Raw genomic sequence first — 455279 nt, forward strand, 5'->3', positions numbered from 1 at the left:
TAGCCATGAGCAGGTTGAAGGTAAGGTAACACTTACTGGAGGACCGAACCCATAACTGTTGCAATAGTTCGGGATGACTTGTGGCTAGGGGTGAAAGGCCAATCAAACTCGGAAATAGCTGGTTCTCCGCGAAATCTATTTAGGTAGAGCGTCGACCGAATACCCCAGGGGGTAGAGCACTGGATGGGCTAGGGGTCCTCACCGGATTACCAAACCTAACCAAACTCCGAATACCTGGGAGTAATAGTCGGCAGACACACGGCGGGTGCTAACGTCCGTCGTGAAAAGGGAAACAACCCTGACCTACAGCTAAGGTCCCCAAGTTATGGCTAAGTGGGAAAGGATGTGAGGATCCCAAAACAACCAGGATGTTGGCTTAGAAGCAGCCATCATTTAAAGAAAGCGTAACAGCTCACTGGTCTAAATAAGGGTCTTTGCGCCGAAAATGTAACGGGGCTAAAGCCATACACCGAAGCTTAGGGTTTGCAGCAATGCAAGCGGTAGCGGAGCGTTCTGTAAGCTGATGAAGCCATACCCGTGAGGGGTGGTGGAGGTATCAGAAGTGCGAATGCTGACATGAGTAACGTAAGGGGAGTGAGAGACTCCCCCGCCGAAAGTCCAAGGGTTCCTGCTTAAAGCTAATCTGAGCAGGGTTAGCCGGCCCCTAAGTCGAGGCAGAAATGCGTAGACGATGGGAACCACGTTAATATTCGTGGGCCTGGAGGAAGTGACGGATCATTGAGGTAGTCCAATCTTATCGGATTGAAAGGGCTGCTGCGTGGTTCCAGGAAATAGCTCCTCCTTATAGACCGTACCCGAAACCGACACTGGTGGACTGGTAGAGTATACCAAGGCGCTTGAGAGAACTATGCTGAAGGAACTCGGCAAATTGCACGCGTAACTTCGGAAGAAGCGTGACCCTTTCATGCGCAAGCATGGGAGGGTGGCACAGACCAGGGGGTAGCGACTGTTTATCAAAAACACAGGGCTCTGCGAAGTCGCAAGACGACGTATAGGGTCTGACGCCTGCCCGGTGCTGGAAGGTTAAGAGGAGGGGTGCAAGCTCTGAATCGAAGCCCCAGTAAACGGCGGCCGTAACTATAACGGTCCTAAGGTAGCGAAATTCCTTGTCGGGTAAGTTCCGACCTGCACGAATGGCGTAACGACTTCCCCGCTGTCTCCAGCATAGACTCAGTGAAATTGAATTCCCCGTGAAGATGCGGGGTTCCTGCGGTTAGACGGAAAGACCCCGTGCACCTTTACTATAGCTTTACATTGGCATTCGTAGTGGCATGTGTAGGATAGGTGGTAGGCTTTGAAACCTGGGCGCCAGCTCAGGTGGAGCCACCCTTGAAATACCACCCTTATCACTATGGATGTCTAACCGCGGCCCGTTATCCGGGTCCGGGACAATGTATGGTGGGTAGTTTGACTGGGGCGGTCGCCTCCTAAAGAGTAACGGAGGCGCGCGATGGTGGGCTCAGAACGGTCGGAAATCGTTCGCTGAGTGCAATGGCATAAGCCTGCCTGACTGCGAGACTGACAAGTCGAGCAGAGACGAAAGTCGGTCATAGTGATCCGGTGGTCCCGCGTGGAAGGGCCATCGCTCAACGGATAAAAGGTACGCCGGGGATAACAGGCTGATGACCCCCAAGAGTCCATATCGACGGGGTTGTTTGGCACCTCGATGTCGACTCATCGCATCCTGGGGCTGGAGCAGGTCCCAAGGGTATGGCTGTTCGCCATTTAAAGCGGTACGTGAGTTGGGTTCAGAACGTCGTGAGACAGTTCGGTCCCTATCTGCCGTGGGTGTAGGAATATTGAAAGGATCTGTCCCTAGTACGAGAGGACCGGGATGGACGGATCTCTGGTGGACCTGTTGTGGCGCCAGCCGCATAGCAGGGTAGCTATATCCGGACGGGATAACCGCTGAAGGCATCTAAGCGGGAAACCCACCTTAAAACGAGTATTCCCTGAGAACCGTGGAAGACGACCACGTTGATAGGCCGGGTGTGGAAGAGCGGCAACGCTTGAAGCTTACCGGTACTAATAGTTCGATCGGCTTGATCGTTCTCATTCCTAATGCCCATTTCTGGTGACAATCCTTGGATTGCGCCGAGATGGATGGCACAGAAAACAGCTTCTCGAGCAACGTGCGTTTTGCCGACCTGGTGGTTATGGCGGAGCGGCTGCACCCGATCCCATTCCGAACTCGGCCGTGAAACGCTCCAGCGCTGATGGTACTTCGTCTCAAGACGCGGGAGAGTAGGTCGCTGCCAGGTCTGCCAAGCGCACGTTGTTTAATCTTCTCCTTACGAACAGGCCCGCCAACGGGACTCCGGGCCGCGAAAGCGGCCCTTTCATTTGGCGGAAGCTTGAATCCGGTGAGCCAAGGCTTACCTTTAGGGTTGACGCGGGGTGGAGCAGCCCGGTAGCTCGTCAGGCTCATAACCTGAAGGTCACAGGTTCAAATCCTGTCCCCGCAACCAAATTCGAAAACGGCCCGCCTTGTGCGGGCCGTTTTCGTTTTGCTGGCCGATTGGTTCGATCCCCGTCAGGCCTCGCACGAAGCAGGCACAGCGAGACACCAAGGAAGGTCCCGCCCCCGCAACCAAATTCCTTGCATGCGAGCATCAAAAACCCCGGTAGCCTTACGGCGCCGGGTTTCTTTGTTTTGGGGCGTGCTGCCAAACACCGAAGCTCGCGCGCCGCGACGGAGTTCCACGTCCTGCCGGCACCTAACTGTGCTGCATGGATGCAGCTCTAACCGGCATCCCGGTTGGTCAAGGCGATGTGGCAGCAGCCGGAACCGTGACCCGGCGTCCAGGTGACGTTGTCGAAGCGCACTCCGGTGGCCTCGAACAGGCCGCGGTCGAAGGCGCCGGCGATGCGGCAGAGCGTGGCGAGCTTCTCGTCGCCGACGCCGGCTTCGACCCAGGCGTCCTTCAGCGGACAGCGCTTGACCTTGAAGGCGATGCGGCCTTGGCTGCGTTCGACGTCGGTCGGATACATGCGGCCGCCATCCGGGCTGACGGCGAGGAACGCCTCGCCGATCGCCGGTGCATCGTTCGGGCCGAAATCGGCGAAGGCCGCCGCCGCAACCTCCTTGCCGCGTTGTTCGATGATACGGATCATGATCGCCTCGGCTTTTTCCGCGCCCAACTCCGCGGTTAGCTCGTCGAGGAATAGACGATAGAGATCGGCGCGGTTGCGGAAGGCGGAATCGAGTTCGCGCGACAGTGTTTCGGCTCGGGCTTCGGCGTCGGTCATGATACGTCCCGTTCGATCCTTGACAGTCTTGGCGCTGCCGCCACCAGCGCCTTGCCGATCGCGGATTGCGGCGCGTCGATTACGCTGCGCGCATCGCCGCTCTCGGCAATGCGCCCGGCTTCCAGAATAGTGACCCGGTGAGCGATGGCACGGACGACACCGAGATCGTGCGAAATGAACAGATAGGCGATGCGTTCCTCGCGTTGAAGGTCAAGCAGCAGCTGCAGGATCTGCGCGCGCACCGAAACATCGAGCGCCGACACGGCCTCGTCGAGCACGACCAGCGACGGTTTCGTGGCGATGGCGCGGGCGATTGCAACGCGCTGGCGTTGGCCGCCGGAAATTTCGTGAATGGCGCGGCCGGCGAGACCGGGGCTGAGGCCGACGCGTTCCAGCAGAGCTGCAATATGGCGCGGGCGCTCGGGGCCAGAGGCAATGTGATGGATGCGCAAGGGGTCGTCGAGCACACGGGCGACTGTGGCGCGTGGGTTCAAGGCGGCGAGCGGATCCTGAAACACCATCTGAAGACGGGCGCGCCGGCCGCGCAAGGCAGCGCCGTTCAGCGATAGGAAATCGCTGCCTTCAAATTCAATACGGCCGGTATCGACTTCGATGAGCCGGAGCACTAGACGAGCTATCGTCGACTTGCCGCTGCCGGAAGGTCCGGCCAGCGCCAGCGTCTCGCCGGGGTCGATGTGGAAGGAAACGTCGTCGACCGCGGCGATGATCTTGCCGCTGCGACTGTATCGTTTGGTCAGGCCGGAAACGGCGAGCAGCGGGTCGGTCATGTTCGCAACAGCGGCTCGGCGTCGAGGCCGAGATGAGCGTCAAGCAGCACACGAGTGTATGCGTGACGCGGCGCATTGACGATTTGGGCTGTCGAACCGAGCTCGAGCAGCTCGCCATGCCGGAACACCGCGATGCGCTCTGCAAGCTCAGCGGCCAGCGCAATGTCGTGGCTGATGAACAGCAGCGTCATACCGTCCTCGGCCACCAGTCGCCGGATCAGCCCGACGATCTCGGCCTGCACGATCGTATCCAGCGCGCTGGTCGCCTCGTCGGCGATCAGCAATCTCGGACCGGCCGCGATCGCCGCGGCGATGGCGACACGCTGCTTCTGGCCGCCCGAGAGCTGGTGTGGAAAGGCGCAGAGGGCAGCGTCCGGATCGGGCAGGCGGACGCGCTCGAGCAGGGTTTTTGCCTTGGCATAGGCGTCTCGCCAACTGAGGCCGAGATGAGTGCACGCGACTTCCGCGATCTGCTTGCCGATTGGCATCACCGGGTCGAGACTGGCGGATGGGTCCTGGAAAACGAAGCCGATATCGCGGCCGCCGATGGGGGTGTGGCTTGTCGCAATGACGAATGGTCGGCGCTCTGTCGCGCCCCCCTCTGTCCTGCCGGACATCTCCCCCTCAAGGGGGGAGATTGCGCTTTCATCTCTGCCTTCGCCAATCACCGAAGCTGGCGGAAAGGAACCGGCTGCGAAACTACCGATCTCCCCCCTTGAGGGGGAGATGTCCGGCAGGACAGAGTGGGGTGCCTTGGCACCAAACATTGGCGGCGGACGCAAGAGCCAATCGATGCGGCCTTCGATCCTGGCGGTGGCCGGCAGCAGGCCGGCAATGGCCAGCGCCAGCGTGCTCTTGCCCGAACCGCTTTCACCGATGATGGCAAAGCGCTCGCCGGCGGTGATGTCGAAGCCGACATTCTTCAGCGCCGCTACCTCGGCGCCGTCGCGGCGATAGGTCACCGTCAGATTGCGGATCGAAGCAAGCGCCGTCACGACAGGCTCCTCCTCATCGCCGTGGTCTCGACGACGCCTTCGCCGGCGAGATAGACGCCGAGCACGGTGAGCACGAGCGCTACGCCCGGAATGATCGACAGGAAGGGCGCGGTGCGCAGCACGGCGCGGCCTTCGGCGATCATGCCGCCCCAGGTAACCCGGTTGGGATCGCCGAGGCCGAGAAAGGACAATGCCGCTTCGGTGAGAATCGCCGCGGCGACGATCACCGACGACAAAGCCATTACCGGCGGCAGCGCATTGGGGAGCACCTCGCGAAAGGCGATCTCCAGCGGATGCATGCCGATGACGCGGGCGCCGGCAACAAAATCGCGCTCGCGGATCGACAGCACTTCGGCCCGCGCCACGCGTGCCGGTCCGATCCAGGCGCCCAGCGCGATCGCAGCGACGACGACGCCGAGCGACGGCCCGACGATGCTGACGAAAGCCAAAGCCAGCAGAAAGGCTGGGACGGTCTGGAACGCGTCGGTGATGCGCATCAGCATCTCGTCGACAAGGCCGCCAGCAAAGCCGGCCACGGTGCCGATCACGGCGCCGATGGCAAGGGCGGCGGCTGCTGCTGCCAGCCCGACCGCCAGCGAGGTACGGGCGCCATGGAAGAGCTCGGCTAGCACGTCGCGGCCGAGCCGGTCGGTGCCGAGCGGCAGCGACCAATCCTGGAAGAGCGGCAGCAATGCCGGTCCGGCAATCGCCTGCGGATCGCCGGGAAAGAACAAAGGTGCAGCAAGCGCCATGGCAAACAGCGCCGCCAGGATGACCGCGCCGGCGACAGCCTCCGGCGTGCGCAGGAAGCGGGCAAGTGGACTCATGCGCTGGCCTCACTGGCCCCGACGCGCGGATCGAGGAAGACGTAGGCGATGTCGACGAGAAGGTTGATAATGACGACCAGGACAGCGCTGGTGAGAATAATGCCGAGCAGTAGTGGGGTATCCCGCGCGGCCACCGCTTCCTGCGCCAGCCGGCCGAGGCCGGGCACGGAAAAGACGCTCTCGATCACGACGCTGCCGCCCAGCATCTGCGCGGATTGCAGGCCGAGCATGGTGACCAGCGGCAACAGTGCGTTGCGGGCGACATGGGCGAGCACGATGCGGCGGCGGGAAAGTCCCCTGGCGCGGGCGGCCAGCACAAAGTCCTGTCGCCACACCTCGGCCATGCCGGCGCGCATCATGCGCAGATAGAGCGCGAGATAAATGAAGCCGAGCGCCGAAACCGGCAGGACGAGATGGCGGGCGATATCGGCGGCACGACCGAGGCCGGTCTTGGCCGAGGCGATACTCTCGATGCCGCCGATCGGAAACCAGCGCAGGTCGACGGCGAAGACAATGATCAGCACAAGCCCGAGCCAGAAGCCCGGCACGGCATAGAGCGCCAGCGAACCGATGGAGAGGAAGCGATCGCGGAAGCTGCCGGGACTGGCGCCGGCATAGATGCCGAGCGCCGAGCCGAGGCCGAAGGAGAGCGCGGTGGCGCTGCCCATCAACAGCAGCGTGTTGGGCAGGCGCTCGAGGATGACATCGCGGATCGGCCGCGAAAAGGTGACCGATTGGCCGAGATCGAGATGCAGCAGCGCCCAAAGGTAATTGGCGAGCCGTGTCAGCTCCGACTGGTCGAGCCCCCAGCGGTGACGCAACAGCTCGATCATGCCGACGTCGCCTCCGGTCGAGACGATGTAGGCATCGACCGCGTCGCCGGGAGCGGCTTCGAGCAACAGGAACGTGCCGATGACGACAATCAGCAGCACGAAGATGCTGCCGACGAGACGGCGGCGAAGGAGGATGACGGCGCGGGTCATGGCGCAACGCCGATAGGAGAGCCAAGTCTTCGGTGCCGCCCTCTACGGCGCCCCCCTCTGTCCTGCCGGACATCTCCCCCACAAGGAGGGAGATTGGCAGTTTCGGCGTTGCCGGCCGTCTTGCAACGCTGGAGATTGGCGAAAGCGACAATGACAGCCGATCTTCCCCTTCGTGGGGGAGATGCCAAGTGGTGGCAAAGAGGGCAGGACAGAGGGGGGCGCGAAAAAGCTCTCATCGCTGAAGCTGAGCACCCACACAAACGGCGCGCAAGTCTGGAGAGACTTTCTTACCCCTCCAGCCAAGTGTCCGCCCAGTTCGATACCGCCCAGCGCGGGTTGTTGGCGATGTTGTTGACCGTATCACGGGCGACGCTGATGAAACTCCATTCGGCGACGTTGATCAGCGGCAGGTCGGCGGCAACTTTCCTCTCGAACTCCTTGTAGAGTTCGGTGCGGGCGGCGGTGTCGAGCGTCTCCGATGCCTTGGCGATCAGGGCATCGAGTTCGGCGTTCTTGTAGCCGCCCTGGTTGGAGAAGGGCACGCCGTCGGGAATGCCGCTCTGCACCAGGATGGTGGTCGAGATCGCCGGATCGCCGCGGAACACCGGCGGCCCGACCGCGAGGTCGAAGGCGTGGTCGGTGTAGACCGCCTTGATATGCGCGGCCGAGTCGTTGTTGACCAGCTGGGCGTCGATGCCGATGGCGGCGAGCGCCTGGCGCAGATAGTCGCCGAACTGCTTGGTTTCGTTGAAGTAAGGCGCCGGCAGCAATCTCAGTGAAAAGCGCTTGCCGTCATCGCCCCGGCTGTAGCCGGCCTCGTCAAGCAAGGCGTTGGCCTTGGCGACGTCGAAGGCGTAGGTCGGCACGTCGGCGGTGTAGAATTGCGGGTCGTTTTTCGGCACCGGGCCAGTGGCGGTGGCGGCATAGCCAAGGAATACCGTCTTGACGACGAAATCCTTGTCGATGGCGTGAGCGATCGCCTGGCGTACTTTCAGGTCGGCCAGCTCCTTGCGGCGATGATTGATCTCGACGACGAGCTGGTAGGTCAGCCCTTCATAACCCTTGGTGATCACCTTGAGACCGGGCACTTTGGAGATGCGGTCGAGATCGGCCAGGGGCACGGCGGAGAAGGCGGCGAGCTGGATCTCTTCGGCTTCCAGGGCGCTGGCCGCCGACGTGCGGTCCGGCAGCACCTGATAGATGATCTCGTCGAGATAGGGCTCGTCCTTGCCCCAATAGTCGGTGTTCTTCTCCAGCCGGTAATATTCGCCGGGCTTGTGTTCGGCAAATTTGAACGGTCCGGTGCCGACAGGGGCGTTGTTGGCCGGGTTATCCTCGATCTTTCCGGTCTCGTAGATGTGCTTGGGCACCACGCTGCTCAGCGCCGGCAAGGCGTTGCGGATCAGCTGGAACGGTGTCGGCTTGGCGAATTTGAACACGGCGGTGGTTTCGTCCGGCGTGTCGACCGCCTCCAGATCCTTGAACACGGTGCGGCCGAGATTCTGCAGCGGCTTCCAGACCTGCAGCGCCGAGAAGGCGACATCGGCTGAGGTGAATGGCTTCCCATCATGCCATTTGACGCCCTCGCGCAGTTTGAACGTAACCGACAGGCCGTCGGCGGCACCTTCCCAGCTGAGCGCCAGGCGCGGATCGAGCCCGTCCTTGCCGCCGAAGGAGGCCTCGGCCAAGGTTTCCACGATCTTGCTCGAGATGAAGAAGACGCCGTTCGAGGCGACAATCGCCGGATTGAGATTGCGCGGCTCGGAATCGGCGGCGACAACCAGTCGTCCGCCCTTTCTCGGCGTCTGCGCCGAGCCGATCGTCGGCATGGCGGTGGAGGCCAACAGCAATGCCGAACCGGCCAGCATTGTACGTCTGGAAATGGTGAACTCTGGCATGATCGAACTCCGTCCTCTCCGCGGACCCGGCCGGGTCCGCCGTACCCCTCGGACGCTCGTAAGCATCCTGCAAAGCTGATTATGGGCCTTGTGCGGGGTTTCGCCAAAGACGGAATTGGCGCATCTCTACGTGGCTTTGAAATTTCCGTCCGCTGGACCAGTTGTACAGAAAACGGTTCGACGCGCGGTTCTAGCAGGACCAGACTGGAGTAAAGTGCAGCAGGTGGAGCAGCTTTTGGGGCTGGTTCGCCCGTTCTGGCTGGACCAGATCGGGCAAAATGATGCAGATTTAAGCATAGCCGAGGTTCAGAGCCGGAAAAGCCGGTGCCGGCGAGCGGCCGGCTAAGGGATTTCAGGGAGAGAGACATGAACATTGCCCCGGGCAAGAATGCCGTCGGCAGCGTGCCGTTCGACCAGGCCAGGGTGGACGGGCTGATGGAGGAGGCCGGCATCGACGTGCTGCTCGCCACCTCCAAGCACAACACGCAATATCTGCTTGGCGGCTACAAGTTCATCTTCTTCGCCGCCATGGATGCAATCGGCCACAGCCGTTATCTGCCTGTCGTCGTCTATGAGAAAGGTGGGCCGGAGCATGCCGCCTATATCGGCAACCGCATGGAAGGCGGCGAGCACCAGAATCATCCGTTCTGGACGCCGACACTGCATGCCGCCTGCTGGGGTACGCTCGATGCCGCCAATCTGGCGGTCGAGCATTTGCGAAAGATCGGCAAGGGCAATGCCCGCATCGGCATCGAGCCCGCCTTCCTGCCGTCCGACGCCTATATGCTGATCCGCAACGCGCTGCCGGATGCCAAGCTGATCGATGCGACTGATATGCTGGAGCGCATGCGGGCAATCAAAACCGAGGCGGAGCTGGAAAAGCTGCGCATCGCTTCGGAGCTGATCACCGATTCCATGCTGGCGACCATCGGCTGGGCACGCGAAGGCACGACCAAGAGCGAGATCATCGAACAGCTCAGGCGCGAGGAGACCAATCGCGGCGCGCATTTCGAATATTGCCTGTTGACGCTAGGCTCCAGCCACAACCGCGCCGCCTCGCCGCAGGCGTGGAGGAAGGGCGAGGTGATGTCGATCGATTCCGGCGGCAACTACCACGGCTATATCGGCGATCTTTGCCGCATGGGCGTGCTGGGCGACCCTGACGCCGAACTCGAGGATCTGCTGGCCGAGATCGAGGCAGTGCAGCAGGCGGCCTTCTCCAAGGTCAAGGCGGGCACGCTGGGCGGTGACATGATTTCTCGTGCCGAAGGCGTTCTGAAGAAATCCAAGGTTGCGGCCTATACTGATTTCTTCGCGCATGGCATGGGGCTGATCACGCATGAAGCGCCGTTCCTGATGACCAACCATCCGGTGACCTATGAAGGCACCTATGCCGCAAAGCCGCTGGAGAAGAACATGGTGCTTTCGGTCGAGACGACCATGCTCCACCCGACGCGCGGCTTCATCAAGCTGGAGGACACGGTGGCGGTGACCGATGCCGGTTACGTCATGTTCGGCGATCGGGGCCGGGGCTGGAACAGGGGCGGGGGCGGCTTAGGCGCTGGTTACCTAGCCCGTTCTTGAGATTACCTCGTCCGAGCAAATAATTGGTCACGCCAGCGAGCATTTGCCGATATGGAACGCGAACTGCCCAAGCAGGTCTTTATCGACGGGTGCGAGCAGATCTCCATGGAGTTCGAACCGATTGGGTTCCGCTTTGCGAAAAGCGGTCCTCATGCGAGTCGTCGGGCCGGCGACTGGGTATTCAAAATCTCCTTTCAATCAAACTATCTGAACGTCGGCGGCGAGTACGTCGAACTCGTCGTGCATGCGTCGGTCTACAGCAAGGCAATAAAGGAGTGGGACGAGCGAAGCGCTTGGCCCGCCAGTGCCAGCGATTGGGTCGCCGGTGGACAGCTTGGCAATTTGCGAACCCCGCATCATTGGCGGACATGGAACATCGCAAACCCGCATACCCGCCAGGCTGAAATCGCGAACATCGTTGCCAACATCCAAACGACTGTCCTGCCGCTCTTCGAACGTTTCGACGTTCCGCGCAAACTAGCCGAACAGGTCGCATGTTCTGAAGTTCCGGGCTTCATGTTCCCTGAAAATGCTGTTCGATTTGTACTCTGGCAGCTTGGTCCAGAGGCAGCGGAAAACTGTTTGTCCTATTGGGTGGCGCGCTTACCTTCGCCGGATGCTTTCCGATCAGAGCGCGATGTCCCCACTTTGCCGGATAGGCTCGCTCTGGGGAGCGATACTAACAACCTAGCAAGGGTCGCTCGTGCGATGAAGATTGGCCTCAGCCTCTGACATTATCTGCCCGGCGGGATCAACCTGAAATCCGGCAACTCCCGCAACGCCAGTTCCGGCCCGGTCGGCGAATAGACGACGAAAAGCTGCATCGGCCCGTCGCCGGTATTGAGCGTCGAGTGGAAGCGGCTTTCCGGCACATAGATGGTGCAGCCGGGGCCGACTTTCTCGACGACCGGGTTGCCTTTCTCGTCTTCGACCATCTGCTCGCCATTGCCTGAGATGACAAAGATGATCTCCTCCGCACCCGGATGGTTATGACGCGTATGGCCTTTGCCTGACGGTAGGTCGACGACACCACCGGAAAATCGCTTTGCGCCGTTCACTTCGGGAGCGACCGTCAGCGACAGCCTGCCCCAGTCGAAGCCGAAGGCGCTGACGTCTTTTGGATATACGAATACCTTGCTGTTGTCGGTCATCGTCCCACCCTTCTTTTTGCTGGTCTCTACGCAGCGCCGAACGTAACGGCCTTGAAATCCGCCGTCTGCCTGGCGATCGAGGCTTCCGCCGGCAGCCGCTCCATCGAACTGGCGCCATAGAACCCGTGTAGGCCCTTGCAGCGCTCGAGAATATATCTGGCGTCGTCCGGCATCGAGATCGGCCCGCCATGGCAAAGCAGGATCATATCCTCGCGCACTGAGCGTGCCGCTTTGGCGATGGCGTCGATCTCGCTCACACAGTCGTCCAGCGATTTAGCCGATGTCGCGCCAATCGAGCCGCCGGTGGTCACCCCCATATGGGCGACGACGATGTCGGCGCCAGCTGTTGTCATGGCGCGCGCCTCGTCTGGGTTGAAGACATAGGGCGTGGTCAACAGGTCGAGTTTGTGAGCCTCGGCGATCATGTCGACCTCGAGCCCGAAGCCCATGCCGGTTTCTTCAAAACTCTGCCGCATCTGGCCGTCGAACAGGCCGATGGTCGGAAAGTTCTGCACACCGGAAAAGCCCATCGTCTTCAACTCGGCCAAAAGCAGCGGCATGATGACGAAGGGATCGGTGCCGTTGACGCCGGCCAGCACCGGCGTCTTCTTCACTACCGGCAGCACTTCGTAGGCCATTTCCTTGACGATCTCGTTGGCGTTGCCATAGGCGAGCAGGCCGGCGGCCGAGCCGCGCCCGGCCATGCGGTAGCGGCCGGAATTGTAGATGATGATCAGGTCGATGCCGCCGGCTTCCTCTGCCTTGGCCGACAGGCCGGTGCCGGCACCGCCGCCGACGATCGGCACGCCGTCCGCGATCATCTTGCGGAATTTCTCCAGGATTTTCTTGCGCGGTATGGCGGCCATGTCTTGGTGTCTCACTGTCTGGCGATGTCGAGGAAGGCCGTTGTGGCAGCCCAGGCGAATTCGGGGTCGTTGATATGAAGCGGCAGGCGCAGCACGCGCCGCGTTTTGGCGGGTTTGATGGTACGCTCGATCGCCTCGAACAAAGCGGCATCGGCTTCAGGGTCGAAGAAGGCGCCGCCTTCAATGTCGAGCGCCGACACGCCTTTCTCCGGAATGAGGAAACGAACCGGACCCTGGCAGAGGCTCAGCCTTGTGCCGATCCATTCGCCGATCGTTCTGCTTTCGTCGGCAGTGGTGCGCATCAGTGTGACGTTTGGATTGTGCTCATAGAACAGCCGGCCGCGATAGCGTTCCGGAATTGTCGGCGGCGCCCAGAAATTGACCATGTCGAGCGCGCCGACCGAGCCGACATAAGGCAGCCCGGTGCGGGCGATGGCGCCAAAGCGATCTTCGGTCGCCGGCAGCACGCCGCCAAGCACCAAGTCGCAGACTTCGGTCGTTGTGATGTCGATGACGCCTGACAACAGGCCGCTGTCGGCCAATTTTTCCATGGTGCGGCCGCCGGTGCCGGTGGCATGAAAGACCATGCAGTCATAAGTCGAACGAAGCTCATCGGCGATCGCGGTCACGCATGGCGTGGTGACGCCGAACATGGTGAGGCCGAGCGACGGTTTGCCCTCGGGCGGCGGCGCCGGCTTTGTCGCCATGCCTGATATCGCCTGGGCGGCATTGTGCAGCACGACACGCGAAAGCCGGTTGAGGCCGGCCATGTCGGTCACCGACGGCATCATGACGATGTCGGAGACGTCGACGTAAGGCGCGGTGTCACCCGAGGCCAACGTCGAAACCATGATCTTGGGCAGACCGAGCGGCAGCGTGCGCATGCCTGCGGTGATGATCGAGGTGCCGCCACCGCCGCCAATGCCGATAATCCCGGCAATATCGCTGCGCGACTGGACAAACCGGGCAAAGGCGGCAGCCATCGCCGCCACCGCGGTGCCGCGATCGTCGACGCCGAGCACGGCATTGCGACCCTCGGAATGGTGGCTGGCGACCTCGTCTGCCGAAACATCGACCGGCACGGTCGCGCCGCGTGTTCCGATGTCGACACGGGCAATCGAAGCGCCGGTAGCCGCGACCGCATCGGCCAGAAATGCGAGTTCCTCGCCCTTGGTGTCGGCGGTGCCCACCACATAGATGCGCTTCATCGCGTTTCCCCGGTCTTGGGCGTGCTCGGCGCTGCCGCCCCTTTTTGCCCGGCCGTTCGACGGCGCGAAGGGCCATTGCAATTTTTTGAGACACGCGTATCGTATTGACATGAATGTCTCACGTCAACAAGCGGCAATGGACGACGATGCCAGCCAAGGGCCGAACCCCCAGGTAGAGCGCGGGGCCCGCGCGCGCACCAGGCGTCTCATGCTGGAGACGGCGACAAAGCTGATGCAGGCGGGCGCCACGCCCTCCGTCAGCGAGGTGGCGGAGGCAGCGGAGGTCTCGCGCGCCACCGCCTATCGGTATTTTCCGAGCCAGGCGGCGTTGGTGCAGGCGGTGGTCGATGAGGGGCTTGGGCCGATCCTTACGTGGAAATCGAGCTCTGCCGATCCCGAGCGCCGGGTCGCCGAGCTGTTCGAGACCGCCATGCCGCGCATCGAGGTCTTCGAAGCGACGTTCAAGGCGGCGCTGAAACTGTCGCTCGACCAGTGGGCGCAGCGACAGGCAGGCACGCTTGACGGCGAACCTGCCTTCACGCGCGGCCATCGCGTCGATCTTTTGAAAGATGCGATCGCGCCACTCAAAGGCCGGTTGCCGCCGCGCGAATTCAAGCGGCTCGCGCAGGCGCTGTCATTGATCTTCGGTGTTGAGGTGCTGATCGTTTTAAAGGATATATGGGGATTGGATAGCCGCAGTACGATGTCGGTTGCGCAATGGGCGGCCGGCGCACTGGTGCGTGCGGCGGTGACGGAATCGATGGCTGAAGGTGACGAGATCGCGCCGACGAGGGCCGTTAGATGAGGCCAATCTGGTTCGACCAGATTTTCAACCTGACCATTTGTGCTACTAGCGATGCAGCGGCCTAAGCAAGGCACTTATGTATCAAGGAGTAGGAAAATTCAGGGAAAACAGACAGATATCGCAGAAACCAACTTGTCTGCGTGTCCGCCACCGTCCAAGAAAGAGCTTGACGTTCGTCTGAAATTGGTAATACCAGATCAGGACAAATAAAGCGGATCAAAGGGTGAAGGCTAAGATCCGTTTCGGTCGAACGAGGAGGCTCAAAAACCGGAACGGTGCCGTCACGGGAGGACTACCAGGGCCGGCCTCGCCGCCGGCTCGCATGACGCGGTAGAATGCGCACAAGGGAGGAAATCATTATGCGCAAGACAATGACCAGCTTGCTTGCTGGTATCGGCCTAGTGCTCACCTGCGGAACGTCCGTCTACGCGCAGGAAAAGGAACTTACAATCTTCTGGGCGGAATGGGATCCGGCCAATTACCTGCAGGAACTCGGCAACGAGTACGAGAAGGAAACCGGCGTCAAGATCACGGTGGAAACCACACCGTGGCCCGACTTCCAGACCAAGGCCTTCACCGAGTTCAACGCCCATGGCGACGCCTACGATATGGTCGTCGGCGACTCGCAATGGCTCGGTGCCGGCTCGACCGGTGGCCACTATGTCGACCTGACCGAGTTCTTCAACAAGCACAAGGTCGGTGAAGTGATGGCACCGGCCACGGTGAAATACTATGCCGAATATCCGGGCGGCAGCAGCAAGTACTGGGCCATTCCGCTCGAAGGCGACGCCGTCGGCTGGTCCTATCGCAAGGACTGGTTCGAAGACCCCAAGGAAAAGGAAGCCTTCAAGGCCAAGTATGGCTACGATCTCGACGTGCCGAAGGATTTCAAGGCGCTACGCGACATCGCCGAATTCTTCTACCGGCCGGACCAGAAAAAATACGGCATCGCCATCTACACCGACAATTCCTATGACGCGATGGCGATGGGCTTCGAAAACGCGCTGTTCTCCTTCGGCGGCGAGCTGGGTGACTATAAGACCTACAAGGTCGATGGCTTCATCAACTCCGACAAGGCGATCGCGGCGCTCGACGCCTACAAGGAACTCTACAAGTTCACGCCTCCGGGCTGGGCCAAGTCGTTCTTCGTCGAGGACAACCAGGCGATCACTGAAAACCTGGCCGCGATGAGCATGAACTACTTCGCGTTCTTCCCCTCGTTGATCAACGAGGCGTCGAACCCGAACGCCAAGAACACCGGCTTCTTCGCCAATCCAGCCGGACCTGGCGGCGACCAGTTCGCCGCACTCGGCGGTCAGGGCATCTCCATCGTTTCCTACTCGCAGAAGCAGGAAGAGGCGACGAAGTTCCTGGAATGGTTCATCAAGGACGAGACCCAGAAGAAATGGGCAGCGCTCGGCGGCTACACCTGCAGTGCCGCCGTGCTCAAGTCGCCCGAATTCCAGAACGCCACGCCCTACAACAAGGCGTTCTACGAGACCATGTTCAAGGTCAAGGACTTCTGGGCGGTTCCGGAATACGCGGAACTGCTGCAGCAGCTTAACCAGCGCATCTATCCTTACATGATCGGCGGCGAAGGCACCGCCAAGGAGACGCTGGACGCACTGGCAGCCGACTGGAACGCGACCTTCAAGAAATACGGCCGCGGCCAATAAGTATGAAGTTTCACGGAGGGGGCGTTCGTGCCTCCTCCGTTTCTTTTTCTGATTTTTGAACCGGGAGCAGAGTCTTGGCGACCACGATGATCACCACGCTGGACAGGTCCTCGCGGGCCGCCGCTCGCGGTCTAAGCGACATTTCGATCCGCAATCTCTTCATCATCCCGACGATCCTGTTTCTGATCGTCTTCAACATCTTCCCGCTGATCTATTCGCTGGGCTATTCGTTCACCGATTTCCGCGCCTCGACCAGCGCGGCGGCGAATTTCGTCGGGCTGCAAAACTATCGCGACCTGCTCAGCGATCCCTATGTCTGGTCCAACTTCGCCATCACCGCAAAATACGTCATCATCTCGGTCGCCGGCCAGCTGCTCGTCGGCTTCGGCGTGGCCATGCTGCTCAATCGCGACATTCCGCTCAAGGGCCTGCTGACGACGCTCCTGTTGTTGCCGATGATGCTGTCGATGGCCGTCGTCGGCCTGTTCTGGAAGCTGCTCTACGATCCGTCCTTCGGCATCATCAATTATGCGCTGGGCCTCGGCACCTTCGAATGGCTGTCGAATCCGAAAATGGCGCTCTATGCGGTCGCGCTGACCGACATCTGGATGTGGTCGCCCTTCGTCATGCTGTTGTCGCTGGCCGGCCTGTCGGCCGTGCCCAAGCATCTCTACGAGGCAGCCGCGATCGACAGGGCCGGGCCGTTCTACACCTTCTTCCGCATAACGCTGCCGCTGGTTGCACCGATCCTGATGATCGCGGTCATCTTCCGCACCATGGAGGCGTTCAAGACCTTCGACCTCGCCTATATCCTGACCAGCCAGCCGACGGCCGAGCTGATCTCGATCCGGCTCTACAAGATGGCGTTCCAGGAATGGCAGACCGGGCGTTCCTGCGCGCTCGCCTACATCGTGCTGATCATGGTCCTGGCGATCACCAACATCTATGTCAAATACCTCAACAAGGTGAAGGAGCGCTGAGATGGCCGCAGTCCGCACTTCTTCCGAAATCACCTTCAACCGGGTCGCCATCGTCGCTGTCCTGCTGGTGACGATCATCTTCCTGGCGCCGATCTACTGGATCGCCTCGACGGCGTTCAAGCCGCGCAACCTCGCCACCACCATTCCGCCGACGGTGGTTTTCCAGCCGGAGATATCGCCCTTCGTCAAGTTGTTCACCAAGCGTTCGCAGCTGCGCAGCCCGCCGTCGCCGGAGGAGTACGCGGCTGCGCCGTGGTGGGAGCGCGTCGTCTTCAATGGGGGTGAAAAGATCGTGCGCGACGGCAAGGGCCAGGTGCAGTGGTCGGGCTATCCGAGCCGTTTCATGAACTCACTGATCGTTGCCATAACCTCGACCGTCCTGGCCGTCGGCATGGGCACCTTCACCGCCTATGGGTTCTCGCGCTTCAAGGTAAAAGGCGAGGCGGACCTACTGTTCTTCATCCTGTCGACACGCATGCTGCCGCCGGTGGTCGTCGCCATTCCGATGTTCCTGATGTACCGGGCGGTCGGCCTCAACGATTCCCATATCGGCCTGATCATCCTTTACACCGCCTTCAACCTGTCCTTCTCGGTGTGGCTGATGAAGGGCTTCATGGACGAGATCCCCAAGGAGTATGAGGAGGCGGCCCTCGTCGACGGCTATACGCGCATGGAGGCCTTCTTCAAGATCGTGCTGCCCGAGGCCGCCACCGGCATCGCCGCCACCGCCGTGTTCTGCTTTATCACGGCGTGGAACGAATATGCCTTCGCACTGATCATGACCAGCCGCCGTGCCCAGACAGCACCGCCCTTCATCCCCAGCCAGATCGGTTCCGGCCTGCCGGACTGGACGGTGATTGCCGCCGGAACCTTCCTGTTCCTGCTGCCGGTCGCGATCTTCACCTTCCTGCTCCGCAACCACCTGTTGCGCGGCATGTCGTTTGGAGCGATCCGCAAATGAGCTTTCGCGACATCAACCAGAAATATCTCGAACCGGGCAGCCAGGTGCTGATGGTGCTCGGTATCATCGCGCTCTGCCAGCCGTGGAACATGCTGCTGCACAGCTATGGCGTGACCATTATCCTGATCGGCCTGATCGGCTTCAACATCACCTCCAAGATCGCGCCGGAGGAGAAGGCCGGCACCGGGCAAGGGGCAAATCCGGGGGCACAGCATTGACCCAGATCGAGCTTCGAGGCGTCCAGAAATATTTCGGCGCCGTCCAGGTCATCAAGGACCTCAACCTGAAGATCAACGACAACGAGTTCATCGTGCTGCTCGGCCAGTCGGGCTGCGGGAAGACGACGACGCTCAGGGCGATTGCCGGGCTGGAGACGATCGACGGCGGCGACATCCTCATCGACGGCAAGCCGGTCCAGCACCTCAAGGCCGCCGATCGCGATATCGCCATGGTCTTCCAGTCGTTCTCGCTCTATCCGCATATGAGCGTCTATGAGAACATCGCCTTTCCGCTCAGGGCGACGCGCAAGAGCAAGGCCGAGATCGACAGCGAGGTGCGCTCGGTCGCCAAGACGCTGCAGATCAGCGATCTCCTCGCCAAGAAACCGTCGGCGCTGTCGGGCGGCGACATGCAGCGCGTGGCGATCGGCCGAGCCTTGGTGCGGCGGCCGAAGGCGATGCTGATGGACGAGCCGATCGGGGCGCTCGATGCCAAGCTGCGCGAGGAGATGCGGGCCGAGATCAAGCGGCTGCACATCAAGCAGGGCTCGACCAGCATCTACGTCACCCACGACCAGATCGAGGCGATGAGCCTCGCCGACCGCATCGTCATCATGCATGAAGGTGTGCTGCAGCAGGTCGGCTCGCCGGACGAGGTCTATTCGCACCCGGCGAATCTTTTCGTCGCGCAATTTGTAGGCAGCCCGGTGATGAACGTCGCCGACACTTCGGTGACCGAGAAAGCCTCATCGGCCTCGGTCACGGTCGGCGATGCGGCCGCCGGTTTCGAATTCCCGCGCGCCTTGCTGTCGAAGCTCAACGGCCATGCCGGCAGCCAACTCGCGCTCGGCATCCGGCCGGAAGGCGTCCTCGTCCGCCGCGAAGCCGCCGAGGGGTTCCTGCCGGTGGAGACGCAGATCGTCGAGCCGCTCGGGTCCTTCGACATCGTCGACCTCAAGGTCGGCTCCAAGATGCTGCGTGCGCGCACCAAGAGCGGCTTCATCGGCGGCCCCGGCGAAAGAGTCTTCGTCAGAATCGATCCCAGCCAGGCGCATTTCTTCGACACGGCGAGCGGCAAATCGCTGGGAGTGAGACTCTGATGGCCCACATCCAGCTCAAGAACATCTCGAAGAAGTTCGGCAACCATACTGCTTTGACAGGGCTCGATCTCGACATCGCCGATGGCGAGTTCTTCGTTCTGCTTGGCGAGACCGGCGCCGGCAAGACGACGACGCTGCGCATGATTGCCGGCCTGGAAAAACCGAGCGAAGGCCAGGTCTTCATCGACGGCGTCGATGTCGCCGACTGGGGCGCGGCCGAGCGTGACGTGGCGCTGGTGCTGCAGCAATATTCGCTGTACCCGCGCTATACGGTGCGCCAGAACCTCGAATTTCCGCTGAAGCCGAAGATCCGCCGGCTGCCCGATGCCGAGATCAAGGATCGTGTCGACCGCGCGGCCAGGACGCTGAGGATCGAGCATCTGCTCGACCGCAAGACCGACAGGCTTTCAGGCGGCGAGATGCAGCGCGTCTCGATCGGTCGCGCCATCGTGCGCAAGCCGCGGGTATTCCTGATGGACGAGCCGTTGTCGGCGCTCGACGCCAAATTGCGCGAGGCGCTGCGCACCGAATTGAAGAACCTGCAGATGCAGCTTGGCGCCACCTTCCTGTTCGTGACGCATGATCAGATCGAGGCGATGTCGATGGGTGACAAGGTCGGCGTGCTCAACCATGGCCGCATCGTCCAGACCGGCACGCCGTACGAGATCTATAACAATCCGCGCGACACCTACGTGGCAAGCTTCGTCGGCTCGCCGCCGATGAATCTCATCGACGGCAAGCTCGTCAACGGACGTGCGGTGATGGCGCCGCTCAATTTCGAATTGCCGTTTGCAGGGGGTGCCAAGACTTCGGGGGGTGCCAAGACTTCGTGGGGGCTAAAGACGGGCGCGGCGACCGACGGTCGCCCGCTCGTCTTCGGTATTCGTCCCGAGGACGTCTATCTCGAGACCGGCGCGCCGGTCGAGGCGCGGGTCCATGACGTCGAGAACCATGGCGTCGAGAAGATCCTGACGCTGCGGGTCGGCGACGCCATGCTGCGCGCCACCGTGCCTGCCAGGACCGACGTCCAGATAGAGCAGCCGGTGCGCTTTGCCTGGAACCCGGACAAGGTGGTGCTGTTCGACAAGGGCAGCGGAATAAGCCTGCGTCACGCCGGCTAAGTACAAGCGTCTTTACTGCGCTAGAGCGGGATGCGTTCAAAGTGAACCGTGCATCCCGCTCTATCCATGTGTTTTAGCCGCATTTGTGCGACGCCACGTGATTCCACTTGGCTGCGAAATGCTCGAGTCTTCCCGTCATCCCCCGTACGGGGGATGCGGATGCTCCGATTTGTCGAATAGGCTGATCCTTTGGTCCCAAACGGGCTTTGCAAGCCCAATTTGGAGGCCCAAAATGGAGGGTTGGCTATGGGAAATCTGTTCCGCAGTTTTGCGACGATCCTGCTCGTCGCCGGTATGGGATTGTCGGCGGCGCATCTGGGCGAGGCGCAGGCAGCCAAGAAAGTTGTCGCCGGCGCGAAGGTCGACGCCAAGAAGATCAAGGACCTCAACGGCACGGTCAATCTGTCCACCAGCGACTGCAAGCTGTTGTTGAGCGGCACCGTCGTGGAAGTCTCGGATGGCAGGTGCGGGGCCTCCGGCAAATATTGCAAGAGCAGCGCCGGCTCGGCCTGCATTACCGAGCAATAAGCCGGCCAACGTTTAGCCGGCCTGGCGGATCTCCGCCTGTTCCTCGGCCCGGAAATGGCTGGGCGGCGATCCGATGACCCGTTTGAAGGCGCGGCTGAAGGAGGCGTCGGATTCGTAGCCGAGACGAGCCGCGACGACGGAAATCTTGAGCCGGTCGCGGACCAGCCATTGCCTCGCCTGGTGCATCCGCACCTGCGTGACGTACTTTGCCGGTGTTTCGCCGACAATGGTTGCGAAGCGCTCGGCGAAACCTGATCGCGAGGCACCCATCATCTTCGCCAGAGCCTCCACCGTCCAGTCGCGGTTCGGTTCCAGATGGATCGCGGCCAGCACCCGGCCGATCTCGCGGTCCCTGACCGCCGCAATCCAACCGGAAGAGTCGCCGCAGCCGCGCTCGACCCATGAGCGGATGACGGTCGCGGCGAGCACATCGGCCAGCCGCGCCAGGATGCCGCCAGAGCCGACGCGCTCCATCGTCACCTCGCGGGCCATCGCTTCCAGCAAATGCGGGATACCTGGCTCATAGGCCTCCAACTCATGTGCGCGCATCACGTCCGGCATCATGCCGAGCAAGGGGTGCAAGCCATCGAGATTGAAATACATGCTGCCGAAAAACAGCAAGGTCCCCGGACGGCAGCCGGGCATGCCGTCATTCGACATGCAATAGACACCCTTGCAGATTTCCTCGACCTCATAGCCGTGGATCGGCGCCGCCTCGATACCCGGCTCGCTCGCCAGCGTGTGGGCTGAGCCGCGCGGCAACAATACCGCGTCGCCCGCCTTGAGCTCGACCCATTCACCGGACGGCTGCAGCAACCAGCAGCCTTTGCGGCCGATGAAATGAAACCGTGCCGCCGCCTGAGCCGGAAAATGGATGCCCCAGGGTTCCTTCATCTCGCAACGGCCGTAATCGACGCCTTCGAGACGCAATCCCCGCAATATGTCTGTCAGCGGATCGCCGGTGATTGGAATTTTGGACGAACGGTCAAACATAATGGTGTTTCTAGCATGGAAACTCCAGCTAGTCACTCCCTATGTTGCTTGCATTGCAGCCAAATGCTGCGCTGCAACAGACCGGAGATCCCTCATGACCGAACCCGCGACAGGCGTCATGGACGCCGTTCTCGACCCATCGGAAACCGGCGAACGATCCGAGCCCGCATGGGGGGCGGTGGTCTCCCTGGCGCTCGGAGTCTTTGGCCTGGTGACCGCGGAATTTCTGCCTGCCAGCCTGCTGACGCCGCTTGCGCAGGATCTCGGCATCACCGAAGGCGCCGCCGGGCAGGCGGTAACGGCCACCGCCGTCATTGGCGCGATTGCGGCGCCGACCATGGCTATTGTCACCAAGCGGCTGGACCGCAGGCTGGTCATGTGGGCACTGACGGTGCTGCTTGTGCTGTCAAATCTGGTGGCCGCGTTTGCGTCCTCGCTTCCCGTTCTTCTGATTGCCCGCATCATGCTCGGGATCAGTCTTGGCGGCTTCTGGTCGATGTCGGCAGCCATGGCGATGCGGCTCGTTCCGATGCGGCTGATGCCGCGCGCCATGTCGATCATTCTCACCGGCGTTTCGGTGGCGACGGTCTGCGCGGCTCCGGTCGGCGCCTATGTCGGCGACATCTGGGGCTGGCGGACGGCGTTCATGATCGCCGCCGTGGTCGGTGCGCTGGCGCTGCTGGTGCAGGTGGCTACCATTCCGAAGCTGCCGCCTGCAGGTACGGCAGGTTTTCGCACGCTGCTGGAGGTGATGAAGCGGCCGATGATCAGGGTGGCACTGCTGGTGGTGCTGCTGGTCGCCTCGGGACATTTTGCCGGCTTCACCTATGTCCGCCCGTTTCTCGAGAAGGTCCCCGCGCTGGACATCGAGACGATCTCGCTTGTGCTGCTCGCCTACGGCATTGGTGGCTTCTTCGGCAATTTTGCCGGCGGCTTCATTGCCGAACGCAGCCTCAAGGCAGCCGTCAGCCTGGCGCCCCTGCTGATCGCGTTTTCGGCGCTCCTGCTGCTGGTGGTCGGAGGTTCACCCGTCGTGGCTGCAATAGCAGTGGCCAGCTGGGGCTTTGCCTTCGGCGCCGTCCCAGTCGGGCTGCAGACCTGGCTGGTGCGGGCCGCCCCCGATCAGGCGGAAAGCGCCGGTGGGCTCATGGTTATGACGTTCCAGGTCGCCATCGCGTTGGGCGCCGTCTTCGGCGGCCTGCTGGTCGACAATACCGGCGTTGCCACCGCCTTCGCCTATTGCGCGGCGGCGACGTTGCTTGCGGCACTGGCGGCGTTCTTCCTTGGCCCCAAGCCGATCGACGACCCCAAGGCCTAAACGGAACGGCCGTCGAAGTCGAAGACCGGCACGGCGGCGACGTCCAACGCCTCGATGCAATTAATATTGATATAGGCACTTCGCCCGCTCCCTTCGCCGACATCCTCGGCGAAGGGGTGAATGCCGCAGCTGCGGCAGAAGCGGTGGGCGATGACATGGTTGCCGAAGCTGTAGCGGCCGAGATCATCGCCCCAGGCAAGCACCCGCATGCTCTCATGCGGAACTGCCCATAGCAGTGCACCCTTGCGCGAGCAGATCGAGCAATTGCACCGAACGGCTCCGGTCAGCTCGCCTTCGACCTCGAACGCGACCTTGCCGCAGTGGCAGCTGCCTTGGTAGAGCATCGGGCCTTCCTCCTTCGGTTCGACAGGTGCAAATCCGACCGTGCCGGGCTATGTCTCCTGCGGCCAGTTTCTGGCTACTACGTTAAGACGTTGCAAGCGCGCGGAGTCCGACACCGAAAAATGCAATCAGCCCGCGATCACCTCGAAGCAATTCTTTCGCCTCTTGCCGCTCGCGTCGACGATGAGAGGGTTTTCGTAAAGCTCTACCCGGAAGCCGCACGGGCGGCGGCGGACGCCACCGATGCGCGGCGAAAAGCCGGCGTCACGCTCGGGCCGCTCGATGGGGCGATCGTCTCGATCAAGGATCTGTTCGATGTCGCCGGCGAGCCGACCACGGCGGGCTCTCTGCTGCTCGCCAACGCAGCGCCGGCGCTGCGGGATGCCATTGTCGTGCAACAGTTGCGCCAGGCCGGTGCAATCATCCTCGGCAAGACCAACATGACCGAGTTCGCCTTTACTGCGATCGGCGTCAATCCACATTATGGCACGCCCGGCAATGCTAGCGATGCCAGCCGTATTCCGGGCGGCTCCTCCTCAGGCGCCGGCGTTTCGGTGGGCGAAGGCACCAGCGAAATCTCCATCGGTTCCGATACCGGTGGTTCGGTGCGCATTCCGGCATCGCTGAATGGCGTCGTCGGTTTCAAGCCGACTGCGCGGCGCGTGCCGCTTGCGGGTGCGTTTCCGCTGTCAGCCACGCTGGACTCGATCGGTCCGCTGGCCCGCACCGTCGCCGAATGTGCGGCGGCCGATGCAGTGATGTCGGGCGAAAACCTGGCGGCACTGTTGCCGCTGCCGCTGGACGGCCTGCGCATCGGTATTGCGCGCGGCGTGCTGTTCGATGATACGCAGGAAGAGGTCGCGACGACGTTCGACCGGTGTCTGCGCAAGATAGAGCTTAGCGGCGCACGGCTTGTGGAGCTGTCGATCGACGACCTGCTTGCCGATCTGCGCGTGGCAACCCAACGCGCGTCGATCGCGGCGATGGAAGGGGCGGAGATCCATGCCGACTGGCTGGCGACGGGAGCGACGAGGCCGGTCGACCCGCGGGTAAGCGGGCCATTGGCGCGCGCCGCCGCCATTCCGGCCACGGTCTATATCAGGGCAATGCGCCGCCGCACGGCGCTGGCCGCCGCGATGGATGACCGGCTGGCGTCGGTCGACGTGCTGGCCCTGCCGACCACACCGGTGACGGCGCCGACGATCGTGTCGATGACCAGCGACGAGGCTCTGTGCAACAGGACGGAAGGCCTTCTGCTGCGCAACACGCAGGTCGCCAACCAGTTCGATCTATCAGCCATCTCGCTTCCGATGCCGGGAATGACGCGTCCGGCCGGCCTGATGCTGGTGGCGCGCAATGGCCATGACCACCACCTGCTGCGCATCGCAGCGGGCGTGGAGGGGCTGCTTGCAAATTGATCGGATAGCGCGTGTCAGCGCGACGAGCAGTGGCCGCGTTCGCTGTCCTTGGCGGCGCGTTCGATGCTGGTGGCGACCAGCCAAGGCAGGGTGTACCGCTTGCCGTTGAAGGTCCGGGTGCGGTTCTCGATCGAGCCGACAACAACGACCTTGCCGGCATAGAGCTTGTCTGAAAGATCGAGCGCCTTGTCTTGCTGCGGCAGGCGATCGATGTCGATTGAAACGCCTTTGATGAGCTTCCCAGCAGCGAGGTCGAGCGCGCTGTTCGATGGACAGGGTGCCGCCACGCAGCGTATGCCGTTGTCGCAGAACACGTAGCTACCCTGTCCGTTGGCGAAGGCTTGCGCCGTCGCCACGCAGAAGCCGGTGGTCAGCAGGAATTTTGTGACGCTTGCCATGCCGGCACCATCGCCGGCGAATTCGGGAAAATTGGGGCGCTTTCAGAAATCGGCAGGGAACCGCCGCCGGTAGTGCTCGACCACTTCGGGGTTGCGCAGATTGACCGGCAATCTGTTGGCCAGCACCAGCAAGGCTTCGCCAGCCGCGCCGACGCCCATGCGCATCATCGACTGCTCGGTAATCCCAGCCATGTGCGGGGTGACGATGACGTTGTCGAAGCCAAAATAAGGATGGTTGGGCGGTAGCGGTTGTGTAGCAAAAACATCGAGCGCAGCGCCGCCGATGCGGCCCTTCTGCAAGGCCTCGATCAGCGCGTCGTCATCGATCACCGGCCCGCGCGAAACATTGATCAGCAGCGCATCCGGCTTCATCCGCTCAATGCGCTCGCGGCTGATCAGCCCCCGTGTTTCGGGCGTCAGCGGGCAGCACAGAACGATGATGTCGCTCTGCTCGATGAGTGCATCGATCGACAGGAAGCCGACCCTGTCCGGCGCCGGCCGCATGCTGCGCGTCGTCGCCACCACATTCAGATCGAACCCATGGGCGGCGATGTGGCCAACCGCCTGACCGATCGCGCCGAGGCCGACAATGCCGATCGTCTTGCCCGCTAGCTCGCTGGCCACCACCGTGTGTTCGCGGCCCGCCAGCCAGCCCTTCGCACGCAAGTCGCGGTCCAACACACGGAAGCGCCTAAGCAGCGCCAGCGCCGCGAACATCACATATTCGGCGACAGATCGCGCGTTCACCCTCGGCACGTTCGCCACCAGCACGCCGGCCGCATTGGCCGCTTCCATCGGTACCATGTCCAGCCCGGCGCCGTGGCGGATCGCGGCCCTGAGCTTCTTCGCGCCTTCGAAAAGCGCCGCAGGCAAGGGAGCGCGAACGATGATGACATCGGCGTTCCTCGCCTCGGCGGCCAGCGTGGCCGCATCGAGGGCGGAAGCAACGACGAGTTCGCCGGCCCCGGTCAGCATGGAAGCGGCACGAGGGTGCAGTCTGTGTGTTGACAGGATCTTGAGCATTTCAGGCCTTTTCGAGCGCAGGGCTTTCCGGTTCCGCCCCACGCCCCTCGATCAGCCCCTTCCAGTAGCTTTCCGCGCCTTGCAGGTGGGCGCTCATCAGCGCCTGGGCGAGATTGCCATCGCGGCGCAGCAGCGCCTCGTAGATCTGGATATGCTCGGCATGGGAGCGCACGCTGCGTTCGGGATCGTTGAAATAGATCGGCAGGCGCAGTTCACCCATCATGTAGTAGACGCTGCAGATATTGTGGAAGACGCTGTTCTTGGTCGCCCGCACGATCTCGAGGTGGAACTCGCGGTCTTCCCGGGCAAGCCCTTCACCGGCGGCGATGCGATCCTCGGAGGCCTTCAGGATCTCGCGCAGCCGCTCGAAATTCTCCTCGGTGGCGCGTGAACAGGCAAGTTCGGCGGCCTTGATCTCGTGGATCTTGCGCAACTCGACCGTCTCGTAGATCTGGACGGGATCGAGCGGCAGGCCGGCGCGGGCGAACAGCGCCATCGCCTCGACGCTCGCCTGCTTCGTATCGATGTAGATGCCGGATTTCGCCCGTCGCTCGACGATGCGCATGGCCTCGAGAATGGCCAGCGCCTCGCGGATCTGGCCGCGGCTGACGCTGAAATGCTCTGCCAGTTCGCGCTCCGACGGCGTGCGGCCCGTCTCCTTGTCCGAATGGGAGAACAGATAGGCGGCGAGTTCCGCGAGAAGGTTCTTTTCTTTCATGTCAGCCGTGTTGCGCGTGCGCCTCCAGGAACCGCTCCGAAATGGTGAATCCCAGCCCGGGTCTATCAGGGATCGCTACCATACCGTCCTTTGCTTCGACAGTCTCTTCGATCAGATCGTGGATCATCGGGTTGGCGCCGAGCGAATATTCGACGGTGAAGCTCGCCGGCGAAGCAGCGCAGACATGCAGCCCGGCAAAGAAGCAGGGCGCGCCGGCCCAAAGATGCGGCGCAAAGCGCAGATTGAAGGCGCTGGCGATGGTGCCGATCTTCATCGCCTCGCTGATGCCACCGCAAAAGGCCGGATCCGGCTGGAAGATATCGGCGGATTTTAGCACGGCGAGGTCGCGGAAGGCATAGCGCGTCGCCTCGCTTTCGCCGGTGGCGATCGGGATCGAACCGCAGGCGCGCACCTCGGCCATGCCGGGCTTGTCGTCGGCGATCACCGGCTCCTCGAACCAGGCGAGATCGAGGTCGCCGGCGAGATGGATAAAGCGCTTGGCTTCGGCCACCGTGTAGGTGCCGTGCGCGTCGACCATCAGGTCGATATCGGGACCGAGCGCCTGTCTGGCGGCACGGACGCGAGCGGCCGAGATATGTGGGGCGCCGTCCATGGCGCCGACGCGCATCTTCAGCGCCTTGAAACCGCCCTTGGCGATGTAGGACTGCAGCTGGTCGCCGATGGCTTCCGCAGTGGCCCAGCCGCCGGAAGCATAGGCCGGCATGCGGTCCAGCTTGCGGCCGCCGAGCAGCCGCCAGACCGGAACGCCGAGCGATTTGCCAAGAATGTCCCACAATGCGATGTCGACGGCGCTGATAGCCGCGATGCTCATGCCGCGTCGCGCCAATTGCGGCATGGCGTGGCCGGCGCGAGCGGCGCTGTCGTGGCGCGTGCCATTATAGAGCATCTCCCAGATGACGCCGATGTCAGCCGGGTCGCGGCCGACCAGCTGCGGGCCGACCTCGTAGTTCAGCAAATGGACAAGGGCGCCGTAACTGCCGGCGCTGCCGGCGGCATTCTTGCCTTCGCCCCAGCCGACCAGCCCGTCGTCGGTTTCGATGCGCAGGATGGCGGCGTCGAACGTCGCCACCTGACCGAAGTCGCTGCGGTGCTGCTTCGCGGCTTCGATCGGTATGCGGACCCACCAGGCTTGGACCGTCTTGATGCGCATGTTCATCCTCGGCCCGGCCGCGGTGAGGCGGAAGGGCTCTTTCCAAACGGCTCGGCTACTTGATCAGCGGCAGCAGCGTTTCCGCGTTGATGCGCATCTGGTCGGTGTAGAATTTCTCCGTGAGCACGCTGGAGCCGTGGTCCTGAATGAATTTCAGCTGCTCCGGCGAGATGTCGACGGGGTTGCGTTCGACCATGTCGGGATAGGGGGCAGCCGGCGTGCGGTCGACGGGGGCGACGAATTCATTGGTCAGCGCGCCGTCATAGCCGATCTCCTTCAGCGTGCCGACGATCTTCGGCCAGTCGATCTGCCCGAGGCCGGCGGCGAAGCGGTTGTTGTCGGCGACATGGAAGTCGTACAGGCGCTTGCCGACCTGCCGGATGGCGTCGTAGACGTTAAATTCTTCCATGTGGATGTGGTAGGCGTCGAGGCAGACGCCGCATTCGGGACTGACCGCATCGGCCAGCGCCAGTGCCTGGGCGCCGCGGTTGAACAGATAGGTCTCGAAGCGGTTGAGCGGCTCGACCGCGATCTTGACGCCGACCTTCTTGGCGTGGGTAAAGCATTCCCGGGTGGCGTCGACCACCCATTTCCACTCCTCTTCCTCGGTGCCGTCCGGCACCACCTTGCCGACGGTGGCCGGAACCAGCGTGATGATCTCGCCATCAAGTTCGCTGACCATGGTCAGCACGTCCTTGACATACTGCACCGAGCGCTCGCGCTGGCCCTGGTCCTTGGCGGCGAGATTGCGCTCGCCCAGCATCAGCGTCACCGCTCCCCAGCAGCGAATGCCGTACTCGTTCAACAGTGCGCGCGTCTCCTTGGGCTTGTACTGTTCGGGTTCGCCGGAGATCTCGATCGACTCGTAGCCGAATTTCTTGATGCGCTTGAGCGTCGTTTCCAGCGGCTCCGCCCGCATCCAATTGTGCGTCGAAAGATGCATGGTCTATCCTTCCCAGAATCGCCTGTACCAGTTCGCCTGCGGCGCACTCTGCCGAAGCGTGCCGCATGATTCCTCCCCAAGGCGTCCCAGCATTTTTTGCAAACTGGTTCGACCAATTGGGCTTGAAGGGAGGTCTACAGTAATTTCATCTGGACGGCAAGAACTGCTGCCATCAAGCGTTGGCTCCTGTCTATGCTATTGATTATACTTAAACATGTGGCTTAACTCGGCATGGTTGCAGGACCGTCGCAGCGCGTCAAATGGCTTGACCAGATTTCGGCATTTGGTAATACCAGAATAGCAGCGCTGAGCGCGCTGTGCAAAGAGACCAAAGACGCTGGCCCTGTTTTCAATCGGCGCTATGCTTGGTCGTGAAACATAGGGAGATGCCGATGCCGACGACGATGAAGGGGCCTGGTCTGTTCCTGGCGCAGTTTGCGGGCGACGCCGCGCCGTTCAATTCGCTGGCCTCGATCACCAAATGGGCGGCTGGTCTGGGCTACAAGGGCGTGCAGATTCCGACATGGGACGCTCGACTGTTCGATCTCGAGAAGGCAGCCTCCTCCAAGGCCTATTGCGACGAGGTGAAGGGCATGTGCGCCGATGCCGGCGTCGAAATCACCGAACTGTCGACGCATCTGCAGGGGCAACTGGTGGCGGTGCATCCCGCCTATGACGCGCAGTTCGACGGCTTTGCGCCGGCTGCGGTGCACAACAATCCAAAAGCCAGGCAGCAATGGGCGGTCGAACAGATGAAGTTCGCCGCCAAGGCGTCGAAGAATCTCGGGCTCAAGGCGTCGGTGTCGTTTTGCGGCGCGTTGGCCTTCCCATACCTCTACCCATGGCCGCAGCGGCCGGCGGGACTGATCGAGGAAGCATTTGCCGAGCTGGGCAAGCGCTGGAAGCCGATCCTCGACGTCTATGACGAGAACGGCGTCGATGTCGGCTACGAAATCCATCCGGGCGAGGACGTGTTCGACGGCGCGACATTCGAGATGTTCCTCGATGCGGTCGGCGGCCATAAGCGCTGCAACATCAACTACGACCCGTCGCACTTCCTGCTGCAGCAGCTCGATTATCTCGAATTCATCGACATCTACCACGAGCGGATCAAGGCGTTCCACGTCAAGGATGCCGAGTTCAATCCGACCGGGCGGCAAGGCGTCTATTCCGGTTACCAGAGCTGGACCAGCCGTGCCGGACGTTTCCGCTCGCTCGGCGACGGGCAGGTGGATTTCGGCGGCATCTTCTCCAAGCTCACCCAATACAATTACGATTCATGGGCGGTGCTGGAATGGGAATGCTGCCTCAAGCACCCGGAGGATGGTGCTGCCGAAGGCGCCCCCTTCATCCAGCACCACATCATCAGGGTGACGGAAAAAGCATTCGACGATTTCGCCGGCGGCACGACCGATAAAAAGGTGCTGCGCGGCATGATGGGGATCTAGCACAGATATCCCTCCCGAGGGGAGGGTGGCCCGGGGGGCCGGGTGGGGTCGGTCCATGCCGAGCTTCATGCCCGGCGACCCCACCCCGCGCTACGCGTCGACCCTCCCCTCAAGGGGGAGGGGTATCTCAGATAACGAGGGAGAAAATCGTGGTTGGCGCATCGAAGACGGAAACGGGAGGCGGTCCGATCCGCTACGGCATGGTTGGCGGCGGACAAGGCGCCTTTATCGGCGCGGTGCACCGCATCGCGGCGCGCATTGATAACGAGTTCGTGCTGGTTGCCGGCGCCTTGTCGTCGAATCCGGAGCGCGCCAAGGCCTCGGCGGCCGAGCTTGGGCTCGATCCGGCACGCAGCTACGGCTCCTATGCCGAGATGGCCAAGGCCGAGGCCAAGCGGCCGGACGGCATCGAGGTGGTGGCCATCGTCACGCCGAACAATGTGCACGTGCCGGCCGCCAAGGCTTTTCTCGAGGCCGGCATCCACGTCATCTGCGACAAGCCGCTGGCGACGACGCTGGCCGAGGCAAAGAGGCTGGCGGCGCTGGTCGAAAAGACCGGCAAGGTGTTTGTGCTGACGCATAACTACACCGCCTATCCGATGGTGCGGCAGGCACGCGAGATGGTGGCCAAAGGACAGCTCGGCGATATCCGCATCGTGCAGTCGGAATATCCGCAGGACTGGCTGACCGAAGATCTGGCCGCCACCGGCCAGAAGCAGGCTGCGTGGCGCTCAGACCCCAAGCAGGCCGGTGCCGGCGGTGCGCTGGGCGACATTGGCACGCACGCCTACAACCTCGCCCGTTTCGTCTCCGGGCTGGAGCTCGATTCGTTGTCGGCCGATCTCGATGCCTTCGTACCGGGGCGGCTGCTCGACGACAACATCAATGTGCTGCTGCGCTTCAAGCCGGTCGGCGGGTCGCACCCCGCCAAGGGCATGATCTGGGCAAGCCAGGTGGCGCCCGGCCACGAGAACGGCCTGAAATTGCGCATCTACGGTTCGAAGGGCGGGCTCGAATGGGTGCAGGCCGATCCGAACTATCTCTGGTACACGCCGTTCGGCCAGCCGAAGCAGTTGATCACCCGAAACGGCTCGGGAGCGTTGCCCGTCGCCGGGCGCGTCAGCCGCGTTCCGCCAGGCCATCCGGAAGGCTATCTCGAAGGTTTCGCCAACATCTACCAGGAAGCCGCGCGGGCCATTCGTGCGGCGCGCCGGAAGGGCGGCAAGCCGGCTAAGGATGTCGTTTTCCCAACTGTGCAAGACGGCGTCGAAGGCATGGCCTTCATCGAGGCCTGCGTGAAATCGGCGAAGAAGAATGGAGCGTGGACGAATCTTTAATCACTGCGTCCGGTTAACGGGAAGTCCCCCTCACCCGGATTGCCAGCCGAATTGCAGGGGCAATTCGGGGCATTCCGATCTCTCCCCCAGGGGAGAGGAGATCGCCTGCGTTGGCGTCTGCATCTTCTCCCCAGCGGGGAGAAGGTGGCCGCGAAGTGGCCGGATGAGGAGGCTTGTGGCGAAGTCGCCGGAGGAGCAAGCCCGGCCGTCAAAGGGGAGGGGCGTCGATGAAAATCGGCATGTGCATGTTGTTGTGGACGACCAGTGTCACGAAAAAACACGAGCCGTTGTTGAGGGATATCAAGGCGACCGGCTTCGACGGCGTCGAGATACCGGTCTTCTCCGGCACGCCGGACGACTACAAGAAGCTCGGTGAGCTGCTCGACCGCATCGGGCTGCAACGTACCGCCGTCTCGGCGATGGGCGATCCGGCGATGAACCTGATCTCGGCCGACGCCTCGACGCGCAAGGCCGGTATCGACTACATGAAATCGGCGATCGACTGCGCTCAGGCGCTTGGCGCGAACACGTTGAGCGGCCCGCTGCATTCCACACTCGGAGCCTTCTCCGGCAGCGGGCCGACGGCGGCCGAGAAAAAACGTTCGATCGCTTCGCAGCGCGCCATCGGTGACCATGCCGGCAACAAGGGTGTCACCATCGGGCTGGAGGCGCTCAACCGCTTCGAATGCTATCTGCTCAACACGATGGACGATTTGTCGGCGCATATCGACGCGATCGACCGGCCGCACATCAAGGCGATGTACGACACGTTCCATGCCAACATCGAAGAGGCCGACCCGATCGGCGCCTATACGCGCAACCGCAAGAACATCGTCCATATCCATATTTCGGAGAACGATCGCGGCGTGCCGGGCCGCGGCCACGTCCCCTGGAAGGAGACTTTCTCCGCCATTCGCAAGAGCGGCTACGACGATTGGCTGACGATCGAGGCGTTCGGGCGTTCGCTGAAGGATTTAGCCGCGGCCACCAAGGTGTGGCGCGACTTTTCCGAAGGCCCGGAAGCCGTCTACCGCGACGGCTACAGGCATATCAGGAATGGATGGAGGAAGGCGCCCTAACCGCACGCCTGCGCAACGCCCCCGTCAGCCCTGGCCGGCCTGGATCCGGTTGTAGTCGTGGATCGTCCTGCTCAAGCGGCGGCGCAGGAAATTGGAAATGTTGTCGAAGATGAAAACGACGAGCAGGACCAAGAGCACCATGTAGAAGACATTGGCCCAGTTGGAATTGGTGCGCATCGCCTCCCAGAGCTTCAGGCCGATGCCACCGGCACCGACGGCGCCGATGATCGTCGCGCCCCTGGTGTTGGATTCCCACTGATAGAGCGTCTGGCTGATGAAGACCGGGATCACTTCCGGCAGCACGCCATAGCGCTGCACCAGCAAGCCGTTGGCGCCGGTCGACTGGATGCCCTCGCGTGGCTTGTCGTCGATGTTCTCGAGCCCTTCCGAATAGACTTTGCCGAGCGTGCCGATCTCGGTGAAGAAAATCGCGGCGCTGCCGGCAAGCGGGCCCGGGCCGAAGGCGCGGGTGAAGAACAGCGCCCAGATCAGCATGTCGACCGAACGCATGAAATCGAAGAACCGCTTTAGCACCTGGCTAAGCAGGCCGCTCGGGGTGATGTTGCGGGCGGCGAAGAAGGCGAGCGGGAAGGCAACGATGCCGCCGAGCAAGGTGCCGAGAAACGCCATGACGATGGTCTGGAACAGCTTCGTCCAGACGTCGCCATGCTGCCATTGGGCGTTGTTCCAGATATTGTCGGCGGCCAGCGCAATGTTTGATGTGCCCGGCTTGAGCTGGGGTCCGGACATCAGCAACGAGACCACCTCGCCGGGTGACTTGCCGAAGAAGGGCGAGCGTGTGTCGAAGACGAAATTCGCCCAGCCGAGGAAGCGCTTGCGGACCTTGACGCGATCGACGGTTATGCGGACCTCGCCGGCAAAGCCCATCCTGGCGATGATTTCGTCGTCATGCGCGGTGATCCAGTCCGGCACCGGGCCGGATACTACCGGCTTGCCGCTGGCCAAGGACACCGGCACCGCCTGGCCATTGGCGACAAGCGTCGCCTCGGTCTTGTCGAAGGTGACCGATTTGGCCCGGCCGTCGATCAGGATGGTGTAGGAGCCGTTGGCGTTTGTGATGACCCAATCGGGATGCGGGTCTTCGCCGAGCGCCGAAAAACGCGGGTATCTGGGTGTGATCTGAGGCTGGTCGAGACGGAATTCCGGCTGCAGATCGTAGCTGATCCATTGCGTCAGGAAGAGCGGCAGGCGCTCCCAGTGCGATTCCCTCAGCACTTGCGGCAGGCTGAAGAACCACAAGGCATAGACGAGGTAGAGCAGGATGCCGGTGAACAGGACCAGCGGGCCGAAGCGTTTGTACAAGGGCCGCCGGAACACTTGGGGAAAGCGCTCCTCGATCGACCGCATCTCATCGGCGGTCATTGCGGCCATGGGCAGTCTTCTTGTTGATTTGCCACGATCTTTTCCAAAAACCGGAATCCACATTTTGGGATCATGGTCAGGCACCCATCATGAATGCCTGCTCGCCGACGAGCTTGCGGCGTAGCCAGGCGGAAAACTGGTCGACGAGGAAGATCGTCGTGAACAGCAGCAGCACCAGTGCCAGCGTCTTGGCGCCGAAGCCGCGCGAGATGGAGAGCTTCAGTTCCTCGCCGATGCCGCCACCGCCGACCGCGCCGATAATGGTCGAGATACGCACATTGATCTCGATCCTGAGCAGCGTGTAGGACATGAAATTGGGCAGCACTTGCGGCAGGCCGGCAAAGCGCACGCGCTCGAACCAGTTGGCGCCGACCGCGCGCAGGCCTTCTTCGGCGCGCATGTCGATGTTTTCGTTGATCTCGTAGAAGAGCTTGCCGAGGGCGCCGATGGAATGCAGGCCGATGGCGATGATGGCTGCGACCGGGCCGGTCGAGAGGATGGCTGCGAACAGGCCGGCAATGACGCTCTCGGGGAAGGCGCGAAGCAGTTCCATGAAGCGCTTGAGGACGAGCCTGAGCACCGGACTGGGCGTCAAGTTGCGCGCGGCGATGAAGGAAAAGGGCACCGCAAAGACAAAGCCGATGAAAGTGGAAACCAGCGCCACGTTAAGCGTGGTGAGCATCAGCTCGAAATATTCGGGTAGATAAAAGCCGCCCCAGAGATAGACGCGGCCAAGCGGGAAGTTGAACTCTTGGCTGCCCTTGTCGTGCGGCGATGCGATGTCGAACAGCGCCCGCCAGACGTCGTTCCAGTCCTTGGGAACAAGCCAACTAAGGAAATCCAGTATGTGCGGCAGCCGATCGAAGAAATGTCCGGCATTGGCCTCGTCGGCAAACCACATGGCTGTGCACATGGCGACAAGCAGTGAGCCGATGCCGAGCGCCGTGTAGAACCGGCGCAAGGACGTCTGGCGTCGCCAGGCGTCTGCTGCCTGCCGGACCGCGTCTGAACGAATTGTAGCGGCGAAGGTCATACGGGGTCGCGAGCGGACACGCAAAAAGGGCGGCGCTGGAGGACGCCGCCCTTTCCGCAATTGTCGTCAGCCGCCGATCGCGGCTTTGCGGGCTTCGACGATGACGCTGTAGAAGTCCGGCTTCACCGGAACATAGCCGGTGAAATCGCCGCCTTCGATGGCCTCGAAGCAAGGCTTGTCCTTGGCCGGCAGGCTGGTGAAGAAGTTGGCGAGCTTGGCGCTCATACCGCCGCCGAGCGCGGTGCGCACGACCAGCGGGCCGTTCGGGATCAAGCCGGAGCGCCAGACTTCGACGAAATCGTTGGGGTCCACGGCGCCCTTGGCGACTTCCTTGTGGAAGGTGCCGGAGGTGTAGCCGTTCTTGAAGTCGCCGATGCCCGAGGAATCGTCAACCGCAACATCGACCTTGCCGTCGCGAACCGCGAGAAGGTTGTTCTCGTGGCCGCCATTGAACTGGGTCGAGGCGAAGAAGGTTTCGTTCGAAGCGCCGGTGTCCTTCGGGATCTGGGTCAGCGGGATCAGGTAGCCGGAGGTCGAATCCGGGTCGGCATAGCCGAGCTTCTTGCTCTTGGCCGACTTGATGTCGGTGATGCCGGACGACTTCAGCGCAAGGCCGATCGAATAATAGCCGGTCGCGCCGTCGGTCTGCTGGGTGGTGAGGATCGGGGTCACGGCGTTCGGATCCTTGAGGTAGACGCTGGCATAGCCCGACGCGCCAAGCTCTGCGAAATCGAGCGTGCCGCCGAGCAGGCCCTGGATAACGCCGTCATAGTCGGCGGCCGGGAACAGCGAGACCTTCTCGAAGCCGAATTCGGACTTCAGGTGATCGGCGAGGCACTGAAAGTTGCGCAGCCGGTCCGCTTCGTTTTCACCGCCAAGGATGCCGATGCGGAATTCCTTGATATCCTGGGCGTGAGCGGCGCTTGCCGCGATGGCGAGCAATGAAACGGCGCCAAAAACCATCTTCCTGAACATTATCTCTCTCCTGTTGGTCCCGGCCTCGCGCCGGTAGCGTTCGAATTTTTTGACAGGTGCCTTTGACGCGGGCGGGCGATCAGGCCGTTCTCAATATCCCGGGAATGCGGGCTCGAGCGGTCCGGCGGATGCAGCGATTTTCTGTTTGATGGCGACACTGGTGGAGGTGATGGCCTCGGAGATTTCGCCGCCATTGCTGTCGGCGCCGTAGACCATGCGCACGGCCTCGCGGTTGAGGGCTTCGGGCGGGCCGTCGAAGACGACCTTGCCGGCGGCCATGCCGATGATGCGGTTGCAGTAGGTGCGGGCCGTATCCAGCGTATGCAGATTTGTGATGACGGTGATGCCCTCGCGCAAATTGATGTCCTGCAGCGAATCCATCACCACCTTGGCGTTGAGCGGATCGAGCGAGGCAATCGGCTCATCCGCCAGCAACACCTTCGGCTGCTGCATCATGGCGCGCGCAATCGCAACGCGCTGCTGCTGGCCGCCGGAAAGGGTGCCGGCCGGCTGCAGGGCGGTGCGGGCGATGTCGAGGCGCTCGAGGGCTGCAACCGCCTCGGCGCATTCACCGCGGGAGAACATGCCAAATAGGTTGGACAGCGTCGAGCGGTGGTTGAGCCGGCCGAGCAGCACATTGGTCAGCACATCGAGGCGCGGCACGAGATTGAACTGCTGGAAGATCATGGCGCAGTCGCGCTGCCATCGCCGGAGCGGCGAGCCGCGCAACCCGGAGACCTCGACGCCGTTGAACAGGATGGATCCCTGGCTGGGATCGATGAGGCGGTTAATCATGCGCAGCAACGTCGATTTGCCGGCGCCGGAGCGGCCAATGATGCCGACCATCTGGCCTTGCGGAATCGCGATGTGAACATTGCTGACGGCGGTGTTCTTGCCGAACCGGCGGGTGACGCCGCGGATTTCGAGCGTAGCTGACATGGTGCAGGCTCCAGTCCAATCGCAATTGAAGGTCTGTTTACCCTGGCTAGCGCAGCCGCATGAACCTGCGGTGTCGGAACGATGTCAGTTTTGTTACTGCCCACAGCCTGGAGCGGGGCGGGATCAACTCGGCGCGAGAAGCTCGAATGGTGAATGGTGATAAGAACGGCTTCCCTGAGCCTCGAAACCTGTCCGCTGCCCCCATTCACATTCACCATTCACCATTTCACGACCCTCAGCCGCCATATTTCTCCAGAAACGCCTCCGCCGACAATTCCCGAAAATCGTCGAGCGCGGCGCGCAGCCTTGCGTGGTCCCAGTCCCACCAGGCGAGCGCCTGGTAGCGCTCCGCGGTGCGGCGGTCGAAGCGTTCGCGGATCGGCTTGGCCGGTACGCCGGCGACGATGGTGTAGGGCGCGACGTCCTTCGACACCACCGCACCGGCACCGACCGCCGCGCCATCGCCGACGGTGACGCCCGGCAGGATGGTCGAGCCGTGGCCGAGCCAGGTGTCGTGGCCGATGGTGACGCGTTTGGCGCGGCGCTTGGCGAAGAATTCGCTCTCGTGCTCGGCGTCGTCCCAATAATCCGAGGCGCGATAGGTGAAATGGTGCAGCGTCGGCCGCCAGGTCGGATGGTTGGTAGCGTTGATGCGCACGCTTGCGGCGATGTTGGCGAATTTGCCGATCGTTGCGCACCAGACGCCGCAGTCCTGCATCATGTAGGAATAGTCGCCGAGCGTGCTTTCGGCAACCCGGCAGCGCTCGGCGATCTCGGTCCAGCGGCCAAGCGTCGAGTTCTCGACTTCCGCCGTCTCGTGGATCAGCGGCGCCTCCGACAGTTTCCTGGTCATGCGGCGATTTTCCCGGCGGCGAAGGCGGTCACGTCGATGACGCGATCGGCGACCGCCTCACGCACGTCGTGATCGTGGAAGATGCCGAGCAAAGCGACCCCCGCTGCCTTCTTGGCGGCGATCAGGGAAATCACCACATCGCGGTTCCTGGCGTCGAGCGAAGCGGTCGGCTCGTCGAGCAGCAGGATCGGGTGCTCGGTGATGAAGCCGCGCGCGATGTTGACGCGCTGCTGTTCACCGCCGGAGAACGTCGCCGGCGGCAGCGCCCAGAGCTTCTCCGGCAGGTTGAGCTGCGCCAGCAAGGCGCGTGCCTTGCCGTGCGCGACCTCGCGCTCCTCGCCGCGCTCGACCAGCGGTTCGGCCACGACATCGAGCGCAGAGACACGCGGCACGGTGCGCAGGAACTGGCTGACATAGCCGATGGTAAGCCGGCGCACGGCAAGCACGGTGCGCGGGCTGGCCGAGGCGAGATCGATGAGCCCGCCCTCGTGCTGGACGATGATCTGGCCTTCATCGGCGGCATAATTTCCGTAGAGCATTTTCAGGATCGAGCTCTTGCCGGCGCCGGACGGGCCGCCGAGCACGGCGCATTCGCCGGCCCTGATCGCGAACGAGACACCGGCGACCACCGGCAGTTTGATGCCGTCGCGCAGATGCATGGTGAAGCTCTTCGCGACATCGGAGACAACGAGCGGGGTTGCCATCAGAGGGTTCTCCAATCGTCATTCGTCTGCGGGCCAACACCCCCCTCTGGCCTGCCCTCTTTGCCAAAACTTGCCATCTCCCCCTCAAGGGGGGAGATTGGCAGTCGCATTCGGTTTCGCCATTCTCCTGTGTCGCAGAACGGGCGGGCCATAAAAGCTGCTGATCTCCCCCCTTGAGGGGGAGATGGCCGGCAGGCCAGAGGGGGGTACGCCGGAGCAATCATCGTCACACCTGCAGAATCGAGGAGACAAGCAACTGGGTATAAGGCGCGCGCGGATCGTCGAGGACGCGGTCGGTGAGGCCGCTTTCGACGACGCGGCCGTCCTTCATCACCATCATGCGCTGCGACAACAGCCGCGCCACGGCGAGATCGTGGGTGACGACGATGGCGGCCAGGCCGAGATCGGTGACCAGGCCGCGCAACAGATCGAGCAGGCGCGCCTGCACCGAGACGTCGAGGCCGCCGGTCGGCTCGTCCATGAACACCAGCCGCGGCCCGGTGACGAGGTTGCGGGCGATCTGCAGGCGCTGGCGCATGCCTCCGGAAAAGGCGCGCGGCTCGTCGTCGATGCGGTCTTCGTCGATCTCGACACGAGACAACCAGTCGAGCGCCGTTGCGCGGATCCTGCCATAGTGACGGTCGCCGACCGCCATCAGCCGCTCGCCGACATTGGCGCCGGCCGACACCGTCATGCGCAACCCGTCGGCCGGGTTCTGATGGACAAAACCCCAATCGGTGCGCATCAGGAAGCGGCGCTCGGCCTCGCTCATGCGGTAGAGTTCGCGAAACTGGCCGTCGCGCATCCGGTAGCTGGCGGTGCCGGAGCTGGGCAGCAGTCGAGTTGACAGGCAGTTGAGCAAAGTCGTCTTGCCGGAACCGGATTCGCCGACCACCGCCAGCACTTCGCCCGGCCACAGGTCAAAAGTGACGTTCTCGCAGCCGACGCGCGAGCCGTAGAATTTGGACAGCGCCGAAACGCGCAGCAGCGGTTCGTCGGTCATTGCTTCTCCTTACCCTCCCCCTCGTGGGGAGGGTCGGCGCGTAGCGCCGGGGTGGGGGGTGAGGCGGTGGCAGTACCCCCACCCGCGCCTTCGGCGCGACCTCCCCACAAGGGGGAGGTAGGGGCGTTGCGCCGCTTCTCGCAATAATCGGTATCGGAGCAGACGAACATGTGGCCGCCATGGTCGTCGAGGATGACCTCGTCGAGATAGACGTTCTCGGCCGCGCACAGCGCGCAGGGCTGGTCGAAGGTCTGCACCTCGAACGGATGGTCCTCGAAATCGAGGCTGACCACATCGGTGAACGGCGGCAGCGCATAGATGCGCTTTTCGCGGCCGGCGCCGAACAATTGCAGAGCCGGCGAACGGTGCATCTTCGGATTGTCGAATTTCGGCGTCGGCGAGGGATCCATCACATAGCGGCCCTCGACCTTGACCGGATAGGCATAGGTGGTGGCGATGCGGCCGTGCCTGGCGATGTCCTCGTAGAGCTTGACATGCATGAGGCCGTATTCCTCCAGCGCATGCATTTTGCGCGTTTCCGTTTCGCGCGGCTCGAGGAAGCGCAGCGGCTCGGGGATCGGCACCTGGTAGACCAGCACCTGGCCAGCACTGAGCGGATATTCAGGTATGCGGTGGCGGGTCTGGATGATGGTCGCCTTGGCCGTCTCGGTGGTGACCGCGACATTGGCCACTTTCTTGAAGAAGGCGCGGATCGAAACCGCATTGGTGGTGTCGTCGGCGCCCTGGTCGATGACCTTCAGCACATCGTCCGGGCCGATGATCGAAGCGGTGACCTGGACGCCGCCGGTGCCCCAACCATAGGGCATCGGCATTTCGCGCGAGGCGAACGGCACCTGATAGCCAGGAATGGCGATGCCCTTGAGGATCGCCCGACGGATCATCCGCTTGGTCTGTTCGTCAAGATAGGCGAAGTTGTAGGTGGCGATGTCGGTCATGGCGATCGCTTCCGCTCTGTGCTACCGAATTGAGTTCCAAGACACGGAAAAGGGGCTGGGCTCCGATGACCCCGACCGGATGGATGCGCCTCGGGATCCTGTTGCTGGTGTTCGTCGGGGTGGTTGCCTTTGTGCTTCGAAGAATGGTTCTTCCTGAGCCGAGGGAAGGCGCGCAAGGCGAGACCATTGGCGGCAGTAGCGGTTACGGCGGATCCGGAGGCCATTCCCCAGACGGGGGAGGTCACGGTGGTGGAGCTAACTGAAGTCATTCCGCTGCCTGCCTCTTCTCTTCGCCCCTGCCGGAATTTTCGCGGGCGTCGTGCTCGGTGCGCATGCGGCGCACGAGGTCGAGCTCGGCCTGGAAGTCGACATAATGCGGCAGCTTCAGATGCTCGACGAAGCCGGTCGCCTGGACATTGTCGGAATGCGAGATGACGAACTCCTCGTCCTGGGCGGCGGCGATGACATCCTCACCCAACTCCGAGGCGCGCAGCGCGCGGTCGCATAGTGCCATGGCCATCGCCTTGCGCTCGCTCTGGCCGAAGACGAGGCCGTAGCCGCGGGTGAATTGCGGCGGCGCCTTGGCCGAGCCCTTGAACTGGTTGACCATCTGGCATTCGGTGACGCGGATGCTGCCGAGCGGCACGGCAAAGGGCAGTTCCGGCACGTCCAGTTCCAGTTCGACCTCGCCGATGCGAACCTCGCCGACGAAGGGATGGTTGCGCGCGTAGCCGCGCTGGGTGGAATAGCCGAGCGCCAGCAGAAACCCCTCGTCGCCGCGCGACAGCGCCTGCAGGCGGATGTCGCGCGCCATCGGGAATTCGAGCGGCTCGCGGGTGATGTCGCCGGGGACATGATCCCCAGGCATGTCGCCGTCGGGCTCGATCAGGCCTTCGCGGGCGAGGATGGCCGAGACGCGCGGCATGGCTTCCGCCTCGCCTGCACGCTGCTCCGGCTCGGCGACATCGCCGCCGGCGGCAAGTTCGGGATCGAGCAGCCGGTGGGTGTAGTCGAAAGTCGGGCCGAGCAACTGGCCGCCGGGCAGGTCCTTGTAGGTCGCCGACACCCGCCGCTCGACCAGCATCGTGCCGGTGTCGATCGCCCTGGTGTAGCCGAAACGCGGCAGCGTGGTGCGATAGGCGCGAACCAGGAAGATCGCCTCGATAATGTCGCCGCGCGCCTGGACGATCGCCAATGCCGCCAGTTCCCTGTCGTAGAGCGAACCTTCGCTCATCACCCGGTCGACGCCGAGCGCCAGCTGCTCGACGATCTGGTCTAGACGAAGTGCCGGCACCGAACGGTCGCCGCGCCGGCGGTCGGCGAGCAATTTGTGAGCATTGCGAATGGCCGTCTCGCCACCCTTTACCGCCACATACATGCTACACCTCCATGATCTTGATGCGCGTCGTGCGCGGCAGGCAGGCAATTGCGTCGAACGTGGCGAGAATGATATCGACGCCACGCGGAAAACGCTGGTTGTTCTGCTTCCATTGCTCGACGAAATGGCGCGGCATTTGCGCCGGCGCGATCGTCGCCGTCTTCTCGATGCCCGGGCCTTCGAGCACCAGCGCAGCGCCGGAGATGAGATCGCCGACCTCGAGGATCAGCGTCGTGGAGCGATCGGGATAATCCTGGGTGCCTTGCGAAAACCCGTCGAGCGCCATCATCTCGGCCGGCGTGGCGATCAGCGCGAAATGCGCGTCGGCCGGGGTGTTGGCCAGCGGCGCGCCGGTATGGAAGCCAAGCCAGGATTTCACCGCCGACACCTGCAAAGCCGGGTCGAGCCAGAGCGGCGTGTCGTTGTCGCACAGCGCCAGCGCAACGGCGCCGGCGGTGGCCGACAGCGGCGCCGGTGGGTGGGCAAGGGCCGGCAAGGGCTGGACGCTGCCCGGCCGCGCCATCGCGTCCATCACGGCACGGAATACGGTCTGGGCATTGAATACCGGATCGGCGAAGCCGCCTTCAATGGATTGAGTGGCGATATCCATCAGTCTTCTCCGCGCACCATGGTGAAGAAATCGACCTTGGTCGCCGCCGTCTCGGCGCGGCGCTGTTCACGCGCCTTGGCCAGTGCCGCCTGCAAGGGCGCAACGATCCTGGTCTCGACCTCGTTGCGGTGGGCAGGATCCTGCCAGAGCGCGTCGGCGATTGCAGCCAGCCTTGCCTTCTGCTTGTCGCGGCCAAGCGCGTAGCAGTGGCCGACATGGCCGGACGCAAGCCGCACCGTGGCACGGGTGACCGTCGCCTCGCCGACATTGAAGGGCGCGCCGCCGCCGCCGATGCGGCCGCGTACCGTAACCAGGCCGGTTTCGGGGCCACGCAGAAGTTCCGCTTCGCAAGGCAGGCCGGCTTCGTCCCAGAGGCGGACGATGTCGTCGCCGGCCGATTGCGCCAGCGTCGCCATCACGGCCTTGCGCTCGGCCTGCTCTCGCGCTTCCCGTCCTCGCATGGCCGGTGCTCCTCGTCTGCGTTCATTTGTCTATTGATATAGACAACTATACAAATTATATCCATTATCTAGCGCGTGTCCATGACGGGCACGTGACACGGGCCAAAAGATCGGCGCGAGGAATTGGGGCGGGAGATGATCGGACAAGCCAACAGCATCGAGCGGCGCAGCGGTGTCGCGCTGTGGCGGCAGATCGCCGATCAGATCCTGCATTCGATTGCCGTCGGCGATTTTCCCGAAAATGCGGCGCTGCCGCCGGAGATCGCGTTGGCCGGACGCTATGGCGTCAACCGCCACACGGTGCGCAGCGCTATCGCAGCGCTGGTGCAGGAGGGCGTGCTCAGGGCGGAGCAAGGGCGCGGCACCTTCGTGCTGTCGCGCAAGCGGCTGTCTTATCCGATCGGCGCCCGCACCCGCTTTTCCGAGGGATTGCAAGGACAGGCGTCCGAGCGGCATATCACCTTGCTCGCGTCATCGATCGAGCCGGCCAACCGTCGTGTCGCAGAGGGCTTAGGCCTTGCGACGGGGGCCGATGTGATACGCCTGGAAACGCGCGGCGAAGCCGATGGAATGCCGGTGTCTCGTGCGGCCGGCTGGTTCGATGCCAGGCGCTTTGCCGGCATCGATGCCGCCATGGCGGAAACCGGTTCGATCACCGCATCGCTGGCACGTTTCGGCATCGACGACTATCTCAGGCAATCGACTGTGCTGTCGGCGCGCCATGCCGATGCCGCCGACCTTGCGGACCTCGAGCTGCAGCCCGGCGCCATCGTGCTGGTGACGGTCGCCGTCAACGTCACGCCCGACGGTCAGCCGATACAGTTTTCGGAGTCGCGCTTCCCGGCCGAGCGGATCGAGCTCAAATTGTCGGCGCTCTGAGATGCGGCAGCCCTGGCATCATCCGACTTGAATGACGGCCTTGATCAGGCCGGACTTCTCATGCGCCCAGCGGGCGAGGTCGTGCGGCGTCTCGCCAAGCGTGGTGCGGTGGGTGACCAGCTTTGTCAGCGGCAGCGCGCCGTTGCGGATCGAGGCGGCGACATGGTCGAAATCGGCACGCAGGGCGTTGCGGCTGCCGATCAGCATCATCTCGCGCTTGTGGAATTCGGGATCGGAAAAGGCGATGTCGTCCTTGACGACGCTAACCAGGACCAGCGCCCCGCCGTGCGCGACATGGGCGAAGGCCGACTGCACCGACCGGGTGTTGCCGGTGGCATCGAAAACCACGTCGAAGCCGTCGCCGCCGGTTGCTTCCCGCACCAGGTCGGCAGCAGCGCCCCGCGAGCCGTCGAGGGTCGCGAAGCCGAGTTCGCTTTCGGCGAAACCCAGCCTCTCCGCACTCATGTCGAGCAGCGTCACGTCGAGCCCGGCGATGCGGGCGAACAGCGCCGTGCCGAGCCCGATCGGGCCGGCACCAATGACCAGTGTGCGCGCACCTGGATCAGCGAGCGAGCGCCGCACGGCATGGGCGCCGATCGCCAGGAATTCGACGGCGGCGGCATCGGCCAGCGACAGGCCGTTTGCCGGATAAAGATTTTGCGCCGGCACCAGGATCTGCTCGCACATGGCGCCGTCGCGGTGGACGCCGAGCACCTCGATCCTGACGCAGCAATTCGGCTTGCCTTGCCGGCAGGCGATGCATTTGCCGCAGGCGAGATAGGGATTGACGATCACCGCTTCGCCGACGGCGAGATCGACGTCCTCACTAACCTCGATCACGGTGCCGGAAACCTCGTGGCCCATGATGCGGGGATAGGCGAGGAACGGGTGCTTGCCTTCGAAGATGTGATAGTCGGTGCCGCAGATGCCGACATGGCTGACGGCGACCAGCGCCCAGCCGGCGGGGGGCGCGCCAGGCGCCGGACGGTCTTCGAGGACAAGTTCGCCGGGCGAGCGGCAGACGACGGCTTTCATGCTTCAATCCAGTCGGTTCATGGCACCGCCGGCCCTGCTGTCGCGAGGCCGGCGGTTATTGGGAGGCAGTCTATTTGCCGCGGCGGCGCAGCCCGTCGAAATAGACGATGACGATGATCAGCACGCCGGTGATGATGCGCTGCCAGAAGGCGTTGACGTTGAGCAGATTGGCGCCGTTGTTGATGGTAGCAAGGATGAAGGCGCCGAGCAGCGGTCCGTGCACGGAGCCGACAGCGCCGAACAGCGAGGTGCCGCCGATCACCGAGGAGGCGATCGCCTGCAATTCCCAGCCCTCGGCCTGCGTCGGATTGCCGATGCCGATGCGCGAGGCAAGCAGCACGCCGACGAAGGCCGCACACAGGCCCGACAGCGTGTAGGCCATGTAGATGGTGCGCTGGACGTTGACGCCTGACAGGCGCGACGCCTCGGCGTTGGAGCCGACCGAGAACAGATAGCGGCCCCAGCGGCTGTGGTGCAGGAAGATGTAGGCTGGGATGCCGACCAGGATCACCATCCAGAACAGATTGGGGACGCCGGCGAAGGAACTGCGCGAGAACGTCTGGAAGGCGTCGTTGTTGATCGAGATCGAGTTGCCATTGGTCATCAACAGACCGATGCCGCGCAGCGAGGTCAGCGTTGCCAGGGTGATGATGAAGGGCGGCAGGCCCATCTTGACGATGCCGAACCCATGGAACATGCCGATGGCGACGCCGACCAGCAAGGTGATCAGGATGGCGAGGAAAACCGGTGTGCCGGCGTTGATCAGCATCGCGACGATGACGGTGGCGAAGCCGACCACGGCGCCGACGGAAAGGTCGATGCCGCCGGTGATGATGACGAAGGTCTGGCCGACCGCCAGGATGGCGATCATCGACCCTTGCCGTAACAGGTTGGAGATGTTGTTGGCGGAGGCGAAGCTCGGCGTCGCCACCGACAGGATGATCCATAAAAGAACCAGCAGCGCCAGCAGTGTCAGCCCGAACAGGGCGTTGTAGTTGCGTTTCGGCCTTTCGGCAGCGATCGCCTCGGTGCTCATATCTTCCCTCCCGGTCTTTCTTGTTTCTCGGCCAGCGCCTGGGTGAGGATCTCCTCGTGATCAGCGGTACGAAACCCATGCGTGGCCACCAGCTTGCCGCGCCGGAACACGTGCAGCGTGTCGGCGAGCTCATAGACCTCGGGCAGGTAGGACGAGATCAGGATGATGCCGGCTCCCTTGGACAACAGCGCGCCGAACAGGCGGTAGATCTCGGCCTTGGTGCCGACATCGACGCCGACAGTCGGCTCATCGAAGATGAATAGCTTGGCGCCGTGGGCGAGCCATTTGCCGATGACGATCTTCTGCTGGTTGCCGCCGGACAGGCTGGAGGCCAGCGCGCCGCGCGTCGGCGTCTTGATGCGCAGGTCGGCGATCTGGCGATCGGCTTGCGCCTTTTCCTGCGCGCGGGAGATCAGCAGATTGCTCGAGATGCGCTTGTAGATCGGCAGATTGAGGTTGAGTCCGACCGGCAGGTTGAGGCAGAGGCCCTGGTCGCGGCGGCTTTCCGGGGCCAGCGCCATGCCGAGCCTGATCGCGTCATGTTCGGAATTGACCTTGACCTCCTTGCCCTCCCACAGGATCTGGCCGGCCGATTTGCGGTGCCGGCCATAGAGCGTGGTGACGAACTCGCTGCGCCCGGCGCCGATCAGGCCATAGAGGCCGACGATCTCGCCGGCACGGACGGACATCGAGACATTTTCGAAACCCTTGCCGGACAGGTTCCTGGTTTCGACGATGGTCGCGCCGGGGGTGAAATGCTCCTTGTGGTAGACCTGCTCGATCGAGCGGTTGATCATCATCTTGACCAGCTCGGCGTCATTGGTCTCGGCAATGTTCCTGGTGCCGACCAGCGTGCCGTCGCGCAGCACCGAGACGCGGTCGGCGAGATCGAACACTTCTTCCATGCGATGGCTGATGTAGATGATGGTGACGCCTTCGCCCTTCAGCCGGCGGATCAGCGTGAACAGCTGGTCGGCCTCCTTGCGGGTAAGATAGGCGGTCGGCTCGTCGAAGATCAGGAATTTGGTGCCGCGCACGGTGGCGCGGGCGGCGGCGATCAACTGCTGCTGGCCGATGGTCAGGTCACCCAGCATGACATGCGCCGGCAGGTCGAAGCCGAGATCGTCGATGATCTTCTGCGCCTGCCTGATCATCGCCCGCTGCTGCAGGATGCCGAAGCGGGAATCCTCTTCGCCGAGGAACATGTTGGCGGCGACGGTGAGATGGCGGCACAGGACGACTTCCTGATGCACGGCATTGATGCCGAGCGCCATCGCCTCATGCGGCGTTGCCAATGCGGCAGGCTTGCCCTCCCAGATGACGTCGCCGGAGGTGCGCGGCATGACGCCGGTAAGAAGCTTGATCAGGGTGGATTTGCCGGCGCCGTTCTCGCCAACGATGGCGTGGATCTCGCCGGCCTTGAAGGCGAGATCGACCGGCTTCAGCGCATGGGTGCCGGGATAGCGCTTTTCCAGCCCGCGGAGTTCGAGGATGGTCCTGCCCGGTTCCAGCGTTGGGGCCGGATGGAGTTCCTGCGCCGTCGACATCATGACAATCCTCCCAGATTGGCCCCCAAAGATTGGCCTCGCGATTGGCACGAGTGGGATGTTTCCGGGGCGAAAGGCCCCGGAAACAGTTCACTTGCGGCTATGCTCAGTCGAGCTTCGGGTTGAGCAGCGCGTCGATCTTCGGATCCTTCATGTTGGCCTTGGTAACCAAATTGGCGCCGGTATCGACATTGGCCTCGACCTTCTCGCCCTTCGAGGCGGCGAGCGCCGTCTTGATGCCGTCATAGCCCATCCGGTACGGATCCTGAACGACGAGAGCCGAAATGACGCCGTCATTGAGGAACTTGATCAGCTTCTCGTCGCTGTCGAAACCGACCAGCCCGACCTTGCCGGCAAGACTGTTCTCGGCGATCGCCTGACCGACGCCCTGCGCCATGATCAGGTTGGAGGCGAAGATGCCCTTGAGGTTGGGGTTGGCGGTGATCAGGTCGGTGGCGATGTTGAGGCCGGTGGTGGCCTGGCCGTCGGCGTATTTGTCGGCGACCAGCTTGAGGCCCGGATATTTGGCAGCGAGCTGTTCCTTAAAACCCTGGGCGCGCTGTTCGAGCGAGCCGGCGCCCGGAAGAGCGGTGATCAGGGCGACGTCGCCCTCGACCTTGCCGCCATTGGCTTCGCCGATGGCTGCGGCAAGGCCGTCAGCGGCAACGCGGCCGCCCTGGATGTTGTCGGTGGTCAGGAACGAGGTGAAGGCCTTGGAGTCGGCGCCGGAGTCGATACCGATGATCTTGACCTTGGTGGCGGCCTCGTCGATCGGCTTGCCGAGCGCCTTGGCTTCGGTCGGCGCAATGACGACGGCCGCCGGGTTGCCGGCGACGGCATTTTCAAGGATCGAAATCTGGCCGTTGACGTCGGTCTCGGCCTGGGCGCCGAGCTCCGGCACGTTGACGCCGAGATCCTTGCCGGCCTTGCGGGCGCCGGCCAGAACGATCTGCCAGTAGAAGGACGTGGTGTCCTTGACGATGATCGGAATGGTCGCGTCGGCCGCGGATGCCGGGGCCGAGTGCATCACGCCGGCAAGCATCGAGGCGGCTGCGAGTGCCACGAAGGCGCGGCGATTGAGAATGCTGGTCACGAATTTCATTAGGAGTCCTCCCTAAGTCGCCCGGTGAATGTTACGGAAGCTCCATTCGGATGGCGCGGCCCAAACGGAACTTTATCAATAAAAAACATTTACCGCATTTTGATAGTGCATCACCTCGGTCGGCGCAAGCGATGTTTGATGGCCGCTCGAATGGCTGGGCGGGAAAGCTTGCTCCCTCGGAACTCCGCTGCCAATCTCCTCCAATATGTCGCATGGAATATTAATTCCATCATCCAGTCAATATGGAATGTTCATTCTTTTTCGGGAGCGTTGGAACTGTGACGCCTGGCGATCACGTCCGGTGTTCGCGACTATTGCGCATGTCCGGCTTAGAGCGTCGCTCCGAGATGCCAAGGCACGAACTCGTTGTCGCCGTAGCCGAACTCTTCGCTCTTGGTCTTGCGGCCCGAAGCCGTCTCCACGATCAGTTCGAAGATCTCGCGGCCCATGCCGGCGATGGTCTTTTCGCCCGAGGCGATGACGCCGCAATTCACGTCCATGTCCTCTTCCATCGTGTGATACATGGTCGAGTTGCTGGCGACCTTAATCGACGGCGTCGGCCGGCAGCCGAAGCAGGAGCCGCGGCCTGTGGTGAAGACGATGACGTTGGCGCCGCCCGCCACCTGGCCGGTGGCCGAGACCGGGTCGTAGCCGGGCGTGTCCATGAACACCAGCCCGTGCCCGGTGACTTTTTCGGCATAGCCGAAGACGCCGTTGAGCGGCGTCTGGCCGCCCTTGGCGACCGCGCCGAGCGACTTTTCCAGGATGGTGGTCAGGCCGCCGCGCTTGTTGCCCGGCGAGGGGTTGTTGTCGATGGAAGCGCCATGTTTGGCGACATGGTCTTCCCACCATTTCACGTAACCGTCGAGCTTGGCGGCGATCTCGGGGGTGGCGGCGCGATAGGCGAGCAGGTGCTCGGCGCCGTAGATCTCCGTTGTCTCGGAGAGGATGCCGACACCGCCGACGCCGGCCAAAATGTCGACCGCGGCACCCAGCGCCGGATTGGCGGTAATGCCGGACATACCGTCGGAGCCGCCGCATTGCAGGCCGACGACGATCTCGCTGACCGGGATCGGCTCACGCTGAAGCTTGCCGACCTCCTCGGCGATCTCGGCCAGCACGACCAACGCCTTCTCGACCGATTTGCGCGAGCCGCCGGCTTCCTGGATGTTGAAATGACGTTTTCCCGCGGCAACGCCCTTCTGGCCGTAGAGGGTGAGCTGGTTGACCTCGCAGCCGAGCCCGACCATCAGCACACCACCAAAATTCGGATGACGGGCGTAGCCGGCCAGCGTGCGATGCAGCACCATCATGCCGTCGCCGGTGGCGCTCATGCCGCAGCCCTGGCCGTGGACGATCGGGACGAAGCCGTCGATGCCGGGATATTGCGGCAGAAGCGTGCGGTTCGCCGCGTCAGCGATGGCGTGGCAGACGGTGGCCGAGCAATTGACGCTGGCGAGAATGCCGATGAAGTTGCGCGTGCCGGCGCGGCCGTCGGCGCGGCGGTAGCCCATGAAGGTGCGGGCGCGGTCGGCCTCAGTCGCATGCACTGCCTCGCTCGGCGGCACCACCGGCAAACGCCCGCTTTCGAAGACCAGATTGTGCGAATGGACATGCTCGCCGGGCGCGATGTCTTGCGTGGCGCGGCCGATCGCCTGGGCGTATTTGACCACGGCCTCGCCGGCCGCAATCGGCTTGATCGCCACTTTGTGGCCCGGCTCGATCACTGCGGCGGCGACGGCGCCGCCCGGCAGCACGGTGCCGATCTCGATGCGGCCATTGGCGACCGCGACATTGTCGGCGGGAGACAGAAGAATGCTGTTTGCGGCGTTCACGGGAGCTTCCTGGGTGTGTTCCTGGGTGCGCGAGCGGATTGACACGCGGCTCTTAACATATAATGTCTTTTATCGTGAAAAAACATTTTTGCGTCAATTGTTTTTTCGCCAGAGCGCGACGCGTCTTTTGGATGCGAGAAGTAGGCTCTACAACCAAAACTAGCGTTGCGCATGATGTTTTCCGAAAAGGTACCGGTTTCATGCGCGAGAAACGCTTCACACTGGCCGCAAACGCAGATGCGCCACGGGGCAGGGGATGTCGAAGAGCAACAACGTTTACAAGGACGCCTATAATCGCGGTCTGAGGCTGCTCGACGAAACCAGGAGCCTGCCTTCGGAGCCGGAGCTGGGTACGCTGCTCGGCGTCAGCCGCACGACGGTCCGCACTATCCTTGCGCGCATGGAAGAAACCGGGCTGATCGACTGGAACAAGCGCAGCAAGACGGTCCTGCGCGAACCGCGACCGGACGATTTCTTCCCCGAGGAAGAAACCGACACGCTGGCCGAGATCATCGAGCGCTCCTTCATGCGGCGGCTGCTTGCCAGCGGTGCCGAAGCCGGCATGCAGATCAACGAGCTCGAACTGGCGCGCGAAATCGGCGTCGGCACCACCAGCGTGCGCGAATTCCTGATCCGCTTCTCGCGCTTTGGGCTGATCGAGAAGCGCCGCAACAGCCACTGGGTGCTGAAAGGCTTTACCCGCGCCTTCGCGCTGGAGCTGACCGAAATCCGCGAGATGTTCGAACTGCGCTCGGCCGCAGCCTTTGCCGCTCTGCCCGAGGACAGCCCGGTGTGGGCCGACCTCGACCGCCTGGAAGACGAGCATCACCGGCTGGAGCGCGAGATCGCCGTGCGCTTCAACGAATTCTCCGAGCTTGACGAGCGCTTTCACCGGCTGATCCATCGGGCGTCGCACAACCGCTTCATCGTCGATTTCTACGACGTCATCGCCATGATCTTCCACTACCACTACCAGTGGAACAAGGCGCAGGAGCGCGAGCGCAACGAAGTCGCGGTCCAGGAGCATCTCGCCTATATCGCCGCGCTCAAATCGCGCGATCTCGCCAAGGTCGACGCCGCCTGCCGCAAGCACCTGAAATCGGCCCGCCACACGCTGCTGACGTCCATTCCCGAGGGCAGGCAGCCGCAACGCGCGTGATTGTGTTGCGTTGCCGCAGCAACGTTTTGGCGATTTTCCGGCCGCCGGCTCCGTGCTAGAGAGCTGACGTTGCTGCGTGAAGAGGCTGGTTCTTGACCATACGCCGGAGACGATGGAGCATGCCGGTCGCGTTCGCCGCGGCGTGGCTTTTCGTGCTCCAGTCGATGTTCGGCGCGTTTGCTTCCGGCGGCGAGCCGAACGCCTCGCAATTCGATGCTTTCGGCAACACGATCTGCACCCATGACGGTGCGGCGCAACTCCCCGCCGGCGATCCGCATCAGCAGCACATGCCGGCTTGCTGCATGCTTGGCTGCAATCTCGTTTCGGCGGTCTATGCGCCGCTGGATGCAGCCGGGAGCCTGGCTCGCAGCCTTTCCGTCGAAACCATCGCCTTTATCCTGCCGGCCTTCCGGCATCGCGATTTCGCCCGCGCCCGCACTCCGTCCAATCCGCGCGCACCACCGGCGACGGCCTGATCCGTTCTGGTTCGCGCCGCGCAACGCTTTGCCGGCGCGTTTATCGACATCATTCGCGACCGGCCATCGGCGCGATCCCCTAAAGCCCACGGAGCAATCATGTCTCACTCTTTTCGCGCTGCCGCATCCAGCCGCAGGCGCTTCTCACTGGGTAGTTTCGAGCAGCGTCTCGGCGTCGCCCTCTGCGTTCTTGCCCTCCTGTTCGCCAGCGCCCAGACGGTGTTGGCGCACGAGTTCAAGCTTGGCGATCTCGAGATCGGGCACCCCTGGTCGCGGGCCACGCCAGCCGGCGCCAAGGTGGCCGGCGGCTACTTCACCATCACCAACACAGGCAGTGCGGCGGATCGCCTGCTGTCGATCACCTCCGACATTTCGGCCAAGGCCGAACTGCACGAGATGGGCGTCAGCAATGGCGTGATGACGATGCGGCCGGTCACCGGCGGCCTCGAAATCCCGGCTGGCGGCAAGGTCGCATTGGCGCCCAACGGTTATCATTTGATGTTCATGGATTTGAAGCGGCAGCCCAAGGAGGGCGAAACGTTCTCCGCCACGCTGACTTTCGAAAAAGCCGGGCCCGTGCAGATTGAATTCGCCGTGCAAGGCATCGGCAGCCCGGCGCCCCAGGACGACGACTGACTTGGCCGCTTCGAGAGGTACCATCATGAAGAAATCTCTTTTGCCCGGCTGCGTGCTTCTTGTCCTCGGGACCAGCGCGGCCTTTGCCCACATCACGCTCGAAACGCCGGAGGCGGCGGTGGGCTCGACCTACAAGGCGGTTCTTCGGGTGCCGCATGGCTGCGAGGGCAAGGCGACGACCGCGCTGCGCGTGCAGATCCCGGAAGGGGTGCTTTCGGTCAAACCGATGCCGAAGCCGGGTTGGACACTGCAGGTCAAGAACGGCAAATACGAAAAGTCCTACCAGCTCTACGGCCAGGCAGTGACCAGCGGCGTCAAGGAGATCGACTGGAGCGCCGGCAGCCTGCCGGACGAGTTCTACGACGAATTCGTCTTTCGCGCGACGCTGGCGTCCGACCTGCCGGCAGGCCAGACGCTGCATTTCCCGGTGGTGCAGGAATGTGACGGGGTTGCCGATCGCTGGATCGAAATTCCGGCGGCCGGGCAGGCTGAGGACGCGCTGGAATTTCCGGCGCCCGGCCTCAAGCTGCTGCCGAAGAAGTGATCCTTACGCGGCGCGCTCTATCCGAAAAAGCGCGCCGCTGTCTTTGTGGCGGTGACATGAGCGCGGCATCCATCCTGCGAACGGCCTGCACAACCGGCCGGCTTGCCATCGGCCTGCTGGCTGCGATTGTGCTGCTTGCCACCATTGTCGCGCCAAACGCAGCCTTCGCCCATGCGGCGCTGATCAAGGCCGAGCCGGCTGACGGTGCGGTGCTGGCGCAGAGCCCGTCGCAGATGTCGCTGACCTTCAGCGAGCCGGTTTCGCCGCTGGTGCTGACGCTGGTGCGGCCCGACGGCACGTCGATCCCGCTGACCTCCTTCCGGCTCAGCGGCCAGACCGTCGAGATCGACAATCCGCAGGCGCTGACGTCGGGCACGCATGTGCTGAGCTGGCGGGTAATCTCCGCCGACGGGCATCCGGTCGGCGGCTCGGTGCTGTTCTCGGTCGGTGCGCCGAGTGCTGCGCCGGCCGCCTCCGAAGCTGTCGACCGGGAGCTTCGAACGGCGATCTGGATCGGCAAGGTTTTTCTATACATCGGCCTGTTTTTCGGCGTCGGCGGTGCCTTTGCGCAGGCCTGGCTGGCGCAAGGCGGTCGATCCGGCCAGAACATGATCGTCGCTGCGATCCTGTGCGGGCTGGCCGCCGCACTCTTGTCGCTCGGCTTCCAGGGGCTGGATGCACTCGGCGCGCCGCTTACCCGGCTGGCGCAACCGGTCATCTGGCAGACCGGGCTTGGCACCAGCTTCGGCTGGACGGTGCTGATCGGGCTGATGGCGCTCGGCCTTGGCCTGTTATCGCTGGTCGTGCCGCCCGCCGACGCAAAGCCGCTGGCCTTGGCCGGACTGGTTGGCGTTGGCGCAGCACTTGCCGCCAGCGGGCATGCCAGTGCCGCCGAGCCGCAATGGCTGACCCGGCCGATGGTGTTTCTGCACGCCACTGGTATCGCGATTTGGTCCGGAGCGCTGACGCCGCTCGGTCTAGCCTTGAAACGGCAGCCGGCCGAAGCCGGGCCGTTGCTGCGCCGGTTTTCGCAAGCGATCCTGCCCGTCGTGGTCGGGCTTGCGGCAGCCGGCATCGTGCTCGCCGTCATCCAGGTGAAAACGCCGTCGGCGCTGGTCCATACCGCTTATGGCCGGCTGCTGCTGCTCAAGCTGGTGCTGCTCGTCTTTCTGTTCACGCTCGCCGCCGTCAACCGCTTCAAGCTTACGGTCCCCGCCGAGGCGGGAAAGACGGTAGTCCAGAGGCGACTGGCCCGCTCGATCGGCATCGAGGTGCTGATCGTGGTCGCGATCTTCGGCATCGCCGCCGGTTGGCGCTTCACGCCGCCACCGCGCGCGCTGGCGATCGCCGCCGCACAGCCGGCATCGGTGCATATCCACACGCTGCAAGCGATGGCCGATCTCAGCATTGTGCCCGGCCATACCGGGCCTGTTGCCGCTTCGATCTTCATCATGACCGGCGATTTCGGCCCGCTCGACGCCAAGCAGGTGACGCTGGTCCTGTCAAAGCCCGATTCCGGTGTCGAGCCGATAAAACGCCCGGCGACGAAGCTTGGCGACGGCACCTGGCGCGTCGACGATCTCGTCATTCCAGTCGCCGGCCGGTGGACGGCGCGGCTCGATATCCTGGTCTCGGATTTCGAGATGGTGAAGATAGAGGCGCCGATCGACATCAGGCCCTGAGGACAAGCTGGCGGTCTGCAACACAATTCGGCGAGGCGGTTGACGCGGCCTTGAAGGCCCGTCAATCATCGTCATCAAGAATGGGCGTCCAACCCAATCGCGGGCTCAAACCAACAAGATCCGAAAGCAGGGAAGAAACGATGGAAAAAGCCGAAATAGGCCTGATCGGCCTTGGCACGATGGGCTCCAACCTGGCGCTCAATATCGCCGAGAAGGGGCACCGCATCGCAGTCTTCAACCGCACCGCGGCGCGCACCGATGCCTTTGTCGAAAATGCCGGCGCGCTTCGGGATAGGGTGGTGCCCTGCTACAGCCTCGAAGAACTGGCCGCCGCGATCCGGCCGCCGCGGCCGATCATCATCATGGTGCTGGCCGGCAAGCCGGTCGACGAGCAGATCGCGGCATTGCGCGGCGTGCTGTCGGCCAACGACATCGTCATCGACGCCGGCAATGCCAATTTCCGCGATACGATGCGGCGCTTCTCCGAGCTTACCGATTCGGGCCTGACCTTCATCGGCATGGGCGTGTCCGGCGGCGAGGAGGGCGCACGCCACGGTCCCTCTATCATGGTCGGCGGCACCGAAGAGTCCTGGAAGCGCGTCGAAAAGGTGCTGACCGCGATCTCGGCCAAGTTCAAGGGCGAGCCTTGCGCGGCGTGGCTTGGCACCGACGGCGCCGGCCATTTCGTCAAGACCATCCACAACGGCATCGAATATGCCGACATGCAGATGATCGCCGAGATCTACGGCATCTTGCGCGACGGGCTCGGCATGGGGCCGAAAGAGATCGCTGAGGTGTTTTCCCAGTGGAACACGGGCAGGCTCAATTCGTACCTGATCGAGATCACCGCCAAGGTGCTGGCCGCCGACGATCCCAAGACCGGCAAACCGGTGGTCGACATCATCCTCGACCGCGCCGGCCAGAAAGGCACCGGCAAATGGTCGGTGATCGAGGCGCAGCAGCTAGGCATCCCGGCCACCGCGATCGAGGCGGCTGTGGCGGCACGCGTACTGTCGTCGATCAAGGACGAGCGGCTTGCCGCCGAAAAGGTCTATGCCGGCGGCGTGAGCAAGATTTCCGGAGACAGGGACGCCCTGCTCGCCGATCTCGAGCTGGCTCTGTTTGCTGGCAAGATCGCCGCCTACGCGCAAGGATTCGCGGTGATGAGCGGCGCGTCGAAGGAATTCAACTGGAACCTGCCGATGCCGGTCATCGCCAAGATATGGCGGGCCGGCTGCATTATCCGCTCGCAATTGCTGGATACGATGGCGGAGGCCTTCGGCGGCGGCGGTGCAGCCACCAACCTGTTGATGGCGCCGGCTTTCGTCTCATTGATGCAGGAGGCACATCCGTCGCTTCGCCGTGTCGTCGCAAGGGCGGCCGAAGCCGGCTCGCCGGTGCCGGCCCTGTCATCTGCACTTGCCTATTTCGACAGTTACCGGCAGGGCCGGGGCACCTCGAACCTGATCCAGGCGCAGCGCGATTTCTTCGGCGCGCACGGCTTCGAGCGCATCGATGGGCAGGGCGCTTTCCATGGGCCCTGGGGGAGCGGAGCGGGCGGCTAGCGCCGCGACTTGGACCTAGAGTCCAATTTTGCGGTTGTCAGAAGGCAGATATCTCCAGCCACCAACTGGGTGTCGGTTCGCGCCAGGAACCTGCTATGCCGGTAGAGACGATTGACGGCCTCATCGGTATCGGCGGAGCCGCGAATCTGTGGTAAGCCGCCGCTCAACCAACCAAAGGACGACACCTGTGAGCGAACCGACCGTGGCCCAGGCGACCGAAAGTATCTATGCATCGCTCCGGGCGGACAATGCCGACATCGACGCACATATCGCGACCCTTAAAGCGGCGCTGACACGAGAAGGGATAAAACAGGCGGTGTTCGATCCGACCAAGTTGGCGCAGAACAACCGCTCGGGGCGCAAGTTGATGCAGGCCTATTTTCGGCAGCGCGGCGTGAGCGTGAGGTTTTCGGACTAGTAGAGCCGCGCGCGGGTGATCTCAAGCGTGCCGTTTCTCGGGCCGGTCCGGCGGTTCGCCATCTGGACGTCGGGACTGCGCCTCATGGCGGCCGTTAAGTATGTCCCTATAGCCTCCCCATAAGCGGACATCCAAACGCACCGCTGAAGCGGCATCTAGGAGCCAAAGGCATGGAGTTGCCAGCTCGTCGCCACATTGGCTGCTGCTCAAAACTTCGAGAATGCTCGGTATTTCTTACCACGTGGAGAAACGAGAGGCGACTAGCCAATTGTTATCGGATCCGAGGATCGGGCCTGCACTCCCTTGAATGCCTCGGTTTGTTCAAGTCCAGCGCTTCTCCGATCGCCAAGGTCGATCAACGCGTCGAGAATCCGCAGCAGCCCCTGAGCCTGATCGGGCCGCAGTGGGAAATTGGCGTCGGCGAGCCGTTGCACCGCCGCTGCCGTTCGCGCCGGAAGGCTGGTCCCCACCCAGTTCCCCTTTGCGTTGTCCAATTTTGCGAGTGCCGCGCTGACCTGTTCGATGAAATGGTCGAGCGGGTACGCGGTCCCGGCGCGCTGACATAGTAGCAGAAACTTCGACATGACGAAGGTTGACCATCCCGTGGCCATCACCAAGCTAGTGACCGTCGGCATGAGCAGACCGATCTCGGACCAATCGCCATTTACGAAGCGGGCGGCTCCGGTAGCCCGTTCGACATTGACCATTAGGAGGGCCTCGATGAGCTTCTGCATATCGTGACCGGAGACTTCTCCTGCACGGTATCCGCCCGGCCGAAACGTGCTGTCGGCGATTACGTGATCGACGCAGAGCCGCAGCAACTCAAAAGTACCGGCGGGTATCGTTGCAGCGTCCAGAACGTGGCGCGTGACCAACCTGTCAGTGAATGCGGCGATAACATCAAGTTCGTCGTCATCGTGGTTCTGCAAGAAGGGCGCAAGAAGCTCCTTCACGAGGGCAAGATCGAAGAATGGTGCTGCACGCACCAATACATCGCCCAGCGCATCGTTCCAGCCAAGCAGATCGGTGGTACGGTCGCGCCGCCTTCCCGTGCTTCCCGGCGGGTTCATGCGCAGCACCGTCCAGTTGACGAGGCTTCGAATCAACGCAAGCACGAGCGGCTTTATCTCATCTGAAGCACACCACTTCTCGATCGGAAAATTCTCGAGGTGTTTCTTGGCCCGTTGCGGATCAAACAGCGGATCAGGTTCGGTCCATCTGCCGTCATTGTCAGCATCATCGTCGTCGTCCGAAGCTGACGCCAACTTTACCCAAGCGGGCGGCAACGGAGCAAAAGGTTCAAACTTCTTTGACTTGAGTCCCCTGAGGGCTCGATCAATCACCGTTTTCACTGCCTTTTTTGCCGCACGGCTGTCCCGCTCGCCGTCCTGACTTATCGCCGGTCGGTAGAAGCGCGCCCTTTCCAGCGCAAGTTGAGCCGCGACCCACGACACATGGGCATCGGGGTCGGCAAGTAGCGCTGTCAAGGTGAAGTCTGCAGCCTCCTCGTGCGGGTGAGCCACCATCCAGACCAATCGTCGCGCAGGCTCGAGATCAGACGGATTGGTGCGCCGCAGGTGAAGCAATGCGAAGATCAATTGCAGCACAGGATGCCAAGCGATTTTCGAGCCGTAGAAAAATCCCGCAGGCTCCTTCATCCCCTCGATCCGCGCCAGTACATTCATCGCCCATTTGTAGTCGTCGGACGCGGCGTCGCCGAAACAGATGACACATGCAGCGACGGCCGCGACCACGCTTTGGGCCGTATGGGCTTCGACATCCAAGCGCTCCGCAAAGAGCGTCGGGTGGTCCAGCGGGCGAGCAAGCGCGACCGCATCGGCCAACGTCTTGTCGGGAGCGAGCGCGAAAGCGCGCAATGATTTCATCGCCCACGCCAGGATGCTATTTTGCTGCAAATACACGCCCGCTGCCTCGCCGCGCTGAATAGTCTCGGGGGAAAGCGGGGCATGATAGGCAACTATGATCTGTTCATCGGGCGTGCGATATCCTTGATAATTTTCGACGATGGCAAGCTCCGCATATTCTTCCGCCTGCTTGGTGAGAGCCGCCTTCGCTGCCGGATTTGAGCGCTGCTCCTCCAGCTCGTAGGGGAGATCAGTCAAAAAATCGGCCAATGCCTGCCTAAACCGTTCGGTGAGCGCATCGTCGCCATTCACCGCGAACTGCATGGCGAGCTGCTTCACGTCGCGGAACCGGCTCAGCCGCTTATCCAGGTAGTCCTGGGCGACCTTCTTGTCGCCGGTTAGCTGATTAATCAGTCCCAGTCCAAACAGGTCGATGTTTCGCGTCGGTTCTTGGCGCACACGCGCAGTATCGAAAGGCCAAAGACGTTGGCATGCCACTAGAGCAAGAGTGACTTCGGATATATGAAGCGTCTCCAACGCCAAGCGAAGCGCTAGGCCCAGGGCGGCGATCGCCTCGTTGCCCTGCACGATTAGCTGGATCATCTCGTCAACGGGTCGGCCGCTTTCGATTTGATGGAAGGCCCAATAGCTCATGGCCAGAAAGGCGCATTCAAGCGGCTGCGCACCGAGCTGGCCAAGCTGCCAATTATAAGCGGTCCAATCGCCCCAAAACTGCTGCTCGCCCCATGGAAAGACAATTGTCACCGGAATCGGGGTGACCATGTTGATGACGGGTGATGTTTGCGATCTGTCGCCAGCCGGTCGTTGCGTGGTTGGAGAGATCCCGAACCAGTTCGAGTGCAACTTCCGGCTTCTTGGCGAAGAGGCTGGCGAAGGGCTCATGCGCCGCTGAGACCGGATAGTAGAAGTTGTGATGTCGGTCGATCCCGATTTCCTCACGACCATAGCCATCATAGCTGTGCGGGATATGGAAGTACGGATGTTCTAACGCCTGCCTTTCATTGTCAGTGCGCTCGCTTTCCGGCTTGTTCCGGATTCGTTTTATCCGCTCGACCCTTTCCCGCTGTTCGCGCTTCTCGCGGTCAATGTGATCCTGCGGCAGCTCCTGCTGCAGCTCTGCCTTGGTGACGGCCGCCAATCGTTCGGGCGACACCTCCGCCATCATCCAGGCAAGCGCCATAAAATCCGAATACTCCTCGCCGCGCATTCGCTCGTTGGTCAACGCCCGGTCGAAAAGCGCTTTGGCGTATTCAGGAAACGCGCGCGCGGCCCGAAGGACGACGATCCGCAGCGCCGTGGCAAACTGCTTTTGCGCGTCGCGGCCAAGCTCGTCCCACGGGCCGCGCTCGAATACCAGTCTGTCCGAATAAGCAGCTTTCTCAAATTCGATCAGCCAGTCGGCGCAGGTGGCGACGATCGCTTTCGACCGCGCCGTACGGAAATCCGAAAGGGCGTTCTGCCAAACGGAGAATACTTCGACAACCCTGGGGAGGAGCCTGACGGGTAGTTTAGCTGCGAGCGGCAGGAGCCAGTCAAGAAAACGCCCCCAGCTTGTGAAGTCAGAGGGCCAACTCAGGAGCTCGGCAAGACCCACCTGATCGAGCCCTGATTGACCCGGCGAGGCTTGGGCAAGGACAATCGGGCTCGGAATTGTGTGTTGGGCTTGGAACCAGACCAAGAGCTTTTCGAGCAACGCATAGTCGTTGGCCGTCACAAGTTCAGCGAATTCCTTCTGTCTATTGACGAATGCGCTTGTAAACGGTGGTGCGGTTAGCCATTCCCGACGCCATTGGGGCCGAAGCGTCGATCCATCGAGGGCGGCGTAGCTGGCCGACCACTTGCCCGGCTCGGCGATAGAATGCTGGGCCAAAAGGCCGACAACGCGGCCGAGTAGCGGGGGCTCGCCAGCCTTCGCCAGCCCTTCGATCCACGTGTCGCCAAGGTCGATGAGAAGGCGGAAGAACGTCCACTCAAAGAATATGTCGTGCGTAAACGAATATGAGGCGTCGCCATTGTTTCCACGCACAAGCAGGTCGCTCTTCATCGCCGCGATGTGCTCGAACGTGGGTGGTGCCAGCGAGCGGGCCGCGACGTTCTTCCCAAGGTTGGCGACTCCTTTTTCCGCGATATCGAGCAGCGCGCGTTGCCGCTGCGGCACGACCTCCACCGGGGCATCGTGTCCTGCTCGGGCCCACCAAGCGTTGATGAGATCGACCTCTGTCTGGGGTTCGGTCGTCCCATCGCTAAAGTTGCGGGCAAGCACCGCAGCGAAGAACGGACGCCGCGCAATCGCCTTCACTGACGGCGTGCCCATCAAAAGGTGACGAAGACCAGGTTTTTCCTTCGCCAGGGCCTCAGCTTCGTCGTCGTTGAACGGCTCGACCTGAAAGTCACCAATCTGAGTGCCGCTATAGAAGCTTGCTGGAAACCAAGCGCGATATGTTTCAAGACCTTGGTCGCGTGATGTGGCCAGAACCCGCCAGTTGCTGAGGCCAGGGTTAGATTCGATCACATTAAGTATGTCGAGAATGATCCGCTTTTGGTCGGGGTTGATGCGATCAATTCCATCAATGTAGAGCGTAGCCGTGCCGGTTGCGCTGATCTCTGCGAGGAGGTCATCAAGCTTTCGATGTCTGAGGCCCAGCGCTGCCGCAAACTCCACCCAGCTCTTCCCGGTCAGCCGGTCCGACTTCAGGAATAGGATCGGCCCGCGCTGCCCGGCCTCTGTGGCTACCCGTTTGAGCATGACAGATTTGCCGCACCCCGGGAGGCCGCTGATGTTCACGACACGGCTGACGCCAAGGCGCTCACATACGTCTTGTTGAAGAGCAGCCCGGTCAACCTCGAATCCGTCGATGGTCTCGGCAATTTCGTTGAGACCATCAGTGGAGAACTGAACAAGGGTGTCGATGTCGTCGCGGAAGCTCGGCGAAACCTTGAGCCGGACGACCCCGCGAAGTTGCGCGAGCAGGGTAGCGCGGGTCCATTTACGGGCTGTGCCGGCGCCATCGCGAACAATGCGGCAGAGGCGATCAAAAAGCAGAACCTCCTGCCCATCCTCGTTGCTCGCAACAAGCTCTTGAAGACGGTTTGTGATCTCCGCCCAAACGATGCCGGTCTCGTCGAGGCCGTTAAGTCGAGCGGCAACAAACTGTCGGTAGAAATTCCATTCGTCCTCGGCGCTGCTCGCCCTGACTAGCGGGGCCAGTTCGTCCCGAAGAGCACGTTCGGCGGCTGCGGCTGCGCCATCTTCCGCAAAGCGCCGATCAAAATCCGCAGGGGTGGGGCTACTTACGGCCCAACGGATGAGGCGGTTGAGCGACCGATGTCCTGCCTCAGCTACATTCTCAACGACGTAACCGCAAACGTCGCGATCGGCGTGAAAATTTGGAGTCTGCCGGGTCTCTCGCGCCCGGTTGAGGACGTCGCGGAAATCCTTGTTGGTAGCGGCCCCGCTCACCGTGATCGTTGACTTCACTTGAAGACCCAGGCTTCTTGGGCCGTCAGTATCTCGAAACTCGACAATAAGGTCATCCATCGGCTGGCCGTGGCCCGCCTGCTGGACTGCAACGCTGCTTACACTGCCGTGCTGAAGCATCGCCTTCTCACCGCGGAGAAGAGCCGCCAAATAATAGGCGACCACCTTGTCTTCGTAGGTGAAGCCAGCGCCACCGGTCAGTTCGGTGGATGTTGCCTGCTTTTTCTCCAGCGCTCCCTGCTGAGGAGCCTGTTTGTTCTTTGCCGATTTAGTCAAATCTGCCTCTAATCAAATCGTCAGCACTCGTCCGAGCCTGAAATGCGAGGGCCACACCCAACGAGCGCAATCCAAATTGGAGTAGAGTCTAGCCTGGCGCGAACAATGAAGGAACGGGTCTCGTGCTAGTGGTGCTTCTGCGACGCATAAAAAAGCTGGCTGAATGTCGCCGACTCCGGCCTCAGGCCCAACAACGGGGTCCGTTTGAGGCCAACCCTGGACACTGCCTCATGGGTTCGGTGTTCGCTTTTTCATGCCGCGAATACTAACAGCGGGCAGTCCGCTAATGGAAAGTCGCCGCCCCTGAGCGGTCCTTCCGCTACCGGCCCCAAGGCTGCCAGTCAGCAGCGCGCATTTTGCATTCAAGTGGAATCACTTGGCGCCGCAGAAATGCGGCTAAGACAAATAGATGGAGCCCAGTTCAATCTGAACATATCCCGCTCACGCCGGGCGGCGATAGGCCTGCACTTCGCCCGGCTCGCTCAGGCTCTGCAGGGTGCCGGGGGCGGCGCCGCCGATCCAGCCCAGCACCGAGCGGGCGAGTTCGGCGCCGGCCAGTCGGAAGTTCTCGTTGACGACCAGCAATTCGCTGCGAAACAGGTGCAGAAGCTCCGACGATTGTTTGGACACCACATCGACATCGCGGCCAAGCTTGAGGCCGGCGTCTTCGATGCCGGCGACGATGGCGAGCGTCGCGGCGGCGGCGCTGCTGATGAAACCGTCCGGGCGGCTTTCGCGGCGCATCAGCTGCGCGGTCCGCATTCTGATCTGCTCGATCGAATGATCGATCGAAACGGTGTTGAACGGAATCTCGCTGGCGCCGACCTCGCTCAGCGCATCGGCAAAGCCTGCGAGCGTGTGGCCGTGATAGGTCAGTTCGACCGGCGGCGCCAACAGAGCCAGGCGGCGGCGGCCGAGGCCGGCCAGATGGCGCACTGCCTCGGCTGCGAAAGCATAATTGTCGAAATCATGGTAGGGATGGATCAGCCCCATATCGGTGCGGCCATGCGTGGCAAAGGGGATGCCGCGCTCCAGCATATAGCGGGCCCTCGGATCGTTCGGCTGCGTGCGCGAAATGATGACGCCGTCGGCTGAGCCGGTTTCCACGAGGTAGCGGATCGGGTCGAGCGGATCCTGCGAGCGCGAGTAGGGTGTCACGATCAAGTGATAGGGCGTATCGGCAATGACTTCGGAAACGCCGTAGATGATATCCGAGACAAAGCTCATGATCTCGTGCTCGGTGTTGAGCACCAGGCTGATGACATTGGTCTTGCCGGTGCGCAGGCGGACGCCGGCACGGTTGGGCCGATAACCGATCTGCTTGGCGACAAGCTGGACGCGCCGCCTGGTCTCGGCGCCGATCTCGGGCGCGTCCTTCAGCGCGCGCGACACGGTGGTGACGCCCAGCCCGGTCATGAAGGCAAGCGTCTTCAGTGTCGGCCGGCCCCGGCCCGACGCTTCGTCGGCCTTCTCTTTTTGATGCCTGTTCATTCATCCCGCCCCGTCAGGCGCATAGCAGTTGCCGGGCAGGCCGGCAATCGGCGGGCCGCGGGTACGCCGCGGGCCTTCACCGAATGAGACCGCTATATACTGAAACGTTACAGATTGTCACTGCCGTGGCGATATCACTGGTGACAGGCGCAAAACGAGCGGCACTCCGGTCGGCGCAAAAAACAGCGACAGAAGGGCCTTTTCCGGTTTTCTGGCGTCGCAGCATCAACTTTTTGCAGTGCAACCTCTCCTGTTGCGGTGCGGTAGGTCGGCGGGCCAGGCGATTTTATTCGCGCTTCGAAAAAATTTGATGCCGGATTTGCCTGAGGGGTTGCGCGTCCGAAGCAATTGCCGTATCGAAAATCTGTAACGTTTCAGATTCTGGGAGGAACGAAATGCGATACCAACTCATGACTGCTGCGCTGGCTGCGACGGTCGCGCTGCAATTTGCCGGCCCGGCGGCCGCGACGGATCTGGAAGTCACCCATTGGTGGACCTCCGGCGGCGAGGCGGCAGCGGTCGCCGAACTCGCCAAGGCTTTCGACGCAACCGGCAATCACTGGGTTGACGGCGCCATCGCCGGCTCCGGCGGCACGGCGCGGCCGATCATGATCAGCCGCATCACCGGCGGCGACCCGATGGGCGCGACCCAGTTCAATCACGGCCGGCAGGCGGAAGAATTGGTGCAGGCCGGGCTGATGCGCGACCTCACCGATCTCGCCACCAAGGAAAAGTGGACGGAAATCGTGCAGCCGAAGAGCCTGCTCGACGGCTGTACCCTCGACGGCAAGATCTATTGCGTGCCCGTCAATATCCACTCCTGGCAGTGGCTGTGGCTGTCGAATGCGGCCTTCGAAAAAGCCGGCGTGCCGGTGCCGAAGAACTGGAATGAATATGTCGCTGCGGCGCCCGCGCTTGAAAAGGCAGGCATCCAGCCGCTCGCGGTCGGCGGCCAGCCCTGGCAGGCCTCCGGCGCTTTCGACGTGCTGCTTGCGGCGGTCGGCGGCACCGACGCCTTCCTCAAGGTCTACAAGGACAAGGACGCGGAATTCGCCGCCGGGCCCGAGGTCGCCAAGGTCTTCAAGGCCGCGGACGACGCCCGCAAGATGGCCAAGAACACCAATGTGCAGGACTGGAACCAGGCCACCAATCTGGTCATCACCGGCAAGGCAGGCGGCCAGATCATGGGTGACTGGGCGCAGGGCGAGTTCCAGGTTGCCGGCCAGACCGCCGGCAAGGACTATACTTGCCTTCCGGGCCTCGGTCTCAACGAGGTCATCGCCACCGGCGGCGACGCTTTCTACTTCCCGCTGCTGAAGGACCCCGAAAAATCGAAGGCGCAAGAAGTGCTGGCCCACACGCTGCTCGATCCCAAGACGCAGGTCGCCTTCAATCTCAAGAAAGGTTCGCTGCCGGTGCGCGGCGACGTCGACCTCAAGGCGGCGAACGACTGCATGAAGAAGGGGCTCGAAATTCTCGCCAAGGGCAATGTCATGCCCTGGACCGACCAGCTGCTTTCGCAGGATACGCAGAAGCAGAAGGAGGACCTTTTCTCCGAGTTCTTCGCCAAGCAGGACATGACCGTGGAAGATGCGCAGAAGCGCTTCGCCGCCATTGTCGGTTCGGCCGATTGAGCGATCGACCGACCGCCTCACTCCCGCCCCTGCAAACGCAGGGTCGGGAGCTCGGGTCAAGGCCTCTTGACCCTCCGGCCCTTACCCGATCCAGCGCGGCTGTGCAGATGAGCAAGAGCGAACGCCCTAGCCAACTCTTTCGCAACCTCAATGCGAAGATCGCCTCGATCCCAATGATCCTCACCGCGCTGGTGATCTTTGTCGGCGGCAGCGCGTGGACGGTGCTTTATTCCTTCACCAGTTCGAAGCTCCTGCCACGGCTGAATTTCGTCGGGCTCGACCAGTACTACCGGCTGTGGTCGGTGCCGCGCTGGCTGGTCTCGATCGAGAACCTGCTGATCTACGGCGTGCTGTCGCTGCTGTTCTCGCTGGTCATCGGCTTCCTGCTTGCCGCCCTGCTCGACCAGAAGATCCGGTTCGAAGACACGTTCCGGACCATTTTCCTCTATCCCTTCGCCCTCTCCTTCATCGTCACCGGTCTCGTCTGGCAGTGGTTGCTCAACCCCGAGTTCGGGATCCAGGGAGTGGTGCGCAGCCTCGGCTGGGAGAGCTTCAGCTTCAATCCGCTCTATGATTCCAGCATCGTCATCTACGGCATATTGATCGCCGCTCTCTGGCAGGGCACCGGGCTCATCATGTGCCTGATGCTGGCCGGCCTGCGCGGGATCGACGAGGATATCTGGAAGGCAGCGCGGGTCGACGGGATACCGACCTGGAAGACCTATCTGTTCATCATCATACCGATGATGCGGCCGGTCTTCATCACCACGCTCGTCATCATCGCTGCCGGTATAGTCAAGATCTATGACCTGGTTGTCGCCCAGACCAGCGGCGGGCCCGGCATCGCCTCCGAAGTCCCGGCCAAATATGTCTATGACTACATGTTCTTCGCCCAGAACCTCGGTCAGGGGTTCGCCGCCTCGACCATGATGCTGCTGTCGGTGATCATCGTCATCGTGCCGTGGGCCTATCTTGAGTTTGGAGGCAAGAAGCGTGTCTGACCAAGCCGTTCCATTGCCCGCCATTGCCGGCGCCGGCGGGCTCGAAGCCTACGGGCCGAGCGGGCCGAAGCCGCGGCATATGTTCTCGCGCCGCAACATCTTCCTCTACGGCACGCTCATCGTGGTGGCGCTCTACTATCTTTTGCCGCTCTATGTGATGGTGGTGACGTCGCTCAAAGGCATGCCCGAGATACGCCTCGGCAACATCTTCTCGCCGCCGATGGAGATCACCTTCGAGCCATGGGTCAAGGCCTGGTCGAGCGCCTGCACCGGGCTCAACTGCGACGGGCTGTCGCGTGGCTTCTGGAATTCGGTGCGCATCACCATCCCGTCGGTGATCCTGTCGATCGCGCTCGCCTCGGTGAACGGCTATGCGCTTGCCAACTGGCGCTTCAAAGGTGCCGACACCTTCTTCATCATTCTGATCGTCGGCGCCTTCATCCCCTATCAGGTGATGATCTATCCGATCGTCATCATCCTGCGCGAAGTCGGCCTTTACGGCAGCCTCAGCGGCCTGGTGATCGTCCATTCCATCTTCGGCATGCCGATCCTCACACTGTTGTTCCGCAACTACTTTACCTCCATGCCGGAGGAGCTGTTCCGGGCAGCGCGTGTCGACGGCGCCGGCTTCTGGGGCATTTATTTCCGCATCATGCTGCCGATGTCGCTGCCGATCTTCGTCGTCGCCATCATCCTGCAGGTGACCGGCATCTGGAACGACTTCCTGTTCGGCGTCGTCTACACCCGCCCCGACACCTATCCGATGACGGTGCAGCTCAACAACATCGTCAACTCGGTGCAAGGCGTGAAGGAATACAACGTCAACATGGCAGCCACCATCCTGACCGGCCTGGTGCCGCTGATCGTCTATTTCCTGTCCGGAAAATTGTTTGTGCGCGGCATCGCCGCCGGCGCGGTGAAAGGATGATGGCGATGAACGCAAACGGCAGCATTGCGGCAAACGGCACCAGCGTCTCGATCCAGAACCTGTCGCTGAATTTCGGTGCGGTATCGGTGCTGCAGACGCTCAACCTCGATGTTGCCGAAGGCGAATTCATCGTGCTGCTCGGCCCGTCCGGCTGCGGCAAGTCGACCTTGCTCAACTGCATTGCCGGGCTGCTCGACGTTTCCGAAGGCCGCATCTTCATCAAGGGCAAGAACGTCACCTGGGAAGAGCCCAAGGATCGCGGCATCGGCATGGTGTTCCAGTCCTACGCGCTCTATCCGCAGATGACGGTGGAGAAGAACCTGTCGTTCGGGCTGCGCGTTGCCGGCCTCGCCAAGGACGAGATCGCCAAGCGCATCGCCCGGGCCGCCGAGATCCTGCAGATCGAACCCCTTTTGCATCGCAAGCCGGCGGCGCTGTCCGGCGGCCAGCGCCAGCGCGTGGCGATCGGGCGCGCACTTGTGCGTGACGTCGATGTCTTTCTGTTCGACGAACCGCTCTCCAACCTCGACGCCAAGCTGCGCGCGGAATTGCGCGTCGAAATCAAGCTGCTGCATCGCAAGCTCGAGAACACCATGATCTACGTCACCCACGACCAGATCGAGGCGATGACGCTGGCCGACCGTATCGCCGTGATGAAGGGCGGCGTCATCCAGCAGCTCGATGCGCCGCAGACCATCTATAACCGGCCGGTCAACCGGTTTGTCGCCGGCTTCCTCGGCTCGCCGGCAATGAACTTCCTCGACGGCAGACTGGAGCAAGCGGCAGGCGACTGGCACTTCGTCGCCGAGGATGTGCGGATACCGCTTGCCACCTATGCTTTCGAGAAGGACCCGGTGCCAGGGCCGGCCGTGTTCGGCATCCGCCCCGAGCACGTGGCGTTCAACAGCGGCACGGGATGGCCGTTCGCAGCCACGGCAAATGTCGAGGTCGTCGAGCCCATGGGTTCCGACACGCTGGTCTGGCTGAAGCTCGCCGGCCAGAATTTCACGGTGCGGGTGACAGCCGAGCGCACGCCAAACAACGCCGAGGCGGTCGGCATCGGTTTTGACCCGATGCGCGCCTCGCTTTTCGACGCCGCCACAGGTAACCGCCTCTAGAGCATGATTTAGCCTCCCAAGACTCTTCCACTCCCCAAGACTCATCCCCCCAAAACTAACCATCCACAAGAAAACGGACAGAGACGATGAACTGGTCATTCCAACTTTACAGCGCCCGCAATTTCCAGCCCTGGGAGGGCGTGCTCAAGATGCTGGGGGAGCTTGGTTACAGCCAAGTCGAAGGGTTCGGCGGCGTCTATGACGATCCCAAGGCGTTCCGTGCCGAGCTCGACAAGAACGGGCTCGCCATGCCGACCGGGCATTTCTCGATCGACGCGCTCGAGAAGGATTTCGACGGCGTGCGCAGGACGGCCGACGCGCTCGGCATCACGCTGCTCATCTGCCCGTTCCTGAACGCCGAGTTCAGGCCGGCCGACACAGCCGGCTGGCGCGGCTTCGGCGAACGCCTGGCCAAGGTCGGCGAGACGGCCAGGAAAGCCGGCTATGGCTTTGCCTGGCACAACCATGATTTCGAGTTCAAGGCGCTTGCCGACGGCTCGGTGCCGCAGGACCATATCCTGTCCTCCGCGCCCGACATCGGCTGGGAGATGGACGTCGCCTGGGTGGTGCGCGGCGGCGTCGATCCGCTGCCCTGGATCGAGAAGCACGGCAAGCGCATCGTCGCCGTCCATGTCAAGGACTTGGCCAAGCCGGGCGAGGGCCTCGACGAGGACGGCTGGTCGGATGTCGGCCACGGCACCATCGACTGGCCCGGCCTGATCAAGGCGCTGCGCGCCAAAAGCGCCGCAAAATACTACGTCATGGAACAGGACAATCCCAACGATATCGAGCGCTTCGCCCGCCGCTCGATCGCAGCCGCCAAGACCTATTAGGAGCACACCAGCATGGCAACAAAACTTGGCATCGGCGTCATCGGCTGCGGCAACATCTCGAAGGCGTATTTCTCGCTGGCGCCGCTGTTTCGCGGCATCGAGATGCGCGCCTGCGCCGACATCAACATGGAAGCGGCGAAAGCGCGGGCAAAAGAGTTCAAGCTGCGCGCCGAGACCGTCGAGGGGCTGCTCAAGGCCGACGATATCGACATCATCGTCAACCTGACCATTCCGGCGGTGCATTACGAGGTGTCGAAGCAGATCCTCGATGCCGGCAAGCACGTTTATTCGGAGAAGCCCTTCGTGCTGTCGGTCAAGGAAGGGCTCGACCTGAAGAAACGGGCGGAAAACAAGGGGCTGCGCATCGGCTCGGCCCCCGACACCTTCCTCGGCGGCGCGCACCAGCTTGTCCGCGACCTGATCGACACCGGCAGGCTCGGCAGGATCACCAGCGGCACCTGTCATGTGATGAGCCATGGTATGGAGCACTGGCACCCCAATCCGGACTTCTTCTTCCAGCCGGGCGCCGGGCCGGTGCTCGACATCGGACCCTATTACATTACCAACCTGATCCAGCTGATCGGGCCGGTGAAGCGGGTCGCCGCCTTCGCTTCGATCCCGATGACGGAACGCATCATCAGCTCGAAGCCGCGCGCCGGCGAAAAGATCCCGGTCTCCACGCCGACGACGATCCACGGCGTGCTGGAATTCGAGAACGGCGCCATGGTGACGCTCAACACCAGCTGGGATGTCTGGAGCCATGGCCACGCGCCGATGGAACTCTATGGCGAGGCGGGCACGGTGTTCGTGCCGGATCCGAACTTCTTCGGCGGCGAAGTGCGCTACACCGAAGCCGCCAAACCGGTGAAGAAGCTGCCGAAATGGCCGCATCCGTTCGGCGTGCCCAACGAGATGCATTCGCAAGGCATGATGGCCAACTACCGCACCGCCGGTTTGGCCGACATGGCGATCGCGATCAGGGAAGGCCGGCCGCACCGCTGCTCGATGGACCTGGCGCTGCATGCCGTCGACGTCATGACCGGCCTGTTGCGTTCGGGCGAGACCGGAAAGTTCGTCGCCATGCAGACCAGCTGCGAGCGGCCCGCGGCACTCGGCGTCAAGGCGGCGAAGGAGCTGCTGGCGAAGAAGAAAACCAAGTAGGCGGCGCACCTCCCAAGCACCGCAAAAAGCCTCTCCCCGTTTGCGCGGGGAGAGGCTAAGGGTGGCAAGCTCGACTGCCCCACTGTCGCGGCGGCAGCCGTCGGGCTCGTTTCGATTTGAGGATTTCCCATGCCGTATGTCCCCGCCGAAAACCGCTACGACAGGATGGTCTACAATCGCTGCGGGCGGTCCGGCCTGAAGCTGCCGGCGATCTCGCTTGGGCTGTGGCACAATTTCGGCGACGACACGCCGCATAGAACCAAGCAGGCGATCGCGCGCAAGGCGTTCGATCTCGGCATCACGCATTTCGACCTCGCCAACAATTACGGCCCGCCGCCCGGCTCGGCGGAGCAGGCGTTCGGTGAGATCCTGCGGACGGACTTTACCGGTTATCGCGACGAGCTGATCATCTCGACCAAGGCCGGCTACGAAATGTGGGCAGGACCTTATGGCGAATGGGGCAGCCGCAAATATGTCCTGGCCAGCCTCGACCAGAGCCTGAAGCGGATGGGGCTCGACTATGTCGACATCTTCTATTCCCACCGCTTCGACCCCGACACCCCGCTGGAAGAGACGATGGGCGCGCTCGATCACGCGGTGCGCTCGGGCAAGGCGCTCTATGCCGGCATTTCCTCCTATAATTCCCAGCGCACCCGCGAGGCCGCCGACATATTGAAGCAGCTCGGCACGCCTTGTGTGATCCATCAGCCGAGCTATTCGATGCTCAACCGCTGGGTCGAGGATGATGGCCTGCTCGATACGCTGGAGGGGCTTGGTGTCGGCTCGATCGTGTTCTCGCCGCTGGCGCAAGGCATGCTGACCGACAAATATCTCGGCGGCATCCCCGATGGCAGCCGCGCCAGCCAGGGCAAGTCGCTGCGCCCGGCATTCATCAACGACAAGTCGATCGCCAATATCGAGGCGCTGAACGTCATCGCCCGTCGCCGCGGCCAGACGCTGGCGCAGATGGCGCTGGCCTGGGTGCTGCGCAGGGGCAGGGTGACGTCGGCGCTGATCGGCGCCAGCCGGCCGGAACAGGTCGAGGATTGCGTCGGCGCGCTTGAGGCGCTCGACTTCAGCGATGCAGAGCTCGCCGAGATCGACAGCTTTGCCCGCGAGTCGGACATCAATCTCTGGGCGGCATCGGCCGAGCGCAAGGGTCCGCCAAGGAAGTAGGCGACTTCGGCATCTGGTCGCCGAATGAAGGCTTAGATACGCATTCCAAGGAAGGTCGTTACGATCGATTCGGGGTTAGGCCATGAATCAGGAAATCCGGCTTTTTGGCGCCATTGCGGTCCGCCCCGCCGTCGTTGCGCTCATACCTCGGTTCGAAGCGGCCACGGGATTCACAGTTGCGGTCAAGTGGGAGCTCAATCCGACCGTAAAGAAGCAGATTGAGGCTGGGGAAGCTTTTGACCTCGTCATCACCAATCCGAACCTGGTTCAGGATCTGGCTGCCTTGGGAAAGGTCAAGGCGGGGAGCCAGGTAGCGTTCGGCCGGATAGCAATGGGGGTGGCGGCCAAGGCTGGCAGTCGACCGCTCGACATCGGGTCCGTGGAAGCATTCGAACAGGCGTTGAAGAGCGCCAGATCGATCGCCTACGCCAGTGAAGGAACCAGCGGTGGCTACTTCTCCGGTTTGCTGGAACGTTTGGGGATAGCGGATGAGGTGAAGCCCAAGCTGGTGGCCATACCAGGAGGGCAGACAGCGCCGGCCGTGGGACGTGGGGAAGCCGAGTTGGGGGTCGTTCCCGTGACTTCGATTCTCGCGGCCGCTCCCGAGGTCATGCTTGTCGGTCGGTTTCCGGAAGAACTCCAGAGTTACGTTGACTTCGCCATTGGCATCAGCGCCGATTCAACGGACGCAGAAGCTGCCAAGCAGCTGTCGGAATTTCTGATGTCGGCAGCCGTTGATGACATCCTGGCGGCAAAGGGTGTCGAGCGCCGCTAAAAGCGTGCTTGATAAGCAGCGCTGGGAATCCCCTTCTCAAACACGCTCTAACCTTCGGCTGCCTTGAGGTTCCGCGCGGCTTCCTCGAGCGTCGCTCTGTCGTTGCCAAGCCTGTCGATCAGCTCTTGCGCCTGATCACCGGTTATCCCGGTGCGCATCGCCAGTGCCTCGACCGTCAGAACGTCGGAACTGGCGATCGTTCCAGTGGGACCGTGCTCGGCCGCGCCATCATCTGCGGGCACCGTTGTCGCGTCGTCGAGGTCAAGCTCATGTTTCGCCTGCTGCCAATGACGCTCATGTGCGCCGTGCGGGCGGCCCTCGCGCACCCAGATTTCATAGGCTCGCTGCCGAATTTTTTCATGCCGATCGTCGTCCATGGCGGTTCCTCCCTTGTGGCGTTTTCACCAACGCGGGGAGCGCCGGAACGATCCGATGTTGATGCCGAATTCGCAGACATGCCGGACAAAAGCCGGTTTCTCACCGAACAAACACCGGACATACGCGTTTTGCGGAGGAACCTGCACAGTGGGCCGGCCGTTGAGCCGAGCCTGAGCAAAGGAGATTACAATGGCCGACGAACCGAACGAATCCGCAGCACCGAAGATGACTCAACGTGAAGCTCAGGAAGCCCTGGAGAAGCAGGTCGCGCAGCTGAGGCGCGAGATCAACAAGATCAACCGAACCTTGGCCGAACGCGCGGAAGAGGCGATTGAGGACGCCGGCGATTGGTATGGCAACGCTGCTGAGCGCGCCTCGCGGACGGCACAAGCCCTGCGCAACAGGGCGCAGACAGTGTCCGGGGTTGTCCAGGAGAATCCCGGCACAATATCGTCCGCCTTCATACTCGGAGCGGCCGTAGGGGCGCTACTGGGCCTCGCCTTGGCCGCCACAGACCAGCGCCGCGATCGCTGGTTCTAGTCCCAACCTAAGGTTGCGGGCCGAAACGGCGGGATTGCTCCCGCCGTCATTCAGCAAATGACACCGGTCAGGGCGTGGCGGGCTTCTGCGCCGTGCCGAGGGCTTTGGGCGCTGCCGGCGCTGCCGTCTTCATCTTCTCTTCGATCCAGCCGGTGTAATTGGCCAGCCGCGTGTAGATGCCGTAGGCGTTCTTGTGGCCGCAGGCGGTGCTGCCGTCGGCCGGACCTTCGCCCCAGCTGACGACGCCGACCTGCACCGGGCCATCGGCGCCGGTCATGAATAGCGGTCCGCCGCTGTCGCCGTTGCAGGCGTCGTGCTCGCCGCTTGCGGTGCCGGCGCAGATCATGTTGCCGGTCAGCGGATCGGCCATGTCAGCTGCAATCGCGTTGGCGGCCGCCTCGATGCCCCTTTCCGAGTAACGCATGCGGCGGGCGAGCTCGCCGAGCGCTGCCTTCAAATCATGCGCATAAATCGCCTTGATGCCGCTGTTGCAGGTTGCGTTCGGCTGGAGGTCCAGGTCGGCGACCATCAGCGCGGTGGGAAACGCTCCGTCCTGCATCTTGCCCCAACCGGTGACCGTCGTCTTACCGGTGTCCGGTGTCGGCTCACGGGCAATTTTGATGGTCGGAGCATCGGCCGGCTCGGCCAGCCGGATCAAGCCGAGATCGTTGTCCAGCGTCTGCTCGCTATAGCCCTCGTTGACGATGATCTCCGCCGCCTTGTAGCGCTTGCCCTCGCTGAGATCGGTGGCGCCGGTGAGCACGGTGACCATATCAGGCGAAATCGGCTCGCCGTCGTCATTGAGGCAGTGCGCCGCCGTCAGCACCCATTGCGGCGCGATCAGGCTGCCGCCGCAGAACTGCGCATTCGCCTGCGAGGCCGGGCTTTTGTCCAGTCTGTTGGTGGTCAACAATGCCACCTGGAACGGGTAAGCGCCCTTCTCGGCCTCTTTGCCGCCGTAGACGCGATCGGCGCCGTCGGGGTTCTCCGCCTTGGCCTTGGCCCTGGCCTCGGCCACGCGTTTCATCGGCGAGATCGCCGCCTCCGGCCGCGCGGCCGCGTCCGTGGCATGAACGGAATTGACGGCCGGCAAGGCCGCCGCGATGCCGAGCAGTGCGGCGGCGGCAATCGGTCTGAACCTATGGATGATCTTCACCTCGAACCCCCTGAGACGATGTTCCCGACAGGTCAGTCGCCGACGCATGATCCACTGAAATGGAACCGGCCGGTGAGATCATGCTCCACGGCGAAGCATGATCCGTCACAAAGCCGAGCACCATTTCTGCTAGTCGTGCTGTCGAGCCAAACCCGCCCAAAATCCTATAGCCCCCCACGGGCTATGTGGAAGCAATTTGTCGTTGCCAATGTTGGATTATTTTAGGCAGTATACCGTTGCAGGCATTTTTGGCGGGGACCTAAACTGGCTGCACTGAATAATGGCCCGGTAAAGGCACCGGTAACCAATTTCATTTTTCTGCGCCACCACGATCTCGACAATATTTCTGTATCTTGATCCAGTCCTTGCTGACTTTTGGGAGAGTCTCACCATGACAAAACTGACACAGTGCATTATTGCGTCCGCGTTGCTTTCCACCGCAATGTGGGCGGTTCCTGCCTTGGCAGCCGATCCAGGTTCCGCCAATGCCGGCAACGGCGAAAGCATGCGGGATGTGACATCGGGCGATTACAAGCCTGGCCGGGCGAAACCGATCGCCCCGCCGAAACTGACCGAGGACGAGGCCAACCGCGCCGCGCCGCTCACCGACGAAGCAACGGCCGTCAAATCCTATGGCATCGTCGGCCGCTCCGCCGATGGCAAGGACATCAAGATCGATCCGAACGAGACGCTGAAGGACCTTGTCATCAAGGAAATGAACGCGCCCGCCGAGGGACAGAAGTCCGAGAATTCCGGGCTGAGCGGAGGCGAAGAGGCCGGCCGCCAGGTGTTCGGGACGGACGACCGGGAGCAGATCAAGAATACCAAAACCTACCCGTTCACCGCGATCGGCTACCTCGAAGGCAAATCGAAGAGCGGCAGCTATGGCAGCTGCTCGGCGACGCTGATCGGCCCGCGCACGGTGCTCACCGCGGCGCACTGCCTCTACAGCCACGAAGACAAGGCCTGGCTGGACGATATCCTGTTCGTGCCGGCTCTCAACGGCAAGACTGCCGACGACGCACCGTTCGGCGCCTTCACCTATGAAAGCGCCTATATCGTCCAGGGCTTCATCGACAATTACCAGGGCTTTTACGGCTCGGTCGTGCCATGGGATCTCGGCATCGTCACCTTGAAGCAGGATGTCGGCACCAACCTCGGCTGGCTGGGCTATGCCAATTATGTGGATCTCGGCGATTTCACCGCCAACATCGTCGGCTATCCCGGCGACAAGCCGATGGGCACGATGTGGAAGGCGACCTGCGAAGTGCTCGCCGAACACATCGCCACCGAGTATTTCCAGTACGACTGCGACACGTATCCAGGATCGAGCGGCAGCTCGGTCTATGCCTACGACAATGGCTCCAAGCAGCGCGTCATCACCGGCGTGAACGTGGCCGAGAGCCCGGATGCCAATACCGCCGTGCGCCTGAACGCCATCAACGTCCAGTGGATCAACAGCCTGTACAAATAGGCTTGCAGAATTTCGGCCGCGATCGTCGCGGAAAACCTGCCGGCGGCGGAGCATTTCCGTCGCCGGCTTCGCATTTTTCGGGGATTATCTGGACTGGGCCGAGGGTGGCGCCTGGCGGACATAGTTCTCGATCGGCTGGGCGAAAGTCGGTGAACCGGCCTTGCGCTCCTTGTCGATATAGCCGGCAAAATAGCTCCAGAAGGAAGCGGCATAGTCGCGGAAATAGGAGTCGGCGACCTCACGCGAGCACAGCCTGCCTTCGACGCAGAAGGAAAGGCGGTTGAGGAAATAGACGATGCGGTCGAAATTGTCGCTGAACTCGGCAAGCGGCATGTCGCCGCCGGTTGCGCTCATCGCTTCGATGCCGATGCGCTGTCTGAACACCTGTTCCTCGGTCGGCGTCGGATTGGCACTGAGCAGATTGCCGTATTTGGCGTTGAGCGCCGCCAGGCGTTGCTTGAGGGCCCGTTGCGCCTGCTGGTAATCCTTGCTTTCCCAGAGCTCGACCAGCGACATCGTTTGCTCGACGCGCTTCTGCTCCTGGTTCGCCAGGAACTGGTAGACCGAAAAGATCAAGGTGAAGATGATCGCCAGGCGCACCAGCAATCCGGACCAGGCATAGACGAGCATGCGCCAGTCGCGATCGGTGAACGGGTTCGCCTCCTTCTTGACCTCGTGATTGCTCACCCACGGCAGGCCTTCGACGGTTTCCGGCAGCGACACCGGCTTCTTTTGCGGTACCGGCGCCGTCACTGCCTGCTGCGTTGCGTTGCCCCCCGCTTTCGTCATCCGCAGCTGTCCAGTTCTATGGTGGCGGACGGGTCGAGCACGATGCCCGGCGCCTCCAGCTTCTTCTTCAGGCAATCCAGCTGCGTGCGCGAAACGATGAACTGCACGTCAGGCGCCACCTGCGCCTTGCTCGGCGACGGCAATGGTTCGACCACGCCGCGCGAGGCGCAGCTGCTGAGATCGACGACAACGGCGGTGTTGCCGGTTTTGGCGATCCGGTCGTACTGGTCGAGAAAGCAGCTCGCCAGTTCGGAGTTGATGACGACCTCCTTGGCGCAGAGGCCGCAAGCCTCGTCCGCCGAAGCATTGGCGGCCAGCAACAGCCCGGCGACAAGGCCGGCGGTTGTTGCGCGCCACGAAAATACGATCCTGTTCACGAACGCCCTCATCCGTTCCGTTCGGCCGCCGGCAGCGGCGGTCGAAGAATGTTCATTATCAGCCGATTAGGCAAGAGGCCCGGCCGGGCACCTGACCCCGCCTCAGGCGCGCGGCACCGTCTCCATCGGGAAGATCATCACGGCGCCCTTCGATCCCTTGTCGTCGGTGAGCCGCATGGCCGAACGCGTCGCCGGCGCCATGCTGATATCGGCCAGCATGTCGGCGAAGCTTGGCTGTCCCAGTCCGCGCGTTACCGAGACAACCCCCTCTTGCGCCAGGAAGCTCAGATCCTGCTTCTCGCTCTGCGGCGGCGCCTCGGTCAAGACGGCGATCATCCGCTCCATGCCGAAGCTGGTGTCGGTGAATTTGAACAGGCCTTCCTCGAGCACGGCGCCTTCGGTCAGGCGCTCGGCAAGAAAATGCTGGATGGAATAGTCGGAGCCGACGTAGAGCACGTTGATGTCGACCAGGTTGGTCGAACCGTTCCTGGCCAGTACGTGGACCTGATCGTCGGGCGAAACACGCGGCACCGTCGACGGTTCGATCGGCTGCAGCGTGTCGCTGTCAAAACGCTTGATCCGGAACTCGACGCTGACCTCTTCCGGCCGATAATCGGAAGCGGCGGCCAGCCTCGACAGGCCGATGGCGCGGAAGATTTTCGTCAGATTCCCTGCGGCGGCCTCGATCAACTTTTCGCGGCCGTCCGGATGAATGACGATCAACGGCGGCTTGTTGCCGTCCTTGAGCGTCATGTCGCCCGAAGCCGGCAGGAACCACAGCGCCGGCGCGTCGGTGGCATCTTCTGCGGCGCCGGCAATGGCGTTCTCGCGCAGCACTGCGAGACGCAGATCTGCGCTCCTGCCCGGCTCGACCAGCGCGATGTGGAACCCTGAGCTCTCCCTGGCCGCCAGTTCGTCGAGAACCGAGTTCGCCAGCGCGGCCTCTTTCTCGAGGCCTTTGGCCGCTGCCGGCCGCGCGACCACGAGCTTGTAGTCGACGGCGAGCTCGGCCAGCCGCGCATAGGCATTGGCGGGGATGTCGGCCAGCTTGAGCGCCGGCTTGCCGCCGAACTCGACCGGCTTGACCCGGCTTTCCAGGTTTTTCGCCGACTGCACCTGGAGATAGCCAAGCGCCTCGGACAGCGGCGACAGCGCCGACGGCAATATTGCGAGCCTGCTGCCCGGGGTGAGGCGATGCAGCAGTCCGGCGCCGATCGTGGCTTTGTCGTTCTCGATGACGATCGGCCATTGCATGACCGCGTCGGTCTTGTCGGTGCCGAAGACGCGGGCGTCGAGTTCCCCTTCGAACAGCGGCGTCGGCCGGGTGCGGCCGTCCGCCGAATATTGCTGCAGCACGGCCTGGCCGAGCTGGCGGTAGGTGATGTTGGGGTTCTCGGCCAGTTTCGACAGGATGGTGAAGGTGAACAGCCCGAAACGCGGTGCATCGGCCGTGCCCTTGGGCAGCGGCATCTCGGGCGTCGTCTCCACCGTCTGCGCCGCGTAGAAGGCGACCAATTTGCCCTTGGTGGTCGGCTCGGCGCCGGTCGGCGTCAGCTTGAAGGCCGGCTTGCGCTGCCCGTCCTCGTCAAAGCCGCGCGGCGCGGCCGACGCAATCTCGTCATAGGCTTTCACCGCAGCCGCCCTGGCAGCGTCGTCGCCGCCGACCAGATCGGCGAACTCGACCTTGCGTTCCAACTCGTCGTCGACCTCGGCGGCGCGCGTCGCAGTGCCGGAATGGCAGCAGTCGAACACGGCCCAGATAAAGGCGCCCTTGTCGCGAATAGCGTCGAGCGCGGTGCCGATCTCGTTGTCGACCAGCGCATTGGGCACGCCCTTTTCGCGGTTCACCCATTTGTCGATGTCGGACGGCAAGAAAATCTCGTCGAGGCCGTCCGTCTCGTCGCCCTTGTTCGCTGCCGGCTGCTGCGCGCCGTGACCGGACAAATGCAGGTAGACGAAATCGTCGCGCTGGACCTTGGCGGCAAGATCGGCCAACGCCGCCTTGATCGCCGCATGTGTCGGCGGTCCGTTGGCGCCTTCGACATCCTTGGCGAGCAGCGTGACGTTTTCGGCCAGGAATTTTACCGGCGCGGGCGTGTTCCCCAGGAGGTAATCGCGCACCAAGCCGGCATCGTTTTTCGGTCCGATCAGCCAGTTTTTCTTCGGCAGGTTCGGGTAATCGGTGCAGGCAACAAGCAGCGCATGGTAGGTGCGCGCCGCTGCGAATGCCCGAAACGGCACCAGGCCGGCAGCGGCCAGCGCGGACGTGCCGGCAAGCAGCGTCCGCCGCGTCACTTTGATCATGATTGCTTCCCCAAGCCCGATCGAATTTCCAAGCACGGCCAGCCTGGCCGAGGATTTTGTCAGTATTTTGAATATGGCGCCGCCGGCCAGCCGACCACCGGCTGCGAATAGAAACAGTAGCAAAAATGGCAGTTCGTCGCTATCTCAGTGGAAGAGGTCCGACTGCTTGCGAAATGGCAGCGATCGGCACGGAGCGGCTTGGAACAGGATCATGGCGGCAAGGGATGTACTGACGAAGAACCAGCTTTGCGTTCTCGAGAAGCTCGAGGCCGCCAGCGGCCCGCTCAGCGCCTATACGTTGCTCGACCAACTGCGCGAGCGCGGTTTTCGCGCGCCGCTGCAGGTCTACCGGGCGCTCGACACGCTGGTGAAATCCGGCTTCGTGCACAGGCTCGAAAGCCTCAATTCCTTCGTCGCCTGTGCCGAGCCGCACGACCACAGCCATTCGATGACGGCGTTTGCCATCTGCGACACCTGCGGCCAGGTGACTGAGTTCTCCGACCACGATGTCGGACACCGGCTCGACGAATGGGTACGCTCGACCGGCTTCGCCGCCAAGAAGGCGGTGATCGAATTCCGCGGGACTTGTGCGAAGTGTTTGGCCGAGGCGGCTTGAAGCCCTGTTAGGCCGCGACATAGCGGTGGCGACCCTTTTGATGTCGGCGGGACAGCGCCCCCCTCTGTCCTGCCGGACATCTCCCCCACACGGGGGGAGATCGGCCATTATCCCCGTTTTCGCCGATCTCCAACGGTGCAAGATGGTATGCAGCGCCGAAGCTGCCAATCTCCCCCCTCGTGGGGGAGATGTCCGGCAGGACAGAGGGGGGCGCGAAAGATCGCTACAGATCGCAATTGGTCGGCCGCGGACGTCCGCACGCTAATGCGCCTCTTCCCAGTTGTTGGCGGCGCGGGCGTCGACGTGCAGCGGCACCGACATCGACACCGCCGGCATGGCGGCGTTCTCCATGACGTGGCACACGACCGGGATCGTCGCCTCGACCTCGGCTTCGACGGTCTCGAAAACCAGCTCGTCATGCACCTGCAGCAGCATGCGGGCAGAAAGCCTGGCTTTTTCCAGCGCCTCGTCCATACGGATCATGGCGCGGCGGATGATGTCGGCGGCGGTGCCCTGCAGGCGTGCGTTGATCGAGGCGCGCTCGTTGAACGCCCGGACCGAAGGATTTGACGATCTGATTTCCGGATAGTGGATGCGGCGGCCGAAAATGGTCTCGACGAAGCCGTGCTCGCGGGCATAGGCCTTGGTCGCATCGATATAGTCGCGGATGCCGGGGAAGCGCTCGAAATATTTCTTGATGTAGTCGCCGGCTTCCTCGCGCGCGATCGACAGCTGGTTGGCGAGGCCAAAGGCCGAAATGCCGTAGATGATGCCGAAATTGATCGCCTTGGCACGGCGGCGCACTTCCGAAGGCATGCCCTCGACCGGCACGTTGAACATTTCAGACGCGGTGATGGCGTGGATGTCGGCGCCATCGGCGAAGGCCTGCTTGAGCTGCGGGATTTCGGCGACGTGGGCCAGCACGCGCAATTCGATCTGGCTGTAGTCGGCGGAAACCAGCTTGTTGCCCTTGTCGGCGATGAAGGCCGTCCTGATCTTTCGCCCCTCCACGGTGCGTACCGGAATGTTCTGCAGATTGGGATCCGAGGACGACAGCCGTCCGGTCGTCGTCGCGGCAAGCGCGTAGGAGGTGTGGACGCGCTTGGTGTCGGGATGGATGAAGCCGGGCAGCGCATCGGTATAGGTCGATTTCAGCTTGGTCAGCTGGCGCCAGTCGACGATCTTACGCGGCAATTCGTGGCCTTCGGCGGCGAGGTCTTCGAGAAGCTGCGCCGAGGTCGACCACTGGCCGGTCTTGGTTTTAGAACCGCCGGGCAGACCCATCCTGCCGAACAGGATGTCGCCGAGCTGTTTTGGCGAGCCGATGTTGATGCGTTCGCCGACCAGCTGGTAGATCTCGTCCTCGAGCCGTGCGGCACCCTGTGCCAGTTCTCCGGAGAGCCGCGACAGGATCTGCCGGTCGACGGAGATGCCGCGCTGCTCCATCCGTGCCAGGACCGGCACCAACGGCCGTTCAAGCCGTTCATAGACCGAGACCAGGCCCTTGGCGGCAAGCCGTGGCTTCAGCACCTGCCAGAGCCTGAGCGCGACGTCGGCGTGCTCGGCCCCGTAAGCCGTCGCCTTGCCGAGGTCGGCCTGATCGAGGCCGACGAAGCTTCTTCCCGAACCGGCCAGTTCCTTCAGCGGAATGGTCGCGTGGCCGAGCCATTTATCGGCCAGCGCCTCCAGGCCATGGCCACCATGAGTGCCGGCCTCAAGCACGTAGGAGATCAGCATGGTGTCGTCATAGGGGCCGATCTCGATGTCGTGACGGCTCATGACGACAAGGCGGTATTTCATGTCGTGCACGATCTTGAGGACGGATTTGTCCTCGAGCAGCGGCTTGAGCAACGCCAGCGCGTCGCGGACCGGGATCTGGTTTTCGACCGCGCCGCCGCCGAGCAGGTCGCCATTGCCGTTTTTATGGGCGAGCGGCACATAGGCGGCATGGCCGGGCGCGACGGCCATGGCAAGGCCGATCAGTTCGGCCCGCATCGGATCGGGCGAGGAGGCTTTAACGTCGAAGGCGACGATGCCTCTCTCCATCGCCTCGGCGATCCAGACCTTCAGCGTCGCGGCGTCGCGGATGCAGGCGTAGGCGCTGGTGTCGATCTTGCGGGCGGTGGCAGCCTCCAGGCGAAGCGCCGAAAGCAGGGATGGGGTGTCGCCTTGCTTGGCTGCTGCCGGGGCTTCGAGTGCCGCTTCGTCCGACGGCGGTGCGCTCTCGGCGGCCGCGGGCAGGCCAAAACCCATATCCGGGCCATGCGCGGTATCGGCACGCTCTATGGTGACGGGGGTGGCTGGAACGTCGCCCGCGTCGGTTCCCGTCGCTTCGGCCACGCGGCGGGTCAGCGTCGAGAATTCCATGGTCTTGAGAAAGCCGATCAGCCTTGGGCCGTCCGGCGCGTGCAACACGAACTCGTCGAGCCCCCCGGTCAGCGGCACGTCGTTCTTCAGCGTCACCAGGTCACGCGAGATGCGCGCCTTGTCGGCATTGGCGATGATCGATTCGCGCCGCTTGTCCTGCTTGATCTCGCCGGCGCGGGCGAGCAGCGTGTCGAGGTCGCCGAACTGTTCGAGCAATTGCGCTGCCGTCTTCGGCCCGATGCCGGGCACGCCCGGCACATTGTCGACCGAATCGCCGGTCAGCGCCTGCAGGTCGATCATTTTTTGTGGCGGCACACCCCATTTCTCGATCACCTCGGGAACGCCGATCTGGCGGTCCTTCATCGGGTCGTACATGGCAACCGTTGGGCCGACCAGTTGCATCAGATCCTTGTCGGAAGAGATGATGGTGGTGTCGGCGCCGGCTTCGCAGGCAAGCCGGCAATAGGTGGCGATCAAATCGTCGGCCTCGTAGCCTTCCGTCTCAAGGCATGGCAGGTTGAAGGCCCTGGTCGCCTGGCGGATCAGGCCGAATTGCGGGATCAAATCTTCCGGCGGCGCCGAGCGGTTGGCCTTGTATTCGGGGTAGAGGTCGTTGCGGAAGGTCTTCGACGAATAGTCGAAAATCACGGCGAAATGCGTCGGCACGATGCCGACATCGGTGTTGCGGGCGTCCTGCGTCAGCTTCCAGACCATGTTGCAGAAGCCGAGCACGGCACTGGTCGGCAGCCCGTCGGACTTGCGGGACAGCGGCGGGAGCGCGTGATAGGCACGGAAGATGTAACCGGAGCCGTCGACAAGGAAGAGATGATCGCCTTTTTTCATGGCACGAGGGATAGCGCGGCGCAGCGCCGCGGTCCATGCCAAAGGCGGCTTCCGCCAAGGGTTCCGGCAACACCCTGACAAATGGCGTGCGAGCTTGGCCTGCCATGGCGGCCTGGCCGGAGCTTTGTTCGCTCACGCCTATGTTACAAAAGTGTAATTTTTGTGCCCTTGAATCGCCACGTTCGCAGACACAGATAAACGCCATCGGCAGTTTTCGCCGAAGTCCGGAGCAAGGCCCGTCCCCCGCCTATCCCGGACACTTGCGGCAGCCTATCCCCCCTCTCCGGGCTGCCGCATCGTTTCGAGTAAGGCCGCCGTGGTTCCCCCTCCACCACGGCGGCATTTTTTTGCCTTTCGACAAGATCCTGCCTTGTGGCCTAACGGTCGCGGGCTTTCCGTTTCGCCGTATGGGCTCTAGATTCGCCGCCAGAATCGAAAGGCCCCGCCAGATGTCAGCAGTTTCCCCCGTCCTCGACCGCCTCGACAAGAACTTCGACCAGAGCCTCGAACGTCTGTTCGGCCTGCTCGGCATCAAGTCGATCTCCACCGATCCGGACTACGCCGCCGACTGCCGCAAGGCAGCCGAATGGCTGGTCGCCGAGCTCAAGCTGATCGGCTTCGACGCCAGCGTGCGCGACACGCCGGGGCATCCGATGGTGGTCGCGCATCACGATGGGCCGGCGGGCGCGCCGCATCTGCTGTTTTACGGCCATTACGACGTCCAGCCGGTCGATCCGATCGAGCTGTGGGAAAGCGACCCGTTCGCGCCGGCGGTCAAGGAGATCGAGCCCGGCCACAAGGTGATCACCGGCCGCGGCGCGGCCGACGACAAGGGCCAGCTGATGACCTTCGTCGAGGCCTGCCGCGCGTGGAAGCAGGTGCATGGCGGATTGCCGTGCCGAATCACAATCCTGTTCGAGGGCGAGGAGGAGTCCGGATCGCCGTCGCTGAAACCGTTTCTCGAGGCGAACGCGGATGAGCTCAGGGCCGATTTCGCGCTGGTCTGCGACACCGGCATGTGGGACCGCGATACGCCGTCGATCTGCGTCTCGCTGCGCGGACTGGTCGGCGAGGAGATCACGGTGACGGCCGCCGACCGCGACCTGCATTCCGGGCTCTATGGCGGTGCGGCCGCCAATCCGATCCGCATCCTGGCAAAGATCCTGGCCGACATCCACGATGCGGATGGCCACGTCACCATCCCGGGTTTTTATGACGGCGTCGAGGAAACGCCGTCGCAGATATTGCAGTCGTGGCTGTCGCTCGGCGAGACGGCCGAGACCTTCCTCGGCCCGATCGGCCTGTCGATTCCGTCCGGCGAAAAGGGCCGCTCGCTGCTCGAGCTGACCTGGGCGCGACCGACGGCCGAGTTCAACGGCATTATCGGCGGCTATACCGGCAAGGGCTTCAAGACGGTGATCGCCGCGCAAGCCTCGGCGAAAGTCTCCTTCCGCCTCGTCCACAAACAGGATCCGGAAAAAATCCGCGCCGCCTTCCAGGCATTCGTCAGGGAGCGCGTTCCGGCCGACTGCTCGGTCGAATTCCACCCGCATGGCGGCTCGCCGGCAATCCAGCTTTCCTACGACTCGCCCTTCCTGGCCAAGGCCAAGCAGGCGCTGTCCGACGAATGGCCGAAGCCAGCGGTGGTGACCGGCAGCGGCGGCTCGATCCCGGTGGTCGGCGATTTCCAGACCTATCTCGGCATGGAATCGCTGCTGGTCGGTTTCGGTCTCGACGACGACCGCATCCACTCGCCGAACGAGAAGTACGAGATGAGCTCCTTCCATAAGGGCCAGCGCTCCTGGGCGCGCATTCTCGAGGCGCTGACACGCTGAAATTGCGCCAGACTCAAGTTTTTGTTGATTTTTCGCCGGATCGCGGCAAGGACGGGCACGGTCCGTCGCGCATCGCTGCACGGGGCCGCGACCGGAGAAGACGATGAGCGACATACGTTTCCACAAAAACGATCTGCCCGGCCTGCTGCATTACGATGTCGGGGCGGTCGCCATCGACACCGAGACGCTGGGGCTGAACCCGCATCGCGACCGGCTCTGCGTCGTGCAGATCTCGCCGGGCGACGGCTCGGCCGACGTCATCCAGATCGCGCCCGGCCAGAAGAAGGCGCCGAACCTCGTCAGCCTGCTCAAGAACCGCAGCATCACCAAGCTGTTCCATTACGGCCGCTTCGATCTGGCCGTGCTCTACAATGCCTTCGGCGTCATGCCGGAGCCGGTGTTCTGCACCAAGATCGCGTCGCGGCTGACGCGCACCTACACCGACCGGCACGGGCTCAAGGACATCTGCTTCGAGCTTCTCGGCGTTGGCCTGTCGAAGGCGCAGCAATCATCCGACTGGGCCGCCGAGACGCTGTCGCCCGAGCAGCTCGAATATGCCGCCTCCGACGTGCTCTATTTGCACCGGCTGCGCGACGTGCTCAGCGCGCGTCTGGCGCGCGACAACCGGACCAGGGAGGCCGATGCCTGCTTCCGCTTCCTGCCGACGCGTGCGAAACTCGACCTGATGGGCTGGGATGAAGAGGACATCTTCGCCCACAGCTGATGGCCTTCTGGCACTTTAACGCCGTCGGCCGGGAGGAATTGAAATGGCTGCCCGAAAATCAATCGAAACGGCACCGAGGGACGGCTCCAAGGTCACCGTCTACTGGCAGGACAGCGACGGCGTGATGAACGAGAGCATCGCGCAATACCGTTCGCTCGACCGGCTGAAGGCGGCCGGCGGCGACTGGGACGAAAGCGACGCCGGCTGGTGGGCCTATACGGACGGCCATACGCAAAGGAAGATCGAGCCGATCAGCTGGCGGCCGGCCTCCGACGATGCGGATGCCGACGACTGAGGGTTGTCGCAACCGCCGAACTGAAGTGATTATTCTTAGGCAAAGCAAATTTTGTTCTTGCTTTGTGCCTGCAGCTATGCTACTAATTTCGCTATGGTGCTCATTGGCTCCAACGACCCGCCCGCCGAGGCGGGTTTTTCATTTCCGGCTTTGGCGCTGTCGCGGGCCGCAGCCGTTCGGCAAGCGACTGAATACAGTTTATTTCGATTTTTCCCGACTTAACCCGCCTTTAAACCGCCGCATCTAGTCTTCAACCCCAACGCCATAGGCATGGGGAAGACAGCACAGCGCATGGCGAACCGGAAAGACAGCCGCATCGAGCCCAGCTTCGAGGCATCGCCGGGGGCGAGATCCTCGGCCGGTTTTTCGGTAAGCGAGGAGGACCGCGTCGTGCCGAGCAACCGAAAAGCCGCTGCAAAGCGCAAATCGTCCAAGGTCAAGCCGCCGCGCGGCGGGCGCGGCAAAAGCCGGCGCGGCGTGTTCGGCGTGCTTGCCCGGCTGTTCTACTGGTGCTTCGTGCTGGCCATCTGGGGCGGCATCGCCACTGCCGGCATCGTCGTCTATTACGGCGCGAAAATGCCGGCGGCCACCACCTGGGCCATTCCCGACCGCGCCCCCAACATCAAGATCGTCTCGGTCGACGGCCAGCTGCTTGGCAATCGCGGCATGAGCGGCGGCGAGGCCGTCGGCCTGCACGAAATGTCGCCCTATATTCCCGAGGCCGTCATCGCCATCGAAGACCGCCGTTTCTATTCGCATTTCGGCATCGACCCGATCGGCCTTTCCCGGGCCATGGTGACCAATGTGCTGGGCGGGCATTTTTCGCAGGGCGGCTCGACGCTGACCCAGCAGCTGGCCAAGAACCTGTTCCTGACGCCGGACCGCACGCTGGAACGCAAGGTGCAGGAAGTGCTTTTGGCGCTGTGGCTGGAGCACAAGCATACGAAGGACCAGATCCTCGAAATGTACCTCAACCGGGTTTATTTCGGCTCTGGCGCCTATGGTGTCGAAGCGGCCTCGCGCCGCTATTTCGGCAAGAGCGCGCGTGACGTCACGCTGTCGGAGGCCGCCCTTCTCGCCGGCCTGCTCAAGGCGCCGTCGCGGCTGTCGCCGGCGCGCGACCCGAAGGCGGCCGAGCAGCGCTCGCAGCTGGTGCTCGCTGCCATGCGCGACGAGGGCAAGATCAGCGCCAAGGAGCAGACCACGGCGATGAGCGCGCCGGCGACACGCGCGCCGTCCTACTGGACCGGCTCGGAAAACTACGTCGCCGATACGATCATGGAAGAACTGCCCGACCTGATCGGCGACGTGCGCCGCGATATCGTCGTCGACACGACTGTCGACCTGACGCTGCAGAAACTCGCCGAGCAATCGATCCGCCGGCTGATCGACCAGAGCGGCAAGAAGCTCAATGTCAGCCAGGGCGCGCTGGTGTCGATCGACAATTCCGGCGCGGTGCGCGCGATGGTCGGCGGTTACGACTATTCGACCAGCCAGTTCGACCGCGCCTCGGAAGCGCGCCGGCAGCCGGGCTCGGCGTTCAAGCCGTTCGTCTACATGGCGGCGCTGGAATCCGGCCGCACACCCGACAGCGTGCGCAACGACGCGCCGATCAAGATCGGCAACTGGACGCCCGACAATTACGGCGGCAAATATTTCGGCAAGGTGACGCTGGCGACGGCGCTGGCAAAATCGCTGAACTCGGTGGCCGCGCAGCTGACCATGGAAGTCGGGCCGAATGCGGTGGTCGAGGCGGCGCACCGCATGGGCATCCAGTCCGAGCTGACGGCCAACACTTCGATTGCGCTCGGCACCTCGGAAGTGACGCCGCTGGAACTGACCTCGGCCTATGTTCCCTTTGCCAATGGCGGTTACAAGCCGGACATCCATTTCATCCGCCGCGTCACGACGAGCGACGGCAAGGTGCTCTACGAGAACAATGGCGGCGGCGCGCCGCGCGTCGTCAAGCCCGATGTCGTCGGCATGATGAACTCGATGATGACCGGCACGGTCGAGATCGGCACCGCCAGGAAGGCGGCGTTCGCCTGGCCGGCAGCCGGCAAGACCGGTACCAGCCAGAACTCGCGCGACGCGTGGTTCATCGGCTATACCGCCAATCTCACCACCGGCGTCTGGTTCGGCAATGACGACGGCAGCGCGATGAAGAAGGTCACCGGCGGCGCACTGCCGGCGCAGGCCTGGCATGAGTTCATGGTCGCCGCGCATGAGGGCGTGCCGGTGCGGCCGCTGCCCGGAACCTGGAAGTCGACGCCGCCCGACACCATCGTCCCGGACGACATACCGTCCGACACGCCGCCGCCGGCGCCGGTCGCTTCCGTTGGCCAATCGGCGCCGCCTGTGGCAGCCACCCAGTCGGCTTCGCGACCCGTGCGTCCTGCCGAGACGGTCGATGCCGGCGGCCTGGCCATGCCGGGGGTCGACAGCGCCACCGGATCGATCAAGCACCCGGTGCCGCCCGGCAATGTCGGCGGCCCGGTCAAGAAGCGGCAGACGTCGATCCTGGACATCCTGACAGGCGGCTGAACAACAGGCCCCCTCGCCACCGCTGCCGCGTTCCGCTACATCTCCCGTTTGGAGACCGCGAATGGCAGAGACCGACACCAGAAAAACCATCGTGCTGACCGGCGCCAGCCGCGGCATCGGCCATGCCACGGTCAAGCGCTTTTCACGCGAAGGCTGGCGCGTCATCACCTGCTCGCGCCAGGCCTTTGCCGACGACTGCCCGTGGCCGGCCGGACCGGAAGACCACATCAAGGTCGATCTCGCCGACCAGGAGGATGTCGGCATCGCCATCTCGGAAATCCGCCACCGGCTCGAGGCGCATGGCGGGCAGTTGCATGCGCTGGTCAACAATGCCGGCATCTCGCCCAAGCTCAAGGACGGCAACAGCCGCATGAACTCGATCGACACGCCGATGCATGTCTGGCGCGACGTCTTCCAGGTGAATTTCTTTGCGCCGATCATGCTGGCGCGCGGACTGTTCAAGGAATTGGCATCGGCCAAGGGCTCGATCGTCAACGTCACCTCGATCGCCGGCACCCGGGTGCACCCCTTCGCCGGCACCGCCTATGCGACGTCGAAGGCGGCACTCGGCTCGCTGACCCGCGAGATGGCGCATGATTTCGGCCCCCACGGCATTCGCGTCAATGCGATTGCGCCGGGCGAGATCGACACCGCGATCCTGTCGCCGGGCACGGAAAAGATCGTCGAGACGATTCCGCTGAGACGGCTGGGCACCACGGCGGAAGTTGCCGATATCATCTTCTTCCTGTGCTCGCAGCAGGCGTCCTACGTGACCGGCTCGGAAATCCACATCAACGGCGGCCAGCACGTGTAGAAGGCTTTCCAGGCGAGCTATCCAACGTGCGGTTCCGTTCCCAGTGGCGACCTGCGATTCGGTAGATCGGTCGCGGTATGCTTGATTTCAAACCAGTTCGGCAGTCACTTTACTAAAAAGCTGTGTTCGCATCGCTCCGAAGTTGCCCTCTGCCGAGTTCATAAATGTCTGAATGCGCATTGTTGTGCCGCGGTAGGAAAAACTGGCGGAATGGTTGAACTCACCATTGCCTTCAATCCGTTCGAAGAGGCAAACCCCATCGCCTAGCTGCGGAGTTACACCTACGCCCTTGGCTACCACCATGCCATGCTGGACGATGGCATCCTGATCGGTGCCAAGCTTCGGTTCATGCCGAAGGTCGGCGAGTTGCCTGGCGAAGTCGTCATTAGTACTTTTGAGGGTTTCCAGCCTTTCCCTGTAGTGAAATCGCCCTGCGGCAAATCCCAGGGCGAGCGCTGCCGTCATCAACCCGATAAAGAACTGCGGATTCGCCGTGACGATCGCCCAATGGTCAAATATCGCTTTCACGATTTCCTGCACGGCTTATCCTCCTGATAACCGCAACCGCCCCCGTTGTGGTACGTGGGTGGCCAGTTCATCCTATTGAGGAAGGCCACAGAACCGCGAGATTCGGCTTTCGCTCGAGTTCACATACTCGGCTAGGGGCGGGACAATCACAAGGCGGGCAAAGTAGGATGGGTGAGGAAGCGGTGGGCCATGAGAAAGATCTTCAGCTGGGTCGGGTTTGGATTTGTCCTGACCGGGATCTATTTTGTAGCAGTGGTCTGGGTGATCTGGAGCTCAGGGCCTGAAAGCTACATAAAAATTAAAACCGACTTGCAGTTGAATGAGTTCGCGGATGCTTTGGCTGGCATGTTCGCTCCCCTGGCGTTTCTTTGGCTATTTATCGCAACAATGGTTCAATCTCAGGAGCTTGCCCTTCAGCGCGACGAGCTTCGCCTAACGAGACTTGAGTTCCAGCAAAATCGTCAGGTCGCCAAACAACAGGCGGCCGAGGCGCACAACCAAGCGAAATTCATTGGGGAACAAACCACGATTCTACAGAGGGCTGAAACAGACAAGCTGGTCGAGGTCCAATTGGAAGGTTTTCTGCGTCGGTGCTTCGAGATTGCAAGTCGTTCCCTAGCGGTCCAATCCGGTGAAGGATATCGGCCGTTCCATTTTCAATCCGAACCGAAAAATGGCCTGCGAACCGCCGCTTATACAGTTACCAAGGCAGCCTCCGGCATCCGGGAAGTGATGGGGAATCACCCAGGTAGTCGTCTGATTGCCAGCAAGCGTGATTTAACGGAGCTTCAAGACCGACTGCTAGAGATGCGTGAGTATTTGGCGGTTTCATCTTTTAGACTGCAAGCCAAGTTCCGCAACGAAGGGTTTGAGGATCTCGTCGACCAGATGCAGTTTCTTGCTCAGATGTGCTCTACGTCCGCACATGAGGAACCCGAACCGTCGACTGAGTTTTGATCGTCTGGCTAGTCACTCCCTGGCAGTTTCATCGTTGAGGTCATCGTCAACCCAATGTGCAGGCAATCTTGCCGGGGCGCTAATCCAGCCTAACCACTGCAAAACCCGCACAACTGCTACGATCACCTTGGCGTCACCGGGAAATCTAGTCATCAGGTTTTCGCGCAAAATGGGCCGCGATGATCCACAATTAAACGCGCACACGGTGCATGTCATTCCTCGGATGGCCGGCGGCGGAAAACCGAATCTCCACCGGGACGGCACGCGGTCATTCTCAGGCCGGCCAGATGAATTGGGTCAGACCGCCCCCGTCACCACTTCGACGATCCCACGGGCGATCTCGCGTTCGCCCATGATGACGGTGTCGGCACCAAGGTTTTTGAGGTGCTCGACCTCGGCATCGGAATGGGCGCGGGCGATGATTTCGATTGTCCGATTGGCGGCGCGGGCGCGCAGCACGACCTGCCCGGCCTCGAAGGCGTTGGGAATGGCCAGGATCAGCCGCTTTGCGCCCTCGGGATTGGATGCGGCGAACACGTCGCCACTCGCCGCGTTGCCGGTCACGGTTTCGACTCCTTCGGCCTTGAGCTTCGCCAACGTCTTGTCGGCATCCTCGATGACGAGGAAGGGCAGGGCGGCCTGCTTCAGCGCCGTGCCGACGAGACTGCCGACGCGGCCGTAGCCGATCAGGATGGTGTGGCCGGTCAGCCTGGTCCTGGGCGGTGGGCCATCCTCGTTAGCAGGCGCCGCGACCGAAGCCACCTGGCCGGGCTCGGTCGCCGGGCCGATCGGCCTTGCTTCGCCGGGCGGCGCCGTCCTGCCGGCGCGTGCTTCCAGCCAGGGTTTCATCCGGTCGACGGCAAGAAACATCAGCGGATTGAGGACGATCGACAGGATGGCGCCGGCGAGGATGAGGTCGCGGCCTTGTTCGGGCAGCAGTTTCAGCCCGACGCCGATTTCAGCCAGGATGAACGAGAATTCGCCGATCTGGGCTAGGCTTGCCGAAATCATCAATGCGGTTGCGACCGGATAGCGGAAGACGACGACGATGACGAAGGCTGCCAGCGACTTGCCGACAACGATGATGACCAGCGTCGCCAGGATCGGCCAGCCATTGCTGATCACGCTGAACGGGTCGAACAGCATGCCGACCGAAACGAAGAACAGCACGGAAAAGGCGTCGCGCAGCGGCAGCGATTCCTCGGCCGCCCGGTGGCTGAGCTCGGATTCGCTCATGATCATGCCGGCGAAGAAAGCGCCGAGAGCCAGCGACACGCCGAACAGCTTGCCCGCGCCGAAGGCGACGCCAAGCGCAATCGCAAGCACCGCCAACCGGAACAGTTCGCGCGATCCGGTATGGGCGACGTAGTGCAGGATCCAGGGGATAAGCCGGCGGCCGACCACCAGCATGACCAAGACAAAGGCCGCGACCTTGGCCAGTGTGATGGCGACGACGCCCCAGACGCCGTAGCTCGCCGGCAGCGACAGCAGACCGCTGGAGTGCACCTCCACCTGCTCTTGGCCGCCGAGCACGCCGGCCAATGCCGGCAAAAACACCAGCGCCAGCACCATCGCCAGATCCTCGACGATCAGCCAGCCGACGGCGATGCGGCCGCGCTCGGTCTCGATCAGCCGCCGCTCCTGCAGAGCGCGCAACAGCACCACGGTCGAGGCCACGGAAAGCGCCAGGCCGAAGACCAGTCCCGCGCCCATCGACCAGCCGAGCATCCAGGCAAGGCCGGCGCCGAGGGCTGTCGCGAAGCCGATCTGCACAATGGCGCCGGGCACGGCGATGGCGCGGACCGACAACAGGTCCTTCAGCGAGAAATGCAGGCCGACGCCGAACATCAGCAGGATGACGCCGATCTCGGCAAGTTCATTGGCGAGGCCGGCATCGGCGACGAAACCCGGCGTGTTCGGTCCAACCAGAACGCCGGCGATGAGATAGCCTACCAGCGGCGGCACGCGAAAACGGTTGGCAAGTGCGCCGAAGACGAAAGCCAGCCCCAGACCGGCGACGATGGTGGCGATAAGGGGCGTGTCATGCGGCATTGTCTATGGAGCGCCTTCAGGAATCGCGATGTCGGACATGCGCCGTCCAAAAGCCGCCGCCGTGGCAGTATGGAGGCTGCGACAGTCGCGAGACAACCCGCAATCCCATTAAATCGATGGCAAGGCGGCAAAAGACGGAGAGCCGGCAAGCGTTGCCACCCGGCGCGGCCTGCTCCAAGCAGGGCGCTTGCTACGGAAACGAAAGTTGCGCGCCGCCGATGCCGATCAGGTCGCCTGCAGCAGGCTCTCGATATCGGGTATGCTGTGGTTGGTCAGCGTCTTTGGAATTTCGGCCGTTATCTTGTCGGTGACCTCCTTGTGCAGCTTCCTGCGCATGTCGCCCAGCACCGGCGGCGGCGCGATCAGCACGATCTCCTTGAAGCTGCCGCGATGCGCGAGCTTGTAGAGCCTGTCGGCAATCTCTTCGGCAAAACGCTCCTTGCCGAGACGGTGCCAGTCGGTGTCCTCGACCGCACTGCGGTGGACGGAAGGGCCGTCGCTGTAGCGGCCGGGGCGGTCCGTGCCTTGTTCTCGGGTTGCAGGATTTTCCTGCTCCATCTCGTGCACGACCTGAAGGTCGGGATATTGGACGTCTCCACGGTTCTCGAGAAACAGCGCCTTTTCGCCATCTGCCACCACGATCCACAGTCCGCGTTTCAGTCTGACGTTGCTCATGGGGCGCTCCTTTTTTGATTTTTCAAGCCCATCGCCAAGCCTTTGCCGTAGGGGCATGACCGGGCTTGGGCCATAAGGCAAACGCGTGCCGAGGCGGGAATGTTCCGGTACTCGGACCCGGTATTCCGACAAGGGCCGGCGAGAGCGCCGGGCTGCCTTTGATGGCTCGGTCGGCATCCGGCGGCTTAATCTACTAAATTGATAGAATTTAGAAAAATCTGTTTTGTGGTTAGCTCCTCCGGCCGCTGAAAAGGCAGCGGATCAAGGGCTGCAACAGCAGCTTCAATCTGCTCCGCATTTGAATGTGGAATATTTTTCTCTTGGCCTTCATGCTTGCAGAAAAGAGATTGCCTGCTACGAAGCGATGCGCGAGTGGGTGCCTTCTGGTTTTTCGCGCCCCCGCGTAGAACTGACAAACGGTTCCAGGATTCCGCTCGTCATGCCGCAAGCCACGCCCAAGCTCAATGCCTTTCCCGTCTTCATGCGGGTCGAGGGCGAAGCCATGGCCATCGTCGGCGGCGGCGAGGAGGCGCTGGCCAAGGCGCGGCTGCTCGCGCAGTCGAGCGCTGTGCTGCGCATCGTCAGCGATGAAACAAGCCCGGAGCTGCTGGCCTTTATCGCCGAGACGGGGGCCGCCCACATCGCCGACGGCTATGATGCAGCACATCTCAATGGTGCGGTGATGGTGTTTGCCGCCAGCGGCGACGAGGCCCTCGATCGCCGCGTTGCCGGGGATGCGCGCCGGCTGGGCATTCCGGTCAATGCCGTCGACCGGCCGGAGCTATGCGATTTCTTCACGCCGGCACTGGTCAACCGCGCGCCGGTCGCCATTGCCATCGGCACGGAAGGTGCCGGCCCGGTGCTGGCGCAGATGCTGCGCAGCCGCATCGACCGCATGCTGTCGCCCTCGCTCGGTCCGCTCGCAACTCTCGCCGCATCGTTTCGCGACACCGCCGAAAGACTGCTGCCGAAGGGCAATGCCCGCCGCCGCTTCTGGAGCGATTTCTTTGGCGGTGCACCGGCCCGCGCTGTCGAGGCCGGCGAGCTTTCGCAGGCGCATGATGCGGCCGTCGGCCTGCTGCTTTCGAAAGAACCGGCATCGGGCCATATCGCGCTTGTCGGCGCCGGTCCGGGCGCCGAGGACCTTTTGACGCTGCGCGCCCATCGCCTGCTGATGGAAGCCGACGTGATTGTCCATGACGCGCTGGTGCCGGAGGCGATCGTCGCCATGGGCCGCCGCGATGCCGAGCGCCTGCCGGTCGGCAAGCGCAAGGGCTGCCATTCCAAGAGCCAGGCCGAGATCAATGCGCTGCTGGTCGAGCTTGGCCACGCCGGCAAGCGCGTCGTGCGGCTGAAGTCCGGCGACCCGCTGGTGTTCGGCCGGGCCGGCGAGGAGATGGCGGCACTTCGCGATGCCGGCGTCGCCTACGAAGTAGTTCCGGGCGTCACCGCGGCCTTCGCCGCCGCCGCCGATTTCGAACTGCCGCTGACGCTGCGCGGCGTGTCGTCGTCGATGGTGTTCACCACCGGCCATGACCTCAAGGGAAATTCGCTGCCAGATTGGGCAAAGCTCGCTATTTCCGGCGCGACGGTCGCCGTCTATATGGGCCGCTCGGTCGCTGCAGAGGTCGCCGGCCGGCTGATCGAAGCCGGCCTGTCGCCGGATACGGCCGTCGCCGTGGTCGAGAATGCCAGCCTTGCCAACCGCCGCCGTTTCCACGGCACGCTCGCCGACCTGCCATCGCTGGAGGCGCGTGCCGACCTCAGCGGCCCGGTGATGACCATCATCGGCGACGCCGTCGCCGGCGCCAATTTCGAACGGTCCGAGCCACTGGCGGCACACAGGCAGGAAAGCGTGGCCCGTGCTGCCGCGCAAGGAGTGAACCAATGAAAGTCCTGACCGCGAACCGCCTCGCCGACGGCATAGCCGTCTGGTACGCCAATGGCGGCTGGGCCGAGACCATCGACCATGCCGACATCGCCCATGACAAGGCGGCCGAGGACCGGCTGGAGGCGATCGGCGCCAAGGCCTCCGCCAACAACGAAGTGGTCGACGTCAACCTGATAGACGTGACCGTGGCCAACGGCACGGTCGAAGCGGTCCGGCTGCGTGAAAAGATCCGTGCCGCCGGCCCGACCACCCGCAACGATTTGGGCAAGCAGGCCCGTCCGCAAGCCGCACGCGCGGCATAGATGACCCAAGCATGATCCCGATCATGCTCGAACGAAGAAAATAACGGGCGGACGCGCCCGGAAAGACCTGAATATGTACCGTTACGATGAGTTCGACCACGATTTCGTCAAGGCCCGCGTCGCCGAGTTCAGCGACCAGGTCGCGCGGCGCCTTGCCGGCGAGATCACCGAGGACCAGTTCCGGCCGCTGCGGCTGATGAACGGAGTCTATCTGCAGCTGCATGCCTATATGCTGCGCATCGCGGTGCCCTATGGCACGCTGAACAGCAAGCAGCTGCGCATGCTTGGCCACATCGCCCGCAAATACGACAAGGGTTACGGCCATTTCACGACGCGCCAGAATATCCAGTTCAACTGGCCGGCGCTGTCGGACATCCCGGCGATCCTGGCCGATCTGGCAAGCGTCGAGATGCACGCTATCCAGACCAGCGGCAATTGCATCCGCAACGTCACCGCCGACCACTTCGCCGGCGCCGCCGCTGACGAGATAGCCGATCCGCGCCCCTATGCCGAAATCCTGCGGCAATGGTCCTCGGTGCATCCGGAGTTCTCGTTCCTGCCGCGAAAATTCAAGATCGCGGTGACCGGCGCCGAGCGCGACCGCGCCGCCATCCAGACGCACGACATCGGCCTGCACCTGAAGAAGAACGCTGCCGGCGAGCTCGGTTTCGCCGTCTATGTCGGCGGCGGCCAGGGCCGCACGCCGATGGTGGCCAAGAAGATCCGCGATTTCCTGCCCGAAGCGGATCTGTTGTCCTACTGCACGGCGATCCTGCGCGTTTACAACCTCTACGGCCGGCGCGACAACAAGTTCAAGGCGCGCATCAAGATCCTGGTCCATGAGACCGGCGTCGAGGAGATCACCCGCCAGGTCGAGGCCGAATGGCAGGAGTTGAAGGACGCCGAGCTGAGGCTGCCGGAAGAAGACATCCGCGCCATCGATGCCTATTTCGCGCCGCCTCCGCTTGTCGACCGGCCGGAAGGCGACGAGGCGGTCAAGCTTGCCCGCCTCGACTCGAAGCGCTTTTCCGAATGGCTGGACCAGAATGTGGTCACCCATCGCCATCCCGACTACGCGGCGGTGACCATCTCGCTCAAGGGCATTGGCGAGACGCCGGGCGATGCCTCCGACAGCCAGATGGAAGCGGTCGCCGACATTGCCGAAAAATATTCATTCGACGAGCTGCGCGTCAGTCACGAGCAGAACCTGATCCTGCCGCATGTGGCGCGGGCCGATCTCAAGGCGGTCTATGACGCGCTTGTCGATATCGGGCTGGCGACGGCCAATTCCAACCTGATCAGCGACATCATCTCCTGCCCCGGCCTCGACTATTGCGCGCTGGCAACGGCGCGTTCCATTCCCGTGGCGCAGGAAATCTCGCGGCGCTTTGCTTCGCTGGAGCGCCAGCGCGACATCGGCGAATTGAAGCTGAAGATTTCCGGCTGCATCAATGCCTGCGGCCATCACCATGTCGGCCATATAGGCATCCTCGGCGTCGAGAAGAAAGGCGCCGAGCTCTACCAGGTGACGCTCGGCGGCTCGGCCGACGAGAACACCTCGGTCGGCGAGATCATCGGCCGCGGCTTCAGTTCGGAAGAGATCACCGATGCCATCGAGCAGATCGTCGAGACCTATCTCGGGCTTCGGCTGGACAGAAACGAAAGATTCATCGACGCCTACCGCCGAGTCGGTCCCGCGCCGTTCAAGGAGGCGCTCTATGCTGGCGAAGCCAAGGCCGCTTGACCGTATTGTCGACGTCGAGGCCGGCATCGCCGCCCAAGCGGCGGGTCTCGACGCGCTCTACGGCCATCTGAAGCCGCTGGAGATCATCGAGCGGTCGACCCGGGAGTTCTTTCACGGCGAAATCGCCGCCGTCTCGTCCTTCGGCGCGGATTCGGCGGTGCTGCTGCACATGATCGCCGAGATCGACCGCACGCTGCCGGTGATCTTTCTCGACACCGGCAAGCATTTCGAGGAGACGCTCGGCTATCGTGACGCGCTGGCCGCCGATTTCGGGCTGAGCGATATCCGGGTGATCAGGCCCGACGATGCGGCGCTGGCAAGGATCGACCCGACCGGCAATCTGAACGAGACCGACACCGACGCCTGCTGCGACGTCCGCAAGGTCGAGCCGCTGGCGCGCGGCGTCGAGCCGTTCCGCGCCTGGTTCACCGGCCGCAAGCGCTTCCAGGCGGCGACCCGGGCAGCGCTGCCAGTGTTCGAGGCGGTCGGCTCGCGCATCCGCATCAATCCGCTGGCGCACTGGACGACATCGGACCAGGCCGGCTACATGCGCGCACATGCGCTGCGTGAAAACCCGCTGGTCGCCTATGGCTATCTGTCGATCGGCTGCTTCCCATGCACGCAGCCGGTGCAGCCGGGCGACGACGCGCGCAGCGGCCGCTGGGCCGGGCACGCCAAGACCGAATGCGGCATCCACTTGTCGGGGCTGGAAAGGTCGCTGACCGACGCCTCGCTTTAGGATATGTTGATATTCAGCCGGCCTGCAAACGGCGGCTTCCTGCGCTTCCGGCGCTCACGTACCCAAAGTACGCTCCGCTCCGGTTCTCGGAAGCCACCCAGTTTGGTCGCTTCGCGCCCGCCGTCGGCTTCGGCTTGGCCTGACCTGAATCTCGACACACCCCGGGGTGTTTTGAATTTGAGAATATTGTGGACTTGGGAATTTTCTTGATGAGCGACTTGATAGCCGAAAACGCAATGCGGCTGTGGACACCGGATGGGTTCCGCGAGGACGAGTGGGTTCATGCCGAAAGCGCCGAGGCGCTGGTCGGCAATGGCCGTTTCATCCTGCCGTTGCAGGCGTTTCTCGGCCTCGATCCGGAGGTGCGGCGGTCGACGAAGGAGCGCATCGGTGTGCTGCTGCAGCCCGGCGATCAGCTCGAAAAGATCGCAGGCCTGCTCGATCAGCTGTCGCTGGTGGCGCTGGCGTTTCCGGCGTTCAACGACGGCCGCTCGTTCTCCAAGGGCGAATTGCTGCGCAGCCGTTATCATTTTGCAGGCGCTATGCGCGCCACCGGGCAGGTGCTGATTGATCAGCTGCCGCATATGCTGCGCCTCGGCTTCGATGAATTCGAGATATCGCACCCGGTGCTGCTGAAGCGGCTCGAGCAAGGCCGCACAGGCGGACTGCCGCTGTTCTATCAGCCGGCGGTGAAGCCGGAGGCCAAAGGCCCGAAATATTCCTGGCGGCGGGTGCGCGCCGGCTGATCCGCTCCAGAGGGCCAGAAGCCTTCTGGTCGGACCACATTCCCGATTCAGCCTTTTATTTTGCGCCTCTCCGCCTTAGGATAGGCCCATTATTTCGCGATCCGAATAAATGTGGCCACAAGGGGGGAACCGGGTATGGCTGGCAAGAAGATATTGATGCTCGTTGGCGAGTTCAGCGAGGAGTACGAGATTTTCGTCTTTGAACAGGCCATGCATGCGGTGGGCCACACCGTCCATGTCGTTTGCCCCGACAAGAAGGCCGGCGATATCCTGAAGACCTCGCTGCACGACTTCGAGGGCCACCAGACCTATACGGAAAAGCTCGGCCACGACTACATCCTCAACAAGACGTTTTCCGAGGTCAATCCGGCCGACTACGATGCCGTCTACGCGGCGGGCGGGCGCGGCCCGGAATATATCCGCATCGACAAGCGCGTGCAGGCGCTGGTGCGGCATTTCCATGAGACGGGAAAACCGATCTTCACCATCTGCCACGGCGTGCAGATCCTGATCGCGGTCGACGGCGTGGTGCGCGGCCGCGAAGTCGCGGCGCTGCAATATTGCGAGCCGGAAGTCACGCTGGCCGGCGGCATCTATATCGATGTTGCGCCGACCGGCGCCCATGTCGACGGCAATCTGGTGTCGGCCAAGGGCTGGCCGGGCCTTGCCGCGTTCATGCGCGAATGCCTGAAAGTGCTGGGCACCGAGATCCGCCAGGGCGAGATCCTGATGCGCGACCAGCGCCAGGCAGCTTAAGCTCGGAATGTGGAGCCCCGCCGCACCCCTAACGCATGTCGCGCAAAAGTGTTCAGCGGTTTTGCGATAACGGCATGCATAAACAAGAACCTAAAGCGCGTCGCATGAGGCCGGTCGAGCGCGACGCGCTTTAGGTGCGGCGGTGCGTCTACACGGCCATCCGCGCTTCGCGGAACGATACCAGCTTGCTGCGGCTCTCGTCCCACAGCGCCAGCTTGACGCAGCGCAAGCTGTCGAGGAGTGTGACGCGGCCGATCTCACGCAGCTCCGGATAGTCCCTCAGCACTTCCGGAAGCCGGTAGCATGGCACCTTGGCCGAGAGGTGGTGCACGTGGTGGACGCCGATATTGCCGGTGATCCAGTTCAGCACCGGCGGCAGGTCGTAATAGGACGAACCGTGCAGGGCAGCGTGCTGGAATTCCCACTCGGAGTCCTTTGTCCACTCCGTCTCTTCGAACTGATGCTGGACATAGAACAGCCAGATGCCGGCCGATCCGGCGAGGATGACGATCGGCAAATGCACGACCAGAAACGCGCCGGGGCCAACGAACCAGATGAGCAGAGCGGCTATGACCGTGATGGCTAGGTTGGTGGACATCGACGACACCCAAGGGGTGAGGCCGCCCCGCATCATGCCCAAGGGCAGTCTCTGCTCGAAAATGAAAATCCAGATCGGGCCAAGGCCGAACATCACCAGCGGATGGCGATAGAGGCGATAGGCGAGCCGGCCCCGCCACGACAGTTGCCGGTATTCGGCGACGGTCAGTGTCTTGATGTCGCCGGTGCCGCGCTCGTCGAGATTGCCGGCGCTGGCGTGATGGGTTGCGTGGGCGCGGCGCCAGCAATCGTAGGGCGTCAGCGTCAGCACGCCAAGGACGCGGCCGATCCAGTCGTCGGCATAGCGATTGGCAAAAAAGGAGCCGTGGCCGCAATCGTGCTGGATCATGAAGATCCGCACCAGAAAGCCGGCGGCCGGAAGGATGAGGACCAGACCCCACCAATGGCCATAGGCATAAGCGGCCGAGGACAATGCCCACAGCGTGGCGAAAGGAATGAGGGTGATGGCGAGTTCGACGGCGCTGCGACGCCTGTCGGGCTTTTTATAGCGCGACAGGATTTTCAACCAGGCGCGCTTGCTGTTTGCCACAGCTTCGGGGGAAATCATGTTCATCATGAAACATAGGCGGAGCGGCGCGCTGCCGCAAGGCGGAGATCACGCAAAGTTACTGCGGGTAAATGTCGCGCGATGGCGAGGAATTGCGGCCGCAATCGCAGGTCGCGTTGCTTGCGATGGTGTCTACCGACGGCGCCCGCCTGCGACCACCTTGGCTTCGACGCCGTCCAGGCGGTCGAGCAATTCCTTCAGACGGTCGGGAATATCGGACTCCGTGCGGAAGGCCGGCAAGGTGCGCAGAAAGCGCTTGGTCGCCTCGGTGCCGAGCTGGCGCCGGATATCGGCGGCGAGCCCGTCGCGTTTTTCGCCATTCCTGCGGGGCATCATCCAAAATCCTGTGTCGGCTTCGAAACTCTTCCAAGGGAGGAATGGTTCCCGCATTGTAGTATGCTGGCAAGCAAAGCCGTCGGGTACGGTAAAGTTTGAATTAAAATCGAAAGGTCTGCGCCGTCCGCCATCAAGCCGCGGCAGCGACTGCAGTAGCGCTTGCCCCTTGATTTTTGGCCGCTAAACCTCGATATCGGGCGCAAATCCACACCATTCGAAAATGACGGGAAACGGCGATGAGCGACCAGGCAAAAGACGAACGCGCGCCCGATGAAGCCGAGAAGACCGAGGCTGCCGCGGAGCCAAGGGAAGGCGGCGTCGACGGCGACTATGAAGCGCTTGTGCGGCTTCTGAAGGAAAACGAAGAGCTGAAGGATCGCGCGCTGCGCGTCGCGGCCGACATGGAGAACTTGCGTCGCCGCACCGCCCGCGACGTCCACGATGCGCGCGCCTATGCGGTTGCCAATTTTGCCCGCGACATGCTTTCGGTGTCAGACAATCTGCGCCGTGCGCTGGATGCCATCCCGGAGGAGGCCAAGGCTTCGGGCGATGCCGGCTTCAAGGCGCTGATCGACGGCGTCGAGATCACCGAGCGCGCCATGCTGTCGGCGCTGGAACGCCACGGCGTGAAGAAGCTCGAGCCCGAGGGCGAGAAATTCGATCCGAATTTTCACCAGGCGATGTTCGAGGTGCCCAATCCCGACGTACCGGCCAACACGGTCGTGCAGGTCGTGCAGCCCGGCTATTCGATCGGCGAGCGTGTTCTGCGGCCGGCCATGGTCGGCGTCGCCAAGGGCGGCCCCAAGCATGTCGCAAGCGAAGCGCCGGTGGAGCCGGGGCCGGTCAACGAGCAGGCTGAGAAAGATGCGTGAATGGTGAATGGTGAATAGTGAATGGTTAGTAGTGAATGGTGAGTAGCCAATTGCTGCTCCAGCAGTCAGTGCTAGGTTCTATTCACTATTCACTATTCACTCACTATTCACTCACTATTCACTACTCAGGCCGCAAACCGCTGCGCTTCTCCGCCATAATAATTGACGTAGCGGGCGCCGATCTCCTTGACCGGCATCACCACGAACACGTCGACCGTCGAGAATTCACGGTCGATGACGCAACCGTCGCCAATGCGCGCGCCGACGCGCAGATAGCCCTTGACCAGCGGCGGCATCGCGGCGATCGCCGCCTTGGTATTGACGGCCTCGATCGGCATCAGATCCATGGAACAATAGCGCCCGGCGACGGCGCGCACGTCCCAGGATGAATTCGTCCGGCAGTGGTGGGCAAGATAGGTCAGCGCCTCCGCATGTGCCGCCGGCACGGTGCCGTGGAACGACGCGCAGCCGGTCATCACGCCGATCCCGTAATGGTTGATGTAGGCCCAGATGCCTTGCCACAGCGCCTCGATGGTGCGCTTCGAGCGGTATTCCGGCAGAACGCAGGAGCGGCCGAGCTCGAGGAAGCGCTGGCCGGGATGCCGCGCGATCAGCTTGGTCAGCTCGAATTCACCTTCGGAATAGAAGCCGCCGGCGGCCGCGGCAATCTCCTGCCGCAGCAGGCGGTAGGTGCCGACGATGCGGCGATGCTCGGGGCCGGAAAGCGAAGTATCGAAGACCAGCAGATGATCGCAGAGGGGATCGAAGCGATCGGCATCGCGGCGGTCCTGCATCTGGAACAGGTCCTTCCTGGCACCAAGCTCGTCGTAGAACACCCGGTAGCGCACTTCCTGCGCGGCAGCGATCTCGGCCTCGTTGCGGGCGAGCCGCACTTCGAGATTGCCGATGCGGCCGAGCGATGCGCCTTTTATGACGGCATCGGCGTTCCGGCCGACGAGCAAAGGCCCGCTGGCGTTCGGCCGAGCATCACATTCCGGCATGACTGTATGCACGAGTGATTCTCCTTCGAGCCATCCCTCTTGGCACGGGGATACGGTGTAGGTGCAACAGGATTGTGACAGTACCGTGATACGGCTCTGCGGGCAATACTTCGTCGGCTGGGTAATCTATCAACCGTCTATGTTGTGCCTCAGGCGGCCGCTTGCCCTTCGACCGCATGAACCAGGGCATCGGGGTCGAGCGGCTTGGTGACGAAGCCGCTGGCACCGTGAGCGAGCACGGCGTGGCGGGTCTTTTCCTGGCTGTCGGCCGACAGCACCATGATCGGCACCGGCGGCACCGCGGTCTCCTCCTCATGGCGGCGGATGGCGGCGATGGCGTCCAGGCCGTCCATGACAGGCATATGCAAGTCCATCAGCACCACGTCGTAACGGTGCTTGTGGCCGGTGCTGATGACCGCCTCGACGGCGGCCTTGCCGTTGCCGACCACTTTCACGCGATGCCCGGCCTTCAGCAGCGTGGCGCGGGCCAGCATGGCGTTGATGTCGTTGTCCTCGGCGATCAGCACCGACAGGCCCTGCTGGCGGGCGCCAATGGCGTGCCCCGCCTGCGCGCCGCGCCTTTGCAGTTGCGGCTCGGCGATGACCGGTGCATGGCTGGTCAAGAGCACGCGCAGCAGTGTCTCGCCGCGCACCGGCCTCGCCAGGAAGGTGGCGTAACCGTTGGCACGGAACTCGCCAAGCATGCCGCGGTCGGTCGGCGCGATCAGCGTCACTGCCTCGCAATCGGCAAATCCGCTCTGGCGCAGGCGCCTGAGCAACCTGCCGTCGCTTTGCTCCATGGCAGCATCGATCAGAAGCACGTCACAGCCCTCGGCGAAAGCGGTGGCCTGGGCGGCGGCGGTGGCCAGATCGACCGTGCCGCCATTGGCGCGAATGGTGCGGGCGAGGGCTCCGGCCTCGACCAGGTTCTTCGACACGATCACCGCATGCCGGCCCGACAGCGCGTCCTGGCGGATCTGCGGCGCCTCGACGGCGGAAATAGCGGGAATATCGAAGACGAATTCGGACCCCTGGCCAAGCCGGCTCGACACAGAGATAGTGCCGCCCATGGCGGTCACCAGGCGCTTGGAAATGGCGAGACCGAGGCCGGCACCGCCATGCGCACGGGTCGAGGTGCCGTCAGCCTGTTCGAAGTCCTCGAAGATGCGCTCCATGTCCTCCTCGCGCAGACCGGGGCCGGTATCAGCGATGGTGAAGCGGATGCGGTCGGTGGTTTCGGTGCGGACGCGGGCGATGCTTGCCAGGACGCCGCCGCTGTCGGTGAACTTGACGGCGTTGCCGATGAGATTGAGCAGCACCTGCCTGACCCTGCCGGGGTCGGCGGTGATCAGCTGCGGCACGTCGGGTTCGACATGGCAGCCGAGGCCGATATCCTTGGCAAAAGCCCGCGCCGCCAAGAGTTCGATGACGTTGTCGGCGATCTCACGCACCGACATCGGCTGCGGTTCGGGATCGAAGCGGCCGGCCTCGATCTTCGAGTAATCGAGCAGGTCCTCGATCAGCGCCAGCAGCGCGCTGGCCGAGGTCGAGATGGCGCCGACATAGGTCCGCTGCTCGGGCGAAAGGCTGGTGTCGGCGAGAAGCCGGGCCATGCCCATGATGCCGTTCATCGGCGTGCGGATCTCGTGGCTGACGGTGGCGAGGAAGCGCGATTTGGCCTGGCTCGCATATTCGGCCCGCTCGCGGGCGGTGATCAGCGAGGATTCGGCGCGCTTGCGAGCGGTGATGTCGCGGGCGATGGCGCGATGCGAAACGGCGCCGCTGTCCTTGTCGCGCACCGACAGCTCGATCCAAGAGAACCAGCGTGGGCCGTCCGGCGTGCGAATGGCGACGTCGGTGGAACTCAGGCATTCATGGTCGGAAAACGCGGCGTCGGGGACGATGCCGACATCGATGCCTAGTTCGGCCAGGGTCTTGCCGGCAAGGTCGCGCTGGTCGGTTTCGACAAGGTCGGCGAAAACCTTGTTGGCGTAGACAATGTGGCCGTCGCGGTCACGATGGACGACGAGATCGCCGAGTGCATCGATCAGCCCGCGAAAGCGCTCCTCGCTCTCCTGCATCTCCCACATGCGGTCGGCCAGCGTCTCGATTTCGGCGCGGCTGCGGGCGGTCGTGGCATCGAGCACGGCCACCGCGCGGCGCTCGGTGCGCCTGTTGCGCAGATGCACGGCGAGCCCGGCGATGGCTGTCGCCAAAAGGCCGATGGTGATGAAGATCGGCGCCCCGGTCAGATGCGAAAAGCCTGCCAGCACGACGATGGCGACGAGCGTCAGGAAGGGCAGGCCTTCGCGGTTGGAGGCCGGCAGTTCCGGCGCCAGCGGTGGCGCGGCGACAAGCTGCCGTCCTGGCGCCGCGGGGGCCGTCCCGTCGGCCCGTTCGGCTGGTTCCGCCTCTCTGATGCCGGGTTCCGCAATCATACGGAACTCCTGCCAGACAGAGCTTATCGAAGGTTGTGGTTGATCGCTCGAATTTTAGCGGTCGCGCTCTTTTTTATCCCTTGGGGGCTCACATATCCACCACCACGCGGCCGCGGATCTTACCCTCGACGATGTCATGCGCGGCGCCGATGATGCCGTCGAAGCCGATGCTCGTCGACAGGCTGGCAAGCTTTGCGTGGTCGAGATCGGCGCCGATGCGGCGCCAGGCCTCGAGGCGGACCGCCTTCGGCGCCATCACCGAATCGATGCCGAGCAGCGAGACGCCGCGCAGGATGAAGGGGGCGACGCTTGCCGGCAGGTCCATGCCGCCGGCGAGGCCGCAAGCGGCGACGGCGCCGCCATAGGAGGTCATCGACAGAACGTTGGCCAGCGTGTGACTGCCGACCGCATCGACGCCGCCGGCCCAGCGTTCCTCGGCGAGCGGTTTTGCCGGCTGGGTGAGCTCGTCGCGTGAAATCACTTCCGCAGCGCCGAGGTCGATCAGATAGGGGCTTTCGGCAGCGCGGCCGGTCGAGGCGATGACGTGATAGCCGAGGCTGGACAGGATCGAGACCGCGACCGAGCCGACGCCACCGGCAGCGCCGGTCACCACCACCGGGCCGCGATCGGGCACGATGCCGTGGCGCTCCAGCGCGATGACGCAAAGCATGGCGGTGTAGCCGGCGGTGCCGACCGCCATCGCATCATGCGGGCTCATGCCGTCCGGCAACGGCACCAGCCAGTCGCCCTTGACGCGGGCGCGTCCGGCATAGGCGCCGAAATGCGTCTCGCCGACGCCCCAGCCGTTCAATATGACCTTGTCACCCTTGCGCCAGCCAGAATTGGAAGACGAGATGACGGTGCCGGCGAAATCGATGCCCGGCACCAGCGGCCAGCGGCGGATCACCGGCGCCTTGCCGGTAATTGCAAGACCGTCCTTGTAGTTCACCGTCGTCGCCTCGACCGCGACGGTGACGTCGCCCTCCATCAGGTCTGCCTCGGTAAGCTCGGTCACCGCGACTGACTGGTTTTTCTCGGCGTCACGCGAAACGAGGATGGCTTTGAAGGTTTCGGGCATTTTTTCTCCTCGGGCTTGCAGATCAGAATGTGCGGCGCCAGGCGAGTGAGGTCAATCGCTCGACGCTCCGCGCCGCCAGCCAATGAGTTCGTCGAAGACGACCAGCACCGCACCAACCGAAATGAAGGCGTCGGCGAGGTTGAAGACGGCGAAGGACCAGACCGGCGTATGGAACAGGACATAGTCGATGACATGACCGTAGATTGCGCGATCGATCAGGTTGCCGAGCGCGCCGCCGACGATCAGCGCGAAGCCGATGCGGGCAAGCAGGTGGCCGGGCGGCGTGCGGGCCGCAAGATAGAGCACGAAAGCGACCACCAGAACCGCGACGACCACCAGGCCGGTGTCGCCGAAGGACGAAAACAGCGAGAACGCGATGCCGGTGTTGTAGGTGCGGTACAGCGCCAGGAACGGAAGCAGGTCGAGCCGTTCCTGAAAGGCAAGACCGGTTTCGACTAGGTATTTCACCCACTGGTCGAGCGCTATCGCGGCGACGACCAGAAGAGCATACGGCCTCCAGGACTTCATGGTTTGCAGTTTCACGGTTTGAGATGTCACGATCGGGCATCCTCCGGGCCGAGCTTCAGCGCGCCGCGCCGGATCTCGAACAGCATGACGCCGGTGGCCACCGCAAGGTTGAGCGAATCGGCGCGGCCGGCCTGCGGTATCCGCAGCAGTTTGTCGCAGCTTGCGGCAAGCTCGTCAGGCAGGCCTTGCTGCTCGTTACCCATCATCAAAAGCACCGGGCCTTTTGAAAAATCGACCGAGCGGTAGTCGACCGCGCCCTTCAGATGGGTGCCGGCGACGAGGCCGGGAAAGCTCGTTCGCCAGGCGAGAAAAGCTTCGGGCGACGCCTTGGCGACCGGCACGGCGAAAATCGAGCCCATGGTGGCGCGCACCGTTTCGACCGAAAAGGGATCGGTGGTCTCGCCGACCAAGATGACGCCCCTGGCCCCGACAGCGTCGACCGTGCGGATGACGGTGCCGAGATTGCCGGGGTCGCGGACGCGGTCGAGCGCCACCCAGACGTCGCCGTCACGGGCGCGGATGTCCTTCAACGGCAGGAATTTCTGCGAGAACACGCCGACGACCATTTGCGGATTGTCGCGGCGGGTGATGGCGACCAGCACTTTTTCCGAAACTTCAAGGACGGTGCCGCCGGCGGCGACCGTGCGCGCCGCGATCTTTTCAACCGCCGTATTGCCACGTCCGGCCTTGGCGAAGACCAATGTCCTGATCGACCAGCCGAGATCGAGCGCGTCGATGACCAGCTTCAGGCCTTCGGCCATGAAGGCATTCTGCTGGTCACGGAATTTCTTCAGCGCGAGCGCCTTGATGTCCTTGACCAGCGGGTTGGCGAGGCTGGTGACTTCCTTCACCTGCCCTGGCGCGCCCGCGTGCCGTTCGTACGCACTCATTCAGGCCACCCAGCGTGAGAACAGCGAGGTCGAAAGCGCCCGACCGGCAGATTTCTCGCGGATGATCAATTCACCCGACTCGACCGTGCCGCCCATGCCGGCGAAGGTGTCGCGCATCAGGGCATGGATGGCGAAAAAAGAGGCGCGGATCGAATAGGCGGTCAGTACCACGGCGAGCGGCTTCGGCGTCAGGATCGCGCGGCAGATATCGGTCAGCGCCGGCAGGTCCTCGAACAGCTGCCAGACCTCGCCTTTCGGTCCGCGGCCATAGGCGGGCGGGTCGAACAGGATGATGTCATAGCGGCTGCCGCGGCGCTCCTCGCGTTCGGCGAATTTCACGGCATCGTCGACGATCCAGCGGATCGGCTTTTGCGATAAGCCCGCCATTTCTTGGTTTTCGCGCGCCCAGCCGATCGCCTTCTTGGAAGCATCGACGTGGGTGACCTCGGCGCCGGCACGCGCCGCCACCAAGGAGGCAAGGCCGGTGTAACCGAACAGGTTCAACACCTTCACCGGCCGTTTTGCCGCCGCGATCAGTCCGGCCATGTGGTCCCAGTGCGAGGCCTGCTCGGGAAAGACGCCGACATGGCGAAACGAAGTGAAGCGGCCGAGATAATCTATGCCGTCATGCTTCATCGGCCAGGTCTCGCCGAGCGGCGTCTTGGGGAAGCGCCAGCGACCGATGCCTTCCTCGTCGGTATCGCCGGTGAAAATGGCGTCGGCACGCTCCCAGTCCCTGGCCGGCAAAGCCTTTTGCCAGATCGCCTGGCCCTCCGGCCGAACGATGCGGTAGGGGCCGTATTGCTCGAGTTTTTCTCCGGCGCCGCTGTCGAGCAGCGCGTAGTCCTGATTGGGGCCGACCTCGAGGATCAGCGGCAGATGTTCGGCAGGCAGCGCGCCATCGCGGCGGGATAGAGGGCGCGGCGCGGCTTTCGGCTCGGACCGGTCCTGCAGTTTAGGCTCCGAACCGGCGGTCAGGCCGGCGTCGCGCCGCCGCGGCTGCTCCGCCCCGCCCTTCGCGGGCGGGCGGCTGTCGCGGCGTTTGTCGCGAAAAGGTTTCAAGAAGGCGCATCTCCGGAAGGCGGCTCGCCGCTTCTGCCACAGCACATTGACCGGCGCAACAAAAGGGCTGCCGACGTGTGCAACCGGATCAGCCGCGCCTGATCGAAAGCAGGCCGACTGCGAGCGCTATGAAACCAACGGCCTTGAAGCCGGTGACGACCATATGGCCGGTTTCCCAGCTGCTCCGGACACTTTCGAAATTGTCCGGGATCGGTCCAGGCACCCAGGTGGCCAGGACATCGTTTGCCGGTTTGACCAGGGTAAACCACGCCACGAGGGCCATCAGATAAAGCACGGTGGCGGCCAAAATCCACCAGAATGCCGGGCGGTCGCTGCGCAGCATCCAGGCGAGAAGCCCCGGACAGGCGATCGCGGCCACGTCCAGCGGTGCGCCGACAATCGCGAAGAATTGGAACTGAGCGTTGAAGACAGTGGTTTCACGCCAGAGCGAAGGCGGCCATCTGGTCAGCCGCGGCACCGATTCCAGCACATGGGCGAAGGATGGTCCGAGGCTGAGCGCAGCGACGATGGCGGTCAAAACCGACCAGAACAACAGGAACCCGCGTATATCCATAATGGCCGGACAACGGCGTCAGGGCGCAGACGTTCCCGTCCGCCACCATGTCGCTTGCCGCCGAAAGTGCTGGGGCTCTATCGTGATTGAAACCAGGTCATGATTCATGTCCCGTGCTGAACGCCTGCTCGACCTGATCCAGATCCTGCGCCGGCATCGCCGGCCGATCAGCGGCCGCAGCCTTGCGGGCGAAATGGGTGTGTCGATCCGCACGCTCTATCGCGATATCGCCACGCTGCAGGGGCAGGGCGCGCCGATCGAGGGCGAGGCGGGGTTGGGTTACGTGCTCAGGCCCGGTTTCATGCTGCCGCCCTTGATGTTCACCGATGAGGAGATCGAGGCGATCGTGCTCGGTTCGCGCTGGGTGGCCAAGCAGCCGGACTGGCGGCTTGCGAACGCCGCCACCGACGCGCTGGCCAAGATCGCCGCGGTGCTGCCGGACGATTTGCGCGAAGAGCTCGATGCCTCGACGCTGCTGGTCGGGTCGCGCACCGAGGTCACCGAAGGCATCGATCTCGGTGTGGTGCGGCAGGCCATCCGCGAGGAGCGCAAGCTGAGCTTTGTCTATCGCGACGCCGGCGGCGCTGCCTCCGAGCGCACCGTCTGGCCATTCGCACTCGGCTTCTTCGACAAGGTGCGCGTCGTCGCGGCCTGGTGCGAGATGCGCCAGGATTTCAGGCACTTTCGCGCCGACCGGATATCCGGCCTCAATGCCACCGAGATGCGCTATCCGCGCCGCCGTCAGGTGCTGCTCAAAGAATGGCGGGCGACGCTCGACACGCCAAGCTAAGGCTGCTGCTCAGTTAAGACTGCTGCCAGAATCTGGCAGTGGCATACGCTATGCTCCTCCAGTCGAAACCATCTGGAGAGCAATTCATGACACCGCCCAATTTCGTCATCCTCTATGTCGACAAGCCTGAGCAAAGCGGCGCCTTCTACAGCGCGCTGCTTGGGCGGCAACCGGTCGAGACCTCGCCGACCTTCGTGCTGTTCGTGCTCGACAACGACTTCAAGCTCGGCCTCTGGTCGCGTCACACCGTGGAACCGGCCGCCGCGGCAGCAGGCGGTGGCGCCGAGATCGTCTTTGCGCTGGACACGCCGGGTGCCGTCGACGCCACCCATGCCGAGTGGGCCGGCCGCGGGCTGAAAATTCTGCAGACGCCGACCGACATGGATTTCGGCCGCACCTTCGTCGCGCTTGATCCCGACAGCCACCGGCTGCGGGTTTATTGGCAAAGGCAGTAAGGCAGTAAGGCAGTAGGGCAGTAGGGGAGTACGTGACAGGAAATATAGCTGGCGCGGCGCCACACGATCAGTGCGGTTTCCTACTGCCCTACTGCCCTACTGCCCTACTGCCCTACGCTTGCGCGATACACGGCAATGCCGGCGGCGAGGTCCTCGAGGGCTGCGCCGACCGACTTGAACAGCGTGATCTCGTCGTCGTTCTGCCGGCCTTTTTTCTGGCCGCGCGTGAGTTCATAAAGGTCGGCGACGATGGCTTCCGGCTTCAACACGCCGGAGGCCAGCGGCTGGACGATGTCACCTGCCTCCTTGGTGGCGCCGGCGCGGGTGTCGACATAGACCCGGGCGCGTGCAATCGCGTCGTCGTCGCTTTCGCGCATCGCCGGCGTGAAGCCGCCAACCAGATCGACATGGGCGCCGGGATTCAAGAGTGCGCCCTTGATCAGTGGCATGGTGGTGATGGTCGCCGACGATACGATATCGGCCTTTCCGAGTTCGGCGTCGAGATCGCCTGCGGCTTCGGCTGCAAAACCCTCGGCACGCAATTTTGCAACGACCTTTTCGGCATTGGCCGGCGTACGGTTCCAGATGCGGATGTTCTTGATCGGACGTACCGCCGAATGCGCCTTTGCAAGGAACGGCGACAGCGCGCCGGCGCCCACTATCAGCAGCCGCGATGCGTCCGCGCGGGCCAGATAGGAGGCGGCCAGCGCCGACGCACAGGCCGTGCGCCACTGTGTCAGCCGCTGGCCATCGATCAAGGCCTGAGGCTCGCCGGTGGCGCCGTCGAGCAACAGGTAAAGCCCCATCACCGCGGGCTTGCCGACGGCATTGTTGTCGGGCGACACGGTGACGATCTTGACGCCGATATGGCCATCGGCCGAGGTGCCGGCTGCGTTGAAGTCGGTCCAGGCCGGCATCAAAAGCAGCGTCGAGGCGGCGCCATCGGGCCGCTCGACCGTGTGATGGTGCCTGACCGGCTGCACGGCGCCATCGCGAAAAGCGGCGCGCAACGTCTCGACCAGCCCGGAAAAGGTCAGCGCGCGGTCGACCTCGGCGGCGGAAATGGTCAGCATGAAAGGCTCCGTGGAGAACTAGGCCGGTTGTGCTTCAGGCCCGAGCCGCGGCTCAGTTCGTCGGCTTCGGCAAGGCTGGGCTCTGCGACGCGGTGGGCGCGCGGCTGACCGCCTGGCGCAGGTTCTCTGCCTCGGCGCCGCGCTGGCGCGCCAGCTTACGGTAGCGGCCCTGCTTGATCCAGGTCGCCAGGCTGCCGACGATCATGCCGATGGCCAGCGCCAAGAACAGGAAAATGAAGAGCGGCACGGTCAGCGTCAGCGCCGGATTGCCGGGATTGAACGGATCGAGTGTGAAGGCGACCGGTTCGCGGTTGGCTACGGCCAGCGCAATCAGGATGACGGCCAGCGGCACGAAAACCACGATGAGAATGAAGCGATTGAACATGTTTTTCCGTTCGGAAGCAAAGGCGGGAGCGGTGGCGGGCGCCGCGCCTATTTGCCTCCGTTCAGCCTTTCACGCAATTCCTTGCCGGTCTTGAAGAACGGTACCCATTTCTCCTCGACCTCTACGGATTCGCCGGTGCGCGGGTTGCGGCCGGTACGGGCAGGGCGGTTTTTCACCGAAAACGCGCCGAAGCCGCGCAACTCGACCCGGTTGCCCTCGGCAAGCGCGTCGGTGATTTCATCGAAGATGGCGCTGACAATGTTTTCGACGTCGCGCAGGAAAAGATGCGGATTACGCGTGGCGATGATCTGCACAAGTTCGGATTTGATCATGAAAAGGCTCCCCGTAAAAGCAGTGCCGCCGAAATTATCAGAATGATTTTATTTGGTTTTTCACTCGTCCCAAGCGGTTCCTCAAGGGTGCCAGACGGAAACGAGACCGTCAAGAAACAAGCGGTCCGCTCCAATTTCGTGAAGGACGTCGCCGCCATGGCCGGGCAGGCCAAGCGCAGCACCGACGGTCTGCGCCATCGCCTTGGAGAACAGGAAACCACCACGTTTTTCCGTGTCCTTCCATTCCACCACCTTGAGCTTGGCATCGACACCCTTGCCTGCAAGCCAGTCGATTGCTTCGGCCTCGCCGCCGACCGCGTCGATCAATCTGTTGGTGACCGCCTGCCGGCCGGTGAAGATCGACCCGTCTGCGAGCGCCAGCGCCTCCGGCTTGGTCATGTTGCGGCGCTCGGCGACGATGCCGACGAACCAGTCGTAGCTGTCGAGGATGAGCTTGCGGACCATGGCGCGCTCATCGTCATTGGTCGGCTTGAAGGGAGAAGGCGAGGCCTTCAAGGGCGAGGATTTCACCTCCTCCAGCTTGACGCCGAGCTTGTCCATGAGGCCGCTGACGTCCGGGTACTGGATCAGCACGCCGATCGAGCCGACGATCGAGGATTTGCGTGCGACAATATGGTCGGCCGCAGTGGCGATCATGTAGCCCGCCGAAGCCGCGAGCGTGCCGACCTCGGCCACCACCGGCTTGTCGGCAGCGAGCTTGCGCACTGCCTCGTAGATCGATTCGCCACCGACGGTGGTGCCGCCGGGTGAATCGATCGACAGGATCACAGCCTTGACGCGCGGCGACTGACGGATGGCCTCCAGCCGCTTGATCAGTTCTTCGTCTTCGGTGATGGTACCTTCGATCTTGACCTTGGCGATGTGGTCGACAGCCGCGCCGGTGAAGTCGTCACCATAGATCCACGCCGAAAAGGCGATCAGCCCGGCTGCGGCGACGATAATCGCCGCGACACGCCAGAATGTCAGCTTGCGGCGCAAGCGGCGGCGGTCGATCAGGTCGTCGGCTCTCAATGCCATGGTCAGCCTCGTAGTCGGTGGGAGCAGATGCTTTTAAAGCAACCATTCGCGCCCGGCTACCGTTTCCTGACGGCCTTGCGCCAAAGGCCGTCTTAGGCATTCGCGGCAAGCCTCAACCTGTCACGTTCTACAGGCTCTAACACTGTGCGCCCATATCTGGTATGAGGTACAGGCTGCGCTGGGGCCATTTTCATTGTACAGGGGCGGCTGTCACATTTTTGCGGTTTTCCTCGGCTTGTGCTTGCTTGAGGGCGCCGGCACCCCACCTATAGGGCGGCCTGGCGGGCAGGGGTTTAGAAGAAGCAGTCATGTTAGCGGGACCAATCGAACCGACCAACACCGAGACGGAGTTGGCTCCCAAGGCCGCAGGCCGGGCGCGGGTCGACGCGTTTGACGTTGCGCAGCGTCATTCGCGCCGGGTCCGTATCCTCAAGCTGGCCGTGCCGCTGGTCGCTGCCGTGATTGCGGTCGCGTTTCCGGTCTATTCCTATCTCATGGTTCCCGCTGCAATCGAGGTGCAGGCCGACGGCGGCGCCTTTGCCGATGGCAAGCTGGTGATGGCCAACCCCAAGCTAAACGGCTTCACCAAACAGAACCTGCCCTATTCGATGACAGCCCTGCGCGCCATACAGGATGTCAGCAAACAAGGCATCATCGATCTGGAAGGCATCAAGGCCAAGCTGCCGATTGCGGCCGACAACACGGCCGCCATCGATGCCACGCACGGCACCTATGATCGCGACGGCAACACGCTCAGCCTGACCAGCGATGTGACCGTGTCGACCACGGACGGTGTGGTGGCAAAATTCAAATCAGTCTATCTCGACATGGGCGAAGGCACTATGAAGACAAGCGAGCCCGTCGATGTCAGCCGCGGCGGGTCGCGGATCAGGGCGGATTCGATGTCGGTCCAGGACAATGGCAAGGTCCTGGTTTTCGAGAACAAGGTGCGCGTCGACATCGATCCCGCCAGTTTGAAGGCGGCAGAGGCAAAGAGCGGAGAGACCAATGCGGTTCAGTAGTTCGGCACGGCGCCTCGCCGCGATTTCGGCGTTGCTAACCTTGGGGCTGACCTTGGGGACGGCGCCGTCGCTGGCGCAGTCCAAGGCCACCAGCCAAATGTCCGGCCTCAGGCTGTCGGGCGACAAGCCGATCCAGATCGAAAGCGACAAGCTCGAGGTGCGCCAAGCGGAAAGCGTTGCCGTTTTCACCGGCAACGTCAACGTCGTCCAGGGTCCAACCGTGCTCAAGGCCGGCAAAATGACGGTCTATTACGTCAGGGATGCAGGCGCCGCCAAAAGCGCCCAGCCGGCGGGTGCCGCGGCAATGACCGGATCCGCCAACATCGACCATCTCGAGGTCGACGATAAGGTCTACATCAAATCGGACAATCAGGTTGCCACCGGCGACCGCGGCACCTTCGACATGAAGACCGAAGTGCTGGTGCTTTCGGGCAGCAAGGTCGTGCTCTCGCAAGGCGACAACGTGCTTGTCGGCTGCAAGCTCACCGTGCAGATGAAGAGCGGCCTTGCCCAGGTCGACGCCTGCGGCGGCCGCGTCATGATGTCGATCACGCCGCCGGCGAAGTCTGGAGCAGCGAAACCCTGATGACCGGCATATCGTCGCTGCTGGCGCGTCTTCCAGGGCGCGCCGCCAGCCAACTTGCGGCACCGGCCAGGGTCACCGTCGAAGCGGCAAAGTTCAAGGGAACCTTGATCGCCAAGGGGCTGACCAAAAGCTACAAGGGCCGCAAAGTCGTCAGCGGCGTGACGCTAGGCGTGCGCGCCGGCGAGGCGGTTGGGCTGCTCGGCCCCAACGGCGCCGGCAAGACGACCTGTTTCTACATGGTGACCGGCCTGGTTCCGGTCGACGAAGGCACCATCGAAATCGATGGCTTCGACGTCACGTCGATGCCGATGTATCGCCGCGCCCGTCTCGGCATCGGCTATCTGCCGCAGGAAGCGTCGATTTTTCGCGGCCTGAACGTCGAGCAAAACATCCGGGCCGTGCTCGAAGTGGTCGAAAAGAGCCGCAAGGAGCGTGAGCGCCTGCTCGACGAATTGCTCGAGGAATTTCATATCAGCCATCTGCGCAAGGCTCCGTCGCTGTCGCTCTCCGGCGGTGAGCGGCGACGCCTCGAAATTGCCCGCGCCTTGGCAACCCGCCCCGCCTACATGTTGCTCGACGAACCTTTCGCCGGCATCGATCCGATCGCCGTCGCCGACATCCAGCAGCTCGTGCGCCACTTGACGGCACGTGGCATCGGCGTTCTGATCACCGACCACAATGTCCGCGAGACACTTGGCCTGATCGACCGCGCCTACATCATCCATGCCGGCCAGGTGCTGACCCATGGTCGAGCCGACGAAGTGGTCGCAAATGCCGATGTGCGGCGGCTTTATCTCGGCGAGGGATTTACGCTCTAAGTGCGAAATTCCGGCTCGAGCGGGATTTCCGGCGTAGTCCAGCAGCTTTTTCTTCAATTTTCTGCCTGAAAACGCGCCGACAGGCGAGTTTTACCGCTCCTCGCCTTGACAAGCAAAAGCCGGGCCAGTTTCTATGCTGGCCTGGAAAATTCCTTCCAGCAGTGCGGGTGCGTAGACGGAGCGTTTGAAACCGAACCATGGCGTTGGCGGCAAAACTACAGCTACGACAGTCGCAGTCGCTGGTGATGACGCCGCAGCTGATGCAGTCGATCCGCCTGCTGCAGTTCACCCATCTCGAGCTGGAACGCTTCATCGACGACGAGATCGAACGCAATCCCCTGCTGGAACGCGCCGAACCGCAGGAGGACGCCGCCAGCGACCAGGCGCAGAAGGGCGACGCCGCATCGGAACCGGCTGCCGACGGCGACTGGTTCGAGGCGGAAACGGCGTGGAGCGCCGAGGCGATCTCGGAAAAGCTCGATACGTCGCTGGAAAACCTGTTTCCTGACGATCCTGGTACGAGCGAGCGGCTCGGGCCCGACCTGACGGCACAATGGAAATCGGCGTCCGGCAACGGTTCCACCTCTTCCTCCGACGGCTTCGACGTCGCGGATATGGCGGCGGCGGCCATCACGCTGCGCGACCATGTCGGCGAGCAGGTGGCGCTCGCCTTTGCCGATCCGGCGGCGCGCCTGATCGCCGGCGAGCTTGCCGACGGCCTCGACGAGGCCGGCTACATGCGTGCCGACATGGCCGAGATCGCCGCCCGCCTCGGCACGGACGCTACGGCGGTGGCAACGGTCCTGGCGGTCTGCCAGACATTTGAGCCCGCCGGCATATTCGCCCGCGACCTCGCCGAATGCCTGTTGCTGCAGCTGGCCGTGCGCGACCGGCTCGATCCGGCGATGAAGGTGCTGATCGCCAATCTCGAACTCCTGGCACGGCGCGATTTCCAGACGCTGAAGCGGATTTGCGGCGTCGACGAGGAGGATCTGCTCGACATGCTGGCCGAGATCCGGGCGCTCGACCCGCGGCCTGGAATGGCGTTTTCGCGCGGTGCCAGCGATGCGATCGTGGCCGACGTCGAGGTGCGTGCAGCCAATGACGGCAGCTGGACGGTCGAGCTCAATGCCGAGACGCTGCCGCGCGTGCTGGTCGATCACATCTATTTCGCCCAGGTCACGCCACATGCGAAAAACCAGGCGGAAAAGGATTTCCTTGCCGAATGCCTGCAGAACGCCAACTGGCTCACGCGCAGCCTCGACCAGCGGGCGAAGACCATTCTCAAGGTGGCCTCTGAGATCGTGCGCCAGCAGGACGCTTTTCTCGTCCACGGCGTGCGGCACCTGAAGCCGCTCAACCTGCGCACGGTGGCGGACGCCATCGGCATGCACGAATCAACGGTCAGCCGGGTCACGGCAAACAAATACATGCTGACGCCGCGCGGTGTGTTCGAGCTGCGCTATTTCTTCACCGCCTCGATCGCTTCGTCAGGTGGCGGCGATGCGCATTCGTCGGAAGCGGTGCGCGACCGCATAAAGCAGCTGATCGACGAGGAGAAAGCCATCGATGTGCTTTCCGACGATGCCATCGTGGACATGCTGCGGGAAAGCGGCGTCGACATCGCCAGGCGCACGGTGGCCAAATACCGGGAAGGCATGAACATACCCTCTTCGGTGCAGCGGCGGCGCGAAAAACGCGCTTTGGCCAGCGCCGGCCGTTGATCTCCGGCGGAATTTCCACAGCTTTCGCCCTTCATTGACAAGCGGCGACGAAGTGGCTAGAAGCCCGCCCGCATGAGACGGGCTGGCGAGTGGATTTGAGTTGGCCGATGCCCGCACGAGAGATGGTCCGTCACGACGTAGGCCACGGGACGGCCAAGAAGGCGGCTTGTGATCAACCGGAAAGTTCGGATCTAAAATCGGCGCAAGTGACGCCGCAAAAGCTTGTGCGCGCGGACCACGAGTATAAACTCGGGACAGTTTGAAGCCTGAGCAAGGAAGGTCAGTTTTCAGATGACACTGCGCATATCGGGAAAACACATGGATATCGGCGATGCGTTCCGTACGCGCATCAACGACCGTGTCGGGGAAGTGATCGGGAAATATTTCGATCGGGGCTTTTCAGGGCAAATCGTAGTCGTCAAATCGGGGTCGCGCTACACGGCCGATTGCATGATCCGGCTGGACTCCGGTGCTTCGCTGCAGGCGACCGGCGATGCCCAGGATCCAACGCTTGCCTTCGATACTGCGGCAGACCGTCTGGAAACGCGCCTCAGGCGCTACAAGCGCCGGCTGAAGTCGCACAATTCAGGCAATAGCAACGGCGAGCTCACCGACGTCGCCTATACGGTGATGGCGCCGCTTGCCGACGACGAGGAGGACATACCGGAGAATTTCGCGCCGGCCATCGTCGCCGAATCGACTATGACGCTGCGGACCATGTCGGTGGCGTCAGCGGTGATCGAACTCGACACCAAGGACAGCCCGGTCCTGGTCTTCCGCAATGCCGGAAATGACCATCTCAACATCGTCTATCGCCGGCCGGACGGGAATATCGGCTGGATCGACCCGTCCACGGCCAAGGTCGCGCAGGGGTAAAGACCAGCCGCACGCGAGCGTGGGGACTGGCGACGGCAGGCGAACAAGGGATTTCAAGCATGGATCTGAGCGATCTCGTCAGCGTTCCGGCAATCATGCCGGCGTTGAAGGCGAACTCCAAAAAGCAGCTGCTGCAATTGCTGTCCGAAAGGGCGGCGGCAATTTCCGGCATTCCGGAGCGAGAGGTGTTCGACACCATCCTGCAACGCGAGCGGCTCGGCTCCACCGGCGTCGGCAACGGCATCGCCATTCCGCACGGCAAGCTGGCTGGGGTGAAGCGGATCGCCGGCGTTTTTGCCCGGCTGGAGACACCGGTGGACTTCGAGGCCCTCGATGATCAGCCGGTCGACCTGGTGTTTCTGCTTTTGGCTCCCGAAGGTGCCGGCGCCGACCACCTCAAGGCGCTGTCGCGCATCGCGCGGGTGCTGCGCGACGCCGACACGGTTGCCAAGATCAGGGGCACGCGCGACGCCGTGGCCATCCATGCGCTGCTGTCGGACACGCAGGCCTCGCACGCCGCTTGAGGTTTTGATTAAATCCTTTGAAGGGCCGCCGTGAGCGGCCCTGTCCGTTTCCAGCCAGATCGCTGCGCCGTATTTGTCAGTCGATGGCGCCAATGTTGGTGGATAGCGACGTTAGTGGATAGCGACCGGGGTCAGATCGTTTTCCAGCGCGCCAGCCAGTGCCCGGTCGCGAGCGTCCGAAAGCAGGATCGGCTGGCCATTAGCGGCAAACAGGGCCCACAGTTCCAGACCCGGCGCGATTTCGCCGAGGCCCGGGAAACGGCCGCGCAGATCGTCGCTCGACACTTTCCTGAGATAGGCGACCGAACCTTCGCCGAGATGGGCGAATTCGCCGCTGGTCATGATGATATTCTCGTTAGTTCTGGTCATTTCAAGCCTCCTTGCCGCGAGACGCCGCTCAAGGCCATCCCGCATGAGAGCTATCGGCAAAAATCAGTCTTTCACCGATATGTTTATTTTTCGTACCAGCCGTTCGGATTCCGGCCGATCGAGATCGATCGACAGAAGGCCGTTCTTCAATTCCGCCGCAATCACCCGCATGCCGTCGGCCAGCACGAAACAGCGCTGGAACTGGCGCGCGGCGATGCCGCGGTGGAGAAATTCGCGCTCGGTGTCGTCGTTCTGACGGCCGCGCACGACCAACTGGTTCTCCTCCGTTGTGACATCGAGATCGCTTTCCGCGAAACCGGCGACGGCGAGCGTGATACGCAGCCTTTCGGTTTTGCCGTCGGCACCGCTGAGGCGCTCGATGTTGTAGGGAGGATAGCTGTCACCGGACTTTGCCAAGCGCTCCAGCGTCTTTTCCATGGAATCGAAACCGAGGAGAAGCGGGCTGGAAAAAGGCGTCATTCGGCTCATGTTACAGTGTCCTCTCAAGAGCGACATAAAGTGGAAAAACCCGGATGGCATTTTTCCCGATGGTCTTGATATGGTCCGCGGCCCGGCAGACTTCAAGCCGTCACACGTCCCGCCCAAAAAGACTTGCCAAAACAAGGAATTGAAATGCCCCAATCCAGCAGGATCATCATCGACACTGACCCCGGCCAGGACGATGCCGTCGCCATATTGCTGGCGCTCGGCAGCGCCGAGCTGGAGATCGTCGGCATCACCGCGGTGGCCGGCAACGTGCCGTTGAAACTTACCGAAAAAAACGCCCGCAAGATCTGCGAGCTGGCCGGCCGGCCGGACGTCAAGGTCTATGCAGGCGCCATCCGGCCGCTGGCGCGCGAACTGGTCACCGCCGAGGAAGTGCATGGCAAGACCGGCCTCAACGGGCCGCAACTGCCCGAACCAAAGATGAAACTGCAGGAAGAGTATGCGGTCGATTTCATAGTCGAGACACTGATGAGGGAGGAGAGCGGCACGATCACGCTTTGCGCGCTCGGGCCGCTCACCAACATTGCGCTGGCGCTGATCCGCGAGCCGAAAATCGCGCCGCGCATCAAGGAAATCGTGCTGATGGGCGGCGGCTTCTTCGAGGGCGGCAACGTCACGCCGACCGCCGAGTTCAACATCTATGTCGATCCGCATGCCGCCGATGTCGTGTTCAAATCCGGCATTCCGATCGTGATGATGCCGCTGGACGTCACCCACAAGGCGCTGACCACCGCCAAGCGCACGAAGGCCTTCCGCAAGCTCGGCACCAGGGTCGGCACGGCCACCGCGGACATGCTGGAATTCTTCGAACGTTTCGACGAGGAGAAATACGGTACCGACGGCGGCCCGCTGCACGATCCTTGCGTGATCGCGTATCTGCTGAAGCCGAAGCTGTTCAAGGGTCGCAATTGCAATGTCAGCGTGGAAACCGCCTCGGAGCTCACCATGGGCATGACGGTGATCGACTGGTGGGGGGTGACCAAGCGGCCGAAGAACGCCATGGTGATGCGCGACATCGACCATGATGCGTTTTTCGCGCTGTTGCTGGAAAGGCTGGGGCGGCTTTAGGGCTGCTCAGTAGTTGAGCAGGCGGTAGGTGGTGGTACCGTCCTGGCGTTGCTGTTCTTCGATCGATACTTCCGATCCGATCATGTGGGGTGTTTCCACCTCACCATCGACAAATATCCGAGCGTTGCCGTCATGGAGGCGGACTTCATATCTATAATAAAGTCCATGTCCGACGGAACCTTTCGGATTTAGAGGCATCGTCGCAACATCTTCGACGGTGCCTCCTACGAGTTGTGTGCCAGTGATCGGACTGTTCTGCCTAGTTACAATCGGCACAGCGATCGCGAGAGCGAGCGCGCACAAGATTGTGATGCCAACAACTCTGTCGCGAAACTCTTCCCGAAGCAAAAGAATGCGGGTTCTAAGAGAAATATTTGTCGGCCCCATACCTTAGAGTTGAGTAGCATAGGGGCTTTGTTCAAGAGCGATTCCCCGAAAAAGCCATGTCACTCGCTTCACCTTTGAAAACAGCTTATCGATCGATCGTCGTTCAATTTGCAAACCGGTAAAAGACGAAGCCATTGTCGCGCGTGACGCGCTCGATGCCGACGCGCGAGCCGATCAGATGCGGGAGGTCGTCGTAAACGAGGACCGTCGAACCGTTCTCAAGGACCAGCAGATATTGGATATTGCGCCCTTTACCCTGTCCACTTTTGATCGTTGCATCGACCGGGTCGAGCGACCGGATCGGACTTGCGTCATTCGCCCATTTGTTCAGAGCCGACGGAACCATCGCCGCGAACAAACCAATGAGCAGGATGACGCCAAACGCGTTCCTTTTCAAATCCGCGTAAGTCCACGGCATAGACATGAATCCCCAACTGTTGATCCATGTGGTGGCCTGAAGGCCGACTTTCAATCGGCCTTCCTATTCCAGGATGTGCTGTTGGCGTCGCCGGGCTCGCGGCCGTTACTTCGCCTTGGAAAAGGCCAGCCACAGGCCGCCGCCGACCAGGAAGCTGCCGCTGATCCTCGACAAGAGCTTGACGCGGCCGGCCGACAGCAGGCGTCCGGCGCGGCTGGCGGCCAGCGCGTAGGTCGAATCCGAGACTGCGGCGAAGATCATCGCGGTGAGACCCATGACGCCGATCTGTAGTGCGTAATTGCCTTCGGGAGCGATGAACTGCGGAAAGAAGGCGCCGAAGAACACCAGCGTCTTTGGATTGCTGATCGCCACCAGCAGGCCCTGCAGGAAGAAGCCGCCACGCGGCCTTTTTGCCGTTCCGTCGGCGTTAAGCTTGCCTTTCGAGCGGAACATCTGCACGCCCATCCAGATCAGGTAGGCGGCGCCGATCAGCCGGACCCACTCGAACCAGTGGCCCATGCCTGCGATCAGCGAGGTCAGCCCGATGCCGACGATGGCGATCATGATGGCCAGCCCGGCCTGGGTGCCGGCGACATTGGCGAGCCCGGCGCGCGAGCCGTGGCGGATGCTGTTGGCAATGATCAGCGTCACCGTCGGCCCCGGCACCAGGATGATGACGATGCAGGCGACGACATAGGTGGCGTAGAGTTCCAGCGACATTTTTTCCCTCCACAGATGCCGCTCGTGCGGCGCGCTGTCGCGATCAATGCATGGCGATGAGTTGCGTGCAAGTCGGCGAGGCGCCGACAATACGGAGCTGATTTCAGCAGGCGCCGGCCTGCCATGGCAGCGTGGCCTCATAGGCGGCAGCCGCCCTCAGCACGGAGAGGTCACCGCGCGGCCGCCCGATCAATTGCATGCCCATTGGCCGGCCCCTGGCGTCGAAGCCCGCCGGTACGTTGACCGCCGGGCAGCCGCCCAGCGTGGCGAGCGCTGAGACCTGCATCCAGCGGTGATAGCTGTCCATGGCACGCCCGGCCACTTCCCTTGGCCAGTGGGTGACGACATCGAAGGGAAAGACCTGTGCGGCTGGCAGCGCAATCAGGTCGAAACGCTCGAAGAGCGACAGCAGCATTCGATGCCAGGACGAGCGCCTCACCGTGGCGGCGTGGATCTGCGGCGCGGTGAGGCGCAGTGCATGTTCCACCTCCCAAACGGCCTCCGGCTTCAGCAGACTTCGTTTCAGGAGATCGTCGTAATGCGCCTTGAGTGCACAACCGCTGCTCGCCTGGCGAAGCGTTACAAAGGCTTGCCACAGCGCTTCGAAGTCGAATTCCGGCATCAGCGGCTCGGCCTCGAAGGATACATCCGCGAACCGGCCGAGTGCTGCCTCGCAAAGCTGTAGAATGCCTGCTTCAACCGGCAGATGGCCGTTAAGATCGCCGAGCCAGGCGATGCGCCCGCCGGCCGCCGGTGCTTCCAGCCCTTCGAGGAACGAGCCTGGTTTATCATGCGACAGCGGCGCGCGAGGATGATAGCCGGCCTGAACGTCGAGCAGCAACGCCATGTCACGCACGTTACGCCCCATCGGCCCTTCGACGCCCATTTGCGCAAGAAACACATCAAGGTCAGGGCCGGCCGGCACCAATCCCTGCGATGGACGGAAGCCATAGACATTGTTGTAGGCAGCGGGATTGCGCAGGGAACCGCCAAAATCGCTGCCATCGGCAACGGGAACCATGTCGAGCGCCAGCGCGACCGCCGCACCGCCGCTCGAGCCGCCGGCGGTCAGCGCCGGGTCAAATGCGTTGAGCGTCTGTCCGAACACGGTGTTGTAGGTGTTGGAGCCGAGCCCGAATTCGGGAACGTTGGTCTTGCCGATGATGATCGCGCCGGCCTTGCGGACGCGCTCGACGAAGAAGTCGTCTTCCTCAGGCACAAAATCGGCGAAGATCGGCGAGCCGAAGGTGGTTCTCAGGCCGTTTGTCAGCGCAAGATCCTTAATCGCGATCGGCAGGCCGAACAGCGATCCGGTATCTCCTCCTCGCGCCAGATGGGCGTCAGCGCTGTCGGCCTCGCGCAGGATGTCGGCACGCTCACGCAATGAAACGATAGCGTTGACCAGCGGGTTCACCGCCTCGATCCTGTCGAGGAATGCCGCGACCACTTCGCGCACCGAAAGCTGCCGGCGCCTGATCTTCCCGGCAAGCGCCACGGCAGACAGGCGGCAGATGTCGCCGGCGGGCGGCACCGCATGCTTGGTCGTCGGGCGCATGGCTGTCATCCGGCTTCAGCCTGTAGATTTCTGCAGGGCGGCATCGACGTCCCTGGCCAGCGGGATGGCCGGCTGTGCACCGGCTTTCAGGCAGGCCAGCGAACCGGCTGCGGCAGCGCGGGCAAGCGCCTGGTCGAGCGGCAGGCCGGCTGCCAGCCCGGCTGCAAAATAGCCGCAGAACGTGTCGCCGGCACCGACCGTGTCGAGCGGGGTGATCTTCAGCGCCGGAACCATCAGGAGATCGTCCGGCGTTGCCGCCAGAACGCCGTCCGAGCCAAGCGTGACGACGATGGTGCGGCCGGTTCTCGCGGCATAGTCGCGCATCCGTGCCGGGCGGTCGCGGCCATTCAACGACAGCGCCTCGCCATAGAGGTCGAACTCGGTTTCGTTGGCGACGAGATAGTCGGCCTTGCCGAGGAAGCCGGCCGCGTCGCCATGGAAAGGTGCGGTGTTGAGCACTGTGATCGCGCCGGCTGTCCTTGCCGCGTCGAGTGCTGCCTCGACGGTCTGCAGCGGGATCTCCAGTTGCAGCAGCACGACGTCGCCGTTTTTCAGGAAGGCCTTGGAAAGGTCACCCGGCACGACCGAATCATTGGCGCCCGGCACAACGGCGATCACGTTCTCGCCGTCGGCGCCGACCATGATCAACGCGGTACCGGTCGAGGCAAAGGTCTCGCCGACGCCGGACAGGTCGATCTTGCCGTCGCGCAGCAGCGCCAGAGCGTCGCTGGCGAAGCTGTCCTTGCCGACCGCGCCGACCATGCGCACTTTGGCGCCGGGGGGGGCGGCGGCCAGCGCCTGGTTGGCGCCCTTGCCGCCGGGGGCAGTAGCGAAACCGGAGCCGCGCACGGTCTCGCCGGGACCGGGCAAGCGGTCGACACTTGCGATGAGATCGAGATTGATGGAGCCGATGACGACGATCAAGAAATGCCTCCCGCTAGCGCATACCACTCTAATTGCGCGGGAAGCTACTCCGTAAGATCGCTGCTTGTCACCCTAGCGGTCCTTGCATCGCTCGTGTCGTTTCCATTCGTTGGCTATTCAAGAGACCTGTCCCGCCTCCCAGCCGAGGATGGCGCGTTTTCGGGTCAGGCCCCAATGGTAGCCGGTGAGTGCGCCGGACTTGCCGAGAGCCCGGTGGCACGGCACGACGAAGGACATCGGATTGGCACCGACCGCGGCACCGACAGCCCGGCTGGCGCTCGGTGCGCCGATGCGCGCGGCGATCGAGGAATAGGTGCAGGCCTGGCCCATCGGAATACGCAGCAAGGCCTCCCAGACACGGACCTGGAAGTCTGTGCCGATCATGACGACGCGCAGCGGCTGGTCGGCGCGCCACAGCGACGGATCGAAGATGCGCGCGGCATAGGGCGCCGTCGCCGCCATGTCCTCGACATAGGTCGCATTCGGCCAGCGGCTGGACATGTCGGCAAAGGCCGCACGCTCGCCGCCGGGATCGTTGAAGGCGAGGCCGGCAAGGCCGCGGTCCGTCACCATGATCAGCGCGATGCCGAAAGGTGAGATATGATAGCCGTAGCGGATGGTGAGCCCTGCGCCGCGGGTCTTGTAATCGCCCGGCGACATCGCTTCGTGGGTGACGAACAGATCGTGCAGCCGGCCTGGGCCGGACATGCCGAGTTCGAACGAGGTTTCAAGCAGCGGCATGCCGGCATCGAGCAGCTTGCGCGCATGATCGAGGGTGACGGCCTGCAGAAAAGCCTTGGGCGACAGGCCGGCCCAGCGGGTGAACAGCTTCTGCAGCCCGGTCGGCGTCTCGCCGACCTCCTCGGCCAGCACTTCCAACGAAGGCTGGTCGCGATAGTCGAGGCTGATCTTTTCGATGGCACGACGGACGATTTCGTAGTCTCCACCTTCAGGCGTGATGTCTTTCTGAAGGATTGCTGTCGTTTTGAGAGGCATTTGGGCGTTCATGGCAGTATCTCCTTGAGTGCGAATATCGTCCTTCGCGGCGCCGATCACCACCCGAAACTTGCTTTCCCGCAGCATGTACCCAGATAGAGTCGGCTTTGAATGGGAAGGACGGTCGTGGCTGGTGAAAAAGTAAACTTGACCGGGGCAAAGGAGACTTTGCTTTTGACACTTTACGGCAAGGCGCTGGAGAGCCGGCTGCCCAATTCGCTGCTCAGGGACTACTTTGCCGACGAGGCGGTGCGCAACATCGATTATGATTTCTCACGGCTCAAGGTCGACAACAATCTCGGCATCGGTCTAGCAATCAGGGCAAAGACGCTGGACGTCTGCGTTCAGGACTTTCTCGCCCGAAATCCTGACGCCATCGTACTGCATCTCGGGTGTGGGCTCGATACGCGCATATTCCGTATCGACCCGCCAGCCGGCGTGGACTGGTTCGACGTCGACTATCCCGAAGTCATCGATCTCAGGCGCAAGCTCTATCCAGTGCGGGATCACTACCATCTGATCGCTTCGTCGGTCACCGAACCTGGATGGCTGAACAAAGTACCTCGGGATCGCCCGGCCATAGTCGTGGCGGAAGGCCTGACTCCCTACCTGGGTGCCGAGGAGGGGCAGCAACTGTTTTCTCGTTTGGTGGGACATCTTTCGAGCGGCGAACTGGTTTTCGATGCCTATAGTCGCCTGGGACTGAAGATCATTCGCCTCAATTCCTCCTTCCGCGCCACCGGCGCCGAGGTCCACTGGAGCATCGAGAACCCGCATGAATTGGAGCGAGCCGTTCCGAAGCTGCGGTTCGTCGAGGACATCCCTGCCTATAAGCCGGAACATGCCGCTCGCATGCGCTGGTTCGCGAAACTGTTCGTTCGCCTTTGGAAATACATTCCAGCATTGCGCAAGATCGGCAGGCTGTTGCGCTATCGGTTCTGAAACGCTGGCTCAGCGCGCCTTGGCGGCTGCCAGAGCGCGCGAAAATGCGGTGGCAAAACTTTCGCGGTCGGCAGGGTTGAGGAAGCCGCCGATCGAGACGGTTTTTCCTTGCGCCTCGACCGCCATTCTGGTGATGCCGATCTCGGCGTGGCGGGCGATCGAAAAGCGCCCCCAGAACGGATTGAAGCGGTGTGCTTCCGATTTGCCTGACGGGGCAGTCTTGCGGATGTCGAGGCTGGTGCGCGACACCGATACCTCCTCGCGAGCCCGGGCGGCACGATAATTGGCGCGGAAGGCGATGTAGACGGCGATCACGTCGAGGCCGAAGAAGCCGAACACCGGCCAGGCGCCGCGCGACAGAAAAAAAGCTCCGGTCACCAGCCAGCCGAACAGCAGGGCGCCCATCAGGATGGCAAAGCCGGTCTTGCCCAGCGACCGGTGCGGTGTCAGCAGCGCCTGGAAAAATGGCTCGTCGGCCTGAAATGAGGCGTTTGTGTCGCTCATTGGGGAATATTATAGGAAGGCAATGACAAGCCCCAAGCCCAAAAACTCTTCTGCGCTAAAAAAAGACCTGTTGCCCGGCCGCCGCGACGGCTCGAACGTCAAGCCGCGTCCGCGGCCGGCGAGATCGCGGGCGCTTTACAGCGCGGCCGAGGTGCATGAGATTTTCCGGCGCTTTTCCGTTCAGCGGCCGGAACCGAGGGGCGAGCTCGAACATATCAACGCCTTCACGCTGTTGGTGGCGGTGGTGCTTTCGGCTCAGGCGACGGACGCCGGCGTCAACAAGGCGACGCGGGCGCTGTTCAAAATCGCCGACACGCCGCAAAAGATGCTGGCGCTAGGCGAGGCCAAGCTCGGCGACCATATCCGCACCATCGGGCTATGGCGCAACAAGGCCAAGAACGTCATCGCGCTGTCGGAGGCGCTGATCCGCGACCATGGCGGCGAGGTGCCTGAGGATCGCGATCAACTGGTCGAGCTGCCGGGTGTCGGCCGCAAGACCGCCAACGTCGTGCTCAACGTGGCATTCGGCCAGCATACGATGGCGGTCGACACGCACATCTTCCGCATCGGTAACAGGCTCGGCCTGGCGCCGGGCAAGACGCCGGAACAGGTCGAGCAAGGTTTCCTGAAGATCATTCCGGATGAATATATGCGGCACGCGCATCATTGGCTGATCCTGCACGGCCGCTATGTCTGCAAGGCGCGCAAGCCGGATTGCCCGGCCTGCGTCATCGCCGATATCTGCAAGGCCAAGGAAAAGACGACCAGCGTGCCTGCACCGCTGGTCGAGATCGCGCCGCTCGGGCCAGTAGAAGCGGCTACTGAGTCAGTGCCCGGCAAGTGACTCTGAAGTTCCTCGTATGTGGCGCCGTCCACATTCAGGAACTCTCCTCGACGAACACCTCCTCGCGCTTCTTCCTGACCGCGGGGAGAAACACAATGACGAGCACGGCAAGCGCGATGAGGAGCAGGCTGGCGCTGATCGGCCGCGTCACGAAGGTGCTCGGATCGCCGCGCGAGAGGATCATGGCGCGGCGTAGGTTTTCCTCGAGCAGCGGGCCGAGCACGAAGCCGAGCAGCAGCGGCGCAGGTTCGCAGCGCAGCTTGGTCAGGAGGTAGCCAAGCAAGCCGAAGAAGGCGACGGCATAGAGGTCGTAGACGTTGGTGTTGACGCTGTAAACGCCGATCGAGCAGAACGCCATGATGATCGGGAAGAGCACATAGTAGGGGATGGTAAGAAGTTTCACCCAAAGCCCGATCAGCGGCAGGTTCAAGATGATCAGCATCAGATTGCCGATCCACATCGAGGTGATGATACCCCAAAACAGTGCAGGCTGTTCGATGGCGACATTGGGGCCGGGCACGATGCCCTGGATGATCATCGCGCCGATCATCAGCGCCATTACCGGGTTGGCCGGAATGCCGAGCGTCAGCATCGGGATGAAGGAGGTTTGGGCGCCGGCATTGTTGGCCGATTCCGGTCCGGCGACGCCTTCGATGGCGCCCTTGCCGAATTCCCCGGGATTTTTCGAGACACGTTTTTCGACGGTGTAGGAGGCAAAGGCGGCAAGGATCGCGCCGCCTCCCGGCAGGATGCCGAGCGCCGAACCGATGATCGTTCCGCGCACGATGGGAGCCGCCATGCGCCGAAAATCTTCGCGGGTCGGCATAAGGCCGGAGATCTTTCGGATCAGCACGGAACGCTCATGCTCGTTTTCGAGGTTGCGCAGTATCTCGGCGACGCCGAAGACACCGACCGCCACTGCGACGAAATTCAGCCCGTCGGCATATTCGCGGATGCCGAGCGTGAAGCGGGGCGTACCAGTGTAAATATCGGTGCCGACAAGTCCCAGCAGCAGGCCGAGCACGACCATGGCCAGTGCCTTGACGATCGAGCCGTGGGCGAGCGCGACGGACGAGACCAGGCCGACGATCATCAGCGAAAAATACTCGGGCGCGCCGAATCTCAGCGCTATCGCAGTCAGCGGTGGGGCGAAGATGGCGACGAGGAAGGTCGACACCGTGCCGGCAAAGAACGAGCCTATCGCCGCGGTCGCCAGGGCTGCTCCGGCGCGGCCGTTCCTGGCCATCTGATAGCCATCGATTGCGGTGACGGCCGACGAGGATTCGCCGGGCATGTTGATGAGAATGGCGGTGGTCGAGCCGCCATACTGCGCGCCGTAATAGATACCGGCGAGCATGATGAGAGAGGAAACCGGGTCGCCGATCTGGAAGGTGATCGGCAACAGCATGGCGATGGTTGCGGTGGCACCGATGCCGGGCAGGACGCCAATCAGCGTGCCGAGAAGGACGCCGATCAGGCAGAAACCGAGGTTTGCCAAAGATGTGGCTGTCGAAAAGCCGAGTGCGAGGTTGTTGAGGAGTTCCATTTCATTTCCTCACAACGACAGTGGCAACCACGGGCCGAAACGCCGAAACGGCAGGCCGAGTGCGTAGCTGAAGACGACGAATGCGAACAGCGTCAGGCCGGCTGACAGCACGAGTGCAGTCAGCGGCTTCATACGGCCGCTACCGAAAGATGCGATCAGCGCAGTCAGGAAGATCGACGGGATGAAGCCGAGGCCGCGCACCGTCAGGCCGAAGAAGATCGGAGCAGGCAGGATGAACAGCATGCCGCGCCACGCAATGTAACCGATCGGCTCGCTCTCGAAACGCACCGCTTGGACGAGGATGGCGGCGCCAAGCAAGATCAGCACAATTGCCAGCACCAGCGGGAAATAGCCCGGCCCCATGCGAAAGGCGGTGCCGATTTCGAGGCCCAGCGACTGCAGCGCGAAAAAGGCGCCAATAAAGATCAACAGCGCGGCGCATATGCCGTTGGTTCTGTCGATTGCGAAAGGTTTCATGGCGTCCTCCCGGCCCGCCTCACGGGCGTGCCGATGCCGGTGTAAAAACGGGGCGCTGGCGGCGCCCCGTTAAAAACCTTTAGTCGGCGTACTGGCCGGCCGCTTCGATGATCGGCTTCCAGCGCGCAATCTCACTTTCCAGCTTGGCCTTGAGCGCGGCCGGCGTGGCATCGGCCTCGGGCGACGGCTTGGTGCCGAGTTCGGCAAATCGGGCGACGACGTTCTGGTCCTTCAGCGCCACCTGCAGAGATTTCGACAGGCGTTCGGTGATCTCGGCCGGCGTGCCCTTGGGTGCATAGATGCCGTGCCAGATGCCGACCTGCACCTGGGGAAGACCGGCCTCTATCGTCGTCGGCACGTCCGGCAGCACGTCTAGCCGTTGCGGCGAGGTTACGGCATAAGCCTTGATCGTGCCGCCCTGGATCTGCTTGGTGGTATTGGTCGTCTGGTCGCACATGATGTCGACCTGGCCGCCGAGAAGATCGGTCATGGCCGGGCCGGTGCCCTTATAGGGTACGGTGACCAGCGGCGTGCCGATGGCGCTCATAAACAGCATGCCGCACAGATGCGAGGCGGCACCGATCCCGGCATTGGCAACGGTGATGCTGTCCTTGTTGGCCTTGGCGTAGTCGACCAGCCCCTTCAGATCGGTCGGCTTGAGGTCCTTGCGGCCGACGATGGTCATCGGCACCTCGGTGACGAGGCCGACATATTCGAATGCGTTCAGCGTGTCGTAGGCGAGCTTTCTGTAGAGCGTAGCACTTGTCGCCATGCCGATGTGATGGAGGAGCAGCGTGTAGCCGTCAGGCTCGGCATTTGCGACGCGGCCCGCGCCCAGTGTGCCGCCGGCGCCGCCGACATTCTCGACGATGACCTGCTGGCCGAGGTCCTTCGACATGGCTTCCGCGACAAGACGCGTGACGGTGTCAGTAGGGCCGCCGGCCGAAAACGGCACGACAATGGTGATGGTGCGTTCGGGGTAGGTCTGCGCGCCAGCGGCCGGTGGGTAAAGCATGGCGGCCGCAGCGACAGCCAGCGCGGCGACGAATTTTCTCATCGTGATTCCTCCCAGGATACGAATTACCAACCGCTGCGCGGAGTTCCTCTCAAAACCGAATGTAGATGGAGCAATAACTAGCGCAACCCGACAAATGACAATCGGCCTCGAATGGCAAACTGCACGTTTGTCCGCACAAATGAGTGGAAAGGTTGGGCCGCGCGATGCCCTTCCTCCGACCTATCTTAATAACCGTAGCCGCGCCCCATCGCCGCCGCGAACACCGGGATCAAGAGGAAGATGAAGGCCGCGGTGCGGACATAGGTGCGAACGGACGCTAGCTCCGCCGCAGGCACCTGGAAGCCGGGACTGGCGCTCGCCTGCCTGTTCCAGGACAGGAATCGGACGGTCGGGATGATCGACAGCAGACCGACAATTGCGAAAGCGGCCATCTTTGCCCAGAACACCCAGTTGTGGACGTAGAATTCCCAGCCTTTCAGACCATAGACGACGCGGCCGATGCCGACGACGATGATCAGCATGGCGATGATGCCGTAGTGGCGGTCGATGCCGACGAGCCGCTTCAGCGTCGCGGCGGACAAGTCGCTGCGGATCAGGACGAATTCGGCGCCGATGATGCCTGCCAGCGAAAACACCAGCAGATGATGGAAGATGGCAAGCACAAGGTCGGTCGTGTCCATGCTGTTTTCCCTCTGTCGGACGGCAGCGCCGAACCCAACGCGCCTGAACCAGTACTGGAGAAAAACTAACACCGCCTGGCAGGATTCACATCAGCCTGGAAGATGATCTACACAGCCTTGGCTCTTGTTTTTCGCAACGGATTTGGATTTCCCGTCTCGGGCGTGTCGCTGTCCCCACTTTTGGAAGACCTGCATTAGGCACCGGCAACACAACCGAGACATGACCATGGCCAGTCCGCATACAATTGTCGCCCCAGTGATTGAGACCTCTCGCACGGTCCTGCGGCCGCACCGGCTTGACGATTTCGACGCCTATGTCGCGATGTGGGCCGATCCCGTCGTCACCCGCTTTATCGGCGGCAAGCCGCGCACGCGGGAGGAAAGCTGGATGCGCTTCCTGCGGCATGCCGGCCTGTGGTCGCTTCTGGGCTACGGCTTCTGGGCGATCGAGGAAAAGGCCACCGGCCGCTTCATCGGCGAGGCGGGCTTTCACGATCTGAAACGCGACATGACGCCGTCGATTGAGGGCATTCCGGAGACCGGCTGGGCTCTGGTTTCGGGCGCGCATGGCCACGGGTTGGCCAGCGAAGTCGTCGCACGGGTGCTTGCCTGGGGCGACGAGACGTTCGGCGCCGCGAAGACCGTCTGCATCATCGATCCGGAAAACACCGGATCGCTGAACGTCGCGGCAAAATGTGGTTATGGCGAAGTGCTGCGAACCGTCTACCAAGGCAAACCGACCATCCTGCTGGAGCGGCAGCCCTGACGGACGCTGTCTGGCCTCTGCCTGCCGCGTCGTCCGGCGTCGAGTTCGCCTGCCTGAAGATCGCACAGGCCGATTGTGCCGCATGCGGCGTGTTCTGTCTTTGACAGGAAGACGCAAACTCTGCATGAATTTTATCGAGCGGGTCTGAAGTCAGGCCACGTTTCTGGCAGGCACCGGAGGAGGTGTCGCGATTTGGAGGAATCCCATGCTGAACAGACGCCGATTCTTGATGAGCACCGCGGCAGCAGGTGCTGCCGGACTCGCGGCATCGCATTTTATCCCCGCCTTCGCGCAGGACGCGCCGCAGCTGCAGATTTTCGTGCCAGCGGCGCCAGGCGGCGGCTGGGACCAGACGGCGCGCGCCATGGACCAGGTGCTGCGCAGCGAAAAACTGATTTCCGGCTCGCAGATCACCAATGTCGGCGGCGCCGGCGGTACTGTCGGCCTGCCGCAATTCGTCAACCAGTGGAAGGGCAAGGGCAATGCGCTGATGGTGGCTGGCATGGTCATGGTCGGCGCGATCATCGCCAACAAGGCGGCTAACAACCTTACCGAGGTCACGCCAATCGCCCGCCTTACTGGCGAGTTCGAGGCGCTTGTGGTGCCGGCCGCCTCGCCATTCAAGACTGCGGCCGACTTTGTTGCCGCCCTCAAAGCCGACCCGACGCAGGTTCCGGTCGCCGGCGGTTCGGCTGGCGGCTCGGACCACATCTTGTTCGGCCTCATCGCCAAGACCGTCGGTGTTCCGGCCACCAATCTCTCCTATGTGCCGTTTGCCGGCGGCGGCGAGGCGCTCTCGGCGCTGCTCGGCAACCAGGTCGCGGCCGGCATCTCCGGCTATGGCGAGTTCGCCGAACAGGTCAAGGCGGGTGCGCTGCGGCTGCTGGCCATCTCCGCGGACAAACGCCAGGAGGGAATCGATGCGCCGACGATGAAGGAAGCCGGCATCGATGTCGAGCTGTTCAACTGGCGCGGCGTCTTCGCACCGCCCGGCGTCTCGGACGCCGACAAGGCAGCAATGATCAAGCTGATCGAGACCATGGCCAAGAGCGACGCCTGGGCCACCGAATGCAAGAACCGCAACTGGACGCAGATCCTGCTCACCGGTGACGATTATGCGAAATTCGTCGCCGAAGACACGGCCCGCATCGGGACGATCCTCAAGGACCTCGGTCTAGCGTGATGCTCTCGGCAAGGGGTGGCAGCCTGCGCCAACCCTTGCCGACTTTCGCCAGCCGCATGGACATACGCGGCGCCGGAGGTGAAACTACGCCGAGATCGGCCGAGTGAGACCGGTCCAAGGAGAACCGGCCCCAAGGGACCGACATTGGGAGGACGATGATGAGCACCAGCGACCAGCCGGCGCCGCCGCGCCTTGCAGTACCCGAACTGCTGATCGGCGTCGGGCTCCTCGCCTGTGCCGGTGCGGTTGCCTGGCAGACGCTGGCAATCCCGGTGTCGCCGCTCTATTCCAAGGTCGGTCCGACCGTCTTTCCCTACATCACCATGACCGGGATGGTGATCCTGTCGCTGCTGCTCATCATTGCCGCCTTGCGGGGCGGCTGGCAGCCGGAGGACGAAAAGGAGACGCCGACCGACTGGAAGGCGATGGGCATCGCCGCCCTCGGACTGATCGCCAACCTGGTGCTGATCCAGCCGCTCGGCTTTACCGCGGCATCTGTCATCATGTTCGTTCTCATCTGCCACGGTTTCGGCAGCCGGCGTCCGCTGCGTGACGTGCTGCTCGGGCTGATCCTGGCGCTGGCCGCCTATTTCGGCTTTGCCAGGGCGCTTGGCGTCAATATCGGTGCCGGCTTCATCGAAAACCAGCTGAACGCGACCGTCGATTCGATCGTTGCCATGCTGAGGGGCTGACGCCATGGAAACGCTTGGCCATCTCGCGCACGGATTTTCGGTCGCCTTCTCGCCGATCAATCTCATATGGTGCCTGGTCGGCACCACGCTGGGGACTGCCATCGGCGTGCTGCCCGGCCTCGGGCCGGCACTGACCATCGCGCTGCTGTTGCCGATCACCTATCAGGTGGCGCCGGAGGCATCCTTCATCCTGTTTGCCGGCATCTACTACGGCGCCATGTATGGCGGCTCGACGACATCGATCCTGCTCAACACGCCTGGCGAAAGCGCCACCATCGTCACCGCGCTGGAAGGCAACCGGATGGCCCGCTCCGGCCGTGGCGGTGCGGCCCTGGCGACCTCGGCGATCGGCTCCTTCGTCGCCGGCACGCTGGGCACGATCGGCGTTGCCTTCCTGGCGCCGATCGTCGTCAAATTCGCGCTGGCCTTCGGCCCGGCCGAATATTTCTCGCTGATGGTGCTGGCCTTCATCACGGTTTCGGCAGTGCTCGGCTCGTCGTCGGTGCGCGGCCTGACCAGCCTGTTCGTCGGCTTCGTCGTCGGCATGATAGGCGTCGACCTGCAGACGGGGCAGCCGCGCTTCACCTTCGGCACGAGCGAATTGCTCGACGGCGTCGACGTCATCGTCGTCGCCGTTGGCCTGTTCGCCGTTGGCGAGACGCTTTACATGGCCTCGCGCCGTTATGCCGGTAAGGACGATATCGTGCCGTTGAAAGGGTCGCTCTATATGACCGCGGCCGAATGGTCGCGCTCGTGGAGGCCATGGCTGCGCGGCGCCCTGATCGGCTTCCCGATAGGCGCCATGCCGGCCGGCGGCGCCGAAATCCCGACCTTCCTGTCCTATGCGATCGAGAAGAAACTCTCCAGACACAAGGAGGAGTTCGGCACCGTCGGCGCCATCGAGGGCGTTGCCGGGCCGGAGGCCGCCAACAATGCATCCGCGGCCGGCGTGCTGGTGCCGATGCTGACGCTCGGCCTGCCGACCTCGGCGACGGCCGCGATCATGCTGTCGGCGTTCCAGAGCTACGGTATCAATCCGGGGCCGCTGCTGCTGACGACACAGGCCGACCTGGTGTGGGGGCTGATCGCCAGCCTGTTCATCGCCAATTTCATCCTCGTCGTCCTCAACCTGCCGCTGATCGGGCTCTGGGTGCGATTGCTGAAGATCCCGGCCCCGCAACTCTATGCCGGCATCCTGGTGTTCGCCACGGTTGGCACTTACGGCATCTCGCAATCGCCGATCGACCTCGTCATCCTCTATCTGCTCGGTGCCGCCGGCTTTCTGATGCGGCGTTTCGATTTCCCGACCGCGCCCGTCATCATCGGCATGATTCTCGGGCCGCTTGCCGAAACGCAGTTCCGCCGCGCGATGACCATCTCCAACGGCGATTGGACGGTGTTCTACAAGCATCCGCTGTCGCTGACGCTGCTGACGCTGGCCTTCATCGGGCTGGTTGGACCGCATATCTGGGCCTACATCGAGCACAGACGCATGCGTGGACCGGAGCACGTGCCGGGCGATGCCTGAGCTGTTCGTGACGTCATGACAGACCTGCTTTCCGGCATCCGCATCCTTGACCTGACCAATGTGCTGGCCGGCCCCTATTGCGCCTACCAGCTGGCGTTGCTCGGGGCCGACGTCATCAAGGTCGAGACGCCGCAAGGCGGTGATCTGGCGCGCCAGCTCGGCGCCTCGCCGGAGCTCAACCGGGCGGGCATGGGCGCTTCGTTCCTGGCGCAGAATGCCGGCAAACGCTCGGTGGCGCTCGATCTCAAGCAGGAGGCCGGCCGCGAACGCTTCCTCGATCTGGTCGCTTCGGCCGACGCGCTGGTCGAGAATTTCCGCCCCGGCGTAATGGACCGGCTGGGGCTTGGCCATGCCAGGCTGAAGGAGGTCCGGCCAAGCCTTGTCTATTGTGCGATATCGGGCTTCGGCCAGACCGGGCCGATGCGCGACAATCCAGCCTACGACCAGATCATCCAGGGTCTTTCCGGGATTATGAGCATCACCGGTACACCGGAAACGGCGCCGCTGCGTGTCGGCTATCCGGTTGCCGATACGCTTGGCGGGCTGGTCGGGGCGTTCGCCATTACCGCCGCATTGGTCAAGCAGAAGACGACAGGCGAGGGCGCGTTCCTGGACGTGTCGATGCTCGAATGCACGCTTTCTGCGCTCGGCTGGCCGGTGTCGAACTATCTGACGGCGGACGTCGAGCCGCAGCCGATGGGCAATGAAAACATGACGGCCGCACCGTCTGGCGCGTTTCGCACCGGCGACGGCTTGCTCAACATCGCAGCCAACAAGCAGGAGCAGTTCATCGCGCTGTGCCGATTGATCGGCCGGCCGGAGCTGGCCTCGGATGTCCGCTTTGCCGAGCGAGAAACGCGCAAGCAGAACCGCATTGCATTGAAAGCGCTGATCGAGGATGCCTTGGCGAGCGGCTCGGCCGCCGCCTGGGAGGAGACGTTCAATCGCGCCGGCGTGCCGGCAGGCCGGGTGCTGACAATCCCGCAGATACTGCAGGAGCAACAGGTGATCGAGCGCGGCATGACGGCGCGCTTCCAGGCTGTGTCCGGAATGGACAAGCCGCTGACCGTGGTGCGCGGCGGCTTCATGGTCGATGGCAAGGCACCTTTGCCGAGCAGGCCGCCGCCGGGGCTGGGCGAGCATATGGACGAGGTTTTTGCCGACCTGCCGCCACGCGCCAGGAAAAGAGCGAAGGCATGAGCGGAACGCAAAACAAGACTGGTCGCGCGCGCGGCGAGGAATGGTGGCAGACCGGCATCATCGAGATGCGCCCCGGCGTCATCCGGCTGCGCGGCTATGAAATCCAGGATCTGATCGGTCGCGTCAGCTTTCCGGCAATGATCTGGCTCATGCTGCGCGGCGAAACGCCAAGCGAGGAGCAGGCGGCGCTGCTTGGCATCGCGCTGGGTGCTGCCGTCGACCATGGGCCGCAGGCGCCGTCGATCGCCATCGCCCGTATGGCGATCACCTGCGGCGTCGGCATCAACAGCGCCATGGCATCAGCCGTCAACGTGCTTGGCGATGTGCATGGCGGCGCCGGCGAACAGGCGCTTTCCTTCTACGGAGACATCGCTGCCGAACTGGACGCCGGCATGCCGCTTGCGGACGCCGTGTCGGCGCGGCTCGATCGTTTCCTTGCCGGGGAAAACGGTTATGTGCCCGGGCTCGGCCATCGTTTCCATCCGGTCGACCCGCGGGCGCCCCGCCTCATCGAGCTAACCCGCGACTTTGCCGCGCGCGGCATCGTCAGCGGGCGCTTCGCCGATATCGCCGAGGCGATCGAGGCCGAGGTGGCGCGGCGCAAGGGCAAAAAAATCCCGCTCAATATCGACGGCGCCACGGCCGTCATCTACGGCGAGCTCGGCTTTCCGCCGCCGCTGACGCGCGGCCTTTTCGTGCTGTCGCGCTCGGTCGGCATCCTCGCACATGCGTGGGAACAGTCGCAGGAAAGCGACCGCAACAAGGGGCCGCTGCCGCGCGAATGGCTGTGGGCCTATACCGGCACGCCGGCGCGGCCTCTGCCCGAGGAAGACGATGGCAGTCAGTGAGGCATCGGTTCAAGAGACGGCGGCGGCGGGCGCTGGAACCAATTCCATCCCGACACAGTCGGGGCAGGCCTCCATCTTCTATTGAGCGGGATCTTTTCCGAACGCCGGACCCTGCTTTTTGGGATTATGCTCCAGCTCGGCAATCCTGATGTTCCTCACCAGCGTCGAAAGATCCGGCTCGTCGATGAGCAACGCCGCGTCGGCTGGTGCCAGCCACGCACGCTGACGCCTCTTGGATTCCTGCCAGTCGGCAAGTTCCTCGGTTACCTCCAGCAAATAGACGACGACGTCGACACGGACGAAGCGGTTCGCCAGCCGCTTCCAGTAGCAATAGGTGCCGGCCGGCTGTTTCAGTGTCTTGCCGAGAACGCCGGCTTCTTCCTGTGCTTCGATGGTGGCCGCCTTGCGGCCGCTCTTGCCCTTCATCGGCCAGCCCTTCGGCACAATAAAGCGCCTTGTCGTTCGCGATGTGACCAGCATCACCTCGACTTCGCCATGCTCGTTCAGCCGAAACGGAATCGCCGCGACCTGGCGAATCCGGTCGCCCTCCCTTGCCTTGCGTACGACCTTCTTCTTGCTGGCTGCCATTCGATAATCCAGTCGAGGCGGTGCCCAAACGGCAAGGGCAGCGTTGCAAAGTCGGCCGCTTTCAATGGGGCGCAAGCGGAGCGGTTTCCACAATATATAAGTCGGCTAAATAAATGGAAAGGGCCGGTCGTCAGCGGCAGGTGCTGACAAAGCCGCTCCCCGACGGCAGCAACTGGCAAGTTGGCCTCATCTGCGGCACCTCCTGCCGTTGCGGTGTTGGGATTTGGCGATCCTGGGCACGGTACTGCTGTTGCTGCTGCTGGTATTGCTGCCGCCGCAGCCTGTTCTCCAACATCTGCAACTGGTCTTGCTGGATCAACACGTTGCGGTCGGCGGGACTGACGACCTGTGCCGATGCAGCAGGATTTACGCCCGACAGCATCGCCGCGGTCAGCATTGCCGACCCTAAAAACGTCAATAGACGAAGCCGTGACATCCATTCATTCCCGCACAAAACCGATCTTTCCTTAATATAGGGCTTTTGTCCGACGACACCATGGCCGCCGCTGATTTGAAGCGGATTGGAAGAGGCATTTCGGCTTCGGATGCTCCTCGCGTCAATCGACTTCGCGCAGCCGGTATCCGACGCCGGTCTCGGTCGTGATATAGCGGGGCTGGTCGGGCGTCTTCTCAATCTTTAGCCTGAGTTGCCGGACATAGACTCTGAGATATTGAACGTCGGTGGAATCGCCCCAGACCTGCTTCAGCAGGAACTGGTGGGTGAGAACCTTGCCGGCGTGCTGCACCAAGGTGCGAAGAATGTCGTATTCCTTCGGCGAGAGCTTTATCTCCTTGTCCTCGACCTTGACGACGCGCTTCACCAGATCGACGGAGAGGTCGCCGGTTTGGAACACCGGTCTCTCACCCTGCTGCTGAAACTTGTGGCGAAGCGCTACGCGGATGCGTGCGACAAGCTCGTTCATACCGAACGGCTTGGTGACATAGTCGTCGGCGCCGAGTTCGAGGGCGGACACGATGCCGGCCTCATCAGTGCGGCTGGAAAGAATAACCACGGGAATGTCCAGGCCATCATCCCGCCATTTGCGCAGCAAATCATGGCCGCTCATGCCGGGGAGGCCGAGATCGAGCAGGACAAGGTCCGGCTTTTCCGTCTCGATGAGTTCAATCGCCGCCCTGGCGTTCGGCGCCTCGCTGATCGCGTAGCCTTGGCTGCCAAGCCCGACGCGAAGCAGTTTCCGGATCGGCGGTTCATCGTCGACCACCAATATCCTGACGTCCAGGCTCGTCATGCCAGATCGTCCATATTTTGATGGCCCGCATCGGGTTCGCCGAGGTTGGGCAGTTCCGCCGGCACCAGTTGCATCCTGATGGTGAAAACCGCCCCCGAGCGGTCGGACCTGTTTGCCGCCGAGAGCGTCCCGCCCATCGCTTCGATGAAGCCGCGGCAAATCGACAGGCCGAGCCCCGTGCCGGCACGCACCTGGTCACCCTTGCGCACACGGTAGAAAGTGTCGAAAACGCGCTCTAGATCCGCTGGCGGAATGCCTGGTCCCTCATCCATGATCTGCAGGATGACGAAGCCGTTGTCGGCCCAGGCTTGCAGGCGGATCGTCGAACCTGGCGGCGCGTATTTTGCAGCATTGTCGAGGAGGTTGAACAGCACCTGTTCGAACAGAACGGGGTCGACCCGCAACATCGGCAGATCCGATGGAATGTCGATCTCGGTCTTATGCTCGCCGACGATTTTGCGGGCCCGATACAGAGCTGAACCGACAATGTCGCCGAGATAGTGAAACGCATAGTTCGGCTCCATCGTGCCGGATTCGATCTTGGTCATATCGAGCAGATTGGCAATGAAGCGGTTAAGCCTCTCCGCTTCATCGAGCACGGTCGACAGCAGTTCCGTCCGGTCCTGCTCGGGAAGTGCGGCCTCGAAGTCCCTGAGTGTTCCGGCCGCGCCCATGATGGCGGCAAGTGGCGTCTTCAAATCGTGGGAAATGGAGGTGAGCAAGGCCGAGCGCAGACGGTCTGCCTCGGCCGCGAGCTTGGCCCGGTCAACATCGGCGACGAGCTGGATGCGCTCGATGGCGACCGCCGCCTGGTCGGCGAGCGCATCGAGCAGACGCTGCTGCTCGGGTGTCAGCAGCGGACCTTGCTTGTCGTTGTCGAGGCCGACAACGCCCACCGCCGTGCGTCCGGTCCGCAAGGGCAGATAGAGGCGCTTTGCTCCGGGCAGCGTGTCGGCGCCGCGCCCGGCGGCGCGGTTATGCTCCCAGGCCCAGCGGGCTGCTGCGATGTCGGCCTCGGCCAGCGTGTCGTCGGGTGGGTAGCCGGCTTTGACCGCAATTGTGCCGTTCTCCGGCAGAAGCAGCACCACGCGCAGCTTCAGCATCGAGGCGATCTGGAAGGCAGTCGCCCAGAGAACGTCATCAAGCGTCCCAGCGCCGGCGAGCTTCTTTGAGAAGAGATAAATATCTTCTGTGGCGCGTGCCCGCGAGCGCGCAGCGACCGCCTGACGCTGCACGCGCGCTGTTAGATTGCTGGCAATGACCGCAACAACCAGGAAGACAGCCAGCGCAACGATGCTCTCCGGATCCTCGATCGTCAGCGTGTAGCGTGGTTCCAGGAAGAAATAGTTGAAGGCAATGGCGCTGATGAGGCAGGCATACAAAGCCGGCCAGAGACCGCCGGTCACCGCCGACGTCAGGACCCCAATGAGAAAGATGATCGCCAGATTGCGGACGTCGAGAAACTGGTCGAGAAGAACGGCGAAGGCGAGCGAGCCAACAACATAGGCCGTGGCCCTGAGATAGGGCCAGATCTCGAACTGCCACTGCTCGTCCGCCGCCTTGACGGTCCTCGACGTCGCCTCGGCGTTGCGTTCGTTTCCCGAAATGACATGGACGCTGATGTCGCCGGCATTGCGGATGAGATCGTAAGTGAGCGAGCCTTCGATCAATTCCCGCCAGCGCGATCGGGTCGGCCTGCCGATCACGATATGGGTGAAGTTGTTCGCCGTCGCATGCCGAACGATGTCTTGCGCGACGTTCTGACCCGGAATGGTCGTCACCTCGGCACCGAGCTGCTCGGCAAGGCGCAGCTGCGTCGCCAGCCGATCCTTGTCCTCCTCGGGCATGGCCGCTGAATGAGGGGTATCGACATGAAGCGCCGTCCAAGGGGCGCGGAGCCGGTCGGCCAACCTCCGCGCATAGCGTACACGGGCCGCCCCGCCCGGACGCGCATCGACGCAGACGAGAACCCTTTCCCCCGCCGCCCAAGGCCCGGGTATCGCGTGGGCCTGCATGTGGGTCAGCAACTGCTCGTCGACCCGCTGGGCAGTGCGGCGGAGCGCCAATTCCCGGAGCGCCGTCAGATTGCCCGGCGAGAAATAGTTCTCGATGGCGCGCTGGGCGGTGCTGGGGATGTAGACCTTGCCTTCCTCAAGCCGCTTGATCAGATCGTCGGGGGTGAGGTCGATGATCTCGATGTCGTCGGCCTGGTCGATTATGGAGTCGGGGACAGTTTCCCGCACCCTGACGCGGGTGATCTGCGCCACGACATCGTTCAGGCTCTCGACGTGCTGGATATTCAGCGTCGTGTAGACATCGATGCCGTGCGTCAGGATTTCCTGGACGTCGAGATAGCGCTTGGGGTGACGGCTGCCGGCGACGTTGGTGTGGGCGAGTTCGTCGACCAGAACTAGGGCCGGGTGCCGGGCGAGGATGGCGTCGAGATTCATCTCCTCAAGGATCCGCCCCTTGTAATCGATCTCAAGGCGAGGAATGACCTCGTAGCCTTCGACCAGCGTCTGGGTTTCCTTGCGGCCGTGCGTCTCGACGATGCCGATCACCACGTCGACCCCGTCGGCCAGCCTGGCGCGGCCCGACATCAGCATCTCGTAGGTCTTGCCGACACCGGGGGCGGCGCCGAGAAATATCCTCAGGCGACCGCGCTCCTCCCGCTCGGCATGCTCGAGCAGCGCGTCGGGAGAGGGCCTGGTTTCGGCGGTGCGGCTGTCGTCTGGCATAAGGGTCAATCATGAACGGCGCCGGCTTCGGTGTCGATCCCGGCGCCGGTCCTTCACTGTTTCATCGCATCGTCCAGCGCAAGGTTGAGGGCCAGCACATTGACCACCGCCTCGCCGATGAATCCCAATTCGCGATCTTCGACATGGCTGTCGACAAGCGATTTGATCCTGGATTCATCGACGCCCCTGGCCTTGGCCACCCTGGCAACCTGAAAATAGGCCGCATCGGGGCTGATATGCGGATCGAGGCCGCTGCCGGACGTGGTGACCAGATTCATCGGTACCGGCTGGCTCGGGTTTTCGGCTCTCAGCTTTTCGGCGTCGCTCTTGATCCTGTCGATGAGCTTCGGGTTGGTCGGGCCGAGATTCGAGCCGCCCGAGGCGGCGGCATTGTAGCCGTCGCCGGCAGCCGACGGGCGGCCATGGAAGTAGCGGTCGCTTTCGAAAGCCTGGCCGATCAGCTCGGAACCGACGAGCTTGCCGTCCTTCTCGATCAGGCTGCCATTGGCCTGGCGCGAAAACAGCGCCTGGGCAATGCCGGTCATGCCGATCGGATAGACCAAACCCGTCAGAATGGTGAAGAAGACGATCATGACGATCGCGGGCCTGATTTGATTGAGCATCGACGTGGTTCCTTAGGCGAGACCGAGAGCGGTGATGGCCATGTCGATCATCTTGATGCCGACGAAGGGCACTACGACGCCGCCAAGGCCATAGACAATGAGATTGCGGCTGAGCAGCGCACCGGCGCCGACCGCGCGGTATTTGACGCCCCTCAGCGACAGCGGGATCAGCGCAATGATGATCAGCGCGTTGAAGATGATGGCCGAGAGGATAGCGCTCTGCGGCGTCGCCAGATGCATGACATTGAGCGCTTGCAGCGGCCCGGCGGTCTGGCCCGGGGCGATGTAGAAGACGGCGAATATTGCCGGGATGATGGCAAAATACTTGGCCACGTCGTTGGCGATGGAGAAGGTGGTCAGCGAGCCACGCGTCATCAGGAGCGCCTTGCCGATTTCGACGATCTCGATCAGCTTGGTCGGATCGCTGTCGAGATCGACCATGTTGCCGGCCTCGCGCGCCGCGACCGTGCCGGTGTTCATGGCAACGCCGACATCGGCCTGCGCAAGGGCCGGCGCATCGTTGGTGCCATCGCCGCACATCGCGACCAGTTTGCCTTTGGCCTGCTCGTCGCGGATCAGCTTCAACTTGTCCTCGGGCGTCGCCTGGGCAAGGAAGTCGTCGACGCCGGCTTCCGCCGCGATCGCCGCCGCGGTCATCGGATTATCGCCGGTGATCATCACCGTGCGGATGCCTATGCGGCGCAATTCGGCAAAGCGTTCTGCGATGCCGCCCTTGACGATGTCCTTCAGATGGACGACGCCGAGCAGGCGCCCGTCGCGCTCTACCGCGAGTGGAGTGCCACCCGATTTGGCGATCTCGTCGGCGATCGCCTGAAGGTCGCGGACGGTGTCGCTGCCGGGGCGCGTACTGCCTGTGGCAACGGTCGAGAGGTTGACGTGGGCAAGTACCGCATCGACTGCGCCCTTGCGGACCGAGGAGCCTTCCAGATCGACACCGCTCATGCGGGTTTGCGCGGTGAAGGGCACGAAAGTCGCATGCAGACTTGCCATGTCGCGGGCGCGGATGGCGTATTTTTCCTTCGCCAGGACGACGATCGAGCGGCCTTCCGGCGTTTCGTCGGCAAGCGAGGCAAGCTGAGCCGCGTCGGCCAGTTCCTGTTCGGTGACGCCCTTGACCGGACGAAATGCCGTCGCCTGACGGTTGCCCAGCGTGATGGTTCCGGTCTTGTCGAGCAGCAGCGTGTCGACATCGCCGGCCGCCTCGACGGCGCGGCCCGACATGGCGAGCACGTTGAAGCGCACCAGGCGGTCCATGCCGGCAATGCCGATAGCCGACAGCAGGGCGCCAATTGTGGTCGGAATCAGGGTAACGAACAGGGCGACCAGCACGGTCACCGAGATATAGCCGCCCGAATACGAGGCGAAGCTCGGGATCGTCGCCGTCGCCAGCACGAAGATCAGCGTCATGCCGACGAGCAGGATGTTGAGCGCGATCTCGTTGGGTGTCTTCTGGCGCTCGGCGCCCTCGACCAGCGAGATCATGCGGTCGAGGAACGTATGACCGGCAGCCGCAGTGATGCGCACGCGGATCCAGTCGGACAAGACCTGCGTGCCGCCAGTCACCGCCGAACGATCGCCTCCGGATTCGCGGATGACCGGTGCGGATTCGCCGGTGATGGCCGCCTCGTTGACCGATGCTACGCCTTCGACCACCTCGCCGTCCGAGGGGATGATGTCGCCGGCTTCGACAAGCACGATGTCGCCGACCTTCAGGCTGGTGCCGGGCACCAGTTTGAACTTGCGGCGGTCGCCGCCGTTCAACAGCTTGGCCTGCGTCTCGGTGCGCGCCCGACGCAGCGAGTCAGCTTGCGCCTTGCCGCGGCCTTCGGCCACCGCTTCGGCGAAATTGGCGAAGAGCACGGTGAACCACAGCCAGATGATGATCTGCAGCGTGAAGCCAAGATCGCCGCCGCTGGTAACGAGATCCTTGACGAACAGCACGGTGGTGAGCGCCGAGACGACGGCGACGACAAACATTACCGGGTTTCGCATCAAGGTGCGCGGGTTCAGTTTTCTGAAGGAATCGCCGATAGCGGGCCACAGAATGCGGGTATCCATGATGCTCACGGATTTCGACGGGCTCATTTGGTAGCTCCAGTGTCGATGTTGTTGACCGGTCGATCGTGTGCCGAACGAAGGTGCGGCGGCCCGTAAGCCAGCAGCCAGATCATGATCAAGGCTGCCGCAATAGCGAGGAATGTGGACAGCGTCGGGAAAGGAGGAGGCGTTTTCTCCCCCTCCGGCTCGGGGCGATGCCGGACCTTTCGAGGCATGATCTCGAACCAGGGCATCGTCGTTTCAGAATGTCTGACCGTGAATCATCGCCAGGTGCTCGACGATCGGTCCGACCGCCAGGGCCGGGAAGAAGGTCAGGCCGCCGACGATCAGGATGACACCGGCCAGCAGCCCGACGAACAGCGGACCGTCGGTCGGGAAGGTGCCGGCGGAGGCAGGGACGGTCTTCTTCGCAACCAGCGAGCCAGCAATCGCCAACGCCGGAATAATGACCAGGAACCGGCCCATCAGCATGCCGATGCCGAGCGTTACGTTGTACCAGGGCGTGTTGCCGCTGAGGCCGCCAAAGGCGGAGCCATTGTTCGCCGCGGCCGAGGTGTAGGCATAGAGAACCTCGGAGAAGCCGTGCGGGCCGGCATTGGCGATGGAAGCAACGCCGGTCGGCAGCACCACCGCGATAGCGGTGAAGATCAGCATTGCAAGCGGCAGGCAGAGCACGGCCAGCATAGCCATCTTGACCTCCTTGGCCTCGATCTTCTTGCCGAGATATTCGGGCGTGCGTCCGACCATCAGCCCGGCGACGAAAACGGCAATGACGATGAACATCAGGATACCGTAGAAGCCGGCGCCGACGCCGCCGACAATGACCTCGCCGAGCTGCATGTTGATGATGGGGATCATGCCGCCGAGTGCGGTGAAGCTGTCATGCATGGCGTTGACCGCGCCGCAGGATGCGGCCGTGGTGATGACGGCAAACAGTGCCGACAGGGCGATGCCGAAGCGGCTCTCCTTGCCCTCCATGTTGCCGCCGTCGACGCCCAGCGCATGGACGAGCGGATTGCCGGCGGCTTCCGCCCAGTAGCAGACGGCAACGCCGGCGATGAACAGCACGCCCATAGCCGACAGAATTGCCCAGCCCTGGCGCTGGTTGCCTACCATGCGGCCGAAGACATTGGTCAACGCCGCGCCGAGGGCGAAGATCGTCACCATCTGGATCAGGTTGGAGATTGCATCGGGATTTTCGAAGGGATGCGCTGCATTGGCGTTGAAGAAACCGCCGCCATTGGTGCCGAGCATCTTGACGGCAACCTGGGAAGCGACCGGCCCGACCGCGATAGTCTGTTGCGCGCCTTCGAGCGTCGTCGCGTTGACGTAGGCAGCGAGCGTCTGCGGCATGCCGAGATAGACATAGACCAGAGTCAACACGATGCAAAAGGGCAAAAGCAGGTAGAGCGTGCCGCGGGTCATATCGACCCAGAAATTGCCGATCGATTTGCCTGAGGCCCTGGCAAAGCCGCGGATCAGTGCGACCGCAATGGCGATCCCGGTCGCCGCCGACAGAAAATTCTGCACGGTCAAGCCGGCCATCTGCACGAGATAGGACATCGTGCTTTCGCCGCCGTAGTTCTGCCAGTTGGTGTTGGTCATGAAGCTGGCGGCGGTGTTGAAGGCCAGCCCAGGTTCGACGGCGGTCATGCCGGCCGGATTGTAGGGCAGGCCGCCTTGCAGCCGTTGCAGCGAATAGAGCACCAGGAAGCCGGCCAGGTTAAAGAACAGCAGGGCCGCCGCATAGGAGGTCCAGTGCTGCTCCTCGCGCTCGCTGGTCCCTGATATGCGGTAGAGCCCGCGCTCGAGCGGGGCCAGAATTGACGACAGGAATGTGCGCTCGCCGCTGAAAACGCGATGCATGTAGCCGCCGAGCGGCTTGGCCAGCAGAACGACGATCCCGCAATAGACGAGGATCTGCAGCCATCCGTTGATTGTCATGGGGTTGGCTCCTTGCCAGCGGAGATCAGAAGCGTTCCGGGCGAACGAGGGCGTATGTCAGGTAGGCGAGAAGAAACAAGGTCACGGCGCCGCCGAGGATATAGTCTAAAAGCATGTTGCGATCCCCTAAACTTACAGCTTGTCGCAAGCTTTGATGTAGCCGAAGCATAGAGCAAAGAACGCGATTCCAATCGCGACAACAACTATGTCCACCGCGCGTTTTCCTTATGTTGTATTTGTTTGTTTACTTTAACAAACTATCCAAACCCGTCGCCGCATCATATCGGCGGCTGGATACACCGCTCCTGTGAATATGGATCAAAGTGCCATAAAGGTTCGAGACGGGACGCGGAGCAAAGAAATCAAAATCCCATAAGGATTTCGCCGCCTCGGCGCTGGCCGAAGCTTCAGGGGGGGAAGTGCGCACCGGCGCGCGAAGCTGCCGGGGCTCAGTCCGCGCGGGTGTAGATCACCGCGTAATCGTCCGCATACGCCCGCTTCCAGCCCAGTTCGTCGAAGAACGGAATGCGGCTGTCGTCGGCGGTCAACAATGCCCAGCCTATCGTATATTTGTCGAGTTGGGCTTTCAGGATCGGCTTGCCCCGGCTGTGCCCCGTCTGCTCATCCGTTTCCGTAAAGCCATTCAGGAAGAGCTGATCCGCGCGGCCGTCGATAAACGTCCTGATGCCGTGGAAAATCAGCGTGCCGCCGAAATCGTAGGAGTTCAGCAGATTGCCCGACAGATTATGGGTTTGGGCAAAGGCCAGTGCGTCCCTCGCCGAGGTCTTCTGGCTCGGCGCGACCGGATAGGTCGTGAAGGCGGCAGCCGCCAAAACCAGCAAAACGGCAAGTCCAGCACAAATCCTGGAAAATTGCCGTGCGAAAAATTGTTCAAGTCCGTCACGCTTTTCCGCCGCCCATTTCTCGGCTGAAAGCGCTGGATATTGTTGCGCGACCTCGACGGCAAGGACCACCGGCACGAGAAGAAAGAACAGGTACATGAACCGTATGTGGGTGAGATAGACGTGCAACGTGAAGACAAGGAACAGCGCCTTGGCCCAGCCAATGCGCAATCTCGACACGAGCAGCCCGAAAAACGCCACCAGCAGGGCCACCTCCTGGAGGGTGTGCCGCGAGGCGTCGAAGGGTTGCCACTCCGCAATGTAAGGCACCGCCTCATTGCCATAGGCCACGGTGAATGTGGCGAGTATGGCCTTGACGCCATAGGGATTGAGCAGGCTGACCAGCGGGCAAAGCAGCCCGAAAACGATCCACTTGGCCAGCAGCCAGGGGTTCGACAAGCGTGTGCGCGTGACGAGATCGAGGCCGGCGAAGGCGGCGATGACGAAACCGAAGGTGAAGGTGGCATGGAGATTGGCCCACAGGCAAAGCAGCGCCAGCAGCCATAAGGGCGGTGCTTTCTCGTTGCGTGCGGCCTGGAAAAGACCGGCGGTCCAGACGACGATGATGGGCAAGGTAAAGATGTGCGGCCGGGCGACATAGACTGGCCCGATCAAGAGCGCGAGAACCAGCGTCAGTCCTATCGCCAGCGTCGGCTTCAACCACGCGCTGAGATACCACGACGTCAAAAAGACCGTCAGCGCGATTATTGCAGTCGCCAGCAGCACCACGCCGTTCCAGCCGCCGGCTTCAAAGGCAATTGCAAGGAGAACCTGGCTAAGCCATTCCTTGGCGATCCATGGCTGGCCGGCAAAAGTATAGGAATAGATGTCGACGGTGGGGAATGTGCGGCTTGCCAGCATATCCATGCCGATCTTGATGTGCCACCAGCTATCAGGATCCTGCAGGAGGGAGGTGGCAAAGGCGAGGAGCGCCGCCGCCATCACGACCGCCGCCAGCAGGCAAAACATCGGCCTCACATGCCGTATGTCGTCTATCGACGGCCTCGCCTCACCAGATATCCCGCGCATATGGCATCCCTGAGCCGCGATAGCGGAAGGGATAGGCCGAATTTGTTAGAAAACCGATAAGCTGCAGGATTGCGGCCACAACCCTGTGCCGCGCGTCCAACCGGCTCGGCGGCTCAGCCCTCGGCCTTGAAGTTCTTGGCTTCCTTCTCGACCTTCGGGCTGTCCTTGCCGTGCTTGCGCATCAGATCCTTCGCCTGCTTCGGCGAAACGTCGGTGGTTTCGGCCAGGCGCAGAGCCTCCTTTTCGTCCGGATCGCGCGTCTTGCGGTCGGCCATTGCGGTTTTCTTGTCAGCCATTACGACGCTCTTATGCTTTCGGCGATTTCGTTCAGCACCTTGCGGTCGGTGCCGTGGCGCTTGATCAGCGTGCGTGCCTGATCCGGGGTGATGCCCGCTTCCTCGGCGAAGTGACGTACCTCGTAGTCTTCGCCGCCCGCCATTCGTGAGCGGTCGCGACTGTCGGTCTTGGTTTTGTCGTCGGCCATGGCAGCTCTCCTCATCTCGACGAGAGCATAACGGGCAAGATTTCAGCGAGTTCCTTCGAGCGTGTCGCCCAGTTGCCTGCCCTCGGGCATGACCGGGCATGCGCGGCGGTTTGCTCAAAGCAGGGGCTTGGCGTCAGGCCGGCCTTCGCGCACAAACAGGCTGGCCTCTTTGGCGGCGCTGCCAACCGCCCGCCACTGCTCCTGGGCGCAGCCTGGTATTCGTTCCGGATTGCTAATGGGAGCGATGGTCGAACACGACGCCCATGGTCCTACCAACGGCCGTCATGACGATAAGCTCGACCAGATCGTCGTCACTGTTGCCGCAGGCCGGGGCCGTCCTGCGAACGATGTCCAGCATCGCCCTCGTCGATATGGTGTCGCCGGCACCGAACCGTGAAAGCGCAGATGAAACAAGCTCTTGGGCCGTCAAGTCGGCGACGGTCACCCGCTGCACCACGTTCATTGGCTTCCTCCCACCATGAACCCTCTCCCGGGAGAATGATACGCCGAACGTCGCGTTTCGCCAGCGAAATGGTGGTCCTACCAGCGCGTGGGCAGCGACCGAAATCGTCGGTTTTGCGGGAGGCAATCCGGGCGCGAGGCGGCAGCGCTTTTGTGCCATGCGACTTCGCCATAGACCCAATCCCGGCGGCCGGGATCGGTCTCAATTTTATTTACTGGCAGTCTGATGCTTGGCAGTGTGGTCTGCTCGGTTGCGGCCGAAGCCAGCGCAGCAAGAACCACGGTGCGGGCAGGACCGGGACGGTTCGTCGTTTCACGGAAACGCCGAACCGGTCTGTCTTTTTGTTTGACGCAATTCCGGACGGAAAACCGTTCACACGTTTTCCTGGAATTGCTTGTCTTGTGACTCTAGGCGGCCAGGTCGCTCGGAAGCTTGCCGCCATTCTCGGCCAGCTTTTTCATCAGTGCGTCATGCAGCCACAGATTCATCGTTACAGTGTCGTTCATATCGCCGGTGTAGTTCAGCTCGTGGGCAAGCTCCTTGCGGGCGCCGAGGCTGCTGTCGATATTCAGAGCCTTCATCAGGTCGACGATCGAATTCTTCCAGTTGAGTTTCTGCCCCTTCGCGGCCACCGCCTTGTCGAGAATGGCAGCGATGTCCGGGGCAGAGGACGGCGCGGCCGGCGCGGCCGGAGCCGGGGTTGCAGCCGGGGCGGATCGGGTAGGCGCCGTCGGCTGGGTGGCCGTGCTCGAAGCAGGCGCGGGAGACGGTTGCGCCGGCGGCGCTTCGGCCGCAACCGCGCTTCCGAAAATCGCACCTTTGATACTGTCGAAAATGCCCATTGCTATCTCCTGTGTTGCCTTGACGGTCGGTGAGGCGACCGGTGCCGAATGCCGCATTGAGCGCCCTGGTTGTACGGGACCACGAACATGGCTGAAGGGCAACTCCGAACTGGCCGAAAGGTAAAGGCTTGGTTGCGCTGAAAAATCGGCCGATACGGCAACAGTTCGGGCCGTACACAGCTCGAGAGACCGTCAAGTGCAATGGATGACGGCCGGAATTGAGGGCTCTCGGCACGCATCGGGCTAAATTAGAAGTTGCAAATAGATATGCGGATGCCGAGCGGTTCCATACCAGTAAAATCAGTGTCGGTGGCTAATGGAGGCATTGGAGCGGTACGAGGAGGGAGACGCTCTTGATGATGAAAGTAGAAAGATCGTCTAGGTTTCGTATTCGCATCGTTGAGAGGAGCGAACCATGATCCTAGTTGTCGGAGCTGAGATGACCGTGCGCGCGGCATGCAAGCGGCTTGGCATCGTTACGCGCGTGCGTCACGGGCGGACAGTCTGATGGCGCCGGTCAAGGTCGACCCCGCCAAGGTGCGCGAGTTCAGGGATGCCGAAAGCTTCCATGCCTGGCTTGGCGAGCATCACGACAGCGAGGACGAAGTCTGGATCAAGATCCATAAGCTCGATTCGGGACTGCCGTCGATCACTCCGAAGCAAGCCATCGACGTGGCGTTGTGCTGGGGCTGGATCGATGCGGTGCGCAAGGCCTTGGACGGCAAAAGCTACCTGCAGCGCTACACCCCGCGCGGCAAGAAGAGCACCTGGAGCCAGATCAATGTCGACAATGTCGCCCGGCTGATCGAGGAGGGCCGGATGACCGAGCACGGGCTGAGGCAGGTCGATGCGGCCAAGGCCGACGGCCGCTGGGCGCGCGCCTACAAGAGCGGCAAGGAGATGAAGATCCCCGACGACCTCCAGGCGGCAATAGACACCGAGCCCAGGGCGAAAGAGATGCTGGCAAAGCTCAGCGGGCAAAACCGCTTCGCGCTAGCCTTCCGCACCCACAACATGAAAACCGAAGCCGGACGCAAGAAGAAGATCGCGGCGTTCGTGGAGATGCTGAAGCGCGGCGAGACCATCTATCCGCAGGGCAGAAAGTGACATCTGACGAGGCGTGCCGGCGCTGCGTCTTGTACTTGTCCCTACCGGCGAGCCCCGAACGCGGCCGGATCGCTGCTCAAGCCCACCTTCGATCCTGGCGATGTCGCAGACGATTGTTTTCGGCGAGCGTCGCCTGCCATTCCGACACCATCTCTCATTCGTTTAATCGATGCACGAACAAAGCTCCGTCCCCACAGTCGCAATAAGTATATTAGCAGGCGCTGTTATGAGGTTTTTGCCCATTCAGGAGCCGACTGGCACGTGGGCCGTGCTTGATGCGACCGTGGATGTGCCTGCGGATTTCGCTGGCAGTTGCCTTATCGGCTTGCCGCGGGAGCGGGCGGAGTGGCTCGCAGCAAGAGCCAATCGAGATGCTGCAAAAGGCACTTCGATTTGCCGGTTGTCAGTTGCCGGGCCAACACAAGCCGCGGTTCTTAGACTTAGACCGATAGGAGAGACTTCGATGATGCACGAACAGGTAATGGAAGCTGCGTTGGCAGCCAGGAACCAGGAAGTGGATATTTGTGGTGTCTTCGACATCACCAACAAAACCGATGCGCCAATTGGCTCTCGCCGATTGGGCGAGGCTATCCACTTTGTCGCCAATGCACCTATCGTTGGCTATGATGTTCACGCCGCCGTCATCAGATATGGCCCACTCGGAACCCCCAGCCTCAGAGCAACAGATTGCGAACAGCTGTGGGAGAAGTTTGGCGAGGCCCTGCTGCAACACTGACGGGCAGACCTTTGGCGCGTATGGGCACCACCATCGCGCAGGACAGTTCGCTAGCGAGAACGACATCGAAGCCTGGCCGGTGATGTTGCAATTAAATTAGCGTAAGCGCATATTTTTTGCCGGCTGGACTCGCAACCGGCTAGGCCCGGCGACCGGTCGCCAACGGGCTGTCAGGCCGGCAACACATGCTTCCGCAGGCCCGACGGTCCCTTGGCAAGATCGCCGGAACCACAGCATGATGCGGCGGCAAAACGGGTTTGGGAGAAATAGCATGCCTAAAGTTTCGGAGCTCTTTTTCAAGACAGCCATCGTCTTTCTTATTCTGGGAATTGCAGCTGGCCTGCAGATGGCAATTTCAGGCGATCACGGCGCGTTTCCGGCTCACGCGCACATCAACCTGCTGGGGTGGGTCACCAGTGCGATATTCGGCGGCTATTATGCGCTGAATCCGGCGAAGGCTGCCCGCAGGAGCGCCATGATCCACTACGGCGTCTACAATCTCGGCTTGGTCGTGATGCTGCCGGCGCTTTACCTGATGCTGCAGGGAAACCCGGCGCTCGAGCCGATCGTCGCCACCGGCTCAATGATTGTCGCTGTCGCCGTGCTGATCTTTGCCTTCGTGGTTTTCTCCGCCGAAACAGAGCGCTCGGTCTCGGGAATACAAGCGGTCCCGCGCTAGACGGGGCGGCGATGGCGCCGAGTCGACCAAGCCCGTGCTTCTGGTGAAGCGCGGGCCGATTGGTTGTAGGCTGATCTGAGGTAAGGGTGCGGCGAAGATGAAAGCCGCTCCGTAGCCTTCGCGCGCCCTCTGCCTGCCCCAAGATACCTGCACCGCAGCGGCAGTAGCCGTCCAGCGTCCCTTTAGGCTGGCGAACCGGTGAGATTTATCTGGCGGAGAGAGCGGCAGCCAGTCGGCTGTTCGTCTGCGGCCAATGACGTCCAATAACGCTTTGAAATCAAGTCGTTAATTTTTCAGTTCGTCCAACGACATTCATTGCCGTCCAACAAAATCGCCGATACAATGTGGGTGAAAATGTGGGGTGGGGTGAGTTGGGCGGACGATGCAAAAATCGGGAAAGCACCCGGACAAGGCGCTAAGCGCGATCGAGGTGCGGCAGGCTAAGACTCCGGGACGATATGCCGATGGCAATGGCCTTTACCCCGTCGTGGACCCGTCGGGAGCGAAGCGTTGGCTCCTCCGGATCATCGTCCAAGGCAGGCGTAGAGACATCGGATTGGGCGGCACGTCGATCATCTCGCTCGCCGATGCACGAGAAACCGCGCTAGCTTACCGCAAGAAGAGCCCAAATTTCGTGCGCGCAAACCGGATTCGATGACAAAATTTGCAGGCCGCGAACGCAAAATTCTACCCGCGCGAAGCACTATCAGAGGCAAAAATCAGCATGCAGAACAGCCAAAAATCGCTGCGCGGGCCCAAAGTGTCCCCTCTATTTGATCGTCAATCGACCGGTTAAATGCAACAATAGAAACAGCGCAAAGGACACAGTAACGGCAGCGAGAACTGCGATGCACGCCTTTCTTTCGGTCGGCTTGGCGTATCGCATCAGTATCAAGAGACCAAAAATGGAAGCCAGCGGAATCAGGTATTGCCTGACTAATTCGGGCTCCGCAATCCAAGCTCCGGGTACATCGTAGCGGAACATGTGCCAGATCAGTGAAGCAGTCAGTGCCGCATGCATCAATGCCAGCAGCCCAAGTACAGCGATGGCAATCCACTTCAGTATCGTCACCATCTTTCGCTCCCCACAGGATCGGGCGACAGGTCAACACGCCCACCAAAATCAAAGCCTCTCCACACACCCGCCAACGTCGCCGTCGTCCCCGTAGTGACAGGACCATCCGGCCCCAGACTCACATAGTTGGAGGGGCGCTCAACTTCGCTCCACAATGAAGCGCTCTTGCTAGAGATAGCGTCCAGAGAAAGCCTGTGACAGCCATTTTAATCCACACAATTATGTGGGGCAAAAAGTGGGTCAAATACTGCGAGCCATGAAATTTATTAGGTATTTCAGCAATTTGGCGAGGCAACTGGCGGAGAGAGCGGGATTCGAACCCGCGTTACGGTCTCCCGTAAACACACTTTCCAGGCGTGCGCCTTCAACCACTCGGCCACCTCTCCATCCTTTAGCATTTTCGCCGCGGCCGGTTTCGCCGCGCGGGTTGGGGAGATGCCTCTCCTGTGGGATTCCGGCCGGAATTCCGGCCGTGGGCGCCGTCAACCAGCGGATACCCTTTCCCCGCACCCGAGCCGTCAAAGCAACAGGCGCGGGGCTCATCTAGTCGATCCGGTGCCGAATGCCAAGACATAACGGCAGTCTATTCGCTTTGCCGGATACGGATGCTCAGCCCATGCCGCTGGGGCACCCGTTCGGAGCCTATCGAAACGATCGGCGGAGGTTGTGCTTGCCGTCCGGCGCACCACCGGTTCCGGCGAACCGGCGGTCGCGGGTTCAACTTCACGTGTCGCGATTGCGGATAAAGCGCGCAGGTCCTATTTAACAGTCCGACACGACATTCTGATAAACTCCTGGGGAGGAAGGGTCCGGATGTTCCGCTTCGTCTTTCGTCTCGCTGCAATGGTCGCGCTTTCGGTTTCGGTCATCATGGCCGTGCTCGATGCGACCCGCTCGGTGGCGGCTTCGGCGCTGGTGATGACCCCGCTCAACACCAGCTGGCTCGCTGTCTCGCCGGATACGCGCAGCGCCTTCGAAAGCTTCGTCCGCGATAAGATCAACCCGCTGCTGTGGGACGGTGCCATCGCCTGGGTGCTCAGCCAGCCCGGCTTTGCCGTGTTCGCGGTCCTGGCGTTCATTCTTTTTGCCATCGGTTACAGGCGGCAGCGCCCCAGCGGGCGGTTCGCCGCAACCTGACATTTCCAGCCTGACCCGGTGTTCCGTACCGGGGAGGCTCAACCAAGAAGAAAAGGAACCCACACATGTTTCTCAGCGACATGCTGAACAAGAAGCTCAACCTGCCGAAACCCTCCGAGGCGTTGCCCGGCCGCGACCGGCCGATCCCGACCGCATCGAAGCACTTTGTCTCGAACAGGCCGCTCAAGGGTCCTTATCCCGAAGGGATGGAAACGGCGATGTTCGGCCTGGGCTGCTTCTGGGGCGCCGAGCGCCTGTTCTGGCAAGTCAAGGGCGTCTGGGTCACGGCGGCCGGCTATGCCGGCGGCGTCACGCCCAACCCGACCTATCAGGAAACCTGCACGGGGCTCACCGGCCATGCCGAAGTCGTACTCGTCGTCTACGACCCCAAGATCGTGTCTTATGCCGAGCTCTTGAAGCTGTTCTGGGAAAGCCACGACCCGACACAAGGCATGCGCCAGGGCAATGATGTCGGCACCACTTACCGCTCGGCGATCTATACGCTCAACGACGCTCAACACCAGGCTGCGATCGCCTCGCGCGACGCCTACGAGGGTTCGCTGCGCGGCGCCGGACGCGGCAAGATCACCACGGAGATCGCGCCGGCGCCGGAATTCTACTTCGCCGAGGAAGACCACCAGCAATATCTGGCGAAGAACCCCTACGGCTATTGCGGCCTGCAGGGAACCGGCGTCTCCTGCGCCATTCCGGCCGCCGTCTCCGCCTGATTTTATGCTCCTGACGCAAGGAATATGCTGTGGCGCCGCGATGCGGCGCCATGCTTTTCCAAAGGGTCAAAATTCCACGTGAATTTTGTTTCGGGCCGTGCCAGATTGACCCGAAGCGGGAGGAAGACACTCCTGCCTGACGCCGCATGCCTGCCGGAGAACCGGGCCGGCATGCGGTGCATAATGGACAAATAACCGACAGGGGTGTGGATCACATGAAACGTATCGTTCTCGGCCTCATGGCCGCAGCTGCAATGGTTCTTCCGGCCTTCGCCGCGGACATTCAACCCGCGATCCTCTATGATCTCGGCGGCAAGTTCGACAAGTCGTTCAACGAGGCGTCGTTCCACGGCGCTGAAAAGTTCAAGACCGAGACCGGCATCCCCTATGTGGAATTCGAGGTCAGCAACGCCACCCAGCGCGAGCAGGCGCTGCGCCGTTTCGCCGAGGACGGTCGCAACCCCATCGTCATGGCGGGCTTCTCGTGGGCTGACGCGCTTGACAAGATCGCCACCGAGTTCCCCGACACCAAATTCGCCATCATCGACATGGTCGTTGACAAGCCCAATGTCCGCTCGCTGGTCTATAAGGAGCAGGAAGGCTCCTACCTCGTCGGCGTGATGGCGGCGATGGCTTCCAAGACCAAGAAGGTCGGCTTCGTCGGCGGCATGGACATTCCGCTGATCCGCAGGTTCGGCTGCGGCTATGTCGGCGGCGCAAAGGCGGCCGGCGCCACCGACGTCATCCAGAACATGACCGGCGATACGCCCGCAGCCTGGAACGATCCGGCCAAGGGCGGCGAGATCGCCAAGACGCAGATCGACCAGGGCGCCGACGTGGTCTACGCGGCGGCAGGCGGCACCGGTGTCGGCGTGCTGCAGGCAGCGGCCGACGCCGGCAAGCTCGGCATCGGCGTCGATTCCAACCAGAACGGCCTGCAGCCCGGCAAGGTGCTGACCTCCATGGTCAAGCGCGTCGACGTTGCCGTCTACAACACCTTCATGGATGCCAAGGACGGCAAGTTCACGGCCGGCGTCAACGATCTCGGCCTCAAGGAAGGCGGCGTCGACTACGCAATGGACGACAACAACAAGGCGCTTGTCGACGATGCGATGAAGGCGGCGGTCGAAAAGGCCAAGGCCGACATCATAGCCGGCACCATCAAGGTGCACGACTATATGTCGGACAATGCCTGCCCGTATTGATCGATTGCCGTTATTGATCGACTGGCACCGCTGAACTGACGAGCCGCCGGGTGAAAGCCCGGCGGTTTTGTCTTATCGGCCCGCTCACCAGTGTGGCGGCTTGGTCACCGGCACGTCGGGCGCGGCCTGTTCCTCCAGCGCCAGGAAGCGCTCGGCCAGCGCGTCGAGCTTGCGCTGCATGCGCTCGATCACCTTCCACTGCTCGGCGATCTGGCCGGACAGTTCCTCGATGGTCTTCTCCTGCTCGGCGGCGCGGATTTCCAGCGTCGTCAGCCGGTCCTCGGGCATGGTCATTTGAAATCCTCGATCAGGCGATTGTGCAGGCTGCGGCCACGTTGGAAATTGACAAGCATGGCGGGATTTGTCGAGAGTGAACCCTGCTCCGGCCAATTGGTACGGACCCAATTGGCACAGACTGGGCGTCATGCTAGGCGTTTGACCAAGCGGTAAAAAAATAACAGTGGGAACAGGCTGCATGGCGCAAGCCGCAATCGAGCTGATCGGCATCGACAAGAGCTTTGGCGCCGTGCGCGCCAACCGCGACATCAATCTGGAGATTATGCGCGGCACTATCCATGGCATCGTCGGCGAAAACGGCGCCGGCAAGTCGACGCTGATGTCGATCCTCTATGGTTTCTACCAGGCCGATTCCGGCGAAATCCGTGTCGGTGGGCAGCCGGCATCGATCAAGACACCGAATGATGCGATCGCGCTCGGCATCGGCATGGTGCATCAGCATTTCATGCTGGTCGACAATTTCTCGGTGCTGGAAAACGTCATTCTCGGCGCCGAAAGCGATGCGCTGCTGAAGAAGAGCATCGCCAAGGCGCGTTCCGAGCTGGAGCGGCTCGAGCGCGAATACGGGCTCGAAGTTGATCCGGACGCCATCATCGAGGAGTTGCCGGTCGGCCTGCAGCAACGCGTCGAAATCCTCAAGGCGCTCTATCGCGGCGCCGAGATCCTGATCCTCGACGAGCCGACAGGCGTGCTGACGCCGGCCGAGGCCGACCACCTGTTCCGCATCCTCAGGCAGTTGAAGGAGCAGGGCAAGACGATCGTGCTGATCACCCATAAGCTGCGCGAGATCATGGCGATCACCGACACGGTCTCGGTGATGCGCCAGGGCACCATGGTGGCGACACGCGAAACCAGGAAGACCACGGTCGAGGAGCTGGCCGAACTGATGGTCGGCCGGCGCGTGCTGCTGCGCGTCGAAAAGGGCGAGGCGAAGGCCGGCGGCGTCAAGCTCGCGGTCAAGAACCTGACGGTGAAGGATTCTCGCGGCGTCACCATGGTCGACGACGTCTCCTTCGACGTCCATGCCGGGGAGATCGTCGGCATTGCCGGCGTCGCCGGCAACGGGCAGTCCGAACTGCTCGAGGCGATTTCCGGCATCAGGCATGCCGTTTCGGGCTCCGTCATGCTCGACGGAAAGCCGATCGACCTCACCGGCGCCGCCGATCCCGGTGAACTGCGCGAGCGCGGCCTCGCCCATGTGCCGGAGGACCGCCATCATGTCGGGCTGGTGCTGGCCTTCGAGGAGAACGAGAATTCGATCCTCGGCTACCAGGACGACGAGCGCTATCTGAAGGGGCCGTTCCTTGACATCGACGCCATCCGTAACGATGCCCGGGACAAGATCGTCAAATATGACATCCGCCCGGCGGACTGCCGCCTCAAGACCGCCAATTTCTCCGGCGGCAACCAGCAGAAGATCGTGCTTGCGCGGGAAATGGAACAAGATCCCGGCGTGTTGATCGTCGGCCAGCCGACACGCGGCGTCGATGTCGGCGCCATCGAATTCATCCACAAGCGCCTCATCGCCATGCGCGACCAGGGCAAGGCGGTGCTGGTGGTTTCGGTCGAGCTCGACGAGATCCGCTCGCTGTCCGACCGCATCCTGGTGATGTTTGCCGGCCGCATCGTCGGGGAACGCGGCCCCGACGCGACCGAGGGCGAGCTCGGCCTGCTGATGGCCGGCGTCGAGCAGCGCGAGGCGGCGGAATGAGCACTCCCTATGCCAAGCTGCCGGCCTGGGCCGACTACGTCCTGATCCCGCTGATCAACCTGTTCGTCGCCTTCGTCGTTGCCGGCTTCGTCGTCATATTGGTTGGCGAGAACCCACTGCGCGCAGCCGTCGTCCTGGTCGAGGGTGCCTTCGGCCGCGGCCAAGGCATCGCGTTCACGCTTTTCTATGCCACCACCTTCATCTTCAGCGGGCTTTCGGTGGCGGTTGCGGCGCATTGCGGCCTGTTCAACATCGGTGGCGAGGGCCAGGGCTATATCGCCGGTCTCGGCATTGGCATTGTTTGCCTGGCCTTCGACAGCGTGCTGCCTTGGTGGCTGACCTTCCCGATCGCCATTATCGCCGCCGCGGCGATGGGCGCGCTGTGGGCGCTGATCCCGGCCTATCTGCAGGCCAAGCGCGGCTCGCACATCGTCATCACCACCATCATGTTCAATTTCATCGCCGCCAGCGTCATGGTCCGTGCGCTGGTCGGGTACTTGAAGCCCCCCGCCTCGATGGCACCGCAGACGCGCACCTTCCTCGAAGGCGCGCAACTGCCGAAGCTCAACTGGGTCATCGAGTTGTTCGGCGCCAAAATCCGTTCGGCGCCATTCAACGTCAGTTCCCTGCTGGCGCTAGCCATGGCCTTCCTGGTGTGGGTGCTGATCTGGCGCACCAAGCTCGGCTACGAGATGCGCACCTATGGCCACAGCCCGAAAGCGGCGCGCTATGCCGGCATTTCGGAGATCCGCATCATCATTATCGCGATGATGATCTCGGGCGCGCTAGCCGGCATGATGGCGCTCAACCCGACGATGGGCGACCAGCACAATGTCGCACTCGAATTCGTTTCGGGCGCCGGTTTCGTCGGCATCGCGGTGGCGCTGATGGGCCGCCTGCATCCGGTCGGCATCGTCATGGCGGCAATATTGTTCGGCATGCTCTACCAGGGCGGCGCCGAACTCGCCTTCGAGATGCCGGCGATCAGCCGCGACATGATCGTCATCATCCAGGGCCTGGTCATCCTGTTCGCCGGTGCGCTCGAGCATATGTTCCGGCCCTATGTCCAGGCGCTGTTCGCCTCGCTCAGCCCGAGATCGGTCGGCATGGAAGCGGTCAAGGGGAAGGGCGCCTGAGATGGATTTCTTCAACGCCATCGTGCAGGTCCTGGACTCGACCATCCGCCTGTCGGTGCCCTTGCTGCTCGCCTGCCTCGCCGGCCTCTATTCGGAGCGCGCCGGCGTCTTCGACATCGGGCTCGAGGGCAAGATGCTGGTCGGCGCCTTCGCCGGTGCGGCCGCCGCCTCGGTCTTCCACTCGGCCTATCTCGGCCTCGGCATGGCCATCCTCATTTCGGTTGCCTTCGCGCTGATCCACGGCTTTGCCTCGATCACCCATCGCGGCAACCAGATCGTCTCGGGTGTCGCGATCAATTTCATTGCCGCCGGATCGACGATCATGCTCGGCCAAGCCTGGTTCCAGCAAGGCGGGCGCACGCCGGCGCTGGCCGCCGGCGAGCGGTTCGAGGCAATCACCTGGCCGGGCGCGGAGGCGTTCAGGAGCGTGCCGATCCTCGGGCCGATCTATTCGGAACTCATCTCCGGCCATTCCGTGCTGGTCTATCTCGCCTTCCTGGCCGTGCCGTTCACCTGGTGGGTGCTGTTTCGCACCCGCTTCGGCTTGCGCCTGCGCGCCGTCGGCGAGAACCCCGCCGCCGTCGACACCGCCGGCATATCAGTCGCCTGGCTGCGCTACCGGGCGCTGATCTGCACCGGCGTGCTCACCGGCATTGCCGGCGCCTATCTGTCGATGGTGCAGAATGGCGGCTTCGTGAAGGACATGACCGCCGGCAAGGGCTACATCGCGCTGGCCGCGCTGATCTTCGCTAAATGGAAACCGGTCAACGCCATGTTCGCCTGCCTGCTGTTCGGCTTCCTCGACGCGGCGTCGATCCGCCTGCAAGGCACGCCACTGCCAATGATCGGCAAGGTGCCGGTGCAATTCATGCAGGCGCTGCCCTATGTGCTGACCGTCATCCTGCTTGCCGGCTTCATCGGCAAGGCAATCCCGCCGCGCGCCGGCGGCGTGCCGTATGTCAAGGAACGCTGATCTATCATGGCTCATGATCTGTTCGAAGCGGCGAAAGCCGCCATGGCCAAGGCCTATGCGCCCTATTCGAAATTTCCGGTCGGCGCGGCGTTGCGCACCGAGGACGGCCGTGTCTTCACCGGCGCCAATGTCGAGATCGCGTCCTATCCGGAGGGCTGGTGCGCCGAAACCACCGCGCTCGGCCACTACGTCATGGGCGGCGGCGGCAAGATCACGGAAATCGCCGTGATCGCCGAACGCGTGGCAAAATGCTCGCCCTGCGGCGGCTGCCGGCAGCGGCTGGCGGAATTCTGCCGGCCGGAGACGAAATTCTATCTCTGCGATGATAGCGGCGTGGTTGAGACCGTGACCATGGGCGAGTTGCTGCCATACGGGTTTGAAGGCGATGTGCTGAAATGAAGGAAGCGCTCGATCACCTCGTCGAAAGGCTGGACGGGCTGGCGCCGACCACCGCCTTGGTGCTGGGGTCAGGGCTTGGCGGGCTTGTCGACCAGGTCGAGGATGCGGTGCGCATCTCCTACGCCGACTTGCCGGGGTTTCCCCGAAGCGGCGTCAGCGGCCATGCCGGCGAGGTGGTGGCGGGGCTCTTTGCCGGCACGCCGGTGCTGATGCTGTCCGGCCGGGCGCATTATTACGAGCACGGCAACGCGGCGGCGATGCGGCCGGCACTCGAGGTGCTCGCCGGCCTCGGCATCTCCAGGCTGATCCTCACCAACGCCGCCGGTTCGGTCGATCCCGGGATGGGCCCGGGCTCGGTGATGCTGATCACCGACCACATCAATTTCTCGGGCTCCAACCCGCTGATCGGCGAACCGAGCGACCGCCGTTTCGTCGGCCTGACCGAAGCCTACGACGCCGGTCTCCGCTCCGCCATCGAGCAGGCGGCGAAGGCCATCGGGGCCACGCTGCACAAGGGCGTCTATATGTGGTTCTCCGGCCCATGCTTCGAGACGCCCGCCGAGATCCGCATGGCGCGCGTCATGGGCGCCAACGCAGTCGGCATGTCGACGGTGCCGGAGGTCATTCTCGCCCGCTTCCTTGGGCTGCGCGTCGCCGCGTGTTCGGTCGTGACCAACCTTGCCGCCGGCATGACCGGAGCCGAGCTGTCGCACCAGGAGACCAAGGACATGGCGCCGGTCGGCGGCGCGCGGCTGGCGACCATTCTGCAGCGTGTTTTTCAGGACGGGCTTCCGGAGCACAGGGTCGACGCCTGATGCTTCCCCAGGAAATCATCCGCCGCAAGCGCGACGGCCAGAAGCTCTCGGCTGAGGAGACAGCGTTCTTCATCGAGGGTCTGACCGCCGGCACAGTCACCGACGCGCAGGTCGGCGCCTTTGCCATGGCGGTGTTCTTCAACGGCATGAGCCGCGACGAGGCGGTGGCGCTGACTATGGCGATGCGCGATTCCGGCGATGTGCTCGACTGGTCGGATCTGCCCGGCCCTGTCACCGACAAGCATTCGACGGGCGGCGTCGGCGACAATGTCTCCTTGATGCTGGCGCCGATCGTCGCTGCCTGCGGCGCCTATGTGCCGATGATTTCCGGCAGGGGTCTGGGCCATACCGGGGGCACACTGGACAAGATGGATGCGATCCCCGGCTATATCAGCCAGCCGGATGTTGCGCGGTTCCGCAAGACCGTGCTCGAAACCGGCTGTGCCGTCATCGGCCAGACCGCCGATCTGGCACCCGCCGACGCCAGGCTCTACGCGATCCGCGATGTGACAGGAACGGTGGAATCGGTGCCGCTGATCACCGCCTCGATCCTGTCGAAGAAGCTGGCGGCCGGCCTTGGTTCGCTGGTGCTCGATGTCAAGGTCGGCAACGGCGCCTTCATGGAGAAATCGCGCGACGCAACCGCACTGGCCAACAGCCTGGTCGACGTCGCCAATGGCGCCGGCCTTAAGGCCTCGGCGCTGGTCACCGGCATGAACGAGCCGCTGGCGTCCGCCGCCGGCAATACGGTCGAGGTGCGCAACGCCGTCGATTTTCTCACCGGCCGCTTTCGCGACCGGCGGCTGGAGGACGTGACGCTGGCGCTGGCCGCCGAGATGCTGCAATCGGCAGGCCTGGTGTCGTCCAACCAGGACGGCCTGCGCCGCGCCGCCGAAACGCTGGCCGGCGGCCGCGCCGCTGCCGTCTTCGCGCGCATGGTGGCGGCACTGGGTGGTCCCGTCGACTTTGTCGACAATCCGGAAAAATATTTGCCGAAAGCGGCAACGGAATTCGCGGTCAAGGCGAGCGCGAACGGCTTTGTCACCGGCATCGCGACCCGCGAGATCGGGCTTGCCGTGGTCGGGCTTGGCGGCGGGCGGACGCGGCCCGACGACAGGATCGATCACGCCGTCGGCATCACCAGGCTGTTGCCGGTCGGCGCTGAAGTGCGGGCCGGCGAAGCGCTGGCGCTGGTCCATGCCCGCAATAGCGGGGATGCCGAAGCGGCCGCGGCCGCCGTGCTTTCGGCCTATACCATCGGCACTTCCAAACCGGCCACGGAGAAAACCGTCATCCGGCGGATCCTGCCGCGCGGGTAGAGCCATTCCGATGGTATCGGATGGGCTCTATCTTTCTTTGGACCACGATCTTGTCCGAAAACCGGTCCCCACTTTTCGCTGGCGCGGACCTGCGGTTCGGGATCACGTTTTACTGAACCAGCAGCAGCTTGCCGTCTTCGACCTGGTATTTTTCGAGTCGCTGCAGAAAGCTCATGCCGATCAGGTTGGTGTGCAGCGCCCTGTCGTCGAGCACGACGGCCTCGACGCCCTCGACGGTGATCTTGCCGATCTGCAGGCGATCAATCGTCACCACGGCGGCCTTGATCGCACCATTGGCGGTGTTGACCTGATGGCTGAAGTCCGTCGAATTGAGCGAGATGCCGATCCTGCGCGCAGTCGAGGTGTTGATGGCGACGAGCGTGGCACCGGTATCGATCATGCCGTCGATCTGGCGGCCGTTCAACTTGAAGACCGACATGAAATGCCCGCGCGAGTCCGCGGTGACCACGACCTTGCGGCCGAGCGGCTGCGGCGTTGTGGGCCTGTCCGGGACGGCGGCGAGATTCAGGTCGGTTTGTGTGTCGGCCGGCCTGGCTCCGATGGCGGATTTCAACAGCCGCTCGATTACCTGTGAATTGGACTGATAGACGATCGGCAGCGATGCCGACGTTCCGGCAAACACGCCAAGGATGAGGAGCTTGCGCAGCATGGACCGGCCTTTGTGGTTGCCGATCCTTAGTCCGACATGGTGATTGCCGCTTTAACGAGTGCGGAAACCAGCCGTTTGCGTAAACAATCGGTAAACGGATCTATTTGGTGCCGTACATGCGGTCGCCGGCATCGCCGAGACCCGGCATGATATAGCCCTTTTCGTTGAGCTGGCGGTCGATGGAAGCGGTGAAGACCGGAACATCGGGATGCGCCTGGGTAAACCGCTCGAGGCCCTCTGGTGCCGCCAGCAGGCAGAGGAAGCGGATGTTGGTGGCACCGCGGCCTTTCAGCTTGTCGATCGCCGCGATCGCCGAATTGGCGGTCGCCAGCATCGGGTCGACGACGATCACCAGCCGGTCGGCGAGGTCGCCCGGCGCCTTGAAGAAATACTCGACCGCTTCCAGCGTCTCATGGTCGCGATAGAGGCCGATATGGGCGACACGCGCCGCCGGCACCAGATCGAGCAGGCCTTCGAGCAAGCCGTTGCCGGCGCGCAGCACCGAGGCGAAGACCAGTTTCTTGCCCTCCAGCGTCGGCGCCTCCATCGTCTCGATCGGCGTCTCGATGGTCGTCGTCGTCAGTTCCAGGTTGCGGGTGACCTCGTAGCCGAGCAGCAGCGAGATCTCGCGCAGCAGCCGCCGGAAGCCGGCCGTCGAGGTTTCCTTCTTGCGCATGATGGTCAGCTTGTGCTGGACAAGCGGATGGTCGACGACGGTGACGCCCTTCATGGTGTTCTCCAACTGCGCAAATGAATGGTGAATGGTGAATAGTGAATAGTGAACTGGTTTGCGAGTCCTTGGTTGCGCGGAAAAACTCGCGGTTGACGAACCGAAGCGCCGGGTGAACCATTCACCATTCACCATTCACCATTCACCTGCCCTTGGCGCCGAGCCTGCCCAGCAGCACCGCCCTGGTCTTCCTGTCGACGAAGGCTGCCTCGATGGCCGTCCTGGTGACGGCGGTGAGCGCCTTGTCGTCCATCGCAAAATGCTCGGCAGCGATGTCGTATTCGCGTTTCAGCGAGGTCCAGAAATAGGGTGGGTCATCGGAGTTGAGCGTCACCTTGCAGCCCGCTGCCCGCAAGGCGGGGAAGGGATGGTCGGCGAAGCTGTCGAAGATTTTCAGGGCGATGTTGGAGCCAGGGCAGCATTCGAGCACGACGCCTTCGTCGGCGATGCGCCGCACAAGCTCGGGGTTCTCGATGGCGCGCACGCCATGGCCGATGCGAGACGGGCGGATGTGGTCGAGTGCCGCCTCGACGCTCTCCCAGCCCATCAATTCGCCGGCATGGACGGTGATGCCGAGGCCGGCCTCGCGGGCGATCTCGAAGGCCCTGACATAATCTTCCAGGTCGCCTATCCGCTCGTCGCCGGCGACGCCGAAACCGGTGACCAGCGGATGCCCGCAGCGCGCGGCGAAACGCGCCGCTCGCTCGATCGATTCGACACCGAAATTGCGCACGCCGGTGACGATCATGCGGCCTTCGATGCCGGTCTTCGCCTTGGCGCGGGCCATGCCTTCGCCGAGCGCGTCGGTATAGGCCTTCGGCGACAGCCCGGCCTTGCTGGCATGGTCGGGCGAGGTGAAAACCTCGGAATAGATGGCGCCGTCGCGGGCGAGGCTGGTCAGGTAATGATCGGCCAGCCGCGCATAGTCTTCTTCGGTGCGGAACAGGTCCGACGAGAAGTCGTAGGCGGCGAGGAAAGAGGTGAAGTCGTGCCAGACGAAGGAGCCGTCCTGGATGTAGGGCGAGGCATCCTTGCCGTATTTCTCAGCCTGGCGGAGGACGAGTTCAGGCGCCGCTGCCCCTTCGATGTGGCAGTGCAGTTCTGCTTTCAAAGGCATTCAATTATCCCGTCAGGCTTTTTCTTATGACGCAAGTTCCTGTCGGAAAACCGTGTGACACTTTTCCGGAACCTGCTTCGAAGCGCGGCCGAACACCGCGCCTTAAACAATAGCGCCCGCACCATCGATCGGCTATGGTCCCGCCGATTTTATGGCGGATCAAAACGATGTCGGTTGAAAGAACCACTGCTGCGGGCGGCATGGAAACCTCCTATGGTTTCAGGCGGGTAGGACCAGGCGACAAGCAGTCCCTGGTCAATGATGTTTTCCACAAGGTGGCAAACCGCTACGACCTGATGAACGACCTGATGTCGGCCGGCTTGCATCGGTTGTGGAAGGACGCCATGGTCGCCTGGCTCAATCCACCGAAGCGGCCGGGCTGGAGCGTTCTCGACGTAGCCGGCGGCACCGGCGACGTCGCCTTCCGCATCGTCGAGGCGAGCGGCAGGCATGCCCATGCGACGGTGCTCGACATCAACGGCTCGATGCTCGCCGTCGGCCGCGACCGGGCCGAGAAAAAGGGCCTGTCGGCAAATACCGATTTCGTCGGGGCCAATGCCGAGGAACTGCCTTTTGCCAACGCTACTTTCGATGCCTACACCATTGCTTTCGGCATCCGCAACGTGCCGCGCATCGATGTGGCGCTTGCCGAAGCCTATCGCGTGCTGAAGCCTGGCGGGCGCTTTCTCTGCCTTGAATTTTCCGAGGTCGAGATGCCGCTGCTCGACAAGGTCTATGAGGCATGGTCGTTCAACGCCATTCCGCGGATCGGCAAGGCGGTGACCGGCGATGGCGAGCCCTATTCCTATTTAGTCGAATCGATCCGCAAATTTCCCAATCAGGTGAATTTCGCAGCGATGATCTCCCGCGCCGGCTTCGACCGCGCCTCGTTTCGCAATTATTCCGGTGGCATCGCCGCGCTCCACTCGGGCTGGAAGCTTTGAGGCTGGCCCGTATCTTTCGTAATCAATGTGCTCTTCGCCGGTCCAGGAGATCGGCGGGGCAAAGCCAGCCATGAGCAGCATCGGCGCTGGTTTCAGGCTCGTGCGGGCCGGCTGGGTACTGGTCCGCGAAGGCGTCATCGCGGCTTTGCCCGGCGACGAGCTCTTCGGCCTGCCGAAATTCGGCTGGCGCATGGCCCGGCTATTCACCCGCCGTCGCGCGCTTGCCTACGAGCGCGGCGACCGGCTGGCCAAGGCGGTCGTGCGGCTCGGCCCATCCTACGTCAAGCTCGGCCAGTTCCTGGCGACACGGCCGGACGTCGTCGGCAACGACATAGCGCTCGATCTCGCCATGCTGCAGGACAAGATGCAGACGTTTGCGAAGGCCGAGGCCGTTGCAGCGATAGAAGCCTCGCTCGGACGCAAGATCGACGAGCTCTATGTCAGTTTCGGCGAGGCCGTCGCCGCCGCCTCGATCGCCCAGGTTCATACCGCCGAAGCCCTGCAGGACGGCGTCATTACCCGGGTAGCAGTAAAGGTCATCCGGCCGGGCGTGCGCCGCCGCTTCTTTCGCGATCTCGAGAGCTATTTCCTCGCCGCCCGGCTGCAGGAAAAATACATCCCGTCGTCGCGCCGGCTGCGGCCGGTCGAGGTGACGGAGACACTGGCCCAGACGACCAAAATCGAAATGGACCTGAGGCTGGAGGCGGCGGCTTTTTCGGAGCTCGGCGAGAATACCAAGGACGATCCCGGCTTCCGTGTGCCGTCGGTCGACTGGGAGCGCACCGGTCGCGACGTGCTGACCATGGAATGGGTCGACGGCATCAAGATGAACGATATTGCCGGCCTAGCCGCCGCCGGCCACGACCTGAAGGCGATTGCCGCCAACCTCGTTCAGTCGTTTCTGCGCCATACGCTGCGTGACGGTTTCTTCCACGCCGACATGCACCCGGGCAACCTGTTTATCGAAGCCGACGGCACCATCGTCGCCGTCGATCTCGGCATTGCCGGCCGGCTCGGCAGGAAGGAGCGCCGGTTCCTCGCCGAAATCCTCTACGGCTTCATCACGCGCGATTACCAGCGCGTCGCCGAAGTTCATTTCGAGGCCGGCTACGTGCCGCGCCAGCACAATGTCGCGGCTTTCGCCCAGGCGATCCGGGCGATCGGCGAACCGATCCACGGCCAGCCGGCCGAGACCATCTCGATGGCCAAGCTGTTGACGCTGCTGTTCGAGGTGACCGACCTCTTCGACATGGCGACGCGGTCCGAACTGGTGCTGCTGCAGAAGACCATGGTCGTTGTCGAAGGCGTCGCCCGCACCCTCGACCCGGCCTTCAACATGTGGAAGACGTCGGAGCCGGTGGTCAGCGGCTGGATTGCCCGCAATCTCGGCCCGCGCGCCCTGCTGGCCGATGCGCGCGACGGTGCCAACGCGCTGCTGGCGCTGGCCCGTCAGGCACCGGACCTCGCCGCCCGTACCGAGCGGCTGTCGCGTGAGATCGACCTGATGGCCGAAAACGGCCTGCGCTTCGACGAGGGGACGGCGGACGCGATCGGCAAAGCCGAGGCGCGCCACACCCGCTCCGGCCGGCTGGCGCTGTGGGTGATCGCGCTGACGCTGGTGTATATCGCCTGGCGTATATTCTAGCGCTTGTTGCAAAGTGATTGCATTGCTATCATTGCACTCAGCAATTCCGGGCAAGGTGCAATCAGATGGCCAGCATCACGATCCGCAACCTTGATGACGAGGTCAAGGACCTGCTGCGCCGACTGGCGGCGGAGAATGGCCGGTCGATGGAAGACCAAGCGCGGGTGATGATCCGCGCAGCGGTCGAAGGTCAGTTCGGTTCGGCCGGTCGCATCGACCAGATCGAGAAAACACTGCGCGAACTGACGAGTTCGCAGAGTCCAGCAACGCCGGTGGTCGCCGTCTCCAGCCCGCGAGGCATCCTCTCCGGCAAGCGCATCCTGCTGATCATCGGCGGCGGCATCGCCGCCTACAAGGCGCTCGACCTGATCCGCCGGCTGCGCGAGCGCGGTGCTTCGGTGCGCGTGGTGATGACCGCGGCGGCGCAGGAGTTCGTCACTACGCTGTCGGCCGGGGCGCTGTCGGCCGACCACGTCTTCACCGAATTGTTCGATCGGCAGGACGAGCACGACATCGGCCACATCCGGCTGTCGCGCGAAGCCGACCTTTTGGTCGTGGCGCCGGCCACCGCCGACCTGATGGCAAAGCTCGCCAATGGCCACGCCAACGACCTTGCCTCGACCGTGCTCATCGCCACCGACAAGCGAGTTTTGATGGCGCCGGCGATGAACCCGAAAATGTGGGCGCATCCGGCGGTCCGCCGCAACCGCTCGATGCTGGGCAAGGACGGCGTCGCATTCGTCGGCCCGGCGAAGGGCGAGATGGCCGAGAGCAACGAGGTGGGCGAGGGCCGCATGGCCGAGCCGCTGAAGATCGTCACCGCGATCGAGGCGCTGCTCGACAGCCGGCCAAAGCCGCTGGCAGGCAGGAGGATCATCGTCACTTCCGGACCGACGCATGAACCGATCGACCCGGTGCGCTACATCGCCAACCGCTCGTCGGGCAAGCAGGGCCACGCCATCGCGGCGGCGCTGGCCAGGCTCGGCGCCGACGTGCGTCTCGTCTCCGGCCCGGTCGGCATTGCCGATCCGGCCGGCGTCGCCACGCTGCACGTCGAAACCGCCGTCGAGATGAAGGACGCGGTCGAGCAGTTGCTGCCGGCCGACGCGGCGGTGTTCGTCGCGGCTGTCGCCGACTGGCGCACTCAAAGTTCGGCCGGGGAAAAGATCAAGAAGATGGCGGGCGAGGGGCCGCCCTCGCTGCAGATGGTGGAAAATCCCGATATTCTTGCCGGTGTCGGGCACCACAAAAAGCGGCCGATGCTGGTGGTCGGTTTCGCCGCGGAGACGCAGGATCTGGTCAGGAATGCCGAGGCCAAGCTCGCAAAAAAGGGCGCCGATCTTATCGTCGCCAATGATGTCTCGCATGAAGATGGTTCCCCGGGCGTGATGGGCGGCGACCGCAACAAGGTGCGAATCGTCTCGAAGGCCGGCGTCGAGGAATGGCCGGAGATGAGCAAGGACGAGGTGGCGACGCGGCTCGCGGCACTAATCGCCGACCGGCTGAAGACGGTCGTTGTCTAGTCAATCTCCCCCACGGAGATTGACAGCTTCGCCGGCTTCGTGTCGGTCGTCCCCGAAATCCGCAGGGCGGCGAGGCATCCCAGGATGCCGAGCGGTATGAAGGCGAGGAACAGCCAGGCGGCGACGTTCGCCGCGGCCTCGCGGTTCAGGCCTTCGGAAAAGCCGCTGGCGTTGGCGACGATGCCGGTCAGTGCCGCACCCACGGCATAACCGATGCGCTGCATGGTCGGCACAGCGGCCGAGGCGATCGTCTGCTCGCCTTCCTTGGCCGATGCCACGATCACACGCGTGACGAACGGGCCAGGCGATGCCGAAACCGCCGCCTTGCAGCAAGGCACAAAGCAGGATCAACGGGATAGAGCCGGCCGGCACCGTATAGGCGAAACCGGCGACGCCCGTGGCGATCATCAGCGCCCCGCCGACGATGATCAGCCGCTCTCGCTCTGGCGGCGCATTGGCGACGAGGATCGACAGGATCGACCAGGCGATCGATTCGGCGGCGATGATGTAGCCGGTGGTCAGGATCGGAATGCCTTGCAGGCTGGTCAGAAGCAGCGGCCCGTAGACCGCGAACGAGCAGGTCGCCACCGAAAACGCCGCGACCATGGTCATGCCCGCGCCGACCGGCGAGCGCCATGAGAACAGCCGCGACGGGAACAGGCGCGAGCGCGGCTTCAGTGCGTCGATATAGATAAACAGCGCCAGGCCGATCAGGCCGAGGGTGAGCAGCAGCGACGAGCGCAGCAGGGCGATGTCGACGCCGGCAGTGGCAATCAGCACGACGCTGCCGGCGAGGCAGCCAAGTGCCGCAAAGGGGAAGGGCGGCGCCGAGCCGCCCTTCGCCTGCGGCCTCGTTGCTTCAGGCGTATCGAGCACGAGGAAGCTTGCCAGCGCCATGGCCGTGCCGCCGAGGGTGAAGACGCCGAAGGCCCAGCGCCAGGACGAGAATTCGGTCATGACCGCGCCGAGCACCGGCCCGCTGAAGGCGGCGACACCCCAGATCGCCGACATGACGCCGAAAAGCTGCGGCCAGATCGCGCGGGCAAACAGCCGCTCGACCGAGACGAAGGCCAGCGACACCAGCGCGCCGCCACCGAGCCCTTCGATCAGGCGGAACAGCGGCATCGAAGGCGCGGTGGCGCAGACCAGCGCGCCGACGGCATAGAGCATTGCGGCGACCATCATGTTGGTACGCAGCGCGACATAGCTCACCAGCCGTCCGGCGGCCGCACCGGCAACGATGGCGCCGAACTCGTAGATCGCCAGCGACCAGCCGACCAGTTGCACGCCGGCGAGGTCGCCGACCATGGCCGGCATGACCGTTGCTACCATGGTTTCGTTGGTGGCGTGCAGCAGGATGCCGAGGCCGATAAAGCAGAAGCGCGCCAGGTCGCCGCTCGCCCACAGCGCGCGCCAATCGACCCCGTTTGTGCTTGTTTTGGTCATCCAGCCCCCCGAGCTTCCCTAGACGCTGGTCTAAAATATTGGAGCGCTCTTCGTCTCCAAATGGGCACGCGGCGCTTCGGGGACGGCTTGTAAAACCTCAACCGCAGTTGAGTTCAAGCGGTTTCCGGTGTGCTGAGATGATGATGTAGGCCGGAAGCCAGGGTGATCGTGCATCTCGGCTCCACGATCAACCCGCTCTGCGGCGCAACTGATACTGGCTGACGCCGATTGCGATGTTCACGCCGTTCTACCAATCGATTTAGCAGCACCTCAACCGACGCATATCCCAGATACTGGTTGCCAGCTTCCGCAAATATGGTTAATATATTAGCAAGAAGAAATATTCCCGCTTACAGTCGTACTGGAGCACGACAATGGGCGCTGCCGATTTGCGCAGGCCAAGTATTGCGGCGATTCTGTGCGCCGCAGAGGGCCCTTCATCCGAAAGAGTCTTGTCACCCGAAAGAGTCTTGGGAGGCCCGGCGGCTTAAAGCCGTTGCTGGCGGCCTCATAACTTCCGCATCCCCCACAGCATAATCGATCGAACCGAATCGAGGGCTTTGTTGCGCCCTCATGCTGCCGACCAGTGCCAGAGATGGCCTGCGCAGCACCCTCTAGCTCTGGCAAAATCGGAGGAAAACATGATTATTGGATGTAGATGTAGTGGTTTAAAGGTGGCCGCGGCTGCGGCTTTCATGGGTGGGGCACTGTTGCTTGGAACAGGCGGAGCGCTAGCGCAGACCTGTCCCGGCGTATCGCAGACACAGTGCACGGACTTCTGCGGCACCGCTGGCGTGGCCTCCTGTACAAAGACGGGGTCGGTTCCGGACTGCGTGTGCAATGAGACCACGAAGGATGTGAATGGCAATGCGTTCGGCACGGCAACGCAGGATACGGCTGAAGGCCAAGGCAACATTGGCAACAAGACCGAGACGGCCTGCGAGGGTAATCCCGGCCACTGCAAGTAGTAATATCCGAAATTTTCGAATAAACATCTATGTATTTGGCTGTTGACGGGTTTATTCTATAGGTTCGTAGAATTCCTCTGCGGCACTGCCAAGTGCAGATTAAAGAGCTGGAAGGGACTACCTTTCCCTTCCGGCTCAGAGGTGGTCAGAACATGATGCGCAGCGTTTTGTTCGTTACGGTAATCCTCGGCGCGGCGGTAACGCCCGGGAGTTCCATGGGACCGACACCATCGGTGACTTCCGGCCAGGTTTTGTCGGCCTTCAATCAGCTCTCAGCTCTCCTCGAGCCGTCCTCCATCCGGCCCGATACCCCCGCCTATCGCTCGCAAGCCGTGGAGCGCGGCGATATCGTCACAACGGTGCAGGCGGCTGGCACGCTGAACGCGCTAGTTATGGTGGAAGTCGGTTCTCAGCTCTCGGGTCGGGTGAAGGAACTCTATGTCGACTTCAACTCCAAGGTCACCAAAGGCCAGGTGATAGCCCGGGTTGAGCCGGAGATTTACGAAGCGAGAGTAGCGCAAGCCCTTGCCGAACGGGAGATGGCGCAAACGCAGGTTTCGGTACATCGGGCGCAGATCGAGCGGGCCAGGGCAGAGATGGAGACCGCCGAGGCCAGATATGATTCTGCAGCCGCACAGACTACACGCGCCGAAATCGCGCTCGATGGTGCGGCGCAGGAAGTGAACCGCAAACGTTCCCTGGCTAAGCAGAAGATCATCGCGGTGGGAGAATGGGAGCGGGAGAATACCGCGCACAATTCTGCCAAGGCGCAGGCGACTGCCGCCCAGGCCGAGGAACTGTCGCAATCGGCAGTCGTTCGAGCCGCCAAGGCGACCCTCAACATGGCAGAAGCGGAGCTCGCCAACACGCTTGCCCAGGTGAAGCAGAAGGAAGCGGTGCTTCAGCAGGCCCAAATTGATCTTGACCGCACCTATGTACGCGCGCCGGTCACCGGCACAGTGGTCAATCGCGCCGTCAGTGGCGGTCAGACCCTGGCGGCTAGCCTGCAGACCCCGATACTGTTCACCATAGCTCAAGACCTGACTGAGATGCAGGTGGAAGCTTCCGTGGTGGAAGCCGACATTAGCCGTTTTGCGCTCGGGCAGCCGGTTACTTTCACTGCCGATGCCTATCCCGACCGAATTTTCACCGGCACGGTAAAACAGATACGCAAGGCACCGCAGGTCGTTCAAAACGTCGTCACATACATAGTGGTGGTCGGTACGCAAAATTCCGATGAGCTGCTGTTGCCCGGCATGACCGCCAATCTGAGCGTGGTAATGGCCAAGCGACAGGGGGTCTTGAAAGTGCCCAATGCGGCCCTGCGTTTTCGGCCGCCGAGTGATACCGGGGACGAGGCGCGATCAACCGCGCCGGCCATTGCCAAAACGGGCGTAGAGGCGGGAAGCCCGGGCGAGGTATTTGTATTTGGGCCAGACCGCGAGCCGAAGCTTGTCTCGCTCCGGCTTGGAATCACCGACGGTCGTGCAACAGAGGTGCTGGCAGGCGACCTGACTGAGGGGCAGCAGGTCATTACGGGGCTTGCTACTGCTCCGCGTCGGGACGATGACGCGTCTTCCGTCCTGGTCAAGTTCCGGTTGTGGTGAGGTATTCATGGCTCTGATTGACGTCGACCGGCTGCGCCATTGCTACCGTGTTGGCGGAGAGCCGGTGTGGGCGCTCGAAGGGGTGAGCATGACGATTCAACGAGGCGAATTCGTCGCGGTGATCGGATCTTCAGGATCGGGCAAGTCTACCTTCATGAACATACTGGGCTGCCTCGACAGTCCGAGTGAAGGCCGTTATCGGCTGAACGGGGTAAACGTCGGTGGACTCCATCACGATGAACTCGCTGCGATCCGCAATAGGAACATCGGTTTCGTGTTTCAGTCGTTCAATCTGCTGCCGCGGGCCAGCGCACTAGAAAATGTGGAACTGCCGCTTGTCTATCGCCGCATGTGGGCTGGTGAGCGGCGGCGCGCAGCGCTGGCGATGCTGGCCAAGGTAGGGCTCGCCGATCGGGCCAGACATACTCCTGCCGAACTCTCGGGCGGACAACAGCAGCGCGTTGCCATTGCCCGCGCCCTGGTGACGGAGCCTTTACTTTTACTGGCCGATGAACCCACTGGTGCGCTCGACAGCCAGACAGGGCTGGAGATCATGGCAATTTTCCGCCGACTCAATGGAGAGGGCCTGACCATTGTGCTGGTCACCCATGAGGCTGAGATAGCTGCCCATACGGATCGCATTGTAGCCTTTCGAGACGGCCGCGTTCTGTCAGACACCCCTGTCATACAGCAGGTCCGACCTTTGGATGACACTCGCCGTCTAGCGCTGGCGTACAACAATGTCCGGTAGCACAAGAACCGCCCTGCGATCATTACGCTCCCATCATATGCGCAGCGCGCTCACCATGTTGGGCATCATCATCGGTGTGGCCGCTGTCGTGGTGATGATCGCGATCGGGGTTGGTGCGCGCGAACGGATCACTGCGCAGATCCGCAGCCTCGGCGCCAACCTCATCAGCGTCAGTCCGGGCAGTGCGAAGATGGGCAGCGTCCGCCTTGGGGCCGGTGGCGCGCCGCGGCTGAGTGAAGAGGACGCGGCGGCGATCGGAATGGAAATCCCCGGCGTCGTGGTGGCGGCGCCACTCCTCTACGCCCGCGAGCAGTTCACGATCGGCTCCGCCAATTGGCAAGGCGTGCTTCGCGGCGTGACGCCGGAATATTTCTCAGCGCGCGAGTGGAGGGTTGTTGCCGGGCAGGAGATGACCCCGGAGGACAACAACCGCGTCGCCAACGTGGTGCTCCTCGGAACGACGATGCGGGAGAAGTTGTTCGGAAAAGCCGATCCGCTGGGCGCCGCGATCCGCATCCGCGACGTGCCGTTCACGGTGATCGGACTGCTGGAGCGGAAGGGCCAGAGCGTGTGGGGCGATGATCAGGACGATGTGGCACTTGTGCCGCTGAGGACGGCGCGACGTCAGTTCATTGGCACGAGCCGTGCCAATCCGACCTTCGTACACAACATCACCGTCAAGTTCGCCGATTGGACCTCGGCCGAGGGCACGATGGCAGCGATCCGCCAACTCCTGTGGCAGCGTCACCGGTTGCGGACAGGTCAGGAAGACAGCTTCATGGTGAGCAACCTCGCCGAAGCTGCGAATGCCGAAGGTTCGACCACACGCGTGGTGTCGCTGCTGCTTTCGGCGGTGGCCTCAATTTCGCTGGTCGTGGGCGGGATCGGCATCATGAACATCATGCTGGCGACGGTGACGGAGCGGGTCCGCGAGATCGGACTGCGGCTTGCGGTGGGCGCGCGACGGCGAGATATCCTTGCCCAGTTTCTCGTTGAGGCAGCAACGCTTGCCCTGCTCGGGGGTATTCTAGGTGCTGGTATTGGGATTGTTGCTGCAATCGCCGTTGGGTCTATCGCTCAATGGCCGGTGATCATCGATCTAAGCGCCGTCCTGCTGGCTATCGGCTTTGCCGCGGCTGTAGGCGTCTTTTTCGGCTACTATCCCGCCCGCAAGGCCGCAAGCCTACAGCCGATCGAAGCGCTGCGCGCAGAATGAGTTTGGCGCCACCGCGCGATCATCGGTCAATTTCGAAGCCGCAAGGCGCCCAATCAAAAGGCTGCCACGCGCCGGCGACTACGCGGCGCGGAACCGTCCTATCCCGGCGCATGATGAAAGGCCACGGGCCGTATTTGCCACAGGCCGCTATTTGAACGAATGGATCAGGTCCAGCGAAGTGACGGCGACCGCCAGGTTGACGCCGGTCTGTGCCTGGACACTGAGCGGCTGCAGCGAAAAGGCGCTGTCGAGGCCGCCGACCAGGAGATTGGCGCCGCCACCGGTGACCACGCTGGCCTCGGCGTTCACGCCATAATAGCTGCCGGCAAGGTCGCCTTCATCGTGGTTGCGGGTCGCCGCCAGGACCGCCCATACCAGCTGGCCCTGATGCGTCCGGCCGACATCGACGCCGAGCTTGGAAATCACCCCGGTATAGACTTCGGAGGGGCCGCCACGATGCGGACGAAAGACACAGGAAACACCCTTGTTGGAGGTGACGAGATAGGCCGTGCCGCCGTCGATGGTGCAGTCGAGCACGCCGAGCTGGAGTTTGCTGGCGCTGGCGGGAGCGGCAACGACGGTCGTGGCGAGAACAGCGGCACAAGCGAGTTTCTTGATCATGGCAGGGTCCTTTCGAAATTGCCTTGTACAAACGGCTGAGCACGCCGAGCGTTCCGCCGAAAACTTGGCGCCAGCAAGGCGAAGCTAAACGCAGGGTTGTCGGAGTGCGGAAACGGAGGCCCGATTAACCGGCCGCTCAGCCGGCACTGGTGCGGGCCAGGCCGTCCTTGGCCGGCTGGTAGGTCGGATTGAGGTGCACGGCCTCGCGGTAGGATTTCGCGGCCCTGACCTTGTCGCCGCGCCGCTCGTAGATCAACGCCTGGTTGGACCAGGCCTCGGCATTCTTGCCGTCGAGCTTGATCGCCATGTTGAAGTCGGCGAAGGCATTGTCCTCGTCGTTCATGGCAAGGTAGGAGAGGCCGCGTCCATTGTAGGGCTCGGAGGCGTCCGGCGCCAACGAAATGGCGGTCGAGAAATCCTCGATGGCAAAGGCGTGCTGGCCCTGGCTCTGGTAGATCAGGCCGCGATTGTGATAGGCGCGCGCATCGGTCGTGTCGAGCTGGATGGCTTTCTGGAAATCGTTGAAGGCTTCCTGGACCCGGCCCGCCCTGCGGTAGAGATTGCCGCGGCCGATATAGGCGGCGTCATAGTTGGAATTGATCTGGATCGAGCGATTGTAGTCGGCGAGCGCGCTCGCCTGATCGCCGAGGAAGCGCTGGATGAGCGCACGGTTCGAATAGGCCTGGTAAAAATTCGGATTGAGCTGGATGGCGGTGTTGAAGTCCTTCAGCGCCGCCTGGTACTGGCCGCCGCGGCCATAGGCCGAGCCGCGCACATTGTAGGCTTCCGGATCCTGGGGGTTGCGCTGGATCACCGCCGACAGCGAGGAGATGTTCTCGCTCGAGCCTTGCGCCTTGTCGATGTTGTTGAACTCGCCGGTCGGAACGCTCTGGCAGCTGGCAAGCGCCATCCCGGAAAGCAGGGCTGCCGTCAGGGCGAGGCCGCGCCACGCGGTTCTGCGCTCTACGGTGATTGCGTCCATGTCTGCCCTGTCCTTACTGCGCCGTCTGGTCCGTTCCCCCTCCGAACCGCCATCTCTCCCAACCGGTCCTCTCGGACCGGGTCGAACTCACAACAAAAAGGTGGCGGCGATTCCGCATCGCGCCACCTTGGATATCCTTGGAAAAGGACGAAAAATTGACGTCAGAACCGCGGCGGACGCGGAGCACCGGCACCGGCAGCACCGGCCGCGACCGGACGCGGGGTCATCGGCAGCAGGCCTTCGCGCTGGGCGCGCTTGCGGGCCAGCTTGCGGGCACGGCGCACGGCTTCCGCCTTTTCACGGGCGCGCTTCTCGGAGGGCTTTTCGTAATGTCCGCGCATCTTCATTTCGCGGAAGATGCCTTCGCGCTGCATCTTTTTCTTGAGCGCGCGAAGCGCCTGATCAACATTGTTGTCGCGGACGAGTACCTGCACGTGCAATCCTGTCTTTCGGGTTTGAAATCAACAGGCAAGCGGCTACAGCCGCAAGCCTCCGCGGCGCGTTACACCACGAATTGGGGCGGCTGATAGCAGAATCAAGGGGCTCTGTCCACAGCCGATTGAGAGGCGGTGCCGATCCCGAAACGAACAACCCGCCTCAGGGCCGTCCTTGGTGTGAATCAGCACCATATGGAAATTAGTAGCATAGCTGCCGGCACAAAGCAAGAACAAAATTCGCCTTGGGCCAGATAGGCGCCGCTACGCCGTGGCCAGGTGGAGCTGCTCGAAACCCTCGAAGAACTCGCCGTAGTCGCAGGTTATTTCCTCGCCGGCGGCGATGTCTCGAGTCGCGGTGGCCCCGCCATATTGCGAAAAGTCGGTGTTCGGCTTGTCGGCGTGGTTCATGAAGCGGCCATTGTCGACCTCATAGACCATGAAGCCCGGCCGGTCCGGACTGGGATAGGCATATCTGTCGAGCAATTCCTTGAGGTGCGGCGGCGCCGTCTCGTGTCTTTCCATCGGGATCAGCCGGTCGAAGTCCGGATCGAGCCGCCAGATCTGCGCCCCTTTCCGGATCGGCTCGGCGGCGAACACGCCGACGCCTTCGATTGCGCTTGCAGCGATATAGGTCCTGATCAGCAGCATGTTTCCAACCCGTTTTCGAGGAGAAGACGGAATCGTCAAATCGCCGGGAAAAGCAAGACCGGTTTTTCCGGTATTGCGGCTGGCGGGCCGACGCCGACCGCGAAAACGCTTCACGTGCGGGTGATCGAGACACCGCCGTCGGCGAACAGTGCCGTGCCGGTGGTGAAGCTCGATGCATCGGAAGCCAGGTAAAGCGCCGAGCGGGCGATCTCCTCTGGCTCGGCGACGCGCTTCAAGGCATGCAGGTTTTCGACGAAGGCTCGCGATTCCGGTGTCTTGAACGTTGCCGAAGGCGTGTCGGTGCCGCCGGGCAGCAGCGCGTTGACCCGAACGCCCTTGGCGCCATATTCGGCGGCTAGAACCTGCGTCAGTCCGATCAACCCGGCCTTGCTGGCGGCATAGCTGGTCATGCCGGGCATGCCGACGGTGTGGCCGACGAAAGTGCAGGTGAAGATCAGCGATCCGCCGCCGCGTTCGACCATCGCCGGCACCTGATATTTCGCGCCAAGGAATGCGCTGGTCAGGTTGGTATCCAACGTTTCTCGCCAGCCCTCCAGCGAGAGGTCGGAAATCGGACCCATCTCGCCGACCGAACCGGCATTGTTGAAGGCGATATCCAGCCCGCCGAAGTTCTCGACCGCCACCTCGACAAGGGCTTTTGCATGGGCTTCGTCGCGAACATCGCCGGCAAGCGCAACGGCCGTACCGCCGGCGTCCGCGATTTCGGCTACGAGCGCATCGAGTTCGGCCTGGCGGCGGGCCGCGACGACCACCCTGGCGCCTTGCTCGGCAAAGAGCTTTGCCGTGGCGCGGCCGATGCCGGAACTGGCGCCGGTGACGATGGCGACTTTGTTGGCAAGTGTGAACATTTTCTGCATTCTTTTTTCGCGCCGGCTCCGGCCGGCAATTGGATGCTTGGTCGCAAATCGGGGCGGTGCGGACCACCCGATACTTGCGCAGGCATCTGCGAAGATTTCTTGACGCCGGAGGGGCAGAGGGCTACCAAGTCACCATTCAACCTTGCGGGTGGACGCGCCACCCATTCCAATGACCCCCCAAGACATAATGATCAAGTTGTTGGCCCCCGGCTTCGAGGGCGACAGCGAGTTGACGATCGCCCTTCAATCGGAATTTGGCAAAGGCTTTCCCCTTGAAAACCTCCGGCCGCTGCTGACGTCCGGCAACCTTCATACACAGGCCGCTGCCGCGTACTTGGTGGCCGAAGCCAATTCCAAAATGAGTTACAAGATGAATTGCGTCGTCGCGGAGATCGCCGATCTGCTCGACAGTGAATCTTCGGGTATCCGGTTCGACGCGATCGAGGCGCTTCTGGGATGCACGACGCCGGCCGATGGAGCCGTTCTCGGTCGCCTCATGCTGCGGCTGGATGACGAACATGCCGGTGTGCGGTGGAGGGTCGTCCAGTTCATCTGCCTTGCGGAGCGCTGGCAGCTAAGGCTTGCGGTGGAAAATGCCGCTACCCTGCGTCCGGACTCGGCTTTCAAGACACTGGTCAATGCTTATGGTCAATATAACATGCCGAGCGCCAAGGACCTGCCACGGTTGCTCGCGCATCCGGATGCCGTGTTGAGGCGCTTTGCTGCGGCAGTGGCTATTAGGCCGCGCCAGGTGATCGTCGAGCGCTTCGTGGCCATGGTGGAGCAGTCAGACGATGCGGAAATTCGTAAAATCGCCGCCGATTGCCGTGAGGGTTATTTGCGGCCGATCTATGCAATCGGGCCGTGCATCCTGAAGCGTGCTCCGGCTGACCCCTCAAAAGGCGAAGCTCAGAAGAGCGACCAGTGAAAGCACGGCGCAAAACGGCAAGCGCCGTCGCAAACAGGGGCAAGGCGACTATCGCCTAAGCAGCCAGCCGAGCCGATCGAGCGAAAATGCGTAGCTGACAGCGATCAGCAGGGCGACGGCAATGCCGGCTGTCGTGTAACCGGCCAGGTGGAATCCGGCAGCGCCGCCGAACAGGATGACGAGTTCGAGCACCAGCCGCAAACCGCCCGGCACCGGAACCGGCGCCCGCCCCGAGCGGCTCGGATCGTTCGGCACCGCGAAGATTCCCCAGAGCGCGGCGGCAACGAACGGCAATGCCACGGCAAGGATCCAGCGCCACATGCCCGCTGAGAGGCTCCAGCCCGCCATGCCGAGGCCGAGCAAAGCGGCGAGCTCCAGCAAGAAGCGCAATGTCAGATTCCACCAGACGTTACCCACCGCCATAATCCTCCGATCGTCAGGCGACGGATAGCGGTGGAAGGCAATTGCATCAACCTGCCCGGATGCGGCTTTTTCACCACGGCGCAAAACGGCAAGCGCCGTCGCAAACAGTGCAAGGCTGGCAGCACGGTTTCGCTAGTGATACAAGCTCGCGCGCCGGGGTTGGCTGATCTGCCCGGCCGCCATTTGCGAGGCCTGCAACGTTGAAGAAATACTCGGTATTCGCCATCGCCCGCGAGGCCATGCGCGGCCATAAGGGTTGGGAGGAACAGTGGTCCTCGCCGGAGCCGAAGAAGGAGTACGACGTCATCATCGTCGGCGCCGGCGGCCACGGCCTGGCCACCGCCTATTATCTCGCCACCGTGCACGGCATCACCAATGTTGCGGTATTGGAAAAAGGCTGGCTCGGCGGCGGCAATACCGGGCGCAACACCACCATCATCCGCTCGAACTATCTCTACGACGAGAGCGCCGGCATCTACGACCATGCGCTGAAGCTGTGGGACGGGCTCAGCCAGGAGCTCAACTACAACGTCATGTATTCGCCGCGCGGCGTCATGATGCTCGCCCACAACATCCACGACATCCAGGTGCTGAAACGCCACGTCCATGCCAACCGGCTGAACGGCATCGACAATGAATGGCTGACGCCGGAGCAGGCCAAGGAATTCTGCCCGCCGCTCAACATTTCGCCCGGTGCGCGCTATCCGGTGATGGGCGCCTCCCTGCAGCGCCGCGGCGGCACGGCGCGTCACGATGCGGTTGCCTGGGGCTATGCGCGCGGCGCCTCGGCGCGCGGCGTCCACATCATCCAGAATTGCGAGGTCACCGGCGTCAAACGGGCGCCGAACGGCGCGGTCACCGGTGTCGAGACGACGCGCGGCTTCATCGGTGCCAGGAAGGTCGGCGTGGTTGCCGCCGGGCACTCATCGGTGATCATGAACATGGCTGGCGTGCGCATGCCGCTGGAAAGCTATCCGCTGCAGGCGCTGGTGTCGGAGCCGGTCAAGCCGGTGGTGCCTTGCGTGGTGATGTCGAACACCGTGCATGCCTATATCTCGCAATCCGACAAGGGCGAACTGGTCATCGGCGCCGGCACCGACCAGTATGTCTCCTATTCGCAGACCGGCGGGCTGCACATTTTGCAGCATACGCTGGACGCCATCTGCGAGATGTTCCCGATCTTCACGCGCATGAAGATGCTGCGCTCATGGGGCGGCATCGTCGATGTGACGCCGGACCGTTCGCCGATCCTGGCCAAGACGCCGGTGCCCGGCCTCTATGTCAATTGCGGCTGGGGCACAGGCGGCTTCAAGGCGACGCCGGGTTCGGGCCATGTCTTTGCCCACACGATCGCCAGGGACGATCCGCACCCGATCAACGCGCCCTTCACCATCGAGCGCTTCCGCACCGGCCGCCTCATCGACGAGGCGGCGGCGGCAGCGGTGGCGCACTGATGATGACCGAGATGGCCGTCGCTATGCCGCTGATGCTCGCCGGCGAGCAAGGCCTGTTCCATATCCCCACGCCAGAGGAGGTGCGCCTGCAGCCCATCAGCCGCGCCGGCAATGAAGCGGATTGGCCGTTTTCCGTCGACGAGGGTGTACTCGCCTGCGCCTGGAGCGCCGGTCAGAGAGTGGTCACCTTTATGGAGAACCGGCCAGCCGATCTCGAGGAAGGCGAAAAATTCGAGCGGCGCTACGTCATCGTGACGACCGAACCGATGACGCTTTCGGTCGGCAATATGGCGTATCGCGACCTTTTCCGCCCGGTAGCCAGCATCGAGGAGCGCATCCGGCTGGTGGCGCCCTTCGTGACGATGGGCCAGAGGCTTTGCGACCAACCTGCCGGCGCTCGCGTCGGCCACGGCGAACTGTAGGACCAACCATGCTTCTCATCCGCTGCCCCTATTGCGAGGAAGAGCGTCCGGAGCTCGAATTCCGCAACGCCGGCGAGGCGCATATCGCGCGATCCCCAAACATCGCCGGCGAGAGCGACGACGATTTTGAAAAGTTCTTTTTCATCCGCTCCAATCCCAAGGGGATCATCTATGAGCGCTGGCGGCACATGCATGGCTGTGCGCGGTTCTTCAATGCCGTGCGCGACACCGTCAGCGACAGGTTCCTGATGACTTACAAGGCCGGTGAACCGAAGCCCACCAAGCTGCCGGGAGCCGCCAAATGAGCGCCACGTTCCGCATTGCCGGCGCCGGGCGGCTCAAACAGGCAAAGATAGCTGGCTTCAGCTTCGACGGCCGCCCCTATACCGGCATCGAGGGCGATACGTTGGCCTCGGCGCTGCTTGCAAACGGCGTCCATCTCGTCGGCCGCTCGTTCAAGTACCACCGGCCGCGCGGTTTTCTGTCGGCCGGCGCCGAAGAGCCGAACGCGCTGGTCGAGATCAAGCGCGACGCGGCACGCAAGACGCCGAACGTTCGTGCCACGGTGCAGGAACTCTATGACGGATTGACCGCACAGTCGCAGAACTGCTGGCCGTCGCTCGCTTTCGACATCGGTGCCGTCAGCAGTATTGCCTCGCCGATGCTTTCGGCCGGCTTCTACTACAAGACCTTCATGTGGCCGAAGGCCGCGTGGAAAAACCTCTACGAGCCCAAGATCCGCGCCGCCGCCGGTCTCGGCGTCGCTCCTGACCAGCCGGATCCCGACCACTATTCGGCGCGCTTCGCCCATTGCGAGGTGCTGGTGCTTGGCGGCGGTGCCGCGGGCATCGCCGCGGCATTGGCCGCGGCCGAGACCGGCGCGCGCGTCATCCTTGCCGACGAGCAGGCGGAATTCGGCGGCAGCCTGCGCTTCGAGAGCGGCGCGAAGATCGAAGGCCAGGACGGCTTTTCCTGGGCGCAATCGGCTCTCGCCAAGTTGAGCGCGATGGACAATGTCCGCGTGCTGCCGCGTACCACGGCCTTCGGCTATTACGCGCAGAATTTCGTCGGGCTGGTCGAGCGCGTCAGCGACCATCTGCAGAACCCCGGCCGCGACCTGCCGCGCGAGCGACTGTGGCAGGTTCGCGCCAAACGCGTGGTGCTGGCGACCGGCGCCATCGAGCGCCACATGGTGTTTGCCGATAACGACCGGCCGGGCATCATGCTGGCGTCGGCGGCGCGCACCTATCTCAACCATCACGGCGTCGCCGTCGGCAGGAATATCGGCGTCTATACGGCGAACGATTCCGCCTATGCGGCGGCGATCGACCTGAAAAAGGCCGGCATCAACGTGGCGGCGATCGTCGACCTGCGCGACAACCCGACCGGGCCGGCGATCGACGAGGCGAGGGCGCTCGGCATCGAGGTCAATTTCGGCCGCGCGGTGATCCGCGCCAGCGGCAAATTGCGGGTGTCGTCGATGACTGTGCAGCCGAAGAATGGCGGCGGCGAGCGCACCATCCCGGTTGACGCGATTCTGATGTCGGCCGGCTGGACGCCATCGGTGCATCTGTTCTCGCAATCGCGCGGCAAGGTCGCCTTCAATGACGAGAGCAAGCGCTTCGTGCCCGGAATTTATGCGCAGGACTGCGTCTCGGTCGGCGCCTGCAACGGTACCGACGGGCTGTCGGCGACGATCGACGAGGCCTATGCAGCGGGCGCCAAGGCGGCCAAGGACGCCGGCAGCAGGCCGGCCAAGGGCACCAAGCCGAAGGTCGACGCCGGCGAGAGCTGGTCGCGCGGCATGCTGGGTGCAGCACCCGGTGCCGGATCGGATACGACGGTCAAGGCCTTTGTCGACTTCCAGAACGACGTCACCGCCAAGGACATCCGCCAGGCAGTGCATGAGGGCATGCGCTCGATCGAGCACGTCAAGCGCTTCACCACCAACGGCATGGCGACCGACCAGGGCAAGACCTCCAACATGCACGGCCTGGCGATTGCCGCCGAGACGTTGGGCAAGCCGATCCCGCAGGTCGGGCTGACGACGTTCCGCGCGCCCTATACGCCGGTGACATTCGGCTCGATCGTCGGGCACGCGCGGGGTCCGCTGTTCGACCCGACCCGCAAGACCGCGATCCATCCCTGGGCCGAGCGCCAGGGCGCTGTATTCGAGGATGTCGGCCAATGGAAGCGCGCCTGGTATTTCCCGAAGCCGGGCGAGGACATACATGCCGCCGTCGACCGCGAATGCGTCACGGTGCGCAAGACAGCCGGCCTGTTTGACGCCTCGACGCTGGGCAAGATCGAGGTGGTCGGGCCGGATGCGGCCAAATTCATGGAACTGCTCTACACCAATCCATGGGAGAAGCTCGAGCCCGGCCGCTGCCGTTACGGCATCATGCTGCGCGAGGACGGCTTCATCTATGACGACGGTGTCGTCGGCAGGCTTGCACCCGACCGTTTCCATGTGACGACGACGACCGGCGGCGCGCCGCGCGTCATGAACCATATGGAAGACTATCTCCAGACCGAGTTCCCGCATCTCAACGTCTGGCTGACCTCGATCACCGAGCAATGGGCGGTGATTGCCGTGCAGGGACCGAAGTCTCGCGACATCATTGCGCCGCTGGTCGAGGGCATCGACATGTCGGATGAGGCGCTGCCGCATATGTCGGTGCGCGAAGGCCGGATCTGCGGCGTGCCGACCAGGCTGTTTCGCATGTCGTTCAGCGGTGAGCGCGGCTTCGAGATCAACGTGCCGGCCGATTACGGCGAGGCAGTCTGGGAAGCGCTATGGGCCGAGGGCCAGAAGCATGGCGCCTGTGCTTACGGCACCGAGTCCATGCATGTGCTGCGCGCTGAAAAGGGCTACATCATCGTCGGCCAGGATACCGACGGCACGGTGACGCCGAACGACGCCGGGCTCGACTGGGCGGTCGGCAAGAAGAAGACCGACTTCGTCGGCATTCGCGGCATGGCGCGGCCGGATCTGGTCGCCAAGGGCCGCAAGCAGCTTGTCGGCCTGAAGACCAGGGATCCCAAGGTGGTGCTGGAGGAGGGCGCGCAGATCGTCGCGGACCCGAAGCAGGCAATCCCGATGAAGATGATTGGCCATGTCACCTCGAGCTATTGGTCGCAAAATTGCGGCCGCTCGATCGCGCTGGGGCTGGTCGCCGGCGGCCGCGATCGCACGGGCGAGACGCTCTATGTGCCGATGCCGAACGGCGTGATCGAGGTGGAGGTCACCGGCATGGTGTTCTTCGACGAGAAGGGGGAGCGCCTCAATGGCTAAGGCCGCTTTGAAAACCGACGCCGCCGGACCCTCAGTCGAACGCCGTCCGGCTCTCGCCGGCCAGTCGCTTTCCGCCGCCGGCGTTACACTTGCCGTGCTGCCGCCGGCCGAGCGCATATCGCTGCGCGCGCCGGAAGCCTCGATTGCGGCACTTTCGAAAGCGCTCGGCGTCGTCCTGCCGCAAAGGCCGAAAACCTCGGCGGCAAAGGCCGGACGCACGGCCTTGTGGCTCGGGCCGGACGAATGGCTGGTCATCGACGAGAGCGGAAAAGATCCGCTCGCCGACTGCGCCAGCATTTCCGTACTGCATTCGGCGGTCGGCATCTCGCACCGCAACGTCGCCATATCGGTTATCGGTCCGGCTGCCGCGGCGACGATCAATGCCGGCTGCCCGCAGGATCTGTCGCTCGACGCCTTTCCGGTCGGGGCGGCGTCGCGCACCATTCTCGGCAAGGTCGAAATCGTGCTGTTGCGCACGGCGGCCGACGCGTTCCGCGTCGAATGCTGGCGTTCCTTTTCCGATTATGTCTTTACTTTTCTATTGGAGGCAGCGCGCGACGCGGCAGCATAGGCATGTTCGCCGCGCCCGACCGTTCTGCGACAGCGAGCCGAGGGAGAATGCAAATGCCGCCGAACTCCGCGCCGAAGTCGCCGGTCAAGACGCCGGCCGTGCGCTCTTTCGAAGACGAGCAGCGCACGGGGACGGATATCGAAGAGGAACTCGAGGAAGGCCTCGAGGATACATTCCCGGCCAGCGATCCGGTGTCGATCACCGGAACGGCCATTCCCGGCGCACCGGCAAGACCCGGCAAGCCCAAAAGCGTGGTGGGACAGAAGCGCAAGAAGTGATCTGCGCGGGGTGACAAAAAGCAGGGCTGAGGCCGGCACGATGGGCGGCCGGAAATTGCTGCCGCCCTTTCGTTTCCTCACCGCGTATTGTCGCCCGATCGGCTCAGAAGCTGCTTGGCACGATCCACGGGTCGATGCCGATGCCGAGCCTCGGGCCCTTGCTGCCGACCTTGTGGGCCGCGGCATCGGCCTTTTCAAGCGATCCGGTCGGCGCGCAATCAAGCTTCGCACCGGTCTTGGTATCGATGCAGGTCACTTCTTGCTTGCCTGACTGATTGCTGCCGGCAAATGCGGCGCCAGAGAGTGCCAGCAGGGCGGCGAGCGTGAGGATTGCCTTCTTCATCGTCGGTCTCCGGTTCAGCTATTGAATTTCTCGTACATGTACGGCATTGCGTACAGATACGCCCTGGACTCCCGATATTCAAGCAAAATCGTACGCGTACGGAGAATTGCCGAACGCTCGGCGCCGCAGCGCAGATCGTTCGGAGAAGATCCTGCAGATCGGGAGGAGCGCCGCTCTTCAGCAGTTGACCGGCGGCGTGAGCGGCGCAATCTCGTGCGCGGCGATGGCTTCGAGCATGATGTCGCCGATCCGTGTGATGAACGTCGTCTGGTCGCCGAACGGGTAGAACGGGAAGGTGATCAGCAGCGAGATGGCGCCGTGGCCGACCGCCCACAGCATGGTGGCGATGGCGCGTGGATCGCCTTTGAGCCTGCCGGCGGCAACGCAGGCTTCGACCCTCGCGATCAGCACTTTCATCGCCGGGTTGCCGCTCTCCATTTCGGCGAAGGTCTTTCCGGCTGGCGGCCTGACTTTTTCTGTCATGAAGACGGTGCGGTATTCGTTGGGATTTTCCAGCCCAAAGGCGGCGTATTCGACAAGCACCGCCTTGAGCGCCTCGATCGGGTCGTCGGCCGTATGATTTGCGATGCGCCTGGCCAAGGTCTCGAAGGCATCCTCGGCCAGCGCGAACAGGATGTCCTGCTTGTCGGCGAAATAGGAATAGACCGACATCGGCGCATAGCCAACGCGCTTGGCGAGCTTGCGGATGGTGAGGCCGTCATAGCCTTCTTCCTGGACAAGCTTGTGTGCGGCGTCGACAAGTTCGGAACGCAGTTCGGCCTTTTGTTTTTCGCGGCGCTCCTGGACGCTTAGCTGCAACTTTCTACTGCCTTATGACTGATGGCTGGATGCAGCATATATACGCTGTACGGCGTCGGGCAAGGGTGGCACGAAGCAGAAGCTTGACTGTCGCATGGCTGGCGATCGCGCTCGGCTTCGCCATGGAAGCTCTCATTCTGACCGTCAGATTTGCGGCAGGTGCCTACCCCGCGACGACGCAGGTTCTGATCGAACTGGCGCAAGGCGTGACCTGGTCGTTCTTCGTCTGCGCCGGCGTCAGCCTCGGCACGGCGCTCACCAAGGTGCGAGCCCGATCGAATACGGGCTGCTCGGCTGGACACTTGCGTCGCTGGCATCGAAGGAAGAACCGCGTCCGCTCCATTTCGCGCTGGCAGGCGCCCTGATAGGCGCGGTATTCGGCGGCGGCATCACGGTGCTGACCATCGAAACGGCCGCGGCAAATGATGCTGCTCTCGCAATGCCACAGGCGATCGCAACCGGCCTCAACGAGATCGTGTTCCCAATCGGTTGTTCACTGGTCGTCTACATTGCGCTGCAGGTCAGCCGTCACATGAAGTACGTCGCGGCCGAAGCCAAATAGATTTGGCACAGATAGATTTGGGCTTCTCCGCCTGACGAGAGTCAGACCGCTTCCGGCTGGCGTTCGATCAGCGTCAGCGTCAGCCAGCGCGCGGTCAGCGCCGGTTTTTTCGAGCCCTCGATCTCGATCGTCACGTCGTGCGCCGTCTGCACCCACCCCGACGGCCTGACCTTGACGTCGGCCAGCACGAAACGGGTGCGGATGCGCGAGCCGGTCTTCACCGGCGCCAGGAAGCGCAGCGAATCGAAGCCGTGATTGACGCCCATCTTGCTGTTTTCCAGCGGCGGCATGGTTTCGAAGGTCATCGCCGACAACAGCGAAAGCGACAGGAAGCCATGCGCGATGGTGCCGCCGAACGGCGTTTCGCGGCTGGCGCGTTCCGGATCGCAATGGATGAACTGATGGTCGTCGGTGGCATCGGCGAACTGGTCGATCATGCGCTGGGTGACGACCCGCCATGGCGACACGCCGACTTCCTTGCCGACGTTGGCCAGAAGCACATCGAGACTGATCGGTTCCACGCTGATGTCCTCCATCTTCACCCCCGGCATTTCACTCGCCGGATGGCGTGCGTCTCATTCCTTGAACAATGTCAGCCCGTGTTGCACCGACTGCCCGCCATCGATCGGCAGGATGGCGCCGGTGACATAGCTGCCGGCCCGGCTGCACAAATAGAGCGTTGCGTCGGCAATGTCATCCGGTGCGCCGATGCGGCCGATCGGAACGTGGTTGCCGATATGTCTTGCCTGGTCCTCGGTGCCGGTGGCGAAGGCGGTCATCCGGCTCTGGAAAGGGCCAGGCGCAAAGGCGTTGACGGTGATGCGGCGGGCGGCGAACTCGATTGCCAGGATGCGCGTCAGGTGGTGAACCGCGGCCTTCGAGGCCGAGTAGGAGTAGGCATCTTCGGCCAAAGGCTGCGTGCCCATCACCGATCCGAGGTTGATCACCCGGGCCGGGTCGGCATCGCTGGCGGCGGCCTCGAGCAGAGGCAGCAATTCGCGCGTCAGGTGGAAGACCGAGGTGACGTTGACGCCGAACACCTTGGCCCAGGCATGGTAGGGAAAGCTTTCCAGCGGCGCGCCCCAGGAGATGCCGGCATTGTTGACCAGAATATGCAGCCGCTCGGTCCGCGCCCTGACCTCGGCCACAAGCGCCGCAATGCCGGCCTCGCTGGAGACGTCGCCGGCAAAACCTTCCGCCCGGCCGGATGCGCCAAGGCCGTTCAACTCGCCCGCTACCCTGACGCAATCCTCGCTCTTGCGCGAGGCGATCATCACCGAGGCGCCGGCCATGACCAGAGCGGTCGCCGCCATGCGGCCGATGCCGGTCGCGGCGCCGGTGACCAGCGCCGTCTTGCCGGCGACTGAGAACAGCTCGTCCAGATAGCTCATCGTACCCTCCGTGCAGTTCACCGCGCTTTGGTTCAAGGAAGCGGCTTCACGTCGACAAGGCTAGCCGAACTTCGATCATGCTTGCCATGGGTAAAGTAGCTGGGGTGGGGCACGCTTAGCGGCTGAATGGTTAAGCCCGAAATGCAAGGTGGTCATTCGGCCGTGACATGGGTCGGATGAATGATGCGGCCGTGCCCGTTAGCGAGCACCTTGGTAAGCTGTTCATTTCGCGCGTGAACCAGTCGTCGTTACTCCTCCGCCCCAGCCGCAGGCGGGTCTTGAGGAGTTGGGAGGTGGCCGAGCAGTGGGGCGGGACTGACATTCGTATTCGTGGACGGGGACTATGCTTTCGGGGGGAAAGCCATGGGTAAGAAACAACGCACCGTCCTGCTGGCAGCGGTTTTTGCGACTGTCTTTGGCGTCTTTTTGCTGATCCTGATCCTGCAGATGATCAGTTTTTTAGAGGACTAGACCGAAGCGAAACGCGTCCCTTTCCGGAGGGGCTCTACCGCAGGCTTTCCAGCTCGCGGATGCGTTTGGCGCCGTCGGCCTCGAGCTGCCTTGTGACGGCGCCGATCAGCGCTTCGGCAACGACGAAAAGGGCGGCGGATGAGTCCCAGGCCGAAGGCACGGCGGTGCGCCCGGCGATGACGTGGCGGGCGAAGCGGGCGATCGGCGACAGCCACTGGTCGGTAAACAGCACGATCTGCACGCCACGCTGGTTGGCCGTCTCGGCAAAGCGGACCAGGCTGTCCTGGTAGCGCCTGATGTCGAAGATCACCAGCACGTCGCGCTTACCCATGTCGATCAGTCGGTCGCGCCAGACGCTTTCCTGCCCGCCGAGGTGAAAAACGTTGGGCTGGATGATGGCGAGGTGGGCGGCCATGTAGCGCGCCAGCGGGTCGGTGAAGCGGCCACCGATCAGGAATGTCTTGCCGCGCCGGTCGGCAAGCTTGGCGACGATGTCGGCAAGCTGTTTGTCCGAGAGATGCCGGAAGGTCTCGCGCATGTTGTCGAGGGTCGCCTCCAGCATCGGCGACACGGCGCTGCTGCCCGGCGATGGCGGATTGAGCGTGCGCGAGGCCGGCGACTGCAATTGCGCCGCCAGCTCGTCTTGCAGCGTCGACTGGAATTCCGGATAGTTCTGGAAGCCGAGCCGGGCGACGAAACGCAGGATCGTGGGCGATGATACGCCGGCCGTAGCCGAGAATTCGGCGACCGTCTTCAGCCCGATCAGCGGATAGCTGGCGATCAGCGCTTGCGCTGCGCGCCGCTCGCCTGCCGGCATGGTGCCGATGCGGTCGGAGATCAGTTCGGCAATGCTGGAAACCATGTTTTTCCCCACCCTGGCCGTGCCGTTAGCGCATTATCGAAATCGCGTTTGACAAAGCCGGCCAAACTGTATGAAATCATCCGCAGGGACGCAATGAGGCAAAATACGTAACATACGATACAGCGCTCCCCGGGGACAGCAGACAATGGAGACAGCACGGCCCGCCAGCCTTGCATCGCCTGAAACCGTAAGGGTGACGAACCCCGGCGGATCGAGCCCCTTCGTGCTGACCTGCGACCACGCCTCAAATTTCCTGCCACCGGAATTCGGAACGCTCGGCCTTGCCGCCGAGGATCTTTCCCGCCACATCGCCTGGGATCCCGGCGCCTTGCCGGTGGCGCGCCGCATGGCCGAGGCGCTCGATGCGACGCTGGTCGAGACCTGCATCTCGCGGCTCGTCATCGACTGCAACCGCCCGCTCGACGCGCCGGACCTGATAGTGACGGTCAGCGCCAGCGAAAAAACCGTGGTCCCGGCCAACCAGGGACTTTCGGCCGACCAGCGGGAGGCGCGCATCGCGCTGGCGTGGCGACCGTTTCACGAGCGGATCGCAACGATCGTAGACGAGCGCCCGGCGGCCGGGCGGGAGACCAGGCTGGTCTCGATCCATTCCTTCACGCCGCTCTACAAAGGCAAAAGCCGGCCCTGGCACATCGGCATCATCCATGACGAGGACCGCCGGCTGGCGGCGCCGCTGATCGCGGCGCTGAAGCGGCTCGCCGGCGTCACCGTCGGCGTCAACGAACCCTATTCGCCGGCCGACCGGGTCTATTTCACGCTGGAACGCCATGCGCGCTCGCGCGGGCTGCCTTGCGCGATGATCGAAATCCGCAACGACGAGATCTCCGGCGCGGCCGGGCAGCGGAAATGGGCGGATCTGCTCACCGGCATTTTTCTCAATCTGGAGCCCGAGGCGGCCAATGGCCCCAGACCAAGCGCAGTCGGAAAGTCAGTTCAATCGGCCAGCTAAGAAACCAAAAGGGGACTTCAAAATGGTAGCACCGGGTTACAGTGAAGTTGATAAGAAGGAGGACCTGAAAGTTCTCCATGGAATGGGCTATGCTCAGGAACTTTCTCGAAGCATGAGCCGCTTCTCGAATTTCGCGATCTCGTTCTCGATCATCTGCATTCTCTCAGGCGGCATCAATTCCTTCGCGCAAGCGACATCGTCCATTGGTGGCGCGGGCGCTGGTATCGGCTGGATCGTCGGCTGCATGGTTTCGGGACTTTTCGCGCTCGCCATGGCCCAGATCGCCTCTGCATTTCCGACCGCGGGCGGCCTCTATCACTGGGCATCTATTCTGGGGAACCGTTTCACTGGCTGGCTGACCGCATGGCTCAACCTGCTCGGCCTGATCACCGTGCTCGGTGCGATCAACATCGGCACGGCTTTCTTTTTCGTCGGCACTTTCGGCGCAGCCTTCGGCATGACCGGCACGCCTGGTGAGATCGTCGGGTTTGTCGCCTTCATCACGGTGTTGCAGGCGCTGCTCAATCATTTCGGCATCAGGTTGACGGCTATGCTGACGGACGCCTCCGGCTTCCTGATCCTGGCAACGACAGCCGTGCTGATCGTCGCTTGCCTGGTGTTTGCGCCAGCGATCGACATCACGCGGCTGTGGACGTTCACGAACTATTCGGGCGATGCGGGGGGCGGTGTTTTCCCGCAGTCCGATTCCATGACGTATCTCTTCCTGCTCTGCCTGCTGCTGCCGGTTTACACCATCACTGGCTATGACGCGTCGGCGCATACTTCGGAAGAAACGTTGAGGGCGGCCCACTCGGTTCCGCGGGCAATCGTTTCGTCCGTACTCTGGTCGTCGCTGATCGGCTGGGTGATGCTGTGCGCGATCGTACTGGCGATTCCGGATCTGGCGGCCGGCGCCAAGCAGGGCTGGGGCGTGTTCTTCGCCACGATGGACGCAATCTTGCCGGCGTGGCTGAAGACACTGCTCTATCTGGGCATTCTGATCGCGCAGTTCCTCTGCGGTCTGGCAACGGTCACCTCTGCCTCGCGCATGCTTTTCGCCTTTTCGCGTGACGGCGGCATGCCGGTCGGCTCGGCCTCGCTAGCCAAGGTCAGCCCGACCTGGCGCACGCCGGTCAATGCGATTTGGACGGCTGCTGTGCTCGAGGTCATCTATGTCTTTCTTGCCCAGTTCATCTCGGTCGGCGGCACGAACATCTATACCATCGTCGTCAATTCGACATTGGTGTTCCTGTTTCTGTCCTTCATTATTCCGATCGTGCTCGGCATGATGGCTTTCGGAACGGAGAAATGGCCGAACCCCGGCCCATGGAATCTCGGCGCCGGCCTGTTCAAGCTGTTTTGCATCCTGTCGGTCATCGGCATGGCGATCATCTTCTACATCGCCATCCAGCCGCCGAACGACAAAGTGCTCTATATCACCCTGGGCTTCATTGTGCTGACCGCGGTGCTTTGGTTCGGTTTCGAGAACCGCCGCTTCCAGGGTCCGCCCATCGGCGACCAGATCGCAAAGCGCCAGGCGGCGATCAAGGCAGCCGAGATAGCCGTCGGCGAAGCCGGCGCCTGACGCTCTCTGATGACCATGGCCGGCATCGTGCCGGCCATGGATTTCCGTTTCCTTTTCAAAGTGACAAGCCCGAAACGACAAGCGCTGGAGTGCCAAAGGAATGGCCGGAAATTTCTCCTTCGATCAGTTGAAGCAAGCGGTCTCCAGCGGCGAGGTCGACACGGTGCTGGCCTGCATCGTCGATATGCAGGGGCGGCTCGCGGGAAAGCGGTTCCTGGCCCGGTATTTCGTCGATTCCGCGCATGACGAGACGCATGGCTGCAACTATCTCTTGGCCGCAGACATCGATATGGAACCGGTGCCCGGCTACAAGGCGGCGAGCTGGTCGAAGGGTTATGGCGATTTCGTCATGAAGCCGGACCTTGCGACGCTGCGGCGCGTTCCGTGGCTGGAGAAGACGGCGCTGGTGATCTGCGACGTGCTCGACCACCATACCCATGACGACCTGGCGCATTCGCCGCGCGCCATGCTGAAGAAGCAGGTCAAGCGGCTGCAGGATCGCGGCTATATCGGCTATTTCGCTTCCGAGCTCGAATTCTATCTGTTCAGCGAAACCTACGATTCCGCCCGCAAGAAGCACTGGCAGGGCCTCGAGACGGCATCGCCCTACATCGGCGACTACCAGATCGGCATCACCACCAAGGAAGAAGGCGTCATGCGCCGGCTGCGCAACGAGATGGAGGCGGCCGGCATCCCGATCGAGAATTCGAAGGGCGAGTGGGGGCCAGGCCAGGAAGAGATCAATGTCCGCTACGCCGAGGCGCTCGACATGGCCGACCGCCACGTCATCCTGAAGAACGGCGCCAAGGAAATCGCCGAGTCCGAAGGCAAGGCGATCTCGTTCATGGCCAAGTACAATTACGGGCTCGCCGGCAATTCCAGCCACATCCATAATTCGCTGTGGAGCGCCGACGGCAAGACGCCGTTGTTCTACGACAAAAATGCCGAGTGGACGCTGTCGACACTCGGCCAGCAATGGGCGGCCGGCCAGCTCAAATATGCCAAGGAATTCACCTGGTTCCTGGCGCCCTACATCAATTCCTACAAGCGCTTCCAGGCCGGCACCTTTGCGCCGACCAAGATCATGTGGAGCGAGGACAACCGCACCGCCGGGTTCCGTCTTTGCGGCGAGGGCACCAAGGGCATCCGCATGGAATGCCGCATCGGCGGCGCCGATTTGAACCCCTATCTGGCTTTCGCCGCGCTGATCGCGGCCGGGCTTGCCGGTATCGATGAAAAGCTTGAACTGCAGAAGCCCTTCGTCGGTGATGCCTACCAGGCCTCGCAGCTGCCTGAAATTCCAAAGACATTGCGCGACGCCACCGCGACGCTGGCGGAATCGAAAATGCTGAGGCAAGCGCTCGGCGACGATGTGCTGGAACATTACGTCCACACGGCACACTGGGAACAGTTCGAGTACGACCGCCGGATTACGGACTGGGAACTGCACAGGGGGTTCGAGCGGTATTGACGGCGTTGCGCTTTACGCAATATTGTTGCGGTTATCGCACCAGCAACACGCAGGAGGCAGCGTTTGCCCAAAGGTAGAGCCCATGTCGACAAAGCGTGGTTCATGAGTCGAATGAACGAGCGCAAGCTCACGGTACGCAGCATGGCCGGCCGCATGAACATACACTACAGCGCCTTGTCGCGGACACTGAACGGTGAACGGCGTATGCAGGTCGACGAGATACGCAAGATCGCTGAAATTCTCGACCGGCAGGAAAGCGAGATATTGGTGCACCTCGGAAGTTCCAATGATGCGGCGAGGCCACCGGAGCCTGATCGCCGGTCTGGTTTCGAGGAGGGGCAAGTGGATTTCGTGGATGACATGAACGGCAACAAGGAAGAGTACATCGTGCCGCCTCGGGGTGCCGATCCGTTGTTTGGATGCATGGCCGGGACGCTCACCCTGCTTCCGGACGTCGACTATACCGCGCCCGCCGATCCGGATTGGGGCAATGTCTATGACGAGTGAGGGGGTTCTGCTCGACACATGCTTCATGCTGTGGCTGTCAACGGAGCAGCCGGTCACGAGGGCTGCGGTCGAGAAGGTGACCAGCGCACGCAAAAATGGCAGCGTGATCGCCGTTTCCGTGATGTCCGCCTGGGAAATCGGCATGCTTGTAGCCAAGGGCCGGTTGCCATTCATCAAGTCACCGCTCGCATGGTTCGAACGGTTCGTGCAGACCGGGGCAGCGAGCGTCGAGGGGATCGACAGTGAGCTTTTGGTCGAGTCTTCGTTCCTGCCCGGCGTCGTTCACAACGATCCAACGGATCGGATCATCATAGCCACGGCGCGCTCGAAAAACCTCGAGATCATCACCCGCGATCGCGCAATCCTTGCCTATGGCGCGGCCGGCTTCGTCAAAACAGTGCCTTGTTGATTTGGAGACCTCTTTGGAAACCGTGAAGATAAAATCCCCCGTCGACGGTTCGATCTATGCCGAACGGCCTCTTGCCACCGACCAGGCGATCGGTGCCGCGGTCGAACGTGCCAAGGCGGCGCAGGAGAAGTGGGCTGAGACGCCGGTCGTCGAGCGCGGCAAATACATGCTTGCCATGCTGGAAGCGCTGGTCGCCATGACCGACGAGATCGTGCCGGAGATCGCCTGGCAGATGGGCCGGCCGGTGCGCTATGGCGGCGAGTTCGGCGGCGTCAGGGAACGCGTCAGCTACATGGTCGAGATCGCCGAGGCGGCCCTGAAGCCGGTCATGGCCTCCAATCCGAAGGACGGCTTTCGCCGCTATGTGAAGAAGGTGCCACTCGGCGTGGTCATGGTGATCGCGCCGTGGAACTATCCCTATCTCACCGCCGTCAACACCATCGTCCCGGCGCTGATGGCGGGCAGCGCCGTCATCCTCAAGCATGCGGCACAGACATTGTTGGTCGGCGAACGGTTTCAGCAGGCGTTTGATAAGGCCGGCCTGCCCAAGGGCCTGTTCCAGAACCTCGTCCTGAACCACGCGCAGACTGAAAGGCTGCTCGGCTCCGGCAAGATCGACCATGTCAACTTCACCGGCTCGGTCGCCGGCGGCCGCGCCATCGAAAAGGCGGCGGCGGGCACCTTCATGACGCTCGGCCTCGAACTCGGCGGCAAGGATCCGGCCTATGTGCTGCCGGACGCAAAGATGGACCATGCCGTTGCCAATCTGGTCGACGGCGCCTTCTACAATTCCGGCCAGTGCTGCTGCGGCATCGAGCGCGTCTATGTCCACGAGAAGGTCTACGATGAATTCGTCGAGGGCTTCATTGCCGAGACCAGGAACTACGTCGTCGGCAATCCGCTCGACCAGGCGACCACCATGGGGCCGATGGCGCAGGCGCGCTTCGCCGACCTGATCCGCGAGCAGAAGGCCGAGGCGTTGCGCAAGGGCGCCAGGGCACACATCAATATGAAGGTGGCCAACGACAGGCCAGGTTCCCCCTATCTGGCGCCGGAAGTGCTGACCCAGGTCGACCACCAGATGAGCGTCATGCGCGAGGAAAGCTTTGGCCCGATCGTCGGCATCATGAAGGTGCGCAACGACGAGGAAGCGATCGCGCTGATGAACGACAGCCCCTATGGGCTGACGGCCTCGATCTGGACGCGCGACACCGGCCATGCGGCGGCGATCGGCGATCGCGTCGAGACCGGCACCGTGTTCATGAACCGCTGCGACTATCTCGACCCGGCGCTGGTCTGGACCGGCGTCAAGGACACCGGCAAGGGCGCGGCACTGTCGGCCATCGGCTACGACAATCTGACCAGGCCGAAATCATACCATCTGCGCGAGGTGATCTAAGGTGGCGATCGACAAGCATGCGATCGCTGTTGAGGGGGAGTAATGGCGGATACACAACAATCGGCGCTGCCAGATCGTGAGGGTCCCGAGGGTATCGGCGGATGGCTTGTCCTGCCGATGCTCGGGTTGATGCTCACGCCGATACTGGGGTTGGTACAACTTCACAATTCCGACTATCTCGGCATGTTACAGAACTGGCAGGCCTACAGTTTGTCTCAAGGTGTGCTGATTCTTGCCGAATTGGTGATATCCGGCATACTAAACCTTACGGCCCGGGCCCTGTTATTGTTCTTCATGTTCAAGCGCTGGCAGATATTCCCCGGCTGGTACATGATTTGGGCATTCGCGATGCCGGTATATGCCGTTCTCGATCCATGGGCTGTGCATCTGGCTTTTCCCACCGTCGTTCCAGAATTGGCCGATGCGTACGACGCAGACACCGTGGGCGGAATTTCGCGCTCGATATGGGCCGCAGTCATCTGGGTTCCGTACATGATGCGGTCGGAACGTGTGGCCAACACCTTTGTGAACTAATGACATCCAAGAGCACGAAAGCAGTCAAGAAGGTCGAAATGACAAAACTCGTTTCCAAATGGAATTACCCGACGACCGTCCGCTTCGGCGCCGGACGCATCAAGGAGCTGCCGGAGGTGCTGGCGGCGACCGGCATCAAGCGGCCGCTGTTCGTCACCGATCCGGGACTGGCCAGGCTGCCGGTGGTGGCCTCGACGCTGAAGATCCTCGACGACGCCAAGGTGCCGTATGGCGTGTTTTCCGAGGTCAAGCCGAACCCGGTGGATTCCAACCTGACCGCCGGCATTGCCGTGTTCAAGAAGGGCAAGCATGACGGCGTCATTGCCTTTGGCGGCGGCTCGGCGCTCGATCTCGGCAAGCTCATCGCCTTCCAGGCCGGGCAGACACGGCCGGTCTGGGATTTCGAGGATGTCGGCGACTGGTGGACACGCGCCGATGCCGATGCGATCGCGCCGATCATCGCCGTGCCGACCACGGCCGGCACCGGCTCGGAAGTCGGCCGCGCCGGCGTCATCACCAATGAAGCGACCCATACCAAGAAGGTCATCTTCCATCCAAAGCTTTTGCCGGCGATCGTCATTGCCGATCCGGAGCTGTCGGTCGGCATGCCGGGCTTCATCACCGCCGGCACCGGCATGGATGCGCTTGCCCATTGCCTCGAAGCCTATTGCGCGCCGGGCTATCACCCGATGGCCGACGGCATCGCCGTGGAAGGCATAAGGCTGGTCTTCGAAAACCTGCCGAAAGCCTATGGCAACGGCAAGGATCTGGTCGCCCGCGCCAACATGATGAGCGCCGCTGCCATGGGAGCGGCCGCCTTCCAGAAAGGGCTTGGAGCGATTCATTCGCTGTCGCATCCGATAGGCGCGCTCTACGACACCCACCATGGCATGACCAACGCCGTGTTCATGCCCTACGTGCTGGCCTTCAACCGAGAGGCGATCGAGCCGCGCATAGCCCGGCTCGCCGCCTATTGCGGCATCAAGGGCGGCTTCGACGGTTTTGCGAAGGCGATCATCAAGCTGCGCAAGGAGCTCAAGGTGCCGCATGCACTGCCCAGCCTGATCAAGGGGCTCGACATGGACAAGAAGCGCAAGGGCCTGATCGCCGACATGGCGGTGGTCGATCCGACCGCCGGCGGCAACCCGGTCAAGCTGACCAAAAAGGCGGCGCTGACGCTGCTCGAAAACGCCATCGCCGGCACCGTCTGAGACAATTTTCGCATCGGAAATCGACTTGGGAAAAGAGGCAAAGGAAAGGGGGAAAGATGAAAGGCAAGATCGAAACTAGTTAGCCGGAAAAAGAATCGCGAAGCGATTGCTACAGCCGGTTAAAAAGAGTTTACTTTTTCATACTGCGGGGCATCGCTTTCACAAAGCTTTCATCTGGCTGTCACACGAAAAAGATACCGCATCGCAGGCGTCCAACGGCGTCAGTTCAACGGAGAGAACACATGTTCAAATTCACGGGAAAACTGCTTTCCCTTTCGGCCGTCGCCCTGATGGCGACCTCTGCCATCTCGTCGGCCCAGTCCATGGATGAACTGGTCGCCGCAGCCAAGGCTGAAGGCCAGCTCACCACCATCGCGCTGCCGCATGACTGGTGCGGCTACGGCGCGGTCATCGACGGCTTCAAGGCAAAATATCCGGGGATCACCGTCAACGAGCTCAACCCCGATGCCGGCTCCGGCGACGAGGTCGAGGCGATCAAGGCCAACAAAGACAACAAGGGCCCGCAGGCGCCCGACGTTATCGACGTCGGCCTGTCCTTCGGCCCGACCGCCAAGGCCGACGGCCTGCTGATGCCCTACAAAGTGTCGACCTGGGACTCGATCCCCGACAGCGCCAAGGATGCCGAAGGCGCCTGGTACGGCGATTATTACGGTGTTCTGTCATTTATGGTCAATAAGGATCTGATCAAGGAATCACCTACCGACTGGGCGGACCTCCTGAAGCCGGAATTCGCCAATTCGGTCGCGTTGGCCGGTGACCCACGCGTGTCGAACCAAGCCATCCAGGCTGTCTACGCTGCCGGCCTTTCCGGTGGCGCGGCCGCTGGTGAAGCCGCCGGCACGGCTGGCCTCGACTTCTTCAAGAAGCTCAACGCTGCCGGCAATTTCGTCCCGGTCGTGGGCAAGCCAGCAACGCTCGCCCAGGGCCAGACCCCGATCCTAATCAACTGGGATTACAATGCGCTCGCTGGCCGCGACACGCTGAAGGGCAACCCACCCGTCGACGTGATCGTGCCGAAGACCGGCGTCGTCGCCGGTGTCTACGTGCAGGCAATCAGCGCCTATGCGCCGCATCCAAATGCAGCCAAGCTGTGGATGGAATACCTCTACTCGGACGAAGGCCAGATCGGCTGGCTGAAGGGCTATTGCCACCCGATCCGCTTCAATGACCTCGCCAAGAACGGCAAGCTTCCGGCCGACGTGATGGCCAAGCTGCCGCCGGCCGAGTCCTATGCGGCGGCGGTGTTCCCGTCGCTCGACGAGCAGGGCAAGGCGAAGGAAGCCATCAGCAAGAACTGGGACGCCACTGTCGGCGCCAACGTCAAGTAAGACTTGAATCCACCGGGCGGTCGCGAGGCCGCCCGGCTCTCTAGCAGACGGTAGCCGGCCATGGCCGATCTCTCGCTTTCAAATCAGGCATCTGCCACCAAGCCGGCGCCACCGAAGGAGGCGACCGCCTTCCGTTTGCCGACGCAATGGATAGGAGTGGCGCCGTTCTTCATCTTCGCCCTGATGTTCCTGATCCTGCCCACGCTCTATCTCGTCGTGGGGGCTTTCCAAGGCAGCGAAGGCCAGTTCACGCTAGACAACATCTTGCAGCTGGTCAGCGATCCTTCGATCAGCAATTCCTACTGGTCTTCGATCAAGATCAGTTTCTGGTCGGCCATCATCGGGGCGTTTGCTGGGCTCGCAATAGCGATCGCGATAGTGCGCGGCGGACTTCCAAGCTGGACGCGCTCCGCGACCCTGACCTTTTCGGGCGTCGCCTCGAATTTCGCCGGCTTGCCGCTCGCCTTCGCATTCTTGGCTACGCTCGGCCGTGTCGGCATCGTCACAACGCTTCTGCGTGACGTCCTCAATATCAACATCTATGCGATGGGCTTCAACTTCCTCACCACATCGGGGTTGATTGCGGTCTATCTGTTCTTCCAGATACCTCTGATGGTGGTCATCATCGTGCCGGCCATTGACGGCTTGAAGAAGGAATGGGGAGAGGCCGCCGCCACACTCGGCGCCACTCAGTCGCAGTATTGGCGCATGGTGGTCATCCCTGTGATATGGCCGAGCTTCCTCGGCACGGTCATCTTGTTGTTCGCCAACGCTTTCGGCGCCATCGCGACTGCTTATGCGTTCGCCGGTCCGACGCTTAATATCGTTCCCATTAAGCTCTACTCGCAGATGAATGGCGACGTGTTGCACAACCCACAACTCGCTTATGCCATAGCCTTCGGCATGATCGTTATCACCGGCCTTGCGAATGTCTTCTACATTTGGTTTCGGACTCGCTCCGAAAGGTGGCTCAAATGAAGTCGGGTAAGTTCTGGGCCTGGGTCTTATTCATTGTCGGGGCCGCCTATTTCTTCATTCCGCTGATTGCGACGGTGGAATTCTCGCTGCGCATGCGGCGCGGCGTTCATTCATTCGACGCCTATCAGGTCGTGCTGGGCGACGCGCGCTTCCAGTCAACCTTCCTGTTTTCGGTCATCGCGGCCGTCTGCACCATCATTCTCGGCGTGCTGATCGTGGTGCCGGCGGCGTACTGGATCCGGTTGCGTCTGCCGCAGTTGCGGCCAATCGTCGAATTCATCACCCTATTGCCGCTGGTCATTCCGGCCATCGTCATCGTTTTCGGCTATATCAGGATGTACGGTTCGAATTCGCCATTGCCGTTCCTGGGTAGCAATTGGGGTGCGAACGCGTTGCTGGTCATTGGCTATACGACGCTGGCTCTGCCTTATATGTATCGGGCCGTTGACACCGGCCTGCGCACCATCGATGTGCGCACGCTGACCGAAGCCGCGCAAATTCTGGGCGCCGGCTGGGGCACGATCATTGGCCGCGTGATCCTGCCCAACGTGCTGATCGCAGTGCTGTCCGGTGCCTTCCTGACTTTCGCCATCGTCATTGGTGAATTCACCATGGCCAGCCTGCTCAGCCGCCCGGCTTTCGGCCCTTATCTGCAGAACATCGGTGCCAACCGCGCCTATGAACCCGCCGCCCTTGCGGTGATCGCCTTCGCCATTACCTGGGGCTGCATGTCGCTGATCCAGATCCTGTCGCGCTTCGCGCCGCGATCGGCGAACAGCCCGAACTGATCGACAAGCCGAAAGAAAAAGCCATGGCCGAGCCATTCCTCTCAATCCAGCAGGTGCGAAAATCCTTCGGCGCCGCCACGGTGGTGCAGGATTTCAATCTCGACGTCGAGCCGGGCGAATTCGTCTCGTTCCTTGGCCCGTCGGGCTGCGGCAAGACGACGGTGCTGCGCATGGTCGCCGGCTTCGAGGAGCCAAGCGCCGGCAAGGTCGTCGTGGCTGGCAAGGACATCACCCGGCTGAAACCCAATCAGCGCAATATCGGCATGGTGTTCCAGGCCTATGCGCTGTTTCCGAACCTCACGGTGGCACAGAATATCGGGTTCGGGCTGAAGGTCGCCGGTATGCCAAAGGCCGATGCCGACAGGCGCATTGCCGAAATGCTCGACATCATCAAGCTGCCGCAGATGGGCGACCGCTATCCCTATCAGCTCTCCGGCGGTCAGCAGCAGCGCATCGCGCTGGCGCGGGCGATTGCGCCCAAGCCGAAACTGCTGCTGCTCGACGAGCCGCTGTCGGCGCTCGACGCCAAGGTGCGCGTGTCGCTGCGCGAGGAAATCCGTTCGATCCAGAAGAAGCTCGGCATCACCACCATCTTCGTCACCCACGACCAGGAAGAGGCGCTGTCGATCTCCGACCGCATCGCCGTCATGTATGGCGGCAAGGCCGAGCAGGTCGGCACGCCGTTCGAGATCTACAACCGGCCGGCAACCAAATTCGTCGCCAATTTCGTCGGCACGCTGAACGTGCTCGAAGGCACGGTCACCGACGCCGCTTCGGGCAAGGTGCGCGTCAACTCGCAAGAGGTCTCGCTCAAGGGCAAGCTCAACGGCTCGAAGTCCGGCGACACGCTGTCGCTGGCGCTGCGGCCCGAGGCGATCTCGCTCGGCCGACACCCCGGCCGCGATTCCAGCCTTTCGGGCGAAATCGCCGAGGTGCATTTCCTCGGCTCGGTCATCCGGGTTCGCGTCGGCATCGGCGGCAGCACGGTCTCGCTCGACACGTTCAACAGTCCGGCCACACCGCCGCCGGCCGTCGGCGAAAAGGCCGAGATTTCGTTCTCGTCGGGCGACATGCTGGTGCTGCATTAGGAGAAGAGTGAATGGTGAATAGTGAATAGTGAATAGTGAATAGTAAGAATGCGCTTTACGCGCCGAAATTCCTCTGCAAGCAACCATTCACCATTCACCATTCACCATTCACCATTCACCAGCAGCCAAAGCCGTCGCCGTTTTTGCAGTGCCAATCGCCCGGCTTCACCGCTACGATAAGGCATGGCGCTTTTTGAACTCACCCTTGTCCTGCTTCTCATCGCGGTCGCCCTGACCGCGCTGTCGCGGCGTCTGCAGATTCCCTATCCGTCATTGCTGGCGCTGGCCGGCGCCGGCATCGCCTTCCTGCCGTTTGCCCCGACCATCGAGATCGACCCAGAGCTGGCGCTCGCTCTGTTCATCGCGCCGGTTCTGCTCGACGCGGCCTATGACACGTCGCTGCGCGATCTCAACCGCTACAAGGTTTCGCTCATCCTGCTGGCGCTTGGCGCCGTCATCTTCACCACCGTGACGGTCGCGCTGGTCGGCTGGACGATGGCAGGCCTGCCCATTGCCGCGGCCATAGCGCTCGGCGCGATCGTAGCGCCGCCCGATGCGGTGGCGGCGGCGGCCGTGCTCGGACAGTTCAAGGTGCCGCACCGCATCACCGCCATCCTGGAAGGCGAGAGCCTGCTCAACGACGCCACGGCGCTGCTGATCTACAGGATGTCGGTTTCCGCAGCCGCCGGCTCCATCCTGTTGAGCAGTGCCGTTCCAATGATCCTGCTGTCGACGGTCGGCAGCCTTGCCGCAGGCTATGTGCTCGGCCGGTTGTCTCTCGCCATACTCGGCCGCATCGACGACCCGGCGAGCGGCACCGTGGTGCAATTCGCCTCAACCTTCGGCGTCTGGATCCTGGCCGACAGGATAGGGCTTTCTGCCATCATCACGATCGTCGTCTATGCCATGACGATCGCACGTACATCGCCGCGCCGCATGCCGGCAAGGAATCGTGTCAGCTCCTACTCGGTCTGGGAGACGGCGGTGTTCGTGCTCAACGTGCTGGCCTTCGTTCTGATGGGCCTGCAAGCGCGGTCGATCGTCGGTCGACTTGCCGAGCAAGGGCAAAGCGAGGCGTTCGTCTTTGCCCTGGCTGTGCTGGCCGTCGTCATCGTATCACGGCTCGTCTGGGTGCTGGGCTGCGGCGCGATCCTCAGAGCGCTGGCACGTCTGGGCGACGAGGACAGGCGGAAGGACGCACCGACATTCCGCGGCGGCGTGCTCATCGGCTGGTGCGGCATGCGCGGCCTGGTGACGCTTGCGGCAGCCTTCGCCTTGCCGGCCGACTTTCCCGGCCGTGATCCGATCGTGCTCGCCGCTTTCACGGTCGTGCTCGGCACATTGGTGCTGCAAGGCGTCAGCCTGAAACCGTTGCTGCTTCTGCTCAATCTCGACCTCGACCGGACGGTCGACCGGGAGGTGGCGCAGGCGCGCGTCGCCATCATGCAGGCGGCGCTGGACGTGCTCAGCGGCAAGACATCGAGCGCGGCCGGGGCGGTGCGAGAGCAATATGCCGCCCAGCGCGCCATCGCCGAAAACCCGGAGGATGCCCAGGCGGCGACCGAGTATGACAGATTGCGTCTTTACGCCATCAAGAGCCAGCGGGATGCGCTGGAGCGTTTGCGCATCGACGGAACGATCGGCGACGAAGCCTACCACCGCCTTGAGGAAGAAATCGACTGGTCGGAACTGGCAGCATCCCCGCCCGGTCGGTTCCAGCCGCTGACCACTTAGCATCTGGCCCAAGCTCCCTCCGCCCGGCTGCACATTGCAAGGCTGTCAGCGAACGGCTACTGCCAGCAGGAAACTGAGCCGGATAAGCAATGAAGCTGGTCAGCTATAACATCCAGTACGGCTTCGGCAGCGATGGCCGCTACGACCTGGCGCGTTGTGCCAAGGTCGTGGCCGGCGCCGACATCGTCGCCTTGCAGGAGGTGGAACGGCACTGGTTGCGCAGCAACGAGGACGACCAGCCGGAACTTCTTTCGCAATTGCTGCCCGACTATCATTGGGTCTACGGGCCGGCCTTCGACATGGATGCCAGCCACCGGCGTGAAGGCCGCATCGTCAACCGGCGGCGGCAATTCGGCACCATGGTTCTGTCTAAGCTTCCGATCGTCTGGTCGCGGCTGCATACGCTGCCGCTCAGGCGCACGCTGCGGCCGCTCAACACCCGCAATGCCGCACTCGAATGCATGATCCGCACCCCTGCCGGTCCGGTGCGGGTGCTGTCGTTGCATCTGGCGCATATCGCGGCCGAGGAGCGGCTGGAGCAGATCGACTATTTGCTGGCCGAGCATCGCCGCGCGCCGTCCGAGGGCGGCCCATGGAGCGGCGCCGACGACGAGCCGGCGCGCAACTGGAGCAATGGCGAACAGGAGCCAGAAAACCCCGTAGCGGCGATCTGGTTGGGCGACTTCAACATGGAGCCGGATAGCGCCGAGTACCGGCGCATTGTCGGCAGCGCGCCCTATCATCGCGGTGCCGCCTATCTCGACGGTTTTGTCGATGCCGCCGCCGTCGCAATGGAACCGACAGCGGATTTCCACACCCATGTGAAGACTATCGATGGCAGGCTGGCAAAGCGCCGGCTCGACCATTGCTTCGTCGGCGGCATGTTTGCCGGGCGCGTGCGCTCGGTCAGCGCCGATATCGACCAAATCGCTTCCGACCATTTTCCGCTCTGGGTCGATATCGACCTGGAGACGCCGATCGTCATCGGGACGGGCGGCGGATGAACCGCCGATGAGCCTGTTTGTCTTTTTCGCGGTGCTCGCCGCCGCTTCCATGCATGCGATCTGGAACGCGCTGGTCAAGGTCCATCTCGACCGTTTCCTGTCGATCACACTGATGACGCTCGGCATGGGTGCCGCTGCGCTGGTGACGTTGCCTTTCGTCGAGGTGCCGAAGCCGGAAGTGTGGCCATACATCCTCGCCTCGGTTGTCTTCCACATGGGCTACAGGACGTTCCTGATCGGCGCCTACAAGGCCGGCGATTTCGCCCAGACCTATCCGCTGGCGCGCGGCACCGCGCCATTGCTGGCCGCTTTGGGGGGCGTTGTGGTGGTTGCCGAGATGCCGGCGCCGCTCGCCATTCTCGGCATCCTCTTGTTGTCGGCGGGCACGCTGGTGCTGTCGTTTCGCGGCGGCGCGCATCTGGAGAAATTGAACCTGCGCGCCGTCGGCTTCGCGCTGGGCACATCGATCTTCATCGCCAGCTACACGCTGTCGGACGGCAGCGGCGCGCGGCTGGCCGCCACCGCGTCGAGTTATGCCGCCTGGCTGTTCGTCTGCGATGCGCTGTGGGCGCTGGTGCTATGCGTCGTCTTTCGCGGCCCACAGGCGCTGCCGGTGCTGGCGCGCGACTGGAAGGCCGGAATCTACACCGGCGTGCTCAGCGGCGGCGCCTACTGGATCGTGATGTGGGCGATGACCAAGGCGCCGATCGCCTCGGTGGCGTCGCTGCGCGAAACATCGATCCTGTTCGCCATGATGATCTCGGTGTTCGCGCTCGGCGAGAAGATGACGGCATGGCGAGGTGCCGCGGTGCTTAGCATCGTTGCCGGCGTCGTTGCGCTGAGAATGGGATAGTCACGCGATCTCCAGGTCAAACACCATCAGCCCGTCGGTGCCTTCGAGCGCCGCGACCAGTTTTGCGCCGGCTCGCTGATGCGCTTCATGCTCCAGATAGGCATCGCGTGCCGCAGCGTCGCGAAAGTCGATGGTGAAGCCGTGCGTGAAGCCGCGGGCGAAGGGTTCCGGGCTGGTATTGGCGCTGAATTCGACCCTGCCCATGCCGTCGATCACCGCCCGCAACGCTTCGAGATCGGCATGGATTGCCGCGCGCTCGGCGTCGGCGACATCGTTGCGAAATCTGACGAAGACACAGTGCCTGATCATTCTTTGTCCCTCATGCCGCTTGGTTGGTGGAAAACACCGCCGGCGGCAGCGGCTCGCGGCCAAGGATCAGATCGGCGCCTTTTTCGCCAACCATGATCGTCGGGGCATTGGTGTTGGAGGAGGGGATGCGCGGCATCACCGAGGCGTCGCAGACGCGCAGGCCCTCGATACCGCGCAGCCTGAGATCTGGCGTCACCACGCTCATTGCATCGTAGCCCATGCGGCAGGTGCCGACCGGGTGGTGGTCGGTCTTGGAACTGAGGCAGGCGTAGTCGAACAGCTCGTCGCCGCTCTGCAGGTCGGGTCCCGGCAATATCTCGCGCAGCACATAGGGCTGCAGCGCCTTCTGCCGCATGATCTCGCGCGCCAGCCTCAGCCCCTTGATCGACATGTCGCGGTCATAGGGATCGGACCAATAGTTCGGATCGATCAGCGGGCGGTCGGCCGGGTCGGCACTGTTCAGCCGCACGGTGCCGCGCGAGCGCGGGCGCAGGAAGGCCGAGTTCAATGTCACGCCCGGATTGTTCAGCTTCTCGACGCCGGCCTCGATGCCGGAGCCGAGGCCGAGATGCAACTGGATGTCGGGAGAGGCGGCGGTTGGATCGGCGTACCAGAAGCCGCCAGTCTCAAACAGGCTGGAAGCCACCGGGCCTTTCTTCAGGAGCAGATACTGCAGGCCGGCCCAAGCCGTCCAGTGCAGCTTGGCGTAGTTGTCGTAGGTGTGATCGCCGGTGCATTCGGCGATGACGAACAGGTCGAGATGATCCTGCAGGTTGGAGCCGACGCCGGGCAAATCGTGCACCGGTGTCACGCCGATCGTCTTCAGATGGTCGGCCGGGCCGATGCCCGACTGCATCAGAAGCTTCGGCGAGCCGATGGCGCCGGACGAGACGATCACCTCGCGCTCGGCGCGCAGGATCGTTGGCTGGCCGCCCGGCCTGTCGACGATCTCGACGCCCACGGCGCGGCCCTTGTCGACGACGATGCGTGTCACCAGAACGCCGGTCCTGATGGTGAGATTCTTGCGCTCGCGGATCGGCCTGAGATAGGCGACCGAGGCGGAGGAGCGCTTCGCGTCCTTCTGCGTCAGCTGATAGTAACCGACGCCCTCCTGGGCTACCCCGTTGAAGTCGGGATTGAAGGGGATGCCCATCTCTTGTCCGGCACGGAAATAGGCCTCGCAGATCGGCAATGGTGCAATCGGGTTCGACACGCCGAGCGGGCCCTGGTCGCCGTGAAAATCGTTGGCGTAACGCTGGTTGTTCTCGGCGCGCTTGAAGTAGGGCAACACATCGCGATAGCCCCAGCCGGCAAGGCCTTCTTCCTTCTCCCAGGCGTCGTAGTCGCGGGCGTTGCCGCGCGTGTAGATCTGGGCATTGATCGAAGAGCCGCCACCGATCACCTTGGCCTGCGTGTATCGGAAGACACGGTCCTGCATGTGCTTTTGCGGCACCGTCGACCAGCCCCAGGCGGCGATGCCCTTGGTCATCTTGGCAAAACCGGCCGGCATGTGGATCAGCGGATGCCAGTCCTTGCCGCCGGCTTCGAGCAGCAGCACCTGATGCGACGGACCTTCGCTCAGCCGGTTGGCGAGTACGCAGCCGGCCGGGCCGGCGCCGACGATTATGTAGTCCGTCATGGCGTCACCTGTTCATAGCCTCGGCACCGACAGCGCGCCATCGACATTGATGACCGAGCCGGTCGAAAAGCCGAACTTGCCACCGGCGAGTGCTGCCACGGCGGCACCGATATCTTCGCTCTCGCCCCAGCGCATCGCCGGCACCAGCCCGCCGTCGATCAGCCCGTCATATTTGGCGGTCACACCCGCGGTCATGTCGGTGCGGATGATGCCTGGCCGCACCTCGAACACGGCGATGTTTTCGGTGGCAAGCCGCAGCGCCAGGTTCTTCACCCACATCGAAAGCCCAGCCTTGGAGATGCAGTAATCGGAACGTTCCGGCGAGGCCATGGCGGCGCTGACCGAGGTGATGGTGATGATCGATCTCGCACCATCGCTTGGCAGGCCGAGCATCGCTTTGGCGACGGCCTGGCTGAGGAATACGGTGCCGCGCAGATTGATGCCGAGCACCCGGTCGAAATTTTCGGGCTTGAGCTCGAGCAGATCGCCGCGCAGGACGGCACCGATGCCGGCATTGTTGACCAGGCAGTCGATGCGACCGAAGGCGCTTGTCGCGGCATCGATCAGCGCTGCATGGCCGTCGAGGTCGGCGATGTCGCTGCTGGCATAGGCGAACTTCGCGCCGCGCCCTGTGATGTCGGCGGCGAGCCCGTCGGCGGCTTCGTCGGCAAGGTCTGAGAGGAGGATGTCGAAGCCTGCGTCGGCCAGCGCCTCGGCGCAAGCAAGGCCGATCCCGCGCGCGCCGCCGGTGACGATCGCTGCCGGGCGGCTCATGTTGCAAGCTCCGTCTTGCGGATATGATCGGCGACGCGCAGCGCCTGTGCGGCGATCGACAGCGCCGGATTGACGGCGGCCGAATTCGGCAGGAAGCCGGCATCGACGACGAACAAATTGCTGTGGTCGAAGGAGCGGCAGAACGGGTCGAGCGGCGAGGTCGCTGGATCGTTGCCCATCTTCACCGTGCCGCATTGGTGCGAGGGCGTGCGCTTGTCGAACGGCCGCGACAGGACGATCGGATAGCCGCAGGCGCGGAAATTCTCGCGCATCACCTTGGTCAGTCCGTCGAGCGACTGCATGTTGGAGCGCCGCCACTGCATGACGATGTCCTTGCCGTCGACCATGATGCGGCTCTCGGGATCGGGCAGGTCCTCGCACATCAGATACCAGTCGACGGCGTGGCCGGCCATGAAATCAAGCGCGAATTTGGGCGCGCGCCTGACATTGGCCTTGAGGATGTTGCCGTCGATCTTGCCGAGGAGCTGGACATTGCCGAGCGGCTTGCCGCCCTTGCCGTCGGACAGATAATAATCGTTCAGCATCAGCGTCTTCTGGTAGACGGATTTGTTCCGGCGGCGTGGATCGATCGCCAGCATGGCGCTCGAATTGTGATTCATGAAGTTGCGGCCGACCTGGTCGGAGCGGTTGGCCAGGCCTTTGCCACCGCCTCTGCCCTGAGGGGTGGGCGAGCGCAGCAGGATGGCGGCGGAATTGACTGCGCCGGCCGATAGGATGACCAGCTTCGGCGCGACTTTCTTCAGCGTACCGTTCTGTCGATAATGGACGGCGATGATCGTCCTCGCATCCGGCGATGCCTCGAGATATTCGACATGGGCGCCGGTCTCGAGCTTGATCTTCTGGTCGGCAAGGGCGGCGGCCAGCGGTCCCGTTTGGGCGTCGACCTTGCCGACGCCGGTGTTGGGAAAAGCGTCCCACGGCGTGCTGCCGTCTTTCAGCCAGGCTTCGATGTCGACGCCGAGCGGCAGCGATGCCGGGTGCAGGCCCAGGCTCTTCAACTCGGCGCGGGCACGCGCGATTGGCGGCTCGTCGGGCACCGGCCCGAAAGGGTAGGGCATCGAGTGGAACGGCTCGGTCGGGTCTTCGCCGAGTGCACCGCGCACGCGGAAAAGCTGCTCGGCCCTGGAATACCAGGGTTCGAATTCCTCATAGGAAAACGGCCAGGCCGGCGAGATGCCGCCATAGTGCTCCATCTCCGAAAAGTCTTCCCTGCGGTAGCGGATCAGCACCGCGCCGTAGAATTTCGAATTGCCGCCGACATAGTAGTAATTGCCCGGGTTGAAAGGCGCTCCGCCGGCCTCGAGCCACATCTCCTTCGGCCTATAGTGGCCATCGACGAAGATTGCGCGGGTGTCGCGTGTGTGCGGCGTTGCTGGCAGTGGTTCGCCGCGCTCCAGCATCAGGATCGAGGCGCCACCGCCGGCAAGGCCAGAGGCGATCGTGGCGCCACCTATGCCGGAGCCGATGATGACGATGTCGGGATTTGTCATGGCGGTCAGACGATGCGTTTCTCGGTCGCCGGATCGAAGAACACCGCCTTGGTCAGGTTGAAGGCGAGCGGCGTGACCGTGCCGGGCTGGATTTTGGCATCGGCGCGCAGCCGCGCCACCACCGCCTTGCCGCCGAGATTGGTGACCGCGAACGTATCCGAGCCGGCCGGCTCGATGACCTCGATGTGACAGTCGGCGCGGGCGATGTTCGAGGCGTTGCGTTCGGCACCCTCGGGATCGGTCAGTGCTTCCGGGCGGACGCCGAAGATGATCGGTTTTCCCTGGAATGCCGACAGGCCGGCCGGCGCATTGCCCAGCGGCAGCGAGATCGGCTGGCGCGCCTCGCGCTCCATGACGACGGAGAAGCTGCTGCCGTTGCTGCCGATCGTCGCCGGGATCAGGTTCATCGCCGGCGAGCCCATGAAGTCGGCAACAAACAGGTTGACCGGATTGTTATAGATTTCGGCTGGCGTGCCGAACTGCTGCACCTCGCCGTCGCGCATCACCGCGATCTTGGTGGCCAGCGTCATCGCCTCGATCTGGTCGTGGGTGACGTAGACGATGGTGGTGCCGGTGGTGGCGTGCAGGCGCTTGATCTCGATGCGCATGTCGACACGCAGCTTGGCATCGAGATTGGACAAAGGCTCGTCGAACAGGAACAGCTTTGGATCGCGCACCAGCGCCCGGCCCATGGCGACGCGCTGGCGCTGGCCGCCGGAGAGCTGGCTTGGCTTGCGCTTCAGCAAATGGCCGATCTGCAAGACCTTCGCCACCTTGTCGATCGCCTTCTGGCGCTCGCCGGCCGGCACGCCGCGCATCTCCATGCCGAAGGCGATATTGCCGGCAACCGTCATGTTCGGATAGAGCGCGTAGCTCTGGAAGACCATGGCGATGTCGCGCTTGGAGGGGTGGAGATCGTTGATCGTGCGTCCGTCGACGCGGATTTCCCCTTCGGTTATGGTTTCCAGGCCGGCAATAGTGTTGAGCAGCGTGGACTTGCCGCAACCGGAAGGCCCGACCAGCACGAGGAAGCCGCCCTTTTCCAGGTCGAGGTCGATGCCTTTTAGGATCTCGACCGCTCCGAAACGCTTCTTCAGCCCGTCAATTTCCAGAAAAGCCATGCGATTATCCTTTGACGGCGCCGGCCATCAGGCCGCGCACGAAATAGCGGCCGGCGAGCACGTAGACGAGGAGCGTCGGCAGCGCGGCGATCATCGCCGCCGCCATGTTGACGTTGTATTCGACGACGCCGGTCGAGGTGTTGACGACATTGTTCAGCGCCACCGTCATCGGCATCACGTCGCCTGAGCCGGCATAGGCGGAAGCGAAGAGGAAGTCGTTCCAGATGTTGGTGAACTGGTAGATCACCGTCACCACGATGATCGGCAGCGAGTTGGGCAGCATGATGCGCCGGAAGATCTGGAAGAAGCTGGCGCCGTCGATCTGCGCCGCCTTCACCAGCTCGTTCGGAAACGCTTCGTAATAATTGCGGAAGAACAGGGTGGTGAAGCCGATGCCGTAGACGACGTGAACGAACACCAGGTTCACGGTCGGATTGCCGAAGCCGAAGGTGAGGCCGGTCGCGTTCTGCAGCTTGACGCCGAACCGGCCGAGGCTGCCGAGGATCGTTGCCATCGGCAAGAGGACGGACTGGAACGGAATGAAGCAGGCAAACAGCATCAGCCCGAACACCAGCGTCGCCCCGCGAAAGCGCCATTTCGTCAGCACATAGCCGTTGAGCGCGCCGAGCAGGGTCGAGATGATGACGGCCGGAACCACCATCTTGATCGAGTTCCAGAAATAACCCTTCATGCCGACGCAGGTGAGACCCGAGCAAACCTCGCTCCACGCCCTTATCCAAGGTGCGAAGGTCGGCTCCTGCGGCAGCGCCAGCATGTTGCCGTTCTGGATTTCGTCCATGGTCTTGAACGAGGTCACCAGCATGACGAACAGCGGCATCAGATAGAACAGCGCGAACAGCGCCAGCAGCCCGTAGATGACAATACGGTTGACCGTCCTGGCGCTGATACCGCCAGTGCTCTGGCGAGCAGGAGTGGCCACGGCGCTCATCGCGGCTTCTCCCGAAGCTCGGAATAGAGATAGGGAACGATGATCGCGGTGATGGTCATCAGCATGATCACGGCGCTGGCCGAGCCGACGGCCATCTCGTTGCGCTTGAAGGTGTACTCATACATGAAGTTGGACGGCAGCCAGGCCGAACCGCCCGGCCCGCCGCTGGTCAGCGCGACCACCAGATCGTAGGATTTGATGGCGAGATGCGCGAGGACGATCAAGGCGGACAGGAAGATCGGCCGCAGCAGCGGGATGACGATGCGACGGTAGAGCTGGAAGGTGGTGGCGCCGTCGATCTGCGCCGCCTTCAGGATCTCGCCGTCGATGCCGCGCAGGCCGGCCAGGAACATCGCCATGATGAAGCCCGACGCCTGCCAGACGCCGGCGATGACCACTGTGTAGATGACGAAATCCTTGTTCTTGATCCAGTCGAAATGGAAGCTCGTCCAGCCCCATTGGTGCAGCGTCTGCTCGAGGCCGAGGCCGGGGTCCAGAAACCATTTCCAGGCAACGCCGGTGACGATGAACGACAGTGCCATCGGGTAGAGGTAGATCGGCCGCAGCACACCTTCGCCGCGGATCTTCTGGTCGAGCAGGATCGCCAGGAACAGGCCGAGCGCCAGGCAGATGGAAATATAGAGGAAGCCGAAAATCCCCATATTGGTGATCGACGTGTACCAGGAGGACGGCGGATCGCTTTCGAAAGTCCAGCGCCATAGCCGCTGATAGGCGCGTGGCCCGGTGATCGCATAGGAGGGAAAGGTCTTGGAATTGGTGAAGGACAGATAGATCGTCCACAGGATGAAGCCGTAGACGAAGACGATAGTGGCGGCGAAGCTCGGCGCCAGCACGAGCTTCGGCAGCGCGTCCTGAAGGCGCGAGCGCACCGTGGCGCCCGGACGGGCATCGTGCTCCGGCGTCAGCGTGATACTGGTTTCAGCAACTGTGCTCATCTGTCCATTCCGTATGGCGGGTCCGGAATTCTGCTGTCTCGGGCTCTGCGGCACGAAAAGCGTGCCGGTCGGCGCAACCGCAAAACCTCGCCGCAGGGGATCTCCCCGGCTTGCGCCGGGGAGATCATTCACATGGGCGGGTGCCTTACTTGGCGTCTTCGATCGCGCTGACCAGTTGGGTCACGGCCTCGTCCGAGGTCTTGATCTGGCCGTGCACGAATTTCGAGACGACATCCTTGTAGGCGTTGGCAACCGCGGGAGGCGCGCCATAGCCCTGCGCCAGCGAACCGAACAGCGTGCCGCCTTCATTGGCGGCCTTCAGGTCGGCCATGCCCTTCTTGCCGCAAGCGTCGAAATCGGTGTCCGGCACGTCGGTGCGGGCCGGAACAGAGCCCTTGACGACGTTGAAGGCCGACTGGAAGCTCTTCGACAGCGTGGCGGTGGCCAGGGCGATCTGGGCGGCCTTGCGGTCCTCCGGAACGTTGAACATGCCGAACATGTCGGAGTTGTAGACGACGCTGCCGTCGGTGCCCGGGAAGCGGTAGCACAGGAAGTCGGTGCCCGGGACCTTCTTGGCGGCGTTGAATTCGCCCTTGGCCCAGTCACCCATCACCTGCACCAGCGCATCGCCCTTGATGACCATGGCGGTGGCGAGGTTCCAGTCCCGGCCCGAGAAGTTCGGGTCGACATAGGTGACGAGCTTGGCGAGATTGTCGAACGACTTCTTCATCGTGTCGGACTTCAGCGACTCCTCGTCGAGGTCGTTGAAGGCCTTCTTGTAGAACTCAGGCCCGCCGGTCGACAGCACGACTGAGTCGAACATTGTCGCTTCCTGCCAGTTCTGGCCGCCCAGCGCGAGCGGGATGACGCCCGCCGCCTTGGCTTTGTCCAGCAACGCAATGAAGTCGTCGAAGGTCTTGGGCTCGGTGCCGCCGATCTTGTCCATCACCGCCTTGTTGATCCATAGCCAGTTGACCGAGTGGACGTTGACCGGAGCCGCGACCCACTTGCCATCATAGACGGAGAATTTCTGCAGGGCCGCGGGAACGGACTTGTCCCAGCCTTCCTTTATCGCCGTCTCGGTCAGGTCGCCCATAACGCCGGCTGCGGCGTAATCGAGCACGGTATAGCCAAGCATCTGCGAGGCGGTCGGGTAGTTGCCCGCTGCCACCATCGCCTTCAGCGCGGTCATGGCAGCGTCGCCGCCGCCGCCGGCCACCGGCACGTCCTTCCAGGCAAAGCCTTCCTTGGCCAGATCCTGCTTGAGCACGTTCAGAGCGGCAGCTTCGCCGCCCGACGTCCACCAATGCAGCATCTGGACTTCCTTGACGTCCTCGGCATGGGCCGCGAACGCAACGCCCGATGCGAGAGCCGTCCCGATAAGCAGTTTGCGCAACATGTACTTCCTCCCTTGTTGAACTTACACGACCGGCGGATGCCCACCGGGTTCTTCCCAACTCAGCCGACCCACCATCCGGTGCGCTGGCCGCGATGAAACTGGATTGTCTTTTCCTCGGTATAATCCTCGACGGCGCGCTTGCCGAGTTCGCGTCCGAGACCGGACTGCTTGTAGCCGCCGAAAGGCAGCTCGGGGTAACCCTCCATGAACGTGTTCACCCAAACGGTTCCCGAACGCACATTCCGCGCCACCGACATGCAGGTATCGATGCTGGCGCTCCACACGCCCGCCGACAGACCATAGGGCGTGTTGTTGGCGATGTGCAACGCCCTTTCAATCGATTCAAAAGTCAGCACCGAGAGCACCGGACCGAACACTTCCTCGCGTGCAATGGCCATGTCTTCGGTGACATCGCGAACGATGGTCGGATCAAGATACTGGCCGGCGCTCGAAGCAAGCTGATTGCCGCCGCTACAGATCCGGCCGCCGCCGTTTTCCGCTGCCGTCACGTAGCCGGTGACCTTGGCCATATGGTCGGCGGAGATCATCGCGCCGACCTTGGTGCGGTCGTCGAGCGGGTCGCCGACAACCACCTTGGCGGTGAGGGCTTTGACGGCGCCGAGGAACTCGTCGGCGATCGCCTCATGGACGATCAGCCGGCTGCCGGCATTGCAGCATTCGCCGGCATTGAAGAAGCCGCCGAACACCGCCGCGTCGGCGGCGGCCTCGAGGTCGGCATCGGGAAAGACGATCTGGCCGTTCTTGCCGCCGAGCTCCATCGCGACTTTCTTCAGCGAGTTGGCGGCAGACGCCATGGTCATCTTGCCGACGCGGGTGGAGCCGGTGAACGACACCATCTCGACCAGCGGATGGCTGACCATCGGTGCGCCGACATCGGCGCCCAACCCGGCAAGGATGTTGACGACGCCGTCCGGCAAGCCGGCCTGCATCAGTATCTCGCCGAGCACGAAAGTCGAGGCCGAGGTCATCTCGCTCGGCTTGACCACCGCCGTGCAGCCGGCGGCGAGCGCGAAGGGTAGTTTCTGGCTGACGATAAGGAACGGGAAATTCCACGGCGTGATGATGGAAACGACGCCGATCGGTTCGCGCAGCACGACGCCGAGCATGGCGTCGCCGAGATTGGCGTAGCTTTCGCCGTGAAGCGTGCGGGCAAGTGCCGCGGCATAGCGCCAGATATCGACGGCGCCGCCGATCTCGCCGCGCGCCTGCGCAATCGGCTTGCCGGATTCCAGTGCGTCGAGCCGGGCAATCTCGTCCAGCCGCGCCTCGATCAGGTCAGCAGCTTTGAGCAGGATCGCGGCGCGTTCGGCTGCCTTCATGCGCGGCCACGGGCCGGTCTCGAAGGCCTTGTGCGCGGCCTGAACCGCCGCCTCTACGTCCGCCGCGCCGGCCTGTGCATAGCGCGAGACGGTGAAGCCGTGGCCGGGGCTGCTGCGCTCCAGCGTGCGGCCGTCCTGGGCGTCGATGAACCTGCCGCCGATCAGCAGCCGGTACCTTTTCGGCGCTGCGGCTGCCTCGGCGGGCATGGCGATGTTGAGGGGTGCGTTCATGTGATTTCCAGGTTCCTAAGATCTTGAGAACGCCGGCTTCTGCTTGGTCTTGAAAGCCTCGACGCCGGTCCTGAGATCGCTTGTCAGCGCGATGAAGCCGCTGGCCAGCGCTTCGGTCGCGGCAGCACTCTCTTCGCCCTCGGCGATTGTAATCATCAGCTTGGCGGCTTCGGTCGCGAGCGGGCCGCGCTCGGCGATCTTGCCGGCCCAGGCCTTGGCTTCGGCGAACGCCTTACCGGTCTCGACCACCCGGTCGACAATCCCCAGAGCAAGAGCCTCGGTAGCCAGAAACACTTCGCCGCCGAGCGCCATCCGCCGCACTGCCTGCGCACCGAAGCGGCGCACGGCGCGCTGGGTGCCGGACCAGCCGGGAACGACGCCGATCGAGGTTTCGGGGAACCCCAACTTCACCTGCGTTTCCGCCACGCGAAAGTCGCAAGCCGCCGCCAGTTCCAGCCCGCCGCCCAGCGCATGGCCGGCAAGAACGGCGATCGTCGGCTGCCGCAGCCGCGCCAGCCGGTCGAAGACGCGGTGGCCGTAGCGCACCCATTGCACCTGGAAATCGGCAGCGCTCATTTCTGCCCAAGCCTCGACGTCGCCGCCGGCGCAAAAGCCCTTGCCTTCGCCGCAGACCAGCACGACGCGGACGCCGGTTGCTGTCTCGGCCTCGTCGAGTGCCGCTTCCAGCGCCCGCAGCATCGGAATATCGAGCGCGTTGAATTTCTCCGGCCGGCGCAGCGTGACAATGCCGATGGCGCCGTCGGTTTCAAAGGTTACCAGACGCTCAGCCATGTGCGGCTCCAAGCGACACGCCGCCATTGAGCGATAGGCCGATCGGCCGGTCCCGGTAGAGCGCATCCGGCGTCACTTTCAGGTCGTTGGCGACGGCGAGCGGGATCTCGGCCTGCGCCAGCACATCGCGCTCGAGGTCGATGCCCGGCGCCAACTCGGTCACCATCAGCCCCGCAGGCGTCAGCTTCATCACGCAGCGCTCGGTGACATAGGTGATATCCTGTCCCTGCGCGACGGCACGCTTGCCCGAGAAGGAGATATGCTCGACCTCGCCGACGACTTTCTTGACCTTGCCCTCCTGGTCGATGCGGATGCCGCCACCGGCAAGCGACAGCTTGGCGCCGGCATTGAAGAAACCGGAAAAGACGATCTTCTTCGCCCGCGCGGTGATGTCGACGAAGCCGCCGGCGCCGGCGGTGACATGCGGCCGCGCCGAAAGCTTCGAAACATTGACCGAGCCGTGCCGGTCGATCTGCAGGAAGGACAGCAGGGAGGCGTCGAAGCCGCCGGCCTGGAAATAGATGAACTGGTGCGGCGAAGGCATGAAGGCGTCGGCGTTCGACGAGCAGCCGAACTTGAAATCGAGCAGCGGCACGCCGCCGACCGCGCCCTGTTCGATGACCCAGGTGACCTTGCCGTGCTGGCCTTCCTCGAGCAGGATGCGCGGCACATTGGCCGAGATGCCGAAGCCGATATTGACCGCCATGCCGTCGGCAAGCTCCATGGCGACGCGGCGCGCAATGACCTTCTGGACGTTCATCTCGGCGTTGCGAAAGCTCGACAGCGGCCGGAAGATCTCGCCGGAGATGGCCGGATCGTAAGGCGTCAGCGTCGTCTGCAACTGGTCGGGCGCCACCACGATATGGTCGACCAGCACGCCGGGCACGCGCACATCGTGCGGCTTCAGCGTGCCGTTCGCGACGACGCGCTTGACCTGCGCGATGACGATGCCGCCATTGTTGCGGGCGGCCAGCGCCTGTTCGAGGCCGCCGAGATAGGCACCCTCATGCTCATAGGTAAGGTTGCCGCGCTCGTCCGCCGTGGTGGCGCGGATGATCGCGACCTGCGGTACGATCGAGCGGAAATAGAGCCATTCCTCGCCGTCGAACTGCTGCACCGAAACGATCGGCTCGCTGGCGGCAGCATTCATGGCGCAACCCTGATGGCGCGGGTCGGCAAAGGTATCGAGCCCGACCTTGGTCAGCACGCCGGGGCGCTTGGCCGCGGCCTCGCGATGCATGTCGAACAGGATGCCGGACGGCACGTTATAGGCGGCGACCGAATTGTCGCCGATCATCTTCCAGATCTGCGGCGGTTCCGACGATGACGGCCCGGACGGATAGGAGCCGCACAAAGTGCGCTTCAACAGGCCGGGCTTGGCTAGATGGTCGATGCCCTTGATGCCGTACATGTCACCGGCGGCGATCGGATGCAGCGTCGTGATGTCCCTGGGATGGCCTTCCGCGTCGAAGCGCTCGCCGACGGCAGCCAGCACCGCATCCGGACAGCCGAGGCCGCTCGACGATGACACGGAAACGACCATGCCATCCCTGATCAGGCCGGCAGCTTCAGCCGCTGAAACGAGCTTGCTCACGCGGCGCTCCCGAGCTTCGGGTCGATGGCAACGGCGTTTCCGGACCTGGCCGATTGCAATGCCGCCTCGGCTGATGTCAGCGACCAGACGCCGTCCTCGCCGGTGGCGGACGGCTGGCCGTCGCCACGGATCGCTGCGTGGAATTCGCGCAGCGAACGGGCATAGAGGTCTTCGCGGTCGAAGCTCAATTCCTCCTCGCCCTGTGCCGTGCGAAGCAAGACCGAGCCGACCGGCTTCTGCGTCATCACATTTTTGGCGATCAGCGAGCCTTCGCTGCCATGCACCTCGAAGCCGGTGCCGGCGAATTTTGTCGTGAAGCCCTCATGCGATTGGGCGATGACGCCCGATGCGAAGCGCCAGAGGCACATGGCGCCGTCTTCCAGTCCGCCGGCGGCCATGCCGGCCGACTGCGTGAATGCCGAGATCTCGACGGGATCGTCGCCGAGCACGAAGCGCAGCGTGTCGGCATCGTGGACGGTGATGTCGAGCACCACGCCGCCGCCGGCGTCCGGCCTGGTGATGCGCCAGCCCTGCAGGTTTTCCGGCAGATAGACGGAGTGGAAGACGCGCGCGGCGATCAGCCTGCCGATGCGGCCGGCAGCGATCGCTTCGCGCATCGCCCGATGCGAGCCGGCATTGCGCAGATGGTGATTGGTGCCGAGCACGACGCCGGCGGCCCTGGCCGCCGCGACCATCTTGCGCGCGTCGGCGCTGGTCAGCGCCAGCGGCTTTTCGCACAGCACATGCTTTCCCGCCTCGATGGCGGCGAGTGCCTGTTCGAGATGCAATTCGTTAGTGGTCGAGATGTAGACGGCGTCGATATCGGATTTGAGCAGGGCGTCGAGCGTCGAGACCGCCGCCGGAATGCGGTTTTCACTGGCGTAAGTGGCGGCGCGCTCCGGGCTGGAGCTCATCACCGCGGCGATCTCGCCGTCCTTCTGCGCGCGGATGGCGCCGATCATGAACTGTCTTGCGATCGTGCTGGCGCCGATCAGCCCCCAACTGACGGTCATGCCGCGTCTCCCATTCCTGCACAGCCATGCTCGTTGCGATCGGGGCCGCAGCTTTCCCTGACCACGAGGTTGACGGCGCCGATATGATCCTCGGCGCGCGTGGTGCGCGATTGGATCATCTTCAGCACGACATGGGCGGCGCGCTCGCCGAGGCCGGCGGTGTTCACCGCGACGCTGGTCAGCGCCGGCATATAGTGCTCGGCCTCGGCGACGTCGTCGAAGCCGACGACGGCAAAGTCCGCGCCGGGTTCCAGGCCGCGCTTGCGCAGCGCCAGCAAGACGCCGAAGGCGACCGCATCGTTGAAGCAAAGGGCCGCGGTCGGCGGCGCGGCCATGGCAAGTGCGGTTTCCAGGCAGGCAATACCGCCCTTGCGGCTGGTTTCGCCCTCGAAGACCAGCCTGTCGGCCGGTTCGATGCCGAGCGCTTCACAGGCCTCGCGAAAGCCGCCCAGGCGCTCGTGATAGACGACAAGGTCGGACGAGCCGCCGAAGAAGGCCAGCCGGCGATGGCCCTTGCCGATCAGATGGGCGGTGGCGAGATAGGCGCCGCGATGATTGTCGGGCGTGATCACCGGGATACGGCTTTCGGGAAGCCGGCGCATGACGAAGACGACCGGAACGCCTGCGGTCTCAAGGCGACGGAACGCGCCAGGCGTGGTGCCGCGCGCCGGCGACACGACGAGCCCGGCGACACCCTGCTCCATCAACGATTTCAGAACCTCTTCCTGGCGCACCGGGTTTTCAGCCGTATTGGCGATGAAAGGCACGACGCCGGCCGACTGGAAGACGCGCTCCATGCCGACCGCGAGCTCGGCGAAAAACGGATTGGTGAGATCGTTGATGACCATGCCGATGACGTTGGAATGGGCCTTGCGCAGATTGGCGGCGCCGCGGTTGTAGACATAGCCGACGTCCTCGATCGCCTTGCGCACCTTGAGCGCGGTTTCGGGCCGGATCAGCCCGCTGCCTTGCAGCACCAGCGATACCGTCGATTTGGACACGCCCGCCTCACGGGCTATGTCGAGTATCGTTGCCTTGGCCCGGCTGGCCATCCAGATCTGTCCTCCCGGTGGTTTCTTGTGCGATTTTATTGGAACGATCTAATCCCTGGGGCGCATTTGAGTCAATCGCGTTTTTGCGAACCCGGGAAAAATGCGGCTCGGTGGCGCAATCCTCCGGCAAGCAGGCTTTCGGCTGCTGCGATGCAGCAATTTTTGCTGCACGAGGCAGGGCGGCAAAATATCTTGATTTGTTGGAACGTTCCAGTTAATAGGCGTTGGTAAGGGAGAGAGCCATGGACATCACCTTGCCCGGGGAAGGCGCCGGCCGTGTCCGCTACCGGCTTGTCGGCCAGCCGGTGCAGCCTGTGGCCGGCGCTCGCTTCTCGCGCATCGCCTACGCCGCCGCCCATGTCGTTGCCGATCCCCGCGCCATGACCGATCCGTGGTCGAGGCCCGCGGTCGACTGGGACAAGACGATGGCGTTTCGCCATCACCTCTGGCGGCTTGGCTTCCGTGTCGCCGAAGCGATGGACACCTCTCAGCGCGGCATGGGTTTCGACTGGGCGAATGCCAAGGAATTGATCCGCCGCTCGATCGCCGAGGCGCGCAGCGTCGAAGGCGCCGATCTTGCGTCGGGCGCCGGCACCGACCATCTGGCGCCGGGGGGCGCCAGCAGGCTAGACGATGTCATCGCGGCCTATGAAGAACAGCTCGGCTTCATCGAAGGGCTTGGCGGCAAGGCGATCATGATGGCCAGCCGGGCGCTTGCGGCGGTCGCCAAAGGCCCCGACGACTATATCGGCGTCTACGACCGCATCCTGTCCCAGGCCTCCGGCAAGGTCATCCTGCACTGGCTGGGCGACATGTTCGACCCGGCGCTGAAAGGCTACTGGGGCAGCAGCGACTTCGAAACTGCGCTGGAGACGGTGGTCGCGATCATCGAACGCCATGCCGGCAAGGTCGAAGGCATAAAGATATCGCTGCTCGATGTCGGCAAGGAGATTGCGCTCAGGGACCGGCTGCCCGAGGGCGTGCTGATGTTCACCGGCGACGATTTCAATTACCCCGAGCTGATCGCCGGCGACGGCGACAGACATTCGCACGCGCTGCTCGGCATTTTCGATGCGATCGCGCCGGTCGCCAATGCAGCGCTGGCAAAGCTGGCCGACGGCGACCGCGCCGGCTATGACGCGCTGATGGCGCCGACAGTGCCGCTGTCGCGCAAAATCTTCGAGGTGCCGACCGAATATTACAAGGCCGGCATCGTCTTCATGGCATGGCTGAACGGCCACCAGGAGCATTTTTCGATGATCGGCGGCATGCAATCGGCGCGCGGCATCCGTCACTATTCCGATGTCTTTCGCCTTGCCGACCAGGCAGGGTTGCTGGCCGACCCCGAGCTTGCCATTGCCAGAATGACAAGCCTCTGCGCGGTAGCGGGCGTCTGATCGCGAGCGCTACAGCATCCGATCAAAGGTTGCTTCGGGTGGCTTTGCGATTTGCCTTGTCTGGGCAAATCTGTATGCGGTATGCGTCCGGCAACAGAGAAGCCGATCCGGCGCTCCGCCGGCCAACTGGCAAAAAGCTGCCGTTCTGCATTGGGGTAAGCTGATGACCTTCGACCTTCAGGGCAAGCGCGTTTTCGTGGCCGGACATCGCGGCATGGTCGGCTCGGCCATCCTGCGCCGATTGGCCGACGAGGATTGCGAGGTTATGACCGCCTCGCGCGCCGAGCTCGATCTTCTCGACCAGGCCGGCGTGCGGCGCTGGATGGCCGACCGCAAGCCGGATGCAGTGGTGATGGCGGCGGCCAAGGTCGGCGGTATCCTGGCCAACAACAGGCTTCCCGTCGATTTCCTGCAGGACAATCTCGTCATGCAGAACAATGTCATCGACAGCGCCTTCCGCAACGAGGTGCAGAAGCTGCTGTTTCTCGGTTCATCCTGCATCTATCCCAAATTCGCGGCGCAGCCGATCTCCGAGGACGCCTTGCTGACCGGGCCGCTCGAGCCCACCAACGAATGGTATGCGATCGCCAAGATCGCCGGGCTGAAACTGTGCCAGGCCTATCGGCGCCAGTACGGCGTCGACTACATCTCGGCGATGCCGACCAATCTCTACGGTCCGGGCGACAATTTCGACCTCAATTCCAGCCATGTCGTGCCCGCTCTGATGCGCAAGGCGCACGAGGCCAGGCGCGCCGGCCGCAAGAGCCTGGAGGTGTGGGGATCGGGCACGCCGATGCGTGAATTCCTGCATGTCGACGACGCCGCCGACGCGCTGGTCTGGCTGCTGAAGAATTATTCGGGCGACAGCCACATCAATGTCGGCTCTGGGGAAGACATCACCATTGCCGACCTTGCCCGCACCATCGTGTCGGTCGCCGGCGCCGATGCCGCGATAACGTTCGATGCGACGAAGCCGGACGGCACGCCGCGCAAGCTGATGGACGTGTCGCGTCTGTTCGCCACCGGCTGGCGCCCGCGCTATTCGCTGCGCAGCGGATTGGAACAGACCTATGCGTGGTTTCTGGAGCACGTCGAGAGCGGCGATCTCCGCCTCGGCGCCGCCTGAGGCCGGTATAGGCCGGGAACGTCAGTCGACGAAAAATACCGACGGCCAATTGAGGGATTGTCTGGATGGTGGGCGTGACAGGGATTGAACCTGTGACCCCTGCAATGTCAATGCAGTGCTCTCCCGCTGAGCTACACGCCCATCCGAAGCCGCGCATACACCATTTTTGGTTCTGCACGTCAATAGCGGGAAAGGGGAAAGAATGGCTGGCTTGCGGCGTCGGTCAAGACGCGACAAAAAGCGCGTCAGGCGGCCTGCAGCATCTTTTCGACTTCGTTGACGAGGTCGCGCAGGTGGAACGGCTTCGATAGCACCTTGGCGTCTTTCGGCGCCTTGGAATCAGGGTTCAGCGCGACGGCGGCGAAGCCGGTGATGAACATCACCTTGAGGTCGGGATCGATCTCCGTGGCGCGACGGGCGAGCTCGATGCCATCCATCTCGGGCATGACGATGTCGGTCAAAAGCAGCGAAAAAGGTTCCTCGCGCAGCCGCTCATAGGCACTGGCGCCATTGTCGAAATCGCTGACCTGATAACCGGCGCGCTCCAGCGCCTTGACGAGGAACCGGCGCATGTCGTCGTCGTCTTCCGCCAGCAGAATGCGTGCCATCTTGTCCCGTCCGAATCACCCAACCGACAATGCCGTGCGGCAAGCCCGTTAACCATGCTGTATATGAGGAGGCGACGGTAAACATCAAGTGAACGTTGGGCGCACAATCCTGTTTTGGCTTGCGCTTCGGCGGCTGGACATGCGGGCGGCGAGGTGGCACTTTCCTATCATGATGCATTGGTATTCCCGGGTTCGTTCAAATTGAAAACGGCAGCCGAGGATTTTTCGGTCGTTCCTCCCTTCGAAATCCGATCGGGCGCCGAACAGCGCGTTCCCTTCCTCTTCAACTCGCCGCATAGCGGCCGCTACTATCCGGACCGGTTCATGGCTATGGCCAAGCTGGACCGCAACGCCATCCGCCGCTCAGAGGACTGCTATGTCGAGGAATTGTTCGGCGGCGCCGTCGCGCTCGGGGCGCCGATGCTGGCGGCAAACTTCCCGCGCGCCTATCTCGACGTCAACCGGGAGCCGTGGGAACTCGACCCGCGCATGTTCGCCGAACCGGTGCCGTCATTCTGCAACATCCGCTCGGCGCGGGTGGCCGGCGGGCTCGGCACCGTGCCCAAGCTGGTCGGCGAGGGGCTCGACATCTATTCCGGCCGCTTGCCGCTGGCGGAAGCCGTGGCGCGCATCGAAGCGGTCTACAAGCCCTATCACGAGACGCTGAAACGGCTTTTGACCAGAACCCATGCGCGCTTCGGCTACGCCGTGCTGATTGACTGCCACTCGATGCCGGCAAGCATAAGGGTCGGCGACAGCGGATTGCGGCCGGACTTCATCGTCGGCGACCGCTTTGGCATTTCCGCCGCGGCGGCGTTGACCGAGACGGCGATCGGCCTGCTCACCGGCATGGGCTACAGCGTCGCCCACAACAAGCCCTATGCCGGAGGCTTCATTACCGAGCACTATGGCCGCCCCGTGCGCCATCTGCATGCGCTGCAGATCGAGGTCAATCGCGGGCTCTACATGAATGAGCGGACGTTCCAGAGATCGGCTGGTTTCGACGCCCTGGCCGACGATCTGGCGCGGTTTTCGGCCGAACTGATGGCGATGCCCGATCACAATTTCATGGATCTGCCGCTGGCCGCCGAATAGCCGCGGAATCGCGGTACTCGCCGCTCATGCGGCAGCGTAAAAAAAGACCGCATCGTTTGCACGACACGGTCGAAGTCTAGGGAGGAAACGCCCAAGGAGGGCATGGACAGGAACCCCTGTCCGAGAACAAACGTATTGTGCGCTGCACAAATGTCAAGGCACGTTCCGGCTTTTTTAATTCACTGTGAAGTGGAAATTGCATTTCCATGACGGCGGCGTTGCATTCGAGCAACAGTTGGCACCATGCGAAAGGCTCCGAACGCCTTTGTTTCGGCATAAATCCGTAGGCAAACGGGCATCTCCAAACATGCTGGAGCGGGAGAATCAGTTGGACATCAGCATCGAGTTCATGCGGCGCATTGCGCGTGCCGCCGCAGCCGAGACCTTGCCGCGCTTCCGCAACCAGGGCGCGGTCACCAACAAGGAGCGCGGCAGCTTCGACCCGGTCACCGAGGCCGACCGCGAGGCCGAGCGCGCCATCCGGGCGCTGATATCAGCGCAGTACCCCGATCACGGCATTCTCGGCGAGGAACATGGCGGCGAAAACATCTCCAGCCGGCATGTCTGGGTGATCGATCCGATCGATGGCACGCGCGCCTTTATTTCCGGCCTGCCGGTATGGGGCACGCTGGTCGGGCTGACGGTCGACGGCGATGCCGTCGCCGGCATGATGTCGCAGCCCTTCACCGGCGAGCTGTTCTACGCCAATGCCTCGGGCTCGCATTATGAAGGTCCCGGTGGCCCGCGAAAACTCGCGACGCGCAAGACGACGAATCTCGCCGAGGCGACGCTGTTCACCACCACGCCGGCGCTGTTCAAGGGAGACGCGCGCCTGCGCTACGACCTGTTCGAGCAACAGGTCCAACTCGCCCGCTACGGCACCGACTGCTATGCCTTCGCCATGGTGGCGGCGGGCAGCGTCGATATCGTCGCCGATCCCGGATTGAAGCCCTACGACATCGTCGCGCTGATCCCGATCATCGAGAAGGCGGGCGGCGTCATCACCACTTTCGAAGGCGGACCGGCGGAAAAGGGCGGCGACATTCTGGCAGCGGCGACACCGGAGCTGCACGCGGCAGCAATGGCGGCGCTGCGCGGCTGAGATTGGCCATTGCTGCCCAGGCAAGATCGTTGCCATACCTCCTGACAGGATGATGTCAGTTGGCATGCGCTATGGAACGCTGTCAGCCGGGGAGGACCATAGATGCCGACGCAGCCAGCAGCCAGCCATTCCGATGCTCCGGCGGACGGGCGGAGCGATTTCGATTTCTTTTTCGGGCGCTGGACCGTCGGCCATCGAAGATTGCAGAAGCGGCTGCAGGGCGACGGCAACTGGGATGTGTTTGGCGGCACGTGCGAGGTGCGGCCGATCCTTGGCGGCCTCGGCAATGTCGACGACAATTGGATTGAATTGCCCGGCGGGCCCTATCGCGCCGCCACCTTGCGGACCTTCGACCCTGCGGCGAGGCAATGGTCGATCTGGTGGATCGACGGCCGCAATCCGTCGACCATCGATGTTCCGATGCGCGGCACTTTCGTGGCGGGCGTCGGCACGTTCCTGTGCGAAGACGTCTTCGACGGCCAGCCGATCCAGGTCCGCTTCCTGTGGTCGCGGATCACGGACGGGTCGGCGCGCTGGGAGCAGGCCTTTTCGCCGGACGGCGGCAAGGCATGGGAGACCAACTGGATCATGGATTTCGCCCGCACGAGCTGAAGCCGGACAAGGTATGTGGCTCAGACGTCACCGGTTCCGGGGATGAAGGCATCGAATGCGGCTAGCAACTGCTCGCGATAGAGATCGGCTTCCTGCAGGATCTCATGGCGGGCGCCGTCGATCATCACTAGCGAGCCGACGCGCAGACGTCTCGCATAGGCCTCGACTGCCCTGGTCGAGACGACCTGGTCGGCGCCGGCGGCGATCATCAGCAAGGGCACGTGGATCTTGGCCATGAAATCCGGGTCGCTGACGATCAAGGACGCCTCCGTCGCCGCCTTCAGCCAGCGGATCGTCGGTCCGCCGAGCGCCAGCTGCGGATAGGTTTCGTAGATCAGCGTATTCAGCCGATAGCGTTCCGGGTCGCTGGTCAGCTTGTTTATGGCGAAGGGCACCGATTCCTTGGGCCGCGGCCCCCATGCGGCATAGAGTCGGCCAAGGCCGAGAAGGCAGAACAGCGAACAGATGCGGCGGACGGTTTTTACCGAAACCGGCAGGTCCGGCACGGTGAAGAACGGTGCGATCAGCACCATGCGGCGCACGCGGTTCGCCATCGAGGGCGCGGCGAGCAGCGCAATCACCGCGCCGGCCGAGTGGGCCAGTATGTAGTAGGGTCCTCGGCAATCGGGCAGCACGATCTCCTCGAAGAACTGCTCCAGATCGCCGGTGTAGTCGAAGAAGCTCCGGACGAAGCCGCGCTGTCGGTCGCCGATCAGCCGGTCGGAAGCGCCCTGGCCGCGCCAGTCGAGGGTTGCCACGCCAAAGCCCCGGTCGGTAAGGTTGCGAATGGTCTCGAAATACTTCTCGATGCACTCGTTGCGGCCGGTCAGGACAACGACGGTGCCCTTCATCGGGCGGGCAACCGCGGCAAACAGCCCATAGCGGATCTTCTTGCCGTCGCGCGTGGTGAAGAAGCCGCCGGCCGTGTTTTCCGGCAGCGGATTGCCCGGAGTTTCGTGGAAGAGAGGGGGCTGGTGGAGAAGATCGGTCATACGGTGTTTGGTTGGTGTCGGTGCCGGCGTGGGCGCAAGTCAGGCATAAACGCCCATGCGCCAAAAGCAAAAGGAATTCGGGACGCCGGGGAGGTCGACCCAGGCAGCGAACAAGTAAGGCCGGAAGCAGCCTTGGCGTGCTTCCGGCCTCTGTCGACCGGGAGGAAGGGACGTTACACCCGGTTCGGCCTCGTCGTGTCGCCTTTTCCGGCGACCTGTTCGTGATCTCGAGAACAGTTTTAGTGCCGCCTGGCTGAACGCTCGCCGAAGCCACGGTTCATCTGCCGTTCATCGGCATCGGGACGTGGGCCGGGACCGGTTCCGTTCGGACGCGGGAAAATCTTGAAATGCCGTCGCCGGCTTCCCAAATTTGTCATGCGGTCGCCAATGTCGGGGCCACTGGTCCATCCGGAACGCCGTCACGGGTTTCGCACCGGCCATACGCAACCTTGTTGCTCAACAGGAGAACACACCATGCGTCACGTTGATTTTTCCCCGCTCTACCGTTCGACCGTCGGTTTTGACCGGCTGTTCACCATGCTCGATTCGCTTGCGCAGCCGGAAGGCCAGACGTACCCGCCTTACAACATCGAGCGCACGGGCGAGGATGCCTATCGCATCTCGATGGCTGTGGCCGGCTTCTCGGAAGATGAGATTTCGATCGAAGCTCACCGCAATGTGCTGACCGTCAAGGGTGAGCGCAAGGAGGAAGGCAATGGCGAAGGCTCCGAACTGCTCTATCGCGGTATCGCCAGCCGAGCCTTCGAGCGCCGCTTCCAGCTTGCCGATCACGTCGAGGTTGTCGGCGCCGCGCTGAAGAACGGCCTGCTCTTCGTCGACCTCAAGCGCAACATCCCCGAAGAGCTGAAGCCGCGCAAGATCGCGATCACCTCGGCTCCGGCCAAGGCCAAGCAGATCGAGGCCAAGACTGCCGCCTAAGCCAGGCAGCTAAACTCCGGGACGCCAACTCCCCGGGAAGAAAGGGCGGTGCAGCAATGCGCCGCTCTTTTTGCTGGTGGGCAAGGCTTGCTATCCGGCGAGCAGGTAGCCGAAACGGTCGACCTCGTCGGGCGTGGTCGCGAAGCTGGTGACAAAGCGATAGAGCGCTTCGTCTTCGCCAATGTAGCTGTCGTAGCCGAGCGGCCTGTGCCAGTCGTGGAAGGCCGCCCCTGCCGCTTGCATTCTTTCGGCCTCGGCCTTTTTCATGACTGCGAAGACCTCGTTCGCCTGCGGCAGCCAGGCCAGCCGGGCCGAAGGGGAATCTTCTATCGCCGCGGCAAGCCGTGCCGCCATCGCATTGGCGTGCCGTGCTGTGTCGAGCCATAGCCCACCCCTGAAATAAGCATCGAATTGCGCGGCGATGAAGCGCGATTTCGAGAACAGCTGGGCCGCGCGCTTGCGCAAAAAGGCCAATTCCTTGGCTCGCTCGAGGTCGAACAGCACGATCGCCTCGGCGCACCAACAGCCATTCTTGGTGCCGCCAAAGGAGAGGATGTCGACACCGTGCTTCCAGGTCATTTCGGCCGGCGTCGTTTCCAGCGCGACGAGCGCATTGGCAAAGCGGGCCCCATCCATGTGCAGCGGCAGTCCATGCTGCTTTGCGATCGCCGAAATCCTGGCGATTTCGTTCAGCGTGTAGACGGTGCCGACTTCGGTCGACTGGGTGATCGAAACGGCAACCGGCCGCCCGGAATGGACGTTTTCGGGTGCGAAACGGTCCACCGCCCGTTCCAGATTGCCGGCATCGATCCTGCCGAGTGCGCCTTCGACTGTATAAAGCCGCGAACCGCCGGTGAAATATTCCGGTGCACCGCATTCGTCCTCGATGACGTGCGATTCGCGATGGCAGAAGGAAATGCCGCCTGGCTTGTTATAGGTAGTCAGCGACAGCGAATTGGCAGCGGTGCCGGTGGCGACGAAAAACACCGCGACCTCGCATTCGAAGATTTCATTGAAGCGCTGGTAAACGGCCTTGTCGAGGGCACCGTCGCCATAGGCGGTGGAGAAGCCGTCGGCATGGCCCGACAGGCCGGCAGCGATACGGGGATGGGCGCCTGCCCAATTGTCGGAAGCGAAAATCATGCGTCTGCCTATGCTGGGGAAATCGATGCGAGCTTGGCCGCTTTCGCATGTCGGCCGCAAGTGGCAGATGCCGAAAATCCGCTAAAGCCAGCGAAACGCATGAGCGTAGATGCGGCGACTGAAGGCTACGCTGACACGGCGTTCCGCGCAATTTTCTGTCGCGAAAGCCTCAAGAATTTTGTGAATCGGTCTTGTGTGCATCCAAAATTTCTGTCATAAAAATTTAGGACAGTAGTGCTGTCTTATTTTGTCGCACAAAACTGGCCGCATTGGCATATGATTGCGCCTCTGCGGCATTGCCGCGAGCGACAGCTAGACAGCCTGGCTCCGGCCTGTACGAATACCATATGCGAACCATGCGGAAAGCCGCACGGTCGGCAAGAACTTCGCAAGACGTGCCGCAAGATTGAAAGGGGAGCCACGCGCTTCCCGACGGAAACCAGCGCCCGAAGGGGACGGAACGGAGGACAGGACGATGACGGACATGACGCCATCTGCGACGAAGGCCGCGCAGACGAAAGCGGCAGCCGTCAAAAATCCGTCCCTGACCAATATTGGGCGAACCAGCACCGGCTATGCCGCGCACGGCCTCTATGATCCGCGCAACGAGCATGATGCCTGCGGCGTTGGCTTCATCGTCAACATGAAGGGCGGCAAGTCGCATCAAATCGTCGAGGACGGCCTTGCCGTGCTCGAAAACCTGACGCATCGCGGCGCCGTCGGCGCGGATCCGCTGATGGGCGACGGCGCCGGCGTGCTGGTGCAGCTGCCGGACCGCTTCTTCCGCGAGGAGATGGCCAAGCAAGGGGTCGAACTGCCGAAGCCCGGCCACTATGCCGTCGGCCATGTGTTCATGCCGCGCGACCCGGAGCTGCAGGCGCATATCGAAGGCATCATCGCCGAGGTGGCGCAACTCGAGGGCCAGCCGCTGCTCGGCTTTCGCGACGTGCCGGTCGATAATTCGTCGCTGTCCAAGGCGCCCGACATCGCCGCTTCCGAGCCGGTGCACCGACAGGTATTCCTGGGCCGCGGCGCCGAGATCGAGAACGACGACGATTACGAGCGGCGGCTCTACATCCTGCGCAAGGTCATTTCCGGCCGTATCCACGAAGAGACCAAAGGCGTCGACAACGGCTTCTATGTCGTCTCGATGTCGTCGCGGACCATCGTCTACAAGGGCATGTTCCTGGCCTATCAGGTCGGCGCCTACTACAAGGACCTCACCGACCCGCGTTTCGAGACGGCGCTGATCCTGGTCCACCAGCGCTTCTCGACCAACACGTTCCCGTCGTGGAAGCTGGCGCATCCCTACCGCATGGTCGCCCACAATGGCGAGATCAATACGCTGCGCGGCAACGTCAACTGGATGGCGGCGCGGCAGGCCTCGGTCGATTCCGAACTGTTCGGCAACGACATCTCGAAGCTGTGGCCGATCTCCTATGAAGGGCAGTCCGACACCGCCTGCTTCGACAATGCACTCGAATTCCTGACGCAGGGCGGCTATTCGCTCGCCCACGCCATGATGATGCTGATCCCGGAAGCCTGGGCCGGCAACAAGCTGATGGGTCAGGACCGCAAGGCCTTCTACGAGTATCACGCAGCCCTGATGGAGCCGTGGGACGGGCCAGCGGCGGTTGCCTTCACCGACGGCCGCCAGATCGGTGCCACGCTCGACCGCAACGGGCTGCGGCCGGCGCGCTACATCGTCACCGACGACGACCGCGTCATCATGGCCTCGGAAGCCGGCGTGCTGCCGGTGCCGGAGGAAAGGATCGTCAAGAAGTGGCGGCTGCAGCCCGGCCGCATGCTGCTGATCGACCTGGACAAGGGCCGCATCGTTTCCGACGAGGAGATCAAGTCGGAGATCGCGACCAGGCACCCCTACAAGAGCTGGCTCGCCAACACACAGCTCATCCTCGAGGATCTGAACCCGGTCGAGCCGCGCGCCCTGCGCAGGGATGTCTCACTGCTCGACCGCCAGCAGGCGTTTGGCTACACCCAGGAGGACACCAAGCTGTTGATGTCGCCGATGGCGACCACCGGCCAGGAAGCGGTCGGCTCGATGGGTACCGACACGCCGATTTCGGCAATGTCGGACAGATCAAAGCTGCTCTACACCTATTTCAAGCAGAATTTCGCACAGGTCACCAATCCGCCGATCGACCCGATCCGCGAGGAGCTGGTGATGAGCCTGGTGTCCTTCATCGGGCCGCGGCCCAACATCTTCGATCTTGTCGGCAATTCGCGCCGCAAGCGGCTCGAAGTGCGCCAACCGATCCTGACCAATGGCGATCTGGAGAAGCTGCGCTCCGTCGGCCACACCGAAGACCGTTTCGACACCAAGACGATCGACATCACTTACGGTTCGAATGAAGGCGCGGCCGGCATGCAGGGCGCCATCGACCGGCTATGCGAGCGCGCCGAGGCGGCGGTCGCCGGCGGCTACAATATCATCATCCTGTCGGACCGTCAGCTCGGCCCGGACCGCATCGCCATTCCGGCACTGCTGGCGACTGCGGCCGTGCACCATCATTTGATCCGCAAGGGATTGCGCACGTCGGTTGGGCTCGTCGTGGAATCCGGCGAGCCGCGCGAGGTGCATCATTTCTGCTGTCTCGCCGGCTACGGCGCCGAGGCGATCAATCCCTATCTCGCTTTCGACACGCTGCTCGACATGCACAAGCGTGGCGAATTGCCGGCGGAGGTCGATGCCTACGAAGTCGTCTCCCGTTACATCAAGTCGATCGGCAAGGGCATCCTGAAGGTGATGTCCAAGATGGGCATCTCCACTTACCAGTCCTATTGCGGCGCGCAGATATTCGACGCCATCGGGCTCAAGTCGGACTTCGTGCAGAAGTACTTCACCGGCACGGCGACGCTGATCGAAGGCGTCGGGCTGGACGAGATCGCCGCCGAAACGGTCAGCCGCCACACCGACGGCTTCGGCAACGACCCGGTGCTGCGCAACAGCCTCGAGGTCGGCGGCGAATACATGTTCCGCATGCGCGGCGAGGCCCATATCTGGTCGCCCGACGCAGTGGCGACCTTGCAGCACGCCGTGCGCCAAGGCTCGTGGGAGACGTTCAAGGACTATTCCGCCCAGATCGACAGCGAGACGGCGCAGGCGCAGACCATTCGCGGCCTGTTCAAGATCAAGCTTGCGCAAGAGACCGGGCGTAAGAAGGTCAAGCTCGACGAGGTGATGCCGGCGGCCGATATCGTCAAGCGCTTCTCGACCGGGGCGATGTCCTTCGGCTCGATCTCCAGGGAAGCGCACACGACACTGGCGCGCGCCATGAACGCCATCGGCGGCAAGTCGAACACCGGCGAGGGCGGCGAAGAGGCCGACCGCTATCTGCCACTGCCGGGCGGCGGCAAGAACCCCGAACGCTCGGCAATCAAGCAGGTCGCTTCGGGACGCTTTGGCGTCACGGCGGAGTATCTGGTCAATTCCGACATGATGCAGATCAAGGTCGCGCAAGGGGCGAAGCCCGGCGAGGGCGGCCAGCTGCCGGGCCACAAGGTCGATGCGACCATCGCCAAGGTCAGGCATTCGACGCCGGGCGTCGGCCTGATCTCGCCGCCGCCGCATCATGACATCTATTCGATCGAGGATCTGGCGCAGCTCATCTACGACCTGAAGAACGTCAATCCGGCGGCCGACGTATCGGTCAAGTTGGTCTCGGAAGTCGGCGTCGGCACGGTTGCGGCCGGCGTCGCCAAGGCGCGTGCCGACCACATCACCATATCAGGCTATGACGGCGGCACCGGTGCCTCGCCGCTGACCTCGCTCAAGCATGCCGGCAGCCCATGGGAGATGGGCCTTGCCGAGACGCACCAGACGCTGGTGCTCAACGGCCTCAGGTCGCGCGTCGCGCTGCAGGTCGATGGCGGCCTGCGCACCGGGCGTGACGTCATTATCGGCGCACTGCTCGGCGCCGACGAGTTCGGCTTTTCGACCGCGCCGTTGATCGCGGCCGGCTGCATCATGATGCGCAAGTGCCATCTCAACACCTGCCCCGTCGGCGTCGCGACACAGGACCCGGTGCTGCGCAAGCGCTTCAAGGGCACGCCCGAGCACGTCATCAACTTCTTCTTCTATGTGGCGGAAGAGGTGCGGGCGCTGCTTGCCGAGATGGGCTACACCCATCTCGACCAGATCATCGGCGACACCGACCTTCTGGAAAAGCGCGAGCTGATCCAGCACTGGAAGGCACGCGGGCTCGACTTCAGCAAGATGTTCTACAAGCCCGATGCGCCGCACGAGGCGGTGCACTGGACCGAGCGGCAGAAGCATCCGATCGACGACGTGCTCGACCGCAAGCTGATCGAACTCGCAAAGCCGGCGCTCGAAGCCAGGCAGCCGGTCAGTATCGAACTGCCGATTCGCAACGTCGACCGTTCGACCGGCGCCATGCTGTCGGGCGAGGTGGCAAAGCGCTTCAAGCACAAGGGCCTGCGCGAGGACACGATCTCGGTCAAGCTCACCGGCACGGCCGGCCAGTCCTTTGGCGCCTTCCTGGCGCGCGGTGTCTCGTTCGAACTGGTGGGCGCTGCCAACGACTATGTCGGCAAGGGCCTGTCGGGTGGCCGCATTGTCATCCGCCCGCCGGAGAACACGAAAATCGTTGCTGCCGAGTCCATTATTGTCGGCAATACCGTGCTCTACGGCGCAACCGAGGGCGAGGCCTATTTCTGCGGCGTTGCCGGCGAGCGTTTTGCCGTGCGCAATTCGGGTGTCGCCGCCGTCGTTGAAGGCGTCGGCGACCATGGTTGCGAATACATGACCGGCGGTATCGTCGTCGTCATCGGCCAGACCGGCCGCAACTTCGCCGCCGGCATGTCGGGGGGCGTCGCCTATGTGCTCGACGAGGCGGGTGATTTCGCCGAACGCTGCAACATGGCGATGGTCGAGCTGGAGCCGGTTCCGGAAGAGGACGACCTGATGGAAAAGCTGCTCCACCATGGCGGCGATCTCGACCATAAGGGCCGTGTCGACGTATCCGGCGATATGACCAGCCATGACGAGGAGCGGCTCTACCAGCTGATCTCCAACCACGTCCACTACACCGGCTCGGTACGAGGTCGCGAAATCCTCGACGACTGGGCGACTTTCCGGCCGAAATTCCGGAAGATCATGCCGGTCGAATACCGCCGCGCGCTGATCGAGATGGAGCGGATGCGCATGAACGTGGCGGCGGAATAGATTTGGAAATTGCCGGGAGGCCGTGCGTCCCGGCAACCCTCTTCATCAACAATCCTGACCTCGGACTGAAGGTTGCCACAGCTGCCTTATGAGGTTAACGGGTGCGTCGCCAGGCGTGCCTTCCGGACAGTAGGGACTGGACTATGGGCAAGGTAACAGGGTTTCTCGAGATCGACCGGCAGGTGCACAAGTACCAGCCGGCTTCCGACCGCATCCGGCATTTCCGCGAGTTCACGCTGCCGATGTCGGACAAGGAGGTCGAGAAACAGGCCGCGCGGTGCATGGATTGCGGCATTCCGTATTGCCATGGACCGACCGGCTGCCCGATCCACAACCAGATCCCGGACTGGAACGACCTCGTCTACAATGGCGACTGGGAAAACGCGATCCGCAACCTGCATTCGACCAACAATTTTCCGGAATTTACCGGCCGCATCTGCCCCGCACCTTGCGAGGAAGCCTGCACGCTGAACCTCGAGGATATTCCGGTCGCCATCAAGACGATCGAGCAGGCGATTGCCGACAAAGCCTATGAAACCGGCCATATCCGGCCCTATCCGCCGGAACGGAAGACCGGCAAGCGCGTCGCGATCATCGGCTCGGGGCCGGCAGGCATGGCGGCTGCCCAGCAACTCGGCCGCGCAGGCCATGACGTTCACGTCTATGAGCGCGAGAGCCGGCCGGGCGGGCTGATGCGCTACGGCATCCCCGATTTCAAGATCGAGAAGCATTATATCGACCGGCGCATCGAGCAGATGCAGGGCGAAGGTGTCAGCTTCCATTGCGGCGTCAATGTCGGCGTCGACAAGCCGGTCGCCGAACTGCTCGCCGAATATGATGCCGTGCTCTATTGCGGCGGTTCCGAAACGCCGCGCCCGGCCAACATCCCGGGCGACGATCTCGACGGCGTGCACGACGCCATGCCCTATCTGGTGCAGCAGAACAAGCGTATCGGCGGCGAGCCGATCCAGTCGGTCGCATGGCCGTCGCGCCCGATCGTCGCCGGCGGCCAGCATGTCGTCGTCGTCGGCGGCGGCGACACTGCCTCAGACTGCGTCGGCACCGCCTTCCGCCAGGGCGCGGTGCGCGTCACCCAGCTCGACATCCGGCCGCAGCCGCCGGAAAAGGAAGACAAGCTGTCGGTCTGGCCCTACTGGGCGACCAAGATGCGCACGTCATCGTCGCAGGCCGAAGGCGCCGAGCGCGAATTCCAGGTGGCGACGCTTGAATTCATCGGCGAGGACGGCCAGCTGACCGGGGTCAAATGCTGCGAGGTCGACGAAAAGCGCAAGCCAATCGCCGGCACCGAATTCGTCATCCGCGCCGATCTCGCGTTCATCGCCATCGGCTTTGCCGGGCCAGCCGCTCGCGGGCCGGTCTCGGAACTCGACGGGCAGATGAAGATCGTCACCGACAGCCGCCGTTCGAAGAATGTCGAGGCCAATGACCGGGACTACAGGACCAGCGTCGAAAGGCTCTATGCGGCGGGCGACGTGCGGCGCGGCCAGTCGCTGGTCGTCTGGGCGATCCGCGAGGGCCGCCAGGCGGCGCGCGCCATCGACGAGGCGCTGATGGGATCGAGCGTGCTGCCGCGCTGAGCCCGTTCCGAAGAGGTTCTGTTTACTGGCGGATCGCCGTCGTCGTATCGGATGCGGCCGCCGTCGCAGGCTGTGTCTTGGGTGGCCACGAGAAATCGTCGGCACGGCCCGGTGAGGCGTCGGGCGCCTTGCCCTCGATGACAAGCCTTTCGCCCGGCAAATGCTTGTCCGCTTTTGCCGGCGGGGCGGCGCCGAGAAGTTCCGAGCCGCCGTCCAGCGCCGGATCGCTGAGCAGCATCGGCACGGTGCGATCGACAGCTATCGGTGCGGCAGCAGGTGACGGCGCCTCGACGGGAGCGCCGGCCGGGGCAGACGCTGTCACCACGCTTCCCGGCGCGGCCAGCCCAAGGATCTTCATCAGCGGCTTTTCGGTATAGAAGGCGAGCTTGCGCTTGCCGGCCTTCGACATGTTGATGCCGTCGTCGGAGCGCAGGCGCACCGATTGGCCGTTGATGTCCGGTCCGCTGGTGATGAAGGCGCCGTTCTCGTCGACGAACCCGTCCCAGACGTCGACGAATTCGCCGCCGTGGCTTTCGGCGGACGAGCGGAAGATGTCGTTGAAGGCCAGCATGTCGGAGGTCATTTTCGAGACCCGGAAGGCCGGCATGCCAACCCACAGATACGGCACCTTGGTTGCTGCGATGGCCTTGCCGAACGCTTCGGTCCGGCGCTCGTATTCCTTGGTCCAGTTTTCGGATCGCGGCTGCTCGCGCACATCGCCGACGCGCATCTGCTGCCGGTCGTTGGATCCGAGCATGACGACGACGGCTGCCGGTTTTTCGGCAGCGATCAGCGACTTGACCTGGTCTGGCCAGTTGTAGACATCGTCACGCACGAAGCCGGACGATCCGTTGGCACGGACGACGATCCTGACGCCGGTGTTCTCGGCAAAGGCGGCGTCGAGCCCCTCAGCCAGCCCAGACGCCATGAAATCGCCGACCACCAGAACGACGCGTGCATCCGGCGCCTTCTCGGCCACCGGGGTTGTCGGCTCGGCCGGCGGCGGCCGGCGAACTGACCGGGGCTTTCTCAGCTTGGGCCTGGGCTTTGTTCTCTGGAATTCTCTCTGGAATTCGGGCGGCGGCTGCTCAAACCGCTCGCTTCTGCGCGGAAACAACAGGTCGCGCAGCGACCAGCCACGACTTTCCGGCTCCTGCGCCATGGCCGAGGTATGAAAGGCACTGGCGGCGCCGACTGCCAGAACGGCGATCGCCAGAACCAGGATCGGCACGCGACGAACGATTAACCGGATGCGCGCAGCCGAAACCAATCACCCTCTCCATCCCGCAACCGGCTCTAGTTCTGCCTGAGCCATTTGAGCACTTCCTTGCTCGGATACCCGTCCTGGGTCAAGCCGGCCTTTGCCTGGAAGGCCATGATGGCGGTTTTCGATCCGTCACCGATCTTGCCGTCGAACTTGCCGTCGTAATAGCCGTGCTCGGAAAGTCGCTTCTGAAGCTCCTGCCTTTCCTCGAAGGAGAGCTTGGTAAACGGTCGCTTCCAGTCCTGCACAAGCCCGCCATAGCCGGCAATTTCGTCGGCAAGAAGGCCCACGGCGAGCGCATATTTGTCGGCATTGTTGTAACGCTTGATGACCGAGAAATTCTTGATCATCAGGAAAGCCGGCCCGCCGCGGCCGCCGGGCAGCTTCAACGTCGCCTTGTCCGCACCGTTCTTGAACGGCTTGCCGTTGGCACGGCTGACCCCCAGCGCCTGCCATTGCGACAGCGACTTCGAGCCTCCGGGCAGCTTCTTGCCGTCCGGAAGGCTGACCTCATAACCCCAGGTCTTGCCTGCTTGCCAGCCGTTCTTCCTCAGCAAATTGGCGGCTGTCGCCAGTGCGTCGGGAATCGAATTCCAGATGTCGCGCTTGCCGTTGCCGTCCATATCGACCGCATAGGACTGGTAGCTGGTGGGGATGAACTGGGTATGGCCCATCGCGCCGGCCCATGAGCCGCTGAGATGGCTTTCGTCGATGTCGCCGGTCTGCAGGATCTTCAGCGCCGCGATCAGCTGGGTGCGGGCAAATTTCGCTCGCTTCGGGTCGGCATAACCAAGCGTCGCCAGCGAGCGCACCACATTGCGCATGATATCATCGCGCTTGAGGGTTTCGCCGTAGTTCGATTCCATAGACCAGATGGCCAGCAGGATGTAGCGGTCGACGCCGTATCTTGCCTCGATCCTGTCCAGCCAAGGCTTCCATTTCCTTGCCATCTGCTGGCCGACGGCGACCGACTGGTCATGGACGCGGTTGTCGAAATAATCCCAAGCGGGTGCGGTGAATTCGGGTTGAGTACGGGCCTTTTCCAGCACCACCGGGTCAGCATCGTTGATGCCCTTGAATGCCTGGTCGTAGACGGAGCCGGAAACGCCGCTCGCCACGGCGGTAGCACGGAAGCTGGCGACCCATTGGCGGAAGCCGGCATCGGCAAAAGCCGGCCCGCTGGGCATGAGCAAGGCAAACGAGAGGCTGGCGGCCGTCAGGACGCTGGTGAAGCGCCTTGCGGCGTTGCGAACGGACATCTTTTCCTCCTTCTTCATCTCAGGAAGACTATTCATCGCCGAACCCGGTTAGCATTTGGTTTACCATAGGTGTCGTCCGGGGTGAAAAGATGCGTCAATGCTTTACCAGCTGAGATTTCTGACCCGCCGTTCAGTAATCCTCGATTTCGGCATGAAAATGTCTCGAATCGGGATTGCCGAACAGTCATGCAAATGGATAATTGGCACATGAAGAGAGTTCGCAAGGCAGTGTTCCCGGTTGCCGGTCTCGGCACGCGCTTTCTCCCCGCCACCAAGGCCATTCCCAAGGAAATGCTGACGGTCGTCGACAGGCCGGTCATCCAGTATGTGGTCGATGAGGCGCGCGAAGCCGGGATCGAGCATTTCATCTTTGTGACCGGCCGCAACAAGGCGGTCATCGAGGATCACTTCGATGTCCAGTTCGAGCTCTACGACACGCTTGTGCAGCGCGGCAAGGACGACCAGCTCGCCCGCCTGCAGCGGCTGCAGCCGGCGCCGGGGCAGACCAGCTTCACCCGCCAGCAGGTACCGCTCGGCCTTGGTCACGCCGTCTGGTGCGCGCGCGAGCTCGTCGGCGACGAGCCCTTTGCGCTGCTGTTGCCCGACATGATCATGCAGTCGGAAAAAAGCTGCATGAAGGACATGGTCGAGCTTTACGCCGAGACCGGCAACAACATCGTCGCCGTGCAGGAATGCGATCCGGCCGAGGCGCACAAATACGGCATTGTCGGCCGCGGCGAGGACGCGCATCACGGTTTCCGCATCACCGGCATGGTGGAAAAGCCGAAGACCGGCACGGCGCCGTCGAACCTCTACATCAACGGGCGCTATATCCTGCAGCCGGAGATATTCAAGATACTCGAAGGTCAGGAAAAAGGCGCCGGCAACGAGATCCAGCTCACCGATGCAATGCTGAAGCTGCAGAAGCAACAGTCCTTCTACGGCTACCACTACCGCGGGCGGACGTTCGACTGCGGCTCGCCCGAAGGCTTCGTCGAGGCCAACGTTGCCTTCGCACTGTGGCGCAGAGACATGAATGCCAGCATGGCCGGTGTCATTCGCACGCTTCTCGACGAACTCGCGCCGTCAGAACGCCGCGGCGTAGCCTTGTAGTTTCAACACCGGTTGCCGCGCTGATCGGCTAAAGCGCGCCGCGTTCGACCGGCCTCATGCGACGCGCTTTAGGTTCTTGTTTTACGCAAGTCGTTATCGCAAAACCGCTGCACACTTTTGCGCGACATGCATTTAGCGCTGCAACTTCAAGCCGACGAAGATACTGTTGGCCGTGTAGTCGCGCCCAACCAGGTTGCTGGTCAGTTTTTCAGTCCTGGCGCGGGTGGTGAGCCCGGTGTAGCGGTTCAGCCACCACGTCAGCCCAGCCTCGGCGCTCAGCGTCAAATCATGATCGTCGGAGCCGGTATAGTCGCGCCATTCAAGGCCGAGAGCGGCATTTCCGGTCAGGTTGGCGCGGATCTGCCGCTCGCCGGTGAGGCTGCCGGAATAGAGCATGTCGCCGCTTTCGCCCGCATTCGTCGTGTTCTCGGCGGTCGTCTGTGCGGTGAGCCCGATCGTGGTGCCGCGTTCCGGCGACCATTTGAGATCGGCATTGACCGTCGCGCCCGAAATAGCCGGCAGGGCATCGTCGTCGATAGCTTCGCGCAGCCAGCCGACCGAGAACTCGCCGCTAAGCTTCTCGCGGAGATCGAGCTCGACGCCGGCCCGTGCGCCAAGCCTGGTCGAGGAGCGCTGGAAGCCGTTTGGATCGACGCGCAAATCATAAGCGCGCCGGCCGATCTCGATTTCGGTGAACGGGGTGATGGCAGGCGAGATCTCGTAACCGGTACGCAAAATGGCCGTGTAGAGCGTCGAGTCGCGGCCCTTCTGCGACAGCGATCCGCCCGACGAAAGCTTGGCGTCGCCAAAGATGTCGTGCTCGACCGCGCCAGTCAGCGCGAAGCGCATTTTGCCGGCATCCTTCTCGACGGCGAGACTGCCGTTCACGGTCTGGCGCACCGGCTGGCCAACGGCGCCGACGACCGCGTCCGGCGCCGAGGCCGATTCGGGCAAGGCCTCATAGCCCAGCTTGGCGATGGCGCGCAGATCATTGTCGAGATCGATGTTGAGTGTGCCGTCGACGCGGCCTTGCGCCTCGTGAATGTCATAGCCGGACAAGGTTTCGCGGAAGATGCCATAGCCCTCAACCGTCGCCGAATTCTCCCGCCAGTCGGAGACGGCGTTGAAGCGCAGCGTCGTTTCCGACAGCAAGGCCGGCTTGCCGAGGCTGCTCGAATCGGCGTTTGTCGAAGACGTCAGGCCTTGCTCGAGCGTCGGCCGGATCACGAAGGAGCCGAGCTTGATGCCGGTGGCGGCGAACGGGTCGTCCTCGTTCTTGTTGTCCTGGCCTTCGATGGCTTCGGTGCGCTCGGCGCCAGGGTCGAGCTTGAGCCTCTCGGCGGAATCGATGGTGACGGCACGGCGGTTGACCGTATCCTGCTCGTCTATGGCGGCGGTATCGGTGTCGTCGGTCGCCGCCGCGGCTGCAGTCGCGGTTCTCTTGCGCTTCTGGCTGTCAGCGGTCTCGTCTTCGGCGTTGGCCGCATTGGCGGCGCGTTGCGTCGCGCTTGGCCGCCGTCGGGGGGGCGGAGCAGGGTTGTCGGGAAATGGATCGCCGCTGGCCGCTGGTTGATCGAAAGTGCCGCCGGTTGTGGCCGCCTCGCCCGTGCCGTCGTCAGGCAACGCCCCTTGGCTGGCCGGGCGATAGGTAGGCAGCGGCGTATTGTCGTTGGCGGTTGCAGCAGCCTGCGCGGCTTGGATTCCGGCTATGCTCGATTGCCTGATCTTGTACTGCTGGTCGTCCAGGATTGTCGATTCCGAAACCTCGCCGCGCAGCTCGGTTTCCTGGGCGCAAAGCAGTGCCGGCCGCGACAACGCAAAGACACTGGTTGCCAGCAGCAAAGCGCAGACCGCCTTGCCCTTTCGTCCCATTTTGTTTTGAGGCTGAAACCCGGACATCGGCACCACTGCTTGCGCGGCGCACGGGCGCCATACTTACGAAACCGTAAATGGGGATGGTTAACGGAGCGTTGAGGCATGGCCCGTCAGGAGGTTCGGGACGGCAATTCCGTTGGACAGGCGCGCGCCGAAGCGCTAATCGCATCGTCCATGGACGTGAAATCCCCAGACAGGAAGCGGCATGACGGGCAGGCCGCGATTGCCTCGGCGCTGAGAACCGTGGCGACGGAGCAGGCCGGCGTCGCGGCACTGGCAGACGCTCTCGAAAACGGGCTGGCCGAGCCGTTCGCACGAGCCGTCGGCATGGTGTCGCAGATCGATGGCCGCGTCATCGTCACCGGGGTCGGCAAAAGCGGCCATATCGGCTCGAAGATCGCCGCAACGCTCGCCTCGACCGGCACGCCGGCCTTCTTCGTCCACCCTGCCGAAGCCAATCACGGCGACCTTGGCATGATCGCCAGAAACGACGCCATAATCGCGCTTTCGTGGTCGGGCGAAAGCCTTGAGCTCAAGGGCATCATCGCCTATTCGAGGCGCTTCTCGATCCCGCTGGTCGCGGTCACCGCGGGTGAAAAATCGGCTCTGGCGCGCGCGGCCGACGTTGTGCTTCTGCTGCCGCGAGCACCGGAAGCCTGCCCGCACGGGCTTGCGCCGACGACCTCGACACTATTGCAAATGGTGATGGGCGATGCGCTGGCCATCGCGCTCCTCGAGGCACGCGGCTTCACCCCGGACCATTTCCGCACGTTCCATCCCGGCGGCCAGCTCGGAGCCAACCTGACGCAGATCCGCGAGATCATGCATGTCGGCGACAGGCTGCCGCTGGTGTCGTCAGGTACCGGCATGCGCGAGGCAATCCTCGAATTGTCGCGCAAGGGGTTTGGCTGCGTGGCCGTGACTGCCGCGGACGGCAAGCTGATCGGCATCATCACCGATGGCGACATCAGGCGCCATATCGGCAGCGATCTCCTGGCAATGAGCGTCGATCAGGTGATGACCAGAGAGCCGAAAATGGCCGCGCCCGACACGCTTGTTGCGACGGCGCTGCAGACGATCAACGACTCGGCTATCACCAGCCTGATGGTGGTCGAAGGCAGGCGGCCGATCGGGCTCGTCCATCTGCACGACCTGCTGCGCATCGGTGCTGCCTAGCGGGCTTCTAGACCGCCTCGACCGTCAGTTCCAGGTCGGTATCAGCGGCGCCCGTCACGCGCACTTGCGTGCCGGCCGGCAGGTCAGGGCCGGAGACGCGCCACAACGTGTCGCCCAGCTTTACGCGGCCGCGCCCGTCCTTGATCGGCTCGGCAAGGGTCGCCGTCCGGCCGACCATCTGTGCGCCGCGACGGTTGAGCAGGGGCTGGTCGGTTTCATCATGGCGCCCGCCCACCAGCCGCTTGCCGACATAGGCCGAGACCAGCGACAGCGCGAGGAAGGCGAGGACCTGGACTTGCCAGGTCCAGAAACCGGCATCCCAGATGAGCAGTGAGACGACGCCGATCAACAGCGCGGCAATGCCGATCCATAGCATGAAAATGCCCGGCGCGATGACCTCCATTACCAGCAGGACGAAGCCGAGGACCATCCAGCTCCACGGGCCGAGTTCGGAAACAATGCGGTCGAGCATGGCTGTGGCCTCAGGTTTCGCTCGGACGAACGACCGGCGGGCGGGCGGCCCGTCGTGCGGCACCGGCGGTGCCTTCGCTTCGGAAAACTTCCTTGGCGATTTCGCCAATACCGCCGAGCGTGCCGATCAGCGATGAGGCCTCCATCGGCATCAGCACGAGCTTGCTATTTGTCGCTGAGCCGATCTTGGTCAGCGCTTCGGTGTATTTCAGCGCGACGAAGTAGTTGAGCGCCTGCACGTCGCCTTTGGAAATCGCCTCCGACACCACCTGCGTGGCGCGTGCTTCAGCCTCGGCCGAGCGCTCGCGCGCCTCGGCATCGCGGAAGGCGGCTTCCTTGCGGCCTTCGGCCTCCAGGATCTGCGATTGCTTGAGGCCTTCGGCGGCGAGGATCTGCGCGCGCTTATTGCGCTCGGCCATCATCTGTCGGCCCATCGATTCGACGAGATTGGCCGGCGGGTTGATGTCCTTGATCTCGACACGAGTGATCTTGATGCCCCAGGGATGCGCCGCCTCGTCAACGACGCGCAGCAGGCGCTCGTTGATGGCGTCGCGGTTCGACAAAAGTTCGTCGAGGTCCATCGAGCCCATCACGGTGCGGATGTTGGTCATCGTGAGATTGAGAATCGCATTCTGCAGGCCGGAGACCTGGTAGGCGGCCTGCGCCGCGTTGAGCACCTGATAGAAGGCGATGCCATCGACGGCAACGGTGGCATTGTCGCGGGTGATGATCTCCTGCGTCGGAACGTCGAGCACCTGCTCCATCATGTTCATCTTGGCGCCGACACGGTCGACGAAAGGCACGATCAGGTTGAGGCCTGGGTTCAATGTCTTGGTGTAACGGCCAAAACGTTCGACGGTATAATTATAGCCTTGCGGAATTGTTCGGATGCCCTTGATAAGCACCAGCACGACAAGGGCGACAAGAACAAGAAGCGCGATATCAAAACCACTGAAACCCATTTGGCTCTCCCCTCAAAGGCCGGCCATGTTGGATATTCCACGCGACCGATTCCCATCAAACACTTAAGTGTGTTTCAGCAATGTTACAATCAGGTGATCACGGATTGCGGGTGCATAGACGGGTGATCTGTTCAGGCCCAGCCGGACAGCTCGCGCCGCACCATCGCCTCGATCACCGCCATGCCCTCGGCACTGTCGTTGAGGCAAGGGATGTGTGCGAACTTTTCGCCGCCGGCATGATGGAAGGTCTCGGACGCTTCCCTGCCGATCTCGTCCAGCGTCTCGATGCAGTCGACGGAAAATCCTGGATTGACGATGGCGACCGATTTCACGCCTTCGCGCCCTAGTCTTTCGACCGTCTTGTCGGTGTAGGGCTGCAGCCACTCCTGCGCGCCGAAGCGCGACTGGAAGGTGGTAATCAGCTTGTTTTCATCCCAGCCGAGCTTTTCGCGCAGCAGTCGGGTCGTCTCGAGGCAATGGGCCTGGTAGGGGTCGCCCTTGTCGGAATAGGGTTTCGGAATGCCGTGATAGGAAGCGATGACAATTTCCGGTTCGAAGTCGAGGCTCGCCAGATGCTTTTCGATCGAACGGGCGAGCGCCTCGATATAGGCCGGCTCGTTGTAATAGGGTGGCACGCTGCGAATGGCCGGGGCGCGGCGCATCTTCATCAGCGCGCGAAACAGCTGGTCGTTGGCAGTCGCAGTCGTCGTCGCCGAATATTGCGGATAGAGCGGGAAAGACAGGATGCGGTCGCAGCCTTGCTCGACCAGTCTCTCGGCCACGCTCTCGGTCGAAGGGTTGCCGTAGCGCATCGCCCAGTCGACGACGACATTGGGTAGCTCGCCGAGCGCGAGCGCGAGCTTCTCGGCCTGGGCGCGGGTGTAGGTTCGCAGCGGCGACTCGTTGCGCTCCCGGTTCCATATCCTGGCATAGTTGGCCCCTGATTTCTTCGGCCGGGTGGTGAGGACCACGCCGTAGAGGATCGGATACCAGATCGCCTTGTTGAGCTCGATGACGCGCGGATCGGACAGGAACTCCCGGAGGTAGCGCCACATCGGCTTGAAGCCGGTGCCGTCCGGGGTGCCGAGATTGATCAGCATGACACCGACCTTGCCGGTCCTGACCAGAGGGCGCCCTGCCGACGGCGAGGCGGCAGTCTTCTCGCCTTTGATTTCAGCAGGGTTGGCAAGCGTCATGAGGTTCTCCAACACCGCGAACCAACGGTGCCGCGGCGAAAGTAGCGATGCCGCGCCGGTTTTCAAATGCTGCGTCTGGCCGCACCTTATCCCAGAAATGCAAGACCCGCCCGGTCTGCCGGGCGGGTGCATTGCGTTCCTGCGGCCGGATTACTTCGAGGCCGCCGGGATCGTCAAGGTTGCGCCGACCGGAAGGCGGCGTGGCTCGTAGGCTTTGTTGGCATCGGAGATTATTTTCCATTTGGTGCCGTCGCCATAAGCCTTCACCGCGAGATCCCAATAGGTATCGCCGGCGACGATTACATGGCTGCTTTCGGCCGGTGCCGGCTCAGCCGGAGCAGGGGTCGCCGGAGCCGGTGTGGCCGGAGCCGCAGGTGCCGCCGGCTGGGCCGGCTCGGCGGGTGCGGGTGCCGGCGCTGTTTCAGCCGGGACGGCCGGCGGGGTCTTGGAAATGTCGCCGGAGCCGGCCGGCATTTCGGGCATTGCCGGCTCAACGGGCTTTGCCGGCGCAGCCTCAGCAGGTTTTGGCGGTTCGGCAGGGTTGGCAGGTTCTGCGGCCGGGGCCACGGTCGCGGCGATCTCGGTGATGCGGCCGTCGAGCTTCGGCGTATAGGGCCGGTGCGCGCCTAGGTAGTCGGCGACGACCTGTTCCAGCCCCGGGCCGTAATCATAGGCGTTCTTGGCCTTCTCGGCGAACACCTTGTAGCCGTCGCCGCCCTGGCGGACATAGTTGTTGGTGGCGACCAGGTAATCCTTGTCCGGCTTAATCGGCGTCCAGGCGCCGCCTTCCATGACCTCGACCGATTTGACTCGCCCGTTAGGCGGCGCCGATTTGTCGAACGCATATTTCAGGCCGGCAACCTGCGGGAAGCGCCCGGCGCCGTCCTCGATCTGGCTGAGGCCGCTTTCGAGGCCGGCAACCAAATCCTTGCCGGAGATCTGGAAGGTCGCCAGCGTATTCTGAAACGGCAGGACGGTGAGAACCTCGCCCATGGTGACGGTGCCCTGGTCGATGGAGGCGCGCAAGCCGCCGCCATTCGAGATGACGATCTCGACACCTTGGCCCTTGACCCGGTCGAGGACGGCGTCGGAGACCAGATTGCCCATCTCGCATTCGCGGGCGCGGCAGTTTTCACGACTGCCGTCGATCGCCTTGGTGGTCTCGGCGACTTCCTTGTTCTTCAAGGCCTCGATCGGCGCGCCGAGTTCCTTGATGCGGGCAAGCACGGCGGGGTCGGGCGTGATCGATTTGTCGAGATGGATGGGATCGCCGCTTGCCTCCTTGACGACGCCGTTGTCGTCGAACACGACCTTGAACTCGCCGAGATATTTCGAATAGGACGCCGCCTGCACGACCGGCACTTTGTAACCGTCCGGATTGTCGACCATCGTCGGATATGGGCCTTCCGCCTTGGGGTCGGTGTTGGACAGCAGCGAATGGCTGTGGCCGCCGACCACCACGTCGATGCCCGGGATCTTGGCGATCACGTCGCGCTCGCGCTTGTAGCCGATATGGGTGACCGCGATGATCTTGTTGACGCCCTCTCGCTTCAGTTTCTCGACCTCAGCGGTGATCGACTTGACGTCGTCTTCGATGGCAATGTTCGGGCCAGGGGTGGCAAGCTCCGGCGTGTCGTTGGTGACCGCGCCGACGATCCCGATCTTCTGGCCGCCGACCTCGACCACGATCGACGGCTTGACGCGGTCGCCGAGCTTGGATTGCGCATTGGCCTTCACATTGGCGCCGAGCACCGGAAACTGGATCATGTCGAGAAACGGCGCCAGCGCCGACTCGCCATCGTCGAACTCATGGTTGCCCAGAGCCTCGGCATCGAATTTCATCTGGTTGAGGAATTCGCCTTCGGTCTTGCCTTTGTAGGTCGTGTAGAAGAGCGAGCCCTGGAAATTGTCGCCGGCGCTGAGCAGCAGCACGTTCTGGCCTTCCAGCTTCTTGCGCTCCTGCGCGATAGCGGTGACTAGGCGGCCGGCGCCGCCGACGCATTCGCCCTTGGTCTCCTCCTCGGCCGAGCAGGTCGATTCGTACTTGTTGTTGCTCTCGATGCGGCTATGCCAGTCGTTGATGTGCAGGATGTTGAGCGTGTAGTCGGCAAAGGATACCCCTGCCGACAGGCCAAGCGCCGATGCCGACAGCGCGGCGATGGCAGCAATCTTCTTCATTCTCGTCTCCCGGATAACCTGACCAGAGGCGTTTAACGCTCTTGTTTGACTGGGATGTAACAGCCCTCTTGGGCTATGTTCACATCGTGTTTCAGTCGATGCAAGCGGAAATCGGCATCAGCTTTGCCGGCGCAAGAAGACGGCGGCTTGAAGCCGCCGCCCTTGTGCAAAGTAAATTCGGAATCGGATTTCAGGTGCGCCTGGTCAGCACAAAATTCTGCCCGCTCGCGCTGGTGCAATTGAGCTGGCTGGTGGAGACCATCAGGCAGTTGAAGCTGATCGGCGTCTGGCGGATCAGCGAAGTGCCATGAATCTCGACCGAGGTGCCGCCGGTCATGGTGTAGCTGCCATCGGCAAGCTTCTGGCCGGTGTCGGTTGCGACGGTCGCGAAGCTGCCGCCCTTGAAGGTGGACAAGCCCGTGCCCTGCGCGTCGATCCAGGAGCCTTCAACCCCCTTGGCCGTGATCACCGGCGGCTCGCCTGGGCCGGTTGTCGTGCAGGCCGCCAACGCGACCGTAGCGGCCGCGGCAATGCCAGCCGAAAGCAGTCTTTGCGCAATCGTCATCTTCAAGATCCTCTCCTCTCGCATCGGCCCGAAAATCGATCCGATTTTCGGAAAGCACGATGCGCACATTCAAAGTGCTAGAGCGTACTTTGTGCGTCCAAATGGACGCACGTCGCTCTAGGCCGCCCCTCTTCAATCGCCCGATTTCCGGGCGATTGCAAGCTGGCGGAGTGTCCAGGCAACGCTGCTATCGAACGAGGATGTTGCGGAATTGCCACGGGTCTTTGGTGTCGAGATCCTCGGGAAACAGACCAGGCCGATTGTCGAGCGGTGTCCAGTCGGTATAATAGCTCCTGACCGGCCCGAGATATGGGTTCTGCACGTCGAGGCAGCGCTTGTAATCCATCTCGTCGGCTTCGACGATGCCGGCCTCGGGATTTTCCAGCGCCCAGACCATGCCGGCCAGCACCGCCGACGTGACCTGCATGCCCGTAGCATTCTGATAGGGCGCCAGCTTGCGCGCCTCGGCCAGCGACAGCTGCGAGCCGTACCAGTAGGCGTTCTTGGCGTGGCCGTAGAGCAGCACGCCGAGTTCGTCGACGCCATCGACCAGTTCATTTTCGTCGAGCACGTGATGCACGGGCTGAGCCTTGCCGGCGACACCGAACATCTCGTGCAGCGACAGCACTGCGTCGTTGCAGGGATGATAGGCGTAATGGCAGGTCGGCCGGTATTGCACCTTGCCCTTCTTGCCGCGCAAGGTGAAAAAATCGGCGATCGAGATCGCTTCGTTGTGTGTCACCAGGAAACCGTATTGCGGGCCGGGCGTCGGACACCATGTGCGCACGCGTGTATTGGCGCCGGGCTGCTCCAGATAGATCGCGGCCTTCGAACCGTTCTTGTGGCTTTTGGCGTTCTTCGGCATCCACGCCTCATGCGTGCCCCAGCCGAGCTCGGCCGGCTGCAGCCCTTCCGAAATGAAGCCTTCGACCGACCAGGTGTTCCAGAACACGTTCATCGGCTTGGGCTTCTTGGTGCGCTGGGTGTCGCGCTCGGCGATATGGATGCCCTTGACGCCGGCCTTCTTCATCAGCCTGGCCCAGCCTTCGCGATCGTGCTGCGCGGGTTCCGAGAAGTCGAAGCCAAGATCTGTGGCGAGATTGACCAGTGCCTGCTTGACGAACCACGAGACCATGCCCGGATTGGCGCCGCAGCACGAGATCGCCGTGGTGCCGCCCGGGCTCTTCGCGATTTCAGTACGTACGGTCTCGCGCAGCGCATAGTTGGTGCGTGAGGCGTTGTCGGCCTTTTCGTCGAAATAAAAGCCGAGCCAGGGCTCGACCACCGTGTCGATATAGAGGACACCAAGCTTGCGGCAGAGCTTCATCAACTCGAGCGAGGAAGTGTCGACCGACAGGTTGACGCAAAAGCCCTGGCCGCCGCCATTGGTCAAAAGCGGTGTCAGCAGCTTCTTGTAGTTCTTTTTGGTCACTGCATCCTGCATGAAAGTGATGCCGCGCTCGTCAAGCAATTTGCGGTCGGCGTCGCGCGGGTCGATGACCGTCATGCGCGACTTGTCGAATTTGAAATGGCGCTCGATCAGCGGCAGCGTTCCCCGTCCGATCGAGCCGAAGCCGATCATCACGACAGGGCCGGTGATCTCACCGTAAACGGGCCAGTTTTCATTCGCCATTTATCGATTACTCCCTCAAAAAACGCTTCGGAACAGCGGCTTGGCCGCGGCGCGACAAACCATAGATCATTGTCACAATAAAGCGAAAAGCGGACGGCCGGCGTTACACCGCGCCATCCCGGCTACGGCTCGACCAGTCTTGCGAATTCAGGCTTGAAGAGGTCACGTGCCTCGGAGACCGCCAGGTCCAGCAGATCGTCGGCGCAGGCCTCGGCTCCGCCTCAGCTGCTATCGACAGTACCAGGATCGCGGCCATGAACGTGACCGGCCTGCCAAGATGCTGGATCATTGTTCCCCCAAGCCACAAGTTACAGTTGTCTTCCGCCGACAGTCACGGTCGGCTGTCAGGCCCTTATAGTCAAGTTGTGCCCCGTTCAGTGCCAGACGCTGCTCAGCGAAAAGACGCTGCCAGCGCCGCCCCAGATGCGGATGGCGCATCCGCGCGTTTCAGCGGATTTTTGCCCTCGGCGCGGCTGTGGAGGCTCGAACCACCAGTTCTACCGGCAGAACGACCTGGCGGGGGGCTTCATTGTCAATAACCATTCGGGCGGCAAGCCTGCCTTTTCCGATCACGTCTTGCGCCACAGTGGTCATCGGAGGCGTGGTGCGTGCGGATTCAGCAGTCCCATCGAAGCCAACGACCGATACGTGGCCCGGCACGCCGATGCCGCGGCGAACCGCCTCGTCCAGTATTGTGATCGCCTGCCAATCCGACATGGTCAGGATCGCGGTTGCTTCAGGCGCCCTGTCGAACACCACTGCTCCGGCAGATGGCTCGCCTGGGATCGTCTCGAGGATCGGGACATCGTCGATCGACAAATTCGCCTCCGCCAAACCCTGTTTGAAACCGTCGAGCCTTTCATCGTCGAGCGGGAAGCCGGCCAGAAGCGGGCGCATTGCCTGTCCGGGCATGTGGACAATCGGTGGGCCGGGAGTCCGTCGCACCGAAAGGATGGCAGGGGATCGTCCATAATTATGCGCGGCTGGCCGATGGGCAGCTCTTCTGTGCCCAGGGTGCCATTCAAGTCGTTCCGGCGTGAGGGGAGGAAAATGCGATGGAACTCGCTTATGACAGTCATCTGCTTGCTCGAATTCTGCTAAGCGTCGCGACTGTGGGTTACGGTGTAGCGACGATCAAAGCCGACTTGAACGCCACACATGCAACCAATCCGTTGTGGACCCCACACGCCCGGTTTCATGTCGTCTGGCAGGTGCTGAGCTACACCGGAGTGGCGCTGATTGCGCTCGGACTTATCTGGATCAAGGGACAACTCGAAGCCGAGCGGCTCTATCTCGCCGGGGGATTGGCCGCGGCTATGTATGGAGCATTCTTCGCGGCCATGCTCTCGCGGCCGATCTATGGCGGCGTGCTGTATGACGAGAACGGCTATCTGCCGTTCCGGCCGCCGTTTGGACCGGCGGGCTGGCGGTGGGACGTCAACGTCACCGTCTTTACCGCGATGTCCGCGATCCTGCTGCTGGGCCTGGCTGCGATTTAGGGCAATTCCAGGAAAGGTGTGAAACGGTTTTCCGTCCGGGATTGCGCAGAAACAAAGAGATAGAGCGGTTCGGCGTTTCCGTGAGACGATGAACTGCTCTAGGACAGCGCCAGCGCCCTGAGCCACGCGACCAGCCGGTCACGGTCGGCGGTCATCCCCTTGTAGTCGAGTTGTGCCTCGTCCAGCGCCAGAAGTTGTTCGGCCAAGGACGCCGCGAGCGCCGCGCGGTCGGGGTGGCGTTCCAGCACGGCGAGCGGGTCGAGATGGATGCGGATGGTGAAGAGTACGTCGCCCGAAACGGGGAGCTTTCTCAGCGTCTGCCGCTCGACCCGGATAAAGACATGGGCGTCGATGTCGCCGTCCGGGAATCTCGACGGGCGACTGCTGGCGCGGTCGATACGTTCGAGGTTGGAGAGCGGATGGTAGAGCGCGTCGCCCGCCTGGATCGACCAGTTGTAGCGCTCGACGGCTTGGCCCTGGAGGCCGTCGAACATGCGGTTGATGAGATCGGCCGGGCGTGTGCCCGGGCCGAAACCCGGTACCGGCGCGTGGATCTGCTGCAGCGGCTTGCCGAATTTTTCGATCAGCGACCATGACGAGGGGAAGCAGAGCGAGCCGGCCGCCAGACGCCAGCCGCTGTCGTCGCGGCGCATCAGGATCAAATCCTCCTGCACAAGCAGCGAGGCCGCGACAAGCGGCGCATCGCTGAAAGAAGCTGCGGTGCCCGAGCCTTCGAGATCGTCGGTGCCGCCGATCACCTCGATCGCATTGTCGGTACGCCTGTGGGTCTCAGGAAAGTTCGCCGCCAGATGCGCACCGAGCAGATCGAGCACTTCGCGCTGAGCGTCGCGCGTTGTTTGCTCCTCGACAAAAACCTTGCCGGGAATTTCCGCATAGAGCCGGCGTTTTTCGGCAAGATAGGGCAGCAGATATTCGTCGACCTCGATCCAGCTATCGAGATTGAGCGGCTTCAGCCCGATGGTGAACAGTTTCGACGAGCCGTCATAGGGTGTGTGGGTCGGTGTGCGGAAACTCATGCTTCTTTGTAGGCTTCCAGTGCGGCAGCGGCCATTCTCGCCGTGAATTCGGTGATTTCGTAATCGGCGGCACCTGCCTTGGCGAAGGGATCGTCCGCCAGTCTGGCATCGAGCTCCTCGCGTGGACCGCGCGCGATGATGATGCCGCCGGTCCTTGGCCGCTTTGGCCCGGAGGCGACAAAGATACCTTGCGCATAGCAGGCCTTCAGCCACTCGACATGCGCTTGCTGCAGGCGGTCGATCTCGGTCAGCGGCACCTTGTAGTTCAGCGAAACCACGAACATTGTTGTCTCCAGATGCCTCAGCCCAGCCGCGCCGGGATCAATCCGCGCAGCGAGTTGCCGACGAACAGCGCCTTGGCCGATTTCAGTTCGTTCCACGTGTAGACCGCTTCACCGGCGCGGCCTTGATCCAGCAGTTCGCCGCGCAGGACGCCAGGCAGCAGGCCGCAATCGAGCCGCGGCGTGGCCAGCACGCCGTCGCCGAAATCGGCAAAGACATTGGTGATCGTGCCCTCGCAGATTTCGCCGCGCTCATTGGCGAGCAGCACCTCGTCGGCGCGCCCGGCGAGATATTCGGCGCGGGCGCGCGTATAGGTTTGTCGGCGGCTGGTCTTGTGGCGCAGCAGCATATCGCTCGAATCAAGCCGCACGCGCGCCAGCTGCAGGGTCCAGACCTTGTCTGCGGCGAGCGGCTCGTAGGGCTGCACCGACACCGCCACTTCGCCCTTGCGCGACAGGCCGAGGCGAGTGCGCAATGCGATGTGCTGGCGGCCGATCGCATTCATCAGCGCTTCGCCGATCCTTTGCGGGTCGCAGGCGAAGCTGAGTTCGCTTGCCGAACCGTAAAGCCGCGCGAGATGGCGGTCGAAACGGAGGAAACCCGAGCCGGGTTCCCAGCGCATAGTTTCGATCAGTTCGAAATCGGCAGTGTTCCCGTCGCGAAACGGGCTTTCAGCAGACACTCCTGGTACTCCTCTTCGGCTGTCGAATCGAAGACGACGCCGCCGCCGACATTGTAGACCGCCTCGCCATTGGCAAAGAGCGAGATGGTGCGTATCGCCACCGAAAAGCGCATCCGGCCGCCGGGCGCGATCCAGCCTATGGCACCGCAGTAGACATTGCGCGGGCCACTTTCCAGCGCGCGCAGAATTTCCATAGCGCGGATCTTCGGTGCGCCGGTAATCGAGCCGCAGGGGAACAGCGCGGCGAAAATCTGGCGGATGGCGAGGCCGGGCAAGAGTTTCGCCCGCACACGGCTCACCATCTGGTGGACGGTCGGGTAGCTCTCGATGCGGAAAAGCTCCGGCACATCGAGCGTGCCAACCTCGCTGATCAGTGAAATGTCGTTGCGCAGGAGATCGACAATCATCCGGTTCTCGGCCTGGTTCTTCTCGTCGTTGCGCAAGAACGCTTTCAGGCGATCGTCCTCGGCTTTTGTTGCGCCGCGCGGCGCGGTGCCCTTCATCGGATGCGTCTCGATCATGCCTTCCGCGTCCACCTCGAAGAACAGTTCGGGCGAACGCGACAAGACGATCGGATCGCCGAGCGCGACCAGCGCCCCATACTTCACCGGCTGGCGTTCGGTCAGCGCGTCGAAGGCGACCAGCGGATCGCCCGACCATTGTGCGTGGACCGGAAAGGTCAGATTGCCCTGGTAGCAGTCGCCCTTGCGGATATGGTCATGCAGCCTGGCAAAGCGTTTGGCGTAGTCGTCCGAAGACCAGGCTGCCTTGGCGTCGAAGATTGGGCCGTTGCTAGCCGGCAGATCGCCTGGCGCGATCGTCTCCTCGACTGGCGCGTCGAACACGCCGAGGCAGAAAAGCGGGGCGCGGCGGCCGGCCGGCAGCAGCGGAACGAGCTTGGGTTCGAGCAGGTAACCGGCCTCGTAGGAGAAATAACCGGCCAGCCATTTGCCGCCGTCATGTGCTACCTGCGCGGCTTCCAGCGCAGGCAAAAAGTCCGCCTCGCCATGCGCTGCGATTATCTCGGCCGGCCGGTCGAAAACGAGCTGCCGCGCGGTCTCGTCGTTCCTGAAAATTGCAAAGGGCAGGGGCAGGGACATAAGGCTCGAATGCTGCGGTCACCAGCGATCGATCTATATGGGGGCTCGACCGTGTGCAATCGAGGGAGCGGCGTCTCAAGACGCAAAGGCGCGGCGGCAAAAACAAATGCGGCGCCAGTGGGCGCCGCCTTGTTCCAAAATGCCACCTTGCGATGGATCAGGTGTTGCTGGCTTCCCCCGCGGTCGGGAAGCGGCGCGCAAATTCCTTCTCGTCACCGGCGGCAAGCAGTTTCGCCTGCTCGATCCAGCGTTCACGTTCGATACGGCCGTCGAAATTCAACGTCGCCTCGATCCGCTTGACATCGTCGGGTGTCCAGGCGGCGATCTGGGCATAGGTCGTGACCCCAAGCCCTTTGAGCAGCCGCTCGTTGGTCGGGCCGATGCCGATCAGGCGACGCAGATCGTTGGCTTTGCCTGCCGCGGTGGCTGTTGCCTTGCCGGTCGCGGCTTTCTTTGCAGATGGCGCTGCCTTGCTTGCCGCCGGCGCAGCCTTGCTTGCCGCTGGCGCGGTCGTCGGCGCGGCGCTCGCTTTCGATGCAGGCGGTTTCGGTGTTGCCGTTTTCGCGGCACTTGCGCGTGGCGCGGTCGCGGCCTTCGCCGTTGCAGATTTCTTCGGCGCCGGTTTGGCCGGTGCGGATGTCGACATCAGCGTTGACGGCGCCTGCATCGCGGCTTTGGTCGCGCCGGTCTTGGCGGCTGGCGCCTTGGCTGTTGCCGCCTTCGCGGTTGGCGCCTGGGTGGTTTTCGCCTCGCCCAGCCGGCGTTCGAGATCGGCGCGGGCGCGGCCGCATGCATCCAACTCACCGGTCAGACGGTCGCTATCGGCCCGCAATCTGTCGCGTTCGCTGCGCGTGCGGTCTAGATCGCCGCGCAAACTGTCGAGTTCGCCACGCAGGCGTCCCCAAATGAACCAGCCAACCAACACACCTACCAGGAACGCCAGGAGCATGTAGAAAAAAGTGCCCATTGTCTTTCTCTCTCCAGTCCGATCCGTCCGCCCTGGCCTGTGGAGCCATGACCTCGGCGAAGGACCATTCGATGGTGGTTCCGCAATTTGCAGAACAGCCGGCTTCGATCGAGCTGTCGGCGACCGGTTTGCCCCTGGCCAACAACCGTTGTCGCATCCGCCGACACGCCATGACCGGTCGGGATTTTCCGACCGGATCCATTCGTGCCCGGCTGAGCTTGAGGGCGGACGCTATCATACAGCTTACGGGAATCTAACGGAAAACTTCCATGGAAAGTTATTTAAGAACAAATATCCAAGACAAGAATAGAACCATCGCCAATATGCATTGCAGCTAAACTGTTCTGGAAAACCCGGTCATCCGGTGTTGCGCATCACCCAGTGTTGCGCATCAATTGTCCAGTGCTTCCAGCTCGTCGATCAGTCCGCTGATCACGCCAAGCCCGATCTGCCAGAAGGCAGGGTCGGCCGCGTCGAGGCCGAACGGCGCTAGAAGCTCGGAATGATGCTTGGTGCCGCCGGCGCGCAGCATGGCAAAATATTTCTCCTGAAAGCCGCGCTCGGCGTTCTGGTAGACCGCGTAGAGCGAGTTCACCAGGCAATCGCCGAATGCATAGGCATAGACGTAGAAAGGCGAGTGGATGAAGTGCGGGATATAGGTCCAGAAAATCTCGTACCCTTCGCGCAGCTTGATCGCCGGCCCGAGGCTTTCCGCCTGCACTTCCAACCAGAACTGGCCGAGCTTGTCGGAGGTCAGTTCGCCGCTCCTGCGCTCGGCATGCACTTTGCGCTCGAACTCGTAGAAGGCGATCTGGCGCACGACCGTGTTGATCATGTCCTCGACCTTCTGGGCGAGCATGGCCTTGCGTTCGCGCTTGTCGGTGGTCTGCTCGAGCAGCGAGCGGAAGGTCAGCATTTCGCCGAACACCGATGCGGTTTCGGCCAGCGTCAGCGGCGTCGACGCCATCAAGGCGCCCTGGCCGCCGGCCAGCACCTGGTGCACGCCGTGGCCGAGCTCGTGCGCCAGCGTCATCACGTCGCGCGGCTTGCCCATGTAGTTGAGCAGCACATAGGGGTGCGCCGAAGGCACGGTCGGATGCGCGAAGGCGCCAGGCGACTTGCCGGGTCTCACCGGTGCATCGATCCAGTTGCGGTCGAAGAAAGATCTGGCGATCTCCGCCATGTCGGGCGAAAAGCGCTGGTAGGCGGAAAGCACGGTGTTCTTGGCCTCGTCCCAGCCGATGACCGCCTGCGGGGTCTCCGGCAGGGGCGCATTGCGGTCCCAGTGGTTCATCACCTCCATGCCGAGCCAGCGCGCCTTCATCGCATAATAGCGATGCGACAGGCGCGGATAGGCGTCGCGAACCGCGGCGGCGAGTGCATCCACTACGCTGCGTTCGACGCGGTTGGCGAGATGGCGGGAATCGGCAATGTCCTCGAAGCCGCGCCAGCGGTCAGAAATCTCCTTGTCCTTGGCCAGCGTGTTGGTGACCAGCGTAAAGACGCGCAAATTCTTGCGGAATGTCGTGGCCAGCGCCTCGGACGCCCGGCGGCGCACCTCGCCGTCTGCGTCCTGCAGGCGATTGAGCGCCGGCTCCAGCGTCAGCTCCTCGCCGTCGACGTCGAAGCGCAAATCGGTCATCGTCTCGTCGAACAGGCGGTTCCAGGCCCCGCGCCCGGTGATCGACTTTTCGTGGAAGAGTTGCTCGATACGGTCTTCGAGCTGATAGGGCTTGTCCTTGCGCAGATCGAGCACCCAGGGCCGGTAGTGGGCGAAGGCGAGATCGGCGGCGAGTGCGTTTTCGATCGCGCCATCCTCGATGAGGTTCAGCTCGAGCGCGAAAAACAGCAGGTGCGCGCTGGCATCGGTCATCTTTTCCTGGATGTCGCCATAGAGCTTGGCGCGCTGTGGATCCGACGTGTTGCCGGCATAGACAAGCCCGGCATAGGAGACGATCCGGCCGATCAGCTCCTCCAGCGCTTCATAGGCCTGAAGCGCCTCGCCCAGCCTGCCGGCGCTGCCACGCCCGGCCTCGGCGGCGAGCGTGCCTTTCCAACGGCTCTCGAAGGCGATGGCATCGGCGGCGGCCTTGGCGATGTCGCGCTTCAACTCGGGCGCTTCCATGCCCGAATAGAGATCGGCCAGATTCCATTCCGGCAGGTCGCCAAGCTCCGCCACGCCCTGACCGGGCGCCGCCGCCAGCTTTCGAGCAAAAACCATGCGCATTGCCGATCCTTCCAGACACAAAAATTCGAGGAAACGAGAAGCCGGTCAAATCCTAAGGAATTCATTCACCGGGTTTTTTGAAAGCTTATTTAGAACCCTGTGCCAAGATGATCCATAGGGCGCATTCTCGGGCGGGCACGGTCGGATCAGTCATGGCAGCTTCCATACTCATAGTCGATGACGATCCCGTGCAGCGCAGGCTGCTCGAGGCGGCGGTGACGAAATTCGGCCACACCGCGATCGTCGCCGATGGCGGCGAGGCCGGTCTCGATCTCGTCGACGGGCCCAATGCGCGCGACGTCTCTGTGGTCATCCTCGACCTTATGATGCCCGGCCTCGACGGCATCGGCGTGCTGAAGGCGATGCGCGAGCGTGGCATCCACATTCCCGTCATCGTGCAGACCGCGCAGGGCGGCATCGAAACCGTCGTTTCGGCAATGCGTCACGGCGCCTTCGACTTCGTCGTCAAGCCGGCCTCTCCCGACAGGCTGCAGGCGTCGATCGGCAACGCCCTCAAGGTCGAAGCGCTCGAAGGCGAACTGAAGCGCTCGTCACGGCAGCGCGGCGGCCATCTGACGTTCAAGGACATGATCACCCACAGTCCGGCGATGGATCGGGTGATCCGGCTCGGCCGCAAGGCGGCGGCGTCCAACATTCCGATCCTGATCGAAGGTGAATCCGGCGTCGGCAAGGAACTGGTGGCGCGCGCCATCCAGGGCAGCGGCGACCGCCGCTCGAAACCCTTCGTCACCGTCAATTGCGGCGCCATCCCCGACAATCTGGTCGAATCGATCCTGTTCGGGCACGAGAAGGGCTCGTTCACCGGCGCCACCGAAAAACATACCGGCAAGTTCGTCGAAGCGCACACCGGCACGCTGTTCCTTGACGAAATCGGCGACCTGCCGCTCGACGTGCAGGTCAAGCTGTTGCGCGCCGTACAGGACGGCGAGGTCGATCCGGTTGGCGGGCGCTCGACCGTCAGGGTCGACATCAGGCTGATCTCGGCAACCCATCGCAACCTGCTGCAGCAGGTCAAGGACGGCAAGTTCCGCGAGGACCTGTTCTACCGGCTGAACGTCTATCCGATCTTCGTGCCGCCATTGCGCGACCGTCGCGACGACATCCCCTATCTGGTCGAGCACTTTATGGAGAAGGTGGCACCCGCCGATCCGCGCCACCGCCTGCGGGGCATCTCGGCTGCGGCGCTTGCCATGCTGCAGGCCTATGATTGGCCGGGCAATATAAGGCAGCTCGAAAATGCCGTCTTCCGGGCTTCGGTGCTTGCCGACGGCGACATGCTGACCGAAGAAGAGTTCCCGCAGATCCGGGCGCAAGTCGAGGGCACGGTCAATCTCGATTCGGGTATCGCCTTGCCAGCTCCAGGGGGGCCAACTCCAGGGTGGCCAGCTTCCGGAGTGGCTTCGGGCAGCCAGCCGCGCGACAACATATCGGCCGCTGGCGGCATCGCAGCCGCCGACGCCGATGCACCAGCCAAGCCTCGTTTCGGCACGCTGCGGGCGCTCGACGAGCGCGGCAATGTGCGTGCGCTGGCCGACGTCGAACTCGAAATGATCAAGCTCGCCATCGATCACTATAACGGCCAGATGAGCGAAGTCGCCCGCCGCCTCGGCATCGGCCGGTCGACGCTCTACCGCAAGCTCAAGGAATACGGCATCGACCCGGAAACCGGCCGCGTCGAACGGCTCGCTTCCTGAGTCATAGGGCCAGGCCGGTTCTCATCCGGACATCATTCCACGCAACTGCGCCTCGAAATGATGTGTTCGCCACAGTGTTCACGTATTAAGGCGGACGGTAACAGATCGTGTTTCGAGCTGGCGCCAAAACATGATCTAAACCAACGGTTTACCAAGATATCCTGCGCAATATTTTTGGCGGGATATCGCCACCGTGTTACCGCATTTCGGCTTCAATAAGCGATGATTAACCATTAGGATCGATATTCGGATGCACACACCTCGCATCCGTTTGGTCAAATCCGGGGACAAAACGGCAGCCTGCAAGGCCTTTTGATTTGAACAGAATCGAACGACACAAAAACGGGCGGCATTATCACATGAGCGTCTGGCCGAGATGGCTGGCAGCGGTGATTGTTGCCGTCGGGTTCCTTGCAGCGGCGGCAACCGGCGCCAGCGCCGAGACACGTTCGCTGAAGCTCTATCATCTCCACACGCATGAAAAGGCGGAGATCGTCTACAAGCGCAATGGCCGCTACGACCAGGCGGGCTTGCGAAAGATCAACATCATCCTGCGCGACTGGCGTCGCAACGAGCCGACCAAGATGGATCCGCGGCTGCTGGACCTTGTCTGGGAAGCGTACCGGGAGAGCGGCGCGACCGACTACATCCAGGTCGTCTGCGGCTATCGTTCGCCGGCCACGAATTCGATGCTGCGCAGCCGCAGCAGGGGCGTCGCCGAAAAAAGCCAGCACATGCTCGGCAGGGCGATGGATTTCTATATTCCCGGCGTGCCGCTGAAGAAGCTGCGCGACGTCGGCCTCAGGATGCAGGGCGGCGGCGTCGGCTACTATCCCAGCTCCGGCTCGCCCTTCGTGCATATGGATGTCGGCAATGTACGCCACTGGCCCGGCATCAGCCGCCAGGAACTGGCGCGCGTGTTCCCCAACGGCAAGACGTTGCATGTGCCGAGCGACGGCAAGCCGCTGCCTGGCTATCAACAGGCGCTCGCCTCCTACAAAGCCCGCAAGGGCGCCGGCGCGCCGGCCATTGAACTCGCCAGCGCAAGCGGCGGTGCCAAAAAATCCCGTGGCTTCCTGGCAGCCCTCTTCGGCGGTGGCGACGACGAGGCGGACGACAGCGCCGACGTGGCGATGGCCGAGCCAGCGCCAAAGCCCCGTAACGTGAAGCCGGCGCCATCCGCCAAGAGCAGCAACCTGCCTGGTATTGCTATCGTCGCGCCTCAGGATGCCAAGCGCGCCGAGATCCCGGAAGTCGCCGATGCTCCAGGGCCTGCGCCAGAACCGGAGAACGACACGCCGGAGACGATCATCGCGGCATTGCCGGCGCGCAGCATCCCGCTGCCGGATTTTGCTCCGCGTCCGAAGACCGACGTCGGCGCTCAGCCGCCTGAGAACGTTCCGTTCGGCGTGGCGGATGCGGCTGGATCGACTGAACAGGCGGTGGCGACCGCGCAAGCGCCGGCAAGCGTGACGCCGGCCAGTGTGGCACCGGCAAATGTTCCGTTCGGCATAGCAGACCCGTCTGCTGCCGCCGGCCCGGTGCAGGTCGTTGCAAACAATATTCCCGTGCCGAGCTGGCGGCCCGATCATTCGCTGCCGGCCGATCTTTCGCCGGCGGGTCTTGCGCCGCAGGACAAGCAAGTGTTGCTGGCGCTGGCAAGTGCGGCCGAGCGGAGCAACACCGCCACCGACGCATTCTCGGTATTGCCGTCGGCGCGGCCCGACAGTTCCCAGCCCGACGAGGTCAAGGCCGTTCTGGAAAGGGTCAGCGCGACCGACGAATACAAGGTCGCGTCGCTTTCCGAGCAAGCATCGGTGTTCGAGGAACCGGCGAGCGACGACGGGGCATTGAGCGACGGGGCATCGCCGCGCGAGGCCATCGTTGCCCGCGCGGCCGGCTCCGATCCGGCCGCCGTCATCGGTGCAGGCGTGAAGACCACACGCAAGGAACCCAGGGCCACCGCCCGCGACCTGAAGCCCGGCCCCAAGCCGGTGGTGGTCGCCGCCGCGCCGCAGGCCGCCCGGTGGGCGCTGCACAGCGGTGAGTATGTCGCAACCGTTTCAGATGCGACAACCGCGCCGCGCTACGCCTACGACTTCGTCCGTACGGCACCGAGCGAGGTCTATACGATAGGCTTCCAACCGGGCAACGAGATGGCCGACGCAAACCGGTTCACCGGCAAAGCCGTCAAGTTCATGTCGGTTGCCCGCTTCAAGACTGAGTAGGCCGCGCTGGGCACCTCGCGTGACTGCCTCCACCGCCGGCACTGGCTTCCTTCATCCAGGGATGCTAACCACTGGTCGGCATTCTCCCGCTTCGTCTAATGGTAGGACAGCGCCCTTTGAAGGCGTGAATCGTGGTTCGAGCCCATGAGCGGGAACCAGCCGGCGAACCAGATCGGCGGCGGCTTTTGATGCAGAAGATGCTAGTCTAGCGCCCGAGCTTGCTTGCCGCGCGCGCCAAGGCTTCGATCTCGTCCCATTTGCCGGCCTTCACCAGATCGTCCGGCGCCACCCAGGAACCGCCGACGCAGATGACGTTGGGCAGGCTGAGGTAGTCGGCGGCGTTCTTGCCGGTGATACCGCCGGTCGGGCAGAATTTCACGTCGGCAAGCGGCGAGGCGAAAGCCTTGAGCGAGGCAATGCCGCCCGATTGTTCGGCCGGGAAGAATTTCAGAAAGCGCAGGCCGGCTTCGCGCGCGGCCATGACCTCTCCAGGCGTGATGGCGCCGGGCAGCAACGGCACGTCGCTGTCCTTGGCTGCCGCGAGAAGCTCGCGGGTGATGCCGGGGCTGACGATGAATTTCGAACCGGCGGCCGCCGCCTCGCCGAACTGGCGGGCGTCCAGGATGGTGCCGGCGCCGACGACGGCGTCTTCGACCTCGCCTGCCACCCGGCGGATCGCCTCCAGCGCGTCGGCGGTGCGCAGCGTGATCTCGATCGCCGGCAGGCCGCCGCGGGCCAGCGCCCGGGCCAGCGGCACCGCGTCGGCGGGATTGGCGATCTTCAGCACCGGTATGACCGGCTGGCCGTTGAGGAGCGACAGGAGCTTTTCGGTCGTGCTGGGCATTCGTCGTCTCTCCTCTGTTGATCAAGTCGACCGGTTAGCAGAAGGCGGTTTTTCTGTCCACGAAACGCGGCGTGTCGCGATGTCACGCGTGGTGTTCGAAACCCGTCGCGAGTGGACCGCTCTCGGCTCTGCCTTGATCCGGCTGTCGTGAGCGTTTAGTGGCTTGGAGATGACACTGTCCAGCCAAGCCTTCCGTGTTGCCGCGCTTTACCGCTTCGCTCGGCTCGACACCTTCGAGGCGCTGCGCGCGCCGCTTGCCGCCTTCTGCTGCGTACGCGGCATCAAAGGCACGCTGCTGTTGGCGCGTGAGGGCATCAACGGCACGGTCGCCGGCAGTGAAACGGCAATCGCGGCGCTCATCGATCATCTCGAATCCATCGACGGTCTCGCCGGTCTCGAGATCAAATACAGCAACGCCGCAACGATGCCGTTCCACCGCATGAAGGTGCGGTTGAAGCGCGAGATCGTCACCATGGGCGTGGACAATATCGATCCGGCGGCAGGTGCAGGCACCTATGTCACGCCGGCCGACTGGAATGCACTGATCTCGGATACGGGTACCATCGTCATCGACACGCGCAACGCCTACGAGGTATCGCTCGGCACCTTTAAGGGCGCTGTCGATCCCGCCACCAGCAGCTTCCGCGAATTCCCGGCCTGGGTCGAGCAGCATCGGCACGAGCTAGACGGGCGCAAGGTCGCCATGTTCTGCACCGGCGGCATACGCTGCGAGAAGGCGACGGCCTATGTGAAGTCGCTCGGTTTGGAGGATGTGTTCCACCTCAAGGGCGGCATTCTGAAATATCTCGAGGACGTGCCCGCCGAACAGAGCCTCTGGCAAGGCGAATGCTTCGTCTTCGACGAGCGCGTTTCGGTATCGCACGGGCTGGTCGAAGGCGAGGCCGAACTCTGCCGCGCCTGTCGGCATCCGCTAGCCGCCGAAGACCGGCTGTCGCCGAGATATGCTACCGGCGTTTCATGCCCGCATTGCTTCGATGCCCGCTCGGACGAAGATCGCGCCCGCTACGCCGAGCGCCAGCACCAGGTCGAGCTGGCGCAAGCACGCGGCGACCGCCACATCGGAAGTTAGCTTCACGTTAAGCAACTTTACGTCAAGCAACAGCGAAGCGATCGATGACCCACAGCCATGTCCCGTCGCTCTGCCGGCGCGCGACCTCGGTGGTGATGGTGCCGTCGGGAAGCCGGGTCGAGGTCAGCGCCAGGTCGCCATTGACGACAGCCGGACGCTGATCTCCGGACTGAAATTTTCGGCCGGTTGCGGTGATCTCCGCGAACAGCCCCCGGATGGCTTCGCGGCCGAACGTCAGCTGTCCGCCACCGCTGTCGATGACGGCATGCTGCTCGAAAAGCGCGGCCATGCCGTCAATGTCTCCGACCCATTGCCGTGAAATCAGCAGGCGCTCCAGTTCCTGGGGATCGCGTGCCGGCTGGCGGTCTGTCTCATCGGTCATGCCAGGCTCCTCTCAAGCGACATGCCGCGACATTAGTCGAAGTCGGGGGCGGTTTCGACACGTCCAATGTCCAGAGCGTCGCGTGTTTTTTGGGCGCGGAAGGAGGCTGCAGCACTGTGATTTCCGCGTGAAATCCCAGCAGATGTCGGTGCGAGGTCATGCGTGGCAGCGGGCAAAAGGATGCGCCGCGTCATTGTAATGTCAAACTGCGGGACCTAGGTCTTCGACGTGCAAACCTGCCCGCGCACCTTCGGCCGGGCCAATTCTGGAGGCATAGATGTTCGATCCCAAGAAGCTCCTCGACGATCTGCTCGGCTCGCAAATTCCCGGCACCGGATCGACCGTCCGCGACAAGGCCGGGCAGGCGGTGCAGATGGCCAAGGACAATCCGCTTGCAGCCGGTGCGCTGGCCGCGGTGCTGCTCGGAACCGGCCCAGGCCGCCAGGTCACCGGTGCGGCGGTGAAGCTTGGTGGGTTGGCTACGATCGGCGGCCTCGCCTACAAGGCCTACCAGAACTACAAGAACGGCAACGCGCCGGCCGAGACGCAAGCTGCAGGCGAACCGGAATTGCTGCCGCCGCCGGCCGATACCGCCTTCCATCCGTCGCAAGCGCCGCAGGACGAAGACGAATTCACGCTGACGCTGGTCAGGGCGATGATCTCGGCGGCGAAGGCCGACGGCCACGTCGATGACGAAGAGCGGCAGAAGATCGCCGGCAAGCTCAGCCTCGCCGGCGTCGGCGCCGAAGCGGAGAAATTCCTGATGTCGGAACTCGAGGCGCCGCTCGATCTGGATGTGCTGATCGCCGGCGCCAAGACCGATGCGCAAAAGCTGGAACTCTACACCGCCTCGCGTCTTGCCATCGATCCGGACACGCGGGCCGAACGCGGCTATCTCGACCTGCTTGCCGGCCGTCTCGGCCTGCCGGACGCGCTGGTCGATCATGTCGAGGCGACGGTGACGGCGGCGAAGGTGCCGGCAGCGGGCAGCACGGCCAAGCCGGTGAGCGGTTCGCGCTGGTAGCTTGGGGGAGGAGCCTCGGAGAGCTCGGCGGCATTCGCGTTAGCTTCTCGTTAATCCGGTGGGCGCATGATTCAGGCAGTCGGATCGGCTTTCCTCCTCCCAAGCCCGGTTCGGATCAGGGGCGGTCGCTAATGGCCGCCCTTTTTGCGAGCACAGCCGTTGCGCCGGCTTGCCATGGTTCCCGTCATTTGCGATGCCTCATCCCTTTCAGGGAGTACAGCCATGACCGACTATAAAACCGCCATCGTCACCGGCGCCGGTACGGGCATCGGCAAAAGCGTCGCCACGGCGCTGCTCAAGGCCGGCTGGATTACGGTCTTCTGCGGTCGCCGCAAGCCGGTGCTGGAGGATGCGATCGCCGCGGCCGGGCCGACACAGGCCAAAGCATTGGCCTTCGCCTGCGACATCAGCAAGGCCGATCAGGTCGACGATCTGTTCGAGACGGTGGCTGCGGCTTTCGGGCGCGTCGACCTGCTCTTCAACAATGCCGGCACGAGCTACAAATCGACGTTGATCGACGACATCCCGGTCGACGTGTGGAACGACATCGTCGGGGTCAACCTGACCGGCTCGTTCCTGTGCGCTCGCGCCGCTTTCGGCGCTATGCGCAGGCAGCAGCCGATGGGCGGCCGCATCATCAACAACGGCTCGGTATCGGCCTATGCGCCACGGCCGGGCTCGGTGCCCTATGCGGCGACCAAGCACGCCATCACCGGGCTGACCAAGACGCTGGCGCTGGACGGCAGGCCCTTCGACATTGCTTGCGGCCAGATCGACATCGGCAACGCGCTGACCGACATGGCGCAAGCGATGACGGTCGGCGTGCCGCAAGCCAACGGCACCATTGCCGCCGAAGCGGTGATGGATGTCGAGCGCGTCGCCGATGCCGTCCTCCATATGGCCAGCCTGCCGCTCGACGCCAACGTGCTGTTCATGACCGTGATGGCGACGAAGATGCCATTTGTCGGGCGAGGCTAAATTGGTCTCAACCCGGTCCTAAATCAGGGCCGGGTGACCGGAAGCGGCACGCCGGGTAAATATAGCGAAATCGGGCGGATTTCGTAGACGGCGGTCGGATTGACGCGGCGAAGGTCGCGCGCAATGTCGATGGCGGCGTCACGGTTGGCGCAGTCGACGACATAGAGCCCCAGCAATTGTTCCTTGGTCTCGGCGAAGGGGCCGTCGATAACCATTCCGGTGCCTGGCCCGCGCAAGGTGCAGGCGTCTTGTGTCGCGCCGAGCCGGGCCGCCGGCCCAAGGGTGCCTTGCCGGTAGAGCCGATCGTTGATCTGGAGAAGATCGGTCATCAGCGCCGCATCCTGCTCAGGCGTCAGTGCCGTGATTGCTTCTTCCTCGTGATAGGCAAGAATGGCATAGAACATCTGGCGTCTCCTTTCGTCGTCCTCACTTCGCCAGGAACGCCTCGATCCGCTCCAGCGCGCGCAGGATGTTCTCCTCGGAATTGGCGTAGGACAGCCTGACATAGCCTTCGCCGAGAATGCCGAAATCGGGGCCGCCGATCAGCGCCACGCCGGCATCCTCGAGCAGCGCCGAGGCGAGCTTCTTGGCCTTCCAGCCGGTCTTGGAAACATTGGGGAAGGCATAGAAGGCGCCTTTCGGCGTGATGCAGGAAACGCCGGGCAAGGCATTCAACCCCTCGACCACGACCTTCCTGCGGCGGTCGAAGGCGCGCATCATCTTGTCGACGTCGTCCTGCGGGCCGTCGATGGCGGCTATGCCGGCATACTGGCTCGGCGCGTTGACGCAGGACCAGCAATTGACCGCCAGCTTGCGCACCTTGTCGTAGAGATGCGCGCCCTTGTCGCCATTCGGCCAGATCGACCAGCCCATGCGCCAACCGGTCATCGCCCAGGTCTTCGACCAGCCGTTGAGCACGATCAGCCGGTCGCGGATTTCGGGGAAGGCGAGCAGCGAGCAGTGCGTCTCGCCGTCATAGGTCATCACGTCGTAGATCTCGTCGGAGAGGATGGCGACGTCCGGGTGCGCTTGCAGCCCCCTGACCAGCTTTTCAATCTCGGCGCGAGGCGTGACGCCGCCGGTCGGATTGGCCGGCGAGTTGAGGATCAGCAGCCTGGTCTTCGGGGTGATCAGCGCCAAGGTCTCCGCAGCCGAAAAGGCAAAGCCGTTCTCCTCGCGCATCGGCACCGGGATGGGGGCAGCACCGGTGAACTCGATCATCGAGCGGTAGATCGGAAAGCCGGGATCGGGATAGAGAATTTCGGCGCCCGGCTCGCCGAACATCAGGATGGCCGCGAACATGGTCGGCTTGCCGCCGGGCAGGATCATCACCGCTTCGGGCGAGACTTCGACGCCGGTGGTGGCTAGCGTGCGGCGGACCACCGCTTCGCGCGTCGCCAGCAGGCCGTTGGCCGGCGTATAGCCGTGATGGCCGTCGCGCAGCGCCTTGATCGCGGCCTCGACGATGTGCTGCGGCGTCTTGAAGTCGGGCTGGCCGATGCCGAGATTGACAATGTCGCGGCCCTGATGGGCAAGTGCCGTGGCACGCGCCAGCACTGCGAACGCATTTTCCTCGCCGAGGCGGTCGAAGGCCGAAATCGTGTGGAGCATTTTTCCTGTCCGTGTGGTTCTTTCAGCGAGCGTGCGTTTTTGTGAGCGTCCGCCCGCAAAAGTCAAACGGATTGGAGTTTTCGGTGTCGGAAAATCTCAAGAATTGGCAACCGCGCCCGCGGCCCGAACGCAAGGTGCTGGAGGGGCGAACTGTCAGGCTGGAGCCGCTCAACGCCGAAAAGCACGGCGACGGACTGTTTGAGGCCTCGTCGGTGGCCGATGTCGACGGCCGCTTTGCCTGGCTGCCAGACTACCCGCCGGAGAGCCGCGCCGCCTTCCAGCCATGGCTGGACAAGGCGGAAGCCAGCGAAGACCCGCTGTTCTTCACGGTCATCGACAAGGCCAGCGGCAAGGTCGCCGGGCGCCAGACGCTGATGCGCATCGACGCCGCCTACGGCGTCATCGAGATCGGCAACATCTATTGGGGCCCGCTGATCTCGCGTAAGCCGGCGGCGACGGAAGCGCAGTTCCTGTTCATGAAGTATGTCTTCGACGAGCTTGGCTACCGCCGCTACGAATGGAAATGCAACAACCGCAACGAGCCGTCGAAGCGCGCGGCGGAACGTTTCGGCTTCAAGTTCGAAGGCATTTTCCGTCAGCATCTTGTGGTCAAGGGCGAAAACCGCGATACCGCGTGGTATTCGATCATCGACAGGGAATGGCCTGATCTGCGCAGAGCCTATGAGGCGTGGCTCGATCCGGCTAATTTCGACAGCGAGGGCCAGCAGAAGCGGCGGCTCGAGGATTTCCGCGCCGAGTTCGGCGCCTGACCATGATCCCGAAAAGTGGACGCCGGTTTTCGGATAAGATCATGGTCAAACAAGAAGACAGAGCCTCCATCCCAAGTCTGCCGGGATGGATTAGGCTCTAGCAGGGGCTATAGATGGCGCATACCCACGACCACGCTTCGCAGGGCCACGACCACAGCCATGGCGCAGGTCATGTGCACGGCTCGACCGACAAGAAGCGCGTGCTGATCGCTGCCTGCCTGACCGCCGGCTTCATGGTCGCCGAGACGCTGGGCGCCATCTTCACCGGTTCACTGGCGCTGCTGGCGGATGCCGGCCATATGCTTGCCGATTGCGTCGCGCTCGGCCTTGCCTGGTATGCCTTTCACCTTGCGAGCCGGCCGGCGACCGTGCGCCTCACCTACGGCTTCGGCCGGGTCAAGACGCTGGTCGCCTACACCAACGGCATCGCCATCTTCGCCATCGCGCTGTGGATCGTCTACGAGGCTTGGGGCCGCTTGCAAGCGCCGGCTCCGGTGCTCGGCGGGCCGATGCTGGTCGTCGCGATCGCCGGCCTGCTGGTCAATCTCGGCTCGTTCTACGTGCTGCATGGCGGCGACCGCGGCAGCCTGAACATGCGCGGCGCCATCCTGCACGTGCTCGGTGACCTGCTCGGCTCGGCCGCGGCGATCGTGGCGGCGCTGGTGATCCTGGCGACGGGCTGGACGCCCATCGATCCGATCCTGTCGGTGCTTGTCGCGCTGCTGATCCTGTCCACGGCCTGGTCGCTGATGCGCGAGGCAGCTCACGTCCTGCTCGAGGGCGTGCCGGCAAGCCTCGACCGCGACCTGATCGCGAGGGATATCGAAGGCTCGGTCAAGGGCGTGCGCGAGGTGCATCACATGCATGTCTGGTCGCTCGACGGCTCCAGCAACATGGCGACATTGCATGCCTGCCTCAATGACGGCGTCGATGCGCATATGGCGGTAAGCGCGATCAAGAAGCGGCTTGCGGCGGAACATGGCATAGCCCATGCCACGGTCGAACCGGAATTCGGTCAATGTGGCAGACAGACATGAGCATGATGACGAGCACGAGCATGCGCATGATACGGCACCGCACCGCGGCCATTATCACTGACTTCGGGAGTTCTGGGCATTGGCAACGATCGACATGAACTCTCGCCACCCTGGCGCCGCGTGATGGACCGCGACACCCGCAATGCGGCAATCGGCGCCGCCTGGGTTTTGCTGCTGTTCGGCATCGCAGCCTATTATCTTCCAACAGTGATGCTGGCGGTCGGCAAGGTCTCGACGGTTCTTGCCGGCGTCGTCGCGGCGATCTTCATGGTGGCAATCTTCGTCGTGTTCTGGCTGCGTAGCCGCAGCCAGCGCAAAAAGGGAAAGTGACATGCGCATTCTGATTACCGGCGCGGCAGGCATGGTCGGCCGCAAGCTCATCGCCAGGTTGGCCAAGGACGGGACGCTCGGCCGCCGCAAGATCGCCGCGCTCGACCTTCACGACATCGTGCCGCCGCAGGCGCCGGTGCTCGAAGGCATCAGCATCACCGCCCACACCGGCGATCTTGCCGCGCCCGGCGCGACGGCAAATCTGGTCGCGTTGCGCCCCGACGTGATCTTCCATCTCGCCGGCGTGGTGTCGGGTGAGGCGGAGGCCAATTTCGATCTCGGCTACCGCGTCAATCTCGACGGCACCAGGGCGCTGTTCGATGCCGTTCGGCTGGCGGCATTTGCGCCGCGCGTCGTGTTCACCTCGTCGATCGCCGTGTTCGGCGCGCCGTTTCCCGACATCATTCCGGACGAGTTCCATCCGACGCCGCTGACCTCCTACGGCACGCAGAAGCTGATCGGCGAGGCCCTGCTTGCCGACTATACGCGGCGCGGTTTCTTCGACGGCATCGGCATCAGGCTGCCGACCATTTGCGTCAGGCCGGGAAAGCCGAACAAGGCGGCCTCAGGGTTCTTCTCCGGTATCATCCGCGAGCCGCTGAGCGGCCATGAAGCGATCCTGCCGGTGCCGCGCTCGGTCGTCCACACACACGCCAGCCCGCGTTCGGCGGTGAATTTCCTGATCCATGCGGCTCAGATCGACGGCGCCGCCGTCGGCCCGCGCCGCAACCTGACGATGCCGGGCGTCGCCGTCACCGTCGGCGAACAGATCGAGGCGCTGGAACGTGTCGCCGGCGCCAAGGCGGCCAAACTGATCCGCGAGGAGCCCGACGAGACGATCTGGGCGATCGTCAAGGGCTGGCCGACGCGCTTCGAGGCGCGGCGCTCGAGGGAGCTTGGCTTTGCCGCCGAAACGAGCTTCGACGAGATCATCCGCGTCCATATCGAGGACGAGTTGGGGGGCAGGATTTAACGTGGCGCCGTCTTCCTTCTCCCCTTGTGGGAGAAGGTGGATTGGCGCGCAGCGCCAAGACGGTTGAGGGGTGCTGGACGGAGCGCTGTTGGCGCCAAGCTGGAACACCCCTCATCCGTCGCCTTCGGCGACACCTTCTCCCACAAGGGGAGAAGGGAGAGTCGCGCCTGGACGTCACCCGCCGGTCGTCAGGCTGGCCGAGAGCAGCAGCAGACCGAACAGGAAGACGAAGGCGGCGCCGCCGATCTCGACGAAGGAATGGATGCGGTTGCCCATGCGGCCGTCGCCGGCGAAATACACCGCCCAGTTCTTGGCGGTCACCGCAAGCGTCGCCAGGGCCGAGACGGTGATTGCGGTGCCGAGCGCCATGGCCAGCACCGAAAGGATGCCGCCGAACCACAGCCCATTCAGCAAGGCGAAGCTCAGCACGATCAGTGCGCCTGAACAGGGGCGGATGCCGACGGCGGCCACCGCCGACCAGGCCGTGCGCCAATCGAAGCGATCACCGGAAAGCAGCGCCGGGTCGGGCGCATGCGAGTGTCCGCACGTCTCGCAGACCTCGCCCGCCGCATGGCTGTGGTGATCGTGTGCAGCATGGGCGTGGTGGTGGTCGTGGGCGCCGTGATCGTGATGGTCATGCGCATGATCGTGGTGGTCATGCGCATCAAGCGCGTGGGAATGTGCCGCATGGGCATGTGAATGGCCGGCGTGTGAATGGCCGGCATGGGCGGCCGAGAGGCTGTAGCCCGGATTTGCGCCGAACAGGCGAAGGATGGCCGGGCCGGCCTTGCGCCACAGCAGCCAGGCGCCGAACAGAGTGACGAAGACATAGCTCATGATTTCGAGGAACCATGCGGCGTCTGTCATCGAGACAGCAGTGCCGCGCAGCAAGAAATAGGCGACCAGCATCACCACGATCGCGGTCAGCGCCTGCAGCAGGGCCGAGACGAAGGACAGCATGATGCCGCGCCGGAGCGCCACTTCATTGGCCACCATGTAGGAAGAGATCACCGCCTTGCCGTGACCGGGGCCGGCGGCGTGGAAAATGCCATAGGCAAAGGACAGGCCGATGAGCAGCCACAACTTGCTACCGTCCTGGCGCATCGCCTTCATCGCGCCGGCAAGCGCATGATAGAATTCCTGCTGGCGCAGATTGATCCACATCAGGATGTGGGCGAACGGGCCGGTGGCGGTTGGAGCCATGCCGTCATTGGTGCCGATGCCGAGTGAACTCTGGGCGTGGGCGGAGCCGAGGAAGTGCGTCATCACAAAGGCGACGGCCAGAAGACCGAATGCCAAACGCAGGGACGGTTTGGTCACTGGATCTATCCTTCCGGCTGACAGGTCAGTTCAAGCTTGGTGGCAAAGATCTTGCTCATGTCGGTGCCTGTCGGATCGTTGAAGAAGGCCTCGGTCAGGGTCTTCTGGTTCTGGGCGATCGCCTCGTCCGGGTTCGGGCGGACAACCTTGCTGGTGCAGGTCGGCGGCAACCCATCGACCTGCAGATTGGCATCCTCGGTGAAATCGATCGCGGTGTAGAAGGTCGGGTCGTAGACGCCGATATCTATCTTGCCGCTCAGTTTGATCGGCACCTTCGGTTCAGATTCAAACAGGATGATCAACTGGTCATTGTCGAAATTGGCCATCAAATGAGGCGGCGGGGTCATTGCCACGTCCTTGCCGTCGACGGTGACGAGCTGGAAATAGTTGAACTCGGCAAGCGAGGCATGGACGGTGTCGGCGACATCCTTCAGCTCTTTGTCGTCGAGTTTCAGGTCGGAATTCTTGTCGAACTCCATCATCACCGTGCTCGAAAACAAATCATCGAAGCGCCAGACATGGCGCAATGCCTTCACAGTTTGGTGATCCGGGCCGAGGACCACTTCGAGGCGGGCTTCAGCGAAGACGTGGGGATGCACCTCAGCCGGTCCGACGGCGGCAAACGTCGCGGTCAAGGCCGAAGCCAGCATCATTGCTTGCCGTTTCAGGTGCATTCTCGGTCGCGATTCAATCGGCTTCGGTGAATTGCCGACAGTTACCAGAAAGCGGGCGAAAATGGGACCGCAACGCGGCTGAAAGCTCATGCGTTGTCCAGCGTCTTGAACCACTGCACCAGGAAGTCGACGAAAACGCGAACTTTTGCAGGCAGATAGCGCCGGTGCGGATAGACAGCAAAAATGCCGCCGCCGGGCAGAATGCGGTCATCCAGCGCAGTCACCAGCTTGCCGCTTTCGATGTCGGGCGCGGCGATAAAATCCGGCAGGATGGAAAACCCCAGTCCAGCCACGGCGGCCGCCCTCGCCGCCATCGGGCTGTTGACCTCGATCGGGCCGGAGACCGAAACACTCACCGTATCGGCACCGTCGCCCTTGAACGGCCAGTTGGTGAGCCAGCGGCCATTGGTGTCGATGATGCAAGGCACGCGGGCAAGGTCTTGCGCCCTGACCGGCATGCCGTGCTTGGCGATCAGTTCGGGAGACGCGCAAAGCCGTACCGAAAACGGCGCCAGGCGCCTGGCGATCAGTGAGGAATTTTCCAGCCGCGAAATGCGCACTGCCAGATCGAAACCCTCTTCGACCAGATCGACGAAGCGGTCGTCGAGATGAATGTCGAGCACGATGTCGGGATGCTGCTTGGCGAAGTCGATCAGCGATTGGCCGATCGGCGCGTCGGCAAAGGTGCGCGGCGCCGACAGCTTGATCCTGCCGCGCACGTCGCCGGAGGATTCGCGCACCGCATCGGCAAGGCTGTCGACCTCGCGCACGATCTCCGAGGCGCGCCGGTAATAGGTGTGGCCGGCTTCGGTCATCGAGAACTGCCTGGTGGTGCGGTTGAGCAGTAGCGCGCCGAGCTCGTCCTCCAGCTCGCGCACATATTTCGACAGCAGCGCCTTCGAGCGGCCGATCTTGCGTGCCGCCGCCGAAAAGCCTTCGGCCTCGACGACATCGATGAAGGCGCGCATGCGGGTCAGCGTATCCATGTCATGCGCCTCCTTGGTGGGCTGAAAGGATGCGGGCGGCGAGCGTAATCAACTGCCGGTCGCTGTTCTTCGGGCCGAGCAGCGAAAGACCGAACGGCGCCCCGCCGGTCTTGCCGAGCGGCAGCGTGATCTGCGGAAATCCAGACAGGCCGGAAAGACACAGCAATCTCAGCGCGCGCTCGCGATAGATCTGCAAATCATCAAATAATTCGGCCTTGAGCGGCGCGGCACCCGGAGCGGTCGGAAGCACAAGAACGCCGTCCTCGCCAAGCAGGTCGGTAAGCTCGAGGCGAAACGAAACGCGACGTTCCGTTTCGTGCTGCGCGGTTGCCGGGCCGACGGTCGCGCCATGCTCGAAGCGCTCCTTGACGCCGGGTCCCAGCATGCGGTCGCCGCCAGCGATCCAGGCGCCGTGGCTTTGCCAGGCTTCATAGCCTTGCAGCTTGCGGAAGCACCAATAAAGATCGTCGGTGGAATGCGACAGCGGGCCAACGCTGCGCGGCGCGCCCAGCACCGAAGCGACACTGCGGACCATGGCGCGATATTCCTCGGCCTCCAGCGGGCCGAGCACGAGGCTGTCCAGCGCGTCGAGGGCAAGAGGGCGTACCAGTTCGTGGCGGTGCGGATCGTCGCCGAGCAGCACCGTGCCGACCTTTTCGTAGGTGACGATATCCCTGGCAAACCAGCCGAACGTGTCCAGCGAAGGCGCCAGCGGCATGGCGCCGTCGAGCGAAATGCGGCCATGCGTGGTCCTGAGGCCGATCAGGCCGCAGAAGCTTGCCGGCGCACGGATCGAGCCGCCGGTGTCGGAGCCGGTGGCGATATCGGCCAGCCCGCCGGCGACTGCAGAAGCAGAACCCGAGGACGAGCCGCCGGTGACGCGGTCGGGTGCCGCCGGATTGATCGGCGATGGGAAATGCGCGTTCAGCCCCAGCAGGGAAAAGGCGAGTTCGTCGGTCTGCGTCTTGCCGACGAAGCGGGCGCCCGAATCAAGCAGCGTCTGGACGGCCGGCGCGGTGGCCGTGCCCGGCGAGGCTTCGCGGTATTTCTGCGGATTGCCGCAACCGGTGCGGTACCCGGCGACGTCGAAGATATCCTTGACGGCCAACCGCAAGCCGGCAAGCGGGCCGGATTGCGCATTGGTAACAGGGACTTGATCAAGATCGAGAAAAGCGTTCAGCGGGCCGCGAGTGCCTGTCATGCGTTCGATATCCGGGTGTGCTTGCCGCAGCATTGTTCTTCTGGTCCCGCAGCATTGTTCGATGCCACAAATTTTACAACCTGCGATACGATTTTTATTGATTGTGAAATCTTTCGATCTTATATCGCGCTTGCCCAAAGTCGCACGTGCCTGTGGGTGTCCGCCGATCCTCGAATGGTGAGGGCAATCGGTAAGGTAACTGGAGCCAACCCCTCCAGTCGGTTTAGCGGCCAACCGCCAACCGAGGACACCTTGAAGCAACGACGGTGCGGGCCTTTCTGGTGTTCTGCCGGTCGTCCAAAGACCGGGGTTACTGAAGAGGCACACCTTCATTGCCGGCAGTGCGGACGGGTCTCCCATCCAAGCCAAGGCAGACAAAGCGAACCGAGGCCGGGCAAGGCCAAGGTTCACCGCCGCGAGACGGCGCTTCATGGTTCCGGGGTCTCCACCGGCTGGTTCCATGGATTTCCGTCCCGCCTTTGTCCACCGCGTGTTCGCGAGGCCGAGAGCCCGCGTCCGCAAGCCTTTGTGCGCGCCGAAAGGCGCTGATGGAGAGACCCCGATGGCTACCCAGCGCATCCTTGACTTTCTCGCCACCCGACGTCCGAACGGCCCGTGCCTCGTCGTCGACCTCGATGTCGTGCGCGACAATTTCCGCGCCTTCGAGAAGGCGCTTCCCGATTCCAAGATCTACTATGCGGTGAAAGCAAATCCGGCGCCGGAAATCCTGCGCCTGCTTGCTGCGATGGGCTCGTCCTTCGACACCGCTTCCGTTGCCGAAGTCGAGATGGCGATGGACGCCGGTGCGCCGGCGGACCGCATCTCCTTCGGCAACACCATCAAGAAGGAGCGCGACATCCAGCGCGCCTACCAGCTCGGCATCCGGCTGTTTGCGGTGGACTGCGTCGAGGAGGTCGAGAAGATCGCCCGCGTCGCTCCCGGCGCCCGTGTGTTCTGCCGCGTCCTGACCGACGGCGAGGGTGCCGAATGGCCGCTGTCGCGCAAGTTCGGCTGTGTGCCGGCGATGGCGGTCGACGTGCTGCGCCATGCCAGGGCGCTCGGCCTCGACGCCCATGGCGTATCATTCCATGTCGGCTCGCAGCAGACCGACCTGACCGCCTGGGATCGCGCGCTGGCCGACGCCAAGAAGGTGTTCGCGACGCTGGCCGACGAAGGCATCGTGCTGAAGATGGTCAATATGGGCGGCGGCTTCCCGACCCGCTATCTCAGGGATGTGCCGGTGGCGCAGGCCTATGGCCAGGCGATCTTCTCGGCGCTCAGGAAGCATTTCGGCAACGCCATCCCCGAGACGATCATCGAGCCGGGCCGCGGCATGGTCGGCAATGCCGGGGTGATCAAGTCGGAGGTCGTGCTGATCTCGAAGAAGGCCGATAACGACAATGTGCGCTGGGTGTTCCTCGACATCGGCAAGTTCGGCGGTCTTGCCGAGACCATGGACGAGGCGATCCGCTATCCGATCGTCACCGCGCATGACGGCAGCGAGACCGCGCCTTGCGTGCTCGCCGGCCCGACCTGCGATTCGGCCGACGTGATGTACGAAAAGACGCCGTACCCGCTGCCCTTATCGCTGACCATCGGCGACGAGGTGCTGATCGAGGGCACCGGCGCCTACACGACGACCTACGCCTCGGTCGCCTTCAACGGCTTCGAGCCTCTCCGATCCTACGTGATCTGAGGGCTCGCAAGAGTTGCTCAGATCATCCCCGGTGGGCGCCTGTCGCCCGCCCGGGCTCGCCTGTGGAACAATCCGCTTGTGAAGGATCGCGGAAATGAACATTGCAGATCTCAGCGTTGAAGGCGTGGGAATCTCCCCCCTCGAGGGGGAGATGGCCGCGAAGCGGCCAGAGGGGGTCGGTTCGACTGGACTCGGCCTCCTGCCGCAGATGGAGGCCGGCGCTTCACGCGCGACAACCCCCTCTGTCGCCTTCGGCGACATCTCCCCCTCGAGGGGGGAGATTGCGGTCGTCGCCGAAACCGCCGCCGACGTCCCGGCTCGCGAGGCTTTGCTCGATCGCGCCATGGGGCCGAAGCGCCGGAAGAAGTCGTCGGAAAAGCTGCGGCGCGGCCGCCGGCCTTCGGAGGGCCTGGCCTTTGTCGCGCGCGACGCGTCGGGCACTGTTGCCGGCACGGTGCGGCTGTGGGACGTGGTGCTGGGCGAGGGCAGCACGGCAGCGCTGCTGCTCGGCCCGCTTGCGATCGACCCGGCGCTGAAAAATGCCGGCATCGGCTCGGCGCTGATGCGCCATGCGGTCACTGAGGCCGAGCGGCTTGGCCATGCGGCGATCCTGCTGGTCGGCGACGCGCCCTATTACGAGCGCTTCGGGTTTTCGGCCGCAAAGACCGGCTCGCTGGCCATGCCGGGGCCTTACGAGCGGCACCGCCTGCTGGCGCGGGAACTGGTTGTCGGCGCACTCGACGGCGCGCAAGGCACGCTGAAGGCGGCAGGGCGCAAGCTGAAGGCGCAGAGACTGCCGCTCGCTGCCTGATGGTTCGAAGCAAGCCGCCCGCCATCGTGCGGCGGCTTGTTTCACCTCAAGCGATCAGCCGATCAGTTGGCTGAGCGCCATGGCGACGCTCATGTCGCCTTCGACCTTTATCTTGCCGGACATGAAGGCCATGGTCGGGTTGAGGTCGCCTGATATCAGCGAGTCCAGATCGTCGAGCGAAAGCTTTATGGTGCAGTCGGCCGGCCCGTCGATGGTCGAGACATCAGCGCCGTCGATGACGATGACACCGTCGCCGCCGGTATCGAACTTCACGGAACGGTCGAACCCGGCACTCGCCACGCGCGCGCTGATCTTGTCGGCAATTTCCTGAACGCCCATGGCGGTTCTCCTCGTCTCGTTGCGTTTGTCGCTCATTGGCACTTCGATCCGGGACACTTCGATCTGGCCGAAGTCGCCGTCTTGCGCATTTCGCGATCACGGTCGCCGGCGCATATAGCTTCGGGTTGACGTTTACGTCAACGCGGCTCCCCGAGATGAAGATGGGGTTTATCGCCGCAGCATCACGCGGGCATGACACCTCGGCGGCCTGCATGTTGCCACGCGATGTTGCCGAGGGTATCAGGCACCCACGAATATCGGCGAGCCGCCCCGGTGCTTTCCAGAAACGAACCGCCCAGAAACGAACCGCAAGTCTATGCCCGCCGGTTGCGCGCGGTGCTGATCAGATCGATCCCGCTGCTCGAGGCGCGCGGTATTGCCGTCGTCATTCTGGCTGCCCTGGTCGGGGTGATGGCGGGTGCGCTGGTCACCGGCATGAGCGGACTGGTGCAGGTCCTGCACGGGCTTATGTTCGGCGTTCAGCCCGGCGGTCGGCTTTCGGCGATGTTTTCGCTGCAAAGGCCGGAGCAGGCGCTGATCCCGGCGATCGGCGGCATCCTGCTCGGGCTGACGGTGATCTGGCTGAGAAAGCGGAAGTTCCGCACGCCGGTCGATCCGATCGAAGCCAACGCGCTTTATGGCGGCCGCATGTCGCTGACCGACACCTTCATCATCGCCGGGCAGACGATGATCTCGAGCGGCTTCGGCGCTTCGGTCGGGCTCGAGGCCGGCTATACGCAGGTGGGTTCGGGCCTGGCGTCGCGGCTGGCGCGCTTGTTCAGGCTGCGCCGCAACGATGTCCGCATCCTGGTCGGCTGCGGTGCCGCCGGCGCGATCGCCGCCGCCTTCGACGCGCCGCTGACCGGCGCCTTCTACGGTTTCGAGCTAGTCATCGGCATCTACTCGGTCGCCAATGTTGCGCCGGTGATGGCCGCCGCGATCTCGGCCTCGCTGACCGCAGAGGTGTTCGGCGGCGTGCCGTTTCCGCTGGAGCTCGCCGGTCTGCCGCAGCTCACCGTCAGCCAGTATTTGCCGTTCATGCTGCTCGGGCTTCTGGGCGGCGGTGCTTCCATCGCCATCATGCATCTGGTGAGCCTGATCGAGCGCCTCTTTGCCCGGCTGTCGATCGACGCCTCGCTGCGCCCCGCCTTCGGCGGCGTGATGGTCGGGCTGCTGGGGCTGGTCACGCCGCAGGTCCTGTCCAGCGGCCATGGCGCGCTGCACCGCGAATTCGCGATGAATTACGGGCTGGCCGTGGTGGCCAGCGTCTTCGTGCTGAAGCTGGCGGCCTCGGCGATCTCGCTCGGCTCCGGCTTCCGCGGCGGCTTGTTCTTTGCCTCGTTGTTTCTCGGCGCGCTGCTCGGCAAGATGTTTGCCGGCGCGATGGCATTCGTCTCGCCGGCGACCGGCATCGACCCTGCCGTCGCCGCCGTCGTCGGCATGACCTCGCTCGCCGTCGGCGTCGTCGGCGGCCCGTTGACGATGACCTTCCTGGCGCTGGAATCGACCCGCGACCTGACGCTGACCGGCGTGGTGCTGGCCGCCTCGCTCATGGCGGCGATCCTGGTGCGCGAAACGTTCGGCTATTCCTTCTCGACATGGCGCTTTCACCTGCGCGGCGAAACGATCCGCAGCGCGCATGATGTCGGCTGGATGCGGAGCCTGACTGTCGGCTCGATGATGCGAAAGGATGTCCGCACCATCGACGCCTCGACGACGCTTGCGGAATTCCGCAAGCAGGTGCCGCTCGGTGCCTCGCAGCGCGTCATCGCGGTTGACGCCGACCTGCATTATGTCGGCGTGCTGATCGTCGCCGAATTGCACAGCCATTTGTCGGATGACGAGATGCCGGTGCTGTCCTTCGCCAAATTCAGGGATGCGGTGCTGGTGCCGAGCATGAACGTGCAGACGGCCGCCGAGACCTTCCAGCGCGCCGGCGCCGAGGAATTGGCGGTGGTCGAAGATTTCACCGATCGCAAGGTGGTCGGTCTGCTGACCGAAGGCCACCTGATGCGGCGCTATGCCGAGGAACTCGACAAGGCGCGGCGCGATCTGTCGGGAGAGGGGTAGCCGCGTCCTGTCCCGATAGCGATGCGACACACATGTCGGCTGCTGCGTAAGGAGGGCTCACGTCAACGGCCCGCTAATCGCGGGCTCCGAAATCCGATTGCGCGGACTGTCTTCTTCCTTGTGGAAGAGTGTCTTGAAGAAAAGAGCGTCGGGAACCGCCTTGATTACTTTTGCGATCACGGCGGTCGCGAGCACGGCAAACGCTAGGCGACCGAGAAGCACGCTCGTAACATCAGCGCCAAGTGTGACAACGACCAACGTATCCTCAATGAGGCTATGGGCAAAACCCATGAACACGCAGGCGAGGAATATCTGACGCGGCTCCGCGCTAGGCGTGCGCGCCTCGCGGATCAGCAGTCCTGCGCCATAGGAAATCCCGAGAAACAGGCCAACAGCGGCGAAAGGTACCGTCTGCTTTTCGATGCCGGCGAGCCGAAAGAGCGGTGCAAGCCCTCTGTTCATCCACTCCAAAATGCCCGACATCTTGAGAAGCTCGATCACCCAGCTCAGCGCAAGCAGAACAACGAGCATGATGCCCAGGGTTTTGAGCGTACCCAGGAGAAAGCCGCCCCAGTCGGTGCTTTCATTCGTCGGCATCCACGCTGGCTTCACCCGTCCTGACAGCCATCCGGTCACGGTGAATATCTGATGCAGAAGGACAGCAAAGACCAAACCCCCGCCAATACGAAGCGCCGCGGTGACCAGGAAGCTCGGCCCGGCCCTCTGAATGATCCGTTGCTCGATCGGAATGGCATGTGCAAACAGCAAGAGAGCCGAAAGAACCGTCATGTCGGCAGTGCTGAGCGCCGAAACCGGAACCAAGGTGAATACGATCACAAGCGCGCCCCAGATCCCGACCAGCAATCCCGTCAGCCAGGCAAAGGCGAGTTCAGGTGGCAACCCCACCTGCAACATGAGCGGGGAGAAGAACGGAGAAATCGCCTGGATGACGCCAAGGTCCTGCAGCAGCCGCGTGGCAATCGCAACCGGAACGATCACGCGAACCAGTTCCCAATAGATTTCAAGCGTCTCCAATGTCTTGCGATAGAAGGCGGCGCAAATTGCCATCATGCTGCTCCATCATTCCTGGAGCCGTCTGAGTAGCGTGAGACGCTTCGCATTTGTGGTCAAAGTTTGCGATTCCGTGCAATAAAATTGCAACGCACCGACGATGAGCGCGACCGACATGGACAAGATCGACAGAAGGCTTCTCAACCTGCTCCAGGATGATGCCTCACGAACTAACGCCAAACTGGCGGGGTTAGTCGGGCTTTCCCCTTCGAGCTGCCTGCGCCGCATACGACGACTGAAGAAGAGCGGTGTCATCAGCCGCGTTGTCGCGCTTCTCGCACCGGCAAAGGCTGGCCGGGGCTTGAAGGCGATCGTCGCCGTCGAACTGGAGCGTCATGGCGAGCAGTATATGAGGGACTTTCTCGAGTTGGCCGCTCAGGAACCGGCCGTCACTCAGGCCTACAGTGTGAGCGGCGAAACCGACGCCGTCCTCATGCTCCGCCTGACGGATATGGAAGAGTTCGATGCGCTGTGCGAGCGACTGTTCCGAGACCGAAGCAACGTCGCGCGATACCACACGATGTTCGTGATCCGAACGGCCAAGGAAGTGACCGCAATTCCACTGTAGTGTTCGGGTTGCGATAGACCTGCCAGGCCCTGAATTCAGCGGCCCGGCGGAGAAACTCTACGAACATTTCAATATGCCGAAAGGGGGTAGTGAAGGCAGCTTGGAGGCAACGCCTCGCGCACGCGAGGACAATCGCCAGCGCCGAATGTCGGAATTGGGCGCCAGCTCGACGCATTTCATGGCGCCTCCCTCACGCCCAGGCATGAAGCTGTCCTTGTTGGCTCAAGGAGAATTTGCATGCGTGGTCATTGCTTATGTGGCGCTATTGCCTTTGAAGTCGATGGCCCGGCACAGGCCTGCGTGGTCTGTCATTGTGAAAGTTGTCGGCGGCAATGTTCTGCGCCGATGACCTCCTATATTGGCGTCTTGAACGGCCAATGGCGATGGCTGGGCAAGCTACCGAAGGTATTCAACTCTTCTCCCGGTGTGGAAAGAACATTTTGCGATCACTGTGGTACGCCGCTGTCCTTCCGCTCAAAAAACATGTCTGATGTCATGCATTTTTTTGCGGCAGCGATGGAGGAGCCAGAAAAATTTGCACCTACGCTGCATGTTGCTTTTGAGGAGAAGCTCCCTTGGTTGAAACTCGCCGACAACCTGCCGACTCGTGTTGGGCCTGACTATACGAAAGACTAGGATCTGCTCGCATCGAGACATACGGTGGAAGCTGCGGACAGCATCCGGAAGCGAGATGATGCCTCCGTCCGTTCAAACGGCGGTCGAACATTATCGATCGCGGCTGCTCTCGATCTGCTTGAGCGGCAGCAGGTAGGCGATGATCTGCTGATCGCCGAGTGCTGGATCAAAGCCAATAATGTCGGAGGCGAAAAGGTCGTGGGCGGGGCGTCTCTCGAAGCCAAGGCTTTCATACAGCTTGTATGCAGACATCATGGACGAGGCAGTGTGAAGCGCAAGGCCGCCTGAGCCCTGCAGACGCGCTTGCATGACGCACCATTCGCAAAGCGCGCGGCCATATCCGCGGCCCTGTGACGAGGGAACAACCGCGAGAGTCCTGAGGCCTGCCAGCCCGGGCGGCCAGCCCATGCCGTCAAAGGCGGCATCGGCGTAGTAGGTGACCGTCCCGACGAGGCGTCCCTCGGCTTCGAGCACCGCGACGCTGGCTTTCGCCCATCGCCCCGCGACATCCCGCGCATCCTTGACGTAGGGCTCGAAGATGTGCGGTGCCAGAACGGGCCGTAACGATGCGAAAGCCTCTGAGACGAGCAACCCAATTCCATCCAGTTCCTGACGGCTTGCCAGGCGGACGCGTGGCTTGGATGCGATCTGCATGCATGTCCTCACTGCTCCAGTAATTCGACCATATGTAGGGCTCCCTCCGGCTGGCTGGACTTCGCCCGGCTTCGGCCGTCGGCCGTATCCCGCAGCGCGATTCACCCGGAGAGGTTCGCTGCCACAATAATGACCGGTACCAAGATTCCAATGGACCTGAGCCGTCGAGCCGCGACGACGAGTTAATCGGCGGAGCACCTCAAACTTTCGGTAACAGTTTGCTCATGCTTATGCGCTCCTCGACCTCGTATCCGCACTTTCGGTAGAACCCAAGAACCGTCGAATTGGAAGCGACAATTTGGAGGTTGATCTTTATGCAACCAAGGCCGGCGAGCCGCCTTTCGGCCTCATGGATGAGGGCCTCGCCGATCCCTTTTTGGCGATGGGACTGCAAGGTAGCGATGCGCGATATCCACCCTCGATGGCCGTCATACCCGACCATGATCGATCCGACGACCTGATCGGCCTCAATCGCCACCAAAAGCAGGTTCGGCTGATGCCTCAGCTTCCCGCGAAGCGGGAGCGATCGTAGTTGCGCGACATCTCGAGCCCAGACTATCCGGCTCTATAGTGGAGCGTTACGGCGACCCAGCAGCAGAGCGATGCCCAACGCCGGAAGCGTCGCCGTCGCGACGGCGAAGAAGACGAATTGCAGCCCGGCCGACCCAGCGACCAAGCCGAGCGCCGGACTGCCGAAGCCGAGCGCCACGTCGAGGAAGACGGTGTAGAATCCCATGGCCAGGCCGCGGCTGCGTGGTGGAAGATGGCTTACGGCCTCGGCACCGAAACCGGGATAGACCAGCGAGTAGCCGAGACCAGTCAGGCCCGCTCCGATGGCGGCGAGAACGGGCCCGGGCGCAAGCCAGATCAGCATCAGCCCTGCCGCCTCGACCGCCACGAAGATCACGGCGACGCGCGCGCCCCCTAACCTGTCAGGCAGGTGGCCGAAGCACAGCCTTGCCGCGATCAGCGACGCGGCATAAGTGGTGAAGGGAAGCCAGACCGGCTGCCAGCCGCGTTCGGCAAAGAGCAGCGCGCCAAAGGACAGGATCGCGCCGTAGCCAAGGCTGCTGAAAGCAGCTCCGACGCCGGGAAGCCAGACCGCTTGCGCCACGCTCGTCCATGACTGTCGTGCGGCGCTCGCGGCGAGGCTGGTGCCACGCATAGGCAGGATGGCAAGCAGCGTCGCAAGCGGCAGGCCGACCGTCGCGAGTGCGATCGCGGCGAAGCCGCTCGTCCCGTAAAGCGCAGATCCGATCGGCGCGCCTAGCGCGAGTGCTGCGAACATCGCCGTGCCCACCCAAGCTATGACCTTTCCGGAGTTCTGTCCGCCCGCAAGGGAGAGGCCCCAGGCGACGCCGCCTGTGATGATGAAGCTCTCAGACGCGCCCAGTACCGCCCGGCCGGCGAAGAGCGCCGATGCGGACGCTGCCGGCCGGTCGAGCAATGCCAGCGAGCCGAGGTAAATGAACCCCGCCAGGGCAGCGGCAATGAGGCCGACGACGACGGCCCGCTTGCCGCCGCGCCCATCGGCATAATTTCCGGCTCCAATGCGCGACAGCATCGAGGCGACGAACTGGCTGCCCGTCACCAGCCCGACTGCGAAGGGGCCGAAGCCGAGTTGCTGGTGAAGATGCAGCGGCAGGACGGGTAGCGCCAAGCCGATCAGGAGGAAGCCGGCGAAGACAGCCGCCATGATTGGCACCAGTTCCGCCATCGCGCCATTTCGGTCAGAAGTCCGCGCCATTGTGGCCACCGATAACACTTTGACAGCCGGGCTGTTCCGATCAGTAACGTTCGTAGGTCACGCGCCAGCCTTCGGCCGGATTGTCCGGCGTCAGGACCAGTTTGTTGTCCGAGACTTCGAATTTGCGTTTCATGCTCTTCCCGACAAGGTTGCGGACCAGGGAGGACTCGATCGTGATGACGAAGGTCTTGTCCTGGTCGTTGATGGCGACCGGCCCGTAATAGGCTTCGTAGCCATTCGCCGTGTAAGGCGTGTCCGGCGCCTTAGCGTCGGGGTTCTGGGCCTGCACCGAGAGGGTGCCGGCCTCGGTGAAGATGACCTGGCCGGAATATGGCACGGGCTTGAGGTTTCCCTCGGCACCGGCCTCGAGCGACCTCATGCGCCATGCGCCGATGATCGGGGACTCTTGGGAGAAAGCCGGCGTGGCGACCGAAAGCGCAAGCGCAGCGATCTTCAATCTCATCGTCATATGTCGTTGTTCTTTTTCTGGTTTGTGGGTGCGGACAGGCCGTCCGCCCAATCTTCGCTTACACCGAAAGCATGACCTTGATGGCGCGCCGCTCGTCCATGGCGCGGTAGCCTTCAGCGACCTCGGCCAACGGCAGCTTGAGGTCGAAGACCTTGCCGGGCTTGATCCTGCCCTTGAGCACACGGTCCATGAGGTCGGGCAGGAAGCGGCGCACCGGCGCGGGGCCGCCCAGCATGCGCTTCTGGCCGAAGAAGAGATTCTGGCCATCGAAGCTCACGCCATGCGGCACGCCGACATAGCCGATGGTGCCGCCGGGGCGAGAGCAGGCCAGCGCCTGGTCGAAGGATTCCGCCGTGCCAACGCATTCCAGCACCGAGTCCGCGCCGACGTCCTTAGTGAGCCCTTTGATCCGGGCCACACCTTCCTCGCCGCGCTCAGCGACGATGTCGGTCGCGCCGAATTCGCGGGCGAGTTTTTGGCGGCTGGCGTGCCGGCTCATGGCGATGATGCGCTCGGCGCCCATCTCCTTGGCCGCAAGCACGCCCATCAGGCCGACCGCACCGTCGCCGACCACCACCACCGTCGATCCTTCTCGGACCTCGGCTGCGTCGGCCGCATACCAGCCGGTGCCGAGCACATCGGACACAGCCAGCAGGTCAGGGATGAGTTCGGCCGGCGGCACCTCGGCGGTGGCGACCAGTGTGCCATCCGCCAACGGCACGCGGGCGTAAGGCGCCTGCGCGCCCGACATGAACTCGCGCTGCACACAGGACGACTGGAAGCCGAAGCGGCAATGCGGGCAGGTATTGTCGGAGAGGCAGAACGAGCCGACGACGAACTGGCCGGGACGGACCGTGCGCACCTCTGCGCCGACCTCGACGACGATGCCACAATATTCGTGGCCCATATGCATCGGGCCGTTGACCGGCTGCAGCCCGCGATAGGGCCACAGGTCCGAGCCGCAGATGCAGCTCGCCGAGAGCTTGATGATAGCATCCGTCGGGCGAAGGATCCTTGGGTCTTCGACTTCCTCGCAGCGGATGTCGCCGGGCTTATGAAGAACGGTTGCGAGCATTTTGCTTTCCTTTCGTTCAATCGATGTCAGGCGCCGTAGTCGGCGTCGCTGACGTGTTCCAGCCAGTCCACCACCTTGCCGTCTTTGACCTCCTGGAGGGCAATGTGGATCATGGCCGTCTCGGGTGAGGCACCGTGCCCATGCTTCTCGCCGGGTGCGAACCAGACAACGTCACCGAGACGGATCTCCTCGACCGGCCCGCCCTCGCTCTGAACGAGGCCGAGGCCGGAGACGACGATCAACGTCTGTCCAAGCGGATGCGTGTGCCAGGCGGTGCGGGCGCCCGGCTCGAACGTCACCTGCGCGCCCTGCACGCGCGCGGCGTCGAACGGGTTGAACAGCGGATCGATGCGGACCGTGCCGGTGAACCAGTCGGAAGGCCCGTTGCCAGACGGCCTGGTGCCTGCGCGAAGAATATCCATGGTGATCTCCTGTCAGATGCGTTCGATGCGAAGCGGGAACTTGCCGCTTACGTGTAGGGCCTCTTCGCCCGCGTCGAAGCGGCCGAGCCTGATCAGCCCGGGATGGCGGTAGTCGGCGTAGAACATGGCCAGATTGCCCCAGGGCATGAAATAGCAAAGGTCGTATGGCCGCTCGTTGCCGAACGGGCCGCTGCCCTCCTCCGTCAGCTTGCGCGGCAGATAGGCAATCTTCTCGTTATGCGCGTAGTCGTCGATGGTGAGATCGAGCGGCAGCATGGTGAAGAAGTCGCGCGCCGACGGATTGTCGTAGAGCGTGGCGGTCATGGTCCGGCCATTGAAAATCATCTTGATCTTCATGTCGGTGGGCTCCTGGCTGCCTGGGTCGCTGCCCTGCTGGCTGCGGGCGGCCCGCGGCAGGACCGTTGCCGCGAGCGCGCCGCCGAGCAACGCGCGGCGGCTGAGGTCCGGACGGTCGATCGTCATGGCTGCCGTCATGGCTGCGACCTCCGGGCCAAATGCGATGCTGCAAAGGCGGCGAGCGCCGATCCACAGAGCAGCACCGCGCCGAAAATGAATGCACCCCACCAGCCGACCGTATCGAAGAGCGTGCCGCCGATCGCGGCGCCGCCTGTAATGGCGAGCTGGATGACTGCCACCTGCAGCCCGCCGCCGGCCTCTGCGTCGTCCGGCAACGTCCGGCTGAGCCACGTGCCCCAGCCAACGGGCGCGGCCGTGCCGAAGAAGCCCCAGGCAACGAGCAGCAGCGCTGTGGGAACCGGCAAGGCACCGAGGGCGATGAGCGCAGCTGCCAGCGCGGCCATGACCAGCGGGATGACGATGAGGATGCTGAACAGGCGCGTGCGCAAAAGCCGGCCTATGCAGAGGGTGCCGAGCACCCCGGCCAGCCCCATCGCCAGCAGGATCGCCGAAAGCGCGGCGATGTCGACCCTAGTGACGCTCTCGAGGAAGGGCCGCAGATAGGTGAAGAGCGCGAACTGGCCCATGAACAGCATCATGATCGACGCCATGCCGGTGGCGACAGGAAGACGGCCGAGGAGCGCCAGCGGATTGCTTGGACGCTTCCTCCGGCGCGGGGGCAGCGCCGGCAGGCTTGTCCACTGCCAGACCAGCGCCAGGAGCCCAAGCGGCACGACGAGGAAGAAAGCGCCGCGCCAGCCGACATAGGCGCCAAGAAAACTGCCCAGCGGCGCGGCGATGGTGGCCGCAATGGCATTGCCAGCGTTTAGCATGGCGAGACCCTTCGGAACCATGTCTTGCGGCACGAGGCGCATGACGATCGCGGTCGACATCGACCAGAACCCGCCGATCGCGATGCCGAGCAGCGCCCGGCCGACCATGAGGAACGCGTAGTTCGGCGCGAAGGTGACAGTGAGCCCGGACACGATGAGGAGAAGGGTGAAGCCGGTCACGACCAGTCGGCGGTCGATCCGGCGCGTGAGGCCGGCGACCAGCAGGCTGGTCACGACGGCGAAAGCGCCCGAAATCGAGATCGCCTGTCCCGTGCGGCCCTCGGTGATGCCGAGATCGGCCGCTAGCGGCGACAGCAGGCTGACCGGCATGAATTCCGACGCGATGAGCACGGAAACACACAGAGCCATCGACAGCACCGCGCCCCATGCGGCGCGGTCTTCGACAAGCCTTGTGTCGTAGGTCGTTTCCATAATTGGCATCCTTGCAAGGCGACGGGGGTGGATCAGCCGCCCATCCCCGTCACCATGCTGGAAGATATTGCAGAGGAACCCATTCTATTAGACTGAGTAATTCGCATGGACTTATCTGCTTATGATATAAATGTCCGACGGGAGGTGCCCTATGCAGCGCGATGGCATGAAGGATTTGCTCTGGTTCGTGGCGGTCGCCCGGGAGCGCAGCTTCACCAAGGCGGCGGCCAAGCTCGGAACCTCGCAGTCGACCCTGAGCTCGACAATCAAGGAGCTTGAAGCTCGTCTTGGCGTCCGCCTGCTGACGCGTACGACGCGGAGCGTCGCTCCGACCGAGGCCGGCGAGCGACTTTTCCAATCTCTTGTTCCCCGCTTCGAGGAAATCGAAGCGGACCTCGCAAGCCTGGTGGCCTTTCGCGACAAGCCCTCCGGAACGGTCCGTATCACGCTTTCCGACCATGCGCTCCAGACGACCGTCTGGCCGAAGCTGCAGCCCTTGCTCAGCGACTATCCTGACGTGTGCGTCGAACTCTACAGCGACAACGGCATGAAGAACATTGTGGAGGAGCGCTTCGACGCAGGCGTGCGGCTTGGTGAGAGCATCGACAGGGATATGATCGCAGTGCGCATCGGGCCGGATTGGAGGCTCGTGGCCGTGGCTTCGCCGGAGTACTTTTCCCGCCATCCGGTTCCGACCGCACCGCAGGATCTGGTCGATCATGACTGCATTAATATGCGGCAGGCGACGTTCGGCGGATTATATGCCTGGGAATTCGCCAGGGATGGCCGCGACCTTCGTGTGCGGGTGGAAGGCCAACTCACCTTCAATTCGTCCATTCCCATGATCGAGGCTGCGATAAGCGGTTTCGGGATCGCCTATGTCCCGGAAAACCTCGTCAGCCACCACATCGCCAAGGGATGCCTTAGGCTCGTGCTTGACGACTGGAGTCCGCCATTTGCGGGCTATCACCTCTACTACCCGAGCAGGCGACAGCTCTCGCCTGCGATGGCGGTGATCATTGAGACGCTCCGCCATCGCATCTGACTCCCAAGACTGTGCCTATGAATCATGAAGCTGACATTGGTAAATGGTAGGTTCTGACCCAAGCCATTTGACTTCTACGCTGCGGGCGGCTGCTTTCGCCTCAAAGCAGACGTGTAGCTCGCTCGCCTCTATGCCTGTGATTGACACAGAAGCAGTCATCGAAAAGGAGCCAAACTCGCAGGCTGAACTGGCCAAGAATTCTCGTGGATAGCCGAGGTTTTTCTCGAGCCTAGGCCATGTCTTGGTCGTCAATGGGTAGGACAGGGTTGTTCAGTTATCCCCCGGCAAGGCGCGGCAGCAGGAAAATCTCCGCCCCTTCCGGCAGTTCCTTCGACCAGGTGTCGCGATAGATCGTCCCGTCGATGGCGACGGCGATGCCGCGATCGATGTAGGGCTCGAGGCCGGGATACTGTTCAGCCAGTTTCCTGAACAGCTCCCTTATGTCCTTCGCCTCGATTTCGACCTTGCTCTTGCCTCCGGCGATCGCGCCGAGCGACCCCCAGAGCGTTACTTCGACCATCAGCCTCCCCGTTCCGCCTCGATCGCCGCCAGGATGCGCGGCGGCGACATCGGGATATGCGTCATCCGCACGCCCGCGGCGTTCGAGACCGCATTGGCGATCGCCGCCAGCGGCGGCACGATAGAGGTCTCGCCGACGCCGCGCACCCCGTAAGGATGGTTAGGATTGGGGATTTCGAGGATCTGCGTGTCGATCATCGGCAGGTCCGAGCAGACCGGGATCCGGTAATCGAGGAAGCCAGGGTTCTGCAGCCGCCCGTCCTTGCCGTAGATATACTCCTCGTTGAGCGCCCAGCCGATGCCTTGTGCGGCACCCCCCTGGTATTGCCCCTCGACATAGGTCGGATGCACCGCCTTGCCGGCGTCCTGAACGACGGTGTAGCGCAGCACCCTGGTCGAGCCTGTCTCGGGATCCACCTCGATATCGCAGATATGGGTGGCGAAGGAGACGCCGGCGCCGTCGGCGACGAGCTCACTGTGGCCTGCGATCGGTCCCCCCGTCTTCCCTGACGCGGCTGCGATCTCCTTCAGCGACAATGCTGCAAGGTTGTCGTATTTCTCGCCCTTGGCAATCGCGTGACCTTTTTCCCAGACCACGTCGTCGACGGGAATGTCCCACATCTGTGCGGCGCGTTCCCGCAACACCTTGATAGCGTTGCGAGCGGCGGAGATCGTCGCCATCGAAGACGAGAAGGTGCCGCGGCTGCCGTCCGTCATATCGTTGTAGCCGAGGCTGGAGGTATCGGCGACCACCGCCTTGATTTGCCCATAGGGGATACCGAGCTCCTCCGCCGCCACCAGCGACAGCGACGCGCGCGAACCACCCACGTCCACGGTTCCGACGGCAAGGGAGACCGAGCCGTCCATGCCGATGTTGAGGTCGGTGCAGGTCTGGCCACCGAAATTGAACCAGAAGCCGCAGGCCATTCCGCGGCCCTGGTTCTTGCCGAGCGGCGCCTTCATGTGCGGATGATTCTTCACCGCCTCCAGCGTCGGCCCGATGCCGATCGGGCCGTATACCGGTCCATAGGACGATCTGGTGCCTTCCTGCGCCGCGTTCCTGATCCGGAACTCGACGGGGTCCATGCCGATCTCCTTGGCCAGCTCGTCGACCGCACTTTCCACCGCAAACGCCGCCATCGGAGCCGACGGCGCGCGATAGGCCGCGGTCTTGGGCCGGTTGACAAGCACTTCGTAGCCGACCGTCCTGACGTTCTCGAGCTTGTAGCAGGCAAAGGCCGTCATGGCGCCGATCTCGGCCCACGTGCCGGCATAGGGGCCGCAGCTATAGCGCAGCGTCGCCTCGGCCGCCGTGATCGTGCCGTCCTTGCGGGCGCCGATCCGAACATCGATCGAGGTGGCGCTGGTCGGGCCGGAGGCGCGGAACACCTCGTCGCGCGTCATGACCAGCTTGACCGGCCGCCCGGCCTTGCGTGACAGCGCCAGTGCCACCGGCTCGGCCCAGACATGGGTCTTGCCGCCGAAACCGCCGCCGATCTCCGAGGAGGTGACGCGCAGCTTCGAGGCTTCCATGCCAAGCAGCTGGGCGCAGTGTTGGCGGTAGACAAAATGGCCTTGCGTACAGACCCAGAGGTCGGCGGTGCCGTCGGAGCTGACATTGGCCACGCAGGCATGCGGCTCGATATAGCCCTGGTGCGTCTGCTCGGTCTTGAAGGAGCGTTCGACGACGAAATCGGCCTGGCCGAAACCTTCATGGATGTCGCCATGGCCGTACTGGGTGCGCTTGGTGACGTTTGAAGGCTTGACGGGCTTTTGCTCGAGGCCCTCGGTGAAGATGGCGTCGTTGATCAGGGGTGCGGAGTGCTTCATCGCCTCGTCGACGTCGGTGACATGCGGCAGCACCTCGTAGTCGACCTCGATCAGCTTCAGTGCCTGCCTCGCCGTGCGGGCATCGACCGCAGCCACCGCGGCCACGGCATGGCCGTCATAGAGCGCTTTCTTGCGCGCCATGCAGTTGTCGAGGATGTCGTACATGGCGGCATCGCCGTCGGTGAGGTCGGGCAGGTCGGCCGCGGTGATCACGGCCTTGACGCCGGCGAGCTTCTCCGCCTTCGACGTGTCGATCTTCCTGATCGTGGCATGTGCATGGGGGCTTCTGAGAACGCGCCCGACCAGTTGCCCGGCCATGTTGAAGTCGGCGCCATAGCGTGCGCGGCCCGTCACCTTGTCGACGCCGTCGGGACGGATGGGACGCGTGCCGACAGAGGTGAAATTGCGTCCGGAGTAACGCGGATCGAAATTCATCGTCATGCTCCCTTCATCACGCTGGCGGCGTCCTGAACGGCACGCACGATCTTGTCATAGCCGGTGCAGCGGCAGAGGTTCCCGGCGAGGCCGAAGCGGATCTCCTCCTCGGTCGGATCGGGATTCTTGGCCAAAAGGTCCTTGGCAGCCATGAGGAAGCCCGGCGTGCAGACGCCGCATTGGAGTGCGGCGTGTTCCAGAAATTTCTGCTGCAGCGGATGCAGCCTGTCGCCATGCGCCATGCCCTCGATGGTCTCGACGTGCCGGCCCTCGGCCTCCGCGCCGAGCACCAGGCACGAGCACACCAGCCGATCGTCGAGGATGATGCTGCAGGCCCCACAGTCGCCGGTGCCGCAGCCTTCCTTGGCGCCCGTCAGCCCCAGGCGATCGCGCAGGACATCAAGCAGCGTCTCGTCCGGCTGGCAAAGAAACTCGACATTGTCGCCGTTGATTGTCGTTGATACTGCCACACCAGCCATCATTTGCCTCCTGCGCGTGCATAGGCGGTCGTGGCGGCCCGCTTGGCCAGCACACCCGCGACTTTCCGTCTGAATTCGATAGTGCCGCGCTTGTCGTCGATCGGGCGGCAGGCGCCCGAGCAGACCTTGGCGAGCCTCTCCAGCGTGGCTTCGTCCAGCTTGGAGCCGATGAGAACCTCGGCGGCCTCCTCGACCAGAATCACCGTCGGCGCCACGGCGCCCAACGCCAGACGGGCGGATTTGACGCGACCTTGCTCATCGAGCGTCAAGTTCACGCCGGCGCTTACCACCGCGATGTCCATCTCCGTGCGCGGAATGAAACGCAGATAGGCATCGCCCGAACGCGGCAGACGGCTGTCGAGCAGGATTGCCTCGACGATCTCGCCCTTGGCCAGCGACGTCTTGCCCGGCCCAGTCGGCACCGCTTCCACGGCAATCGTGCGCCTGGTTCCCGGGCCGACGACCACAGCCTTGGCGCCAGCGGCCACCAGCGCCGGCACGCTGTCGGCGGCCGGCGAGGCGTTGCACAGATTGCCGACGATGGTGCAGCGTCCCTGCACCTGCTTCGAGCCGATCAGCTTGGCCGCTTCGACGACGCCGGGCCATGCCTTCTGCAGGGCCGTGTTCTCGCCCAGCACGGCGCAGGGGACCGCGGCGCCGATGCTGAAGCCCTCGGCTGTTTCCCTGATCTCGCCAAGCCCGTCGATCGCCTTGATGTCGACGATCAGGTCGGGTTCGATAAAGCCGCCTTTCATTCGCACCAAGAGGTCGCTGCCTCCGGCGAGGATGGCGGCCGTGCCGGCTGAACCGGCCAACAGGCCGGCGGCGTCTTCAATTGAAAGCGGACGTATGTAACGCATCGTCTCCCCTTAGTGGTCATAGTCACACCAACTGATATAACCGTCTCTCCACAATGGCCATCCTGTTCGTGCATTCGCGGATTGGGCCAGGCGCCGCAATTTCATTTGCTCGCCCAATTGGACGCGCCGCCAGCCACTAATGCTCGATCGGTCCCTTCGGCATGACCAGCGCGGTGCCGGCTGTCGTCGGGCGCTCGATCATGCGACGGACGCGAGCGCAGTCCAGCACCGCGCCGACCCATCCGTAAGTCATCCGTAAGTGCGCTCCCTCTATGTCCTGTTTCGAACCAGGCGACATGTCTGCGCCGTACAGAGAGGGAAACGAACATGAGCACGCTCCTTGCACCAATTGTGATTGGCCCCGTATCGGTCTTGAGTACCTCGGTCCGTATCGATGGGCCGCTTCCCGGCTCGAGCATTTCCCTCCTGGTAAATGGCGTACCCGTCCCTGCGGTAAATGCCGGCGCCACAACCAGTACCTTTGTGCCGGTCGCCGCAGGCTCCCTCAACGTGGGGGATGCATTGACCGCACGTTGGACGCTCGGCGCCGAAACCAGTGATCCAAGCCCGGTCCCGATCGTCGTGCTCGGGTATCCCTCGACGCTAAGCGCATTGGTGTATTTGAGTCAGGTGCACGAGTGCGTCGACTGGGTGCTGATAGGCGCAGCCTATCCTGGCGCCACGGTCGAGATTTTCAACGGCGGCGCATTGATTGGCAGCGATACTGCACGCGGAAATGTCGTACCAGTGCGCATTCGCGGGGCGATCCAGGCCAACGATGTGCTTAGCGCAGTGCAGTCCGTTCAGACGCCTGCCGGACAGGTGAAGAGCAGTCAGACCCCGAGCTTGCCCGCCGAACAGACGCCGTATCGGGAAAATACCATGCCGGCACCAGCAGTCGGCCCGGTTCCTGGGTGCGCGCAAGCAGTACCCGTCAGGGGGTTGGCTCAAGGCGCCACCACGAAGGTCCACTTCAATGGCGACGTGCTGGAATATCCTTTCGTCGGTGCCAACCTCCTGGCGCTGCTTGGCCGTGCCGCGCACAATCCGGATGTCTTCAGCGCCACGCAGCACTTCGAGCGCTGCAATGCATCAAGTCCGTCATCTGCCCCTCCGGTGATCGTCGACGAAACCTTGCCGGTTAGAAAGCCCGTAATCGACGCCTCACAGTACTCCTGCCCGGCAGCCCGTGCTTTGCCTATCTCCAATCTCGAGCCCGGCGCGACATTGACGATCCAACTTGTCGATCCGACTTCGGGTGCAGCTACCGTGCTCGGGAGAATCGGAGTCGGCGAGGATGTGAGTTCCGGCCAATACTGGATTCCCGACGTGTCGGCCCTGATCCCGGCCTCGCCGCCGTTTCCATCGCTCGTCGTCATCCAGGAGCTATGCGGCAAGACATCCACATCGGATAAGTTGCTGGTGGTAGGGTCTTACCAGGGCAGCGTATTTCCGCCGACCGTCATGGAGCCTGCATTTGAATGTGCAAGCGGCGCTTTCGTCAACAGCGTCGACAACGCGGTCGTACGTTTGTACTCGGATGCGCCAGATTCTCCTGTAATCAGCAAGCCCGTATTCAGTTTTGGCGGCCTCGTCTGGGTCGAGACATTTCGGCCGTTGCGCGCCGGCGAGCACATTCACGCCGAGCTGGAGCTTACTTGTCAGCCCCTCGCGCTTCGGGTCGGGGGCCCGATCAAAGTGTCCGACCTGACCCCACTCAAGACCCCGGATATTCAACAGCCCGTCCGGGTCTTCCAGCGGCTAATTTACGTATCAGGCGTGATTCCCGGGGCGCGCGTGCATGTATTCGTGAACGGGAAGTGGCGCGCCAGCGATACGCCACTTGGTTGGACGACGCTCTTCTTCGGGATTTACGTAGGCGAGCTCAAGGTAGAAGACCAAATTACGGTGATGCAGACATTGTGCACGAAGATGTCTCCGCTCACCAGAGTTCCCGTCAATGTCACCCTCGGGGAAATGCTGCTCTCCGCGGCTCCCCCGTCCCTGATAGCGGGCCAGCCGGCGACGATAACCATCAAAGCAGTCGACGCCGATAACAAGTCCCAATCGGTTGGAGGGACCATATCGCAAGGGGGCGCGGTGGTCGGGGCCACCAACACAGCGTTCACGCTATCTCCGCCGACCGGCCAAGCATCGGTCAGCTTGCAAGTTGCAGCCGTTGGCTACAAGACCGAGACCATCAGTATTCCCCTTACTGCGGCGCCGGTCGTCAAGCCGGCGATGCTGACGATAGCAACGGGTCTCTGGTTCAACGCCACCAAGAAAGAAATCACTGAAATCACCTGGCACCTGCAGGGGCCATCCGGCAGCTTTTCAAAGACCGAAAAGCCGAACGCAGAGCCGGCGTTGGTTCAGTTCGCGTTGCCCAAGCCGGCCGGCGGCGGGTTCACGCCGTTCACTCTCAGCTGCGAGGTCACATTCCAGTTCCAGGATTTCAATTTCATCTCAGGCGTATCTGGGACGAGGTCGAGTGACTTTATCGAGGGAGGCCTCATAAAGCCGTCTCCATCAACCGTCGAGATGTATTGGAGCGGTACCGACCTGACGATCAACTTCCTGGTAAAGTGGATACAGCAGGGCGATTATTTCGTCATAGAGCTCATGTAGTCGAATCGCCAGCGGAAGGGCGTCAGGGTGGCTGGAGCGGTTCATCGTTTCACGGAAACGGCGAACCGCTCTGTCTCTTCCGGACGGAAAACCGTTTCACACTTTTCCTGGAATTGCGCTGGAGCGGGATGCGTTCAAATTGAACGGTGCATCCCGCTTTATCTATTTGTTTTAACCGCATTTCTGCGACGTCAAGTGATTCCACTTGGCTGCAAAATGCTTTAATGCTCGATCGGTCCCTTCGGCATCACCAGCGCCGTGCCGGCAGTCGTCGGGCGCTCGATCATGCGGCGGACGCGCGGTGGCTCGTTGCCGCTGTGCAGCGCCCTTATGCGCTCGCCGATGACCGCGTCGGCGTAGGTGGCGCGCCGATTGTGGCGGATATATTCGACCCAGGTCGGCGTGTGGTAGTGCTCGATCCATATCGACGGATTTTCGAGATCGCGCGCCAATGTCCAGTTGCGGGCGCCGTCACGTCGGCGGATGCGGCCGCGCTCGGCCATGGTGGCGAGGAATTCCGGTACGTCCTCGTTGCGGATGACATATTCGATCATGATGGCGATGGGACCGCTGCGCGGCTTGAGATCAAGCGCCAGATGCGGCTCCTGGAAGCGGTTGAGCGGGTCGAGGTTGAGCACCGCCTGCTGCGGCAGCGGCAGCAGCAGGCCGATGGCGCCTCCCGCCAGCATGGCGACGCTGGCCGCCATCAGGGCGACTTCGGCGCCATGCGCGTCGGCAACGACACCCCAGACCCAGCTGCCGAGCGCGATGCCGCCGAAGGTCGCGGTCTGGTAGACCGAAAGCACGCGGCCGACCACCCAGCGCGGCGTCGACATCTGCACGGTGACGTTGAAGTGCGAAAGCGCGGTCACCCAGCAGGCGCCGCCGAGCAGCAGGCCGAGCGACGTCTGCCAGGCATGATTGCTGACGGCGGCGTTGAAGGCGCAGACGGCGAAACCGGCGAATGCCATGCGCACCATGGTTTCGCTGGACAGCAGCAGCCGCAGCCTGACGCTGATCAGCGCGCCGCCGACGGCGCCGATGCCGAAGGCGCCGAGCATGATGCCGTAGCTCAAGGCATCGCCCTTGACGACGTCGCGCGCGACCAGCGGCAGCAGCGCCAGGACCGCGCCGGCGCTGAAGCCGAAAGCCGAGCTCCTGACCAGCACCTTGCCAATGTTGGGCGACATGGCGACGTAGCGCAGGCCGGCGCCCATTGCGGCGCCCAGCGTCTCGCGCGGCAAGGTCGATGCCGGCAGTTCCGGCTTCCAGCGGGCCAGCACGACGATGAGGCCGACATAGCTCAGCGTGTTGACGGCGAAGGCCGCGGCAGCGCCTGCCGCGGCAACGATGATGCCACCGATCGCCGGGCCGACGCTGCGCGTCAGGTTGAAGCCCATCGAGTTGAGCGCGATCGCCGCCGGCACCTTGGTGCGAGGCACCATGTCGCCGACCGAAGCCTGCCAGGACGGGCTGTTGAGCGCGGTGCCGCTGTCGATCAGGAAGGTGAAGGCGAGCAGCGTCCACGGCGTCATCAGGTCGAGATAGGTGAAGACGGTCAGAAGAGCCGAGACGACGAGCATGAAGATCTGCGCGATCAGCATGATTTTGCGCCGGTTGAAGCTGTCGGCGATGGCGCCGGCCAGCAGCGCAAACAGCATGATCGGCAAGGTGGTCGAGGCCTGGACCAATGCCACCTGGTAGGACGAGGTGGCGATCGTCGTCATCATCCAGGCGGCGCCAACGCCCTGGATGAGGCCACCGAAATTGGAGACGAGGCTGGCGGACCACACCGCCCGGAAGATGCCGTGCCGGAACGGCGCCAGCGCCGAGGCGCTTTCGCTTTCCGGTGTGTCGTCGTTCATAAATGCTGTCCCGGGCTCAAATGCGTTTGTTCTTCCGATCAATCGGCCCCGCAAGCCGTGGGTTCAAAAAATAGAACATCATTTCGCAAAGGGCGAACGCATTCTGGAAAAACATCATGGTCCAACAACAAGATAACGAGTGCGGAGCCGGTCAGCGCACGTCACTGCGTGCGCCGATTCAGATGCTGGCATGAAGGTAATTCGGCCCTTCAGGCTCCACAGCTCGGACTTGATCAAACTGCGGTCCGTACGTAGGAAAATTGCCAGAAGGAAATTACCGAGGGACTGAAATGAAAGCGCGAGCTCTCAAGGTGATGTCGATTGCCATTCTCATAGTGGCTATACCTCACGTATTTTTTAGACCGCTTGCGAGCATGAGCGGCCTGGCTTTAATACAAATATTTACATGTGCTATTTTGTACACATATCTTATGTTGAACATACTTGGTGACAAATTGTATGAAAAGAACGTAGTATTGTATATTATCGCTTGTCTAATAACTACATTTTACCCATATGAGAACGTATTTTTGATAGCCGGCAGCATATATGGATTTATTGTCTTATTTATTTTTCCTATATCTCTCCTTTTTATACTGAGATCCGTCCGAATCGAACTACGATGATGGTGCACTTTTTGCTGCCCAACCGACAGGCTCTGTGTTCGGATTGATCGCATGCCTCGCCTTGCCCGCATTGTCGTTCGCCGTCTGCCGCACCACGTCACGCAACGGGGTTACGGGCGCACCAAGGTGTTTTCGCGTACGAAGACTACGCACTCTGCAAGAGCCTGCTGGTGGAGCATTGCCCACTAGCCGATCTGATTCCGGAATAGTTGCGGACCATCAAGCTTTGGTGATTGCCGCGCCCCCCAAGGAACGGCTGATTCGGCTACAATCCAACTGCAGACGAATCTGACATCAACGCGATTTGACGGAAACGAATTCAATGAATTGGCGGTGAGCGATGGGCTTTACGGCCGCGAAACCGGGTCGGATCGCAACTGTGGCGGCTCGCCGATTGCGATAAGCTCCCGGTGCCGAGACGGATGGGCGTCCGCCCCGGTTTGGGGTGACGCTGGTTGCTTGCCACTGCGCGGCAGAGCGCGGATTTCGCGAGACTGGTTTCGGGGGATGGGGGAAATAATGAGCGATTCATTTCAGGAAGTGACGTCCGTCTCGTGGTTCGGGCGGATCAAACGCGCGCTCGCCGGGGTCGTCTTCGGGCTGCTCCTGATCGTGCTGATGGTGATCGGCCTGTTCTGGAACGAGGGCCGGGCCGTGCAGACGGCGCGCTCGCTGGCCGAGGGATCGGGCGCGGTGGTCTCGGTCGGCGCCGACAGCGTCGATGCCGCCAATGACGGCAAGCTCGTCCATGTCACCGGGGCGGTGACGGCGAGCAGCGGCCTTGCCGATCCGGACTTCGGTATTTCGGCGCAGGGGTTGCGGCTGTCGCGCGGCGCCGAGATGTACCAGTGGAAAGAAGAGGAGAAATCCGAGACGACGAAGAAGCTGGGCGGCGGCGAGGAGACGGTGACGACCTACAGCTATTCGAAGGTGTGGGACGACAGCCAGATCAATTCGTCGGAGTTCAAGAAGCCGGACGGCCACGAGAATCCGCCGATGGAGATCCACAGCAAGCAATTCCAGATTCCGGACGGCAAGCTCGGTGCTTTCACGCTCGACCGGCCCGTGCTGGACCTGATCGGCGGCGACAAGACGTTCTCACTGTCTGCCGATCAGTCGGCCGCCATAGACGCCGCCTATACCGGCACCAAGCGGGTCAACATCGTCGACGGAAAAATCTATCTCGGTTTCAACACCACGTCGCCGGCGCTGGGCGACTACCGCATCGGCTACGAACTGGCGCCGCTCGGCGTGGTCAGCGTCGTCGCGCGCCAGACGGGGGGCGGCTTCGAGCCATACCAGACAATCGCCGGCGACCAGTTGCTGATGGTCGACACCGGCAATGTTCCGGCGGAAAAGATGTTCGCCGAAGCGGTCAGCGCGAACACGCTGATCACCTGGCTGCTGCGCGCCGCCGGCGTGCTGCTCCTGGCCATCGGCTTTGCCCTGCTGCTCGGGCCGATCGGCGTCATCCTCGACGTCATTCCTTTGCTCGGCAGCATGGCGCGGATGGGTACCGGCATCATCGCGTTCTTCCTGGCGATCCTGGTCGGGGCGACGACGATGGCCATCGCCTGGTTCTGGTACCGGCCGGTGCTGGCGGCGGGCATCCTGGCAGCGGGCGTCATCGCAGCGGCGGCGGTCTATTACCTCGGCCGCTCGCGCAGGCCGGCTCCGCCGGTTGCGGCGCCGAGCGCGGCCACATGATTTGCAGGCGCCGGCGGTTCTAGCGGTTCATCGTTTCACGGAAACGACGAACCGCCCTATTTCCTGGAATTGCTTCTAGCGGTCCTCGAAGCCGGTCAGCACGCCGACGGCGTTGATGCCGATCTCCTCGACGGCGTAGCCGCCTTCCATGACGAACAGCGTCGGCAGGCCGAGCCTGGCGATGCGGCGGCCGATCCTGGGGTAGTCGGGGGTCTTCAGCTTGAACTGGCTGATCGGGTCCTTCTCGAAGGTGTCGACGCCGAGTGAAACCACGACGACGTCGGGAGCATAAGCCGAAAGCCTCGTGCAAGCGTCCTCGAGTGAGGCGTTCCACACGTCCCAGCCGGTGCCGAAGGGCATCGGGTAATTGTCGTTGAAGCCTTCGCCGTCGCCCTCGCCGCGTTCGTCGGCATGGCCGAGGAAGAAGGGATATTCGGTCATCGGATCGCCATGCAGGTTCAGCACCTGAACGTCACCGCGGCGATAGAATATCTCCTGGGTGCCATTGCCGTGGTGATAATCGACGTCGAGGATCGAAACGCGCCCGGCGCCACGGTCGCGGAACCATTGCGCGGCGACGGCGGCGTTGTTGATGAAGCAATAGCCGCCCATGAAGGCCGCCCCTGCATGGTGCCCTGGCGGTCGGCAGAGGGCGAAGGCGGAAGGCTCACCGGCCTTGACCAGCGCGGCGGCGGTCAGCGCGACGTCATAGGACGACTTGATCGCATCCCATGTGCCTTTGACGAACGTCGCGCCGCCGTCGAAGGAGTAGAAGCCGAGCAGCGCATCGATGCCTTTCGGGCGCACGTCGCCGCGCAGTCCGCGCGTCGGCCAGGTGAAGGGAATGGCCGAACCGCTGCGGCCCGATGCTTCCCAGAGCGGCCACACGGTCGGCAGGAAATCGATGTAGTCGCTGGCATGCACCTTCCTGGCGGCGGCGAGGTCGTGGCTTTCCGGTGGCAGGATCGGACCGAGCTTCTCGCTCTCCACCCGCGCCCTGATGAACTCGGCGCGCGAAGGCTTTTCAAAAGCCGGCACGATGGCGCCGGCGATCAATTCGACATTGCCGGCATGACCGGCATGGAAAGGCGAAAAAACAGTCTTCATGAAATTGTTCCGTGGTGAGACGCGGCGACCCTAACCGTCCTGCACTGCCTTTCACAAGGCGCTGGGCCAACCGCCCATGGCTTGCTGGCCCGGCAGCCGGTCGTCTAGCCTGCCGGCAGCGCAACCGAACCGCGGGTAATCATGAGTTCAAATGCCGACCTGATCGTCACCAATGCCCGTGTGCTGACCATGGACGAAGGCAATCCGACGGCCGAGGCGGTGGCGATAAAGGACGGCAACATCCTGGCGGTTGGCGATCGCCGGACGATCGAGGCGCTGAAAGGGCCGGCCACGAAGATCATCGATGCGCAAGGCGGTTCGGTGGTGCCGGGCTTCATCGAAGCGCATATGCACCTTTTCGGCGGCGCGGCCGAACTCGACAATCTGCATCTTCAGGGCGTGCATGGCTTCGATGCGCTGAGCGACGCGATCCGCGCCTACGCTGCGGCACGGCCGAACGCCAAATTGCTGCTTGGGGCCGGCGTCGACTACACCATCCTTTCCAAGGAAGAGCCGGTCACCCGCCATCATCTCGACCGCATTATCCCCGACCGGCCGTTCGCCATGTCTGCTTCCGATCACCACACGATGTGGGCCAACACCAAGGCGCTGGAACTGGCAGGCATCCTGCACGGCAAGCAACTCGGCCCCGGCAACGAGATCGTCATGGGCGCCGACGGCCTTGCGGCGGGCGAATTGCGCGAGGGCGAGGCGTTCGGGCCGATCCTCGAGCTTTCCGGGCAGAATCGCGTTCGGCTCGGCCTCGCGACAGGCGGTGAGCCCGACCCATACCCTTCCGCCGCTGAAATCGCGGCCGACCGCGACCTGATGCATCGCGGGCTGGAATGGTGCGCCCGCCACGGCATCACCTCAATCCAGAACATGGACGGCAATCTCTACCAGCTCGAACTGCTTGCCGGGTTGGAGCAGGAAGGCCGGCTGCTCTGCCGCACCAAGATACCGTTCCACTTCAAAAATTTCATGTCGCTCGACAGGCTGGAAAAGGCATCGAGCATGGCCAGCTCCTACCAATCGGAATGGCTGTCGTCCGGCATGGTCAAGGTGTTTTATGACGGCGTGCTGGAAGGCTGGACCGCGGTCATGGTCGACGACTATGCCGACCGGCCGGGCTGGCGCGGTGAGCCGCTGTTTACGCCGGAGCATCTCGCCGAGGTGGCGGTGGAGGCCGACCGGCGCGGGCTGCAGGTCGCCGTGCATTCGATCGGCGACGGCGCGGTGCGCGCGGTTCTGGACGGTTACGAGGCGGCGCAGCGGAAGAACGGCAAACGCGACAGCCGGCACCGGGTCGAGCACATCGAGGTCACCACTGCCGCCGACGTGCCGCGCTTCGCCGAACTCGGCGTCGTCGCCTCGATGCAGCCGCCGCACCCGCCCGGCGCCATGGACTTCCCGCTGGAGCCGACGCTCTCGCGCATCGGCCGCGAAAGATGGCCGCTCAGCTATGCCTGGCGGACGCTGAAGCAGGCGGGTGCGCATGTCGTCTTCGCTTCCGACTGGCCGGTGTCGCGGATCGAGCCGATCCTGGGCATTCAGGCGGCGATGCTGCGCAAACCTTGGGCAGACGGCGTTCCCGACCAGAGCTTCTCGCTGTTGGAAGCGCTTGCGGGCTATACAGTCGAAGGCGCTTATGCCGAATTCATGGAGCACCGCAAGGGCCGGCTGAAAACCGGCTATCTGGCCGATCTGGTGGTGCTGTCGGCCGATATCGAGACAACTGAACCGGGTTTGTTACACAAGGTGCATCCGGTGACTACCATCTGCGGCGGCAAGATCAGTCATCAGGTTGATGATGGGGCTGACGATGGCACGGAGCTTGCGTTCTGAACCGAGATTCAGATGCATGGTTGCCAAGCCGACCGGCATATGCTGACAATCGAATGGGAACTGGATCCGCCAACAAGAGCGGACATGAAAATGGGGAAGTGCGTGCCGGATCAGCCGGGTAAGAGTGCAATCGAAGTCCGCGGCGTCCGCAAGGTGTTCGGTACCGGGGACGCACAAGTCGCCGCTCTCGACACGGTTTCGGTGTCGATCCGCGAGAACGAGTTCTTCACGCTGCTGGGGCCGTCGGGCTGCGGAAAGACGACGCTGCTGCGGCTGATCGCCGGCTTCGACTTCCCCAGCGAAGGCGAAATCCTGCTGCACGGCCACGACATCGCGCCGCTGCCGCCGTTCAAGCGGCCGGTCAACACCGTCTTCCAGTCCTATGCGCTGTTCCCGCACATGACGGTCGCCGAGAATATCGGCTTCGGGCTGGAGATGCTGGGCAAGCCGAAAGCCGAAATCAAGGCGCGCGTTGCCGAGATGCTGAAGCTGGTCAAAATGGAGGCGCTCAGCGGCCGCCGCACCAGCCAGATCTCCGGCGGCCAGCAGCAGCGCGTGGCACTGGCCCGCGCGCTGGCGCCGCAGCCAAAAGTGCTGTTGCTCGACGAGCCGTTGTCGGCGCTCGACTACAAGCTGCGCAAGGAGATGCAGATCGAACTGAAACGGCTGCAGCACCAGACCGGCATCACCTTCATCTTCGTCACCCACGACCAGGAGGAAGCGCTGACCATGTCGGACCGCATCGCGGTGATGTCGGCCGGCAAGATCCTGCAGGTCGGCACGCCCTGGGACATCTATGACAAGCCGGCCGAGCGCTTCGTCGCCGACTTCATCGGCGAAACCAATTTCCTGACCGCAGCCATCACCGACATCGGCAACGGCAAGGCTCGCGCGACCCTCAAATCCGGCGCAACGATCGACGCGACCGTGGCTGAAGGCTTCCAGCCGAAGGATAATGCTACCGTGGTGGTCAGACCGGAACACGCCAAGCTGACCAGCGGCAAGGGCGACCTTTCCGGAACCATCGAAAACATCGTCTATTTCGGTACCGACACGCATATTCATGTCCAACTGGACAGCGGCGAAGCCTTCACCGTGCGCCAGCAGAACACGCGCAGCGCAGGCTGCGGTTTCGAGCGGGGCGACAAGGTCGGCGTCTCGATCGGCAACGACGCCGCGCAAGTGCTGAGGGATTGATGGCGAGCGCGTTTTCCCAAGCTGCATTGTTCGAAGCAGAGGCGGAGAAGGCCAGCGCCAGGCGCCACCGCCTGCTTTCGTTGCCAGCTTTGATAATCATCGGCATTTTCGGCGTGCTGCCGCTTCTCATCATCGTCATCTATTCATTTCTTGCCGCAGCACCCTATGGCGGCGTGCAGTGGCAATTCTCGACCGACGCCTATCTGAACTTCCTGTTCCAGCGCGACATCTTCGACGACACGCTGCAGTTCACGCCGGATTTCCTGATCATCTATCTGCGCTCGTTCGTCTTCGCCGTGGTGACGACGGTCATCTGCCTGCTGCTCGGCTTTCCGACAGCCTATTTCATGGCCACGCGACCGCCAGCGCAGCGCAACTGGTGGGTGCTGCTGATCACCATCCCGTTCTGGTCGAACCTGCTGGTGCGCACTCTTGCCATCATGTTCATCATCCGCGACGAGGGCCTCATCAACAACGCACTGATGGCTCTGGGGGTGATCGAGAAACCGATCACCATGCTCTACACCAACTTCGCCATCCAGCTCGGCCTGCTCTATTCGTTCCTGCCGTTCATGGTGCTGCCGCTCTATTCCAGCCTGGAGAAGCTGGATTTCCGGCTGGTCGAGGCCGCCTACGACCTCTACGCGACACGTCGGCAGGTGCTATGGCGGGTGATCATCCCGCTGTCGCTGCCCGGCATCATCGCCGGCTGCCTGCTTGTGTTCATTCCGGCCCTCGGCGCCTATGTGACGCCGCTGATCCTCGGCGGCGGTATCCACCTGATGATCGGCGATCTCATCGCCCAGCAATTCGGCTCCGGGCGCAACTGGCCGCTCGGCTGCGCGCAGGCGCTGATCCTGATGGCAGCGGTGCTGGTGGCGCTCTACTTCTATGTCCGTAACACGTCGGGGAAGATGAGGCATGGCTGACCCCCGCAGCGCCGATATCAAGGACCAACCGGGCTTCCGCTCGATCGCCATCATCTGCCTCTGCGTGCTCTACGCGCCGATCCTGATCCTGATGATCTTCTCGCTGAACACCGGGTCTCTGGTCACGCGTTGGGAAGGCATCGGGCTCGGTTGGTATGGCAGTGCGCTGCTCAACCAGGAATTCCACAACGCCGCCAAGAACACGCTGATCATCTCTGTCACCGCCACGATCATTTCGACGATCGCCGCGACGCTGGCGGCGATCGGCATGACCCGGGTCAAGCCGTGGCGCGGGCTGTCGGCCGCCTTCATGGTCATCAACCTGCCGCTGATGGTTCCGGAGATCATCACGGCGGTGGCGACGCTCTCGTTCTTTGCGCTGATCGCGGGCACTCTCGGGCTCAATTTCGGCATCGGCAATCTGATCCTCGCCCACACCGTCTTTTGCATTCCTTTCGCCTATATGCCGATCCGGGCGCGTCTCGAGGACATGGATCTGACGCTCGAAGCTGCCGCGGCCGATCTCTATGCCACGCCCTGGCATGCTTTCCGGCGCATAACGCTGCCATTGCTGGTTCCCGGCATCCTGTCGGGTGGGGCGCTCGCCTTCATCGTCTCCTTCGACGATTTCACCATCACGCAGCTGGTCGCCGGCCCCGGGCAGACGACGCTGCCCCTCTACATCTGGAACCAGATCAGGCGGCCGATGACGCCGGAGATCAATGCCATCTCCACCATCCTGCTGCTGGTGTCGATCCTGTTCGTCTCGATATCGTTCCTGATCGCGCGCCGCCGCGCCAAGTGAGTCAATGGGAAGGCAAAGGAGACTGTGATGTCTAGGAAACTTATGGCTGCCGTTTCGACGGCAGCACTTTTATGGGCAGTACCTGCACTCGCCGATGGTGAGCTGCACATCTACAATTGGGGTGATTACACCAACCCCAAGCTGATCGAGAAATTCGAAAAACAATACAACGTCAAGGTGACGCTGGACGACTACGATTCCAACGAGACCATGCTGTCGAAGGTGCGCGCCGGCAATTCCGGCTACGACATCGTCGTCCCATCCGACTACACCGTGAAGATCATGATCGATGAGGGCCTGCTCGAAAAGACCGAGCCCAATGCGATGCCGAACGGCAAGAACCTCGACCCGCGCTTCGTCGACATCTACTGGGACAAAGGCCGTCACTACACCGTGCCGTGGCAGTTCGGCACCACCGCGTTCGAAGTCAACACCGACAAATACAAGGGCGACATCGACACGCTGGCAATCCTGTTCGACCCGCCGGACGAGTTGAAAGGCCAGATCAACATGCTCGACGATGTCAACACCGTGATGCACGCGGCCGAGCGCTATGCCGGTGTGCCGCGTTGCGGCGCCGACAAGGCCAATCTGAAGAAGGTCAACGACATTCTCATGGCCGCCAAGCCGTCATGGAAGACCTTCAGCTACGACACCATCACCAAGATCACCTCGGGCGATGTGATCGTCACGGAGGCGTGGAACGGCGCAACCTATCGTGCGCGCCAGAAAATTCCGGCGATCAAATACGCCTATCCCAAGGAAGGCATCGAAGGCTGGATGGACAATGTGGCCGTGCTGAAAGGCGCGAAGAACCTTGAAAATGCGAAGCTGTTTCAGGATTTCGTCATGGCCCCGGAAAACGCCGCGCTGATTTCGGAATTCGCCGGTTACGACAACGGCATTACCGGGAGCCACAAATTCCTGCCGCCGGACTTCGCCAGCGCGCCGGAAATCAATCCGCCGGCCGGTGCGCCGACTGCGGAATTTGTGCCACCTTGCCCACCGGAAGTGGTCGAGATCTACAACAAGATCTGGACCAATCTGCGCAAATAGGCTCGACGTGGGATCGATCGAAGGGAGGCTTCGGCCTCCCTTCTTTGCGACAAGGGGATTGGATGAAATCTTATCGCAACAGCGAACCGGCGCCGCCGATCATGCAGGGTTCGCCGCCGCGGATGGTGCCGCCGAAGCTCGACTGGGACCGGCCGCCATGGAACCGCTGGGCGTTTCAGCACATCCGCGAATTTCTGCCGACCGTCGAAGTCTGGCGCGGCAATGGCCATCGGCATCGCTTCGAGCGCGCCGAGGTCGATCTCGACGCGCTGCCCGTGAGCGACAGCATGGGGCAGCCGACGACGCTCGCCGGGCTGCTCGACGAGACCTATACCGACGGGTTTCTCGTGCTCAAGGACAGCAAGGTCGCCTATGAGCGCTACTTCAACGGCATGACCGAGCGCACGCTGCATTTGTCGCAGTCAATGGCGAAGTCGGTCACGGGCTCGGTGTTCGGCATATTGGTCGGGCACGGGGTGATCGATCCGGACTTGCCGGTGACGGCCTATCTGCCGGAGCTGGAAGCGACCGGCTGGGCAGGCGCCAGCGTGCAGCATGTGCTCGACATGACGAGCGGGGTGCGCTTTTCCGAGGAATACACCGACCCCTATTCCGACATCGGCCAGGTCGATGTCGCCACCGGCTGGAAGCCGGTGCCGCCGGGCAGCGATCCGGCCTTCCGCTGGCCATCGCATATGTTCGAACTGATCCTGGGGCTCAAGGAAAAGAGCCGGCCGCACGGCGCTGCCTTCGAATACCGCTCGATCGAGACCGACGTGCTTGCCTTCATCATGGAGCGGGTGAGCGGCAAAAGGCTGGCGCAGCTGATTTCGGAAGAGCTCTGGCAAAAGCTCGGCGCCGATGAAAGCGCCTGCTTCACTGTCGACAGCGCCGGTTATGCGGTCGCCGACGGCGGCTTCAACGCCACGCTGCGCGATTATGGCCGCTTCGGCCAGCTGATCCTCGACAATGGAGGCGGCATCGTGCCGGCCGACTGGATCGAGGCGACGCGCAATGGCAGGCATGGACCGGATTTCAGTCCCAGCCTGCCGGAAGGCAGCTACCGCAACCAGTTCTGGATCGAGGACCCGCGCTCGCGCGCGTTGATGTGCCGGGGCGTGTTCGGGCAGCTGATCCATATCGACTGGGATACGAAAATGGTCGTGGTGAAGCTTTCGAGCTATCCGGATTTCACCAACATCGGCTATTCGGTGGCGACCTTGAAAGCCGTGCATGCCATTGCCGCTGCGCTCGCCTGAACCTCAAAGAAAATCCGCAGGACCACCATGACCGGCAAGACCGCGTTCGAGACCAGATACGGCTTTCGCCGCAATGAGGTTCTGCTCGGCAACTGGCGGGAAAGCCCGTTCAGCCGGTGGTCGTTCCAGAATGTCGGCGAGCTGGTGCCGAGCGCTGCCGTGGCGGCACAGCCGGGCAGCAGCGAGGCGCCGGCGCAGGATTTCGGCGGGCTACTTGGCGAAAAGGTCGCTCTTGCAGGCGGCGCGGAGACGGTCGCGGCGTTTCTCGCGCGCTCCGATACCGACTCGCTGACGATCATGAAACGCGGCAAATTCGTCGGCGACTGGTTCGCGCCGCATATGGAGTTTGGGGCGCGCCACATCGTCTTTTCGATCAGCAAGTCGCTGACCGCCATTGTTGCCGGCACATTGGAAGGCGAGGGGATTTTCGATCCGCAGGCACCGGTAAGCCTCTATCTGCCCGAAGCCGCCGGCTCGGCCTATGGCGATGCGCGTGTGCGGCACGTGCTCGACATGAGTGTCAGCCTCGATTTCGAAGAGGCCTATCTCGATCCGGAAAGCGCCTTCGCCCGCTACCGCCGCGCCATGCTGTGGAATCCAGGCGGGGGCATCGAGAGCCTGGCCACTTTCCTCATGACGCTGCAGGGCCTGGCCGAGCCGCATGGCCGGACTTTCCGCTACCGCTCGCCCAATTCCGACCTGCTCGGCATCCTGCTCGAACGCGCGTCGGGCCGGCGCTTCGCCGATCTGATGCGCGAAAAATTATGGGCGCCGCTCGGCGCCGTCGGCGATGCCTCGGTGACAGTCGACATGGAAGGAACGGCGCGCACCGCCGGCGGCATTTCGGTGACACCGCGCGACCTCGCACGCGTCGGCGAGATGATGCGGCAAGGCGGCACGGCCAATGGCCGCCGCGTCGTGCCGGAAGCCTGGGTGCGCGACACGGCCGAAACTGGCGGTGACGCCGAGGCCTGGCGGCGCGGCACGATGGCGTTCCTGTTTCAGCGTGGCCGCTACCGCAACAAATGGTACCAGACGGGCGCCGCAAGCGGCGCCTTCTGCGGCATCGGCATCCACGGCCAGTGGCTTTACGTCAATCCGAAGGCCGAAATGGTAATCGCAAAAATGTCGTCGCAGCCGGTACCGGATCGACGATCCGCTCGATCTGGACATGACTTCTTTCTTCGAGGCGCTGAGCCGGATGGTCTGATCCATCCAGACAGCCCGACCTTTCCTGTGGACCTCTCGCCGGGTTGAAAATGGCGCAGTTGGCGCGGCAGTGCTCTGCGCCTATGGTCGCTGCTCGTTTCGACTAGCGACAGGTACGACATGGCAGCCGACATCAAGCGCATCGCAACCATCATAGCCGCCGAAATCGGCGCGCGGCCCGAACAGGCTGCGGCGGCGATCGGCTTGCTCGACGACGGCGCGACCGTGCCGTTCGTGGCGCGCTACCGCAAGGAGGTCACCGGCGGCCTCGACGACACGCAGCTGCGCGACCTTGCCGAGCGGCTGGCCTACCTGCGCGAACTCGACGCGCGCCGCGACACCATCCTTGGTTCGATCCGCGAGCAGGGCAAGCTGACCGACGAGCTCGAGGCAAAGATCGCTGCGGCCGGCACCAAGGCCGAACTCGAAGACATCTATCTGCCTTACAAGCCGAAGCGCCGGACCAAGGCCGAGATCGCACGCGAGCGCGGGCTCGGGCCTCTGGCGGAAGCTATTCTCGCCGACCGTACGGCTGTACCCGCCGAGCTGGCGCTGGCCTACATCAGCGAAGACGTGGTCGATACCAAGGCGGCGCTCGAGGGTGCGCGCGACATCCTGTCCGAACAGTTCGCCGAGAATGCCGATCTGGTCGGCAGATTGCGGACCTACATGAAGGAACGCGCCTTCCTGCGGTCGCGCGTCGTCGACGGCAAGCAGGAGGCGGGCGCGAAATTCTCCGACTATTTCGACCATGTCGAGCGCTGGGCCAACGTGCCGAGCCATCGCGCGCTGGCCATGCTGCGCGGCCGCAACGAGGAGGTTCTGTCGCTCGACGTCGAAGTCGATGCCGATGACGCCTCTCCGGTGAAACCGGTTGAGCGGATGATCGCCGACGCCTACGCCATCGGCCGCCAGTTGCCGGGAGACCGCTGGCTGATGGAGGTCGCCGGCTGGACCTGGCGCATAAAGCTGTCGCTGCACCTGACGCTCGATCTGATGCGCGATCTGCGCGAGCGGGCCGAAGAAGAAGCCATCCATGTCTTCGCCCGCAATCTCAAGGATTTGCTGCTTGCCGCGCCTGCCGGCTCGCGGCCGACGATGGGGCTCGATCCGGGCATTCGCACCGGCGTCAAGGTGGCGGTGGTGGACGGCACCGGCAAGCTGCTGGCGACGACAACGGTCTATCCGTTCCCGCCGAAGAACGATGTCCGCGGCACGCAGGCCGAACTGGCCAAGCTCATCCGGCTGCACAAGGTCGAGCTGATTTCGATCGGCAACGGCACCGGCAGCCGCGAGACCGAAAGGCTGGTGGCCGACATGCTGGCTGACATGCCTGCCGGGTCCGGGCCGAAGCCGCTCAAGGTGATCGTCAGTGAAGCCGGCGCCTCGGTCTATTCCGCCTCGGCAACGGCGGCGGCGGAATTTCCCGGCCTTGACGTGTCGCTGCGCGGGGCAGTGTCGATCGCGCGGCGCCTGCAGGATCCGCTCGCCGAACTGGTCAAGATCGAGCCGAAGTCGATCGGCGTCGGCCAGTACCAGCACGACGTCGATCAGTACCGCCTCGGCCGCTCGCTGGAAGCGGTGGTCGAGGATGCGGTCAACGCCGTCGGCGTCGATCTCAACACGGCCTCAGCGCCGCTTCTGGGGCGGGTTTCGGGTCTCGGCGCATCGCTGGCCGAGGCGATCGTTGCGCATCGCGATGCCTCCGGCCCGTTCGCCAGCCGTCGCGAACTGTTGAAGGTCTCCCGCCTTGGACCCCGCGCGTTCGAGCAATGCGCCGGCTTCCTGCGCATTCCAAACGGCAGCGAACCGCTCGATGCGTCAGCGGTGCATCCGGAAGCCTATGGCGTGGCCAAGAAGATTGTTGCGGCCTGCGGGCGCGACGTCCGCTCGCTGATGGGCGACAGCGCCGCACTCAAGGCGCTCGATCCGCGCGTCTTCGTCGATGAGCGCTTCGGCCTGCCGACGGTGCGCGACATCCTGGCGGAGCTGGAAAAGCCCGGCCGCGACCCGCGCCCCGGCTTCAAGACCGCGACTTTTGCCGATGGCATCGACGACATCAAAGATCTGAAGCCCGGCATGCAGCTTGAAGGCACTGTCACCAATGTCGCCGCCTTCGGCGCCTTCGTCGATATCGGCGTGCACCAGGACGGACTGGTGCACGTCTCGCAACTAGCCGACCGTTTCGTCAAGGACGCGCATGAGGTGGTCAAGGCCGGCGACGTGGTCAAGGTGCGTGTCGTCGACGTCGATATCAAGCGCAAGCGCATCGGTCTGTCGATGCGCAAGGATGGCGACGCTGGCGCACCGAAGCCGCGCGACAATGGCAGCAGGCCGGTGCCGCGCGCGCCCGCGCCCCAACGCCAGCCGGAGCGGCCGGTGCAGCAGGGCGCGTTCGGCGCCGCTTTGGCCGATGCGTTGAAGCGGAAGTAATTTCGCGAGCCGGGCTGCGCCGCCAGGTCAGACGGCGGCGCTCGACATTGATCATCCATCACCAATGCTCATGGATCGGCGAAGCTATTTCGTTTGATTTTTTCAGGACGGGAGCCGATAAGCCGCGCGTTTCAAGATTTCTGTTTCGATGCATGTCGTTATCTCCAAGCTGCCGAACACCCTCGGGTCAGGCCCGCGGGCAAGCTTTGGGCGACATGCATGAGTTTGGGAGACCGAGAGCCATGGCCGCCGACAAGAACGCATTCGTCTGGGATGATCCTTTCCTGATCGAGGACCAGCTTTCGGAGGACGAGCGCATGGTGCGCGATGGCGCCGCGGCGTTTGCCGCCGACAAGCTCGCTCCGAAGATCGAGGAAGCCTATCTCGAGGAGAAGACCGACGCCGGGATCTTTCGCGAAATGGGCGAGGCCGGTCTGCTCGGCATCACCATCCCGGAAGAATATGGCGGGCTCGGCGCCAACTACGTCACCTACGGGCTGGTCGCGCGGGAAGTGGAGCGGATCGACTCGGGCTATCGCTCGATGATGAGCGTGCAGTCGTCGCTGGTAATGTATCCGATCCACGCCTATGGCTCGGAAGAACAGCGCAAGAAATACCTGCCGAAGCTGGCGTCGGGCGAATGGATCGGCTGCTTTGGCCTGACCGAACCTGACGCCGGTTCCGACCCGGGCGGCATGAAGACGCGGGCCGAGAAGACCGCGAGCGGCTACAGGATCTCCGGCTCGAAGATGTGGATTTCCAACGCGCCGATCGCCGACGTGTTCGTCGTCTGGGCAAAGTTGTCCGACGAAAGTGGGGGCGCGCATGGCAACGAGATTCGCGGCTTTGTCCTGGAAAAGGGCATGAACGGGCTGTCGGCGCCGAAGATCGGCGGCAAGCTGTCGCTGCGAGCCTCGATCACCGGCGAAGTGGTGATGGAGGGCGTCGAGGTCGGCGAGGACGCGCTGCTGCCCAACGTCTCGGGTCTCAAGGGACCGTTCGGCTGCCTCAACCGGGCGCGCTACGGAATTTCCTGGGGCGCCATGGGCGCGGCTGAGGATTGCTGGCACCGCGCCCGCCAGTATGGCCTCGACCGTAAGCAGTTCGGCAAGCCGCTGGCCGGCACGCAGCTTTTCCAGAAGAAGCTCGCCGACATGCAGACCGAGATCGCGCTCGGCCTGCAGGGCAGCCTGCGCGTCGGGCGGCTGATGGATGAAGGCAAGATGGCGCCGGAGATGATCTCGCTCGTCAAGCGCAACAATTGCGGCAAGGCGCTCGACATCGCCCGCCAGGCCCGCGACATGCATGGCGGCAATGGCATCCAGATAGGCTACCACGTCATGCGCCACGCCCAGAACCTGGAAACCGTCAACACCTATGAGGGCACGCATGACGTGCATGCGCTGATCCTCGGGCGGGCGCAGACCGGGTTGCAGGCGTTCTTTTAGCATTGGCAGGTGTCCTCCGCTTCCAGCGCCACTGCTTGGCATCTCCCCTCGCAAGGCGGGAGATCGGCAATTTTCGCCAACGGCGCCACATTTTGTTCTTGCTTTGTGCCGGCAGCTATGCTACTAATTTCGCTATGGTGCTAATTCGCACCGACGACCCGCTCACCGAGGCGGGTTTTTCTTTTCAGCTCTTTTCGACCAAGCATCGCGCGTGCTGCTGACATCAATGTCGGCGGGAAGCGCCCGGTGCTGACCCGCCGGCCTTCGGCTCTGCACCGTTGCAACGTCTTGCCGCCACGCCACGGAATCCCAGGTCGGCGCTCCGTTTCGTGAAGCTGTGAAAGCTGCTTAATTTAGGTGCAGCGCAACATCTCTGCTTGGAGAATGGTCAGCATTCGTGTCAGGGTTCAGCGAACTCCTTTTGAAACGCCGACTTCAGGGGCACCATGGCAATTCTGGCAGCCGTCTATCACCTGACCCACTACAAATACGACCGGCCGGTCGTCTTGGGCCCGCAAGTCATAAGGTTGCAGCCTGCGCCGCATTCCCGCACCAAAGTGCTCAGCCATTCGCTGAAGGTCGGGCCGGCAAACCACTTCGTCAATTTGCAGCAGGACCCCTACGGCAATTTCCTTGCCCGTTTCGTCTTTCCCGAGCCGGTGACGGAGTTGAAGATCGAGGTCGATCTCGTTGCCGACATGACGGTCTACAATCCGTTCGATTTCTTCGTCGAACCGTCGGCCGAGACGTTTCCGTTCGAATACCCCGAAGAGATCCGGGACGATCTGACCATCTACCGAACGCCGGAACCGGCGGGGCCGCTGTTGGAGGCATTCCTGAAAACCCTCGCGCGCCACCCGACCAACACCGTCAATTTTGTCGTCGACCTCAATGCGCGGCTGCAGCGCGAGATCGCCTATATCGTGCGCATGGAAACCGGCGTCTTCTCGCCCGAGGAAACGCTGGCCGCCGGCAAGGGGTCGTGCCGCGATTCCAGCTGGCTCCTGGTGCAGATACTGAGGAACCTCGGCATCGCCGCGCGTTTCGTCTCCGGCTACCTGATCCAGCTCAAACCCGACCTCGTTGCGCTCGACGGGCCGCCCGGCACGGCGACCGATTTCACCGACCTCCATGCCTGGTGCGAGGTGTATCTGCCGGGCGCCGGCTGGATCGGCTTCGACCCGACCTCCGGCCTGCTCACCGGCGAAAGCCATGTGCCGCTCGCGGCAACGCCGCATTTCCGCAATGCCGCGCCGATCTCCGGCATGGCGAGCTTCGCCAATGTCGAATTCGGCTTCGACATGCGGGTAGACCGCATCGCCGAGCATCCGCGCATCACCAAGCCGTTCTCCGACGAGAGCTGGCAGGCGCTGGACGCGCTGGGGGTCCAGGTCGATGCTGCGCTCCAGGCCGGCGACGTGCGGCTGACCATGGGCGGCGAGCCGACCTTCGTCTCGATCGACGATTTCGAGGCTGCAGAGTGGAACACCGCCGCCGTCGGGCCGACCAAACGCGAAAAGGCCGACGCGCTGATCCGCCGGCTGCGCGAACGCTTCGCGCCGGGCGGCTTCCTGCATTACGGGCAAGGCAAATGGTACCCCGGCGAAAGCCTGCCGCGCTGGACCTTCTCGCTCTACTGGCGCACCGACGGCGAGCCGGTGTGGAGCGACCCGTCGCTGATCGCGCATGAAAAGAGCGAGGCGGATGTCGGACCGAAGCAGGCCGAAGGCCTGCTGACGGCGATCGCCGACGAACTCGGCATCGACAAGACCATGGTCAGCGAAGCCTATGAGGATCCGGCCGAGTGGCTGCTCAAGGAAGGCAAGCTGCCTGACAACGTCGATCCTTCCAATTCGAAGCTGGAGGATCCGGAGGAGCGCAGCCGCATGGCGCGGGTGTTCGAACGCGGGCTGACCAAGCCGTCGGGCTATGTGCTGCCCGTCCAGCGCTGGAACAGCCAGGCTTCCGGACCGCGCTGGCGCTCGGAGAAATGGAAGACGCGGCGCGGCAGGCTGTTCCTGGTGCCCGGCGATTCGCCGGTCGGCTACCGCCTGCCGCTCGGCACGCTGCCCTATGTGCCGCCGGCGCAGTTCCCCTACATAGTCCCGGTCGATCCATCGCTGCCGCGCGGACCACTGCCGGCGCGTGAGGCGATCTTGCCCGGTTCTGCTTCGTCGCCCGCTGCGGCCGAACTGGAGGGCGCCGACGAGATGGCGCGACGCCAGCAGGCGGTCTCCTTTACGGCCGTTACTGGCCAGCAGGACCGCGTTGAACAGGAGATTACCGAGATCGGCGGCGCCGTGCGCACGGCCCTTTCGGTCGAGCCGCGCGACGGACGGCTTTGTGTGTTCATGCCGCCGGTCGAGGCGCTGGAGGACTATCTCGAACTGGTGGCGGCGGCGGAGAAGGCGGCAAGGGCGATCGGCCTGCCGGTGCACATCGAGGGCTACGGCCCGCCGCACGATCCGCGCCTCAATGTCATCCGTGTCGCACCCGATCCCGGCGTCATCGAGGTCAATATCCACCCCGCCGCGAATTGGCAGGATTGCGTGGCGACGACCACGGCGATCTACGAAGAGGCGCGGCAGACGCGGCTTGGCGCCGACAAGTTCATGATCGACGGCCGCCACACCGGCACCGGCGGCGGCAACCACGTCGTCGTCGGCGGCGCCACGCCCAATGACAGTCCGTTCCTGCGCCGCCCCGACCTGTTGAAGAGCCTGGTGCTGCAATGGCAGCGACATCCGTCGCTGTCCTACCTTTTCTCCGGCCTGTTCATCGGCCCGACCAGCCAGGCGCCGCGCTTCGACGAGGCACGCCACGATTCGCTCTACGAACTCGAAATCGCGATGGCGCAGGTGCCACATCCGGACAAGGGCGCGGCACCCCTGCCGTGGCTGGTCGACCGGCTGTTCCGCAACCTTCTGACCGACGTGACGGGCAATACGCATCGCTCGGAAATCTGCATCGACAAATTGTTTTCGCCGGACGGGCCGACCGGCCGGCTCGGGCTGGTCGAATTCCGCGGCTTCGAGATGCCGCCCAACGCGCGCATGAGCCTGGCGCAGCAATTGCTGGTGCGCGCCATCATCGCCCGGGCCTGGAAGAACCCGCTCGACGGCCGCTTCGTGCGCTGGGGCACCTCGCTGCACGACCGTTTCATGCTGCCGCATTATGTCTGGGGGGATTTTCTCGACGTGCTGGACGACCTCAAGCTGAACGGCTTTGCGTTCCGTCCGGAATGGTTCGACGCCCAGCTCGAATTCCGCTTCCCGTTCTGCGGCGAGGTCCAGCATGCCGGCGTCAAGCTGGAGCTCAGGCAGGCGCTCGAGCCGTGGCACGTGATGGGCGAGCAAGGCGCGATCGGCGGCACCGTACGCTTTGTCGATTCCTCCGTCGAAAGGCTGCAGGTGAAGACCGATGGGCTCAACCCGGAGCGTCACGCCGTCGTCTGCAACGGCCGCGTAGTGCCGATGAAGGTGACCGACAACCGCGAGATCGCAGTGGCCGGCGTGCGCTTCAAGGCCTGGCAGCCGGCGTCGGGCCTGCATCCGGCGCTACCGGTCAACACCCCGCTGGTCTTCGACATCTATGACCGCTGGTCGGGCCGCGCGGTCGGCGGCTGCGTCTACCATGTGGCACATCCCGGCGGGCGCAGCTACGACACCTTCCCGGTCAACGGCAACGAAGCGGAGGCGCGGCGGCTCGCCCGCTTCGAACCACGTGGCCATACGCCGTCCAGCTATGTGCTGCGCAACGAAGAAGCCTCTGAAGATTTCCCGATGACCCTTGACCTTCGGCGGCCGCAAAGACTCTGATCAGCCATGGCGAAGGGGAATCACAAAAGGCTGCGCAGCAAGCCGCAAACCCACAGTCTGCTGGAGCACTATCAGCCGATCGAAGGCGTCGTCGACGAGATGGTCGATGCGTCGGGCAATCCGCGGCCGGCGTGGCGGCACTTCATCGAGGCGCTGGAGGACCTGGGTCCGGAAAAGCTTGCCCAGCGCTTCGCCCGCGCCGACCAGTACCTGCGCGATGCCGGCGTCTATTACCGCGTCTACGACAAGGCCGGCGCCAACGAGCGGGAATGGCCGCTGGCGCATGTGCCGCTGCTGATCGAGGAGCAGGAATGGGCTGGTATCAGCGCCGGCCTGGTCCAGCGCGCCGATCTGTTCGAGGAGACCATCGCCGACATTTACGGTCCGAACCGGCTGGTCGAGAAAGGCATTCTACCGGCCGGATTGATCGCGGCCAGCCCCGAATATTTGCGGCCGGTCGTCGGCACCAGGCCGGCCAGCGGCCATTTCCTGCATTTCTGCGCCTTCGAGCTCGGTCGTGGCCCGGACGGCCGCTGGTGGGTGCTTGGCGACCGCACACAGGCGCCGTCGGGCGCCGGCTTCGCGCTGGAGAACCGCGTCGCCACTACGAGGGCGCTGTCCGACATCTACGGCGAGATGCATGTGCACCGCCTGGCCGGCTTCTTCCGTCGCTTCCGCGACGCGCTGATCGGCATGGCCAAGCAAGCCGGCGGCCGTGTCGCCATCCTGACGCCGGGACCGCTGAACGAAACCTATTACGAACATGCCTATATCGCCCGCTATCTCGGCATCATGCTGCTCGAGGGCGAGGACCTGACCGTCTCGGGCGGCAGGCTGATGGTGCGCACGGTTTCGGGGCTGATGCCGGTGAGCGTCTTGTGGCGGCGGCTCGACGCCGCCTTTGCCGATCCGCTTGAATTGCGGCCGGACTCGCAGATCGGCACGCCGGGGCTGGTCGAAGCGGTCCGGCAAGGGGCGGTTTCGGCCGTCAATGCACTGGGTTCCGGCCTGATGGAGACGCGCGCGCTGCTCGCCTTCCTGCCGAAGATTTCGCGCGCCCTGCGCAATGAGGAACTGCTGCTGCCGACGGTCGCGACATGGTGGTGCGGGCAGGAGACGGAGCGTGAGCATGTGCTCGCCAATATCGATAGCATGGTGATCGGCCCGGCGCTGTCGACGCGGCTTGCCTTCGAGGACGACGGCTCGACCAAGCTCGGGTCAGCGCTGTCGGTCGAGGAACGGGCCGAACTCGTCGCCAGGATCGAACGGGACGGCGGCGACTTCGTCGGCCAGGAAGCGGTGACGCTGTCGACCACGCCTGTCTATGTCGGCGGCTGGCTGGAGCCGCGGCCGGCAAGCCTGCGCGTCTATCTGGCGCGGACGCCGGAAGGCTGGACGGTGATGCCGGGCGGCTTTGCCCGTGTCGGCTTCTCGCTCGACCCGACCGCCATCGCCATGCAGCGCGGCGGCCAGGCGGCGGATGTCTGGGTGGTCAGCGACAGGCCGGTCGAGCGCGAGACGCTGCTGCCGCAGGAGCACGACAGCTTCACCCGAACCTTGCCCGGCAGCCTGCCCAGCCGCGCGGCTGAGAACCTGACATGGCTCGGCCGCTATATCGAGCGGTCGGAAGACACGGTGCGCATCCTGCGCGCCTACCATGTGCGGCTGGCCGAGACATCCGATCCCGAGATGCCGCTGCTCGCCGATATCAGCGACTATCTCGCGCCGTTCGGCATCGACGTCGAGACGGCAATCCCATTGGGGCTCATCGGCACGCTGGACAGCGCCGTTTACAGCGCCGGGCAGATCCGTGACCGCTTCTCGCCCGATGGCTGGCTGGCATTGAAGGATCTGTCGAAGACCATCCATCAATTTGCCGCGACAGTGGCGCCGGGCGACGACGCGACAAGGGCAATGACGGTCATCCTGCGCAAGCTGGCCGGGTTTTCCGGCCTGCTGCACGAGAACATGTACCGCTTTGCCGGCTGGCGTTTCCTGGAAATCGGCCGCAGGCTCGAACGCGGCATCCAGATCGCCCGCACGCTCGCCCGGCTGACCGGAGCCCAGGCGCCGGAAGGCGCGCTCGACATGATGCTGGAGATCGGCGACAGCGTCATGACGCACCGTCGGCAATATCCGGTGCAGGCGGGGCGGCGCACGGTGGTCGACCTTCTGGCGCTCGATCCGCTCAACCCGCGCTCAATCCTTTTCCAGCTCGAACGGCTGAAAGCCGAAATCGCGCTGCTGCCCGCTGTCGGCGCTGAAGGCCATATGTCGCCGGCGGCCAAGGAAATCCTGCAGCTCAACACGTCGATCGCCATCAAGGAGCCCTCGGACATGACGGCCAAGGCCCTCGGCGATCTCGCCAATGAAATCGGCGGGCTCTACAACAGCCTCGCCAAAGCCTATTTCGGGTAGAGACAGCATGCTCTACGACATCAGGCTTCACCTGCGTTACGACTATGATGCGGCGGCCGGCGGCGGCCGCCATCAAGTGCGCGTGCTGCCGCCGACCATCCCTGGCGTGCAGCGCGTCATCGCCGCTTCACTGTCTTTTGTGCCGGCGCCCAGCGAACGTTCCGACTTTTCCGACTTTTTCGGCAACAGTGTCACCTCGATCGCCTTTCGTGACGCGCATGATGCGCTCGACATCAGGATGAGCGCGCGTGTTTCAGTGTCGCGGCCCGAACCCGGGCTCGACGTATCGCCGGACATACGCCGGCTGAGGGAAGAACTCGGCGCAGTGCACTCGCTGGCGCCGGCTTCGCCGCATCACTTTCTGGCCGCCAGCGATCATGCCGGCATCGACGCGGCAATCACTGCCTATGCGAAAGGCAGTGCCGGCAGTTCGACAGTCGGCACGGCCATGGCTCTGTGCAACCGCATTCACCGCGATTTCACCTATGACGGCGAGGCGACCACCGTGCAGACGCGGGCCAGCGACGCCTTTGGCCTGAAGCGCGGCGTCTGCCAGGATTTTTCCCACATCATGATCGCCGGCCTGCGCGGCCTCGGTATTCCCGCGGGCTATGTCAGCGGGTTCCTGCGCACCATCCCGCCGCGCGGGAAGCCGCGGCTCGAAGGCGCCGACGCCATGCACGCCTGGGTCAAGGTGTGGTGCGGGCGCGATGCCGGCTGGCAGGAATTCGATCCGACCAATGGCATGCGGGCAAGCAACGACCATATCACGGTCGGCTACGGCCGCGATTACTCCGATGTGGCGCCGATCGTCGGCGTGCTGAAAACCACTGGTGGACAGGTCGGCGAGCAGGCGGTCGACGTCATTCCGGTCGTGCTCGAAAAGGCGTGACGACGCACGTCTTCGTTGCACGGCGACGTCGATAGGCTGTTCTGGAACCAAGAGATCAAGAGGCGTTGGAACCCGCAGCCGGCAAGCGGCTTATCTACGGAAATTCCGTGGAGAGGACATGCTGGACAAATCCGGGTCGTCGTCTGGCCAATCGGCTGTGAGGAAAGCTGCACCAAAAAACGGGGTGCCGCAGAACGGAGCGCTGGAGAACGGCGCGCAAGCCTCGGCCGTTCGGGCCTCGCTCAACTATGTCACCGACACTGAACCCGGTATTCGCCGGCTGCGTTCGGGCAAAGGGTTCTCGTACAAAGGACCCGACGGGCGGATTGTCGACGGGGAGGCGCTGGCACGCATCAAGGCGCTCGCCATTCCACCGGCCTGGACGGATGTGTGGATCTCGCCAGACCCCGATGGTCATATCCAGGCGACCGGTCGGGACCAGCGCGGACGCAAACAATACCGCTATCACCCGCACTGGGCGGAGGAGCGTGACGGCGTCAAATATTCGAGCCTGATCGCCTTCGCCGAAAGCCTGCCCGAACTGCGGCGGCAGATCGACGTCGATTTGCGCCGTCACGGCCTACCGCTGGAACGCGTCGTTGCGGCTATCGTCTGGCTGCTCGACAACACGATGATCCGTGTCGGCAATGCCGCCTATGCCCGCGACAACAAGAGTTTTGGGCTGACCACGCTGCGTGACCGCCATGTCGACATCAAGGGCTCGAGCCTGCGCTTTGCCTTCATCGGTAAATCCGGCAAGGAATGGAGATTGAAGCTTGTCGATCGCCGGATTGCCAAGGTCGTGCGTGGAGCGCAGGACCTGCCGGGCCAAAAACTGTTCCAGTATCTCGACGAGGACCGAAACAGGCATCCGGTGCGCTCAGACGACGTCAACCGCTATATCAGGGAGAACGCCGGAGCGGAGTTCAGCTCCAAGCACTTCAGAACCTGGGGCGGCACCATCCATGCGGCGTCGCTGTTTGCGCAAACCGAACGTCCGGAAAGCCAGGCGCAGCAAAAGAGGGTGATGAACAGTGTCATCGACAAGGTTGCCGATCGGCTCGGCAACACACGCGCGGTTTGTCGCCAATGCTACATCCATCCGGAAGTGTTCCGCGCCTGGTCCGAAGGACGGCTGCTGGACGAAATGGCGGATGCCAACAAAGGCAAGCGCTCGATCGCCGGGCTCGACGACGAGGAGGCCTTGGTCTTGAGATGGCTGAAGGCGAGGGACTGACGCCAGACCGGGGGCGTATTTTTTTGTCGACGCCATGTCGGCATCGGTCCTAGTGTTTCGTCCTTTGATAGAGAAAAGGACGACCCATGCTCTACGCGATCCTCTGCTATGCCTCGGAAGACGTCGTCTGCTCCTGGAGCAAGGAGCAGGACGACGCAGTCATGGAAAAGCTTATCGGTGTGCAGGAAAAATATGCCCAGGCGGGCCGGCTTGGCCCGGTGGCGCGGCTCTTGCCGACGACCGCGGCGACGACGCTGAGGAAGGTCAAGGGCGAATCGATCGTCATCGACGGCCCGTTTGCCGAAACCAAGGAACAGTTCCTCGGCTTCTACACGCTCGAATGCGCCGACCTCGATGAGGCCGTCGACTTCGCGCGCGAGCTTTCCGAGGTCAACCCGAGCGGCGGCTCCTATGAAATCCGGCCGGTCTCGCTCTTCAATCCCGCCAAGGTTTCCGCATGACCGAACTCGCCTGGATCAGCACGGCAATCAGCACCGCTCGCCCGCAGGTGATGGGGGCATTGCTGCGCTACTTCCGCGACCTCGACGCGGCGGAGGAAGCATTCCAGGACGCCTGCCTGAGGGCACTGAACAACTGGCCGAAAAACGGTCCTCCGCGCGATCCGGCAGCTTGGCTGATTTTCGTCGGCCGCAACAGCGGCATCGATGCGGTGCGCAAGCGGGCCAAGCAGGCGCCGCTGCCGGAGGAGGACCAGATCTCCGATCTGGAGGATGCCGAGAGCGACGTCGCCGAGCGGCTGGACGGGGCGCATTACCGCGACGATATTTTGCGGCTGCTGTTTATCTGCTGCCATCCCGACCTGCCGGCCACACAGCAGATCGCGGTGGCGTTGCGCATCGTCTCCGGCCTGACGGTCAAGCAGATCGCCCGCGCCTTCCTCGTCGGTGAAAGCGCCATGGAGCAGCGTATCACGCGCGCCAAGGCGCGTATCGCCGACGCCGGGGTGCCGTTCGAGACGCCGGGAGCGGTCGAGCGCTCCGAACGGCTCGCCGCCGTCGCCGCCATGGTCTACTTGATCTTCAACGAAGGCTATTCCAGCAACAGCGGCGAGGCTTCGGCGCGTGCGCCGCTTTGCGAAGAGGCGATCCGGCTGGCCCGGCTGCTGCTCAGGCTGTTCCAGACCGAGCCGGAGATCATGGGGCTGACGGCGCTGTTGCTGCTGCAGCATGCACGCTCGCCGGCTCGCTTCGACGAGAACGGCGAGATCGTGCTGCTCGAAGACCAGGACCGCAGCCTGTGGAGCCGCAAGATGATCGATGAAGGCCTGGCGCTGGTCGATAAGGCGTTGCGCCATCGCAAGCCCGGTCCCTACCAGGTGCAAGCGGCGATCGCCGCACTGCATGCGCGGGCGGAAAAGCCCGAGGACACGGACTGGAACGAGATCGACCTGCTCTACGGCCTGCTTGAGCAGATGCAGCCGTCGCCGGTGGTGACGCTCAACCGCGCCGTCGCGGTCTCCAAGGTGCGTGGACCGGAAGCCGCACTCGCCATGATCGAGCCGCTGGAGGGAAGGCTTTCCGGCTATTTCCATTTCTTCGGCCTCGAGGGCGGACTGCTGATGCAGCTTGGCCGCGGCGAGGAGGCGCGCGTCGCTTTCGACCGCGCCATCGCGCTTGCCAATACGGCCGCCGAGGCAGCGCATATCCGCATGCATATCGACCGGCTGATGAAAGAAAGCGCCGTGCCGGAAACCGCCAAGACGGCACGCTAGTTCGCTCTATCTGGCTGGTTCAACAGTCGGACACCGGCTTGGACCATGCCGGGGTGGCGATTTCTCCCTGAAACGCGTAATGCCACGCCATGACAGCGCCTGGTGTGCCGACCGGCAGGGAGCGGGTATGGCGCAAGGCTTGGACCGACGCCATATGAGCGACGGGATCTGAAAGGGATGAAAATGACGATTGCGAAGGAAACGGCCGGGCTTCTGGCGAAACTGGGCGTTGCCGAGCGCGCGCTTACGGGCGGCGATCTTATCGTGCGCAGCCCGGTGACTGGCGAGCAGATCGCCGCGCTGAAGACCATCTCGCCGGCCGATGCGGCAACGACCATCGACAATGCCCACAAAGCTTTCCTGGCGTGGCGGCAGGTACCAGCTCCCAAGCGTGGCGAGCTGGTACGGCTGCTCGGCGAGGAATTGCGCACACACAAGGCCGAGCTTGGCCGGTTGGTATCGATCGAAGTTGGCAAGATCCCATCCGAGGGTCTTGGCGAAGTGCAGGAGATGATCGACATCTGCGATTTCGCCGTCGGTCTTTCTCGGCAATTGTACGGCCTGACCATCGCCACCGAGCGTCCCGGCCATCGCATGATGGAAACCTGGCATCCGCTCGGCGTGGTCGGCGTCATTTCGGCCTTCAACTTTCCGGTGGCGGTATGGTCGTGGAACGCGGCACTCGCGCTGGTCTGCGGCGACGCGGTTGTGTGGAAGCCGTCTGAGAAGACGCCGCTGACGGCGCTCGCCTGCGAAGCAATCTTCAAGCGCGCGGCAAAGCGTTTCGGCGATGCCCCGGAAGGGCTGGCGCCGGTGCTGATCGGTGATCGCGCGGTCGGAGAGATCATGGTGGACCATCCGAAGGTGCCGCTGGTTTCGGCCACCGGCTCGACCCGCATGGGCCGGGATGTCGGTCCGCGCCTGGCGAAGCGCTTCGCGCGTGCCGTGCTGGAGCTCGGCGGCAACAATGCCGGCATCGTCTGCCCAACGGCCGATCTCGACATGGCGCTGCGTGCCATCGCCTTCGGCGCCATGGGCACGGCCGGTCAGCGCTGCACGACGCTCAGGCGCCTGTTCGTGCATGAGAGCGTCTATGACCAGCTCGTTCCGCGCCTGAAGAAGGCTTATGAGAGCGTCTCGGTCGGCAATCCGCTGGAGACAAGCGCTCTGGTTGGCCCGCTGATCGACAAGGCTGCCTACGAGAACATGCAGAAGGCGCTGGAGGAGGCGGCTTCGCATGGCGGCACGGCAACCGGCGGAATGCGGGTCGAGAACGGCCAGCCTGAGGCTTACTACGTGCGTCCGGCGCTGGTCGAAATGCCGCGGCAGGTTTCGCCGGTGACGGAGGAGACCTTCGCGCCGATCCTCTATGTGATGAAATATTCTGACTTCGACGCCGTGCTCGCCGAGCACAACGCGGTGGGAGCGGGGCTGTCATCCTCGATCTTTACCCGCGACCTGCAGGAATCCGAGCGCTTTCTTAGCGTCGACGGATCGGACTGCGGCATCGCCAACGTCAATATAGGCACGTCAGGGGCCGAGATCGGCGGTGCCTTCGGTGGCGAGAAGGAAACCGGCGGCGGCCGCGAGAGCGGCTCCGATGCCTGGAAGGCCTATATGCGGCGCGCTACCAATACGGTGAATTATTCCAAGGCGCTGCCGCTTGCGCAGGGCGTGTCGTTCGACATCGATTGAAATGCCAGACCTCCGTCGCGGCGGCGCCAAGGCTGCCACGACGGCGGTCGGCTCGCGGTTCAGCTGGTTTCGGAAGTTACAACACAATTGTCGAAGGCTGCATCGATGATGGCGAGCTTGACCGCCTGGGCGGTCATGTATTCCTGGTAGAACTCGCTCGACACCCACATGACCGAATGACCACGCTGGCCCAGCCAGCCGATGCTGCCGAGTTCCTCGGCATCGCGCAATTTGCGTGACAGGTGAGTGCGGGAAAGCTTGAGCCAGTTCGCGAAATCCCCGATTGAGACGACACCGGTCGGGATTCGGTCCAGGTCGGCATGATCGGGGTCGACGCCGGACATCAGCCAATCCATGACGATGCCGCCATTGTCGAGCCAGGTGAACAAGGAAAAAGTCTGTTTTGGCTGCCGCACGGCATGCGACGAAAGCAGGCCGTCGGCCACCAGCGGCTGCAGTTTGGCGAGTACGTCCGGTTGTGCGACGAATGCAGCCAGTCGAGATCCACCATCCAGGCTGTCCAGCGTTTTCAGATGAGCCATGACCCAGCCGGCAACCGTCTCCAGAGTGCCCGCGGTCGGCTCAAAGGGGCGGATGCGCCCATATTTAATCGGCAGATGCCGGATGAAACCGTAATGCAGCATCTCCTTCAGGAAGGCATCGGCGGTGTTGCGGCTGGCCACCGAATGCCGGCAGATGTCGTCCATGAACCGTGCGGACGTAAGTCCCTTGCGATGATCGTCCGGCTCTCGATTGAAATACAAGCCAAGGCCGATATGGGCCATCAGCCAACGCTGTTGCGTGGCGAATACGGAAGCCAGCCGCGGGTTCGCTTCATAGGTCTGGAGAAGCGTCCGCGACTGAGCCTGGACATGGCGACGCAGTGCCGGATGGCTGGCAATGTCTTCAGAAACCAGCGCCATCCCCGCCGAGCCCAACCAAATTTGCAACTGGAAAATGCCGATCACAATTTCAGCCTTCGCGGGTCGTGTCCAGAGCCGGCGCATCAGGATACGAGCTGAATCCCGCCGGCTAGTGGGCTGAATTCCGCGACTTGATCGCCGAGGCCACTGATTTCGCTGCAGAGGGCCAGCCCGCTCGAACCCACCAATGATGACTTCGCCTGTCCAGCCCGTGCTCCCGCCGATGGCGACGCGGAACCAACACAAGCTTTGCTCGTTGAAGAACGCTGATTGGACTGAGACAGTGAGGGACTACAAAATGGAGAATGGCCTTTTCGCCACGCCGCCTGCAGCTTTCCGGCAAACAGAGTCGGTCTGGCCACGGGCGCTCAAGTGGCTGTTGCGCCGAGTGCGCAGCGCCTCCGACAGCTCGGGAACCATGTTGAAGCCAATCCTTTCCGGACCCGAGGACGATAGCGGGCCCACTCCGCCTCGACGCGCTTGAGGCTGACCGCGCTGCGATCTTGACGCCAAAATGACCGCTCACATATCCTTTTAGGGCCGCGCCGCAGCCGACAACCATGACCGCTTCGAAGGCCTGCCACGGCGGCGTATCCGCCTGATGCAGCAGGCGAGGGCGGTAGTGGCACGCAGCGGCGGGAACCATCGGGTGTGCTTGGCTATTAGATACAGGCGGCTGCTGGTCTGCCGGGCCAGGAGCCATTGCTATGATCATTAATCCCCCACCGGAAAGCGCCATCCCGGCATCCGTTCCGTCGGTCGATCCAAAAGCCGCCCCGACGCTTCGCAATGCCGAAGCGGAGGTCTTTTATATCGAAGCGATCCGCGAGCTTGTCGCGACCGGCATCCCCTTTCTCGTCGCCGGCACCTATGCCGTAAGCGCCTATACCGGGATCATCCGCCAGACCAAGGATCTCGACATTTTCTGCAAGGCCGGCGACTGCCCGCGCATCCTCGCCCATTTTAAGCAGATCGGCTACGCCGTCGTGGTCGAGGACGACCGGTGGCTCGGCAAAGTGTTCAAGGGCACGCATTTTTTCGACGTCATTTTCGCCTCGATGAACGGCACAATGCCTGTCGACGACCAGTGGCTGGAGCACGCCCGTCAGGGCGAATTGCTGGGCAGCCAGGTGCGGATCATCGGGCCCACCGAGCTTATCTGGTCCAAAAGTTTCATCCAGGACCGCGGTCGCCACGATGGGGCCGACATCGCGCACACCATCCTCAAGGCCCACGACCAGATCGACTGGCAAAGGCTGCTTTCCTACATGGAAGTTCATTGGGAAGTTCTGCTGATGCATCTCTTGAACTTCCGATGGGTCTATCCGACGGAGCGGGGCCGCGTGCCCGCCTGGCTGCTCGACGAGCTGCTTGACCGGCTGGCCAAGCAGCGCGAATTGCCACCTTCCCGGATGAAAATCTGCCGTGGGCGCATGCTTTCACGAACTGACTATGAGATCGACGTCAACGACTGGGGTTTTGCCGACGTCGGCGGTGAAGGAGAACATAGCAATGGCTAACGAGCTCGAAACTGCTTCGCCGAAGGCGGAAAACGGCAGCGCACTCAAGGTCGCCGCCATTGGCGATCTGCATGTCGGCAAGGAGGACCAGGCCTCGTACCGCGATCTTTTCGGCGAGATGTCGCGTGCAGCCCAGGTTCTCGTGCTGACGGGCGACCTTACCAACCTCGGCAAGCCTCGGGAGGCCGAAATCCTTGCCGAGGAACTGCGTGCCTGCACGATCCCGGTCGTCGCCGTACTTGGCAACCACGACTATGAGTCAGGCGCCGTCGAGCAGGTCACCGACATTCTGCGCCAGGCGGGCGTTCACCTGCTCGACGGCGAGGCGACGGAGATTCACGAGGTCGGGTTCGTCGGGGTCAAGGGTTTCGTTGGCGGTTTTGGATCGCGCATGCTCGGCTCCTTCGGCGAACCGGCGATCAAGTCAATGGTGGCGGAAAGCGTGAACGAAGCGATGCGGCTTGAAAACGCGATGAGGCAGGTCCGCGCCAAACGCACGCTTGTCGTTCTGCACTACGCGCCTGTCGTCGAGACGGTCGAAGGCGAGCCGCTGGAGATCTTCCCGTTTCTTGGTTCGTCACGCCTGGCCGAGACAATAGACCGGTTCCAGGTCAGCGCGGTGGTGCATGGTCATGCGCATCGCGGCGCCTATGAGGGCCGCACGCCGGGCGGAGCGTCGGTCTATAACGTTGCCATGCATGTCGCCAAGCCGACCGGCCGCCCCTACGCTGTGCTCGAAATCTAATAGGCTAGATGTTGAACGCCCGCTTCGGCGGAATATCGTTTTCATCCGGATTGGGAATGGGGTCCTCGTCGGGGAGCCTGTCGGGGTCCGGCTCGCGCACGGGCTTGGGATCGGGGATGGGAGGCGGCGGCACCGGGGTCGGGGTTGGCTCGGGTGTGGGAATAGTGGCCATCGTGATCATCTCCTCTTGGCGCAGAACAACGCAATGGGTCAGCTGGTTCCCGCCTTCTGGTCAGCCCATCTCCGGATTCGCCTGTCTGCTGCCCGACTTGCTTGATCGCAGCAGCAGAGCAAGCGGAACGAGCAGGGCGGTTGCCACCGCGCAGTAGCGGAAGACATCGACATAGGCGAGCAGCGTGGCCTGGCGGGCGATCAACTGGCCAAGCCAGCCGATCGCCTGCTGCTTCGCCTCGAGCATCGGCGAACCCTGGGCGACGAAATGCTCGGTCGCCTGCCGAAGCACCTGCTGATAGGCGGGCGACGACTGCACGGTGTGGCCGACCAGATTCGATTGATGGATCTGGGAGCTTTGCGCAATGACGGTGTTGGACAGCGAGACGCCGATGCTGCCGCCGATATTGCGCGCAACGTTGATCAGCGCCGATGCCTGGTTGGTCTTCTGCGGGGGCAGGCCGACATAGGCCGCGGTCGAGATGGGAATGAACAGGAACGGCAGTCCGACCATCAGGAAAACACGGGCAAAGGCAAAGAAGCGGAAGCTGGCGTCCGGGGTGAGCGAGGTCATATGCCAAAGGGCCACTGCGACCACCGACATGCCCATCATGATCAGGTATTTGGGCTGCACGATGGTGCCTACAAATCCGGATACCGGCATCAAGATCAGCATGGCGATGCCGCCCGGCATCATCGAAAGGCCCGAGAGCGTCGCGGTGTAGGCAAATGTCGTCTGCTGCAGCTGCGGCACGATCTGGGTGGTGCTGAACAGGATAGCACCGACCGCCATCATGACCAGGAAGGCCGTGCCGAATTGGCGCGTGAACAATAGACGCATGTCGACGACCGGATCGCCGCGACTGAGTTCCCATGGGATAAGCAGCAGGAACGCGATCGCGGAAATCACTGCGAAAGTGGTGATGAAATCCGAGGCGAACCAATCGTAGCGCTGGCCCCGGTCGAGAAAAATCTCCAGGCACCCCAAGGCAATCGCCACCAGGACGAACCCGACCCCGTCGATCTTCAGGCCGCCCTTCAGCCGTTCCTTGCGTTCGCGTTCGAGTACGTCCGGCTCGACCAACAGCCATTGCACCAGGGCCAGCGACAGGATGCCGAACGGCACGTTGATGAAGAAGATCCAGTGCCAGGAGAAATGGTCGGTCAGCCAGCCGCCGATCGTCGGCCCGACCGTCGGTGCGACGATGACGGCAATGCCGTAAAGCGCGAAGGCCTGCGAGCGCTTTTCAGGCGGAAAGGTGTCGGCAAGGATCGATTGCTCGCTTGGCGCCATGCCGCCGCCGCCGAGGCCCTGAAGGACCCTGAACAGGATGAGCAGTTCCAGGTTGGGCGCCAGTCCGCACAGCAGCGACGCGACGGTGAAGGTCGCAACGCAGAGCATGTAGTAGCGCTTTCGGCCGATGACGCTTGCCAGCCAGCCGCTGACCGGAATGATCACCGAGTTGGCAACGAGATAGGTGGTAATCACCCAGGTGCTTTCATCCATTCCGGCCGCCAGGCTGCCGGCGATGTTGCGCAGGGCGACATTGGCGATCGAGGTGTCGAGCACCAGCATGAAAGTGGCGATGGAGACGACGACGGCGATGAGCCACGGATTGTGTGTCCCGGCGGCGGATCGGCTTTCGCCCTGATTTCTGGCGGTTTCGCCGTTCATCGCACCTTGACCGTCGGCACCACCGACAGGCCTGGCCCGAGAAGCACATCCGGCGGCTTGTCGAAGACGATCTTGACCGGCACGCGCTGCACCACCTTGACGTAATTGCCGGTGGCATTTTCGGCCGGCAGGAGGCTGAAGGCGGTGCCGCTGCCGGCCTGGATGCTGTCGACGCGGCCATGAAAGGACTTGTCCGGGTAGGCGTCAATGTCGATGTCGACCGGCTGTCCCTGCCGCATCAGATCGAGCTGCGTCTCCTTGAAATTGGCCTTCACCCAGACCTCGTCGGGAACGAACATCATCAATACCTGGCCGGGTTGGGCGTAGGTGCCCTTAGCGGCGGAAATGCTCGTTGCGCGCCCGGCTGCGGGTGCTGTGATAGTCGTGCGCGACAGCGTCGTGCGCGCTTGCTCCTGGCTGGCCTTTGCCTGCTCGAGCTGCGCCTCGGCGCTCCTGGCCTGTGCCTGCAAGACCGAAACCTGGCTTTTTGCGGAGGCGACATTGGCCTCGGCGCTGTCCAGCGCGGCCTGGTCCTGACGCAGCGTCGATGCCGCCTGCTGCGCCTGCTGCTGCGTTGCTGTGCCCCTGGCCAGGAGTTCGCGATTGCGTTGATCCTCGGCCTTGGCGAAATCCAGCGCTGCCTTGGCCTGTGCAACCTGCCTCTGGGCAGCGTTTACCTTTGCGTTTTGAGCCTCGATCTGGGCGGCGACATTGACGATTTCGGCCTCGGCCGCGGTGACGCCGGCGTCGGCCTGCTTCAGGTTTGCCTGATAGTCGCTGTCGTCGATACGCAGGAGGACATCGCCCGCCTGTACATGCTGATTGTCGGCAACCGCCAGCTCGGTAAGGCGGCCGGCTATTTGCGCACCGATCGTCACTGTGCGCGCATCTATGAAGGCGTCGTCGGTCGATTCGTACTGGCGAGCGTTCAGCCACCAGATCGCGATGCCTGCCGCGACGAGCAACAGCGCAAGCGCGATGGCTGCGGCCGCATAGGGATGGCGCCTGGGAAAGCCGAGCAGACCGGCCTTTCGTTGCGAGGCATTCCCGTCGGGTTTTTCCTGCCGGGGCTCTGCCGATCGCTCACGAGATTCTCGAACCGGGGCCGGTTGCTCCCGGGTTTCATTTACAGGCTCGACGTCTTGCTCGACGCGTTGAGGCTTCGTGTCCAACGGAATTGCTTTCAAGACTGATATTGCAGCCGCCGAAGCGGACGCAAAGCCAAACGGCAAGCTTCCGCAAAAGTTCCTGTCCGGAAACGGGTTCGGTTAACGGGTCGACATCGAACACAGGCGGGGGCGCGTCGGAATTCGAGCGCCGCTTCACCGGGCAGGTGATCTGTACGCCTCATGTTGCGGCGGTCCGGCCTTGTCAGCGCTCCATGGCGCGATAATTGCTCATGTAGGCGTGGGCGAATTCACCTGTCGACAGGAGCCGACCATGAAACATCAAACACTCGACCAACTGCAGGCCGTCGCGGAAGTTGAGTCCTTCGCGGCGTATCCGGCGATGACTCGAACCCAGCGGATTGAACGTTGGGCGGAACTTCTCGAACAAAACCCGACGCGATGCCTTGGGGCGCTTCCAGGCACCGAATATATGAACAGGGAAGCGCGTGACAGATCGCGTGGCGCTGGGACGCCGCTCACTGTCGCCTTCGAGGATCCGGTTCTGCGTGCCATGGGTCTCAGCGATGATACCTATGGTGAGGCAAAGCGCTTCTTCGAACTGAGCGACCGGCAGTTGCACCAAATCGTCTGCCATTGCCATGTCGGCGCTACGATGCAAGCGAGATGGGCCGCTGCCAGGGTGCGCGGGATAGTTCGCGGCAACAGATTTGTTGCCTGGATGAAGGGCTTGATCGTGCATTGAGGCGGTACGAGGAACGGCGGAACACGCGTTCTTTCCGCGCCGTGGAGAGCGCTTCCGAACTTGGAAGGGCTCGTGCCCCGTCGGGCCGCGCAGATTGTGAAACTCCTCGACGCTTGGCTGCGCCTTGTCGCGGCCATGCGTCCGTCTTTGATGTGAGAATTTGAGCCGGCCCGCCGCAGGTGAGGGCCTTCGTCTGACCGGCGGTCGAGCGCCGTCCAGGCCTGCCTGCGCGGCTACTAACGACGAATGATCCTGCGATCGGGGAAGATCCTGCGACCTGGCTAAACTAGCGATCGATTTCTCCGAACACGATGTCGAGCGAGCCGATGATCGCGGCAACATCGGCGATCATATGGCCTCGGGACAGGAAATCCATCGCTTGCAGGTGGGCGAAGGAAGGTGCGCGGATCTTGCATCGGTAGGGAACGTTGCCCCCGTCCGACACGAGGTAGACGCCGAATTCACCCTTCGGCGCCTCGACGGCGGCATAGACTTCACCGCTCGGCACGCGAATGCCTTCGGTATAAAGTTTGAAGTGGTGGATCGTCGCTTCCATCGAGCGCTTCATCGTGGCACGCGGCGGCGGCGTGATCTTGCGGTTCGGGATCGCGACCGGCCCCTGACCTTCTGGTGAGCGCAACATTTCCAGACATTGCCGCATGATCCGGACCGACTGGCGCATTTCCTCCATGCGGACGAGATAGCGGTCGTAGCAGTCGCCATGCTTGCCGACTGGGATATCGAAATCCATCTCCGAATAGCATTCGTATGGCTGCGCCTTGCGCAGGTCCCAGGACGCGCCCGATCCGCGCACCATCACGCCGGAAAAGCCCCAGGCCCAGGCATCGTCGAGGCCGATCACGCCGACATCGACATTGCGCTGCTTGAAAATGCGGTTCTCGGTCAACAGCTCTTCGAGATTGTCGCAGACCTTGAGGAACGGATCGCAGAACTTCCAGATGTCGTCGAGGAGTTCCGACGGCAGATCCTGATGCACGCCGCCGACCCTGAAATAATTCGCGTGCATGCGGGCGCCGGACGCGCGCTCATAAAAGACCATCAGCTTCTCGCGCTCGGCGAAACCCCAGAGCGGCGGCGTCAGCGCGCCGATGTCCATGGCTTGCGTGGTGACGTTGAGGAGGTGCGATAACAGCCGGCCTATTTCGCAGAAAAGCACGCGGATGAGCTGTCCGCGTTTCGGAACCGATATTTCGAGGAGCTTCTCGGCGGCGAGACAGAATGCATGCTCCTGGTTCATCGGCGCGACGTAGTCGAGCCGGTCGAAATAGGGCAAGGCCTGCAGGTAGTTCTTGTACTCGATGAGCTTTTCGGTGCCGCGATGCAGCAGGCCGATGTGGGGATCGGCGCGTTCCACGATCTCGCCGTCGAGTTCGAGCACCAGCCGCAGGACGCCGTGAGCGGAGGGATGTTGTGGCCCGAAATTGATGGTGAAGTTGCGAACTGCAGCCTCGGCCATGACAGTCCTCCGCGATCGGGCGGCCTTCGTTTCCGTGCCGGAGCCGGCTTGTCCGCTTTCAGCCGCTCACGTCGTCGTCTGGATGATCAGCGTCAGCGTGCCGTCGCCGTCGATATTGGCCGCCACGACCTGCGTGGAATTAAGCCCGTTCGCCGCCAGCGCAGATGCCGCCTGCGGCGATGCGTCGATCGAACTTTGCAGGATGCGCAAATCCTCGGCGCTGGTCTGAGTGACGACGGCCTCCGCCTGTGCCTTGATGTCAGGAGGCAGATCCTCCATCGCCACGATTGTCACTGCGGTGAAATTCTGGGCGGAGAAGGCTTGGTCAGGTGTAGCCTGGTCGGGAGTGGTCCCTTCGGGCGTGGCTTGCTCTGGCAGGGTTTGCGGGGCCGTCGGCGGGACAGGGGCAAGCTCTGGTCCCACGGATTGCGCATAGACCGGCGAGGCAAGGGCCAGTGCCGAAAGTGTGGCAATTGTCGTCGATAGGCGCATGGCCGTTCCTTCCGTTTGCTCAGCGGACGATCAATTCGGTGACGACAAAACCATCGTGTCGAAATATGGTTCCGTGACCGAGGTGATGTCTTGCCGAAAGCCGTGATTGTCGCGGAAAGCAGGGCGCGAAATCCGGCGTTGCCTGTCTCAGGCAGCGGTGTGGCTGCGATCGGGCTGCGGCCAGCGCTGCAACGCCTCACGGCCCTGAGCGGTCAGTTCGTAGATCCCGCGATCGGTGCGCGCGAACCAGCGATACACATTGTGCAGCAGGATCTTAGGCGCGTTCGGCAGGTTGGGCTTCAAGTCACGCGGCCGCTTTGGGCCGTCGGCGAGGGCTGCGGCGCATGCCAGCGCCTGCTGGCGATAGGCGGTCATGATCGGCGCACGCGAGCCGCCGCCGGCGACAGGATCGCCCTGCCGACGCCGGTGTTCGTCAATTAGCTTCGAGCGGCGCCGGGGATCGCGACGCGGAGCCAATGCCGTCGGGCTGAGCAGCACCTGAACCTCGCCGTTCGGTCGCACGCCAAGCAGGCCTAAGCCGAGCCGACGGCAGAGATTGCGGTATCTCACATCGCTCTCACGGCCCTTGCCGCGGGCCGACATGCATGCCGCTAGCCAGACCTCGTCGCTCGCCGCCATACGGTCGACGCCCTGGAGGACGAGTTCGAGGTTGAACTTCAGCTTCAGCTCGCAGATGACGACGATCGGTGGAGAGTCGGCACTCAGCGCCAGCAGATCGCAGCCGCCGATCTCGCCCTTGACCATAAATCCCAGGCCTTCCAGGAAGGCCTTGACCGGGCTGTAGAGTGACGTTTCGAGCATGGGCCTTTGTCGGCTGCGAATCATCCCGCCGATCGGCGGTTCAGCGCGATGATCGCTCATTGCCGTTGAACAGGAGGTAAACGACGGCCGAGCAAGTGGTCAGAGCCGTGCCATGGCCGCTTGCCAATTTGGTATGCTGGTATAATGTGTACCTGAGGTAGCATGCTCCGCGTAGCTGCGCTGTGCTGGACATCCGGGCGCCCGAGACATCGTCCATGGCATCGTCATTTGAGCGGCGGCTCCCCTGCGTTCTCTAATCCGCCAACCGGCGGCAATGTGCTCACAAGTCAATGGGATGACGATCGGCAGGGCCGTCGTTGGAATTCAGGAGTAACGGACACATGACAACGATTGCGCTGTTTGGTGCGGGCGGCAAAATGGGTTACCGTCTGTCGACCAATTTTCGCGGATCTCCCTATACGATACGCCATGTCGAGGTCAGCGACGCCGGCCGCGAGCGGCTTAAGTCGGGCCTCGGCATCGATGCCGTCAGCGCCGATGAGGCGCTTGATGGCGCCGATGTGGTGATCCTGGCGGTTCCGGACACGCACATCGGCAAGGTCGCGGCGAGTATCGAGAGCAAGCTTGCATCAGGCACGATGGTCGTCGTGCTCGACGCCGCGGCACCTTTCGCCGGGCATTTGCCGAAGCGGCCGGACCTGACCTATTTCGTCACCCACCCGTGCCATCCGCCGATCTTCAACGACGAGACCGACATGGCGGCGAAGAAGGACTATTTCGGCGGCGTCAAGGCCAAGCAGCACATGGTCAGCGCCTTGATGCAGGGACCGGAGGAGGATTTCGCCAGGGGTGAGGCGATCGCCAAGATCATCTGGGCCCCGGTCATGCGCTCGCATCGCGTCACGGTCGATCAGATGGCGCTGCTCGAGCCCGGCCTTTCGGAAACGGTATGCGCTTCGCTGCTCGTCGTCATGAAGGAGGCGGTCGACGAGGTGGTGGCGCGCGGGGTCGACAAGCAGGCGGCGCTCGACTTCCTGCTTGGTCATATGAACGTGCTTGGCGCCGTCATCTTCGGCGAAACCAAAGGCGTGTTCTCCGACGCCTGCAACAAGGCGATAGAGTTCGGCAAGCCGGTGCTGATGCGCGACGACTGGAAGCGGGTGTTCGAGCCGGAGGAGATTGCCGCGAGCATTCAGCGCATCACTTGAGGGCAGCGACGCGCTCTCCGGAACATGTCACCTGAAATTGTCATTGACTCATTATACCAGTTGGCTTAGCTGTTCGATGGATCGGACCGTCAAGCTTCGCAGCAGGATCAGGCGCTGGATGAGTGGAGGATAGGGGGAGCGATCCGTCGAGGTGATGCCGGCCAAGGGCTTGTGAATCTGACGCGACCCGCCGCCTACGGCCGGCTAACGAAATCGAATGCATATAGCCTTGGGATAAGGCACGGATTTTCAACGGGAGGAATACATGAAACTGACACGCAGAATGACGCTTGCGGCTTTTGCCGGCATGCTGGCGCTTGGCACCGCCGCACCCGCCTATGCGGCGGATTTGATCGCCATCATCACGCCCTCGCATGACAATCCGTTCTTCAAGGCGGAAGCTGTCGGCGCGGAGGCCAAGGCCAAGGAACTCGGTTACGAGGCGTTGGTGCTCGTCCATGACGACGACGCCAACAAGCAGTCCGAATTGATCGACACGGCGATTGGCCGCGGCGCCAAGGCGATCATCCTCGATAATGCCGGCGCCGACGCCACCGTCGCCGCGGTGCAGAAGGCCAAGGACGCGGGCGTTCCTTCCTTCCTGATCGATCGCGAGATCAATGCTACCGGCGTTGCCGTCGCGCAGATCGTCTCCAACAATTACCAGGGCGCCCAGCTCGGCGCACAGGAATTCGTCAAGCTGATGGGCGAGAAGGGTAATTTCGTCGAGCTCGTCGGCAAGGAATCCGACACCAATGCCGGCATCCGCTCCAAGGGTTACCACGACGTCATCGACGACTATCCGGACCTGAAGATGGTGGCGCAGCAGTCGGCCAATTGGAGCCAGACCGAGGCCTATACAAAGATGGAATCGATCCTCCAGGCCAATCCCGATATCAAGGGCGTGATCTCCGGCAACGACACGATGGCTATGGGCGCTTATGCGGCACTTGCCGCTGCCGGCCGCAAGGACGTCATCGTCGTCGGCTTCGACGGGTCGAACGACGTGCGCGACTCGATCACCTCCGGCGGCATCAAGGCGACAGTCCTGCAGCCGGCCTTCGCGCAGGCGCAGATGGCGGTCGAGCAGGCCAACGACTTCATCAAGAACAAGAAGTCTCCGGCCGAGGAAAAGCAGCTGATGGACTGCGTCCTGGTCAATGGCGACAATGCCGCCAAGCTGGAGACGTTCGCGCTCACCAACTGAGCCGGTGTAACATCAAGCAGCAAGGGACGAGCCTCCGGTTCGTCCCTTGCTTCCATTTCGCCCTTTCTTCCATTTCTCTGGGTGCTCCTGACTGCCATGCCGAACGAGCCGACATGTTCAACACGCTGACCCGGCCGATCTTTGTCGCGTTGTTCCTCGCAGCAATAGGCAGCCTGACCGCCTGCAAGATCCTGCCGACGCCGTCGGCGGAAAACGGCGGCACTGGCTCCGCATTCAATCCCGACAAGATGGTCGAGGACATCTGGGCGGCGAAAGTCATACCCTATCTGCAGCAGAAGGCCGGGCCGTTTGCCGAGGTTCACACCTTGGCCAAGACCGATCCCGCCGCTGCCGGCGCCAAATACGGCAACCCGAAGAAGCAGGCGAATTCGCCATGGACCTTCGCCGTTCGGCTCGAGGGCAAGGTCGTGGCAGCCAATACACAGTCACGCGCGGCGACGATGGACATCGATGCCGACGGCGACGGCAAGGCGGACGCGCGGGTGCAGATCGGACCCGCCATGCGCGGAACCGCGCTGCGCGACAGCCTCGACTTCATCCAGTTCAACGATTTCACCAACCAGATCGACTTCGCCCAGTTCGGCAAGGCCTTCAACGCCTACGCCGACAAGACCGTGCTTTCCAAGCTGCCGCGCGAGGCACTCGAGGGCCGCAGCGTCGAGGTACTTGGCGCCTATACGCCGGGCAGTGGCCAGGACCTGCCGCTGGTGACGCCGGCGGAGGCAAAGATCGGGCCGAAGCCATGACCGGCGATCAAGATGTCATCCTGAAGCTGGAGGACGTCTCGAAAGTCTATTCCGGCACCGTCGCGGTCAAGCGGGCGAATTTCGAGGTGCGCAAAGGCGCGGTCAACGTGCTGGTCGGCGAAAACGGAGCCGGCAAATCGACGCTGATGAAGATCATCGCCGGCGTCGAGCAGCCGACGCTCGGGCGCATTCTGCTGGACGGCGAGGAGGTCTCCTTCTCGTCATCCGGGGACGCGGTAAATCGCGGCATCGGCATGGTTTTCCAGGAGCTGAATCTGTTCGGCAATCTGACTGTCGCCGAAAATATTTTCGCCACCCGCGAGATCACCAACCGCTTCCGCAAGATCGATCGCAAGGAGCAGGAGCGCCGCGCGGCGGAGTTCCTTGAACGCCTGGAAGCCGGCATCCGGCCCGACATGCTGGTCGAGGATCTGCGCATCGGCCAGCAGCAGCTGGTCGAGATCGCCAAGGCGGTTTCGCTCGATGCGCGCATCCTGATCATGGATGAACCGACCTCGGCCCTCAGCGCGGCGGAAGTCGAGATCCTGTTCAAGGTGATTGCCGACCTCAAGGCACGCGGCGTGGCAATCGTCTACATCTCGCACCGGCTCGAGGAGCTGATCCGCATCGGCGACACCATCACGGTGCTGCGCGACGGGCGCATCACCGGCCAGGCGGAGATGAAAGACGTCGACACCCAGTGGATCGTGCGGCAGATGATCGGCTCGGACGCCAAGGACTTCGCCAAGGCCGACGGCCATGTGCCGGGCGAGGAAATATTCCGCGCCGAGGACATCTGCCTGCCGCGCGTCACCGGCGGGCTTGCGGTCGATCACGTCTCGCTGTCGCTGCGCGCCGGCGAAATTCTCGGCATCTATGGCCTGATGGGCGCCGGACGCAGCGAGCTGTTCGACTGCATCATGGGCCGCCACGGCCATTCGACGGGCACGATATTCATTGCCGGCAAAAAAGTGCACGAGCGCGACACGACGCGGCGCATCCGGCGCGGCCTGGCGCTGATCCCCGAAGACCGCCAGCGCGAAGGGCTGGTGTCGATCCTCTCCGTCGCCAGCAATCTGACGCTGGCCAGCCTGTCGCGGTTCGTGCGCCTGTTCCACATTCGTGGTGCCGCCGAACGACAGGCGGTGGCCCGGACGGTGCGCGAACTGGCGATCAAGGTCGCCGATCCGGCGCAGGAAGTCTCGTCGCTGTCGGGCGGCAACCAGCAGAAGGTGGTGATCGGCAAGGCGCTGCTCACCGGCCCGAAGGTGCTGTTGATGGACGAGCCCAGCCGCGGCATCGACGTCGGCGCCAAGGCCGACGTGTTCCGCACCATGCGCAAGCTGTCGCGCGACGGCCTGGGGATACTGTTTGCCACCTCCGATCTCGACGAAGTGATGGCGTTGTCCGACCGCATCGCGGTGATGAGCAATGGAAAATTGACCGGCATGTTCGATCGCGCAGAGGCGACGGAGGCCGCGCTCGTCGCTGCCTCGGCCTTCGGCCACGGACCGGTCCCGCACGGAGAGCAAGGCGCATGACTGACATCCCAGCCAAGGCGGCGGTCAACTCCATGTCGGGCGGCTCGGTCCTGCTGACGCTGATGAAGGCGAGGACGTTCATCGCGCTGATCGCCGTGCTGTTATTCTTCTCGATAGCCGCCCCCAATTTCCTATCGGCCGCCAATCTTATCCTGATGTCGAAGCACGTGGCGCTGAACGCATTCCTCGCAATGGGCATGACCTTCGTCATCATCACCGGCGGCATCGACCTGTCGGTCGGCTCGATCGTCGGCCTGTGCGGCATGGTGGCCGGCTACCTCGTGCTCAACGGCATCGACCTGCAGGTCGGCTACACCATTTATTTCAACGTCTTCGAGATCGCGCTGATCACGCTTGCCGTCGGCATATTGATCGGCGCCGTCAACGGCTTGCTGATCACCAGGCTTAACGTTGCGCCTTTCATTGCCACGCTCGGCGTGCTCTATGTCGCACGCGGCCTGGCGCTGCTGTCGTCGGACGGCCGTACTTTCCCCAATCTCGTCGGCAAGCCCGAGCTCGGCACCACAGGGTTCGGCTACCTCGGCGCCGGCCGGCTGCTCGGCTTGCCGGTTTCGATATGGATCTTGGTCGTTGTTGCGGTAGGGGCGGCCTATCTCGCCAAATACACCCCGCTCGGCCGCCACATCTTCGCCGTCGGCGGCAATGAACGGGCGGCGCGGATTTCAGGCGTCCGCGTCAACATGGTGAAGATGTTCGTCTACATGTTCTCCGGCTTCTGCGCGGCGATCGTCGGGCTGATCATCTCGTCCGAACTGATGGCCTCGCATCCGGCGACCGGCGAGAGCTTCGAGCTCAACGCCATTGCCGCGGCAGTGCTCGGCGGCACCTCGATGTCGGGCGGACGCGGTACCATCGGCGGTACCATTGTCGGCGCCTTCGTCATCGGCATCCTTTCGGACGGGCTGGTGATGATGGGAGTGAGCTCGTTCTGGCAGATGGTGATCAAGGGCCTCGTCATCATCGTCGCCGTCGTCGTCGACCAGGCACAGCGCCGGCTGCAGAGCCGTGTCACGCTGATGCAGATGGCAAAGGCCGGCTGACATGGCGGAACTGCGTGGAGCGCTGATCGGCTGCGGCTTCTTTGCCGTCAACCAGATGCATGCCTGGCGCGACATAGAGGGCGCCTCGATCGCCGCCATCTGCGACCGCGATCCGGACCGGCTGCGGATCATTGGCGACCAGTTCGGGGTCGCACGGCGCTATACCGACGCGGCAGCGCTGTTTGCCGGCGAAAGGCTGGATTTCGTCGACGTCGCCACCACCGCACCAAGCCACAGAATGCTCGTGGAGATGGCGGCGCAGCACGGTGTTCCGGCAATCTGCCAAAAACCGTTTGCGCCGACGCTTGCCGACGCCAAGGCGATGATAAAGGCCTGTGCTGACGCCGGCGTGCCGTTGATGGTGCATGAGAATTTTCGCTGGCAGTCGCCGATCCAGGCGGTGCGTACCGTGCTCGACAGCGGCGAAATCGGCACCCCCTTTTTCGGACGGATCTCGTTCCGCTCTGCCTATGACGTGTTTTCCGGCCAGCCTTATTTGGCGACGGGAAAGCGCTTCATCATCGAGGATCTGGGTATCCACATCCTCGACATCGCCCGCTTCCTGCTGGGCGACGTCTCGACGGTCACTGCGCGAACGGCGCGCATCAATCCCGGCATTGCCGGCGAGGACGTTGCGACGATGCTGATGGACCACACGAGCGGCGCCACTTCCATGGTCGACTGCAGCTACGCGAGCAAGCTCGCGACAGAGCCGTTTCCGGAGACGCTGATCGAGATCGACGGCAGCGACGGCACGATCCGGCTGGCGCAGGGCTACCGGCTCACCGTCACCGGCAGGAGCGGGACAGCCGTGAGCAACGTCTCGCCACCGCTGCTGGCCTGGGCATCGCGGCCGTGGCACAACATCCAGGAAAGCGTCGTCGCCATTCAAAAGCACTGGGTCGATTGCCTGACCAACGGAACCGAGCCCGCGACCTCGGGCGCGGACAACCTCAAGACATTAGCGCTGGTCGAGGCGGCGTACGCTGGCGCCGCAAGCCGGGAGCCGGTGCAACTCGACGCCTTGCTGAAATGACAGCCGACGCCTTCCTCCTCTACGGCACACGTGCCGTTGAAGCCGAACCGGTCAGGCTGCGCGCCGGCGCGCTGACGGCGGACTTCGTCAACGGCAATCTGCGCACCGTCCGGCATGGCGGCACCGAGGTTCTGCGCGCCATCGCCTTCATCGTCAGGGATCGCGACTGGGGCACCTACGAGCCGACACTGGCCGACCTTACCATCGAGCAGGATGCCGAGGCTTTTTCCGTCAGCTATTCGGCAGGTTGTTTCGGACCGGAGGGAAGCCGGCTCGACTTCCGTGCGACCATCAAGGGCTCGGCTGATGGCCAGCTGATCTTCGACGTGAGCGCTCTTCCCGACAACGATTTCGAGACCAATCGCTGCGGCTTCTGCATCCTGCATCCGATTGCCGGCCTAGCCGGCAGCCCGGTCACGGTCGAGCATACCGATGGCAGCGTGGTCGCGACGCGGCTTCCAGAGCTGATCGATCCCTGGCAACCTTTCAAGGATTTGCGCGCCATCACTCATGAAGTCCGGCCCGACGTCACCGCCGAATGCCGGATGGAAGGCGACACTTTCGAGATGGAGGACCAGCGCAACTGGTCGGATGCCTCCTACAAGACCTATGTTCGGCCGCTGGCGCTGCCATGGCCCTATGTGCTGCCCGCCGGCAAGACCTTCCGCCAGACCATCAGCTTGCGGATAGAGGGTCGCGGGAAAGTGCCGGCGGCTGCGGCAACCGTCGAACCAATTCGCGTCACGCTCGGCAAAGCCGGACCGGCGCTGCCGGATATCGGCGTGACCATCTACCCGGATGAGGTCGAGGCGGCGCTGGACAAGCTATCGGTGCTGTCCGAGCTTGGTCCGCAGCAATTGATGTTCCATTACGACCCGACGCGTGGCCATGGGCTCGACGCCTTGCGGGCTTACGCCCAGCTCGCCGCCGCCTATCCGGTCCGGACAACGCTCGAATGTGTCATTGCCGGCGACGGCGATCTCGACGTCGAGCTTTCAGACGTCGCCGACAGGGTGCGCAAGGCCGGGCTCAAGCTCTCGGCCATTGCCGTTTCGCCCTCGGTCGACCGGCAGTCGACGCCGCCGGGCAGTGCATGGCCGCAATGCCCACCGCTCGAAGACGTCTATGCCGCGGCGCGGCGCGCCTTTCCCGACACCCGCCTCGGCGGCGGTATGTTCAGTTATTTCACCGAACTCAATCGCAAGCGTGTGCCGGCTGACCCGCTCGATTTCGTCACGCATTGCACCTGCCCGATCGTGCACGCCGCCGACGATCTCAGCGTCATGCAATCGCTGGAGGCACTGCCTTTCATCACGGCGTCAGTACGAACGATCTTCGGAACAATACCTTATCGGATCGGGCCCTCGACCATTGCCATGCGCCAGAACCCTTATGGCGGCGCGACCAAGGCCAATCCCGACAATCAGCGCATTGCAATGGCTGACCGCGACCCTCGCCATGCCGGGCTGTTCGGGGCCGCATGGACGATCGGCTATGCCGCGCGCGTTGCGCCGGCCGGGCTCGAAATGCTGACGCTCTGCAGCTTCACCGGACCATTCGGCGTACTGGCCTCGTCGGGCGAACCTGTCGAAGAAGGTGCACCCCGGCCGATTTTCCACGCGGTGAAAGGACTTTGCGATCTGGCCGGCCATGCGCATGTGGCGGCGACAACGACCGATGAGACGCGGGTATTGGCACTGGCCGGCCGCTCCCAGACAGGCAAGATCATCGTCTGGCTGGCGAACCTTACCCCGGACGATTTTCCGGTCGATGTTTCCGGGCTCGGCTCCGATCGGGGTCCTCTGAAGATCTGGGATGGGCGAATGTCGCGCAAGATTCCGCAAGACACGTCGGGCCGAGACCATCTTGTGATGACACCCTACGCAATCGTCCGGATCGGCTGAAGTCATTTGCCGAGGCTCTTGGATAGCCGCACTTCGGCAGCGGTTGCCCGTAGCGGCAGCACTTCCGTTGCCGACTTGTCACCGGATCTGCTTTCGAAACTCGCCTGGTGCCATTCCAGTTGTCCTGGAAAAAAGACGGCTGAACGAGGCGACGTCCTGATATCCCACCCGATAGCAAATTTCTGAAACGCTCAGTTTCGTTTCCTCAAGCATGGATTTTGCCAACTCCAGCCGCCTTTCCTGGATCCATTTTCCCGGCGTTGTCTGGAGTTCGTCGAAAAATCTGCGAGACAGGGTTCGCGAAGACATGCCCAATTCGGTTGCCAGAAATTTCAGATCGATTTCCGACATCTTGTCGTTCGAGAGCTCGCGCAGCTTGTTCTCGAATGGGCTGGCCTCGTTCGAAATTTCGTCGAGAGAAAATTCGTAGGGACTCTGGAATTTGCGCGGCGGAGGAAGAACCAGAAGTTTTCGAATGATCCGCTCCTCCTTCGAGAAGCCCAGATCGATCAGCAAAGCCCTGGCGAGTTCGAGTCCGGAAAACCCGCCTCCGCATGTGTAAAGGCGGTCCTGGCGAATGAGCAGGCGGGAAGCGTCCCATCGCACTTGCGGAAACCGGCGGCTTGCCTCGGCTTTCAGCCACCAGGATATCGTTGCGCGTTTACCGTCCAATAATCCCGAATTGGCGAGCAGATAACACGCGCCGCAATGTGCTGCGATGATTGCGTCCTGCTGCTGCGCAAGCGCGATCAGCGGTTTTGAATGTTCACTCTCCTCGTCGAGCGAGCGCAGAAGCTCCGGAATCTCGACGCCCGGCATCGCAATGAGAATCAGGACATCCATTTTTCGCGATGGTTGAGCCTTTGTCGGGAAGGAAATTCCGGTGCTTGATGTCGACGGCGCGCCCCTTGAAACGAATTCACAGGAGAGAACCTGTGAACGGCAGACGTCATTCACAAGCTGAAACATTTCCACGAGCGTCGAGACGACGGCCGAATAGAAATTCGACGGCAGCCAGATCACGACGTGGAGGCTCCTGTCAGCCATTGCGGTTCTCCCGGTGTCGTTCTCGCCGATTGGCAAATCTAGCATAGTCTTTGCAAGAATTGCCAATTCAAGAAGAAGCCAGGCGCCTCCAAGACGGGCCTATGCGGGCCTGCTGACGAAAGCGGGCGGCGGAAATCCACGGCTGGGAAGATGCAAATGCTGAAATCGCTGAATGAAAACAACGCGGCACATACACCGGATTCAGACGGCAACATAAAACTGCGTCGGTCCGGGCTCAGGCTGATCTGTGGTCAGCCAGTAGGCCGAGAACAAGGTCCGACCGCGACGCCGGTCGGGACCTGCACTTGATTTTCAGTTGCCGGAATTCATCACGTAGAGCGCGCGCGAGCGTTCGAGGTGCTTGATCATCGCCTTCTCGGCGCCATCCGCATCCTTGGCTTCGATGCGTCCGACGATCTCTTCATGCTCGGTCAGCGTGAACTTTTCCTTGCCGGTCCAGATCAGCATTTCGGTGTGGTATTCCTTTAGCCAGCCTAGCATTGCCTCGCTGACAGCGACATAGATCGGGTTACCGGATATTGCCGCGATCTGTGTGTGGAATTTCATGTCGGCAGATATGAAGGCTTCCGAGTTGCCACGATGGCTGCGCTGCTCGGCGACCGTTTCCCGCAGCCGCTGCACGTCCTCGGCTGTGGCCTTTTCTGCAGCTTCCTTGACCATGCCGCGCTCGAAGAAGATGCGCGCGTTCTTGAGGTGCTCGAGCGTGTCCTTCGATGACGACAGGATGATCTTGGCTGCGCCGTCGACCTGCTTGATGATCGACTTGGCGGTGAGCTGCAGCACCTTGGCACGCTCACCATGCGAGATCGCGACCAGCCCCATATTGCTCAACGCCTGCATCGCCTCGCGGATCGCCGGCCTGCCGACCTCGAAACGCTCCATCAATTCGCGCTCCGACGGCATGTCGTCACCCGGCAGCAATTCGCCGCCGGTGATCAGGCGCTTCAGTCTCAAGAATACTTCGTCGGAAAGCTTGCGCCGGACGATCGGCTCCGAACGGTTCATCGTCGCGAATCACTCCTTTGACCGGCCTATACCTAGCATTTCCGCCGTGAATTCCGGAACGCCTGTTGCCGACTCGCCCTTACCGCCAAGCCTGATAGGGCTTGCAATGCTTATGTACTCATTATACCAGATTTCGAGGGCCAAGGAACCTTTTTCGAAACCTCCCCGGCAGGCCGCGCGAATATGATTGTTCTTACCTATCGCATCGAAACGCCCGGCAATATCGAGGCGCTGGCGGCCAAGATTGCAAGCGACCAGTCGACCGGGACCTTCGTCGCGCTGGCCGGCGAGACGGAAGAGCTCAAGGCTAGGGTCGCAGCGCGAGTCCTGGCGATACGGCATCTGCCGGACGCGGACCGGCCGTCCCTTCCCGAAACCGGTTCCGGAGCAAGCCCCGAAGCACGCAACGGCCCGGTCAAGCGCGCCGACATCGATATCGCCTTTCCGCTGGACGCCATCGGCACCGACCTGTCGGCGCTGATGACCATCGCCATCGGCGGTGCCTTTTCGATCAAGGGCCTGTCCGGCATCCGTGTCGTCGACATGAAGCTACCCGAGGAGTACCGGGGCGCGCATCCGGGCCCGCAATTCGGCGTCACGGGCAGCCGCAGGCTGACCGGTGTCGCGGATCGTCCGATCATCGGGACCATCGTCAAGCCGGCGCTGGGACTCCGCCCGTACGAGACGGCCGCAATGGTGCAAGAGCTGATTGCCGCCGGCGTCGACTTCATCAAGGACGACGAGAAGCTGATGAGCCCGGCCTATTCACCGCTGTCGGAGCGAGTGAGGGCAATCATGCCGCTGATCCTCGACCACGAGCAGAAGACCGGTAAGAAGGTCATGTATGCCTTCGGCATTTCACATGCCGATCCCGACGAGATGATGCGAAACCACGATCTGGTGGCAAAGGCCGGCGGCAATTGCGCGGTGGTCAACATCAATTCGATCGGCTTTGGTGGCATGGCTTACCTCCGAAAGCGCTCCAGCCTGGTGCTCCATGCCCACCGCAATGGCTGGGACATTCTCACCCGCCATCCCGGCCTCGGCATGGATTTCAAGGTCTGGCAGCAGTTCTGGCGGTTGCTCGGCGTCGACCAGTTCCAGATCAACGGCATCGCCTCGAAATACTGGGAACCCGACTGGTCCTTCGTCGAATCCTTCAAGGCGGTGACCACGCCGATCTTTTCGCCGGCCGATTGCGCATTGCCGGTCGCCGGCTCCGGCCAGTGGGGCGGGCAGGCGCCTGAAACCTTCCAGCGAACCGGCCGGACGGTCGATCTTCTCTATCTCTGCGGCGGTGGCATCGTCAGCCACCCGGACGGGCCGGGCGCCGGCGTGCGCGCCGTGCAGCAGGCCTGGCAGGCGGCGGTCCAGGACATTCCGTTGGCGGATTATGCCTTGAGCCATGTCGAGCTGGCGCGGTCGATCGAGAAGTTCGGCGGCGGCGAGGCGGCCTGACGCCATGCAAAACCTGCTTCTGAGTTACTATGGCGACGACCTGACCGGCTCGACCGACGTTATGGAGGCGCTCGAGCTCGGCGGCGTGCCGACCGTCCTGTTCATGCGCCAGCCGGACGAGGCGCTGCTTTCGCAATTTGCGCATTGCCGCGCCCTTGGGCTGGCCGGCACCAGCCGCAGCGAGACGCCGCAGTGGATGGACACGCATCTGCGAGATGCCTTCGCCTGGCTGAAGACCGTCAACGCCGAGATCTGCCACTACAAGGTCTGCTCGACCTTCGATTCCAGCCCGGCAATCGGCAGCATCGGCCGGGCGATCGAAATCGGCCGCTCGGTTTTCCGGCAAGACGGCGTGCCGCTGGTGGTCGGCGCGCCGCAGCTGAAGCGCTACACCGCCTTCGGTCATCTGTTCGCGGCCTATCGCGAAAAATATTTCCGCATCGACCGCCATCCCGTGATGAGCCGCCATCCGACCACGCCGATGGACGAATCCGACCTACTGATCCATCTGTCGCGCCAGACCAGCCTCGCCTCGGGCCTGGTCGACCTGGCGACGCTGCAGTCTGCGTCGCGGTCGAAAGCATTCGACCGGCTTGTGGAGAATGGCTCAGGTATCGTGCTTGTCGATGTCGATAGCCTGGAAACCCAGGCACTTGCCGGCAAGGAGATTTGGCGCGCTCGCAAGCCGGGCGGTTATTTCGTCGTCGGCTCTTCAGGCATCGAATATGCCTTGCTGGTCGAATGGGCATCGAACCGGATCGTGCATACCAAATCCGCCTTTTCGCCGCCGGGGGCTGCCGACAGGATCGCCGTGGTCTCGGGGAGCTGCTCGCCGACGACGGAACGACAGATCCGTCATGCTCTGGCCGACGGCTTCGACGGGATCGAGCTCGACCCCGTCGAACTGGTTTCTGAGGCTTCGAACGATGCGATTGCGCGCGCGGTGGCGACCGGCCGCTCCAGCCTACGGGCCGGGCGCAGCGTCATCCTCTACACAGCGCTCGGACCTGCGGCCGACCGCGGTGCAGAAATCGATCTCCGGGAAGGCGCCCGCCATAAGCTCGGCCGCGGCCTTGGCGAGGTTCTCCGCGAACTGACGCTTCAAGAGAAGCTACTGCGCGTGGTCATTGCCGGCGGCGACACGTCGAGCCATGCACTTGGCCAGATGGGCGTCGACGCGCTGACTGTGCGAATGCCGCTGCCGGCATCGCCGGGCTCGCCACTTTGTGTGGCGCATTCAAGCATTAAGGCGATCGATGGGCTGGAAATTGCCCTCAAGGGCGGGCAGGTCGGAACCGACCGCTATTTCTCCACTATTCGCGATGGGGTCGGCGGTTGAGAGCGGGGAATGTCAGGTCAAATCGGTGATGCTCGATCGGGATCGAGGATAGTCACTAGCCGGCAAACCAGAAATCTCAGGCGTTCAGATCAGCGGCAATGCCACTCATCCCGCTATCTGCCCATTGTCCTGCCTGGATGATACTGACGGGCGTAGGCGACACAGGCGTCTACCGTGCTGACACAGAGCGCATCGCGGTTATTCGGCAGGTTGTTGTCGCCGGCGTAGGCAACCTCGGCAACATGACCGTCAACCATTCGAATTTGCGTGTTGCAATAGCCGCCGGGGGCGACGTTGACGGAACCTCCCAGCGCCGGGACGGGGCCAATGGCCACGGTCGGAACGACAATGTTGAGATTGCCGCGTTGAACGACGCGCTGATAGGTCCAGATCTGGCCGGATTTGCCGACATCGGAAGTGGCGGTCGGAAAGCCGGCGCACATTCGAACGTCCGCCTCGCTAAGGCCGACCATCTCCCTGCGGGCTGCCGCCGCCGTGGCGTCTTCCTTCGCAGTGCTCGACGTGTCATCGGGCATGACGCAGGAAGACAGGATGGCGGCGCTTGCCGATAGAAGGAGAAGGGCAAGCTTTCGGGTGTGGAAAGATGTCATACCAACTTCGGATTGCACGGGAGCCCCGAATGCCAACCTAGGAAGTGGGCCAATCGAGTCAACCGGCAGAAAATTCACGAAGTCGTTTGGTCCGCCATTCCGCCGCACGCATCTGCTGGAAGAGGTTGAGGCTGCCGCCGTGACCCTCGCGCCCTATCTTCCGCCTGGGCATCGGATTTCCCAAACCGATCCCTTCTTGTCAGACGTACTGGCGCACGGTGCTGTGACTTTGGTTCGGCCGACGGTGTGCTAGTTTCAGCCAATTGCTCCGGAGACGTCATGCCTATCAAGCTGCAAGAAATCGCCCTCGCTCTTCTGCTGTTGGTTGCCGGAACTGGGGTGGGTCACGCGGAGACGGCCCAGCGGCCGCCGCCCACAGGCGGGGTTCTCTCGCTCCTGCCACCGCCGCAGACTTCCGATCATTCGATCGTCATTGCCGGACGCACGCTCGATTACGAGGCCAAGGCCGGCACGCTGTCATTGCCGTCCGGCAAAGGCGATATCACCGCCGAGATTTTCTACGTCGCCTATGCACTGCATTCCGGGAAAGAAACGGGACCGGATCCGCGGCGCCCGATCACCTTCGTGTTCAATGGCGGTCCGGGAGCAGCTTCCGCTTATCTTCATCTCGGCGCGCTCGGTCCGCGGGTCCTGGCGACGGCGGCCGATGGAAGTTTCTTGCCGCCGCCGCAGAGGCTGTTCGACAACCCCGACACTTGGCTCGACATGACCGACTTGGTCTTTGTGGACCCTGTTGGAACCGGTTACAGCCGTGAAGCGCCCGGCACGGAAGCACACAGCTTCTGGGGCGTCAGCCAGGACGCCGCGTCGATAGGCGCGTTTATCCGGCTCTATCTGGCGCAGACGAACCGTACGGTATCGCCTGTCTTCCTGGCTGGCGAAAGCTATGGCGGCTTTCGAGCAGCATTGCTCGCCAGGAAGCTTCAGGAAGACATCGGCATCAGCCCGAGTGGCGTCGTGCTGATTTCGCCGGCGCTCGAATTCACGCTGGTGCGCCCGGACGAGTTCCAGCCGCTCCACTGGGCGCTGGAACTGCCGTCGCTGGCGGCAGTGCGCCTACACAGCGAAGGCGTTTCCGGCCCGGCCCTGCAGGAGCGGCTGGCGGAAGTCGAACGCTATGCGCTCGGCGATTATCTGGCCGCGCTGGCAGGTGGGCTGGAGCAGGGTGGGCGCCTGGCGAGCCAGCGTGTCGCCGCAATCACCGGTCTGCCACTCGATCTCGTCCAGCGGCACTTTGCACGCATTCCCATAGGGCTGTTCGCCAAGGAGTTTGCACGGGCAAAGGGCAATGTTCTCAGCGCCTATGACGGCAACATCGCGACAGCGGACGTGGCGCCAGAGAGCCTGGGAGTCGAGGGTCCCGATCCGGTGCTCGACCGAAGCGTGCCGGCGCTCACCTCCGCTTTCGTCGGCTATGTGCGTGATGAATTGAACTTCCGCACGGATATCAGCTATCGGCTTCTCAACCGTGAAGTCAGCGGCAATTGGGACTATGGGACGAGCGCGACGCGTCAGGGCTATGCGGGTGTCATGGACGACCTTCAACAGGCGCGCGTGCTAAACCCCAGCCTCGGCGTGCTGATCGTCAACGGCTACAGCGACCTAGTGACGCCGTACATGGGCTCGCGCTACCTGCTTGGTCAAATTCCTTCGCTTGCCGGCGCAAAGCCCATTCGCACCGAGGTGCTGGAGGGCGGGCACATGATGTATCTGAGGCCGGATGGACGGGCGGCACTGAAGCAGGCCGCGTCCGAGCTTTACCGAACGACGCAATGAGACGGTTTGCCCAAAAAAGCGCCGGATACGCTGTTCGCCCTCTCATCAGGCCCTAGTTCCATCGCGATTGATCGGTTACACACCTAGGATGGCGTCTTTCAGCGACGTTCGACAACGGATTAGCCGGCTCTCCAGAATCGCGCCACTGGTGCGGCGTGCTGCCGAGCGGGCCATTCGGAACACCAAGCCACACAGGCTGACAAGCCTTGTTGACCGTTGGAATGCGCTGTCGCTGGCAACGCAGTTCCTGCTCGCGGGCGGTCTATTTTCCCTGTCAGCCATGGTGGTGGTGGGGATTTCCGTCACGAACCATATAGAAACCGTGGTCACGCAGAATTCGGCTTCCGCGACGGCTCTTTACGTGGACAGCGTTATCGCGCCGCTGCTTCCGGATATGCGCAAGAGCGAAGTGCTCGACGAGAGCGTCGCCCATGCGCTCGATGAAACGCTGGGACAAGGGGCACTCGGCACAAGGCTCGAATCCTTCAAGCTCTGGCGTCGCGACGGAACCATCCTGTATTCGACCGACAAGACATTGATCGGCAAGCGCTTCGAACCCAGCGACAATCTCCGGGCGGCATTCGCAGGCCAAATGGTCTCGGAGTTCGACAAGCTCGACGATCCGGACAGCGAGGCCGAAAGAGCCAGCGGCTTGCATCTCCTCGAGATCTACAATCCGGTGCTGCAGCCATGGTCGGGGGAAGTGGTGGCCGTTTCGGAATTCTACGAGGTCGCCACTGATTTTGAAAGAAACCTGCATCAGGCGCTCATTCGAACCTGGCTGGACGTTGCCGCCGTCACAGCGGCCTTCTTTCTCGGGCTGTCGGCAATCGTGTTCCGTGGCAGCCGCATGATCAGTTCGCAGAGCCGCTCGTTGAAGCAGCGCATTGCCGAGCTTTCCGATCTGCTTGCGCAAAACAGACTGTTGAGGCTGCGGGTGCAGCGTGCCTCGCAGCGTGCCACCGCACTTAACGAACGCTATCTCAGGCGCATCGGTGCGGACTTGCACGATGGCCCCGCGCAATTGGTTGCTCTCGCGGCGCTGGGGATCGACAGCCCCGTCATTGCCGATCCCGCTACGCCGCAATCGAAGCGCGCACAGGAATTGCTGGCCATCAAAGCACATCTGGACGATGCCATGCGCGAGATCAGGAGCATCAGCAAGGGCCTTGTCCTGCCGCATATCGAGCATGCCGAACTGGGTGAAATTCTCCAGCTAGCCGTACAGGCGCACGAAGAACGAACCGGCGTCAAAGTGAGATTATCGATGACCGGCGGCCATGCGCCGTTGTCGCCGGCGGCCAAGATTTGCATCTTCCGCTTCGTCCAGGAGGCGCTGAACAATGGATTCCGTCATGCCGGAGGTGAAGGTCAGTCGGTCGAGAAACATTTCGACGGCGAGCGCGTTTGTATCGAAGTGGCCGACGCCGGCGCTGGCTTTGACCCGCAAATCGTGCGTCCCGAGAGGCTGGGACTCGTTGGGCTGCGCGAGCGGGTGGAAAGCCTCGGGGGCCAGTTTACCGTGACTTCCTCACAGAGTGGCACAGTCGTAAGAATGGCCCTCAACATCGTTGAAATGGGGCAGACATGACAGTAGCCATCAAGCTCGCCATCGTCGACGACCACCCGCTGTTCAGGGAAGGCGTTGTGCGCACGCTCGATCAGATCGGCGGGTTCGAGATCGTCGGTGAAGGAAGCAGCAGAGACGATGCCCTGCGGATAATCGAAGACCAGCGGCCCGACATTCTGCTGATGGACATCTCGGTTCCTGGAGGTGGCCTTGGCGTGATCGGACCGGCCCTTGAGCGGCATCCGGCACTGAAAATTGTGATGCTGACCGTTTCGGAAGAAAACCAGCACGTGATGACCGCGTTGCAGAGCGGGGCAAGGGGCTATGTTCTGAAGGGGGTCGGGTCGAGGACGTTGGCTGCGATCCTGCGCACGGTAGCGTCGGGCGAACGATATGTCTGTCCACAATTGTCGGCGCGCCTGTTGGCCGATCTCTCGGCTCAATCAAAAGAGCCGGCGAAAGCTGACGGACTTGCCGACCTCACCAGCCGCGAAAGGGAGATCCTGACGCTGGTTGCCGCGGGACTGAGCAACAAGCGGATCGGGCTTCGGCTGAACCTGCATGAAAAGACGATAAAGCACCACATGACGCGAATCCTGGCCAAGCTCAACGTCAGCAACAGGACCGAAGCCGCCATGACCTTGCGCGACGCGACTGAGCGCCGCCATCCGCCTGTTCGCGATCATGCTTGAGCCGAAATTGCCGCACTGCGCGGCCATGTGAACTGGCCCTCAGTTGATCATTCCAAGCAACCTGTCCCGATCGGAACGCGTCGCCAGGCGCCGAATGATGATGCGGCCCTCGGCATCCCGCATTTCATATTGGTCGCTGTCGATGCGCTCACTGAGTCCGTTCGAATGCACCACGCCAATGCTCGGGCCGCTCACCTCGACCCGGTCTCCTGTGGATGCGTTGACAAAGAGTTTTGGCTTGCTATCGGGGTTTACCGCAGGGGCGGGATCAGGGAGATTGTCGTCCTGCGACTTTGCTTTGCCCTTGCCGGCACCAGCGTTCGAGTTCGAATTGCCGGAGTTTCCACCCGAATTGCCCGAATTGCCGTTCCCATTCCCGTTCCCGTTCCCGCCATTGCCGTTCCCGCCATCTTTGGCCCAGGCAGCCTGCGGGCCGAGCGGCTGCGATGATCCATCGACCACGACGCGATAGGGGCTCACGACGAGAATGAAGGTCAAGACGACTACAGAAATGCCGACATGACGTCCTCGTGAAGATCCGGTCCTTCGTTTCCGGGTCGTCATCAATGAACTTGCCAGTCGCATGTCGGAACTCCCCTTAATCATACGGCTCTGTCGTACTGCCTCCTGTTCGAATTCGTGTGATGCTTAAAACAATGGTTTGCGTCCGGAACGTCAAGACCCACCAGTCCCACGATGGTAACTGGTGGGTCTCGCTAGCGCAGGAAGGGACTATTTACTGCGCAAGTCTTTTGCCTTCCCGTGGTTGCGTCTCTCCGCGGTAGCGCCGACTTCCACCGTCAGCCAACAATAAATCCAATGGCCGCGACCCCGAAGCACAGGCCAAATAACGGAAAAAGCAGCCAACGTGCCTGGTGAATGCTCGGGTCCATGGCGGCCTCCTGTAACAGTCGGCATCGCAACGGGGCTCCTCGGAACTCAGTTCCTGAAACTCTCGCATTTCGGGCTTTTGCGATAGCAGCCTCGGACCAAAGTTTGGCCGTGCGGGTCCTTGGTCGATAGGCCTACAGACTGAAGTCCCTATGCCAGGAGCCGCCCTGCATTCGGCGACCTTTGTGTCCAACTGGCAGCTGCGATCCACCGCCCTCTTCGAATGCTTTGCGTTTCTGGCTCTATGGCAGCAACGCCGTTGGTCTACTGCCGCATCGTTGAAACGCCACCAATACAGACCCATATGCGAATTGCGTCGGATGTCTCCTCCCATTGCGTCCGGCGCGTTCCCCTCTGGAGGTTATAGACCTTCACACTTGGCCGGGCTTAACAACCCGGCCTTTTCTTTTGGCATTTGTGTAATCCGCCTGACGGCCCTAATTTGCGAGACATTGGTAAAATCGATTTGCAAATGCATTCATGTGCCCATAACTTGTCACCATGAGCACGATTTCCAAAGTTGCCACGCGAGCGGGCGTGTCGCGCACGACCGTGTCGCATGTCATCAACCATGCGGACCGGGTATCGAAATCGCTACGTGAGCGCGTACAAGCGGCGATCGACGAACTCGGCTACACGCCGAACCCGCAGGCGCAAAGCCTGCGCACCGGCCGCACCAACATCATCGCGATGCTGATCCCGGACATCCGCAACCCGTTCTATCCGGAGCTGGTGAAAACGGCGCAGTCGACGCTCGAAGTGGTCGGCCTCGACATGCTGATCTTCAACACCGACGTGCCGGGCGGACATTCACAGGATCACGGCCGCGAGTATTTGCGCCAGATAGGGCGCAAGCGGGTCGACGGCGTCATCGTTGCCGACTTCGCGCTGCACGGCATGCACAGCGAACTGCTCAGCCTCGATCTGCCCGCCGTCTTCATCGGCCATCTGCCGAACCATGCTGTCGACAGCGTCCAGCTGGACGATTTCGGCGGCGGCTATCTGATGGGCGAGTATCTGGCGAAGAGGGGCCATCGCCGCGTCGCCCATGTCACCGGGCCAGCCTTTTTCAAGGAGGCGATGGCGCGTGCCGCCGGCTTCGAAAAAGGGCTCGCCGACAATGGCGTGCCAATCTCCGCCGATCTGCGGTTCGAGGGAAGCTATCTTGCCCCGTCAGGGCGGGAAGCGGTCACCTGGCTCAGGGAGAAGCACGGCGGAAACCTGCCGTCGGCGATGTTCTTCGCCAATTATCTGATGGCCTCCGGTGCGCTGACCGAATTCTACGACCATGGGATCAATATCCCTCAGGATATCGCCATCGCAGTCTTCGATGACCTGCCTCAACTGGAATATGTCAGGCCGAAGCTGACCCGTGTCGGCAACAGTCCGACAATGCTTGCCAAGCGCGCCACGCAAATGCTGCTCGAACGGCTGGGTGGCAAAGTCGAGGGCGCGCCGCGCACCGAAGTGATCCCATGCGTGTTGAGCCCATTCGACAGCGCGTGACGCCAGGTGCCGGCAAAGGGAACGGAGGTCCCTTCGCCAACGTTCGACCGAACAACATCCAAGGGAGGAATTGATGACTGACAAAACGACCCGCGACCGGCCATTGGCCAGCCTGAACCGCCGTCGGCTGATCCAGGGCGGCGCCACTTTCGCTGCCGCCGGCCTCACAGGCTTCCCGTTCATCAACAGGATGGCCGTGCGCGCTCAGGAAGCGCCGCTGAAATTCTGGCAGTTCTATGCGCCTGGGGGAGACGTGAAGCCGCAGGTCCAGTGGTTCGAGAAGCTGGTGGCCGACTGGAACGACGGCCACGACCAGAAGGTCGAGCTCGAATATGTCGTCAACAGCGAATACATCTCCGGTTCCAAGCTGGCAACGGCCTTCGCGTCGGGCGAGGGCCCTGACATCTTCCTCATCAGCCCCGGCGATTTCCTGCGTTATTACAATGGCGGCGTACTTGCCGACCTGACGCCGCATATCGAGGATGCCGCCAAAGCCGATTTCCCGGAAAGCGTCATCGCCAACCGCATGGTGGACGGCAAGATCTACGGTGTGCCGATGGAAGTCGAGCCGATGGCCTTCTACTATTCGGTCAAAGCGTTCGAGGATGCAAAGCTCAACGAGAACGACGTGCCGAAGACCTGGGACGAGCTGTTGGCGGTCGCCAAAAAGCTGACGACGCCCAGTCGCTACGGCGTGCTGTTCGAAACGACTCCCGGCTATTACCAGAACTTCACCTGGTATCCGTTCCTGTGGCAGGGCGGCGGCGAATTCCAGGGCAAGGACGGCAAGAGCGCCTTCGATTCGCCGGCCACCGTCCAGGCGCTGAAACTCTGGCAGGATGCCATCAATACCGGCGTGGCGCCGCGTCAGGTGGTCGGCGGCGGCTTCGACATAGTCGCCAATCTCGGGGCAGGGCTGTGCGCCATGCAGAACTGCGGCATCTGGGGCATTTCGGCGATGGACAACAACGCCAAGGACGTGCCCTACGGCATCTTCAAATTGCCGACACCGGCCAATGGCAAATACGTCACCGTCGGCGGTGGCTGGGCCTTTGTCGCCAATGCCGGAGGCAAGAACCCGGATGCTTCCGCCCAGTTCTGCGCCTGGGCGCTGGCCTCAATGGATCCGGCATCGATCGACCGGGTCGTCAACTGGTGCACTGTCGCCAAGAGCGACATGCCGCCGCGCAACAGCGCGCTGAAGGCCGGCGCCGATGTCTTCAGCACCGGCAAGTTCGGCACCTTCGCCAAGGAGATCCATCCGGGGACGCGCGCCGAGCCGCGGGTTCCGCCGGAGGCCTACAAGATCATCTCCGACGCCATCCAGTCGGCACAGCTTGGCGGGGTTGATGCCCAGCAGGCGGCGACGACGGCCAGTCAGCAACTCGATGCGTTCCTCGCTTCCTATTCCGGCGCGCCGATCCTTTAGGCCCTTTCCAGCATGGATCAGATGAAACCGCCAGCCGCGGGCGCGAATTCCGCCCGCGGCCTCACCGCCAAGCAAAGGGAGCGCTACGCCGCATGGCTGTTCGTCCTGCCCGATGCGCTCGGCTTGCTGGTGTTCGTCGGCGTGCCGATGCTGCTGTCGCTCGCCGTCGGGTTTTTCGAGGTCAACGGCTTCGGCGGCTACAGGTTCGTCGGGTTCGTCAATTACAGGCGCATGTGGGGCGACCCGCTGTTCTGGTCGTCGGTGAAGGTGACGGTAGCCTATGCCGTCATGCTGGTGCCGGCGCTCTACGTCGCCGGACTGGGACTGGCGCTTCTGGTGCAGAAGACCAACCGCTTCAACGCGGTCATGCGCTCGATGTTCTTTGCGCCGCAGATGGTCAGCCTGGTCGTGGTGGCGCTCGTGTGGCAGCTCATGCTGGTCGAAAAGGTCGGCATCGTCAGCCGGCTGGCGCCGCTCGTCGGCCTCGGCGGAATTTCGCTGCTCGGCGATCCAAATCTGGCGCTGTTCACGCTGGTGCTGGTCAGCGTCTGGTTCCTGATGGGTTTCTACATGCTGATCTTCCTCGGCGGGCTCCAGGACATCCCGGCAGAGTACTACGAAGCTGCAAAGATCGACGGTGCCGGGCCGGTGACGAGCTTCTGGTACATTACTTTGCCCTTGCTCAAGCCGACCAGCTTCTTCGTCCTCCTGGTCTCGCTCGTCGCGGCTGTCGCCGGCGGCCAGGTCTTCGACCTGATCTATGTGATGACCAAAGGCGGTCCGGTCAATTCGACCTCGGTGCTGATCATCTATATCTACAAGCAGGCATTCCAGTTCGGCGCGTTCGGCTATGCATCGGCAATGGCATCGCTGCTGGTGCTGGCGCTGATGCTGGTCACGGTCTTCTTCTTCGTGCTGACGCGCGGCGGACGCTTCGAGCATGACTGACGGCCGAACTCCTTCCGGCCGTTCGCAGATACGAGCGGCGAGACTTGCCTGGATGCTGGCAACCGCCGCACTTGGCCTGATGACGGTATTCCCGCTTGTCTGGATGCTGATCATCTCGCTCAAGCCGGCGAGCGACGTCTTCACGCCGAGCCTCATTCCGGAACGCCCGACGCTCGGCAATTTCCTCTATGTGCTGACCGAGGTGCCGTTCCTGCGCTATCTCTTCAATTCGTTCTTCGTGTCGGCGACGGTGACGGTCGCCGCGCTGTTCTTCCATTCGATGGCCGGCTATTCGCTCGCACGGCTCCGTTTTCCGGGCCGCGACACGCTGTTCCTTGCCATGTTCTCGACCTTCCTGGTGTCGCTGCCGGTCATCATCGTGCCGCTGTTCATCCTGACGCGGATGCTGCACATGCTGGACAGCTATGCCGGGCTGATCATTCCGGCGATCTTCAACGCGTTCGGCATCTTTCTGCTCAGGCAATACTACCTGTCGCTGCCCAGGGAACTGGAAGAAGCGGCGATCATGGATGGTGCCGGCTACTGGCGCATCTATTGGAGCATCATCCTGCCGCTCAGCCGGCCGATCCTGTCGGCACTGGCGATCCTGTTCTTCCTCGCCAACTGGAATGCTTTCCTGTGGCCGTTGACGATCACATCGGACCTCGATCTCTGGGTGGTGCAGGTAGCCATTGCGAACTTCAAGAGCCAGTACGCCGCCGCCTGGAACTACGTCATGGCCGCTTCGACCATCGTAGCCGTGCCGATGCTGGTTCTTTTCGTGATCTTCCAACGCCAGATCATGGAATCGATCAAGACAAGCGGCCTGAAATAACCGCTGAAGCAAGAGGAGAAACACATGGATAATGCCGGCTTGTCGCCGCTTCGCGGGCTCGCCAAATTGCGCGACGCCAAAACCCGCCGGTTCTCAAGCTACGACCGCACCGGCGGCAATGACGACCGGCTGCACATTGAACCCGGCCAGACGGTGGTGATTGCCGAGCATGACGGTGCCGGCATCGTCACGCATATCTGGGCGACGCTCGCCTGCGAGAGCGAGGCGTTCCTGCGCAAGATCGTATTGCGCGCCTATTGGGATGGTGAGGCACATCCGAGCATCGAAACGCCGATCGGCGATTTCTTCGGCATGGGCCACGCCCGCACGCGCAATTTTGCCAGCCTGCCGGTGCAGGCAAGTCCCGAGGATGGCAAGGCCTTCAACTGCTACTTTCCGATGCCGTTTGCCAGCCACATGCGCTTCACCGTCACCAATGAGGCTGAGGACGACCTGCTTTTCTATTACTATGTCGATCTCGAACTGCATGAGGAACTCGAGGAAGGCCTGGGCCGCTTCCACGCCCAATACAGGCAGCAGCGACCTGATGGCATAGACGAGACGGGGCTGGCCAACGAGCAGGTCCTGTTTGGCGGGGAAAACACCGACGGGAACGGCAACTACACCATCCTGGAGGCGGAAGGTCATGGCCACTATGTCGGCGTGCTCTATTCCGTCTATTCGCGGCGGCGTTCCGCACTATGGGACTGGTATGGCGAGGGCGACGACATGATCTTCGTCGATGGCGAGCCGGGCATTTCCGTGCCGGATACGGTGCGCAAGCCCGATCCGCGCATCGGACCGAAGGCCGAACTGATCGACGATCGCGGCGAGACCGGCCCCGGCGCCAACGATGCCTGGCCGCCGACGCTGCACGGCACCGGCACGGAAGATTATTTCAATACGGCATGGTGCCCGACACAGGACTACAGCGCGCCCTATCACGGCATCATCGCCGCCGGCGGGCCGAACTGGACCGAGCCGGTTACGCTCTATCGCTGGCACATAGAGGACCCGGTCATCTTCCACAAACGCATTCGGGTGACCATCGAGCACGGTCACGCCAATCGCCGCTCGGACGACATTTCGTCGGTCGCCTTCTGGTATCAGGCCGAACCGCACAAACCGTTCGAAGCGCTTGTCGATGTCGAGGACCGCATCCCCACCTATCGCGCGCCTTATCACAATTGGAATGCCGCCTTGGACGAGAAGAGGCGTTAGGCCGGGATGCGTTCGAATTGAACCGTGCATCCCGCGCTATCTGTGTCGGGGCACGACCGTGCCGCAGCGCGCCACCTCAGCTGCGAGGTGGAAGTTGCTGGACAGACCAGGTGTTGCCGTCGGGATCCTCAAAGAAGACAAATCTGCCCCAGGGAAAATCCTTGATATCGCTGACCTCGATACCTTGAGCGGCCAGGTACCGGTGTGCCTCATCGACATCGGGCACGACCAGTTGCAGGCCCCTTATGGATCCCGGGGGGCTGTCGACGAGGCCCTTGCCCATGGCAATCGAACAGGCCGATCCGGGTGGCGTCAATTGCACGAAACGTATCTCGTCGCTTACGGTGTGGTCGTGATCGAGATGAAAGCCGACCTTCTCAACATAAAAGGCAATTGCTCTATCGACGTCCGATACGGGGACCGGGACTAGTTCCAGCTTCCAATCCATGACAGCCCTTTCGCAGCTTGATCGCCAAGTGGTGCCGAACACCGTGGGCGCCATCCCGCCATCTTCCCAATGCCATTGTCGGCGCGGGCCGCTCAGTCAGTCAAGAGATACCCGGGCTCAGGCAACGTGAGGACTGGTCTCATTGCTGAGACGGCGTTCGGAACCGATGAGCACAAGCTCAGTTAGGCGGAGGACAACCACCTTTCGGATCAGCAAGGACGACTTTAATGATCGGAACGCAGGGCGCCGAATACAACTGTGGAAAGGTTGAACGGGCGTCGTTGACGCGCGAAGGGATTGCTTGGAAGCGACGCTCGCCGAAGCCGGCGAGATCCTCGGGCGGTGAAGCCGAAGCGCAATTATGCCGTGAATGCCTACGATTCGGCCTGCCTTCTCCTTGCCGCGATCAAAGACGCCAGCACTGTATCCAAGGGATATCCGAGCCGGCGCGACGTTCTGGCGGCGGTGCGCGATATCCGTTTCAGGGGAATCGCCTATCGCGAGCCGGTGCGGTGGGATGAAAAGGGCGACAATCTGGCCGCTGTGACTGCACTCAACGTGGTGGAAAACGGCCGCTTCCGGCAGATCGCCGAAATCCGGCAGATGCAGAGTGTCGAGCAGACCTGACGCCGACAGGCTCTCCGACCGAACCGGTTTCCGCCGCTTTGCCAGGGCGATTTTCACAGGACCACGAAACAATAATCTCCGGTCGCCGTTTCGCCCCTAGAACCTTTCGAGGAGGCGACGATGAGCGCAACCGGCTTGGACGTTTTTGACAAAACGCTGCAAATAACAAACATCTGGCTAGACGAGATCATGGCGGATCTTGGTCCGGATCGACACGTCGCCTGGCATACGTTGGGCGCCGTTCTGCGAACCCTTCGGGACAGGCTGCAGATCGGACTGGCGGCCAAATTGGGAGCGGAACTGCCGCTGCTCGTGCGGGGCGCCTACTATGATCGCTATCGGCCCGCCGACATGCCCGACAAGACACGCTCGCTCGAGACGTTCCTGCAACACATCGCCGATGAATTGAAATCGACCCGTCCTGTCGATCCCGAGGATGCGGCACGCTCGGTGCTGCGTGTGCTTGCACGGCATATCGACCTTGGCCAGTCGGCAAAGGTGCGGGATGCGCTGCCAAAGGAAATCCAGGTCCTCTGGCCTGAAAGCGTGGGCGTCAAATAGCGGCGATCCTGCTCATGCGGACGCGCGACGGACCAACTGCCACGAAACGCTGAAAAGGGTAGGTATTGCGCCCGGTGTTGCCGAGATCAATGAGATCAGATGATCGGCAAGATGGTCGTAGTGGGCAGTTTCGGGGCCGATTGTCGTCAATGCCGGATGACTGAATTCGCCCTCGTCGATATTGCCGCAACCGATGACTGCAATGTCGCCGGGCACGGAGAGGCCGGCCTCCTCGAATGCGTGCAGGGCGGTCACGGCGGCAAGATCGGATTCGACGAAAAGCGCGGTCGGCCGATCCTTGCGGGCGGCCAGCGCCGTAGCATTGGCAAACGCAGCCTTGCGCGCCTCTGCACCGCCGATCACCAGGTCGTCTCGCAGCGGAAGGCCGCGTGCTTGCAGGAAGCTGCGATAGGCGGCGAGACGGCTCCCGTCCACCGCTTGCTCATGCATCATATAGGCGATGCAGCGATGGCCGGCTCGGTAGAGGTAGTCGAGTGCCTCGAAGACGGCCCTGCCGGTATGCTGGCGCACAACCGAGAAGCCTGCCGGCTCGATGGTCGGATGGAAGATCACCGCTGGCCGGCCCGCGGCCGCCAGGCGCGCGGCCAAGAGCATCACCTCGGGCTCGGAGAGATGCTGCCAGTCGGCGATAATGCCGTCTGCCAGCCCGCTCTCGATTTCCCTCACGATCCGGTCGGTTCGCTCGAAGGTGTCTCCCGCGGTGATAATTGTCGAAAATCCCCTCAGCGCCGCTCCAGATTGGATATCCTGCGCGATCCGGTCGCTGAACGGCACGCCGAGACGAGGCAGTACAAGGCAGATTCGCTCGGCCTGCTGGCGGCGCAGCTGCCGCGCGGTGCGGTTTTGCACGTAGTTGAGCTCAGCGACGGCCTCGAGGATGCGCTGCCGCGCCTCCTTGCCGACGAACTTCAGGCGCGTGCTGTCGCCGCTGAGCAGGTACGACACGGCAGCGGTCGATACATTGGCGCGCCGGGCGACATCGGCCATGGTCGGCGCCTTTCTGCGATCGGAATTTCTCTCGTGCATTGTTGGATCCGCTGCGCGACGTGACATGATCAGCTGTCGCTCAGCCGGATTTCATTCCAGCTTCCATGCCCGGCGGCAAGGATCTCGGGCCTTGCCTCGCCGGCCTCCACCATCAGGGCAACGATGCGGCCTCGCAGCCATGCACGCGTCTCTGCGTGATCGGGCGAAGCTATGAGATTGGTTAGTTCGTTTGGATCGGCATCGAGGTCGTAGAGCCTCGCCTCGACATAGAAATCGCTGCCGGAATCCCGCCAGCCGTCTTTTCCCGGTGCCTCGACCTCATATTTCCACCGTCTGGTGCGCAAGGCGCGGCCGACATGGTGCTCGCTGATTTGAATGAATATCTCGTCGCGCGGCGGCCGTTCGCCCTGCAGTGCGTCGAGCAGCGAGACGCCCTGCATCGAATTGGGCACTTTCAGGCCGGCCGCGGCGAGCAGGGTCGGCGCGAGATCGACGAGGCTGACCAGGCCTTCATATGTGCCGATGCGCTGGAAGCCGGGGCCGTGGAATAGCGTCGGCACGCGGATCGACGCCTCATGACAGGAACGCTTGTATTCGTTGTTGCGGGTCTTGAAGTGACATCCGTGGTCGGAGGTGAAGAGGATGATCGTGTCGTCAAGCCGGCCAAGGCTGTAGAGCGCCTCGATCAGCCGTCCAAACGCCTCGTCGAGGCGTGCGACCATGCCCAGATAGCCGGGGAAATGTTCGGCTGTCGTGCCGCCAAGTGCGGCGAGATCGCCGGGAATGGCGAGCTTCTTGCGGATCCTGTCCTCGTATCCGAGCGGGGCAGGGTAGTTGTCCGTCTGGTTCTGGTGATGCGGCTCGAGGAAGGACAGGAATAGAAAGAACGGCTCGTCTTCCCTCGATGCGACATAGCGGATTGCAGCGTCAGTTAGGGCATCGACGCGGTATCCCGGCAGCTTCACCGCCTTGCCCTCATTGTCGTGGACGACGGTGTCGAAGGGGCCGGAAGTGAACTCCAGGATGTTGGAGGCCAGCCAGTAGCGATAGCCGCCGCGTTGTTCCTGGGTGACCGGCTCGGCGGACCCCAGGTGCCACTTGCCGATGTAGGCGGTGTCATAACCTGCCGCGGTGAAATGATGCGCGAGCGTACGCTCGCTCTTCGGCAGTGGGATGTCGTTGCGGTAGCAGCCGGTGATGGTCGGGTACCGCCCCGTCTGGAACACGGAGCGGGCGGGTCCGCAAACGGGCTGGCAGGTAAACGAATTCGCCACGAACGTGCCGGTCCCGGCGAGGCGGTCGAAATTTGGCGTAAGCTCGAGCGGATTGCCATGGACACCAACGGTGTCCCAACGCTGCTGGTCGGTGAAGAAGACGATCACGTTCGGTCGGCGGGACGTCATAGGGTGCAATGCCTCCGAATGGTCATTTCATGCCTGCCAGCATCACGCTGCGGACGAAGTAGCGCTGCGTGAAGAGGAACAGCAGCAGGCTCGGGATGAAGAGAATGATCCCGCCCGTCGCCGTCAGGTTCCACTGGGTGAAGAATTCCTGGTTGAAAAGCGTCAGTCCCGTCGTGATCGGCCGCATTTCGGTGGTGTTGACGGCGACCAGCGGCCAGAGGAATTCGTTCCACTGGAACACGAAGGTGAGGAGGGCCAGCGTCGCCAGTGCCGGCCGGACCTGCGGCAGCACGATGCGCCAGTAAAGGCCGAGTTCCGAGCAGCCGTCCATCCGTGCAGCGTCAAGCAACTCGTCGGGAATCGGACGGATGAACTGCCGCATCAGGAAGATTCCGTAGGCGCTCATGGCGAATGGAAGGATAAGGCCCTGATAGGTGTTGAGCCATCCCATCCGCGCGGTGAGCACATAGAGCGGGATCATGCGGATGAAGAATGGGATCATCAGCGTCGACAGCACCGCGACAAACATGACGCGCTTACCGGCGAATTCCATCTTCGCGAAGACGTAGCCGATCAACGGATCGAAGATCAGATGGAGGAAGGTAATCCCGCCGGCGATGATGAAGCTGTTGAGCGTGAAACGCGCGAACGGCGCCTTCTGCCAGATGTCGATGTAATTCGTGAATTGCCACGTCTCGGGGATCAGAATCGGAATGCCGCTGAAGACGTCGGCATCGCTCTGCAGCGACAGCGAAAGCATGTAGAGGAACGGAAAGATCGACAGCGCCACGCAGAAGAGCAGCAGTAGGTAGGACGGGAGCGTTTTTGCGAATGTCATGCCAACCTCAATAGGTGGTTTCGCGGTTGAGCAGCCGGAACTGAACGAAGGTGATGGCCAGGATCAGCAGGAACATCAGGAAAGACAGCGCCGAGGCGTAGCCGATGTTGAGCTCGAAGAAGGCTGCCTCGAACACGTGCAGGCTGAAGAACCGCGTCGCGTCGGCCGGTCCGCCCTTGGTTATCAGGTAGGCCGGCGCCAGCTCTTGCAGCTGGCTGATCGTGCTGACGACCGCGATGAACAGTGTGGTCGGCGTCAACAACGGCCAGGTCAGATAGCGGAATTGCTGCGTCGGCGTGGCGCCGTCGATGGATGCGGCATCATAGAAGTCGGACGGGATCGACTGCAACGCGGAGAGGTAGATCAGCATGGCATAGCCGACATCCTTCCAGACCGTGATGGCGATGAGGGTCGGCAGCGCGGTCGAGGTGTCGCCGAGCCAATTCTGGGTCGGCAGCCCAAGCTCGGCAAGGAAGCTGTTCAAGATGCCAGTGTAGGGATCGAGAATTGCCTGCCACATCAACGCGACGATCACGAAGGAGGTGATGTAGGGAAAGAAGATGATTGCGCGGATCAGAGTGCGCCCCGGGATCGGCCGGTTGAGCACGACCGCCAGTCCGAGGCCAATGGCGATGCTGGCCGCGGTGACGCCTATCGCGAAGGCCAGCGTCACGAAGAGCGACTGCCGAACGCGCGCGTCGCCGAGGGCAGCAACGTAGTTGTCCAGTCCGGCGAATCGGCTCTCGCCGATCAGCGGCTGGCCGCTGTACAGGCTCGCCCAAAACTCCAGTCCTATCGGATAGAAGAGATAGACCGAGAAATAGAGGATTGCTGGCGACAGCAGCAGGTAAGCGAGAAGCGTTTGTCTGGTGCGCCGGCTGAAGCGGGCAGCTCGCCGGGTCGGCATCGCGCCGACGCGAATGTCCGTATCGGCCGTATCGGTGCTGCCGCTGATAAACATCGGCCTAGTTGTTGGCCAGGATGACGTTGGCCTCGGCCGCGAATTTCGGCATGATCTCGGCTGCTGGCTTCTGATTGTAGATGATATCCTCGAGCGCACTTTGCAGAAGCTTCTCGATTCGCGCGTGCTTGCCGGTGAGGCGCAGCTCGGCGGTGACGTCTTGCGCGTAAGGCAGGCATTTGCTGAAGCTGCCGATGACCGGATCGGCCTGAACCTCGGCGTTTTCGGCCCAGGATTTGCGCGGCATCGTCATGCCCGCTTCCTTGGTAGCCGCTAGTTCCGTGTCGAGCGCGACGAGCCGCTTCAACAACTCCCAGGCCTCCTTCGGGTGCTTGGCGTCCTTAGGGATCATCACGCTGACGCCGCCCGCGAACGTCGCCTGCACCTTGTGCTTGAGTGATGGCGCAACCGCCCAGTTGAGCTTCGGGTTGCCCGAGCGGATCGGCTTCACGTCCCACGGACCGGTTATGATCATTGCGACCCGGTTGGCCGTGAACAGCTTTTGCGGACCCTCATAGTCAGCACCCGCCGCCGGCTTGGTCGCTGCTTTTTCCTTGTGGATCAGGTCGGCGAGGAACTGGATCGCTTCGATCGCCTCAGGACTGTCGAGATTGACCTTGTTTGTCTTGGGATCGTAATAGCTTACGCCGTTCTGCAGTAGCCACGACGAATAATATCCGATGCTGGGGTTGGGAGCGAAGCCGAAGCGGGCGCCGGTCGTCGTCGCCTTGGCAACCTTCAGGAACTCCTCCCAGGTCGCAGGCGGCGCGTCGAAGCCCGCCTGCTTAAGCATATCGACGTTGTACACGAGGGTGGCGCAGGTGAGGTGGATCTGGACGCCATAGTACTTGTCGCCGAGTTTGTTGCGCTCGACGGAATAGGCTTGCCAGTCGTCGGGATAGCCGATCGCCTTGCCGTCTTGTTGGATGAAGTCGTTCAGCGGCCGCAGCAGATTCCGCTGGCCAAATTCCTGCACCCAGCCGCCGGGTTCGGCGACGAGATCGGGCGCGTTCTTCGCCGCAAAATCCGCCACCAGCTTGGTGCGCATATCCGGCCACTGGAATTTCTCCCACTGCACCGACCATCCGGTATGATCGGCCTCGAACTTCGCTATTGCATCGGCATAAGCTTGATAGGCGTGGCCGGCGTTCCAATAGAGCGTCAAGGTCTCGGCATGGGCCGCAGTCGCGGTCGTCAGGGCCACGCCCAAAACCATGCCGTGCAGGAATCCGACTGACTTGTAGCGGCTCATCTTGGTCTCCTCCCTGGTTTGCCACCCGCCTTCCTCACAATGGATGGCGTCATATTATTCGATTAATATACCCGCTATACCGCAGTTTTTGTCAAGCTGAGACTTAGTCGTCATCAATGGCCTTGGGTTTAGAAACCCGCCGACGGTGTCCAGGTCGTCACGAACGCCGCACGATGTGTTCGACAAGGCGGGGCGCCTCCTCGGTGACTGCCAATATTGTGCCTGACTTGCGTGTGGAGGCGAAGTCCAACCCAGCGAAGTAAATGCCTGGCAGGGCGGCCACGCCATCCTCGTGAACAGGCTGTCCTTCCGGGTCGAGCAGACCGGAAAGCCTCACCCAACTGAAATCGCCCTTGAAGCCGGTGCACCACACCACGGTCGTGATGCCGGACCCGGCGAGGTCAAGCGAAACGATAGCCGGGTCCGGCCGATGCGCTGTGACAGTATCCGCTGTTTCCGGCTCCGACACGGGAGCATCGATTCCAGAGCGGCTGATGTATTCGTCGATATAGCGTTTAACGTTGGCGGAAGCTTCGTCCGCAAAACGAATATGCTCTTCGAGATCCTCGGCGGACGACAGACGGCCGTCGCCCTCGACGCCCGCGAGCCGCCCTAGCAGCACGATGCCTCGGGCGCCGAGCGCTTGCAGGCTTATCGTGTGTTCCACGCCAAGCAGACCACGAGGTGGAATGCGCCCCGCAAGTCGAATGATCTCGTCTCGACGTACGTCGAGAAACCCGCTTTCGACGAGCCAGATCATGATGTCGCGACCTCGGTAGCGCCGCGAGAGCCGCCCGACGCGGCTGGTGGCAAGGAAGACTGTTCGGCCTGCTTCTGCCAGGTCCTCCGCGATCTGGACACCAGACTGGCCGCTTCCGACCACCAGCACCGCTCCAGCCGGAAGATCGGCGGTGCTGCGGTAATCAGAAGCATCGAACTGGCGCAGGCCTGGCGGCAAGGCAGCGGCGAACACTGGGCGCACCGGACAATTCAAGTCGCCGCTTGCGATCACCACGTTGCGTGCCAAAACTGTGCCGCGCGAGGTGGTCAACCGATAGACGCCATTCCCGTTCCCACCGGAGAGCTCGGTCACAACAGTGTCCGGTTCGACCGGTAGTTCGTTTCGCCTGGCGAAATCCTCAAGCAGGGCGACGAACTGGTCGCGCGTCAGGGCACCGAACGGATCTGAACCGTCATAGAAGTCGCCTGGCATGACGGTCTGAACGTTTGGGGTATTCATCCGGAAAGAATCCCACCGCTGCGTGCGCCAGGTCTCTCCGATGCGGCCTCGCTCCAGTACGGCATGGCGCAAGCCTTGCCGTGCCAGCGAATAGCTGACGCCCAGGCCGGCCCAACCGGCCCCGACCACCACCGCATCAAGGATGTTGGCGTCATCCGTCATTTGCCGCGGATCCGGGTGCTAGCGCCGGAGCAGCGGTTCGAGGCGGCACCAACGCCATCAGCGTAACGCCTTGGCCAGCGGACAACCGCCAAACAGCGGCCGATGCTGCCTGAACCCATCCCCGCGATCTGCATGGCTTCGCCCCCGATGCGAGGGCACGATAACAGCTTTATCGGGTCACGGCACAATCAAATACTCATCCGAAACCGGCAATGGTCGCGGCCTAACCTGGAAAGATCGTGAAACCGCCATCGACTCGGATTACCTGCCCGTTGATGAAGCGCGCGCGCGGACCGGCGAGGAAGGCCACCGCTTCGGCGATCTCTTCAGGCTCCGCATACCGGTTCAGCGATTTCTTGCTCGAATCCATGCGCTGCGGATCGACCACGCGGCTCGCCTGGAACCGTGCCGTCTTGGTGGCGCCGGGGCTCACCGCATTGACGCGTACGCCATCGTCGATCAGTTCCTTGGCGAGGCAGCGCGTATAATGGACGACAGCCGCCTTGAGCGTCGAGTAGACCACCTCGGGCGAGCATCCGATATGCGCTGCCGCCGAGGCGATGTTGATCACCGAGCCTGAGCCACGCTTGACCATCGGCGGAACGAACGCCTGGCAGACCAGCATCGTGCCGATGAGGTTGTTCTCGGTTAGAACCTTGATGTCTTCGTAGTCGATGTCCAGTGCGTTGTTGGGATTGGGCTTTACGCCCTTGGCGCCGATGTCGCCGCCGGCGCAGTTTACCAAGACGTGCACGTCGCCGAGCTCCGCCTCGATCTTCCTCTTCATTTCCGCGACAGCTTGCTTGTCGCCGATGTTGCCGGTGACCGCGGTGATGCGCGTCCCATGCTTCTCCAAGCCCCTGGCAGAGTCGCCGAGGTCCGCGAATTCGCCATATTGAGATGGCCGGGCCCAATCGAGGTCGTGGACCGCGACGTTTGCGCCAAGTTCGGCCAAGCGGTCGGCCATCACGCGGCCGAGGCCGCGTCCCGAGCCGGTGACGAAGGCGGTCAGGCCGCTGAGTTCTCGGGCAGTCATGCTGATTTCTCCATTGCAATGAAATCGAATTTCATCATGTTGGCGGCGCTGCGCCGGATCATGTCGAGCTCGTACGAAACGAGCGCACCGTCATCATCGCGCTCCCATGGCGTGCGGTAGTCGGCGTCGTCCGCAAGGCGGTTCAGGCGCGCAGCACTCAGGCAGGCCGCGAATTCGCGGGCGGTCTTCGGCGCATATCCGTTCCACCAGTCGTCGGTGAGACAGCGAACGTGACGGGCCTCCAGCGCGCCGGGCTCAAGCACCGCCGTCAGCGTGTCGTGGTGCTCGCCAAGGATGGCTGCCAGTTCGGCGAAAGGCACGGCGCCGTCGCCGATCGCGCAGCGGACCAGGCGGTAGCCCTCATCCGTGAACTGGACGCGATAGTCCTTGAGGTGAACGTGGCGGACATGGGGCGCGATCCGGCGCGTGAAGGCAAGCGGCGCCTCGCCGACAGGAAAGGTGTTGCCGGTGTCGTAGGTGATGCCGACACCCGGCCCGCCGAGTTCGCAGAACGCAACCAGTTCGTCGCTGCCGAAGTCCTGATGGTTCTCGATGCCGAGCACGCGTCCCTCGGCCGCCGCACGCGGCCCCCATTCCGTCAAGGCAGCGCGAATCGTTGCGTTGAACTCGCTCCATTTCGGACCCCACGCATTGCGGTCGCCGCACAGGACAGGCGTCAGTGCGATACGGATCGTCGTCGCCTCGAGCAGGCGCGCAGCCCGAAAGGCGTTGTCCAGCGGACCTGCCACTAGAAGTCCGCCGCTCACCACCGGGACGATGTCCAGCGCGGCAAGACGCCTGCGCAGGGCGACGATTTCGGCGTCAGTCAAGTCGGTCAACCAGGGTTCGTAGATCTCGAGCGTGCGTGCGCCCAGTTCCTGCGCCAGCGTGATGAAGCCTTCCAGCCCCACGCCGTCCGGATTGTGCCGCGGCGTGCCGCGGCCCTGCAGGCCGAGATAGTAGGTCAGTCCGTAAGGGTTGAGGCCGAGACGAAACATCAGCTTGGCGGTTCCAATGGAGAGCGGAGAGGCGTCACTAGCGCAGACCGGCATCGACGGTTATGGACTGTTTGGTGATCATGCGGCTGTCGTCGGCCGCCAGGAAGAGCACGGTGCGTGCAATCTCCTCGCCCAGCAGGACGCGGCGAATCAATTGCCGCTGCACCGTCTGGTCGACTGCCTCCTGCGTCTTGAACCACAGCTCGCGCTGCCGCTCGGTCATGACGGCGCCGGGTTCGATCGCATTGACGCGGATGTTATCCGGTCCGAACGACCGCGCCAACGCACGCGTCAGCGCCACCACGGCCCCCTTGGCGGTGGCATAGGCCACCATCTGGTCCGCTCCGAACCGCCAGGCAATGGAGGAGAAGTTTATGATCGAGCCGAAGCCGAGTTCCTTCATATGCGGATGCACTGCCTGCGCGGCGAAGAAGTGATGCCTCAGATTGACGTCGAAGCTGCGGTCCCAATAGTCGGCCGTTACCGCGTCGATGGGATGGCGCTGATCATTGGCTGCGTTATTCACCAGGACGGCGACCGGACCAAGCCGCGCGCGCACGCCTGCTACCGACGCCTTTAGCGCATCGACGTCGGTCACATCGCAATGGAGATATAACGGAGCCTGCCCGGCGGCACCAGCGAGCTCGCGCACCAACGCCTCCGCTGGTTCGTCCTGCACATCGAGAAAGGCTATCCGGGCGCCGTTCGCCACGAAGGCGCGGACCATATCGGCGCCAATGCCGGAGGCGCCGCCGGAGATCAGCACGACCCGATCGGTCAAGCTCGGATAAGTCGCGAATTGTACGGACATCAAACTACAGAAGCGCCTTGGTTGTTGGATCGAACAGACAGGCACGCGACATGTCGATGCCTAGCGTTATCGTCTCGCCCATGACGGGAGCGTCATCCGGCTCGAAACGGCCGGTGATCTCCAGGTCACCCAGCCTGAGCACGGCAAGCGTCTCGGCCCCGGTAGGCTCGACCAATTCGACCGGCGCCTGCATGGACGCCACAGCAGGTTTGCGCGACTTCAGATCGGTCGTGAAACGGTAGATGTGTTCCGGCCGGATACCGAGCACGACGTCCTGTGGCGCACCGGCGGGCATCGGCGCGGCAAGGGCGAGGCTGGCGTCGCTGCCGTCAGCGGCGCGTACCGAGATGCTGGTCGAGCCCGTAAGCCGGGCGGGAATGAAATTCATCGCCGGCGATCCCATGAAACCGGCAACGAACATGTTGGTCGGCCGGTCGTAGATCCGCTTCGGCGTGTCGAACTGCTGTACCGAGCCCTGGTTCATCACCGCAATGCGGGATGCAAGCGTCATCGCCTCGACCTGATCGTGGGTGACATACACCGTGGTCTTGCCGACGCGATGGTGAAGCTTCTTGATTTCGGTACGCATGTCGACGCGCAGCTTGGCGTCGAGGTTGGACAAGGGCTCGTCGAACAAAAACAGCTTCGGGTCGCGCACGAGGGCACGCCCCATCGCAACGCGCTGCCGCTGGCCCCCCGAGAGCTGGCCGGGCTTGCGTTTAAGCAGCTGTTCGATCTGCAGGAGTGCGGCAACCCGCTGGACAGCTTCCGCCTGCGCCGCTTTTGGCACGCCGCGGCTCTCCATGCCGAAGGTGATGTTCTGGCGCACCGTCATGGTGGGATAGAGGGCGTATGACTGGAACACCATCGCAATATCGCGGTCCTTGGGTTGCACCGAGTTCACCAGCCGGTCGCCGATCCATATCTCGCCCGACGTGACGGTTTCCAGTCCGGCGATCATGGCGAGCAAGGTTGACTTGCCGCAACCCGACGGGCCGACAAGGGCGACGAATTCTCCGGTCTTAGCCTCGAGATCGATGCCGGCAAGAATCTCGAGCGAGCCGTAGCTCTTGTGAAGGTTGCGGATCATCAACGCGGACATCGGCGACGCCTCATTTTATGGCGCCCTGGGTGAGGCCGCGCACGAAGTATTTTCCACCAAACAGATAGATCAGCAGCGGAGGCAACGCGCCGATCAGCACGGCTGCGCTCATCACATCGTAAGCACGCGCGGTCGTGCCGCCGGCCGTGAGCGCGACCAACGCCGCCGTAATCGGCTGCTGCTGGCCCGATGTGAAGACGACGCCGAACAAATACTCGTTCCAGATGCCGGTGAACTGCCAGATGACGGTGACAATCAGAATCGGCGGCGACAGGGGCAGGATGATCTTGCGGAAGATCCGCCAGAAGCCGGCGCCGTCGATGCGTGCCGCCTTGATCAGGTCGTCCGGTATGCTGACGTAGAAATTGCGGCAGAACAGGGTGGTGAACGAGATGCCCTGGACGACGTGGATCAACACCAGCCCGTATGTGGAATTGGTCAGGCCGAGCTTGCCGAGCAGGAACGCCCACGGCATCAACGAAATCTGGCCGGGCATGAATACGCCGAGCAGCATCAGATTGAAGATCAGTTCGGAACCCCTGAAGCGCCATTTGGAGAGGATGTAGCCGTTCATGGCGCCGAGAATGGTCGAGATGATGGTGGCGGGGATCGTCATCGCCAGCGAGTTGAAGAAATTGCGCTTCATGCCCTCGCAGGTACCGCTGACGCAGTAGGATCCCCAGGCCTGCGCCCACGCATCGAACCGGAAGCTGCGCGGTACGGAGATGAGGCCGTTGCGGGCAATCTCCGACTGCTCGCGCAATGAGTTGAAGATCACCACCAGCAATGGCACGAGATAGACGACCGCGAAAAGCGTCAGCACGGCATAGACAAGGAAGCGACTCCAGAAATGCCGGCGCGTGGCAGCGGCTTCTTCCGGATCAAAACGGGCATTAGGGGCAATTTCAGCCATTGCGGCCCTCCGCCCGCCGGCGCCAGACGATCCACAAGGAGTACGGCACCAGCACCACCGCGACCGCCGCGAGCATCATCATCGCCGCGGCGGCACCCTCGCCGATTTGGCCGCGCTGGAACATCAGGTCGTAGACATAGATGGCGGGGAAGGTGGTGGACACACCTGGGCCGCCTCGCGTCAACGCCGCCACCAGGTCGAAGGTCTTGATGGCGAATTGTATCTGAATGACCGCCACCGCCAGGAATATCGGAGCGATGGTTGGCAGGATGACCCTCCGATAGGTCCGGAAAACCGACGCGCCGTCGATTTGCGCGGCTTTGACGAGATCCGGATCGACCGACCGCAGACCGGCCAGGAAAAGTGCCATTGCGAAGCCGGACGACTGCCAGATACCGGTTATGATCACCGCATAGATCGCAGTGTTGCGGTTGGCCGTCAGGGCGAAGCTGAAGTCGGTCCAGCCAAGCCCGCGAACGAAGGCCTGGATACCGTCGACAGGATTATAGAGCCAACTCCACACCGTACCGGTGACGATGAAGGACACCGCCAACGGGTAGAGAAAGATGGTGCGCCAAACCGCCTCGCCGCGGACGCGCTGGTCGATCGCGATCGCGAGCAGCAGGCCAACGGCCATCGAGCCAACGATATAGAAGCCGCTGAACAGGAAGAGATTGGTATAGGCGATGTTCCAGCGCCGGTTTGCCCAGAGCGAAGCGTAATTGTCCAGGCCGACGAACCCATAGGTCGGCAACAGCGACGAATTGGACAGCGAGATGTAGAGCGTCCAGAGCGTGAAGACGAAAACATAGATGAAACTCGCCGCTATCGACGGCGCCAGCACCAGAATGGGCACCATCGTGCCCAGGCGCTCGCGCCACGGAGGGGCCGCGGCAGCTGCGGCTGGTACAATCAGATCATGGGTGGACATCGGGCTGCTCCGGCGAGGTCTGGCCGGGAGCTTCGCCCCCGGCCATCATCGGCAGCGTCACTTCTGCGCTTCGGCCGCATCCGCCATCGCATTGGCCGCGTCCTGCGCACTCATATCCGGCGTTGCTACAAACTCCGTGATGCTATCCATTATTGCGCCGCGGACCTTTTGCGGAACCGTCATGTTGTGCGCCATCGAACGCACGAGCGTGCCGGCGGCGATCGAGGCTTGCAGATCCTTTTGCGAGAGCTGCTGGCAGGGATTGAAGCCGTTCGAAAGATCGACGTCGAGGCGGGCCGGAATGGACCCTTTGGTCTGATTGAAAATGGTCTGGAATTCGGGCGACAGGATGATGCTGGCAAGCAGCTTCTGTCCCTCGATATAGTCCGGATCCTTCTGCTTGAAGAACACGACCGAGTCTGAATTCAAGATGAAACCGGGCTTGCCCCAATCGGTCGGCGCCTGGGCGCAGACATAGTCGGTGCCCTCCTTGAAGCCGCCGGCCGTCAGCAGGCCGATCGTCCAGTCGCCCATGATGTGGAAGGCGGCCTCGCCGCGGCCGACGAGATGCGACATGGTATCCCAGTCACGCCCGTTCATGCCGGGGTCCATGTACTTCGAGGTCATGGTGCGAAACTGCTCGAAGGCCTTGACCATGCCGTCGCTGCGCATGGCATCGACGTCGCCCTCGACGAAAGCTTTCTTGTAGAGATCGAGGTCCTGACCGTACACGACCACTTCGAAGACGGTCGAGTCGGTCCAGTCGGCGGTCGAGTGCGAAATGCAGATCTTGCCGCTGGCCACGATCTTGTCGCAGGCGGCGTTGAATTCCGCCCATGTCTTCGGCATCTCGGTGACGCCCGCGTCCTTCATGACCTTCGGCGATGCCCACAGCCAGTTGATGCGGTGGATGTTCATCGGCGCGGCCACCCAATTCCCGGTCGGCTTCATCACCGGCAGCAATTCGGGAGCGACGACCTTCTCCCAATTTTCCGCCTTCGCCAGGTCGTCGAGATTGGCTGTCATGCCCGTCTCGTTCCATTCGGCGATCTCGGGGCCTTTGAGCTGCACAGCGGGAGGTGCGTTGCCGGCGATCACATCAGCACGCAGTTTGGCCAGGGTATTGGCCGTATGGCCTGCGATGGAGGTCTGCTGCCAGGTGCCACCCTTGGCGGTAAACATCTCGCCGAGCTTGGCGATAGCCTGGGCGTCCGATCCGGTGGCCCATTGATGCAAGAGGTTGGTCTTCGGCTCCGCGAGGGCTGTTCCGGTAATCAAGGTGAAGGCGGTAGCGGCCGCAAAGGCCGTCCTCAGGTATTTCATCGTTTCACTCCCATATGTGATGCACGGTTCGTATCGACCGCTTGTGGCCCGCGATTTGAGGTCGTGGCCGGCGAGATTCAGTAATCTCCGTTCTTTCCAAGATGACATATTTGGGCTATCAGTCAACGTGCTTTGTGCCCATCATGAACAAACCTTCGCTTAGAAATTGGCTGATCGACAGGCCGTCCGCGTCGCCGGAGAGCCTGATCGTCCGATGCTTGCGCGAGCGCGGCGTGCTTTCTGCGTCGCAAATTACCCGCATTACCGGTTTGGCGCGGTCGACGGTTTCAACCGCGCTCAACGGCTTGAGAAAATCTGGGATGGTGATCGAATCCTCGGCCCATCATGACGCGGCGAGGGGTATCGGCAGGCCTGCCACGACATTGACGCTCAATCCCGCTGCGGGCACCTGCGTCGGCATCCATCTGGGCCTCGACGAGATGCGGTGTGTCGTCGCTGACGTCTCGCATTCTTTCGTTGCCGAACAAACTATCCCCATGGGTCTGGACTACCAGCCGCAACAGGCGGCCCAGCTCGCCAAGTCAGTAATTGCCCGATGCTACGAAGAGAACGGTCTGCCGATGGCGGGGCTCCTGGGGGTTGGGGTCTCCGTCTCGGGCCCAGTCAGCCGCGAAGGAGTGGTGCTGCGCGCGAGTATCGTTCCGACCTGGGCCGGGGTCAACATCCGCGATGTGTTCGGGCCGGTCCTTGAACAGCCGATCTTCGCCGACAATGAGAGCAACTGCTCGGCCATTGCCGAGCTGATGTGGGGTGCTGCCGTCGGCCAGGACGATTTCGTGCTGTTCAAGGTCGATCTGGGCGTCGGCGGGGCCATTGTCCAGCACGGTCGGCTGGTGAGCGGCATCGCCGGCGGCGCCGGCGAATTCGGGCACATTAGCATCGATCCCGGCGGCGACCTTTGCCGGTGCGGCAATCGAGGATGCCTGGAGCTCTATGCCAGCTTTGCCCGACCGCTCGAGCAGATTTCGCGCATCGTGCGGCGGCCGGTCACGATGGACGACGTGATCATGATGGCCGAGCAGGGCGACGTGAGGGCGCTGCGGATGATCGAGGACACCGCCGAGTTTGCCGGCCGTGGCCTTGGCCTGATCGGTTCGGTTCTCAATCCGCCGCTCATCATCATCGGCGGCCGCATGGCCTTGGCGGGCGACATTCTCCTGGCGCCACTGATCGCATCATATGAACGCCACACGCTCATCAAGTCCCGCGATGTGGCGCCTGCGCTGCGCACGCGGATAATCGTTGGCAAGCACACGGAGAACGATGCATTGCTCGGCGCGGTCGGCCTCGTGCTGCGCCACAACAGCCGGCTTCAGTGACCCGGCTTGCGCTCTGATTTTGCGAGCTGCTCGCCGAAGCAGCGGAACTGATGTTTGCCTACGCGACACGCACCGTGCGCTGCCTCGGCTTGATCGCGGTGGCGAGCAGCAGGCCGGCGATGATGAAGGCGGCGCCGGCGAGATCGTAGTCGTGCAAGCTTTCGCCAAGGACCAGATAAGCGAGAACGGCGACGAAGGCGGTCTGGAGATAGAGCAGCATGCTGGCGCGCCCCGCACCAAGCGTCTCGACGCTACGGTTGTAGAGATAGTACATCAGAGCGCCGCCGGGGCCGGCAACATAGGCGAGAGCCAGAAGGCCGTTCGCATGCAGCGCTGAACGATCCCCGGAAAACAGTTCCCAGAGATAGAAGGGCAGTGCGGCCAGCGCGCCGGCTCCCAGCAGCAGGACCACCATCGGCAGAAGCTCGATAGCGAATTTGGCGCGACGCAGCAGCACGGTGTAGAGGCCCCAACAAAACGCGCTGCCGACGATCCACAACTCGCCGGGATTGAACTGCAGCTGCATCAGCGCGGCAAGGTCGCCGCGCGCCACGATCACCACCATCCCAGCCAGAGCGACCAGCGCTCCAAGCGCTTTCCAGACACCGAGGGGCTCGCCGAGCACGAAGCGGGCAAGCACCATGGTCATGATCGGCGACAGCGCCATGATGATGCCGGCGGTTGTCGCGTTGGTGTAGTTGAGGCCCGTGTAGATCATGCCCTGACACAAGGTTAGCCCGATAGTGCCGATGACCAGCACCTCGATCACCCGGGATTGGATCAGCACGAGCATCGCCCCGTGATGACGATGGACGATAGGCAGCAGGATCGCGCACGCGAGCGTCAGCCGCCAGAAGCAGAGCGCCCAAGGCGGCATCTCGGGGGCAACCCACTTGGCGGCGATATAGACGCCGGCCGACAGGAGCCAGCAGAGCGTCGCGAGGGAATAGGCGAGCGGAAGTGATGCGCCGGGTGTCGCCTTCGCTACACTTGGATGTGCTATCGGCAGCGATTGGATATCCGTCTCCTCCCACCGCAGACTTTAGCAGATTTGCAGCGTCTTGCTAAGCAGCAACAACAGCTGTTTCACCAGCTGGTGCAATCGGTGGGTCATTGTGGGTCCCGCCGTTCACGGTCTCCTTCCATTCGAACGCATGTTGGCCCATGATTCATATTGCGCGACAGATATTCGCGCGGTTGCCACAATCTTCTCGCGCCATATTTCTACCGAGCGCAGATCTGTCGCGAATTCCTGGCCCTCGGATCACGAGCGCCGCTGTTTCGAGGCAATTGGAAGAATAAGCCACTGACTTCCGTTTGCACAAAGAGCGCGACACAAATCCATGCGGAGGACGTCCGATGCATGCCGGCTTCCCAGGAAGCGTACTCGTAGCGGTGTTGGGCACCGTCATGGCGAGCTGCGCTGGCATTCCGGCGCAAAAAACTGGTGCAATAACCGGCTATGGCCCCAACCCCACTTTACCGAAACCAAGACCGACGCTGATCCCGACTGTTAACATCGCCGAGGCGAAAGGCTGGCAGAAAGAAGGTATGCCGACCCCGGCGAAGGGGCTGACAGTGAACGCCTTCGCCACCGGCCTCGATCATCCGCGCTGGCTACATGTGCTTCCGAACGGCGACGTGCTGGTTGCTGAAACCAATGCCCCTGCCAAGCATGACGAAGGCTTCAGTCTTAGAAAGGTCTTCATGGACCTGGCTATGAAGCGGGCTGGCGCCGCGACCAAAAGCGCCAACCGCATCACGCTCCTGCGCGACACCGATGGCGACGGCATTGCGGATGTACGCACGACGTTCGCGGAAGGCCTCAATTCGCCCTTCGGCATGACGCTGTCCAAAGGCAAACTCTTTGTCGCGAATACCGACGCGCTGGTCGCTTTCCCCTACTCCAATGGCCAGACCCGAGTCAGCACGTCGCCGGAAAAGATCATCGACTTGCCGGCCGGGGACCTCAACCATCATTGGACCAAGGACGTGATCGCAACTCCGGATGGACGCAAGCTCTATGTCACCGTTGGTTCCAACAGCAACGTTGGAGAAAACGGCATAGCCGCGGAGAAGAACCGCGCCGCTGTCCTTGAAGTGGATCGGTCTACCCGCCGCACTCGGGTCTTCGCCTCGGGCCTGCGCAACCCGAACGGGCTCTCCTGGAATCCTGAGACTGGCCAGCTTTGGGTCGCCGTGAACGAGCGTGACGAGATCGGCGACGACCTTGTGCCGGATTACATGACCTCGGTTCGTGACGGCGCTTTCTACGGCTGGCCCTACAGCTACTACGGACAGAACGTCGACGAACGTGCCAAGCCGCAGCGCCCCGATCTCGTGGCGGCAGCGATCAAGCCCGATTACGCCCTGGGCTCTCATACCGCCTCGCTGGGACTGACCTTCTCCAAAGGCGCGCGGCTCGGTCCGGCCTACGGCAACGGCGCCTTCGTCGGCCAGCACGGCTCGTGGAATAGAAGCGTGCACAGCGGCTGCAAGGTCATCTTCGTGCCGTTCCATGGTGGCAAACCGAGCGGTCTCCCGAAGGACGTGCTCACTGGCTTCATCGGGCGGAATGGCACGGCGATGGGCCGGCCGGTCGGCGTTGTTATCGATCAGGCCGGCGCACTGCTCGTCGCCGACGACGTCGGTAATGTCATCTGGCGGGTCCGCCGGGCGAATGGCCGTTGAGCGCAGGTGGCCTTTCTGATTCCGACCTCACCAGCCTTCGGCTACAGCGCCACGCCCGATATGGCTGCATTCGGCGGAGACGGATATCCTAAACAATTAGCTAGCAGCACGCCCGAAGATAGTCGTGTCAAGCATGCTTGCGCCCGCCTGCCTCGCGGAAACAGCTGTCAGGATAGGGATACCACCAGCCCTGAATCTCCGGTCTGTGGTCGATGATGACCATCTTCGAGCGGCGGAATGCATCCAGACCCTGGCGGCCGAGCTCGCGGCCGAGGCCCGAAGCCTTCCAGCCCCCGAACGGCAACGCGTCATTGTCTATCAGCGGATTGTTGACCCAGACCATGCCGGCCTCGAGCCGCTCCGCGGCCTCATGCGCTTCGGCAAGATCGGTGGTGAAGACCGAGGCGCCGAGACCGAAGGGGCTGTCGTTGGCAAGCTCTATCGCCTCGTTGAAATCCTTGACCCGGCAGATTGCGGCGACCGGCCCGAAACACTCTTCGCGCACGATTGCCATATCGGCGGTGATGCCGGTCAGGATGGTCGGCTCGTAGAACCAGCCTACATTATGTGCCGGCGGAATGCGTCCGCCGGTGATCGCTTTGGCACCGCTGCGGATCGCATCGTCGACCAGCCGGATGACCTTCGCACGCGCGGCCTCGCTGACCAGCGGTCCGATCTCGGTTTTGTCGAGGCCGTTGCCGATACGCAGCGCGCGCGTTTTCTCGGCAAACAGATCGACGAAGCGGTCGTGAACGGCATCAACCACGAAGAACCGTTCGGCCGAAGTGCAGACCTGGCCAGTGAGATGGAAGGCAGCCGTGACGCTGCCGGCAGCCGCCACGTCCAGTGGGGCGTGTTGGCTGATGATCAGGGGATCGCTGCCGCCGGCCTCGATGACGCAAGGCTTCATGCGCTCTGCACATGCGACGGCGACAGCCTTGCCGGCGGCGACCGAACCGGTGAAAGCAACCGCATGCGTGCGGTCCGAGGCGATCAGCGCCTGCGCCGTTGCTGCTCCGCCTGGCATGCAGGAAACCAGGCCCTCCGGCAGGGAGCGGAACACGGTCATATAATCCAGCGTCGACAATGTTGTCGCTTCGGCGGGCTTGATCACGCAGGCATTGCCGGCGGCAAGCGAGGCGGCGACGGTCCAGCACATCAACAGGATCGGAAAATTGTAAGGCATGATGTGCACCGACGTGCCGTAGGGCTCGTAGCGGGCATACTGGAACGAACCGGCCTGCGTCGTGCCGGCGATCTTGCCGGCGTCGTCACGCGCCATTTCGGCGTAATAGCGGAAGATCGGCGCGCAATTGGCGATCTCGCCGATCGCCTCCGGATAGGGTTTGCCCATCTCGTGCACCATCAGCTCGGCGCAGCGCGTGAAGTCGGCCGCTTCGATGGCGTTCGCGACGGCGTGCAGATGCCGGGCACGGCTCTTGGCGTCGAGCTTTTTCCAGGCCGTTTGCGCCTTGGTCGCTGCGGTGAGCACGGCGTCGATCTCGCCGTCGCTGGCTGCGGTGATCGCGCCGACGGTTTCGAGCGTCGCCGGATCGATCACCGGTTTTGCCGCACCAGTCATTGGCCGATAATCCGGATTGACGAAGAAGGTCGGCCGGTCGGGTGAAAAGTCCATTCTGTCCTCCCGTGTGCACGGAACCTTTTTGAGAATTCACCCTGCCGAGACAGGCGGCGTGGTTTTCGAGAACCGAAGCGGAGCGGACACTAAAGTGCGTGAGCATCGGAAGAAACGGCGTCAGGTGTCCGGTAGGGTAGAATTATCGAGAAGGTTCAGCGGATCATGTAAACTTTCTTGATGGTCTCGTGGACGGTGCAGACGCCCTTCCAGTCCTGCGGAAAGAACGCTGCGGTGTCCGGTTCGATCTCGATCACCTCGCCGGATTCGTGGACATAGGTGCAGCGTCCCTCGAGGAAATGGCAGAACTCGTCGCGGGTGACGTGGCAGCGCCATTTGCCCGGCGTGCAGACCCACAGTCCGCATTCGGAGCGGCCCTCCGGCCCCTTGTGCAGCAGCTTGCCGGAAGTGCGGGATTCGCCCTCGATCAGGGTGGGGATGACGCCCCAGTCGACCAGGTCGGTGAGGGCGAGCGGCGATTTCATGATCGGTGTCGGCATGTCGGGAGCTCCAGTGGCCGGCTTTAGGCCAGCATGTAAAAGTTGCGGATGGTCTCGTGGACGGTGCATTCGCCGGTCCAACCGGCCGGGAACATGACAACCGTGGCGGCGGATACCTCGATCACCTCGCCGTCGTCCGATCTGTAGGTCGCGCGGCCGGCAACGAAACGGCACAATTCGTCGCGCGGAATCGCCAGCCGCCAGCGACCGGGCGTGCAGACCCAGATGCCGGATTCCGGCTGGTTGTTCGGCCCTTTGTGCACCAGCCTGCCGGTGGAATGCGAAGCGCCTTCCAGCGCATCGGGCTGGGTGCCCCAGTCGACGAGGTCGGTGCGGGTCGAGGCTTGGTGGAGGTGTGGGGCTGAGATCACAGCAATTTCTCCAGCAGTACCGCCGCTTTCTCCGGGCCGTTCTGCGACTGCATCTGGGCCGACGTCTTGGCCAGCTTGGCCTTGATTGCCGGGTCGGTCAGGCAGGTTTCGATCCTGGCGATGAGCTCGGCGTCGCTCCAGTCGTAGCGCGGCATGCCGAAGCCGTGGCCGGTCTCCTCGACCCGCGTCGCATTGTCGTGGCCGTCCCAGACGTAGGGCATGATGATCGCCGGCTTGCCGAAATACAGGCACTCAGTGAACGAGTTGTTGCCGCCATGATGGATCACCGCATCGACCTGCGGGATGACCGAGGGCTGCGGGAACCAGCTCTCGACGATGACGTTTTCGGGCACTTGCGCGTACTGCTCCTTGTAGCCGCCGACATTGACCAGCGCCCGGTAGCGCGTCTTGCCCAACGTTGCGACGATGCGCTTCAGCAGATCGACATCGCCGGCGCCAAGGCTGCCGAAGGAAACATAGAGCAGCGGCCCGTCATTATTCTTCGCAAAAACCGGCACGGTGTAGGGCTTCTCCTGCCGCACGCAGCCTTCCAGATATTGGAATTTTGCCGGGTCGAGCGGATAGCGGCGCTTGAACTTCGCCGCCTCGGGATAGAGCAGCAGATTGAGGTACGGCGAGGCCTCGAAGAACTGGCCGATCGGATACGGCGCTTCGTTGTTCGCTTTCAAAAACGCATTGAAGTCGTCATGGATCGGCTTGATGACGGCGTTGAAATGGTCGCGGTAACGCCGATGGCAGGCGTGGTCGTTCTCGCCGCAGCCGGACAGATGTGGCGGGACGTCCTCGTCCTCGATCTCGTTTTCCGAGCAGGAGATGACGCGCACCCAGGGCTTGCCATACTGCTTGATTGCCGGGAACAGGATGACGTTGTCGACGCAGATGACATCAGGCTTGATCGTCGCAAGCACGCCAGGCAGATCCTTCTCAGCCCATTTGGCGCTGTCGACGATCGCCGTCCAGCAATCCTTCACGTAATTGTCGACCTGGTCGTAGGGCGATTTGCGGAAGTTCGGGATGTGGCCGTTGATGAAGTCTTCCCAGAACTTGGCCATCTGTTCCGGCGGCAGCGGCTCGGACAGGTTCACCGGATGAGCCTCGAAGTCGTAGCCCTTGTAGACGTCGACGAAACCGGGGTCCGACAGGAACACCGCTCTGTGGCCGCGCGCCTCGATCGCCTGGGCTATGCCGACGGAATTGAGCGCGGGGCCATAGGCGGCCTCCGGAAAGAACGCGATCGTCTTCTGCGCCATGAGAGGTTCTCCTTCGATCAATCTGCGAAAATTCTGACGTCAGCCGCATCCCAGCCGAGCTCGACTGTATCGCCCGACGAGACCGGGCGGCGACCGGCGGCGTCGGCGGTGACGCGCACCAGGAACGGCTTTGGCGACAGGGCGGTGCGGACGTGCAGCTGCAGATCGAGTCCCTGATAGGCCAGCGCCTCGACCGCGCCGAAGATACGGTTGGCCGTTTCTGCCGACGGGAACAGCCGGATGCGTTCGGGCCGCACTGAAGCTACCGCCGCAGCGCCGGGCGAAAGTGTTGCGGGAACATCGCCGGCGATCCGCACGCCGTTGCTTGCCAGCACGCCGTCGCCGACGGCTTTGCCCGGCACGAAATTCATGACGCCGATGAAGTCGGCGACGAAACGGTCCCCCGGGTGCTCGTAGACCGCATGGGGTGTATCGCATTGCAGCAGCTTGCCGTCCCTGAGCACTGCCATACGGTCGGCCATGACGAGCGATTCCTCCTGATCATGGGTGACGATGACGAAGGTGATGCCGACCTCGTGCTGCAGCCGCTTCAGCTCCAGTTGCATGGCCCCGCGCAATTTCTTGTCGAGTGCACCAAGAGGTTCGTCGAGCAGAAGCAGCCGTGGTCGCTTGACCAGCGCTCGGGCAAGCGCGACGCGCTGCTTCTGCCCGCCAGACAATTGCTCCGGCTTGCGGTCGGCGAAGGCAACGAGTTCGGTCGTCGCCAAAATGGCGTCGACACGGGAGCGGATTTCCTTTGCAGGCAAGCGTTCCATTTCGAGGCCGTAGGAAACATTCGCCCTGACGCTCATATGCGGAAACAGCGCATAGGACTGGAACATCAGATTGACCGGCCGCTTATTGGGCGGGGTCCTGGCGATGTCGCGGCCGTCGAGCAGGATGCGCCCGTCATTGGGCGTCTCAAAGCCGGCCAACATGCGCAGCAGCGTTGTCTTGCCGCAGCCCGAAGGTCCAAGCAAGGCGAAGAACTCGTTCTCGCGGATATCCAGCGAAATGCCGTCGACCGCCGTCACCCGGCCGAACTTCTTCGACACGTTGTCGATCGCCAGCAGCGTGCGGGGCTCGTTCATTGGCCGATCACTCCACGGTTGAGCCGCTGCGACAGGGTCAGCGCGGTGATTGAGACCGCCATGACGATAGTCGCCAATGCATTGATCTCCGGCGTGATGCCGAAGCGAATCATCGAATAGATCTGCATCGGCAGCGTGGTCGAGGCGCGGCCGGCGCCGGCGGTGAAGAAGGCGATGATGAATTCGTCGACCGAAAGGGTGAAGGCGAGCAGCGCGCCGGCGACGACGGCAGGCAGGATCACCGGCAACGTCACCCGCCGAAATGTCGTGAGCGCGGAAGCACCGAGATCGGCAGAGGCCTCGACGATCGACCAGTCGAAGCTTTTCAGCCGCGCGCGCACCACGGAGCAGACGAAGGCGAGATTGAAGACGACATGGGCGAGGATGATGGTGTGCAGGCCCAAGGTGAGATCAAGCATCGAGAAGAAGCTGAGCAGCGCGATCGCCAGCACGATGTCGGGAATGATCATCGGCGCAAAGATCAGCGCCTCGAGACCTTTGCCGTGTTGCCGGCGTATTTCGACGCCGATCGCCAGCAGCGTGCCGAGCAGCGTGGCGATGGCGGTCGAGACAAGCGCCACGATCAGTGTGTTGAGCGCGGCAGAAAGGATTGCGGCGTTTCCGATTAGCGAGACATACCATTTCAGCGAAAAGCCCGACCAGACGGTCGGCAGCCCGCCTTGGTTGAACGACAGCGCCACCAGCACGGCGATCGGGATGTAGAGGAAGGCCAGGACCAGTGAAAGCACGAGCCAGAGCGCGCGCCTCGTGGCGAGGGAGCGCTCAGCCATCGGCGCCTCCTCTCGCTTCGGCGGTGCGGCCCGAGGCGCGATCAGCAGCCAGGGCCTGCGTCGTCAGCACCAGCAGCATGATGGCGATCAGCACCATTGCCAGTGCCGCACCGAAGGGCCAGTCATTAGCCGTGAGGAACTGGTCGTAGACGAGATTGCCGATCATCTGGAAACGGCCGCCGCCGAGCAGCGCCGGCGTGACGAAATTGCCGATCGACAGCACGAAGACGAAAACCGCCCCGGCGGCGATACCCGGCATGGTCAGCGGCAGGATGACCCGGCGAAATGTGGTCACGGCCGACGCGCCGAGATCGCGCGAGGCCTCTGCGAGCTCCGGATTGAGCCGCGACAGCGGCGCGTAGCAGGCCAGGATGACGAAGGGCAGATAGTTGTAGACCAGACCGGCGATGACGGCGCCTTCGGTATAAAGCATCGACAGCGGCTCGCCGGTGTAGCCGAACCAGCGCAGCAGTTGTGTGATCAGCCCTTCGCGGTTGAGCAGCACGATCCAGGCATAGGTACGGATCAGGTAGTTGGACCAGAAGGGCAAGACGGCAAAGAACAGAAACACCGGCTGCAGTTGCCGGGGTGCTGCCGCGATCGCATAGGCGGCGGCATAGCCGATCACCACCGCGACCAGGGTTGCCGTGCCGGCAATGCGCGCCGAATTGAGGAAGATGCCGGCATAGAGCGGGTCGAACACCAGCCCGAAATTCTCCAGCGTGAAAGTGTAGTCGATGCCGCCATAGATGCCGCGCCGGAAGAAGGCGAGCGCCAGCACCAGCGCGCATGGCACGACCATCAAGGCGATGAGCCAGGCCAGCGCCGGCGTCATCAGCAAGGATGAGCGAAGTCTTGTTTGGGACAAGATTGCGGTACCGCATTCAACGGTCGGCGGCGAAAACCCCGCCGTCGACCGGGATCTCTGATTTTGATGTCGGTTATTGCGCGGCCTTGATTTCGCTGACGATCTTCGAGTAGTCGCGTTGGGCATCGCCGACATCGCGCAACTGCTCGAACTTGACCAACTCTGCCACCGGCATGCTCATATTGGGAAATTTGGCGAGAAAATCCGCCGGCAGGCTTTCCATAGCCGGCTTGTTCGGTACCTTGTAGTCGATGTTCTGGGCCGCCCAGGCGTGGTTCTTGGCGTCCAGCATGAAGTTGATGAACTGGAAGGCGGCGTCCTTGTTGGCCGATGCCTTCATCACGACCATCGTATCGACCCAGAGATCCGAGCCTTCTTTCGGTATGGTGTATTTAATTTGTGGATTCTCGGCGATCCCGTAATTGCACCAGCCATCCCAGGCCTGAACCATCAGCGCCTCGCCCGAGACCAGCTTTGAATAAAAGGTCGTGTCGTCATAGGCCAGCAAGGTCTTCTTGGCCGAGATCAGCAGGTCCTTGACTTCGCCGAGCTTTGCCGGATCGGTCTCGTTCACCGAATAGCCCTTGGCGAGTTGGCCGGCGGCAAGCAGCCAGCGGTCGGTCGCCAGCATCGTCGTCTTGCCCTTGAGCGCATCGGACGGGGCGAGAAGGTCGTTCCAGCTCACCGGCTCCGCCTTCACCAGATCCGAACGGTAGCAAAGGCCGGTGGTGCCCCAAGTGTAGGGCACGGAAAAATTGTTGCCGGCGTCGTGCGGCAGCTTCGCCGCCTCGGGATAGAGATTGGCGAGGTTAGGGATATTGGCATGGTCGATCGCCTCGATCAGGCCGAGCTTGTTCAGCACTTCGGCGAAGGGCGAGGAGACGAAGACCACGTCATAGCCCTTGCCGCCGGACGCGACGAGCTTGCCCATGATCTCCTCGTTAGTGGCGTGAACCACGACTTCACCGGAGACACCGGTCGCCGCCTTGAAAGCTTTCATGGCATCCGGCGCCATGTAGCCGTCCCAGTTGGAGATAACGAGGTCGGAGGCAGCCGCCGGCGCTGACAGCGCCAGGCCAAGGCCAAGTGCGATCAAGGATTTCCTTAACGGACGGTGCCGCAGGGTGGTGGTGGTCATGACAGACTCCCATTCTGGTTGATCATCGAACTTAGTCGTCGGACCAGCGCTTGCAGCCGTAGCCGCTTTGATCCTGTTCCCCAGTCTTTTATTGCCGATTGATCTCACAGTACTATTGCAGAAAAAAGTACGTCAATCCATAATTTGTCAACTACGGTGAATCCCGGCCGATCGCATCCGCAAGGGCAATCGGCCAAACCTCAGCCGCCAAGTCCTTCATGAGAATTGCCATGCAAGTTGCAGCTCGACGTCCCCGCACCAACCATCTCGACCTTGCACAGCGCATTCTCGATGTGGCCCGGAAACGCGGCTTTGAACCCGGCGCTCATCTCCCGGAGCAGCAGATCGCTTCGCTCTGCAACGTATCCCGAACTCCGGTGCGGGCCGCGCTGCGTCTGCTCACTGAAAAAGGCGTAGTTCAATGGGAGGCTGAGTCCGGCTATCGCTTGGCCGTAGACCTCACGAGCCAGGCGACCGTCGCCGCCGACCTGCCGAGCGCCGAGGAGGATGAACTTGCCGACATGATCCTGCGAGACCGCTCGGCGCGCCGGCTGGACCAGACGGTCACCGTCGGCGCCCTGATGCGACGGTATAATGCCGAGCGCAGGACGGTACTAAAATCGCTGAAGAAACTGGCCGAGGAAAATCTTCTGGACCGCGCGCCGGGGCAGTCCTGGCTTTTCAGGAGAGTGCCGGACGATCCTGGCGCACAAGGGGAGAGCTATGAATTCCGGCTGTTGCTGGAACCCGCCGCCCTTCTGGCGCCTGGGTTCCGGCTGGATGGGACGCGCGCGGCAGCCTTGCGACAGGGCATGGAAATGCTGCTGGCTCTGCCCGACGCGGCATTCGATTCCAGAGAGTTCCAACGGCTGGACATCGATTTTCACGGGATGATCGCCGGTGGCTCCGCCAACCGCTTCGTCGCCGAGGCGTTGGCCGATCATCTCAGGCTGCGCCGGCTGCCGGGAACGTATGCCGGCGTCAATGTCTTCCGGCTGAAGCAATCATTGCGCGAGCATCTGACCATACTCGACCATCTGGAGAGCCAGCAGTACGAGGTTGCAGCCGATCTGCTTCGGGTCCATCTGCGGCTTTCCCGCAGCCAGCGACCGCAGGCGGCTAGTCGCGGGGCGCCCGCGCTGTTCGGCATGATCAGCCGGCCGGAATAACGAGGATCATGCGCAAAGGCAGCCCGACCATCGCACTGTTTCCGGAAGCGAGCTTCGGCGCTGCGCTGAATTGCGTTGGCATAGCGCAGGCCCTGCGCGCTCGTGGCGCCCGTCCAGTGTTCATCTGCCATGCCGGCTTTTCTGGCGTGTTCGCCGACTATGGGTTTCAGGAATACCAGTTGCCGACTGACGATCCGTTGACCGACAGCGAACGCCAGAGCTACTGGCAGGCCTTCGTGCGCCGTCATCTGCCGCATTTCAGGCTGAGCCCCATCGATCAGCTCGAAACCTACGTTGCCCCGACCTGGCAAGCAATCGTAGACACTGCGGTCAACGCCGAGGCGCCGCTGCGCCAATTGCTGGCGCGGCTGAAGCCGGACGCCGTGGTGCTCGACAACGTCGTCATGTTCCCGGCATTGGCGACCGCCGGCTGCCCGTGGGTGCGCGTCGTCTCCTGCGCCGAAACCGAGCTTCCCGATGCCAATGTGCCACCCTATCTGTCCGGTCTCGCCGCCGACGACCCGAGCCGCGCGGTCTTCGAGGCGCGCTACCTGGCAGCGGTCGCTCCGGCCCATGACCGCTTCAATCGGCTTCGGACCGACGCCGGTCTTGCGCCCTTGCCAACGGGTCTTTTTCTGGAACCTTCGCCCGCCCTCAATCTGCTGCTGACCCCAACGATTGTGCGAAGGCAGCGCGCCGAGCCGCTCGACCCTGCCAGCTTCGTCTATCTCGAAGGCTGCGTCCGCTCGGAAGGGTCGTTCGACGTACCGGTCTTTCCGCGCAATGGCGGACCGCTGGTTTATGTCAGTTTCGGTAGTCTTGGCGCCATGGATGTCGGCCTGATCCAGCGCATGCTCGCCGTTTTCGACAGGCTGCCGGCCCGCTTCATTGTCAATGCCGGAGGTCTGCGCGACAGCTATCGCGCCGTTCCGGACAATGTCTATCTCGACGCCTGGTTTCCACAGCCTTCCGTCGTGGCGAAATGCGACCTCTTCATTCATCATGGCGGCAACAACAGCTTTTGCGAAGCACTGCGTTTCGGCGTGCCGTCGCTGGTCATGCCCTATTGCTGGGACGGGCATGACAATGCGCAACGTGCCGAGGAAACCGGCGTCGGGCGCCACATCAGCCGCGATGGCTGGACGGAAGACGAATTGGAGCGAAGCATTCTTGGCCTGATGGCCGATGCTGCAATGCGCGCACGCCTCCGGGAGAATGCAGTGCATATGGCGCTGACACCCGGAACGGACGTGGCTGCCGAAGCCATTCTCGCTCTCGCAAGGACCCGACCTGATGCTTGACACCACAACAACTGATGCCTCGACCATGAACGGCACCAACGACCCGAAAGACTGGTTGGCCGCTCACGCTGTCAGCGAGGTCGAGTGCCTGGTGCCCGACATGAACGGCGTGCTGCGCGGCAAGGCCCTGCCAGCGGCCAAGTTCCTCAAGGCGATCGAGGACCGAGCACTCTATCTGCCGAGCAGCGCGTTCCTGGTCAGCATCGACGGCCGCTATTCCGGTTCCGTCGACGAGGGGTTCGCCTACCAGGACCCCGACATGCGGATGGTGCCGGATGTCGCAACACTCTGTCTGGCGCCCGGTGGCGGGCCAGGCAAGGCCTATGTCTTCGCCGATGCGTTCCACATGGACGACCGGCCGTGGATGGCTTCGTCGCGGCACGTGTTGCGGGCCGTGCTCGATCTATATCGCCAGCGCGGCTGGCGGGCAGTGGTGGCGCCGGAGCTTGAATTTTATCTCACCGCGCCCAATCCCGATCCCGACAGGCCGGTGACGGCGCCGGTCGGGCGCAATGGCCGCTCCGAAAGCGTGCAGCATCCCTATGACATGGCGGCACTGGAGCAATTCGAGCCGGTGATCCGGCGCCTCTATGACTATGCTGCGGCAGCCGGACTGCCGCTCGACACGCTCATCCATGAATCGGGCACGGCCCAACTGGAGATCAATTTCCTGCATGGCGACGCGCTGCCGCTGGCAGACAAGGTGTTGCTGTTCAAGCGAATGACGCGCCAGGCCGCGCAGGAAGGTGGCATGCAGGCGACCTTCATGGCCAAACCGATAGCCGCACAAGCCGGCAGCTCAATGCATCTCCACATGTCTGTCGTCGACGAGGCCGGCAACACGCTGTTTGCCGGGCGTGACGGCGCCGACACCGAGATGTTCGGGCATTTCATCGGCGGCCTGCAGAAATACATTCCCGAGGTGATGCCGCTGTTTGCGCCGAACGTGAATTCGTTCCGCCGCATCCGGCCGAACCACAGTGCACCCGCCAACATCGAGTGGTCGCACGACAACCGCTCCTGCGGCCTGCGTGTGCCGGCCGGCGGGCGCACCGCGCGGCGCGTGGAAAATCGGCTGCCCGGCGCCGATGCCAATCCCTATCTGGCGATAGCCGGCTCGCTGCTTTGCGGTTATCTCGGCGTCGAGGAGAAGATCGCTCGTTCGACGGAAGCGTCGGGCAATGCCTATCGCAGCAGGAGCACGCTGCCCAAAACCATGGAAGAGGCGCTCGACCGCTTCGCTGCGTGCGATCCGGTTCGGGCGGTGCTCGGCGAGGATTTCTTCCAGACCTATTTGCGCGTCAAGAGCGTTGAGCTCGACCTGTTCCAGAGCGTCGTCACCTCTTGGGAACGCGACCATCTGCTGCTCAAGGTGTGATGATGGGCTTCAATTCTGGGGGCTTCAACTCCGGCCTGGATATCGGCAAATCCTACTATGTGGCGACGGCCAATCCGGCTCCGGACCATCCGGCGCTGCAGGGCGACGTCGACGCCGATCTGGTAGTGGTCGGCGGCGGTTGTACCGGCCTCTCCGCAGCCTTTCATGCAGCCGAACGCGGCCTGAAGGTGGTGCTGCTCGAAGGCGGCAAGATCGGCTGGGGGGCGTCGGGGCGCAATGGCGGCCAGATGATCCCCGGCCTGCGCAAGGGCGCCAAGGGGCTGGTCAAGCTATATGGGCCGGAACGGGGGAGGGCGCTGTTCGATCTCGCCTTCGAGGCGCGGGCCCTCGTGCTCGGTCTGATCGAGCGCCATGCCATCGATTGCGACCTCAGGCTCACCGGCCATCTGGCCGGTGCGGTCAACGGTTCCGACCTGCGCGACCTCGAAGAAGAGGCCGAGTGCCTTTCTACGGTGATGAACTTTCATGATGTCGAGATGCTGTCGGCAGCGCAGGCGCGCGGAATGGTGAACACACCTTATCACGGCGCGATGTACGAGAAGCTCGGTGGCCATATGCATCCGCTGAACTACACGCTCGGTCTTGCTCGCGCCGCGGCTGCGGCGGGCGTCACTATCCACGAGAATTCGGTGGCGCTGCGGCTGGAGCGGGAACCTTCCCCCCGGGTTTCGACGGCCAAAGGCTCGGTCCGGGCCAGGCATGTCGTACTGGCCGGCGATGCGCTGCTCCACGGGCTTGAGCCGCGCGTCAACAGCCGCATCATGCCGGTCGGCAACTACATCATCGCCACCGAGCCGCTGGGCGACACGAGCGACGTCATCCCAAGCAATGTGGCCGTCTCCGACACGCGCTTCGTCGTCAATTACTACCGGCTGTCGGCGGATGGACGCCTGCTGTTCGGCGGCGGCGAGCGCTATACGCCGTCGCCGCCCGCCGACATTGCCGGCTTCGTGCGGCCGCACATGGAAATCACCTTTCCGCAATTGCGCGGCCGCCGCATCGATCACGCCTGGGGCGGGCTGGTCTCGGTGACGACATCGCGCCTGCCGCATGTCGGTCGCTATGGCGACGTCTATTTTGCGCATGGCTATTCGGGCAAGGGGGTGATCCTGTCGACGCTGTCGGGCAAGCTGCTCGCTGAGGCGATCACCGGTGATGCTTCGCGGCTCGATCTGTTTTCGACCCTAAGCCCGCTGCCGTTCCCCGGCGGCACGGCGCTGCGCGGCCCGCTCTATGTGCTCGGCATGCTTTGGTACGCAATGCGTGACCGCATCAAACATTGAGCGCAGGCATGCGCAATGAGGCCGAGCGCCGCCACCAAGCGATTAACGGCTGATTTCGCGGCGGCGTCCGACTTGATCGATGCTTGAATATGGTCCGCAGGCAATGGCCGCGAGTCGGTCCAGGCCCTGCTCCCGAAGCCTGAGCGCCGATAGACCTGCCTGGTATTTCCTCAGCTAATAGATCGATATGATTGCAGGATTAACCGTTTCATATCCCAGGCGCGGCTCCGATTTGTCTTTCGAAATCGCGCTGGAGACAGTTCCGGTTGAACTGCAGTCCAATTTTGTTTCCCTGTTTTTCTTGATCGTGCTGCCCGACAGGTCGGCGCAGCACGACGTTACTGCTGTACTGACCACCCTCTTTTTCTCGTGTGCAACGGCGGCGGTGGATACGGCCATCACAATTGCCGCACAAATAATCGTCAATCTCATTGATTTCCCCCTTAGAGCACCGCAAACGTGTGGTCGACTGCCTTGAGACGCCGGCGAAGACGGTACTCGCGCCTGGCCGGCCCATGCAGCTTCCGACTGCACAAGATTGCAACTACATTAGCTGCAGCGCAAGTAACCATTTCGGACTAGGGAACGGGTTCCCCTTCGATCGAAAGCGCTGGGCTGCCGGCGAAAAAGCAGGCGTTTTAGCCGTTCTCGCCGCCGAGCGCCTTCCAAGTTTGGGACAGAGGTTGGCTGATGCCCTTAAACTCACGGCTACGCATTGGTTGGATCTATGCAGCGACAAGGCCAACCTTGGCAAAGCCTCTACATAGTCACCTTCGGGCAGCACCAGTCTTGGAATTCACGCCCTCAAGCAAGGCGAGCAGGCCTTTCAGAATTTCGATTGGCGGCGGCGGACAACCTGGAATGTGCAGATCGACAGGCAAGGCCTCGGACACTCCGCGCACCACCGCATAGCTGCCGGAGAAACAGCCGCCATTGCCTGCGCAATCTCCCAGTGCGACCACCCATTTTGGGTTGGGTGTTGCGTCGTAGGTCCGCTTCAATGCCTCGCGCATGTTTTTTGTGACCGGCCCGGTGACGAGCAGTACATCGGCATGGCGCGGTGATGCGACGAACCGGATCCCAAAACGCTCGATGTCATAGAAGGCGTTGTTCAGCGCGTGCATCTCAAGTTCGCAGCCGTTGCAGGAACCGGCATCGACCGCCCGGATCGACAGGCTTCGCCCCAATCGTTTGTGAGCAGCCCCATCGAGCGCGCGTGCGAGTTCGTCGACTGCCGTGCTGCTTGCCAACGGCGGATGCTCGGTGAGAGGGGGGCGTATCAGGCTTTCAAAAAGAAGCTTGCGCATGATAGCGTGCCTTCAGAGATCATGGCCCGAATAAGAGCAGTTGAACGATTTGTTGCACAGCGGAAAGTCGGCAACGATGTTTCCTTCGATCGCCGCTTCAAGGAGCGGCCATTGAAACCATGACGGATCACGGAGGTGACAGCGCTCGACCAAGCCGCCCTTGCCAATGCGCAGCCAGGCCAGAATGTCGCCGCGGAAACCTTCGACGAGCGCCATGCCTTCATGCGATCGGTTTGTCTGCGCGAAATCGACGCGGATCGGCCCGTCTGGCAGTTGTCGCAGGACTTGTTCGATCAGGGACAGGCTCTGTTCGACCTCGTGGATACGAATCCATACACGGGCGTTCACATCGCCTTCCTGGAGGAGAGGTACATCGAAGGCGAGTTCGCCATAGGGTGGATAAGCGAGATTGCGTCGGGCATCGAAGTCCCGACCGGAGGCCCGGCCAACGTAGCCTCCGGCGCGATATTGACGAGCGAGTTCCACCTTCAGCCGGCCAGTTGCGACAGTCCGATCCTGCAGCGACGCCGTGTTGTCGTAAAGCTCGACCAGCGCGGGAAACCGCTGCCTGATCTCTGCGATCAGGGACCTGAGCGCTGTCGTGCCCTCATCGCTCAGGAAGCTTGCCACGCCTCCGGGCACGATGCAGTCGCGCATCAAACGATGACCGAAGGCAGCATCGCTTGCCCGCAATACGCGCTCACGCAGCACCCCACAGTGGGCATGCATGAGCGCGAAGGCGGCATCATTGCAGATAGCGCCGATGTCGCCCAGATGATTGGCCAGGCGCTCCAACTCGGCCATGAGCGCTCGCAGCCAGACCGCGCGTGGGGGAACCTGGACACCCAGCGCCGCCTCGACCGCGCGGGCAAAAGCGAGGGAGTATGCCACGGTACTGTCGCCAGAGGTTCTGCCCGCCAATTTGGCTGCACGGTCGATGTCGGACCCCGCCATCAGGCCTTCTATACCCTTGTGCGCGTATCCGAGGCGCTGCTCCAGCCGGACGACCGTTTCACCGCTCGCCGTGAACCGGAAATGGCCCGGCTCGATGATGCCGGCATGCACGGGCCCGACCGGGATCTGATGCAGGCTCTCCCCCTCTGCAGGCAGGAAACTGTACGGGAAGGCAGTCGCAGCAGACGTCCGGACGCGGGTACTCAACGGATAGCTGACACCCCAGTGGCCATGATCAAGCCACCGTCTCGTATCAGGCGCGCCTTGTGGCAGGAGCCCGAACAGGTCAGCAGCCGCACGTTCGAGCCGCAGTGCGGGCGGATGCAGCCGGCCGACCGATGGGTAGCGGCCACTGGGGCATTCCAGGCTGACGACGCCGATGTCCCCGGCGCTTTCATCGAGAAGTGCCATGTGGACGGCGCCTGGCTCACCCCATAGGCCGAGCAAGCTCCAGTGGCCCTCGGCCAGTTGCTCGACGGCAAAGCCCCATTTTTTCGGAGTCACCACGGCGCGCGACCACGGGAAATGATATTCGACACGTTGGCCAGCAAGGATGAGGTCGATCAGCGCGGGCATGCTCTTTCTCTCCTCTGCTCACCCCAGGATACTTGCGACGTGCTGGAACCATGTGACCAGCGGTGGCGGCAGATAGATGCCGGCGGCAAACACCAACGCCAAGTGGGAATACATCGGAATGTAGGACGCCTCGGCGGGTGCAGTGCTGCCGCGCGGTTCGCCGAAAGCGACGCCGGTCAGTCGAAGCAGCAGGGCGCCGAAAGCGAGCAGAATCCCGAAAACCAACGGCATCGCCAAAAGAGGGTGTCTTGCAAATGTCGAACTCACGACCAGGAATTCGCTCATGAAGATACCGAGCGGAGGGAGGCCGGCAATGGCAACGACGCCGATGACGAGCGCCCAGCCAAGGGCAGGATGTGTTTCCGTCAGTCCCCGGATTTCGGCGATGTTCTGTGTCCCCTTGACCTGGGCAATGTGGCCGACCGTGAAAAAGATCGCCGACTTGGTCAGGCTGTGCATGACCATGTGCAGCAGCCCGGCAAAATTGGCGAGCGGGCCTCCTATGCCGAAGGCGAACACGATGATGCCCATGTGCTCGATCGAGGAGTACGCGAACAGGCGTTTGATGTCGCGGCGGCGGTAGAGCATGAAGGCCGCGAAGACAAGCGACGTCAGTCCCATCGTGATCATCAATGGCCCAGGTGCGATCGCTTCCGGGCTTGCCGCGAGCAATAGCTTGAAGCGCAGCACGGCATAGAGCGCGACGTTTAACAGCAAGCCCGACAGCACTGCGGAAATCGGCGTTGGACCCTCAGCATGCGCGTCTGGCAGCCAGGCATGTAAGGGCGCAAGGCCGACCTTTGTCCCGTAGCCGAGCAGCAGAAAGATGAAGGCGACATTGAGCAGAGCCGGATCGAAGCGCGCGGCGTGAGCGATGAGCACCGTCCAGACCATCGCATTGGTCCCCTCGCCAACAACCGGCTGTGCAGCCATGTAGACGAGGATGGTGCCGAACAGTGCGAGCGCGATGCCGACGCTGCCCAGAATGAAATATTTCCAGGCTGCCTCCAGCGCTTCGTGCGTGCGGTAGATGCCGACCATGAGCACGGTGGTCAGCGTGGCAAGCTCCACCGCCACCCACATCAAGCCAATATTGTTCGACACGAACGCCAGGTTCATGCCGAACATCATGACCTGGTACATTGCGTGATAAAACCGCAAGTTCGGGACTGTCAGCCGCCCGCTCTCCAGTTCGTGGGCAATGTAGGAAGCGCTGAAGACGCTGGTGGTGAAGCCGACGAATGTGTTGAGCACGATGAAGACGATATTGAGATCGTCGACGAGCAGATACTGCCCAGGCTGCGGGCGGTCGGTGACAAGAAGCGACAGGGCGGCGAGCAAGGTCAGCAAGCTCGCAGCGACATTGACGCCCGCCGATATCCGGTATTTCGGCAGCGCCGCCAGAAGTGCGGCCGCGAAGACCGGTATCAGCAAAATGGCGGCCACCGCATCGAGGGAAAACGCGGTCAACGGTGTTCTCCCCTGTAGTCGTCGAGCGCGCCGACATCCACCGAGTCGAACCTCTCGCGGATGCGGAACAGGAAGACTCCGATGACGATGAAGGCGATAAGGATCGAGAAGGCGACACTGATCTCGACGACCAGAGGCATGCCCTTGGCCCCCGTGGCGGCGAGGACCAGACCGTTCTCGAGCGACATGAATCCGACAACTTGGCTGACGGCGTTGCGGCGGGTGACCATCACCAGCAGCCCCAGCAAAATGATGGACAGCGCGAAAGCCAGGTCCTCGCGGGCGAGGGGATCAGCCTCGGGAGTGACGCGCAGCATCAGGACCATGGACAGGGTCACCAGGCCTATCCCCGCAAGCATCGTCGTACCGATGCCGACGGCGGTCTCGACGTCACGATGGATGCCGAGCCGCTGAATGATGCGATGAAGCCCGACAGGAATGACGATCGCCTTGAAGACGAGGGCGATCGCCGCCGTGACGTAGAGATGATGCGCGTCCTGAATGTATGCCTGCCAAGCTACGGACAGGGCCAGCACGATTGCATGAAGCGCAAAAACGTTGATCAGAGCAAAGAGGCGATCCTGATACAGCATCATGAAACTGACCAGCACTAGGCCGCCGGCGAGCAGGTGAGCGATGTCGAAGGTGAGGCCGTTCATCAGAGGCTCCGCGAGACGAACAGCAGGAGCGTGCCAAGCAGGGCCAGCATCAGCGCTGCCCCGAGGAAATCCGGGACGCGGAAGACGCGCATCTTGGCGATGGCAGTCTCAAACACGGCGAGGAGAACGCCACATACGGCAAGCTTGCCGACATAGGCGACGACACCCGGAGCAAGGGATTCCAGTCCTGCCCCGGCGCTCGCCAGGCCCCAAGGTAGGAAGACGCAGGAAATCAGCGACACATAGAGCAGAAGCTTGAGGAAGGCGGCAAACTCGATCATCGCCAGATGGCGACCGGAATATTCCAGCACCATCGCCTCATGAACCATGGTGAGTTCCAGATGGGTCGATGGGTTGTCCACGGGTATGCGGGCGTTTTCGGCGATCGCCACCATCACGAGGGCGATGAGCGACATCCCGAGCGACACCCGCAAGCCAACCTCCGGTGACCCCATGAAGGCGGCGACCGTTGAGAGTTGCGTAGCACCCGCGACGAGCGCCAGGCTGAACACGATGAGCAGCATGGCGGGTTCGGCCAGCGAAGCGATCATCACCTCGCGGCTCGAGCCGATGCCGCCGAAGCTCGTGCCGACGTCCATGCCTGCCAGCGCCAGGAAGAACCGGGCGCTTCCCAGCAGTGCGACAATGGCTATGAGATCGGCGGTCCAACTGAATGTAAGGCCGGCGGCGAATGTCGGGATGAGCGCCGCGCCGACCCAGGTGGTGGCAAAGATCAGATAGGGCGTCACGCGAAACAGCCAGGATGCGTTGTCCGCCAGAACGACTTCCTTGCGCATCAGCCGCAAGAGATCGCGGTAAGGTTGGATCAGGGAAGGACCCTGGCGGCGCAAGAGCCGTGCCTTCACCTTGCGCACGAATCCGGTCAGGAGCGGCGCCAGCAAAAGCACCAGCGCCATCTGCGCGCCTTGAACGGCCAACTCGAGAATCACGGCCATAGTGCGAGCACCAGGAGCAGGACAATGAGAAAGAGAAAGACGAGGGTCAGGTAGCGCCTGATCGTCAGGAACTGCAGATGGTTGAGGTGGTCGGTCGCAAAGTCGAGGGCCCGGCCGATAGGCAGGTACAGCGTCTCCCAGATCACATCATGCATTTCGACATTCAGACGAGCCGGACCGGTCTCGCCAGGTGCCGGCATTTCGACGGTTTCCCTTGCACGGAATACGAACGTGCCGAAGACGCGGCGGATAGGCTGCGCGAAGCTGACGGCCGTGTACTGCGAGCTCGGGACCACATCCGGGAAGCCACAACCCCAGGCGGGACCCCGACGGAGTGCATGTGATGCAAAGCGATGGATCACATATGCCGCAGCGGATGCGGAAAAGGCGATGAACAGGAACACCAACAGGCCGTTGTAGGAACTGCGGCTCGCTGCAATCGGCACGATAGACAGCCAGGGCTGGGCCATCTGCACAGGCATCCGACTGCCGATCAGTGGCAGTGTCACCGATGAGAGGCCGTCTATCACAAGACCGGGCAGAATGCCGGCCAGGAGACAAAGGGCAGCGAGAATGAACAATGCCGCCAGCGAGTAGCGGTCGACCTCATGCGCCAGTTCCACCGCGGCCGAGCGTGGCCGGCCGAGGAATGTAATCCCGAACGCCTTTACAAAGCAGGCCGCGGCCAGTGCCGCTGACAGCGCCAGCAGACCGCCAACGGCGGGCACCATGACCTTCAGTCCCCATTGTGGCAGATCGGGGCTCTGCAATATGGCCTGAAAGGCCAGCCATTCGGAGACGAAGCCGTTGAAGGGTGGAAGTGCCGAGATCGCGACGCAACCGACGAGAAAGGCAAAACTTGTAAAGGGCATGCGGTGGATGAGACCGCCCAGCTTCTCCATATCCCGCTCTCCGGTTGCCGTCAGAACGGCGCCCGCGCCGAAAAACAGCAGGCTCTTGAAAAAGGAATGGTTGAGGACGTGGAACAGCGCGGCGGTGAGGGCCAGCGCTGCAGCCGATGGCATGGCGTTCGCCTTGAAAGCGAGCGCGAGACCAAGGCTTACGAAGATGACGCCGATGTTTTCAATGGTGCTATAGGCAAGCAGTCGCTTCAGGTCCTTTTCCATCAGCGCGTAGAGGATGCCGAGAACCGCCGTCAGGCCGCCAAGGAAAAGCACGGCAACGCCCGACCACCATGCCGGCTCACCGAGCAGATCGAAAATAACGCGTATGAAGCCATAGACTGCGACCTTGGTCATCACGCCGCTCATGAGAGCCGAGACGTGGCTTGGCGCGGCCGGATGAGCGAGTGGCAGCCAAACGTGAAGCGGGACGAGTCCAGCCTTGGAGCCGGCGCCCAGCAGCATGAGAACCAGGACGAAAGCAGCGGCGAACGGGGTCGGGTCGGCGGCTCGCATCGCGTCGAATGTGTAGGTTCCATCGGATCCGGCGAGCAGGCCGAACGCAAGCAGCAGCGCGAGTGTGCCGAAGCTCGCCATCACGAGATAGATGTAGCCCGCCCGCGCATTGTCCTGCTCGCGATGGTGCGCCATGACGAGCGCCCAGGAGGCGAGCGACATGAATTCCCAAGAAAGCAGGAAAGTGAAGGCGTCGTCGGCCACCACGACAAGGTTCATTCCGGCTAGGAAAGCCGGGAAGAACGGCAGCACCCGATGCGGCGCAGACTCATGCCTGCCGTAGCCGAGGCCATAAAGGCTGGCCATGGAGCCGCCGAAGTTGACGACGATGAGGAAGAAAGTCGAGAGCGCATCCAAACGGAAATGAGCGCCAATCCATGGCAATCCAAGAGGCAACACCACAGTCGACGGGGTGACGGGATTGTCGGCGATGCGGCTCGCGAGAACCATGAGCACGGCCGCCGATATACCTAGCGTCAAGCCGTAGATCAGGCGTGTTCCCGAGTCGGATCTGCGGCTTTCCGCAATCGCAAGCACCGCAGTCCCCAGGAGCGCAGCGACGCCCCACAGGAGGACCGCGGCCCCCGAAATCACGCCACGCTCCTCACGGGGAGTTTGGCATCCGTATCGACCCCGCCAAGGATTTTGGCGGGGTCAAAATCCGCTTTCAGTCGCACGCCGCGCCCGCCGATTTGGCTGGAGGCGCCTTCAGCGATCAATTCCACGCCGGCGAGGTCAAGTGCCCCGATCAGCTTCATGAGAGAATCGACGTTACCCCGAATAATCGACTCGCTGGCTTCCATGCGTTGAATTGTCGGCACGGAAAGACCGGACAATTCGGCAAGCCTGCGCTGGTCGATGCCAAGGAGCGCCCTCGCGGCACGCAACTGTGGAGCAGTTATCACGGTCGCATCCCCCTTTTTGATCAGCTTTGAGATATTATCTCTACGTCTTGCAGCATATATTAAAATGCGGCGCATTCAATTAGTGATGCGTGGCGCATCTGTCTTGAGGCTGTAGAAAACCGGGCGATACGCCCTGCGCCTCGAACCAAAGCCATGCGGCCGTTCCCGTCACTGCCAGTCTTGTCGCCAGCCGTCTCGGATTGCGCGTGATGGCGCCGGCGATGGGCCTTATCTCGGCCGGCCACTCGATTGGAGCCGCCGCGGGCTACAGGCCTTTTCAGGATCCGACCGGCACCTGGACCGTCAATGATGCTCGTACCGGGCGGCCCGCCGAGATGGGCAGCCGAACCATCGTTGGAATGAACCAGCACGATCCCGAGGAACTCGCCGATCTCCTCAACGGGCTGAATGCACAAAGGCAATCTGGTTCTGCGGACGGAATTTCTGAAGAAAGCGTAGGAGAGCCACCGCTGCGATGGGATGTTGTCTCGAGGCTTGTACGGGAGTGCAATCTAGAGCACCGAAACGTCATGGCCCTCGCAGCTATCGGATCGCCCTGTCTTGAGAGAAGCGCCCTGCTGCAAAACCGGGTGTCAAAATTGCAAAATCGCGCGACCCGCTACATGAGACGACTGGCACCGTACATCTCTATGTATCTGATTTTTCTTGGAATTTGGTAGCGGGAGAGGGACTTGAACCCCCGACCCCAGGATTATGATTCCCGTGCTCTAACCAACTGAGCTACCCCGCCAAGGCGGCGAAGGCCCGAAATCCAGCTTAAATCGGCAGGCATATCGGCGCGTTCGCCAAGGTCGCGCGGATATAAGGTTGCGAGGCCAAGCCTGTCAAGCATCGAAGTGGCTGCCGCGCCGGCATATTGCTGGCGCCTAAAGCTTTGCCGGGCAGACATTTGGGCGCACAGGCCGGGGTTGAGTTCAGCGAGGCACGTCGCTATGTCTCGGCCACGAAAGCCATGGTCATGAATTGATGAAACCGCGCATTGCAGTCCTCGGTTGCGGATACTGGGGCAGCAACCACATCCGCACCCTAAAGGCGCTCGGCGCGCTGCATGCGGTTTCGGACGTCAACCCCGCGCGTGCGGAGGGTTTTGCCAGCGAGCAGGATTGCCTGGCGATAGAGCCGGAGGCGCTGTTTGCCCGCGACGATGTCGACGCCATTGTCATGGCGCTGCCGCCGCAGTTCCATGCCGACATGGCGGTGCGCGCCGTGCTCGGCGGCAAGGACGTGCTGGTGGAGAAGCCGATCGCGCTGACGGTGGCCGATGCCGAACGCTCGGTGCAGGCGGCCGCCGATAATGGCCGTGTCTTCATGGTCGGCCACGTGCTGCGCTTTCATCCCGCCTTCGAGACGCTGAAGGCGCTGATCGACAATGGCGAACTCGGCGAAGTCCGCTACATCCATTCGCATCGGCTCGGCCTCGGCAAGTTCCACACCGAAAACGACGCGCTATGGGATCTGGCGCCGCACGATCTGTCGATGATCCTGGCCATCACCGGCACCGAACCGGTCGAAGTGCGCGGCGAAGGCGCTGCTCTTCTCGACAATCTCAGCGACTTTGCGCATCTGCACATGCGCTTTCCCAACGGCCTGCGCGGCCATCTGTTCGCCTCGCGGCTCAACCCTTACCGCGAACGGCGGCTGACCGTTGTCGGCACCAAGGCGATGGCGGTGTTCGACGATGTCGAGCCGTGGGAGCGCAAGCTTGCCGTCTATCGCCACGCGGTGTGGCAGGACAGCGGCCAATGGGCGTTCACCGCCAACGAGCCGTCCTATGTCGCGGTCGGTGAGGGCATGCCGCTGACGCGCGAGCTCGAGCATTTCATCCACTGCATCGAGACGCGGGCCGAACCGCGCACCAGCGGCGAGGAGGCCATCCGCGTGCTGCGCATCCTGACCGCCGGCACCGTCGCCCATACAAGGCCCTGAGAGAAAACGCCGTCTATTCGGCGGGAACCCGCGCCGGCTGGACGGCAAGCCGCGTCAGCATCGCCTCGGCCTCGGCGCCGCGCTCGGAGCGCTCGATGAAGCCGCCGCCGAATACGCGCGCCTCGTTGCCACCGTCGGAATAGAGCACGCAAGCCTGACCGGGCGCGATGCCGGATTCGCCGTCGACCAGTTCCACCGAAGTGACTCCGGCGCGGTGATGCAGCACGGCCGGGCGCGGCGGCCGCGTCGAGCGCACCTTGGCGAAAAGCTCAAGCCCGGCCGCCGGGATAGCGGTCAGCGGGCCATCGCCCAGCCAGTTCATGTTGCGCAAGAAGATCTTGTGGGTCTCCAGCGCCTCGCGCGGGCCGACGACGACGCGGGCCCGGTCGGCGTCGAGATGAACGACGTAGAGCGGCTCGCCCGAGGCGATGCCGATGCCGCGGCGCTGACCGACGGTGTAGCGCAAAATGCCCTCGTGGCGGCCAAGCACGCGCCCGTCTATATGGACGATGTCGCCCGGATTGGCGGCAGCCGGCTTCAGCTTGGCGATGATATCGGAATACTTGCCCTGCGGCACGAAGCAGATGTCCTGGCTGTCCTGCTTGGCCGCAACCGTCAGTCCCATCTCCTCGGCGATGGCGCGAACCTCAGGCTTCGACAGGCCGCCGAGCGGAAAACGCAGATAGTCGATCTGCGCCTGGGTTGTGGCGAAAAGGAAGTAGCTCTGGTCGCGGTCGGCGTCGACCGGCCGGTAAAGCGCGCGGTGGGCGCCATTGGCGCCGGAACGGATGTAGTGGCCGGTCGCCAGCGCGTCGGCGCCGAGTTCCTTGGCGGTCGCAAGAAGGTCGGCGAATTTCACCGTCTGATTGCAGGAAACGCAAGGGATCGGCGTTTCGCCGGCGACATAGCTCTCGGCGAACGGGTCGATCACCGCCTTGCGGAAGCGCTCCTCGTAATCGAGGACGTAATGCGGGATGCCGAGCGTCTCGGAGACGCGGCGGGCATCGTCGATGTCCTGGCCGGCGCAGCATGAGCCGGCCCGGTGCGTTGCCGCGCCGTGGTCATAAAGCTGCAGCGTGACGCCGACGACGTCGTAGCCCTCGCGCTTCAGGAGGCCGGCAACGACCGACGAATCGACACCGCCCGACATGGCGACGACGACGCGGGTGTTTTCGGGGCGTCCGGGAAGATCGAGGCTGTTCATGGTTCTTTCGTTCTGCGCGGCGCTTCAATGCCAATGGCCGGAATATAGGTCAAGCGTCTCGGCTGCGCCAGCTTTGCCGGGCCGGCTCATTTTCCTGCCGGGTTCAATGCGCTTGCCGGCAGATGTTTCAAATGCCGATGAAAAGGCTAACGCCGCGTTCATGATCCTTACCTAACCATTAGGGTCTGCTTAGGCAAATTTTAAAGCTGTGGCGGTAATGTGGTGGGGATTGGGTCTTTGAGTTTTTTGTAGAGAGTACGATGACCGATCTAATTAGACCGCGAGTCAAATATGTTATCGGGCCAGACGGCAGCCCACTTACCATCGCCGATCTGCCGCCGACAAACACACGTCGCTGGGTTATCCGGCGCAAGGCGGAAGTGGTGGCGGCGGTGCGTGGCGGGCTTTTGAGCCTCGAAGAGGCATGCCAGCGCTACAAGCTCACCACCGAGGAATTCCTGTCCTGGCAAGCGTCGATCGACGAATACGGCCTTGCCGGCCTGCGCACCACGCGCATCCAGCAATACCGGCATTAGGCCGATAAGGGCGCTGATCAGCGCCCTTACGTTTGCGAGGGGCGACGATCTGCAATTTCAGACCGTCAGCACCACCTTGCCGATCGGCCTGGTGGCGAGAAAGGCATGGGCGGCACCGGCCTGTTCGAGCGGAAACGCCTTTGCCACGTGGACGGCCAGCTTTTTCGCGTCGATCAATTTGCCGAGCTCCACCAGAGCGGCACGGTCGGGCACTACGGACATGCGCTCGACGCGGATGCCTCGCGTCCTGGCCTTTGCCTTGGTGGCATCGCTGACATCGAGCAGCGACACCAGAACGCCGCCGGCCGTGAGCACTTTCAGTGATTGCTCCGCATGCACGCCGCCGAACGGGTCCAGAACCAGATCGATGTCGCGGGCCTTCCCGGTGAAATCATCCCTTGTGTAGTCGATCACCTCGTCGGCGCCGAGCGAGCGGACGAAATCGAGCTTTTCCGGGCTGGCGGTCGCGACGACGTAAGCGCCGTGCGCCTTGGCGATCTGCACCGCCAGATGGCCGACGCCGCCGGCTCCGGCGTGGATCAGCACGCGCTTGCCAGAATCGAGCCGGCCATGGCGGACAAGGCCTTGCCAGGCCGTCAGGCCGGCCAGCGGCAGCGCGGCGGCTTGCGCGTGATCTATGCCTTGAGGTTTCGGCGCAAGCTCATCAGCCGGGACAGCGGCGAGTTCGGCGTAGGCTGCCGCCTGTTTGGGAAAGCGCGTCATGCCGAACACGGCATCGCCGACCTTGAGGCCGGAGACGCCGGAGCCCAGCGCCTCGACAACTCCCGAAACGTCCCAGCCAAGGACAAAAGGCGGCTCGCCAAGCAGCGGATAGTGGCCGCCGCGCACCGCACCATCGACCGGATTGATGCCGGACGCCTCGATGCGGACGAGCACTTCGCCGGCCTCGGGTGATGGCGCGGGGCGATCGGCAATGACGAGGACGTCGGGTCCGCCGAAGGAATTCTGGATAATGGCACGCATGGAAGGCTCTCCTGCTGGTTTTGATGTGCCACTATCACTTGGATAGTTACATTATCTTGTCTAGTATGTACCTTTTTGATATATACGCACCTCATGGATAGTGAAGATGTTTCCCCTTTCGGCTATGACGCCTTTCGGCGGTCGTGCCCGTCACACGCCGTGCTCGAGACGCTCGCCAGCAAATGGGTCCACCTTGTGATCTGTGCGCTGCGCCGCGGCCGGCTTCGCAACGGCGAACTGGCGCGCAAGCTCGAAGGCGTCACGCCGAAAATGCTGACGCAGACCCTGCGCATCCTCGAACGCGACGGCCTTGTGCGGCGCGAAATCTTCCCGGTCATTCCACCGCGAGTCGAATACGAGCTGACCGAACTCGGCCAGAACCTGGCAGGACTGCTCGATCAGATCAGAGCCTGGTCGGAGCAGCATGTGCCCGACATCAAGGATGCCCGCGCGCGGGCGGCGGAACACCAAGAATATCTGGGTGCCTGAGGCCGGCACCGTTCGGTGCGCAGCAATGGCGCTCAAGCGCGGCGCGCGTTAAAGCCTTGTTTTAGCCGATCATGGCGCTGCGGCTGCCGGCTTCCGTGTCGCGCGTCTTGGTGTCCCGCGATTCCAGCATCTCGGCCTTGGAAAGCTCGGCTTCGGCCTCGCTCAGCAATGATTCGGCGACATTTCGCTGCTGGGCGAGGTCGCTTTGCGAATTCCTGAGGTTGTCGCGGCGCAGGCGTGCCGCCTTGGCGAAGGTCGGATAAGCAAAATGATTGATGTCGGTGATGCCGGCCTTCTTCTCTTCGGCGGCGATCTGAAGTTCCAGCTCGACGGCCATGCGCTCGAATTCGGCGATCATCATGTCGAGCTGCAGCAGCTGCCGCCGCTTCTCGCTCACCTGAAATTGCTTCAGCCGAACGAGGTTTTCACGTGACTTCATGATTCGGTACTCCCGGAAACGCACACCTGCACATATCGTCCAATTCACCCGGCAAGGCCCAGGCCTGACCCCGTTTCCACCGGCTTTCCCCGAACTATGGGAAACAAACTCCTAAAGTTTTTTGCCGGCGGTAACCATTCGTTTACGGGCATTGTTAATCATACGGCTCAGGACTTAAGGGCGGGTAAAAATTCTGCTTCTCGTCGCGAAACCTGGCCAACGAGTCCGAAGAGTCACTTAGTCTGGCTTATTAATGTGCCGCATTAACGGTTTGGGTCTGTGATTCGTTATTGGATTCAACAAGGTGTAGAAAGGGGTTAAAAAATCTGATACCGTCACGGACGGGGAATTAGGTTTTATTAACCATTCGATGGCAGCCTCTGCTCAGGGCAATCACTGCTCCGGTCCTGGACGGGTCGTGAAATGGTCCGGCAGCAGAAAAGGGGAATGAAATGCGCGTTCTGCTGATAGAAGACGACAGTGCAACCGCACAAAGCATCGAGCTGATGCTGAAATCAGAAAGTTTCAATGTCTATACGACCGACCTTGGCGAAGAGGGTGTCGATCTAGGCAAGCTTTATGATTACGACATCATTCTCCTCGACCTCAACCTCCCCGACATGTCGGGCTACGAAGTGTTGAGAACACTCCGCCTTTCCAAGGTGAAGACGCCGATCCTCATCCTCTCCGGCATGGCCGGCATCGAGGACAAGGTGCGCGGCCTCGGCTTCGGCGCCGACGATTACATGACCAAGCCCTTCCACAAGGACGAACTGGTCGCCCGCATCCATGCCATCGTGCGGCGTTCCAAGGGCCATGCCCAGTCGGTCATCACCACCGGCGACCTGGTGGTCAATCTCGATGCCAAGACCGTTGAAGTCGGTGGCCAGCGCGTCCATCTGACCGGCAAGGAATATCAGATGCTGGAACTGCTCTCGCTGCGCAAGGGCACCACGCTGACCAAGGAAATGTTCCTCAACCATCTCTATGGCGGCATGGATGAGCCGGAGCTGAAGATCATCGACGTCTTCATCTGCAAGCTGCGCAAGAAGCTCGACGCCGCGTCTGGCGGGCAGAATTACATCGAGACCGTCTGGGGCCGCGGCTATGTGCTGCGTGAGCCTGAAGATATCCGGGTCAGCGCCTGAAGCAAGGGCATGATCCCAAAATGGGCGCCGGCTTTCGGAAAAGAACCTGGTAAAACAACGAGATAGAGCTCATCCCGATTTCATCCAGATGGAACAGGCTCTGATCAGGCGGCAATCTTCAAGGCGCGGAAGCACTCGAGCAGTTGCGGCCGGTTGAACGGCTTCAGCAGGTAGCCCTGGGCGCCGGCGCGCTTTGCCCGCATGATCGCCCCGACGTCGACCTCGACCAGCGAAATCAAAACTTGCGGCACTACCGGGCTTTCCATGGCGCGCACGCGGCGGATGAGGTCCTGCGCCTGCATGTCCGGCAAGGCGCCGTCGACGACGATGATATCAGGCATGTCGACCGCGCACATCTCGATCGCCTCATGGCCGCTGGCGGCTTCGATCACCATCATGCCGGAACCGCCCAGGATACGCCTTGCAACCTTCCTGATGACGCTCGAATTGTCGACGAACATGCAGCGTTTCATTCCCGGACCCTCTTTGCCATGCGGCAAACCGACAGCGTCGTGGCATCTGCCGGGGACCATAGGCCGATCTGGTAAAGAAGCCGAAAAGCCGTTAGGTAAAATTTTCCTGAAGGTGTTTTAAGCGAAATCTTCTTTCGCAATGCTTCACGCAATTAATCTGCAAGCCGGTCTCACAGATGTTAAGACGACGCCGCAAATATGATTTGGAGAAAATACTTTTCCGGCTCTTAGCAGAACTTCAGACTGCAGAAAGGACGATCTCGTCGGCGGTCGCATGGATCGAAATCGTCATGTTGGCTTCGCGGGCCAGGAGCAGCGTGTAATAGGGCTGCACCGAATGCGCGTCGATCGGCTCTTCCGGCCTGTGGCCGGAATGCAATTCCAGGAATTTGGGCGGCACGCGGAGCATCGGGCCGCTCGCCGCGAGCGCAAAGCGCGGCTCGGTCTCCAGGTTCTCCAGCGTGACCACCAGCCTGCCGCCGCGCGGAATGGCGGCGTTAGCGACGAGGATGAGATTGAGCAGCAGCTTGACCTTGTTCTTGGGCAACAGTGCGCGGGTTCCGTTCCAGATCAGTTCCGGCTTCTCGTTCTTCAGGAAGGCGATGGCCACGGCCTCGGCGTCCCCGGTGTCGATCAGCATGCCGGCGGAACCGGCAGCGCCGAAGGCGATGCGGGCGAATTGCAGGCGGGCGGAGGCGTTTTTGGCGCTTTGGCGGATCAGCTTCATGGCGTCTTCGTCGGCGCCGCCTTCGTCGAGCAGCTCAAGCCCGTTGTTTATGGCGCCGACCGGCGAAATGATGTCGTGGCAGACCCGGCTGCACAGCAGCGCGGCCAGATCGGGTGCGGAAAGGGTGAAAAGCTCGGCCATCGGCAAAAATCCCTGCAAATTTCACAACACAATGACCGGGCGATCATGATCACGCCTGTCCACACGAATCACGCTCTCTCCCAAGCATTCTGAATACACAGCGCTTGTGCGTGCAGCAACAAATCCGAAATCATGATTGTCGAAAATGGCGTGTTCACGCAGCAGGGTGCTGCGCGGGCGATGTGAAAACAGCCTTCGAACCGCCATCTTCATGTGGGAGTTTAATGGTTGAAAAAGGATTACGGCATAGTTTGCCCCTAACAGTCATCCTTAACGGCCGCCAAAGAGCCGTACGGGTGCGAGGCGTCGGCGAAAGTGCTCCCTGACGGAGATTGGAAGCATGGTTTCCCGATTCAACGACCGGACTTTTTTCCGTGTCATCTCAATGACGATCGCGCTCATCGGCCTTGTCGCCTTTTCGGCATCGGCCGCGCGGGCGCAGGAATACACCGCGCAGGAGATCGTCGATTCCGGTCATAAATTCTTCGGCGCGACATCGGGCGGGCTCGCAACCGTCGTCGAGAAGATTTTCGCCACCTATGGCCTGCCGAACGGCTATCTGCTCGGCGAAGAGGGGTCCGGGGCGCTGATCGGTGGCCTGACCTATGGCGAAGGCACGCTCTACACCAAGAATGCGGGCGACCACAAAGTGTTCTGGCAAGGCCCGTCGCTCGGCTGGGATTTCGGCGGCGAGGGCTCGCGCGTCATGATGCTGGTCTACAATCTCGACGATGTGAGCAGCCTCTATAATCGTTTTGGCGGCGTCGCCGGCTCCGCCTATGTCGTCGCCGGCGTCGGCTTCAACGTGCTGAAGAACAACAATGTGCTGCTCGTGCCGATCCGTACCGGCGTCGGCGCTCGTCTCGGCGTCAATCTCGGCTACCTCAAGCTCACCCAGCGCGCGACCTGGAATCCGTTCTGACCTGCATGATGGCGCCACTGCGATTGGACCTGTGATCCCACGGTCTGAGCTTTGCCGCGGCATACTCTTGCCGTGGCGCCGGATTTCCGTCATGCGAAGATGGCAAAGTCGACCTTTGGCGGTTGCCATGCACAACGGATAGTCATCTTGGTCCAGTCGATCCTGTTCTTTGTCCTCGGCTTTCTCTGCGCGGGCTTTCTGGCGCTGATGATTGCTCCGGCCGTGTGGCGGCGGGCGGTGGCGCTGACGCGCAAGCGCGTCGAGGGCTCGATGCCGTTGACGCTGGCCGAGATCCAGGCGGACAAGGATCGCATTCGCGCCGAGTTCGCCGTTTCGGTGCGCCGGCTTGAAATGACCGTCAAATCATTGCGCGAGAAGGCCGCCGAACAGCTGGTCGAGATCGGCCGCGACCGCGAAGCCCTGAAGGAATTGGCGGCCGAGCGACAGGACAAGAACCGGGTCGTCGCCGATCTTACAGCCAGGGGCGAGGAGCTTCGCAAGCGCGATGAGCAGCTGCAGCAGCTGTCGGAACGGCTTGCGGAGACCGAGCGCGCCCTCGAAAAGCGCGGGCTCGAACTGCGGAAACTGGAGCACATGTATGACGACGCCAGTTTTTCATCCAGCAGCCGGCAGATCGAGCTGGTGGCGCGCGAATCCGAGCTGCAGAAGTTGGCAAGCGACATTTCGCTGCTGCGCGGCCAGCGCAAGGAGGCGGACAGGCGCAGCCAGGAATTGGCAGCCGAAAGCAAGGTTTTGCGGGACGCGTTGAAGGCCGAGAAGAAAAGAACCGGCGACCTGGAAAAGAAGGTCGAACGCCTGCTCGCCTCGCTGGCCGATCGCGAGGACAGGCTGGAGCGCCGCGAGAAGGAACTGGTGCGCCTTCGCGAAAAGCCGAAAGGCGCTGAAAGAACGCCTGCGGTGGGTCTTGCCGGCGTGCCAGGCAGTCAGGTCAATGTGGCCGCCAACGGCGACATCGAAAAGACAACCGCCAAGCTCGATGCCGACCGCGAGCGGCTGGAGGCCAGGCTGACGTCGCTGGCACGCGAGAACAGGCGGCTGAAGACAGATCTTGCTGCCGTCGAAACGTCGAAATCACAGGCCGGAGACGATACCGGCAGCGCCAGCGCCGCATTGCGCGAAGAGATGAACGATCTGGCGGCGCAAGTCGTGGCCTTGACGGCAAAGCTCGACGGGCCGGATTCGCCGATCGCCCGGGCGCTTGCCGCGCCTGAGGATACGCGGCCGGGGAGCGGCGGACGCAGCCTTGCCGATCGGGTGCGGGCGCTGCAGAAGGCCGCTTCGACCGACTGAGATTCCGCAGATCCAAGAGCAGCACACCCCCGGCTCTAAGGCGCGCCGCGTTCGACCGGCTTAATGCGACGCGCTTTAAGTTCTTGTTTGATGCATGTCGTTATCGCAAAACCGCTGCACACTTTTGCGCGACATGCATTAGGCTCCGGAAAAATAATGCAGTGCGATGGCTGACGCGGCGGCGACGTTCAGGCTGTCGAAACCTTGCGCCATACCGATCCGCAGCGTCTGCAGGCGGGCAAGCAGGCTTTCCGGCAGGCCTTCGCCCTCGGTGCCGAGATAGAGCGCCAGCCGGCCGTTTCTCTTGGCATCGCGAATGTCGATCTGCCCGCGCGGCGACAAGGCGAATTGGCTGAAGCCTTGCCGGTCGAGCATTGCGGTGCAGCCGGCGGTATCGGCAAAGCAGGCGAAGGGGACTTTCAAGGCCGCGCCCACCGAGACGCGGATTGCCTTGCGGTACAGCGGATCGCAGCAGGTCGGATCGAGAAGCACGGCATCCGCGCCAAAGGCGGCGGCATTGCGGAAGATCGATCCCATATTGTCATGATTGGCGATGCCGACCAGCACCACGATCAGCGCGCGGGCGGGCAGTGCGCCGAGCAAAGCTTCAGCGGAGACGGCCGCGCCCTTGCGGCCGATCGCCAATATGCCGCGATGCATGTGGAATCCGGCAATCCTGTCCATGACTTCGCCGGATGCGACATAGATCGGAAGCCCGGCAGGCGCCTTGCGCAGGACGTCATCGAGGCCGGCCAGCCGGTTCTCGAGCACCAGCACCGATTCTGCCTCGAAGCGACGGGCGGCAAGCAGCGTGTCGAGCACCACCTTGCCTTCGGCGACGAAACGGCCCTGCCGGCCGGCAAGATCGCGTTCTCGGATGTAGAGATAGGCGGCGACGCGAGGATCCTGCGGGTCGTCTATGCGGATCGGATTCATGGCTTCCTCGGCGGACCCTGGCGTCGGCCGCGAATCGGGATTCGGATTCGGAAGGCATGATGCCGGATCCGAAGCTCTGACCGTATCTCAGTGTCCAAATGGATGCACGCCGTTCTAACGGTCAAATCCAATCACTAGGCGCCGGGCGGAGATGCCCTGCCTGGCCTCCTGGCGGCACGGCGATATTTGATTTCCGCGGCACGGCTCTTCGGCCAAGCCGCTTCAATGCAGAATTTCGATGGGCGAAGGAACCACACAGGGCCATGCCGCGTCATAGAGGCGGGCTCCTGCTGCGGTCCTGGGAGGACATCGATGATCAGGCTCCTCCTCGTCTTTGCCGCCACGCTTGCCCTCGCATGCGGCGTGGCTCGCGCGGCCAAGCTCGATCCAACCACCGTCAATCAGGCCCAATTCACTATCGGCGAACCGACGGGTGTCGATCCGATGCTGCTGAAGGCGCAGATCCTTCTGGATCGCGCCCGCTTCTCGCCGGGCCTCATCGACGGTCGCCTTTCCCAGAACTTCGCCAAAGCCGTCGCCGCGTTTCAGGCGGCAAACGGACTTCCGCCCGATGGCAAGCTCAGTCCACAGACCTGGAGCAAACTCATCGCAAGCTCCGCCAAGCCGGTGCTGGTGACCTATGAGGTGATGCGCAAGGATGTGCGCGGACCTTTCACCAGGCGTATTCCGGCTCGCTTGGAGAGGATGGCCCGCTTGCGGCGGCTCGGCTACCGCAATGCGGTGGAGAGGTTGGCTGAGCGCTTCCACGTCAGCGAACAATTGCTGCGAATGCTCAATCCGGGCACCAGCCTCAGGAAACCAGGCAGGACGTTGGTGGTGCCTGATGTCAGCAGGGGCGACCCTCCCGCCGGCGTTGCCGCCGTCGAGGTCGACAAGGGCGCCCGCCAGGTGCGTGTGCTCGACCGTGCCGGCAAATGGCTGGCGGTCTACCCCGCCTCGATTGGGAGCGACGAGAAGCCGGCGCCAAGCGGCATGGCGGAGGTCAGGCGCGTGGTGCACAACCCTACCTATCACTACGATCCGGACTTCGCTTTCAAGGGGGTCAAGACCAAGCGGCCCTTCACCATCGCTGCCGGGCCGAACAATCCCGTGGGATCGATCTGGATAGATCTCTCCATCGAAAGCTATGGCATCCACGGCGCGCCCGAACCGGGCAAGATCGGCACCACCTTTTCGCATGGCTGCATCCGGTTGACCAATTGGGATGCCGAAGACCTTGCCTCGATGGTGCAGCCGGGCACGAAGGTCGAGTTCAAGGACGAGATTGCGCAGGCCGCCGACGAGCGCGTTCAGTAGCAAGGCTGACTTGGCAGCAAGGCGGACTTGGCAGCAAAGCGGATTTGGCGGGGCGTTCTCCGCCTCGGCCGCTCAGGTCCCGGCGCGACGCAGCCGGTGAGCCATCTGCGACAGTTCACCTTCGCCGAAAATGCCGTCCAGCATGTGCAGCAATTCGCGCACCGCCGCGGACTTGCAGGAATAATAGATCATTTGCCGGTCGCGGCGGGTCTCGACAAGGTCGGAAGCCCTGAGCTTGGCCAGATGCTGTGACAGGGCGGATTGGCTGAGCGACACCTTCTCGGCTATGGCGCCGACCGACATCTCGCCCTCGGCTAGATAGCTCATGATCAACAAACGTTTTTCGTTGCCCATCAGCGTCAGAAACGCAGCCGCGGTTCCGGCGTTGGCGACTAGTTTGTTCGAGACCATAGATCCCCCATGCCTTCTTGCTCATCCGCCGCTATGGGGGCAATAGCGTCGGATTCCATAGACTTTCCCTATAGATGCACGCCAGCGATTCAGCGTCACTCGCAAAGGTAGAACATTTCGCTCAAATCTCAAGGCTTGCTTTCCATGCAAGCCGATTAACCGTGCGGCTGTGATTATTTTGCCGATCGGGCAGCCTTGGCCATGTCGACCAGGACAGGCCTGAGGTCGCGCGCCGCTCTCAGCGGCTCGGGGAAGAAAACCCGACAGACATTGTCGCCCGATATGAGATCCATCCCGTCGGCGTCGAACCCGGTGACGATCCAGCCGTCGCTCTCGGCCCCGCCGAAATGACTTGCGTAGAGGGCAATCGCATCGAGATGGTCGGCGTTCATGTGGTCGAGCGCCGATTGCTCGCCGGCGGCAAGCTCTTCGACGATCGCTCCCGTCGCGACCAGATCGGTGCGGTCGAGCAGATAGGCCTTGCCGAAGCCGCCGTTCAGGCTGGCGCGCTCCGGTTCGAGCCGGAAGATCGAGAAGTCGCCGAGCCCGGCATAGAGTTTTGCCTTGGGATTGCGGTTGAGGTAGCGCCGCTCGGCGCGGGCGTGCTCGTTCGAGCCGCGTTCCAGCCGCACGGCGCGGCAGACGAGCGTCAATCGCGGATGCGCCAGCGGATCGCCCTTGCCGGGTTCGCCGACGAGCAACGAACAGCGCGGGTCGGCAAGGATGGCGCCGGTATGGGCGGACAGCATCGATACCAGGATCAATGGCGTGCCGTCGATGTCTGTGGCGACGCCGACCCGGCTGGCCAGCGGCGAACCGGTTCCTGGTTCGAGCACTGCCAACGCGCCGAAACGGGCGCTGCGGATCAGCGTCTTTGCCAGCCTGATCGCCTCGGGATCGGTCGCGCGGATCACGTCCTTTTTTGGTTTGTCCAAAGCACCACCGTCGCGTTTATTTCGGCGCCATGCGGATAGCGCCGTCGAGGCGAATTGTCTCGCCGTTGAGCATCTGGTTCTCGATGATGTGCAAGGCAAGTGCCGCGTATTCCGAAGGCTCGCCCAAACGGGAAGGGAAGGGCACAGCGGCGCCGAGCGAATCCTGCACCTCCTGCGGCATGCCGGCCATCATCGGCGTCCTGAAGATGCCGGGTGCGATGGTGCAGACGCGAATGCCGGAGCGGGCGAGATCGCGCGCCACCGGCAGCGTCATGCCGACGACGCCGGCCTTGGACGCGGAATAGGCAGCCTGGCCGATCTGGCCGTCATAGGCTGCGACCGATGCGGTGTTGATAATAACGCCGCGCTCGCCGCCCTGCAGCGGTTCGAGCCTGGCGGTCCGGTCGGCGACCAGGCGGATCATGTTGAAGGTGCCGATCAGATTGACCTCGATCACCTTGCGGTATTGATCGAGCGGATGCGGTCCGTCCTTGCCGATCGTCTTCATGCCGACAACGATGCCGGCGCAATTGACCAGGATGCGCGGTGCGCCGAGCGTCTCTGCCGCTTCCGCGACTGCGGCGGCACCGCTCTCGGCGTCGCTCACATCGCATCGGACGGCGATGCCGCCGATGTCAGCCGCCACCTTGGCCGCACGCTCGATACCGAGATCGAGGACGGCAACCCTGGCGCCGCCGGCGGCAAGAGCGCGCGCCGTCGCCTCGCCAAGGCCGGAGCCGCCACCGGTGACGATCGCAATCTGGCCGTTCGGGTTCATCTCGACGTCCTCCTCCGTGCCCAGACTATGCCGCCAAGCCACCGTGCGACAGCACCGGCACGGTCATGCCATCGCGGCGATGTGCGCGGCAATCCTTGCCTGGTCGGCGTGGCAAACCTCGCCCGCCAGCCTCGCCACCGCGCCCGGCACGATCTCGTGCGCCAAAAGCCGGTCGGGGTCGACCGGACGCGGCATCGAGATCTGCCCGCGCGGCAGCCTCCTGAAGCCGAGCGGGCCGTAGTAGGGTTCGTCGCCGACCAGCATCACCGCCGGTGCGCCGGCCTTGGCGGCGGCTTCCAGCGCGATTGCCACTAGCTTGCGGCCAATGCCGAGATTTTTGAAGGCCGGCCGCACAGCGAGCGGCCCGAGCATCAGCGCGCGGCCGGCACCGGCGGCGATGCGCGTCATCCGTACCGAGGCGACGACGATTGCGCCATCGACGGCCACGAAGGACAAAGCGCGTTCGTGCGGGCCACCTTGGCGGATCTTGTAGGCGGCAAGCACGAAACGGCCCGGCCCGAAGGCCTCGTCATTGATGGCTTCGATTTCAGGATCGTGCGCCGGAGTTTCCGGTAGGTATTTCACGTCGGCCAGGTATTTCAAGTCGGCAAGGCTCATGGTCTTTGCGTTCCGGTATGCGAGGAAAGGTTTGCTGCAAGCGGCAGCATTCGCCAGTCAGCGCTTCATCAAGCGCGGGCGCTCTTTCGTCGTCGGTCGAACCGGATCACGGCAAAGTCGAACATGCGGATTGTCCGCTAGCACCAATTTTCAGCCGCCGCAATCGGCCCGCGCAGCCGACCGCACTCGACGACGCAGCCGTTGACGATCTGTTCAGCATCGGGGATTTCCGCGGCGCCGCTTGGTGCCCTACATCGGACAGGAACGCGAAAGGATATTGCATGGGATTGCTAGTCGAAGGCCAATGGCAGGACCGCCGGTACGATAGCGGGGAGAGCGGCGGCAAATTCGTGCGCGCGCAGTCGCAGTGGCGCGACTGGGTGACCCGCGACGGCGCGCCGGCCGAAGGGCGAAAACGCGGCTTCAAGGCCGAGCCCGGCCGCTACCACCTCTATGTCTCGCTCGCCTGCCCGTGGGCGCATCGGACGTTGATCTTTCGCGTGCTCAAAAAACTCGAGGACGTGATTTCCATCTCGGTCGTCCATCATTTCATGGGCGCCGACGGCTGGACGTTCCTGGCCGAGGACGGCGCCACCGGCGACACGCTCTACGGCCTCGATTTCCTGCACCAGATCTACACCAGGGCCGATCCCGGCTATTCGGGCCGGGTCACCGTTCCCGTGCTGTGGGACAAACGCGAGCAGACCATCGTTTCGAACGAATCCTCCGAGATCATCCGCATGCTCAATTCGGCCTTCGACGAATGGGGCGATGCCAGGCTCGATTTCTATCCGCAACCGCTGCGCGGTGAGATCGATGCGGTCAACGCGCTGGTCTATCCCGCGGTCAACAATGGCGTTTACCGCGCCGGCTTCGCCACCACGCAGGCGGCCTACGAGGAGGCGTTCGGCGAATTGTTCTCGACGCTCGACATGCTGGAGGACCGTCTGTCAAGGCAGCGCTATCTCGTCGGCGGCCGCATCACCGAGGCGGACTGGCGGCTGTTCACGACACTGGTCCGCTTCGACCCGGTCTATGTCGGCCATTTCAAGTGCAATCTGCGCCGCATCGCCGACTATCCGAACCTGTCGAATTATCTGCGCGACCTCTACCAGGTGCCAGGCGTCGCCGGCACGGTGAATTTGCACCACATCAAGTCGCATTATTACGGCAGCCACGAGACGATCAACCCGACGCGCATCGTGCCGGTCGGGCCGGAGCTGGACTACGCCGCGCCGCATGACCGGGCGCGATTCAGGAAGGCGGCGTGAGACCGGTGACCTAGCGGAAGGTTTCGGAGTCCATCTTTGCCCTTCTAACGAGTTCAGCTTTCAATATGGTATTTCCAAATCGATTGGAGTAGCCGAGCGACGTTGCCAGGAACGCAACGATGCCGCTGATCATGACGATCAGGACCGACATCTGGGGCGGGATTGCGCGTAACAATCCCGACGGCAGAAGCACAGCCATTCCCAAAATCATTTCTATCATGGTTGAGAAGCCGACCATTTTCCAGAATTCAGTGCGAGTAAAAAGCTGAGCATGTCGCTTTATAAAAACGAAATATGTCACGAATGCCGCAACTAATTGTATTGCGAATTGGATGAATCTTCCAACTTTTGCTAAAATATATGGATCTATCGCAAGAACTATTGTCGAAATTAAGGCTTTCACAGAAAATGCTATCACATAAATTCCCGTGTAAAGTGATACATAGAGCGCGATTCTAAACCTATCGTTTTGGCTGTGTTGCATTTTTTCTCCTCATCGCTCAGCATGTATCTCTCTGAGAACAATGGATGCTGCCGGTCTATACCGAAGCAGCCAAAGCTGTTGAAGAGATGATCTACCAGTAAGGCGATGCCGAATTCCCCTCAAAAACTTCGGCAATCCGCCGCAGCGTCGCCGGTGTCGTGCCCTGGGGCAAGCGGTCGAGCGGGAAGAAGCCGGCTTCGGCGATCTCGCGGTCGGGCAGCTTGGGTGCTGGCTGGTCGAACTCCTCGACCAGATAGAGGCCGACATGGTCGCGTCGGCTGGCGCGGCGGTTGAAATGCAGGGATTTCAGCACCGGCGGTCCGGTCAGCGCGATGTTGCCTTCCTCGAAGACTTCGCGCGTCAGCGCTTCGATCATCGTCTCGCCCAACTCGACGCCACCGCCCGGAAGGTGCCAGCCCGGGACATAGGTGTGGCGGATGAGGAAGACGGAATTGGAGCGGCGGTCGTGGATCAAGCCGCGCACGCCGAGCGTCATCGGCCGCCGCAGTACGAAGTACAGGTGAAACAGCCTTGCCCTGAAGCCCGGCCAGCCGGTCTGACGCAGGGCTTGCTCCGGATCCGGCGTCGTCATCGTCCGCGAAACCGTGAGTGGAAAGCCGCGCGCGCCTCGCCTATGAAGAAAAGATGTTCAGGCTCGCGCATATTTCCGATGTCCATCTGGGGCCGCTTCCCGATGTAACCTATCGCGATCTCGCCTCCAAGCGCGTGGTCGGTTACGTCAATTGGCAGCGCAACCGCCGCCGCTACATGCACGATGCCGTCATCGACACGATCGTCGCCGACATGAAGGCCAGCGGGCCGGACCATCTCACCATCACCGGTGACCTGGTCAATCTGGCGCTCGACGGTGAGCTCGAGATGGCCAAGCACTGGCTGGAGACGCTGGGCTCGCCCAACGACGTGTCGGTGGTGCCTGGAAACCATGACGCCTATGTGCCGGGCGCCTTCGACAAGACCTGCCGGTCCTGGGCGGCGTGGATGACCGGCGACGGCGTCAATACGCCGGTCGACCGCAACACCTTTCCGTATCTGCGGGTGCGCGGCGAAGTTGCGCTGATCGGCGTCTCGACGGCGCGCGCCACGGCTCCCTTCATGGCCAACGGCTTCTTTCTGGAAGGCCAGGCGGAAAGGCTGCGCGGCATCCTCGACGCCACGGGCAAGCAGGGCCTGTTCCGAGTGATCATGATCCACCACCCGCCGGTGCGCGGCGCCGTTTCGCAGAACAAGCGGCTGTTCGGCATCTCGCGCTTCCACAAGGTTCTTCACCGGCACGGCGCCGAGCTTGTGCTGCACGGCCATTCGCATGTGCCGTCGCTCTTCTTCATCGGCGCCCGCAAGACCAAAATCCCGGTGGTCGGGGTCGCCGCCGCCGGGCAGGCGCCCGGCAGTTCGCATGCGCCGGCGCAATACAATCTGCTCGACATCGACGGTGAAAAGGACAAGTGGCGGATCAGGCTGACGCGCCGCGGCCTGACCGGGCCGGCATTGCCGCCCAGCGACCTGCAGACAATGGAGCTTGGCGTCGAAGCCGAGGCCTCGATGGCTAGAGCAATTCCAGGAAAAGTGTGAAACGGTTTTCCGTCCGGAATTGGGTCAAAACAAAGAGATAGTGCGGTTCAGCGTTTCCGTGAAACGCTGAACCGCTCTAGAAGCTGATTTTCATTGCAACGATGCGGTCCCAGAACAACACGAGCGAAATCGCCAGGCCGACCAGGGCGCCTGCGGCGATCAGGCCGAGGCCCGAGAAGAACGCCGACCAGCCGTTGCTGCGCCCAGGGACATGCAGCGGCGGCTCAGCCTCCGCCACCAGGGCGCGTTTCAGGCCGGCGACGGCTTGCTCGATGCCGCCTTCCATCATCCTCTGGCGTTCGACGACGCGCTCGGCGACATAGCGCGTCACCTGGTCGGCAACGACCTTCATCTCTGTCGACTCGGCGAGCACGACGCGGCCGATGCGCGTGTCCTTGAGAAAGCGGTAGGTGCGGCGGTCGCGTCCCATGGCGACATGGCTGACGGCGTCGATCCACAGCCGTGGCTGCAGGCCGGACGAGACGGCGAAGTCGAAACTGTCCATATCGGTGGGTACGTCGCCGAAGACCGGCGCGAGTTCGGCGGCAAGCAGATCGAGCCGCATGCGATGCGCTTCGCGCATCTCGACGACGACGTCGTCGCGGTCGGCGAAGGCGTTCTTGACGTCGCGAATGGCATCGGACAGTTTTCGCGACTGATCGATCTGGGTGATGTTCTCGCCTGCGTCCTTCATCGGCGTTGCCTCGCGGGGTTTGGTTAACACCGAATTAACACAGCCGCCGGCAAATTGCACTTGCGAGATCGATGAGCGGGCAAGGGTTCGCTGGAGCAGCACCAGCGCCGCCGCCGTGCCTGCGCGAAGACCGATCAGCTCGCCGCAGCGGCGAATCCCGGACGAAGCCGCCTGCTGCGGCGTCGCATATTGCGACGGACGGCCTCGACGACCAGGCCGGGCGCTTCCTCGACCAGCATATGGCCGGCTTCCAGCACGTGGTGCAGATGAAAATGCTTCGGCACGCCGTCCGCCTGGCTGACGGGCAGCACCGCGTCGTCGGTTCCCCAAACCACCATGACCGGCATGTTCAGCGTTTCCAGCCGTTCGCGCTGAATGACGCCTTGCCGATCATCCCTGGTCATGGCGGCTGCGAACTCGACAAGTGTCCGCGACTGGCCGGGACGCCGGCGCATCTCGTTGACGAGATCGACCCTATGCTGCAAGGGCCGGCTTTGCGGTCCCGACATGGCGGCAAGACAGGCGCGGATTTCATCCGTGCCGGCAGCGGCGGCGTAGCGACGCAGCAGCGGACCATTGATCTCAGGACCAAAACCGCCCGGCGACAGCAGCGTCAGCGAGGCCATCTTTTCCGGCTCGCTCAAGGCCATCAGGGCAGCAACCGTCCCGCCCATCGAATGACCGACGAGATGAGCCCGCTTTATCCCGCGAGCGGAAAGATCCGCAAGGACGGCACTGGCTGCAATCCTGGCCGGACCGCCGCCCGGAAAATCGAGCGACAGCCCATGTCCCGGCAGATCATAGGCCAGGGTCCGCGCGCCGGGCGCCAGAGACTCGGCCACATCGCGCCAGTCGTCGTGGCAGCCACCGAAACCATGCAGGAAGGCAATCGTTGTCGGGCCGGTGCCCCGTTCGGCAGCGTAAAGGGATGGGGTCATGCAAACTTTATGGCTTGGTGCCGGGATCAGTCAGGATGCCGGGGGCGGTCTTATGCGGATCAGTCTTGCGGGAGGTCAGACTTATGCGGAGATCAGTCTTATGCGGAGATCAGTCTTATGCGGGATCAGACCTATATGGGATCAGATTGGCCGGTTCAAATTGTGTCTGAATTGCGCTTTGGCCGTCCGGATGGCCAGTAAAATCTTCGCGATCACCTGACGTCGTGCACGCGCCGGGAGACGTCAGCTGGCGCCGCCAAGGCCGGCGGCGCGCAGGGCTTCCACCAGCCGGTTGGTCAGATCGGCGGGATATCTTCGTTCGACGAAAGTTGCGCGCGGATCGGCTGCGAATTTCGGGAATTTGGCGGTCAGTTCCTGCAGCAGCCTGCTCGCCAGCTTCTCGCGGCCGGCAGCCTTGGCGCCGATCAGCCGCGCCGCCAGATAATGCGATTTCATTTCCGTCGTTCGCAAGCCGTCGCTGGCGAGCGTGGCCTTGTTCATGTCGCCCATCATGAACTCTCCGGCGAACAGCCCGTAATCCCACCATGTCGGATGGGCGCTGGCGATGTCCACCGCGTGAGCGATGATCGGGGTGCCCTCGCTGTACCTGCCGGCGAAAACCAGCCCGTAGCCATAGGCGGCGGCCATTGCGAGATCGTAGGGATTGAGCTCATAGGCCTTGCGCATCCAGCGGATCGATTCCGCGGAATCGCCCATGCGCGAATTGAGATAACCAAGGGCGCGGTGCGCGTAGGGGCTGGTCGGGCCCATCTGGATGGCGCGATGGGCAAACGTCATCGCTTTGTCGATCGTCGCGTCGGCGGGATAGGGATAGTGGTCGGTGACCGCTTCGAGATGCAAGGAAGCGAGTTCCGAATAGACGAGCGACGACTTCGCCTCCCGGTTGGCAAGATCTTCGAGGCAGCGGTAAGCGGCTTCGTGCGTCTGGGCGTTCTGGTCGAGATAATATTTGCCGTTGAGCACCAGACACGCCGTCAGCCCGGTCTGGATGCCGCTCTGCTCGATGTAGTTGTAGATCGTGCCCGAGGCGGGAAGAGCCGAGCTCAAAATGCCGGAGATCTGGTCCTCGATGGCGGTGTTCGCGCTGTCGCCGGCGGTCAGGTTGCGTGAGAGCAGCACGCGGCCGGTCGCCACGCTTTGCAGCTCGAGCATGGTGTCGCCGCTACGCGGCCCGGGCAGGACATCGAACACGAAGCTGGCGGCGTCGGTTACTGGATCGGGCGGGCTGTCGGCATCACGGCCGATGAAATTGATGGTATCGAAGCCGCTGAGGCCGGCGCGCAGCGATGCGGCGACACGGCGAGCCAGGTCGCTGTCGGCCTTGATGGCGATGTAGACCTGGGGGAGGTTTTCAACGGGAGGCGCTGCTATGCTGCCGGTCGCCACCGCGGTCTCGACCGCCGTGTCGCCGCCGGTCAGCAATACCACGCTGCCCTGGCGAAGGATCAGCACACCCAGCATGAGGATGACCAGCGCGATCGCCAGCCAGAAGAACTGCAAATGGCGTTGCAGCGAAGGAGCAGCAGGGGCGACGGCTGGAACGCTCAGCAATGCAGCCGGATGTGCCCGGTTGCGGGCATCTTCCGGCGATCCGGGCGGGGCGTTTGTCGCCTCCTCTGTCGCCGGCTGCGGCTTGCTCTCTGCCTCAGCCTCTGCCGGCAAGCGAATGGCGTTGAGTTCGTAGGACGGAACATAGCCGCCGCGCGGAATGGCGATGCGGACCGGTTCGGCAACGCCCTCATTGGCGAAATACTGCTGCAGAAGCTCGCGCAGCCTGCCGGCCTGCACCCGCACCACCGCATCGGTCGACGGATCGAAATCGCCGTCCTTGCCGAACACGTCCATCGCGATGGAGAAGCCCTTGAGCCTGTCGGCTTCGCCTGCCTGCTCGCGCTCGACCAGGTAGCGGAGCAGCTTGCGCGCGCGCTCGGATCGTCCGAACGTTTCGCTGGCAAGCAATCGCTCCAACGTTTCGCGCACTGCGGGGGCGGCAGGCGTGGTATGCTGCAAGTGTCGATCCCTTCGAATTCGGCACAGGTTGAGGTACGATCATATCGCGCTGGCGGCGCCTTACAAGCATGTGCTTATGGTGCGATAGCGTACCCACCGGATAAATTCCGGTGGGCCGATGGCGGGAGCCTGACCGTTTCGGCTAGCCGCGCTTTCGGCCGACGATGCGGTTGGCGGCCGAAACCACGGCTTCTAGCGAGGCGGCGACGATGTTGGTGTTGATGCCGGCGCCGAACAGCTTGCCGCCCGGATGTTCCATCTCGACATAGGAAATGGCCGAGGCATTCGAGCCGCGCTGCATGGAATGCTCGGAATAATCGAGCACCGACATCGGCACCCCGACATGGCGCGACAGCGCATCGACGAAGCCGTCGATCGGGCCGGTGCCGGTGCCTGATATGGTCACCTCCTTGCCTTTGTCGAGGATCACCGCTTCGATCACGCGCCGGCCCTTGACCTCGGTGTCGGGATAGGTGTGGTGGTCGAGGAACTTCAGCCGCGCGCCGGGCTGGTCGACATAGGTGTCGAGAAAGCGCTCGTAGATGCGCTTGACCGGCACCTCCTTGCCTTCGGCGTCGGTGATCGCCTGGATAGCCTGGCTGAACTCGATCTGCAGGTTGCGCGGCAGGTTGAGGCCGTAATCCGCATGCAGCACATAGGCGATGCCGCCCTTGCCGGACTGCGAGTTGATGCGGATGATGGCTTCGTAGCTGCGGCCGACATCGGCCGGGTCGATCGGCAGATAGGGCACCTCCCAATGCGGCGTGTTGGCCTTGCGCAGCGCCTTCATGCCCTTGTTGATGGCATCCTGGTGCGAGCCGGAAAAGGCGGTGTAGACGAGCTCGCCGACATAAGGGTGGCGCTCCGGGATCTTCAGCTGGTTGGAGTATTCGTAGACGTCCTTCATGCGGTTGATGTCGGAGCAGTCGAGCCCGGGATCGACGCCTTGCGTGTACATGTTGAGCGCCAGCGTGACGATGTCGACATTGCCGGTGCGCTCACCATTGCCGAACAGCGTGCCTTCGACGCGGTCGGCGCCCGCCATCAGGCCGAGTTCGGTGGTGGCGATGCCGGTGCCGCGGTCGTTGTGCGGATGCAGCGAGATCAAGAGGTTCTCGCGATTGTCGAGGTTGCGGCACATCCATTCAATGCGGTCGGCATAGATGTTGGGCGTCGACATCTCGACCGTGGAGGGCAGGTTGATGATCAGCTTGTTCTCCGCCGTCGGCTTGACGATCTCGGTGACCGCGTTGCATATCTCCAGCGCCACTTCGAGCTCGGTGCCGGTAAAGCTCTCCGGCGAATATTCGAAACGGTAGCCGCCGCCGGCCTTGGCCGCCATGTCCGTGATCATCTTGGCCGCATCTGTGGCGATGCGCTTGATGCCGGCGACGTCCTTCTCGAAGACGACGCGGCGCTGCAATTCGCTGGTCGAGTTGTAGAAATGGACGATCGGGTTGGTGGCGCCCTTCAGCGCCTCGAAAGTGCGGGTGATCAGTTCCGGCCGGCACTGCACCAGCACCTGCAGCGAGACGTCGGCGGGCACGTTGCCCTGTTCGATGCACCAGCGGGCGAAATCGAAGTCGGTCTGCGAGGCCGACGGGAAGCCGATCTCGATCTCCTTGAAGCCCATGTCGAGCAGCAGGGCGAACATGCGCGCCTTGCGTTCCTGGCCCATCGGATCGATCAGCGCCTGGTTGCCGTCGCGCAGGTCGACCGAGCACCAGATCGGCGCCTTGTCGATCACTTTCGAAGGCCAGGTGCGATCGGCGAGGCCGACGGTCGGATAGGGCTGGTACTTCCGGGCAGCATCCGGCATGCCCCTCGCGGGCTTGGCGGTTTCCTCTACATTCAGACGGATATCTTCTCGTGCGTTCATCGTCTTTTCTCCCGGCGGCTCGCGGATCCAGCTTCAGGCGGATTGGTGGCGAGCGGCGCCTTTACCAGAATTTCGTTCGCTTGATGTGACGTGCCAATTTGTGACTGGCCAAGGAGCGTGCGCGTGAGCGGCAATTCGACCGCCGGGCGCTCCTTCAGCGAACCCGGCGATCGCCGATAAGGCCGAGAAGCAGCAGGGTCGAGGCAAGCGCGCGGACGGTCTGGCCGGCAATGCCGGTCGGACGGGACGCAAAAGAGGTGGCGCGCGGGCTCATGGCGGATTTCATACAGGAGCGGGTAAAGCGAGGCAAGTGGGAGCATTGGAGGTGGGTGAAGCTGTCGATCCAGCCTCTCAAGACCTGGGTTCCTCGCCCCCGCGAAGCGGGGGAGAGGTGGCCGCCCACGGGTCTTGCCTTCGGCAAGCCCGAGGACAGGCTCCGCGGCCGGAGAGGGGGCGTTCGTAGGGCGCAGTCCCCTCTCCGTCTCGGCTTCGCCGAGCCACCTATGCCATTTTCGTGGGGCGAGGAACCCAAGCTGCAATGAAGGCGCGGCGCCGACATCAAGCGATTTTTCCTGATTACAGCAACTTTGTTCTTGCTTTGTGCCGGCAGCTATGCTACTAATTTGGGTATGGTGCTGACTGGCGCCGAGGACCCGCTGTCGAGGCGGGTTTTTTATTTCACGGTTTTGGCGTCACCTTTCGCGGACCCAGCCGCTCACCTGATCCAGTTGCTCTTCCCCGAGCCCGGCAAATGCGCCAGAGTCGATTGTCGGCGGGGGTGCGATGGCTTGCCCCCGGGAGGGATCGTCCATGAACTTCGTGTTCTTCTCGCCGCATTTTCCAGCCAATGGCGCCGATTTCTGCGACCGGCTGAACAAGGCCGGCGCCACCGTGCTCGGCATTGGCGACGCGCCGTTCGATGCGCTGGACGGCAAATTGAAGGCCGCCCTTTCGGAATATTACCGCATCGACGACATGGAGGAGTACGAGCCGGTGTTCCGGGCGATCGGCCATTTCATCCACAAATGGGGCCGCGTCGACCGGTTTGAATCGCTCAACGAGCATTGGCTGGAGCTGGAAGCCAATATCCGCACCGACTTCAACATCTTCGGCACCAAGCTCGACTTCGTGAAGAATTTGAAACGCAAGAGCCGCATGCGGGCGTTCTTCCGCAAGAGCGGCGTCGAAACCATCCCGCAACGCAAGTGCTCCGACCGCGCCGGCGCCATGACCTTCATCCGCCGCGTCGGCTATCCCGTGGTGGTGAAGCCGGATTCCGGCTCCGGCGCTTCGAACACTTTCAAAATCTCCAACGCCGGCGAACTCGACAGCTTCTTCAGGGACAAGCCGGAAGGCGTCAGCTTCGTGATGGAGCAATTCATCGAAGGGCTGGTGGTCACCTATGACGGGCTGGTCAACCGCGACGGCGAGGTGGTGCTGGCCGCCAGCCACCGCTACGACCAGAGCGTCATGGAGGTGGTCAACCGCGACCGCCATATGAGCTATGTCTGTTTTCCCGAGATCAGCCGGGCGGTCGAGGAGGCCGGCAGGAAAATCCTCAAGGCGTTCGACGTGCGCGAGCGCTTCTTCCACATCGAGCTGTTCGAAACCAGGGACGACCGGGTCATCGCGCTGGAGGTCAACATGCGGCCGCCTGGCGCCTGGATGACCGATGCCATCAATTACACCTTCGATATCGATGTCTATGCCGCCTGGGCCGACATGGTGGTCAAGGACGCCGCCGGCGGCCCTTACAAGGGCAAGTATTTCACCGCCTATGCCAGCCGCAAGCGGCATCTCAACTATGTGCACAGCCATGCCGACGTGCTGGCCGCCCATGGCGACATGATCGTCCATCATCACGCCATCGAGGAGGTTTTCAGCCGCGCCATGGGAAACTACGCCTATCAGCTGCGCTCCACCGACCCGAAGGCGCTGCGTCGGGCGGTCGACTACATCCATGCGGAAAAGGCGTGAGGCGATGGACGTTTCCTACCACAAGGGTTTTGGCCGCAACCTCGGCCGCGACATGGAATACAAGCGCTACGGCCATGCCGGCCGACCCGTGGTTGTGTTCCCGACTTCGCAAGGGCGGTTCTACCAGTTCGAGGATTCCGGCGCGGTTTCGGCTCTCGCCGAGTTCGTCGACACCGGTCGCATCCAGTTGTTCACGCTGGACGGCATCGATGCGGAATCCTTCTTCGATCGCCATGCCGAGCCGGCCCATCGCATCGCCCGGCATGAAGCGTATTTCCGCTATGTGCGCGAAGAGGCGCTGCCGGAACTCCTGTCTGCCGCGGCCGAGGCCAATGGCGGGCGTACGCTGAAGCCGCTGTTTTGCGGCTGCTCGATGGGCGGCTATCATTCGTCGAATTTCGTCTTCCGCTTTCCGGAACTGGCCAGCGGCGTCATCGCGCTGTCGGGGGTTTACTCGACCCACGATTTCTTCGGCAGTGCGCTCGACGGACAGATTTTCTTCAACTCGCCGCTCGACTACCTGCCGGGTATCGTCGATCCGGGGCTGCTTGGCAGGCTGAAGGCGCTGCGGCTGATCTTCTGCTGCGGGCAGGGTGCCTGGGAGGAACGGATGCTGGCCGATACGCAGGCGCTGGAACAGATCCTGCGTGACAAGTCGATTCCGGCCTGGGTCGACTATTGGGGCGGCGATGTCGCGCATGAATGGCCGTGGTGGCACAAGCAACTGGTCTATTTCTTCGCTCGCTGGCTGGACGACGATCTGATGCACCGGCTGGATTAGGCCACCTGGAGGAAGGAAATGACTAGGCCCGATGCCATCCGCCGCTTTGTCGAAGCCACCAATGCCGGCGACACCAAAGCTTTCCTCGAGACGTTCACTCCCGATGCCTTCCTGAGCGACTGGGGCCGGTCGTTCAAGGGCCGCGAGCAGATTGCGCGCTGGAACCAGTCGGACAATATCGGCGTGCAGTCCAAACTTAGCATCATTGGTATCGAACCGGCGGGCGAGACCTATCACGTCCGCATTGCCGTCACAGGCAACGGCTTCGACGGCGAGGGCGACATGGCGTTCACCCTGGACGGCGATCGCATCTCCAGCCTGGTGATCAGCTGAAGGATATTTTCAAGGCCCTTTAGGCCACCTCGCCGACACGGCCGCCGTTGCTCGCGCGGGACTCATTGGCTTGATGCAAAAACATGACTTTGTTTATCATCTTTTTAGTGGAAACAGCGGGCCGGCTGTGGCATTCCGGCGTGGCGAGGACGCCGTATGGCGAGCTCGGGTTCAAACGGCATCGAAAGGCTGAGCGATGGAGCAATTGAGTGCGCAAACCCGGATCAGCGGTTCCGCCATCCGGTCGGTGATGGACAGGCTGCGCGCCGAGCACGGCGAATCCGAGATCGATACCGGCCTTGCCGATCATTGGGAATTTCGCACGCATTACGGTTCGTTGAAGGCGACGCTCGGTGATAACAGCGTGCTGATTAGCGTCGCGGCCGAGGACCAGACCTGCCTGTCCTACATGAAAATGGCGGTCGCCGGCCATTTTTCGCAACATCTCGGCACGACCAGGGGCATCGCCTGGCAGGGCGACGGCAGCGATGCCGGTACGCCGGTGTTCTTCCGCGAGATCACGGTGCTGTCCTCGACGCGGATTTCTCCGCATATGCAGCGCGTCCGCTTCACCGGCAACGATCTCGGCCGCTTTGGCCGTGGCGGCCTGCATGTGCGGCTGCTGCTGCCGCCGCGCGGCAGGCTGCCGGTGTGGCCGTCGATGGGCGCCGACGGCCTGATGGTCTGGCCGTCGGGCGAGGACGCGCTTGTCGTTCGCGTCTACACGATCCGGGCGCTGGACGCCGCAAGTGGCTGGCTGGATGTCGATTTCGTCCTCCACCCCGGTATGGATACGCCGGCGGCCGCTTTCGCCGAAAAGGCGGTTGCCGGCGAGGTCATCGGCATGATCGGACCGGGTGGGGGCGGCGTGCCCGAGGCGCAAAACCTGCTGCTGCTCGGCGACGACACCGCGCTTCCGGCGATCGGCAGGATGCTGGAGCAGCTTTCGCCGTCAACCCGCGCCGAAGCGTTCATTGAGGTCGACGGCCCGGACGACCGGATCGCGCTGGCCGCGGGCGAGACCGTTGCCGTCACCTGGCTATATCGGCATGGGCGCGAGGCTGGCACAGCCAGCCTGTTGCCGGCGGTGCTGCGGCAGCGGAGCCGGACCTCGCTTGCCGACAATCTCTATGTCTGGGCCGGATGCGAGTTCGGCGATTTCCGCGAGATCCGCAGGATCGTCCGCAAGGAATGGGGTGTGCCGCGCGACCGGCACCTGATCACCGCCTACTGGCGTCGCGGGACGCAAGGGGCGGACGGCAGCGAAGAATAGCGCACCGCCCCTCGGGGGCAGAGGATCGCATATGGATTCTTGCGAAGAAGACCCCCACCCCTAACCCCTCCCCACAAGGGGGAGGGGAACTTTTGCGGCAGCGCCACTCAGCGGCAAAATTCGACGATTCTAGCCGAAACAGCAGCGGCATCGTCCCCCTCCCCCTTGTGGGCAGGGGTTAGGGGTGGGGGTACGCGGCCTGGCAAATGCCCCAAACTTCCATGTGCGATTCCCCTGCTGCACAAGGGCGGGCGGGGTCACCGGCGGTCGGATACGATGATGATCGCCGGCACCGCCAGCAGCGCGACGAGGCCGGCGCCGGCGAAGAACGCGCCATAGCCGAAATACCGCGCGGCATAACCGGCCGCGATCCCGCCGGCCATGCTCATCAGTGCGTCCATGCATTGGAACAGCGTGAAGTCGACGCCCGCCTGTCTTGGATCTGACCAGCGCATGAACTGCGCGTAAAGCGCGACGAAACCGAGAGCCATGAAGCCGGACGAGCTGAGCACCGCGATGGCCATCAAAGCGGTGGTCGAGAAGCCACCAAGAAAATCGAAGACCGAAAAGAAGAACAGCGATCCGGCCTGCAGGACAAGCGCCAGGACGAGCACGTTGCGCGGGCCGAACCATTTGACGAGAGCGCCGCCGGCGAGTGCGGCAGCCAGGCCGACGAACATGCTGCCGACGCCGTTGACAAGTCCGACCATCGAGAGGTCGAGCCCGGCGTCGACCAGGAATGGTCCGAGCATGGCGAGTGCCGCCTTCTGGGCCAGGACATAGATGGCCGACGCTGCCAGGCCGCGCCGAATTTCGGGACGCTTCAACGCGTCGAGAAGGCTGGGAACATGCTCGCGCGTCTCCTCGCGCGCGCGGCTGGCCGCGCCGAGCAGGAAGGGCAGACCGAGCGGCAGGAGCAGCAAGGCCATCGCCCAAACGGCGATGCGCCAGCCATAAGCGTCGACCAGAAGCAGAAACAGGCCGGCGCCGATGGCCGAGCCGAGATAGGCGCCGCCGACCTGCGCGGCATTGCCCCAGCCGTGGTTTTCCTTAGCCAGGCTCTGCACGGCGAAACCATCGCAGGCAATGTCGACCGTCGAGGCGACGAAGGCGACGACGGTCAGGCAGGCCAGGACCGGCCACCAGGCCTCCGGGCCGAGCGCGCCGACGGCCCACAGCCCGGCGATGGACGCAAGCCCACCGGCGGCTACGATCGTGCCGGTGCGGTTCTTGCCGACCGGCGGCAGCCGATAGCGCTCGACGGCCGGCGCCCATAGAAACTTGAGCGCCCATGGCAGCGCGATCAGCGAGACCAGGCCGATCCGGTCGAGCGGCAGGCCCTGGTCGCGCATCACCGCCGGCAGGCCCGCCCAGGTGATGCCGCCGATCACACTCTGCGCGACGTAGAGCCCGCCGATCGCCAGGACGATCGCGACAGGCGTCGATGCCCGGCTGGAAACGGCGATCGACATCAGAAGCGGTAGCGCAGGCTAGCGAACAGCGAGCGGCCCTCGTCGCGGTAGCAATAGCCGGCCGAGCAGATGGATTTTTGAGTGTCGAACAGGTTCTTGGCGTTGACCTGCAGCTTCACGCCCTCGAGCTTGGGGTTGCGGTAGCCGAAATCATAGGAGAGCGAGGCGTCGACGAAGGCGCGCGCATCGTTCTTGAAGGTGTTGGTGTCATCGCCATAGCTCGAGCCGGCGACGCGAACGCCGGTGCCCAGCCCGAGCCCCTGCAGCGTGCCGTCCTCGAACTGGTACTGCCCCCAGAGCGACAGGATGTGATTTGGCGTCGCCGACAGTTCCTTGCCTGCGGTTCCCGTGGCGCCGCGTTCGATTTTCACGCGCAGATAGGTGTAGGAGGCGAGTATGCTGAGACCGTTGTCGAGCGAAGCGCTGGCTTCCAGCTCGACGCCGCGCGAGTTCAGGTCGAGCTGGCGCTGCTTGTTGATGCCGGTCGAGGCGTCGAAGACGACGCCATCCTTCTGGTCGATGTCGAACAGAGCGGCGCTGACGGCGGCGTTATAGTCGGCAAATTCGTATTTGACGCCGATTTCCTTCTGCGTCGCAATGGTCGGACGGGCGACGCGACCGACAGGGCTGCTGACATCGTCATAGACGAAGCCGATATTGGGCGAGAACGACGTCGAATAGTTGACATAGGGCGTGATGCCCCATTTGGTCTGGTAAGACAAGCCGAGCCGCCCGGAAAGGGCACTGTCGTCCTGCTTGGACTTGGTGAAGTCGGCGGCGGTCGAGGTGGTGTCGGCCCAGTCGTAGCGACCGCTGGCGAACAGGGTGAAATCGTTCCACTCCATCTGGTCATGCAGATAGGCGCCGAGCTGGTTCATCTCCTGCCCGCCAGAGTAAGGAACCGGAGCGGCCTTGATGTCGTCGACGGAGACATAGGAGATACCGCTGCCGGCGTCATAGTTCGACCAGGCGTAGTCGATGCCGGCTACCGCCGTGTGCCTGACCTGGCCGGTATCGAATTCGAACTGCGCCATGTTGTCGACGACGAAATTCTTCATGGTCTCGGTGTAGTGGCCCCAATAGCGTTTCAGATCCACGCCGTCCGGGTAATGACCGCTGTACTCGATGTCGCTGTCGACGGCGCTGTAGCGAAGATTCTGCCGGACGGTCAGCACGTCGTTGAAACGGTGCTCGAACTCGTAGCCGATGCGGCCCTGGGTCTGGTCGAAGTCGTTCCAGGCGGGATCGCCCTCATAAAGGTCCGTCAGAGCGCCGCCCGAATTGTAGAAGGCAGCGGTGCCGCCGGTGACGGATTTCGAATATTCGCCGAGGATGGTCAGCTTGGTGTCCTCATCCGGCTTGAAGGTGACTGCCGGCGCCAGATAGATCTTGTCGTCGGGATAACCGACCAGGTCGGTGTCGCTGGTGCGGCCGAGGCTGGTGAAGCGATAGAGGATGCTGCCGTCTTCGTTCACCGGGTCGGAAGCGTCGAGTGCGGCCTGGAAGCGATTGTGTGCGCCGAGCAGCATTTCGACTTCGCGGAACTGTTCTTCCTTGGGGCGCTTGGTGACCAGATTGACGATGCCGCCCGGACCGCTGATGCCGTAAAGCGAGGAGGCCGGACCCTTCAGTATGGTGACGCCCTCGATGCCGTAGGGCTCGGTCTTGAACCAGGCCGAGGGGCCGTTGTACTGGCGCAGCCCGTCGCGGAACATGCCGTTGTAAAAGGCCTGGAAGCCGCGCAGGAAGAAGGCATCGTAGCGGGTGTCGAAGCCGAAGCTGTTCGGATTGGCGCTTGCGACATAGCCGAGCGATTCGTTCAGCGTGCGTGGCTTCTGGTCCTCGATCTGCTTTTGCGTCACAACCGAAACGGCTTGCGGAATCTTGACCATCGGCGTGTCGGTCTTGGTGCCGATGCGGTCCGTCTTGGCGACGTAGCCGTCTTGCACGAGGATCTCGTCGCTCTCGGCATCGACCTCGATCTTGTTGAGAACGGTGACGCCGCCCTGGTCCTGGGCGTGAGCCGGCCCGGACAGGTCGAGCAAGGCCATGCTGCCCGGCAATGATAACCCCAGGAGCCATGTCATCGTCCGTTTCCGCATCAACTCGTCTCCACTCTTCCGTACATTGACGGAAGGGGCTCTCAAATCTGAGTATTTGAGTCAAGTTATTTTTTGAGCTCGTGCGGGTGCTGGCCCGATACGGTCGGCGACAGCAAAGTGCGACCGGTTTCAGGAAAACCGGCTACCAATCAGGGAGAGGCAAGCTGCTATGGTTTGAGGCTTCTCGCCACCAGCCGCGCCACGCTTGGGCCGACCAGAAGCACGATCAGGAAGCGTGCCGATTGCAGCGCCATGGCGAAGGAGATGTCGACATGCTGCGCGGCGGCGGCGATGATGGCGACGCTGTCCATGCCGCCGGGGCTGGTTGCCAGATAGGCGGTCAGCGGATCGATGCCGAGCAGGCGACTGATCAGGAAGGCGAGGCCGCCGCAAAAGACGATCAGGGCAATGATCGAGCCGACGATCTGCGGCAGCGCGCGGGCCGCGTGGCGCAAAATGGCCCTGGTGAAATTCAGGCCGATGCTCCAGCCGATCATCGTGTAGCTCAAGGCGAGCAGCCAGGGCGGCAGCTGCATGGTCACGCCGAGCCCGAGATGGATCACGGTGCCGAAAATGAAGGTGCCGAGGAAAAACGGCGACGGCAGCCGGAAAAGCTTTCCGGCGAGGCCGCCGACCAGCGCCACGCCGAATGTTGCGGCCAAGCCTTGCGGGTCGACCGGCGGAAACCAGACGATGGCCGGCACCTCGATGCCCGAGGTGTCGACCCAGAGCTTGGCCACCAGGGCTGCCGTCATCGAGACGCAGATGACGCGCAGATACAGCATGAAGGCGACGAGGCGCTGGTCGGCGCCGAAGGCACCGGCCATCAGCACCATGGCGGTGGCGGCGCCCGGCGACGAACCCCAGACGGCGGTGGTGCCGGGCAGGATGCGCCAGCGGCTGATCAGCCAGCCGAGCAGGCTGGATGCCGCGACCGTCGCCATCACGACGCCGAGGAACAGCGGCCATTCCTTGTAGAAGACGGGAAAGATGTCGGCCGAGATGGAACTGGCGACCAGGCAGCCGACGACCGCCTGGGCTGAGCCGAACAGAACCCGCGGCACGCGCACCGTGGCGCCGTTGGTGCCGGCAGCGATGGCCGCCAGCATCGGTCCGATCAAGAGCGCGGCGGGCAGGGCGGCGAGTTCCAGCGCGCCGGCAAACAGCACCGAGACCACCACCAGGACCGGCCACTGCCAGGCCCTGTGGATCCGCGCCAGATGCTCGATGACCGGCGGGTTCGGGGAAGAATCCATAGATGGGCTCTTAGACCGGTCGCGAAAAAATGCGAACCCTTTTTGCGCGGAAAAGGGCTTGGGTGGTAATGGCACCAACCATCCGCAGCGATCCTTCGCGCCCCCCTCTGTCCTGCCGGACATCTCCCCCTCAAGTGGGGAGATTGGATGTCACGTCGGCCTTCGCCAATCTCCAAAAAAGAGCGCTGTCGGCGAAGCTGCCAATCTCCCCACTTGAGGGGGAGATGGCCGGCAGGCCAGAGGGGGGCGCTGTCCCGCCGGCCTCTCCTCTATCCCGCCTTCGCCGCCGCCAACCCGAACCCGCCAACAGGATGCGTCTCCACCTGGAACTCGAAGCCGGCGATGATCGGCCGTGCCTTGGCGATTGCCGCCTGGACTTCGGGCAGCTGCAGCGAAGCCTTGTGGCTTTCGGCGTCGGTCCACACTTCGGTCACCCAGATCGCGTCGGCATCGGCCGGGTCGGTGGCGATGATGTAGTTCAGGCAGCCGGGCATGGCGCCGGTGCTGGCGAGCAGGATATCCATCATTGCGTCACGCTGGCCGCGCATCGCCCGCATCTTGCCGATCAGTCCGTACATTCGCTTTGCTCCGTTGAGATGACGCAACCAGGAGTATGCAGTTCGCCGTCTACGGCATCAACTGCCCGCCATTCACCTCGATCACCTGGCCGGTGATGTAGCCGCTCAACAGATCGGAGGAGAGGAACAGATAGGCGCCAACGCAGTCCTCGGCGGTGCCGGCGCGGCCCTGCGGGATGGTGGCGATCATGCCTTTCATCTGGTCGTCGGTCGAGTAGCGCTCGTGGAAAGGTGTCGCGATCGTGCCGGGCGCCACCGCGTTGACGCGGATGTTGAAACCGATCAGCTCCTTGGCCATGCCGCGCGTGACGTTGGAGACGAAGGCCTTGGCCGAGCCGTACAGGCCGGCGCCGCCGCCGGCGCCGTTGCGCGCGGCGATCGAGGAGGTGTTGACGATGAAGCCACCCTGCCGCTTCAGCCATGGGATTGCCTTGCGCGAAGCTGTCAGCACGGAACGCGCGTTGAGGTCCATCACCGCGTCGTAATGCGCCTCGGTCTGCTCGGCATAGGCCACGCGGCCGAGCATGCCGCCGGCATTGTTGACGAGGCCGTCGAGCCGGCCGAAATGTTGCGCACTGTCCTCGACGACGCGCTCGACATCGGCGGGGATCGAGAAATCGCCCCGGACGAGGAACACGTCGCCGCCGCCGTTGCGAATGGTCGCGGCAAGGTTTTCGGCAGCCGCGCGGCTCGAATTGTAATGCAGCGCGACGCGGCATTTCTGCGCGGCGTAGGCGAGTGCGAGCGCCGCGCCGATGCCGGTCGAGGCGCCGGTGACCAGGACCGCCTTTCCGGCAAGGTCGGGGATGACCAGAGAGGGGCTGACAAGGGTGGTGGTGGCTGGCACGTCTATTCCTCCGGGGACTCTGCCTGCTCTTCGTAAGCCCTCGCGGTCCTCGCGTTCAAGTCCGTAAAAGTTTAGAGCGGTTCACCGTTTCACGGAAACGGCGAACCGCTCCCTCTTTGTCTTGACGCAATTCCGGACGGAAAACCGTTTCACACTTTTCCTGGAATTGCCCTATGGCCTGAGATAGGCATAGCCCTGGCGTTGCAATTCGGCGAGCTTGACGACGCCGCCCCTGTCGGCTGCATGGAAGCCGTCGAGCAGGTCGGCCAGGCCGATATCCATGCCGTGCATGGTGTTGGCGCAAGCGTGCGGGCTGAGCCCATCCTGGACAAGGCCGGCGAACCGCCCGGAAATGGCGGCCGATATGCCCTTCGACTTGAAGGCGGCAAGTGCCGGGCCGTGCACGACAAGCGCGATGTCGACCTTGCCGTCGGTGCCTTCGAAGTGGTTCTTGATGTTGCCGAGCACGAAATTGACCTTGTCGAGATCGCTGAGGTGATAGGCGACCTTTTGCCTTTCCTCTTCGACGGCCTTGACTTCACTAGCTGCGGCCTTGGTGGGGCGCAGCCCGAAAAGCCCGGCGGCTCCGGCAAGACCGACGCGGAAAATATCGCGGCGTCGCATGGCTTCATCTCCCATTTGGTCGGCCCGCGCAATTTGCGTGGCCTCGACCTCAATCCTAGCATAAATTGAAGCCACGTCTTGTCGGGGCAGGGGGAGCCAGCATGATATCAAGGACCGTGATGGGCGCCGGAGTTGGGGTTGCCTTGCTTGCCGCCGTCGCCGGTGCTGCTTTCGCCGACGACACGCTCAAACTCACCGAGCTCAGCCCCGACGGCAAGGACGCTTGCTTCGGCCGCGTCTACGACGCCGCGCATCTCAAGTCGCATCCGCAGCAGAAGGTGGCGCGCATCTTCTTCTATTACGGCCGCGATCCGGTCAGCCGACCAAACGAGGAGCCAAGCACCGGCATCGATTCCTCCTACAATGGCTTCATGGCGACGACGGTACGCGGCGCCGAGGCGCCTGAATGGCTCGGCGGCTGGTGCAGTCATGAGTCGGAGGACGGCAAGACCGGGCCGATCCGTTGCGGCATGGACTGCGACCGCACCATGGCTTCGCTGAAGGTCGACGACAAAGGCCGGCTGATCGTCTCGGACGTGCAGCCCGATCTCTATCTCGACGCCGGATCGGAAGACGAGCTCGGCAAGGCGGAGTACGAAAGGCAGGCGCTGGGCAAGGACGACAACGGCTTCAGGCTCGACCCGATGCCGGCCGCCACCTGCAAGGCGGAGTTCGCGCGCATCGACCCGATCGACCCGGCCCTTGGCCCGCCATTGCGCGAGCGGCTGAAGCCGGACCAGGCCTTCTGCTACGGACGCGACTACGACGCCGCGCATCTCGGCTCGCATCCCGATCAGCTGACCCAGTCGATCAGGGTTTTCCGCGGACCGGTCGAGCCGGCGTCTTTCGCCAAGGAGGGCGATCCGGCCAATTGGCCAAGCGGCGCCGATATCGCCGTTTCGGTTACCACGCGGCAGAAATCGGCCAAGGTCACGCAGGTCTATAACTGTCAGGGCGAGGGCGACCAGTGGCGCTGCGCGGCGAGCGCGAAGGCGGGTGGTGCCTCCTGCGATATCGCGCAAAGGGAGGTCTTCCTTCGCCGCGGCGCCAACGGCACGATGATGCTGGCCAACCCGAACAGCGGCCTGCCGATCGTCGATCTGTGCTCGAAAGCGGCGGAGGGCGACACCAGGTCCGACGACAAGGTCTACCGGCTGGAGCCGATGCCGCAGGCTGCCTGCGGGCAGTAGCAGTTCAGAGACGCGATGCCGGCGAGACAGCACCCCCCTCTGTCCTGCCGGACATCTCCCCCTCAAGGGGGGAGATCGGCAGCTTCACCGACAGCGTTCTTCTTTGAAGATTGGCGAAAGCCGAAGCGACATCCAATCTCCACCCTTGAGGGGGAGATGTCCGGCAGGACAGAGGGGGGCGCGAAGGATCACGACTGAGCGATTTTTCTCCGCGACGCCACCTCACGCGAAGGGCACGGCGGTCGTGCCCTTGGGCAGTTTCGCCTCGTCGTCGGGCTCGACATGGATGATGACGCGGACGGAAGGAATCTCGGCCTGCAGCGCGTCCTCGATGCGGTCGCAGATGACGTGGCTGGCGCCGACCGACATGTCGGCGTCGACGACCAGGTGGAACTCGATGAAGGTGGCGCGGCCGGCGATGCGCGTCTTCAGGTCGTGGACCTCGAGCGCGCCCTTGCAATTGGCCGAGATGATGTCGCGTATGCGGATATGTTCCTGGGTGTCGACGGCGCGGTCCATCAGCCCGTTCATCGACGAGCCGATGACGTGCCAGCCCTGCCACAGAATGTTCAGCGCCACGATCACCGCAAGAGCTGGATCGAGAACCTGCCAGCCGGTCAGTACGGCGCCGACCAGGCCGATGAACACACCGACCGAGGTCGCCACGTCGGTCATGATGTGCCTGCCGTCGGCAACGAGAGCCGGCGATTTTTCGCTTCGGCCGGTGCGGATCAGCGTCAAGGCCCAGACGGCGTTGATGACCGTTGCGACGCCGTTGACGGCGAGGCCGGTCCATGGCTGTTCGAGCGGGGCCGGATGCTGCCACGACCACCAGACCTCGTTGAGGATCAGCAGGGCGGCAAGCACGATCAGCACGCCTTCGAGGACGGCCGAGAAATACTCGGCCTTGTGGTGGCCGAAGGGATGGTCCTGGTCGGCCGGCTTGTAGCTGACCTGGATCGCCCAATAGGCGGCGGCAGAGGCAATGACGTTGACGATCGATTCCAGCGCGTCCGAATAAAGCGCAACCGAACCGGTGACGTACCAGGCCACCAGCTTCAGGCCGAGCACGACGCAGGCGACGACGATCGACCAGAAGGCGAGGCTGGCGACCTTCTGCCTGGCGGCGGCTTTGATTTCCGCCGCGGTCACTGGGGAAAAGTTCCCAACACTGAGCCCTCGAATTAAGCGGCCTTTTCCTTGGCCTTGCGCGGCAGGTGCGCGACGATGTTCTCGATGATGCGCATGCCGGCATTGTGGCCGAGCGTCATGATCGACTCCGGGTGGAACTGCACTGCGGCGATCGGCTCCTTGCGGTGCTCGAAGGCCATGATGATGCCGTCCTCGGTCTCGGCGGTGACGACAAAACCATCGGGCAGCCGCACCGGATCGGCAAAGATCGAATGATAGCGGCCGACCGTCACCTCCTTGGGCAGGCCGGAGAAGATGATGCCCGGCTTCGACACGCGGATGCGCGACGGCTTGCCATGCATCGGGATGTGCAGTTGGCGCAGCTCGCCGCCATAGGCCTCGGCCAGCGCCTGCAGCCCGAGGCAGACGCCGAAGATCGGCAGGTCGCGCGCACGGGCCCGCTTGATGGTGGCGGCGCAGTCGAAGTCCTTCGGCGTGCCGGGGCCAGGCGACAGCACGACCAGGTTTGGCTTCAGCCGGTCGAAGATCTCGTCCGGCACCGGCGTGCGCACCGTCGAGACGTTGGCTCCGGTCTGGCGGAAATAGTTGGCGAGCGTATGGACGAAACTGTCCTCGTGGTCGACCAGCAGGATGTTGACGCCGTCGCCGACACGCGCGGTGCTGCGTTCGGTGCTGGCGGCATTGCCTGATTTGGCGTCGCGGATGGCGGAGAGCATGGCGGATGCCTTCAGTTCGGTTTCGGCTTCTTCTTCCTCGGGAATGCTGTCGAAGAGCAGCGTGGCGCCGGCGCGCACCTCGGCGATGCCGTCCTTGATGCGAATGGTGCGAAGCGTCAGGCCGGTGTTCATGTCACCGTTGAAATTGACCATGCCGATCGCCCCGCCATACCAGGCGCGCGGGCTCTTCTCGTTCTGCTCGATGAAGCGCATGGCCCATAATTTCGGCGCGCCGGTGACGGTGACCGCCCAGGCATGCGACAGAAAGGCGTCGAAGGCGTCCATGCCTTCGCGCAGCCGCCCCTCGATGTGGTCGACGGTGTGGATCAGGCGGGAGTACATTTCGATCTGGCGGCGGCCGATGACGCGCACCGAGCCCGGCTCGCAGACCCTCGACTTGTCGTTGCGGTCGACGTCCGAGCACATGGTGAGTTCGGATTCGTCCTTCTTCGAATTGAGCAGCTTCAGGATCTGCTCGCTGTCGGAGATGGCGTCGTCACCGCGCTTGATGGTGCCGGAGATCGGGCAGGTCTCGACGCGACGGCCGTTGACGCGCACGAACATTTCCGGCGAGGCGCCGATCAGATATTCGCCCTCGCCGAGATTGATGAAGAAGGAATAGGGCGAAGGGTTGATGCTCTTCAGCTTGCGGGAAATCTCGGAGGGCTGGGTTTCGCAGCGTTCGTAGAACATCTGCCCCGGCACCACTTCGAACAGGTCGCCGCGCTCGAAGCTCTTCATCGCCTTGCGCACCAGCTTGGCATATTCGCCGGGCTCGTGGTCGCCGCGCGGCGGGATGCGGTCGGCGGTCCTGAACGGCTCGACGATTTCGTCGCGCGGCAGGCCTTCGGTCGAGAAGCCATCGCCGGAATAGTCGTAGCGGTCGGTCCAGGCCTTGGTCGAATAGTGGTCGACGACGAGGATCTCGTCGGGCAGGAACAGCACGAGATCGCGCTGGCTTGGCTTGCGCTCGAGCTTGTAGTCGACCGGATCGAACTGGAAGGCGAGGTCGTAGCCGAAGGCGCCATAGAGGCCGAGATTGGCGTCTTCCTCGGTCTTGAACAAAGCCGTGATGGCGCGCAGCACGGTGAAGACGGAGGGAACGCGGCTGCGTTCCTCTTCAGTGAAGATACGATCGGGCTTGGCGACCTCGAGGCGGATGAGTTTGTTGGACGTCTCGGCGATCGTTACGTCGTCAAGGCCGGCAAGCACCGTGCCGATCACCGGCAAAAGCACCTCGCCGCGACGGTTCAGCGCCTCGATGCGCATGGCGCGGCCGCGTGCCGAGATCACCACCGGCGGATCGATGATGGCGGTGTCCCAGCGCGTATAGCGGCCGGGATATTCGTAATTCGAGGAAAACACGGCGCCGCGGCGCGAATTCAGGCCATCGACATAGCCGTCGATCGCCCCCTCGTAAGGCCGGTCATGGCGCTGGCGGGTAATCGCCACGCCACCCGCCGTGACGAAGCGCTCGGCGCCATTCTCCAGAATTTTCGTCGTCATTGCCGTCTCCATCAGCGTCTTTGGGGCAACGGACCCGGGAATGGCTTGAAAAAACAAATGGCCGCCCGGACATTCCGCTGCGGCCACCCTCTATTGTCACGCGAACGCGTTCGAACAGGCCGCTGTCAGCGAGCCCACCACCAAATGGTCTTGATCGAACGCATATTCATGGCGAAATCCATAGCCGCGAAAAGCGGTATGCGCAACAGGTTTGAAAGTCTGTGGGGTGGCTGCCGCTTTCGCAACCCATGGCACATGGCCAAGACCGGCAGTCCTGCCTAGACTCTGCATCAAACAGCAGGAAGACGGGAAAACATCAAATGACCCAGCAGTTCGACCGCGCACGGACGTTCCATTCCCTCCATGTCAAGGGAAACCCGATTGTCCTCTACAACGCCTGGGACCCAGGCTCCGCCAAGATCATCGAGAAAGCAGGGGCCAAGGCCATCGCCACCGGAAGCTGGCCGGTCGCGGCCGCTTTCGGATTCGCCGATGGCGAGAAAATCCCGTTGGAACTGGCGCTCGAAAACATCAAACGCATCGTTGCGGCGGTGGATGTGCCGGTAACCATGGACCTTGAGGGGGGTTACGGGGTCGCTCCGGAGGTTGTCGCCCGCAGCGTGACGCTCGCCGTGCAGGCTGGAGCCGTCGGCTTTAATTTCGAGGATCAGATCGTCGGCGGCAGTGGGCTGCACGACATCGCCATACAGGTGAGGCGCATCGAAGCGGCTGCAGCGGCGGTGAAGACGTCGGGTATCCCGGCCTTCATTAACACCCGAACCGACATTTTCCTGAAGACTAAACCGAATGCGCACGACAAGGCTCTTCTCGATCAGGCGATCGAGCGGGCGCACGCCTACGAAAGGGCCGGAGCGCATGGCTTCTTTGCGCCGGGGCTTGCCGATGAAGGCCTGATCGAGGCGCTCTGCGAGGCAACGGCATTGCCGGTCAACATCATTGCCCTGGCGCATGTGCCGCCGCGCCAGAGGCTTGCCGAACTCGGCGTCGCCCGCGTGAGCCATGGTCCGGTGCCGTACCGGCAGATGGCCGAATGGCTGGAGGCCAAGGCGCGACAGGCGATTTCGGGGTAGCCTGGCGGGGTGCGTCAGTCGTCCAGCGTTCCCGACCTTGCATCGGCGCTCGTCCCGTCGCCGACCAGCTTCAAGAGGTTTTCGCCGGCGCGGATGATGCGGCGGGAACGCCGCGTCAGGATGAGGCCCGCCTGCGGCGCCAACACTTCCGTGCGGCCGTCGGGCTCGCCGGGCGCGTGGACGATGGTGGCAAGGCGCGCACCCTTGGTGACGCGGTCGCCCGGCTTCACGTCGTAAAGGATCGCGCCCGAGCGGGGCGCCGGCATCATCTCGATGTTTTCGAGCGGCGCGACGAGCCCAACGAAGCTGCCAGGCGCGGGCAGCGCCTGATCCTGGATGACGTCGCGCGCCACCAGCAGCCGGTAGAGCCCTTCGGCATCGGCGCCGGCGAGGGCGCCGTCGACATCGAGTATGCCGCGATATTCGACGGTGGTGGCGACGCGCCGGTCGAGGCACGCGACGTCGGCGGGAACGTTCTGATACGGCATGATCGAGGCGCCTTCGAAGGTGCCGTCGGGGTCTTCGTCCCACAGCATCACCGCGTCGACGCCCATGGCCGCTGCACAATCCGCCATGGCCGGCCACAGGCTGGTGTGGACGTAAAGATAGGCGAGGCCCTCATCGTCGCAATGCAGGTCGAGCACGATGTCGTGGCCGATGGAGAGCTGCAGCAGCCGCGTTTTCAGCCGCTGGTCGACCGTGCCGTGCGTCGGCAGCAGCGTGAGGTCGGGCGCGGCGAGCCGCGGAAAGCCGCGATTGAAATTGGTGCGCGTGCCCAGATGAAAGCGGCCCTGATGGTCGCCGTAAAGATATTGCGCGCGGCCGATCGGATTAGCCCAGGGCACGATGGTCATATTGCCGGTGATGCGGCCTTCGGCTTCCGCCTTGCTGAGCATCGGCATCAGCGTGTCGATGGCGACGACGCCCGGCAATTCGCCGGCATGAAGTGCCGCCTGCAGATAGACGGAAGGCGCCGTCTTGTCCGTTCCGGCGAAGCGGAAGACGGGGAATTCGTAGGAAACGCCTTCGCTGTCGCCGGCGACGCGTTCGATGGACTTCTGCATGGGATGCCTCCGGGAGAAGAGGCGGAACACATGCCCTTTTGCCGCTGGGCTGTCGATTGGTCCAGCCGGCGCCGCCATGGGCGCACGATTCTACCCGGCCGTCACACCAGCGGCTTGAGTTCCTGGGCGATGGTCGGCAGAAGCTCCGAGACATTCGGGTGGATGTGCACGGCGCACGCCAGCGTGCTGACCGGCGCCTTGGCATACATCAGGTCGAGCACGCAGTGCACCGCCTCGTCGCCGCCCGGGCCGAGCACCGAACAGCCGAGGATCTCCTTGGTGTCGGCATCGACCAGGATCTTCATGAAGCCTTGCGTCTCACCTTTTTCGACTGCACGGCTGACGCGGGTCATTGGCCGCTGGCCGACCAAGGCGCGGCGGCCGGATTTCCTTACCGCGGCTTCGGTCATGCCGCAGCGGCCGAGTGGTGGGTCGATATAGAGCGCATAGGCCTCGATGCGGTCGCTGACCTTGCGCGGATCGTTGTCGAGCAGGTTGGCGGCGACGATCTCGTAATCGTTGTACGAGGTGTGGGTGAAGGCGCCCTTGCCGTTGCAGTCGCCCATCGCCCAGATGCCGGGCACGCTGGTGCGCAACTGGTCGTCGACGACGATGAAGCCGCGTTTGTCGACCTCAACGCCGGCCTTGTCGAGGCCGAGATCGTCGGTGTTTGGCGTGCGGCCGAGCGCCAGCAGCACATGCGAGCCGACCGCAGCCGCCTTGCCTGGCGAGAAGGTCACGGCGATTTCGTTGCCTCGCCTGGCGAAGCGGATGTCGTCGGCGCCGAGATGGACGGCAATGGCTTCGTTTTCGAGGATCGACAAAATGGCGTCCGAGACATCCTCGTCCTCGCGACCGATCAGACGCGGGCTTTTTTCGATGACCGTGACTTCGGAACCGAAGCGGCGGAACATCTGCGCGAATTCGAGCGAGACATAGCTGCCGCCGACAACGATGAGATGGCGCGGCAGCACGTCGAGATCCATCATCGAGGAATTGGTCAGGTAAGAAATGCCGTCGATGCCGGGCAGGTCGGGCACCGAGGCGCGCCCGCCGGTGTTGAGGAATATCTTTTCGGCGCTCAGCAGATCGTCGCCGACGCGCACCGTGTTGGCGCTTACGAAGCGCGCATGGCCGCGATAGAGCGTGCATTTGTCCATGCCGGCAATCCAGTCTTCGAGATTGCCGCGGGCGTCATTGGAGACCTTGTCCTTGCGCGCCTTGATCGCCTTGTAGTTTACGCCGACGGGACCGGATAGCGTCACCCCGTAATCCGCGGCGGAGCGGGCGAGATGCGTGGCATAGGCGCTTGCCACCATCGTTTTGGTCGGCGTGCAGCCGGTGTTGACGCAAGTGCCGCCGACCAGCTTTCGCTCGATCAGCGCCACGCTCATGCCGGCCGCATTCAGCCTGCCGGCGAGCGGTGGGCCGGCCTGCCCGGCACCGACGATAATGGCGTCGAATGTCTTTGCCGTCATGCCACCGCCGCCACGATCAGAAGCCCGCCGACGATCGCCACAGCGTCCTCGATGAAGGCGGCCGGCGGGTCCTTGCCGAAGGCGGTGGCCAGGCGCTTGCGCGCCTCGGCGCCGCCCAGCGTGCCGATCACCGCGCCGATGGCGCCGGCGATCAGGCCGCCGATGATGGCGCCACCGGTGGCGCCGATCACCGCGCCCGTGAAAGCGCCCAAGACGATGCGCGTGCCGAATTGCTGCGGCACCTTGCGGCTCGGCGCCGAGGGCAGCTGGTCGGTGACCAGTTCGGCGATGGCCAGGATGGTGAAGATGCCGACGGCGATCCAGTGGCCCATGAAGCTCGCCCAGGTGCCGGCGACCGGCAACCAGCCAAGCCAGGCGCCCCAGGCAACCGCGGCGGGCGCGGTCATGGCGCGAAGCCCGGCAACGATGCCAATCAGGAGTGCAAAAATGTACAGCATGATTGATCCCTCGATGGCGGCTTGGGACGTATCCGAGAGGGCAGGCTACCATAGGTCCGGTATTTGACCAGAGGTGGTGTCGCCGCCGGCGCTTCCGTATTTTCACCACTTGTGCTTTGGCAAAGTTGAAACTGGAGTTGCAGCCATGGCCGGAAGCGAACGCATGAAAATGGCGGCGGGCGAGTGGTATTGCTGCCTCGATCCGGAACTGGAGGCGTTGCGCATCACGGCGCGAGACGCGGTGTTCGAGCACAACAGCCTGCCGCCCCGGCAGCGTCGCGACATCGGGCCTGAATTGCGGACGCTGCTCGGCGCTGCGGGCGAGGGCGCCCGGATCGAGGCGCAGTTCCACTGCGCTTATGGCTTCAACATCTTTCTCGGCGACCGCGTTTTTCTCAATGCCGGCTGCATCATTCTCGATACGGCGCCAGTGCGCATCGGCAAGGGAACGCTGCTCGGCCCGAATGTGCAGATCTATTGCGCCGAGCACCACAAGGAGGCTGCCGGGCGACGGGCAGGGCTGGAGATCGCCAAGCCGGTCGAGATCGGCGACAATGCCTGGATCGGCGGCAGTACCGTCATCCTCGGCGGAGTCAGGATCGGCGATGGCGCTATCGTCGGCGCCGGTTCTGTGGTTACGCGCGACGTCGCGGCGAACACCACGGTGGTTGGCAATCCGGCACGGGTAATCAGCAACAACTGAGCACCGTGCTTCTGTTGCCGGTCACGTCCTCGTTCTGATGGACATGGGGGCGGCTATGTCACTTGGCCGCAGGTGGATGCAACCGTGTGTCGAGCGCAAACGCCTCCTGGGTCTTCATGGCGTATGCCCCTCTGGCGAGGCTCGCGTCGAAGATCAGGTTCCAGCTACGCTGCGATACCGCGCTCGGAATTACCACGAACCGGTGCCGTTGCAGAAGATCGTCGCCAAACGCCTGTTGCCCGGAGCTCGGAATGCCTAGGCGCAACCAGTTGGGGTTGGGCACGGCGGCGGGGTCGACGATATGCACATCCGCGACATCGCTGACGATCGCTGCCGTCATGACATGCGCTATCGTGTCGAGCGCCCTGAAGCCCTTATGAACCGCAACCTCGAGGATCGCAGTCGACGGATCGATCGAGCAGTAGACGGCGCGCACGCCCTTGCTGTTCCAGCGTCCGCCCACCCTGTATGCGCCCTCGCCACTATCCCATGTAGGCGCAAACGCGGCTTGATCGAGGCGCCATCCGATGAGGTCGGAGCCACCAAGCGCCGCCGGCAGCGGCGTCATGCATAAACGCCATATTCAAGCCGTTCCAGATAGTCTTCTACAAGCTCGATCCCCGCCGGCGTCGCCAGAAGGTCGATTGGACGACGCTGGTCGAGCCCAATCGCCGGGCGCTCCAGCCATTGCTCTGCCTCCGCCTGCGAACCGAACACGTCGGTCGCTTTCGACAGGATCTCCGCGAACTTCCAGGTGCGTCCGCTCTGGTCCTGACTGAGAGGCTTGGACGGAGCATCCTTGCGGCGCTGGTAGGTGCGCAGGCTCATGCCGACGGCCTTCTCCAGCGAATCGGTCTTCTGGATGAAGACGAGTTGCCCGATAAGATGGTCCAGCGCTGAAGCCGGCAGGCCGTGCAGAAGCAACTCGTGGGCATCCAAAGCGCTGCTGAGGCGCCTTGCCAGAATGCGGCTGCCGCCTAGCAATTTCGCCACCTTCTGAAGTTCATTGTTTTTTGCTGCTGGCGCAGCCTTTTCCAATGCCATCGCCACGGCGAGCCCTCTTCGCGTCATCTGTCGCTTTAATATATGACAGATGACGCAGAGCCTTTCAAGCACGACAGGATCGAGAGCAGGGCAATCGCTTCGAGAGAAAAGATAGCCTACTCGGGCCAGATGGCAGTCCAACGTCGGCACTGAAGCGATTGCCCTGGAATCGAGCGCGAGCCGAATTTCACCTCGGCATGTGCGCCACGCGCTCCTCCTGAGCACTCTTCGAGAATTCGCGCCGGTATTGCGCCGGCGAGGTTCTGAGGCGCGCTGCGAAATGCTGGCGCAGCGAGGTAGCGCTGCCGAAGCCGGCCTCGAAGGCAACCGTGTCCATCGATTTTTCCGTTGCTTCCAGCAGCCGTTGCGCCAGCTGGACGCGCTGGTCGGTCAGCCAGTCGCCGAAACTGGTGCCGATCGTTTTCTGGAAACGGCGCGTGAACGTCCGGCGGGTGAGGCCGGCGTGACCGGCAACGCTGTCCAGACTGTGCGGCTCACCCAGGGTTTTGCGCACCGCTTCGAGAGCCTGGGTGAAGCGGTCCGCATTGCCGGTCCTGGCGATGGGACGTTCGATGAATTGCGCCTGCCCGCCCTGCCTGTGCGGAGAAAGCACGATCTGCCGGGCAAGGCGAAGTGCCGCCTCCGCGCCGTAACGAGCCCGTACGACGTGCAGGCAGCAGTCGAGCCCGGCGGCGACGCCGGCGGATGTCACGACATCGCCATTGTCGATGTAGAGCACTTCCGGTTCGACGAGAATGTCGGGATAGAGTTCCTGCAGCTGATCCGCGTAGGCCCAGTGCGTCGCCGCTCGCCGCCCCGAAAGCAGTCCGGTCGCCGCAACAGCGAACGTTCCCAAGCACAGTCCGACGATCAGCGCGCCGCGCTCGTGCGCGCCAAGCAACGCGTCGATCAATGCCGCTGGAGGCGAGCTCCCGAGATCTTTCCAGCTTGGCACGATGACGATGTCGGCGTCATCGAGCGCGGAAAGCCCGTGCGGGACGCTGATGGTCAGCCTGGCATCGGTGCGGATCGGCCCGTCCTCAATCGCGCAGACCCGGAAGTCGAAGCGCGGCAGGCCGAGCTCCGTGCGATCCGCGCCGAACACGAGACACGGCACGGAGAGATGAAACGGGCTGATGCCATCGAAGGCGATGGCGGCAACGGCAGGATCGGTCATGGGAGCTCCAGCAACGGGTGAGGCCGATTGTCCCAATTCTTTCGAATAATGTCAATCGGGACACTTTTTGCAATCCGGTGCCGAGCTTATCGTCCACCCATCAATGTCCAACGGGAAAGGAAACCCCATGTCGCAACCAGCCAAAGGCAAAGCTCCACGCCGCGCCCTCATCGTCATCGATGTTCAAAACGACTATGACGGCGGCAATCTCGCCATCCAGCATCCGCCCTTCCGCGACAGCGTCGTCAATGTGGCGCGAGCGATGGATGCGGCCACCGAGGCAGGCGTCAAGGTGGTGGTCATCAAACAGTTGGCGCCGGAAACCTCACCGGTCTTCGCCAAGGGCAGCCATGGCGCCGAGTTGCACCCGGAAATCGCCAGGCGAAACCGTGACCACTACATCGAAAAGAACTTGCCCAGCGCCTTCACCGGCACGGACCTCGAGGAGTGGCTGCGCGCCAACTCTATCGATACGATCACGGTCATCGGCTACATGACGCATAATTGCGACCTGTCGACGGTCATCCACGCCGTGCATATGGGTTTTGAGGTCGAGTTCCTGTCGGACGCAACGGGGTCATTGCCGTACGCCAACAGCGCCGGCTACGCTTCGGGGGAGGAAATCCATCGCGTGGTGACGATCGTCCTGCAGTCGCGCTTCGCGGCCGTTCTCAAGACCGCCGAGTGGATCGATTGTCTGAAGACCGGCGTGGTACCCCAGCACGACACACCCTATGCCTCCAACCAGCGCGCGCTGGCGCGAAGCGCGGCTTAGGGACGAGCTCGTCGCGAAGTCGCCAAAAGGGCGCCGCAGCGTTGCGGCGCCCTTTGCCGTTCAAGCGTTGATTATCCCTAAAACAGGCCTTCGATCTGGCCCATTTCGTTCAGGAAAATCTTTTCCGAGGATGGCGCTTTGGGCAGGCCGGGCATGGTCATCACCTCGCCGCAGATGATGACGACGAAGCCGGCGCCGGCAGACAGCCTGACCTCGCGCACCGGTACGGTGTGGCCGGTCGGCGCGCCGCGCAGATTCGGATCGGTGGAGAAGGAATATTGCGTCTTGGCCATGCAGACCGGCAAATGACCGTAGCCGGCGTGCTCCCAGGCGTGGAGTTGGTCGCGCACCGATTTGTCGGCGATCGCTTCGGAACCGCGATAGATGCGCTGGACGATGGTGTTGATCTTCTCGAACAGCGGCATGGCGTCGGGATAGAGCGGGGCGAATTGCGACGCGCCGGATTCGGCCAACGCCACGACTCTTTTGGCCAGTTCCTCGATGCCGGCCGATCCCTGAGCCCAGTGCTTGCACAGGATCGCCTCTTCGCCCATCGAGGCAACGTAGTCCTTCATCGCCTGGATCTCGGCCTCTGTGTCGGAGTAGAAATGGTTGATGGCGACCACAGCCGGCACACCGAACTGACGGATGTTCTCGATGTGGCGGCCGAGATTGGCGCAGCCCTTCTTGACCGCCTCGACGTTCTCCTTGCCGAGGTCCTCCTTCTTGACGCCGCCATTCATCTTCATGGCGCGAACCGTGGCGACGATGACCGCCGCGGCGGGCCTCAGGCCGGCCTTGCGGCATTTGATGTCGAAGAACTTTTCGGCACCGAGATCGGCGCCGAAACCGGCTTCGGTGACGACGTAGTCGGCAAGCTTCAGCGCCGTCGTCGTGGCAACGACGGAGTTGCAGCCATGCGCGATGTTGGCGAAGGGGCCGCCATGGACGAAGGCCGGGTTGTTCTCCAGCGTCTGCACGAGATTGGGCTGCATGGCATCCTTCAAGAGTACGGCCATGGCGCCGTCGGCCTTGAGGTCGCGCGCATAGACGGCCGACTTGTCGCGACGATAGGCGACGATGATGTCGCCGAGGCGCTTTTCCAGGTCCTTCAGGTCGGTCGACAGGCACAGGATGGCCATGACTTCCGAGGCGACTGTGATGTCGAAACCGGCCTCGCGCGGGAAACCGTTGGCGACGCCGCCGAGCGAACAGATGATCTCGCGCAGCGACCGGTCGTTCATGTCCATGACGCGGCGCCAGACGACACGGCGGGTGTCGATGCCGAGCTCGTTGCCCCAATAGATGTGGTTGTCGATCAGCGCCGACAGCAAGTTATGGGCGGTGGTGATGGCATGGAAATCGCCGGTGAAGTGGAGGTTCATGTCCTCCATCGGCACGACCTGCGCGTAGCCGCCGCCGGCGGCACCGCCCTTGACGCCGAAATTCGGTCCGAGCGAAGCCTCGCGGATGCATACGATGGCCTTCTTGCCGATGCGGTTGAGGCCATCGCCCAAGCCCACCGTCGTCGTCGTCTTGCCTTCGCCGGCCGGTGTCGGGTTGATGGCGGTGACGAGGATCAGCTTGCCATCCTTGTTGCCCTTCACCGACTTGATGAACTCGGCCGAGATCTTCGCCTTGTCGTGGCCGTAGGGCAGAAGATGTTCGCTCGGAATGCCGATCTTCTGGCCGATCTCCTGGATCTGCTTCTTCCTGGCGCCGCGCGCGATCTCGATGTCGGACTTCACTTCGGCCATGGACGACTTCCCTCTGAATTGGACGGATTTGACTAGTGTGGTCGCAAGAATAGCCCGGCATTGCAGGCGCGGGCATGTTCTACCCCTGTCGCTGCCGCGGCGTCAACTTTCATGCAACTATGTTTCCTATGAAGAAAATGCCTCTGCGGCCGGCTGCCCTGCTACAGGTTCTTTTCGCGCCGGTTGCCGCGCCGTATAGAAGCCAGAGCAGGCGCGGTTCCGCCGTCTCAAAACAGCCGCGTAATACGCGAAAAGCGACAGAAGCAACGGCGCAAATTCACCAGCGCCGGCTGTGCGGGACGATCCGCTACTGCGTCAGCACGTTGCTGATCTCGACCATGTTCGAGCGCACCCTGAGTATGTAAAACCCCATCGTCGTCAGATGTGTCGGCAACAGCCAGCCGTCCTCGCGGCCATTGGCGATGATGAAGGGCTGGATGCGCAGCGCCGAGACGAATTGCGCGTCCATCGTATCCCACAGGTTCTGCAGGTGCTTTTCCTTGATGACGTCCTCGAAGTCGGCCTGTGCGCCCTTCATCAGCCCGTAATAGGCATAGAGCTGGCCATAGGCGAACCAGAAGCGGTCGTCGGCGCGTGTGTCGAACCAGCCATTATTGTGGTTTTCGGCACGCTCCTTGAGGATCGCCGAGGTCGAACCGATGTCGGACGAGATGCGGTCGATATACTGCTTGAGATTGTCGGCGCGGGCATCGAACGTCGCCTGGCAGGCTGCGAGGCGGGCGTTGAAGGAACGCAGCTTGCGCACCGCGTCGCGATAGTAGCTCGGCGTCGGCGTCTTGGGCCCGAACGGGTACAAGCCGAAATACCAGGTTTCCTCATCGAACTGTAGATTGCCGCGGGCGTCCTGCAGGTCGGCGTCGATCTGCGAGGTGGTGCGGACGCGGCCGAGATTGTCGGCAAGCTCGGTCGCCGTGCGCCGCACCGCCTGGTTGATGCCGCGCTGGAACGACGCCTTGTTGTCCATGAACGGCGTGTGGTCCCAGTCGATGCCGAACAGGCCGAGCTTGTAGAGGATCATCGACGACACCCAGGCATTCTGGTTGACGTTGAAGTCGGTCAGGTCGGCAGCGACCTCGGCAATGGCTGAATTTCCGCAGGTCTTGGCCGTGTCGGTGCCGGCGCCGGCGGAAACCTGTTCACCGGCGGAGCTGTTGCGTTTTTCGAACGTGTATTTGTCGACGTAATTCGGGTCGAAATTGTTCCACCACTGGGTGGCGTAGAAGAAGTTGACATAGAGGCCGATCAGCACGAGCACAGCCAGGCCGAGCACCGCCTTCAGGATCCAGCCGCGTTGCGTGTACCAGCGCCCCGCCCACAGGAACGGCCACAGGATCGCGCCGA

The 455279-nt window shown here is 62.9% G+C and carries 424 protein-coding genes, 5 tRNA genes, 2 rRNA genes and 4 pseudogenes (2 of these 435 only partly in view); 202 read left to right on the top strand and 233 right to left on the bottom strand.

Annotation, left to right across the window (positions count from 1 at the left end; translation table 11 throughout):
* The 3 genes from NKI54_RS00430 to NKI54_RS00440 form a co-directional block, all read left to right on the top strand.
* Window positions 1-2071 (top strand): 23S ribosomal RNA (locus NKI54_RS00430); it begins 728 nt to the left of the window's first position.
* A gap of 96 nt (window positions 2072-2167) precedes the next feature.
* Window positions 2168-2282: ribosomal RNA gene (rrf, locus tag NKI54_RS00435) — 5S ribosomal RNA — on the top strand.
* 130 nt (window positions 2283-2412) lie between these two features.
* Window positions 2413-2489: transfer RNA gene (locus NKI54_RS00440), tRNA-Met, on the top strand.
* Between the two features lie 274 nt (window positions 2490-2763).
* On the opposite strand, the gene NKI54_RS00445 is transcribed toward NKI54_RS00440, so the two are convergent.
* The 6 genes from NKI54_RS00445 to NKI54_RS00470 form a co-directional block, all read right to left on the bottom strand.
* The gene (locus NKI54_RS00445) at window positions 2764-3270 is read right to left on the bottom strand and encodes an L-2-amino-thiazoline-4-carboxylic acid hydrolase (protein WP_352633842.1); all 507 of its coding nucleotides are present in this window, start codon (window positions 3268-3270) and stop codon (window positions 2764-2766) included.
* Window positions 3267-4058 (bottom strand): ATP-binding cassette domain-containing protein, encoded by a 792-nt coding sequence (locus NKI54_RS00450; RefSeq protein ID WP_352633840.1) that lies wholly within the window; start codon window positions 4056-4058, stop codon window positions 3267-3269. Before NKI54_RS00450 ends, NKI54_RS00445 begins: the two co-directional genes overlap by 4 nt.
* Entirely contained in the window at window positions 4055-5053 is a 999-nt protein-coding gene (locus tag NKI54_RS00455; RefSeq protein ID WP_352633838.1) for an ABC transporter ATP-binding protein, read from the bottom strand. Before NKI54_RS00455 ends, NKI54_RS00450 begins: the two co-directional genes overlap by 4 nt.
* Window positions 5050-5880 (bottom strand): ABC transporter permease, encoded by an 831-nt coding sequence (locus NKI54_RS00460; RefSeq protein WP_352633836.1) that lies wholly within the window; start codon window positions 5878-5880, stop codon window positions 5050-5052. Before NKI54_RS00460 ends, NKI54_RS00455 begins: the two co-directional genes overlap by 4 nt.
* The gene (locus NKI54_RS00465) at window positions 5877-6863 is read right to left on the bottom strand and encodes an ABC transporter permease (RefSeq protein ID WP_352690325.1); all 987 of its coding nucleotides are present in this window, start codon (window positions 6861-6863) and stop codon (window positions 5877-5879) included. The genes NKI54_RS00460 and NKI54_RS00465 overlap by 4 nt, the downstream gene beginning before the upstream one ends.
* A 287-nt stretch (window positions 6864-7150) precedes the next feature.
* Window positions 7151-8761: an ABC transporter substrate-binding protein gene (locus NKI54_RS00470; RefSeq protein ID WP_352633834.1), complete on the bottom strand. Its 1611-nt coding sequence runs from the start codon at window positions 8759-8761 to the stop codon at window positions 7151-7153.
* Between the two features lie 366 nt (window positions 8762-9127).
* On the opposite strand from NKI54_RS00470, the gene NKI54_RS00475 reads away from it, so the two are divergent.
* Window positions 9128-10345: a M24 family metallopeptidase gene (locus tag NKI54_RS00475; RefSeq protein WP_352633832.1), complete on the top strand. Its 1218-nt coding sequence runs from the start codon at window positions 9128-9130 to the stop codon at window positions 10343-10345.
* A 51-nt stretch (window positions 10346-10396) separates the two neighbouring features.
* Complete coding sequence (locus NKI54_RS00480; RefSeq protein ID WP_352620178.1) at window positions 10397-11077, top strand: DUF4304 domain-containing protein; 681 nt, start codon at window positions 10397-10399, stop codon at window positions 11075-11077.
* Between the two features lie 2 nt (window positions 11078-11079).
* Here the strand turns inward: NKI54_RS00480 and NKI54_RS00485 are convergent, their stop codons facing one another.
* The 3 genes from NKI54_RS00485 to NKI54_RS00495 are packed head-to-tail and all read right to left on the bottom strand — an operon-like array spanning window position 11080 to window position 13570.
* The gene (locus NKI54_RS00485) at window positions 11080-11496 is read right to left on the bottom strand and encodes a cupin domain-containing protein (RefSeq protein WP_352633830.1); all 417 of its coding nucleotides are present in this window, start codon (window positions 11494-11496) and stop codon (window positions 11080-11082) included.
* 26 nt (window positions 11497-11522) lie between these two features.
* Window positions 11523-12362 carry a phosphoenolpyruvate hydrolase family protein gene (locus NKI54_RS00490; RefSeq protein ID WP_352456829.1) on the bottom strand — a complete coding sequence of 280 codons (840 nt, stop codon included), beginning with the start codon at window positions 12360-12362 and terminating at the stop codon, window positions 11523-11525.
* A gap of 11 nt (window positions 12363-12373) precedes the next feature.
* Window positions 12374-13570, bottom strand: a complete 1197-nt coding sequence (locus NKI54_RS00495; protein ID WP_352456828.1) for a Tm-1-like ATP-binding domain-containing protein — start codon at window positions 13568-13570, stop codon at window positions 12374-12376.
* A gap of 136 nt (window positions 13571-13706) precedes the next feature.
* Here NKI54_RS00495 and NKI54_RS00500 point away from each other — a divergent pair, with 136 nt between their 5' ends.
* The 8 genes from NKI54_RS00500 to NKI54_RS00535 all read left to right on the top strand — a co-directional run bounded on the left by NKI54_RS00500 (window position 13707) and on the right by NKI54_RS00535 (window position 20959).
* Entirely contained in the window at window positions 13707-14375 is a 669-nt protein-coding gene (locus NKI54_RS00500) for a TetR/AcrR family transcriptional regulator (RefSeq protein WP_352634308.1), read from the top strand.
* A gap of 359 nt (window positions 14376-14734) precedes the next feature.
* Window positions 14735-16051 (top strand): ABC transporter substrate-binding protein, encoded by a 1317-nt coding sequence (locus NKI54_RS00505; protein WP_352633828.1) that lies wholly within the window; start codon window positions 14735-14737, stop codon window positions 16049-16051.
* A 74-nt stretch (window positions 16052-16125) separates the two neighbouring features.
* The gene (locus NKI54_RS00510; protein WP_254816733.1) at window positions 16126-17031 is read left to right on the top strand and encodes a carbohydrate ABC transporter permease; all 906 of its coding nucleotides are present in this window, start codon (window positions 16126-16128) and stop codon (window positions 17029-17031) included.
* Between the two features lies 1 nt (window position 17032).
* Window positions 17033-17992: a carbohydrate ABC transporter permease gene (locus tag NKI54_RS00515; protein WP_352448403.1), complete on the top strand. Its 960-nt coding sequence runs from the start codon at window positions 17033-17035 to the stop codon at window positions 17990-17992.
* Window positions 17989-18210: a hypothetical protein gene (locus NKI54_RS00520; RefSeq protein WP_023675179.1), complete on the top strand. Its 222-nt coding sequence runs from the start codon at window positions 17989-17991 to the stop codon at window positions 18208-18210. Before NKI54_RS00515 ends, NKI54_RS00520 begins: the two co-directional genes overlap by 4 nt.
* Entirely contained in the window at window positions 18207-19310 is a 1104-nt protein-coding gene (locus NKI54_RS00525) for an ABC transporter ATP-binding protein (RefSeq protein ID WP_023675180.1), read from the top strand. The genes NKI54_RS00520 and NKI54_RS00525 overlap by 4 nt, the downstream gene beginning before the upstream one ends.
* Entirely contained in the window at window positions 19310-20431 is a 1122-nt protein-coding gene (locus NKI54_RS00530; RefSeq protein ID WP_352448401.1) for an ABC transporter ATP-binding protein, read from the top strand. The genes NKI54_RS00525 and NKI54_RS00530 overlap by 1 nt, the downstream gene beginning before the upstream one ends.
* 246 nt (window positions 20432-20677) lie before the next feature.
* Window positions 20678-20959, top strand: coding sequence for a hypothetical protein (locus tag NKI54_RS00535; RefSeq protein ID WP_352448400.1), 282 nt, complete (start codon window positions 20678-20680; stop codon window positions 20957-20959).
* Between the two features lie 12 nt (window positions 20960-20971).
* Here the strand turns inward: NKI54_RS00535 and NKI54_RS00540 are convergent, their stop codons facing one another.
* Window positions 20972-21952, bottom strand: coding sequence for an AraC family transcriptional regulator (locus NKI54_RS00540; RefSeq protein WP_023675183.1), 981 nt, complete (start codon window positions 21950-21952; stop codon window positions 20972-20974).
* Window positions 21953-22046: 94 nt separating this feature from the next.
* Between NKI54_RS00540 and NKI54_RS00545 the strand changes: the two genes are divergently transcribed.
* Window positions 22047-23270 (top strand): MFS transporter, encoded by a 1224-nt coding sequence (locus tag NKI54_RS00545; RefSeq protein ID WP_352448398.1) that lies wholly within the window; start codon window positions 22047-22049, stop codon window positions 23268-23270.
* Here the strand turns inward: NKI54_RS00545 and NKI54_RS00550 are convergent.
* Window positions 23267-23614: a GFA family protein gene (locus tag NKI54_RS00550; protein ID WP_023675184.1), complete on the bottom strand. Its 348-nt coding sequence runs from the start codon at window positions 23612-23614 to the stop codon at window positions 23267-23269. The two genes, NKI54_RS00545 and NKI54_RS00550, sit on opposite strands and share 4 nt — an antisense overlap.
* A 120-nt stretch (window positions 23615-23734) precedes the next feature.
* On the opposite strand from NKI54_RS00550, the gene NKI54_RS00555 reads away from it, so the two are divergent.
* Window positions 23735-25030, top strand: coding sequence for an amidase (locus NKI54_RS00555; protein WP_352456822.1), 1296 nt, complete (start codon window positions 23735-23737; stop codon window positions 25028-25030).
* A 14-nt stretch (window positions 25031-25044) separates the two neighbouring features.
* On the opposite strand, the gene NKI54_RS00560 is transcribed toward NKI54_RS00555, so the two are convergent.
* Genes NKI54_RS00560 through NKI54_RS00580 form a run of 5 tightly spaced genes read right to left on the bottom strand, consistent with a single transcriptional unit; the run spans window position 25045 to window position 29283 of the window.
* Window positions 25045-25428: a hypothetical protein gene (locus tag NKI54_RS00560; protein ID WP_352588475.1), complete on the bottom strand. Its 384-nt coding sequence runs from the start codon at window positions 25426-25428 to the stop codon at window positions 25045-25047.
* 42 nt (window positions 25429-25470) lie between these two features.
* Window positions 25471-26451, bottom strand: a complete 981-nt coding sequence (locus NKI54_RS00565) for a hydroxyacid dehydrogenase (protein WP_352633824.1) — start codon at window positions 26449-26451, stop codon at window positions 25471-25473.
* A 1-nt stretch (window position 26452) separates the two neighbouring features.
* On the bottom strand, window positions 26453-27169 hold the full coding sequence (locus tag NKI54_RS00570) for a FadR/GntR family transcriptional regulator (protein ID WP_292661187.1): 717 nt from the start codon (window positions 27167-27169) through the stop codon (window positions 26453-26455).
* 1 nt (window position 27170) lies between these two features.
* Complete coding sequence (locus NKI54_RS00575) at window positions 27171-28340, bottom strand: mandelate racemase/muconate lactonizing enzyme family protein (RefSeq protein ID WP_292661184.1); 1170 nt, start codon at window positions 28338-28340, stop codon at window positions 27171-27173.
* A gap of 55 nt (window positions 28341-28395) precedes the next feature.
* A complete protein-coding gene (locus NKI54_RS00580; RefSeq protein WP_023675190.1) occupies window positions 28396-29283 on the bottom strand; it encodes a sugar phosphate isomerase/epimerase family protein in 888 nt (295 codons plus the stop codon).
* A 392-nt stretch (window positions 29284-29675) separates the two neighbouring features.
* On the opposite strand from NKI54_RS00580, the gene NKI54_RS00585 reads away from it, so the two are divergent.
* The 3 genes from NKI54_RS00585 (at window position 29676) to NKI54_RS00595 (ending at window position 33147) form a co-directional block, all read left to right on the top strand.
* The gene (locus tag NKI54_RS00585) at window positions 29676-30731 is read left to right on the top strand and encodes a sugar phosphate isomerase/epimerase family protein (protein ID WP_352577412.1); all 1056 of its coding nucleotides are present in this window, start codon (window positions 29676-29678) and stop codon (window positions 30729-30731) included.
* A 149-nt stretch (window positions 30732-30880) separates the two neighbouring features.
* Window positions 30881-32068 carry a Gfo/Idh/MocA family protein gene (locus tag NKI54_RS00590; RefSeq protein ID WP_352633821.1) on the top strand — a complete coding sequence of 396 codons (1188 nt, stop codon included), beginning with the start codon at window positions 30881-30883 and terminating at the stop codon, window positions 32066-32068.
* 227 nt (window positions 32069-32295) lie between these two features.
* Window positions 32296-33147 (top strand): sugar phosphate isomerase/epimerase family protein, encoded by an 852-nt coding sequence (locus NKI54_RS00595; RefSeq protein WP_352456817.1) that lies wholly within the window; start codon window positions 32296-32298, stop codon window positions 33145-33147.
* A gap of 24 nt (window positions 33148-33171) precedes the next feature.
* Here NKI54_RS00595 and phnE (NKI54_RS00600) read toward each other — a convergent pair whose 3' ends face one another.
* From phnE (NKI54_RS00600) to phnG, 11 genes are all read right to left on the bottom strand, one after another.
* Window positions 33172-34539: a phosphonate ABC transporter, permease protein PhnE gene (gene phnE / locus NKI54_RS00600; RefSeq protein ID WP_352588467.1), complete on the bottom strand. Its 1368-nt coding sequence runs from the start codon at window positions 34537-34539 to the stop codon at window positions 33172-33174.
* A 67-nt stretch (window positions 34540-34606) separates the two neighbouring features.
* A complete protein-coding gene (phnE, locus tag NKI54_RS00605; protein WP_352690335.1) occupies window positions 34607-35563 on the bottom strand; it encodes a phosphonate ABC transporter, permease protein PhnE in 957 nt (318 codons plus the stop codon).
* Window positions 35564-35629: 66 nt separating this feature from the next.
* Window positions 35630-36538: a phosphonate ABC transporter substrate-binding protein gene (gene phnD, locus NKI54_RS00610; protein WP_352588461.1), complete on the bottom strand. Its 909-nt coding sequence runs from the start codon at window positions 36536-36538 to the stop codon at window positions 35630-35632.
* 90 nt (window positions 36539-36628) lie between these two features.
* On the bottom strand, window positions 36629-37477 hold the full coding sequence (gene phnC, locus NKI54_RS00615) for a phosphonate ABC transporter ATP-binding protein (protein WP_023675197.1): 849 nt from the start codon (window positions 37475-37477) through the stop codon (window positions 36629-36631).
* A 235-nt stretch (window positions 37478-37712) separates the two neighbouring features.
* Window positions 37713-38330 (bottom strand): DapH/DapD/GlmU-related protein, encoded by a 618-nt coding sequence (locus tag NKI54_RS00620; protein ID WP_352633816.1) that lies wholly within the window; start codon window positions 38328-38330, stop codon window positions 37713-37715.
* Window positions 38327-39034 (bottom strand): phosphonate C-P lyase system protein PhnL, encoded by a 708-nt coding sequence (gene phnL, locus NKI54_RS00625; RefSeq protein ID WP_352633814.1) that lies wholly within the window; start codon window positions 39032-39034, stop codon window positions 38327-38329. Before phnL ends, NKI54_RS00620 begins: the two co-directional genes overlap by 4 nt.
* Window positions 39035-39260: 226 nt before the next feature.
* Window positions 39261-40037, bottom strand: coding sequence for a phosphonate C-P lyase system protein PhnK (gene phnK, locus NKI54_RS00630; protein ID WP_352633812.1), 777 nt, complete (start codon window positions 40035-40037; stop codon window positions 39261-39263).
* Window positions 40034-40993 carry an alpha-D-ribose 1-methylphosphonate 5-phosphate C-P-lyase PhnJ gene (locus NKI54_RS00635; protein WP_352633810.1) on the bottom strand — a complete coding sequence of 320 codons (960 nt, stop codon included), beginning with the start codon at window positions 40991-40993 and terminating at the stop codon, window positions 40034-40036. Before NKI54_RS00635 ends, phnK begins: the two co-directional genes overlap by 4 nt.
* Window positions 40994-41258: 265 nt before the next feature.
* On the bottom strand, window positions 41259-42371 hold the full coding sequence (locus tag NKI54_RS00640; protein ID WP_352633808.1) for a carbon-phosphorus lyase complex subunit: 1113 nt from the start codon (window positions 42369-42371) through the stop codon (window positions 41259-41261).
* 1 nt (window position 42372) lies between these two features.
* Window positions 42373-42981 (bottom strand): phosphonate C-P lyase system protein PhnH, encoded by a 609-nt coding sequence (gene phnH, locus NKI54_RS00645; protein ID WP_352633806.1) that lies wholly within the window; start codon window positions 42979-42981, stop codon window positions 42373-42375.
* Window positions 42981-43442, bottom strand: coding sequence for a phosphonate C-P lyase system protein PhnG (gene phnG, locus NKI54_RS00650; protein ID WP_352613115.1), 462 nt, complete (start codon window positions 43440-43442; stop codon window positions 42981-42983). The genes phnH and phnG overlap by 1 nt, the downstream gene beginning before the upstream one ends.
* A 135-nt stretch (window positions 43443-43577) precedes the next feature.
* On the opposite strand from phnG, the gene phnF reads away from it, so the two are divergent.
* The gene (gene phnF / locus NKI54_RS00655) at window positions 43578-44321 is read left to right on the top strand and encodes a phosphonate metabolism transcriptional regulator PhnF (RefSeq protein WP_023675205.1); all 744 of its coding nucleotides are present in this window, start codon (window positions 43578-43580) and stop codon (window positions 44319-44321) included.
* Window positions 44322-44339: 18 nt separating this feature from the next.
* Here phnF and NKI54_RS00660 read toward each other — a convergent pair whose 3' ends face one another.
* The 5 genes from NKI54_RS00660 to NKI54_RS00680 form a co-directional block, all read right to left on the bottom strand.
* On the bottom strand, window positions 44340-45356 hold the full coding sequence (locus tag NKI54_RS00660) for a zinc-binding alcohol dehydrogenase family protein (RefSeq protein ID WP_023675206.1): 1017 nt from the start codon (window positions 45354-45356) through the stop codon (window positions 44340-44342).
* 70 nt (window positions 45357-45426) lie between these two features.
* The gene (locus NKI54_RS00665; RefSeq protein WP_352448376.1) at window positions 45427-46392 is read right to left on the bottom strand and encodes an ABC transporter permease; all 966 of its coding nucleotides are present in this window, start codon (window positions 46390-46392) and stop codon (window positions 45427-45429) included.
* Entirely contained in the window at window positions 46389-47942 is a 1554-nt protein-coding gene (locus tag NKI54_RS00670) for a sugar ABC transporter ATP-binding protein (protein ID WP_352633803.1), read from the bottom strand. The genes NKI54_RS00665 and NKI54_RS00670 overlap by 4 nt, the downstream gene beginning before the upstream one ends.
* A 103-nt stretch (window positions 47943-48045) precedes the next feature.
* Window positions 48046-49041 (bottom strand): ABC transporter substrate-binding protein, encoded by a 996-nt coding sequence (locus NKI54_RS00675; protein WP_023675208.1) that lies wholly within the window; start codon window positions 49039-49041, stop codon window positions 48046-48048.
* A 329-nt stretch (window positions 49042-49370) separates the two neighbouring features.
* Window positions 49371-50876: a UxaA family hydrolase gene (locus tag NKI54_RS00680; RefSeq protein ID WP_352577423.1), complete on the bottom strand. Its 1506-nt coding sequence runs from the start codon at window positions 50874-50876 to the stop codon at window positions 49371-49373.
* Window positions 50877-51132: 256 nt separating this feature from the next.
* On the opposite strand from NKI54_RS00680, the gene NKI54_RS00685 reads away from it, so the two are divergent.
* From NKI54_RS00685 to NKI54_RS00715, 7 genes are all read left to right on the top strand, one after another.
* Entirely contained in the window at window positions 51133-52035 is a 903-nt protein-coding gene (locus NKI54_RS00685) for a GntR family transcriptional regulator (RefSeq protein ID WP_352448373.1), read from the top strand.
* Window positions 52036-52154: 119 nt separating this feature from the next.
* Entirely contained in the window at window positions 52155-52511 is a 357-nt protein-coding gene (locus tag NKI54_RS00690; RefSeq protein ID WP_352577424.1) for a DUF2946 family protein, read from the top strand.
* Window positions 52512-52610: 99 nt separating this feature from the next.
* Window positions 52611-53147 carry a copper chaperone PCu(A)C gene (locus NKI54_RS00695; RefSeq protein ID WP_352690343.1) on the top strand — a complete coding sequence of 179 codons (537 nt, stop codon included), beginning with the start codon at window positions 52611-52613 and terminating at the stop codon, window positions 53145-53147.
* Window positions 53148-53172: 25 nt separating this feature from the next.
* Window positions 53173-53691, top strand: a complete 519-nt coding sequence (locus NKI54_RS00700) for a YcnI family copper-binding membrane protein (protein ID WP_352456800.1) — start codon at window positions 53173-53175, stop codon at window positions 53689-53691.
* A 56-nt stretch (window positions 53692-53747) separates the two neighbouring features.
* Entirely contained in the window at window positions 53748-55373 is a 1626-nt protein-coding gene (locus NKI54_RS00705) for a copper resistance CopC/CopD family protein (protein ID WP_352690346.1), read from the top strand.
* Window positions 55374-55513: 140 nt separating this feature from the next.
* Entirely contained in the window at window positions 55514-56938 is a 1425-nt protein-coding gene (gene gnd / locus NKI54_RS00710) for an NADP-dependent phosphogluconate dehydrogenase (protein WP_352690349.1), read from the top strand.
* A gap of 187 nt (window positions 56939-57125) precedes the next feature.
* On the top strand, window positions 57126-57356 hold the full coding sequence (locus NKI54_RS00715; RefSeq protein WP_095488311.1) for a hypothetical protein: 231 nt from the start codon (window positions 57126-57128) through the stop codon (window positions 57354-57356).
* A 260-nt stretch (window positions 57357-57616) separates the two neighbouring features.
* Here NKI54_RS00715 and NKI54_RS00720 read toward each other — a convergent pair whose 3' ends face one another.
* The 3 genes from NKI54_RS00720 to NKI54_RS00730 all read right to left on the bottom strand — a co-directional run bounded on the left by NKI54_RS00720 (window position 57617) and on the right by NKI54_RS00730 (window position 64487).
* A complete protein-coding gene (locus NKI54_RS00720; protein ID WP_352690352.1) occupies window positions 57617-60004 on the bottom strand; it encodes a hypothetical protein in 2388 nt (795 codons plus the stop codon).
* Window positions 59928-62996, bottom strand: a complete 3069-nt coding sequence (locus NKI54_RS00725) for an NACHT domain-containing protein (protein WP_352690353.1) — start codon at window positions 62994-62996, stop codon at window positions 59928-59930. The genes NKI54_RS00720 and NKI54_RS00725 overlap by 77 nt, the downstream gene beginning before the upstream one ends.
* A gap of 441 nt (window positions 62997-63437) precedes the next feature.
* Window positions 63438-64487 (bottom strand): LacI family transcriptional regulator, encoded by a 1050-nt coding sequence (locus NKI54_RS00730; RefSeq protein ID WP_352690356.1) that lies wholly within the window; start codon window positions 64485-64487, stop codon window positions 63438-63440.
* 395 nt (window positions 64488-64882) lie between these two features.
* Between NKI54_RS00730 and NKI54_RS00735 the strand changes: the two genes are divergently transcribed.
* From NKI54_RS00735 to NKI54_RS00770, 8 genes are all read left to right on the top strand, one after another.
* A complete protein-coding gene (locus NKI54_RS00735; RefSeq protein ID WP_352456792.1) occupies window positions 64883-66121 on the top strand; it encodes an ABC transporter substrate-binding protein in 1239 nt (412 codons plus the stop codon).
* Window positions 66122-66228: 107 nt separating this feature from the next.
* Window positions 66229-67122, top strand: coding sequence for a carbohydrate ABC transporter permease (locus tag NKI54_RS00740; RefSeq protein ID WP_352456791.1), 894 nt, complete (start codon window positions 66229-66231; stop codon window positions 67120-67122).
* Complete coding sequence (locus tag NKI54_RS00745) at window positions 67115-68050, top strand: carbohydrate ABC transporter permease (RefSeq protein WP_352690360.1); 936 nt, start codon at window positions 67115-67117, stop codon at window positions 68048-68050. The genes NKI54_RS00740 and NKI54_RS00745 overlap by 8 nt, the downstream gene beginning before the upstream one ends.
* 5 nt (window positions 68051-68055) lie before the next feature.
* On the top strand, window positions 68056-69168 hold the full coding sequence (locus tag NKI54_RS00750) for an ABC transporter ATP-binding protein (protein WP_352690363.1): 1113 nt from the start codon (window positions 68056-68058) through the stop codon (window positions 69166-69168).
* 86 nt (window positions 69169-69254) lie between these two features.
* Entirely contained in the window at window positions 69255-70001 is a 747-nt protein-coding gene (locus NKI54_RS00755; RefSeq protein ID WP_023675224.1) for a sugar phosphate isomerase/epimerase family protein, read from the top strand.
* Between the two features lie 12 nt (window positions 70002-70013).
* Complete coding sequence (locus tag NKI54_RS00760; RefSeq protein ID WP_352690365.1) at window positions 70014-71162, top strand: Gfo/Idh/MocA family protein; 1149 nt, start codon at window positions 70014-70016, stop codon at window positions 71160-71162.
* A 129-nt stretch (window positions 71163-71291) separates the two neighbouring features.
* Window positions 71292-72338, top strand: coding sequence for an L-glyceraldehyde 3-phosphate reductase (gene mgrA, locus NKI54_RS00765; RefSeq protein WP_352690367.1), 1047 nt, complete (start codon window positions 71292-71294; stop codon window positions 72336-72338).
* A gap of 82 nt (window positions 72339-72420) precedes the next feature.
* Window positions 72421-73113 (top strand): molybdate ABC transporter substrate-binding protein, encoded by a 693-nt coding sequence (locus tag NKI54_RS00770; protein ID WP_352568257.1) that lies wholly within the window; start codon window positions 72421-72423, stop codon window positions 73111-73113.
* A gap of 47 nt (window positions 73114-73160) precedes the next feature.
* Here the strand turns inward: NKI54_RS00770 and NKI54_RS00775 are convergent, their stop codons facing one another.
* Window positions 73161-73490: a DUF2934 domain-containing protein gene (locus tag NKI54_RS00775; protein ID WP_352577436.1), complete on the bottom strand. Its 330-nt coding sequence runs from the start codon at window positions 73488-73490 to the stop codon at window positions 73161-73163.
* Between the two features lie 190 nt (window positions 73491-73680).
* Between NKI54_RS00775 and NKI54_RS00780 the strand changes: the two genes are divergently transcribed.
* A complete protein-coding gene (locus NKI54_RS00780; protein ID WP_023675228.1) occupies window positions 73681-74031 on the top strand; it encodes a hypothetical protein in 351 nt (116 codons plus the stop codon).
* A gap of 67 nt (window positions 74032-74098) precedes the next feature.
* Here NKI54_RS00780 and NKI54_RS00785 read toward each other — a convergent pair whose 3' ends face one another.
* Window positions 74099-75187 carry a S1 family serine peptidase gene (locus tag NKI54_RS00785; protein WP_352633783.1) on the bottom strand — a complete coding sequence of 363 codons (1089 nt, stop codon included), beginning with the start codon at window positions 75185-75187 and terminating at the stop codon, window positions 74099-74101.
* A gap of 391 nt (window positions 75188-75578) precedes the next feature.
* Between NKI54_RS00785 and NKI54_RS00790 the strand changes: the two genes are divergently transcribed.
* Window positions 75579-76661, top strand: coding sequence for a trypsin-like serine peptidase (locus tag NKI54_RS00790; RefSeq protein ID WP_352456782.1), 1083 nt, complete (start codon window positions 75579-75581; stop codon window positions 76659-76661).
* A gap of 84 nt (window positions 76662-76745) precedes the next feature.
* Here the strand turns inward: NKI54_RS00790 and NKI54_RS00795 are convergent, their stop codons facing one another.
* The 3 genes from NKI54_RS00795 to NKI54_RS00805 form a co-directional block, all read right to left on the bottom strand.
* Window positions 76746-77450, bottom strand: a complete 705-nt coding sequence (locus tag NKI54_RS00795; RefSeq protein WP_352448354.1) for a DUF4760 domain-containing protein — start codon at window positions 77448-77450, stop codon at window positions 76746-76748.
* The gene (locus tag NKI54_RS00800; protein WP_352568253.1) at window positions 77447-77827 is read right to left on the bottom strand and encodes a hypothetical protein; all 381 of its coding nucleotides are present in this window, start codon (window positions 77825-77827) and stop codon (window positions 77447-77449) included. Before NKI54_RS00800 ends, NKI54_RS00795 begins: the two co-directional genes overlap by 4 nt.
* 102 nt (window positions 77828-77929) lie before the next feature.
* Entirely contained in the window at window positions 77930-80131 is a 2202-nt protein-coding gene (locus NKI54_RS00805; RefSeq protein ID WP_352633780.1) for a caspase family protein, read from the bottom strand.
* Window positions 80132-80342: 211 nt separating this feature from the next.
* Here NKI54_RS00805 and NKI54_RS00810 point away from each other — a divergent pair, with 211 nt between their 5' ends.
* Complete coding sequence (locus NKI54_RS00810; protein ID WP_023675234.1) at window positions 80343-80747, top strand: Fur family transcriptional regulator; 405 nt, start codon at window positions 80343-80345, stop codon at window positions 80745-80747.
* Between the two features lie 261 nt (window positions 80748-81008).
* On the opposite strand, the gene polA is transcribed toward NKI54_RS00810, so the two are convergent.
* The gene (polA, locus tag NKI54_RS00815) at window positions 81009-83957 is read right to left on the bottom strand and encodes a DNA polymerase I (protein WP_352634306.1); all 2949 of its coding nucleotides are present in this window, start codon (window positions 83955-83957) and stop codon (window positions 81009-81011) included.
* Between the two features lie 449 nt (window positions 83958-84406).
* Here polA and NKI54_RS00820 point away from each other — a divergent pair, with 449 nt between their 5' ends.
* The 5 genes from NKI54_RS00820 (at window position 84407) to NKI54_RS00840 (ending at window position 90169) form a co-directional block, all read left to right on the top strand.
* Window positions 84407-85792, top strand: a complete 1386-nt coding sequence (locus NKI54_RS00820) for a M20/M25/M40 family metallo-hydrolase (protein WP_352633778.1) — start codon at window positions 84407-84409, stop codon at window positions 85790-85792.
* Between the two features lie 103 nt (window positions 85793-85895).
* Window positions 85896-86516 (top strand): ribonuclease D, encoded by a 621-nt coding sequence (locus NKI54_RS00825; RefSeq protein WP_023675237.1) that lies wholly within the window; start codon window positions 85896-85898, stop codon window positions 86514-86516.
* Window positions 86517-86559: 43 nt separating this feature from the next.
* Window positions 86560-86811: a hypothetical protein gene (locus NKI54_RS00830; protein ID WP_023675238.1), complete on the top strand. Its 252-nt coding sequence runs from the start codon at window positions 86560-86562 to the stop codon at window positions 86809-86811.
* A gap of 291 nt (window positions 86812-87102) precedes the next feature.
* The gene (locus NKI54_RS00835; protein ID WP_352633776.1) at window positions 87103-89355 is read left to right on the top strand and encodes a transglycosylase domain-containing protein; all 2253 of its coding nucleotides are present in this window, start codon (window positions 87103-87105) and stop codon (window positions 89353-89355) included.
* A gap of 61 nt (window positions 89356-89416) precedes the next feature.
* The gene (locus NKI54_RS00840) at window positions 89417-90169 is read left to right on the top strand and encodes an SDR family NAD(P)-dependent oxidoreductase (RefSeq protein ID WP_352633774.1); all 753 of its coding nucleotides are present in this window, start codon (window positions 89417-89419) and stop codon (window positions 90167-90169) included.
* 87 nt (window positions 90170-90256) lie between these two features.
* On the opposite strand, the gene NKI54_RS00845 is transcribed toward NKI54_RS00840, so the two are convergent.
* Window positions 90257-90709, bottom strand: coding sequence for a hypothetical protein (locus NKI54_RS00845; protein ID WP_352633772.1), 453 nt, complete (start codon window positions 90707-90709; stop codon window positions 90257-90259).
* A 177-nt stretch (window positions 90710-90886) separates the two neighbouring features.
* Between NKI54_RS00845 and NKI54_RS00850 the strand changes: the two genes are divergently transcribed.
* Window positions 90887-91654 carry a hypothetical protein gene (locus NKI54_RS00850; protein ID WP_352633770.1) on the top strand — a complete coding sequence of 256 codons (768 nt, stop codon included), beginning with the start codon at window positions 90887-90889 and terminating at the stop codon, window positions 91652-91654.
* A gap of 297 nt (window positions 91655-91951) precedes the next feature.
* Here the strand turns inward: NKI54_RS00850 and NKI54_RS00855 are convergent, their stop codons facing one another.
* Together NKI54_RS00855 and NKI54_RS00860 are read right to left on the bottom strand one after the other, a co-directional pair.
* Window positions 91952-93706 carry a cation:proton antiporter domain-containing protein gene (locus tag NKI54_RS00855; protein ID WP_352690374.1) on the bottom strand — a complete coding sequence of 585 codons (1755 nt, stop codon included), beginning with the start codon at window positions 93704-93706 and terminating at the stop codon, window positions 91952-91954.
* 225 nt (window positions 93707-93931) lie between these two features.
* Window positions 93932-94381, bottom strand: a complete 450-nt coding sequence (locus NKI54_RS00860; protein ID WP_352448343.1) for a baeRF12 domain-containing protein — start codon at window positions 94379-94381, stop codon at window positions 93932-93934.
* 439 nt (window positions 94382-94820) lie between these two features.
* On the opposite strand from NKI54_RS00860, the gene cysG reads away from it, so the two are divergent.
* The 6 genes from cysG to NKI54_RS00890 all read left to right on the top strand — a co-directional run bounded on the left by cysG (window position 94821) and on the right by NKI54_RS00890 (window position 100559).
* On the top strand, window positions 94821-96272 hold the full coding sequence (gene cysG / locus NKI54_RS00865; RefSeq protein ID WP_352690376.1) for a siroheme synthase CysG: 1452 nt from the start codon (window positions 94821-94823) through the stop codon (window positions 96270-96272).
* Window positions 96269-96574, top strand: coding sequence for a DUF2849 domain-containing protein (locus tag NKI54_RS00870; protein ID WP_352453967.1), 306 nt, complete (start codon window positions 96269-96271; stop codon window positions 96572-96574). The genes cysG and NKI54_RS00870 overlap by 4 nt, the downstream gene beginning before the upstream one ends.
* 73 nt (window positions 96575-96647) lie before the next feature.
* The gene (locus NKI54_RS00875) at window positions 96648-98318 is read left to right on the top strand and encodes a nitrite/sulfite reductase (protein ID WP_352690379.1); all 1671 of its coding nucleotides are present in this window, start codon (window positions 96648-96650) and stop codon (window positions 98316-98318) included.
* Complete coding sequence (locus tag NKI54_RS00880; protein ID WP_352448339.1) at window positions 98293-99057, top strand: phosphoadenylyl-sulfate reductase; 765 nt, start codon at window positions 98293-98295, stop codon at window positions 99055-99057. Before NKI54_RS00875 ends, NKI54_RS00880 begins: the two co-directional genes overlap by 26 nt.
* Before the next feature lie 209 nt (window positions 99058-99266).
* On the top strand, window positions 99267-99803 hold the full coding sequence (locus NKI54_RS00885; protein WP_352690382.1) for a DUF934 domain-containing protein: 537 nt from the start codon (window positions 99267-99269) through the stop codon (window positions 99801-99803).
* A 135-nt stretch (window positions 99804-99938) separates the two neighbouring features.
* Complete coding sequence (locus NKI54_RS00890; protein WP_023675247.1) at window positions 99939-100559, top strand: DJ-1/PfpI family protein; 621 nt, start codon at window positions 99939-99941, stop codon at window positions 100557-100559.
* Between the two features lie 148 nt (window positions 100560-100707).
* Here the strand turns inward: NKI54_RS00890 and NKI54_RS00895 are convergent, their stop codons facing one another.
* Together NKI54_RS00895 and NKI54_RS00900 are read right to left on the bottom strand one after the other, a co-directional pair.
* On the bottom strand, window positions 100708-101730 hold the full coding sequence (locus NKI54_RS00895; RefSeq protein ID WP_352588358.1) for a fatty acid desaturase: 1023 nt from the start codon (window positions 101728-101730) through the stop codon (window positions 100708-100710).
* A gap of 126 nt (window positions 101731-101856) precedes the next feature.
* Entirely contained in the window at window positions 101857-102060 is a 204-nt protein-coding gene (locus tag NKI54_RS00900) for a hypothetical protein (protein WP_023675249.1), read from the bottom strand.
* Window positions 102061-102296: 236 nt separating this feature from the next.
* On the opposite strand from NKI54_RS00900, the gene grpE reads away from it, so the two are divergent.
* Window positions 102297-102932, top strand: a complete 636-nt coding sequence (grpE, locus tag NKI54_RS00905; protein WP_023675250.1) for a nucleotide exchange factor GrpE — start codon at window positions 102297-102299, stop codon at window positions 102930-102932.
* Window positions 102933-103057: 125 nt separating this feature from the next.
* On the opposite strand, the gene olsB is transcribed toward grpE, so the two are convergent.
* The 7 genes from olsB to NKI54_RS00940 form a co-directional block, all read right to left on the bottom strand.
* Complete coding sequence (olsB, locus tag NKI54_RS00910) at window positions 103058-103933, bottom strand: l-ornithine N(alpha)-acyltransferase (protein ID WP_023675251.1); 876 nt, start codon at window positions 103931-103933, stop codon at window positions 103058-103060.
* A gap of 149 nt (window positions 103934-104082) precedes the next feature.
* Window positions 104083-106371, bottom strand: coding sequence for a PAS domain-containing hybrid sensor histidine kinase/response regulator (locus NKI54_RS00915; RefSeq protein ID WP_352690384.1), 2289 nt, complete (start codon window positions 106369-106371; stop codon window positions 104083-104085).
* A gap of 88 nt (window positions 106372-106459) precedes the next feature.
* The gene (gene acuI, locus NKI54_RS00920; protein WP_352690387.1) at window positions 106460-107449 is read right to left on the bottom strand and encodes an acrylyl-CoA reductase (NADPH); all 990 of its coding nucleotides are present in this window, start codon (window positions 107447-107449) and stop codon (window positions 106460-106462) included.
* A 51-nt stretch (window positions 107450-107500) separates the two neighbouring features.
* The gene (gene lspA / locus NKI54_RS00925) at window positions 107501-107977 is read right to left on the bottom strand and encodes a signal peptidase II (RefSeq protein ID WP_352577458.1); all 477 of its coding nucleotides are present in this window, start codon (window positions 107975-107977) and stop codon (window positions 107501-107503) included.
* 26 nt (window positions 107978-108003) lie between these two features.
* The gene (locus NKI54_RS00930; protein WP_023675255.1) at window positions 108004-108867 is read right to left on the bottom strand and encodes a TrmH family RNA methyltransferase; all 864 of its coding nucleotides are present in this window, start codon (window positions 108865-108867) and stop codon (window positions 108004-108006) included.
* Window positions 108868-109929, bottom strand: coding sequence for an RsmD family RNA methyltransferase (locus NKI54_RS00935; RefSeq protein ID WP_352453977.1), 1062 nt, complete (start codon window positions 109927-109929; stop codon window positions 108868-108870). It lies immediately after the preceding gene.
* 88 nt (window positions 109930-110017) lie between these two features.
* On the bottom strand, window positions 110018-110503 hold the full coding sequence (locus tag NKI54_RS00940; protein WP_023675257.1) for a DUF1772 domain-containing protein: 486 nt from the start codon (window positions 110501-110503) through the stop codon (window positions 110018-110020).
* Between the two features lie 106 nt (window positions 110504-110609).
* Between NKI54_RS00940 and NKI54_RS00945 the strand changes: the two genes are divergently transcribed.
* Window positions 110610-111293, top strand: coding sequence for a helix-turn-helix transcriptional regulator (locus tag NKI54_RS00945; protein ID WP_352690390.1), 684 nt, complete (start codon window positions 110610-110612; stop codon window positions 111291-111293).
* An 86-nt stretch (window positions 111294-111379) separates the two neighbouring features.
* Complete coding sequence (locus NKI54_RS00950; protein WP_352690393.1) at window positions 111380-111748, top strand: VOC family protein; 369 nt, start codon at window positions 111380-111382, stop codon at window positions 111746-111748.
* 104 nt (window positions 111749-111852) lie between these two features.
* Here the strand turns inward: NKI54_RS00950 and lhpI are convergent, their stop codons facing one another.
* From lhpI to sppA, 4 genes are all read right to left on the bottom strand, one after another.
* A complete protein-coding gene (lhpI, locus tag NKI54_RS00955; RefSeq protein ID WP_352690396.1) occupies window positions 111853-112821 on the bottom strand; it encodes a bifunctional Delta(1)-pyrroline-2-carboxylate/Delta(1)-piperideine-2-carboxylate reductase in 969 nt (322 codons plus the stop codon).
* A 52-nt stretch (window positions 112822-112873) separates the two neighbouring features.
* Window positions 112874-113206 carry a LapA family protein gene (locus tag NKI54_RS00960; protein WP_352616482.1) on the bottom strand — a complete coding sequence of 111 codons (333 nt, stop codon included), beginning with the start codon at window positions 113204-113206 and terminating at the stop codon, window positions 112874-112876.
* A 47-nt stretch (window positions 113207-113253) separates the two neighbouring features.
* On the bottom strand, window positions 113254-113538 hold the full coding sequence (locus NKI54_RS00965; RefSeq protein ID WP_023675261.1) for an integration host factor subunit beta: 285 nt from the start codon (window positions 113536-113538) through the stop codon (window positions 113254-113256).
* A gap of 81 nt (window positions 113539-113619) precedes the next feature.
* Complete coding sequence (gene sppA, locus NKI54_RS00970) at window positions 113620-114576, bottom strand: signal peptide peptidase SppA (protein WP_352568227.1); 957 nt, start codon at window positions 114574-114576, stop codon at window positions 113620-113622.
* A gap of 308 nt (window positions 114577-114884) precedes the next feature.
* On the opposite strand from sppA, the gene lptC reads away from it, so the two are divergent.
* From lptC to ptsN, 6 genes are all read left to right on the top strand, one after another.
* Window positions 114885-115598 carry an LPS export ABC transporter periplasmic protein LptC gene (gene lptC, locus NKI54_RS00975; protein WP_352690399.1) on the top strand — a complete coding sequence of 238 codons (714 nt, stop codon included), beginning with the start codon at window positions 114885-114887 and terminating at the stop codon, window positions 115596-115598.
* Window positions 115585-116184: an LptA/OstA family protein gene (locus NKI54_RS00980; RefSeq protein ID WP_023675264.1), complete on the top strand. Its 600-nt coding sequence runs from the start codon at window positions 115585-115587 to the stop codon at window positions 116182-116184. The genes lptC and NKI54_RS00980 overlap by 14 nt, the downstream gene beginning before the upstream one ends.
* Window positions 116184-117002, top strand: a complete 819-nt coding sequence (gene lptB, locus NKI54_RS00985) for an LPS export ABC transporter ATP-binding protein (RefSeq protein ID WP_023675265.1) — start codon at window positions 116184-116186, stop codon at window positions 117000-117002. Before NKI54_RS00980 ends, lptB begins: the two co-directional genes overlap by 1 nt.
* Window positions 117003-117199: 197 nt before the next feature.
* Window positions 117200-118726, top strand: a complete 1527-nt coding sequence (rpoN, locus tag NKI54_RS00990; protein ID WP_352633748.1) for an RNA polymerase factor sigma-54 — start codon at window positions 117200-117202, stop codon at window positions 118724-118726.
* 291 nt (window positions 118727-119017) lie between these two features.
* Window positions 119018-119602, top strand: a complete 585-nt coding sequence (hpf, locus tag NKI54_RS00995; RefSeq protein ID WP_023675267.1) for a ribosome hibernation-promoting factor, HPF/YfiA family — start codon at window positions 119018-119020, stop codon at window positions 119600-119602.
* Between the two features lie 59 nt (window positions 119603-119661).
* Window positions 119662-120126, top strand: a complete 465-nt coding sequence (gene ptsN, locus NKI54_RS01000) for a PTS IIA-like nitrogen regulatory protein PtsN (RefSeq protein WP_023675268.1) — start codon at window positions 119662-119664, stop codon at window positions 120124-120126.
* A gap of 111 nt (window positions 120127-120237) precedes the next feature.
* On the opposite strand, the gene NKI54_RS01005 is transcribed toward ptsN, so the two are convergent.
* Together NKI54_RS01005 and NKI54_RS01010 are read right to left on the bottom strand one after the other, a co-directional pair.
* Window positions 120238-120495, bottom strand: coding sequence for a BQ00720 family protein (locus tag NKI54_RS01005; RefSeq protein ID WP_023675269.1), 258 nt, complete (start codon window positions 120493-120495; stop codon window positions 120238-120240).
* A gap of 63 nt (window positions 120496-120558) precedes the next feature.
* Window positions 120559-120984, bottom strand: a complete 426-nt coding sequence (locus NKI54_RS01010; RefSeq protein WP_023675270.1) for an Hsp20 family protein — start codon at window positions 120982-120984, stop codon at window positions 120559-120561.
* A 144-nt stretch (window positions 120985-121128) separates the two neighbouring features.
* Here NKI54_RS01010 and NKI54_RS01015 point away from each other — a divergent pair, with 144 nt between their 5' ends.
* Window positions 121129-122070 carry a nucleoside hydrolase gene (locus NKI54_RS01015; RefSeq protein ID WP_352633747.1) on the top strand — a complete coding sequence of 314 codons (942 nt, stop codon included), beginning with the start codon at window positions 121129-121131 and terminating at the stop codon, window positions 122068-122070.
* Between the two features lie 490 nt (window positions 122071-122560).
* Here the strand turns inward: NKI54_RS01015 and NKI54_RS01020 are convergent, their stop codons facing one another.
* The 5 genes from NKI54_RS01020 to NKI54_RS01040 all read right to left on the bottom strand — a co-directional run bounded on the left by NKI54_RS01020 (window position 122561) and on the right by NKI54_RS01040 (window position 127082).
* On the bottom strand, window positions 122561-122929 hold the full coding sequence (locus tag NKI54_RS01020; protein ID WP_352633745.1) for a hypothetical protein: 369 nt from the start codon (window positions 122927-122929) through the stop codon (window positions 122561-122563).
* A gap of 51 nt (window positions 122930-122980) precedes the next feature.
* Window positions 122981-123595, bottom strand: coding sequence for a LysE family translocator (locus NKI54_RS01025; protein WP_352633743.1), 615 nt, complete (start codon window positions 123593-123595; stop codon window positions 122981-122983).
* A 103-nt stretch (window positions 123596-123698) separates the two neighbouring features.
* Complete coding sequence (locus tag NKI54_RS01030; protein ID WP_352588334.1) at window positions 123699-125159, bottom strand: amidase; 1461 nt, start codon at window positions 125157-125159, stop codon at window positions 123699-123701.
* Between the two features lie 6 nt (window positions 125160-125165).
* On the bottom strand, window positions 125166-126074 hold the full coding sequence (locus NKI54_RS01035) for a ribokinase (RefSeq protein WP_352690404.1): 909 nt from the start codon (window positions 126072-126074) through the stop codon (window positions 125166-125168).
* A gap of 117 nt (window positions 126075-126191) precedes the next feature.
* Window positions 126192-127082 carry a methylated-DNA--[protein]-cysteine S-methyltransferase gene (locus tag NKI54_RS01040; protein WP_031211349.1) on the bottom strand — a complete coding sequence of 297 codons (891 nt, stop codon included), beginning with the start codon at window positions 127080-127082 and terminating at the stop codon, window positions 126192-126194.
* Window positions 127083-127244: 162 nt separating this feature from the next.
* Between NKI54_RS01040 and NKI54_RS01045 the strand changes: the two genes are divergently transcribed.
* The gene (locus NKI54_RS01045; RefSeq protein ID WP_352576236.1) at window positions 127245-128012 is read left to right on the top strand and encodes a class I SAM-dependent methyltransferase; all 768 of its coding nucleotides are present in this window, start codon (window positions 127245-127247) and stop codon (window positions 128010-128012) included.
* A gap of 9 nt (window positions 128013-128021) precedes the next feature.
* On the opposite strand, the gene NKI54_RS01050 is transcribed toward NKI54_RS01045, so the two are convergent.
* Window positions 128022-128516, bottom strand: a complete 495-nt coding sequence (locus tag NKI54_RS01050) for a DUF2244 domain-containing protein (protein WP_352690407.1) — start codon at window positions 128514-128516, stop codon at window positions 128022-128024.
* A 22-nt stretch (window positions 128517-128538) separates the two neighbouring features.
* On the opposite strand from NKI54_RS01050, the gene nth reads away from it, so the two are divergent.
* Window positions 128539-129360 (top strand): endonuclease III, encoded by an 822-nt coding sequence (gene nth / locus NKI54_RS01055; RefSeq protein ID WP_023675282.1) that lies wholly within the window; start codon window positions 128539-128541, stop codon window positions 129358-129360.
* 34 nt (window positions 129361-129394) lie between these two features.
* On the opposite strand, the gene NKI54_RS01060 is transcribed toward nth, so the two are convergent.
* From NKI54_RS01060 to NKI54_RS01075, 4 genes are all read right to left on the bottom strand, one after another.
* Window positions 129395-130906 carry a tripartite tricarboxylate transporter permease gene (locus NKI54_RS01060; RefSeq protein ID WP_023675283.1) on the bottom strand — a complete coding sequence of 504 codons (1512 nt, stop codon included), beginning with the start codon at window positions 130904-130906 and terminating at the stop codon, window positions 129395-129397.
* Window positions 130907-130915: 9 nt separating this feature from the next.
* Window positions 130916-131383 carry a tripartite tricarboxylate transporter TctB family protein gene (locus NKI54_RS01065; protein ID WP_292663247.1) on the bottom strand — a complete coding sequence of 156 codons (468 nt, stop codon included), beginning with the start codon at window positions 131381-131383 and terminating at the stop codon, window positions 130916-130918.
* Window positions 131384-131462: 79 nt separating this feature from the next.
* Window positions 131463-132440, bottom strand: coding sequence for a tripartite tricarboxylate transporter substrate-binding protein (locus NKI54_RS01070; protein ID WP_352633738.1), 978 nt, complete (start codon window positions 132438-132440; stop codon window positions 131463-131465).
* A gap of 185 nt (window positions 132441-132625) precedes the next feature.
* Window positions 132626-133081 carry a DUF2214 family protein gene (locus tag NKI54_RS01075; protein ID WP_352633736.1) on the bottom strand — a complete coding sequence of 152 codons (456 nt, stop codon included), beginning with the start codon at window positions 133079-133081 and terminating at the stop codon, window positions 132626-132628.
* A gap of 226 nt (window positions 133082-133307) precedes the next feature.
* Between NKI54_RS01075 and NKI54_RS01080 the strand changes: the two genes are divergently transcribed.
* The 6 genes from NKI54_RS01080 (at window position 133308) to NKI54_RS01105 (ending at window position 139298) form a co-directional block, all read left to right on the top strand.
* A complete protein-coding gene (locus tag NKI54_RS01080; RefSeq protein WP_352616458.1) occupies window positions 133308-133847 on the top strand; it encodes a GNAT family N-acetyltransferase in 540 nt (179 codons plus the stop codon).
* 205 nt (window positions 133848-134052) lie between these two features.
* Window positions 134053-135030: a Bug family tripartite tricarboxylate transporter substrate binding protein gene (locus tag NKI54_RS01085; RefSeq protein ID WP_352453995.1), complete on the top strand. Its 978-nt coding sequence runs from the start codon at window positions 134053-134055 to the stop codon at window positions 135028-135030.
* A gap of 158 nt (window positions 135031-135188) precedes the next feature.
* Window positions 135189-135722 (top strand): tripartite tricarboxylate transporter TctB family protein, encoded by a 534-nt coding sequence (locus NKI54_RS01090; protein WP_352576249.1) that lies wholly within the window; start codon window positions 135189-135191, stop codon window positions 135720-135722.
* A 4-nt stretch (window positions 135723-135726) separates the two neighbouring features.
* A complete protein-coding gene (locus NKI54_RS01095) occupies window positions 135727-137250 on the top strand; it encodes a tripartite tricarboxylate transporter permease (RefSeq protein ID WP_352568211.1) in 1524 nt (507 codons plus the stop codon).
* A gap of 15 nt (window positions 137251-137265) precedes the next feature.
* Complete coding sequence (locus NKI54_RS01100; RefSeq protein ID WP_352633734.1) at window positions 137266-138450, top strand: CaiB/BaiF CoA transferase family protein; 1185 nt, start codon at window positions 137266-137268, stop codon at window positions 138448-138450.
* A complete protein-coding gene (locus NKI54_RS01105; protein WP_352465928.1) occupies window positions 138447-139298 on the top strand; it encodes a citryl-CoA lyase in 852 nt (283 codons plus the stop codon). The genes NKI54_RS01100 and NKI54_RS01105 overlap by 4 nt, the downstream gene beginning before the upstream one ends.
* A gap of 78 nt (window positions 139299-139376) precedes the next feature.
* On the opposite strand, the gene NKI54_RS01110 is transcribed toward NKI54_RS01105, so the two are convergent.
* From NKI54_RS01110 to NKI54_RS01175, 14 genes are all read right to left on the bottom strand, one after another.
* Window positions 139377-139886, bottom strand: a complete 510-nt coding sequence (locus tag NKI54_RS01110) for an NUDIX hydrolase (protein ID WP_352465927.1) — start codon at window positions 139884-139886, stop codon at window positions 139377-139379.
* Window positions 139887-140016: 130 nt separating this feature from the next.
* Entirely contained in the window at window positions 140017-140322 is a 306-nt protein-coding gene (locus NKI54_RS01115) for a hypothetical protein (protein ID WP_023675294.1), read from the bottom strand.
* Window positions 140323-140443: 121 nt separating this feature from the next.
* Entirely contained in the window at window positions 140444-141136 is a 693-nt protein-coding gene (locus tag NKI54_RS01120) for a response regulator transcription factor (protein WP_023675295.1), read from the bottom strand.
* Complete coding sequence (locus NKI54_RS01125; protein ID WP_352588308.1) at window positions 141133-143874, bottom strand: DUF4118 domain-containing protein; 2742 nt, start codon at window positions 143872-143874, stop codon at window positions 141133-141135. Before NKI54_RS01125 ends, NKI54_RS01120 begins: the two co-directional genes overlap by 4 nt.
* A gap of 53 nt (window positions 143875-143927) precedes the next feature.
* Window positions 143928-144497 (bottom strand): potassium-transporting ATPase subunit KdpC, encoded by a 570-nt coding sequence (kdpC, locus tag NKI54_RS01130; protein ID WP_023675296.1) that lies wholly within the window; start codon window positions 144495-144497, stop codon window positions 143928-143930.
* Window positions 144498-144509: 12 nt separating this feature from the next.
* Window positions 144510-146603 (bottom strand): potassium-transporting ATPase subunit KdpB, encoded by a 2094-nt coding sequence (kdpB, locus tag NKI54_RS01135; RefSeq protein ID WP_352633731.1) that lies wholly within the window; start codon window positions 146601-146603, stop codon window positions 144510-144512.
* Entirely contained in the window at window positions 146600-146809 is a 210-nt protein-coding gene (locus NKI54_RS01140; protein ID WP_352588302.1) for a hypothetical protein, read from the bottom strand. The genes kdpB and NKI54_RS01140 overlap by 4 nt, the downstream gene beginning before the upstream one ends.
* 7 nt (window positions 146810-146816) lie before the next feature.
* The gene (gene kdpA / locus NKI54_RS01145; protein WP_352588299.1) at window positions 146817-148520 is read right to left on the bottom strand and encodes a potassium-transporting ATPase subunit KdpA; all 1704 of its coding nucleotides are present in this window, start codon (window positions 148518-148520) and stop codon (window positions 146817-146819) included.
* 25 nt (window positions 148521-148545) lie between these two features.
* Window positions 148546-148635 (bottom strand): K(+)-transporting ATPase subunit F, encoded by a 90-nt coding sequence (locus tag NKI54_RS01150; RefSeq protein ID WP_352588296.1) that lies wholly within the window; start codon window positions 148633-148635, stop codon window positions 148546-148548.
* 334 nt (window positions 148636-148969) lie between these two features.
* The gene (locus NKI54_RS01155; RefSeq protein ID WP_352633729.1) at window positions 148970-150451 is read right to left on the bottom strand and encodes a hypothetical protein; all 1482 of its coding nucleotides are present in this window, start codon (window positions 150449-150451) and stop codon (window positions 148970-148972) included.
* Between the two features lie 113 nt (window positions 150452-150564).
* Window positions 150565-150747, bottom strand: a complete 183-nt coding sequence (locus tag NKI54_RS01160) for a hypothetical protein (RefSeq protein ID WP_254816845.1) — start codon at window positions 150745-150747, stop codon at window positions 150565-150567.
* Window positions 150747-150935, bottom strand: coding sequence for a DUF3606 domain-containing protein (locus NKI54_RS01165; RefSeq protein WP_023675302.1), 189 nt, complete (start codon window positions 150933-150935; stop codon window positions 150747-150749). The genes NKI54_RS01160 and NKI54_RS01165 overlap by 1 nt, the downstream gene beginning before the upstream one ends.
* Before the next feature lie 232 nt (window positions 150936-151167).
* Window positions 151168-151398 (bottom strand): hypothetical protein, encoded by a 231-nt coding sequence (locus NKI54_RS01170; protein ID WP_023675303.1) that lies wholly within the window; start codon window positions 151396-151398, stop codon window positions 151168-151170.
* A gap of 407 nt (window positions 151399-151805) precedes the next feature.
* Entirely contained in the window at window positions 151806-152240 is a 435-nt protein-coding gene (locus NKI54_RS01175; protein ID WP_352633726.1) for a DUF3597 domain-containing protein, read from the bottom strand.
* A gap of 507 nt (window positions 152241-152747) precedes the next feature.
* Between NKI54_RS01175 and NKI54_RS01180 the strand changes: the two genes are divergently transcribed.
* The 4 genes from NKI54_RS01180 to NKI54_RS01195 all read left to right on the top strand — a co-directional run bounded on the left by NKI54_RS01180 (window position 152748) and on the right by NKI54_RS01195 (window position 155420).
* Entirely contained in the window at window positions 152748-153347 is a 600-nt protein-coding gene (locus tag NKI54_RS01180; RefSeq protein WP_352633724.1) for a YdeI/OmpD-associated family protein, read from the top strand.
* Between the two features lie 463 nt (window positions 153348-153810).
* On the top strand, window positions 153811-154083 hold the full coding sequence (locus tag NKI54_RS01185; RefSeq protein WP_352448287.1) for a hypothetical protein: 273 nt from the start codon (window positions 153811-153813) through the stop codon (window positions 154081-154083).
* A gap of 271 nt (window positions 154084-154354) precedes the next feature.
* Window positions 154355-154762 carry a hypothetical protein gene (locus tag NKI54_RS01190; RefSeq protein ID WP_352448423.1) on the top strand — a complete coding sequence of 136 codons (408 nt, stop codon included), beginning with the start codon at window positions 154355-154357 and terminating at the stop codon, window positions 154760-154762.
* Window positions 154763-155144: 382 nt separating this feature from the next.
* Window positions 155145-155420: an Arm DNA-binding domain-containing protein gene (locus tag NKI54_RS01195; protein ID WP_352633722.1), complete on the top strand. Its 276-nt coding sequence runs from the start codon at window positions 155145-155147 to the stop codon at window positions 155418-155420.
* 111 nt (window positions 155421-155531) lie between these two features.
* Here NKI54_RS01195 and NKI54_RS01200 read toward each other — a convergent pair whose 3' ends face one another.
* Together NKI54_RS01200 and NKI54_RS01205 are read right to left on the bottom strand one after the other, a co-directional pair.
* A complete protein-coding gene (locus NKI54_RS01200) occupies window positions 155532-155837 on the bottom strand; it encodes a hypothetical protein (RefSeq protein WP_352448285.1) in 306 nt (101 codons plus the stop codon).
* Window positions 155838-156133: 296 nt separating this feature from the next.
* Window positions 156134-156223: transfer RNA gene (locus NKI54_RS01205), tRNA-Ser, on the bottom strand.
* Between the two features lie 427 nt (window positions 156224-156650).
* Between NKI54_RS01205 and NKI54_RS01210 the strand changes: the two genes are divergently transcribed.
* The 3 genes from NKI54_RS01210 (at window position 156651) to NKI54_RS01220 (ending at window position 158907) form a co-directional block, all read left to right on the top strand.
* Entirely contained in the window at window positions 156651-156974 is a 324-nt protein-coding gene (locus NKI54_RS01210) for a hypothetical protein (RefSeq protein ID WP_352633720.1), read from the top strand.
* A 65-nt stretch (window positions 156975-157039) separates the two neighbouring features.
* The gene (gene msrA / locus NKI54_RS01215) at window positions 157040-157702 is read left to right on the top strand and encodes a peptide-methionine (S)-S-oxide reductase MsrA (RefSeq protein ID WP_352633718.1); all 663 of its coding nucleotides are present in this window, start codon (window positions 157040-157042) and stop codon (window positions 157700-157702) included.
* 215 nt (window positions 157703-157917) lie between these two features.
* The gene (locus NKI54_RS01220; protein ID WP_292657345.1) at window positions 157918-158907 is read left to right on the top strand and encodes a BMP family lipoprotein; all 990 of its coding nucleotides are present in this window, start codon (window positions 157918-157920) and stop codon (window positions 158905-158907) included.
* Between the two features lie 84 nt (window positions 158908-158991).
* On the opposite strand, the gene NKI54_RS01225 is transcribed toward NKI54_RS01220, so the two are convergent.
* Window positions 158992-159201, bottom strand: a complete 210-nt coding sequence (locus NKI54_RS01225; RefSeq protein ID WP_031211352.1) for a SlyX family protein — start codon at window positions 159199-159201, stop codon at window positions 158992-158994.
* A 181-nt stretch (window positions 159202-159382) separates the two neighbouring features.
* On the opposite strand from NKI54_RS01225, the gene NKI54_RS01230 reads away from it, so the two are divergent.
* From NKI54_RS01230 to deoA, 6 genes are read left to right on the top strand one after another with little or no spacing between them, the layout of a single operon-like run.
* Window positions 159383-160915, top strand: a complete 1533-nt coding sequence (locus NKI54_RS01230; RefSeq protein WP_352616400.1) for an ABC transporter ATP-binding protein — start codon at window positions 159383-159385, stop codon at window positions 160913-160915.
* On the top strand, window positions 160912-162051 hold the full coding sequence (locus NKI54_RS01235) for an ABC transporter permease (RefSeq protein ID WP_352576208.1): 1140 nt from the start codon (window positions 160912-160914) through the stop codon (window positions 162049-162051). Before NKI54_RS01230 ends, NKI54_RS01235 begins: the two co-directional genes overlap by 4 nt.
* Window position 162052: 1 nt before the next feature.
* On the top strand, window positions 162053-163024 hold the full coding sequence (locus NKI54_RS01240) for an ABC transporter permease (RefSeq protein ID WP_352576206.1): 972 nt from the start codon (window positions 162053-162055) through the stop codon (window positions 163022-163024).
* A gap of 6 nt (window positions 163025-163030) precedes the next feature.
* The gene (gene cdd, locus NKI54_RS01245; RefSeq protein ID WP_023675315.1) at window positions 163031-163423 is read left to right on the top strand and encodes a cytidine deaminase; all 393 of its coding nucleotides are present in this window, start codon (window positions 163031-163033) and stop codon (window positions 163421-163423) included.
* On the top strand, window positions 163420-164238 hold the full coding sequence (locus NKI54_RS01250) for a purine-nucleoside phosphorylase (RefSeq protein WP_352633715.1): 819 nt from the start codon (window positions 163420-163422) through the stop codon (window positions 164236-164238). The genes cdd and NKI54_RS01250 overlap by 4 nt, the downstream gene beginning before the upstream one ends.
* Window positions 164238-165557 carry a thymidine phosphorylase gene (gene deoA, locus NKI54_RS01255; RefSeq protein ID WP_352633713.1) on the top strand — a complete coding sequence of 440 codons (1320 nt, stop codon included), beginning with the start codon at window positions 164238-164240 and terminating at the stop codon, window positions 165555-165557. The genes NKI54_RS01250 and deoA overlap by 1 nt, the downstream gene beginning before the upstream one ends.
* Window positions 165558-165666: 109 nt before the next feature.
* On the opposite strand, the gene NKI54_RS01260 is transcribed toward deoA, so the two are convergent.
* The 3 genes from NKI54_RS01260 to NKI54_RS01270 form a co-directional block, all read right to left on the bottom strand.
* Window positions 165667-166227: a TIGR02281 family clan AA aspartic protease gene (locus NKI54_RS01260; protein ID WP_352568187.1), complete on the bottom strand. Its 561-nt coding sequence runs from the start codon at window positions 166225-166227 to the stop codon at window positions 165667-165669.
* Window positions 166228-166327: 100 nt separating this feature from the next.
* On the bottom strand, window positions 166328-166957 hold the full coding sequence (gene upp, locus NKI54_RS01265) for a uracil phosphoribosyltransferase (protein ID WP_023675320.1): 630 nt from the start codon (window positions 166955-166957) through the stop codon (window positions 166328-166330).
* A gap of 142 nt (window positions 166958-167099) precedes the next feature.
* The gene (locus tag NKI54_RS01270) at window positions 167100-168074 is read right to left on the bottom strand and encodes an adenosine deaminase (RefSeq protein ID WP_352454014.1); all 975 of its coding nucleotides are present in this window, start codon (window positions 168072-168074) and stop codon (window positions 167100-167102) included.
* Window positions 168075-168241: 167 nt separating this feature from the next.
* On the opposite strand from NKI54_RS01270, the gene ubiE reads away from it, so the two are divergent.
* From ubiE to coaBC, 3 genes are all read left to right on the top strand, one after another.
* Window positions 168242-169018, top strand: a complete 777-nt coding sequence (gene ubiE / locus NKI54_RS01275; RefSeq protein WP_352690419.1) for a bifunctional demethylmenaquinone methyltransferase/2-methoxy-6-polyprenyl-1,4-benzoquinol methylase UbiE — start codon at window positions 168242-168244, stop codon at window positions 169016-169018.
* Window positions 169019-169088: 70 nt separating this feature from the next.
* Window positions 169089-170663, top strand: a complete 1575-nt coding sequence (gene ubiB / locus NKI54_RS01280) for a 2-polyprenylphenol 6-hydroxylase (protein WP_352576200.1) — start codon at window positions 169089-169091, stop codon at window positions 170661-170663.
* 65 nt (window positions 170664-170728) lie between these two features.
* Window positions 170729-172186 carry a bifunctional phosphopantothenoylcysteine decarboxylase/phosphopantothenate--cysteine ligase CoaBC gene (gene coaBC, locus NKI54_RS01285; protein ID WP_352690422.1) on the top strand — a complete coding sequence of 486 codons (1458 nt, stop codon included), beginning with the start codon at window positions 170729-170731 and terminating at the stop codon, window positions 172184-172186.
* Here coaBC and NKI54_RS01290 read toward each other — a convergent pair.
* Window positions 172183-173632 (bottom strand): annotated as a pseudogene (locus tag NKI54_RS01290) (MFS transporter). The gene coaBC and the pseudogene NKI54_RS01290 sit on opposite strands and share 4 nt — an antisense overlap.
* 1120 nt (window positions 173633-174752) lie before the next feature.
* On the opposite strand from NKI54_RS01290, the gene NKI54_RS01295 reads away from it, so the two are divergent.
* The 3 genes from NKI54_RS01295 to NKI54_RS01305 are packed head-to-tail and all read left to right on the top strand — an operon-like array spanning window position 174753 to window position 178174.
* The gene (locus NKI54_RS01295) at window positions 174753-176207 is read left to right on the top strand and encodes an efflux RND transporter periplasmic adaptor subunit (RefSeq protein ID WP_352568183.1); all 1455 of its coding nucleotides are present in this window, start codon (window positions 174753-174755) and stop codon (window positions 176205-176207) included.
* Window positions 176208-176214: 7 nt separating this feature from the next.
* The gene (locus NKI54_RS01300; protein WP_352568182.1) at window positions 176215-176958 is read left to right on the top strand and encodes an ABC transporter ATP-binding protein; all 744 of its coding nucleotides are present in this window, start codon (window positions 176215-176217) and stop codon (window positions 176956-176958) included.
* 55 nt (window positions 176959-177013) lie between these two features.
* Window positions 177014-178174 (top strand): ABC transporter permease, encoded by a 1161-nt coding sequence (locus tag NKI54_RS01305; protein ID WP_352690425.1) that lies wholly within the window; start codon window positions 177014-177016, stop codon window positions 178172-178174.
* 147 nt (window positions 178175-178321) lie between these two features.
* Here the strand turns inward: NKI54_RS01305 and NKI54_RS01310 are convergent, their stop codons facing one another.
* The 5 genes from NKI54_RS01310 to NKI54_RS01330 form a co-directional block, all read right to left on the bottom strand.
* The gene (locus tag NKI54_RS01310; protein WP_352469481.1) at window positions 178322-178795 is read right to left on the bottom strand and encodes a DUF992 domain-containing protein; all 474 of its coding nucleotides are present in this window, start codon (window positions 178793-178795) and stop codon (window positions 178322-178324) included.
* 136 nt (window positions 178796-178931) lie between these two features.
* A complete protein-coding gene (locus NKI54_RS01315; protein ID WP_352469482.1) occupies window positions 178932-179777 on the bottom strand; it encodes a tetratricopeptide repeat protein in 846 nt (281 codons plus the stop codon).
* Between the two features lie 161 nt (window positions 179778-179938).
* Complete coding sequence (gene rpsU / locus NKI54_RS01320) at window positions 179939-180211, bottom strand: 30S ribosomal protein S21 (protein ID WP_023675331.1); 273 nt, start codon at window positions 180209-180211, stop codon at window positions 179939-179941.
* A 264-nt stretch (window positions 180212-180475) separates the two neighbouring features.
* Entirely contained in the window at window positions 180476-180862 is a 387-nt protein-coding gene (locus NKI54_RS01325) for an SET domain-containing protein (protein ID WP_352690427.1), read from the bottom strand.
* A 110-nt stretch (window positions 180863-180972) separates the two neighbouring features.
* On the bottom strand, window positions 180973-181731 hold the full coding sequence (locus NKI54_RS01330; protein WP_352644249.1) for an SDR family oxidoreductase: 759 nt from the start codon (window positions 181729-181731) through the stop codon (window positions 180973-180975).
* Window positions 181732-181927: 196 nt separating this feature from the next.
* Here NKI54_RS01330 and NKI54_RS01335 point away from each other — a divergent pair, with 196 nt between their 5' ends.
* Entirely contained in the window at window positions 181928-182668 is a 741-nt protein-coding gene (locus NKI54_RS01335; protein WP_352644111.1) for a hypothetical protein, read from the top strand.
* A 48-nt stretch (window positions 182669-182716) separates the two neighbouring features.
* On the opposite strand, the gene NKI54_RS01340 is transcribed toward NKI54_RS01335, so the two are convergent.
* Complete coding sequence (locus NKI54_RS01340; RefSeq protein WP_352568179.1) at window positions 182717-183091, bottom strand: YrdB family protein; 375 nt, start codon at window positions 183089-183091, stop codon at window positions 182717-182719.
* 200 nt (window positions 183092-183291) lie between these two features.
* Between NKI54_RS01340 and NKI54_RS01345 the strand changes: the two genes are divergently transcribed.
* The 6 genes from NKI54_RS01345 to NKI54_RS01370 are packed head-to-tail and all read left to right on the top strand — an operon-like array spanning window position 183292 to window position 189111.
* Window positions 183292-184545, top strand: a complete 1254-nt coding sequence (locus tag NKI54_RS01345) for a sarcosine oxidase subunit beta (RefSeq protein WP_352568178.1) — start codon at window positions 183292-183294, stop codon at window positions 184543-184545.
* On the top strand, window positions 184545-184967 hold the full coding sequence (locus NKI54_RS01350; RefSeq protein WP_023675337.1) for a hypothetical protein: 423 nt from the start codon (window positions 184545-184547) through the stop codon (window positions 184965-184967). Before NKI54_RS01345 ends, NKI54_RS01350 begins: the two co-directional genes overlap by 1 nt.
* 8 nt (window positions 184968-184975) lie before the next feature.
* Window positions 184976-185272: a sarcosine oxidase subunit delta gene (locus NKI54_RS01355; RefSeq protein ID WP_292519105.1), complete on the top strand. Its 297-nt coding sequence runs from the start codon at window positions 184976-184978 to the stop codon at window positions 185270-185272.
* Window positions 185269-188262 (top strand): sarcosine oxidase subunit alpha, encoded by a 2994-nt coding sequence (locus tag NKI54_RS01360; RefSeq protein WP_352690430.1) that lies wholly within the window; start codon window positions 185269-185271, stop codon window positions 188260-188262. The genes NKI54_RS01355 and NKI54_RS01360 overlap by 4 nt, the downstream gene beginning before the upstream one ends.
* Window positions 188255-188833, top strand: coding sequence for a sarcosine oxidase subunit gamma (locus NKI54_RS01365; RefSeq protein ID WP_352690433.1), 579 nt, complete (start codon window positions 188255-188257; stop codon window positions 188831-188833). The genes NKI54_RS01360 and NKI54_RS01365 overlap by 8 nt, the downstream gene beginning before the upstream one ends.
* Window positions 188834-188886: 53 nt before the next feature.
* On the top strand, window positions 188887-189111 hold the full coding sequence (locus NKI54_RS01370) for a hypothetical protein (RefSeq protein ID WP_023675341.1): 225 nt from the start codon (window positions 188887-188889) through the stop codon (window positions 189109-189111).
* Window positions 189112-189214: 103 nt separating this feature from the next.
* Here the strand turns inward: NKI54_RS01370 and NKI54_RS01375 are convergent, their stop codons facing one another.
* Both NKI54_RS01375 and NKI54_RS01380 read right to left on the bottom strand, forming a co-directional pair.
* The gene (locus tag NKI54_RS01375; protein ID WP_352633697.1) at window positions 189215-189454 is read right to left on the bottom strand and encodes a DUF680 domain-containing protein; all 240 of its coding nucleotides are present in this window, start codon (window positions 189452-189454) and stop codon (window positions 189215-189217) included.
* Window positions 189455-189631: 177 nt separating this feature from the next.
* Window positions 189632-190273 carry a TetR/AcrR family transcriptional regulator gene (locus NKI54_RS01380; RefSeq protein WP_023675343.1) on the bottom strand — a complete coding sequence of 214 codons (642 nt, stop codon included), beginning with the start codon at window positions 190271-190273 and terminating at the stop codon, window positions 189632-189634.
* 83 nt (window positions 190274-190356) lie between these two features.
* Here NKI54_RS01380 and NKI54_RS01385 point away from each other — a divergent pair, with 83 nt between their 5' ends.
* Together NKI54_RS01385 and NKI54_RS01390 are read left to right on the top strand one after the other, a co-directional pair.
* Window positions 190357-190638 (top strand): hypothetical protein, encoded by a 282-nt coding sequence (locus NKI54_RS01385; protein WP_352690437.1) that lies wholly within the window; start codon window positions 190357-190359, stop codon window positions 190636-190638.
* A 29-nt stretch (window positions 190639-190667) separates the two neighbouring features.
* Window positions 190668-190835: a hypothetical protein gene (locus tag NKI54_RS01390; protein ID WP_352690440.1), complete on the top strand. Its 168-nt coding sequence runs from the start codon at window positions 190668-190670 to the stop codon at window positions 190833-190835.
* Window positions 190836-190876: 41 nt separating this feature from the next.
* Here the strand turns inward: NKI54_RS01390 and NKI54_RS01395 are convergent, their stop codons facing one another.
* From NKI54_RS01395 to NKI54_RS01405, 3 genes are all read right to left on the bottom strand, one after another.
* Window positions 190877-191371 carry a MaoC family dehydratase gene (locus NKI54_RS01395; protein WP_031211357.1) on the bottom strand — a complete coding sequence of 165 codons (495 nt, stop codon included), beginning with the start codon at window positions 191369-191371 and terminating at the stop codon, window positions 190877-190879.
* Window positions 191372-191410: 39 nt separating this feature from the next.
* Window positions 191411-192226: an SDR family oxidoreductase gene (locus tag NKI54_RS01400; protein WP_352690443.1), complete on the bottom strand. Its 816-nt coding sequence runs from the start codon at window positions 192224-192226 to the stop codon at window positions 191411-191413.
* A 505-nt stretch (window positions 192227-192731) separates the two neighbouring features.
* On the bottom strand, window positions 192732-193559 hold the full coding sequence (locus NKI54_RS01405) for a MurR/RpiR family transcriptional regulator (RefSeq protein ID WP_023675348.1): 828 nt from the start codon (window positions 193557-193559) through the stop codon (window positions 192732-192734).
* Between the two features lie 145 nt (window positions 193560-193704).
* On the opposite strand from NKI54_RS01405, the gene NKI54_RS01410 reads away from it, so the two are divergent.
* From NKI54_RS01410 to NKI54_RS01480, 15 genes are all read left to right on the top strand, one after another.
* Window positions 193705-194529: an N-formylglutamate amidohydrolase gene (locus tag NKI54_RS01410; RefSeq protein ID WP_352633694.1), complete on the top strand. Its 825-nt coding sequence runs from the start codon at window positions 193705-193707 to the stop codon at window positions 194527-194529.
* Window positions 194530-194551: 22 nt separating this feature from the next.
* The gene (locus NKI54_RS01415) at window positions 194552-196114 is read left to right on the top strand and encodes an amino acid permease (RefSeq protein ID WP_352588205.1); all 1563 of its coding nucleotides are present in this window, start codon (window positions 194552-194554) and stop codon (window positions 196112-196114) included.
* A gap of 100 nt (window positions 196115-196214) precedes the next feature.
* Complete coding sequence (locus NKI54_RS01420; protein ID WP_352690447.1) at window positions 196215-197585, top strand: glutamine synthetase family protein; 1371 nt, start codon at window positions 196215-196217, stop codon at window positions 197583-197585.
* 102 nt (window positions 197586-197687) lie between these two features.
* Window positions 197688-198092: a helix-turn-helix domain-containing protein gene (locus NKI54_RS01425; protein WP_352690450.1), complete on the top strand. Its 405-nt coding sequence runs from the start codon at window positions 197688-197690 to the stop codon at window positions 198090-198092.
* Window positions 198076-198501, top strand: a complete 426-nt coding sequence (locus NKI54_RS01430) for a type II toxin-antitoxin system VapC family toxin (RefSeq protein ID WP_352506370.1) — start codon at window positions 198076-198078, stop codon at window positions 198499-198501. Before NKI54_RS01425 ends, NKI54_RS01430 begins: the two co-directional genes overlap by 17 nt.
* A complete protein-coding gene (locus NKI54_RS01435) occupies window positions 198464-199900 on the top strand; it encodes an aldehyde dehydrogenase family protein (RefSeq protein WP_352690453.1) in 1437 nt (478 codons plus the stop codon). Before NKI54_RS01430 ends, NKI54_RS01435 begins: the two co-directional genes overlap by 38 nt.
* Window positions 199901-199942: 42 nt before the next feature.
* Complete coding sequence (locus tag NKI54_RS01440; RefSeq protein WP_352690456.1) at window positions 199943-200434, top strand: DUF2569 domain-containing protein; 492 nt, start codon at window positions 199943-199945, stop codon at window positions 200432-200434.
* A gap of 38 nt (window positions 200435-200472) precedes the next feature.
* On the top strand, window positions 200473-201645 hold the full coding sequence (locus tag NKI54_RS01445) for an iron-containing alcohol dehydrogenase (RefSeq protein ID WP_352616315.1): 1173 nt from the start codon (window positions 200473-200475) through the stop codon (window positions 201643-201645).
* Between the two features lie 242 nt (window positions 201646-201887).
* Window positions 201888-202994 carry an ABC transporter substrate-binding protein gene (locus NKI54_RS01450; RefSeq protein ID WP_352690459.1) on the top strand — a complete coding sequence of 369 codons (1107 nt, stop codon included), beginning with the start codon at window positions 201888-201890 and terminating at the stop codon, window positions 202992-202994.
* 60 nt (window positions 202995-203054) lie between these two features.
* The gene (locus NKI54_RS01455; RefSeq protein ID WP_502898191.1) at window positions 203055-203972 is read left to right on the top strand and encodes an ABC transporter permease; all 918 of its coding nucleotides are present in this window, start codon (window positions 203055-203057) and stop codon (window positions 203970-203972) included.
* Window positions 203969-204760: an ABC transporter permease gene (locus NKI54_RS01460; protein ID WP_352690462.1), complete on the top strand. Its 792-nt coding sequence runs from the start codon at window positions 203969-203971 to the stop codon at window positions 204758-204760. Before NKI54_RS01455 ends, NKI54_RS01460 begins: the two co-directional genes overlap by 4 nt.
* Before the next feature lie 23 nt (window positions 204761-204783).
* The gene (locus tag NKI54_RS01465) at window positions 204784-205848 is read left to right on the top strand and encodes an ABC transporter ATP-binding protein (protein ID WP_352690465.1); all 1065 of its coding nucleotides are present in this window, start codon (window positions 204784-204786) and stop codon (window positions 205846-205848) included.
* A 183-nt stretch (window positions 205849-206031) separates the two neighbouring features.
* Window positions 206032-207582, top strand: a complete 1551-nt coding sequence (locus tag NKI54_RS01470) for a cation:proton antiporter (protein WP_352620344.1) — start codon at window positions 206032-206034, stop codon at window positions 207580-207582.
* 89 nt (window positions 207583-207671) lie between these two features.
* Entirely contained in the window at window positions 207672-208586 is a 915-nt protein-coding gene (locus NKI54_RS01475; protein WP_352690468.1) for an endonuclease/exonuclease/phosphatase family protein, read from the top strand.
* A 7-nt stretch (window positions 208587-208593) separates the two neighbouring features.
* Window positions 208594-209439: an EamA family transporter gene (locus NKI54_RS01480; protein ID WP_023675361.1), complete on the top strand. Its 846-nt coding sequence runs from the start codon at window positions 208594-208596 to the stop codon at window positions 209437-209439.
* On the opposite strand, the gene NKI54_RS01485 is transcribed toward NKI54_RS01480, so the two are convergent.
* The 13 genes from NKI54_RS01485 to NKI54_RS01545 form a co-directional block, all read right to left on the bottom strand.
* Window positions 209440-209748 carry a Dabb family protein gene (locus tag NKI54_RS01485; RefSeq protein ID WP_352690471.1) on the bottom strand — a complete coding sequence of 103 codons (309 nt, stop codon included), beginning with the start codon at window positions 209746-209748 and terminating at the stop codon, window positions 209440-209442. It abuts the gene before it with no gap.
* A 10-nt stretch (window positions 209749-209758) separates the two neighbouring features.
* Window positions 209759-211387 (bottom strand): GMC family oxidoreductase, encoded by a 1629-nt coding sequence (locus NKI54_RS01490; protein WP_352690474.1) that lies wholly within the window; start codon window positions 211385-211387, stop codon window positions 209759-209761.
* 12 nt (window positions 211388-211399) lie between these two features.
* Window positions 211400-212161, bottom strand: coding sequence for a 3-ketoacyl-ACP reductase (locus NKI54_RS01495; RefSeq protein ID WP_352690477.1), 762 nt, complete (start codon window positions 212159-212161; stop codon window positions 211400-211402).
* Window positions 212158-213672: a GMC oxidoreductase gene (locus tag NKI54_RS01500; RefSeq protein WP_352690480.1), complete on the bottom strand. Its 1515-nt coding sequence runs from the start codon at window positions 213670-213672 to the stop codon at window positions 212158-212160. The genes NKI54_RS01495 and NKI54_RS01500 overlap by 4 nt, the downstream gene beginning before the upstream one ends.
* Before the next feature lie 5 nt (window positions 213673-213677).
* Window positions 213678-214793: an ABC transporter ATP-binding protein gene (locus NKI54_RS01505; RefSeq protein WP_352690483.1), complete on the bottom strand. Its 1116-nt coding sequence runs from the start codon at window positions 214791-214793 to the stop codon at window positions 213678-213680.
* 4 nt (window positions 214794-214797) lie between these two features.
* Window positions 214798-215742, bottom strand: a complete 945-nt coding sequence (locus NKI54_RS01510; protein WP_023675367.1) for a carbohydrate ABC transporter permease — start codon at window positions 215740-215742, stop codon at window positions 214798-214800.
* Entirely contained in the window at window positions 215739-216698 is a 960-nt protein-coding gene (locus NKI54_RS01515) for a carbohydrate ABC transporter permease (RefSeq protein ID WP_023675368.1), read from the bottom strand. The genes NKI54_RS01510 and NKI54_RS01515 overlap by 4 nt, the downstream gene beginning before the upstream one ends.
* A gap of 145 nt (window positions 216699-216843) precedes the next feature.
* Window positions 216844-218097, bottom strand: coding sequence for an ABC transporter substrate-binding protein (locus tag NKI54_RS01520; RefSeq protein ID WP_031194023.1), 1254 nt, complete (start codon window positions 218095-218097; stop codon window positions 216844-216846).
* Window positions 218098-218156: 59 nt separating this feature from the next.
* Complete coding sequence (locus NKI54_RS01525) at window positions 218157-219668, bottom strand: aldehyde dehydrogenase family protein (protein ID WP_352576140.1); 1512 nt, start codon at window positions 219666-219668, stop codon at window positions 218157-218159.
* Between the two features lie 15 nt (window positions 219669-219683).
* Window positions 219684-220460, bottom strand: coding sequence for an enoyl-CoA hydratase/isomerase family protein (locus NKI54_RS01530; RefSeq protein WP_352568158.1), 777 nt, complete (start codon window positions 220458-220460; stop codon window positions 219684-219686).
* Window positions 220453-222054: an acyl CoA:acetate/3-ketoacid CoA transferase gene (locus NKI54_RS01535; RefSeq protein WP_352568157.1), complete on the bottom strand. Its 1602-nt coding sequence runs from the start codon at window positions 222052-222054 to the stop codon at window positions 220453-220455. Before NKI54_RS01535 ends, NKI54_RS01530 begins: the two co-directional genes overlap by 8 nt.
* Complete coding sequence (locus NKI54_RS01540) at window positions 222051-223067, bottom strand: Gfo/Idh/MocA family protein (RefSeq protein WP_352568156.1); 1017 nt, start codon at window positions 223065-223067, stop codon at window positions 222051-222053. The genes NKI54_RS01535 and NKI54_RS01540 overlap by 4 nt, the downstream gene beginning before the upstream one ends.
* Window positions 223064-224119 (bottom strand): LacI family DNA-binding transcriptional regulator, encoded by a 1056-nt coding sequence (locus tag NKI54_RS01545; protein ID WP_352454053.1) that lies wholly within the window; start codon window positions 224117-224119, stop codon window positions 223064-223066. The genes NKI54_RS01540 and NKI54_RS01545 overlap by 4 nt, the downstream gene beginning before the upstream one ends.
* Before the next feature lie 242 nt (window positions 224120-224361).
* On the opposite strand from NKI54_RS01545, the gene NKI54_RS01550 reads away from it, so the two are divergent.
* Both NKI54_RS01550 and fcl read left to right on the top strand, forming a co-directional pair.
* Window positions 224362-225516 carry a dihydrodipicolinate synthase family protein gene (locus tag NKI54_RS01550; protein WP_352568154.1) on the top strand — a complete coding sequence of 385 codons (1155 nt, stop codon included), beginning with the start codon at window positions 224362-224364 and terminating at the stop codon, window positions 225514-225516.
* Between the two features lie 163 nt (window positions 225517-225679).
* Complete coding sequence (gene fcl / locus NKI54_RS01555) at window positions 225680-226642, top strand: GDP-L-fucose synthase (protein WP_352568153.1); 963 nt, start codon at window positions 225680-225682, stop codon at window positions 226640-226642.
* A gap of 66 nt (window positions 226643-226708) precedes the next feature.
* Here the strand turns inward: fcl and NKI54_RS01560 are convergent.
* Window positions 226709-226783 (bottom strand) — tRNA-Val (locus NKI54_RS01560).
* Between the two features lie 104 nt (window positions 226784-226887).
* Complete coding sequence (gene cpdR / locus NKI54_RS01565) at window positions 226888-227250, bottom strand: cell cycle two-component system response regulator CpdR (RefSeq protein WP_006199474.1); 363 nt, start codon at window positions 227248-227250, stop codon at window positions 226888-226890.
* 153 nt (window positions 227251-227403) lie between these two features.
* Here cpdR and NKI54_RS01570 point away from each other — a divergent pair, with 153 nt between their 5' ends.
* The 3 genes from NKI54_RS01570 to NKI54_RS01580 all read left to right on the top strand — a co-directional run bounded on the left by NKI54_RS01570 (window position 227404) and on the right by NKI54_RS01580 (window position 230059).
* On the top strand, window positions 227404-228345 hold the full coding sequence (locus NKI54_RS01570) for an N-formylglutamate amidohydrolase (RefSeq protein ID WP_352488728.1): 942 nt from the start codon (window positions 227404-227406) through the stop codon (window positions 228343-228345).
* Window positions 228346-228673: 328 nt separating this feature from the next.
* Complete coding sequence (gene hisN, locus NKI54_RS01575; protein ID WP_352568152.1) at window positions 228674-229447, top strand: histidinol-phosphatase; 774 nt, start codon at window positions 228674-228676, stop codon at window positions 229445-229447.
* Window positions 229448-229549: 102 nt separating this feature from the next.
* The gene (locus NKI54_RS01580; protein WP_352588141.1) at window positions 229550-230059 is read left to right on the top strand and encodes a DUF1579 domain-containing protein; all 510 of its coding nucleotides are present in this window, start codon (window positions 229550-229552) and stop codon (window positions 230057-230059) included.
* Between the two features lie 20 nt (window positions 230060-230079).
* On the opposite strand, the gene NKI54_RS01585 is transcribed toward NKI54_RS01580, so the two are convergent.
* Window positions 230080-231051: an alpha/beta fold hydrolase gene (locus NKI54_RS01585; protein ID WP_352690486.1), complete on the bottom strand. Its 972-nt coding sequence runs from the start codon at window positions 231049-231051 to the stop codon at window positions 230080-230082.
* Window positions 231052-231525: 474 nt separating this feature from the next.
* Here NKI54_RS01585 and NKI54_RS01590 point away from each other — a divergent pair, with 474 nt between their 5' ends.
* Complete coding sequence (locus tag NKI54_RS01590; protein WP_023675381.1) at window positions 231526-231990, top strand: Hsp20 family protein; 465 nt, start codon at window positions 231526-231528, stop codon at window positions 231988-231990.
* Window positions 231991-232080: 90 nt separating this feature from the next.
* Here the strand turns inward: NKI54_RS01590 and NKI54_RS01595 are convergent, their stop codons facing one another.
* A complete protein-coding gene (locus NKI54_RS01595; RefSeq protein WP_352576130.1) occupies window positions 232081-233133 on the bottom strand; it encodes a threonine aldolase family protein in 1053 nt (350 codons plus the stop codon).
* Window positions 233134-233608: 475 nt separating this feature from the next.
* Here NKI54_RS01595 and gltB point away from each other — a divergent pair, with 475 nt between their 5' ends.
* Both gltB and NKI54_RS01605 read left to right on the top strand, forming a co-directional pair.
* The gene (gene gltB, locus NKI54_RS01600) at window positions 233609-238339 is read left to right on the top strand and encodes a glutamate synthase large subunit (protein WP_352576129.1); all 4731 of its coding nucleotides are present in this window, start codon (window positions 233609-233611) and stop codon (window positions 238337-238339) included.
* Window positions 238340-238482: 143 nt separating this feature from the next.
* Window positions 238483-239937 (top strand): glutamate synthase subunit beta, encoded by a 1455-nt coding sequence (locus NKI54_RS01605; protein ID WP_352448228.1) that lies wholly within the window; start codon window positions 238483-238485, stop codon window positions 239935-239937.
* Between the two features lie 22 nt (window positions 239938-239959).
* Here NKI54_RS01605 and NKI54_RS01610 read toward each other — a convergent pair whose 3' ends face one another.
* Both NKI54_RS01610 and NKI54_RS01615 read right to left on the bottom strand, forming a co-directional pair.
* Complete coding sequence (locus tag NKI54_RS01610) at window positions 239960-241207, bottom strand: SGNH/GDSL hydrolase family protein (RefSeq protein WP_352633669.1); 1248 nt, start codon at window positions 241205-241207, stop codon at window positions 239960-239962.
* A 26-nt stretch (window positions 241208-241233) separates the two neighbouring features.
* Window positions 241234-242460, bottom strand: a complete 1227-nt coding sequence (locus NKI54_RS01615; protein ID WP_352588121.1) for a lytic murein transglycosylase — start codon at window positions 242458-242460, stop codon at window positions 241234-241236.
* Between the two features lie 207 nt (window positions 242461-242667).
* Between NKI54_RS01615 and galU the strand changes: the two genes are divergently transcribed.
* Entirely contained in the window at window positions 242668-243573 is a 906-nt protein-coding gene (galU, locus tag NKI54_RS01620; protein ID WP_352690490.1) for a UTP--glucose-1-phosphate uridylyltransferase GalU, read from the top strand.
* 132 nt (window positions 243574-243705) lie between these two features.
* On the opposite strand, the gene NKI54_RS01625 is transcribed toward galU, so the two are convergent.
* Entirely contained in the window at window positions 243706-245445 is a 1740-nt protein-coding gene (locus tag NKI54_RS01625; protein ID WP_502898194.1) for an outer membrane beta-barrel protein, read from the bottom strand.
* 177 nt (window positions 245446-245622) lie between these two features.
* On the opposite strand from NKI54_RS01625, the gene NKI54_RS01630 reads away from it, so the two are divergent.
* On the top strand, window positions 245623-246624 hold the full coding sequence (locus NKI54_RS01630) for a KpsF/GutQ family sugar-phosphate isomerase (RefSeq protein ID WP_023675389.1): 1002 nt from the start codon (window positions 245623-245625) through the stop codon (window positions 246622-246624).
* 7 nt (window positions 246625-246631) lie between these two features.
* Here the strand turns inward: NKI54_RS01630 and NKI54_RS01635 are convergent, their stop codons facing one another.
* The 7 genes from NKI54_RS01635 to NKI54_RS01665 form a co-directional block, all read right to left on the bottom strand.
* Window positions 246632-247096, bottom strand: a complete 465-nt coding sequence (locus NKI54_RS01635; protein ID WP_023675390.1) for an NfeD family protein — start codon at window positions 247094-247096, stop codon at window positions 246632-246634.
* 10 nt (window positions 247097-247106) lie between these two features.
* On the bottom strand, window positions 247107-248057 hold the full coding sequence (locus NKI54_RS01640) for an SPFH domain-containing protein (RefSeq protein WP_023675391.1): 951 nt from the start codon (window positions 248055-248057) through the stop codon (window positions 247107-247109).
* 131 nt (window positions 248058-248188) lie between these two features.
* A complete protein-coding gene (hemH, locus tag NKI54_RS01645; RefSeq protein ID WP_352633666.1) occupies window positions 248189-249253 on the bottom strand; it encodes a ferrochelatase in 1065 nt (354 codons plus the stop codon).
* 150 nt (window positions 249254-249403) lie between these two features.
* Window positions 249404-251431, bottom strand: a complete 2028-nt coding sequence (locus NKI54_RS01650) for a 5'-nucleotidase C-terminal domain-containing protein (RefSeq protein ID WP_352633664.1) — start codon at window positions 251429-251431, stop codon at window positions 249404-249406.
* 190 nt (window positions 251432-251621) lie between these two features.
* The gene (gene omp10 / locus NKI54_RS01655; RefSeq protein WP_023720183.1) at window positions 251622-251996 is read right to left on the bottom strand and encodes an outer membrane lipoprotein Omp10; all 375 of its coding nucleotides are present in this window, start codon (window positions 251994-251996) and stop codon (window positions 251622-251624) included.
* A gap of 187 nt (window positions 251997-252183) precedes the next feature.
* On the bottom strand, window positions 252184-253629 hold the full coding sequence (locus NKI54_RS01660) for a homospermidine synthase (protein ID WP_352568136.1): 1446 nt from the start codon (window positions 253627-253629) through the stop codon (window positions 252184-252186).
* 447 nt (window positions 253630-254076) lie between these two features.
* Complete coding sequence (locus NKI54_RS01665) at window positions 254077-254541, bottom strand: substrate-binding domain-containing protein (RefSeq protein WP_352690493.1); 465 nt, start codon at window positions 254539-254541, stop codon at window positions 254077-254079.
* A 143-nt stretch (window positions 254542-254684) separates the two neighbouring features.
* Here NKI54_RS01665 and NKI54_RS01670 point away from each other — a divergent pair, with 143 nt between their 5' ends.
* Window positions 254685-255128, top strand: a complete 444-nt coding sequence (locus tag NKI54_RS01670; protein ID WP_352568134.1) for a DUF6640 family protein — start codon at window positions 254685-254687, stop codon at window positions 255126-255128.
* A gap of 98 nt (window positions 255129-255226) precedes the next feature.
* Here the strand turns inward: NKI54_RS01670 and NKI54_RS01675 are convergent, their stop codons facing one another.
* From NKI54_RS01675 to NKI54_RS01700, 6 genes are all read right to left on the bottom strand, one after another.
* On the bottom strand, window positions 255227-256165 hold the full coding sequence (locus tag NKI54_RS01675) for a heme-dependent oxidative N-demethylase family protein (protein WP_352633661.1): 939 nt from the start codon (window positions 256163-256165) through the stop codon (window positions 255227-255229).
* Window positions 256162-256449, bottom strand: coding sequence for a YciI family protein (locus NKI54_RS01680; RefSeq protein ID WP_023675400.1), 288 nt, complete (start codon window positions 256447-256449; stop codon window positions 256162-256164). Before NKI54_RS01680 ends, NKI54_RS01675 begins: the two co-directional genes overlap by 4 nt.
* 17 nt (window positions 256450-256466) lie before the next feature.
* Window positions 256467-257129, bottom strand: a complete 663-nt coding sequence (locus NKI54_RS01685) for an aminotransferase class IV family protein (RefSeq protein ID WP_352633659.1) — start codon at window positions 257127-257129, stop codon at window positions 256467-256469.
* Window positions 257078-258229 (bottom strand): aminodeoxychorismate synthase component I, encoded by a 1152-nt coding sequence (locus NKI54_RS01690; RefSeq protein WP_352633657.1) that lies wholly within the window; start codon window positions 258227-258229, stop codon window positions 257078-257080. Before NKI54_RS01690 ends, NKI54_RS01685 begins: the two co-directional genes overlap by 52 nt.
* Before the next feature lie 157 nt (window positions 258230-258386).
* Window positions 258387-259196: a helix-hairpin-helix domain-containing protein gene (locus NKI54_RS01695; protein WP_023675403.1), complete on the bottom strand. Its 810-nt coding sequence runs from the start codon at window positions 259194-259196 to the stop codon at window positions 258387-258389.
* A gap of 391 nt (window positions 259197-259587) precedes the next feature.
* Window positions 259588-261423, bottom strand: coding sequence for a M3 family oligoendopeptidase (locus NKI54_RS01700; protein ID WP_352633655.1), 1836 nt, complete (start codon window positions 261421-261423; stop codon window positions 259588-259590).
* Window positions 261424-261575: 152 nt separating this feature from the next.
* Between NKI54_RS01700 and NKI54_RS01705 the strand changes: the two genes are divergently transcribed.
* The 3 genes from NKI54_RS01705 to NKI54_RS01715 all read left to right on the top strand — a co-directional run bounded on the left by NKI54_RS01705 (window position 261576) and on the right by NKI54_RS01715 (window position 265524).
* Window positions 261576-263138 (top strand): sigma-54-dependent transcriptional regulator, encoded by a 1563-nt coding sequence (locus NKI54_RS01705; RefSeq protein WP_352633653.1) that lies wholly within the window; start codon window positions 261576-261578, stop codon window positions 263136-263138.
* Between the two features lie 359 nt (window positions 263139-263497).
* Complete coding sequence (mepK, locus tag NKI54_RS01710; RefSeq protein WP_023675407.1) at window positions 263498-265366, top strand: peptidoglycan L,D-endopeptidase MepK; 1869 nt, start codon at window positions 263498-263500, stop codon at window positions 265364-265366.
* A gap of 84 nt (window positions 265367-265450) precedes the next feature.
* Window positions 265451-265524: transfer RNA gene (locus tag NKI54_RS01715), tRNA-Gln, on the top strand.
* Between the two features lie 47 nt (window positions 265525-265571).
* On the opposite strand, the gene NKI54_RS01720 is transcribed toward NKI54_RS01715, so the two are convergent.
* Window positions 265572-266210 carry a 2-dehydro-3-deoxy-phosphogluconate aldolase gene (locus tag NKI54_RS01720; protein WP_352469543.1) on the bottom strand — a complete coding sequence of 213 codons (639 nt, stop codon included), beginning with the start codon at window positions 266208-266210 and terminating at the stop codon, window positions 265572-265574.
* Between the two features lie 169 nt (window positions 266211-266379).
* On the opposite strand from NKI54_RS01720, the gene trhO reads away from it, so the two are divergent.
* Complete coding sequence (gene trhO / locus NKI54_RS01725) at window positions 266380-267300, top strand: oxygen-dependent tRNA uridine(34) hydroxylase TrhO (protein WP_023675408.1); 921 nt, start codon at window positions 266380-266382, stop codon at window positions 267298-267300.
* A gap of 22 nt (window positions 267301-267322) precedes the next feature.
* Here the strand turns inward: trhO and NKI54_RS01730 are convergent, their stop codons facing one another.
* A complete protein-coding gene (locus NKI54_RS01730) occupies window positions 267323-267682 on the bottom strand; it encodes a YybH family protein (RefSeq protein WP_023675409.1) in 360 nt (119 codons plus the stop codon).
* A 277-nt stretch (window positions 267683-267959) separates the two neighbouring features.
* On the opposite strand from NKI54_RS01730, the gene NKI54_RS01735 reads away from it, so the two are divergent.
* Together NKI54_RS01735 and NKI54_RS01740 are read left to right on the top strand one after the other, a co-directional pair.
* Entirely contained in the window at window positions 267960-268706 is a 747-nt protein-coding gene (locus tag NKI54_RS01735; RefSeq protein WP_352690498.1) for a tellurite resistance TerB family protein, read from the top strand.
* A gap of 222 nt (window positions 268707-268928) precedes the next feature.
* On the top strand, window positions 268929-269684 hold the full coding sequence (locus NKI54_RS01740) for an SDR family oxidoreductase (RefSeq protein WP_352690499.1): 756 nt from the start codon (window positions 268929-268931) through the stop codon (window positions 269682-269684).
* A 23-nt stretch (window positions 269685-269707) separates the two neighbouring features.
* Here NKI54_RS01740 and NKI54_RS01745 read toward each other — a convergent pair whose 3' ends face one another.
* Both NKI54_RS01745 and NKI54_RS01750 read right to left on the bottom strand, forming a co-directional pair.
* Window positions 269708-270088: a YciI family protein gene (locus NKI54_RS01745; protein ID WP_254816974.1), complete on the bottom strand. Its 381-nt coding sequence runs from the start codon at window positions 270086-270088 to the stop codon at window positions 269708-269710.
* 22 nt (window positions 270089-270110) lie between these two features.
* Window positions 270111-271295 carry a pyridoxal phosphate-dependent aminotransferase gene (locus tag NKI54_RS01750; protein ID WP_352488769.1) on the bottom strand — a complete coding sequence of 395 codons (1185 nt, stop codon included), beginning with the start codon at window positions 271293-271295 and terminating at the stop codon, window positions 270111-270113.
* An 83-nt stretch (window positions 271296-271378) separates the two neighbouring features.
* Here NKI54_RS01750 and NKI54_RS01755 point away from each other — a divergent pair, with 83 nt between their 5' ends.
* The 4 genes and pseudogenes from NKI54_RS01755 to denD all read left to right on the top strand — a co-directional run bounded on the left by NKI54_RS01755 (window position 271379) and on the right by denD (window position 274405).
* A complete protein-coding gene (locus NKI54_RS01755; RefSeq protein ID WP_352633648.1) occupies window positions 271379-272065 on the top strand; it encodes a GNAT family N-acetyltransferase in 687 nt (228 codons plus the stop codon).
* Between the two features lie 113 nt (window positions 272066-272178).
* Window positions 272179-273163 (top strand): annotated as a pseudogene (locus NKI54_RS01760) (cation diffusion facilitator family transporter).
* A gap of 62 nt (window positions 273164-273225) precedes the next feature.
* Window positions 273226-273432 (top strand): hypothetical protein, encoded by a 207-nt coding sequence (locus NKI54_RS01765; RefSeq protein ID WP_352448198.1) that lies wholly within the window; start codon window positions 273226-273228, stop codon window positions 273430-273432.
* 1 nt (window position 273433) lies between these two features.
* Window positions 273434-274405: a D-erythronate dehydrogenase gene (gene denD / locus NKI54_RS01770; RefSeq protein ID WP_352633644.1), complete on the top strand. Its 972-nt coding sequence runs from the start codon at window positions 273434-273436 to the stop codon at window positions 274403-274405.
* Between the two features lie 174 nt (window positions 274406-274579).
* Here denD and NKI54_RS01775 read toward each other — a convergent pair whose 3' ends face one another.
* The 4 genes from NKI54_RS01775 to NKI54_RS01790 form a co-directional block, all read right to left on the bottom strand.
* Window positions 274580-275734: a nickel/cobalt transporter gene (locus tag NKI54_RS01775; RefSeq protein WP_352634304.1), complete on the bottom strand. Its 1155-nt coding sequence runs from the start codon at window positions 275732-275734 to the stop codon at window positions 274580-274582.
* Complete coding sequence (locus NKI54_RS01780; RefSeq protein ID WP_352564924.1) at window positions 275731-276399, bottom strand: DUF1007 family protein; 669 nt, start codon at window positions 276397-276399, stop codon at window positions 275731-275733. Before NKI54_RS01780 ends, NKI54_RS01775 begins: the two co-directional genes overlap by 4 nt.
* Before the next feature lie 86 nt (window positions 276400-276485).
* Window positions 276486-277385: a LysR family transcriptional regulator gene (locus NKI54_RS01785; RefSeq protein ID WP_352588045.1), complete on the bottom strand. Its 900-nt coding sequence runs from the start codon at window positions 277383-277385 to the stop codon at window positions 276486-276488.
* A gap of 1 nt (window position 277386) precedes the next feature.
* Window positions 277387-278586 (bottom strand): amidase, encoded by a 1200-nt coding sequence (locus NKI54_RS01790; protein ID WP_352690500.1) that lies wholly within the window; start codon window positions 278584-278586, stop codon window positions 277387-277389.
* Between the two features lie 562 nt (window positions 278587-279148).
* On the opposite strand from NKI54_RS01790, the gene odc2 reads away from it, so the two are divergent.
* On the top strand, window positions 279149-280282 hold the full coding sequence (gene odc2 / locus NKI54_RS01795) for an ornithine/lysine decarboxylase (RefSeq protein WP_023675424.1): 1134 nt from the start codon (window positions 279149-279151) through the stop codon (window positions 280280-280282).
* A gap of 208 nt (window positions 280283-280490) precedes the next feature.
* Complete coding sequence (locus tag NKI54_RS01800; protein WP_352588490.1) at window positions 280491-281093, top strand: GNAT family N-acetyltransferase; 603 nt, start codon at window positions 280491-280493, stop codon at window positions 281091-281093.
* Window positions 281094-281147: 54 nt separating this feature from the next.
* Here NKI54_RS01800 and NKI54_RS01805 read toward each other — a convergent pair whose 3' ends face one another.
* Complete coding sequence (locus tag NKI54_RS01805; protein ID WP_352588487.1) at window positions 281148-281432, bottom strand: SCP2 sterol-binding domain-containing protein; 285 nt, start codon at window positions 281430-281432, stop codon at window positions 281148-281150.
* A 336-nt stretch (window positions 281433-281768) separates the two neighbouring features.
* Here NKI54_RS01805 and NKI54_RS01810 point away from each other — a divergent pair, with 336 nt between their 5' ends.
* A complete protein-coding gene (locus tag NKI54_RS01810) occupies window positions 281769-283502 on the top strand; it encodes a chloride channel protein (protein WP_502896888.1) in 1734 nt (577 codons plus the stop codon).
* A 57-nt stretch (window positions 283503-283559) separates the two neighbouring features.
* Here NKI54_RS01810 and NKI54_RS01815 read toward each other — a convergent pair whose 3' ends face one another.
* Window positions 283560-284570 carry a nucleoside recognition domain-containing protein gene (locus NKI54_RS01815; RefSeq protein ID WP_352633639.1) on the bottom strand — a complete coding sequence of 337 codons (1011 nt, stop codon included), beginning with the start codon at window positions 284568-284570 and terminating at the stop codon, window positions 283560-283562.
* Window positions 284571-284688: 118 nt separating this feature from the next.
* On the opposite strand from NKI54_RS01815, the gene NKI54_RS01820 reads away from it, so the two are divergent.
* Together NKI54_RS01820 and NKI54_RS01825 are read left to right on the top strand one after the other, a co-directional pair.
* Entirely contained in the window at window positions 284689-285141 is a 453-nt protein-coding gene (locus tag NKI54_RS01820) for an Lrp/AsnC family transcriptional regulator (protein ID WP_023675430.1), read from the top strand.
* Between the two features lie 237 nt (window positions 285142-285378).
* Entirely contained in the window at window positions 285379-285777 is a 399-nt protein-coding gene (locus tag NKI54_RS01825) for a GFA family protein (RefSeq protein WP_023675431.1), read from the top strand.
* Between the two features lie 90 nt (window positions 285778-285867).
* Here the strand turns inward: NKI54_RS01825 and NKI54_RS01830 are convergent, their stop codons facing one another.
* The 8 genes from NKI54_RS01830 to NKI54_RS01865 all read right to left on the bottom strand — a co-directional run bounded on the left by NKI54_RS01830 (window position 285868) and on the right by NKI54_RS01865 (window position 291826).
* Window positions 285868-286431 (bottom strand): GNAT family N-acetyltransferase, encoded by a 564-nt coding sequence (locus tag NKI54_RS01830; RefSeq protein ID WP_023675432.1) that lies wholly within the window; start codon window positions 286429-286431, stop codon window positions 285868-285870.
* A 199-nt stretch (window positions 286432-286630) separates the two neighbouring features.
* The gene (locus NKI54_RS01835) at window positions 286631-286990 is read right to left on the bottom strand and encodes a GNAT family N-acetyltransferase (RefSeq protein WP_084640975.1); all 360 of its coding nucleotides are present in this window, start codon (window positions 286988-286990) and stop codon (window positions 286631-286633) included.
* 6 nt (window positions 286991-286996) lie between these two features.
* Window positions 286997-288178 carry an arabinose transporter gene (locus NKI54_RS01840; protein ID WP_352690505.1) on the bottom strand — a complete coding sequence of 394 codons (1182 nt, stop codon included), beginning with the start codon at window positions 288176-288178 and terminating at the stop codon, window positions 286997-286999.
* A gap of 40 nt (window positions 288179-288218) precedes the next feature.
* Entirely contained in the window at window positions 288219-288647 is a 429-nt protein-coding gene (locus NKI54_RS01845) for a lipocalin-like domain-containing protein (RefSeq protein ID WP_352588029.1), read from the bottom strand.
* A gap of 58 nt (window positions 288648-288705) precedes the next feature.
* Window positions 288706-289722, bottom strand: a complete 1017-nt coding sequence (locus NKI54_RS01850) for a zinc-dependent alcohol dehydrogenase family protein (RefSeq protein ID WP_023675436.1) — start codon at window positions 289720-289722, stop codon at window positions 288706-288708.
* 26 nt (window positions 289723-289748) lie between these two features.
* Complete coding sequence (locus NKI54_RS01855; protein WP_023675437.1) at window positions 289749-290144, bottom strand: (R)-mandelonitrile lyase; 396 nt, start codon at window positions 290142-290144, stop codon at window positions 289749-289751.
* 12 nt (window positions 290145-290156) lie between these two features.
* Complete coding sequence (locus NKI54_RS01860) at window positions 290157-290639, bottom strand: cyclophilin-like fold protein (RefSeq protein ID WP_502894480.1); 483 nt, start codon at window positions 290637-290639, stop codon at window positions 290157-290159.
* Window positions 290636-291826 (bottom strand): MFS transporter, encoded by a 1191-nt coding sequence (locus NKI54_RS01865; RefSeq protein WP_352690507.1) that lies wholly within the window; start codon window positions 291824-291826, stop codon window positions 290636-290638. The genes NKI54_RS01860 and NKI54_RS01865 overlap by 4 nt, the downstream gene beginning before the upstream one ends.
* Before the next feature lie 151 nt (window positions 291827-291977).
* Here NKI54_RS01865 and NKI54_RS01870 point away from each other — a divergent pair, with 151 nt between their 5' ends.
* Window positions 291978-292871 (top strand): LysR family transcriptional regulator, encoded by an 894-nt coding sequence (locus NKI54_RS01870; protein ID WP_023675440.1) that lies wholly within the window; start codon window positions 291978-291980, stop codon window positions 292869-292871.
* A gap of 274 nt (window positions 292872-293145) precedes the next feature.
* Here NKI54_RS01870 and NKI54_RS01875 read toward each other — a convergent pair whose 3' ends face one another.
* The 4 genes from NKI54_RS01875 to NKI54_RS01890 are packed head-to-tail and all read right to left on the bottom strand — an operon-like array spanning window position 293146 to window position 296994.
* The gene (locus NKI54_RS01875; RefSeq protein ID WP_023675441.1) at window positions 293146-293391 is read right to left on the bottom strand and encodes a MoaD/ThiS family protein; all 246 of its coding nucleotides are present in this window, start codon (window positions 293389-293391) and stop codon (window positions 293146-293148) included.
* Window positions 293391-295655 carry a xanthine dehydrogenase family protein molybdopterin-binding subunit gene (locus tag NKI54_RS01880; RefSeq protein WP_352690687.1) on the bottom strand — a complete coding sequence of 755 codons (2265 nt, stop codon included), beginning with the start codon at window positions 295653-295655 and terminating at the stop codon, window positions 293391-293393. Before NKI54_RS01880 ends, NKI54_RS01875 begins: the two co-directional genes overlap by 1 nt.
* A 2-nt stretch (window positions 295656-295657) precedes the next feature.
* Window positions 295658-296134 carry a (2Fe-2S)-binding protein gene (locus NKI54_RS01885; protein WP_023675443.1) on the bottom strand — a complete coding sequence of 159 codons (477 nt, stop codon included), beginning with the start codon at window positions 296132-296134 and terminating at the stop codon, window positions 295658-295660.
* Window positions 296134-296994, bottom strand: a complete 861-nt coding sequence (locus NKI54_RS01890) for an FAD binding domain-containing protein (RefSeq protein ID WP_023675444.1) — start codon at window positions 296992-296994, stop codon at window positions 296134-296136. The genes NKI54_RS01885 and NKI54_RS01890 overlap by 1 nt, the downstream gene beginning before the upstream one ends.
* A 327-nt stretch (window positions 296995-297321) precedes the next feature.
* Here NKI54_RS01890 and NKI54_RS01895 point away from each other — a divergent pair, with 327 nt between their 5' ends.
* Complete coding sequence (locus NKI54_RS01895; RefSeq protein WP_352633624.1) at window positions 297322-299622, top strand: hypothetical protein; 2301 nt, start codon at window positions 297322-297324, stop codon at window positions 299620-299622.
* Between the two features lie 221 nt (window positions 299623-299843).
* On the opposite strand, the gene NKI54_RS01900 is transcribed toward NKI54_RS01895, so the two are convergent.
* Complete coding sequence (locus NKI54_RS01900) at window positions 299844-301487, bottom strand: MFS transporter (RefSeq protein WP_352690511.1); 1644 nt, start codon at window positions 301485-301487, stop codon at window positions 299844-299846.
* A gap of 1145 nt (window positions 301488-302632) precedes the next feature.
* Between NKI54_RS01900 and NKI54_RS01905 the strand changes: the two genes are divergently transcribed.
* The gene (locus NKI54_RS01905; RefSeq protein WP_352633620.1) at window positions 302633-303820 is read left to right on the top strand and encodes a TMEM43 family protein; all 1188 of its coding nucleotides are present in this window, start codon (window positions 302633-302635) and stop codon (window positions 303818-303820) included.
* Window positions 303821-303895: 75 nt separating this feature from the next.
* Here NKI54_RS01905 and NKI54_RS01910 read toward each other — a convergent pair whose 3' ends face one another.
* Entirely contained in the window at window positions 303896-304927 is a 1032-nt protein-coding gene (locus NKI54_RS01910; protein ID WP_352633618.1) for a histone deacetylase family protein, read from the bottom strand.
* Window positions 304928-305068: 141 nt separating this feature from the next.
* Here NKI54_RS01910 and NKI54_RS01915 point away from each other — a divergent pair, with 141 nt between their 5' ends.
* The 16 genes and pseudogenes from NKI54_RS01915 (at window position 305069) to amaB (ending at window position 328900) form a co-directional block, all read left to right on the top strand.
* Window positions 305069-306772, top strand: coding sequence for an amidohydrolase (locus tag NKI54_RS01915; RefSeq protein WP_352633616.1), 1704 nt, complete (start codon window positions 305069-305071; stop codon window positions 306770-306772).
* 102 nt (window positions 306773-306874) lie between these two features.
* The gene (locus NKI54_RS01920; RefSeq protein WP_352586923.1) at window positions 306875-307969 is read left to right on the top strand and encodes an ABC transporter ATP-binding protein; all 1095 of its coding nucleotides are present in this window, start codon (window positions 306875-306877) and stop codon (window positions 307967-307969) included.
* Window positions 307969-308898 (top strand): ABC transporter permease, encoded by a 930-nt coding sequence (locus NKI54_RS01925; RefSeq protein ID WP_023675452.1) that lies wholly within the window; start codon window positions 307969-307971, stop codon window positions 308896-308898. Before NKI54_RS01920 ends, NKI54_RS01925 begins: the two co-directional genes overlap by 1 nt.
* Complete coding sequence (locus NKI54_RS01930; protein ID WP_023675453.1) at window positions 308891-309703, top strand: ABC transporter permease; 813 nt, start codon at window positions 308891-308893, stop codon at window positions 309701-309703. The genes NKI54_RS01925 and NKI54_RS01930 overlap by 8 nt, the downstream gene beginning before the upstream one ends.
* 27 nt (window positions 309704-309730) lie before the next feature.
* A complete protein-coding gene (locus NKI54_RS01935; protein WP_352568095.1) occupies window positions 309731-310759 on the top strand; it encodes an extracellular solute-binding protein in 1029 nt (342 codons plus the stop codon).
* Between the two features lie 62 nt (window positions 310760-310821).
* A complete protein-coding gene (locus NKI54_RS01940; RefSeq protein ID WP_352633613.1) occupies window positions 310822-312018 on the top strand; it encodes a serine hydrolase domain-containing protein in 1197 nt (398 codons plus the stop codon).
* A 27-nt stretch (window positions 312019-312045) separates the two neighbouring features.
* Window positions 312046-313228, top strand: a pseudogene (locus NKI54_RS01945) (serine hydrolase domain-containing protein).
* Between the two features lie 119 nt (window positions 313229-313347).
* Window positions 313348-315660 carry a Tex family protein gene (locus NKI54_RS01950; RefSeq protein ID WP_023675457.1) on the top strand — a complete coding sequence of 771 codons (2313 nt, stop codon included), beginning with the start codon at window positions 313348-313350 and terminating at the stop codon, window positions 315658-315660.
* Window positions 315661-315902: 242 nt separating this feature from the next.
* Window positions 315903-317108 carry an acyl-CoA dehydrogenase gene (locus NKI54_RS01955; protein ID WP_352682571.1) on the top strand — a complete coding sequence of 402 codons (1206 nt, stop codon included), beginning with the start codon at window positions 315903-315905 and terminating at the stop codon, window positions 317106-317108.
* Between the two features lie 446 nt (window positions 317109-317554).
* Complete coding sequence (locus NKI54_RS01960) at window positions 317555-320926, top strand: transglutaminase family protein (protein WP_352568092.1); 3372 nt, start codon at window positions 317555-317557, stop codon at window positions 320924-320926.
* Window positions 320927-320932: 6 nt separating this feature from the next.
* Window positions 320933-323344, top strand: a complete 2412-nt coding sequence (locus tag NKI54_RS01965) for a circularly permuted type 2 ATP-grasp protein (RefSeq protein WP_352454108.1) — start codon at window positions 320933-320935, stop codon at window positions 323342-323344.
* A 7-nt stretch (window positions 323345-323351) separates the two neighbouring features.
* Entirely contained in the window at window positions 323352-324236 is an 885-nt protein-coding gene (locus NKI54_RS01970) for a transglutaminase family protein (RefSeq protein ID WP_352448166.1), read from the top strand.
* 118 nt (window positions 324237-324354) lie between these two features.
* Complete coding sequence (locus NKI54_RS01975) at window positions 324355-325473, top strand: DNA topoisomerase IB (RefSeq protein ID WP_352690513.1); 1119 nt, start codon at window positions 324355-324357, stop codon at window positions 325471-325473.
* An 86-nt stretch (window positions 325474-325559) separates the two neighbouring features.
* Window positions 325560-325934, top strand: a complete 375-nt coding sequence (locus NKI54_RS01980) for a YciI family protein (RefSeq protein WP_292663532.1) — start codon at window positions 325560-325562, stop codon at window positions 325932-325934.
* Entirely contained in the window at window positions 325931-327205 is a 1275-nt protein-coding gene (locus tag NKI54_RS01985; RefSeq protein WP_352690515.1) for an RNA polymerase sigma factor, read from the top strand. Before NKI54_RS01980 ends, NKI54_RS01985 begins: the two co-directional genes overlap by 4 nt.
* Before the next feature lie 183 nt (window positions 327206-327388).
* Window positions 327389-328900 carry an L-piperidine-6-carboxylate dehydrogenase gene (gene amaB, locus NKI54_RS01990; protein ID WP_352690689.1) on the top strand — a complete coding sequence of 504 codons (1512 nt, stop codon included), beginning with the start codon at window positions 327389-327391 and terminating at the stop codon, window positions 328898-328900.
* 59 nt (window positions 328901-328959) lie between these two features.
* On the opposite strand, the gene NKI54_RS01995 is transcribed toward amaB, so the two are convergent.
* Window positions 328960-329823 (bottom strand): hypothetical protein, encoded by an 864-nt coding sequence (locus tag NKI54_RS01995; protein ID WP_352577780.1) that lies wholly within the window; start codon window positions 329821-329823, stop codon window positions 328960-328962.
* Between the two features lie 707 nt (window positions 329824-330530).
* On the opposite strand from NKI54_RS01995, the gene NKI54_RS02000 reads away from it, so the two are divergent.
* Together NKI54_RS02000 and NKI54_RS02005 are read left to right on the top strand one after the other, a co-directional pair.
* On the top strand, window positions 330531-331343 hold the full coding sequence (locus NKI54_RS02000; RefSeq protein ID WP_352633603.1) for a nucleotidyltransferase family protein: 813 nt from the start codon (window positions 330531-330533) through the stop codon (window positions 331341-331343).
* Entirely contained in the window at window positions 331336-332088 is a 753-nt protein-coding gene (locus NKI54_RS02005) for a metallophosphoesterase family protein (protein WP_352633601.1), read from the top strand. The genes NKI54_RS02000 and NKI54_RS02005 overlap by 8 nt, the downstream gene beginning before the upstream one ends.
* A 4-nt stretch (window positions 332089-332092) precedes the next feature.
* Here NKI54_RS02005 and NKI54_RS02010 read toward each other — a convergent pair whose 3' ends face one another.
* Genes NKI54_RS02010 through NKI54_RS02020 form a run of 3 tightly spaced genes read right to left on the bottom strand, consistent with a single transcriptional unit; the run spans window position 332093 to window position 335106 of the window.
* Window positions 332093-332260: a hypothetical protein gene (locus NKI54_RS02010; RefSeq protein ID WP_084640998.1), complete on the bottom strand. Its 168-nt coding sequence runs from the start codon at window positions 332258-332260 to the stop codon at window positions 332093-332095.
* A gap of 60 nt (window positions 332261-332320) precedes the next feature.
* On the bottom strand, window positions 332321-333934 hold the full coding sequence (locus NKI54_RS02015) for a DHA2 family efflux MFS transporter permease subunit (RefSeq protein WP_352690517.1): 1614 nt from the start codon (window positions 333932-333934) through the stop codon (window positions 332321-332323).
* Window positions 333931-335106 carry an HlyD family secretion protein gene (locus NKI54_RS02020; RefSeq protein ID WP_352633599.1) on the bottom strand — a complete coding sequence of 392 codons (1176 nt, stop codon included), beginning with the start codon at window positions 335104-335106 and terminating at the stop codon, window positions 333931-333933. The genes NKI54_RS02015 and NKI54_RS02020 overlap by 4 nt, the downstream gene beginning before the upstream one ends.
* Window positions 335107-335374: 268 nt before the next feature.
* On the opposite strand from NKI54_RS02020, the gene NKI54_RS02025 reads away from it, so the two are divergent.
* Entirely contained in the window at window positions 335375-335806 is a 432-nt protein-coding gene (locus NKI54_RS02025; protein WP_023675469.1) for a hypothetical protein, read from the top strand.
* Between the two features lie 286 nt (window positions 335807-336092).
* Here the strand turns inward: NKI54_RS02025 and NKI54_RS02030 are convergent, their stop codons facing one another.
* The 3 genes from NKI54_RS02030 to NKI54_RS02040 form a co-directional block, all read right to left on the bottom strand.
* On the bottom strand, window positions 336093-337283 hold the full coding sequence (locus NKI54_RS02030) for an NADH-quinone oxidoreductase subunit D (protein ID WP_352633597.1): 1191 nt from the start codon (window positions 337281-337283) through the stop codon (window positions 336093-336095).
* 66 nt (window positions 337284-337349) lie between these two features.
* Window positions 337350-337775: a hypothetical protein gene (locus NKI54_RS02035; RefSeq protein ID WP_352448156.1), complete on the bottom strand. Its 426-nt coding sequence runs from the start codon at window positions 337773-337775 to the stop codon at window positions 337350-337352.
* A gap of 147 nt (window positions 337776-337922) precedes the next feature.
* Window positions 337923-338597, bottom strand: coding sequence for a DUF2161 family putative PD-(D/E)XK-type phosphodiesterase (locus NKI54_RS02040; RefSeq protein WP_023675473.1), 675 nt, complete (start codon window positions 338595-338597; stop codon window positions 337923-337925).
* A gap of 341 nt (window positions 338598-338938) precedes the next feature.
* Between NKI54_RS02040 and NKI54_RS02045 the strand changes: the two genes are divergently transcribed.
* From NKI54_RS02045 to apnL, 7 genes are all read left to right on the top strand, one after another.
* Window positions 338939-339766 (top strand): phosphogluconate dehydrogenase C-terminal domain-containing protein, encoded by an 828-nt coding sequence (locus NKI54_RS02045; RefSeq protein ID WP_023675474.1) that lies wholly within the window; start codon window positions 338939-338941, stop codon window positions 339764-339766.
* Window positions 339767-340031: 265 nt separating this feature from the next.
* Window positions 340032-340973, top strand: a complete 942-nt coding sequence (locus NKI54_RS02050) for a D-ribose ABC transporter substrate-binding protein (protein ID WP_352633594.1) — start codon at window positions 340032-340034, stop codon at window positions 340971-340973.
* A gap of 113 nt (window positions 340974-341086) precedes the next feature.
* Window positions 341087-341740 carry a DUF2291 family protein gene (locus NKI54_RS02055; RefSeq protein ID WP_352633592.1) on the top strand — a complete coding sequence of 218 codons (654 nt, stop codon included), beginning with the start codon at window positions 341087-341089 and terminating at the stop codon, window positions 341738-341740.
* Entirely contained in the window at window positions 341737-343281 is a 1545-nt protein-coding gene (locus tag NKI54_RS02060) for a sugar ABC transporter ATP-binding protein (protein ID WP_352615397.1), read from the top strand. The genes NKI54_RS02055 and NKI54_RS02060 overlap by 4 nt, the downstream gene beginning before the upstream one ends.
* The gene (locus NKI54_RS02065; RefSeq protein WP_352568081.1) at window positions 343278-344342 is read left to right on the top strand and encodes an ABC transporter permease; all 1065 of its coding nucleotides are present in this window, start codon (window positions 343278-343280) and stop codon (window positions 344340-344342) included. Before NKI54_RS02060 ends, NKI54_RS02065 begins: the two co-directional genes overlap by 4 nt.
* A 1-nt stretch (window position 344343) precedes the next feature.
* On the top strand, window positions 344344-345378 hold the full coding sequence (locus NKI54_RS02070) for a Gfo/Idh/MocA family protein (protein WP_352633588.1): 1035 nt from the start codon (window positions 344344-344346) through the stop codon (window positions 345376-345378).
* Window positions 345375-347282, top strand: coding sequence for a D-apionate lactonase (apnL, locus tag NKI54_RS02075; RefSeq protein ID WP_352690520.1), 1908 nt, complete (start codon window positions 345375-345377; stop codon window positions 347280-347282). Before NKI54_RS02070 ends, apnL begins: the two co-directional genes overlap by 4 nt.
* 78 nt (window positions 347283-347360) lie before the next feature.
* Here the strand turns inward: apnL and NKI54_RS02080 are convergent, their stop codons facing one another.
* Window positions 347361-348329 (bottom strand): GlxA family transcriptional regulator, encoded by a 969-nt coding sequence (locus NKI54_RS02080; protein WP_352690521.1) that lies wholly within the window; start codon window positions 348327-348329, stop codon window positions 347361-347363.
* Between the two features lie 312 nt (window positions 348330-348641).
* Window positions 348642-349355: a transcriptional regulator NanR gene (locus NKI54_RS02085; RefSeq protein ID WP_352577753.1), complete on the bottom strand. Its 714-nt coding sequence runs from the start codon at window positions 349353-349355 to the stop codon at window positions 348642-348644.
* A 183-nt stretch (window positions 349356-349538) separates the two neighbouring features.
* Between NKI54_RS02085 and oiaX the strand changes: the two genes are divergently transcribed.
* A complete protein-coding gene (gene oiaX / locus NKI54_RS02090; RefSeq protein ID WP_352644177.1) occupies window positions 349539-350813 on the top strand; it encodes a 3-oxo-isoapionate-4-phosphate decarboxylase OiaX in 1275 nt (424 codons plus the stop codon).
* 4 nt (window positions 350814-350817) lie between these two features.
* On the top strand, window positions 350818-352152 hold the full coding sequence (locus NKI54_RS02095; protein ID WP_352568076.1) for a four-carbon acid sugar kinase family protein: 1335 nt from the start codon (window positions 350818-350820) through the stop codon (window positions 352150-352152).
* Between the two features lie 113 nt (window positions 352153-352265).
* Here the strand turns inward: NKI54_RS02095 and NKI54_RS02100 are convergent, their stop codons facing one another.
* Window positions 352266-352763 carry a hypothetical protein gene (locus NKI54_RS02100; protein WP_352690523.1) on the bottom strand — a complete coding sequence of 166 codons (498 nt, stop codon included), beginning with the start codon at window positions 352761-352763 and terminating at the stop codon, window positions 352266-352268.
* A 279-nt stretch (window positions 352764-353042) separates the two neighbouring features.
* On the opposite strand from NKI54_RS02100, the gene NKI54_RS02105 reads away from it, so the two are divergent.
* From NKI54_RS02105 to NKI54_RS02115, 3 genes are all read left to right on the top strand, one after another.
* Window positions 353043-354560 (top strand): S10 family peptidase, encoded by a 1518-nt coding sequence (locus NKI54_RS02105; protein WP_352568075.1) that lies wholly within the window; start codon window positions 353043-353045, stop codon window positions 354558-354560.
* 148 nt (window positions 354561-354708) lie between these two features.
* The gene (locus tag NKI54_RS02110; RefSeq protein WP_352644183.1) at window positions 354709-356151 is read left to right on the top strand and encodes a sensor histidine kinase; all 1443 of its coding nucleotides are present in this window, start codon (window positions 354709-354711) and stop codon (window positions 356149-356151) included.
* Entirely contained in the window at window positions 356148-356822 is a 675-nt protein-coding gene (locus tag NKI54_RS02115; RefSeq protein WP_352448141.1) for a LuxR C-terminal-related transcriptional regulator, read from the top strand. The genes NKI54_RS02110 and NKI54_RS02115 overlap by 4 nt, the downstream gene beginning before the upstream one ends.
* A gap of 39 nt (window positions 356823-356861) precedes the next feature.
* On the opposite strand, the gene NKI54_RS02120 is transcribed toward NKI54_RS02115, so the two are convergent.
* Window positions 356862-357407, bottom strand: a complete 546-nt coding sequence (locus tag NKI54_RS02120) for a hypothetical protein (protein WP_352568073.1) — start codon at window positions 357405-357407, stop codon at window positions 356862-356864.
* Between the two features lie 807 nt (window positions 357408-358214).
* On the opposite strand from NKI54_RS02120, the gene NKI54_RS02125 reads away from it, so the two are divergent.
* From NKI54_RS02125 to NKI54_RS02145, 5 genes are all read left to right on the top strand, one after another.
* On the top strand, window positions 358215-359219 hold the full coding sequence (locus NKI54_RS02125; RefSeq protein ID WP_352690525.1) for a LacI family DNA-binding transcriptional regulator: 1005 nt from the start codon (window positions 358215-358217) through the stop codon (window positions 359217-359219).
* Window positions 359220-359292: 73 nt separating this feature from the next.
* On the top strand, window positions 359293-360648 hold the full coding sequence (locus NKI54_RS02130; protein ID WP_352539309.1) for an ABC transporter substrate-binding protein: 1356 nt from the start codon (window positions 359293-359295) through the stop codon (window positions 360646-360648).
* A 21-nt stretch (window positions 360649-360669) separates the two neighbouring features.
* Window positions 360670-361596, top strand: coding sequence for a carbohydrate ABC transporter permease (locus NKI54_RS02135; protein ID WP_352568071.1), 927 nt, complete (start codon window positions 360670-360672; stop codon window positions 361594-361596).
* Window positions 361589-362431 carry a carbohydrate ABC transporter permease gene (locus tag NKI54_RS02140; RefSeq protein ID WP_352568070.1) on the top strand — a complete coding sequence of 281 codons (843 nt, stop codon included), beginning with the start codon at window positions 361589-361591 and terminating at the stop codon, window positions 362429-362431. The genes NKI54_RS02135 and NKI54_RS02140 overlap by 8 nt, the downstream gene beginning before the upstream one ends.
* A 24-nt stretch (window positions 362432-362455) precedes the next feature.
* Window positions 362456-363652 (top strand): glycoside hydrolase family 172 protein, encoded by a 1197-nt coding sequence (locus tag NKI54_RS02145; protein ID WP_352690527.1) that lies wholly within the window; start codon window positions 362456-362458, stop codon window positions 363650-363652.
* A gap of 76 nt (window positions 363653-363728) precedes the next feature.
* Here NKI54_RS02145 and NKI54_RS02150 read toward each other — a convergent pair whose 3' ends face one another.
* Window positions 363729-364154, bottom strand: a complete 426-nt coding sequence (locus NKI54_RS02150) for a VOC family protein (RefSeq protein ID WP_352454137.1) — start codon at window positions 364152-364154, stop codon at window positions 363729-363731.
* 288 nt (window positions 364155-364442) lie between these two features.
* Here NKI54_RS02150 and NKI54_RS02155 point away from each other — a divergent pair, with 288 nt between their 5' ends.
* Together NKI54_RS02155 and NKI54_RS02160 are read left to right on the top strand one after the other, a co-directional pair.
* On the top strand, window positions 364443-364727 hold the full coding sequence (locus tag NKI54_RS02155) for a hypothetical protein (protein ID WP_352454138.1): 285 nt from the start codon (window positions 364443-364445) through the stop codon (window positions 364725-364727).
* A 120-nt stretch (window positions 364728-364847) separates the two neighbouring features.
* Complete coding sequence (locus NKI54_RS02160; RefSeq protein WP_352690529.1) at window positions 364848-365288, top strand: DUF2267 domain-containing protein; 441 nt, start codon at window positions 364848-364850, stop codon at window positions 365286-365288.
* Window positions 365289-365300: 12 nt separating this feature from the next.
* Here the strand turns inward: NKI54_RS02160 and NKI54_RS02165 are convergent, their stop codons facing one another.
* The 13 genes from NKI54_RS02165 to NKI54_RS02225 all read right to left on the bottom strand — a co-directional run bounded on the left by NKI54_RS02165 (window position 365301) and on the right by NKI54_RS02225 (window position 379266).
* On the bottom strand, window positions 365301-366296 hold the full coding sequence (locus tag NKI54_RS02165; protein WP_352454140.1) for a LacI family DNA-binding transcriptional regulator: 996 nt from the start codon (window positions 366294-366296) through the stop codon (window positions 365301-365303).
* Between the two features lie 68 nt (window positions 366297-366364).
* Window positions 366365-367699: a sulfatase family protein gene (locus NKI54_RS02170; RefSeq protein ID WP_352690530.1), complete on the bottom strand. Its 1335-nt coding sequence runs from the start codon at window positions 367697-367699 to the stop codon at window positions 366365-366367.
* A gap of 22 nt (window positions 367700-367721) precedes the next feature.
* Window positions 367722-368537, bottom strand: a complete 816-nt coding sequence (locus NKI54_RS02175) for a carbohydrate ABC transporter permease (protein ID WP_023675500.1) — start codon at window positions 368535-368537, stop codon at window positions 367722-367724.
* 7 nt (window positions 368538-368544) lie between these two features.
* A complete protein-coding gene (locus NKI54_RS02180; protein ID WP_352586662.1) occupies window positions 368545-369498 on the bottom strand; it encodes a carbohydrate ABC transporter permease in 954 nt (317 codons plus the stop codon).
* Window positions 369499-369502: 4 nt separating this feature from the next.
* Complete coding sequence (locus tag NKI54_RS02185; RefSeq protein ID WP_352586664.1) at window positions 369503-370750, bottom strand: ABC transporter substrate-binding protein; 1248 nt, start codon at window positions 370748-370750, stop codon at window positions 369503-369505.
* 157 nt (window positions 370751-370907) lie between these two features.
* Window positions 370908-372152, bottom strand: a complete 1245-nt coding sequence (locus NKI54_RS02190; protein WP_352690531.1) for a flavin-containing monooxygenase — start codon at window positions 372150-372152, stop codon at window positions 370908-370910.
* A 223-nt stretch (window positions 372153-372375) separates the two neighbouring features.
* Window positions 372376-373188: an SDR family NAD(P)-dependent oxidoreductase gene (locus NKI54_RS02195; RefSeq protein WP_352448128.1), complete on the bottom strand. Its 813-nt coding sequence runs from the start codon at window positions 373186-373188 to the stop codon at window positions 372376-372378.
* Window positions 373185-374186: a sugar phosphate isomerase/epimerase family protein gene (locus NKI54_RS02200; protein WP_352448127.1), complete on the bottom strand. Its 1002-nt coding sequence runs from the start codon at window positions 374184-374186 to the stop codon at window positions 373185-373187. The genes NKI54_RS02195 and NKI54_RS02200 overlap by 4 nt, the downstream gene beginning before the upstream one ends.
* A 37-nt stretch (window positions 374187-374223) precedes the next feature.
* Entirely contained in the window at window positions 374224-374997 is a 774-nt protein-coding gene (locus NKI54_RS02205) for an SDR family NAD(P)-dependent oxidoreductase (protein ID WP_352454144.1), read from the bottom strand.
* A gap of 4 nt (window positions 374998-375001) precedes the next feature.
* Window positions 375002-376099, bottom strand: coding sequence for an ABC transporter ATP-binding protein (locus NKI54_RS02210; protein WP_352454145.1), 1098 nt, complete (start codon window positions 376097-376099; stop codon window positions 375002-375004).
* 10 nt (window positions 376100-376109) lie between these two features.
* Complete coding sequence (locus NKI54_RS02215; RefSeq protein WP_292660005.1) at window positions 376110-377012, bottom strand: carbohydrate ABC transporter permease; 903 nt, start codon at window positions 377010-377012, stop codon at window positions 376110-376112.
* Entirely contained in the window at window positions 377005-377943 is a 939-nt protein-coding gene (locus NKI54_RS02220; RefSeq protein ID WP_352586669.1) for a carbohydrate ABC transporter permease, read from the bottom strand. The genes NKI54_RS02215 and NKI54_RS02220 overlap by 8 nt, the downstream gene beginning before the upstream one ends.
* A gap of 57 nt (window positions 377944-378000) precedes the next feature.
* Entirely contained in the window at window positions 378001-379266 is a 1266-nt protein-coding gene (locus NKI54_RS02225) for an ABC transporter substrate-binding protein (RefSeq protein WP_023675509.1), read from the bottom strand.
* Window positions 379267-379409: 143 nt separating this feature from the next.
* Here NKI54_RS02225 and NKI54_RS02230 point away from each other — a divergent pair.
* Both NKI54_RS02230 and NKI54_RS02235 read left to right on the top strand, forming a co-directional pair.
* Window positions 379410-379583, top strand: a pseudogene (locus tag NKI54_RS02230) (ArsR family transcriptional regulator); the annotation flags it as partial.
* 3 nt (window positions 379584-379586) lie between these two features.
* Window positions 379587-380606, top strand: a complete 1020-nt coding sequence (locus NKI54_RS02235; protein ID WP_352690691.1) for an ROK family protein — start codon at window positions 379587-379589, stop codon at window positions 380604-380606.
* A gap of 58 nt (window positions 380607-380664) precedes the next feature.
* On the opposite strand, the gene NKI54_RS02240 is transcribed toward NKI54_RS02235, so the two are convergent.
* Window positions 380665-381624: a DMT family transporter gene (locus tag NKI54_RS02240; RefSeq protein WP_352469816.1), complete on the bottom strand. Its 960-nt coding sequence runs from the start codon at window positions 381622-381624 to the stop codon at window positions 380665-380667.
* 341 nt (window positions 381625-381965) lie between these two features.
* Between NKI54_RS02240 and NKI54_RS02245 the strand changes: the two genes are divergently transcribed.
* Window positions 381966-383297, top strand: a complete 1332-nt coding sequence (locus NKI54_RS02245; RefSeq protein WP_352690533.1) for a PQQ-dependent sugar dehydrogenase — start codon at window positions 381966-381968, stop codon at window positions 383295-383297.
* A gap of 127 nt (window positions 383298-383424) precedes the next feature.
* Here NKI54_RS02245 and NKI54_RS02250 read toward each other — a convergent pair whose 3' ends face one another.
* The 8 genes from NKI54_RS02250 to NKI54_RS02285 form a co-directional block, all read right to left on the bottom strand.
* Window positions 383425-384933 (bottom strand): aldehyde dehydrogenase family protein, encoded by a 1509-nt coding sequence (locus tag NKI54_RS02250; RefSeq protein ID WP_352586675.1) that lies wholly within the window; start codon window positions 384931-384933, stop codon window positions 383425-383427.
* Between the two features lie 155 nt (window positions 384934-385088).
* Entirely contained in the window at window positions 385089-385433 is a 345-nt protein-coding gene (locus NKI54_RS02255) for a cupin domain-containing protein (RefSeq protein WP_352452935.1), read from the bottom strand.
* Between the two features lie 23 nt (window positions 385434-385456).
* Entirely contained in the window at window positions 385457-385804 is a 348-nt protein-coding gene (locus NKI54_RS02260; protein WP_352586677.1) for a cupin domain-containing protein, read from the bottom strand.
* The gene (locus NKI54_RS02265; protein WP_352586679.1) at window positions 385801-387075 is read right to left on the bottom strand and encodes a glycosyltransferase; all 1275 of its coding nucleotides are present in this window, start codon (window positions 387073-387075) and stop codon (window positions 385801-385803) included. The genes NKI54_RS02260 and NKI54_RS02265 overlap by 4 nt, the downstream gene beginning before the upstream one ends.
* Before the next feature lie 17 nt (window positions 387076-387092).
* Window positions 387093-388166, bottom strand: coding sequence for an ABC transporter ATP-binding protein (locus NKI54_RS02270; protein WP_352690534.1), 1074 nt, complete (start codon window positions 388164-388166; stop codon window positions 387093-387095).
* Window positions 388163-388957, bottom strand: coding sequence for an ABC transporter permease (locus NKI54_RS02275; protein ID WP_352586683.1), 795 nt, complete (start codon window positions 388955-388957; stop codon window positions 388163-388165). The genes NKI54_RS02270 and NKI54_RS02275 overlap by 4 nt, the downstream gene beginning before the upstream one ends.
* The gene (locus NKI54_RS02280) at window positions 388950-389792 is read right to left on the bottom strand and encodes an ABC transporter permease (protein WP_352690692.1); all 843 of its coding nucleotides are present in this window, start codon (window positions 389790-389792) and stop codon (window positions 388950-388952) included. The genes NKI54_RS02275 and NKI54_RS02280 overlap by 8 nt, the downstream gene beginning before the upstream one ends.
* Before the next feature lie 106 nt (window positions 389793-389898).
* Window positions 389899-390963: a polyamine ABC transporter substrate-binding protein gene (locus NKI54_RS02285; RefSeq protein WP_352644203.1), complete on the bottom strand. Its 1065-nt coding sequence runs from the start codon at window positions 390961-390963 to the stop codon at window positions 389899-389901.
* 230 nt (window positions 390964-391193) lie between these two features.
* Here NKI54_RS02285 and NKI54_RS02290 point away from each other — a divergent pair, with 230 nt between their 5' ends.
* From NKI54_RS02290 to NKI54_RS02305, 4 genes are read left to right on the top strand one after another with little or no spacing between them, the layout of a single operon-like run.
* Window positions 391194-392132, top strand: a complete 939-nt coding sequence (locus NKI54_RS02290; protein WP_352586687.1) for a GntR family transcriptional regulator — start codon at window positions 391194-391196, stop codon at window positions 392130-392132.
* 5 nt (window positions 392133-392137) lie between these two features.
* On the top strand, window positions 392138-393433 hold the full coding sequence (locus NKI54_RS02295; protein WP_352690694.1) for a glycosyltransferase: 1296 nt from the start codon (window positions 392138-392140) through the stop codon (window positions 393431-393433).
* On the top strand, window positions 393426-394811 hold the full coding sequence (locus tag NKI54_RS02300; RefSeq protein ID WP_352586689.1) for a glutamine synthetase family protein: 1386 nt from the start codon (window positions 393426-393428) through the stop codon (window positions 394809-394811). Before NKI54_RS02295 ends, NKI54_RS02300 begins: the two co-directional genes overlap by 8 nt.
* Window positions 394811-396115: an NAD(P)/FAD-dependent oxidoreductase gene (locus tag NKI54_RS02305; protein ID WP_352586691.1), complete on the top strand. Its 1305-nt coding sequence runs from the start codon at window positions 394811-394813 to the stop codon at window positions 396113-396115. Before NKI54_RS02300 ends, NKI54_RS02305 begins: the two co-directional genes overlap by 1 nt.
* A 174-nt stretch (window positions 396116-396289) precedes the next feature.
* Here the strand turns inward: NKI54_RS02305 and NKI54_RS02310 are convergent, their stop codons facing one another.
* From NKI54_RS02310 to NKI54_RS02345, 8 genes are all read right to left on the bottom strand, one after another.
* Complete coding sequence (locus NKI54_RS02310; protein WP_352586693.1) at window positions 396290-396547, bottom strand: hypothetical protein; 258 nt, start codon at window positions 396545-396547, stop codon at window positions 396290-396292.
* A gap of 335 nt (window positions 396548-396882) precedes the next feature.
* Window positions 396883-397422, bottom strand: coding sequence for an NADH-quinone oxidoreductase subunit B family protein (locus NKI54_RS02315; RefSeq protein WP_352586695.1), 540 nt, complete (start codon window positions 397420-397422; stop codon window positions 396883-396885).
* A gap of 12 nt (window positions 397423-397434) precedes the next feature.
* Window positions 397435-398952: a hydrogenase large subunit gene (locus NKI54_RS02320; protein WP_352690536.1), complete on the bottom strand. Its 1518-nt coding sequence runs from the start codon at window positions 398950-398952 to the stop codon at window positions 397435-397437.
* A gap of 18 nt (window positions 398953-398970) precedes the next feature.
* Window positions 398971-400422: a hydrogenase 4 subunit F gene (locus tag NKI54_RS02325; protein WP_023675518.1), complete on the bottom strand. Its 1452-nt coding sequence runs from the start codon at window positions 400420-400422 to the stop codon at window positions 398971-398973.
* Window positions 400419-401081 carry a hydrogenase-4 component E gene (locus tag NKI54_RS02330; protein WP_023675519.1) on the bottom strand — a complete coding sequence of 221 codons (663 nt, stop codon included), beginning with the start codon at window positions 401079-401081 and terminating at the stop codon, window positions 400419-400421. The genes NKI54_RS02325 and NKI54_RS02330 overlap by 4 nt, the downstream gene beginning before the upstream one ends.
* Complete coding sequence (locus NKI54_RS02335; protein ID WP_023675520.1) at window positions 401081-402037, bottom strand: respiratory chain complex I subunit 1 family protein; 957 nt, start codon at window positions 402035-402037, stop codon at window positions 401081-401083. The genes NKI54_RS02330 and NKI54_RS02335 overlap by 1 nt, the downstream gene beginning before the upstream one ends.
* A complete protein-coding gene (gene hyfB / locus NKI54_RS02340; protein WP_502896717.1) occupies window positions 402028-404049 on the bottom strand; it encodes a hydrogenase 4 subunit B in 2022 nt (673 codons plus the stop codon). Before hyfB ends, NKI54_RS02335 begins: the two co-directional genes overlap by 10 nt.
* Window positions 404046-404360, bottom strand: a complete 315-nt coding sequence (locus NKI54_RS02345; protein WP_023675522.1) for a helix-turn-helix domain-containing protein — start codon at window positions 404358-404360, stop codon at window positions 404046-404048. Before NKI54_RS02345 ends, hyfB begins: the two co-directional genes overlap by 4 nt.
* A 209-nt stretch (window positions 404361-404569) precedes the next feature.
* Between NKI54_RS02345 and NKI54_RS02350 the strand changes: the two genes are divergently transcribed.
* Window positions 404570-405040: a hypothetical protein gene (locus NKI54_RS02350; RefSeq protein ID WP_352568056.1), complete on the top strand. Its 471-nt coding sequence runs from the start codon at window positions 404570-404572 to the stop codon at window positions 405038-405040.
* Here NKI54_RS02350 and NKI54_RS02355 read toward each other — a convergent pair.
* Window positions 405035-405111 (bottom strand) — tRNA-Met (locus tag NKI54_RS02355). The two genes, NKI54_RS02350 and NKI54_RS02355, sit on opposite strands and share 6 nt — an antisense overlap.
* A gap of 236 nt (window positions 405112-405347) precedes the next feature.
* Between NKI54_RS02355 and NKI54_RS02360 the strand changes: the two genes are divergently transcribed.
* Window positions 405348-406307 (top strand): Gfo/Idh/MocA family protein, encoded by a 960-nt coding sequence (locus tag NKI54_RS02360; RefSeq protein WP_352466761.1) that lies wholly within the window; start codon window positions 405348-405350, stop codon window positions 406305-406307.
* Window positions 406308-406320: 13 nt separating this feature from the next.
* On the opposite strand, the gene mnmA is transcribed toward NKI54_RS02360, so the two are convergent.
* Window positions 406321-407511: a tRNA 2-thiouridine(34) synthase MnmA gene (mnmA, locus tag NKI54_RS02365; RefSeq protein ID WP_352633379.1), complete on the bottom strand. Its 1191-nt coding sequence runs from the start codon at window positions 407509-407511 to the stop codon at window positions 406321-406323.
* A gap of 260 nt (window positions 407512-407771) precedes the next feature.
* Between mnmA and sciP the strand changes: the two genes are divergently transcribed.
* Complete coding sequence (gene sciP / locus NKI54_RS02370; protein ID WP_023679563.1) at window positions 407772-408047, top strand: CtrA inhibitor SciP; 276 nt, start codon at window positions 407772-407774, stop codon at window positions 408045-408047.
* A gap of 57 nt (window positions 408048-408104) precedes the next feature.
* On the opposite strand, the gene NKI54_RS02375 is transcribed toward sciP, so the two are convergent.
* Window positions 408105-409031, bottom strand: coding sequence for an NADP-dependent oxidoreductase (locus NKI54_RS02375; RefSeq protein WP_352690538.1), 927 nt, complete (start codon window positions 409029-409031; stop codon window positions 408105-408107).
* Window positions 409032-409124: 93 nt separating this feature from the next.
* On the opposite strand from NKI54_RS02375, the gene NKI54_RS02380 reads away from it, so the two are divergent.
* The gene (locus tag NKI54_RS02380; protein ID WP_023679561.1) at window positions 409125-409520 is read left to right on the top strand and encodes a winged helix-turn-helix transcriptional regulator; all 396 of its coding nucleotides are present in this window, start codon (window positions 409125-409127) and stop codon (window positions 409518-409520) included.
* A gap of 61 nt (window positions 409521-409581) precedes the next feature.
* Here the strand turns inward: NKI54_RS02380 and NKI54_RS02385 are convergent, their stop codons facing one another.
* Window positions 409582-409959 carry a flagellar export protein FliJ gene (locus NKI54_RS02385; RefSeq protein ID WP_023679560.1) on the bottom strand — a complete coding sequence of 126 codons (378 nt, stop codon included), beginning with the start codon at window positions 409957-409959 and terminating at the stop codon, window positions 409582-409584.
* 452 nt (window positions 409960-410411) lie between these two features.
* Between NKI54_RS02385 and ctrA the strand changes: the two genes are divergently transcribed.
* A complete protein-coding gene (gene ctrA / locus NKI54_RS02390; protein ID WP_006203583.1) occupies window positions 410412-411107 on the top strand; it encodes a response regulator transcription factor CtrA in 696 nt (231 codons plus the stop codon).
* A 104-nt stretch (window positions 411108-411211) separates the two neighbouring features.
* On the opposite strand, the gene NKI54_RS02395 is transcribed toward ctrA, so the two are convergent.
* Together NKI54_RS02395 and chpT are read right to left on the bottom strand one after the other, a co-directional pair.
* Complete coding sequence (locus tag NKI54_RS02395; RefSeq protein WP_023679559.1) at window positions 411212-411580, bottom strand: response regulator; 369 nt, start codon at window positions 411578-411580, stop codon at window positions 411212-411214.
* Window positions 411581-411818: 238 nt separating this feature from the next.
* Window positions 411819-412448 carry a histidine phosphotransferase ChpT gene (gene chpT / locus NKI54_RS02400; protein WP_023679558.1) on the bottom strand — a complete coding sequence of 210 codons (630 nt, stop codon included), beginning with the start codon at window positions 412446-412448 and terminating at the stop codon, window positions 411819-411821.
* A 340-nt stretch (window positions 412449-412788) separates the two neighbouring features.
* On the opposite strand from chpT, the gene NKI54_RS02405 reads away from it, so the two are divergent.
* Both NKI54_RS02405 and NKI54_RS02410 read left to right on the top strand, forming a co-directional pair.
* Window positions 412789-413370: a DUF1134 domain-containing protein gene (locus NKI54_RS02405; protein ID WP_352690540.1), complete on the top strand. Its 582-nt coding sequence runs from the start codon at window positions 412789-412791 to the stop codon at window positions 413368-413370.
* 147 nt (window positions 413371-413517) lie between these two features.
* Entirely contained in the window at window positions 413518-414681 is a 1164-nt protein-coding gene (locus tag NKI54_RS02410) for a coiled-coil domain-containing protein (RefSeq protein WP_352690542.1), read from the top strand.
* A gap of 138 nt (window positions 414682-414819) precedes the next feature.
* Here the strand turns inward: NKI54_RS02410 and NKI54_RS02415 are convergent, their stop codons facing one another.
* On the bottom strand, window positions 414820-415617 hold the full coding sequence (locus NKI54_RS02415) for a TrmH family RNA methyltransferase (protein WP_352690543.1): 798 nt from the start codon (window positions 415615-415617) through the stop codon (window positions 414820-414822).
* A 312-nt stretch (window positions 415618-415929) separates the two neighbouring features.
* Here NKI54_RS02415 and NKI54_RS02420 point away from each other — a divergent pair, with 312 nt between their 5' ends.
* Window positions 415930-416934 (top strand): L,D-transpeptidase, encoded by a 1005-nt coding sequence (locus NKI54_RS02420; RefSeq protein ID WP_352690545.1) that lies wholly within the window; start codon window positions 415930-415932, stop codon window positions 416932-416934.
* A gap of 72 nt (window positions 416935-417006) precedes the next feature.
* On the opposite strand, the gene NKI54_RS02425 is transcribed toward NKI54_RS02420, so the two are convergent.
* The 4 genes from NKI54_RS02425 to NKI54_RS02440 form a co-directional block, all read right to left on the bottom strand.
* The gene (locus NKI54_RS02425) at window positions 417007-417345 is read right to left on the bottom strand and encodes an ArsR/SmtB family transcription factor (protein ID WP_023679553.1); all 339 of its coding nucleotides are present in this window, start codon (window positions 417343-417345) and stop codon (window positions 417007-417009) included.
* Window positions 417346-417518: 173 nt separating this feature from the next.
* On the bottom strand, window positions 417519-418280 hold the full coding sequence (locus tag NKI54_RS02430) for a HugZ family pyridoxamine 5'-phosphate oxidase (protein WP_352690547.1): 762 nt from the start codon (window positions 418278-418280) through the stop codon (window positions 417519-417521).
* 16 nt (window positions 418281-418296) lie between these two features.
* The gene (locus NKI54_RS02435) at window positions 418297-419058 is read right to left on the bottom strand and encodes a 3-hydroxyacyl-CoA dehydrogenase (RefSeq protein ID WP_023679551.1); all 762 of its coding nucleotides are present in this window, start codon (window positions 419056-419058) and stop codon (window positions 418297-418299) included.
* A 63-nt stretch (window positions 419059-419121) separates the two neighbouring features.
* Window positions 419122-419676, bottom strand: a complete 555-nt coding sequence (locus tag NKI54_RS02440; protein ID WP_352690549.1) for a GNAT family N-acetyltransferase — start codon at window positions 419674-419676, stop codon at window positions 419122-419124.
* A 281-nt stretch (window positions 419677-419957) separates the two neighbouring features.
* Here NKI54_RS02440 and NKI54_RS02445 point away from each other — a divergent pair, with 281 nt between their 5' ends.
* A complete protein-coding gene (locus NKI54_RS02445) occupies window positions 419958-420947 on the top strand; it encodes a glutathione S-transferase family protein (protein WP_352690551.1) in 990 nt (329 codons plus the stop codon).
* A 10-nt stretch (window positions 420948-420957) separates the two neighbouring features.
* Here the strand turns inward: NKI54_RS02445 and NKI54_RS02450 are convergent, their stop codons facing one another.
* Window positions 420958-421431, bottom strand: a complete 474-nt coding sequence (locus NKI54_RS02450; RefSeq protein ID WP_352690553.1) for a hypothetical protein — start codon at window positions 421429-421431, stop codon at window positions 420958-420960.
* Between the two features lie 91 nt (window positions 421432-421522).
* Window positions 421523-422023, bottom strand: coding sequence for an NUDIX domain-containing protein (locus NKI54_RS02455; protein WP_352690555.1), 501 nt, complete (start codon window positions 422021-422023; stop codon window positions 421523-421525).
* A 53-nt stretch (window positions 422024-422076) separates the two neighbouring features.
* Between NKI54_RS02455 and NKI54_RS02460 the strand changes: the two genes are divergently transcribed.
* Window positions 422077-423021, top strand: coding sequence for a metallophosphoesterase family protein (locus NKI54_RS02460; RefSeq protein ID WP_352586933.1), 945 nt, complete (start codon window positions 422077-422079; stop codon window positions 423019-423021).
* Window positions 423022-423097: 76 nt separating this feature from the next.
* Here NKI54_RS02460 and NKI54_RS02465 read toward each other — a convergent pair whose 3' ends face one another.
* The 4 genes from NKI54_RS02465 to leuA all read right to left on the bottom strand — a co-directional run bounded on the left by NKI54_RS02465 (window position 423098) and on the right by leuA (window position 428563).
* Window positions 423098-423715 (bottom strand): hypothetical protein, encoded by a 618-nt coding sequence (locus NKI54_RS02465; protein WP_352690557.1) that lies wholly within the window; start codon window positions 423713-423715, stop codon window positions 423098-423100.
* Between the two features lie 134 nt (window positions 423716-423849).
* Window positions 423850-424653, bottom strand: a complete 804-nt coding sequence (locus NKI54_RS02470; protein WP_352690559.1) for an alpha/beta fold hydrolase — start codon at window positions 424651-424653, stop codon at window positions 423850-423852.
* A 243-nt stretch (window positions 424654-424896) separates the two neighbouring features.
* A complete protein-coding gene (locus tag NKI54_RS02475) occupies window positions 424897-426684 on the bottom strand; it encodes a tetratricopeptide repeat protein (RefSeq protein WP_352690560.1) in 1788 nt (595 codons plus the stop codon).
* A 142-nt stretch (window positions 426685-426826) separates the two neighbouring features.
* Entirely contained in the window at window positions 426827-428563 is a 1737-nt protein-coding gene (leuA, locus tag NKI54_RS02480; protein WP_352690562.1) for a 2-isopropylmalate synthase, read from the bottom strand.
* Between the two features lie 810 nt (window positions 428564-429373).
* On the opposite strand from leuA, the gene NKI54_RS02485 reads away from it, so the two are divergent.
* From NKI54_RS02485 to NKI54_RS02500, 4 genes are all read left to right on the top strand, one after another.
* Window positions 429374-430540, top strand: a complete 1167-nt coding sequence (locus NKI54_RS02485) for an ATP-grasp domain-containing protein (RefSeq protein WP_352690564.1) — start codon at window positions 429374-429376, stop codon at window positions 430538-430540.
* Between the two features lie 4 nt (window positions 430541-430544).
* Window positions 430545-431321, top strand: a complete 777-nt coding sequence (locus NKI54_RS02490) for an esterase family protein (protein ID WP_352690566.1) — start codon at window positions 430545-430547, stop codon at window positions 431319-431321.
* Between the two features lie 18 nt (window positions 431322-431339).
* Window positions 431340-431654, top strand: a complete 315-nt coding sequence (locus tag NKI54_RS02495; protein ID WP_352575731.1) for a nuclear transport factor 2 family protein — start codon at window positions 431340-431342, stop codon at window positions 431652-431654.
* A gap of 196 nt (window positions 431655-431850) precedes the next feature.
* A complete protein-coding gene (locus tag NKI54_RS02500; RefSeq protein WP_352690568.1) occupies window positions 431851-432927 on the top strand; it encodes a siderophore-interacting protein in 1077 nt (358 codons plus the stop codon).
* A gap of 257 nt (window positions 432928-433184) precedes the next feature.
* On the opposite strand, the gene NKI54_RS02505 is transcribed toward NKI54_RS02500, so the two are convergent.
* The 6 genes from NKI54_RS02505 to NKI54_RS02530 form a co-directional block, all read right to left on the bottom strand.
* A complete protein-coding gene (locus tag NKI54_RS02505; RefSeq protein ID WP_352690570.1) occupies window positions 433185-434399 on the bottom strand; it encodes an MFS transporter in 1215 nt (404 codons plus the stop codon).
* Window positions 434399-436486, bottom strand: a complete 2088-nt coding sequence (locus tag NKI54_RS02510) for a TonB-dependent siderophore receptor (protein WP_352690572.1) — start codon at window positions 436484-436486, stop codon at window positions 434399-434401. The genes NKI54_RS02505 and NKI54_RS02510 overlap by 1 nt, the downstream gene beginning before the upstream one ends.
* A gap of 182 nt (window positions 436487-436668) precedes the next feature.
* Window positions 436669-437757, bottom strand: coding sequence for an AbrB family transcriptional regulator (locus NKI54_RS02515; protein WP_352690574.1), 1089 nt, complete (start codon window positions 437755-437757; stop codon window positions 436669-436671).
* Window positions 437758-438026: 269 nt separating this feature from the next.
* On the bottom strand, window positions 438027-438335 hold the full coding sequence (locus NKI54_RS02520; RefSeq protein WP_023679530.1) for a putative quinol monooxygenase: 309 nt from the start codon (window positions 438333-438335) through the stop codon (window positions 438027-438029).
* Window positions 438336-438384: 49 nt separating this feature from the next.
* On the bottom strand, window positions 438385-439182 hold the full coding sequence (locus NKI54_RS02525; protein WP_352690576.1) for an SDR family NAD(P)-dependent oxidoreductase: 798 nt from the start codon (window positions 439180-439182) through the stop codon (window positions 438385-438387).
* Between the two features lie 171 nt (window positions 439183-439353).
* Entirely contained in the window at window positions 439354-439806 is a 453-nt protein-coding gene (locus NKI54_RS02530; RefSeq protein ID WP_352690579.1) for a DsrE family protein, read from the bottom strand.
* A gap of 101 nt (window positions 439807-439907) precedes the next feature.
* On the opposite strand from NKI54_RS02530, the gene NKI54_RS02535 reads away from it, so the two are divergent.
* A complete protein-coding gene (locus tag NKI54_RS02535) occupies window positions 439908-440996 on the top strand; it encodes a hypothetical protein (protein ID WP_352690581.1) in 1089 nt (362 codons plus the stop codon).
* Window positions 440997-441218: 222 nt separating this feature from the next.
* Here the strand turns inward: NKI54_RS02535 and NKI54_RS02540 are convergent, their stop codons facing one another.
* Entirely contained in the window at window positions 441219-442148 is a 930-nt protein-coding gene (locus NKI54_RS02540; protein ID WP_502894484.1) for a cation diffusion facilitator family transporter, read from the bottom strand.
* A 32-nt stretch (window positions 442149-442180) separates the two neighbouring features.
* Window positions 442181-444370 (bottom strand): anthranilate synthase, encoded by a 2190-nt coding sequence (locus tag NKI54_RS02545; protein WP_352575745.1) that lies wholly within the window; start codon window positions 444368-444370, stop codon window positions 442181-442183.
* A 320-nt stretch (window positions 444371-444690) separates the two neighbouring features.
* Between NKI54_RS02545 and NKI54_RS02550 the strand changes: the two genes are divergently transcribed.
* Window positions 444691-445461 (top strand): isocitrate lyase/PEP mutase family protein, encoded by a 771-nt coding sequence (locus NKI54_RS02550; RefSeq protein ID WP_352456438.1) that lies wholly within the window; start codon window positions 444691-444693, stop codon window positions 445459-445461.
* 14 nt (window positions 445462-445475) lie between these two features.
* Here the strand turns inward: NKI54_RS02550 and NKI54_RS02555 are convergent, their stop codons facing one another.
* The 3 genes from NKI54_RS02555 to NKI54_RS02565 all read right to left on the bottom strand — a co-directional run bounded on the left by NKI54_RS02555 (window position 445476) and on the right by NKI54_RS02565 (window position 448461).
* A complete protein-coding gene (locus NKI54_RS02555; RefSeq protein WP_352690583.1) occupies window positions 445476-446525 on the bottom strand; it encodes a M14 family metallopeptidase in 1050 nt (349 codons plus the stop codon).
* Between the two features lie 101 nt (window positions 446526-446626).
* On the bottom strand, window positions 446627-448003 hold the full coding sequence (locus NKI54_RS02560) for an FAD-containing oxidoreductase (RefSeq protein ID WP_352690585.1): 1377 nt from the start codon (window positions 448001-448003) through the stop codon (window positions 446627-446629).
* A complete protein-coding gene (locus NKI54_RS02565) occupies window positions 448000-448461 on the bottom strand; it encodes a DUF4126 domain-containing protein (RefSeq protein WP_352690587.1) in 462 nt (153 codons plus the stop codon). Before NKI54_RS02565 ends, NKI54_RS02560 begins: the two co-directional genes overlap by 4 nt.
* Window positions 448462-448606: 145 nt before the next feature.
* Between NKI54_RS02565 and NKI54_RS02570 the strand changes: the two genes are divergently transcribed.
* Window positions 448607-449164, top strand: a complete 558-nt coding sequence (locus tag NKI54_RS02570; protein ID WP_352690589.1) for a sugar O-acetyltransferase — start codon at window positions 448607-448609, stop codon at window positions 449162-449164.
* Between the two features lie 58 nt (window positions 449165-449222).
* On the opposite strand, the gene NKI54_RS02575 is transcribed toward NKI54_RS02570, so the two are convergent.
* The 3 genes from NKI54_RS02575 to NKI54_RS02585 form a co-directional block, all read right to left on the bottom strand.
* On the bottom strand, window positions 449223-449732 hold the full coding sequence (locus tag NKI54_RS02575; RefSeq protein ID WP_352690591.1) for an RES family NAD+ phosphorylase: 510 nt from the start codon (window positions 449730-449732) through the stop codon (window positions 449223-449225).
* Complete coding sequence (gene parS, locus NKI54_RS02580) at window positions 449729-450208, bottom strand: type II RES/Xre toxin-antitoxin system antitoxin (protein WP_352638288.1); 480 nt, start codon at window positions 450206-450208, stop codon at window positions 449729-449731. The genes NKI54_RS02575 and parS overlap by 4 nt, the downstream gene beginning before the upstream one ends.
* A gap of 187 nt (window positions 450209-450395) precedes the next feature.
* Window positions 450396-451385 (bottom strand): helix-turn-helix domain-containing protein, encoded by a 990-nt coding sequence (locus NKI54_RS02585; RefSeq protein WP_352690594.1) that lies wholly within the window; start codon window positions 451383-451385, stop codon window positions 450396-450398.
* Between the two features lie 127 nt (window positions 451386-451512).
* On the opposite strand from NKI54_RS02585, the gene NKI54_RS02590 reads away from it, so the two are divergent.
* On the top strand, window positions 451513-452160 hold the full coding sequence (locus tag NKI54_RS02590) for a cysteine hydrolase family protein (RefSeq protein WP_023679515.1): 648 nt from the start codon (window positions 451513-451515) through the stop codon (window positions 452158-452160).
* 77 nt (window positions 452161-452237) lie between these two features.
* On the opposite strand, the gene NKI54_RS02595 is transcribed toward NKI54_RS02590, so the two are convergent.
* Window positions 452238-453917 carry a formate--tetrahydrofolate ligase gene (locus tag NKI54_RS02595; protein ID WP_352466802.1) on the bottom strand — a complete coding sequence of 560 codons (1680 nt, stop codon included), beginning with the start codon at window positions 453915-453917 and terminating at the stop codon, window positions 452238-452240.
* Window positions 453918-454224: 307 nt separating this feature from the next.
* Window positions 454225-455279: the 3' portion of a DUF2333 family protein gene (locus NKI54_RS02600; protein ID WP_352690595.1), read on the bottom strand. Its footprint extends 70 nt past the window's final position; 1055 of the gene's 1125 nt are visible here — the last part of the coding sequence; its start codon lies beyond the right edge, outside the window; its stop codon occupies window positions 454225-454227.

The sequence above is a fragment of the Mesorhizobium sp. M0663 genome (assembly GCF_040320585.1).
In the GTDB taxonomy this organism is placed as follows: domain Bacteria; phylum Pseudomonadota; class Alphaproteobacteria; order Rhizobiales; family Rhizobiaceae; genus Mesorhizobium.

Bases quoted from the DNA above. Each gene is read 5' to 3' on its own strand.
- NKI54_RS02305 (WP_352586691.1), top strand. From the start codon at position 394,811: ATGATGGGCTTCAATTCTGGGGGCTTCAACTCCGGCCTGGATATCGGC.
- NKI54_RS01040 (WP_031211349.1), bottom strand. From the start codon at position 127,082: ATGAACGCCCAAATGCCTCTCAAAACGACAGCAATCCTTCAGAAAGAC.
- gnd (WP_352690349.1), top strand. From the start codon at position 55,514: ATGGAAAAAGCCGAAATAGGCCTGATCGGCCTTGGCACGATGGGCTCC.
- NKI54_RS02065 (WP_352568081.1), top strand. From the start codon at position 343,278: ATGACTGACATCCCAGCCAAGGCGGCGGTCAACTCCATGTCGGGCGGC.
- NKI54_RS01670 (WP_352568134.1), top strand. From the start codon at position 254,685: ATGGAACTCGCTTATGACAGTCATCTGCTTGCTCGAATTCTGCTAAGC.
- NKI54_RS01925 (WP_023675452.1), top strand. From the start codon at position 307,969: ATGGCGAGCGCGTTTTCCCAAGCTGCATTGTTCGAAGCAGAGGCGGAG.
- NKI54_RS00535 (WP_352448400.1), top strand. From the start codon at position 20,678: ATGGGAAATCTGTTCCGCAGTTTTGCGACGATCCTGCTCGTCGCCGGT.
- olsB (WP_023675251.1), bottom strand. From the start codon at position 103,933: ATGCCGGAATGTGATGCTCGGCCGAACGCCAGCGGGCCTTTGCTCGTC.
- NKI54_RS00660 (WP_023675206.1), bottom strand. From the start codon at position 45,356: ATGAAAGCCGTCGTCTGCCGCTCGCCCGGCGAACTTGTCCTCGAAGAC.
- NKI54_RS02095 (WP_352568076.1), top strand. From the start codon at position 350,818: ATGCAAAACCTGCTTCTGAGTTACTATGGCGACGACCTGACCGGCTCG.
- lspA (WP_352577458.1), bottom strand. From the start codon at position 107,977: ATGAAGTCCTGGAGGCCGTATGCTCTTCTGGTCGTCGCCGCGATAGCG.
- phnF (WP_023675205.1), top strand. From the start codon at position 43,578: ATGATCGGACAAGCCAACAGCATCGAGCGGCGCAGCGGTGTCGCGCTG.
- NKI54_RS00890 (WP_023675247.1), top strand. From the start codon at position 99,939: ATGGCTGGCAAGAAGATATTGATGCTCGTTGGCGAGTTCAGCGAGGAG.
- NKI54_RS02555 (WP_352690583.1), bottom strand. From the start codon at position 446,525: ATGCAGAAGTCCATCGAACGCGTCGCCGGCGACAGCGAAGGCGTTTCC.
- NKI54_RS00915 (WP_352690384.1), bottom strand. From the start codon at position 106,371: ATGATTGCGGAACCCGGCATCAGAGAGGCGGAACCAGCCGAACGGGCC.
- NKI54_RS01305 (WP_352690425.1), top strand. From the start codon at position 177,014: ATGTTGGGCATCATCATCGGTGTGGCCGCTGTCGTGGTGATGATCGCG.
- NKI54_RS01350 (WP_023675337.1), top strand. From the start codon at position 184,545: ATGATGACCGAGATGGCCGTCGCTATGCCGCTGATGCTCGCCGGCGAG.
- NKI54_RS01100 (WP_352633734.1), top strand. From the start codon at position 137,266: ATGACAGACCTGCTTTCCGGCATCCGCATCCTTGACCTGACCAATGTG.
- NKI54_RS02205 (WP_352454144.1), bottom strand. From the start codon at position 374,997: ATGTCCGTACAATTCGCGACTTATCCGAGCTTGACCGATCGGGTCGTG.
- NKI54_RS01635 (WP_023675390.1), bottom strand. From the start codon at position 247,096: ATGCTCGACCGCATTGTTTCCGAACTCGGCCCGTGGAGCTGGATGGTC.
- NKI54_RS01680 (WP_023675400.1), bottom strand. From the start codon at position 256,449: ATGTTCGTGGTTTCGCTGAACTACAAGGTGCCGCTGACCGAGATCGAC.
- chpT (WP_023679558.1), bottom strand. From the start codon at position 412,448: ATGGCCGAGCTTTTCACCCTTTCCGCACCCGATCTGGCCGCGCTGCTG.
- NKI54_RS00640 (WP_352633808.1), bottom strand. From the start codon at position 42,371: ATGTATGTGGCGGTAAAGGGTGGCGAGACGGCCATTCGCAATGCTCAC.
- NKI54_RS01665 (WP_352690493.1), bottom strand. From the start codon at position 254,541: ATGCCCGGACAGGCAATGCGCCCGCTTCTGGCCGGCTTCCCGCTCGAC.
- NKI54_RS02255 (WP_352452935.1), bottom strand. From the start codon at position 385,433: ATGCCGACACCGATCATGAAATCGCCGCTCGCCCTCACCGACCTGGTC.
- NKI54_RS01740 (WP_352690499.1), top strand. From the start codon at position 268,929: ATGACCGACTATAAAACCGCCATCGTCACCGGCGCCGGTACGGGCATC.
- phnC (WP_023675197.1), bottom strand. From the start codon at position 37,477: ATGTCAGCTACGCTCGAAATCCGCGGCGTCACCCGCCGGTTCGGCAAG.
- NKI54_RS01195 (WP_352633722.1), top strand. From the start codon at position 155,145: ATGCAAAAATCGGGAAAGCACCCGGACAAGGCGCTAAGCGCGATCGAG.
- NKI54_RS00880 (WP_352448339.1), top strand. From the start codon at position 98,293: ATGCTGGCGAAGCCAAGGCCGCTTGACCGTATTGTCGACGTCGAGGCC.
- NKI54_RS01365 (WP_352690433.1), top strand. From the start codon at position 188,255: ATGGCTAAGGCCGCTTTGAAAACCGACGCCGCCGGACCCTCAGTCGAA.
- NKI54_RS01240 (WP_352576206.1), top strand. From the start codon at position 162,053: ATGGATTTCTTCAACGCCATCGTGCAGGTCCTGGACTCGACCATCCGC.
- NKI54_RS02080 (WP_352690521.1), bottom strand. From the start codon at position 348,329: ATGGCTGACAGGAGCCTCCACGTCGTGATCTGGCTGCCGTCGAATTTC.
- NKI54_RS01650 (WP_352633664.1), bottom strand. From the start codon at position 251,431: ATGAAGAAGATTGCTGCCATCGCCGCGCTGTCGGCATCGGCGCTTGGC.
- NKI54_RS01475 (WP_352690468.1), top strand. From the start codon at position 207,672: ATGAAGCTGGTCAGCTATAACATCCAGTACGGCTTCGGCAGCGATGGC.
- trhO (WP_023675408.1), top strand. From the start codon at position 266,380: ATGACACTGTCCAGCCAAGCCTTCCGTGTTGCCGCGCTTTACCGCTTC.
- NKI54_RS01965 (WP_352454108.1), top strand. From the start codon at position 320,933: ATGGCGAAGGGGAATCACAAAAGGCTGCGCAGCAAGCCGCAAACCCAC.
- NKI54_RS01430 (WP_352506370.1), top strand. From the start codon at position 198,076: ATGTCTATGACGAGTGAGGGGGTTCTGCTCGACACATGCTTCATGCTG.
- NKI54_RS00740 (WP_352456791.1), top strand. From the start codon at position 66,229: ATGAGCAAGAGCGAACGCCCTAGCCAACTCTTTCGCAACCTCAATGCG.
- NKI54_RS01790 (WP_352690500.1), bottom strand. From the start codon at position 278,586: ATGACAGGCACTCGCGGCCCGCTGAACGCTTTTCTCGATCTTGATCAA.
- NKI54_RS01465 (WP_352690465.1), top strand. From the start codon at position 204,784: ATGGCCGAGCCATTCCTCTCAATCCAGCAGGTGCGAAAATCCTTCGGC.
- NKI54_RS00790 (WP_352456782.1), top strand. From the start codon at position 75,579: ATGACAAAACTGACACAGTGCATTATTGCGTCCGCGTTGCTTTCCACC.
- NKI54_RS00665 (WP_352448376.1), bottom strand. From the start codon at position 46,392: ATGAGCACCGAGGCGATCGCTGCCGAAAGGCCGAAACGCAACTACAAC.
- lhpI (WP_352690396.1), bottom strand. From the start codon at position 112,821: ATGCTGACCATTTCCGCCGCCGAGGTCGACCGCGCGCTGACCTTTTCC.
- phnH (WP_352633806.1), bottom strand. From the start codon at position 42,981: ATGGATATCGCCACTCAATCCATTGAAGGCGGCTTCGCCGATCCGGTA.
- odc2 (WP_023675424.1), top strand. From the start codon at position 279,149: ATGGCTACCCAGCGCATCCTTGACTTTCTCGCCACCCGACGTCCGAAC.
- NKI54_RS00830 (WP_023675238.1), top strand. From the start codon at position 86,560: ATGGCTGCCCGAAAATCAATCGAAACGGCACCGAGGGACGGCTCCAAG.
- parS (WP_352638288.1), bottom strand. From the start codon at position 450,208: ATGGCATTGGAAAAGGCTGCGCCAGCAGCAAAAAACAATGAACTTCAG.
- ubiE (WP_352690419.1), top strand. From the start codon at position 168,242: ATGTCGGTTGAAAGAACCACTGCTGCGGGCGGCATGGAAACCTCCTAT.
- NKI54_RS00620 (WP_352633816.1), bottom strand. From the start codon at position 38,330: ATGACCAGGAAACTGTCGGAGGCGCCGCTGATCCACGAGACGGCGGAA.
- NKI54_RS00735 (WP_352456792.1), top strand. From the start codon at position 64,883: ATGCGATACCAACTCATGACTGCTGCGCTGGCTGCGACGGTCGCGCTG.
- NKI54_RS02100 (WP_352690523.1), bottom strand. From the start codon at position 352,763: ATGACATCTTTCCACACCCGAAAGCTTGCCCTTCTCCTTCTATCGGCA.
- NKI54_RS01165 (WP_023675302.1), bottom strand. From the start codon at position 150,935: ATGGCCGACGACAAAACCAAGACCGACAGTCGCGACCGCTCACGAATG.
- NKI54_RS00775 (WP_352577436.1), bottom strand. From the start codon at position 73,490: ATGGACGACGATCGGCATGAAAAAATTCGGCAGCGAGCCTATGAAATC.
- NKI54_RS01375 (WP_352633697.1), bottom strand. From the start codon at position 189,454: ATGAAGAAGGCAATCCTCACGCTCGCCGCCCTGCTGGCACTCTCTGGC.
- NKI54_RS02195 (WP_352448128.1), bottom strand. From the start codon at position 373,188: ATGACTGCCCGAGAACTCAGCGGCCTGACCGCCTTCGTCACCGGCTCG.
- NKI54_RS00960 (WP_352616482.1), bottom strand. From the start codon at position 113,206: ATGTTCAATCGCTTCATTCTCATCGTGGTTTTCGTGCCGCTGGCCGTC.
- NKI54_RS01930 (WP_023675453.1), top strand. From the start codon at position 308,891: ATGGCTGACCCCCGCAGCGCCGATATCAAGGACCAACCGGGCTTCCGC.
- NKI54_RS01705 (WP_352633653.1), top strand. From the start codon at position 261,576: ATGGCAGCTTCCATACTCATAGTCGATGACGATCCCGTGCAGCGCAGG.
- NKI54_RS01765 (WP_352448198.1), top strand. From the start codon at position 273,226: ATGGACCGCGACACCCGCAATGCGGCAATCGGCGCCGCCTGGGTTTTG.
- NKI54_RS01785 (WP_352588045.1), bottom strand. From the start codon at position 277,385: ATGGATACGCTGACCCGCATGCGCGCCTTCATCGATGTCGTCGAGGCC.
- NKI54_RS00445 (WP_352633842.1), bottom strand. From the start codon at position 3,270: ATGACCGACGCCGAAGCCCGAGCCGAAACACTGTCGCGCGAACTCGAT.
- NKI54_RS02330 (WP_023675519.1), bottom strand. From the start codon at position 401,081: ATGAACGGCCTCACCTTCGACATCGCTCACCTGCTCGCCGGCGGCCTA.
- phnE (WP_352690335.1), bottom strand. From the start codon at position 35,563: ATGACCTTCGCCGCTACAATTCGTTCAGACGCGGTCCGGCAGGCAGCA.
- NKI54_RS01220 (WP_292657345.1), top strand. From the start codon at position 157,918: ATGAAACGTATCGTTCTCGGCCTCATGGCCGCAGCTGCAATGGTTCTT.
- NKI54_RS02465 (WP_352690557.1), bottom strand. From the start codon at position 423,715: ATGAAGGACGCAGGCGAGAACATCACCCAGATCGATCAGTCGCGAAAA.
- NKI54_RS01360 (WP_352690430.1), top strand. From the start codon at position 185,269: ATGAGCGCCACGTTCCGCATTGCCGGCGCCGGGCGGCTCAAACAGGCA.
- NKI54_RS01410 (WP_352633694.1), top strand. From the start codon at position 193,705: ATGGAGACAGCACGGCCCGCCAGCCTTGCATCGCCTGAAACCGTAAGG.
- NKI54_RS01935 (WP_352568095.1), top strand. From the start codon at position 309,731: ATGTCTAGGAAACTTATGGCTGCCGTTTCGACGGCAGCACTTTTATGG.
- upp (WP_023675320.1), bottom strand. From the start codon at position 166,957: ATGAAGGGCGTCACCGTCGTCGACCATCCGCTTGTCCAGCACAAGCTG.
- NKI54_RS02185 (WP_352586664.1), bottom strand. From the start codon at position 370,750: ATGAGCCGCTACAAGTCAGTCGGATTCCTGCACGGCATGGTTTTGGGC.
- NKI54_RS02125 (WP_352690525.1), top strand. From the start codon at position 358,215: ATGAGCACGATTTCCAAAGTTGCCACGCGAGCGGGCGTGTCGCGCACG.
- NKI54_RS01085 (WP_352453995.1), top strand. From the start codon at position 134,053: ATGCTGAACAGACGCCGATTCTTGATGAGCACCGCGGCAGCAGGTGCT.
- NKI54_RS00540 (WP_023675183.1), bottom strand. From the start codon at position 21,952: ATGTTTGACCGTTCGTCCAAAATTCCAATCACCGGCGATCCGCTGACA.
- NKI54_RS01490 (WP_352690474.1), bottom strand. From the start codon at position 211,387: ATGACGGACTACATAATCGTCGGCGCCGGCCCGGCCGGCTGCGTACTC.
- NKI54_RS01625 (WP_502898194.1), bottom strand. From the start codon at position 245,445: ATGGGACGAAAGGGCAAGGCGGTCTGCGCTTTGCTGCTGGCAACCAGT.
- NKI54_RS01545 (WP_352454053.1), bottom strand. From the start codon at position 224,119: ATGGCCAGCCGGGCCAAGGCAACGATACTCGACATAGCCCGTGAGGCG.
- NKI54_RS01980 (WP_292663532.1), top strand. From the start codon at position 325,560: ATGCTCTACGCGATCCTCTGCTATGCCTCGGAAGACGTCGTCTGCTCC.
- NKI54_RS01315 (WP_352469482.1), bottom strand. From the start codon at position 179,777: ATGGACGCAATCACCGTAGAGCGCAGAACCGCGTGGCGCGGCCTCGCC.
- NKI54_RS01910 (WP_352633618.1), bottom strand. From the start codon at position 304,927: ATGAAGACTGTTTTTTCGCCTTTCCATGCCGGTCATGCCGGCAATGTC.
- NKI54_RS00450 (WP_352633840.1), bottom strand. From the start codon at position 4,058: ATGACCGACCCGCTGCTCGCCGTTTCCGGCCTGACCAAACGATACAGT.
- NKI54_RS01595 (WP_352576130.1), bottom strand. From the start codon at position 233,133: ATGATTTTCGCTTCCGACAATTGGGCAGGCGCCCATCCCCGTATCGCT.
- NKI54_RS01800 (WP_352588490.1), top strand. From the start codon at position 280,491: ATGGAGGCCGGCGCTTCACGCGCGACAACCCCCTCTGTCGCCTTCGGC.
- NKI54_RS00900 (WP_023675249.1), bottom strand. From the start codon at position 102,060: ATGATGCCCCGCAGGAATGGCGAAAAACGCGACGGGCTCGCCGCCGAT.
- NKI54_RS01850 (WP_023675436.1), bottom strand. From the start codon at position 289,722: ATGCTCGCAACCGTTCTTCATAAGCCCGGCGACATCCGCTGCGAGGAA.
- NKI54_RS01585 (WP_352690486.1), bottom strand. From the start codon at position 231,051: ATGACCGATCTTCTCCACCAGCCCCCTCTCTTCCACGAAACTCCGGGC.
- NKI54_RS01355 (WP_292519105.1), top strand. From the start codon at position 184,976: ATGCTTCTCATCCGCTGCCCCTATTGCGAGGAAGAGCGTCCGGAGCTC.
- NKI54_RS00760 (WP_352690365.1), top strand. From the start codon at position 70,014: ATGGCAACAAAACTTGGCATCGGCGTCATCGGCTGCGGCAACATCTCG.
- NKI54_RS02165 (WP_352454140.1), bottom strand. From the start codon at position 366,296: ATGGCCGATGTCGCCCGGCGCGCCAATGTATCGACCGCTGCCGTGTCG.
- NKI54_RS02105 (WP_352568075.1), top strand. From the start codon at position 353,043: ATGCCTATCAAGCTGCAAGAAATCGCCCTCGCTCTTCTGCTGTTGGTT.
- NKI54_RS01735 (WP_352690498.1), top strand. From the start codon at position 267,960: ATGTTCGATCCCAAGAAGCTCCTCGACGATCTGCTCGGCTCGCAAATT.
- NKI54_RS02315 (WP_352586695.1), bottom strand. From the start codon at position 397,422: ATGCGCAAGCTTCTTTTTGAAAGCCTGATACGCCCCCCTCTCACCGAG.
- NKI54_RS00490 (WP_352456829.1), bottom strand. From the start codon at position 12,362: ATGGCCGCCATACCGCGCAAGAAAATCCTGGAGAAATTCCGCAAGATG.
- NKI54_RS00470 (WP_352633834.1), bottom strand. From the start codon at position 8,761: ATGCCAGAGTTCACCATTTCCAGACGTACAATGCTGGCCGGTTCGGCA.
- NKI54_RS00685 (WP_352448373.1), top strand. From the start codon at position 51,133: ATGTCGAAGAGCAACAACGTTTACAAGGACGCCTATAATCGCGGTCTG.
- NKI54_RS02415 (WP_352690543.1), bottom strand. From the start codon at position 415,617: ATGAATCCGATCCGCATAGACGACCCGCAGGATCCTCGCGTCGCCGCC.
- NKI54_RS01115 (WP_023675294.1), bottom strand. From the start codon at position 140,322: ATGTCACGGCTTCGTCTATTGACGTTTTTAGGGTCGGCAATGCTGACC.
- NKI54_RS01420 (WP_352690447.1), top strand. From the start codon at position 196,215: ATGGCCGGAAATTTCTCCTTCGATCAGTTGAAGCAAGCGGTCTCCAGC.
- NKI54_RS01615 (WP_352588121.1), bottom strand. From the start codon at position 242,460: ATGTCCGTTCGCAACGCCGCAAGGCGCTTCACCAGCGTCCTGACGGCC.
- NKI54_RS00720 (WP_352690352.1), bottom strand. From the start codon at position 60,004: ATGGTCACCCCGATTCCGGTGACAATTGTCTTTCCATGGGGCGAGCAG.
- ptsN (WP_023675268.1), top strand. From the start codon at position 119,662: ATGGATCTGAGCGATCTCGTCAGCGTTCCGGCAATCATGCCGGCGTTG.
- NKI54_RS01225 (WP_031211352.1), bottom strand. From the start codon at position 159,201: ATGACCATGCCCGAGGACCGGCTGACGACGCTGGAAATCCGCGCCGCC.
- NKI54_RS02160 (WP_352690529.1), top strand. From the start codon at position 364,848: ATGAGCGCAACCGGCTTGGACGTTTTTGACAAAACGCTGCAAATAACA.
- NKI54_RS02380 (WP_023679561.1), top strand. From the start codon at position 409,125: ATGGATAGTGAAGATGTTTCCCCTTTCGGCTATGACGCCTTTCGGCGG.
- NKI54_RS01500 (WP_352690480.1), bottom strand. From the start codon at position 213,672: ATGACAAATCCCGACATCGTCATCATCGGCTCCGGCATAGGTGGCGCC.
- kdpC (WP_023675296.1), bottom strand. From the start codon at position 144,497: ATGCTCAATCAAATCAGGCCCGCGATCGTCATGATCGTCTTCTTCACC.
- grpE (WP_023675250.1), top strand. From the start codon at position 102,297: ATGAGCGACCAGGCAAAAGACGAACGCGCGCCCGATGAAGCCGAGAAG.
- NKI54_RS02560 (WP_352690585.1), bottom strand. From the start codon at position 448,003: ATGACGGCAAAGACATTCGACGCCATTATCGTCGGTGCCGGGCAGGCC.
- NKI54_RS01060 (WP_023675283.1), bottom strand. From the start codon at position 130,906: ATGGAACTCCTCAACAACCTCGCACTCGGCTTTTCGACAGCCACATCT.
- NKI54_RS02120 (WP_352568073.1), bottom strand. From the start codon at position 357,407: ATGCGACTGGCAAGTTCATTGATGACGACCCGGAAACGAAGGACCGGA.
- kdpB (WP_352633731.1), bottom strand. From the start codon at position 146,603: ATGAGCCCGTCGAAATCCGTGAGCATCATGGATACCCGCATTCTGTGG.
- NKI54_RS00690 (WP_352577424.1), top strand. From the start codon at position 52,155: ATGCCGGTCGCGTTCGCCGCGGCGTGGCTTTTCGTGCTCCAGTCGATG.
- NKI54_RS01395 (WP_031211357.1), bottom strand. From the start codon at position 191,371: ATGGAGGACATCAGCGTGGAACCGATCAGTCTCGATGTGCTTCTGGCC.
- NKI54_RS01550 (WP_352568154.1), top strand. From the start codon at position 224,362: ATGGACATCACCTTGCCCGGGGAAGGCGCCGGCCGTGTCCGCTACCGG.
- hpf (WP_023675267.1), top strand. From the start codon at position 119,018: ATGACACTGCGCATATCGGGAAAACACATGGATATCGGCGATGCGTTC.
- NKI54_RS01590 (WP_023675381.1), top strand. From the start codon at position 231,526: ATGCGTCACGTTGATTTTTCCCCGCTCTACCGTTCGACCGTCGGTTTT.
- NKI54_RS02320 (WP_352690536.1), bottom strand. From the start codon at position 398,952: ATGCCCGCGCTGATCGACCTCATCCTTGCTGGCCAACGTGTCGAATAT.
- NKI54_RS02030 (WP_352633597.1), bottom strand. From the start codon at position 337,283: ATGGCCGAGGCTGCAGTTCGCAACTTCACCATCAATTTCGGGCCACAA.
- NKI54_RS01140 (WP_352588302.1), bottom strand. From the start codon at position 146,809: ATGCCCTGGTTCGAGATCATGCCTCGAAAGGTCCGGCATCGCCCCGAG.
- NKI54_RS02045 (WP_023675474.1), top strand. From the start codon at position 338,939: ATGACAACGATTGCGCTGTTTGGTGCGGGCGGCAAAATGGGTTACCGT.
- NKI54_RS01300 (WP_352568182.1), top strand. From the start codon at position 176,215: ATGGCTCTGATTGACGTCGACCGGCTGCGCCATTGCTACCGTGTTGGC.
- rpoN (WP_352633748.1), top strand. From the start codon at position 117,200: ATGGCGTTGGCGGCAAAACTACAGCTACGACAGTCGCAGTCGCTGGTG.
- NKI54_RS00520 (WP_023675179.1), top strand. From the start codon at position 17,989: ATGAGCTTTCGCGACATCAACCAGAAATATCTCGAACCGGGCAGCCAG.
- apnL (WP_352690520.1), top strand. From the start codon at position 345,375: ATGACAGCCGACGCCTTCCTCCTCTACGGCACACGTGCCGTTGAAGCC.
- NKI54_RS02515 (WP_352690574.1), bottom strand. From the start codon at position 437,757: ATGGATTCTTCCCCGAACCCGCCGGTCATCGAGCATCTGGCGCGGATC.
- NKI54_RS02280 (WP_352690692.1), bottom strand. From the start codon at position 389,792: ATGACGCCGGCGCTGGCCTGGCTCATCGCCTTGATGGTCGTGCCATGC.
- NKI54_RS01005 (WP_023675269.1), bottom strand. From the start codon at position 120,495: ATGACCAGAACTAACGAGAATATCATCATGACCAGCGGCGAATTCGCC.
- NKI54_RS01880 (WP_352690687.1), bottom strand. From the start codon at position 295,655: ATGAATTTCGATCCGCGTTACTCCGGACGCAATTTCACCTCTGTCGGC.
- NKI54_RS00825 (WP_023675237.1), top strand. From the start codon at position 85,896: ATGAGCGACATACGTTTCCACAAAAACGATCTGCCCGGCCTGCTGCAT.
- NKI54_RS01830 (WP_023675432.1), bottom strand. From the start codon at position 286,431: ATGCAGATCGCATCCAAGCCACGCGTCCGCCTGGCAAGCCGTCAGGAA.
- NKI54_RS00575 (WP_292661184.1), bottom strand. From the start codon at position 28,340: ATGCGCATCAAGACGGTCCAAGCCTGGTGGGTCCGCATACCGATCGAA.
- NKI54_RS02570 (WP_352690589.1), top strand. From the start codon at position 448,607: ATGGCCGGAAGCGAACGCATGAAAATGGCGGCGGGCGAGTGGTATTGC.
- NKI54_RS01820 (WP_023675430.1), top strand. From the start codon at position 284,689: ATGGACAAGATCGACAGAAGGCTTCTCAACCTGCTCCAGGATGATGCC.
- NKI54_RS01720 (WP_352469543.1), bottom strand. From the start codon at position 266,210: ATGCCCAGCACGACCGAAAAGCTCCTGTCGCTCCTCAACGGCCAGCCG.
- NKI54_RS02040 (WP_023675473.1), bottom strand. From the start codon at position 338,597: ATGCTCGAAACGTCACTCTACAGCCCGGTCAAGGCCTTCCTGGAAGGC.
- NKI54_RS02235 (WP_352690691.1), top strand. From the start codon at position 379,587: ATGGTGATCGAATCCTCGGCCCATCATGACGCGGCGAGGGGTATCGGC.
- NKI54_RS02445 (WP_352690551.1), top strand. From the start codon at position 419,958: ATGGGATTGCTAGTCGAAGGCCAATGGCAGGACCGCCGGTACGATAGC.
- NKI54_RS01470 (WP_352620344.1), top strand. From the start codon at position 206,032: ATGGCGCTTTTTGAACTCACCCTTGTCCTGCTTCTCATCGCGGTCGCC.
- NKI54_RS02460 (WP_352586933.1), top strand. From the start codon at position 422,077: ATGTTCAGGCTCGCGCATATTTCCGATGTCCATCTGGGGCCGCTTCCC.
- NKI54_RS02140 (WP_352568070.1), top strand. From the start codon at position 361,589: ATGACTGACGGCCGAACTCCTTCCGGCCGTTCGCAGATACGAGCGGCG.
- NKI54_RS00805 (WP_352633780.1), bottom strand. From the start codon at position 80,131: ATGATCAAAGTGACGCGGCGGACGCTGCTTGCCGGCACGTCCGCGCTG.
- NKI54_RS02250 (WP_352586675.1), bottom strand. From the start codon at position 384,933: ATGGACTTTTCACCCGACCGGCCGACCTTCTTCGTCAATCCGGATTAT.
- mepK (WP_023675407.1), top strand. From the start codon at position 263,498: ATGAGCGTCTGGCCGAGATGGCTGGCAGCGGTGATTGTTGCCGTCGGG.
- deoA (WP_352633713.1), top strand. From the start codon at position 164,238: ATGCTTCCCCAGGAAATCATCCGCCGCAAGCGCGACGGCCAGAAGCTC.
- NKI54_RS00500 (WP_352634308.1), top strand. From the start codon at position 13,707: ATGGACGACGATGCCAGCCAAGGGCCGAACCCCCAGGTAGAGCGCGGG.
- NKI54_RS00870 (WP_352453967.1), top strand. From the start codon at position 96,269: ATGAAAGTCCTGACCGCGAACCGCCTCGCCGACGGCATAGCCGTCTGG.
- NKI54_RS01455 (WP_502898191.1), top strand. From the start codon at position 203,055: ATGGCCGATCTCTCGCTTTCAAATCAGGCATCTGCCACCAAGCCGGCG.
- NKI54_RS02245 (WP_352690533.1), top strand. From the start codon at position 381,966: ATGCATGCCGGCTTCCCAGGAAGCGTACTCGTAGCGGTGTTGGGCACC.
- fcl (WP_352568153.1), top strand. From the start codon at position 225,680: ATGACCTTCGACCTTCAGGGCAAGCGCGTTTTCGTGGCCGGACATCGC.
- NKI54_RS02440 (WP_352690549.1), bottom strand. From the start codon at position 419,676: ATGAGCCTTGCCGACTTGAAATACCTGGCCGACGTGAAATACCTACCG.
- NKI54_RS01540 (WP_352568156.1), bottom strand. From the start codon at position 223,067: ATGACCGTCAGTTGGGGGCTGATCGGCGCCAGCACGATCGCAAGACAG.
- ctrA (WP_006203583.1), top strand. From the start codon at position 410,412: ATGCGCGTTCTGCTGATAGAAGACGACAGTGCAACCGCACAAAGCATC.
- NKI54_RS01175 (WP_352633726.1), bottom strand. From the start codon at position 152,240: ATGGGCATTTTCGACAGTATCAAAGGTGCGATTTTCGGAAGCGCGGTT.
- cysG (WP_352690376.1), top strand. From the start codon at position 94,821: ATGCCGCAAGCCACGCCCAAGCTCAATGCCTTTCCCGTCTTCATGCGG.
- NKI54_RS01660 (WP_352568136.1), bottom strand. From the start codon at position 253,629: ATGGCGAATGAAAACTGGCCCGTTTACGGTGAGATCACCGGCCCTGTC.
- lptB (WP_023675265.1), top strand. From the start codon at position 116,184: ATGACCGGCATATCGTCGCTGCTGGCGCGTCTTCCAGGGCGCGCCGCC.
- phnD (WP_352588461.1), bottom strand. From the start codon at position 36,538: ATGTTCAGGAAGATGGTTTTTGGCGCCGTTTCATTGCTCGCCATCGCG.
- NKI54_RS02310 (WP_352586693.1), bottom strand. From the start codon at position 396,547: ATGAGATTGACGATTATTTGTGCGGCAATTGTGATGGCCGTATCCACC.
- NKI54_RS00770 (WP_352568257.1), top strand. From the start codon at position 72,421: ATGAATCAGGAAATCCGGCTTTTTGGCGCCATTGCGGTCCGCCCCGCC.
- NKI54_RS02565 (WP_352690587.1), bottom strand. From the start codon at position 448,461: ATGCTGTACATTTTTGCACTCCTGATTGGCATCGTTGCCGGGCTTCGC.
- NKI54_RS00945 (WP_352690390.1), top strand. From the start codon at position 110,610: ATGTCCCGTGCTGAACGCCTGCTCGACCTGATCCAGATCCTGCGCCGG.
- phnG (WP_352613115.1), bottom strand. From the start codon at position 43,442: ATGCGAGGACGGGAAGCGCGAGAGCAGGCCGAGCGCAAGGCCGTGATG.
- NKI54_RS01405 (WP_023675348.1), bottom strand. From the start codon at position 193,559: ATGGTTTCCAGCATTGCCGAACTGATCTCCGACCGCATCGGCACCATG.
- NKI54_RS02530 (WP_352690579.1), bottom strand. From the start codon at position 439,806: ATGCGACGCCGCGATATTTTCCGCGTCGGTCTTGCCGGAGCCGCCGGG.
- NKI54_RS01815 (WP_352633639.1), bottom strand. From the start codon at position 284,570: ATGGCAATTTGCGCCGCCTTCTATCGCAAGACATTGGAGACGCTTGAA.
- NKI54_RS01415 (WP_352588205.1), top strand. From the start codon at position 194,552: ATGGTAGCACCGGGTTACAGTGAAGTTGATAAGAAGGAGGACCTGAAA.
- NKI54_RS01510 (WP_023675367.1), bottom strand. From the start codon at position 215,742: ATGAGCGCCGTGGCCACTCCTGCTCGCCAGAGCACTGGCGGTATCAGC.
- NKI54_RS00750 (WP_352690363.1), top strand. From the start codon at position 68,056: ATGAACGCAAACGGCAGCATTGCGGCAAACGGCACCAGCGTCTCGATC.
- NKI54_RS01885 (WP_023675443.1), bottom strand. From the start codon at position 296,134: ATGGCTGGTGTGGCAGTATCAACGACAATCAACGGCGACAATGTCGAG.
- NKI54_RS00730 (WP_352690356.1), bottom strand. From the start codon at position 64,487: ATGAACAGGCATCAAAAAGAGAAGGCCGACGAAGCGTCGGGCCGGGGC.
- NKI54_RS02585 (WP_352690594.1), bottom strand. From the start codon at position 451,385: ATGACCGATCCTGCCGTTGCCGCCATCGCCTTCGATGGCATCAGCCCG.
- NKI54_RS00465 (WP_352690325.1), bottom strand. From the start codon at position 6,863: ATGACCCGCGCCGTCATCCTCCTTCGCCGCCGTCTCGTCGGCAGCATC.
- NKI54_RS01520 (WP_031194023.1), bottom strand. From the start codon at position 218,097: ATGTTGCGCAAACTGCTTATCGGGACGGCTCTCGCATCGGGCGTTGCG.
- NKI54_RS01450 (WP_352690459.1), top strand. From the start codon at position 201,888: ATGTTCAAATTCACGGGAAAACTGCTTTCCCTTTCGGCCGTCGCCCTG.
- NKI54_RS00495 (WP_352456828.1), bottom strand. From the start codon at position 13,570: ATGAAGCGCATCTATGTGGTGGGCACCGCCGACACCAAGGGCGAGGAA.
- NKI54_RS01730 (WP_023675409.1), bottom strand. From the start codon at position 267,682: ATGACCGATGAGACAGACCGCCAGCCGGCACGCGATCCCCAGGAACTG.
- NKI54_RS01200 (WP_352448285.1), bottom strand. From the start codon at position 155,837: ATGGTGACGATACTGAAGTGGATTGCCATCGCTGTACTTGGGCTGCTG.
- NKI54_RS02435 (WP_023679551.1), bottom strand. From the start codon at position 419,058: ATGAACCCGAACGGCCAGATTGCGATCGTCACCGGTGGCGGCTCCGGC.
- NKI54_RS00820 (WP_352633778.1), top strand. From the start codon at position 84,407: ATGTCAGCAGTTTCCCCCGTCCTCGACCGCCTCGACAAGAACTTCGAC.
- NKI54_RS00560 (WP_352588475.1), bottom strand. From the start codon at position 25,428: ATGGCAAGCGTCACAAAATTCCTGCTGACCACCGGCTTCTGCGTGGCG.
- NKI54_RS01855 (WP_023675437.1), bottom strand. From the start codon at position 290,144: ATGGATATTCTTCGCGCAGGCACCAGGCCGTCTGGCAACGGGCCTTCC.
- NKI54_RS02545 (WP_352575745.1), bottom strand. From the start codon at position 444,370: ATGACGACGAAAATTCTGGAGAATGGCGCCGAGCGCTTCGTCACGGCG.
- NKI54_RS00515 (WP_352448403.1), top strand. From the start codon at position 17,033: ATGGCCGCAGTCCGCACTTCTTCCGAAATCACCTTCAACCGGGTCGCC.
- NKI54_RS00965 (WP_023675261.1), bottom strand. From the start codon at position 113,538: ATGATCAAATCCGAACTTGTGCAGATCATCGCCACGCGTAATCCGCAT.
- NKI54_RS01700 (WP_352633655.1), bottom strand. From the start codon at position 261,423: ATGCGCATGGTTTTTGCTCGAAAGCTGGCGGCGGCGCCCGGTCAGGGC.
- NKI54_RS01065 (WP_292663247.1), bottom strand. From the start codon at position 131,383: ATGAAACCTTTCGCAATCGACAGAACCAACGGCATATGCGCCGCGCTG.
- NKI54_RS02005 (WP_352633601.1), top strand. From the start codon at position 331,336: ATGGCTAACGAGCTCGAAACTGCTTCGCCGAAGGCGGAAAACGGCAGC.
- NKI54_RS00840 (WP_352633774.1), top strand. From the start codon at position 89,417: ATGGCAGAGACCGACACCAGAAAAACCATCGTGCTGACCGGCGCCAGC.
- NKI54_RS02265 (WP_352586679.1), bottom strand. From the start codon at position 387,075: ATGGCGCAGAAGACGATCGCGTTCTTTCCGGAGGCCGCCTATGGCCCC.
- NKI54_RS02070 (WP_352633588.1), top strand. From the start codon at position 344,344: ATGGCGGAACTGCGTGGAGCGCTGATCGGCTGCGGCTTCTTTGCCGTC.
- NKI54_RS01875 (WP_023675441.1), bottom strand. From the start codon at position 293,391: ATGGTCGAAGTAACGCTCTGGGGGTCGCTCGGCGCGATCGCCGGAGGC.
- omp10 (WP_023720183.1), bottom strand. From the start codon at position 251,996: ATGACGATTGCGCAAAGACTGCTTTCGGCTGGCATTGCCGCGGCCGCT.
- NKI54_RS02010 (WP_084640998.1), bottom strand. From the start codon at position 332,260: ATGGCCACTATTCCCACACCCGAGCCAACCCCGACCCCGGTGCCGCCG.
- phnK (WP_352633812.1), bottom strand. From the start codon at position 40,037: ATGACCGACGAACCGCTGCTGCGCGTTTCGGCGCTGTCCAAATTCTAC.
- NKI54_RS01170 (WP_023675303.1), bottom strand. From the start codon at position 151,398: ATGAACGTGGTGCAGCGGGTGACCGTCGCCGACTTGACGGCCCAAGAG.
- NKI54_RS01955 (WP_352682571.1), top strand. From the start codon at position 315,903: ATGGCCGCCGACAAGAACGCATTCGTCTGGGATGATCCTTTCCTGATC.
- cpdR (WP_006199474.1), bottom strand. From the start codon at position 227,250: ATGGCACGCATTCTGCTGGCGGAAGACGACGACGACATGCGCCGGTTC.
- NKI54_RS00755 (WP_023675224.1), top strand. From the start codon at position 69,255: ATGAACTGGTCATTCCAACTTTACAGCGCCCGCAATTTCCAGCCCTGG.
- NKI54_RS00635 (WP_352633810.1), bottom strand. From the start codon at position 40,993: ATGACCGACATCGCCACCTACAACTTCGCCTATCTTGACGAACAGACC.
- polA (WP_352634306.1), bottom strand. From the start codon at position 83,957: ATGAAAAAAGGCGATCATCTCTTCCTTGTCGACGGCTCCGGTTACATC.
- NKI54_RS00835 (WP_352633776.1), top strand. From the start codon at position 87,103: ATGGCGAACCGGAAAGACAGCCGCATCGAGCCCAGCTTCGAGGCATCG.
- NKI54_RS01940 (WP_352633613.1), top strand. From the start codon at position 310,822: ATGAAATCTTATCGCAACAGCGAACCGGCGCCGCCGATCATGCAGGGT.
- NKI54_RS02375 (WP_352690538.1), bottom strand. From the start codon at position 409,031: ATGCGTGCCATTATCCAGAATTCCTTCGGCGGACCCGACGTCCTCGTC.
- NKI54_RS01530 (WP_352568158.1), bottom strand. From the start codon at position 220,460: ATGGCTGAGCGTCTGGTAACCTTTGAAACCGACGGCGCCATCGGCATT.
- NKI54_RS02595 (WP_352466802.1), bottom strand. From the start codon at position 453,917: ATGGCCGAAGTGAAGTCCGACATCGAGATCGCGCGCGGCGCCAGGAAG.
- NKI54_RS02115 (WP_352448141.1), top strand. From the start codon at position 356,148: ATGACAGTAGCCATCAAGCTCGCCATCGTCGACGACCACCCGCTGTTC.
- NKI54_RS02500 (WP_352690568.1), top strand. From the start codon at position 431,851: ATGGAGCAATTGAGTGCGCAAACCCGGATCAGCGGTTCCGCCATCCGG.
- NKI54_RS01780 (WP_352564924.1), bottom strand. From the start codon at position 276,399: ATGCACCTGAAACGGCAAGCAATGATGCTGGCTTCGGCCTTGACCGCG.
- NKI54_RS02210 (WP_352454145.1), bottom strand. From the start codon at position 376,099: ATGTCCGCGTTGATGATCCGCAACCTTCACAAGAGCTACGGCTCGCTC.
- denD (WP_352633644.1), top strand. From the start codon at position 273,434: ATGCGCATTCTGATTACCGGCGCGGCAGGCATGGTCGGCCGCAAGCTC.
- NKI54_RS02170 (WP_352690530.1), bottom strand. From the start codon at position 367,699: ATGACGTCCCGCCGACCGAACGTGATCGTCTTCTTCACCGACCAGCAG.
- acuI (WP_352690387.1), bottom strand. From the start codon at position 107,449: ATGCCCGAAACCTTCAAAGCCATCCTCGTTTCGCGTGACGCCGAGAAA.
- kdpA (WP_352588299.1), bottom strand. From the start codon at position 148,520: ATGACAATCAACGGATGGCTGCAGATCCTCGTCTATTGCGGGATCGTC.
- NKI54_RS02425 (WP_023679553.1), bottom strand. From the start codon at position 417,345: ATGGTCTCGAACAAACTAGTCGCCAACGCCGGAACCGCGGCTGCGTTT.
- NKI54_RS01095 (WP_352568211.1), top strand. From the start codon at position 135,727: ATGGAAACGCTTGGCCATCTCGCGCACGGATTTTCGGTCGCCTTCTCG.
- NKI54_RS02055 (WP_352633592.1), top strand. From the start codon at position 341,087: ATGTTCAACACGCTGACCCGGCCGATCTTTGTCGCGTTGTTCCTCGCA.
- hemH (WP_352633666.1), bottom strand. From the start codon at position 249,253: ATGACGCTTGCCAACCCTGCTGAAATCAAAGGCGAGAAGACTGCCGCC.
- NKI54_RS01090 (WP_352576249.1), top strand. From the start codon at position 135,189: ATGAGCACCAGCGACCAGCCGGCGCCGCCGCGCCTTGCAGTACCCGAA.
- mgrA (WP_352690367.1), top strand. From the start codon at position 71,292: ATGCCGTATGTCCCCGCCGAAAACCGCTACGACAGGATGGTCTACAAT.
- NKI54_RS02510 (WP_352690572.1), bottom strand. From the start codon at position 436,486: ATGACATGGCTCCTGGGGTTATCATTGCCGGGCAGCATGGCCTTGCTC.
- NKI54_RS02200 (WP_352448127.1), bottom strand. From the start codon at position 374,186: ATGTTTCGTCTCGGCCTCAACCCTTACGGACTGACCTACTATCTCGGC.
- NKI54_RS02470 (WP_352690559.1), bottom strand. From the start codon at position 424,653: ATGACCCCATCCCTTTACGCTGCCGAACGGGGCACCGGCCCGACAACG.
- NKI54_RS00505 (WP_352633828.1), top strand. From the start codon at position 14,735: ATGCGCAAGACAATGACCAGCTTGCTTGCTGGTATCGGCCTAGTGCTC.
- NKI54_RS01435 (WP_352690453.1), top strand. From the start codon at position 198,464: ATGGCGCGGCCGGCTTCGTCAAAACAGTGCCTTGTTGATTTGGAGACC.
- NKI54_RS02000 (WP_352633603.1), top strand. From the start codon at position 330,531: ATGATCATTAATCCCCCACCGGAAAGCGCCATCCCGGCATCCGTTCCG.
- NKI54_RS01970 (WP_352448166.1), top strand. From the start codon at position 323,352: ATGCTCTACGACATCAGGCTTCACCTGCGTTACGACTATGATGCGGCG.
- NKI54_RS02145 (WP_352690527.1), top strand. From the start codon at position 362,456: ATGGATAATGCCGGCTTGTCGCCGCTTCGCGGGCTCGCCAAATTGCGC.
- NKI54_RS01190 (WP_352448423.1), top strand. From the start codon at position 154,355: ATGCCTAAAGTTTCGGAGCTCTTTTTCAAGACAGCCATCGTCTTTCTT.
- NKI54_RS01895 (WP_352633624.1), top strand. From the start codon at position 297,322: ATGAGCACGCTCCTTGCACCAATTGTGATTGGCCCCGTATCGGTCTTG.
- NKI54_RS01495 (WP_352690477.1), bottom strand. From the start codon at position 212,161: ATGAGCCGCCCGGCAGCGATCGTCACCGGCGGCGCGCGCGGGATCGGC.
- phnL (WP_352633814.1), bottom strand. From the start codon at position 39,034: ATGGCAACCCCGCTCGTTGTCTCCGATGTCGCGAAGAGCTTCACCATG.
- NKI54_RS01330 (WP_352644249.1), bottom strand. From the start codon at position 181,731: ATGTTCACACTTGCCAACAAAGTCGCCATCGTCACCGGCGCCAGTTCC.
- NKI54_RS00585 (WP_352577412.1), top strand. From the start codon at position 29,676: ATGCCGACGACGATGAAGGGGCCTGGTCTGTTCCTGGCGCAGTTTGCG.
- NKI54_RS00855 (WP_352690374.1), bottom strand. From the start codon at position 93,706: ATGCCGCATGACACGCCCCTTATCGCCACCATCGTCGCCGGTCTGGGG.
- NKI54_RS02590 (WP_023679515.1), top strand. From the start codon at position 451,513: ATGTCGCAACCAGCCAAAGGCAAAGCTCCACGCCGCGCCCTCATCGTC.
- phnE (WP_352588467.1), bottom strand. From the start codon at position 34,539: ATGGCCGCAATGACCGCCGATGAGATGCGGTCGATCGAGGAGCGCTTT.
- NKI54_RS01865 (WP_352690507.1), bottom strand. From the start codon at position 291,826: ATGGAAACGACCTACGACACAAGGCTTGTCGAAGACCGCGCCGCATGG.
- NKI54_RS02395 (WP_023679559.1), bottom strand. From the start codon at position 411,580: ATGAAACGCTGCATGTTCGTCGACAATTCGAGCGTCATCAGGAAGGTT.
- mnmA (WP_352633379.1), bottom strand. From the start codon at position 407,511: ATGAACAGCCTCGATCTTCCCGGACGCCCCGAAAACACCCGCGTCGTC.
- NKI54_RS01860 (WP_502894480.1), bottom strand. From the start codon at position 290,639: ATGACGGCAGCCATGACGATCGACCGTCCGGACCTCAGCCGCCGCGCG.
- NKI54_RS02025 (WP_023675469.1), top strand. From the start codon at position 335,375: ATGAAACATCAAACACTCGACCAACTGCAGGCCGTCGCGGAAGTTGAG.
- coaBC (WP_352690422.1), top strand. From the start codon at position 170,729: ATGGCCAGCATCACGATCCGCAACCTTGATGACGAGGTCAAGGACCTG.
- NKI54_RS00695 (WP_352690343.1), top strand. From the start codon at position 52,611: ATGTCTCACTCTTTTCGCGCTGCCGCATCCAGCCGCAGGCGCTTCTCA.
- galU (WP_352690490.1), top strand. From the start codon at position 242,668: ATGAAGAGAGTTCGCAAGGCAGTGTTCCCGGTTGCCGGTCTCGGCACG.
- NKI54_RS00570 (WP_292661187.1), bottom strand. From the start codon at position 27,169: ATGAAAGAAAAGAACCTTCTCGCGGAACTCGCCGCCTATCTGTTCTCC.
- NKI54_RS02455 (WP_352690555.1), bottom strand. From the start codon at position 422,023: ATGACGACGCCGGATCCGGAGCAAGCCCTGCGTCAGACCGGCTGGCCG.
- NKI54_RS02015 (WP_352690517.1), bottom strand. From the start codon at position 333,934: ATGAACGGCGAAACCGCCAGAAATCAGGGCGAAAGCCGATCCGCCGCC.
- sciP (WP_023679563.1), top strand. From the start codon at position 407,772: ATGACCGATCTAATTAGACCGCGAGTCAAATATGTTATCGGGCCAGAC.
- NKI54_RS02290 (WP_352586687.1), top strand. From the start codon at position 391,194: ATGCAAGTTGCAGCTCGACGTCCCCGCACCAACCATCTCGACCTTGCA.
- NKI54_RS01110 (WP_352465927.1), bottom strand. From the start codon at position 139,886: ATGGCAGCCAGCAAGAAGAAGGTCGTACGCAAGGCAAGGGAGGGCGAC.
- NKI54_RS02300 (WP_352586689.1), top strand. From the start codon at position 393,426: ATGCTTGACACCACAACAACTGATGCCTCGACCATGAACGGCACCAAC.
- NKI54_RS01425 (WP_352690450.1), top strand. From the start codon at position 197,688: ATGAGTCGAATGAACGAGCGCAAGCTCACGGTACGCAGCATGGCCGGC.
- NKI54_RS02575 (WP_352690591.1), bottom strand. From the start codon at position 449,732: ATGACGCCGCTGCCGGCGGCGCTTGGTGGCTCCGACCTCATCGGATGG.
- NKI54_RS01210 (WP_352633720.1), top strand. From the start codon at position 156,651: ATGTTCCGCTTCGTCTTTCGTCTCGCTGCAATGGTCGCGCTTTCGGTT.
- NKI54_RS01505 (WP_352690483.1), bottom strand. From the start codon at position 214,793: ATGGCTTTTCTGGAAATTGACGGGCTGAAGAAGCGTTTCGGAGCGGTC.
- NKI54_RS02085 (WP_352577753.1), bottom strand. From the start codon at position 349,355: ATGAACCGTTCGGAGCCGATCGTCCGGCGCAAGCTTTCCGACGAAGTA.
- NKI54_RS00545 (WP_352448398.1), top strand. From the start codon at position 22,047: ATGACCGAACCCGCGACAGGCGTCATGGACGCCGTTCTCGACCCATCG.
- NKI54_RS01995 (WP_352577780.1), bottom strand. From the start codon at position 329,823: ATGGCGCTGGTTTCTGAAGACATTGCCAGCCATCCGGCACTGCGTCGC.
- NKI54_RS01445 (WP_352616315.1), top strand. From the start codon at position 200,473: ATGACAAAACTCGTTTCCAAATGGAATTACCCGACGACCGTCCGCTTC.
- NKI54_RS00850 (WP_352633770.1), top strand. From the start codon at position 90,887: ATGAGAAAGATCTTCAGCTGGGTCGGGTTTGGATTTGTCCTGACCGGG.
- NKI54_RS01150 (WP_352588296.1), bottom strand. From the start codon at position 148,635: ATGCTTTTAGACTATATCCTCGGCGGCGCCGTGACCTTGTTTCTTCTC.
- NKI54_RS01985 (WP_352690515.1), top strand. From the start codon at position 325,931: ATGACCGAACTCGCCTGGATCAGCACGGCAATCAGCACCGCTCGCCCG.
- NKI54_RS01845 (WP_352588029.1), bottom strand. From the start codon at position 288,647: ATGACGATGAGATTGAAGATCGCTGCGCTTGCGCTTTCGGTCGCCACG.
- NKI54_RS01870 (WP_023675440.1), top strand. From the start codon at position 291,978: ATGCAGCGCGATGGCATGAAGGATTTGCTCTGGTTCGTGGCGGTCGCC.
- NKI54_RS01295 (WP_352568183.1), top strand. From the start codon at position 174,753: ATGATGCGCAGCGTTTTGTTCGTTACGGTAATCCTCGGCGCGGCGGTA.
- NKI54_RS02335 (WP_023675520.1), bottom strand. From the start codon at position 402,037: ATGGCCGTGATTCTCGAGTTGGCCGTTCAAGGCGCGCAGATGGCGCTG.
- NKI54_RS02505 (WP_352690570.1), bottom strand. From the start codon at position 434,399: ATGTCGATCGCCGTTTCCAGCCGGGCATCGACGCCTGTCGCGATCGTC.
- NKI54_RS01460 (WP_352690462.1), top strand. From the start codon at position 203,969: ATGAAGTCGGGTAAGTTCTGGGCCTGGGTCTTATTCATTGTCGGGGCC.
- NKI54_RS00795 (WP_352448354.1), bottom strand. From the start codon at position 77,450: ATGACGAAAGCGGGGGGCAACGCAACGCAGCAGGCAGTGACGGCGCCG.
- NKI54_RS01250 (WP_352633715.1), top strand. From the start codon at position 163,420: ATGAAGGAAGCGCTCGATCACCTCGTCGAAAGGCTGGACGGGCTGGCG.
- NKI54_RS01260 (WP_352568187.1), bottom strand. From the start codon at position 166,227: ATGCTGCGCAAGCTCCTCATCCTTGGCGTGTTTGCCGGAACGTCGGCA.
- NKI54_RS02050 (WP_352633594.1), top strand. From the start codon at position 340,032: ATGAAACTGACACGCAGAATGACGCTTGCGGCTTTTGCCGGCATGCTG.
- NKI54_RS01950 (WP_023675457.1), top strand. From the start codon at position 313,348: ATGGCAGCCGACATCAAGCGCATCGCAACCATCATAGCCGCCGAAATC.
- NKI54_RS02490 (WP_352690566.1), top strand. From the start codon at position 430,545: ATGGACGTTTCCTACCACAAGGGTTTTGGCCGCAACCTCGGCCGCGAC.
- msrA (WP_352633718.1), top strand. From the start codon at position 157,040: ATGTTTCTCAGCGACATGCTGAACAAGAAGCTCAACCTGCCGAAACCC.
- ubiB (WP_352576200.1), top strand. From the start codon at position 169,089: ATGAGCAGCATCGGCGCTGGTTTCAGGCTCGTGCGGGCCGGCTGGGTA.
- leuA (WP_352690562.1), bottom strand. From the start codon at position 428,563: ATGAACGCACGAGAAGATATCCGTCTGAATGTAGAGGAAACCGCCAAG.
- NKI54_RS00875 (WP_352690379.1), top strand. From the start codon at position 96,648: ATGTACCGTTACGATGAGTTCGACCACGATTTCGTCAAGGCCCGCGTC.
- NKI54_RS01335 (WP_352644111.1), top strand. From the start codon at position 181,928: ATGATCAAGTTGTTGGCCCCCGGCTTCGAGGGCGACAGCGAGTTGACG.
- NKI54_RS00980 (WP_023675264.1), top strand. From the start codon at position 115,585: ATGCGGTTCAGTAGTTCGGCACGGCGCCTCGCCGCGATTTCGGCGTTG.
- NKI54_RS02495 (WP_352575731.1), top strand. From the start codon at position 431,340: ATGACTAGGCCCGATGCCATCCGCCGCTTTGTCGAAGCCACCAATGCC.
- NKI54_RS00940 (WP_023675257.1), bottom strand. From the start codon at position 110,503: ATGGATATACGCGGGTTCCTGTTGTTCTGGTCGGTTTTGACCGCCATC.
- NKI54_RS01695 (WP_023675403.1), bottom strand. From the start codon at position 259,196: ATGGGCACTTTTTTCTACATGCTCCTGGCGTTCCTGGTAGGTGTGTTG.
- NKI54_RS00700 (WP_352456800.1), top strand. From the start codon at position 53,173: ATGAAGAAATCTCTTTTGCCCGGCTGCGTGCTTCTTGTCCTCGGGACC.
- NKI54_RS02190 (WP_352690531.1), bottom strand. From the start codon at position 372,152: ATGACGGATGACGCCAACATCCTTGATGCGGTGGTGGTCGGGGCCGGT.
- NKI54_RS02550 (WP_352456438.1), top strand. From the start codon at position 444,691: ATGACCCAGCAGTTCGACCGCGCACGGACGTTCCATTCCCTCCATGTC.
- NKI54_RS01120 (WP_023675295.1), bottom strand. From the start codon at position 141,136: ATGACGAGCCTGGACGTCAGGATATTGGTGGTCGACGATGAACCGCCG.
- NKI54_RS01690 (WP_352633657.1), bottom strand. From the start codon at position 258,229: ATGTCCCTGCCCCTGCCCTTTGCAATTTTCAGGAACGACGAGACCGCG.
- NKI54_RS00930 (WP_023675255.1), bottom strand. From the start codon at position 108,867: ATGAGTGCGTACGAACGGCACGCGGGCGCGCCAGGGCAGGTGAAGGAA.
- NKI54_RS00460 (WP_352633836.1), bottom strand. From the start codon at position 5,880: ATGAGTCCACTTGCCCGCTTCCTGCGCACGCCGGAGGCTGTCGCCGGC.
- NKI54_RS01915 (WP_352633616.1), top strand. From the start codon at position 305,069: ATGAGTTCAAATGCCGACCTGATCGTCACCAATGCCCGTGTGCTGACC.
- NKI54_RS01750 (WP_352488769.1), bottom strand. From the start codon at position 271,295: ATGCTCCACACGATTTCGGCCTTCGACCGCCTCGGCGAGGAAAATGCG.
- NKI54_RS01515 (WP_023675368.1), bottom strand. From the start codon at position 216,698: ATGAGCACAGTTGCTGAAACCAGTATCACGCTGACGCCGGAGCACGAT.
- NKI54_RS01030 (WP_352588334.1), bottom strand. From the start codon at position 125,159: ATGACAGCCATGCGCCCGACGACCAAGCATGCGGTGCCGCCCGCCGGC.
- NKI54_RS00950 (WP_352690393.1), top strand. From the start codon at position 111,380: ATGACACCGCCCAATTTCGTCATCCTCTATGTCGACAAGCCTGAGCAA.
- NKI54_RS01825 (WP_023675431.1), top strand. From the start codon at position 285,379: ATGCGTGGTCATTGCTTATGTGGCGCTATTGCCTTTGAAGTCGATGGC.
- NKI54_RS01270 (WP_352454014.1), bottom strand. From the start codon at position 168,074: ATGCCTTTGAAAGCAGAACTGCACTGCCACATCGAAGGGGCAGCGGCG.
- lptC (WP_352690399.1), top strand. From the start codon at position 114,885: ATGTTAGCGGGACCAATCGAACCGACCAACACCGAGACGGAGTTGGCT.
- NKI54_RS02270 (WP_352690534.1), bottom strand. From the start codon at position 388,166: ATGAACGAGCCCCGCACGCTGCTGGCGATCGACAACGTGTCGAAGAAG.
- NKI54_RS02535 (WP_352690581.1), top strand. From the start codon at position 439,908: ATGATATCAAGGACCGTGATGGGCGCCGGAGTTGGGGTTGCCTTGCTT.
- NKI54_RS01105 (WP_352465928.1), top strand. From the start codon at position 138,447: ATGAGCGGAACGCAAAACAAGACTGGTCGCGCGCGCGGCGAGGAATGG.
- cdd (WP_023675315.1), top strand. From the start codon at position 163,031: ATGGCTCATGATCTGTTCGAAGCGGCGAAAGCCGCCATGGCCAAGGCC.
- NKI54_RS01070 (WP_352633738.1), bottom strand. From the start codon at position 132,440: ATGAGAAAATTCGTCGCCGCGCTGGCTGTCGCTGCGGCCGCCATGCTT.
- NKI54_RS01480 (WP_023675361.1), top strand. From the start codon at position 208,594: ATGAGCCTGTTTGTCTTTTTCGCGGTGCTCGCCGCCGCTTCCATGCAT.
- oiaX (WP_352644177.1), top strand. From the start codon at position 349,539: ATGATTGTTCTTACCTATCGCATCGAAACGCCCGGCAATATCGAGGCG.
- NKI54_RS01840 (WP_352690505.1), bottom strand. From the start codon at position 288,178: ATGGCGCGGACTTCTGACCGAAATGGCGCGATGGCGGAACTGGTGCCA.
- NKI54_RS00885 (WP_352690382.1), top strand. From the start codon at position 99,267: ATGAGCGACTTGATAGCCGAAAACGCAATGCGGCTGTGGACACCGGAT.
- NKI54_RS00475 (WP_352633832.1), top strand. From the start codon at position 9,128: ATGAACATTGCCCCGGGCAAGAATGCCGTCGGCAGCGTGCCGTTCGAC.
- NKI54_RS01805 (WP_352588487.1), bottom strand. From the start codon at position 281,432: ATGGGCGTTCAGGAAATTGCCGACAAGATCAGCGCGCGCGTGGCGAGT.
- NKI54_RS00580 (WP_023675190.1), bottom strand. From the start codon at position 29,283: ATGCATCTTTCGACGCACAATTGGATGCGGGCGGAGCCGCTGGAAACG.
- NKI54_RS01015 (WP_352633747.1), top strand. From the start codon at position 121,129: ATGCCCCAATCCAGCAGGATCATCATCGACACTGACCCCGGCCAGGAC.
- NKI54_RS02225 (WP_023675509.1), bottom strand. From the start codon at position 379,266: ATGAAATACCTGAGGACGGCCTTTGCGGCCGCTACCGCCTTCACCTTG.
- NKI54_RS01905 (WP_352633620.1), top strand. From the start codon at position 302,633: ATGAGCGATTCATTTCAGGAAGTGACGTCCGTCTCGTGGTTCGGGCGG.
- NKI54_RS02130 (WP_352539309.1), top strand. From the start codon at position 359,293: ATGACTGACAAAACGACCCGCGACCGGCCATTGGCCAGCCTGAACCGC.
- NKI54_RS01075 (WP_352633736.1), bottom strand. From the start codon at position 133,081: ATGGACACGACCGACCTTGTGCTTGCCATCTTCCATCATCTGCTGGTG.
- NKI54_RS02060 (WP_352615397.1), top strand. From the start codon at position 341,737: ATGACCGGCGATCAAGATGTCATCCTGAAGCTGGAGGACGTCTCGAAA.
- NKI54_RS01185 (WP_352448287.1), top strand. From the start codon at position 153,811: ATGATGCACGAACAGGTAATGGAAGCTGCGTTGGCAGCCAGGAACCAG.
- nth (WP_023675282.1), top strand. From the start codon at position 128,539: ATGACAAGCCCCAAGCCCAAAAACTCTTCTGCGCTAAAAAAAGACCTG.
- NKI54_RS00780 (WP_023675228.1), top strand. From the start codon at position 73,681: ATGGCCGACGAACCGAACGAATCCGCAGCACCGAAGATGACTCAACGT.
- NKI54_RS01370 (WP_023675341.1), top strand. From the start codon at position 188,887: ATGCCGCCGAACTCCGCGCCGAAGTCGCCGGTCAAGACGCCGGCCGTG.
- NKI54_RS00810 (WP_023675234.1), top strand. From the start codon at position 80,343: ATGGCGGCAAGGGATGTACTGACGAAGAACCAGCTTTGCGTTCTCGAG.
- sppA (WP_352568227.1), bottom strand. From the start codon at position 114,576: ATGGCATTGAGAGCCGACGACCTGATCGACCGCCGCCGCTTGCGCCGC.
- amaB (WP_352690689.1), top strand. From the start codon at position 327,389: ATGACGATTGCGAAGGAAACGGCCGGGCTTCTGGCGAAACTGGGCGTT.
- NKI54_RS02175 (WP_023675500.1), bottom strand. From the start codon at position 368,537: ATGACATTCGCAAAAACGCTCCCGTCCTACCTACTGCTGCTCTTCTGC.
- NKI54_RS01235 (WP_352576208.1), top strand. From the start codon at position 160,912: ATGAGCACTCCCTATGCCAAGCTGCCGGCCTGGGCCGACTACGTCCTG.
- NKI54_RS01485 (WP_352690471.1), bottom strand. From the start codon at position 209,748: ATGATCAGGCACTGTGTCTTCGTCAGATTTCGCAACGATGTCGCCGAC.
- NKI54_RS02420 (WP_352690545.1), top strand. From the start codon at position 415,930: ATGATCAGGCTCCTCCTCGTCTTTGCCGCCACGCTTGCCCTCGCATGC.
- NKI54_RS01640 (WP_023675391.1), bottom strand. From the start codon at position 248,057: ATGGGTTTCAGTGGTTTTGATATCGCGCTTCTTGTTCTTGTCGCCCTT.
- NKI54_RS02215 (WP_292660005.1), bottom strand. From the start codon at position 377,012: ATGGCTGAAATTGCCCCTAATGCCCGTTTTGATCCGGAAGAAGCCGCT.
- NKI54_RS01890 (WP_023675444.1), bottom strand. From the start codon at position 296,994: ATGCGTTACATACGTCCGCTTTCAATTGAAGACGCCGCCGGCCTGTTG.
- NKI54_RS01325 (WP_352690427.1), bottom strand. From the start codon at position 180,862: ATGCTGCTGATCAGGACCTATATCGCTGCAAGCGCAATCGAAGGCGTC.
- NKI54_RS02285 (WP_352644203.1), bottom strand. From the start codon at position 390,963: ATGACCACCACCACCCTGCGGCACCGTCCGTTAAGGAAATCCTTGATC.
- NKI54_RS02150 (WP_352454137.1), bottom strand. From the start codon at position 364,154: ATGGCGCCCACGGTGTTCGGCACCACTTGGCGATCAAGCTGCGAAAGG.
- NKI54_RS02135 (WP_352568071.1), top strand. From the start codon at position 360,670: ATGAAACCGCCAGCCGCGGGCGCGAATTCCGCCCGCGGCCTCACCGCC.
- NKI54_RS01155 (WP_352633729.1), bottom strand. From the start codon at position 150,451: ATGCGCGGGATATCTGGTGAGGCGAGGCCGTCGATAGACGACATACGG.
- NKI54_RS02485 (WP_352690564.1), top strand. From the start codon at position 429,374: ATGAACTTCGTGTTCTTCTCGCCGCATTTTCCAGCCAATGGCGCCGAT.
- NKI54_RS02035 (WP_352448156.1), bottom strand. From the start codon at position 337,775: ATGCGCCTATCGACGACAATTGCCACACTTTCGGCACTGGCCCTTGCC.
- NKI54_RS00670 (WP_352633803.1), bottom strand. From the start codon at position 47,942: ATGATGTCGACGGCGCAGGAACTCCATCCGGCCCCAACGCTGGAACCG.
- NKI54_RS01310 (WP_352469481.1), bottom strand. From the start codon at position 178,795: ATGATCAAGAAACTCGCTTGTGCCGCTGTTCTCGCCACGACCGTCGTT.
- NKI54_RS00860 (WP_352448343.1), bottom strand. From the start codon at position 94,381: ATGAGCAACGTCAGACTGAAACGCGGACTGTGGATCGTGGTGGCAGAT.
- gltB (WP_352576129.1), top strand. From the start codon at position 233,609: ATGACGGACATGACGCCATCTGCGACGAAGGCCGCGCAGACGAAAGCG.
- NKI54_RS00705 (WP_352690346.1), top strand. From the start codon at position 53,748: ATGAGCGCGGCATCCATCCTGCGAACGGCCTGCACAACCGGCCGGCTT.
- NKI54_RS00895 (WP_352588358.1), bottom strand. From the start codon at position 101,730: ATGAACATGATTTCCCCCGAAGCTGTGGCAAACAGCAAGCGCGCCTGG.
- NKI54_RS01080 (WP_352616458.1), top strand. From the start codon at position 133,308: ATGGCCAGTCCGCATACAATTGTCGCCCCAGTGATTGAGACCTCTCGC.
- NKI54_RS02350 (WP_352568056.1), top strand. From the start codon at position 404,570: ATGGCGCCGGCGATGGGCCTTATCTCGGCCGGCCACTCGATTGGAGCC.
- NKI54_RS01050 (WP_352690407.1), bottom strand. From the start codon at position 128,516: ATGAGCGACACAAACGCCTCATTTCAGGCCGACGAGCCATTTTTCCAG.
- NKI54_RS01230 (WP_352616400.1), top strand. From the start codon at position 159,383: ATGGCGCAAGCCGCAATCGAGCTGATCGGCATCGACAAGAGCTTTGGC.
- NKI54_RS01440 (WP_352690456.1), top strand. From the start codon at position 199,943: ATGGCGGATACACAACAATCGGCGCTGCCAGATCGTGAGGGTCCCGAG.
- NKI54_RS02385 (WP_023679560.1), bottom strand. From the start codon at position 409,959: ATGAAGTCACGTGAAAACCTCGTTCGGCTGAAGCAATTTCAGGTGAGC.
- NKI54_RS02220 (WP_352586669.1), bottom strand. From the start codon at position 377,943: ATGTCCACCCATGATCTGATTGTACCAGCCGCAGCTGCCGCGGCCCCT.
- NKI54_RS01525 (WP_352576140.1), bottom strand. From the start codon at position 219,668: ATGAACGCACCCCTCAACATCGCCATGCCCGCCGAGGCAGCCGCAGCG.
- NKI54_RS00565 (WP_352633824.1), bottom strand. From the start codon at position 26,451: ATGCTCAAGATCCTGTCAACACACAGACTGCACCCTCGTGCCGCTTCC.
- NKI54_RS00595 (WP_352456817.1), top strand. From the start codon at position 32,296: ATGAAAATCGGCATGTGCATGTTGTTGTGGACGACCAGTGTCACGAAA.
- NKI54_RS01630 (WP_023675389.1), top strand. From the start codon at position 245,623: ATGGACGTGAAATCCCCAGACAGGAAGCGGCATGACGGGCAGGCCGCG.
- NKI54_RS01180 (WP_352633724.1), top strand. From the start codon at position 152,748: ATGGCGCCGGTCAAGGTCGACCCCGCCAAGGTGCGCGAGTTCAGGGAT.
- NKI54_RS01340 (WP_352568179.1), bottom strand. From the start codon at position 183,091: ATGGCGGTGGGTAACGTCTGGTGGAATCTGACATTGCGCTTCTTGCTG.
- NKI54_RS01125 (WP_352588308.1), bottom strand. From the start codon at position 143,874: ATGCCAGACGACAGCCGCACCGCCGAAACCAGGCCCTCTCCCGACGCG.
- NKI54_RS00530 (WP_352448401.1), top strand. From the start codon at position 19,310: ATGGCCCACATCCAGCTCAAGAACATCTCGAAGAAGTTCGGCAACCAT.
- NKI54_RS02520 (WP_023679530.1), bottom strand. From the start codon at position 438,335: ATGTACGGACTGATCGGCAAGATGCGGGCGATGCGCGGCCAGCGTGAC.
- NKI54_RS01675 (WP_352633661.1), bottom strand. From the start codon at position 256,165: ATGAGTTTCCGCACACCGACCCACACACCCTATGACGGCTCGTCGAAA.
- NKI54_RS01900 (WP_352690511.1), bottom strand. From the start codon at position 301,487: ATGAACGACGACACACCGGAAAGCGAAAGCGCCTCGGCGCTGGCGCCG.
- NKI54_RS01010 (WP_023675270.1), bottom strand. From the start codon at position 120,984: ATGAGCCGAATGACGCCTTTTTCCAGCCCGCTTCTCCTCGGTTTCGAT.
- NKI54_RS01745 (WP_254816974.1), bottom strand. From the start codon at position 270,088: ATGTTCTATGCCATTCTTGCCTATCACGAGGAAGAAGCAATCACGGCA.
- NKI54_RS01580 (WP_352588141.1), top strand. From the start codon at position 229,550: ATGCCGACGCAGCCAGCAGCCAGCCATTCCGATGCTCCGGCGGACGGG.
- NKI54_RS01025 (WP_352633743.1), bottom strand. From the start codon at position 123,595: ATGTCGCTGGAACTCTACGCCACCTATGTCGTCGCCTGCATCGTCATC.
- NKI54_RS01605 (WP_352448228.1), top strand. From the start codon at position 238,483: ATGGGCAAGGTAACAGGGTTTCTCGAGATCGACCGGCAGGTGCACAAG.
- NKI54_RS02180 (WP_352586662.1), bottom strand. From the start codon at position 369,498: ATGTTTATCAGCGGCAGCACCGATACGGCCGATACGGACATTCGCGTC.
- NKI54_RS02275 (WP_352586683.1), bottom strand. From the start codon at position 388,957: ATGGCTGAGCGCTCCCTCGCCACGAGGCGCGCGCTCTGGCTCGTGCTT.
- NKI54_RS00675 (WP_023675208.1), bottom strand. From the start codon at position 49,041: ATGAAATTCGTGACCAGCATTCTCAATCGCCGCGCCTTCGTGGCACTC.
- NKI54_RS00480 (WP_352620178.1), top strand. From the start codon at position 10,397: ATGGAACGCGAACTGCCCAAGCAGGTCTTTATCGACGGGTGCGAGCAG.
- NKI54_RS01960 (WP_352568092.1), top strand. From the start codon at position 317,555: ATGGCAATTCTGGCAGCCGTCTATCACCTGACCCACTACAAATACGAC.
- NKI54_RS00485 (WP_352633830.1), bottom strand. From the start codon at position 11,496: ATGACCGACAACAGCAAGGTATTCGTATATCCAAAAGACGTCAGCGCC.
- NKI54_RS01400 (WP_352690443.1), bottom strand. From the start codon at position 192,226: ATGAGCTATCTGGACGAGCTGTTCTCAGTCGCCGGCAAGACGGCGCTG.
- NKI54_RS02405 (WP_352690540.1), top strand. From the start codon at position 412,789: ATGGTTTCCCGATTCAACGACCGGACTTTTTTCCGTGTCATCTCAATG.
- NKI54_RS02360 (WP_352466761.1), top strand. From the start codon at position 405,348: ATGAAACCGCGCATTGCAGTCCTCGGTTGCGGATACTGGGGCAGCAAC.
- NKI54_RS01975 (WP_352690513.1), top strand. From the start codon at position 324,355: ATGCTGGACAAATCCGGGTCGTCGTCTGGCCAATCGGCTGTGAGGAAA.
- NKI54_RS00555 (WP_352456822.1), top strand. From the start codon at position 23,735: ATGCAATCAGCCCGCGATCACCTCGAAGCAATTCTTTCGCCTCTTGCC.
- NKI54_RS00550 (WP_023675184.1), bottom strand. From the start codon at position 23,614: ATGCTCTACCAAGGCAGCTGCCACTGCGGCAAGGTCGCGTTCGAGGTC.
- NKI54_RS02450 (WP_352690553.1), bottom strand. From the start codon at position 421,431: ATGCAACACAGCCAAAACGATAGGTTTAGAATCGCGCTCTATGTATCA.
- NKI54_RS01160 (WP_254816845.1), bottom strand. From the start codon at position 150,747: ATGGCTGACAAGAAAACCGCAATGGCCGACCGCAAGACGCGCGATCCG.